Below are 444,925 nucleotides of genomic sequence, written 5' to 3'. Positions count from 1 at the left end.
TCGCGAACAGCCCGGCAGCCTCGGCCTGGTAGCGATCGCCCCAGAGCTGCGCTGAATTGGCGGCATCGACCAGACTGACCGCGGCGATGATGCGCTCCGCTTGTCGCCGCACCGAGCCTTCAACGAGATAATCGGCGCCGATGCGCGAGCGGATGGCTGGCCACTCGGCGGGCGAATGGGAGGCGAACGAAAAGCTCGAATTGCGCGCCAGCACTGTCACCGTGCCGAAGCGGGCAAGACCATTGATGATGTCTTCTGCAAAACCGTCGACAATCTCCTGATTGGCTGGATCCGCGCCGTCGTTGCGAAATCTCAGCACCGCCACGATTGGCTGTGCACCGGATTCGGGTACTGCTTCCGTCTCCGGCACCAACATGTAGCCGCGTTTCGACACCGTCCGCACCCGTTCCTCACCCAGCACCTTACGAATTTCGCGCACCGACTGCGTCAGCGAATCCTCGGTGACGAAAACTCCAGGCCAGACCGTATCCATCAGCTCCGATTTCGGCACCACGCGGCCGATGTGGCAGGCAAGGTGGGTCAGCAACGCGTAGGCTTTCGGGCGCAGGAAGGCCGGCTGGTCGGCCCGGCTGAGCGTGCCTTTGCCCAGATCGAGCGTAAAACCGCCGAATTGAAAAACCTGACCGGTGGCCGAGACCGCCATCAAAGGCCCGCTCCTGAAGCCATGCCGGCATTGGGCTACGGCGAGCGGGCTGGGTCAAGGGCCAGTGCACTTTCATCGCCAGAAAGACGCAGCGCCTGGCTTCGGTCGCCGCGACAATTGCGTTTGCGTTAGACTGTGCCGGCGACGGCAAACCGCATCTTTGGCCTGCGCACGAAACTTTCCGTGCCATAGTGGGCGACAATGATGACCGCGATGACTGCCCAAATGCCGACACCGAGCCATTGCTGCTGTACGTAGTCGCCGCCCGTGAACACCTGGCCCAGGAAGCGCACGCTGTTCTGGTGGGTGAGGTGCATGATGAAGGCGAGAAGCACGCTGCCGGTATTCTGGTAGAGCCATGTGAAGACCACGGCAGCCAGCAAGACATTGATCGTGCCGTACAGGCTGAGGTCGCCGACCAGCCCAAGCGGAAAGTGCCAGACTGCCCAGATCACGCCGAGGAGCAGGCTGCCGGCCAGCGCCGAATGACTGGCGAGCAGACGTGATGTCGCAAAGCCCCGCCAACCGGGCTCCTCTCCGAGCGGGCCGCTGAAGATGGCGTAGAGCGCGATGATCGGCACCATCTCGGAAAAGGCTGGAATATTGGCCCAGGCTGGTGCTGCGGCGCCAAATAGCGGATTGATCATGATGGAAGTCAGCTGTGTTGCGAACGGCAGGCCGAAGGCCACCAGGTACCATGTCGGATGCACCCGCCACTTTACCATCGAGGCGAGGATCGCCTTGACTGAAGTCCAACCTCCGGAAAGAGAGGCGACGATGAAGCCGGCGGCCATCGGGCCAAACGTAAACCAGGGAATACTGTCGCCATTCGACAGCCAGAACGGGATGAAGCCCAGCCAGGTCAGGCCAAGCGCCAGTGAAAAGAAGGTGGTCAGTTGGTGCCTTCGCACCGTGCTCAGGAGGGAAATCATGTCAGGTCCTCTCGACGGGCAGATTGGTCAGGAGAAGTCGCCGGGCTGCCCGATCGGTCGACCTGCATGTGGAAACGAGCCTAATGTGTCCGGCCGTTGATCGACCGCTCTGGCCGACCTGCCCTTATTGCTTCTTGTGCCGCCAAAAATCCCGAGCAGTTTCTGAAATATTTCCGACATTTCTGAAGGGCTGGCCTATTGCTCGGCAGCCGGGGCGGAGCCGATGTGGAATCCGGCCACGGACTGCTACCGGGCACCGCGTCCCGATTGGCGCCATCTCACAGTCTTGCCGGACGGCCTCCCGACCGTATCGCCGCAGATGCCAGGGCCGTCGGCGTTGCCGAAGGGACGAATGTCGCCTGGCGATGCGTGGGGCAAAAAAACAGCTGCGTATTAGTAATTTGGAACAGGCATGGCCTCACGAGTTCCGGTGTTTTGTGGCGGTACCATGCGTATACAGCTATTTAGCCAGGAAATTATCCGAATATATATTGAATATATGACGTTGTTCCGATTGTGCCATTCGCTAAAATGGCAAGTGTTATTTGTGCAACACAGGATTATTCTGTTAATGGAATCGACGTTATTTACGAAACCGTCATTGAAGGCGGACGATTGATGGGTATGTTCGCCGCGAAAAGGGGACGCGGTGCGAGCCTTTTTCGTTGTGGGGATGGGCGGGAAAACATATCCGCCAGCCACAAATCCGAAGCCATTTTTAACTTTGACTGGAGAGGTCAGAAAATGAACATCAAGAGCCTCCTTCTCGGCTCAGCCGCGGCACTGATCGCGGTATCCGGCGCGCGCGCCGCGGACGCTGTCGTCGTTGCAGAGCCGGAACCGGCCGAATACGTCAAGATCTGCGACGTCTACGGCGCCGGCTACTTCTATATCCCGGGCACCGAGACCTGCCTGCGCATCGGCGGCTATGTCCGTTACGACATTGGCGTCGGCGACGCCGGCACGTTCGATGGTGTCAACCATGTCCCTGACCATCAGAGCGCCGGCGACACGCATTCGACCTATTACAAGAACACCCGCTTCACGCTGAAGACCTGGACCGGTCAGGAGACCGAGCTCGGCACGTTGAAGACCTACACCGAGACCCGCTTCAACTACGGCAACAGCTCAGGTGATTATCTCAATCAAAAAGCCAGCAATGCCGACGACTGGCAAGGCCGCAACAAGTCTCTCTCGCTGCGTTTCGCCTGGATTCAGCTCGGCGGCCTGCGCGTCGGCAAGGACGACACGGCTTTCGATACGTTCATCGGCTATGCCGGGAACGTCATCCAAGACACGATCGTGCCCTATGGCGGGCAGGAGAGCAACGTCGTTCAGTACTACTTCGATGCAGGCAACGGGCTGACCGGGCTGGTCTCGCTCGAAGAAGGCGCCGGCAAGATCGGAACCATCGACAGCTATGTTCCGCATGTCGTCGGCGGCTTGAAGTACAAGGGCGACTGGGGTGCGATCACTGGCGTCGTCGCGTATGACAGCAACTACGAAGAAGTTGCCGGCAAGGTTCGTTTGGACGTGAACGTCAGCAAGGAATTTTCGCTGTTCGTCATGGGCGGTTACGGCACCGATGACAACCTCACCGATCCGACCAACGCCATCGATGCCAAAGGTCGCGGCTTCTACAAGCAGTGGGGCGGCAACTGGGCAATCTGGGGCGGCGGCACCTACAAATTCGACGCCAAGACCTCGTTCAACGCTCAGGTCTCTTACGACGACTGGAAGAACCTCGGCATCGCCGCTAACGTTGCCTATACCGTTGTGCCCGGCTTCACGGTCACGGCCGAAGTCGACTACCAGAATGTCGGCAATGACACCCCGGCGAACTCCATATGGGCCGGTGCCACCAAAAAGAGCAATGTCGGCGGCATTCTCCGCTTCCAGCGCAACTTCTAAAGGGTAGACTGACCTCACCACCCGCCCGCAGCACATATCGCTGCGGGCGGTTTTTTATGCGTTGTTGCGAAAGCCGGCTCCGGCGCAAGCCCATATCTTGATTTCGCCACCCGATCGGTGAAAAGCTCTAGAAATGGAATGGCGCGACGAGGGAATCATTCTCGGCACCCGCAAGCATGGCGAAACCAGCGCCATTCTCGAGGTGATGACGCGCACGCATGGCCGCCATCTCGGTCTCGTTCGCGGCGGCCGTTCGCGCAAGCAGCAGCCTGTCCTGCAGCCAGGCAATCGCGTCGATCTCTTGTGGCGGGCACGTCTTGACGAGCATCTCGGCACCTTCCAGGCCGAGCCGATCGAGATGAACGCCGCGCGGCTGATGGACAGCGCCATCGCCGTCTACGGATTGCAGACGATGGCGGCACATCTGCGTCTGCTGCCGGAGCGCGACGCCCATGGCGGCCTTTACGAGGCGCTTTCGGTGATGATCGTCCATCTCGACGACGCCGATGCCGCCGGCGAACTGGTGGCACGCTTCGAGCTTCTGATCCTCGATGAACTCGGCTTCGGCCTCGATCTCAGCCGCTGCGCCGCCACCGGCACGCAACAGGACCTCGCCTATGTCTCGCCGAAGTCGGGGCGCGCCGTGTCGCGTGAAGCAGGCTTGCCGTGGCGCGACAAGATGCTGGCGCTGCCGGCCTTTCTGCAGCGCGGTTCCGGCCTGCGCGCGGATCCCGGAGCTGTCGAGGACGCCTTCCGGCTCACCGGCTTCTTCTTCACCCGCCACGTCTATGAGCCGCGCGCCATCGAGCAGCCGGATGCCCGCGCCGGCTTTCTTGCTGCGTTGCGCAAGCATCATGCAGCGCGCAAGACCATTGCCGGAGAGAATGCCGCCAGAGAAATCATCACATGAGCGAGGTTGAACTCTATCCGGGCCGCATCTCGCCGCTCGGCCTGGGCACGATCCCACACGCCGACATCCTGGAATACACCGGCCTGGAATTGCTGCAGCGCATCGTCGATGGCAAATATCCGGCGCCGCCGATTTCCTTTCAGCTGAATTTCACCCTCACCGAAGTCTCGGAAGGGCGCGCTGTTTTTCGCGGCATGCCGAGCGAGCGCCACCTCAACCCGTTGGGCAGCGTGCATGGCGGCTGGGCGGCGACGCTTCTCGATTCGGCACTGGCTTGCGCCGTGCAGACACTGCTCGAAAAGGGCGAGGCCTATACGACCGCGGAATTCAAGGTCAATTTGACACGGCCGATCACGCCCAGGACCGGCGAGGTGGTCTGCGAAGGCAAGGTGGTCCACAAAGGCCGCACGCTTGCCGTTTCGGAAGCGACGCTGAAGGACGCTGGCGGCAAGCTGCTGGCTTTCGGCACCGAGACATGTTCCATATTTCCAGCCGCCAATCTGGCGGCACGTTGAGTTTTCCAGCCGCCCAGTTGCCGCCTAGCCGCCGTATTTGAATGTCAGTGAGACGAAACGTCAGTGAAAACTGGCCTGGTTTGGGGGAACCGCCATGTTTGAGAGCCTGATCGGCCTTGTCGCCATCATCGCCTTGTTCGTCATCATTTCGCGCCAGCAAGGCCGCATCGGCCTGATCGAGCGCGAACTTGGTGCGTTGCGCAGCCTTGTGCTTTCAGGCGCCGTGCCCGCTGCAGTCAAGCCGTCCGAACCGGCGGCCACCGATGGCAAGGAGAACGCGGCACCGGTGCCGGCGGCAGTGGCCGATATCGCCACGCCGGCGGTGAGCGAGCCGATCGCGACACCGGCCACGGAAGCGGAAGCTCCGTCCGGCGAGATCATGTCCGGGCCATGGACCGCGGGCGAGCCGAAGGCAACGGAACCCACCGAACCTGCCACAACACCGAAAGCCGCCCGCCAGTCCGATGTCGAAACGGCGCTCGGCACCCGCTGGGCGGTCTGGGTGGGCGGCATCGCGCTGGCACTGGGCGGGTTGTTCCTGATCCGCTACACCATCGAGGCCGGTATTTTCGGTCCCGGCGTGCGGCTCATCATGGCCGCGGTGCTCGGGCTGGTGGTGGTCGCGGGCGGCGAGTTCATCCGCCGCACCGGCTTCAAGATGCCCGTGCAAGGCGCAACGGGCGCTTATATTCCGGCAATCCTGACAGCGGCGGGTGCCTTCATCCTGTTCGGCACCGTCTACGCCGCCCATGGCATTTACGGTTTCATCGGGCCGGCGCTCGCCTTCACGCTGCTCGGCGCCATCGGTGTGGCGACCATCGCGGCCGCTCTCGTCCACGGCCAGGCGCTGGCGGGCATCGGCCTTGTCGGCGCCATGGCGACGCCGGTGCTGATCGCCTCGCAGGCGCCCAATCCCTGGGCGCTGTTCGGCTATCTGGCGATCGTGCTTGCCGCCACCGGCGTCATCGCCCGCATGCGCGATTGGAAGCTGCTCATGGCGGCGGCCTTTTTCGGCACCGGCATCTGGACCATCCTCTACATGACCGACGCACCGGGGGCGAACCTCTCCGCCATCCTGTTCATCAACGCGGTCACGCTCGCCGTGCTCGCTTTTGTCTGGCTCGGCCGTCGTGGCGACGAGACCGGACCGGCCAGGGTTTTCGACTGGCCGTCGATCGTACCTGGGCTGTTCGTCGCCTTCTCGGCGCTGGGCCTGTCGGTCGACCCGGTCTTCGCCGCCGCCGGCGATGCCTTGCCGGCGGCAGTGCTGCTTGCCGTGATGGTGGCCGTCGCGCTCTGTCGACCGCTGGCGCTGCCCCTGCTTTTCGCCGCCGGACTGGCGACGGTGCTGATCTATCTCGGCATCATACCGCCGACCTCGATCGCTTTCGATTTTTCGGGCGGCGCTTTGGGTGTCGATGGACTGCCGCTTGCAACCTCCAACGCGCTGACATGGCGCATCGGCATCGCGCTGGGCCTGGTCTTCATTGGCGCTGGTCTCTGGGCAGCCCGGGAGTTCGCGGCCTCCTCCTGGCCGCGGTCCGCCTGCTGGGCGGCATGGGCCGTCATTGTGCCGCTGGTCATCCTGCTGGCGCTCTGGTTCACCTTCGGCAATCTCGACCGCGACTTTGTTTACGCCGTCATCGCGGCACTGCTGGTGGTGATTTTCGCCGCCGGCGGCGAGTGGATCGCAAGGGCCGAAGCGCCGCCGCTCAAGGGCGGAATGGCCGTATCATTTGCCCTCGGCGGCGCGGCAATCGCCGGCCTCCTGATGCTGCACATGGCTTTCGGCTCGGGCTGGACCACTATATTGCTGGGTGCCGCGGCCATCATACCGGCGCTGGCGACACGCTGGCGTTCTTATCCGGCGCTCGGCTGGATTTCTGTCGGCGCCGTGATCGCGGTGCTCGGCCGCGTCGCCTTCGATCCGACAATCGTCGGCGCTGAATTCCTCTCCACCACACCGGTGTTCAACTGGCTGCTGCCGGGTTACGGGATACCAGCGCTGGCCTTCGGCTTCGCCGCCTGGCAACTCGCCCGCACCACCGATGGCCGGCCGCGCCTCGCCATGGAAGCGGCCGCGGCGCTGTTTGCGCTGTTAGCCGTTGCCATGCTGGTGCGTCACGCCATGCATGGCGGCGTCATCGACACGGGTGCCATGACGCTCGCCGAACAGGCGATCTACACGCTGATCGCGATCGGCGCCGGCGCCATCCTGGTCGCCATCGACATGCGCTCGCCAAGTTCGGTGCTGCGCTATGGTTCGATGGCCGTCGGCGTGGTCTCGGTCGCCTTCATCGTTGTCAGGCATTTCGTGGTGCTTAATCCGCTGCTCACGGACGAATCGACAGGCCGGATCCCGGTGTTCAACCTGTTGTTCCTCGCCTATCTCCTGCCGGCGGTCGCCGCCGGCGGGCTGGCGCTGTACGCCAGGGACAAGCGGCCGAAATGGTATGCGCAGATGTTGGCGCTGGTGGCGGCGCTGCTTGCCTTTGCCTATGCCACGCTGTCGGTGAGGCGCCTGTTCAAGGGCGAGTTCATCGGCTTGTGGAGCGGGCTTGGCCAATTGGAAACCTACACCTATTCGGCGCTCTGGCTGGTCATCGGCGTGGCGCTGCTCACCGCCGGCGTCTGGCTGAAGTCGCAGGTGCTGCGCATTGCCTCCGCCGGGCTGATCGCTGTCGCAGTGCTGAAGGTCTTCCTCTTCGACATGTCCGAACTGGAGGGCGTGCTCAGGGCGCTGTCCTTTATCGGGCTTGGTGCCGTGCTGATCGGCATCGGTCTGTTTTACCAGCGACTTTTGACGCGGGCGGCGAAGGAGGGAAGCGTAGCGTCTTGAAGGAATATGCAAGGTAGAATATATGAATATCCATTGGAGGATATTCCATGCCGCTCTACATCCGTGACGATGAGGTGGATGCGCTGGCAACCAAATTGCAGCGCGAGACCAATGCCTCGAGCAAAACGGAGGCGGTTCGGATCGCGTTGGTACACGAACTTGAGCGCAATCGCGCCACGGTGCCGCTTCGCGATCGGATTGCGAGGTTGCAAGCCGAGGCCAGGAAGCTTGGCCTGCCCAACCCCGATTTCGACATGAAGAAATTCACCGACGAGACGTGGGAAGACTGATGTTCGTCGACGCATCGGTGATCGTCGGAATTCTCAATTGGGAACCTGGGTGGGAGGAACTGGTCAAGCGGCTTTCCGGTTTTGCCGGCCCGCTCTACGTATCTGCGCTGGTGCGTTTCGAGGCGACGCAGGCAGTGGCGCGCGCAGCCGCGGGCTCCCACAGGCCGGATGCTGAAGCCCTTCTCGGGGCTCGCGATCTGATCGATCGTTTCATTGTGGAAATTGGCGCGGAAAATGTGGTCATCGGCGAAGACATTGGCTCCCACGCCATTGATGCAAGTGCGCGCTATGGCAAGGCTGTCGGCCATCAGGCCCAACTGAATTTCGGCGACTGTTTCACCTACGCTTGTGCCAAAAGTCTCAATGTTCCGCTGCTCTACAAGGGCAATGATTTCCCGTTTACCGATTTGGGATAATTCGGCTTTCTTGTTGATGCCGGGAATAAATCGGTCGGCGGGCTCGTTATCTCATTGCTTGGGTGACCGGGGCGGCGGACCGCTTCGCGCTGGCCGCTTGCGCCGCGCCGGGAAGGCGCGTTCAATCGAGATCAACAAAGGCGACCTCAGAAACCAGCGGTCATGGACGAAAAGAAGGCAGCAATCCTTGGCGAAATACCGCGCCTGCGCCGCTACGCACGCTCGCTTTTGCGCGACCGCGATTCTGCCGACGACCTCGTCCAGGACTGCCTCGAACGCGCACTGCTGCGGCTCGAGAACTGGCAGACGGGAGAGAGCCCCAGGAGGTGGCTGTTTACGATCATGCATCATTTGTTCATCGACCAGATGCGCAAGGTGAACCGCCGCGGCGAGGCGGCGATGCTGCCGCTGGAAGCGGGCGAGGCGGTTGCCCAGCCGGCCGAACAGTTGGAGGGCATCGCCTCGCGCGAGATCATCAATGCTTTGCAGGCGATCAGCCCCGATCGTCGCGCCGCGCTTGTCATGGTCGCGATCGAGGGCTTTTCCTATGCCGAAGCCGCCAACATCCTGGGCGTGCCCGCCGGCACGCTGATGTCACGCATCGCGCGTGGGCGTGAGGAATTGCGTGGGTTGCTGGATGATACGGCGCGCCGCCGCACGATAAGGATCGTCGAGAAATGATCCGCCGCGATTTTTCCGAACGTGACATCCACATGGCGCTGGACGGCGAGCTGCCGGCCGACGAGCGTGCCGCCTACGATGCCTGGCTCGAAGCCAATCCCGAGATGAAGGCCAGGAGCGTCCGCTTCACCGCCGACCGGGAGGCATTGCGCGCCGCCTTTGGCGGTGTGCTGGATGAGGCTGTACCCCTGCGTTTGCGCAAGGTGGTGCTCGGCGAGGCACCGCTCAGGGTCGCCGCGCCACGCTCGCGCTGGTGGCTTGCTGCTGCCGCGGCCGTGCTTCTGGCCGCGGGCGGATTTGGCGGCTACTTTGCCGGCATCGACGGCATCGGGCAGGAGGATCCGGCTGAAGACAGGCTCGCCGAACAGGCGATCGCCGCCTATGTCATCTTCGCCGCCGAGAAGCGGCATGCCGTGGAAGTGCCTGCCAGCGACAAGGATCATTTGCAGACCTGGCTGTCCAATCGGGTCGGCTTGAGGCTGGTCGCCCCGGACCTGACAGCCAACGGTTTTCAACTGATCGGCGGCCGGCTGCTGCCGGCCGGCGAAAGCAAGGCCGCGATGCTGCTCTACGAGGACGACAAGGGTGAGCGCATATCGCTCTTCGTCACCGCGGAATCGACGGAGAACGCCAAGGGCACCTATGCTGCGGCGCAGGACGGGCCGCAGGCCGTCTATTGGCTGGACAAGGGCTATGGCTGCGCCGTCGTCGGCTCGCTGCCGCGCGAGCAATTGGCGGTCGTGGCCAAAAATGCCTATGGCCAGCTTTTGGCTGGTCTCGCGAGCTGAGCGGGCTGTGATCTTCCGCAACGGGCAGGCTTCAAACGGCGATCTTGCGCAAAGCTTGCCGGCTTCGCTGCCGTCACCGAAACTGTCACAATTCGGCCCTAATCAAGGAGCGATAGCGCTTGATGAATACCGGCGCTTCGGCCGGTGTTCGCGACGCTTTTGACCGGGGCCGTTTCGGCAACGCAATCGAGGTTTCCTCAAGCCGCATGCCTGCCGAGATCCGCACGGCCCGCGCGTCCGACGTCGATGATCTCGCCGCCATCGAGAAAGCTGTGTTCTCGAGCGACCGCATCTCCCGCCGCTCCTTTCGCCAGTTCATCGAGCGTGAGACCGCCGAGGCGCTGGTCGCCGAAATCGATGGCCGCGTCGCCGGCTATTCGATCGTGCTGTTTCGCAAGGGCAGCGGGGTCGCGCGGCTCTATTCCATAGCTGTCGGCCCGTTTTTCGGGGGACTTGGTGTCGGCCGCCAGCTGCTGTCGGCGGCCGAGGAGGCAGCCTTCGAGCACGACCGCATGATGCTGCGCCTCGAAGTGCGCGAGGACAACGGCCGGGCCATCCGCATCTACGAACAGGCCGGCTATCGCAAGATCGGCCGCGAGCCGGGCTACTACTCCGACGGCGAGACGGCGCTTCGTTATGAAAAGACACTGCGCGGCGATCTCCCGGTCGCCACCAAGGTGCCGTTCTATCAGCAGACCTGCGAGTTCACCTGCGGTCCGTGCTGCCTGATGATGGCCATGGCCAATTTCGACCGGGGCTTCGTGCCGGACCCGGTGATGGAAATCCGCCTCTGGCGCGAGGCGACGACCGTCTTCATGATGTCTGGACCTGGCGGCTGCGAGCCGTTCGGCCTGGCGGTCTCGGGTTACGAAAGCGGACTCGCGGCGGAGATTTTCGTTTCCTTCTACGGCGCGCTGTTCCTGCAGTCGGTGCGCAGCGAGGACAAGCGCCGGGTGATGGAGCTGGCCCAGGTCGACTTTCGCCGCCGCGCGGAACTTTACGGTATCCCGGTGAATTACCGTCCGTTCAGCATCGACGATATCAGAACCGCGATCGCTGGGGGAAAGCTAGTGCTGGTGCTGATCAGCGGCTTCCTGATGTTCGGCAAGAAGGTGCCTCACTGGGTACTGGCCATCGGCGACGATGGCGACCATATCCTGATCCACGATCCCTGGGTCGAGGATGAAAGGCAGGAAACCATCCTTGATGCCGCCAACATTCCCGTGCCTTACGGCATCTTCATGAACATGGCGCAGTTCGGCCGCGACGGACTGCGTGCCGCCATCACTTTGGGAAAGAGATAATGACCTGGGTCATTCTTACCGGCAGGCAGAGCGATCTCGACCAGGTGGCGACACCGCACAAGATCATCACCAATCGCGAGTATCTCGCGCATCCCTCGCTGTTCCGCGGCCAGCGGCCCAAGGTCATCAACCTGTCGAACAACTACGGTTACCAGAGCCGCGGCTACTATGCCTCGCTGCTGGCGGGCTCGCGCGGCCATAAGGTCATCCCGACCGTCGAGACGATGATCGACCTGTCCGAGCGCAAACTCTACGAACATGCGCTGCCGGAATTGGAATTGGCGCTCAACAAATGCCGCAAGGACCTCGGCGGCGTCTTTCCGGCAAAGGTCTGCATCTTCTTCGGCATCGGGCCGTCGAAAGTATGGGACCGCTTCGCCAAGCTGTTGTTCGACTGGTTCAGGGCACCGGCGCTCGAGGTTCACATCAAGGACAGCGCCGAATGGGCCTCGATCCGCAAGATCGGCTTCCACCCCTTGGCACGCATGACCGAGGACGAGGAAAAAAACTTCATCCAGTGCCTGGAGACCTACACCAACCGCGAGTGGCGCGACACCAAGGGCCGCACGCCGGCGCGCTACACCTTCGCCACGCTTGTCGATCCGCATGAGGAACTGCCGCCGTCGGAAATCTCGTCGTTGCGCTACTGGGCCAAGATCGCCGAAAAGATGGGGGTCGAAATCGAGCCCATCACCAGGAAGGATCTCGCCAAGCTCGCCAACTACGATGCGCTCTTCATCCGCGAGACCACCTCGATCTCCAACCACACCTATCGTTTCGCCCGCCGCGCCCAGCAGGAGGGCATGCCGGTTATCGACGATCCGCTGTCGATGATCCGCTGCACCAACAAGGTCTATCTCAACGAGTTGATGGCCTACAACAAGGTGCCGGTGCCTCCCACGGTGATGATCGCCGGCACCTCGGATCTCGAACTCGCTGCGCAGACGCTGGGCTTTCCGCTGGTTCTGAAGATCCCGGACTCCTCTTTCTCGCGCGGCGTCAAGAAATGCGCCAACCTCGAGGAGCTGACGCGGCTCGCGACCGAGTGGCTGGAGGATTCCGATCTTCTGATCGCGCAGAAATTCATCCCGACCGAGTATGACTGGCGTGTCGGCGTGCTCGGTGGGCAGCCTCTATTTGCGGTCCATTACCTGATGGCCAAGAAGCACTGGCAGATCGTCAACCACAAGGCCAATGGCAAGCCCGACCAGGGTGGCATCAAGACCTTCACGCTGAAGGAGACGCCGCCCCATGTCGTCGAGACCGCGGTCAAGGCGGCGCGCTGCATCGGCGACGGCCTCTATGGCGTCGACCTCAAGGAGACCAAGGATGGTGTCTTCGTCATCGAGGTCAACGACAATCCCAACCTCGACCATGGCTGGGAGGATTCCGGCGAGAAGGATGAAGTCTGGGTGCGGTTGACGCAGTGGTTCCTGGAGCGGCTGGACAGGCCGGGACGGTAATTCAACCGAGGAGAAACCATGCAGTTCATCGTGATCGAGGATTTCACCGGCAGCGACCGCAAGGAGATCTACCGCCGTTTTCGCGATCGGGGCCGCCTGAAGCCGGATGAGCTTGTCGTGCACCACAGCTGGATCGCGGCGGATATGAGCCGCTGCTTCCTGCTGGTCGAAGCCGATGACGTCACACTGCTGCAGCGTTGGGTCGTCGAATGGGCGGATCTGGTCGAGTTCGAGATCGTTCCCGTGGCAACCAGCAAGGATATGACGCAAGCATTGAGCGGGCACCTCTGATCGTCTCGCCGCCTGCTGTGTCAACGGAATGCCGGCGAACCCACTGCGCGCTGGCATTCACGGATCAGCCAATCGCGGAACGCCGCCACGACGTCGCGCCGGCCGCTTCTTTCCGGGATCGTCAGGCAATAGGGCTGGCGCAGCGCGATCGCCCTGGCGGCGGGCCGGACCAGCCTGCCGTCCTCCAGAGCCTCGGCACAATAGACCCCTTGCGCCAGCGCCACGCCCAATCCCGAAATGGCAAGGTCGAGCGCCGCGCGTGACGAGTTGGCCGAGAGGCCGCGCTGCGCTGCCCGGTCGGGCTGGATGCCGGCCGCGTCGAACCAGTTGCCCCAGGACGGAAAAGACGCGCCGGTCGGCCCCCAGTCCGTGTGGATTAGCGGCAGCCCGGCGAGCGGTCCGCCATCTGCCTTGACCATGCTGGCAAGCTTTGGCGCGCAAACGGGATAAACCGCGTCCCGGACGATGTCCTCTGTCGGGTGCTCGCGATAATGCGGGCCGTAAGACAGCCTGATATCGATCGGCTCGCGATCGAACGGCACCGGATCGTCATCGCCCCGGAGCGAAACATCGGTGGCGCCATGGCTTGCGACGAAGCCGGCCAGGCGCTGCGAAAGCCAACCCATGGCCATGGATGGCGGGACCGACACCACCAGGCGCGGGCGGAAGACGTCGCCGCCCAGTTCGCGCGCGACGCTGCCGATTTCCTGGAAGGCCATGGTTAGCCGTGGCAGCATTTCCACGCCCGCCTCGGCGAGGACGACGCGGCGGTTGACGCGATGGAACAGCTTGCGGTCCATCTGTTCTTCGACCGAGCGGACGAGCTGGCTGACCGCGGCAGGCGAAACCGAAAGCTCTTCCGCCGCCGCGGCAAAGCTGCCTGTGCGCGCCGCGGCCTCGAAAGCCTGCAGTCCTTTCAGCGATGGAGATGTAACCATGATCACCGGATAGATAAGTTCACCTTATCTAAATCGCAGAAATCGTCGTTTTTGGAAAGTTTTTTCATCGGCTACAATGGATGTCATCAAATCCCAGCCAGGATCGAAGCCGATGGACCATCGCGACATCATCGCGTCATTGACCCCGGAAGAGCGCAATCGTCTGACCGCCAAGTCCGATGCCGTGGGTCTCGTTCAGCTTGGTGCCCATTGGGGCGCGATCGCGGTCATTGGAGCGCTGATTGCGGCCAAGGTGCCATTCTGGCCGCTGCTGATGCTGCCGCAAGGCATCCTGATCGTGTTCCTGTTCACGCTCCTTCATGAGACGGTTCATCGCACGGCGTTTGAGACCCAAAGGCTGAACGATGCGGTGGCGCGGGTGTGCAGCTTGGCGATCGCGCTGCCGGCCGACTGGTTCCGCTACTTCCATTTCGCCCATCACCGCTTCACACAGGATCCGGACAACGACCCGGAACTGGCGTCCCCGAAACCGGAGACGCTGCGGCAGTACCTCGTGCATGTTTCCGGCATTCCGGTGTGGTGGGGCCATTTCAAGACGCTCTACGCCAATGCCATTGGACGCGGCCAGGACAGCTATGTGCCGCCGAAAGGCCGCCCCAAGGTACGGGCCGAGGCGCGCGCCATGATTGCCATCTATGCCGTGGTCATTCTGCTCGCCGTCTATTTCCGGCTCTCCGTGCTTCTCTATGTCTGGATCGTTCCCGTTTTGCTCGGACAGCCATTCCTGCGCCTCTACTTGCTGGCCGAGCACGGCCGCTGTCCCTTCGTCGCCAACATGCTGGAGAACACCAGGACGACACTGACCAACTGGGTGGTGCGCAAGCTCGCCTGGAACATGCCCTTTCATGCCGAGCATCATGCCTATCCCGGCGTGCCGTTTCATCAGCTGCCGCGGTTTCACGCGCTGATCGAACGGCATCTCAAGGTGGTCGAGCCGGGCTATGTCAGCTTCCATGAGAAATACATCGAGACACTGCGTTGAGCAGCCTGTCTCAGCCGGTCTGGCTGCGCGGCGCACGCGATTTCAACAGGCGCTGGATGTCCGCCGCCTTTGACGGCACGCCGATCAGATAACCCTGCGCCTCCGTGCAGCCATTGTCGCGCAGCATGTCGAGTTGCACCTCCGTCTCGACGCCCTCGGCCGTGACGACGATGCCAAGCTCCGTACCGAGCCCGATAATGGTGCGAACGATCGCCGCCGTGTCGCGATTGCCGATGTCGCGGATGAACGAACGGTCGATCTTGATCTTGTCGACCGGGAACCGCCTGAGGTAGCCGAGCGAGGAATAGCCGGTGCCGAAATCATCCAGCGCGATGCGAATGCCGAGGTCACGCAATTGCCGCAGCGCCTTCAAGACGGCTTTGCTCTCGTCCATCAGCACGGTTTCAGTGATTTCCAGTTCCAGCTGCCCGGCCGGCACCCCAGAAAAAGCCAGTGCCGAGATGACGCTGCGGGCAAATCCGTCGCTTCTGAGCTGCACGGCCGAGACATTGACCGCTATACGCAGGCCTGGTGGCCAGCCGGCCGCCGCCGCGCAGGCTTTCCTCAGCGCCCACTCGCCGAGCGGCACGATCAGTCCGATGTCTTCGGCGACCGGAATGAATTGGTCCGGCGCGACAGTCCCCCGCATCGGGGAATGCCAGCGCATCAAGGCCTCGGCGCCGGTGATCTCGCCGGAGGCGATGTTCATGATGGGCTGGAAATCGAGATCGAATTCCTGACGCGGCAACGCTGTCTCGAGGTCGACTTCAAGCGCCCGGCGGGTCTGCACCATGGCGTCCATCTTGGGTTCGAAGAAGCGATAGAGGTTTCGTCCTTCGCTCTTCGCCCGATAGAGTGCCGTATCGGCGTTTTTCAACAGCGCATCGGCGTCCCTGCCGTCGTCGGGGAAAACGGCGATGCCCAGGCTGATGCCGACATGCATGTCCCGGCTCTTGTCGCGAAACGGCTTTGCGACCGCTTCGATGATGCGCTTCGCCAGTTTCTCGGCATCGGCGATGCCCTTGAAATTGAACTGCATGACAACGAACTCGTCGCCGCCGAAGCGGGCGACAATGTCTGTCTCATTGCGCAGGCAACGCTGCAGCCTCTCGGCGACGCATTTCAACAGCCAATCGCCGGCCGGGTGCCCCCAGCTGTCGTTGATCGCCTTGAAGCGGTCGAGATCGAGCGAGAAGATCGCCAACCGTGCGGCCGCCGCGTCTTCCAGGGCGAGGTCGAGCCGTTCGCGAAACATCGAGCGGTTGGGCAGCCCGGTCAGCATGTCGTGATGCGCAAGATGGGTCATGCGCTCTTCGGCGCGGCGGCGCTCGGTGACGTCGTCGAAAGTCGCCACCCAGCCGCCGCCGCTCATGGGCCGGCGTGTGACCAGGATTGTCCTGCCGTCGGCAAGATGCCGATAGGCCGAATGGATTTTTCCCGCCCGCCGGCAGGCTTCGGTCTTGGCAACTTCGCTGTCGACGTCGATCTGCGTATAGATGCCGAGTTCAAGCAACCGTTCGAGCGCGTCGCGATGCGTCGTCCCAAGCGGGAAATCCGCCGCCTTGACCTTGTAAAGCTCCAGAAAACGCTCGTTGCGCACGATCATCTTGCCGTCGGCGTCGTACATCAGCAGGCCTTGCGACATGTTGGCGAGCGCGGCGTCGAAGCGGCGATGCTGCTCCTTCAGATCCTGCTCGGCGCGCCGCTGTTCGGTGATGTCCTCATAGATCGAGACCCAGCCGCCCAAGGCCAGCGGGCGGTGCGAGATGCGGATGATGCGGCCGTCCGCCAGCGCCTCCTCGTAGGTCGAGGGTTTCGCCTGGTCGATATAGGGCTTGCGGATGGCGTAGAGTTCATTGGCGCTTTGCGACGCGATGCCGATGTCGACGCTGTGCCGCAGGATGTCGATGAAACGGATGCCGGGCCGCACCACCTTGGCGTCGAGGCAGAAGATGTCGATGTAGTTGCCGTTGCAGATGATCATGCGCTCGTCGGCGTCGAACATGCAAAGGCCGTGCGACATGTTCTCGACAGCAGCCGAAAAGCGTTCGTTCTGTTCGCGCAGTTCGTCTTCCATGCGGCGTGAGCGTTCCATGCCTTCGGCCGCCCGTTCCGGGACGATCGAACCATCCTTGACGTCCACGACGGGCATGGGGCGCGCCTGCGGTGCGTGATCGAACATCACACTGTTGACGCTTCCGGTTAATTTAGCGTTTTCTACCCTATCGCGGATGCCGGGGCCTGATGCCGCGATTTTTCGATCGCCGAAAACCGCTTCAGGAAGGCATTCTGTGCCCAGGTCACCGAACGCGGTGCGAAATCGAAACGTTCGGCGGAAAAACCGCGCGGGCGGCCGAAGAACTCCGTTGCCTCGGCGGTCGAAAAGCCGGCGAGCAGCGTTGCCTCGAAATAGGCGGCGATCTGGTCGGCGCGCTTGATTTCCTTGCGCAACGCCGCCGCCAGGTCGGGAGGCAGCGAGAAGCGCAGATGGATGGCGCGCTGCAAGCGCAATTCGCAGTCCTTGTAGCTGCCGCCCATCACCGACTTGAACGGCGAGATCATGTCGCCGATGACATATTCGGGTGCATCGTGCAGCAGCGCCGCCAGCCGGTCGTCGGCCGAAGCCGTGGGCATCAGTTCGTTGAACAGCGCCTCCACCAGCAGCGAATGCTGGGCGACCGAAAAGGCATGCTCGCCGCTGGTCTGGCCGTTCCATCGGGCAACGCGGGCGAGCCCATGGGCAATGTCCGAAACCTCGATGTCGAGCGGCGATGGGTCGAGCAGGTCAAGCCGGCGGCCGGACAGCATGCGCTGCCAGGCGCGTGGCGGCGCGCCGGTGCGGTCCGCCGCCATCAGGCTTCCTCCGCGCTGACGGTTTCCTGCGGGAAACTGAATTTGGCCCAGGCGGGAATGGTGAGCGTCACCGGCACGTCGCCCGCCAGGATCGGCCGGCCGGCGTCCAGCGCCGCCTTGACCCTGTCGATGCGCGCGATGGCAAGCCCGGTCGTGCCAGCACTCGAGCCGAGCGCGCCGACCGGCCGTCCCTCGACGGTCAGCTCGGTGCCCGCGGCGGGCAGGGGAAGCTCGGACTGGACAATCAACACACGCCGCCTGGCCGTGCCGCGATGCTGCATGCGCGAGACGACTTCCTGGCCGACATAGCAGCCCTTCCTGAAGCCGACGCCGCCTGTCTCGTCGAGCAGCACGTCGTGCGGGAAAGCATCGCCGAGCGCATAGTCGGCCCCGCTTTCGGCAATGCCGTGAGCGATGCGGAAGGCCTGCCATGCGGCGCCATCGTCGGCTTGCGCAGCGCCGGCATAGGAGCGCGTGACGCTCTCGTCATCAAAGCGCCTGTCGGCAACCGCCGTTGAATCACTTTGTGAGGCGATTGACTCGTTTCCCCATGCAACAGAGACAAGTCCCTGTTCCGACTTGGCAATCTCGACCTTGGCGCGAAGCTTGTAGAGCATCAGCCGGCGAACGAAATCATCCGAGATATCGGCACGGCATTCGAGCCGGAAGGCGTTTTCACCAGCACGCGAGATCAGGAAGTCGAACAGGATCTTGCCTTGCGGCGTCAACAGCGCGCCCGGTCTTGCCTCGCTTTCACCCAGCGCATCGAGGTCGGTGGTGAGGATGTTCTGCAGGAAGTGCTCGGCATCCGGACCCGAGACGGAAATCAGCGCGCGGTCTTTCAGAAGGGTAAAGGGCATAGGGCGAATAAAAGCCTGATCTTGCAAAACGGTTGGCCATTACGTAAGCCGCTGGCACTCCCCCCGCAAGAGAGCATGACCATGACCTACGACCTCATCCTGACAGGCGGCACCGTGGTCAACCATGATGGCGAGGGACTTCGCGACGTCGGCGTGAAGGGCGGGCGGATCGCCGCGATAGGCGATCTCGGTCAAGCCTCGGCCGGCGAGACGATCGACTGCCGCGGCTTGCATATCCTGCCGGGCGTCGTCGACAGCCAGGTGCATTTTCGCGAGCCTGGACTGGAGCACAAGGAGGATCTGGAAACCGGCTCGCGCGCAGCGGTGCTCGGCGGCGTCACAGCCGTGTTCGAAATGCCCAACACCAATCCGTTGACCACCAGCGAGGCAACGCTTGCCGACAAGGTTCGGCGCGGCAGTGGCCGCATGCATTGCGATTTTGCGTTCTGGGTCGGCGGTACACGCGAGAACGCCAAGGATGTTGGCGAACTTGAGCGGTTGCCCGGTGCGGCGGGCATAAAGGTCTTCATGGGATCGTCAACCGGCGATCTGCTGGTCGAGGATGATGAAGGCGTCGCCTCGATCCTGCGGAATACCCGCCGCCGTGCGGCCTTTCATTCGGAGGATGAGTTCCGGCTGCGCGAGCGCCTCAGCGAACGCATCGAAGGCGACCCGTCATCGCATCCGGTCTGGCGTGACGAGATCGCCGCCTTGCGCTGTACCGAACGGCTGGTGCGCGTTGCGCGCAGCGTTCGCGCCCGCATCCATGTCCTGCACATTTCGACCGCCGAGGAGATCCTGTTCCTCGAACAGCACAAGGATGTCGCGACCTGCGAGGCGACGCCGCACCATCTGACGCTGAACGCCGACGACTATGCGCGGCTCGGCACGCTGATCCAGATGAACCCGCCGGTGCGTGCCGCTCGCCACCGCGACGGCATCTGGCACGGCATCGTGCAAGGCATCGTCGACGTGCTCGGCTCCGACCACGCGCCCCACACACTGGCCGAGAAAGCAAAAACCTATCCAGCTTCGCCCTCGGGCATGACTGGCGTACAGACGCTGGTGCCGGTCATGCTCGACCACGTCAATGCCGGCCGGCTGACCCTGCAGCGTTTCGTCGACCTGTCCAGCCACGGCCCGCAACGCATCTTCGGCATGGCTGGAAAAGGCCGCATCGCCGCCGGCTATGACGCCGACTTCACCATCGTCGACATGAAGCGGCGAGAAACCATCACCAACGCGCAGGCCGGCTCGAAGGCGGGCTGGACACCCTATGACGGCAAGCAGGTCACCGGCTGGCCGGTCGGCACCGTCATTCGTGGACGCCGCATCATGTGGGAAGGCGAAATCGTCACGCCAAGCCAGGGCAGGCCGGTCGAGTTTTCCGAGGCGCTGCCGGCATAGGCTTGGACCGAAGGCCCGCTTAGTGGCGGCGTCATACCTGCCCAGCTGTTCCATGGCGACCGTTCCCTGGGGAGGTAAGCCCGCTCAATCTCCGGCGACGAAGAAGGTCCACTGCCCGGCGGGCGTGATGCCGACGCGGTAAAAGATGTAGGCGCCGAACTGCTTCATGTCGTCGAAATCGCCGGCGGTGACGATCTTGAACAGCTCGACCCGCTGCTTGGCGTCGAGCTTGTCGAGCGGCAGCGCGAAGAAATATGGCCAGACATAGAGTTCCTGCGGCGTCCCGGCGTCGACATGGACATAGCCGGCACTGAGCACTTCTTCCAGAATGGCCAGGATTTCCTGGCCGTCCGGGTCGCCGGAGAGCCCCTTGAGGAAGGCGATGGCGTCGCCGTCGATGTCGGCCAGCGACAGTTGGGTCATGCTGTCGCCCGTGCCGATCAACGGCCTGAGCCTTTCGATGTCGCCGGTCCTGCAAGCCTCGATAATCAGGTCGTGCATGCGCCGCACGGGCTCGGGCAGCTTGGCGAGGTCATAGACCACCTCCGGCAGGGGCGCTTCGGGGTCGACGCGCGGCCTATTGCTGCTGCCATCCGATGGGCGGTCCGGTTCCGCCGCGTCCGGAGCAGCCGGCTGGCTGGTCGAAGGCGTCCCCACGGGATCCGGCATCGGGACTGTACTTCCGGGCGCCGAACTGTCGCTATCCGTCGGCGGCGTCACAGGGGAGGGAAGCTCTTCGCGCTGGATCTGGCTCAACGCATGGGCAGGGCTGCTGTCCAAGCAAGCCACCAGGGTAAACGCGGCACAGCAAGCAGCGAGACGGATGTAAAGGACCAAGCCCTTCGGCTTGCCTGACATCGAAAAATTCACTGCCCGTATCTCCCTGCTTCCGGGCATGATGCCCGAACGGCACTTGATGGTCAAAGAACCTGATATCGGTTCAGTGCCGCAGCCGCTCGGGTTCGAAGGCGCCAGCAATCACCTTCTCGCGCATGCGGTCGAGCAGGGCAAGGGCCGATGTCTCGCCGTTGGCGCGCAACATTTCACCGAATGCGGTCTCAAGCGCCGCCTCGGCAATGATCTCGGGCTCGATGCCGGCCGAAAGGCCTTCCGCCCAAGCTTCGCTGTGGCTCTCCACCGCGGTCAGGCGCTTTTCTTCCCTGACCAGCGCGTCGATGTCGTTGACACCATGTTCCATAGCGATGTCCACCCTTTCAAGCGGCGATCCATCCGTGTGAATCAGGCTTGATCTGTTTCGTTTACACGCAGCCCTAAGTAAGTATTTGTAAATACGACATTTTTTTGATCGTGCTTTACAAAGGGGCGGCTGCGCCTGGCGAAGCTGCATTCAACTCGGATCAAACTTAGCCGATTAGGCCGGCCTGCGGGGCGAAAACCTTCAGTTTGAGTTAATTCCACATTTGTGCGCTAACGTTTGATTAACGCTGTTGCAGAAGTGCAACATCAGGATTGCACCAAGACACTGGCTGGCACAAGCCGGATATGTGCGCTGCCACTCTCAACTGCCCGGATATCTGTTGACGGACGCCTGGAGAGCTTCGCCGTTATCCCGGGAGGACCGCGTCACACTTTTCCTGGAATTGCCCTAGTTGCCGTAGCGCGAGGCAATGTCGCGCGTCAGCGTCTCGCCTTCCTTCATGTAACGGCTGATGGCTTCGGTGGCTGAGGCGGTGCATTGCGTATAGGTGCCGCCGAAAGAGCGGTAGCCGCGGTTGAAGCTGGCGATGAAGCGGGCGCGCCGCTCGGCATCCGGATTTTCCGAATCGAGCAGTTTTTCCATCTCGACGCGCCATTGGTCGCCCTTCTCGCCACACAGATTGCGCAGGAAATGCAGCGATCCCAAAACCTCGGCCAGCCGCATCAAGCCAGGCTCGAACGGCGCCTCCGCGCTCGATGCCGGCCGCACCGCTAGGCCCGTGCTGGCGGCAAGGCACAAAACGACGAGAAGGGAGGTGCGGCTCATATGTCTATCTGGCCAAACAATTTGTCGCCTGCAAGGCGTTTCCAGCGGGACGGTTGCGGATTTCAGCGGCTTGCAGGGGAACCGTCGGGTCGACCCAGCAGATCCTGTGCCACCGCGAACACCGAACCGGCGAGCGGCAACGCCGCCATCTCACTGAGCGTATAGAACGCGGCTGTCTCGGCGTCGTCGCTGGCCACTGCCTCGCCGCCGGCATAGGCAGCGCCGAAGACCGTGAGGCGGTAGTCGACCGGATGGCTCTCATCCCTGCCGTCGATATGGATTTCCCGAAGCGGGCGAAAACCGGCGGCGTGCAAACCGGTTTCTTCCTGCAACTCGCGCTTCGCGGCATCCTCCAGTGTCTCGCCGGCTTCGACCTTGCCGCCCGGAAAGGCGTAGAGCCCCTGCGAAGGCGGCCTTGCGCGCTTGACCAAGAGCACGGTGTCACCACGCACCACCGCGACCGAGACTGCCGGCAGTATCTTTCGTTGTTCGTTCATGGCTCCCAACCGTTCGATCGTCGCAGCCCGCTGTGGACGGCCAGTGCCGGACAGCTTTAGCGGTTGCAGTGCGGCTGTTCCATCGCCACTTTCTTGCGGAACCATTCGGCGGAATTATTCGAGAGCCACGATCGATCATGTGCGGACGCTTTGCCTTGACCGCCACGCCGGGCCAGACCGCCGCCTTTCTGGGCTTGGCTGAGCTGGAGGAATTTCCGGCGCGCTACAACATCGCGCCGACGCAGCCAGTGCTGATGGCGCTCTCCGGGATGCCGCGGGCGCCAGGCTCCAACCTGCCGGACCGCCAGTCGATGCTGGTGCGCTGGGGCCTCATTCCCACCTGGGTCAAGGACACCAGGGAGTTCCCGCTGCTGTTCAACGCCCGCTCGGAAGGCGCGATCGAGAAGGCCTCGTTCAAGGCGGCCATGCGCCATCGCCGCGCTCTGGTGCCGGCATCCGGCTTCTACGAGTGGCGGCAAACCGGCGGCAAGAAGGGGCAACCCTACTGGATACGGCCCCGGCATGGCGGGTTGGTGGCCTTTGCCGGCCTGATCGAAACCTATGCCGAGCCGGGCGGTTCGGAAATGGATACCGGCGCGATCCTGACCGTCAACGCCAATGCCGACATCGCCCATATCCACGACCGGATGCCGGTGGTCGTCGATCCCGGGGATTTCGCCCGCTGGCTGGATTGCCGCACGCTCGAGCCGCGTGATGTCGCCGACCTGCTGCGGCCGGCGCAGGTTGATTTCTTCGAAGCGATTCCCGTGTCCGACCTCGTCAACAAGGTCGCCAATACCGGACCGGAAATTCAGGAGAGGGGCGAGATCGGACTGGAGCCCGAGAAGGTCAGGCGCCAGAAGCCTGGCGCGGACGACGGTCAGATGACGCTGTTCTAGCCAAGCCCGTCGAGGCTTAATTTTCGAGACACCTGTTCGCGTCCCCGATCGCAGGCGGTTGCGGCGGACGCGTACCGCTTCAGGCGGCGCGGGGCGATACGATCTTCTGCGCCGGCTTTTTCTTCTTAGCGGTGTGAAGAAGGGCGGCGACGATCGCGGCCGGACCGATTGCGCGATAGTGGCTGGCCAGCGTTGGTTGCTTGGCGCGGTTGGCGTCTTGCTTGCTTCGAGGCATCTTTCTCTTCCCTGGTAACGTCTTCGTGTCTGCGTTTGATGGTTGATTCCGACCAAATCGTGACGCTTGGTGATCTAGCCGGCGAATGTTTCATGACTGTGCCGACATGTTTAATAAAATGTTTCACTGCCTGATTCCGCGTGATCGAGCGACGCGCTTACCTGTCTTTATGACGTTTTTCCTGGGAACAGCGACTTGACGGCAACACTGGCCAAGGCGATAAAGCCGCCCATGAAAACGTCTTTCGCCATTTGTGGCATTTGCATTATTGGCTAGCCTCGCGCTGGTCCGGACGTTTTCGCCTCATCTTCCCCTAGATTGGACAAACGCCCCGGCCAGCAGGCTGGAGCCTGATTTGCGCCTCGGCGCGGGGCCGGCTCCATCCAGACAAAAAGTTCGGAACCGGGAAGGCATGGAATGTCTGACGCATCGAAGGGCCTGCGCCTCTACAACACGCTGACGCGGACGAAGGCGGACTTCACGCCGATCGATGCGCTGAATGTGCGCATGTATGTCTGCGGCCCGACCGTCTACGATTTCGCCCATATCGGCAATGCCAGGCCGGTGATCGTTTTCGATGTGCTGTTTCGCTTGCTGCGCCATGTATACAGCGAAACGCATGTCACGTATGTGCGCAACATCACGGACGTCGACGACAAGATCAACGCGCGCGCGTTGCGCGATTTCGGCGACGAGATATCAGCCGGAAAGCTGTCGCTCAACGAAGCTATCCGGCGGGTGACCGAAAAGACCGCCGACCAGTTCCACAGCGATGTCGCCACGCTTGGCTGCCTGGAGCCGACCGTCGAACCGCGCGCCACCGAATTCGTCGAGCCTCGCGCCGACGGCAAGGCCGACATGATCAGCTTGATTCAAAGCCTGATCGAACGCGGCCATGCCTATGTCGCTGCAGGTGAAGTTCTGTTCGACACGGCGTCGATGCCCGACTACGGCCAGTTGTCGAAGCGCAATCTCGACGAGCAGCAGGCTGGTGCCCGCATCGCCGTCGACGCGCACAAGAAGAACCCTGGCGATTTCGTGCTGTGGAAACTGTCGTCGGCGGAAGAGCCGGGTTGGAAGAGCCCGTGGGGCAGGGGCAGGCCAGGCTGGCACATCGAATGCTCGGCGATGTCGGCGGCTTATCTCGGCGAAGTCTTCGACATCCATGGCGGCGGCCTCGACCTGATCTTCCCGCACCATGAGAACGAGATCGCCCAGTCGCGCTGCGCCCACGGCACCGATGTCATGGCCAATGTCTGGATGCACAACGGCTTCCTGCAGGTCGAAGGGCAGAAGATGTCGAAGAGCCTCGGCAATTTCTACTCGATCCACGAACTGCTGGAGACCGAGACCTTTGGCGGCCGCAGCTGGCCGGGCGAGGTTCTGCGGCTGGCGATGCTGATGACGCACTACCGCGAGCCGATCGACTTTTCGGTGCGCAAGCTGGAGGAAGCGGAGAACACGTTGCGCAAATGGAAACGCGCGGCCGATCTGGCGCCGGCGGCGGGACAATTGCCGGCTAAGGTCGTGGAAACCCTCTCCGACGACCTGGCCACCTACGCCGCATTCCAGCAATTGACCCAGCTTGCCGGCGAGGCTAGCGAAGTCGAAGGCCATGGCGGGAACGCCGCCGCCGCTTCGCTGAAGGCCGCACTTCTCTTCCTCGGCTTCGACATCGGCGCGGCCAGGGTCGACGAGGCCGAGATCGCGAGATTGATCGCCAGGCGCCTGGAATTGATCGCCGCCAAGAACTGGGCCGAAGCCGACCGCATCCGCGACGACCTTTTGGCGCAAGGTGTGCAGCTGAAGGACGGCAAGGATCCGGTCACCGGCGAACGTGTGACGACGTGGGAGGTGAAGCGGTGAGGGCGGCGCCAAGCGCCTTTGCAAGGTTGGCGGAGGCGCTGGCGACAGCCGATCTCCCCCCTTGCGGGGGAGATGTCCGGCAGGACAGAGGGGGGTGTGAAGGATCGCCAGCGTTTCCGGCTAGCAACTCTCGCTTCAACCATTCCTTGAGAAGGCATTGGTCTCCAACTGATAGGGTGGCGGGACAGCACCCCCCTCTGTCCTGCCGGACATCTCCCCCGCAAGGGGGGAGATTGCTTATCATCGGCGATTTCGCCAATCTTCAGCGTAGGGGTGATTGATGGGGCACGACCTCGTTCCGCCACGACAGCGCAAGAATGCGAAATCCATGCGGCGCGCCATGACCGATGCCGAGCTGAAGCTTTGGAACGAGTTGCGCGCCCACCGACTGATGGGAATGAGCTTTCGCCGGCAAGTACCGATCGGCCCTTACATTGTTGATTTCGCTTGCTCGGCCTGTCGCCTCGTTGTTGAGGTCGATGGCAGCCAGCATGCAGATGCCGAACATCTGCGGCATGACGAGGCGCGAAGCGCCTATTTGAAAGCCAGCGGCTGGACCATCCTCCGCTTCTGGAACGATGACGTCATTCGCGATATCGACAATGTGTGCCAGCACATCGTCGTCGAGGCCGGCCTGGGCAATGCCGCGATACCGGCGGGCGAAGCAGCAAGGGAGGCTGTTCCATGATCGATCATCTCGGCATCACCGTTGCCGATTTCGATGTTTCGAAGGCTTTCTACGACAAGGCGATGGCGCCGCTTGGTGCGTCGTTGCTCTATATGGTGCCGCTGGAATACACCGGCGGCGCCAAGGTCGGCGGCTATGGCCGCGACCGGCCGGTGTTCTGGTTGAGTACCGGCAAGAACAAGCCGAGAGACCACCAGCACGTTGCCTTCACCGCGCGCAGCCGTGCCGAGGTCGATGCCTTCCATGCGGCGGCCCTTGCCGCCGGCGGCAAGGACAATGGCGGGCCTGGTCTGCGCCCGCACTATCATCCGAGCTACTATGGCGCCTTCGTCTTCGATCCCGACGGCAACAATGTCGAGGCGGTTTGCCATGACCCGGAGTGAGCAACGATGAGCCTCGACAACCGGCCGGTCTACACAGGCGGCTGCCAGTGCGGCGCGGTGCGCTTCCGCGTCGAGGGCGCGCTTGGCGATGCCTCGGTCTGCCACTGCCGCATGTGCCAGAAGGCGTTCGGCTCGTTCTACGCACCGTTGGTATCCGTGCGCGGCGCCAAGCTCGACTGGACGCGCGGCGAGCCGAAATATTTCCGCTCGTCCAGCCATGTCGATCGAGGGTTTTGCGCCAATTGCGGGACGCCGCTGACCTTTACCGCGCCTGATGGTGTCGGCCTCGCCATCGGTGCGTTCGACAATCCGGCGGAGATCGTGCCGTCGATCCAGTGGGGCACCGAGGCAAAACTGCCCTATGTCGACACCATCCCGAAACTGCCGGGCGACGAGACGATGGCCGATATATCATCGGCTCCGTATCTCGCCGATCTCGTCTCATATCAGCACCCGGACCACGATACGGAACAGTGGCCGCCAAAGGAAAAGTCATGACCGATCAGGTTCGAACCGGCGGCTGCCAATGCGGCGCCGTGCGCTTTCGCATCAAGGGCGCGCTCGGGCGCCCGTCCATCTGCCACTGCCGCATGTGCCAGAAGCAGTTCGGCTCCTTCTTCGGCGCTTTGGTGACCGTGCCGAAGGACGGCGTCGAATGGACTCATGAGGAACCGAGCTATTTCCAGTCGTCGGTCAATATCGATCGCGGCTTCTGCGCCCGCTGCGGCACACCGCTGACCTACCGCCAGCCCGGCGGCCTCGAAATCGCCATCGGCGCCTTCGACGACCGCTCGGATCTGGCGCCGCAGATCCAGGTCAATTACGCCGCGCGGCTGCCCTGGGTGGAGACGATCTTCGACCAGCCCATTCACCAGGATCCAGACTTCTACGCCAGGCAGGAGCAGATCATCTCCTTCCAGCATCCCGATCACGAAACGGCCAACTGGCCGCAACAGGGCCTGAAACTATGAGCTTGCGTACCCTCTATCCGGAAATCGAACCATTCGACTCGGGCATCCTCGATGTCGGCGACGGTCATCAGGCCTATTGGGAACGCTCCGGCACCAAGGGCGCCAAGCCGGCGGTGTTCCTGCATGGCGGACCCGGCGGCACCATTTCGTCGAAGCACCGGCGGCTGTTCGACCCCAAACTCTACGACGTCATCCTGTTCGACCAGCGCGGCTGCGGAAAATCGACGCCGAACGCCTCGCTGGAAGCCAACACGACCTGGCATCTGGTTGCCGACATCGAGCGCCTGCGCGAAATGGCGGGCTTCGACAAATGGCTGGTGTTCGGTGGCTCCTGGGGCTCGACGCTGGCGCTCGCCTATGCCGAGACCCACCCCGATCGCGTCAGCGAGCTGGTGGTGCGTGGCATCTACACGCTGACCCGCGCCGAACTCGAATGGTACTACCAGTTCGGTGTCTCCGAGATGTTTCCCGACAAGTGGGAACGCTTCCTGGCGCCGATTCCCGAAGCCGAACGCGGCGACATGATGGCGGCCTACCGTAAAAGGCTGGTTGGCACAGACCGCAAGGCGCAAATCGAGGCCGCCCGCGCCTGGAGCCTATGGGAGGGCGAGACGATCACGCTGCTGCCGGAGCCGGAGACCAGCGGGCCATTTGGCGAGGACGACTACGCCGTCGCGTTCGCCCGCATCGAGAACCACTATTTCGTCCATGCCGGCTGGCTGGAGGAGGGGCAGCTTCTGCGCGACGCGCACAAGCTCAAGGACATCCCCGGCACCATCGTCCATGGCCGCTACGACATGCCGTGTCCGGCGCGCTACGCCTGGGCGCTGCACAAGGCCTGGCCGAAGGCGGATTTCCACCTGATCGAGGGTGCCGGCCATGCCTATTCGGAGCCGGGCATCCTTGACCAACTGATCCGGGCGACGGACAAGTTTGCAGGCAAATGACCATGACCCGCGAGCGCCTCTATCTCTTCGACACCACACTGCGCGATGGCCAGCAGACGCCGGGCATCGACTTTTCGGTCGAGGACAAGATCGCCATCGCAAGGCTGCTCGATGAATTCGGCTTCGACTATGTCGAGGGCGGCTATCCCGGCGCCAATCCGACCGACACCGCATTCTTTCAGCAGAAGCGCACGGCGAAGGCCAAATTTGTCGCCTTCGGCATGACCAAGCGGGCAGGCGTCTCGGCTTCCAACGATCCCGGCCTTGCCGCCCTTGTGCAATCGAAGTCGGACGCCATCTGCTTCGTCGCCAAGAGCTGGGATTACCATGTCCGTGTCGCGCTCGGCTGCACCAACGAGGAAAACCTCGATGCCATCAAGGCCTCGGTCGAGGCATCAGTCGCTTCGGGCAAGGAAGCGATGGTCGACTGCGAGCATTTCTTCGATGGCTTCAAGGCCAACCCGGACTATGCGCTGGCCTGCGCCAGGACGGCATACGACGCCGGCGCGCGCTGGGTGGTGTTGTGCGACACCAATGGCGGCACGCAGCCATCGGAAGTGCGCGCCATCGTCGAGAACGTGATCGCCTCCGGCATCCCCGGCGACCATCTCGGCATCCATGCCCATGACGATACCGGCCAGGCCGTGGCGAATTCCCTTGCCGCCGTCCAGGCCGGCGTGCGCCAGATCCAGGGCACGCTGAACGGCATCGGCGAGCGCTGCGGCAACGCCAATCTGGTGTCGATCGTGCCGACGCTGGCGCTGAAGCCGGCTTTCGCCGATCGCTTCGAGACCGGCGTTTCGGCGGAAGCACTGACCGGCATCTCCAGGCTCTCGCGCGCCTTCGACGAACTCCTGAACCGTGCGCCTGAAGCGCAGGCGCCCTATGTCGGCGCCTCGGCCTTCGCCACCAAGGCCGGCATCCACGCCTCGGCGCTGGCCAAGGAGCCGGCGACCTATGAGCACGTGCCGCCGGAAACGGTCGGCAACCGCCGCCGCGTCATGGTTTCCGACCAGGGCGGCAAGGCGAATTTCCTCGCCGAGCTGAAGCGGCGTGGCATCAATGTGCCCAGGGACGATCACCGGCTCGACGCGCTGATTGCCGTGGTCAAGGAGCGCGAGGCCGAAGGCTATGCCTATGAGGGCGCCGACGCCTCCTTCGAACTGCTGGCCCGCAAGATGCTGCATGGCCTGCCGGAATTCTTCAACGTCACCTCGTTTCGCTGCATGGTCGAGCGGCGCTTCGACGCCAACGGCCAGTTGAAGACGGTGTCCGAAGCGATCGTGAAAGTGCTGGTCGACGGCGAAGAGAAGATGTCGGTGGCCGAAGGACATGGCCCGGTCAACGCGCTCGACATCGCGTTGCGCAAGGATCTTGGCAAATACCAAAGCGAGATCGTCGATCTCGAACTCGCCGATTTCAAGGTGCGTATCCTCAATGGCGGCACCGAGGCCATCACCCGGGTTCTGATCGAATCGCATGACGGCACCGGCGCGCGCTGGTGGACTGTCGGGGTTTCCGAAAACATCATCGACGCGTCCTTCCAGGCGCTGATGGATTCGATCGTCTACAAACTGATGAAGAACCGGGAGATGGCGGGCCTGGTTGCGGCCGAGTAAGTTTGAACCATCAGCGAAAGTCCGTTGATCCATCACAACTTTGCGATGGTCTTGCGGAGGTGACTGCGCCATAGCGTTGGCCCATGGCCACTGAAGTAATTGCACTCGACGCGGATTCGAAGGCCCGGCGCGGTTTCCTGTTGGCGCTGGGTGCTTACCTCTTGTGGGGGTTGCTGCCGTTTTACATGAAGGCAGTGGCGCATCTGCCGCTCGCCGAGGTGATTGCGCACCGCATCGTCTGGTCGGTGCCAATCGCCGCTGCGGTTCTCATCTGGGCCGGCCGCACGGCGGACTTCAAGGCGGCATTGCGCTCTCCACGCACCATTTCCATGGCCGCGCTGACGGCGGCGCTGATCTCGGTCAACTGGGGCATCTATGTCTGGGCGATCGCCGTCGACCGCACCGTCGAGACCGCGCTTGGCTATTACGTCAACCCGCTGGTCAGTGTGGTCGTCGGCGCGCTGCTGCTTGGCGAACGGCTCGACCGCTTGCAGATCGCGGCGGTTGTGCTAGCGGCGGTTGCCGTGGCGGTGCTGACGATCGAGGGCGGCAAGCTGCCCTGGGTGTCGCTGGCGCTGGCGTTTTCCTTCGCCGCCTACGGCTTCTTCCGCAAGACGCTGCCGATCGGGCCAAGCCAGGGCTTTCTGCTCGAAGTGCTTTTGCTATCGGTGCCGGCGCTTGGCTACATCGTTTACCTGATCGCGACCGGACAGGATCACATCGTGTCCAGCAACAGCACCGACACGGCGTTGCTGATCGGCTGCGGCCCGGTCACATCGGTGCCGCTGTTGCTGTTTGCCTTCGGCGCCAAGCTGTTGCGGCTCTCCACCATCGGCATCATGCAGTATATCGCGCCGACCATGGTGTTCCTGATCGCTGTGCTGATCTTCGATGAACCGTTCGGCACCATCCAGGCGCTAGCCTTCGCGCTGATCTGGACGGCACTGGCGATCTATTCCTGGTCGATGCTGACATCGGCACGCAAGGCCTCCGCCCGATAGGGAGTTTCGATGTACCAGTTGCACATCGCCAACAAGAACTATTCCTCATGGTCGCTACGGCCATGGATCTTGATGCGAGCGCTGGACATTCCATTCGAGGAGCGGCTGATGCCGTTTCCGACCGGATCGAGCTGGAGCCTTTACCGATCGTTCTCGCCGAACGGGCGGGTGCCTTGCCTGATCGACGATGGCTGGGCGGTCTGGGATTCGCTTGCCATTGTCGAATATCTGGCCGAGCGGCATCACGGTGTCTGGCCTGTCGAGGCCAAAGCGCGTGCCTGGGCGCGTTCGGCCGCCGCCGAAATGCATTCGAGTTTCACAGCTTTGCGCGGCGCATGCCCGATGAGTTGCGGCGTGCGCGTCGAACAGTTTCCGATGTCCGATGCGTTGAAGCAGGATCTCTTCCGCCTCGGCGACCTCTGGAACGATGGCCTTGCCCGTTTTGGCGGGCCGTTTCTCGCCGGCGCGCATTTCACCGCCGCCGACGCCTTCTTCGCCCCGGTGGCGTTCCGGGCCCAATCCTACGGGCTCTCTTTCGAGGGCGCGGCTTCCGGCTATCCGGCGCAATTGCTGGCCCTGCCGGCGATGCGCGAATGGTACGCCGCGGGCCTCGCCGAGACTTGGCGTGAGCCGGATCATGAAGCGGAAGTCCGTGCCGCCGGCACCATTATCGAGGATCTTCGCGCCTTGGCGTGAAACCGCGGGCTGCCGTTACAATCCCCGGCCAAGCCGCCTGACGAACAGATAGGTGGCCGCCGCGATAACCAATGACACCGCCGTCACCACCCAGAAGCCTATTGGTGTATCGACGAGCGGCAGCCCGCCGACATTCATGCCGAACAGGCCCGAGATGATGGTCATCGGCAGCAGCACCGCTGTCATCACGGAGAGAACATAAAGCAACTGGTTCGACTGCATGGTCAGCTTGGCCATCAGCTCGTCCTGCAGCAGCCTCGTGCGCGCCTGCAACTGCTCGCCGTCATTGTAGAGCGTGAAGGCGCGGTGCGAGAGCCTGGCAGCCATGTCGTTGATCAGGTCGGGCAGCTCGTCGCGATGCGAATGGTCGAGATGCCGGAACAGGTTGGTCAGCGTCGCCATCTGCCGATGGATCACCACCAGCTGCCGGCGCGCCTCGACCAGCGCCTGGCGCTCATTGTGCCATGCGTCGCGCACCACGCGGTCCTCGATGCCGTCGAGCGTGTCGCCGAGCTTGCCGAGTTCTGCCGCCATGCCGTCGAGCGACTGGCCCATCACCGCCTCGATCAGCTCCGCCGGCGAGCGGAATTTCCGCGATCCGTTCTCCACCGCCTTGCGGACCGCGTCGACCGACTCCAGCGGCTGCTTGCGGGCGCCGATCAGCATCGTGTCGTTGAAGGCAAAGCGGAAATGGACGAGCCCGCGTGCTTCCGAAAAATCGTGCCTGAGATCGGGCAGGTCGCCAAAGAGCCAGTTGTCCTCGTAGTCGATATGGCAGCCATGGCTGGGCGCGAGGAAGGCATCGCGGGCCGGCGCCGGCAGCGCCTTTTCGGCGCCGATCTCCTGGCGGGCGTGCAGGTCGGTGATCTGATAGCTACGCCAGGTCCACTGCGCTTGCGCAGGATCCTTGGTCCGCAGGCCACTGGCGGTGAAATGATAGATAAAGAACAGCCCGTGCTCGTCGGGCAGATAGGGCGACAGGTCGGTGCCTTCGGGGAGGGCGACATCCATTGGGCGCAGTGCCAGATACGAGTTGCAAGGCGGCGCCGCGCAGCGGCACCTGACCGGGATTTCTAGCACGCACGAACCCGCTTCCGTGTGACGGTTTCTTGACAGCCGATCACAGAGTGTCGAGCAGGCGGCAATGCGGTGGCGGCGCCTTTCGCCATCACCGCATTGCAATTGCGGCGGTTCAGCGCTTCGGCCCGAACCCGGGATAGGGGTTGAGCGGTACGATTGCCGCGACGTCCATCATGCCGGCCTTGACCAATGGCAGAGTGCCGAGATGGCCGCGCACTTCGGCGTCGTCGGTCGCCTCGAACATCATGCCGCTGCCGGGAATATCGCCGCGGTTCCAGACCTGGCGCACCGCGCCTTCGGCGTAGAGCGTGCGCCGCTGCTCGGCCTCGCCGGGCAAAAGCGGTGCGAAGTCGGCATCGCTGAACTTGGCGGTGTTGCGGGTGAGAAGGGCAAAGAACTGCATGTCGGTCTCCTTGGTTGGGATGGCCGAGTATCGCTTTTGGCTGTTCAGACTGTCCAAGACTGAATAGGCTAAAGTTGAGACCTTCTAGGACTTGAAGCTTCGGAGAAAAATGTTCGACCTGCGCCAGATCAGATATTTCGTCACCGTTGCGGAAACCGGCAATGTCGGCCGCGCCGCCGAAATCCTGCATATTTCACAATCGCCGCTCAGCCGGCAGATCATGCAGCTCGAGGCGCAACTGGGCGTCGCCCTGTTCGAACGCGCAAAGCAGCGCGTCCACCTCAATGCCGAGGGCCGCGCCTTCCTCACCGAGGCCCACGCGCTGCTCGCCGATGCGCGGCGGGTGGAGGAGTTCGGCCGCAACCTTGCCAGCGGCGCGGTCGGCCGTCTCGCCATCGGCTATGTCGAGGGCGCGGTGCATGCCGGGCTGGTCGCCGACATGCTCAGGCAGTTCCGCCGCGAGCGGCCGGATTTCCATCTTCAACTCAGGAGCCGGCGCACGGCCGCGCAGTTCGATGATTTGCGGCAGCGTGTGCTCGATCTCGGCTTCGTCTACGCTCCGGCCCCGGCCGACGATCCGGACATCGACAGCATGCTGGTGCGGCGCGAGCCGCTGGTGCTGGCTATCCCCGAGGATGATCCGCTTGTCGCGCTAGCCGACATCGGGCCGCGGCATCTCGACGGCCGCACCTGGATCACCGTGGTGCGCCAGCCCGACGACACCAATCGCGGCCAGTTCCTCGCCGCTTGTGCAAAGGCCGGCTTTCTGCCCGACATCGCCTATGAGACAGCCGATCCGCTGACCTCGCTCGGCCTGGTCAGCGCCGGCCTCGGCCTGGCGACGGTTCAGTCCAGCCTGCGTGCCGCCGCACCGCCGCGGGTGGTGTTTCGCGATTTGCCATGGTTCGAACGCACGGTGTCGATCCATCTGGCCTGGCAGCGGCATGACCGGCGGGCGGTGATTGCGGATTTGAGGAAGGCAGTAGGCAGTAGGCAGTAGGCAGTAGGCAGTAGGCAGTAGGCAGTATCTTTCCCTATTCCCTTACTCCCCTAATCTCACATCTTATCGATCACCGACTGCACGCCCTCGGTCGGGGCGTCGACGGAGGAGCCTGCCACCATGATGGCGGCGACGATGGCCTCGGGGTCGTTGACGACCAGCGGCTTGACCCTTTGCGCGGTGTGAATGAAGCCTTCCGCCGCCATGTGATCAAGCAACGTCAGCATCGGATCCCAGAAGCCACCGACATTGCCGAAGACGATCGGCTTGCGATGATGGCCGAGTTGCGCCCAGGTCATGACCTCGACGATCTCCTCGACAGTACCGATACCGCCCGGCAGCGCCACAAAGGCGTCGGATTTCTCGAACATCTTATGTTTGCGCTCGTGCATATTGTCGGTGATTACCAGCTCGTCGAGCCGGTCAAGCGCGGTTTCGGTCGCTTCCCTGTTGATCAGGAAGCGCGGAATGATGCCCGTTACCTTGCCGCCGGCCTTGAGCGCGCCTTCGGCGACAGCGCCCATGATACCTTTGGTGCCGCCGCCATAAATCAGCCTGAGGCCGGAGCGTGCAAGCGAGCGCCCGAGCAGGTGACCGGCCTTGGCATAGGTTTCATCACGGCCCGGAGACGAGCCGCAATAGACGCAGACGGATCGAATCGTATTCATGGCGACGATTGGTGATTGGGTCTGAAAGCGGGGTCAAGCCCCAAGGGTAATAAGGCCGGGCTTTTTCTTGTCGGCCCCTTTTTCTTGTCGGCCCCTTTTTCTTGTCGGCTTTGGGAAAACACGCTAGACCGGCGTTAGGTGGCTAAGGGGTAGGGAAATATGGCAATTAATCCACTGAAGGCGTTCCTGTTCGCGGCGGGTGGGACCGTCGCGGCTGCGGGAACCGCCTATGTATCGGGTGCACTCGACCCGTATCTTCATCCAACGCCACCGGCGCAGGTAGCGGCCTTGACGCCGCCCGAGGCGAAACCGGCGGATCCCGGCACGGAAGGGCGGTTGCCAGCACCGGCGGTGCCGGCCGCTCCCGCCGCGGCACCGCAGGCGACGGCTCCGGCAGCGGATGCATCGGCGCCGGCAGCGCCCGCGGCGGCAGGTCCGATCGCGCCGACATTCGACGTCGTGCGCGTCGAGGGCAACGGTTCGATCGTGGTTGCCGGCAATGCGGCGCCCAATTCGAAGGTCGAGATCCTGAGCGGCACCACCGTGCTTGGTTCGACGGTGGCGGGTCCCGATGGAGCCTTTGTCATCGTGCTCGACGATCCGCTGAAGCCGGGCGACTATACGATTGCCCTGCGTTCGACGGTCGGTACCGTGGTGACCGCCTCGGTGCAGACCGCCGTCGTTTCGGTTCCCAAGGATGCCGCCGGCCAGGTGCTGGCGATGGTCGAGGAGCCGGGCAAGCCGGCCGAACTGCTGACAGTCCCGGCGCCCGAAACCAAACCGGCCGCACCGGCCACCGGCGACCAGGCTGCCGCGCCGGCTGCACCAGCGCCGGCTCCGGCCGCTGAAGCGCCGGCGGCTGTTGCTCCGGCGCCGGCAACATCGCCCGCCGCAGCCGCGGCTGAGCCCAAGATTGTTGTTGAAGCGGTCGAGATCGATGGCAGCAAGATCTTTGTCGCCGGCCTTGCCGATCCGGGCCGCAAGGTGCGCGCCTACGCCAATGACATTTTGCTCGGCGACGCCCAGACATCGCGCGACGGTCATTTCCTCGTCGAAGCGACCCGCGACATTCCGGTCGGCAGCTACACCATCCATGTCGATGGCCTTGATGCCGATGGCGTGAAGGTGGTCACCCGCGCCGCTGTTCCGTTCGAACGCGAGCCGGGTGACACGGTTGCCGCCGTGGCGCCCGCCCAGACCAAGCCAGCAGCGACGAAGCCAGCAGAGACCAAGCCTGCCGCCCCGGCCTCTGCCGCCGAAGCGCCAGCCGTTGCCGCCGCTCCGGCTGAGTCGGCACCAGCGGCGCCCGCCGCCGAGGCTCCGGCCATCGCGGCGGCAGCCACGCCGCCGAGCGACGTGCCCGAGGTCGTGGCACCCAAGCTCGAACACGCCGACAGCGCCGTCATCATCCGCCGCAACGACACGCTCTGGCGGATTTCGCGGCGCGTATACGGCCACGGGGTGCGCTATTCGACCATCTATCTCGCCAACCAGGACCAGATCAGGAATCCCGACCGCATCTGGCCGGGGCAGGTGTTCATGGTTCCGGAAAAGTCGAAGGAAGGCGAAGCCGCCGACCTCAAGGCAATGGGCGAGCAGGCGACGACGGCGCCGACCAAGACGCAGTAGAAGCCCCGCATCGATCAGCCGGCATCACCGGCGCGGCTGGAGTGAAGCGCGAAACCGGCTGCACCCGGGTCGCCGAGCTCAGGGCGGAGATTCATGCTTGGAATGAGATAATCTCCGCCATTTTGCCGACGATATGGGATCGGCGGCGTCGTCGCCAGCGTCCGCATCCTGTCACGCAGGCGTTCAGCCACGGGCTCGAAGCCGTCCTCTCCGAGACGATCGACCTTGTAGACCACGAAGGGCGGAAGCACGTCGTATCCGGGGTAGTAGAGGATTCCGTGATTGATCGGGAACAGCAGGTCGTCGATGGGTCCGTTGATCCCGCGCGCGGTGTAGTGCTCCTCCCAGCCGCCAACGGTCACGATCAGCATCGCGCGTTTCCCGGCGAGGGTGCCCTCGCCGTAACGATCGCCCCAACGCCGGTCGCTATGCTCGCCAACGCCATAGGCGAATCCATAGGCGAACACACGGTCGACCCAGCCCTTGAGGATCGCCGGCATGGCGAACCACCAAAGCGGGAACTGGAGGATCAGGGTATCGGCCCACAGGAGTTTCTCGATCTCGGCCTTCACATCGTCGGTCAGCGCGTCGGCTTCGAACGCCTTCTTGGAGGCCGCGACGGGTATCAACCGCGCATCAGGTTCGAGCAAGGGGAAGTCGGTGCGATCGACCGCGGATTTCCAGCCATCGGCGTAGAGGTCCGACACGCGCACCTCATGTCCTTGAGCCTCTAGTTCCTTGATGGCGACATCGCGAAGGGCGCCGTTGAGCGAACGTGGTTCGGGGTGGGCAAAGACAAGTAGAACTTTCATGGGTCAGATCCAATATTGAGGGAACTGACGTTAAGATAGCCAGCAGCGATTTGATCCACTATATGTAGGCAATGAATAACATTGTGCCGAATTATGGATAAGTCAGACGTCACATTCGAGCGGATGCGCACCTTCGTTCGCGTCGCCGAGCGTGGCAGCCTGTCAGCCGTTGCGCGCGAACTTGGCGTCGGGCAGTCGACGATCACGCGGCACGTGCGGGAGCTCGAAGAAGCGGTCGGCGTGCCTTTGCTCAGCAGAACGACCCGGCGTGTCACGATGACCGCTGAAGGCAGCCGCTATTATGCCAACAGCGTTCAGATCCTGCGCCTAGTCGAACAGGCCAGCGATGAGGCCCGGAGCACGCGCGGCGCGCCCGCCGGTACGATCCGGATAAGCTGTACGGCGGCTTTCGGTGTCTTGCACGTCAGCCGGCTGATCTTCGCTTTCCAGGATCGCCATCCCGACATCGGCATTGATCTCAGCCTCACGGACGAGCGGGTGGACCTCGTCCGCGAGGGCATCGACATCGCGCTCCGCCTGGGGCCGCTCACCGACAGTTCGTTGAAGCTGAGGGCGCTCGGCCAGTCACGGCGTCTGCTCGTGGCGTCTCCGGCCTATCTGGCGGCGCGGGGAAGGCCTTCTGTCCCTTCGGATCTGTCTCGACATGAGGGCATCCGGATGTCGAACGTGGCGGGCAGCGAAACACTTGTTTTGCAGGGCGCCGGCGGCGAACGCCACATGATGCCTTTCGCCGGGCGACTGCGGATCGATCATGGGCTTGCCGCGCGGCAGGCCTTGGTTGCCGCTCGGGGTATCGCGCCGGCGCATCGATGGCTTGTGGACGATCTTCTGGCCGGGGGCTCCCTGGAGGCGATCCTGACGGATTATTCGCTGACGTCCGTTCCACTCAACATGTTGATTGTCCCGGAGCGCGCGGGCGTCGCCAGGGTCCGCTTGCTGGTCGAGTTTCTGGCTGAACGGATTGCCGAGATTCCAGGGATCGAGAAATCCGTCTCACAGAACTAGCCGCTGTCCGATCTGCCCGGAAGAGTAGCTTGCGGCGGTGCACTCCATCGTCTATCGCCGATGAACGATGACAGAATCCGTCCTTGAACCAGACCGCGCCACCGTCGCTTTACCCAACTGCGTCTCCGATAGTCGCGCTGTCGCGGCGCGATTTGCGGCGTTGTCGCATCCGGCGCGGATCGAAATCATAAAACACCTCTCGGCCAGCAATTCCTGCTGTTGCCGCGAGGTCGTCGATCGTTTCGACCTGGCGCAGTCGACGGTGTCCCAGCATCTGAAGATATTGGTCGAGGCCGGCCTTGTCCGGTTCGAGCCCGACCGCCAGCGCTCGCGCTACGCGGTCGATCGCGCGGCACTTGCCGAAATATCGGCATCGCTGGGCGCACTCGTCGATTCCTGCTGCTCCGGCCGCTGACCCTCTCACCCAAAAGGCAAGAAAATTGGCCGAAAAAACCGTCTCCGCCGACACCTCGACCCTGACGACATTGCGCAATTTGTGGCCCTATATGTGGCCGGCCGACCGGGCCGACCTCAGGGCGAGGGTGACCTGGGCGACACTGCTGCTGGTCGTCGCCAAGGTGACACTGGTCGCCGGTCCTTATTTCTTCAAATGGGCGACCGACGCGCTGGCGGGCGGCTTCAAAACACCGCCGCCGCTGCCTTCCTTCCTGCTTGCCCCGGTGATGCTGGTCGTCGCGTATAATGTGCTGAGGCTCGTTCAGCTCGGCTTCAACCAGCTGCGCGACGCGCTGTTTGCCCGCGTCGGACAACATGCGGTGCGCCAGCTTGCCTTCCGCACCTTCGTGCACATGCACCAGCTGTCGCTGCGCTTTCACCTGGAGCGTCGCACCGGCGGCCTGTCGCGCATCATCGAGCGCGGCACCAAGGGCATCGAGACGATCGTGCGCTTCATCATGCTGAACACGGCGCCGACCATTCTCGAATTCGCGCTGACCGCCGGCATCTTCGGCTTCACCTATGGCTGGAAATATGTGGCCGTGGTGGCGGTCACCGTCTGCGTCTATGTCTGGTTCACGGTCAAGGCCAGCGACTGGCGCATCTCGATCCGCCGCGACATGAACGACAGCGACACCGACGCCAACACCAAGGCGATCGACTCGCTGCTCAATTTCGAAACGGTCAAGTATTTCACCAATGAGGCCATGGAGGCCGAGCGCTTCGACCGCTCGATGGCGCGCTATGAGATCGCCGCCACCAAGACCTGGACCTCGCTCGGCTGGCTGAACTTCGGCCAGGGCGCAATCTTCGGCCTCGGCACGGTGGTCGTCATGTGCATGTCGGCGCTGGAGGTCCAGGCTCACACGCAGTCGGTCGGCGATTTCGTCTTCATCAACGCCATGCTGGTGCAGCTCTCCGTGCCGCTCAACTTCATCGGGTTCATCTACCGCGAAATCCGCCAGGGCCTCACCGACATCGAGCATATGTTCGACCTGCTCGACGTGCCGCAGGAGATTGTCGACAAGCCCGATGCAAAGCCTCTGGTTGTCAGCGCCGGCAAGGTCGAGTTCCGCGACGTGCATTTCTCCTATGATCCGAACCGGAAGATCCTGAAGGGCGTCAGCTTCGAGGTGCCAGCCGGCAAGACGGTCGCCATCGTCGGGCCGTCGGGTGCGGGCAAGTCGACCATCTCGCGGCTGCTGTTCCGCTTCTATGACGTGCAGGGTGGCCAGGTGCTGATCGACGGCCAGGACATCAGGGATGTCACCCAGGAGAGCCTGCGCGCGGTGCTCGGCATGGTGCCGCAGGACACGGTGCTGTTCAACGACACCATCGCCTACAACATCCGCTACGGTCGCGTCGGTGCGAGCGAGGCGGAGGTGCGCAAGGCCGCCGAACTTGCCCAGATCGGGCCGTTCATCGAAAAATTGCCCGACGGCTACAAGTCGATGGTCGGCGAGCGCGGGCTGAAGCTCTCCGGTGGCGAGAAGCAGCGCGTCGCGATTGCCCGCACCATCCTCAAGGCGCCGCCGATCCTGATGCTCGACGAAGCGACCTCGGCGCTGGACAGCCACACCGAGCAGGAGATCCAGGCCGCGCTTGACCTCGTCAGCAAGGGCCGCACCACCATCGTCATCGCCCACCGCCTGTCGACGGTGATTTCGGCCGACGAGATCATCGTGCTCAAGGATGGCCAGATCGCCGAGCGCGGCACCCATATCGAGTTGATGCGCCAGCATGGCCTTTATGCCTCGATGTGGGATCGCCAGCGCGAAGCGACCGAGGCCGAGGAGCGCCTGCGCCGCGCTCGCGAGAGCGACGAATTTGGCGTCATCGTTCGCCGGCGGACGTCGGAGGTGTCGTAGGTTTTTCCTTCCCCCCTTGTGGGGGAAGGTGGCCTCGCGAAGCGAGGTCGGATGAGGGGTGTTCCAGGGAACACCAACGCCTCACTCCGTCACGCACCCCTCATCCGTCTCGGCGCTGCGCGCCGATCCACCTTCTCCCGCAAGGGGAGAAGGAAAAGGTTTCAAAACACCGCTTGACCTCAACTTAAGTTGAGATTGTACGCCGTTCCAGGAGCCCGCAAACACCATGATCCAGGAACGGAAGAATCGAAATGAGCGCCACAAATCATAACGGTAACAGCGGCAGCGTGTTCAGGGTGGACAAGTTCGTCGTCCCGGCCGCCGCCCGCGACGAGATCCTCGTCAAGGTCAGGACCACGCACGAATTGCTGCGCCAACAGCAGGGTTTCGTGCAGGATTACCTGCTCGAGCAATTTTCGGGGCCGGGCGAGTTCAATCTCGTCACGATCGTCGAATGGGAAAGCCAGGCGGCTGTCGACAAGGTCGTGCCGATCGTCAAGGCCGCGCAAGAGCGCATCGCCTTCAACCCGCAGGAGACGATCACCCGGCTCGGAGTGCGGGCCGACATCGCCAACTATCAGCGGATTCCGGGGCTCTAGCCGGGCCAGCCGACGCCGGGTGCCGGCGCCTCGGCGCTGAGCACCTGGCCGGTCCGGGCCTCGCTGACCATGTGCTCGAAGCCGCGCCATTCCGCGGCGACGATGAACAGGGTTCGCCTGGCCGCGCCGCCCAGCATGCAGGCAAAGCAGCCGCGATCGACGGTGACGGTCTGCAAGACCTCACCGCCTTCGCGCGCCCGCACGCAATGCTTGTTGGGAACATCCGCGTACCAGACCGCCCCTTCGGCATCGAGGCAGATGCCGTCGGGGTAACCGTCGAGTTCGGCCCAGACGCGTCGGTTGGATAAGGTACCGTCGGCGGCGATGTCGAAAGCGGTCAGCCGGCTGGCGTGGGATTCGGCGATGATCAGCGTCTTGTTGTCCGGGCTCATCGCCATGCCGTTGGCAAAGGCGATATTCTCTGCCACCTGCCGGACCGCACCATCCGGCGTTACCAGCACGATCGTGCCCGGGCCGAAATGCTCGCCGGGAGCCGGCGCCGGTCCGCCGCCATTGACATAGATGTTGCCGCGGCCGTCGACGACGATTTCGTTCCACGGACTTTTCGAGAGGCCGCGCAGATCGGCATGGGTGACGAGACTGCCATCGGCTTCCTGCCGCAGCAGCAAGCCTTCCCGGCCCGAGACGACGAGCAGACGACCATCCGGCAACCAGTCGATGGAGTAGGGCAGGACGGCCGGCACCGTGAGCATGATCTCGCGGTTGCCTTCGGCATCGACGGCGATGATCTCGCCGGTGCCCCAGTTGCAAAGCCACAGCCGTCCGTCATGCCAGCGCGGCGACTCGCCGAAAGCGAGGCCGGCGGTGATGAGATGCGCTTGGGGGGCAGGTGACTGCTGCATGTAGGGGCTCCTTGCCGGTTATCCTACCAAGGACGGTCGAGCCGATGGGGTGCCGACACCGCAGTCAGGAATTTCGACACAAATCTTCCTATGCAAGTGCGGTAGATCAATCTTGAGCCCTTTTATCTTTCTGACCTGGTGATATTGTTCGCTATTAGAGTTTAGGGAAGTATTTGGATGTTCGGTTTTTTTTCGCGAAGACCAAAGAAGAATTCCGAGAAGCCGTCGGGAATCCCACTTCCTGCCGTAGGACAGGCATCGAAAGCCGGGCTGTTGGTAATCGTGCCTCGTTCAACCGTGGACAAAGCCGTTGAGAAGCCTTTTCAACTCGTCTTGGCAGTCGAAAAATTTATTCACGCTATGGTTTTTAAAGGGCTCTATCGCCATTTTGAAATCGACCCAAAGGCGATGCACGTCTCCCATGCCGATCAATATTCCGCCGAGGTGAATAACGGCGGTCATAGTCAATTCATCCACAATGCCGACCGTGAGTTCGATGTGATGGTCGCCAACGCTCGTGCCGGCCTCATTGCTATTGGCGCGAAGGGGCAATTGGCGACTCTGGAAGAGATGTCCGTCTGGGTCTCCGAACACCCTGACGAAGCCTCGGAAGAGACCGGCTTCGAGGGCGGGCGCGACGATTTTCTCGACACGCTTGATGATGCTTTCTACGGCGCCGATGAGGCTTCTCCGATAATCGATCTATTGGCGCTCTGGATCGCATCATGGCCCGATCTGCAGATTGTCGACGACGATGATTACGATGAAGCTATCCTCCAGTTGGCAATGGCCAATCCTCTGCGCGAATCCCGGCTTCTCCATCGATCGGTCAGCGAACTGGTCGGTCAGATGTTTCGCACGCGCGATGTCGGAGTCGGCCTCGCGTGCGCCAATGCGCTACCGCCCGAGGTCAAACTATCGCTTGGCGTGGCGAGGATGTTGGATGTCGAGGGCGAGACCCAATTAGCTTTTCAACTGCGCACCAACGCAGAGGAGCTTCGCCTTTGCGTCTCCACCGACACCCATGCGGCTGTCTATGGATATATCGCTCCGGAAGTTCGGCCAATTGCGCAACCGGGTGAAAATATACTCGCTGCTGGTGCGCCTCGCGTCGGTCGCAAGCTCGGTCAAGCCGATGCGCAAACGATAGCAAAGGTAATCGAACTGGCCGAGGAATATCATGCGCCAGTAGCCGTCGATCTTTTGCTGCGGAAGGCTGGATTCGATCCAACTGACGCAGTCGTGTCGGCGAATTCTGTCGTGCAGAACGAAGGAGGGCCGGTGGTGAATTGGGTGGTGATGGCAGGTGGTCACGCGTTTCTCTTCCAGTCGTACCCAGACCGTGGCGTGATGTTACGCGGTGGCAATGAGCAAAGTCTGGTGGAAGCTTATCGAAATGAGCTTGAGGAACACTTCGACCTGAGCGCCGCAGCTGGCGAATAAACTGTTCGAGTTAGATCGGGCTGGAACGTCATCCTGGCCCCTGCGATCACTGCATTTCGCTCGGGAAGAAGGTTGCATGGAGATGGACGTTGGTGCCACGTGGGCCGGAATTCTGACGGCAATGGCATGGGCATGCAAGCCGGTCGCGGCTTCACGAAAGACAGAGTGTCCGGCCATCCGGATACAGCGGGCCCTTGCCCGTTCGCCCGCGCCAGCCATTGTTGCGTTGCGGCGAGGGGGGCTTTCGGCTATTGAGGCCCCACCTGAAACGGAGCCCGTTTACACCCGATGAGCCTTGTCGATACGGTCAAGAACGCGTTCGTACCGATCCATCGCGAAGGCTATCCCTTTATCGCGGCTTTTGGCGCGGCGACGCTTTTCCTTGGCTACTTCTCGTCGATCCTGTTCTGGATCGGCCTGATCCTGACCGCCTGGTGCGTCTATTTCTTCCGTGATCCCGAGCGCGTCACCCCGATTGACGACCGCCTTGTGGTGAGCCCCGCCGACGGCATCATCTCGGCGGTCGGGCCGGCTGTGCCGCCGCGCGAACTTGGCCTCGGCAATGTCGAGATGACCCGCATATCGGTGTTCATGAATGTCTTTTCCTGCCACGTGAACCGCGCCCCGGTACGCGGCCGTATCGTCAAGATCGAACATCGGCCTGGAAAATTCCTCAACGCCGAGCTCGACAAGGCCAGCACCGAGAACGAGCGCAACGGCCTGGTCATCGAAAGCCCCAACGGCACGATCGCCGCCGTCCAGATCGCAGGTCTGGTGGCGCGCCGCATCGTCTGTTGGGCTGAGGCGGGCGGCTCGATCGGCACCGGCGAGCGTTTCGGCCTGATCCGCTTCGGCTCGCGCGTCGACGTCTTCCTGCCCTTGACCGCGACGCCGCGCGTTGCCGTCGGCCAGACAGCGGTCGGCGGTGAAACCGTGCTGGCCGAATTCGGTGGCGTCGCCGGTACGCCTCTCGTGCGGATTTCCTGAGCCGTGGGCACGCAATATAAGAAGTTCGAGGCCCATGCGAGCGGCGGTCCGCGCATCCGCGAGATTCCGATGCGCATGGTGCTGCCCAACCTCGTCACCGTGCTTGCCATCTGCGCCGGCCTGTCCGGCATCCGCTTCGGCTTCGAAGGCCGCTTCGAACCGGCGGTGGTGATGGTGCTGCTGGCCGCTTTCCTCGACGGCATCGACGGCCGCCTGGCGCGGATGCTGAAGGCAACCTCCAAATTCGGCGCGCAGATGGATTCGCTGGCCGACATCGTCAATTTCGGCGTCGCCCCGGCATTGGTGCTCTATGCCTTCCTGCTCGATCGCGCCGGCTCGCCGGGCTGGATCGCGGCATTGCTGTTCGCCATCGCCTGCGGGCTCAGGCTCGCCCGCTTCAACGTGCTCGACGACGAGAAGGCCGACCGCCCGATATGGCAGTCCGAATATTTCGTCGGCGTGCCGGCGCCGGCTGGTGCTGTGCTGGTGATGCTGCCGCTCTATCTCTCTTTCCTGCGGCTCGGGCTGGAGCCAAGCCGCCCGGCTGCCTTCATCGCCACCGGTTTCACCGTGCTGGTCGCCTTCCTCCTGGTCAGCCGGTTGCCGGTCTATTCCGGCAAGAGCATCAAGATCCCCGGCGACCGGGTGCTGCCCGTCATCCTGGCGGTCGTGCTCTACGTTCTCTTGCTGATGACCTATCCCTGGTACACGCTGACCGCGTCGGTCGCCGGCTACCTGATCTTCCTGCCGTTTTCCGTGCGTGCCTACTCCAAGCGGGCCAAGCTCGAAGGTGAGAAGGTGCCGCCTTCGGACATAGGATAGAAGGTCCGCCGAAGTCCTTGATCTGTCTCAGGCCGCGACGCCGAGCCCCAGCCTGTCGATCGCCAGCTTGCGGGTCGAGACGTAGTCCGTCTTGCCCGACCCCAGCACGGGGATTTCCTCGACCTTGACGATATCGTTCGGCACCATCAATTCGGCCGCACCAGCCTGCTTGCCGAACTTGCGCAATTCGTCGGGATTGGCATCGTCGGCGGTGGTGACCAGAACGATGCGCTCGCCACGCCGCTTATCCGGCACCGCTACCGCCGCATGGCGTTCTTCCGGCCACAGCGACTGTACCAGCATCTCGACCGCGCCCAGCGATACCATCTCGCCGGCGATCTTGGCGAAGCGCTTGGCGCGGCCGCGAATGGCGATGAAGCCTTCGCGGTCGACGGCAACGATGTCGCCGGTATCGTGCCAGCCGGTCAGCGGCTGCAGCTTGCCGGGCCGATCCGCGGTCATGTAGCCCATCATCAGGTTTGGCCCGTCGAGCCACAACCGGCCGGCGTCCGAGATGCCTTCGATCGGCTCCAGCTTCATGCGCATCGCCGGCAGCAGCCTGCCGACCGTGCCGTCGCGGCCGTGGATCGCGGTGTTGACGGCAACCACGGGCGCGGCTTCGGTCAGCCCGAAACCTTCGATGATCTCGGCCTGGAAGCGCTCGCGATAGACGCGGCGGGTTTCCGGTTTCACCGCCTCGGCGCCGGCAACGACGAAGCGCAGGCTGGAAAAATCGCCATCCTTGGCGGTGCGCGCATAATTGGCGAGGAACGTGTCGGTGCCGAACATGACGGTCGGTTTTACCTTGCGCGCGACCTCGGGGATGATCTTGTAGTGCAGCGGCGAGGGGTAGAGGAACAGTTTTACCCCGGTGACCAGCGGCAATATGGTGCCGCCCGTCAGGCCGAAGGAATGGAACACCGGCAGCACGTTGAGCAGGATGTCGGCCGGCGAGATGGTGATGCGCGCCTCGGCCTGCATGGCGTTGGCGTGAAGGTTCCTCTGTGACAGAACAACCGCCTTCGGCGTGCCTTCGGAGCCCGAAGTGAACAGGATGACGCCCGGCTTGGCCGCGTCCTGCCGCTGCAGAGGCCAGCGCCACAGCAGGGCGGCGGCAAGCTTGTCCAGCGCGGTGACGCTGGTCCGCAGGTCTTCCAGCCACAGCAGCCTCGCGCCGCCCTTTTCGACCGCGACGACGATATCGGCGAGGTCAGCTTTTTCCACAAAGGCGCGCGATGAGATGACGGTGCGGATCATCGCCGTGCGCATCGCCGCGGTGACGCTCGCCGGTCCGGCCGTATAATTGATCATCGCCGCTACGCGGCCTGCCGACAGGAGCCCGACGAAGGACAGCACGACGCCATTGGCGTTGGGCAGCATCACGCCTACCGCTTCGCCCGGCGCGGTGACCGCCTCGAAGCGCCTGCCCAGCACTCGCGCGCCGATGAACATCTTGCGGTAGCTCAGCGCGCCCGAGATGACATCCTCGATGATGGGATGCGAGGCGCCGACACGATCGGAAGCATCGCGCATGGCCAGGAACAGTCCGCGATCGAGGTTGCTCCCGAAAAGCCGAGCCTCCGCGACACGGTCGAAAAGCGCATTGGTGTTCGAGGCCTGGTCGGGGTTGCGTGCCACCAGTTCGGCGATGGTCATCGGCTCCAGGACGCTGATCGACAGCTGCGGAAACCAATGCCGTGGCGCCTTGTCCGCCGGCGTCAGCGACACCGGCAGGCTGCGCGCGCCGGCGACGAAGATTGGCACGATGCGGGCGTCGGCCTGCATGGCGATGCGGGTGACGGCGCGAAACAGCCGAAACGTCTTGACGTCGGGCTCGACCGCATCCGGCAGATAGACGGCGAGCCGCCCCTTGCCCTTCAGCACGCGCACCAGCCGGCGGCTGACGAAGACATGTTCGGCGTTGAAGGCGATGGTGCGGCCAAGCTCGCGCCAGGGTTCGAGCCAGGGCGAGCGCGCCGAGACCTCGTCGAGGATATGCAGCGTGTCGTCAGGCAGCAGCGACAGCATCAGCGCCGGTTCGAAGCGCGACTGGTGCGAGATGACGTAGATGACCGGTACCTGTGCCTTGCGCGCGATCCTGATGCGGTTGTCGCTGACCCGGTAGGCGAGCTTGAACGGCACATAGAGCAGCGCCTGGGCGAAGCGCAGGCCGAGGCGGAATTTCTCCACCACGCCGATCAGCAGCCAGGCCACGACAAGACCCGCGAGCAACGCCAGTGTCAGGATCATGCCGCGTCTCTCCCAACGACTTTGTCATCGCGGCTCTTTTGCGGCCGCGTCGGGCAGAGCGTAGACGATGTGGGAGCAAGGTCAATGCGGATGAGGACGGTCTTCCTTCTCAACCTGTGGGAGAAGGTGTCGCCGGAGGCGACGGATGAGGGGTGTTCCAGCTTGGCACCGACGGCGCTCCGTCACGCACCCCTCAACCGTCTCGGCGCTGCGCGCCGATCCACCTTCTCCCGCAAGGGGAGAAGGGAAAGAAGGCGCTAAGCCGCCTTCAACCGTCCGCTGATGAAGCGGAACTCCTGCGTCTTGCCGCCATAGCCATAGGCGGCCGCCGGCACCTCATGAACGAAGGCATAGCTTTCTTCATGTACGCCGCCCAGCAGGCGGCCGAAGGCATCGAAGATTGCCTTGAGGTAGGCTTCCAGTTCGAGCTTGGTGTTTGTGCCGTCGACCACCTTGATGTCGAGCCAGAACGTGTTGGTGCCATGCTCGGCCAGCGACTTGCCGCCGGCGAACCAATGCTGCGGATCGATATAGGACACGGCAACGGCGGTGATCGTCGGATCCTTGCGCAGCTGCGTCGCGGTGATCTCGGTCAATTCCCGGGCAATCCTGGCGGATAGGGCGGCGTCGGGCTTGCCGGTGACGCTGACATTGATGATTGGCATTTTTCTTCTCCTGGTTTGAGCGGCGTCCGATCGCCGTCGAAGGGACCATGTCATCATTATCGGATCAAAAAAATCGAATTGTTTTTTACTGAAGGTTCGATAAAATCGAATTATGGAAACGCTCGATCCCGACCTGCTCAGAACCTTCCTCGCTTTCGCCGACAGCGGCTCGCTGGCGCAGGCGGCTTCCAGCGTCGGCCGCTCGCCTTCGGCGGTGACCGCACAGATGCAGCGGCTGGAGGAGATCGTCGGTGAGCCGCTTTTGGCGCCGCAGGGGCGGGGACGTGGCCTGACGCCGGCCGGAGAGGATCTCGTCGGCCACGCCAGGCGCATCCTAGCCGTGCATCGCGAGGCGTGGCTGGCGTTGAAAGGCGCGCGCGCCGCCGGGCGCGTCGCCATAGGCACCACGCAGGATTTCGCCGACAGCGGCCTGCCGGAGCTGCTGCGCGCCTTCGCCTCCAGCCATCCGCGCGTCAGGATCGAATTGCGGGTCGGCCGCTCAGCCGAGCTGGCGCAGGCGCTGCAGGCCGGCAATCTCGACCTGGCGATCGTCATGCGCCAGTCGGCGATGGCGGACGAGGTCGGCGTCCTGCGCGAGCCTATGATATGGCTATGCTCGCAAAAAGGATTGGCCTCGCGCCAGGAAGAGCTGCCGCTGGCGCTGCTCGATCCCTATTGCGGCTTTCGCGAGGCCGCGCTTGCGGCACTCGATGCGGCTGGCCGGCGTTATCGCATCGCTGCCGGCAGTGCCAGCCTTGCCGGCCTGCGCACCGCGGTGAATGCCGGTGTCGCGCTGACGTTGCGAACCGCGCGCTTTGCCCATTCCGGCATTGTCGAGGCACCGCGCGAGCTTGGCCTGCCGCAGGTTCCGATGGCTGAGTTCGCGATCCGGCTGCGCGCCGGCGCCGATGGCCTAGCGAACGATCTGGCGGCACTGCTCCGCGGCAACCTGGCGCTGTCCGGGGCACTTGGCTGATTGGCCAAGACTTGTCCGGACTCGCGTTTACTCGCAAAGAAAAAGCCGACCTTGCGGTCGGGCCCCATTTAGCAAAGAAAAAGCCGACCTTGCGGTCGGGCCCCTATTTAGAAAAGAAAAAGCCGACCTTGCGGTCGGCTTGGAGTAAGACGGGCCGAGGGGTTTGGGGGGACTTGGGGGTGGCCCGTCGCACCAATAATGCCTGAACCCGATGATGGTTCCATGACTTCGAAAATTTTTTAAGAAATATTTGACGCTGTCCGTTGCCCGCGGGCCGCCAGCCAATCGCGGCCGGCATGGGCAAACACCGCGCAGAGCACGATGGCGCCCCCGACCAGGCTGGCCGCCGGCGCGATCTCGCCCAGGAACAGGAAGGCAAACAGGATGGCGAAAGGCACTTCGGCCGAGCCGAGCAGCCCGGATTCGGCCGCCGGGATGAGCCGTGCGCCTTCCGTCCAGAGGATCGACGACAGCGCGAAAGATGCGCCGAAGGTGACAAGCAGGACGGCATCCCTTGGTGAGACCGCCAGCGGATCGGTGACGAACCAGCCGAGCAGGAACAACAGGAAGGCCGATACCGCGCCGGCCCACACCACGGGCGTGTCGCGGAAGGCCCGCACCATGATCATGTAGAGGCCGCTGCCGATGGTCATCAGCAGCGCCAGTCCGTCGCCGAACAGGTTGCCGGTGCCAAAACTGGACCAGACCATGATCGCCACGCCGCAAAGCGACACGGCAGCGGCGAGCATGGTCTGCATGCGGAAGGGTTCACGTGTCAGAACCCAGGCCAGCAGCGCGGTGACGAAAGGTGCGGTGGCGTAGATGACGGTGACATTGGCGACGAAAGTGAATTTGAACGCCGAGATGAAGGCGATGCTGGCCAGCGCGCCTTCCACCGCCAGCAGCCAGCCGCGCCAGCCCAATCGCAGGCTCTCGCGCCCGCCGGAGCGGTGTCGCTGCCACAGCACATAGAGGCTGATCAGGATCGAACCGACAAAGCCGCGCCAGCAGATGATGGTCAGCGGATCGGCATGGATTGATTTTGTCAGCACGCCGGTCAGCGCGAAGACGGCCGCTGAGCAAGACACCAAAATGATGCCCAGCGTGCGCTCGGCGACAGTGTCGGTGGTGCCTGTCACATCAGTCATGCCATCAGCCTACGCCGCTCCCACCTGACATCGTAGCGTCAGCAGTGATGCGCATCACAGCCGCTTGCGGAAATGCTCGCCGCCGACGATCAGCAGGCCGGCGGCGACGATAAGGGCGGCGCCCAGGAAGACTTCACGGCGCGGCACATCGCCCCAGATCGCAAAGCCGAGCGCGAACGCCCACAGCAGCGAGGTGTATTCGAGCGGCGCGAGGATCGAGGCCGGCGTCCGCTTCATGCCCTCGAAAAGGAGATATTGCGCCAGGCCTCCGAGCGCCCCGACGCTGGCGAGAAGCAGCAGCTGGGGCAGGTCCGGCGTGTGCCACCACAACAGCGCCGGCACTGCCGAAAACAGCAGGAAATAGAAATTGTTGAGGAGAAGCTGGATCATCGAGCGTTCGGCAAGCGCGGTCTTGCGCAGGAGCACGATGGCAATGCCCCACAGGAAGGCGGCTGTCAGCACCAGCAGCACCGGCACGGACAGGCCGAGATGGGTAGGATCACAGGCGACAAAGACACCGGCGAAGCCGATCAGGACCGCCAGCCAGCGCAGCATCGGCACCTTTTCGCCGAGCAGGAACACCGAAAGCACGGTGACGATGATCGGGGCCGCGTAATAGACGGTGGTCAGTTCGGCGAGCTGCAGGCTGCGTGCGGCGTTGTAGTAACAGAGCCAGGCGGCAAGCGTGAAGGCGCTGCGCACCAGCATCGGCCGCACGATCGGCGAGCGCACCGTGTCGGCAAACAGCGCTCGTCCGCCGATTGCCGCGCAGGCACCGAGAATGGTGATGCTGCGGAAGAACATGATTTGCCAGACGGTCATGCCGGTGACCAAGAGCTTGATCGAGGCATCCTGCGTCGAAAACAGGAGATAGGCCGCACCGGTCAAAAAGATCCCGGCGAGAACCCTTTCACGCGTTTCGAGAATGGCGACATCGGCCATAGGGTGCGGGACCAGTGTTGCAGGAAGCGACAGCAAGTGCTGTGAAGCGGTGCGAGCGGCCTGGAATGTCAGGCCCGGCTCCAAGCTATACGGGCGAAAGTCGGCGCGGCGCTGCGCCAGCCCGGAGCTTGCGTTGGGGCAGAGGTTGATCGCGCGCGTTGTCGCGAAGCTTACTGCGTTGCCTGGTAGAGTTCCGAGGCGGCCTCTTTCAGAGCGCGTCGACCGTCGGGGCTGAAATACATCATATGCCCGCCCTCGATAACATCGAGATGGATGGGCTTTGCATCGGCAAGCGACGGGATTTGATTCACCAGGTAGCGCGAGGCCAGATAAGGCGTAACCAGATCGGTGTAGCCGTTGACGATCACGACGCCGAGCGCGGGATTCAGCGAGCGTGCTCGCTGCAGGTCGTCCATTACCCCGGCATAGCCTTGCCGTGAGGCGCTCGTCCCGTAATCCCAACCATGGCTGATTTCGTTATTGAGCAGGCGATAGCTGACATCGGTGCGGAAATTCAGTTCGTCGCGGGCGTAGCCGACGAAAGCCGAGGTCAATGCCGGCACGCTGCGGTCGAGCACTGGATCCGGACCGACGACGCGGGCGCTTTCGGGCGCGATGTCGGCGGTGCCGATCATGGCGTCGTATGGGCTGAGCACCTTGCCGCTGGCGCGGGCGAACTCCCTTGCGAACAGGTCGGTCGGGATGCGGGCGGAGTTGCGCTGCACGAGATCGAGCGGCAGGCCGGTGATGTCGGCCACGCGCTGGCTCGCCAGTCGCCCGCCTTGCTCCAGCCCGCTGGTGAGCGCCGTCAGATAATCGCCCAGCGCATAATGTTCGACTTCGGCCAGCTTCTCCCGCAACGCATCGCCCTTGACGCCTTCGGCGCGCAGGCGCACGGCCGCCAGCGACGGCAATTCGAGGGCCCAATGCAACGGCTCGAATTCGTCGGGCCGCACCAGTGTGAACTCCAGCGCCGGCGAGATCAGCACGATGCCGTTCGGACTGATGCCGATATCCTCTTGCAATGTCCTGGCCAGAAGCGCCGCACGGAAGCCGCCGTAGCTTTCCCCGGCGAGGAACAGCGGCGAACCGGTGCGGCCGTTCTGCGCGAGGTAGAGCCGGATGAAGGCACCTATCGAGCTGGCATCTTGGTTGACGCCCCAGAAGTCGTGCGTGTCCTGGCCCGGTGCTTCGCGGCTGTATCCAGTTCCGACGGGATCGACGAAGACGAGGTCGGTCAGGTCGAGCCAACTGTCCGGATTGTCGATGAGCCTTTGCGGCGGGGGCAGGAATTCGCCACCGGCTCCCGTGGCGATCACGCGCGGACCAAGCGCGCCGATATGCAGGAAGGCGGACGCTGCTCCAGGGCCGCCATTGAACACGAAGGTGACCGGCCGCTGCGGGCCCTTGGCCGCGCTTGCCGGTGGTTCCAGCGTATAGGCGACATAGAATATCGCGGCTGTGACGTCGCCCTTGCCGGAAACCAGCGGCAAGGTGCCGGCCCTTGCCTGATAGTCCAGCTTGCGCCCGGCGAGGGTGATGGAATGCCTGGTGGTCTGCGGCGACGGCAGCAGGGACAGCACGCCGCCCGAGGGCGCCGGACGCTCCGCCGTATCCGCCAGGACAGGCTGGGTGAAGGCGGCAAGCATCAGCAGGGCGATCAGTTTCAGCTTGAGCGACATGATGTCTCCGCGAGAACGACTCCCGCATAGGTATGGCCGCGGCGGTCGAAGTCAAAGGGCATGGATGGGTGGCTCGATTTTACCAATTCGAGATTCTTGCTGCGGGTTGTGACAAGCACCCGATTTCGGACCATTATTCACGGCACGAAACAAGCAGTCGGGAAAGGGCAACAAAATGGACGCCACGGAACTGAAGGCCATGCAGGCCCCGCTGAAGCAGGCCTATCGCGACGATGCTTCGCAGGCGCTGATCACGTTGAAGGCAAGAGGCTCGATCGACGACCAGTCGGTGGCCTGCAAGGTGGAGACGGGGAGGGCCCTTGCGATTGCCGGATTGCACCCGGCGACCGGCGGCTCCGGTCTGGAGCTGTGTTCCGGCGACATGCTGCTCGAGGCCTTGGTGGCCTGCGCCGGCGTAACGCTGAAGGCCGTGGCGACGGCGCTCGAGTTCAAGCTTGGGGCTGCCACGGTTGAGGCCCAAGGCGACCTCGATTTTCGCGGCACGCTCGGTGTCGCCAAGGATGCGCCGGTCGGCTTCCGCGCCATCCGGCTCAATTTCAGTCTCGACACCGACGAGCCGCAAGAGCGCATCGATTCGCTGCTGAAGCTGACCGAGCGCTATTGCGTGGTGTTTCAGACCATCAATCAGAAACCTGAACTGACGGTGAGCGCACGGCGCTGAAGATCTCCCGCTTGAGGGGGAAATGTCGCCCAAGGCGACATAGGGGGATCGGAACATCCTGACGCGACGCCCCTTTGCCGGCAGAGGAGGTCAGCGCTCCACGCGCGGCGACCCCCTCTGGCCTGCCGGCCATCTCCCCCTCAAGGGGGGAGATTACGCTCATCACTGCGCGGACGGCTCTTCGGCATCGCCTTCGTCGGTGAAGGGCGAGGCGCTTGGCACGCACTGCACCGACCAGCCGGCCGGCGTCGGCTGCTTCTGATATTCGGTGATGGCGGCGGTGCACTGTTCGCGTTTGTCGAAGGTGCTGGGCAGCACGACCATGCCCCCCTGCGGGCCGGCGATTACCAGATACCAGACCAACGCTGCGGTCGTAGCCATGGGGATTTCCTTATTCTGCCCGAGAGGGCGCTTGTTGCGGGAGTCGCTGCGATCCTAACAACTCCGTGGAAATGACGAAAGCATGACCACGGAGCAGCCTTTGCGCTGGAGATCACAGCCGCGTGATGACAAGGCGGGCTCTGCTCCGGTTCTTGATGGCTACCGCCTCAGTCGGTTGCAAAACAGTAGAACAGGCCGTCGCCGCCGGTGCCCTTCAGCGCCTCCTGGCCGCAGCCGCCGCGCGAGGCGTGCGAGGAATTCCAGGACTTTGCCGCAGCCGAATCGTCGAGCCCGGTGCGGTCGTGGTGGCCCATCATGGCAGCCCCTTCGGCGCCGCTCATCGTCCAGTCGCTGCAGGTCTGGTCGGCGATTTTGGTGCCATCGGGCTTGGAGCCGGTCAGCATGTCGTGACGGTTCGGTGTATCGCCACGGCCATTGACGGTCTCACCCTTCTCGGTGAGCGCGGTCTGCTTGGTGATGCCGTTGGCGTCGCTGTGCAGCGAGGCGACATCGTCGGCGATCTTCTCGCCCTTGGCGTTGAACCAGGGACCCTTGCCGATGCGATCCCGCGCGTCCTCGGTGCTGGTCGAGAGATAGGCGTGCCAGGTCTTGCCGGCGACACCGGTCGCATCGGCGAGCGAGGCGCAATGTGCGTCGGCGCCCTTCAGGCCACCGAGATCGCCGCCCTTGCCGGGGCCGGCGCTGGTGACGAAGAAACTCATCTTGGCATCTTGTGACAGGGCTGTGCCGGCAGTCGCGGCGAGGGCGGCCGCGGTGGCGGCAACGAGAAGAAGAAGTCTGCGCATATCGGTCCTCCGATTTCGAATATCCTACGTTCGAAGAACGTAGCCGGAGGCCTTTTTAATCCCTGAGATAGACCACCTGAATGCGGGCAGCGGTTCTGGGAGCCGTCGAACGAGGTGTAAGTTATTCCGGTTGCCTGTAGGCGACGAAGCGGTTGTGCTTGGCCTGGAAGATCAGCCCCGTCTCTTTCAGGTCCGGGCTTGCCAGCGGCACGATCCGTTTGGCGATCTCTGAGGGGTGCGGCAGTGTTGCCGGATCCTCGCCGGGAACGGCCTGCGCGCGCATGGCGGTGCGGGTGGCGCCGGGGTCGGCGGCGTTGACGCGCAGCGGCAGGCTTTGCGTCTCATGCGCCCAGGAGCGCATCATGGTCTCGACCGCTGCCTTCGACGCTGCGTACGGCGCCCAGAAGGCGCGTGCCGAATGCGCGGCGTTGGAGGAAAGCAAAATCGCGCGGCCGGCATCCGAAAGCCTCAGCAGCGGGTCGACCGAGCGGATCAGCCGCCAGGTCGAGGTGACATTGATGGTCATCACCTTTTCGAAGGTCTTGGCTTCGACATGGCCGATCGGCGAGATGACACCGAGCACGCCGGCATTGGCGACCAGAATGTCGAGCTTGCCCCAGCGCTCGTGAATGGCGCCGCCCAGCCGATCGATGCCGGCCATGTCGGCGAGGTCGAGCGGCACCAGCGTCGCCTGGCCGCCGGCCGCCTTGATCTGGTCGTCGAGTTCTTCAAGCCCGCCGACGGTGCGCGCGACCGCGATCACATGCGCGCCGGCGGCGGCCAATTCCTTGGCGATGAAATAACCAATGCCGCGCGAGGCGCCGGTGACGACCGCGACGCGGCCGGTAAGGTCGAGGGTCATGCGAGAATGTCCGTGAGGTAGGTGCGAGACGCCCCCGAAGGCAAATGACGGCCTGGCAATCCTATGCCCCGCTGTTCGCCAGCAGCGACAGCGTGCGGACGTTGTCGTGGCCTTCGAAGTCGAGCAGGCGGGTCGGATACTGGCCGGTGAAACAGGCGTCGCAGAATTGCGGCTGGTCGTTGTCGCGGCTGGCTTCGCCGACGGCGCGGTAGAGCCCGTCGATCGAGAGGAAGCCGAGCGAATCGACGCGGATGAATTCGGCCATCTCCTCCACCGACATGCGCGATGCCAGGAGCTTCGACTTCTCCGGCGTGTCGACGCCGTAGAAGCACGAGGCGCTGGTCGGCGGCGAGGCGATGCGCATGTGCACTTCCTTGGCGCCGGCATCGCGCACCATCTGCACGATCTTCTGGCTGGTGGTGCCGCGCACGATGCTGTCGTCGACCAGCACGACGCGCTTGCCCTCGATCATGCGGCGGTTGGCGTTGTGCTTCAGCTTGACGCCCATGTGGCGGATCGAATCGCCCGGCTGGATGAAGGTGCGGCCGACATAGTGGTTGCGGATGATACCGAGCTCGAAGGGGATGCCGGCCGCCTGGCTGAAGCCGATCGCCGCCGGCGTGCCCGAATCCGGCACCGGCACGACGATGTCGGCGTCGACCGGATTTTCCTGCGCCAGTTCGGCGCCGATGCGCTTGCGCACCTCATAGACGTTGCGGCCTTCGACCGAGGAATCCGGCCGAGCGAAATAGACATATTCGAAGATGCAGAAGCGGGTCTTCTGCGGCTCGAACGGAAACAGGCTTTCGATGCCCTTGGAGGTGACGACGACCATTTCGCCCGGTTTCAGGTCGCGCACGAAACGCGCGCCGATAATGTCGAGCGCGCAGGTCTCGGAGGCCAGGATCCAGGCGCCGTCGAGATCGCCGAGCACCAATGGCCTGATGCCGAGCGGGTCGCGGCAGCCGATCATCTTCTTGGCGGTCATCGCCACCAGCGAAAAGGCGCCCTCGACCTGCCGCACCGCATCGATGAAGCGCGAGTTGAGGTCGCGCTCCTTGCTGGTCGCGACCAGATGCAGGAGCGTTTCGGTGTCGGAAGTGGAGGAGAAGATCGCGCCCTGTTTCTGCAGCGCGCGCTGCACAGTCATGGCATTGGTCAAATTGCCATTGTGAGCGACGGCGAAACCGCCATCGGCGAGTTCGGCAAAGAAGGGCTGGATGTTGCGCATGCCGGCGCCGCCGGTTGTGGCGTAGCGCGTATGGCCGATGGCGCGGTTGCCTTGCAGGCTGTCGATGACGCGCTGTTTGGTGAAAGTGTCGCCGATCAGGCCGACATGGCGTTCGACATGGAACTGGGTGCCGTCGTAGGAAACGATGCCGGCCGCTTCCTGGCCGCGATGCTGCAGCGCATGCAGGCCGAGTGTGACGATGGCCGCTGCGTCCTGCCGGCCGAAAATGCCGAACACACCGCACTCGTCATGGAAATGGTCGTCGGCCTCGGCGGAAAGCACGTCGTCTGCGTCTGCCATCTTAAGCTCCGCTAAAATCGCCATATAGAGCGGGTTCGCGTCGAAAGCAACGCGCGCCGTGCAGTCGTTCACACCATCGTCGGTCCTGACGCCCGTTTCGGCCGTCAGTTTGCAGGCGCTGCCGGTGCCGGCTTGGCCATGTTGTCGGCAGGAGCGGCGTCGTTGTCGTCGGGCGCTGGCGCATTGGCATCGTCGCCGCCGGCAGGCGCATCCGCTGCCGGTGCATCCGGTGCGGCAGGCGTCTCGGCGGCCGGCTGATTCGGATTGAGCTTCTTGAGGATGGCGTTTTCCGGATCCTCCGGCAGCAGGCTCTCGAGCTTGGCGCCGATCTGCTCCAGCAGCGGCCGCGACTTGGCTTCCGTCACCCAGGCCGGTGCCTTGGCGCCGGCCAGCCAGTTGAAGAACAACAAGGCGACAGCGACGACCAGTATGCCGCGCGCGGCGCCGTAGAGGAAACCGAGCGTGCGGTCGAGCGCGCCGATCCGCGAATCGATGATCCAGTCGGCGAGCTTCATGGTGATGACCGAAACGACGATCAGCGCGATGACGAAGACGACGCCGGCGGAGGCCGCCATGGCGATCTTCTCGTTGTCTATGTAAGGCTTCAGATAGGGCAGGACCGGCTTATAGAAGAAGAAAGCCGCCGCCGCGGCCGCCGCCCACGATACGACCGAAAGGACCTCGCGCGAAAAGCCGCGAACCATGGCGAGCATCGCCGAGACCAGGGTGAAGCCGACGAGAATTCCGTCAAGCAGCGTAATCGGCATGTCTTTCGCCCCACTCCGATCTCTTTTTCACGGCTCGACGAGCCGCGTTATTCTTCGTCGTCCACACGGCTTCGGCGTGAGCCGGCTATGCGTGCCACGAGGTCGGCAAGCTCGGTGGGCTGGAAAGCGCCGGCCCCGATCCCCCCAGCAAGTTCCTCGCTGCCCAAGGGCAGAACCGCGCTACCAAAACCCAGCTTTTCGGCTTCCTTGAGGCGCTGCTGCGCATGCGCAACCGGCCTCACCGCGCCCGAAAGGCTGATTTCGCCGAAATAGACGCAATCCGCGGGAAGGGCAAGACCGGTGAGTGAGGAAACCAGTGCGGCTGCGACCGCGAGATCGGCGGCCGGCTCGCTGATGCGGTAACCGCCGGCGACGTTGAGATAGACGTCATGGGTGCCGAAGCGCACGCCGCAATGGGCTTCCAGCACCGCCAGGATCATCGACAGCCGCGCGCCGTCCCAGCCGACCACAGCCCGGCGCGGCGTGCCGAGCGAGGAGGGCGCGACAAGCGCCTGGATCTCGACCAGGACGGGCCTGGTGCCTTCCATGCCGGCGAAAACGGCAGCCCCCGGGGATTTCGCATGCCGTTCGCCCAGGAACAGCTCCGACGGGTTGGCGACCTCGCGCAAGCCCTTGTCCGACATTTCGAAGACGCCGATCTCGTCGGTCGGTCCAAAGCGGTTCTTCACCGTGCGCAGGATGCGGTAGTGGTGGCCGCCTTCGCCCTCGAAATAGAGCACGCCATCGACCATGTGCTCGACGACGCGCGGGCCGGCGATCTGGCCTTCCTTGGTGACATGGCCGACAAGAACGATCGCCGCACCCGTCGACTTCGCATAGCGGATCATCGCCTGGGCGGAAGCGCGCACCTGGGTAACGGTGCCAGGCGCGGAATCGGCAAGATCGGTCCATAGTGTCTGGATGGAATCGAGAATGACCAGATCCGGCCGCTTGCCGTCGGCGATCGTGGCGAGAATGTCCTCGACATTGGTTTCGGCGGCCAGCTCCACCGCGGTGTCGGCAACACCCAATCGCTGCGCGCGCAGCCTGATCTGGGCGACCGCTTCCTCGCCCGAGACATAGACGATGCGGTGGCCCCGGGACGCAAGGGCGGCGGCAGCCTGGGTAAGAAGTGTCGATTTGCCGATACCGGGATCGCCGCCGACCAGCAGCGCCGAGCCGCGCACGAAACCGCCGCCGGTGGCGCGGTCGAGTTCGCCGATGCCCGACACGATGCGCGGCGCATCCTCGATGTCGCCGGAAAGTGTGGTCAGCACCACCGCACGGCCCTTGCGGGCATTGCGCGTGTTGGCCGGGCCGGAGCCGATGCCGCCGGAGGTGCCTTCCTCGACCAGCGTGTTCCACTCGCCGCAGGCATCGCATTTGCCGGCCCAGCGCTGATGCACCGACCCGCAATTCTGGCAGATGAACTGGACGCGGGATTTAGCCATGGAGCCGCGCCGGGTCGGTAGAATGTGCAAACCATAGACAGGCCGGCGGGACAGCGCCCCCCTCTGTCCTGCCGGACATCTCCCCCTCAAGGGGGGAGATCAGCAACTTCGATCCTGCCGCCCGTCTTTCTAGGTTGGTAATTGGCGAAAGCCTGCGTGACATCCAATCTCCCCCCTTGAGGGGGAGATGTCCGGCAGGACAGAGGGGGGCGGGACGGAACGAGGCCTGTCTCAAGAGGTCACTCGAACCTCTCCGCGATATGATGTTCCTCAGCCAGATCGGAGAAGCGGGTGAACTCACCGTGGAACGCAAGGGTGACCGAGCCCGTCGGGCCGTGGCGCTGCTTGGCCACGATCACCTCGGCCTTGCCGCGCATTTCGTTCATCTCGTTTTCCCACTTGACGTATTCTTCCGTGCCGAGCTTCGGCTCGCGGTTCTTGAGGTAATACTCCTCGCGATAGACGAAAATCACGACGTCGGCGTCCTGCTCGATCGAACCCGATTCACGCAAGTCCGAAAGCTGCGGGCGCTTGTCGTCACGGCTTTCGACCTGGCGCGAGAGCTGCGACAGCGCGATGATCGGCACGGCCAGTTCCTTGGCCAGTGCCTTCAGGCCGGTGGTGATCTCGGTGATTTCCTGCACGCGGTTCTGCGAAGACTTGGCGCTCGAACCCTGCATCAGCTGGATATAGTCGATGACGATCAGGTCGAGGCCGCGCTGGCGTTTCAGCCGCCGGGCACGGGCCGAGAGCTGGGCGATCGAGATACCACCGGTCTGGTCGATGAACAGCGGGATCTTCTGCATGGTCTGCGAACAGGCGACCAGCTTCTCGAAGTCCATTTCGGTGATTTCACCGCGGCGGATCTTCGAGGAGGAGATTTCCGTCTGTTCGGAAATAATGCGGGTGGCGAGCTGTTCGGAGGACATTTCGAGCGAGAAGAAGCCGACGACGCCGCCATTGGCCGCCTTGAACGAGCCATCGGCCTGCTGCGCCGGCTCATACATCTCGGCGATGTTGAAGGCGATGTTGGTGGCGAGCGACGTCTTGCCCATGCCTGGACGGCCGGCGATGATGATCAGATCGGACGCCTGCAGGCCGCCCATGCGGCGGTCGAGATCGCGCATGCCGGTGGCAAGGCCCGACAGATGGCCGTCGCGCATATAGGCGGCGTTGGCCATGTCGACCGCGGTCTTGACCGCGTCGGTGAAGCTCTCGAAGCCGCCATCGTAGCGTCCGGTTTCGGCCAGTTCGAAAAGGCGGCGTTCGGCATCCTCGATCTGCTCGGATGGCGACATGTCGACCGGCGCGTCATAGGCGATGTTGACCATGTCCTCGCCGACGGTGATCAACGCCCGGCGCGTCGCCAGATCGTAGATGGCGCGGCCATAGTCGGTGGCGTTGACGACGGTGACGGCCTCGACCGCCAGCCGCACGACATACTGCGCCACCGTCATGTCGCCGACCTTCTCATCGGCCGGCAGGAAGGTCTTCAAGGTGATCGGCGTCGCCACCTTGCCCATGCGGATGAGCTCGGCCGCGACATCGAAGATCTTGCGGTGCAGGGGTTCGTAGAAATGGCCGGACTTCAGGAAGTCGGAGACACGATAGAAGGCATCGTTGTTGACGAGGATCGCACCAAGCAGCGCCTGCTCGGCCTCGATGTTGTTGGGCGATTCGCGATATAGCGGTTGCTCCGCCACGCCGAATTTTCGTGCTGCCTCTGCCATGATATCCCCGATGTCGATCCCGGCTTCTCGATATCAGAACGAGACGAATCGATGCTGACCTTTCTGCATCATCGCATGACCAACCAGCCTTGATGCCCGTTGTTCACAGGCTCGGCGAACCGTCCACAGGAGAGTGCTTCCAAGCCCCGATTCCGATTGACTCCGAAAGGCGCAGTCCCTACCCGAGTCGTTGGAACAGATCAAGAACAAACTTGGCGATCAGGCGCTTCCTTCGCCCAGCGTATCGCCCCAGTCCAGGCGCCGTGCCGCCTTGAACAGATCACCGTCGCGTTTGGTCAGCAGTTTTTCGTCGGCGCTGCCGTCCGTTTCGCAAAGCTTGAGCAGAACCTTGCCGGAGCCGGACTTTGGCGGTGCGATCACCCGCGCGGCACGCGCGGCGGCCGGTTGGCGCGAGGCGGCGACAAAAATGAACTTCTCGTCTTCCCACGGCACTTCCGCCTCCTTGGCCAGCCGGTGCAGGCGCGAGCGGGCGACGCGGCGGGAAAAGTGGCACCAGTCGGGCGGGGCGAGCGGGCAAGGCGCCTCATGCGGACAAGGCGCCAGCAGATGCGCGCCCGCCGCGATCAACCGCGCGCGCACCGCCAGGATTCGCTGCCAGCCGGCAGGCGTGCCCGGCTCGACCACGAGCAGCGTGTCGGCCGTGAGGTGCCAAAGCCGGTCGACAAGCTTCGGCAGCGATGCCGGAATGATCTCGTCCAGCACATAGGTACACGTCACCAGCTCGGCCGGCTCGAGATCGGCGAGGTCGATGGTGGCGTCGCCGGCCAGCCATTTGGTCCGGGCAGCGACTGCGCCGGCGGCGAGCGTCTCGCCGACCTTGCGTGCCGCCGCACTGGCTTCGAGGAGCACCGCCTGTTCGAGATCGGGCCAGAGGTCCATCGTGGCCCAAAGCACCGTACCAGGCCCGGCACCGATATCGAGCAGGGTTTTCGGGACGAAATCCGGCCGGGCTTCATTCAGCGCACCAAGGCTGGCGCGGACCGCGGCGTAGGTCGCTGGCAGCCGCGTCGCGAGATAAGCCTGCACGGCCAAATCCTGCGCCATGTGCAGGCGGCCGTCGCGCAGCTCGGCACGGTAGCGGTCGGAAAGCGTTTTCGCCGCTTGCTTCAGGGTCGCGAGCGGAACGTTTTCAAGCAGGCGCTCGACCCCTTGGCGAAGTGGCGCTGGCAATTCCATGGTCAGGCTCCGCGCGGTGCGAGCAGGATGACCGAGGCTCCGGCCATGCAGAGGACCGCACCGGCAAGATCCCAGCGGTCGGGCCGCACGCCTTCCACCAGCCACAGCCAGGCGAGCGACGCCGTGATGTAGATGCCGCCATAGGCGGCATAGGCACGGCCCGCCGCATTGATGTCGACCAGTGCCAGGAGCCAGGCGAACAGGACGAGCGAGACGAAGCCCGGTGCCAGCCAGAGCGGCGACTTTTCCAGCCGCCACCATGCCCATACCGAAAAGCAGCCGGCGATCTCGGCCAGGGCCGCGGCAACATAAAGGAGATAGCTCATGAAAAAGGCCTCGCGACGATCACGAGGCCTTTTTCAGGGCAGGGGCGTGCGAAGGCAAGCACCAACAGCGAAAGCGTACGGACGTTCCCGTTTCTATTCCGCCACCTTGCGGCGACGGGCAGGCTTGGCGGGCTTCTCGACGGGAGCCGCCTCGCGGCGGCCCAGGTCACGCATTTCCAGCGCCTTTTCGCATTTGGCCATATAGTCTCGGGCCATAGGCAGCGTGTCGTTCTTCTTGGTGATCTGGAACTGGAAGATGACCAGGTCCTGCCAGCGGAAGGCGGCTTCCGAGGCGGCCAGATAGAATTCCCACATACGGCAGAAGCGTTCGTCGTAGATCGCCTTGGCCTTGTCGCGGTTGGCGGCGAAGCGTTGGCCCCAGTGCTTCAGCGTATCGGCATAGTGGAGCCGCAGGATCTCGACGTCGGTGACCACGAGGCCGGATTTCTCGATCGCCGGCAGTACCTCCGACATTGCCGGGATGTAGCCGCCCGGGAAGATGTACTTGCGGATGAAGGCACTGGTCGCCCACGGCACGCCGGAACGGCCGATCGTGTGCAGCAGCATCACGCCGTCAGGCTTCAGCAGCGTCGCGGACTTGTCGAAGAAGGTGCGGTAGTGGTTGACGCCGACATGTTCGAACATGCCGACCGAAACGATGCGGTCGAAACGCTCGTTGAGCTCGCGATAGTCCTTCAGCTCGAAATGGACGTGGCTTTCCAGCCCCTGCGCGTGCGCCCGATCGGTGGCCACGCCATGCTGTTCGGTCGACAGCGTCACGCCCTGCACGTCGACGTCGAAAGCCTTGGCGAGATAGAGGCCAAGCCCGCCCCAGCCGGAGCCGATGTCGAGCACCGTCTGGCCGGCCTTCAGCCTGAGTTTGGCGGCGATATGGCGCTTCTTGGCGGCCTGCGCCTCGTCCAGCGTCATGTCCGGCTGTTCGAAATAGGCGCAGGAATACTGCATGTCCTCGTCGAGGAAGAGCCGGTAGAGATCGCCCGACAGATCGTAATGGCGCTGCACGTTGCGGCGCGAGCGCGAGGCGGTGTTGATCTGCTGCAGGCGGCGGAAGGCGTGGCGCAGGCCCTCGATGGCTTTCGACCAGGTCGCGTCGATGCCGCCACTGCCCATGTTCTGGAAGGCAATGCGCATCAGCCCGAGCACTCCGCCTTCGAGAATGTCGAGTTCGCCGTCCATGTAGGATTCAGGCACCGCCAGCATCGGATCGAACGTGATGGCGCGTTCGGCATGTCGGGTCTTGATGTGCAGATGCACCGGCTCGCCGCTGCCGTCGCCGAATACGAATGTCGAGCCCTGTGGCCCGGTCACTTTGAGACTGCCGGTGCGAACCAGGCGATCGAGAACGCGCTTCAAGAGAATATTCATGACCTAATGCCCCCAGGGTGCCTTACGCATGGCCCGAAAACCGCAATCGACTTTCGGACAGGATTATGCGCCGAACTCCAATTCCACAACGTCCTTTGCGCGTCCAAAGGACGCGCGACGATCTAGTCTGCAACAATATATGGGGACCCGGAAAGTTCCTTTTGGCACAAAAAAGCCCGGGCGAGAGGCCCGGGCGTTGGTCCACAAAGGACGGATAACGGCAATGTGATCGGAGCTTGGCTCCAATCCCTGCGGGGTAAGATCAGGCGTTGTCTTCGCCGCCTTCGAACTCGGCATTCGGATCGAAGAAGTTTTCCGGCCGGGCGTTGTCGTTGATGTCGTCGCCATAAATGGCTTCGGCGGTGGTCAGCGTCTCGCCCTTGGCCTGGCGTTCGGCTTCGTCGGCCGTGCGGGCGATGTTGAGCGTGATCGTGACTTCGACTTCCGGATGCAGCGCGATCGCCACATTGGTGACGCCGATGGTCTTGATCGGCTGGTTGAGCTGGATCTGGTTGCGGTTGACCGTGAAACCTTCGGCCGTCAGCAGGTCGGCGATGTCGCGCGTCGACACCGAACCGTAAAGCTGACCGGTCTCGCCGGCCGAGCGGACGGCGATGAAGCTCTTGCCGTCGAGCTTTTCGGCAACCTGGGCGGCTTCCGACTTACGCTCGAGGTTGCGGGCCTCGAGCTGGGCGCGCTGGCCTTCGAACTTCTTCTTGTTGGCCTCGTTGGCGCGCAGCGCCTTGCCCTGCGGCAAGAGGAAATTGCGGGCAAAGCCGTCCTTGACCTTGACGGTATCACCCATCTGGCCGAGGCGGGAAACGCGTTCGAGAAGAATGACTTCCATGGTTTTGTTCCTTTCAGTTGGGCATCGATCTCGGGATCGATGCCGATTCTTGGGAACAGGTCAGGAAGCAAAGGGGCGTTGCCGCCGGTGTCGCTGTCCTGCCTGTCGGCAGTTAGAGGCTTTGGCCTCAACCCGGGATTTCCTGCATGTCGCCCAAAAGTGGTTTCCCGGTTTTGGGACAACGACATGCATCATCAAGACACTCCAGCGGCGCCCGTCGCCGTGGAGAAAAGCGGGCGACAAAGCCGCCCGCTCGGAGAAATTTTAGCGAACCACGTAAGGCAGCAGGCCGAGGAAGCGGGCGCGCTTGATCGCCTTGGCCAGCTCACGCTGCTTCTTCTGGCTGACCGCGGTGATGCGCGACGGCACGATCTTGCCGCGCTCGGAAATGTAGCGCTGCAGGAGACGCACGTCCTTGTAGTCGATCTTTGGCGCGTTGGCGCCGGAGAACGGGCAGGTCTTGCGGCGACGGTGGAACGGGCGCCGGGTCGGGATCTGGTTGATGTCGACCATTATTCTGCACCCCCTTCAAGGCCTTCGCGCGGACGGCGCGGACCACGCTCGCCACCGGCATCGCCGAAGCTGCGCGGCGGACGGTCGCCGCGATCGCGGTCGCCGAACGAACGCGGGCCACGGTCACCACGGTCGCGGTCGCCGAAGCCACCGCGCTCCGAGCGCTCTTCGCGCTTCTGCATCATCGCCGAGGGGCCTTCCTCATGCGCCTCGACCTTGATGGTCAGGAAGCGCAGCACGTCCTCGGACAGGCCCATCTGGCGCTCCATCTCGTTGAGCGCTGCCGGCGGGCAGGTGAGGTCCATCAGCGCGTAGTATGCCTTCCGGTTCTTGTTGACCCGGTAGGTGAGGGACTTCAGTCCCCAGTTCTCGACCCGGCCGACGGACCCGCCATTTGCTGCGATGACGCCCTTGTACTGTTCGACAAGCGCATCGACCTGCTGCTGCGAGAGGTCCTGCCGGGCAAGAAACACATGTTCGTAAAGAGCCATTATGTCTTCGTGCCTTTCTTCGTTTCTCTCCCGGTTCCCGGCGGCAAAAGCCTCTGCAACTTCTCTGACCCGGATCCCTTGAGGGGCGGGGAAGAAAGGAGCATGACGAGACGGTCGAGAGCGGAGACACGGGAGGCGGAAGCACTTCTGGCTTCACGCGAAGGTTTTTGAGAAAACCTCCGGCCCTCCGTTCAGCCCCCAGCTAGGACCGGCAGATTGCGGGCGTCTATATAGCAATCCGCAGGGAAGGCAAGGGCGTGCGGCGTTCGCGATGTCGCAGGGGAGCCTGTGGCGCAAGGGGGCGATGTCGGAGGGGAAGATCAAATGCGACGACCGCAAGACCTTGCGACTTCCCCGCAGCGGCAAGCATTTCCGGGGATGAGATGCTTCTCAAGAGCAGATCGCCAACAAGTTCTCGAAGCTGCAACTGACGAATTGAGTGTTCGATCCCCTCAGAGGGATTGCCAGGCTCAACTCATGTGGGCGACGACCTTGTCGATCGTTTCGGGGAAGAAGTCCGGCGCCGCGTGCCGCTTGCCGAACATCATGTCATATTGCAGCAGGCGGAAGTCGCGGATCGCCGGGTCGATGTCCTTCTGCCGCGCCCAGTCGGGCGTGGCTTCCCCGGCCGGTGTCAGCAACAGGTTGCGGTCGACGACGCGGTAGCGTTCGCGCATCTCGCCCAGGAAGCCCGTGTAGTAGGGATGGGTGATGCCGGCCGTCTTCAGGATATGATAAGGCAGGAAGGCGGGGCTGACCGCGCCCAGATCCTCGGCCGGGCCGGTGCGGTTCGACCAGATGACCAGCGGCGTCTCGTGATGCTGAAGGGCATCCTGCGGTGACGCCTCCTTGCGCGGCGCGACATTGTCCTTGAGGAAGCCGGTTTCGACGTAAACCGGGCCCAGCGGCGGCAGATGGTCGCCGAAGAAGGCGATCACCGTGGGACGGGAGCGCTTCTTTGCCCATTCGACGAGGCGCTCGAGACCGCGATCGGCATCCGCGGATCCCTCCGCATAGCTCAGCAGCGATTCACGCGCCCACTGGCTGATCGGCGCCTGCACCTTGTGGGTCGGGTTGTAGTAGCGGTTCGGCTCGTAGGGACCATGGTTCTGCAGGCTGACCGCGAAGAAGAACACCGGCTGCTCGCTGGCGTCGGCTTCGCGGATGATCTCGTCGGTCATCGCCGCATCCGATGCCAGCGGTCCGCGCTTCTCCATCGGCGGCAGCGTCTCTTCAGACTTGAAGTCGTTGAAGCCGAAATCGGCGTACACCGCGCCACGGTTCCAGAACCAGTTGGTGCCTGGATGTATGGCACGCGCCTGATAACCCTCGCTCTTCAGGAAGGTTGCCATCGACGGCGTCGGGGTGCGCACATATTGCTGGTAGGGGATGCTGCCGGCCGGCAGGAAGGCGTTCGAGAAGCCGGTCAGCGCTTCGAACTCGATATTGGCGGTCATGCCGCCGAATTCGGGCGAGAACATATAGCCCGAGCGCAACGCCCGCACATTGGGAATGGGGTCCGGCGTGATGGTTACCCCGGGCAGTTTGGTCGGATCCCAGAACGATTCGCTCATGACGACGATGATGTCCGGTTTCTCGGCGGGCACGGAGGCTGTCACCGCTGGCCTCTCGATCGCTGCGATCGCCTTGTCGGAATAGCCGGCCGGCGCCGAGACATGCGCCATCGGCACGTTGAGCGCGAAGGCGAGCGCAAAGCCGTTGGAGGCGTAGTTTTCCTTCTGGTCCCACATGATCGGAATGATCTGCAGCCGGTCCCTGGTCCACGAGAAGGTGGCGTAGTCCATGATTGAGACAAAGAAGGCGAGCAGCGGAACCGCCAGCGTCAGCCGGGCGAGGCGGCCCTTTCGGCTGAGTGCGAGGACCTTGCGGCGCCACAGCCGCCAGCCATAGACGAGCAGCGACAGGCCGGCGACGATGCCGACGACCATGGCGAGCGCGGTCATTGGCCGGTCGCGCACCAGCAATGGCAGCAGGGCGACGATCTGGCGGGCGTAGAGGAAATCCGTCGGATAGAGCGGATCGCCGAGATAATGCGACTTCTGATGGCCGACAAAGGCTAAAGACAGGGTCAGCGGAGCCACGATCATCAGGCTCTGGTGGCTACGGCCGAGCACGGCGTCGAGGCCGATCAGGATCAGCGCGAACACGACGATCGTGGTCCAGCCCGGCTTGAGCGGCTGCAGGAAGAAAGAGACGGTGCCGGCGAAATCACCGCGCACGATCAGTTCGATGGCGAACACCAGGATGGCCGCGATCGCCAGGCTGATCAGCCCGTAACGGACAACCGGCCATCTCCGGCCCGGCAGGTAGCCGGTGGACGGATCGTCTTCCAGGAATTGCGGCACGGCTTTACCGCTACGTTTCGAACTCTTTGTCACTTCAACTTCCCCACCCAGCGACAAACACGTCACTCGATTGTCATATAATTGTCACGCAAAGCTAGCGCCTGTGGCGGAAATAAGAAGAGCCAGCAAACGATTCGTGAGCGGTTTTCATCAGGAGTGATCGCCAAAAAGCCTTTGGGAACAGGCACTCGGCGGTTGACGAAGCCGCCCGGCAGGGGCGAACTGGACTTGACTTGGCGGCCTGCCTTGCGTCACAGGCAAGAAAAACCCGCCTATCAGGCAAGCAAAACCAGCCCTTGGGAGCCTCGCATGGCCGTCGCATTCACCTTTCCGGGACAAGGCAGCCAGGCTGTTGGCATGGGCAAGGATCTCGCCGATAGCTTTCCCGAGGCGCGCAGGGTCTTCCAGGAAGTCGACGACGCGCTCGGCGAAAACCTGTCGAAGCTGATCTGGGAAGGTCCCGAAGAGGCCTTGACGTTGACGGCCAACGCACAGCCGGCGCTGATGGCGGTATCGCTGGCGGCCATCAGGGCGCTGGAATCGCGTGGGTTCTCGCTGAAGGACAAGGTCGCCTATGTCGCCGGCCATTCGCTGGGCGAATATTCGGCGCTGGCCGCCGCGGGCTTCGTTTCCGTTGGCGATGCCGCGCGGCTGCTGCGCATTCGCGGCAACGCCATGCAGGCGGCGGTACCTCCCGGGAAGGGCGCCATGGCGGCGATCATCGGACTGGAGCAGGCGGATGTCGAAGCTGCCTGCGCTGAAGCGGCCAAAGGGTCTGTCTGCCAGGTCGCCAACGACAATGGCGGCGGCCAATTGGTCATCTCCGGCGCCAAGGCCGCGGTCGAGCTGGCCGCCAGGCTTTGCACCGAAAAGGGCGCCAAGCGGGCGCTGATGCTGCAGGTCTCGGCACCTTTTCATTCGGCGTTGATGACGCCGGCCGCGGAGATCATGCGCGACGCGCTCGCCAAAGTGGCCAAGGCCGCACCGGTGGTTCCGATCGTCTCGAACGTCTCAGTCACCCCGACGAGCGACCCGGACGAGATTTCGCGGCGCCTGGTCGAGCAGGTGGTCGCCCGCGTGCGCTGGCGCGAGACCGTCGAATGGTTCGGCGCCAACGGCGTCACCGCGCTCTACGAGATCGGCGCCGGCAAGGTGCTGTCGGGGCTGGCGCGGCGCATCAACCGCGACATCGCCACCGCGTCGGTGGGGAGTTCCGCCGAGGTCGAAACAGCACGAGCGGCACTCGTATAATCGGATGCCATTTGACCCCACCCGTGCGAAGGGTGTCCTCTTCTCAATCAGGAGACAAAAATGTTCGAATTGACCGGCCGCAAGGCGCTCGTTACCGGGGCATCGGGAGGCATCGGCGAGGCGATCGCCAGGGTGCTGCATGCGCAGGGCGCCATTGTCGGCCTGCATGGCACGCGCATCGAGAAGTTGGAGACGCTGGCCAACGAACTTGGCGACCGGGTCAAGCTGTTTCCGGCCAATCTGTCGAACCGCGACGAGGTCAAGGCGCTCGGCCAGAAGGCGGAAGCCGATCTGGAAGGTGTCGACATCCTGGTCAACAATGCCGGCATCACCAAGGACGGCCTGTTCGTGCGCATGTCGGACGCCGATTGGGACAGCGTGATCGAGGTCAATCTGACCGCGGTTTTCCGGCTCACTCGCGAACTCACCCATCCGATGATGCGCCGGCGCCATGGCCGCATCATCAACATCACCTCGGTGGTCGGCGTGACCGGCAATCCCGGCCAGACCAATTACTGCGCCTCGAAGGCCGGCATGATCGGTTTCTCCAAGTCGCTGGCGCAGGAGATCGCCACCCGCAACATCACCGTCAACTGTGTCGCCCCCGGCTTCATCGAATCGGCAATGACCGACAAGCTCAACGACAAGCAGAAAGAGGCGATCATGGCGGCCATCCCGACGCGCCGCATGGGCACCAGCGTTGAAGTCGCATCCGCGGTCGCCTATCTCGCCTCCAACGAAGCCGCCTACGTCACCGGCCAGACCGTCCACGTCAATGGCGGCATGGCGATGATCTGAACGAGGCCCGGCGGCAACGCTGCCGGGTTGTGAAAAGAGACCATTTCGCCTTGGACCTCAGCTATTTTTCGTGTAATGCGGCCCGCAACCCGGCGGTTCGGGCAAAAACCGGTCCGTGGCCGTTGCGTTTCCGGCAGGACCATCTTTCAGCTTGATTAGCGGCATTCTGCCCGCTAACGAAGACAGACAAACAAAAGACGAGGATGCCCAAATGAGTGACACCGCAGAGCGCGTCAAGAAGATCGTCATCGAACACCTTGGCGTCGATGCCGACAAAGTGACGGAGCAGGCGAGCTTCATCGACGATCTGGGCGCCGACAGCCTCGACACGGTCGAACTCGTCATGGCGTTCGAAGAAGAATTCGGCGTCGAGATTCCCGACGACGCGGCCGAGACCATCCTGACCGTCGGCGATGCGGTGAAGTACATCGACAAGGCTTCGGCCTGACACTTTCCGCAGTCACCACCGGGGAGGACCTGCGATGAGGCGTGTCGTCGTCACGGGCCTTGGGTTGTTGTCACCGTTCGGCATGGGCTTCGAGCACAGCTGGAAGGAACTTCTGACCGGCCGCAGCGCCGCCAAGCGCATCACCGAGTTCGAGGTGGAGGATCTTGCCTGCAAGATCGCCCACGTCGTTCCGCGTGGCGACGGCAGCAATGCCACCTTCAATCCCGAGGCCGTGCTCGAGCCGAAGGAACTGCGCAAGATCGGCGACTTCATCCTGTACGGGATTGCCGCCGCCGACGAGGCGCTGAAGGATTCCGGCTGGGAACCCAAAACCCATGAAGAGCAGTGCGCCACCGGCGTTCTGATCGGTTCCGGCATCGGTGGTATCGAGGGCATCGCCGAGAACGCGATGATCCTCAAGGAGCGCGGTCCGCGCCGCATCAGCCCTTTCTTCATCCCCGGCCAGATCATCAATCTGGTCTCCGGCCAGGTTTCGATCCGGCACGGGCTGAAGGGCCCGAACCATGCCGTCGTCACTGCCTGCTCGACCGGCGCGCACGCCATCGGCGACGCTGCCCGGCTGATCATGTGGGGCGATGCCGACGTAATGGTCGCCGGCGGTGCCGAAGCGCCGGTGACGCGGCTGTCGATCGCCGGCTTCGCCGCATGCCGGGCGCTGTCGACCGAGCACAATGATACGCCACAGACTGCATCGCGCCCCTACGACCGCGACCGTGACGGCTTCGTCATGGGCGAGGGCGCCGGCGTCGTCGTGCTGGAGGAACTGGAGCACGCCAAGGCGCGCGGCGCCAAGATCTATGCCGAGGTTACCGGCTATGGCCTGACCGGCGATGCCCATCACATCACCGCGCCCGCCGAGGACGGTGACGGCGCCTTCCGTTGCATGACGGCGGCCCTGAACCGGGCCAAGCTGACGCCTGCCGACGTCGACTACATCAACGCCCACGGCACCTCGACCATGGCCGACACGATCGAGCTCGGCGCCGTCGAGCGGCTTGTCGGCAATGCCGCGTCCAAGATTTCGATGTCGTCGACCAAATCGTCGATCGGCCATCTCCTGGGGGCGGCGGGCGCCGCCGAAGCGATCTTCTCGATCCTCGCGATCAGGGACAATGTCGCACCGGCGACCATCAACCTCGACAACCCCGAACGCGAAACCGCGATCGACCTGGTGCCGAACAAGCCTCGCTCCCGCCAGATCGACGTGGCGCTGTCCAATTCCTTTGGCTTCGGCGGCACCAACGCATCGCTCGTGTTCCAACGCTACAATGGCTGATCGTCCGGTTGCCGGGCGATGCTTTGACGTATCGTCAATTTTGCCATATTCGCCCCTACTCTGCCGCAGGGGATTCGTTGAGAGATCAAACGGTAGGGCGAAATGAATACAAATCCGGCAGGCAACGGAGAATTCGGGCAACGACCGGCGAGCACTGGGCCGATCGTGCCGAAGACAGCCAGCGAAGCCTTGCGGCCTGAAGCCGGAACGCCGCCGCCGAAGCGCTCGCGCGCTTCTCGCAGCCAGGTCGTCGTGTTCATGAACTTCGTCATCTCCTCGGTGATGCTGATGGTGCTGGCGGCGGGCGTGGCGGTCTACTTCGGCAAGCAGGAATTCACCGAACCCGGCCCCTCGGCCAATGGCGACACTTTCCTGGTCAAGCCGAACACCGGCGTCCAGGATATCGCCGACCAGCTCGAGCGCCGCGGACTGATCAGCGACGCTCGTATCTTCCGGCTTGGCGTGCGTGCCTTCGGCAACGATTCCGCGCTCAAGGCCGGTGAATACGAGGTCAAGCCCAGGGCATCCATGCGCGACATCATGGAGCTTTTGAAGAGCGGCAAGTCGGTGATGTACTCACTGACGATTCCGGAAGGGTTGACGGTCGAGCAGGCTCTGCAGCGTATCGCCGGCGAGCCCGCCTTGAGCGGCGACATGCCGGCCAAGACGCCTCCCGAGGGCAGCCTGGCCACCGACACGCTGCGTTTCACGCGGGGTGCGACGCGCCAGCAGATGATCGACAAGTTGCTGGGCGATCAGAAGAAGCTGGTCGACGAGGTATGGCAGCGGCGTGCGCCGGACCTGCCGCTGTCGAACGTCGACGAGTTCGTCACCCTGGCCTCGATCGTCGAGAAGGAAACCGGCAAGGGTGACGAGCGTTCACGGGTGGCCGCGGTCTTCCTGAACCGGCTGGCCAAGGGCATGCGCCTGCAATCCGATCCAACCATCATCTATGGTCTGTTCGGCGGCAAGGGCAAGCCGGTGGACCGGCCGATCTACCAGTCCGACATCCAGAAGCAGACGCCTTACAACACCTATCTGATCAGCGGCCTGCCGCCGACGCCCATCGCCAATCCGGGGCGTGCGGCACTTGAGGCCGTGGCCAATCCATCGAAGACCGACGATCTCTATTTCGTTGCCGATGGCACTGGCGGTCACGTTTTTGCCGCGACGCTGGACGAGCACAATGAAAACGTCGCCCGCTATCGTGCGTTGCAGAAGAAGCAGGCCGATGAGGCGGCCAAGGCCGCTGCGGCCGCTGGTGCCAGCGGCGATACCGACAAACCTGCTGACGCCATCGACGATGGCGACGCCGGCGGCGATGCGGGCGCCGCCCAGTAAGACGAAGAAGGCTGGAAGGGCGACAGCCCCGACATTTGAAGCAACGCCACGCGTCCGATTTCAACGTCCCGCGGCGTGATCATTTTTAAGCAGCATTTGCCCTGTCCGGAATGGTTTCGGGGCAATGCGCCAGGGGTGTGCAGGCGACATGAATTTGCAGAGCATGACCGGATTTGCCCGCGCCGTCGCCGAGCATGAAGGGACCTCGGTCGCGTGGGAGGTCAAGTCCGTCAACGGCAAGAGCGTCGAGGTGCGGCTGCGGCTGCCGCAAGGATTCGAGCGGCTGGAGCCGGCGGTCAGGCAAACGCTGCAGAAGCGTTTCGCCCGGGGCAATTTCCAGGCGACGCTGACCATCGGCCGTGCCGCCGGCACGCAGGCGCAGCCGATTGTCAACGAGGCGTTCCTGAAGGATCTGGCGGGGCTTGCCAAGCGGCTGCAGGAGCAATTCGGCGTTGCTCCGGCGACGGCCGACGGCCTGCTTTCGCTGCGTGGCGTGCTCGATATTCCCGAAACTATCGAAACCGAAGAAGCGCGCGCCGCGCTCGATACGGCCATCATGGCGGCGCTAGACGTGGCATTGAAGGGGCTCGAACAGGCGCGGCACGGCGAGGGTGCTGCACTGGCGCTGCTTTTGTCCGGCCATATCGATGCCATCGAGGCCTTGACGCTGCGCGCCGAGGCGGATCCGTCGCGCGATGCGGCGGCGATCCGTGAACGCATCGCCGAGCAGGTCAGGCTGCTGATGGACCCGTCCGCCAATCTGGACGCGAGCCGGCTGCACATGGAAGCGGCGTTTCTTGCCACCAAGGCCGACATTCGCGAAGAGATCGACCGGTTGAAAACGCATGTCGCGTCTGGCCGGGCGCTGATCGAGGGCGGCGGCGCCGTCGGCCGCAAGCTCGATTTTCTGGCACAGGAATTTAACCGCGAATCGAATACGCTGTGTTCGAAGTCGAACGCCGCGGCCGTCACCGCGATCGGGCTGGAACTGAAGGCCGTGGTCGACCAGTTTCGTGAACAGGTCCAAAATCTGGAGTAGCCGATGGTTGCCAAGGAACCGATGGTTGCCAAGGATTTGGGCTCCCGCATTCGTCGCCGGGGGCTGATGCTCGTCCTGTCGTCGCCGTCCGGCGCCGGCAAGTCGACCATCGCGCGCAACCTTCTGGAAAGCGACTCCAGCCTCGAACTGTCGGTCTCGGTCACCACAAGGCCGCGTCGCGGCAGCGAGATCGAAGGTGTTCACTATCATTTCCGCACGATGCGCGACTTCGAACGGTTGCGCGATTCCGACGCGCTGCTCGAATGGGCCGAGGTGCATGGCAACTGCTATGCTACGCCGCGCGAACCCGCCGAACTGGCGCTGGCGCAAGGTCGCGACATGCTCTTCGACATCGATTGGCAAGGCGCCCAGCAGCTCAAGGAGAAGATGCGCGCCGATATCGTCTCGATCTTCATCCTGCCACCGTCGATGAAGGAACTGAAGGCGCGCCTGAAGCGCCGCGCCGAGGACCAGGAAGCCGTGATCGAGACGCGGCTCAAGAACGCCCGCAACGAGATCGAGCACTGGAAGGAATATGATTTCGTCATCGTCAATGACGATCTGGATCGCGCCTTCGCCGAAGTGCGCGGCATCGTCGTGGCCGAGCGGCTAAGGCGCGATCGCCGGCCTGGTCTGTTCGATTTCGTCTCTGGCCTGTTGGACGAAAAGACCGGCTGACCGGTTTCAGGATGCCACGCCGCCGACCAGGATCAGATTGCGGCTGAGCGCGGCGTCGCGCACGTCCAGTGCAGCCGCATACTCAGCGGAAGTGTACCAACGCCTGGCCCGTTCCATGTCAGGAAATTCGACGACGATCAGCGGCCCGGGATGCCACTTGCCTTCCAGCGCCTCCACCTGGCCGCCACGCACCAGATAGCGCCCGCCGTGCTGTGCGATGGAGGCAGCGGCACGGGTTCGATAGATCTCGATCGCCTCTTCGTCGCGGATGGTGACATCGGAAATGATGTAGGCGGGCATTTGGTTCTCCAGCATGTTTGCCAGATTATCTATGCCGTGAGCGAGGCGTTTCCAGGCCAGCTGGTGCTAGAGCATTTCACCGTTTCACGGAAACGGCGAACCGCTCTATCTCTTTGTTTTTACGCAATTCCGGACGGAAAACCGTGTCACACTTTTCCTGGAATTGCTCTATACCAAATTGGTCAGTCGCACGAACTCCTCGACGCTGAGCGTCTCGGCACGGCGGGTCGGATCGATGCCTGCGCGCTCGAGCAGGGTCTCGCCGCCGAGACTTTTCACGCTCTGCCGCAACATCTTCCGGCGTTGGCCGAAAGCGGCTTCCGTGACGCGGCCGAGTTTTTTCACGTCGGCGGGCAGGGGTATCGCGCGCGGCTCCAGATGCACCACCGAAGAGGTGACCTTGGGCGGCGGCGTGAATGCCTGGGGCGGCACGTCGAAGGCCATCCTGGCCTGGGTACGCCAGCCGGCCAGCACGCCAAGCCTGCCATAGGCATCGCTGCCGGGCGCGGCGACGATGCGCTGGGCAACCTCACGCTGGAACATCAGCGTCATCGAGGCATAGAAGGGCGGCCAGTCCGTGACCGTCAGCCAGCGGATCAGCAACTCGGTGCCTATGTTGTAGGGCAGATTGGCCACGATCTTCGTCGGCTCGCCGGCGGCGAGTGCGGCAAAGTCCGTTTTCAGCGCGTCGCCGGCAATAATCTCCAGCCGGCCCGGATAATGTTCCGAAATCTCGGCCAACGCCGCGAGGCAGCGTTCGTCGCGCTCGATGGCAATGACCCGTCGGGCGCCGTTGAAAAGCAGCGCCCTTGTCAGGCCGCCAGGCCCCGGCCCAACCTCGATTATCGTGGTGTTTGTCAGGTCGCCCGCGGCACGCGCGACCTTGCTGGTTAGATTGAGGTCGAGCAGGAAATTCTGGCCGAGCGCCTTTTTCGCCTGCAGCTCATGGCGCTCGATGACGTCGCGCAGCGGCGGCAACCCGTCGATACTCATGCCGGAAAGCCAGAAGGGGGAGCACTCATGCGGCCGCGGCCCTTGCGTCGGTGTCAGCCAGCTTCCTGGCCAGCTTCAACGAAGCGATCAGGCTGTCGGGGCGCGCAATGCCCTTGCCGGCGATGTCGAAGGCGGTGCCATGGTCGGGCGAGGTGCGGATGAAGGGCAGGCCGAGCGTGACGTTGACCGCCTCGTCGAAGGCCAATGCCTTGGCCGGGATCAAAGCCTGGTCGTGATACATGCACAGCGCCGCGTCGTAGCCCGCCCGCGCCCGGGGATGGAACAATGTGTCGGCCGGCAGGGGGCCGAAAGCGTCGATGCCCTCGGCGCGCAGGATATCGACGGCCGGGCGCACGATACGCTCGTCCTCCAGGCCCATGGAGCCGCCTTCGCCGGCATGCGGATTGAGGCCGGCAATGGCGAGCCTCGGCCTGGCGATGCCGAACCGGCTGGCGAGGTCGGCAGCGGTAATGCGTGCGGTGGCCACGATCAACTCGGTGGTCAGTGCCTTCGGCACCTCGGCCAGCGCGATGTGGATGGTGACGGGAACCGTGCGCAGGTCAGGGCCCGCCAGCATCATCACCGGCAGCAGCGCCTCGACGCCGGTGTGCCGGGCCGCCAGATGCGCCAGATATTCGGTATGGCCGGGAAAGCGGAATCCGGCATCGTAAAGCGGCTTCTTGGCGATGGGGCACGTGACGATGGCGGCGGCGTCACCGGCAAGGCAGGCAGCGACAGCGCGATCGATGGCCTCGACGGTGGTGGCTGCATTGGCCGGATCCGGCCGGCCCGGGCTGTCGACGCAGCGTGCCGTCAGCGGAACGATCGGCAGGGCCTGGGCGAATGCCCGTGCCGATTGCGCGGGCGTTGTCTCGATGATCGGCACCGACAGGCCGAGCTGGCCCGCCCGGGAGGCGATCAGTGCCGGATCGGCAAGCAGATAGAAGGCAGGCACGCCAAGAGCTTCACGCGCCATGAAGGCGGCGATGGCGATTTCGGGGCCGATGCCGGATGGATCGCCGGCGCTCAACGCCAGCGCGGTCACCGCATCACCCACGTCAGCGCCATTCACGTCAGCGCCGCTCACGTTAGCGCTTGACGATGTGGGCTTTCGCCTTCAACTCTTCGACATATTTCTTGCTGAGCTCGTCGGCATTCTTGTCGCTGGAGCCTTCGCTCTGGAACACCATCTGGGCGGTCTTGTCGTCGGACACTTCACGCGATGAGCAGATACCGATGAACTCGACGCCGCGCTCGGTCTCACGCGTGACGGTGGCGCCGCCGACCTTGGTCGCCTTGATCTGCTCGGCCCAGTCCGGCGGCAATTGCGGCGCCAGCACCCGGCCCAGGTCGCGAACAGTGACGTCGATCAAGCCCTTGGCGAACTCGCGCGTCGTGGTGCAGCCGTTGAAACGGGCGCGCATGGCGTCGGCCTCGCGCTTGCGCTTGGCCAGCGTGGCGCTGCGCTCGGACGCCGGCACGACGAAGATGACCTGCTGCAGCATGTATTCGGTGGCGCTTGGCTTGGCGCCACCCTTGTCGAGCATGCGCCTGACCGCATCCTGCTCGGTTACGCTGCCGCCCTCACCGGAACGGTAGCGCGCGCTCAAGGCCTGGTTCCAGGCCATCTGGGCGCGGATGAACTCCTTGAAGTGGTCCTTGCCGACGCCGGATTTTTCCATGACGCCGTTAAGCTGACTGAGTTGCATCTTGTTGCTGGTTGCAAAGCGCTGATAGGCCGCTTCGACCTGGGCGTCGCTGATGCGGATACCAAGCCGTCTGGCTTCCGCGAGGCGCAGCGTCTGGTCGATCATTTCCTGGGCGGCATCGCCCTTCTTGCGCTGCAGTTTCAGGAAGGCGGCACGATGCGCGATATCACCAGTGGTGATCGGTACGTTGTTGACGACGTATTTGATCTCACTGGCGAAAGCCGGCGGCATCATGACGGTCATCGACACGGATGTCGCCGCCACAAGCAGCGCAAACCCTGCTGAAAAGAGGTACTTCCTCATCGTTGGCATCCCAATTTTATCATCCCGGCTCCGCCCGATTTCGTCCTCATCCGGGTGCGCGAATCCGTGCCAGCCCTATGCGGCGAAACGATGTCGCCGACTACTGGATGGTGTCGATGGCGCTGGTCGACGAGCCGAAGTCGCCGAGCGTACGGAACGACAGGTTGAAGCCGATGCTCTGCGTCACCTCCCTGGTGTTCAGGTCGCGCGACTGCGAGTACGTCATCAAATAGGTGAAGCAGGAATCATTATAGGCAAAGCCCACCCCATCCTTGACCAACAGGCTTTCCTGCAGGTCGTAGGTTCCCGTGCCGAAGACGCGCCAGTTCTCGGCAAGATGCGTCGAGGCACCCAGCGTGACTTCGTGACGGTCGGTCGTGAAACCGTAGAGCGGCTGGGCCTGGATGAAGGCGTATTTGGCGCTCAGGGATACCGGCAGCCCCGAATAGGCGGCTTTGAACTCGGCGCGGCGAATCTCGAAGGTCTGTTCGTCGAAGCGACCGCTGACCGAGGCCGCGAAACCATTCGGGCTGTTGATGCCAAACAGGCCGACATAGTCGGACTTGGTTTCCTGAAGACCCGAATAGGCGCCGACATTGACCAGATCCGGCGCCGCGAAGGAGTTCTCGCCGCCAATCTGATAGGACTGGCCGAAAATGGCGTTGGTGCCCCAGCCGTTCATATAGGAGCCGGAATAGCGGAAGCCGACATTGGCGCGCGAGCCGCCTTCCACACGGTCGTAACCGGAGAACTTGTCGCGTTCGAACAGGGTGGTCGCATCGAACACCATGCTCTGGGCGTCTTCGTTCGGAATGGCGAGGCCGCCGACATACTGTTCGTTCGGACGCACAAAGAGCTGTGCCATCGGCTCGATGACATGGCTGGACCCGCTGGCCATCGAAAACAGCAGCGGCCAGCGCATCTCCAGCCCGGCGGTTGCCATGTAACGGGCAAATGACGAGCGCATGTCGTCCTGCTCGCCCAAATTCGTCGCCATCTGGTTGACGGCGGCGAGCGAAGCCGATGACGCATTGAGATAGTCGACGTCGCCCTGCAGCGCCAGCAACGGCGTCAGCACCAGCCCGTCATCGGTAACGAATGACCGCTTCCACTCGGCCTCGGCGGTCAGGCGGCCGGATTCACCTTCAATGCCGCGCACGCGCTGGGTACCCGAGCCGGGCACGTAAGGCGTGAAGTAGGTTTGATCGAGTTCATCGCGACGGAGAACCCGCGCGTTGACATTGAGCGACAACTGGCCGCCGGCGACCGCCACGTCGGGGATGTTTGTATAGTCGAACGACGGCAGCACCCAGGGCTGCTGGTCGCTTCGCGCGGAGATATAGTTGTTGGGCGTGTTCTCCTGGACATCGAAGTGCATGGCGCGCACGTCGAAATAATTGCGGCCGTTGAGACCAGTCAGGTAAACCGTCGACTGGTGGACGGCGGCATTGTACTTGTCGATGTTGTAGGTGCTCGAGAAATTCTTGTCGGTCTGCAGCAGAACGTCCCAGCCGAAATTCCAGCGTTCGTTGATGGCGAACTTGCCCTGCGTGCCCATCATGCCGCGGAACTTGTTCGGATCGCCCGCCGCGCCCGAATCGATGTTGTGACCGCCGGTCGAAGGGAAAGCGGCGCTATCAAGGAAGGCATCCGGGTCCCGCTGCTGGATCCCCGCGATCTTCAAACTGTATTCGCCGTTGTTGAAACGCTGGCGCCACTCGGCCTCTCCGAGGAAGCCCTGCTTGGTGTAGCCGCTCCCCGACACCGTCAGGTCATAGGTCGGCGACAGTGCGAAATAATAGGGAACCTTGACGCTGTAACCCAGGTGGCTGTTGTAGCTGATGCTGGGGATCAGGAAGCCGCTCTTGCGCTTGACCGTCGGGTCGGCAATCTCGAACGCCGGCAGGTAGGCGAGCGGGAAGCCAAAGAACTCGAAATTCGCGTTCTCGAAGCGAACCGTTTTCTTCTCGCCGTTCCAGATGATCTTCCTGGCCTTCACGCGCCAGGTCGGCGCTTTGTTTGGCTTGTCCTCGCACGGCTCGCAGGCGGTGTAGACGCCATTGTGGAACGTGGTCAGCACGCCGCCCATGCGTTCGGCGCTCTCGGCGGCGAAATAGGCCTTGTCGATGGTCTCGACGCGCAGCGCGTTGACGAAACCGTCGGCGAAATCGTCGGTTATGTCGATATGATCCGAATTGATCTTGGTGCCGTCGCTGTTGATGACTTCGACATTGCCGCTGGCGACCATCCGCTTGGTATTGCGGTCGTATACGACTTTCTGGGCAACCAGGCGGTTGCCGCCATAATCGATCTGCACGCCACCGACGGCGGTCACGGTCTGGTTGTCGTTGTTGTAAACCAGCGTGTCGGCGGCCAGCAGCATTTGCGAGCCGGACGGAACCTTGGCCGCAACGTCACCGACCTCCTGCGCGACCGCAGGCAGCGGGACGGCGCAGGCAAACAAGCATGCCAAGGCGCTCGCCGCATAAAGGCGCGCCAAATGGGCCTGCCTGCTGCTGGGCAAAACCGCTTCCCTCACTAGCCGTCTTCCTTGTATAGCAGGAAAGTCACCCCGAAGAACATAGCTACCACGACCGGCACCCAGGCGGCTACGGCAGTCGGCACGAATCCCGCCACGCCGAATGCCTTCACCAGCACCGAAACGACATAAAGCAGAAAGCCGGCAACGACGCCACCCAGAATCATCGTTGCCGATTGTCCCATCCTCGCAAATCGCATTGAAACTGTTGCAGCAATCAGCGTCATGGCGACGAGGAGGAACGGCAACGCCACCAGCGAATCAAACTGCATGGCAAAGGCATTTGCCTTGAGGCCGAAGGAACGGGCAACCTCGATTTTTCCGGGCAGGTCGTAGAAAGGAATGGTTTCCGGGCGCGCCAGCCGCTCCTGCACGAATTCGGGCTTCAGATTGGTCGGCACGCGATCGTTCGCCGCAGACTGGATGACGCCGTTCCTGAAGGTCTTGACGTCCTGCAATTCCCAATAACCGTCCCGCAGGTAGGCACGCGCCGCATCCTTGCGCTCGGCGATATTGCCTTGCTGGTCGAGGATGAAAAAGACGGCGTCGGACATCTCCAGGCCCTGGTTGAGGATAGCCCGCGCGCCGATGATGGTGTCGCCGGAACTGGTTTTTTGGCGAATCCAGGGCGCCGCGTCGGCCGAAACCGTGTTTGATTTTCCGGAGCGCAACTGGGTCTCGATCTGTTCGGACAAGGAGAAGGCGTGCGCGGCGAGCGGGTTGATGATCCCGACCGATACGACGCCGAACAGCAGCGCTCCGATGCAGCACGGCAAAAGGAATTGCCAGGCGGAGACGCCGGCCGAACGCGCAATGACCAACTCATAGCGCCGGTTGAGCGATACCAGCGTCGCCATTGCCGAGAACAGGCCGACGAACGGCACCGTCTGCAGCATGATCATCGGCATCCGGAGTCCCGAAATGGCCATCGCCGTCCCATAGGTGAAGCCGGGCAAGCCGGTGGTACGGCCGGACAGTTCGGTGAAATCGATCAGGAACACCAGCGCCAGCAGGCCGAGGAAGAACCAGATCGTGATCGCCACGTAGCGGAAGAAGAAATATCGGCCCAGCGTCCAGCCCATCAGCCGACCCTCTGACCTGAAGTGTCGCGCCTGGACAAACGCAGTTTGAGGGAATTCCAGCCGTCACCGATGCGGCTGGCCAGATTTGTCATCCAGTCCGCCCAGGCCACCGGCAATTCCATGGTCCGGTTGGAGACGATGAACCAGATCGCCACCGCCGAAGCCACGATGGGCACGCCATAGACCATATAGCCGTATTGCGGGATCTCATCGGCCTTGCTCGAGGCAAAGAAGCCCAGCCAGCGCACGAACAGCGATATTGCAATGGCCGTGATCAGCGGATTGACGCGCGCCTCCCGGTGCGAGCGCGCGTCGCCCGCGACCGCCAGCGCGATCAATGCGAAGACCATGGAATAGGTCCACTCTGAAAACCGCTGGTCGATCTCGGCCCGGTACTCCTGTGGATTTTGCTGATAGTTCTTGTCGTTGGCGCTGGGATTGAGCAGGTATTGGGTGGTCTGGTCCTTCGGCAGCAGCGTTACTTGATTGGCCGCCGACATGAAGGCCGACATGTCAAAGGCATAGGAGGTGAACCGGATGACACTGAGGTCACCGGTCAGCGTTTTGCGATGGATGACGCCGTCATTCATCATCAGCACCTTCTCGCCGCCGCGTTCGATGATGCTGCCGGTCTTGGCATAATAGACGAGATTGACGCCTTCCTCGCGCGAATCGGCGACGAAGATGCCACCTAGCTTATTGTCGGGAAGCCGCTCGCCGATCTGCAGGAACAGCCCGTCCTCGATCTTTCGGAAGGTGCCTTCCTGGATGATCAGCGACAACAGGTCGGAGCGCGACTCCGCCACCAGGGCGCGGTTTTTCTGCCGCGCATAGGGGTCGATGCCGTTGTCCACCGCGAAGGAAAAGACGCTTGCGGCCAGCGCCAGAAGCATGATCGGCCGCACGATCGTCCACCGCGAGGCGCCCGAGGCGTTGACGACCGCGAGCTCCGAATCCGAATTCATGACGCTGAGTGTCTGGGCGACAGCCACCACCAGAGCGAAAGGCACGACGATCGGGATGATCGAGGGCAGGATGAGGGATGCGACCTCGAAGAAGGTCAGGGCGGACTGGCCGCTGTCGGTGACCAGATCGATCTTGGCCAGCACCTGCGTCGTCCACACGATGGCCAGCGTCCAGACCAGCGCCGCCATGAAGACCACGAAAGCGCGGCGCATGATGTAGCGTTCAACGACCGTCATGAAGGCTTTACTCGGTTTTCTCGAACGGCATCATGCCACCAAACTAAGGGTAGCTGTCCGGCGACGACCGCACAACTGGCTCCGATGGGCTCGATCAGGCAGGCGATCCGGTTCCCGTCCCACCTCGCGTGCCGCTGTGGACCGGAGTGTCGGCGGCAATGGATAAGAAAGGGCGAACATCGATGGTTAACAACAGGTTGCGGCATGAAGCGGGGCCGTGCCGCGACGAATCGCCATCGATTCCATGTGTCATATGGGTAGCCATTTTGGCAAAGTCTTGCCAAATGCCGGAAAACGACCAAATGTCGCGGATTGCTTCAAACCGCTTCGCGCACAGTCAAACACTCCCCGAAAGCAGGACATGATGAACCCGAGACCGTCGATCGCCTTTGCAAAATTCGCCGCGCCCCAGACGGCGGCGAGCAGGAAAGGCACCGTCCTCGTGCTGTCGGCGGATGACGGCGGCTTGACCGAGGCGGCCAGGGCTTACGATCCCGGCAAGACGCTGGAGCGCGCTTTCCCGGTGGCCGAGTTCACCGGCAAGTTCGCCGGCGTCGTCGAAATTCTGGCTCCGGAGGGATCCTCGCTCGACAGGTTGGTCGCGATCGGCGCCGGCAAGGCGTCGGGGCTCGACGAATATGCCTGGCTGAAACTCGGCGGCACCATTGCGGCGTCGCTGCGCAAGGCAACCGATGTGGCCGTGGTGCTCGACCTGGCCGGCGCCTCGCCCGATGGCAAGGATGCCGCCAGCCTTGCGGCGGGCATTCTCCTGCGCAGCTATTCCTTCGACAAGTACAAGACCAGGAAGGACAAGGATGACGCAAAGGCCGATCCCAGGAAGCCGGCCAAGGTCACCATCCACACCGCCGACCCGGCAGGCGCCAAGAAGGCCTTCGCGGATGCCGAGGCGGTGATCGACGGCGTGCTTCTGGCGCGCGACCTGGTCAACGAGCCGGCAAACGTGCTGGGACCGGTCGAGTTCGCTGCCCGCGCCAAGGAACTCGAGGCGCTCGGCGTCAAGGTCGAGATCCTAGCCGAGAAGGAGATGAAGAAGCTCGGCATGGGCTCGCTGCTCGGCGTCGCGCAAGGCTCGCCTCGCGGCGCCCGCATGGCCGTCATGCAGTGGAACGGCGGCAAGCCCAAGGACAGCCCTGTCGCCTTCGTCGGCAAGGGTGTCACCTTCGACACCGGCGGCAATTCGATCAAGCCCGCATCGGGCATGGAAGACATGAAGGGCGACATGGGCGGTGCCGCGGCGGTCACCGGCCTGATGCATGCGCTGGCCGCCCGCAAGGCGAAGGCCAATGTCGTCGGCATCATCGGCTTGGTGGAAAACGCCGTCGACGGCCATGCCCAGCGCCCCGGCGACATTGTCACGTCCATGTCGGGGCAGACCATCGAGGTGCTCAATACCGACGCGGAAGGGCGCCTCGTGCTGGCCGACGCGCTGTGGTACTGCAACGACCGCTTCCAGCCGAAATTCATGGTCAATCTGGCGACGCTGACCGGCGCCGTCATGGTCGCGCTCGGCGTGCATTACGCCGGCCTGTTCTCCAACAATGACGAGTTGGCGCAAAGGCTGACGGCGGCGGGCCAGTCGACGCAGGAGCGGCTGTGGCGCATGCCGCTTGGCGCCGAATACGACAAGCTGATCGATTCCAAGAACGCCGACATGAAAAACATCGGCGGCCGCTACGGCGGCGCGATCATCGCCGCGCAGTTCCTGCAGCGCTTCGTCAAGGACACGCCCTGGGCGCATCTCGACATCGCCGGCACGGCGATGGGCTCGCCGTCGAACGAGATCAACCAGTCGTGGGCCTCGGGCTTTGGCGTGCGGCTGCTCGACCGCCTGGTGCGCGATCATTACGAGAGCTGACCTCGATCCATGGCCGAAGTGCTGTTCTACCATCTGACCGAATCGACGCTGGAGGATGCGCTGCCGGGTCTGCTCGAGCGCAGCGTCGATCGCGGCTGGCGCGCCGTGGTGCAGACCGGCACCGAGGAGCGGCGCGACGCGCTAGACCAGCACCTGTGGACCTTCCGGGACGATTCGTTCCTGGCGCACGCGACCGATCGTGAGGCCTATCCCGGCGAACAGCCTATCCTGTTGACCACCGGCGACGGCAATCCCAACGAAGCCAAAATAAGGTTCCTTGTCGATGGCGCGACGCCGCCCGACCTCAGCAGCTACGAGCGTGCCGTGTTCCTGTTCGACGGCCATGACGCCGCCCAAGTCGATGCGGCCCGGGCGCATTGGAAGACGATGAAGGACGCGGGCCACGCCGTGACCTATTGGCAGCAGACGCCGGACCGGCGCTGGGAGCGCAAGGCTTAGCCCCGCGGCTATTGCCCGCCCATTTCCTTCTTGAATGTCGCGAAATCGACCTGCATGCCATTGAAGATGGTGCTCCAGTGGCGGGTCAGCGCGGACATCGCCACCGCTTCCTGGATCTCCTCTTCGGTGGCGCCGGCTCGCTTGGCGTCCCGCGTGTCCGACCATATGCAGTAGTTGCACGGAATCTGCGCTGCCACCGCCAGTGAGATCAGCGACTTGACCTTTGGCGGCAGCGCCGTCTTGTCGCTGAGCTCGATGGCCTTGACCTCGGCCCAGGCACCGGGCAGACCGGCTTTTGGAAACTGCTTCACGAAGCTGGGCACGCCGCCCATGGTCGACTGGATATCCTTTATCGTCACATCATAGTCGTCGGCGTACACTGGCGCCGTGGCGAGCGAGAAGATGCAGGCCGAAGCGGCGAGCGCCTGCGCGACGGCGCCAACGCAAGCTAGTTGTCCGGCAAGGTGCGATTACAAGGTGACTGTCCGAATGCGCTTTCTGTTTGTCCTGATCCTGCTGGCCGGCGCCGGCGTCGGCGTCATCTATCCCTGGGCGATGACCAATTTTTCCGGCCGCGAGATCGGCACCTGGCGGGTCTATGAGCAGGGCCGCTTCAGACCGCTGACCGTGCCACTGAAGAGCCGCGATGCACCGGTGCGGGTGCTTGTCGACCTGACCGCGAGGGCCGAACGCATCGTTTCGCAGCAGCGTACGGTGCTGACGCTGACCGCGGCCACCAATGGCCGCACCGTGCTCGCATCGACGCTGCAGTTCAACCACGTGGACAACCCGCGCCAGGCCAGTCCGCAACTGCCCGACAAGATCTTTCGCGACGAGGCCGGACTGATCCCGGCGGTCAGCACCGGTTCCTACCTCTTCACCGTCGGCCCGGGCGATGCCGAGGACATACCGATGCGGGCGGTCGACCTGATCTTGCGTTCCGGTGTCGGCGAAACCGACAGCCGTGCGCGGCCGGTCGGCTTCTCCCTGATGGCGGTCGGCTTGATCGGCCTCCTGCTGTCCCTGCGCTCCGGCGGCGGCCGGCCCGACAATCCGAACTCGCAGCCGCCACCGCCGCGCTGGGGCAGGGGGGCCACGTGAACTACCGTCACGCCTACCACGCCGGAAATTTTGCCGACGTCGTCAAGCACGTCGTGCTGACGCGCCTGCTCGAATACCTGAAGCAGAAGGACAAGGCGTTTCGCGTCGTCGATACCCATGCCGGCATTGGCCGCTACGATCTGTCGTCAGTCGAAGCCCAGAAGACCGGCGAATGGCTGGGCGGTATCGGCCGGCTGATCGACGCCTCGTTCGACGCCAGGGCGGCGGAGCTGCTGACGCCCTACCTGGAGACGGTGCGGTCGCTCAATCCCGAGGGCGGTATGAAGAAATATCCAGGCTCACCGCTGCTCGCACGCGATCTCCTGCGCAAGCAGGACCGGTTGTCGGCGATCGAACTCCACCCCAAGGACGCGGCGAGGCTGAAGGCGGAATTCGCCGGCGATTTCCAGGTGAGGGTGATGGAACTCGACGGCTGGCTGGCGCTCGGGGCGCATGTGCCGCCGAAGGAAAAGCGCGGCCTGGTGCTCATCGATCCGCCATTCGAGGAAGAGGGCGAGTTCGGCCGCCTCGTCGACGGGCTCATAAGGGCGCACAAGCGCTGGCCTGGCGGCATCTATGCGCTGTGGTACCCGATCAAGGACCGCAAGGCGATCATCGCCTTCAGGAAAGCGCTGAAGCAATCCGGCATCCCGAAAATCCTCGATATAGAATTCGAGATCAGGCCGGCCTCATCGGAACCCAGTCTCGACGGCAGCGGCATGGTGGTGGTCAATCCGCCCTTCACGCTGGAAGCCGAATTGCGAACCGTGTTGCCGGCACTGCACAAATTGCTCGCCGTGGCAAAGCCGGCGCACTGGACGCTGGACTGGCTGGCCGCGGAATAGGTCGAGGTTTCGAACCGGGAAACCATTGTTTCGGCAACCGCTTGACCGACGCCAAGCGAATCCGCACAGTGCGCGCAATCGACCTTGAGAGGCTGTCATGACTCGCTTCGCCAAATCCGCACTTGCTGCCCTGATTTCGCTCTGCACTTCGCTCGCCGCGCCCCTCGGTGTCACCCAGGCTGTGCAGGCGGCCGACCTTGTCGGCGTCTATCCCGACGACGATGGCGGCGTCTGCGGCGAGCCCTGGGTGCTGAACAAGATCACCCACCGCTTCTCCTACCAGGTGCGTCACGTGCCGCACCTGCCGGATGTGCAGATCACCGATTTCCGGCGCATCCACCAGCACCGTTATCTGCCCGCCAACGACACCTGGCCGATCGGCCGCCGCTATTGTGGCGCCACCGTCAGCCTCTCCGACGGCCGTGACCGGACCATCTGGTATCTGATCGAGGAAGGCCAGGGCTTCGCTTCGATCGGCGACAATGTCGAATTCTGCGTTTCGGGCTTCGACCGCTGGATGGTCTACAACGGCCGCTGCCGCGTCCTGCGCTGAACCCAGCCTACCTTCGCGATCCCTTTCGCGCCAGCAGCCTGATCGGCTGCGGGCGCTTTCGCGTACTGTGTTGACAGGCAATGCGATCCATCTCGCCATCGTTGCGCTCGGCGCCGTCTGCCCCGGCTACCAACCATGACGATAAGGGACGTGCCGATCGAACCGGGCGGCAGCAGCGCCACGATCGACAAAGGATTGCTTGCCATACTCGCCGTCACGATGCTCGGTCCCCCTAGCGCGCCAGTTCACCCTGGCGGCCGGCGCGGTGCCGGTGCCTCCCGTCGTGACTCGGTTGGCAGTACCGTCGAGGCCGTGGTGATTGGCGGACGCGTCATGCTTGCCGGTCGAGCCCGCAAACTGTTGCGCTCGCCAGGCATCGTGCGTCGCGTCGACCGCGCGGCTGGCGGCGTGATGATTGGCGCCGGCGTCGCCGTGGTCGCCACACACTGAAAGCGTTGCCGGCCGCGACCGATGGCCAATGATCTACGAAGAGCGCCGCCGCGTTCTGGGCTGAGGGCGATCCGCCGCCGGTTCCGCTTCATCGAGGATGGCCCGAAGCCAGGCGGCATGACTGCGAAAGGCGCGCCGCCCCATCGTTGTTGCCCAGACCCGCGTTTGCGGCCGCCGCTCGACGAAAAGCTTTTCGACATCGACGTAGCCGGCCCTTGCAAGCGTCTCGATGTGCGCGCCGAGATTGCCGTGCGTGGCTTCGACCATGTCCTTTAATCGGGTGAATTCAAGCGCTTCGCGCCTGTCCAGCGTGTGCAGGATGGCCATGATCCTGAGTCGCGTGCTTTGATGGATGACCTCGTCGGCGCTCATGAATTGGCTCCGGCATGAAAAGGCCGCGGGTGATCGACGGCGATGCCGTCGCCATGGAGCGTCACCCCCGCGTTTCCCCACAGCGACGGCGTCCTTTCCTCTTCTGCGATCGGCATCGAAACAGCCCGTTGTTTTGCACAGAATACTCTGTCATGCAGAGTTATCTGTCAATCAGTCGAAAGGTGGGTTGACGGAATCAAGCTTGACAAGGTGATGGGCAGATCGGTCGTCGCATTGCTCTCACGCTTCGCGTAGATCGTGCAGCCACCAAAGATGATTGTATCGACGAAGCATTGGCTCGTGATGTTCGCGGCTGACGATCGATGCGCGAGGCTGGTTGTTGATCTTCGAAGCTTCATGCCACGACTGGTCTCGCTGCGTGCGAAGAATGCCGATATCAAATTGCTGGCGATGTCTGAAGATCAGCGGCGAATTTTTGCGATGACGAGTGAGATCGTGTGTGGATCTCAACCAAAATTTAAGCTGACAAAATCATACCATTGCTTCGCTGGCTAGCGAGCCGCGAGTCAGATATGCATTGCGCGCCGGGGTCATTCACGGCCATCGGCATAACGTGAAGGGGCATGACATGGCTAAGCAGTCATCTAAAGCGCCGGCATCCAAGGCACCGGCAAAGAAAGCACCCGCAAAAGCAGTCGCGGCGAAGGCCGCAACGGCAGTGAAAAAAGCAGCGCCTGCGAAGGCGGCGGCAAAGCCCGCAGCGAAGGCACCGGCGAAGAAGCCCGTGGCCAAGGCTGCGGCGAAACCGGCAGTGAAGAAGGCAGCGCCGGCCAAGGCAGCGGCAAAGCCGGCAGCCAAGGCAGCACCGGCGAAGAAGCCTGCGGCCAAGGCGGCGGCGAAACCCGCGGCCAAGGCAGCGGCAAAACCCGCGGCCAAGAAGCCGGCACCGGCGAAGAAGCCTGTGGCCAAGGCCGCGGCAAAGCCTGCTATGAAAGCCGCGGCAGCCTCGACCAAGCCCGCGGTGAAGAAAGCCGCGCCGAAGGCCAAGGCAGCGCCTGCGAAGGCGAAGGCTCCGGCCAAGAAGTAGACCGGCCGTTGGGGCGTCGCGCGTCCTTCGGGACTCGGCAAGGACGCTCTGACGCTCTGGATCGAACTATCTCGGCAACGGTTTCGGCCTGGTTGGCTGAACGTCGGAGAAGGGCAGAGGGCAAGCAAAGCGAGGCGCCGGTTGGCTGCCTCGCTCGCCTGCCTGATTGTCTCCTTGCCGCGCTTGGCGGAGGGTCCCGATGCAATGCTCGGGACCTATGAAACGCGAACGCAGGTATGAGTCCCATCAGCCTGCCGTCGATGTCCGCCCGCGTTTTCCAACGTGCCAATCCGTAGCTTGTCGAGATGCTTGGGGCAGGAACCGCAACCGATTCCTGGCTGCTATTTTTCCGCGTTCTGGCGGTTGATCGCAAGAACCTGTCAGTCGACAGTGGACGTCTGCAAACAGGAAGCCGATCATGCCGAAACTGCTCTACGCATCCACCTCTCCATACAGCTCCAAGGTAAGGATGGCCGCGGCCTATGCCGGGATCGCGATCGAGCACGTTCCGGTCAAGACCGAGGACCGGCCGGCCGACCTGATCGGCGCCAATCCGCTTGGCAAGATTCCGGTGCTGGTGCTCGACGACGGCCGTTCCATTCACGACAGCCGCGCCATCACCCAGCATCTCAACCGGATTTCGAAGAACGTGCTGTTCCCGCGCAATCCCGACAAGCGGTTGGAGGCCGAGGTGCTGGAGGCGCTGGCCGACGGCATTTGCGACTGCGCGCTGTCGATGGTCTATGAGCGCCGCACCCGGCCCGAGGAGATGGTCTATCAGCCCTGGCTCGACCGCCAGTGGGCGAAGATCACGGCTGCTCTCGATCAGCTCAATGCCAACCCGCCCAAACTGCCGAAGAAGATCACCGCCGGGCAGATGGCCTTGCGGGCCTGCCTTGGCTATCTCTCCTTGCGCTTTGCCGGGAAGTGGGAAAAGGGCCGTGGCCGGCTCACCCGCTGGGCCGCGCGCTTCGACGAAAAATTCCCGGAACTGAAGCCCGCGGTTCCGGGCTGACGGGGCGGGCTTGTAGTCGACAATGGAGATTAGCGAAGCCGAGGCGACGAACCAATCTCCCCCCTTGCGGGGAAGATGCCCGGCAGGGCAGAGGGGTGCTGGCGCGGCGCAGCGTGGACAATAAAAAAGCCGGGCACGAGGCCCGGCTTTTTCGTGTCGTGGCTTGAACGACTTAGAACTTCATACCGAGGCCGAAGGTCACGCGGTTGTCGGTGGCCTTGACCTTGCCAATACCGCCGTCGAAGCTCTTGCTGCCGAAGTCGGTGTAGCGGTACTCGACGCGGCCGAACACGTTGTCGGTCAGCTTGATGTCGGTACCGACGCCCGCGGTCCAGCCGAGCATGGTGGCGGTATCGCTGGTGGCGAGGACGCTGTCCTCAACCTTCAGGCTTCTGCCGGCGAGACCGCCGGTGCCATAGAGCAGGATTTCCGGGGTCACGGCGTAGCCGAGACGGGCACGCAGCGAGCCTTCGAAGCCGCCCTTGGAGTGGATGCCGTTGTCGTCACCCTTGACGCCGTTATAGCCGAGTTCGGCTTCACCGCCGTACACGAAGTTCTCCTGCTGCCACTGATAGCCGCCGAAGACGCTGCCGACGAAACCCTTGGTGTCGGTCGAAACGCCGAAATCCTTTTCCTTGGTACGGCCGCTGAAGCCATAACCAAGATTGATACCGGCATAGGGGCCGGCCCAGGAGGCGACGGGCAGTTCGGCAACTGGGGCGGGTGCCGGCGGCTCTTCCTGGACGACGTCTGCGGCATAGGCAGTTCCGCCGAGGGCGAAGAGCCCGAGCGCGACGGCCAGCGGCCGTGCGAATTTGAGATTGGCTTGCATTGTTCTTTACTCCTTAAGCCACAGGACACAGGCTTGTTTCACACGATCGCCATCAACCCGTCCGGGGGGTGAAACGGATCTGGCGTTCGTCGGTTCCAAATGTCGTGTCAAAATGCGGCTGAACCGAACCTGAACTTGGGTCATTCCCGGGCACGAATGAGGCAGAACCTTGACGTTGCATCTTCGCAACAGCGAAATGTCAGCAGCCCGGTCATGTTGCGCTGCACACCGCTTGGTGCAAGGAGTCCAGCGCCCTATATTGGAGTGCTGCCGGCCTCGGGACACGGCGAGTCGGAATACCCGCCGGGCGGTTTCGCCACAATGCTGCCCCAGGTGCAAACGCTGTTTAACGGATGGCAGGCCATATTTTGCCGGGCACCGTTTTTCGTGCCGAAATTGAGGATTGACAGAAGATGAGCAAAGCCACCGCGGCGCTGGTGACCGGCGGGGCGAAACGGATCGGCAAGGCGATCGTCGAGGATCTCGCCGGCCATGGTTTTGCAGTCGCCATCCACTCCAACCGCTCGCACGACGAGGCGGACGCGTTGGCCGCGGGGATTAACCGGTCTGGCGGCCGCGCCGCCGTGGTCGCGGCGGACTTGACCGACATGGACGCCGTCAGCGACCTCGTCGGCCAGGCGGAAGCAGCGCTTGGCCCGATCTCGCTGCTGGTCAACAACGCGTCGCTCTTCGTCGACGATTCGGTTGAGGATTTCGACTGGCAGGCCTGGGACCGCCACTTCGCCATTCACGTGAAAACCCCGGCGCTGCTGGCGCGGAATTTCGCCCGCTTCTTGCCGGAAGGGCGCGAGGGGCTGATCGTCAACATCATCGATCAGCGGGTCTGGCGGCCGACCCCGCGTTATTTTTCCTATGCGCTGTCAAAGGCGGCATTGTGGACCCAGACCCAGATGCTGGCCCAGGCGCTCGGCCCCCGCATCCGTGTCAACGGGGTCGGTCCGGGCCCGACGCTGAAGAACCTGCGCCAGGACGATTCCGATTTCGATGCGCAGATCGCCGGCCTGATCCTGAAGCGCGGCCCGGAATTGCCGGAATTTGGCGCTACAATACGCTATCTCTGGGAGGCGCGCTCGGTCACCGGCCAGATGATCGCGCTCGATGGCGGCCAGCACCTTGCGTGGCAGACGCCCGATGTGACAGGCATGACGGAATGAGTCCTTTGGATCACAAGAACAAGGCGCGCGGCGGCGCCGAAGATATTCCTCCCGAAATCGACATCGAGGACGAAGCGCTCGAGGAGATCGTCGAACCCGCCGGCCCGGATGTCGCCTTCACGGCGATCGACTGGACGCCACATGCCGGCGACGCCGAAGGTATGGTCGGTGCCGAGGTGATCCAGACGCTGGTCAAGCGGTTGCCCAATGCGCCAGGCGTTTATCGCATGATGAACGCCGCCGGCGACGTGCTCTATGTCGGCAAGGCGCGCAGTCTGAAGAAGCGCGTCACCAACTACGCGCAAGGCAGGTTCCACACCAACCGCATCGGCCGCATGGTGCGCGAAACGTCGACGATGGAGTTCGTCGTCACCCGCACCGAGATCGAGGCGCTGCTGCTTGAAGCCAATCTTATCAAGCGCTTGCGGCCGCGATTCAACGTTCTGATGCGGGACGACAAGTCGTTTCCCTATATCCTTTTGACTGGCGACCATGTCTCGCCGGGCATCTACAAGCATCGCGGCGCGCGCTCGCGCAAGGGCGACTATTTCGGGCCCTTTGCCTCGGCGGGCGCTGTCGGCCGCACCATCAATTCGCTGCAGCGCGCCTTCCTGTTGCGCAGCTGCACCAACTCCTTCTACGAGAACCGGACGCGGCCCTGCCTGCTTTACCAGATCAAGCGCTGCGCCGGTCCGTGTACGGGAGAAATCTCGCATGAGGGCTATGCCCATCTGGTCGAGGAGGCGAAGGATTTTCTCTCCGGCCGCAGCCAGAAGGTGAAGACCGAGATTTCGGCCGCCATGCAGCAGGCTTCGGAAGATCTCGATTTCGAGCGCGCCGCCATCTATCGCGACCGGCTGGCCGCGCTGTCGCACGTGCAGAGCCATCAGGGCATCAACCCGGCGACGGTGGACGAGGCCGACGTCTTCGCCATCCACCAGGAGGGCGGCCAGGTCTGCATCCAGGTGTTCTTCTTCCGCACCGGCCAGAACTGGGGCAACCGCGCCTATTTCCCGAAGGCCGATCCGGCGCTGGAAGGATCGGAAGTGCTGGGCTCGTTTCTGGCGCAGTTCTATGACGACAAGCCGACGCCGCGTGCCATTCTTCTGTCGCAGACTGTCGAGGATCAGGAACTGTTGGCGGAGGCGCTGTCCACCCGGGCCGGCCGCAAGGTGGCGATCTCGGTGCCGCAGCGCGGCGAGAAGAAGGACCTGACCGACAATGCCTTGCAGAATGCGCGCGAGGCGCTTGGCCGCCGGTTGGCCGAAACCTCGACGCAAGGCCGGTTGCTTGCCGGTTTCGCCGAGACATTCGGCCTGGCCAAGCCACCCGTGCGCATCGAGGTCTACGACAACTCGCATATCATGGGCACGAATGCCGTTGGCGCCATGGTTGTCGCTGGGCCGGAAGGCTTTGTGAAAAACCAGTACCGGAAATTCAACATCCGCTCGACCGAGATCACGCCGGGTGACGATTTCGGCATGATGCGCGAAGTGATGGAGCGGCGCTTTTCGCGACTGCTCAAGGAACATGGCGATGTCAAACCGGATGACGTTACGACAGCAGGTGACGATATCGAAGACGATATCTCCGGCAGCTTCCCGGCCTGGCCCGACGTCATCCTGATCGATGGCGGTCAGGGCCAGATGACGGCGGTGCGCAAGATCCTCTCGGATCTCGGCATCGAGGACCGCGTCGTGGCCATCGGCATCGCCAAGGGCCAGGACCGCGATGCCGGGCGCGAGCGCTTCTTCGTCAAGGGCAGGGACTCGTTTTCGCTGCCCGTGCGCGACCCCGTGCTCTATTTCGTCCAGCGCCTGCGCGACGAGGTCCACCGCTTCGCCATCGGTTCGCACCGGGCCCGCCGCAAGAAGGAAATGGTCAAGAGCCCGCTGGACGAGATCAGCGGCATCGGCCCGGGCCGCAAGCGCGCTCTGCTGTTGCATTTCGGCACCGCCAAGGCGGTCAGCCGTGCCGCCATCGAGGATCTGAGGAAGGTCGACGGTATTTCCGAACAGGTGGCGAAACTGGTCTACAATCACTTCCATGAAAGTTGAAAATTCGGCACTTTCATCTGGCCAGTCGAATCTGGCCTGTTGACCCCCTACATTCGCTTCTGATTTGAGTACGCAGGCAGAAAGAGTCTCCCAGACATGGCCCAGCGCGCGTTCAACCTGCCCAACATGCTCACCTACGCCCGCATCATCGCGGTGCCGCTGGTCGTGCTGTGCTTTTTTCTCGAGGGGCATCTGAAGTCGAGCGACTTCGCCCGCTGGTCGGCGCTGGTCATATTCCTGCTGGCCTCCATCACCGATTACTTCGATGGCTATTTCGCACGCGCCTGGCAGCAGACCTCCAACATCGGCAAGATGCTCGATCCGATCGCCGACAAACTGCTGGTCGCCACCTGTCTCCTGCTCTTGGCGGCCGACACCGACCGCCATGCGGGTATCGCCGGCTGGTCGCTGTGGGCGGCGATCATCATCCTGTGTCGCGAGATCCTGGTTTCGGGCCTGCGCGAATATCTGGCGGCACTCAAGGTCTCGGTGCCGGTGACGCAGCTTGCCAAGTGGAAGACCACCATCCAGATGGTCGCCATCGCCTTCCTGCTGGCGGGGCCGGCCGGCGACAAGATCTTCCCGCTGACCACGCAGACCGGCCTGGTGCTGTTGTGGATCGCCGCACTCGTGACGCTTTACACCGGCTATGACTATTTCCGTGCCGGCCTCAAACACATCATGGACGAGTGAGATGCGGCTCATCTATTTCGCCTGGGTCCGCGAGCGGATCGGCACATCGGAGGAAGACGTCGAATTGCCCGACGGCATCGACACTGTCGCCGACCTCTTGCGCTGGCTGCAGTCGCGCGGCGAGGGCTACGAGCAGGCGCTGCAGTTTCCCGACGTGATCCGCGTTGCCATCAACCAGGAGCATGTGGATCACCGCGAGAAGATATCCGGCGCGCGTGAGATCGCGCTGTTCCCGCCGATGACCGGGGGCTGACACATGTCGGCCGCCGTGTTGCCGACGGTGCGCATTCAGCGCCAGGATTTCGACGTTGCCGCCGAGATCGCCGCATTGACACAAGGCCGCGCCGACATTGGCGCCGTGGTCACCTTTTCCGGCCTCTGCCGCGACGAGCAAGGTGCACTCTCGGCGCTTGAGCTCGAGCACTATCCCGGCATGGCGGAAGCCGAAATCGGCCGTATCGCGGCCGAGGCTGCCGAACGCTGGCCGCTGCAAGGCCTCACCGTCATCCACCGCCATAGCAAGATCGCGCCGGGAGAGAACATCGTGCTGGTGGTGGCCGCGTCGGCGCATCGCCAGGCTGCGTTCGAGGCGGCCGACTTCCTCATGGACTATCTCAAGTCGCGCGCACCCTTCTGGAAGAAGGAGCACCGCGCCGATGGTTCCGAGGGCGGCTGGGTCGAGGCCAAGGAAACCGACGCCCGGGCGGCGGGACGCTGGAAGTCGCCGGAATAAATCCCGCAGCAGTCATGCCCCGCAGCAGTCATGCATTGACCGCATTCCTTCGGCCAATTGGCGGAAGTCATGGGCAAGGGAGATGGTCATGCTGGACAGGCTCGCGGAATTCTTCGTCTTCGGTTTCGTGCCTCTGGTGGTCGGCATCCTGGCGGTGCCGGAGCTGTCCGTGGCCGCCGAGAAGGCGGTGAGGGGCGAGGTGATCTATCGCGAGCGCATCGCCTTGCCGCCCAATGCCGTGCTCTCCGTCCAGCTTGCCGATGTCTCGTTGGCCGACGCGCCCGCCAGGATCATCGGCGAGCAGAAGATCAAACCGGCCGGCCAGGTGCCGATCAGTTTCGAGATCAAATTCGACCCCTCCGTCATCCAGCCGCGGATGACCTACGCGCTGCAGGCCCGGATTACCGTCGACGACAAGCTGATGTTCATCTCCGATGTGCGCCATCAGCTCGATCCGCTGACCGACGCGCCGCAGACCATCCTGCTCAAGATGGTCACGCAGCGCGCCGAACCGAAAGCTTCCGTCTTCGGCCAGCTCTGGGTTGTCGATTATGTCGATGGCATCGGCGCCATTACCGCGCCGCAAGCAACCTTCCGGGTCAGCGAGGCCGGCAAGGCAGGCGGCAGCGGCCCCTGCAACAGCTATTTTGCCACTGCGAAGGTCGACGGCCAGGCGATCGCTATCAGCGGCATCGGCTCGACCTTCAAGGCCTGTGCGCCGGAGGTGATGGCCGAGGAAAAGGCGCTGTTCGATGCGCTGGCCAGGGCGGCGTCATACAATGTCGAAGCCGGCAAGCTCACCATATCAGACAAGATCGGCCGCGAAATCCTGCGCTTCAGCGCCGCGAGCTAGCCCATATTTCGATCGCCACGCTTTTAGCGGGAATAATGCTTTTCGGCGGGAATAATTCGGGCAGGAGAAGCGTTTCTCTCCCAGACATGGCGGGTAAGGCAAAAGGGATATTTTCGAATATCCCTTCGTTGAAGCCGCCAGACCTGCTGCGGCTCGTTCTGGCCTAACTCCAAGGAGTCCAGATATGAAAACGCACGCGCTTATCCTTGCTGCCACAGGCGCATCGCTTTTTGCCCTCACCGGCATTGCGAAGGCGGACGACCATCTGTTCAATGCCCTTCAGCATGGCCTCAGCGCCGATGGCCACCCGTTCCAGACCAACAAGGCCGGCCACAGCGGCGACCTCGCGCCTGGACAGGGTAGTCCATTTGCAGGTGCCGATACCCAGACACCGGCCACCGACACGGCAGCAGCGAACGCTCATGCGAACGTGAAAGATCGCCAGCCGAAGTGACCAGAACCCGCCGCGGGGGGGCGGCGGGCGTCTCATCGCTTGGTCCGTTCGAACAGGCGCCGTAGTGATAAGGCGGCACCTCGACCAATTCGGCAAACCTGAGGCCACCCGCTTCGGCGGCTGCTAAGGCCTGTTCCGGCGACAGCCTCAATTCGGTTTTCGGTCGGCGAGGCGCGCCCTGGACCGTCGTTGTTCCGCACGGACGCATATGCTGCGTTTCGCGCGCGAGACCTGACCGCCCCCAATGAAAATGGCCGGCAAAACGCCGGCCTTTTCGCATGAAAGGTAATGGGTGTCGGATCAGCCGACGATTTCGGTGTCCGAGAACCAGTATTTGATTTCCTGCGCGGCGGTTTCGGGCGCGTCCGAGCCGTGCACAGAATTTTCGCCGATCGACAGCGCATGCACCTTGCGGATGGTGCCTTCGGCGGCATTGGCCGGGTTGGTGGCGCCCATCACTTCGCGGTTCTTGGCAATGGCGTTCTCGCCTTCCAGCACCTGGACGATCGTCGGTGCCGACGACATGAACTCGACCAGTTCGCCGAAGAACGGGCGGTCCTTGTGGACGGCATAGAAGCCTTCCGCCTCGCGGCGGCTCATCCACACACGGCGCGAGGCAATGACGCGAAGGCCGGCATCTTCGAGCATCTTGGTGATGGCGCCGGTGAGGTTGCGCCGGGTTGCGTCCGGCTTGATCATGGAAAAGGTGCGTTCGAGCGCCATGGGTCGTCCTTGTCTGAGAATGGAATTGAGAGTGGCGGGCTCTATACAAGCCGCCCGGCCCATTGCCAAGGGGTGAGGAACGGTCTGTCGTAAGCACATGAGTTGTCCGGATTAGGTAGCACGCGAGTTGTCCGGTTTTATCGCCAGCGAAGGCTGGCCCGGTCCTCGAAGCGGACGGAAAGCCAATTGCTTGGCTTTCCGTGTGACGAACGGTGAAAGCCCGGTCCGGCTTCGAGCGGATTGAAAGGTCCAGTGGCGTTTCCGTGTCAGGCCGGTACCGCGAACGTGCGGCTCAGGGTCAGATCAAACGGCTGCACAGCAACGCTTTGCTTGCTATAGTCACGTGTCGGCGCCGCGCTGAAGTCGGCCCGCATGGAGACAATATGACCATGGCAGACGATCGTCAGGAACGCATTCGCAACCGGGCTCATCAGATCTGGCAGCAGGAAGGGCAACCGGCCGGTCAGCACGAACGCCATTGGCACCAAGCGGCAGCCGACGTGGATGCCGAGCATGCCACGGGGACGTCATCGGTCACCAAGAAGCCGGCCAAGAAGGCTGCTGGCGCCGACAAGGCAAAAGCCGCGCCCAAGGAGGCGAAGGCGGCCAAGAAGCCCAGCAAGCCAAAAAGCTGACGGCCAAGTAGGCCTGTCATCGCCTGCGGTGTGTTCGCCCGCGGTTTTTCGCGGGCGGGTGATGGTTCATCGCCGGCAAATCAAGGCGTCACGCCGCGGCTTCAACCTTTCGTCCCAGCCCGCCATGCAAGTCGAGGCAGCGGTCGAACCACTGCGCCACCACGTCGTTGCTTTCGAGCAATCGATAGGGCGAAGCCACGCGCGCCCATTGCAGCGCGCCAAAGACGATATAGTCGGCAAACAGCGGCGAGGCCCCGCCGATGAACGGCTGGTAGCTCAACATCGAGCGCAGCGGCTCCAGGGCCGCCCGGAAGGCCGTCAGCCCGGCGTCGCGTGCGGCGACCACATCTTCCAGCCGCCTGCCGAAGCGTTGCTCCCGGCTCTGGCGGAAATACGCGGCGTTCTCCTCGTCCTGCATGCCATGGAGGTCGACAATCGCGGCGGTGGTGACATAGGGGTGGATGGTCAGTTGTGACCAGCGCTCGATGAAGCGAGCCATCGCCTTGCCGCCTTCGCCGCCAAACAGCGTCGGCCGATCCGGGTAGGCCTCATCGAGATAGAGCGCGATAGCGAAGGAATCGGCGACGATCTTGTCGCCGTCGCGGATCACCGGCACGGTCTTTGAGACACCGCCTTCGACGGCGGGCACCTCGAGGAAGCGCGTCGGCGCGGTCGAGATATCGAGCCCCTTGTGGGCCAGCGCCATCGTCGCCTTCCAGCAATGCGGGCTGAACGGACGCTTGTCGTCATGCCCGACGAGATCATAAAGCAGAATGGTCATTGGCGTCGGCTCCCTCGCGGTCTAGGTATCGCTCCCGATACCCGAAACAGGCCCGGCGGGAAAAGAGATGAAACAACACTTCATGATGTTTGCTGCATACAATCAATGGGCCAATGGCCGCATCTATGATGCCGCCGCCGATCTCGACGAGGAAGAATTCAATCGCGATGTCGGCGCCTTCTTCCGCTCGCTGATGGGCACGCTCAACCACCTGCTCGCCGCCGATCGCATCTGGATGAAGCGCTTCACCGGCGAAGGCGACGCTCCGACGGCGCTCGACGTCATCCTTCACCGGGCCTTGCCCGGCCTTCGGGCGGCGCGCGAGGCGGAAGACCGGCGGATCGTCGACTGGGTTGGCGGCTTGAGCGACAAGGCGCTGTCGGGCCGCTTCACCTACATGACCGTATCGGACATGCGCACCGTCTCGCAGCGTCTGGCGCCGGCGCTGGATCATGTCTTCAACCACCAGACCCATCACCGCGGCCAGGCGCATATGATCCTGACGGTTCTGGGCCGCCCTTCCGTATCGCTCGATCTGACGCATTTCCAGCGCACCGAGGAGGGCAGGGCCTTCGCCTGAATTCCAGATCGTTTCGTTCTGGATTCGAAGGCGAGCGGCAAGCGCCGGCTATCGACGCATTTTTTGCTGCAGCATGGCCTTCACTTCAGGCCACTCGGAATGCTCCGGCTCAGGGGCTCGATCTCGACAATTTCACCGACCAGCGCGGGTTGCCTGGATTAAGAGGTCTATTGACCGATGGTCCTCAATTTTCTGGCCGGCGGTCATCGGGAATAGTACAAGCCGGTCCGAATTCAGGCGCTCTCAAGAGCCAAGTCGTTGATTTCACTGTCCAACTGACTCTGCGTCAGAGCTGCTTCCGCCATCACCCATTGTTTGAACAGCAGCACCTTGCGTGTGGCGAGGCTCTTGTGGGGGGAAACAAAATACCAGCCGGCCGTGTTCGGATGATGCACGGCAAAGGGAGCGATCAGCCTCGCGGCTCGGATATCGCTGGCCATATAGGCGCGGTTGGCGACGGCAAAACCCATTCCGGCATTGGCCGCCTCGTAGGACATCATGCAGGAATCGAAATAGATGCCCTTGGTCTCGCTGAGCACGAAGCTGGCGCCCGCGAAACCAAGCCAGGATTGCCAGTTCTGAGTGCAGGTGTCGGAATGCAGAAGCGTGAAGTGCTTGAGGTCATCCGGCGTCACCGTCGACCGCGGCCTGTTGCCAAGAACCTCATGGAACAGCTTGCGGCTGCAGACCGGCGTCAGGTCCTCCCGGAACAGCAGATCGGACTGCAACCCGTGAAAGTGGCCGTCGCCATAGCGGATTTCGAGATCGAAATCGGACGTCGTGAACTCATGTGTCGCGTAGGAGGTCGAAACCCGCATCACGATATCGGGATGTTGATGCTGGAACAGCGGCAGGCGCGGAAACAGCCAGCGTGCGGCAAAGGTCGGCAGCACCGATATCTTCAGCACATGCTCCTGTGACTGCCCGGTCGCTTCCATGCTGGCGGCGACGATACGCTCCAGCGCTTCGCGAACGCGCGAGACATAGGTTTCGCCTTCGGGCGTCAGCGACACCGCATTGCCGCCGCGCTGGAAAATCTTGAAGCGGAGTTGATCCTCCAGGCTTTTGACGCGCTGGCTGACCGCCGAGGCGGTGATAAACTGTTCTTCGCCGGCGCGCGTGAAGTTCCCGTGCCTCGCAGCACTCTCCACAATCTTGAGCGAATTTAGGTTGACCTGACTGAGCAGACGCACGGTTTCGACCTTAAACTGGGCTTACACTAGCACCAGCATTCCTAATTTTACAGGGGTGGGTGAATTAATCGACTATTTACCAAGTGTTGCCCCCATCCTGGAGAAGTAGAATGAACGCCCATACGATACCCGAACTGCGTTATGCGATGAGTCGAGAAGCCATCATCGGCCACGAAACCGCCTGGAAAGTGTCGAGCTTCGGCGTCGCGCAATATCTGCACGGCTATGACCCGGCACTGCTTGCGGCGATCGAAGAGGCGGCGCTCAAACTCAAGGCCAGCCATGCCGTGCACAAGCACCTCGATCTGACCTTCATCACCGGCGCCGACCGTTATATTCCGGAGATCAAGGAGCTTTTGCACGACAAGCTGCGGCTGGAGCGTCTGTCCGACATGATGGGCACCAAGCTTGAGCCCTATCCGCTGTCGATCGTCGGCTCGACCGTCACTTTCATGAATCCCAGGGATGGCGCCGTGGACTGGCATTGCGACGGCGTCCCGGTCACCGAGCTCATCCCGCTGTCGATCAGCAATCCGTTGGTTGGCGGCCATCTCGAAATCTATTGCGACGACTCGGAAACCGGCCGTGCCATCCTCGAATCCGGCCACGAGATCCCGCGCAACCGCATCATGCGCATCGATCACAAGATGAACTACGCCACGCTCGGGCAGTTTCTGGGCGTCCTGCATCGCACGGCGCCGATCCAGTTCGGCGAGCGCGTGACGCTGGTGCTCAACCAGCGCTCGGTGGCCAAGCCCTATGTCGACGACAACCGCATGTTCTATCTCGCCGCCGACAACGACCAAGACCGCGAATGGGTCAACGAACTGGCCGAGGATGTCTGGACGAACCAGCTGCCGGCCTATCGCCGGTTCGAGGCGGAACATCCGGCGCCGGCTCCCGCCGAAGCACCGGTGCCGGGCGGAAACAGGGAATCATGGTAAGGAACCATGATCCCGAAAAGTGGGAACCGGTTCTCGGACGAGATCATGGTCAAGCACGGAGATAGAGCCCCATACCGGTTCTTTCCGCATGGATCAGGTTCGATATCCGCGCTGGTCTTTGCCGTCGGCGCGGTGGCTTTGTGGTCCACCAATGCCCTTGTCGGCAAATCCCTGCTGGCGAACCATTCGGTGTCGCAGGTGCAGTTCCTGCAATTCGCGGGAGCCGCATTGGTCTTTGCCCTGATCCGGTTCACGAGCCGGGAGAGCGCTCCGCCGGTCGCGGCGAGGGCCGCGCTGCTTCCGCTCGCGGTCGGTTTCATCGGCCTGGTCGGCACCATGGTGCTGCAATACATCGCCTTCGCTTCGATGCCGGTGATCGAGGCCAACCTTGTGGCCTACACCTGGCCTTTGATGGTTGCCGCGGTGGTGATCCTCTTTGAAAACCCGCGTCGTCCTGCCCTGTTAGGCGTCGCCGCGACCCTTGGCTTCATAGGTGTCGCGCTGGTGATTTCAGGCGGGCGCGACAGAACCTGGTTCCAGGGCGATCTCGTCGGCTATTGCGCGGCATTCGGGTCCGCGCTGTGCATGGCATTCTATTCGGTGATGGTGGGACGGGTCGCCACCTCGCCGGATCGCCTTTTGCTGCCGTCGTCGCTGATCGGCGTCGCCCTGACGCTTGCGTGGTGCGCACGCGATGGCGTTGCCTTGCCCACGGGCACCGACCTTGCTCTCGGGCTCTATCTCGGCGCTGGTCCGATGGGGCTGGGCTACTATTTCTGGTCGCGCGCCCTGAAACTCGAAGGCAGCGGCAAGGTTGCTGTCGTCGCTTATCTCACGCCGATTGCTTCGACGCTGCTGCTGACCCTGTCCGGCGAACGACTGACGATGACGGCCGTTGCCGGAGCCGTCCTTGTCATCGGCAGTTGTGTCGCGGTCGGCCTGGAACGATCGGAGGCGGAAAACTATGTTTGATGAAAATGAGCGCCTCGCCAGGCGGGAAGCGCATTGGCTGCTTAAGGAATTCGGCGCCGAGGCGCCCTTATACGCGGCGATGAAGGCCGAAAAGGCGATTGAACAGAAGGATTTTGGGCGTTGTGCCCGTTGGAAGCGTATTCTTGAGATATTGGCCGACAGCCGGACAGCCAAGTCTGTCGCTACCAAGTATTAGATTTTCTAATTTGCGCGGCGCCCATTTTCCATAAAGATAGTTGGTGGCAAGTCTTGATTCGTTTTGGGGCTTGGTAGTCCGTTGGGGGCGCGGTTAGAAGGATACATAGACAAAAGTCTTCACTGGGGTAGATGGTTTTGTCGCAAATAAGGTGAAAGCATTGTCAAATATCGAGGATAAGACCGTTATCGAGCTCACGGCCGATATTGTCTCGGCCTATGTTGGCAACAATCCACTTCCAGCTTCCGGCTTGCCTGACCTGATTGCCAGCGTCAGCGCCTCGGTTCGAAAGCTGGCCGGTGCGGCTGTCGTTGAAAGCCCGAGCCTGGTTCCTGCCGTAAATCCGAAAAAGTCGGTATTTCCCGACTACATCGTCTGCCTGGAGGATGGAAAGAAATTCAAGTCGCTCAAGCGACACCTCAGGACAGACTATGGCTTGAGCCCGGACGACTATCGGGCCAAGTGGAGCCTGCCGCCGGACTATCCAATGGTCGCTCCGAATTACTCGGCGACCCGGTCGGCGCTGGCGAAGTCAACGGGACTTGGCCGTAAGCCGGCCGTGGCACCGGCCGCGGTGGCCAAGACGGCAAAGCGCGGCAAGGCCACTGCCTGAGGGCGGTGGCTCGACCGGCACGAAAGCCGCCGATCTGCGATACTGACGGGCACTTGCGGGTGCCCGTTTTGAGGCCTTGCGCGACCAACTGGTCCGCAAGGCCTTGCGAAGCACTGATCTCCCGTGCAAAAGCGCGGCCATGCTTATCATCAATGACCTCTCGCTGCGCATGGCGGGGCGCCTGCTTCTCGACCATGCCTCCCTGACCCTGCCGGCCGGTACCAAAGCCGGCCTTGTCGGCCGCAACGGCACCGGCAAGACGACGCTGTTCAAGACCATCACCGGCGATTTTCCCTCCGAGACCGGCTCGATCAGCCTGCCGAAGAACACGCGCATCGGCCAGGTGGCGCAGGAAGCGCCTGGCACCGAGGAACCGCTGATCGAGATCGTGCTCAAGGCCGACCTCGAACGCACGGCGCTGCTCGAAGAAGAAAAGACCGCCACCGATCCGCACCGCATCGCCGACATCCACATGCGGCTGGCCGACATCGACGCGCATTCGGCCGAGTCCCGCGCCGCCACCATCCTGGCCGGCCTCGGCTTCGACGATGTGGCGCAGCGCCGGCCGGCCTCGTCCTTCTCCGGCGGCTGGCGCATGCGCGTGGCGCTTGCCGCCGTGCTGTTTTCGGAACCGGATCTGCTACTGCTCGACGAGCCGACCAACTATCTCGACCTCGAAGGCACGTTGTGGCTGGAAAACTACGTCTCGAAATACCCGCACACCGTGCTTCTGATCTCGCATGATCGCGACCTGCTCAACCGCGCCGTCAATTCGATCGTCCATCTCGACCAGAAGAAACTGACCTTCTGGCGTGGCGGCTACGACCAGTTCGAGCGCCAGTATACCGAGCAGAAGGAATTGCAGGAGAAGGGCCGCGTCAAACAGGAAGCCGCCCGCAAGCATATGGAATCCTTCGTCGAACGCTTCCGCGCCAAGGCTTCGAAGGCCAGGCAGGCGCAGTCGCGCATCAAGGCGCTGGAGAAGATGAAGCCGATCGCGGCCATCGTGAACGATTCGGTGCGGCCGTTCTCTTTTCCCGAGCCGGTGAAGACGGTGGCCTCGCCGATCGTTGCCTTGAACAACGTCAATGTCGGCTACACCGAGGGCCAGCCGATCCTGAAGAAGATGACGCTGCGCATCGACGCCGACGACCGCATCGCGCTGCTCGGCGCCAACGGCAACGGCAAGTCGACCTTCGCCAAGCTTTTGTCCGGCCGGCTCAAGCAGGAGAGCGGCACGATGACGGTGGCGCCCGGGCTGAAAGTGGCGATCTTCGCCCAGCACCAGCTCGACGATCTCCGCCCGGAGGAAAACGCCTATGAGCATGTTCGCCGGCTGATGCCGGAAGCGCCGGAATCGAAAGTGCGCGGCCGCGTTGCCCAGTTCGGCCTCACCACCGAGAAGATGAACACCCCCGCCAAGGACCTGTCCGGCGGCGAGAAGGCGCGTTTGTTGATGGGCCTGTCGGCCTTCGAGGGCCCGAACCTGTTCATCCTCGACGAGCCGACCAACCACCTCGACATCGACAGTCGCGAGTCGCTGATCCACGCGCTCAACGAGTTTCCCGGCGCCGTCATCCTGATCTCGCACGACCGCCACCTGCTCGAAGCGACCGCCGACCGGCTGTGGCTGGTCAAGGACGGCGCGGTCAACCCGTATGATGGCGATTTGGAGGACTACAAGACGCTGGTCACCGGCGTGTCCGGCGACCGCCGTGGCAAGCGCGAGGCCGACAAGGCGTCGAAAGCCGACCGCCGCCGCGACGCGGCCGCACGCCGCGCCGCCTTCGAACCGCTGGCCAAGGAAATCCGCGCCACCGAGGCGCTGATGGACCGCATCCGCAAGCGCATCGACGGCATCGAGGATGAGCTGGCCAACCCAGCGATCTATGAAAAGGATCCGTCTACGGCGACCCGGCTGGCCAAGGAGCGCTCGCAGCTTGCCCAGACGCTGGCCGGCCATGAGGAAAAATGGCTGACTATGTCGGCGGAGTACGAGGAAGGCACGGCGGAGTGAGTGCGTAATCTCCCCCCTTGTGGGGGAGATGCCCGGCAGGGCAGAGGGGGGTGCTGTCCCGCCAACCTGTCGGCCTTTTTGCAACCGCCCACCGCCGGATTCGAGGACGAATAGATGGGTCGCGATCCTTCGCGCCCCCCTCTGTCCTGCCGGACATCTCCCCCACGAGGGGGGAGATTGGCTAGTCATCTGGCCTACACGCCGACGCCAAAACCCGCTAGACAAACCCCATGAACCAGCACGCGAAGCTCCGCATCGGCCATTCGGCCTGTCCGCATGATTGCCCATCGACCTGCGCGCTCGAGGTCGAGCTGCTCGACGGCAACCGCATCGGCCGTGTCCACGGCGCCAAGGCTAATACCTACACGGCCGGTGTCGTCTGCGCCAAGGTCGCGCGCTATGCCGACCGCGTCCATCATCCCGACCGTTTGCTGAAGCCGCTTATCCGCGCCGGCGCCAAGGGCGACGGCTCATGGAAGGAAGCGAGCTGGGAGGCAGCGCTCGACCTCGTCGCCGAAAAATTCATCGCGGCCGAAGCAAAATACGGCTCGGAGACGGTCTGGCCCTATTTCTATGCCGGCACGATGGGACTGGTGCAGCGCGACGGCATCGACCGGCTGCGCCACGCGAAAAAGTATTCCGGCTTCTTCGGATCGATCTGCACCAATCTCGCCTGGACCGGCTGGATGATGGGGGCAGGCGCCTTGCGTGGACCGGATCCGCGCGAGATGGCGAAGTCCGATTGCGTGGTGATCTGGGGCACCAATGCCGTGGTCACGCAGGTCAATGTGATGACCCACGCCATCAAGGCGCGCAAGGAACGCGGCGCGAAGATCGTCGTCGTAGACGTCTATGAAAACGCGACGATGAAGCAGGCCGACATGGGTCTTGTGCTCAAGCCCGGCACCGATGGCGCGCTGGCTTGCGCGGTCATGCATGTGCTGTTCAGGGAAGGCATGGCCGACCGCGCCTATCTCGAAAAATACACCGACGACCCGAAGGGGCTCGAAGCGCATCTCAAGACACGCACGCCGGAGTGGGCGGCTGGCGTCACGGGTTTGACCATTGGCGAGATCGAGGCCTTCGCGCGCCTCGTCGGCACGACCAAAAAAACCTATTTCCGCCTCGGCTACGGCTTTGCCCGCCAGCGCAATGGCGCCGTCAACATGCATGCCGCCTCTTGCATCGCCGCGGTCACCGGCAGCTGGCAATATGAGGGCGGCGGCGCCTTCCATTCGAATTCCGGTATCTTCAAGCTCAACCAGGAGGTGCTGGAAGGCACCAGGATGCGCGATCCCTCGATCCGCTATCTCGACCATTCGCGTATCGGCCCGGTGCTGACCGGTGCCAGCGATGCGCTCTATGGCGGGCCGCCGGTGACGGCCATGTTGATCCAGAACACCAATCCAGTGAATGTCGCGCCCGAGCAGCGGCTGGTGAAGCAGGGCTTTCTGCGCGACGACCTGTTCACTTGCGTGCACGAGCAGTTCATGACCGACACGGCGAAGCTTGCCGACGTCGTGCTGCCGGCGACGATGTTCCTCGAACATGACGATCTCTACAAGGGCGGCGGCAACCAGCACATCACGCTCGGCCCGAAGCTGATCGAGCCGCCGGAAGGCCCGCTCACCAACCATTTCGTCATCGAACAATTGGCCGTGCGCCTGGGGGTCTCCGATCGCCCGGGCTTTGGCCTGACCGAACAGCAGCATATCGACATCATCTTGGGCAAGCGCGGGCTGGGCAGCTTCGACAGCCTGAAGGAAGACAAGTGGGTCGACCTGCAGCCGGATTTCGAGGCCGCGCATTTCATCAAGGGGTTTGGCCACGCGGATGGAAAATTCCGCTTCCGCGCCGACTGGACCGGGCAGGCGGCCCCCAACCGGCCGCCGAAGAGCATGGGCCTGTTCGGCCCGGTGGACCGGTTGCCGGAATTTCCCGACCATGTCGATCTGATCGAGGTGGTCGACGAGGCGCATCCGTTCCGGCTGGCGACCTCGCCGGCCCGCAATTTCCTCAACTCGACATTCTCCGAAACGCCGGTGTCGAAGGCCAGGGAGGGCCGCCCGGAGCTGCTTCTCCATCCCGACGATGCCGCCGCGCATGGTCTGGCCGATGGCGACCGTGTCGAGATCGGCAACCAGCGTGGCGAGGTGGTGCTGCACGCCAAGCCGTTCGACGGCATCAAGCGCGGCGTCGTCATCGCCGAAGGCATCTGGCCGAACAGCGCGCATGAGCGCGGCGAGGGCATCAACGTGCTGACCGGCGCCGATGCGCCGGCGCCCTATGGCGGCGCTGCCTTCCACGACAACAAGGTGTGGCTGCGCAAGGCAAGTTGATGCCGAACGGAGCTTCGCTCCACTCGCGTCCAATCACACCGGCAGGATTTCGGCCGCCTTCTTCCTGTTCAGCCGGTGACGGATGTCGTCGGCGATCGCCTGGGCTTCGATCCCGATTTCGCGCAGCAAGCCGGTCACGGCGTTGTGAAAACCAACAAGGTAGAGGCCGAGGTCCGAAGCTTGCGCGGTAACGCCGCTGCGCTCGGGCTGGATGCCCGGTTCGAGGAATTTGGCATAGCCCGGCCGGTAACCTGTCGCGAAGACGATCGCGTCGAATTCGCCGTTTTTGCCGTCGGCAAAACGGATGCAGCGCCCCGATATCTCGGCAATATCGGGCGCAACGTTGATCGCGCCTTCGCGGATCTTGCCGATGGTGCCGACGTCGATCACCGGAATGCGTGATGCAATCGCGATCTGTTCCAGCAGTCCCTGTCCCGGCCGTTTGAGCCCGTATTTTTCCAGCCTGCCCAGCACCAGGTCGAGGATGATGGGAAAGAGAACATCGTTGAAGCGTTGCGGCCCCAGGCGCGCCGCCATGCCGACCATCTGGATCGGTACGCCGAACAGTTCGCGCGGCACGATATGAACACCGCCGCGCACGGAGATCGTTGGTTTTGCGCTGTTTTCGGCGAGATCGAGCGCAATCTCGGCGCCGGTGTTGCCCATGCCGATGACCAGCACCGACTGACCGGCAAAAGGCGTGGCATTGCGATAGTCGGCGCTGTGCAGCGTCTTGCCCGTGAAGGTGTCGATGCCCGCAAATCCAGGTCGCAAGGGCTCGGCATTGTAGCCTGACGCGATCACCACATGCTTGGCGCGCAACGGACCGGATGTCGCTTCGACCCGCCAGCCGCGACCGTCCCGAGTGACCGCTTTCACCATTTCTCCGAACCGAGGCCGCAGCTCGAAGCGTTGCGCATAGGCATCGAGATAGTCGACGAAGAGAGCGCGCGGCACGTAGCGTGGATAATGCTTGGGAAAGGGCACGAAGGGCAGGGACGAATAGCGCTTGGTGGTGTGCAGGTGGACGCGCTCGTAATGGCGCCGCCAGGCGGGTGCGGCCTGCTGCTCTTTTTCGATGATGGTGAAGTCGACGCCGGCCTGCCTCAGGCAAGCGGCAACGGCAAGGCCCGCAGGCCCGGCACCGATGATCGCTACTGGTGTGGTGTCGTCCAAGTGCACCTCCATCACTCAATTCGCGTCCGGAGAATGTCAAAAGCATGGCAGGCCGGACTGGAGCCTCCCTGCCGCAAGACTCAACTTGGCAACGGCACCGTCAGCCCGACCTTGACGCGGTCCATGGCGACGAAGGTGCGGAATTTTCTAACATTGTTGCTGCCGAAAAACAGTTTTCGCGTCAGTGCCTCATAGGCGCTCATGTCGGCCACGGTGATGATCAGAATGAAGTCGGCCTCGCCGGTGACATAGTAGCATTGCTGCACTTCGGGCGTCGCCGAGAATTGCCGCTTGGCCGCATCGATCAGTTCGGTGCGCTCGCTCTCCAGCTCCACCTCGACGAAGATGGTGATGGGCTGGCCGACGGCCGCCGGTTCGACTAGGGCGACATTGCCCGCGATGACCCCGGCCTGCTCCATGCGCTTGATGCGGCGCTGCACCGCCGGCGCCGACAGGTTCACCGCTTCGCCGATCAGCCGCTGCGGCGTGGTGTTGTCCCGCTGCAGGATGGCAAGGATGGCGAGATCGAAACTGTCGAGTGACGGTTGAGGCAATGGCGATGTCCGGCGAAACAAACTTGCATTTCAAGGGCCCAAATACAGCGCTTTTTGCGCCAATGTTGCAATATATTCTCGCTGATCGCCAAGGAGGCCGCCAGTGTTCCTGCCCAACCGCAATGACCTGCATCGCCAACCACTTGATGCGGCCGATGCCGAAACCCTCGGGATTGCCGGGGCGGACACGGTCGAGCGCTTTCTTGCCCATCGCGACAATCACAGGGTGACGCCGCTGCACGCGCTGCCGGCGCTGGCGCGCGAACTCGGGCTCGGTGCGCTGCATGTCAAGGACGAGGGCTTTCGTCTCGGCCTCGGCAGCTTCAAGGCGCTCGGCGGCGCCTATGCCGTCTTCCGCCTCGTTCTGGAGGAGGCAGGAAAGCGGCTCGGCCGCCCTGTCGATGTCTGTGATCTCGACCGGCCCGATGTCCGCTCGGTCGCCGCGACGATGACGGTCGCTTGCGCCACCGACGGCAATCACGGCCGCTCCGTTGCGCAAGGTGCCGAGCTTGCCGGGGCCAAGGCCGTGATCTTTGTCCATGCCGGCGTCAGCGACGAGCGGATCGCGGCAATAGCCCGCTATGGTGCGGAGATGGTTCGTGTCGAGGGCAATTATGACGATTCGGTCAGGCAAGCCGCAGAGGTCGCGGCCGGAAAGGGCTGGACCGTGGTGTCGGATACGTCATGGCCGGGCTATGAGCGTATTCCCGGCCTGGTGATGCAAGGCTATACCGCGATCGCGCGCGAGGCGCTGCGCCAACTCGCCGAGCCGCCGACCCACGTGTTTGTCCAGGCAGGCGTCGGCGGCATTGCCGCCGCGGTGGCCGGCCATCTGGCCATCGTGCTCGGCGATGCCAGGCCAACCTTCATTGTCGTCGAGCCCGCGCGCGCCGCGTGCGTCGTCGCAGCCGCTGTGGCAGGGCGCGTGGTCAAGGTGGCGCATGATGAGCCGACGGTGATGGCCATGCTGGAATGCTACGAGGCCTCGCCGGTCGCCTGGCGTGTGCTGGCGCGCGTTGCCGACGCCTTCATGACCGTGGACGAGGACGACGCCATCGCGGTGATGCGGCGGCTGGCGCGGCCGGCCGGCGGCGACCCTGTGATCGTCGCCGGTGAAAGCGGCGGCGTCGGCCTTGCCGGGCTGATCCGGGCGGTGGCCGAAAACAAGGCCGAACTCGGGCTCGACGGCAAATCCCGCGTGCTGGTGATCAACACCGAAGGCGCCACCGACCCAAGCCGTTATGCCGGTCTCGTCGGCATGAGCCCCGCCGATGTGCTGGCCGGCAAGCTTGCTGTCGGGGCCAAGCTTGCTGTCGAGGCAATGCCATGATCGCGATCGACGCACAGCGCCTGCTTGGCCGTATCCGTGAACTCGGCGCCGTTGGCCGCGACCCTGAAGGCAGGCTGATCCGGCTGGCCGCTTCCGACACCGACAAGCTCGGCCGCGACCTCTTCGTTGGCTGGCTGCGGCAGGCCGGGCTCGAAGTCGCTATCGACCGCATCGGCAACATCTTCGGCATCTGGCAAGACGCGAACAATAACGGGCAGGCGCCGGTGCTCATCGGCTCGCACATCGACACGGTCATCGACGCCGGCATTTATGATGGCTGCTACGGCGTGCTTGCCGGATTGGAGGTGATCGAGACGCTGAAGTCGTCAGGCCTTTCGCCGTCGCGCCCAATCGCCGTCGCCGCCTTCACCAACGAGGAAGGCGTGCGCTTCTCTCCCGACATGATGGGATCGCTGGTCCATGCCGGCGGTGTTGACGTCGAGGCGGCACTCGCCGCTATCGGGACCGACGGCGGCACGCTCGGCGAGGAACTCGCCCGCATCAGCTATGCGGGCGACCGCGAACCCGGCTTTCTCAAGCCGCACATCTATGTCGAGCTGCATATCGAACAAGGGCCGGTCCTGGAGCGCGAGGGCATTCCGATCGGTGCGGTGGAAACCCTGCAAGGCATCTCCTGGCAGCGCATCACCATCGACGGTGTCGCCAACCACGCCGGCACCACGCCGATGTCGATGCGCTGCGATGCCGGATATGCGGCGGCACGCGTAGTTATCTTCCTGCATGACCGGGCAGCGGCCTCCAATTCGCCAACCGTTGCCACCGTCGGCACGATGCGCTTCGAGCCGAACGCCATCAACGTCATTCCATCGCGCGCCGTCTTCACCGTTGACCTGCGCGATCCCGACGAACAGCATTTGCAGGCGGAGGAGGCGGCGCTGGCCGCCTTTCTGGAACGGCTCGCCGACGAGGGCATTACCGTGACGGTCGAGAGGCTGGCGCGCTTCGAGCCCGTCATTTTCGACGGCCGGGTCGTCGAACTGATCGAGGCCGCCGCGAGCAAGCGCGGGCTCGTCTCGAGGCGCATGACCTCGGGCGCCGGCCATGATGCGCAGATGATCGCGCGCATCGCGCCGGCGGCGATGATCTTCGTGCCGAGTGCCGGAGGCATCAGCCACAGTCCCCGCGAGCACACCGAAGATGCCGAGCTTGTCGCCGGCGCCAACATCCTGCTTGATGTGGTCGCCGACCTTGCGGGGATGGGGGAGCGCGGGAATGGCTGAACTCGATTCCGAAACGCTGCAGCTGGAAATGACCGGGTGGCGGCGTGACCTGCACGCGCATCCCGAATTCGGCTTTGAGGAGAAGCGCACCGCGGCCTTCGTCGCCGGCAAGCTGCGCGAATTCGGCCTGGACAATGTCACCGAGGGCGTCGGCGGGACTGGTGTCGTCGGCACGCTGAAGCGCGGCAGCGGCAACCGTGCCATCGCGCTGAGGGCCGACATGGATGCGCTGCGCATCGCGGAGCAATCGACCGCCTCGTACCGGTCCGGCAATCCCGGTGTCATGCATGCCTGCGGCCATGATGGCCACACCGCCATGCTGCTCGGCGCGGCAAAGCGGCTGGCAGCGGAGGGTGGTTTCGACGGCACCGTGCGCTTCATCTTCCAGCCGGCGGAGGAATGGGGCAGGGGCGCGCTGGCCATGCTCGACGATGGCCTGATGCGGCGTTTCCCCTTCGACGAGATCTTTGGGCTGCACAACATGCCCGGCCTGCCCGTCGGGCATTTCGAGACCCGCGCCGGCCCGATCATGTCGGCCGAGGACATCTTCGAGATCGTGCTCAAGGGGCTCGGCGGCCACGCGGCGCGGCCGCATTCGGGCAACGAAACGCTGGTCGCCGCCTGCGCGCTGGTCACCAATCTGCAGACCATCGTCTCGCGCCGGCTGAGCCCGGCCGACATATCGGTGGTTTCGGTGACCGAACTGATCACCGACGGCACCCGCAATGCGCTGCCCGGCCTGGCCCGCATCCTTGGTGATGCACGCAGCTTCCGCCCCGAGGTCAGCGCAGGGATCGAACGCCAGATGCGTATAATCGCCGAAGGCACCGCCGCGGCTTACAACGTCACCGCCGAAGTGAACTACAGCCGCGAATTCGTGCCGCTGCGCAACGATGCCGAACTGGTCGACGCGGCTTTCGGAGCCGCCAGGGACGTCTTCGAACCCGGCAACATCGCGGTGGCGGGTGAGCCAATGACAGCCTCGGAGGATTTTGCCCGTTTCCTCGACCACGTGCCGGGCTGTTTTGTCTTCCTCGGCAATGGCGAGGCCTCGGCGCCACTCCATAATTCCAGCTATGACTTCAATGATGAGGGTTTGCTGTTCGGTGCCAACTTCCATGTCGCCATCGCCAGGCGACGGCTTGGGGTTTGAAGGGCCGATAACTCTCTTGTGCGTTTTGCGGGGGAAAACGCCCGGAAAGAGCCAAAATCCTCGATCCTGCATGACGTAGCGGCAAGACTCAGCTAGCCTCCTCCTTGCGGCGGACCTCTTATCCGCTTGGCCGGCGCCTTTCTCCTCCCAAGCGGCGCCGGCCTTCTTCTCCGTGGCGCCGCCTTGCTAAATTAGCACTCATTAAATTTGGAATATTCGCACTTGCGGGAAGTTAGTGGGTTGCTGGCATAAAGCGGCTGGTCTTTGGGGGACTTGCGGGAAGACAGATGCGCGGGCGGAACTGGATAAAGGCGTTGCGTCAGGACGAAGCGCGGCAGGTGCGTGCCCGTATCGCCGAGCTCGAACGAAACCTGACCGCGGCGTCCCCAAGCCGTCAGCAACGGCACGAAGCCGGGCACGAACTGCGCAATGCCAAGTTCCGCCTCGAGCGGCTCGAGGAATGCATCTCGGCGATGCCCTAAAACCGACGGGAACCTGTTGCACGAGCATCGGCTCACTTGCCGACGGTGTCCGTGTTCACAACCGGATTGCTGGCGAGGCTTTGTTCGCCGCCGGGAGCTGTCGTTGGCGGCAGTTTGTTGTCGCAGGCCGAAACAGCCAATGCCACCAGGACGAGGCCCAATCTTAGCTTTTTCATCGCTATCGCCTCCTGTCTCAAAACGAGGCGATGTCGGTTTGGTTGCGAATTTCGCGTGAGGGAACAAAACGCCATTCCTTTGGTTGATCCCAATCACGGGAGAACCGCTCCATGATCCGTTTGCTTCTGGCAGCCAGCCTTGCCCTTCTCGCATACCGCCTCGCTCGCAAGATGATCGACGAGGTGCCCGATAATTTCGACCCGTTGTTGCTGCCGGCGCCAAGAAGCGACCGCGAGGCTCTGCGCCGTCAATCGGCGGCGATGGGTGTCGATCCGAAACGGTAGGCCGGTTCGGCGATCTACACGCCTGAAAGGTTGGGCGTAGCACCAGTTTCGCGAAGTTTCGCCACCATGGATTTTCGCTCCGCGACCAGATCGGGATGCTCCAGCGTTTCGACTATTTTCCAATATGGAACAACAACGCCCATGCCTGTGTGGACCGAGGTTCGATCTTCATCGGAGACGACATCTTCGTTCAAATTTTTTACATCAAAGTGGCCATGCATCAAACCCATGAACGCCACTGGTTGACCGCCATCTCGCTCTTTACCCATCCGTTTTAGAAGCCAAAGCGTCCTCTCCTGCACCGCTAGGACGGGAGAACCGCTCAGGCCAGCGATCGATCTCGCTTCCACCAAGTAGGCATCAATGAAGCCCTTGTATTTGGTGTAGATCGGCTCGTCGAGTTCGGCGGCTATGTTGCCGACGCGGACTACTGGAACGTTGCGATTGTTTCCGTAATGACTTCGGAATAGGCCAACAATGATAATCTGACCGCCTGGTCCGAGTGATTCCCGAGCAAACTCTTCGTTCGGTATCCAACTCTCTTTGCCGTTCATGGGTATCAAACGGACATCCATGGCCGTTTCTTCACCGGTCTCGTCGTTGACCACACCGAGCTGCACGGGGATGACGGCGACGTCAGTAGGATCGCGCTCGTCATTCGGATGAAAATAGAATTTATGCTCGTCGAGGCGGAACTCTGCCATAGTCCCATTCTTCAGATTCACCCTAAGCCAAATTTGATGGTATTTCGTCAGAAGCCCCGAAACGACATGTTCTGCCGTGACTAGGTGCTCAAACTGAAATTCGTCTTCGGCATAGCTCACAAAGAATGCCGTCGCTTTCGGTATGAACTTACCATTCATTACTATTCCGAGAAACGCGACGCATTTTCGAGTGGCTTCTGATATGTTCACGGGCCAGCAGTCCCTCGCCACAAAAATGGATCGGGACAATCGCTATACCCTCCAAACCTAGAAGCCAACATTGGCTGCAGACCTACTTGCCGTCAAAGGATAAACACCGGCTTCCATGTTGCGAACAAAGCGGAAACGATGCTTGATGGGCGATGAACCTCGCCGCCCATGATTCGACCTTTGTGGAATCGACCGTCCCGCCCGCCTATCTTGCGCGGCTGAACGACGCCCAGCGCCAGGCCGTCGAGCATGGCGACGGCAAGATCGCGGGGCCTTTGCTGGTCATTGCTGGCGCCGGCTCGGGCAAGACCAACACGCTGGCGCATCGCGTCGCGCATCTGATCGTCAAGGGCGCCGACCCGCGCCGCATCCTGCTGATGACCTTTTCGCGGCGCGCCGCAGCCGAGATGGCGAGACGCGTCGAGCGCATCGCCGGCGAGGTGCTCGGCCGCGACGCGGCGGTGATCACGGATGCGTTGACCTGGGCCGGCACCTTTCATGGCATCGGCGCCCGGCTGCTGCGCGACTATGCGCTGGAGATCGGCCTCGATCCGGCCTTCACCATCCATGATCGCGAGGATTCCGCCGATCTGATGAATCTGGTCCGGCATGAACTCGGCCTCTCGAAGACGGAGGCGCGCTTTCCGACCAAGGGCACCTGCCTCGCCATCTATTCGCGAGCCGTCAACGCGCAGGCTCCGCTGGGCGAAGTATTGGGTTCGGCCTTTCCGTGGTGCGCCGGCTGGGCCGAGCAGCTGAAGCAGCTGTTCGCGGGCTATGTCGAGGCCAAGCAAGCGCAGAACGTGCTCGATTACGACGATCTGCTGCTCTATTGGGCGCAGATGGCGGCCGAGCCTGAAATCGCCGCGCATCTGGGCGGGCGTTTCGACCATGTGCTCGTCGATGAATACCAGGACACAAACCGGCTGCAGGCTTCGATCCTGATGGCGCTGAAGCCCGACGGTGCCGGGCTGACGGTGGTCGGCGACGATGCGCAGTCGATCTATTCGTTCCGCGCCGCCGAGGTGCGCAACATTCTCGATTTCCCCAAGCAGTTCGCGCAAGCCGCCGATGTGGTGATGCTGGAGCGCAACTACCGCTCGACCGAGACCATTCTCGCCGCCGCCAACGCGGTGATCGGCGAGGCCTCGGAACGCTTCACCAAGAACCTGTGGTCGGACCGCAAATCCACGGGCAAGCCGAGACTGGTGAGCGTGCGCGACGAGGTCGAGCAGGCGAACTTCGTCTGCGACACCATCCTGGCCGAGCGCGAGGCCGGCACCGCGCTGAAATCCCAGGCGGTGCTGTTTCGCGCCTCGCACCACAGCGGGCCGCTCGAGATCGAGCTGACGCGGCGCAACATTCCCTTCGTCAAGTTCGGCGGCTTGAAGTTCCTCGATGCCGCCCACGTCAAGGATGTGCTGGCGGTGCTTCGCTTCGCCGAAAACCCGCGCGACCGCGTCGCCGGCTTTCGAGTGCTGCAGCTTTTGCCGGGGATTGGCCCTTCGGCCGCCGCGCAGGTCGTCGAGACGATGACATCGGCGCTGGACGAGGCGATGGGCCTGGCTGGCTGGCGTCCGCCGCAGCGCGCGGCGGACGACTGGCCAAGCTTCGTCTCGCTCTATTCGGGCCTGCGGGCCGGCGCCAAATGGCCCGCCGATCTCGAACAGGTCAGGCTCTGGTACGAGCCGCATCTGGAGCGCATCCATGAGGACGCGATCACGCGCCGCGCCGACCTGTTGCAGCTCGAGCAGATCGGCTCGGCTTATGCCTCCCGCGAACGCTTCCTGACCGAGCTGACGCTCGACCCGCCGGACGCGACCAGCGACCAGGCCGGGCCGCCGCATCGCGACGAGGATTATCTGATCCTGTCGACCATCCACTCGGCCAAGGGCCAGGAGTGGAAAAATGTCTTCGTGCTCAATACCGTCGATGGCTGCATCCCGGCCGATCTCGGCGTCGGCACCAAGGAGGACATCGAGGAGGAGCGCCGGCTGCTCTACGTTGCGATGACACGGGCCAAGGACAACCTCAACCTGGTCATGCCGCAGCGCTTCTTTCCTCACGGCCAGGCGGCGCGCGGGGACCGCCATCTCTATGCCTCGCGCACCCGCTTCATCCCGGCCTCGATCCTCGCCGCGTTCGAACAGATGTCGTGGCCAAGCGCGCAGGCCGCGCAGGGCAGGGCGCCCCGGCCGGACGTGCGGGTCGATATCGGCGCACGCATGCGCGGCATGTGGAAATAGCCGAGGCCATGCCGCGGCCGCCGATCAGGATCGCCATCGCCGGCGCGCTCGGCCGCATGGGCCGCCAGATGACCGACGCCGTGCGGGCCGATCCACGGCTGGCGCTCGCCGCTCGCTTCCACCGGCCCGGCGCTGTCGGCAATGGGCTGGTCAGCCGCGAGGAGGCGCTTGCCACGGCCGATGTGGTCATCGACTTCACCACGCCGGCGGCCTCGGCTGACCTGGCAAGGTTTTGCGCCGCCCGCGGCGGGCCAGCCCTGGTCATCGGCTCGACCGGTTTCGATGCGACGGAATTGGCCGACATCGCCGATGCCGCGAAGACCGTCGCTATCGTGCGCTCCGGCAGCTTTTCGCTGGGGCTGAATATGCTGGTCGGATTGGTCGAGCAGGCGGCAGCGCTCGATCCCGAAGACTGGGACGCCGAGGTCTTCGAGGCGCATCACCGACACAAGATCGACGCTCCGTCGGGCACCGCCTTGATGCTTGGCCAAGCCGTGGCCGGCGGACGCAAGGTAGAACTCGACGCGGTCGCGCGGCATGTTCGCGATGGCGTCACCGGCGCGCGGCCCGCAGGCGAGATCGGCTTTGCGGTGATGCGCGGCGGCAGCATCGTCGGCGAGCATAGTGTCAGCTTCTGCACCGAGGGCGAAACCGTCACCTTGTCGCATGCGGCCGGCGACCGCATCATGTTCGCTCGTGGCGCCATCGCCGCCGCGCTCTGGGTGGCGGGGCGCCAACCCGGCGAATACGACATGCGCGACGTGCTGGGTCTGAACGGCTGAACACGCGGCGTGCAGCGTCGCGGCGGCCCGTCGGCCGCTACCGATCCGTAGGTTCCCCTGATTTTCGGCTTTGCCCTGAAAGCTGGATGAAAGGTTGGTGCCATAATTGTTGACAGGCGCCCCCATATTGTCGCGCAAAAAGCGATGGGAGAGAGAGGGGTGCGTGAAACGAACAAAGGGAAGAGGCCATGTCGCTCGCGCGAATTCTGCTTGATTCAGCCGCCACAACCGCACTCGTCGCCACCATGGCCTTGTCCGCGCCGTCCGCACGCGCCGACGAGAAGGTCTCCATCATGGTCGGCGGCTACGAGAAACAGATCTATCTGCCTGCCAAGCTGACCGAAGCGCTCGGCTACTTCAAGGACGAGGGCCTCGACGTCGAGCTGCTGAACGAACCGGCCGGCGTCGATGCCGAGAACGAGATGCTTGCCGGGGCCGTGCAGGGAGTCGTCGGCTTCTACGACCATTGCATCGACCTGCAGGCGAAGGGCAAGTTCGTTGAATCGATTGTCCAGTTCAGCCAAGCGCCGGGCGAAGTCGAGCTTGTTTCGACGAAACATCCGGAGATCAAATCGCCCGCCGACTTCAGGGGAAAGAGCCTGGGCGTGACCGGTCTGGGCTCATCGACGAATTTTCTTACGGAATATCTCGCCGTCAAGAACGGCTTGAAGCTCGGCGAATTTACCTCGGTTCCGGTTGGCGCCGGCACGACCTTCATTGCCGCCATGCAGCAGGACAAGATCCAGGCAGGCATGACGACCGAGCCGACGATCACCCGGCTGCTGAAGACCGGCGAAGCGACCGTTCTTATCGATATGCGCACAATGGAGGGCACCAAGGCTGCGCTCGGTGGCACTTACCCGGCTGCATCCCTCTATATGCAGACCGACTGGGTCGAAGCGCATAAGGACATCGTGCAGAAGCTGGCCAATGCCTTCGTCAAGACGCAGAAGTTCATCAACACGCATAGCGGCGCCGAGATCGCCGACAAGATGCCGAAGGACTATTACGTCGGCGACAAGGAAGGCTACGTGAAGGCCCTCGATGCCGGCAAGGCAATGTTCACCCCCGACGGGATAATGCCCGAAGGAGGCCCGGAGACGGTGCTGACGGTTCTTTCAGCCTTCAAGAAGGAACTGCAGGGCAAGCAGATCGACCTCTCTAAGACCTACACCTCGGAATTCGTCAAGAACGCCAAGTAGCAGGCCGCGCCGGCGCGATGCGCGACATCGCGCCGGCAGCCGCCGGTTTTCCACGTCCGGTGGTTCAGCCCGACGGCGGGCGTCCGCTCGAACCCGGAGTTTCACCATGACCCAACACAAGACCACACCAGCGATTGAACTGATCAACGTCAGTCGGCGGTTCCTTTCACCCACCGGAAAATCGCTCACGGCGCTGCGCGATTTCACCATGACCGTCGAGCGTGGCGAATTCGTCGCCGTTGTCGGTCCGACCGGTTGCGGAAAGTCCACCACCCTTAATCTTGTTACCGGGCTGGCAAGCCCGAGTGCCGGCGAGGTCCGTGTCATGGGAGCCCCCGTCAAGGGAATAGATCCGCGCATCGGTTTTGTTTTCCAAAGCGATGCCTTGTTTCCCTGGCGGACTGTGATCGAGAACGTGATGGCCGGCCCGCTGTTTCGCGGGCGAGCCAAGGCGGATGCCACGGCCGCGGCACGCGACTGGTTGGCACGCGTCGGCTTGTCGCGTTTCGAGCAGCATTATCCGCACCAGCTTTCCGGCGGCATGCGCAAGCGCGTGGCGCTTGCCCAGACCTTCATAAACGGCCCGGAAATCCTTCTGATGGACGAGCCGTTTTCGGCGCTCGACGTGCAGACGCGCGTGTTGATGCACGAGGAGCTGCTGCGCCTGTGGTCGCAGGCAAAGGCTTCCGTGGTCTTCGTCACGCATGATCTTGAGGAGGCGATCGCCCTGGCCGACAAGGTCTATGTCCTGACCGCCGGGCCGGCGACCGTGAAGTCGGTCTACACGATCGACCTGCCGCGCCCGCGCGTGGTCGCTGATATCCGCTACGAGCAGAGCTTCATCAATTACTCGCGCACCATCTGGGCCGATCTCAAGGAAGAGGTCGAGACCAGCTATGCGCGCGCGGCAGCCTGAGGAGGAACGCCATGACAGATGCCGCCATCGACATCAGAGCAGGGGCTTTCAAGCCTGGTACATCGGACGCCGAAATCGAAGCGGCCGCGGCAAAGGCGTCGCAGCACCGCCGCCGTGCGGTGATGTTCTGGCGGGTCGCCATCCTCATTGCCTTTCTTGGGCTTTGGGAAATCGCCGCGCGCCAGGCCTGGATCGATCCGTTCTTCTACGCAATGCCGAGCGCGATCGCGCAGCGGCTCTACGAATGGACCACCGAAGGGACGTCCGAGGGGCCGCTCTGGTACCATCTCTATGTTACCATGGAGGAGTCCGTGATCGGCTTCGTGACCGGGTCGGTCGCAGGTATCATCATCGGCGTCGCGCTCGGCCGCAACCGCATGGCCGCCGATATTTTCTCCATCTACATCAAGGTGATCAATTCCATCCCGCGCGTGGTTCTGGCGCCGATCTTCATCATGATCCTCGGCCTTGGCCTGGCTTCGAAAGTGGCGCTTGCCTTCGTAATGGTTTTCTTCGTTGTCTTCCACAATGCCTTTCAGGGCGTGCGGGAAGCCGACAGGGCGATGATCGCCAATGCCCGCATCCTGGGCGCGTCCAACTGGCAGTTGACCCGCTCGGTGATTGTGCCTTCGGCGATGAGCTGGATCTTCGCCAGCCTGCATGTCAGCTTCGGCTTTGCCATCATCGGCGCGATCGTTGGCGAGTTCGTCGGTGCGCGCTTCGGCATCGGCCTGCTGATCAACATCGCCAAGGGATCCTTCGATGCCGCCGGCATGTACGCGGCGATCGTCATCGTCATGGTGGTGGCGCTCGGCGCCGAGTATCTGATGACAATGGTCGAGGATCGCCTGGCGAAATGGCGTCCGCAGCCGCTGCACGAGACGCAGTGAAGAACGGCGACATATGCTAGCTGCCCGCCAGCGGCAGCCGCACTTCGACCACCAGACCGCCGGCTGCGCCATCCCCGAGGGTGACGCGGCCGCCGGCGTTTTCGACCACCTCGCGCACGATGGCGAGCCCGAGCCCGCTGCCTTGCTCGCTCGAACCGGCGACGCGATAGAAGCGTTCGAACACATGCTCGCGCTCGTCCGCCGGGATGCCGGGTCCGTTGTCGGCGACGGCCAGCACGGCCTCGCCATCGATGGCCGCCAGGCTGACCGTGACACGACCCCCGACCGGAGAGTAGCGCAGCGCGTTGTCGACGAGGTTGACGATCATCTCGCGCAGCATGGTGCCGTCGCCGATGACCGGCACGGGACCGGCCTCATCGAGGCCGAGGTCGATGTTGCGGGCGATCGCCGCCGGGGCTTGCATTTCCAGCACGTGGCGGGCGGCTTCGGCCAGGTCGATGCGGTCGGCGCGCGGCCGTCGGCTGCCTGGCTCGGCGCGTGACAGGGTCAGGAGCTGTTCGGCCAATCGCGCCAGTTTGCCGGAGCTCGCCTGCAGAGCCACCAGCGCTTCCTGGCGCGCGCCGGGGGCAGTTTCGCGAAGCGCATAGCTCGCCTGCGTCGACAGCAGCGCCAGAGGCGTGCGCAATTGGTGCGCCGCATTGGCGATGAAGCGGCGCTGCGCCGCCATCTGCGCCCGCACGCGTTCCATATAGGCGTTGAGCGCGTCGATCAGCGGGCGGATCTCGCTTTGCGCACCGGGCACTTCGACCGGATCGAGGTCGCTGCGGTTTGGCGAGCGTACCGCATCGCGCAGCCGGATCAACGGCGCCAGGCCGCGACGCAAGCCGAGCAGCACGAACACGCCGGCAATCGCCACCAGCGCCAGTTGCTGGGCAAAGGCGCCAAACCAAAGACGCCGCACCATGGCGTCGTGTCCGGCAAGCGAGACGCCGACGGTAACGGTGATCGGCGAATCGTTGCCTGCGCCGACCACCGTGTGGCTGAAGGTAAGCAGCCTCAGCCGATGGTCGCGATAGCTTGCCTCCGTGCTGGAAGACTTCGGTGCCTCCGGCAGGTTAGGGTAGCCGGTCAGCAGCCGCCCTCCAGCCGTCTTGACATGGTAGTAGACGCTGTCTTGATCGCCGGTATCGAACATTTCGATCGCCGCCGGCGGTATCGTGGCGTCGAGCACGCCGTCGGCCACGGCGACACGTTCGGCGATAGCCCGCGCCGAGCCCATCAGCATGCGGTCGGTGACAAGATCCGCGGTCGCCAGCGCGTTGCGGTGGCTGGTCCATAGATTGATGGTCGCGAGCCCGACGAGCGGCAACACCACCCAAGCCAGAAGCTGCAAGCGGAGACTGTTGATCCTCATGGCGCCAAATCGTCTTGGCGCAAGAGGTAGCCGAGGCCACGCAAGGTGGCGATCTGGACCCGCGACCCTTCGAGCTTCTTGCGCACGCGGTGCACGTAGATCTCGATGGCGCTGGGATCGGCGTCGGTCTCGAAATCGTAGATCGCCGCCGACAATGCCGCCTTGCTCACGGTGCGCCCGGCCTTGACCATCAACTGTTCCAGCACTGCGTGTTCGCGCGGTGTCAGCGCCAGCGTTTCGCCCGCGAGCGAAAACAGCCTTGTGTTGGTGTCGAAGACGAGGTCGCCGCAGGTGATCATCGGCGCGGTGCGGTCATTGGCGCGGCGCAACTGCACGCGGATACGTGCCTCGAGTTCCTCGATCTGGAAAGGCTTGGCCAGATAGTCGTCCGCGCCTTCGTTGAGGCCTTTGACGCGGCCGTCGAGGCTGGCATTTGCGGTGAGCACGATCACCGGCACCCGGTTGCCGCGCGCCCGCAGCATGCGCAGCACCTCCATTCCGCCCATGCGCGGCAGCGCGAGGTCGAGGATGATGAGCGCATGGTCGCCGGCCGCCAGCGCATGCTCGACATCCTCCCCGTCATGCACGATGTCGACGACGTAATGCGCCTGGCGCAGGGTCTTGCCCAGCCAGTCCGCCAGTTCGTGGTTGTCCTCGACAAGCAGCAATCGCATGTCTGTTGCTGTTCCTGCGTCCGTCTTTTCTCGGTCTCGGCGGCTGCCCCGGGCTCGAACGGCCGCCGCATCCGACAATCAGACCTGAAATGAGCGATAGTGTCGATCTCGACGCAAGGCAAATGCGGGCAGGTGGCCGGCGGCGAAAGGTTTTACGCAGGCTCGATCCATCCATTTCCGCATCCATTTCAGCATTAAATCGAACCGAACGGTTCGGTTCTGATTGACAGATTGTATCGCAAACAGTGAACAATAGCTCGCGAACTGGTGTCGCTTTCGTCGAAAGGCGAAAACTCAAGATGCTGAAAATATTGAAGAAATCACGCCGCATTTGTTGCAAGGCAATATGCATTGTCCATAATATAACGAAAAACTGCAGAGCCGATGCGACTGGAAATTAAAAAAAGCACTCCCTACTTCGGGGTGGTCCGAGCGACGCGAAATTCCTCCCAAGGGCGCGCCACTAGACCGGACAGGACTAGCAAACTGGAGTAACCAAAATGACCAAGATCGCTCTTACCGCCGCCGTCATCCTCGTTGCCACGGGCACCGCTTTCGCCGGTAGCGACAATTATGGCTCCAACAATGCCAACCAGCCGGTCGCCACCCAGTCGACTTCCAACGTCGACACGCTCCGCACCGGTTCGATCCTGAAGATCGACAAGACGCAGTCCGACGCCAATGCGAAGGTTCCTGCCCAGTCGGGCCAGGGCATCTGGGGCCGCTAACAGCTTCAAACCCTTGCATGACGACAAAGAGCGGTGGGCTTGGCCCGCCGCTCTTGTTTTTGTGCCCATGGCGCAGGCACTGACGGGCACCGTCTTGGGCCGTCGGTCTTCGCACTCGCCAGAAAAAAGCTTCCACCTCCAGGAATAAAACCCGTTGGCCCTAGGTCTTGTCCATAGAGCCGGATGATTTCAGGTCGAATGATTTGAAATCTGAATTCGGCTCTAAATCAAAGAGATAGAGCATGATCGCGTCCGAAAACCGCTTCACATTTTTCGGCATCATGCACTAGCGGAACCGTCCTCCCAAGACGCCGCCCAACGGATGAAACAGGAGATTGAAATGAACAGGATCGCTCTCGCTACCGCCGCCATTCTCGTTATGGTCGGCGCTGCCTTTGCCGGCAGCGAGCACTATGGCTCCGATGGTGCCAACCAGCCGGTCGCCTCGGTTGCCGGCGTCGATCACGCCGTTACCGGCGCGGTCAGGGACATGGATATGGCTGGGCACAAGGCAGCCGACACCAACATGAAACCCACCAAGGAATGGCCCGAACCCGGCCAGGGCATCTGGGGGAACTGATGTCCGTGGGCAGATATGCGGCGGGTTCGCCCCGCCGTTCCTGCCAACATCAGCCTACTGGCTCAGATCCCTCGGCCGCAGGAAATGCGTCAGCCGCGCGGACGTCAGGCCGAACCAGTCGCCGTCGAAGACAAAGCGTGCAAGGGCTGCCGTTGGGAACTTTTCCTCGAGTCGCTTGCGCGCTTTCGCTTCCGATCCTGAACCGGCAAGTTGTTTCGCCAGATCCTCCAGGCCCGGATTGTGGCCGACCACCAGGAGGCAACCGTCCGACGGATCGGCCAGACGAATCTGGCTCAGAATATCCGCCGCCGAAGCGTCATAGAGCGCCTCGGCAAACACGGATCGAGGATGCATGGGCAACTCCGCCGCCACCAGCCGCCAGGTGTCGCGTGTGCGCAGCGCCGGCGACACCAGCGCCAGATCCGGCAGCCATTCGCGCGCCGCAAGCTCGCGCCCGATCAGCGGCGCAGTCGTCAGCCCGCGCCCGGCGAGCGGCCGGTCGAAATCGTCGAGACCAGGGTCGTCTCGGCTCGATTTTGAGTGACGAAGGAGAAGCAACTGTCTCATCGCCACCTCCTCAACTCAAGGCGTAATGCGCGCCAGGTGCTCCAGATCGGCTTCTTCGCGCAGCGGGTCGGGCGCCATCACCACCGACGTGCCGTTGTCGGCATCGTCGGCAAAATGGGCAAGCACGGTGCGGCCGGCCTCCATGCGCGCCTTGCCTTCGGCGACCAGTCCCAGCGCCAGCGCATAGAGCCGGTGCTCGGCTTTCAGCACCCGGGCGGCCAGCGTGTCGGCATTGTCGCCGACCATCACCGGCACGGCCGCCTGCGCGATGATCGGGCCGTCATCCATTTCGGTCGTGACGAAATGCACCGTGCAGCCGTGGATGCGTATGCCGGCGGCAAGTGCGCGCGCATGCGTATCAAGCCCCTTGAAGGCGGGCAGCAGGGCAGGGTGGATGTTGATCATGCGGCCCTGCCATTTCTGCACGAAACCGGGGGTGAGGATGCGCATATAGCCGGCCAGCGCCACGATATCGGCGTTGAAGGCCGTGAGTGCGGCGTCGATCGCGGCGTCATGCGCCTGCTTGCTGCCATGGTCGGCACGGGAAATGACCCGGGTGGCGATGCCGCGTGCTTTGGCGATGCCGAGGCCGGCGGCATCCGCCTTGTCGGAGATGACGCCGACGATCTCCGCCGGGAAGGCCGGGTCGCTGGCAGCAGCGATCAGCGCGGTCATGTTCGATCCACGCCCCGAGATCAGGACGACGGTGCGTTTCTTCTGCATATTCATAGGCCGATCGAGCCCCGATAGATGACGCCGGCGTCGCGGCGCGGCACGATGCGGCCGATCGGCGTCACCGTCTCGCCGGCTTCCTGCAGCACGGCGGCGACCTGCGCCGCCTGGCCGGAGGCGACCGCCAGGATCATGCCGACGCCGCAATTGAAGGTGCGCATCATCTCTTCCGGCGCAACGCCGCCGATCTTGGCCAGCCAGGAGAACACCGCGGGCACGTCGATCGCCTCGAGGTCGAGTTCGGCCGAAAAGTCCTTGGGCAGCACGCGCGGAATGTTTTCCGGGAAGCCGCCGCCGGTGATGTGGGCCAGCGCCTTGATGCCATGCGTGTTGCGGATCGCCTTGAGGATCGACTTGACGTAGATGCGGGTCGGTTCGAGCAGCGCCTCGGCCAGCGTCACCTCGTCGTTGAACGGCGCCGGATCGCTCCAGGCGAGGCCGCTGACACCGACGATGCGGCGCACCAGCGAAAACCCGTTCGAATGCAGGCCCGAGGAGGCCAGACCCAACAGCACGTCACCTTCGACGATATCGTCGGTCGGCAGCAACTGGCCGCGTTCGGCAGCGCCCACCGCAAAGCCGGCAAGGTCGTAGTCCTTGCCGTGGTACATGCCCGGCATTTCTGCCGTCTCGCCGCCGATCAGCGCGCAGCCGGCCTGGCGGCAGCCCGTGGCAATGCCGCCGACGATCGCAGCGCCCTGGTCGGGGTCGAGCTTGCCGGTGGCGAAATAGTCGAGGAAGAACAGCGGCTCGGCACCTTGCACGACGATGTCGTTGACGCACATGGCGACGAGGTCGATGCCGATCGTGTCGTGCTTGCCGGCTTCGATGGCGATCTTGAGCTTGGTTCCAACGCCGTCATTGGCCGCGACCAGCACCGGATCGGTGAAGCCCGCCGCCCTGAGGTCGAACAGGCCGCCGAACCCGCCGATCTCGCCATCGGCGCCCGGCCGGCGCGTCGCGCGCACCAGCGGCTTGATCTTCTCGACCATCAGATTGCCGGCATCGATATCGACACCGGCCTCGGCATAAGTGAGCCCGTTCCTGCGCTTGCCCGTTTTGTCCTGGCCCGTTTCGCGCTTGCTCATCGCAATTTCCCTGTTTGCGGGCTCTTCGCATGAATGGTTTCGGGGGGCAAGGATAACGGCGGCGGAGGGGCGGTTCAAAGTGACAAAATCGTGGACAGCGGACCCAACCGGCCAGTCCGCGCGGCAAAGGGGATTGGCGGTTCTCCCTTGCACCCCGCTTTCGTCTCCATCATCTATCAGCAAGCAAACTGGCAGGCACGCATTTGACGATCCCCAACCTGATCACCATCCTGCGGCTTCTCCTGGTGCCTGCCGTGGTGCTGGCGATGCTGCAGGAGCGCTGGGACTGGGCCTTCGTCGGTTTCGTCGTCGCCGGCGTCTCCGACGGTGTCGACGGCTTCATCGCCCGCCGTTTCAACCAGCCGTCCAGGCTCGGCGCCTATCTCGATCCGATTGCCGACAAGCTGCTTTTGGTTTCGGTGTTCATCGTCATGGGCTTCATCGGACAGTTGCCGCTATGGCTGGTCGTCACCATGGTGGCGCGCGATGCGCTGATCGTTTGCGCGGTTCTGTTGTCTTCCGTCATGGCCCAGCCGGTCGAGATGAAGCCGCTGTTCGTCTCGAAGGCCAACACCGCCATCCAGATCGTCCTGGCGGCGGTCGTGCTGGGCGAGCTGGCTCTTGCCGTGCGACTCGACCCTTTGCGGCCGGCCCTCATATTGCTGTCCGGGGTCTTGACCGTGGCTTCGGCCGCGGCCTATCTCGTGGCTTGGCTGAGGCATATGAGCGGCTATGGCGAAAGCTCCAAACCGGACACCTGACCAAGGATCCATCGAAGCGGCCGCTGAGGCTGCGGCGGCAGGCGAAACTGCGTCTCTGGCGTTCCGCCGGCAGATATTCTTCTGGCTGGCCGGATTGGCGGTGCTTGCGCTGTTCCTCTATGTCTTCAGCGACATACTGCTGCCCTTCGTCGCCGGCATGGTGCTTGCCTATTTTCTCGATCCGGTCGCCGACCGGCTGCAGCGGCTCGGCCTGTCGCGCTTCATGGCGACGGTGGTCATCCTCATCACCTTCCTGATCGTGCTGGTGCTGGCATTCGTCATTCTGATACCGGTGCTGGCGACGCAGATGGCCGACTTCGCCGGCAAACTGCCGGAGTACTTGACCCGGCTGCAGAGCCTGATCACGTCGTTCGACCCGAAATGGCTGGAAGAGAAATTCGGCGTCAACGCCAATGGCTTGCGCGACGGGCTGAATTCGCTGCTGACTTCCGGCTTTGGCCTGATCACCACCGTGTTCACCTCGCTGTGGACTTCCGGCATGGCGCTGGTCTCGGTGGTCAGCCTGTTCGTGGTGACGCCGGTGGTTGCCTTCTACATGCTGCTCGACTGGGACCGCATGGTCGCGGTGATCGACAGCTGGGTGCCGCGCGACAACGTCGCCACGGTGCGCGCCATCGCGCGCGACATCAACACCGCCACCGCCGGCTTCGTGCGTGGCCAGGGCACGCTCTGCCTGGTGCTTGGCGCCATGTATGCCACCGGCCTGACGCTGACCGGGTTGAATTTCGCCATCCTCATCGGCCTCTTCGCCGGGCTGATCTCCTTCATTCCCTATGTCGGTTCGCTGACCGGCCTGGTGCTGGCCGTCGGCGTTGCCTTCGTCCAGTTCTGGCCGGACTGGACCATGATCGTCGCCGTCGCCGTGGTGTTCTTCATCGGCCAGTTCATCGAAGGCAACATCCTGCAGCCCCGGCTGGTCGGCAAAAGCGTCGGCCTGCATCCGGTATGGCTGATGTTCGCGCTGTTTGCCTTCGGCGCACTGTTCGGTTTCGTGGGCCTTCTGATCGCCGTGCCGGCTTCGGCGGCCGTCGCCGTGCTGGTGCGCTTTGCCATTGCCCGCTATCTCGAATCGCCGCTCTACAAGGGCCATGCGAAAGAGCCCGTGCCGCCGCTGCCCGCCGATCGTGGCGGCGGCCGCCGCACGCAGCCGCGCCGCTGACGTGACTGCCCAGCGCACCGATCCGCCGCGCCAGCTGCCGCTCGATCTCGGCCACGGCACCGGCTATTCGCGCGACGAGCTCGTCGTCTCCGGCACCAACAGCCAGGCGGCGGCGCTGGTCGACCGCTGGCCCGACTGGCCCTCGCCGGTGGTGGTGCTGGCGGGTCCCGCCGGATCCGGCAAGACGCACCTCGCCGCCATCTGGCGCGCGCATGCCAATGCGGTGGCCGTCGACGCGGGGCGCATCGGCGACAGCATCGCCAATCTTGGCGCCCGCCCGGCGCTGATCGACGATGTCGACGCCGGAACGGTGGACGAACAAGGCCTGTTCCACCTGATCAATGCCGTGCGTGGCGCCGGCTCGACGCTGTTGTTGACGGCGCGGCGCTTTCCGGCCGCCTGGGGTGTGTCATTGCCCGATCTTGCCTCGCGGCTGAAGGCGGCGGCGACAGTCGAGATCCACGAGCCCGACGACCTTCTGCTGGCGGGTGTCATCACCAAATTGTTCGCCGACCGCCAGGTCGAGGTCGAGCCGCATGTCGTGCAGTATCTGGTGCGGCGTATCGAACGCTCGCTGGCGACGGCCATGCGTGTAGTGGAGCGACTGGATCGCATCGCGCTCGAGCGCAAAATGCCGATCACCAGGGCGCTCGCCGCCGAAACCGTCAGCGTGATGGACGAAGGACAGGGCGAGTTCGAGATCTGACGGCCTCGATGTTCGGATAGAGCCTGCCGGCGTGGCGGCTCTCCGTGTTACCTGCCGGTGTTCCATTTTGGGAAGACAGAGCTGGCATCAGTCTTGCTCCGAGAGTTTGCCGGCTGACCCCGGTCCTGATTGCGTTCCAAATCAGGTTGTAGGCTCGCCGGGGGATGGCGCGGGGTTCTCGCCCGGCGAGCTTGCCTGTCGAAAGGCCCAGAATCGACAGGCCTAAAAGATCGACAGGCCCAAAGATCGACAGGCCCATGGTTGGCGAGCCACAAAGGCGGCCATGCGTTCATGCCAGTGGCTATCGACATCGCGTTTTTGAGAAGGATGGTCGGAGTGGAGAGATTCGAACTCCCGACCCTCTGGTCCCAAACCAGATGCGCTACCAGCCTGCGCTACACTCCGAACGGTCTGTTGCCTATTCATTTCGGCGTTGGATGGCAAGTGCAAAAACCTGCAAGTGCAAAAACCTTGCCGCCGTGCGCATTGCGCAGTAATGACGGGCCACGGGCGGGCGATACCGCCTTGCACAACAATGAGGTGGCCATGTCCGCGCGCATTTTCAGCCCAGCCAAAACCGCGATGCAGTCCGGCAAGGCCAAGACCGGCTATTGGGTGCTGGAATTCGACCCCGAGATGCGCAAGAAGATCGACCCGCTGATGGGCTATACCACGTCCGGAGACATGAGAAGCCAGATCAGGCTTACCTTCGACACGCGGGAAGAAGCAGTGGCCTATGCCGAAAAGGAAGGCCTTGCCTTCCGCGTCGAGGAGCCGAAAGAGGCCAAGCGCCGCCAGATTTCCTATGCGGAGAATTTCCGCTATGACCGCAGGACGCCCTGGACGCATTGAACGCGTGCCCAAACGGGCGCCAGAGGCAATATCTACCGGCCCCCGGGTCGGCCAGCGGTCCCGTAGCTCAGCTGGATAGAGCACCGGCCTTCTAAGCCGATGGTCACAGGTTCGAATCCTGTCGGGATCGCCAATCTTTTCAGGGTCCGTTCCGGACACATAGGTTACGGTTTATACCGAAGACATGGGTAACACTTGGCCCGAGAGGGTCTTGTGGACGGTTTTGATTTTGATTGCGTTTTCATTTTAGGAAGACCTTATATCGACGTGCTTTGAAATTGGCATTTTGGGAGGAGTGTCATGCCTAGAGTTTCAGATCTTTTCTTCAAGACCGCCGTCGTGTGGCTCATTTTGGGAATAGGCGCCGGTTTGCAGATGGCGATCTCGGGCGACCACGGTGCTTTTCCGGCCCATGCACATATCAATCTGCTCGGATGGGTCACAAGCGCGATATTCGGCGGCTACTACGCCCTCAATCCCGCAAAGGCGGCTCGTAAGATCGCAATGATCCACTACGGCCTCTATACGATCGGCTTGGTAATCATGCTGCCAGCCCTGTATCTGATGCTACACGGCGGCTATACGGCGATCGAGCCGGTCGTCGCCGCCGGCTCGCTGATCGTGGCCGCTGCCGTGCTGGTGTTTGCCTTCGTGGTCTTCTCAGGCGCGAGCGTGCGTTTGGCATCTGAGCTGTCGCCAGCCACACGCTGAATTGGCGGAATTGATATCAGCGAGATAAGCCCGCCAGCAAGCTGCGGGCTGCCGGAGCTTTGGGACCGGCGATCGGCCCGCGCAAGCAGCGCCAGAACCCTATTGGCAATTCCGCGTGCCAAAGGTTCGAGGAGGAGCATCCCCGGCGGCACAATATTTTAGTGGCTGCGAAACAAAGATTTCCGACCCGCGTTTAGGCTCGTCCGACATGAGAGCCTCGGGAATGGATCCAGCAACTGCAGCGGTGATGGTTTTGCTTTCGTGCAGCCCGAGCCAAGCGTCCGTCTGCAAACCTGTCAATTGGGCACCTGAGACTCGCTATGCCTCGCTTGAGGAATGCCGTGCCTCATTGGCCGACAGGCTCGCGGCAGCGCCTAGCGGAGAAATAGTCGGCCGATGCCGTCCTGTCGACCAGACCGTCACCGGCTCGCTGCCTACCGGATATACGACGGTTGTGGTGACCCGAGGCATTGGGAGCAACGCCGTCAGCACGAGCTATATCGTGCAGCACCACGAGTAAGGTTTCCTGTGAGGAAGCGAGCTACGCGGCGGACTTGATTGTCCGCTGGGCGGACCGCTGGCTGGGCGCCAGCCCATTTTGGGCGCGGGACCGCGGTCCGGCGAGTTCGCAATCCGAGCAAACAAAAGCGCGACAAAATCAGCATGCGTGCCGTCGGCTCCGGCCGCTCAGCATCATCGTCCCGGAATTATTTCGTGATCTTCCTGGCCTGGAACCTTAGCACACACCGCGCGTTCGGGGCCTTGTATTCGCGGTGCCTGATAAACAGGCAGTGTGAGGACCAGCGAAACGGGCGGGGGCAAAATAGGTGCGGGTTGGGGGAGGAGAAGCAGGCCATGTCGAAACGTGAAATTGGAACGTCCCCTGCTTTGGTGCGGCGTATCGCCGAACTCAAGGCCAGAATGCATGATGCCGAAATTTCCGACCATGAGATGAGGACCTTTCACAAGGTCGCCGCCATCATGGGGGCGGGCGACGGTTCGCTGCGACTGGATGCCGACGACCTGATCGCGGCATCCTTCGTTGTCGAGGCGGGTGGGCCGTCACCCAACCGCTGAAATTCAGGGTCTCCCCTTATCCAGGCGAAATTCGGTGAATTCGCTTCTGCCGCCGGAGCACTGCCGCCCCATTGAGGCAAGCGTGCTCCGGCTCCCGCCAACCGATCTCGAATTGAAACGAACATCTTATCATTTTGTTTGCGTTGGCACGTCATAGTAGAGACGGCTAACGGAGTGAAACGGGATGAAGCTCGACCTGTCGCCGACCAGCTGGGGCAGGGTGGTCGCTGTCACTGCCGCCGGAACGGCGTTCTTTATCGCTGTGGCGTTTTTCGTCGATTCGTTCAATTTCCCCTATCTTTCGACCGAGGCCGTCTGGCGTGCGCAGCTGACCGACCTGGTGCTTCCCCTGGTGCTGGGCGGCTCGTTCCTGTTTTTTCTCATGTGGAAGATCCGGCAATTGGCCATAGCCCAGCGCGATCTCAGCGTCATCGCGGCGACGGACAGCCTGACGGCGGTGTTGAACCGAGGCGCCTTCTCGATGCTGGTCGAAGCTTATCTCGAGCAGACCCGCAAACAGGAGCCGACCCGTTCCGGCGCGCTGCTGATCATCGACGCCGACCATTTCAAGTCGATCAACGACCGCCTCGGCCATGACTGCGGCGACCAGGCGCTCAAGCTGATAGCGCAGACGATCAAGGCACAATTGCGCGGCAGCGATATCGTCGGCCGCATTGGCGGCGAGGAGTTCGGCGTGTTTCTGCCTGGTGTCGATCCCTCGCAATCCTGGCTGGTTGCCGAAAGCATCCGTCGGCGCATCAGCGAGATGGACTTTTCGCCCGGTGGCCGCTCCTGTCCGCTTTCCGTCAGCATCGGCGGCACCAGCTTCAACGGGCCGACCACCTATGAGGCGATATTCTCCGCCGCCGACAGACGGCTCTATGCCGCCAAGTCGAATGGCCGCGATCAGGTCAGCTTCGATCCGGCGCAGGCCGCCCCGGAACCCAGCGCCGCCACCATGCATTGACCACCGGCTTGCAAGTGGCTGGAGGCTACGCGGGCGGCTTCCTTGACGCTATCTCACCGCTGTGCTTCCTCCGGGCAAGGCCAGGTAAGCGCAGCGATCATGATCCATTTGTTCAACGGTTTTCAGAACCCGTTTGGCGGCAGTGAACGCGAAACCCTGGACCTGTACCGACTGTTGAGCCCCGATGTGCCGGTGCGGCTGTGGGCAACCTCGTCGCGCGTGTCAGACGAGCTGATGCGCCAATTCCCGATTCGCCCTGTCTCGCCGGCAATGCGCAACGCGCCGGACGGGGGCACCTATGTCTTCCTCGGCGCGCATTGGCGCAACAAGCTATGGCCTTACCTGATCCCGAAGCCGCGCCGGCTGATCTATGTCTTCAACACCTTTCACCCGAAAATCATCGCGCTGACGACGCGCATGCCGCGCCTGCTTGGCTGGCCCGACGCCGAACTGGTGCTGATATCCGGCTTTCAAAAGCGCCTCTTGCGGGTCGAGGGCGTGGTTCATCCGTCGCCGATCGATATCGACCGTTTCGCGCCACGGCAGGCAAGGCCGGACGGCCCGTTTACGGTCGGCCGGCTGAGCCGCGACACGGCGGACAAGCATCATGGCGACGATGCAGCGCTTTACGAGGCATTGCTGGCCGATGGCGTCGCGGTGCGGATTCAGGGCGGCCTGCCGCTCCGGGACAGGCTCGCGCCGCATCCGCTGCTCGAACTCCTGCCGCAGGGCCAATTTGCCGCCGAACAGTTCCTGCCGACGCTCGACGTGTTCTACTACCGCACCGGTTCGCATGTGGAGACGTTCGGCCGTGTGGTGTTCGAGGCGATGGCGTGCGGTTTGCCCGTGGTCTGTCATGTGCATGGCGGCTATGCCGACCACATCAGGCATGGCGAAAACGGCTTTCTGTTCGAAACGACGCAGCAGGCGGCCGGTATCCTGGCCGAGCTCAAGGCCGATCCGGCGCGGCGAGTAACTGTGGGCAAGAAGGCGAGGCAGACCGTCGAACAACTGTTTTCGCCGCAGGCATTGCGGCAACAGCTTGATTTCTACCGGCGTTAGCGGCACCACGCCATCTGGCCTTTCCAGACACCCTTCGGCGCGCCATCAGATCGAGCAGGACTTCCACCGATGACATTGATGGGCGCCACGGCACTGCTGATCCTGGTCCTCACCTATGCCGGCGTCGCTATCGGCCGCATCCCTGGCCTGCGTCTCGACCGCGCGGGGATCGCACTGCTTGGCGGCGCCGCGATGATCGCCATTGGAGCGCTCAGCATGGAGGATGCCTACCGGGCCATCAATTTCGACACCATCACGCTTCTGCTCGGCATGATGATCGTGGTGGCGCATTTAAAGGTATCGGGGGCTTTTCGCGGCCTTGGCGCGATCGCCATCGAGCACGCGCACGCACCGTTCATGCTCCTGGTGATGGTGACGCTTCTGACCGGCGTGCTGTCGGCCTTCCTGGTCAACGACGCCATCTGCCTGGTCATGGCGCCGATCGTCGTCCACGTCACCCGCGTCATCAACCGCAACCCGGTCCCCTATCTGATCGCCACCGCCACGGCATCGAACTGCGGCAGCGTCGCCACCATCACCGGCAATCCGCAGAACATGGTCATCGGCGCGCTATCGGGCATTTCCTATCCGGCCTTTTCGGCGGCGCTCGCGCCGGTCGCGCTGTTCGGGCTCGTCGCGGTCATCGTCATCGTGCGCATCGTCTACCGGACCGAGTTCACCCGCACCGCTCAATTGACGCCGCATGTCTCGCGCGGCCGCATGCATCGCGGGCAAGTGCTGAAGGCGGTGATCGTCTGCATCGGGCTGGCGATCGCCTTCTTCGCCGGCGTTCCCGTGGCCAAGGCGGCGCTGGTCGGCGGCGCCATTCTCCTGCTCACCCGCGCCATCAAGCCTGAACGCATCTACCGCGAAATCGACGGGCCGCTGCTGTTCATGTTCGCAGGGCTGTTCGTCGTGGTTGCCGGCGCCGAAAAGACGCTGCTGACGCCTGATATGATCGCTTCGGCCAAAAATCTCGGTCTGGACAATGTCTGGCGTTTGTCCGGCTTCACGGCCGTGCTCTCCAACATCATGAGCAATGTGCCGGCCGTGCTGGCGCTGAGGCCGTTCATACCGGGCCTGGAGAATCCACAGCGTGCCTGGCTTGTCGTCGCAATGAGTTCGACGCTCGCCGGCAATTTCACTTTGCTCGGCTCGGTCGCCAACCTGATCGTTGCCGAGCACGCGCGGGTCACCGGCAACCCGCTGTCCTTCGGTGCCTTCTTCAAGGTCGGTTTGCCGCTGACGCTGATCACGCTCGTCGCCGGCACCGCTTGGCTGGCGTTGGGATTCTAATGCATGTCGCCCAAAAGTGATCTCGGTTTTGGGAGAACGACGTGCATAAAAACAAAGGCCTAGAGCGCGTCGCATGAATCCGTTTCGGCGCGACGCGCTTAGGCCTGGCCTGAAATTCGCGCCTTGACCAGCGTGGCCGCGGCTCGTCCGGCGGCTTCGATGTAGTCGGCATTGCGGTGGATCAGCATGATCGAAAAGCAGCCGTCTATCAGCAGCACGATTTCACGGGCCAGGGCTTGCGGCTCCTCGATGTCGTACCCGGACAACGCGCCAGCCAGCCATCCCTCGAAGTTGGACTTGTGCCGCGATCCGACCTTGATCGCCGGATGGCCAGGCATCGAGGCGAGTTCCGCGGCGGTGCGCAGGAAGCCGCAACCCTTCCACTTCGGATGGCGCGCCACCCGCGCCAGATTGCTGAAGATCGCCTCGACCTTGCGGTCCGCCACACCCTCCTGTGCTTCGAACCACGCGGCCATCTGCTTCAGATTGGGCTGGTCGCGCCCGTCGAGATAGGCGGCGATCAGGTCGTCCTTGCTCTTGAAATGGTAGTAGAGCGTCCGCTTGGTGAGCCCGGCCTTTTCGGCGACGGCATCGACGCTGACACGGCCGATTCCCTCCGCGTAGAACAGCTTCGTCGCGGCTTCGACGATGCGTTTGCGGGTCGGGCTTTGAGCTTCAGGCATGGGCTATGTATACTGACTAGTGAATATACAGGCAACCGAAAGCATGTTCCTTCTTTCGCCGCAAGCTGAAGAGGAAAAGCAAATGACCGATCTTGTCCTGAACGAGACCCGCGACGAGGTTGCCGTCCTTACCCTCAATCGTCCGGAAAAACTCAACGCGTTGAACTATGCCCTGATCGATCGCCTGCTCGCGATCCTCGACGAGATTGAAGTCGATGGCAGCGTCCGGGCTGTCATCCTCACCGGAGCAGGGGAGCGGGCTTTCTCGGCGGGTGGCGACATCCATGAATTTTCGGCCAGCGTGGCACTTGGTTCCGATGTCGCCATGCGCGACTTCGTCATGCGCGGGCAGCGGCTGACGGCGAGGCTGGAAGCGTTCCGCAAACCGATCATCGCGGCCGTCAACGGCATTGCTTTTGGCGGTGGCTGCGAGATCACCGAGGCCGTGCCGCTCGCCATCGCCAGCGACCGAGCTCTGTTCGCCAAGCCGGAGATCAACCTTGCAATGCCGCCGACCTTTGGCGGAACGCAGCGCCTGCCGAGGCTGGCCGGGCGCAAGCGGGCACTTGAGCTGCTGCTGACGGGCGACTGGTTTCCGCCGCCGCGGGCGCTTGAGTTCGGTCTCGTCAACGAGGTTGTGCCCCATGCCGAACTGATGCCGGCGGCTTTTGATCTGGCCAGGCGCATTCTGCGGCACTCGCAACCGGCCATCGCCAGCATTCTGACGGCAGTGGCGCGAGGCCTCAACCAGAGCATTGCCGAAGGGCTGCTGGTCGAGGCCGAGCAGTTCGCCCGCGTGGCCCCGACCACCGATCTGCGCGAAGGGCTCGATGCCTGGATCGAGCGCCGCAAGCCGGGCTTCGACGGCTCATGGACCCATATCGCACGGCCGGAGGAGGCCCGGCGGGCCGCCTCCGCGTTGGATCACGGCGACACCAGCAATCGGCCCTTCATGTTGGGATGGAAGCGGCAGAAATAGTCGACCGTTCCCGCCGCCTTCAATGTCAGGCTTGCTGATTTCCGTGGCGGGATCATCACCTCCCAGCCGCCTTTCACTGTGGCTGTGTGGGAGATCACGTCCTTGTTCACCCACTCGATCCTGTCGCCGACCTTCGCCTCGACGGCATCAGGCGAAAAGACCAGCTTGTCGATGGTGACCTGGATGGTCGCGGCCGCCGCCGGCACCGTCGCAAGGACCAGCGCCAGTGCGGCCAGCCATAGCAGGCGATTTGAAGCGCCCGCTTTCATTTCAGCATGCCGTCGACGTGTTCGGCATGCTGCTCATGGCCCTGGAAGATCTTCAGGCCGGTCTCCAGCAGGCCCTTCAACTCGGTATTGCTGGCCGAGGGAATGAGCAGGGTTTCGAGTGCGCCGTTGACCTGCTTGTGGTAGGCGACCTCGTTGTCGACATAAGCCTTGTCGAAGGCTGCGCCTTTCAGCTTGGCGAGCTTGGCGCGTTCCTCTTTCGCCGCCTTCGTCAGTGCCTGGCTGGTGGCGTTGTCCTCGGGCTTCACCTTGAGCTTCTTGACCAGGTCGAGCGCCTGCTTGTTCACCGCTTCATGGTCGCGCTCCATGTCATTGGCGAAATCGAGAACCTCCTTGTTCTTCGATTTCTTGATCGCCTGCTTGGCGGCCTCGATGTCGAGGACGCCGGCCGTATAGGCGATATGAGCGATCTGCGGGTCGGTCGGCTTGTCGGCGGCCCGTGCCGCAAACGGGGCGGCGCCGACGAGAAGCAAGGCGGCAAGGGCGGCGGTGTATCGGGTGAACATGGCATCCTCCTTGCCCGGTCGCGAGAGGCGCCGGGCTCGCATTTTTCAGTTGACGCTGATTGGATGCGGAACCTGGAGAAACGTTCCCGGAAAATCAGGACAGGATCATTCGAAGCCCAGCCTTCCCATCACCGCCTGGGTCAGCCGCTCGCAGCGCCGGCCGGCGAAGGGGAAGGCGTCGAGCAGCACCGGGCCGATCTCGTCGTCCAGCGCCTTGCGCAACAGGGCACGCGCCCGGTGCAGCCTTGTCTTGACCGTCTCCGGCCGCAGACCGAGCAGGTCGGCGGTTTCCTCCATGCTCAGGCCCTCGATGACGCGGGCCACGAAGACCATGCGGTAGATGTCGGGCAGGCTGTCGGTAGCCCGTTCGACAAGTGCGAGAATCTGCCGCTGCGCCATCGTCCGCTCCGGATCGTCGCTGGGATTGAGGGGAAAGCGGATGATCCGCGCTTCCGGATTTTCAGGCATTGCCACAACGCGCCGCCTCTTGCGCAGGCGGCCCAGCGCCTCGTTGATGACGATGCGCGACAGCCAGGTGGCGAGCGAGGACTCGCCACGGAATGCCGCCAGGCTGGCGAAAGCATGGACATAAGCCTCCTGGACGATGTCCTCGGCCTCGGCGTCGTTGCGCACCACGCCGCGCGCGATGCGGAAGAGCCGCTGGTTGTGCGTCTTGATGATGGCGCGGAAGGCGTCCGCCTCGCGCGCCAGCGCTCGCTGCACGAGCAGCATGTCGCTGGAAGGGTTTTGGGCCACTGCGGGCGTGGCGGGCATTGCGAGCTTGCTCATCGCGACCGGATCTCCCGAATAGACGCCCGAACAGACACTTGACTGCACGTTGGATGCGCCTGCCGCAAAAAGGTTCCCGGGTTTCGGCGATCCGACGTCGCTTTTTTAGGCCGCCGCCAATCCCTTGTCTGCCGTCTGCACGCGAGCGGCCGCCGCCAGAAGATCGGTCTGTGTGATCAGGCCGAGAATGCGCCGCTCGCCGTCGACGATGACCACGGCGTGGCTGTGGCCGTCGGTCAGCACGGAAAGCAGGCTCATCGCTGGCGTATTGGGCGAGGCGGTGCCGGCCCTGGACATCACACCCTTCACCGTATCGACGGCCTTCGTCAGTTCCCGCAGGCCGACGGCGCCGACCAGCCTTGCTTCGGCGTCGACCACCGGCAAGGTGCGGATGTTGTGATCGAGCAGCTGCTGGCGCGCCTCGTCGACCGTGGCTTGCTCGGGAACTGAAACCACGTCACGCGACATGATGTCCTGGCAAAGCAGCGTCCGGTGCGACCGCACCATCGCCTGCAGTTCGACTTGTCTCAACAGCCGTTCAAGGTCGTCGCGGTCGATGTCGAAGGTTTCGTCGAGTGTGGTCAGCGCCGCATCGACGTCCTCGGGCCGGAAGCCGACGCGCTGCCCCGCCGGCGGATCGGCGGTGCCGTGGCTGTTGGCGGCGGGTGCCGCGACGTGCGGGTAGTTGCGCCGTGCCAGCCTGTGGAAGAGGAAGCCGAGCGTGACCAGGATGATCGAATTCAGGGCTACCGGCACGAAGGGAAACAGGAAGCCCGCGCTGACGACGGCCGGCCCGCCGAGCACCGCCGTCAACGCCGCGGCACCACCCGGCGGATGCAGGCAGCGCGTGAACGACATCGCCGCGATGGCGAGCGCCACCGCGAGGCCGGAGGCAAATATCGGATCATGGACGAAATGCATGACGGTCACGCCCACCAGCGCGGATATGGAATTGCCGCCGATGATCGACCAGGGCTGTGCCAGCGGGCTCGCGGGCACGGCGAAGAGAAGCACCGCCGAGGCACCCATCGGCGCCACCAGCAGGGCCACATGCGGGCCGCCGCCCATCGCCAGTCCGCTGATCGCGCCGGTCAGTGCGATGCCGATCGTCGCTCCGATGCACGCCAACAGGCGTTCACGCAGCGTCGCGCCGGCAAGGATAGGGACAAAAAGACGAAAGGCCATGGCAACTTTGTGGTGGAGGAATCGGCTTGGTGACGAATGGATTGGCTAAAAAGCCGTGCAGCACGCAATGAAGCCGAACCCACGGATTTGAAAGTCAAACAAATCCGGAAAGCCGCGGCCCGGGAGAATAATATTGCGCGCCACGCCGCGCTGGGATGCTGCGAGCGGCTCGCGCTTTGTCATCAGCGTCAATGCCTTGCGGCTGTTTGCTGGTTCTGTCCGGCAGCCGGCCCGTACGCGCAGTCAGGCGGTGGCCGCGGCGGCCAGACCACGCTGGATATCCGCCTTCAGATCCTCGACATCCTCGAGGCCGATCTGCAGGCGGATCAACGGGCCTTCATAGGCGGCTTTTGCAACGGCGCGATCGCCGAGCCAGACCGGCACGGCGAGGCTCTCGTAGCCGCCCCAGGAATAGCCGAGCCCGAAGATCCGCAACGCGTCGAGGAAGGCGTGCTGCTGTTTCTGGCCGCCGCCGGCAAGCACGATGGAGAAGATGCCGCTGGAACCGCAGAAGTCGCGCTTCCACAGGCCATGGTCCGGGTGGCTGGGGAGGGCAGGGTGGAGAACGCTCGCCACGCCCGGCTGGCCCTCGAGCCACGACGCGATGGCGAGCGCGCTGCGCTGATGATGCTCCAGCCGCACGCCCATGGTGCGCAGGCCGCGCAGCACCTGGTAGACGTCGTCGGGTCCAGCACAGCAGCCAAGCGTGCAAAAGCTCTCATAGAGCTGCTTCCAGCAGCGCTCATTGGCCGAAACCGTGCCAAGCAGCACATCGGAATGGCCGGCCGGATATTTCGTCGCCGCATGGATGGAGATGTCGACGCCATGGTCGAGCGGACGGAAGTAGAGCGGCGTCGCCCAGGTGTTGTCCATCATCACGATGGCGCCGGCCGCATGCGCGGCCGCGGCGATGGCCGGAATGTCCTGCACCTCGAACGTGTTGGAGGCCGGCGATTCCGTGAACACCACCTTGGTGTTGGGCTTGATCAGTGTGGCGATGCCCGCGCCGACATGGGGGTCGTAATACTCGACCTCGACTCCCAGCCGCTTCAGCATGGTGTCGGCGAAATTGCGGGTCGGGTGATAGACGGAATCGACGATCAGTAGGTGATCGCCGGCCGATACGAAGGCGAGCAGCGGTATGGTCACCGCCGCAAGCCCTGACGGCACCACGATCGTGCCGGCCGAGCCTTCCAGTGCGTCGATGGCGTGGGCAAGGGCGTCCGTCGTCGGCGTGCCGCGCGTGCCGTAAGTGTATTTCTGGTTGCGCGCCGCCATCGCGGCGGCATTGGGAAACAGCACGGTCGAGGCATGCACCACCGGCGGATTGACGAAGCCGAAATAGTCGTGCGGGTTGTTGCCCGAATGGGCAAGCCGCGTGTTGATGCCCACCTTGCCTGGCCCGCTGCCGTCATTCGCCATTCTTGATCGCCTCGTTTGACAAGGCGCTAGCCATAGTGCGGTGCCATGGGCCGTGCAACAGCCCAGCCGCCGCCACGGGACGGACTTCGGATGTGCCAATTCGAAGACAGCTTTGCCGAGTGCGATCTGGCCGCCGGATATTGTAAGCCGCCGCAAAAGGTATATGATGGATATCTAATACAAAATAGGCGGGCCAATCTTACCGGATGTTCAATCCCGGCAGCGGCTAACGCACTGGCAAATTGGGCTTCCGCATCACCGCTTTTCGCTCCCGCCGAACAACAATGGGAGGGATCGTTATGCCCAACGTCAAGTGGATGTTAAAGGCGCGTGAATTCGTCAATTGCAACTGCGCCTATGGCTGCCCGTGCCAATTCAACGCCTTGCCGACCTACGGCTTCTGCCAGGCCGTGGTCGGCATGGAGGTCGAAAGCGGCTATCACGGCGACACCAGGCTCGATGGCCTGCGCTTTGCGGGTGTGTTTCGCTGGCCTGGCGCAATTCATGAAGGCGGCGGCGAGGCGGCGGTGGTCATCGACGAACGGGCGAACGAGGCGCAGCGCGTAGCCCTGCTTCGCATTCTCGGGGGCGAGGACACCGAGCCCGGAGCGACCATATTCCAGGTCTTCTCGACCACGCTGGATACGTTGCATGACCCGATCTTCGCCGCCATCGACTTCAACGTCGACGTCGACGCAAGGACAGGCCATCTGCAGGTGCCGGGCGTCACCGAGGGCCATGGCGAGCCGATCAAGAATCCCGTCACCGGCGCCGAGCATCGGGCGCGCATAGACCTTCCGCGCGGTTTCGAATACGCACTGGCCGAAATCGGGCGCGGCTGGACCAAGGCGACCGGTCCGATCGCGTTCGAATTGGCCGATTCCCATAGCCACTTTGCCAATCTGCATCTCACGCAAAGTGGCATCGTGCATTGAGCCGACCATGAGCGACACGGCACTCGAGGCGGCGCTGCGGCACGACCGCGCGGTCGTGACGGCCGCGCTCGTCGTGATCGCCGTGCTCGCCTGGGCCTATGTGCTGTGGCTCGCCGCCGGCATGGTCACCCCGGTTCGCCCGCGCCGGCCGGCGCGGGCGGCGGCATGGCCGAAATGGACATGTCGAACATGGCCGGCATGAACATAGCCGGCATGGACATGACCGGCATGAACATAGCCGGCATGGACATGACCGGCATGGACATCGCCGGTATGGACATGGGCGCCACCGCGGCGCCCGTTTTCCGGGCCTGGGCAGCGGCCGATTTCGCTTTCATCATCACGATGTGGACGGTGATGATGGTCGGCATGATGACGCCTTCGGTGGCGCCGATGCTGCTGCTCTACGCCGGTGTCGGCCGCAAGGCGCGGGCCGACGGCCGGCCCATTGCCTCGACGGGATGGTTTTTTGCCGGTTATCTCGCGGTCTGGGTCGTCTTCAGCCTGGTGGCGACCGCCGCGCAATGGCTGCTCGCCGGCCTTGCCTTGCTCAGCCCCTCGATGGCGTCTGACAGCGCAATTCTCGGCGGTCTCCTTCTGATCGTGGCCGGCCTTTATCAATGGACACCGATGAAGGGCGTCTGCCTGCGGCAATGCCAGGCGCCGATCGCGTTCCTGGCCAGCCATGGCGGGTTCCGTTCCGCTCCGTTCGGCGCGCTTCGGCTCGGTGTCGCCCACGGCGCCTATTGCCTCGGCTGCTGCTGGGCGCTGATGGCCCTGCTGTTCGTCGGCGGCGTCATGAACGTGCTGTGGATCGCCGGCATCGCCGCACTCGTCCTGCTGGAGAAGATCATCCCCACCGGGCAATTGGTGCCGCGCATTACGGGCGCGTTGATGGCTGCAATCGGCGTCTGGTTCATCGTCGGAGCATCCTGAACAGCTTCGCATCCTCGCCCGCGAACGCCGGACCCGGAGACAGATGATGTCAGTCGATCGCGGCGAGTCGCCAGTAACGCCGAGTAACGGGCAAGGACGGATTTCGACCGGGAACCTCACTTCACGTAAAGCTGATCGTGCCGACTTTATTTGCGCTCATGACTAAATCGCGGGCGCTCTTGTCCGCAATTCAGGCATTCGGGGCAATCGATTTTCAAACACGTTGGAAATCAGTCATTTCCCTTGACCTCACGGGAATTATCGCCTTCGATGCTGTCCGTGAATGGGAGGCAGCGCGTCGGTTTACGATGCGGGGTTCCGGGAATGGGCCGGAATGGGAGCTGCGTTCACACGGGAAAAAAGATCAGGTTTTGCCTGAAAACAGAAAAGGGTCTGTGGGTCATGAAACACATTGCTATCGGCATTCTTGGCGCCGCTGCGCTTGGATTGATGGCGTCGGCCGCGTCGGCTACCACGCTCGACACGGTCAAGGCGAAAGGCTTCATCCAGTGCGGCGTCTCGACAGGCCTCGCCGGCTTCTCCGCGCCGGACGACAAGGGTGACTGGCAAGGCATCGATGCGGATTTCTGCCGTGCTGTCGCAGCCGCGGTCTTCGGTGACGGCACCAAGGTCAAGTTCACGCCGCTCAGCGCCAAGGAGCGCTTCACCGCCCTGCAGTCCGGCGAAGTCGACATCCTGTCGCGCAACACCACCTGGACCATCAACCGCGACACGGCACTTGGCCTTAACTTCATCGGCGTCACCTACTATGACGGCCAGGGCTTCATGATCAACGCCAAGAAGCTGCCGGGCGTCAACTCGGCCCTCCAGCTTTCGGGCGCCGCCGTCTGTGTGCAGAGCGGCACCACCACCGAGCTCAACCTCGCCGACTACTTCAAGGCGAACAAGATGGAGTACAACCCGGTCGTCTTCGAGAAGCTCGAAGAGGTCAATGCCGCCTATGACGCCGGCCGCTGCGACGTCTACACCACCGACCAGTCGGGTCTCTACGGCATCCGCCTGACCCTCGGCTCGCCGGCGGATCACGTCGTGCTGCCCGAGATCATCTCCAAGGAGCCGCTCGGACCGGCGGTGCGCCAGGGCGACGACCAGTGGTATCACATCGTCAAGTGGACTTATTTCGCGCTGCTCGATGCCGAGGAACTCGGCATCACCAAGGCCAATGTCGATGAGATGAAGAACTCCGCCAGTCCGGAGATCAAGCGCGTGCTCGGCCAGGAAGCCGACACCAAGATCGGCACCGATCTCGGTGTCTCCAACGACTGGGTCGTCAACATCGTCAAGGCTGTCGGCAACTACGGCGAAATGTTCGACCGCAATGTCGGCTCGGGCAGCCCGCTCAAGATCGCCCGCGGCATCAACGCGCTGTGGACCAAGGGCGGCCTGCAATACGCTCCGCCGATCCGCTGACCGAAATGTGATCCGGGAGGCAGATCGTCTGCCTCCCGGTTTCTCTTTCCAGGGGATAGTCGCATGGCATCGCAGGAAATCCTTCGCGAGGAGCCAAGCCGGGCTTCGTTCGTCAATGATCCGAAAGTCCGCAGTCTCTTCTTCCAGACGCTGGTCGTCATCGTGCTGTTCGGCTCTGTCTGGTGGATCGTGCAGAACGTCATCGACAATCTGCAGCGCCTGCACATCGCCTCCGGCTTCGGTTTCCTCAGGGGGCGCGCCGGTTTCGACATCTCGGACACGCCGATCGCCTATACGTCGGACTCGACCTATGGCCGCGCCATCGTCGTCGGCCTGATCAACACCATCATCGTTGCCGTCGCCGGCATTATCACCGCCACCATCATCGGCTTCGTCATCGGCATCGGCCGTTTGTCGCAGAACTGGCTGATCCAGAAGATCTGCACCGTCTATGTCGAGATCTTCCGCAACATCCCGCCGCTGCTGGTCATCTTCTTCTGGTATTCGGGCGTGCTGGCCGTGCTGCCGCCGCCGCGCGACAGCTACAACCTGCCCTTCGGCTCCTTCCTCAACCAGCGCGGCTTCTACTTTCCGCGCCCGGTCTGGGGCGACGGCTCCTGGCTGATCCTGGTCGCGCTCGTCGTCGGCATCGCCATGGCGTGGTTCGTCGCCCGCAAGGCGCGTCAGCGGCAGATGGCGACAGGCCAGCAATTTCCGGTGTTGTGGACTTCCGTGGCGCTGATCGTCGGGCTGCCGCTGCTGGCTTACGTGCTGAGCGGCTTTCCGCTGAGCTTCGATCTTCCGAAACAGTCGACCTTCAACCTGACCGGCGGCTTTCAGGTCAAGCCGGAGTTCCTGTCGCTCTATCTGGCGCTGTCCTGCTACACGGCGGCCTTCATCGCCGAGATCGTGCGGGCCGGCATCAGGGGCGTAAGCAAGGGCCAGACCGAGGCCGCCGCCGCCCTTGGCTTGCGGTCCGGATCGATCCTGCGGCTGGTCGTGGTGCCGCAAGCCATGCGCATCGTCATTCCGCCGCTGACCAGCCAGTATCTCAACCTGACCAAGAACTCCTCGCTGGCCATCGCCATCGGCTACCCCGACCTGACGGCTACCGCCGGAACGGTGCTCAACCAGACCGGACAGGCGGTCGAAGGCGTGCTGATCATGATGATCGCCTATCTCATCCTCAGCCTGGTGACATCGGCCGTCATGAACGTGGTCAACGCCAGAATGGCGCTGGTGGAGAGGTAGGACCATGCAGGAACACGACATGACCTGGGTGCGTACCGAGATGGCGCTGGCGCAGCCGCCGCCGGCAAGCGTCAGCGGTCCGATCGCCTGGGTGCGCAAGAACCTGGTCGGCACGGTCGGCGACACCATCCTGACCATCCTCGGCATCATCATCGTCGCCTGGGTGCTGCCGCAGGTCATCGGCTGGGCGTTCATCAATGCCGTCTGGACCGGGCCGGATCGCACCGTCTGCGCGACCGTGGCGCAAGGCGGCATTCAGCCGGATGGCTGGAGCGGCGCCTGCTGGGCCTTCGTCAACGCCAAGTTCGGCCAGTTCATGTTCGGCACCTATCCGGTCGAGGAGCGCTGGCGGCCGATCGTGGTCGCCATCCTGTTCGCGGCGCTGCTGATACCGATGCTGATCCCGCGCGTGCCCCGCAAGGGGTTGAACGCCATCCTGCTTTTCCTGGTGCTGCCGATCGTTTCCTTCTTCCTTCTGGTCGGCGGCATGTTCGGCCTGCCGCATGTCGAAACCTCGCGCTGGGGCGGGCTGCTGATCACGCTCAGCCTCTCCTTCGTCGGCATCGCCGTGTCGCTGCCGCTGGGCACCGTGCTGGCGCTCGGCCGGCGCTCCAAGATGCCGATCGTCAAGATGCTGTGCGTCATCTTCATCGAGGCCGTGCGCGGCATCCCGCTGATCACCGTCCTGTTCTTCGTCTCCGTCATGCTGCCGCTGTTCCTGCCGGCCGGCGTCACCTTCGACAAGTATTTACGAGCGCTGATCGGCGTGTCGCTGTTTGCCGCCGCCTATATGGCCGAGGTGGTGCGTGGCGGGCTGCAAGCGATCCCGAAGGGCCAGTATGAAGGCGCCGATTCGCTCGGCCTCGGCTATTGGCAGAAGATGAGCCTGATCGTGTTGCCGCAGGCGCTGAAGCTGGTCATTCCCGGCATCGTCAACACCTTCATCGGCATGTTCAAGGACACCAGCCTGGTCCTCATCATCTCGATGTTCGACCTGCTCGGCATCGTCAAGCAGAACTTTTCCGACGCCAATTGGGCAACGGCGCAGACCGCGAAATCCGGTCTCGTCTTCGCCGCCTTTGTGTTCTGGCTGTTCTGCTTCGGCATGTCGCGCTATTCAATGTACACTGAACGCCGGCTCGACACCGGCCACAAACGCTAAACAAAAAAGCAAGGGGACCCCGTCATGGCCACCGAAAATGCCGTCAGCGCGGAAGAGATCAAGGTCAACGCCGCCAAGATGCATATCTCCACCACCGATGTCGCCATCGACATCATCGCCATGCACAAATGGTATGGCGAGTTCCATGTCCTGAAGGACATCAATTTGAAAGTGATGCGCGGCGAGCGCATCGTCATCTGCGGCCCGTCCGGCTCCGGCAAATCGACGATGATCCGCTGCATCAACCGGCTGGAAGAGCACCAGAAGGGCAAGATCATCGTCGACGGCAAGGAACTAACCAATGATCTGAAGAAGATCGACGAGGTGCGCCGCGAGGTCGGCATGGTGTTCCAGCACTTCAACCTGTTCCCGCATCTGACCATCCTGGAGAACTGTACGCTGGCGCCGATCTGGGTGCGCAAGACGCCGAAGAAGCAGGCCGAGGAAATCGCCATGCACTTCCTCAAGCGCGTGAAGATCCCGGAACAGGCCAACAAATATCCCGGCCAGCTGTCCGGCGGCCAGCAGCAGCGCGTGGCGATCGCGCGCTCGCTATGCATGAACCCGCGCATCATGCTGTTCGACGAGCCGACCTCGGCGCTCGATCCGGAAATGATCAAGGAAGTGCTGGAGACCATGGTTGGCCTGGCCGAGGAAGGCATGACCATGCTGTGCGTCACCCACGAAATGGGCTTTGCCCGCAAGGTCGCCAACCGGGTGATCTTCATGGACCAGGGCCAGATCGTCGAGCAGAACACGCCGGCCGAGTTCTTCGACCACCCGCGCCACGAGCGCACGAAACTGTTCCTGTCGCAGATCCTGCACTGAGCGCTCCGACGCAAGTTCAGGAGCCCGGCCGCACCACGGCCGGGCTTTCTTGCATTTGAGCGATCGGGTCGCTTGCATTGGAACGCGACTGAGCCGCAGAGTCGCCGCCTCATGAGAAAACTCGGCCGTTTTCTGGCTCTGCTGTTGATAGCGGCCGCGCTCGCCGCGACGCTCGGCACGCTGGTGCCGCGGCCGCTGTGGCCGGCCGCCGCTGCGGGGGAGGGCACCCGGCACATATTGGTGCTGAAGAACCCGATCCACACCGACATCGCCATTCCGGTGGACGATGCCGTGCGCCAGCGCTTTCGTTTCCTGGTCGAGGCCGGCATCTCGGCCGACAGTCCCGAGGTGCGCTACATCGTCTTTGGCTGGGGTGGCCGCGCCTTCTATCTGGAAACGCCGACCTGGTCGCAGCTGAAGGCCATTCCGGTGATGAAAGCACTGACCATCGACGCGTCGGTCATGCATGTCGATGTCGCCGGTGCCCTCGCCGAGCCACATCCCGACATTGCCGGTTTCGATATCGGCGAGGACCGTTTTGCGGATTTGCTCGATTTTATCGCAGCCAGCTTCCAGCAGGGGACTGGCGGCCCAATCGTCATCGAGAATGCGGCCTATTCCAGGTTCGACCGCTTCTACGAGGCGAACGGGCATTTCAACGCACTGGTCGGCTGCAACACCTGGACGGCGGCGGCGTTGCGCACCGCCGGCCTGCGCACCGGCTGGTGGAACCCGCTGCCGGCTTCGCTGGGGCTGTCGATGCGGCTGTACAATTGAAGATCATTCGGGCTGATCAGCCGGTCTTGCGGTCCTGTTTGGACACATATTCTCGAAGCGCTCTGTTGATTGCGCTTTGGTAGCCGCGACCATCTGGTGCGCTCCTTTTGAACCAGGCAACGAGATCGGAATCGAGGCGAAGGGTCAGTTGTTGCTTGACCGGCTTGAAATACGGATTTCGGACAGCGTTCTGCCAGAACTCCTCGGTCAATTCGGGAATGTCGCTCGTATCGACATCATCCTCCGGTCGCGCCTTCAAAGCCGCGATCTCCGCTTTCTGTGCTTTTGTCAGAGGAGGTGGATTGGCCGGATCATATTTATATTGAACGATTTTGCGCATAACGTTTCTTCTCCCTTGTCGTCGCTCGCCGCGCGGAAATGATGCGGATTACCTCCATTCCGTCTTCTTCCCGATCGACATGGGCAATCAACAACACAAGCATGTCATCAACCGCGCCGGTCGTCTGCCAACGGTATTCGCCGTCTTCGACTCTGTCCTGCTCCGTTAGCGCGAAGGGATCGGAGAAAATGCTAACCGCGGTTTCGAAGCTCACACCATGTTTGCGCAGATTCGATCTGGCCTTTTCGAGATCCCACTCAAATCGCAATTCTTCCATATCTTGTAACCACAAAAATGTAACTACATTTCACTGCGACGTCAAGGCTGAATGACGTGATGACACGTCACCGCCTGACAATCTTCGGTTGCTCCCAGCCGTAGAGCCAGTCCAGATCCGCCGCGAGCTTTTCCGCCGGCCGCGTCGCCAGCACCAGGTTGCGAGCCAAGGCCACCGGGCCCCAGGCGTGCCAGGCCAGCCGGTTGAGCGCGCCGCGCCGGATCACCTTCTCGACACGCGGTCGCCTGAGATTTTCCCAAATCGCCAGGCCCTGCTTCGGATCAGCTGGGAAATCGGCAATTACCCCGGCAAGCGTTGCGGCATCTTCAATGGCCATGGCAGCCCCTTGCGCCGCGAATGGAGTCATCGCATGCGCGGCGTCGCCAATCAGGGCGATGCCGGTTGGTATCGTCCAGTGCTGCTTCTGGTCGACTGTGTGGAGCGGCCAGGTCAGCCACGGGCCGGCCATTTCGACCAGTCTTGCAAGGGCTGCCGCCGTGCCGCTCATTGCATTGGTGAGGATGACGGGATCGGCACGACCCGACCAATCCTCGGCAATGCGCTCGCCTTTGGTGAAGGCGACAAGGTTGAAGGCATCGCCCTTGCTGACGGGGTAGGCGACCATGTGGAATCCCGGATGCAGAAAAGTCGTGACACAATCAGCCGCCCCAATCGCGGCAAAGGCTTGTCCGGCGTCGCTATCGGCGGCGACGGTCGTGCGCCAGGCCAGTTCGCCGGAAAAACGGCTTCTTGACGATCCCTCCCGAGCCCGATCGACAACCGCGCGCACGGACGACCACACGCCGTCGGCGCCGACCAGAAGGAAGCCCTGCGACTGGACGATCTTGCCGTCCGTCTCCCCGTCCGTCTCCAGCGTCGCCGTCACACCATGGTCGCCTGTGGCAAAGCCGCTGACGCGCGCACCCTTGACCAGCTGAATATTCGGGCTTTCGGCGACGTGTGCGGTCAGCGCGCTCTGCAGATCGGCTCTGTGGGCGACGAGATAAGGCGCGCCCCAGCGTTCTTCGGCGGCTTGCCCGAGGGGGACACGCGCCAGTTCGCGCAACGTCTTTGCGTCCTTCAGCACCACGGCCTCAGGCCGCACCGCGGCCGGCAGCAGCCGGTCGAGCACGCCGAGTTGGCGCAGGATGCGTGTCGCGTTGGGGGAAAGCTGAATGCCGGCTCCCACGGCCTCCAGCCGCTGCGCCTGTTCGAACACCTGCACGGGATAGCCGCGTTCGGCGAAGGCAAGCGCCGCGGTCAGCCCGGCAACGCCCGCTCCTGCGATGACGACTTGCCGCTTGTCGTCCATCAGGCCCGTCGCGGAAGGATCAGGCGGCCTGGTCGATGTAAAGGCAGCCCGCCGGCAGCGTTTCCGTGGCCTTCAGCTTCGGCGAATAGCGGTAGAGCGTCGAGCAATAGGGGCAGACCTTCTCATTGTCGTCGCCCATGTCGAGAAACACATGCGGATGGTCGAAAGGCGGGTTGGCGCCCGTGCACATGAATTCCTTGACACCGATGTCGATTGCCGGAAAGCCCGCATCGTTCTGGAAATGGGGAATGGAACCGCCTGCCATCGTCGTCTCCTTAACGCAGTCTCGCATGCATCTGGATCATAACAGGTCTCTTTGCAAGATCGATGAAATCAAACTGTCGCAAAAGCCTGTCAGAGGATAAGTTAAGCCGGTTAACCGGCCGAGCTGGTGGGAAGAGCAGGAACAATGAACGAACTGAAGCCGGTGCAGAGCGAATTCATCAATGTCGAGGCGGCAAGCCCGGAGGGCGGCAATCCAGACCGTTTCGTCAATCGCGAGTTTTCCTGGCTGCAGTTCAATCGCCGCGTGCTCGAGGAATCGCTGAACACCAATCACCCGCTGCTGGAGCGCGTCCGCTTCCTGTCGATCTCGGCCGCCAATCTCGACGAGTTCTTCATGGTCCGTGTCGCCGGCCTCGCCGGCCAGGTGCGCGAGGGCATCGTCTTGAAGAGCCCTGACGGCCGCACGCCCGAACAGCAGCTCGAACAGCTGCTGCGCGAGGTCGAGCGGCTGCAGGAAGACCAGCAGAAGAGCCTATCGGCGCTGACCGTGCTGCTCAACAAGGAAGGCATCGAGACCATTACGCGGGATGCGCTGACCAAGGATGAGAAGGCCTGGCTGGAAGAGCATTTCCAGGACCAGGTGTTTCCGGTGCTGACGCCGTTGTCGATCGACCCGGCGCATCCATTCCCGTTCATTCCCAATCTCGGTTTCTCGATGGCGCTGCAGCTTCGCCATCGCAAGAATGGCGAGGAGATGAGCGCGCTCTTGCGCCTGCCGGTGGCGCTGAAGCGCTTCATCCGCCTTCCGGATCGCAAGCACCATGTCCGCTTCATCCCGCTGGAAGAGGCGGTCGGCCTCTATATCGGCAAGCTGTTCCCCGGCTATGAGGTCAAGGGTTCCGGCACATTCCGCATCATCCGCGACAGCGACATCGAGGTCGAGGAGGAATCGGAAGACCTCGTGCGCCTGTTCGAGACGGCGCTGAAGCGCCGCCGTCGCGGTTCGGTGATCCGCATCGAATTCGACAAGCTGATGCCCGGCGAATTGCGCGACTTCGTTGCCGGAGAGCTTGGCGTCTCGTCGAGCCGCATCAGCGTGCTCACCGGCCCGTTGGCGCTCAGCCAGATCTCCGAGATCGTGGCGGTCGCCCGCGACGACCTGAAGTTCACGCCCTACAATCCGCGCTTTCCCGAGCGCATCCGCGAGCATGGCGGCGACTGTTTTGCCGCCATCCGCGAGAAGGACATCATCGTCCACCACCCCTATGAATCCTTCGACGTCGTGGTGCAGTTCCTGCGTCAGGCCATGGCCGACCCCGAGGTGGTGGCGATCAAGCAGACGCTTTACCGCACCTCCAACGACAGCCCGATCGTGCGCGCGCTGGTCGATGCGGCCGAGGCCGGTAAGTCGGTGACCGCGCTTGTCGAGCTCAAGGCCCGTTTCGACGAGGAAGCCAACATCCGCTGGGCGCGCGATCTGGAGCGCGCCGGCGTGCAGGTCGTGTTCGGTTTCCTCGAACTCAAGACCCACGCCAAGATGTCGCTGGTTGTGCGCCGCGAGGACGGCAAGCTGCGCAACTACGTGCATCTGGGCACCGGCAACTACCATCCGGTCACCGCGCGCATCTACACCGACCTGTCCTTCTTCACCACCGATCCGACGATCGCCCGCGACGTCGCCCAGCTGTTCAATTTCATCACCGGCTACGCCGAGCCGACCGATGAAATGCGGCTGGCGATCTCGCCCTTCACGCTGAGAAGCCGCATCCTGAAGCACATTTCCGCCGAAGTCGCCCACGCGCTGGACGGAAAGCCGGCGCGCATCTGGATGAAGATGAACGCGCTTGTCGACCCGATCATCATCGATGCGCTCTATGATGCCAGCCGCGCCGGCGTCGAGATCGACCTCGTCGTACGCGGTATCTGTTGCCTCAGGCCTCAGGTTCCAGGGCTGTCGGAAAACATCAGGGTGAAGTCGATCGTCGGCCGGTTCCTCGAGCACAGCCGCATTTATTGCTTCGGCAATGGCCATGGCCTGCCCTCGGACGAAGCGATCGTCTACATCTCCTCGGCCGATCTCATGCCGCGCAATCTCGACCGCCGCGTCGAGACCATGGTGCCGATCACCAATCCAACTGTGCATGAACAGGTCCTTGGCCAGATCATGCTCGGCAACATCATGGACAATCAGCAAAGTTTCGACGTATTGGCTGATGGAACCTCCCGGCGCGTCGTGCTGGAGGAGGGCGAGGAACCGTTCAACGCACAGGAATATTTCATGACCAATCCGAGCCTGTCGGGACGGGGTGACGCGCTGAAGTCGCACGCGCCCAAGCGCATCGCGCAGTTCAAGCGCCGCAAGAAGAACGCCGCAGCGTCCGGCTGATGCTGTCTGATTCCCAGGGCCGGCTGCAGGACCGCCGACCGTTGTCCATCATCGACATCGGTTCGAATTCGATCCGCCTTGTCGTCTATGAGGGGCTGGCGCGTTCGCCGACCATGTTGTTCAACGAAAAGATGCTGGCCGGCCTTGGCCGCGGCATCGTTTCGACCGGCAAACTCGATCCCGAGGCGGTGACGCGCTCGATGGAGGAGTTCCGCCGCTTCCGTGCGCTCTCCGACCAGGCCGGCGCCGAGCATATGTATGTCTTGGCCACCGCCGCCGCCCGCGAGGCGATCAACGGTCCCGATTTCATCCACCGCGCCGAAGAGGTGCTGAAGACCGAAATCCGTGTCATCAGCGGACGCCAGGAGGCCTATTATTCGGCGCTTGGCGTCATTTCCGGCTTCCACCCGGCCAACGGAATCGCCGGTGATCTCGGCGGCGGCAGCCTCGAACTGGTCGACGTCAATGGCGAGGCGATCGGCGATGGCATAACGCTGCCGCTCGGTGGCCTGCGCCTGCAGGACATGGCCAAGAACTCGCTCACCCAGGCGCAGAAGATCGCGCGCGACGAACTGGCGCGGGCCAAGCTGTTGAAGGGCGGGCAGGGCCGGCCCTTCTACGCCGTCGGCGGCACCTGGCGAAACCTCGCCCGGCTGCACATGGAGATGACCAACTACCCGCTTGGCGTCATGCACCATTACGAGATATCCGCCGAGAGCGCGACGGCCTTTCTCAAGCAGGTGGCAAAAGCCGAGATCGAGAAGATCAAGGGCATTGAAGGCGTATCGAAAAATCGCCGCTCGCTGCTGCCTTACGGCTCTATCGTCCTGCAGGAGATCATGGCGGCCATGCAGCCGTCGAAGATCATCGTCTCGGCACTCGGTGTGCGCGAAGGCTTTCTCTATTCACTGCTCGACGAGGCCGAGCAGAAGGCCGATCCGTTGATTTCGGCATCCGAGGAACTCGCCCGGCTACGCTCGCGCTCGCTCACCCATTCGCATGAACTGGTCGACTGGACGGCAAAATCCTTTGCCGCCTTCGGCATCGATGAGACCGAGGACGAGGCGCGCTACCGTCACGCCGCCGCTTTGCTGGCCGATATCGGCTGGCGCGCCCATCCGGAATATCGCGGCAGGCAGTCGCTCAACATCATCGCGCACGCCTCCTTCTTCGGCGTCGACCATCCCGGCCGTGCCTTCCTGGCCTTGGCCAACGCTTATCGCCACGATGGCATCTTCAACGAATCCATCGCGCCCGAAATCAAGGCGCTGGCGACGCCGCGCTATCTGGAACGTGCCCGGGTTCTGGCGGCGATGATGCGCGTCGTCTATCTGCTGACGGCCTCGATGCCCGGCATCATGCCCAGGCTGAAATGGGAGCAGCGCGCCAACGGCGTGCTGGCGTTGGTGTTGCCGGCCTCGCTGGCCGATCTCTATGGCGAACGGCCCGCGGGCCGGCTGGCGCAACTGGCAAGGATAACCAACCGCCGGCTGGTGCTGGCGGTCGAGGGCGGCCCGAGCATGTCGGTGAAATAGACACAGTCTACCAGAGCGCACGCGGATATCAGATCAACCCAATCGCGCCACTTGCAAGCGGTTTCGCGTTTGATGACCGGCTTCCCCCACTCCGTCGCTGCTTCGCAGCGCCACCACCTTTCCCCCCTCCGGAGGGAAAGGAAGGGAGCCTCGTTGGAAAAGGCGTTGGCGGAAATAGGCTCGCGCCTTCCTCTACCCCGTCGATCGGGGGAGAGGTGGCTCGGCGAAGCCGAGACGGAGTGGGGGTCGACCTGGCTCGGGACTAAGACGATATCAAACCGCGCCGCGGCCGTCGGCCGACCAGGCGCCCGCACCGGCCATGGCCAGCGCCAGGAAACCGCCTGCGATCGCAATGTCCTTCATCAGCATCTGCTGGTGCAGGAAGGCGAGCGTCGCATCGCCGGCACCCTGGCCGTAATGACCGATGAAGCCGGCCACGATGCAGAAGGCGGCAAGCAGCAGCGCCACGATCCGCGTCTGGAAGCCGATGAGGATCAGCAGCCCGGCGATCAGCTCGAACAGGCCCGTGCCCCAGGCGGCAAGCGCGGGCAGCGGCAAGCCGAGGCCGGCGAAATAATTGGTGGTGCCGGCGATGTTGGCGAGCGCCTGGAAGCCGGACGGTACGAACAGCACGGCAAGCAGCAGCCGCGAAACCAGGAGCAATGCGTTGCGGGCCATGGCCATCTCCCTTGTCGCCGTCGCCGCACGATCGGGCGCAGCCGGCGGCCAGGCAGTCTACGCCTGCGAGGCTGCGGCTGAAACCGGAGAGCCGCCTATTCCAGACAACGAAAAAGCGGCGCGGAAAATTCCGCGCCGCTTCCATTTTAAAGGCTTGGGAGGGAAGGCTCGGAGCAATTCGAGGGAAAGCGCGTGGCGCTTTCCCTCGGAAATTGCGTCAGAACAAGGAAGCTCAGCCGCGCTTGGCGTCGATAGAGTAGGCGCCGGCGCCCGACGAAGCCAGCAGCACGAAGCCGCCGGTGATGGCGAGGTTCTTGAGAAACTGGATCATCTGCATCTGGTCGGCCCAGCCGGTGTGGGCGACAAGGCCGGTGGCGACCGTGAAGATCGCGAGCACCCAGGCGGCGATCCTGGTCTGGAAGCCGACGAGGATCGCGAGCCCGCCGAGCAGTTCGATAAGGCCGACGACGACGGCCGTTACGGTTGGCAAAGGCAGCCCGAGGGCGCCGAAATAGCCAGCGGTTCCGGAAATGGCAGTCAGCTTGCCGAAGCCGGAAAGCAGGAAAATGACCGCGAGCAGGATGCGGCCGAGCAGGATCGTGACAGAACTATTGGACGCTGTGCCGGCGCCGGCGGCGGAAGTGTTGGTGGACATGGTGGCTCTCCGAATGGGTTGAATGACCACTCAGATAGACGATGCCGACTGTTCACCAAAGCCGCCTATGTGGCGACACATTGTTCACAGGTCATACGTTTCCGTGATCGCGCGACGTGCGCGAAATTCGTGTCGGATGACGCGGTGACGGGGGTAAATTTTCCCGCCGAAAACCTCACCCCGGATGGGTCATGTCCTCGGGCCGCACCAACCGGTCATAGTCGGCCTCGCTGACCAGGCCGGTGGCCAGCGTTTCCTCGCGCAGCGTCGTGCCCTTCTTGTGCGCGGTCTTGGCGATCTTGGCGGCGTTGTCGTAGCCGATGGTTGGCGCCAGCGCCGTCACCAGCATCAGCGAGCGGTCGAGGGCCGCCTTGATGTTGTCTTCGCGAGCCTCGATGCCGACGACGCAATTGTCGGTGAAGGAGACCGAAGCGTCGGCGAGCAACTGCACCGACTGCAGGAAATTGTAGGCCATCAGCGGATTGTAGACGTTGAGCTCGAAATGGCCCTGGCTGCCGGCGAAGGTGACGGCGGCATTGTTGCCGAACACCTGCACGCAGACCTGGGTCAACGCTTCGCACTGCGTCGGGTTGACCTTGCCCGGCATGATCGACGAGCCGGGTTCGTTTTCCGGCAGCGACAATTCACCGAGGCCCGAACGCGGACCCGAGCCGAGGAAGCGGATGTCGTTGGCGACCTTGAACAGGGCTGCGGCAGCGGCATTGATGGCGCCGTGCGAGAACACCATGGAATCGTGCGCCGCGAGCGCCTCGAACTTGTTGGGCGCGGTGACGAAGGCGATGCCGGTAATGGCGGCGATGCGGTCGGCCACCCGCTCGGCAAAGCCGATCGGCGCGTTGAGCCCGGTGCCGACGGCGGTTCCGCCCTGCGCCAGCTCCTGCAGGCCGGGCAGCGTCAACTCGATGCGCTTGATCGACGAGGCGACCTGCGCCGCATAGCCCGAGAATTCCTGGCCAAGTGTCAGCGGCGTGGCATCCTGCGTGTGGGTGCGGCCGATCTTGATGATGTGGTTGAATTCCCTGCTCTTGGCGGCCAGTGCCTTGTGCAGGTGCTTCAGCGCCGGCAACAGGTCGTGCACGATGCGCTCGGCGCAGGCGATGTGCATCGCCGTCGGGTAGGTGTCGTTCGACGACTGGCTCATATTGACGTGGTCGTTGGGGTGTACCGGCTTCTTCGAGCCCATGACGCCGCCCAGCATTTCGATCGCCCGGTTGGAGATCACCTCATTGGCATTCATGTTGGACTGCGTGCCCGAGCCGGTCTGCCAGACCACCAGCGGGAAATGGTCGTTGAGCTTGCCGTCGATAACCTCCTGCGCGGCCGCGATGATCGCCTTGCCGATCGCGGGATCGAGCCGCTTCAGCTCCATATTGGCTTCCGCCGCCGCCCGCTTGACGATACCGAGCGCCCGCACGACCGAAACCGGCTGCTTTTCCCAGCCGATCTTGAAATTACCAAGGGAACGCTGCGCCTGCGCGCCCCAATAGCGGTCGGCGGCGACCTCGATGGGACCGAACGTGTCGGTTTCGGTTCTGGTCTTTGGCGTGCTCACGGCAAGTCTCCGGTCTGTCGATTTGGGCAACGGCGTATCGCGTTGCACAAAACGCATCAAGCGGAGATTGCGGACGGTGAGGATGCAAATCGGTTGAAGATGGTCCCGTGGGATTACCCTTGTATGCAGGCGCCCCCATGTTCGCGGAACTGTCTTTCCCGACCTAGAGGCCGCGGCGGCCAAATCCGGTTGGACCTGTGGGACGCCTTGTTTGCGACGCCGGAGGTGCGGGATCGATCCTGCTGGCTTGCTGGTCCACCCTGGTGGATCGCGATTGCTGCTGAACAGAGTGATCCGCCTTCATACGCGAGATGTGGGTGCTGAGCTCGCTTCTGGAATCATCCGTGCCGGATGGCGGACCATAGTCGTTGTTGCCGCCTGAACCGGAGAAAAAGCCGCATTCGACGAGCACCCATAGTCCGCCGATATAGGGGAGCAACAACAGCAGGGACCATACGCCCGACTTGTCCAGATCATGGTACCGCTTGATCGTTGCGGCGAAATTGATCCAGAGCGAAAGGACGGAGCCGATGATTAGCGCCAGGCTGACACTTAGGCTGTCTGAATGGAGCGCCCTGAGCCTTTGTCCAGCCGGTAAGCCTGCGACATGGACAAGGGCGGCGACGGTCACCACCAACAGGGCCAGCACCACGAACTGGGCCAACCACCATTGCCCACGCCCGATGCGCCCGGAAAATCCAAACAAAAGATTCATGTACATCCCCCATCGGCATGTGGGGGAAATATTCATTGCGTATGTAAAAAGTTACTAAAGATATTCTGGTGAAATAAGGGATATGACGAGCCGCCCATCTGGATGGTTAATCGATGAGGAATGGAGCATATAAACAAAGACCAGTATTTATTCTTGTCGATAGGATCTGCGCTCGTCAGCTGAAGCAGCCGTTTGGCTGACGATCGGATCTCTCCGGTCCGGGGCAACAACGCCGCGCATGTCCATCTCAGGCAGGGTGACAACTGGCGCTCACCCCGCAGTATATCCGCCGTCGATCGCGAAGATACCGCCGCTCGTCCACGCGGCATCGTCACTTGCGAGATAGACCGCGATGCCAGCCAGATCGTCCGGGCGGCCGATGCGGCCCAGCGGATAGCTGCGTTCGACATAGGCCTTCAGCTCCGCCTGTGCCTCGGCCGGCAGGTTGTCGACGGTCTTGCGCCGCATGGCGGTGTCGACGTGCCGGGCGCGATGGCGTTGACCCGGATGCCGCGCGGGCCGAGTTCGAAGGCAAGCGATTTGGTCAGCGAATTCAGCGCGCCCTTGGACAGCGAGTAGAGGCTGGATGGCCGCTTCGGGATCATCTTGTTGGCGAAATAGGAGGAGATGTTGATGACGGATGCGCCGGCGCCGAAATGCTGCAATAGACCCTGGGTGAGGAAGAACGCCGCCGTCACATTGAGCGCGAAGGAGTGCTGGAACTGTGTCTCGCTGACGGTCTCGAACGGCACGAGGTAGGCGACACCGGCATTGTTCACGAGGATATCGAGCCGCTGGCCGGCCGCTTTCACATGGTCGACGACGGCGTCGATACCGGGGCTGGCGGCAAGATCGGCCGACAATGTCTCGACCGTGCCGACAGGGCCGGTAGCTGTCAGCTTCTGGCGCGCGGCTTCGAGCTTGCCGGCGTCGCGGCCGACGATCAGCATATCGGCGCCCTCGCGCAGGAATGCCTCGGCGATCGCCAGGCCGATGCCGTCCGAGCCGCCGGTCACCAGCGCGCGCTTGTTGCGAAGTTTCATGGGAACGCTCCAAAGCAGCCTTGGCCAGCCCAAGAGCACCGCATAGTCGCGGCAGTGGTCAACCCAGCGGCCTATCCCACGGTATGAACTTCGATCGCTGCCGGCCCTGCGGCTTGCTTCGGAGGGGCGAACAGGATAGCCGGCTTGATCGAGCGGTCGTGCGGTTTCAAGTGAGGCGCCACGGGCTTCCTATCGAAATACCTTTCCCAAGAAGCATTGTTGAAAATGGCTACTCTCGAGACGGCGAACCGAAAGCTTCCCTTGCCGGTCGATGTCGTCGAGGTCGGCAGGCGCTTTCTGCCCGGGCTTAATCGAGGTGAAATCTACTGTCGCCTTGACAAGGGGAAGCTCATTGTGCGCTCCCGTGCCGCCTGGCTTGAACGGCACGTGCAGGTCCTGACGCTGATTGCCGAGGCATTGGCGTCGCTTGGCGCCCGCAGCATGCCGCCTTTCTACATGCTTCTCGGAGACACGCCGTCCCGCAGAAGGCATCGCCGTTTCCGCACCCGCTTTGCCTTCTCCCAAGCCGATGGCTATGGCGAGGTGGCGGCGCCCGATTTCGTTTTCGACGGATGGCCGGACGCAAAGTTCGACGACTATGATGGGAAGACACGAGCGATGGCGGCGGCATCGGAAGAGCCGCCGCGCGACAACAGATTGTTCTGGGCGGGGCGCTGCATGAACGAAGCCCGCAAAAGGGTCGTCGATCTCGCAAAAGCCCGGTCAGACTTGCTGGAGGCTTATGACACCGAGCCGAACTACGATATCGCCATCAATCGCTATTCCACCAAATTCAGGACGATGGAGGAACAGGTCGCGACGTACAGGTACATGATCGACATCGAGGGCGCCGGCTACAGTGGCCGCTTCAAGATGCTGCTCCACACCAAACGGGTGGTCCTGCTGCAGGATCGGCCATGGCGCGAGTGGTTCTTCGACGATATCGAGCCGTTTCGCCACTATGTCCCGGTGGCGCGCGACATGTCGGATCTGGCAGAGCGCATCGAGTGGCTGCGCGCCAATCCGAAGAGGGAAGCCGAAATAGCCGCCGAGGCGCGGCACTTCGCACAGACCCGCCTGACCCGCGCGGCGGCCGTGGCGGCATGGGCGAAGCTCCTGGGCGATCACGCTGCCGCCGGCGGCAATCTGAAATCCGGTCTCCAGCACCGCAAGCGCGCAACCGGCTGGCCGGTCTGACCGTGCGCCTGTTTCCATGAGGTGAAACTCAGCCCGGCTGGCAAGCCGGCCGGTCTATGCGCCGACGGTTGCAGGCCGGTGCATGGCCAGTCGCGCGGCGACAAGATCCCTGACCTGGCGGATCGCCTGTTCGCGCGAGATGCCGCCTGGTTGCAGGCCGAGCCGCAGCCAAAGCCCGTCGATCAGCGCGGTGACGCCAAGCGCGATGTCGTCGGCATCCGCCGGCGGGGCAAGGCCGCGCAGGCCGGACAACAGGTTCGAGCGCATGCGGGCGTGAAGCACCTTCTGGATGCGCGCCAGCTTCTCGTCGCGCGGCACCTCGGCGCAAAGCGAAAGCCAGGCATGGCATAGCGGTGGCCGGAACAGGTGCTCCTCGAAATTGCCGTCGATCACGGCATCGAGGCGCTCCATCGGCGTCCGCGCCTGGCGTAGTCGGGCGACAACCGCGTTGCGCAGGACGGCATTGGCCTCGCGCATGGCATGCTCGAACAATTCCTGCTTGTTGCGGAAGTAGTGCAGCACGATGCCCTTGGAGGCGCCTGCATGGGCGGCAACCTTTTCCAGCGTGGCACCTGCAATGCCTTCGCGCTCCAGCACCGCGAAGGCTGCCTGCCGCAATTCCTTGCGGCGTATATCGCCGAGACGCTTGAGTTTCACGGGTTCGATCCATGCATGGCGAATCCACGTTGACATTTTCGTCCGGTCAGATCAATCATTGACCAGCGGGACAATAAAAAGACCAATTGGTCAATCAGACAATAATTGGTTACAAGAGGAGAACCGAAATGTTGCGCATCCTTGCAAATGGCGTGTGTCTTGCCGCGTTGGCGCTGGCGTCTCAGGCAGCCCAGGCGGCAGAAGCGGAGGAGTGCAGGACGGTCCGCATGGCCGAACCGGGCTGGAACGATCTTGCCTTCACCACGGGCGTGGCCAACGTCCTGCTGCAAGCGCTCGGCTATCAGCCGCAAAGCGAGGTGCTTGGCATCAACGTCATCTACGAAGGTATGAAGAACAGGGATCTCGACCTGTTCCTGGGTTACTGGGACCCGGCGATGGTCACTTACTACGAGCCCTACAAGAAGGATGGCTCGATCGAGAATGTGCGCGTCAATCTCGTCGGTGCCAAATACACCTTCGCCGTGCCGACCTATGTCTGGGAGGCCGGCGTCAAGGACATTGCCGACCTGCACAAGTTCGCCGACAAGTTCGGCAAGAAGATGTACGGCATCGAGCCCGGCTCAAACCAATTGATGATGGACGCCATCGCCGATCCGAGCTTTGGCCTCGATGGCTGGCACGTGGTCGAGTCCAGCGAGGCCGGCATGCTCTCCGAGGTCGGCTACGAGATCAAGGAGAAGCAGTTCATCGTCTTCCAGGGCTGGGCGCCGCATCCGATGAACACCATGTACGATTTCAAGTACCTGACCGGCGGCGACAAGTTCTTCGGCCCGAATTTCGGCGCCGCTACGGTGACGACGCAGGTGCGCAAGGGCTATCTCGATCAGTGCCCGAACGTCGCGCAATTCTTGAAGAATCTCGCCTTCGACATCGATTTCGAGAATGTCGGCATGGGCTACCTGATCAATGACGGCATGAAGCCGGAGGACGGGGCGTTGAAGGCGGTCACGCTGAACAAGAGCCGCCTCGATGCCTGGCTCGCCGGCGTCACCACTTTCGACGGCAAGCCCGGCCTTGCCGCGGTCAAGGAAAAGCTCGGCCTGTGAGATCGGCCGCGCTGGATGCCTTGCCCAACGCCGGGGCGGAACAGGACACCTGGGCCGGCCGCAAGCGATTGGTCGATGTTGGCGACCTCGAGATCGCCTATGTCGAGATCGCGGGCGCCGAGCCGGCGCTGGTTCTGGTGCATGGCTTCACCGACACCAGTCGCAGCTTTTCGCTCCTGGCGCCGCATCTGGCCGGCCGCCGGCTGATCATGCCCGACCTGCGCGGCCACGGCGCATCGCAAGCTGGAAAAGGCTTCGCCATCGCCGAATTTGCCGATGATATCGCCGGCCTGGTCCGGCGTTTGCGGCTCGACCGGCCCGTCGTAGTCGGCCATTCCCTGGGCGCCATGGTGGCCATCGCATTGGCCGCGCGACATGATGCGCTTGTCGGGGGACTGGTGGTCATGGCCGGCACGGTGAAGCCTGGCTTCTCGCCCGATCATGCGCTGGTCGCGGGCGTTAAGGCCTTGCACGACCCGATATCGCCGGCCGACCCGTTCTATGCCTGGTGGCATGCCTGCCGGGACGGCGTGCCGCAGCCCTTTCTCGCCGGCCTCGCGGAGGATGCCTCGGCGATGCCGGCGGCGCGCTGGCGCGCGATCCTGGAGGTGATCTGCAGTGCCGACCTGAGCGGTGCGGCACGAGCCGTGCTGACCAGGACGCTGATCATCGCCGGCGGATGCGATCCGCTGTTCGGCGAGGCACACCAGCAGCCATTGCTCAGGGCTCTTCCCGAGGCCGTCCTCGTCCGCGCCGAGGCCTGTGGCCACAATCCGCATTGGGAAGACCCGGCTCTCGTCGCCAAGGCCATCATCGAGGCCTTCCAAGGCTTGAGATCACCGCCCGACCAATGATCGCGCGATGGACGACAGCCACAGCGTCTCCGTCGGCTTGATCAGATCAGGCCGCGCAGCCTGCCAGAAGACCTGCCATGCGGCCGAGCCGGCGAGCGCGGCCTCGTGGCGTGCGTGCGTTTCGGCTCCGTCAAAGCCCAGCACGCCGATGAAGACGTTCTCGTTCACCCGCACCGGCAGGCGCGGAAAGCTGTTTTCGGCATGCTCGGTAACGAAGGCGGCAAGCAGGCTCGCACCGGTTGCCGCCATCAACGGTGCCATCTCAGCCTGGTATCGGCGGGCGAAACCGGTTTCAGCGCCACGCCGCAGATGGTGAATCTGGATGACAACGATGCCGGGCAGGGGCCTGTTGATGCTTGGCTTTTCGTCGGTGGCCAGGCCTGCTCGCCGCAGCCCTGACAGCTCGAAGCCGGCGCCTGGCCACGCCGGCTTGAGCAGCAGCACATCGTCGGAATCGATCATCGTCGCATTGGCCGCATCGCGGTGCGCCGCCCAGATCGGGCCGCCGTAAAACGCGGCCAGGGCATCCTTGCGTGAGTCCATATCGTCGAAGCCGCGCAGCCAGACGAACATGTCGGGACGGTCGAGGTCCCTGAACTGGCCGATAATGGTCATTCCGGCGTCTTCCTGGCCCTCGATGAACTTGCTGTCGAAGAGGTCGATGAGTGTGTCGCGCTGGCCCGATTTCAACGTGTATTGCCGCAACTCGACGACGGGCGACGCGGGCAGATCGGGCCCGGTGTTCGGGGGCAGGTCCATCGGTCATCTCCAAAACAGGTTGATCATCCGGTTTACAAAACAGACCGGTTGTCCTGTTTTGTCAATCTGCTATCGTGTGCAAATGTCAGCAGAGATAGCCGGGCGTCTGAAAGGGCGGCCATCAAAACGCACCAACGACCCCGAGGGCCTGCGCAACAAAGTGCTCGATGTCGCCGAGGTCGCGTTCCAGGCGCGCGGCTATCACGCATCCAGCCTCGGCGATCTGATGGCGGCGGCTGGGGTCAGCGGCGGTGCGCTGCATCACCATTTCCCGACCAAGAAGGCGCTGGCCCTGGCGGTGATCGAGGAGCGCGTGGCAGCCGCGGTCGAAGAGACATGGATCGCGCCGGTCAAGGCTGCGGCCTCGGTGCGCGAGGGCGTGCGCGCTGTCTTCGAGGCCGTGGCGGCCGAACTGGAACAGCAGGGTTTCGTGCGCGGCTGCCCGCTCAACAACCTGGCGCACGAACTGTCTCTTGCCGACCCGGAATTCCGCACCGCTCTTTCCGGCATCTTTTCGGCATGGCGGCAGGCGATCGCCGACAAGATCAGGGCCGACCAGCAGGCGGGCAGGGAGCAGGGCACCGATCCCCAGCGCTTTGCGGCGCTGGTGATCGCCGCCTACTCCGGGGCCATGTCGATGGCCAAGACGGCGCAGGACGCCGGCCCGTTGCGCGATTGCCTGGCGGCGTTGGAGTGGGACGCTTCCCAGGCCGAGTCGTCCCAGGGCGAGTCTTCCCAGGGAGAGACGGGAGCGAGACGGCGTCGCAGGGTGCTGCGGCGGTACGGAAACTCGTGAAGCTAGTCTCTTACTCGGCCAGCGTCCCTTACTCGGTCAGCGGTTTGATCGTCTCGTAGCCGTTCACCGATTCCTTGCTGGTGCCTTCATCGTAGCGCCGGGCGAGGGCGGCTTGCAGATCGGGTGCGTAGAGCGCGGTATAGGCGTCGAGCGTCTCGCCGGCTCCGTTCTTGAAGGTCTCCTGGACGGCGAGCACATTGTATTTGCAGTCGCCCAGGCTGAACGTCTCCTTGCCCTTGACGACCAGCGTCAGCGTCTTGGTGCTCTTCGGTTGCTTGCTGGGCGACAGCTCGACAAACTCGATCGTGCCTTTGGTCCCCGTTTTCAGCGGAAACAGTTTTCGCAGGTCGGAAAACGGGATCATCGCCAGCCGGCCGGTGTCGCTGTCGCGAAACACCTCGATCAGGCCGGCAAACAGGAACTGCTTCTGTGGTGATTGCGAAGTGTAGGTGTTGGCGACGGAGACCATTCCGCCGGCTATAGGCCGAAACTCGCTTTGGATTCCCGGCCTCGCCAGGATGAAGCCATTCTTGGCGGACTTTGCGTCGATGCAACCGGCGGCATGCGCGGTGCTCGCGGACGGGATCACGATCGCGGCAAGGATCACGCAGATCGGTGCGGTTTTCATTTCGTCCTCCTCTGCTCGCGCAAGTTGAGGGTTAGACATGCCAGACCCATGAACCTATGTCGATGCTCGGCTGCAAGGAGAGGCGCTGGACGGCCGCCCGCTCTCCGTGCTGAAATTCCCCGATGATGAATCGCCTGTCGCCGGCATTGCTTTCACGACGCTGCTTCCTAGCGCGGGCCGCCGGTTTTGCCGCGGCTGGCGTGCTGTCACGCCCGGCTCTCGGTCAGACTGGGCAACGTGTCCAGCCCATCGACGCCACTTTTCTGTTCATCGCCGATATTCATGCCTGCCGCATGGCAAGCGGTTTGAGCCCCAACTGCCAGCAGGAAGGCAAGACCGACGCGGCATTGCTGCGCAATGTAGCGGCGCTGAACGCCATCGGCGACAAGGACTGGCCCGCCGAAATCGACGGCGTCGCCACCGGCCTGCGTTCGGCTGGCAGCCGCATCGGCACGCCACTCGGTCTCGTCGTCGGCGGCGACATCACCGACGACGGCGGCGGCCAGATCACCCAGCCGAGCGAGGGCACGCAGCTCCTGCAGTTCAGCCAGCGCTACCAGCAAGGTGTCGGCCCCGATCGCGTTCACATGCCGGTCTATGTCGGTCTCGGCAATCATGATCTCGACCAGAACGGGCCGCCGCACCATGTCGACTGGTACCGGCGCGAAATGCGCGACTATGTCGAGGTCAACCACCGTGCCGGCGTCTTCTTCAAGCCGCCCGTGCCGGCCACCAGCTACGATGTCGACACCGATTGCTATTCCTGGGACTGGGGCGGCCTGCATCTCGTCCAGACCCATCGTTTCGCCGGTGACATCGGCCACGGCGCCGAAAGCAGCCTGCCATGGCTGAAGCAGGACCTGGCGACCTACGCGGCGGACGGTCGTCCCGTCATCCTGTTCCAGCACTATGGCTGGGACACGTTCTCGATCGAGCGTTGGGATGCCGCCAAGAGAACCTACGACGATGACGGCGCCGGCGCGCCGCACTGGTGGGGCGAAGCCGACAGGCAGGCGCTGCTGGCGGCGCTGAAGGGCTACAATGTCGTCGCCATCTTCCACGGCCACCAGCACGCCACGCCGCTGATCTACCGCCGCGACGGGCTCGACCTGTTCAAGCCGAAGGCCGCCTATATGGGAGGTTTCGCCGTCGCCAGGGTGACCAGCGACGGCATGGACGTCGCGCTTGGCGAGGCGATCGATGACCATGGCGAGGTCGCCTTCACCAATGCCTTCAGCAAAGGCTGGAGCACATGACAGTCGATGTAGCCATCCGAAGAGGTCAAAGCGCCTTCTTGATCTTTTCCTTCATATCGCCATAGGCCTTCTGCACCTTGCCGGTAGCCTTGTCGGCCATGCCTCTGGCCTGGGTCTGCCTGTTGCCGGTCGCCTTGCCGGCGACCTCCTTGACCGAACCCTTGACCTGCTTGGCCACGCCTGCGACCTGATCCTTGTTCACCATTTTCGGCATCTCCCAGTTTTGAATTCGAAGGAATTGGGTTTTGAATTCGAACGAATTCATCCGCGGCAAGCCAACGGACGGATCCCGCTTGGGTTCCAGGCGTCGTTCGGCCGGCAGATCACGTCGCACTGTCGCTTCCTGGCGAAAGGCTGGCAGGCTAGGCTGTGAATGCGCATCGGTTTGGATTCATGCGCGGGGGAGAAAAAATGGCGGAATTCACGCTCTACATCGGCAACAAGTGCTTCTCCTCATGGTCGCTGCGGCCATGGCTGGCGATGAGGCATCTGGAGATCCCGTTCGAGGAAGGTTTTGTGCGCCTGCGCACGCCGGAGACCGCCGCCAATCTGGCGAAGGTGTCGCCGACCGGCCAGGTCCCGGTTTTGAATCACAGCGGAAGGATCGTCTGGGAAACCCTAGCCATCCTTGAATATCTTGCAGACCTCTACCCGCAGAAAAAACTCTGGCCGGACGACCTTGGCGCCCGCGCGCTGGCGCGCTCGGTGGCGACCGAGATGCATTCCGGTTTTCGCGAAGTCCGCTACGGCTGGCCGATGAACTTGCGCCGGCCCAAGGTCCATAAGCCGCTCGACGCCGAAGGCGAGGCGCAACGCGCCCGCATCGAGGCGCTGTGGCGCGAGTGCCGCGAAAAATATGGCAAGGGCGGCCCGTTTCTGTTTGGCCATTTCACCGCCGCTGACGCCATGTATGCGCCGGTCGTCACCCGCTTCGACGTCTATGGCGGCGTGCTGGCGGCCGACACCAGGGCCTATGTCGACGCCGTGCTGGCCACGCCTGCGATGCGGCACTGGTATGCGGAAGCGGCGAAGGAGACGTGGCCGGAACCCGGGCCGGACGAATAACCTTGCACAGGCTGGGCTTCCAGAAACGTCCGCGCGGCCTATCTGAAGGGGTGGGCCGGGCATCTGGAGAAGATCCATGACATCCTCTAATTCCCCTCTCATGGGCAAGGTCGCGCTCGTCACTGGCGCCTCGTCGGGCATCGGCGAGGCGACCGCGGCGGCGCTTGCCGCCGCCGGCGCCAAGGTGGCGGTCGCCGCCCGCCGCGCCGATCGCCTCGACATGCTGGTTGGCCGCATCGAGAAGGCTGGCGGCAAGGCGCTCGCTATCGAAGCCGATATTGCCAAGGGCAGTGACATCACCGCCATGGTCGACAAGGTTGTCTCCGAATGGGACCGGCTCGACATTCTCGTCAACAATGCCGGCGTCATGCTGCTGTCGCCGGCGGCCGAAGCCGACCTCGACGATTGGCGCCGCATGATCGAACTCAATCTGATCGGTCTGATGGCCGCCACCAAGGCGGCATTGCCGCACCTCAAGGCTGCCAAGGGCCATGTCGTCAACGTATCCTCGGTCGCCGGCCGCGTCGCCAATCCGGGTGCCAGCGGCTACGCGGCAACCAAGTTTGGTGTCGTCGCCTTCTCGGAATCGCTACGCCGCGAGGTCTATGTCGACAAGGTGCGCGTCACCGTCATCGAACCCGGCCTGGTGCGCACCGAGCTTGGCGACCACATCACCAATCCCGCCATGAAGGCCGGCCTCGACCAACGCCTCGCCACCCTGGAAGCGCTGACCGCCGATGATATTGCGAACGCCATCCTCTACGCCGTCAGCCAGCCACCGCGCGTCAACATCAACGAAATCCTCATCCGCCCGACCGATCAGGAGCGCTGAACCGCGGGCGGAGCAGGGACCTGTGACCTCCAGCGTCGCGTGACCTCGGGTTCCATGACGAGATACTGCCGCTGATCGGCGCGAGCTTACGACCCGGCACATACAAGAACGCCCCTCGCACCTTTTATCGTGCGGGAGGCGTCCTTTTGTCAGCATCCTGAGATTGATAGGACTACCGACACCCTCGAAATGCGCCAGCGTGGAATTGGTTCCGGCGTGATGCTTTTTGAGGAAAAATGAACGCGTGGTCGTTCAGCGGCTTGGCCAGTTGAGGCCCATGCGCCAGGCAACCCAAAATTGAATCCGGGTCGCTGAAAAACCAGAAATTGACTCGCCGCCAAAAGAAGTCTAGAAGAAACATGTCGATATTTGTTTGACTGACTTTTGTTATCCGCGCCCGAATGCGCGCCTTTGACGAACTTCCCCATCAAAAATCGAGACAAAAATCGTTGTGCATTCGCACCGCGATTAGCGAATATTTGCCATGGAAAGGGTTCGTTTATGAGCACCGGCACAGTTAAATGGTTCAACGCCACCAAAGGTTTTGGTTTTATTCAGCCTGACGACGGCTCGGCCGACGTTTTCGTCCACATCTCGGCCGTAGAGCGCGCCGGTATGCGCGACATCGTCGAGGGCCAGAAGCTTGGCTACGAGATGGTCCGCGACAACAAGTCGGGCAAGATGTCCGCCGACCAGTTGAAGGCGGCCTGAAAAAAGAATTCGGCCCTCCCGGTGACCACGGATGTACTGGCACCGGTGAGAGGCGAATTCTGGCGCATGGCCACGGAGACCTGAGTCTCCAAGGCACGTCATGCGCATGAGAGGAGTGTTCCTGTACATCCAGCCTGTGCATCCATCTGGATGCGCGTGGATGCGCGGTGCTCCCATGGAAGGTCAGGCGGTGCCTGGCCTTTTTCATTTTACGCTTGTTGCCGCCGAAAATGCGCTGCGCATCGTGCTGAACGTGCTAAGGGACGCTCCAGCAGTGCGTGGTCCTGACCGAAGACCCGGTCTCGCCCTATCGGCACCAGGCTCCTGACAGGAGAAAGACTTTGACCGCCCATTCGAAGACAGCCGCCGAACCGGCGGTGTCGCTGTTCAGCAAGACGCAAACCCAGTCGATGTCGCTCAACCGCATCATGTCCGAGCGCGATGCCGTCAGCGCGGCGCGTGAGGCCAAGACGGCTCGCTTGCGCGAACTGCGCCTGGAAAAGGAAGCCGACGAGGTGGCCGCGGCCGCGGCCCGTCCGGCATTGCCGAAACGGGCTGGAAAACGCTGATGGCCACCAAGCGCGTACCGCCAACGCCGATCGCCGCCGACGCGACTATCGCCGACATGGTCGAAGGGCTCGACAAGCCGGTCGAATATGTCCGCCGTGTGCTGGAAAAGCTCGAGCGCTGCAAGCGCGCCCATGGCGATGCCCAGGTGCGCGTCGGCGTTCGCGGCCGTGCCGAGTGCCCGAACTACCTGATCGAATATGTCCGCGAAGACGCCAAGACCCATGAGCGGGTGACCTATCAGGATGCCGCCTACAGCGGCAGCACGCATCGCGAACTGGCGCCCCACCACATCGAGGCGGTAAAGAACTGGTCGCCCGAGGAAATGAACATCACGGCGGTTTCGGCGCTGATCGGCCGCCTGCGCAATCCACGCGCACCATCATCGCGTTTCGCCGACGAGGACTGACATGGCCATAAAATTCTCCGCCAAGGACCAGCCTGCGGCGTCGGTCGCCGCCGCCAAACCGGCCAAGCCGGCCGCCGCGCCGAAAGCCGACGCTGCCGACACTGCGACCGACCTGTTCAAGTCGCCGGCCGAGACGCCCCGCGGCAAGGCAGGCAAGAAGAAATAGCGCCTTGCCGCGCGACGCCGATCATGACCTTGCCGCGCTCGCACCGCGCGGCTCGCAGGTGCCTGCCTTCGACTGCCAGAGCTGCGGCGCTTGTTGCTCGTACTCGGCCGAATGGCCGCGTTTTTCCACCGAGGATGACGCACAGCTCGACCGCATTCCGGAAAAATACATAGCGGCTGACCTGTCCGGCATGCGCTGCGACGGCGTGCGCTGCTCGGCCTTGTCCGGCGAAGTCGGCAAGGCGACCGCTTGCGGCATATATGATGTCCGGCCGGACGTCTGCCGCGCCTGCATGCCCGGCGACGCGGAGTGCCTGATGGCGCGCCGCGAACACGGATTGCCGATCTTTTAGAATTGCCCGTGTAACTGCCAATCTCCCCCCGCTTGTGCGCCGACCCGCAGCCCGGTACCTTCCTGGCCGGGCAGGGGGCCGGAGGAAATCATCGTGAGCATCGAATTCCTGTTGACGTCGCTGATCGTCGTGGCTTCGCCCGGCACCGGCGTTCTCTACACGCTGAGCGCCGGACTTTCGCGCGGTGCGCGGGCCTCGATCATTGCTGCCTTCGGCTGCACGCTCGGCATCATCCCGCACATGGCCGCCGCCATCACCGGCCTTGCGGCGCTGCTGCACACCAGCGCGGTCGCCTTCGAGACGCTGAAATATCTCGGCGTCGCCTATCTGCTCTACATGGCCTGGAACACGCTGAAGGAGAAGGGCGGCCTGAGCGTCGAGGACAATGTCGCGCCGCGCTCGGCCGGCAAGGTGATTGCCACCGGCATTCTCGTCAACGTGCTCAACCCGAAACTGTCGATCTTCTTCTTCGCCTTTCTGCCGCAATTCGTCAGCACCACCGAACCCAACGCGCTGTCGAAGATGCTGGAGCTCAGCTCCGTCTTCATGCTTTTGACCTTCGTGGTCTTCGTCGGCTACGGCATCTTCGCCGCCTCGATCCGCAGCCATGTCGTGTCGCGGCCCATGGTGCTGACCTGGATGCGCCGGACGTTTGCCGGAGCCTTCGTCATGCTCGGTGCAAAGCTGGCGCTGGCCGATCGGTAGCGCCACCGGGAGCGGTTCAGTCCCGCTGATCCGCTCCCGTGCTTGTTCATACGCAATTCCGGACGGGAAAACCGGATATCCCGGTTCAGGGCGCGCTATCCCTTTACATAGCCCATTGCCTCGACGATCCGTCCGTCGGCGACGCGCATGAGGTTGACGCCGCGCACCGAATGGCCGTCGGCCATCCAGTAGCGCCAGCGGATCGTGGCACGGTCTCCGGCCACGAAAGTCTCTTCGATGTCGAAGCGCGTGCCGGGTCCGGTGGCGATCGCTGACCACAGTTCGACGCAGGCGGCCTTGCCGGCGCGGCGGGCGCCGTCCGGCGCCGGCGTGGTGTTCTCGATCACGCAGTCCTGCGCCACCAGTTCGTTGAGCGCCGATGGATCGTGACGCTGGAACACGTCGTTGTAACGCCGCATGATTTCGGCTGTTTCGCCAGAGAGCTTTGCCGTGGCGAGGTCGATGATGAGTTCCCTGGTCATTGGTTGGGCCCTTTCGTTCAGTGATCGATGGCGGCGTCGACAAGGGTCGCCTTCAGCGTGATCGTGGCGACACCTGCCAGCGCCCGGGAGACGAGGCAGCCTGCCTTGGCCGACTGCGCCAGCCTTTCGAAATCGTCTACGCCCAGCCCGGCGACATTTGCTCCAGTCTCTAGTTCGATGCGGGTGATCGTCGGTCCGGCCGCGGTCGCGCCGAGATGCACCTTGGCCGTCGTGTGGATAGTTTGGGCCGTGTGGCCCTCGCTGCCGAGGACGGCGCTCAGTGCCATCGAGAAGCAACCGGCATGCGCCGCCGCGATCAACTCCTCCGGGTTGGTGCCTGGACCGTTCTCGAAACGCGACGGAAAGGAATAGGCGCCTTCGAAGACACCGCTGCCGAGCCGCAACTGGCCCGAACCTTCCTTCAGCGTGCCTTGCCATCTGGCCGAAGCTTCACGAGTTGCCATTGTACCCTCCTGGGTTGGCCGGTTGGGTTGAAACGCTGCGCCGCACCCTTGTGCAGAATATATAGACTGATCTACATATTATGTAGACCGATTGTCATATTCGACGCAAGGCCTATAATCATCGCTGCTGACAGAGGTTGACATGGCGAACGATACACGGGCCCGCATACTCGAAACGACCGGACTGCTGCTCAGGCAGCGCGGCTATCACGGCACTTCGCTCAACGACATATTGAGCGCCAGCGGCGCGCCGCGCGGTTCGCTCTACTTCCATTTTCCCGGCGGCAAGGACCAACTGGTGATCGAGGTGACGCGCGATAGCGTTGCCGAGGTGACGGAGCGGCTCACCGAGGCGCTGGCCGCGGAGCGCGATCCGGCGGTGGCCGTCCATCATATCTACCAGTCGGTGGCGCGCATGCTGGAGGACAACCAGTTTTCGCTCGGCTGTCCGATCGCCCCGGTCGTGCTGGATTCGCCGACCGATGTGCCGGAGTTGGCTGATCTGTGCCGCTCGGCCTTCGAGCAGTGGATAGGCTTGCTGCGAGATGCCTTCGTCAGGGCAGGGGTGCCAGAGCGTCGCGCGCATGCCTTGGCGCTGTTGGTCGAATCATCGCTGGAAGGGCTGATGGTGATCGCGCGCGCCACCCGCGACCGCGCGCCATTGAAGGCGGTGGCCGACGAGGTCGCGGCACTGATTGAAGGCGCCGTGCTGGCTGGGGAGGCACGGCAACGCGCGGATACAACCGTCTGAGGGCATCGAAGGGCGGCGATCAGGAAGCATGCAAGCAAAAAGGGCGGCATCGCTGCCGCCCTTTCCGTATCTGAAGGCTGATGGAAGCGCGGATTAGAAATCCATGCCGCCACTCAAGCCCGCTTGCGGGCTTGAGCAATGTGAGTTCATGGGCGTGCTTTATGGATTTCTTAGAAATCCATGCCGCCACTCAAGCCCGCTTGCGGGCTTGAGCAATGTGAGTTCATGGGCGTGCTTTATGGATTTCTTAGAAATCCATGCCGCCCATGCCGCCCATGCCGCCGCCCATGCCGCCAGGCATGCCGCCGCCGCCAGCCGACTCCTTCTTCGGAGCCTCCGCGATCATGGCTTCGGTGGTGACGAGCAGGCCGGCGACCGAGGCCGCGTCCTGGAGAGCGGTGCGCACGACCTTGACCGGGTCGACGATGCCCATGGCGATCATGTCGCCATATTCGCCCGACTGGGCGTTGTAGCCGAAGGTCGCGCCCTTGTTCTCAAGGATCTTGCCGGCAACGATCGAAGCTTCCGCACCGGCGTTGGCCGCGATCTGGCGGGCCGGAGCCTGCAGCGCACGACGCACGATGTTGATGCCGGCGGCCTGGTCGGCATTGACGCCGGTGGCCTTGATGTTGGCCGAAGCGCGCAGCAGGGCAACGCCGCCGCCTGCAACGATGCCTTCTTCCACGGCCGCGCGGGTCGCGTTGAGGGCGTCATCGACGCGGTCCTTCTTTTCCTTGACTTCGACTTCCGTCGCACCGCCGACGCGGATCACGGCAACGCCGCCGGCGAGCTTCGCCAGACGTTCCTGCAGCTTCTCCTTGTCGTAGTCCGACGTGGTCTCTTCGATCTGCTGCTTGATCTGGGCAACGCGGCCCTGGATCTCGGCCTTTTTGCCGGCGCCGTCGACGATGGTGGTGTTCTCCTTGGAGATCGACACCTTCTTGGCGCGGCCGAGCATGTTGAGGCCGACGTTCTCGAGCTTGATGCCGAGGTCTTCCGAGATAACCTGGCCACCGGTGAGGATGGCGATGTCTTCCAGCATGGCCTTGCGGCGATCGCCGAAGCCCGGAGCCTTGACAGCGGCGATCTTCAGGCCGCCACGCAGCTTGTTGACCACCAGCGTGGCCAGGGCCTCGCCTTCGACGTCTTCCGAGATGATGAGCAGCGGCTTGGAGGTCTGCACGACGGCTTCGAGAACCGGCAGCATGGCCTGCAGGTTGGAGAGCTTCTTCTCGTGGAGCAGGATGTAGACGTCCTCGAGCTCGGCAACCATCTTGTCGGCGTTGGTGACGAAGTAGGGCGACAGGTAGCCGCGGTCGAACTGCATGCCTTCGACGACTTCCAGCTCGGTCTCGGCGGTCTTGGCCTCTTCAACCGTGATGACGCCTTCGTTGCCGACCTTCTGCATCGCTTCCGCGATCATCTTGCCGACCGACTCGTCGCCATTGGCCGAGATCGTGCCGACCTGGGCAACTTCCTCGGAGGTCTTGATCTTCTTGGCAGCCTTGCCGAGCGCCGCGACGACTTCGGTCACGGCCAGATCGATGCCGCGCTTCAGGTCCATCGGGTTCATGCCGGCGGCAACGGCCTTGTGGCCTTCCTGGACGATCGACTGCGCCAGGACGGTCGCGGTCGTGGTGCCGTCGCCGGCGATGTCGTTGGTCTTCGAAGCGACTTCGCGGACCATCTGGGCGCCCATGTTCTCGAACTTGTCCTCAAGCTCGATTTCCTTGGCGACGGTGACGCCGTCCTTGGTGATGCGCGGGGCGCCGAACGACTTGTCGATGACGACGTTGCGGCCCTTGGGGCCGAGCGTGACCTTCACCGCGTCGGCGAGGATGTTGACGCCGCGCAGCATGCGCTCGCGGGCATCACGGGAGAATTTTACGTCTTTGGCAGCCATTTTTTAGCTCCTGGCAGGGGCTTGGGGTAAGCCCGGAATTCAGTTGACGGTGAGGCCGATGATCAGCCGATGATGCCCATGATGTCGGATTCCTTCATGATCAGAAGGTCTTCGCCATTGAGCTTGACTTCGGTGCCCGACCACTTGCCGAAAAGGATGCGGTCGCCGGCCTTGACGTCCAGCGGGACCAGCTTGCCAGCTTCGTCGCGAGCGCCGGAGCCGACGGCGATGATCTCGCCTTCCTGCGGCTTTTCCTTTGCCGTATCCGGGATGATGATCCCGCCAGCGGTCTTGGATTCGGATTCGACCCGGCGAACGACCACGCGGTCATGAAGCGGGCGGAACTTCGACTTTGCCATTTTTTCTTCCTCGATGAGAACGGTGAGAAACAGTTCCTCCATCCGGCGAAGCCGGACAACAACAAAGCCCGGCGGCGCCGGGCCCTGTAGTTAGCACTCACCAAAGGCGAGTGCTAACGTGGCGCTGAAATAGGCTGACGGCTGGCGAGAGTCAAGGCGGGCGAAGGCCGCGATGCGAGCGAAATTTTTCTCATGCTGCCGCACGATTTTAGAAAGCCTGGGTTGTGCCTGCCCCGGCTTGAGCGCCGTCCTGCTAACTTCAGTGTCTTGGCGCCTTCAGTGTCTTGGCGCCCGCAGCACCAACAGCGGGCATCGCTCGGCAAGCCCATAGCTCCCGGTCAAAGCGATGCGAACATCACCAAAAAACGCTTCCGCCTCGCTCACCAGTGTAGTCGCCGGCGCGAAGGTGTAGATGGCCGGCGAGTTCCGATAGACATCGATGGTGCCGATGGTGGGCAGGTCCCAGCCTGTGCGAGCCGAAAGCTCGTTGCGGTCAGGAAACAGTGCGTCGAACCTTTCCGCGATCGCCCTGACCGGAATGGCATGGTCGGGCGCATCGCCCGTCGCGGTCATTGCGACGCGCCATTTGAGTTCGTGGAAGGTCGAGACACCGCCCGAGAGTGCAAGCGCCCGCACCGCCGCCGGATCGTCCGGTGTTTCGGGACCGGCAAAGAGACGCAGTCCCGCCCGGCCGTCGGTGCGCAGTACGCCGGCGATCGCCGCAAACAGCGCCCGGCGCGCGGTTGAAAGGCCGAGCGCCGACAGGCAGCCGTCGCCGATCACCGCATCGACGCTTGCGTTCGGTACCGGCAAGTCCAGCCAGTCGCCGTTGATCGCCTTTCGAAACGCGGTGTCGCCTGGCCAGATACCGGCGATCATGTCGGACGATTCATCGACGGCCGTCATCGTCGTCCCGAGCCCGGCGAGTTCCGGTGTTACGCCGAGCAGAATGACGTGCGCCTTCGAAAGGTCGAGCTCACGCTCATAGGCCTCAACCGCTTCCGCTGGCGGCCGCAAAGGTGGCCCGAGCAACTGCCAATGCCTTCGAATGGTATTCCAATGGTCGGTCATCCACAGCCCCAAGCCCGCGTTGTATTGGCAGCTATAATAGAGGACGTTAAAGAGACCAAGCGGGGGAAGCATGACGCGCATCGCGGTAATTACGCATGAGTTCGACAGGTTCGAACGCCGGCGCGGGCCGCTGTTTCGCCGCGACAGCCCCTACATGCTGTTCGATCTGCTGGAGGAACTGAAGCGACGCGGACATTCCGTCCGCATAATCCCCGGAACGTCGGCAAAGCCGGAGGCCGATATAGCGGTGCTGCACGTCGACGCGACCGTGACGCCACCCGAATATGTCGAATACGCACGCGCTTTTCCCTTCTGCCTGAACATTGGGGCCGCCGACATCTCCAAGCGACGCATCAGTGGCGCGGCGATCGGCAAGGACGACGACTGGCCAGGGCCGGTCATCGTCAAGAGCAATCTCAACAATCTCGGGATGCGGGAGCAGACGCTCAACCGGCGATCGCTGCGTGCCGGAAAGCCGAAGCCGTTTCCCGGCGTCGAGCCTATCGAGGGTTATCGCGTCTATGCATCCCTTTCGGAGGTTGCGCCGGCGGTCTTCGACCGCAGCGATCTCGTCGTCGAAAAATTCATTCCCGAGCCGGAACCGGACGGCTTTGGAGCCCGCTTCTGGATATTCTGCGGCGAGCGCGAGCGCTGCACCCGCCACGTCTCGCCGCAGAGCCTCGTCAAAGGCGACGACACGATCCGCCGTGAGCCGGTTCCGGTTCCCGAGGAGCTTCGCGCGCTGAGGCGCCGGCTTGGCTTTGACTACGGAAAGTTCGATTTCGTCATGCATGAGGGCAGGGCGGTGCTGCTTGATGCCAACAAGACGCCCGGTGGCGCCCGCAATCTTTCCGCGTTTCTCGCTGCCGGCAATGCCAATCTTGCCGACGGCTTCGAAGGCCTAGTCCGCCAGCTCGCATAGCGGGCGTTCTGATGCTTTCGCCGTCCGGGACCTCTCATTCGCGGCAGCTTACTGACGATCGCCAGGGCTACAAAAACAGCCGCAACTGGGTGTGGATGATCGACCGGTAATCCTCGATGGTCCGGCGGCTTTCGGCTTCGCCTTCCGCGAGCGCCAGCCGCACCACGCCACCGGCGAGCTGGAAGATCAAGAGAACCATGCGTTCGAACTGCTCGTGCTTGTCCGGCGCGAGCAAGGCGATGACGTGGTCGCAGAACATCCTGGCTTGATGCCGGGTCTCGGCGATGTCGAGATTCTTGAGCGCCTTGTCGGCCTGGATGGCGTTCTGCAGATCCTGGATGGCCGGATCGCCGGCAACGCGGCCGCGATAGTCGTCGAGCAACCGGTCGGCCGCCACGATGATGTCCTTGGCTTCGCGGACATCGGCGACAATCGCTGATAGCCGTGCGCGGCTGACCTCGGAGAAGCGCTCATAGAGCATCGCCAGGATCGCCGACTTGTTGGGGAAGTAGTGATAGACGGTAGCGATCGGCCCGCCCGCCAGCATGCCGACCTCCTTCATGGTGACGGCATCGATGCCCTTCTCGCCGATCAGCCGCATGGTCGTCGACAGGATGGCGTCGATGCGCTCGCGGCTGCGCTCCTGCTTGGGCCTGCGCCTCGGCTCGATCATCGTCTGCCTTGCTTCAACCATGCACCGGTCTTTCGCGCGCGTTTTCAAATTCTGGTTGACAACAAATATGATCAAGTATCAGTTTCTGGAATCCTGACAGATTGTCAGTTTTTTTGCCGCGCGGCAAGGACGTTGGGAGGCGCCTTTGGCTTCGACAAATACCGGCCACACCGGCACCGGACACAAGGGCACCGGACACAGGGGCAATGGCGATTGGCTGGTCGGCAATCCGACCGGCGGGCAGCTAGCCTCGGCTCTGTGGATCGGGTCGGTCGGCCTGCTGATCCTTGGGCTGCAGCCCGTGCTGCTCGGCGCCCTCTATACCGAGGGCCATGTCAGCGGCGATGAACTGGCGCTGGTCGCCACCGCCGAGATGATCGCCATCGCCATCGGCTCGGCGATCGTGGCGATGCTGCTGTCCGCCCATAACATGCGCTGGAAAAGTGCGGTTCTGCTGCTGCTGCTGGCACTGGCGAACATATGGACGGCCTATGCCGCCGGCGCCGGCACATTGATGGCCGCACGCGCCCTGGCTGGTCTCGCCGAGGGCGGCCTGGTCGCGGTCGCCACCGAATTGATCGCCCGTTCGCGGCGAGCCGAGCGCATCGGTGGCTATTTCGTCACCATGCAGACCCTGGCGCAATGCGCCCTGGCGTTGCTGCTGGCGCTCTATGTCATCCCCGCCGCCGGATCGGCCGGCGGCTTCTTCAGCCTCGCGGTCGTCTGCGTCCTGTCGCTCGTGATCGCCTTCATTGTTCCCGCTAACTACGCCGATCTGCCGAAGGAGGAGGATCTGGCCAATGTGCTGACGGTTCCCTCGATCACCGCTTTGCTGTCGGTCTTCTGCTACTTCATGTTCTTCGGCGCGGTGTGGGCCTTTCTCGAGCCGCTCGGCGCGCAATTCGGCATCGACGGCCGCACCGTTGGCCTGATCGTCTCGGCCAGCCTCGCGGTGCAGGTCCTGGGCGCGATGACGGCGACCGTGTTCGAGGCGCGCATCGACTATCGCATCGCCATCGCAGCCATTGGCGCCGTCGCGGTCGTCGCCTCGCTCGTGCTCGCCGGCGGACCTGGTCTCACCACCTTCTGGGTCACCGCCCTGGTGATGGGTTTCATCCTCCTGTTCATCGTGCCCTACCAGATCCGGCTGGCGATCACCGCCGACGAGACGCGCACCGCCGTGCTTTTGGTGCCGGCCGCCCAACTCTTTGGCCTGGCGATCGGTCCGGTCGCGGCGTCGCTGCTCATCGACGGCAAGGATTTTCGCCCGGTGCCGGAATTCGCCGCCGTCAGCGCCGTCGCCAGCGTGGCGTTGCTCGGCCTGTTCATCCTGGTGGCGCGGCGTCGCCGGATTGTTGCGTGAGCGCCATGTCGAAAACCTGGAGCAACTGGTCCGGCTTTGTCACCGCCGAGCCACGGCTGATCGCCAGCCCCGCCGATGCCGGCGAACTCGGCGATCTCATTCGCACGGCACCTGGTCCCGTCCGCGTCGTCGGCGCCGGTCATTCCTTCACGCCGCTGGTGAAATCGCAGGGCACGATCCTGTCGCTCGAGAAGCTCGAAGGCCTGGTCTCGCATGACGCGCAAAAGCATCAGGCGCGCGTGCGGGCAGGGACGCGGCTCGGTTCGCTGATGCACATCCTTCAAGGCATCGGCCAGGGCCTGCCCAATATGGGCGACATCGACCGCCAGGCGATCGGCGGCGCACTGGGAACCGCCACCCATGGCTCCGGACCGATGCTCGGCGCCTATCATACGCAGTTGGAGACGGTGCAGATCGTCGACGGGCTTGGCAAGGTCCGTGACTTCAGTCGGGCAGGGGATCAGGACATGATCCACGCCATCGGCGTCGCGCTCGGCGCTTTCGGCATCCTCAGCGAAGTGACGCTCAACAACATCCCGACCTACCGCCTGCGCCGCCGCAAATGGGTGCTGCCGATCGCCGACATGCTGCGCGATTTCGAGACCATGATGACCGCGCACCGGTCGGCCGAGTTCTATTACATTCCGTTCTCCGGCTATGCGCAGTTCATCGCCAGTGATTTCAGCACCGAGGCGACCACCGCACGCCCGACCGAGGATGACGAGAGCTCGTTGAGCACGCTGCGCCGGCTTCGCACCGCGCTTGCCTGGCTGCCGTCGCTGCGCCGCCGGCTGATCCTGGGCGCCGTCGCCAAAGTGCCATCCGAGGACTATGTGCAGGACTGGATCAACGTCTATGCCAGCGACCGGCAGACAAAATTCAACGAAATGGAATATCACCTTCCCTTCGAGGAGGGCCCGAAAGCGCTGGCCGAAATCATCGAACTCACCGAGAAGCGCTTTCCCGAGGTCTATTTCCCGATGGAGGTGCGCAGCGTCGCGGCCGATCGGTTCTGGCTTTCGCCCTTCCATGACAGGCCGACCTGTTCGATCGCCATCCACCACGATGCCGCCAACGATCCGCTGCCGTTCATGCGCGCGGCCGAGCCGATCTTCCACAAATATGGCGGCAGGCCGCATTGGGGCAAGATGCACGGCCTGCAAGCGGCGGACCTGAAGAAGCTTTACCCGCGTTGGGACGATGCGATGGCGGTGCGCCGCGACATCGATCCGCAGAACCGTTTCGTCTCGCCCTACATGGCTGGCCTGTTCGGCATCGAGCCCAGTCCTTTCGGTGTCGACCGATGAGCGCCTATTTCGCCACGCTGTCAGAGGCGCTGAAGCAAGCCGGCATCTTCCAGCCCTGCCTGCTGCTCGACCGCGACCGGCTGGATAGCAACATTGCCCTGGTCAAAGCGAGACTTGACCCCGGCCTTGCGGTGCGGCTGGTCGACAAGTCGCTCGCCTGCCTGCCGCTGCTTTCGCACATCGGCAAGGCGCTTGGGACCGATCGCTTCATGACGTTCCATCCGCCGATCAGCGAGGCGGTGCTGAAGGCGTTTCCGGATGCGGATCTCCTGTACGGCAAGCCAATGTCGGTCGGAGCGGCAAAGGCCATGCTTTCGAAGGGCGAAGTTGACCGGACACGCATCTGCTGGCTGATCGACACGCAGGAGCGGCTGGCGGAGTGTGGCGCCCTGGCAGCCGAGCTCGATGTCGACCTGCGCATCGCCTTCGAAATCGACGTCGGGCTGCATCGCGGCGGCTTCGCTGACCCGGCGGCCTTGTCGCAAGCCTTGAAGGGACTGTCGGCGCACAAAAGGCTGCGCTGCGAGGGCGTCATGGCCTATGAGGCGCATGCGCCGCACATTCCCGGCCTGTTCGGCGGGCCAGCGAGGGCGCTGGCACGAGCGTCGGAGCGGGCCACCGCTTTCGTTGCGTGCCTCGGCGACGGCCAGCGCGGCATTCTCAACATCGGCGGCTCCAAGACCGCGCTGCTCCACCGCGGCGGCATGGCCAACGAAGTGTCGATGGGTTCGGCCTTCGTGCTGCCCGGCGATTTCGATACGCCCGGCCTCGACGGCTTCCAGCCGGCGGCTTTCATCGCGACGCCGATCCTGAAGGTGGTCGAGCCGATACTGCCCGGCCCGCCGGCTGTTTCCCGCCTGCTGCGGGTGCTCGGCCGGTTTCCGCGCAAGGGCTGCTATCTCTATGGCGGCAAATGGATGGCCGAACCGGCATTTCCCCGGGGGATGACGACGAACGGCCTGCTTGGCCTGTCTTCCAACCAGCAATTCATGGGTCTGCCTGCCGATGCCGTCGCCAGGCCGGGCGACTATGCATTCCTGCGACCGACGCAGAGCGAGGCCGTGCTGCAGCAATTCGGGCCGATCGCGGTGCTTTCCGGCGGCAAAATCGTCGATCGCTGGCCGGTGTTGCCGATGATGTGAGAGCGCATCACGGCGTTGCCACTAGCGCTGGCAACCGAGACGTCGTCATCCTAGGGCGGAGCGACGCGAAGCGGAGCGCAGACCCTAGGATCCATGCCGTTGCATCTGCCGCAGCGTGAGACGGTCCAGAAAGAGAACCTTCCATGCTGGGTTCAGGAGCCGAGACTTTCGCCAAGGCGAAGCTCATAGGTCACGGCATGGATTCTAGGGTCGCGCTGCGTCGCTTCGCTCCTTGCTCCGCCCTAGAATGACGAAGTTGCGTGGTGCCTCGCCATTTCATTGACTCAGTCAACTAAATCATCGATCCTGTCCAAGACAGGAGAAACCGCTATGACTATCCACAATCACCGCGGCAAGGAACTGATCGATGCGGTGCGGGCCTTCAACCGCTTCTATACCCGCCAGATCGGCCTGCTTGACGAGGGGCTGTTAAAGAGCCCGTTCTCGCTGACCGAGGCGCGGGTGCTTTATGAGCTTGCCCATCGCGACGGGCTCGTTGCCAGCGACCTTGTGCGCGATCTCGGTCTCGATCCCGGCTACGTCAGCCGCCTGCTGAAGAAATTCGAGGAGCGGGGCTTGGTCGAACGCGCCGCGACGGAAGCTGATGCGCGCCGCGCCTCGATTGCGTTGACGCCGGCGGGCAAGGATGCATTTGCGCCGCTTAACCAGGATTCGCACGATCAGGTGCGTGCGTTGCTCGATCGTCTGGCGCCCGCCGATCAGGACCGCCTGGTCAAGGCGATGCGCATTGTGCAGGACCTGCTCGGCGACAAGCTTGAACCTGGGGTGCCTTACATCCTGCGGCCGCTGCAGGTCGGCGACATCGGCTGGATCACCCGCCGGCAAGGAATGCTATACACGCAGGAATATGGCTGGGACGAAACCTATGAGGCACTGGTCGCCGAGATCCTCGCGGCGTTCGTCAAATCCTTCGACCCGAAATGGGAGCGCGCCTGGGTCGCCGAACGGGAGGGCGAGGTCGTCGGCTCGGTCTTCATCGTGCGCAAGTCCGACCATGTGGCGAAGCTGCGCCTGCTCTATGTCGAACCTTCGGCGCGCGGCCTCGGCATCGGAAAGCGGCTGGTCGAGGAATGCATCGGCTTTGCCCGCGCCAAGGGGTACAAGACGCTGACTTTGTGGACCAACGACATTCTCTCGGCCGCCCGGCACATCTACCAGGCGGCCGGCTTCCAGCTGACCGAGGAAGAGCGGCACCATTCCTTCGGCAAGGACCTGGTCGGCCAGAACTGGAACCTGGAGCTGTAGCATCTCCTTCCTTCTCCCCTTGCGGGAGAAGGTGGATCGGCGCGCAGCGCCGAGACGGTTGAGGGGTGTTGGCCGGAGCGCTGTCGGTGTCAAGCTGGAACACCCCTCATCCGACCTCGCTTCGCGAGGCCACCTTCTCCTACAAGGGGAAAAGGAAGAACCAGCCGGCGCTTTCCGGCTATGATTTGACCGGTATCCAGATCTCCAGCCCGCCATTGCCGCTGCGCGGATCGAACTCCGGACCATAGCGCTCGAAATCTGGCGCGTCGGCCACCTCGTGCCCGGACGCGGGCAGCCATGTGTTCCAGATCGTGTTGACCGTACGGCGGATGGTCGAGATGTGCTCGCGATGCGAGAACACCGCATATTTCTGAGCCGGTATCCGCACGCGGCTGAATTCCCTGGGAAGATCGGAAAAGTCCGTCACCTCGACGCCGGCGATGTAGTCGAAATTGCCGGCATCGTCGCCGTTGACGCAGACGCCGTAGGCGACGTCGCCGGTCTCGCCCGGAATGTTGCCGATATAGGGGCCGAAGCGCTGCCATTGCATCGGAATGGCGGCACTGGTTTCGCAGCTGTAGCGTTCGCCGAGACCTGCGATCAGGAACGGCCGGCTGGTCTCGAAGCGTGGCGGTTCAAGTTTGGTGAGAGGGGACTGGTCCATCAGGATTGGCTCCACGAGGTCGAGGGACTTGGTCGAACCTTGCGCGCGCACCAGTTCCGGCGTGGTGCCGAACTGGTCACGGAAGGCCCGGGTGAAAGCCTCATGCGAGTTGTAGCCGGCGTCGAGCGCGACGCGCAGGATGTCGGGCGCCCCGCCGGCCAGCCTACGCGCCGCCTCGCTCAGGCGCCGCGCGCGCATATAACCCATGACCGAGCGACCGGTGGCGGCGCCGAAGGCGCGCGTCACATGAAAGCGCGACACACCGCTGCTTTGGGCGACATCGTCGAGTGATATCGCGTCCGGCAGATGGCTCTCGACGAACCACAGCGCTTTTTCGGTCGGGTTCATGGCTCTCCTTCCCGCATTGGCCAGATCATACTGCCGTTTTCCACGCGGCCGGTTTGATCGAAATTGCGCAGCGCGCAAAGTGATGCAAACTAGCGCCGCCGACGCTGGAAGAACCGGCGAAGCCGACGCCCGATCTCGCGCGGCTGATGGCGCAATCTGCCTTGGTGTTTTTGGGCGGTTGGCACGATCGGCAGGGAGAAGGCCGGGTTGAGTGGCTGTTGGCGCCCTAACCGTTCCCAGTGGATCAGCCCGCGCATGATCCGGTCCCAGGCAAGCACGGTTGCCACTGCGGTGGAAAGTTCACCGTCATTGGCGGGCTCATGGCGCCGTTCGAACTCGGCATAGGCCTCGGCGACATAGGTCCCGAAATCGAAATTGTCGGGATTGGGATCGTACGAATCGCTTAGCGCATAGCGCGCCTGCCGGGCAATGAACGAAGCGATGTCTACATAGTTTTCGTGGTGAATGTGGAGGCAGTTCGGCGCCTCCAGCCGACGAAGGCGCTTGGCACCGGTCAGAACCTGCGGTACGCGATGATGGCCTGGTTGCCAGGCGACGGTCCCTTTGCGGAAAAACCGTATCTGGTGATCCGGATAGAAACCGGAGCCGCGCATGACATGGCCGGCGACGGAGTTGAATCTTGGCAGCGCAAAGGCGTCAGTGTTGTCACTGTAGTCGCGCACAAGCCCTTGCAGTGCCTCGTATGCGTCGTCGGCGAGGTACTCGTCGGAATCCAGAACAAGCACCCAGTCGTTTTGCGCCTGCGGCAGGTATTGGTTGCGGATTGCGTCGACGGCATCGACGATCGCACAACTCACCACCCGGCAGCCGGCCGCACGTGCGATCTCGATGGTCGCATCGCCGCTTTGCATATCGATGACGATGCGCTCCGATGCCCAGGCGGTGGTTGCCAGCAGCCGGGGCAAGGTCAGTGCCGAATCCCGCGTATGGACGATCAGCGATATCTCGTTTGCCTGCGTCACCCGCTCTCGTCTCCGTCTATGGTGTAGCGCCCACGCCACCGCTCGAAGAACAGTTTGCGCGAGGCCTTGTGGCGGTCAGGCCGCCGGTCCGAGGTCGATTCCAGATGCAATGAATCCCGGCGCTGGCCACATGCGATGCGGATTCCCAATTGCCGTGCCCGAAGACAGAGATCGACATCCTCATAGCCGAAAGGGAATGTCTCGTCGAAACCGTTCAAGGCGTTGAAGGCCGCATGGTCGATCATCATGGCAGCCGCCGTCACGGCCTGCGGGAAAGTCGTCGCCCGGCTGACGATCGCGCTTCGCCTGCCATGATCCTGGTGATAGGGGCCACGTTCTCCAGCGTCGAACCGCACACCGCAATGCTGGATCGTGTCGTCGGGCAAGACCAGCCTTGTGCCGCAGATGCCAACCTTGTGGTCACGGAAGATCTCAAGCATCTCCACCAGAGCGTCTGGATGCAGAAGCACGTCATTGTTGAGGAAGAGGTACCGTGTGGCAGCAAGCTCGCGAGCGCCGCGATTGCAGGCTGCCGAGAAGGAATGCCTTAGATCCAGCCTGACGATCCGCACTTGCGCCGGTGCGAGATCATCGGCGAGATAGGGTATGGCGGAGCCATTGTCGACGACGACGACACAGGTCTTGCCTAGCTGTGTCCTCGCCAAGGCATGCTCAAGCTGCAGCAAGCAACTTCGCAGCAGCGCCGTCAGGCCCCATGAAGGAACGATGACGCTTAGCTCCATGACAAGGCGTCCTTCAAGCCCGCCTCCATAGCAGATCGCAGTTTCTTTCTCTGAACCGCGATGCGGTAACGGGATGCCATCGCCGCGCCGCCGTCGCGCAGTGCGGCACGCCGGGAGCCTGCGCCTTGCTTGCTGATTTCGGCGAGCGCGGCTGGCAGTTCTGTCGGCTCAGCGATGTACGCGGTATGCCCATGTCTGAGATACTCCATCCCGCCGACGACTGGAACCGATACTACAACGCAGCCCGCCGCCATCGCCTCGAGCGCCGGCAGTCCGAAGCCTTCAGAGACTGCCGTGCCCAGGAAGAACCCGGAGCGCTTAAGACTGTTCGCGCAGATATCTTCACTAACACCGTCAATCGGCAGGAAGCGGAGGGAGAGCACATGCTTCTTCGCCGATTGGGCTATCGCGGCGCCTCTGCGCGGCATGAAGGCTGCGCACCGCTCGTCCTTGGGGGATCCGTCATGGAAGAAAGCGTCGGAGATCGATATGCCGACATCGATCGAAACGCGCCGGGCGACGAACATTGCATAAGTCGTCGCTTGTTCCCAACACGTCAGCACGGTGACATCCCTGTCGTGCAGAATGGGGTTGATGAGGGGGTCGGTACCTTGGCAGTGGAAGATCAGCCGCGCGCCAGTTGCCTTCAACTCGGGATAGTCGTGCGGCAATGAGAAGATGAGCGTATCGCTCTTCCCGGCATTCGCGACGACCTGCTGCCTGTCCACCACAGGCTGACTGCATCGGAACCATGAAGGCGCAAGGTTGCCAGGGGTCGCGACCGCCATCGGCACGCCGGCGTCCGTCAGCAACTGCGCGAACTGGAAGCCAACCTTGATGCCGCCATATATACCGACCCCAGGCAGAACATAGTAGTTCATCGGCCTTCCAGCGCACGCCACCGTTTTCGGCGCAGCGCTTCCCTGATACGGAGGCGGCGATGGAGAACCCATCGCAGACCGCGAAGCGTAGCCGCAAAGGCACGGCCGTAATGCAGCTCCGCGAACTTGAGCCGCGCATTGTCGATCAACGAGATCCGGACGGAGGTCGGGATATCCGCGCCTCGCTGACCGAGATGCGGCAGCACATGGTGCAGTTCGACGATTTCGAGCCCACGCCGTGCCATTTCAAATCCGACCGCGACATCTTCCATGTAGCAAAAGTATCTCTCGTCGAAACCGCCGATAGCATGAAAAATCTCTCGTCGAACGAACAGGGCGGCCGCGAGCGGCCAGCTCCACTTGTGGTCGTGATAGAATGGGAGACGTCTCAGGCGCCGAGCCCATTTCGCCATGCCGTTATTGTCAAGAAGGTCGGCTGTCAGCTTGAATCGGGAATAGCCGGGCTGGCGACCGGCTGTGACTCCGCCATGCCAGTCGACATAGTCGGGAACGATCATAGCATCGGGTTTTCGACGAAGCGTCGAGAGTGCCGCCTCGACCGCGGCCGATGTCACAAGGCAGTCCGGGTTGAGGAAGCATAGATATTTGGCGCTGGCGGCGGCGGCGCCTTGGTTGGCAGCGGCGGCGAAACCCTCATTGTTTTTGTTCCGGATGATGGTCACGCCCTCATGCGTCACGTGATCGAGTGTCTCGTCGGTCGAGGCATTGTCGACGACAATGATCTCATGCTGGTCCGGCAGGGCGTCGAGGCAGTAGCCGATTATCTTTGACGAGTTGTAGGTAATGATGATGAACGCCAGGTCGGCAGGTTGCCCTGTCGCTGCGTTGTCTAGCAAGGGGCCGGCGGGACCTTCGGCAAGAAGGTCGGGACCTTCGGCAAGAAGGTTATGCATCGCGAGAACGGTTTCAAATTCGGGGCCGTTGCAGAAGTTGCTGAAGTGGGCGATCAGCGCGTCGCGTCGGGGAAAGCCCGTATCCCAGTGGCCGCAATGGTTCCATTGCCAGGAGAGGGAGGCGCAGCGATCCGGCACCACTGAGTTTGCCCACACCTGGAAATAGTCCTGGTCGGCGATCATGTGCGCGCCAACCGAGTGGTCGGCAGGCAGAAGCAACCGCCGGGCCGCTACCCACTCCAGCAGAAGCTGCAGTTCGTCCCTGAAGGCCAGCACCACCCCACTGTTGAAGTAGCGAAACGATATCGCGGGTGGCGCCGCCGCTGACCCGTCGATGAATGCTAGCGAGCGCTTGCTGTAATGTTCCTGGAAATCCCCCGGCGTCATGCCCGAACCAGCGATGCCGGTCTGTTCGACCATTGCCATCCGCTGTTCGCCCAGCGCCGTCGACACCTCGGCCGCCGCCAGGGGGCGCAACAGGATGGTATCGGCATCGACCTGAACAATGATCTCGGCGCTGGACTGCCCGAGACACCAGGCCAATGCGTCGAATTTGGCCAGAAACCCGTCGGCCCGGTATTCCTGCCGTGCGGCGTCGAGCAAGTTGAGATGGATGCGCGGCGAGGACGGCAGCATTGGGGCGGAGAACCGATCCGTGACTATATAGATTTCGAAATCCGTGTTCCGGAGAAAGGACGTAACGGCTTCGCGCGCCGCCAGCGCATAGCCTGGCTTGCCGATCGCGAGCATGCAGATTGCTACCGTCGGCTCGTTCATTCGGCTGGGTCACCACGCATCATGCCGGGCACCTCCGCTGTGCGGACCCGTCGCGCCAGATAACGTCGCCGGCGTCGCGCCGTGCTTGGCATGGAGATAACCGAGGTTTGCCCGGTTTCGTGAATCTCAGGCCGGGAATGCCGGCCAACGACGACCTTGCGTCGATCCGGCGCCCGATGCGGAAAACCAGCCCCTCGCTCGCCCGACGCCTCAACGACCAGCCGGGCTCCGGAAATAGAAAATACCAGCCATTTCAAGCGAGCCTTTCTTCGTGAAGCTGGACCCAGATGCTTCTGCGATCCCGAACGATACCGCTATGTGTTCTCACGAGTATCGGCAGGTCAATCGTGCGCGCACGCTCTATTTTCCGCTAAAGATAAGATTGCGCGATTACCGCAGCACCACAACGAATGGTCTCGGCGAAAAAACGCATCGAAGCGATTGCGCAAACGTTTCGATGACATTATGGTTTCCCAAAATCCGCCGAAATCAATTAGAGCGGGCCAGGAAACGCATCATCAGGGAGGAGCGCTTGCCAGCACTCCGATTGAGCCATCATGCCGACAATGGCTGAGGTCGCGCGCCGCGCCGGCGTGTCGGTTTCGACCGTCTCGCATGTCATCAACCACACCCGCTTCGTCTCGCCGGAGAAGGCGCGGCTCATCAATGATGCGATTGCCGCGATGGGCTATCAGCCCAACGAGCTGGCACGGTCGTTGAAGGTGGCCTCGACCAACAGTGTCGGCCTGGCGATCTCGGCGATCTCCAATCCCTATTTCACCGACATCATCTGCGCGGTTGAGGCCGAATGCGCGCGGCTCGGCCTCATGGTGTTCCTCTCCGACACGCAGGAAGATCCTGACCGTGAGTTGTCGGTGGTCCGCGCCTTCCACCAGCGCCGGGTCGACGGCGTCATCCTGGCACCGTCGGGTTCGCCGCAGCGCGCCATCGACTACCTGGCCGAGAAGAAACTGCCTTGCGTGCTCATCGACCGCTTCGCCGACCAGCGCTTCGACCAGATCGGCGTCGAGAACGAAACCGCGATGCGGGCGCTCATCGACCACGTCGCCTCCTTCGGCCACAAGCGCATCGGCTATATCGCCGGCCAGCCGGGCCTGGCGACGACGCGCGAACGCATCGAGGCTTTTCGCGCCTCGCTCGCCGCCAATGGACTTGAGTGCCTGCCGCACTATGTCTCGCCCGAGAACGTCGACACGGCGAGCGCCACGGCATCGACCCACGCCATCCTGTCCCTGCCGTCGTCGCCCACGGCATTGGTCACCGGCAACAACATGACGACCATCGGAGCGGTGCGGGCAATCCGCGAAAGGGGCCTCTCGATACCGGGGGATCTCTCGCTTGCCGGTTTCGATGATTTCGAATGGGCCGATTGCTTCGAGCCGCGGCTGACGCTCGTCGCGCAGCCCTGCACCGAGATCGGCCGGCAGGCAGCGACCTTGCTGTGCGCCCGCATCGCGTCGAGCGGCCTGGAGCCGCAGGCGGTCCGGCTGCAGGCGACGCTGCAGGTCCGGCAATCCTGTGCGGGGCCGGTTCCCATGAGGTCGGCCCCCGTGAGGTCGGGCTCTGTGGGGTCTGTCGCTGTGAGGTCAATATGAGCGCGCCGTTGCTTTCCGTTACCGGTGCGGTCAAGCGCTTTGGCGGCGTCCAGGCGCTGCGCGGCGTCGACTTCGACCTCAAGGCGGGCGAGATCCACGCCCTGCTCGGCGAGAACGGCGCCGGCAAGTCGACGCTGATGAACCTGTTATCGGGCGTCTACACGCCGGACGAGGGCACCATCCTCATCGACGGCAAGCAGGTAACCTTCAACAATCCGCGCGAGGCGCAAGCCGCCGGCATCGCCACCATCTTCCAGGAGCTCGACCTGGTGCCGACGCTCGACGTCGCCGCCAACCTGTTCCTCGGCCGCGAGCTGATGCGGCCGGGCGGCTTCCTCGACGTGCCGGCGATGCGCGGCGAGGCCCGCAAGCGGCTGGAAGCCATCGAGGTTGCCATAGATCCGGCGGCGATGGTCGCCGACCTGTCGATCGGCCAGCGCCAGGTCGTGGCGATCGTCAAGGCGCTGTCCTACGCCTCGCGCGTGCTGATCATGGACGAGCCGACGGCGGCACTGACGGTCGGTGAGGTCGAAAGGCTGTTCGACATCATGCGCAAGCTTGCCGCCACCGGCGTCGGCATCGTCTACATCTCGCATCGCCTGGAAGAGGTGCCGCAGATCGCCGACCGGGTGACGGTGATGCGCGACGGCAGCATTGCCGGCGTCACCGAGCCGCACGCGCCGCAGGCGGAACTGGTTCGGCTCCTGGTCGGGCGGCCGCTGGACGAGCTTTATCCCGAACGCTCGAAGACCGCCGGCAAGACGCTGCTCAGCCTGCGCGATGCGAGCTTCAGGCTTGCCCATGAAAGTGCCGGATGGCAGCCGCCGACCGGCATCTCGCTCGACGTCAACGCGGGTGAGATCGTCGGGCTGGCCGGCATCATGGGGGCAGGGCGTACGGAACTGCTCAGCGCGCTCTACGGCGCCGGCCTGTCCGGCCGCTGGGAGGGCGAGGTCGCCATCGACGGGCGGCCGGTGAAACTGGATTCGATCAAGGCGGCGCGCGCGGCCGGCATTGCCTTTGTCACCGACGACCGCCGCGGCAGCGGCCTGATGCTCAGGATGGCGGTTGGCCTCAACCTCGTCATGTCGGTGATCCGCCGCATCTCGCCGGCCGGGTTGATGTCGCCGCGCCGCCAGGCCGATGCGGTGCGGCAATCCTTCGGCCAGTTCGACATCCGGCCGAAGAACCCCGACATCGCCGTCGGCGCGTTGTCCGGCGGCAACCAGCAGAAGGTGGTGCTGGCGAAGGAAATCCTCGGCAATCCCCGGCTGCTGCTGCTCGACGAGCCGACACGCGGCGTCGATGTCGGCGCCAAGGGCGAGATTTACGCGCGGTTGCGGCAATTGGCGGCACAGGGCCTCGGCATCCTGGTCGCCTCCAGCGAGATGCCCGAACTGATCGGGCTCTGCGATCGCATCGTGGTGCTGCGCCAGGGGCGCAATGTGGCAGAATTCATCGGCGGCGTCGACGAGCACACGGTGCTGGCCGCGGCAAATGGCAGGGAGGCCTGATGGCGGACGAAAAGATCTCGGTGGCGGTAGCTCCGGCGGTGCCGGCGGCAGCGCCAAAGCATCGCGACCCGCTGGCCCTCATCGTGCGCTTCCAGAGCCTGATCGGCTTGGTGCTGGTGGCGATCGGCGGCATCATCTTCTCGCCGCGTCGGCATGGCGAGATCCTGTTCCTGAACCCCGACAACATCGCCAACATCGTGCGCGCCGTGTCGGAGACCGGCATCATCGCCATCGGCATGACCTTCGTCATCATCACCGCCGGCATCGACCTCTCGGTCGGCGCCGTGCTTGGCCTGTCTAGCGTGGTGACAGCATCGATGATGATTTCCGGCGGTTTCGGCCTCATCCCCACCATCCTTGCCGTGCTGGTCATGGGCATCGTCTTCGGCACCATCCAGGGCACCATCTCCACCCGTTTCCGGCTCGAACCCTTCATCGTCACGCTCGCCGGCCTGCAGGCCGCGCGCGGTCTGGCACTCGTCGTCTCCGGCAACCAGTACATCAACATCTCCTATGGCGACGGGCCGGGCCTGGCGCCGCCGGTGTTTGCCGTGCTGGGCGAGCGTCTGTTCAACAACACCGTACCGGTGGCGACGCTGGTCTTCATCGTCTTTGCCGCGATCGCGACGGTGGTGCTCAACACCACGCGCTTCGGCCGCTACGTCTTTGCCGTCGGCGGCAATGAGCGCGCGGCGCGCATTTCCGGCGTGCCCGTATCCATGGTGAAGATCTCGGTCTATGCCATCACCGGCTTTGCCGCGGCGCTTGCCGGCATCGTGCATGCCGGCCAGTTCAATTTCGGCAGCGCCAATGACGGCATGGGCTACGAGCTGACCGCCATCGCCGCCGTGGTCATCGGCGGCACCAGCCTGTTCGGTGGTGCCGGCTCGATGGTCGGCACCGTTGCCGGCACCATCATGCTCGGCGCGTTGGCCAACATTCTTCAGCTCAACAACATCACGCCTGCCATGCAGCTGCTCGCGACCGCCGCGATCATCGTGTTGGCGGCAGTGCTTCAATCCCTCGTTCGCCGTCGCGAGGGTTTGGGTCGTTAGGAGGAAGGCGGCAGCAAGTGGACGTCAACCAAGGTCTGGCCCCCGGCCCGACGAGGAGGAGAGAGTTATGAAAACCACAACACAAAGGCGCGTGCTCAAGGCCGCGCTTCTGGCAGGCGCTGGCCTGTGCATTGCGGGAGCGGCGCAAGCCGCCGACCCGATGGTGAAAGCCTGCGCCAAGGACGGCCAGTTCATCATCGGCTTTTCGCAGGCGAACAATGCCGAACCCTACCGCCAGCACGTCAATGACGAGCTGACCGCGGCGGCCAAGGAAGTGCCGGGCTTCACCCTGCAGATCGCCGACGGCGCCGGCAACGTCAACACGCAGACCTCGCAGGTCGACAACTTCATCACCCAGAAGGTCGACATCCTGCTGATCTCGCCCTTCGAGGCGGCACCGCTGACGCCGGCGGTCAAGCGCGCCATGGATGCCGGCATCCCGGTCATCGAACTCGACCGCAAGACGGTCGGCGACCCCGGCAAGGACTACACCGCCTTCATCGGCGGCGACAATTACAAGATCGCCATGGAAGCCGGCAAATACACCGCCAAGACGCTGCTGCCCGACGGCGGCGAGGCGGCGGTGCTGGAAGGCCTGCCGAGCTCGACGCCGGCTGTCGAACGGCTGAACGGCTTCAAGGACGGCGTGAAGGAAAACGCCAAGATCCAGGTGGTCGCCGAGCAGGCCGCCGACTGGGTGCCGGACAAAGCCCAGACCGCGTTCGCCGCCATGCTGCAGGCGCACCCCGACATCAAGGTGCTCTATGCTTCCAACGACATGATGGCGGCCGGCGCGCTGCTCGCCGCCAAGGGTGCCGGCAAGGACGTCAAGATCATCGGCACCGATGGCCTGCCGGGACCGGCCGGCGGCATCGAGGCCGTCGCCAAGGGTGACTGGGCGGCGACCTTCACCTATCCGACGGGCGCCAAGGAAGCGATCGAGATGTCGAAGAAGATCCTGCTCGATTGTGCGACCTCGGTGGAGCCGACGGTGACGGTGGAGACCACCGCGATCACCGCCGAAAACGCCAAGGCGCTGGCCGGGAAGTAGGGCAGGGCCCTACAATCGAAGGTGTCGCGACAAGGCCCCGCAAGGGGCCTTGTTTTTTGGAATCGATCAATCGGCAGGAGGCGGCTCGACCTCGGCCTTGCTACGGCGCGGCCGCCACGGGCTCGTTCCTGCGCATCGTCAGTTCGTAGTTGAGCCGGTAGCGGCCGCCCTCGAATTTCCAGATCAGCGGGGTGCGCACGCCGTCGATCGAGCTGGCGCCGGCCGGCAGGTCGGGAAAATCCCTGACGTGGCTGGGGTCGTCCCGGATGGTGTCCTGCTCGAACACCTTAAGTCCGGCATGGTCGACGAAGGTGAGGGTCGATCTGCCGAACCGCGTCGCCCAATCCTTCTGGTCGGCGGAGTCGTCGCAGTCGAACTCCACCTCGCCCGAAGCCGGAAAACGGATGGTGCGGCTGTCGATCGACAGCTGCGTGAAGATGTCGTCGGAGCCGAATTCCGGATTGGTCTCGTCCTCGCAGATCAGCGCCTTGATCTCGAGATTGCGCACCGTGGTCTGCATGGAGGCGCGCACCCGCACCGGCTGGTTTCCGGCCGCGGCCTGGTGGACGACCAGATAGCCGTGCGTGCCGTTGCCCATGGCGTCGCTGACGATGCGGCTGCTGCCGGAGATAGCGATCGGCGGTTCGCCGCCATGCGGGTTGTCGAACTCCTCCAGCGTCGCCTTGTAGCCGTTCGGGTCGGGCAAGCCGTCGGCGGTCAGCGTGACGGTCTGGTCGGCGCCGCTGTCGGCCTCGCCGACGACGTCGAAACGGAACCAGGCTTCGTCCTGGCTGCCGAGCAGGCTGCCGGCTTCCGTGAGCGAGGCGAACTGCGGCGGCTCGCCAGGCTGCAGCGGGCAGGCCTCTTCCTTGGTCGCACAGGTATGGCGACGCACCAGCAGCGCATAATTGCCTCGCCAGTCGCGGTCCTTGCCGGTGACGCGGATGAAGAACTCCTTGGGCAGCGCATAGGTGTGGACGGTGAAGGTTTGCTCGCCGTCGTGGACCGTCCTGGTGTCGCCGTAATAGCTGGAGATCGGCGTCGTCATGTTGGACGGCTGGTAGATGTCGATGTTGACGCCCGGATTGTCGGCGCCGATCGAATAGCTGCCCGCATCCTGACGCACGACGTGGAACCACTGCATCGAACCCGGGAAGCGGATCTGGGTGACGTCCTGGCCGTTCCTGAAATCGATTACCTCCTCGGCCTGCGGCTTGCCGTCCGGCCCCTTCTTCGGCTTCAGGTCGACCTGGTAGGCGATGCCCGGATGACAGAAATTGTTGCCGAGATTGAGGTCGGCGGTCAAAAGATTGTGGTCGCTCTCGAGGTTGACGAAATCGACCGGGATGGTGACATGCTGGACGCAGATCGGTCCTTCGATGCCGCCGCTCAGATAAGGCTGCGGCGCGGCGAGGATATAATCGTAGCGCTCGCCGTCGATGTAGTTGGAGATGCCGGGGTCGGCGCGGTTGGTCGCTGCCCAGCTGTCATAATGCTTGGATGTCCAGTATTTGCCGGGACTGGCGAAGCGGCGCGCCCATTCGCCCATCGGCTGGTGGAACACCGGCACGTTCAGGTCGCCCATCACCAGCACCCGTTCGCGCTTGCGCTGCGCGGCCGTCAGCGGCGACAGCGTCGTCTCGATCAGCTTCTGGACCTGGTCGAACTGCGCATCGCGGGCGTCGGCGTGAAGCTCGGGCGGGCTCTTGTCGAAATAGTCGGCCTGGGCATGGGTGAAGATGACCGTGTAATTGCTTTGCGAGGGCTGGTGGAGCAGCCGCACGATCGCCGCGCCCTTGCCGGACAGGCAGTCGACGCCGCCGCAATGATCGTAGAGCGTGAAGCCGACCTCGTCGGTCGCGGCATCCAGCGTCTCGCCGTCGTTCTTGCCCCATTTGAAGCTGCCGTCGGGCAGCGGCAGGAACTTGAACTCCTTCTTGGCGAAGAACATCAGGCCGCTGTCCTCGCCGTCGATCTTCTCGACCGGCTCGCCATAGATGGCGACGGCCGCCGCCGGATCGAGGCTGGTGATGGCATCGACGATGGCCTGCGGCCGCACCTTCAAGAGCGCGGCGTCGATCTTGCGCACGAAGTTCGGATAGACCGGCGTCAGCCTGTCGATGAGGATCTGCTTGGCGTCCTCGTCCCAGGCCTCGTTGATGGCGATGATGTCGAAGCGGTCGGTGTCCTTGAGAATGGTCTCGGCGAGATGCTTGGCCTGTTTTTCGGTCTGGCCGTGGATCTGGATGAGGCAATCGGCGAAGTTCGGATTGGCGCATTTGAAGATCGGCGACAGCAGATAGGCGTTGAAGGTGGCGACGCGCACCGTTTCCACTTCCTGGCCGCTCGCGCCGATCGGCTCGGCAAGAAGCGTGACAGCAAAGACCGCCAACCCGGCCAGGACTCTGCCCAGCCAGGACCCGGAAAAAACCGCCAGCAATCGACCGCCCATCTTTGCCCCCGCGCTCATTGAACGAAACCCCGCTCACCCAATGAAACCCCGCTCACCAATGAAACTATGACAAAGACAACCGTCCACACCATGAAGCGCTTCACATTGCCCTGCGGGCCAGGCTTGCGCGGCCTTGCTCGCCAATATCAGTTACAGGCAGCGGCGGTCTTCAGAGCCTGGGCTCGGGAAGGTGCGGGCAGATCTCCGATCCGGCGAACGGCGGCATAAAACCTTGGATAGTCGCCGGAACACAAATCGAACAGGCGAAGAAATGCCGGAACCTGTTCGCCGTAGACAGCGGTCGCGGCGAGCTTGGCATTGTTGATCGGGGCCGCGAACCAGGCATCGTATCCCCGATATCCGGCCCATTGCTTGTCGCGCATCCGCCGGTAACGCACCCGCAGCCTGTCGATCGTGGCTGCCTTGGCAGCCGCCATCTTCTCCGGGGTCCGGGGACTTCGATAGACTTGGCCCAACTCGTCCCGCGTTTTCGCGATCAGCCGAAGAAAATCCGCGCTGCGCTTGCGATTCGTTTCATAACGGCGCAACCCGGCGCGATTGCCGGTGGCGCGAAGCCATTTCCGCACGCCGCTGGTTTCGACGGAGACCGCGAAAGCCTCGTTGAACGCGGAGTCGCCGTCGACATAGATTTTCTGATGCGCCAGCTCGTGAAAGACAAGGCTGGCGAGATAGGTGTCGTCCTGGCGCAGCATGGTGCTGAGCAGCGGGTCGCTGAACCAGCCCAGCGTGGAATATGCGGTGACGCCCGAGACGTAAACGTCGAGCCCCTGTCGCTGCAGTTCGACAGCGCTTTCAGCCGCGGATTTCCGCGAAAAGTAGCCCCGGTACGGAACGCAGCCGAAGACCGGAAAACACCATGTAATTGGCGTGAGCGAGAATTGCGGTGCGGCAAAAACCGCATACGTCACATCGTCCCGGCCGATGTCGACATAACTGCGATAGCTGCCGTTTTCGGGCAGCGCCAGTTCATCCGTGGCAAAGCGACGTATGGCGCTCGCCGACGTCAGCTTGGCGCGCAATGCCTCCGGCGTCGAAGGATCGCGGATGAGGCTCCCGACATTTTTCCGCGCCGCCATGATCCGCACATGGCCCTCCACCGACTGCGCATAATAGGAAACGCTGGTGCACCCGGCCAAGCCGGACGCCATGATCACAGCGGCAAGCCATCGAAAAACCCGCTTCCTGCCCACCGCTTGCTTGTCTCCCCATGGAGCAAATGCCCCATTTGCCCCTGTGTCTCAAACAGGCGCGCCGATTTTCGTCAAGGGCTGGTGGGGGCAGCAGGGGCGGACTTTGGTGGGATTGGCGAGGCGGCCGTTCGCGTATGAAGCGATGGATGGCGACTGTCTGACAAAATCGGCGGAACGCGGACTCTCCGCTGAGCCCAACTCGAACGTCGGCTTTGCGCCTCATATCGGTCGTTGAGATCAGCTTCGGCGCTTCCTGAAAGCGAACGTCCTTGGGACCCTAATAGTGTTCGCTGTTGCGCCAATTCTTGACACTCGCGCAGACTGCTGCGCAGTCGTGAACCGACCCTAATCTGCCGCCGGGCATTGCCCCCGCTGGCCTAGAAGAGCAATCGGATCATGCTTCGCCAAATAATCGACTCGCCATTTCACAAACCACTCACGATCAGTTTCCCGACCGCCAACTCGCTCGCGAAGTAGCCGCTGTATTTGGGTACGCTATCGGGCGTGTCCCGCACACGACGGTGATAGAACATGTCGAACCGAACCGGCGGCAGCCGGGCCGCGGACTCGAAGTTGCTGGCCGGGATGAACATCACCTTGAACCGCCCGAAGCCCGCAACTTCCACAACCGGCTTGCCGCAGGCCCGGCAGAGCCCGCGATTGAAGTTCGGCGGCGGACGGTATTTCTTGAAGGAGATATTGCCGGCGTTTTTCAGCACGACATCCTTGCCGCGAACGGCGACCACATCCGCGAACGGTTTGCCGTTGAACGCCTGGCAGATCAGGCAGTGGCACCGGAACCTGGCCTTCGGCGAGGTATGCACCTCGAACGAGCAGGCGCCGCATTCGCAGGAACCGCGTAGTGGCAACGACGTGTCGGTGGTCATGTGCGGATGCTCCTGAGCTTGACTTGATGACGGCATGCTGGTTACCGGAGCATCATGTTGAGGATGATATCGATCGGCTGTCTGAAGGGGGCGTGGAGAAGATTGGAGAGGTTCCAGCGGCCCTGCTCATAGATCCCTTTGGCATGGCTGAAGGTACGGAAACCTTCGATGCCATGGTATGCGCCCATGCCGCTGGGACCGACACCGCCGAAAGGCAAGTCATCCTGGGCGATGTGCATGATCGTACCGTTGATGGTGACGTTGCCGGAGGTCGTTCGGCTCAGCACTTTGCGTCGGTCTTCGTCATCGGCACCGAAGTAGTAGAGCGCGAGCGGACGGGGCCGGGCGTTCACGTAGGCGATCGCTTCTTCGACGTCGCGGTAGGGAAAAATCGGCAGGACCGGGCCGAAGATTTCCTCATGAGCGATGCGCATGTCGTCCGTGATCCCGAGGACGACGGTTGGCGCCAGCGTGTTGGGGCGTCGGGAGGCATCGCCGGGCCGGTTGCCGACCTCGATGATCTGCGCTCCTTTGGAGCGAGCATCGTCGATCAGGCTCTGAAGCCGGGCATAGTGCCGCTCGTTGATGATTGCGGTGTAGTGTTCACTCGTCGGACCGTCAGCATAAAAGGACGCCACCTTCCGGTCATATGCCTTGACGAACGCGTCAACGTCGCTTTCGTGGACGAGTGCGTAGTCCGGGGCGATGCAGGTTTGTCCGGCACTGAGCAGCTTTCCGTAGGCAATTGACGCCGTCGCTTGGTCAAGGGCGTGGCCCTTGGCAACGATGCTAGGTGACTTGCCTCCGAGTTCGAGGGTAACCGGAACGAGGTTGCCGCTTGCGGCCTTCATCACCGATCGCCCTACTGCGGTGCTCCCGGTGAAGACCAAGTGGTCGAACGGCAAGGCCGAGAACGCCGATCCTACGGCCGCATCGCCGGTGACGATCGCGAACTGATCTTCGGGGAAGATCTCGCCCAGCATCTTCGCGAGCAGCGCATTGGTGACGGGTGTGAACTCCGAGGGTTTCAGCATCACCCGGTTTCCGGCAGCGATGGCTGTGACGACCGGCATCAGCGAGAGGTTCACCGGGTAGTTCCACGGCGACATTACGCCGATGACGCCAAGCGGCTGATATTCGATGCGGGCGTTGCCCATCCGCATATGCAGAGCAACGTGGCGGCGGGTCGGCGCCATGAATTTGCGAAGGTTGCGGATCAGATACTTCGTGCCCTCGGCTACCCCTCCAACCTCCATGATCGCCGTCTCATACCTTGAGCGGTGCCCGAAATCGGCATTGATGGCGTCTTCGATCGCCTTGCGATGCCCGATGATCGCGGATCGGAACTTGGTTAGATCGGCGCGTCGCTGCGCCAGCGAGGGCGCTCCGTCACGCAGGAAGGCAGCACGTTGGCCAGCGAGGAGACTGCCTAGCCGATCAGCGTCGGTGATTTCTGCGATTGCGTTCATGGTCCACTCCGATGTAGACAGGAGAAACTTCCACCTTGACATAGGCGCTTAAGTAGTCAATGTCAACAATGTAACCACAAGAAACTTTGAGGCATCATGAAGGACGCGCCCAGCCGCCCCTATCACCACGGTGATCTCCGTCGTGCGGTTATCGAAACGGCTTTGGATATGCTTCGCGAGGAGAAGGGCTGGCAGTTCACGCTGCGGGAAGTCGCCCGCCGGGCCGGCGTAAGCCACGCGGCGCCCTACAAGCACTTTCCGGACAAAGCCGCGCTGCTTGCGGAGCTCGCAATGATTGGCTTCGACCGGCTGCGGGCGTCCATATCGGCAGCCAAGCCCGAGGCGCCCAAATCTCTGCGCGACGAAATCGCTCCGGTAGCTCATGCCTACGTCGCGTTCGGAACGGACAACCCGGCTCTCTACCGCCTGATGTTCAGCGCAGGGGAGGAAAAAGCCGCAGGCGTGCATCTCAATGAGCGGGCGCTCGCGGTCTTCGATGTGGCGCTCGAGATCCTGCGGTGCGGCCAGGACGCGGGGAGCATTCGCAAGCGGGCGTTAGAAGGTCAGGCGGCAGCCTGGTGGGGGCTCATCCACGGTATGACCATGCTTGCGATCGACGGGCTCCTGGTGCCCGAGAAAGTCGGATCGGCCCCCTTGGATGCGGCGTTGAGCACGCTGGTGGAAGGCTTGGGGAATCCCGCAATATGACACGAGCTGTTCATGCAAAAATATCCGCTATTGGCCGCAAACAGCGTAGTGAATGACCACTTCTCGCCACCCAGTGCCAACTGTCAGTGCAATCTTGCGAGCAGCGGCTTTGGGTCAGATCAGAACGTTGCTCGCGCAGAACTGAATGTCAGCTTTTACAGATCTTGCTGCTAGGAGTTGGCGGTCCGCCTCGGCCCCCAAGACGACGTCATGGAGTCCTGCGGCGCGTGTCACCGCTATACCGACGGAAGGCCATGACAGCCAGCCTCGCCATCTCACCCCTTACCCTTCGCCAACCGCTCCAGCGCATCCACAATCAAATCGCAGAACTTCGCATGATCGAGCTTCATAGCCATGCTGTGCCTGAAGTCGAGCTGCTCGCTCGCCGTGCCGCCGAAATGGTGCATGCCGCCCATCTTTTCGAAATTGCAGACAGTCATGCCCTTGGTCCACCGGCCGGCAAGCTCGACGCGGATGTCGGCTTTCTCGGTGGTGAAGACGGTCGGGTCGATCATGGCCGCCACGCAGCATGCGTCATGGACGGCGGGATACTCGATCTGCAGCAGGCCGCAATGCGTGGTCGCTATGAACTCCCAGATATCGAGGATGAACTTGGCGATCGGGCCGCCGACGGCGCGCACCCGGTCCTGAAGCGCCGTGGTGGCGAGCGCCTGGTGCGTCAGGTCGAGACCCACCATGGTGACGTCCCACTTGGACCGGAACACAACATCGGCGGCTTCCGGATCGCCATAGATGTTGAACTCGGCCGCGGGCGTGATGTTGCCTCGGGTATAGCTTCCCCCCATGGCGACGACCCGCTTCACTCGGCTGACGATGCGCGGCTCCTTGCGCACGGCCAAGGCGATGTTGGTGTAGGGACCGACAGGCACCAGCGTGACCGTCTTCGGCTCATGCGCCATGACCGTGTCGATGATGAAGTCGACGGCATGGCGCTTGTCGAGCTCGAACGAGGCGGACGGCAGCTCGGGGCCGTCGAGCCCGGTCTCGCCGTGGATCTCGATGGCCAGCACCTGGTCGATGAGCAGCGGGCCGGGAGAGCCCTTCGCCACCGGCACCTTGATGCCGTAGGCGGTGCAGACCGAAAGCGCATTGCGCGTGGTGTTCTCGACATTGTGGTTGCCCGAAACCGTGGTGATGCCGAGGAGATCGATGTTCGGATTGCCCGCCGCCAGCAGGATGGCGATCGCGTCATCATGCCCAGGGTCGCAGTCCAGGATGATCTTTTCCATGGTGGCACCTCTTCTGTCGGCCGAGCTTGCCGGAACAAGAAACTGGCGTGCCTGTGCCGTCAAGCGGCACAGGGCCGGGTTTTGGCGGGACTTAGCGACCGTGGGCTTTCTACCACTTGACCCGCAAACCGAGCGAACCCGTCAGTGCATGACTGTCACCGAAGTTCTCCAACCCCGTGCGGGCGACAGCTTCGCCAAAGACGGAGAACTTGTCGTCGGCCCAGTTGATCGTGCCGCCGATGCCGAGACCGCCCCAGAGCTTGTCGTTCCTGCTCGAGAGGCTGCTGCCGGCCAGGTCGACCGACGAGCCGTCCTCGAAGTCGTAATAGAGATTGGCGATCGTGTAGACATTCGTGTGCCCGGTCCGGCCGCTGCGGTCCTGCCACTGTGACTGGTGGTCGAGCGACAGGCCGAGACGGCCAAGCAGGCTATCATTGCTGCCGGGCGTAACCCTTGCGCCAAAGGCGTCGGTGAACGCGTCGAGGTCGACGGACGACCAGGCAAGCTGCGCTTGCGGCGTCAGCGACCAGCTCGGGTCGAGCATGATGCGCTTGCCCGCTTCGACGCCGAGCGCGTAGCCAACGCCATTGTTGCCGTCGACCAGCCGCTGTCCGGCGGTCGCCGAGTCGAGATCGCTGTCGTACCAGATCACCTGCGCCTGGCTGTCGAGGTAGAACCCTTCCGCGCCGTACCAGGTCAGCGAACCGGAAACGCCGGTGCCGGTGCTGTCGATCGACCCGCTGCCGAATAGCGACGAGACGTCGGCTGATACGGTGCCGTACTGGAAAGCGACACCGCCGATGAGCTGACCGGCGGCGCTGTCGGAAAGCAGCATGTCGGCGCCGGTCTGAAGCTTCCAGGTCGACGTGTCGTAAGTCGTCCCGGTTGTGGAGTTTTCCGGATCATAGGAGCCGCTGGTGCCCTCGATCCTGCCCCACAAGCCGATGCCTGCCTCTGCCCTCACATCGTCGGAAACCCCGTCGGCGCCTTGCGCTTCCACGGTCCACGACCGGTTGCCGAGCCGCTGCTGCAGAGTGCCCAATTGGTTGAAGGTCTGCAATGCACCCGCATAAGCCTCGTACAGCGGTGCGCCGGCCTGATAGAGCGGAGTTCCGGGTCCACCGCCATCGATCAGGGCGGAACGCAGATACCAGTCGCCGTCGCCGGGCGTGCTCGTGCCGCCCTGGTAGAGCCGGTAGGCATAGGCGCCGCCGACCACCGCCTGATCGCCTTGGAAGGTGTAGTTGCCCTTGAGCGAGAAGCTGCCGTTCGAGACGCCGCCGACATCGACGATCTTGATGCCTTCGGCCGTCTGCGCCCCGCCGCCGCCGAGATTGACGACCTGGAGCGTGCCCGCGCCTGACGTACCCCCGGCGATAACCAGCATGTTGGTCTGTGAGTTGTCGGCACCCAGGGCGGCGCCGATGAGAACATTGCCGCCATTGCCGACATAGTCGCCGCTGACGGTCAGCTTGCTTCCAAGACTGCCGGCGATGCCTACCGTTCCCGCGTTGGTCAGCCCTGCGATCGTCTGCGAAGTGCCGGCGAGATCGAGCGTCGCGCCCGAGGCGACCGAGAACTGCGAAGCGGAACTGAACGCGTTGGCCGCGCCCGCGGCGAGCGTGCCGCCATTGACCAAAGTGGCGCCGGCGAAAGCCGAGTTGTCCGAGGCCAGAACCACTGTCCCCAAGCCGTCCTTGACGAAATTTCCGGCGCCCGAGAGCACGCCGGCATAGCTCGCATTGGCGGTCTGGTCGAAGGTGAACGAGGCGCCGGCGCCGATCGAGACATCGCCGCCGAAGCGCTCGGCCGCCGCGACGAGGCCGCCTTGGTCGATGGTCCAGTCCAGCAGCGACGTGCCTGAAAGGGTCAGCGTGCCGGCGCCATCCTTCACCATCGCGCCGGTGCCGGAGATATCGCCGGCAAAGCTGGCGTCCGCCGCCTGGTCGAAGACGACGATGCCGGCATTGCCGATGTTGCCTCGGATCGAAGCGGCATTGCCGACCAAGGTGCCAGCCCCCACCAGCGTGTTGCCGCCATAGCTGTTGGTTCCGGTCAGCGTCAGCGTGCCGGCGCCGGTCTTGGCAAGGCTGCCGGCGCCCGAGATCGCGCCGGACAAGGTGAGGTCGGCCACGGTGTCGAATGTGCCTCCGGCCGCCGAAAGTATGACACCGCGCGCGGAGCCGAAGGCCGCCGTATTGCGCAGCGTGCCGCCCGACAGGGTGAGGGCGCCAGCGGCGTCGCCGAGATTGTTGTCGGCCGCAACCGAAAGCACGCCGCCCAACACCGTCGTGCCGCCCGCGTAGCTGTTGGCGCCCGACAGCACCAGCGTACCCGCATCGGTCTTGGTCAAACTGCTGGCCCCGGTGAGCACCGAGGCGATGGTGGCTGTATAGCCCGCGCCAGCCACCGTCCCGTCGCCGACCCGGATGATGCTCTCGCCGCCGGCGCCGGCCAGTGTGACCGGATCGCCCTCGATGCGGTAGCCATCGGCGGCGAACTGCATTCCGGTGACCTCCAGCGCGCCGGCACTGTCGTCGGCGACGACGGTGCCGCCGAGCGTCTGGAAGACGGCAAAGCCGGGTTGCGGTTTCATGGCTCCGTTGACCAGGCCGGTGCTGGTCGTCCAATTTGGGCTGGTCGCCGTCCAGGTGCCGTTGCCGCCATCGACCAGATTGTTGTTGGCGTTGCCGGCTGCATCGCCGTCCCAAAACCACAAATCGGTGCCGACGCTGCTGATCAGATTGACCTGCTTGTTGACAGAGGTCTGCACCGTCAGGTCGGCGGCCGTGACGCCGGCCGGCAAATTGCCGAGCTCGAGGCCGTGGTCGGTGAGCGCGCCGCCATAATTGATCAGCCGGTACACGCCGGGCCCGAAGCCGCCGACATCGGTGATGTTGAGGCTGCCGTCCAGCGTCAGCGCGCCGGTCACCTCGATCAGGTCGTTGACACCGCCACCGACAACGCCGGCCTGGCCAAGCTCGTAGTCGAGGATCGAGCCGGAGCTCAGGCTGAGCGACCCGACCGTAAGCGTGCCCGGGCTGGACCCTGGCGCCAGCACACCGCCATCGGCGACGATCACCGCGCCACCGATCGAGCCGGAACCGCCCAGCGTGCCGCCGCTGTTGACCGTCGTTTCGGTGTTGCCGAGCGAGCCCTCGACGACGAGCTTGCCGGCGTTGACCGTCGTGCCGCCGGTGTAGGTGTTGGCGCCGGTGAGGATCGTCGTTCCGCTGCCGATCTGGTTGACCGTTCCGGTGCCGCTGATGATACCGCCATATGTCAGCGCGTCGCTGCGGTTGAAGGCCAGCGTGCCAGCGTTGGCGACGTCGCCGATGATCGAGCCGCTGGTGCCGTCATTTCCCAGTTGCAGGGTGCCTTGCTGGATATCCCAGTTGGTGGTGGCCGTGTTGTCGGCCGTCAGTGCCCAGGTGCCGCTGCCGGTCTTCTCGAAAATGTCGAAGTTGCGATACTGCCCGGCGGCGCCAATCGAACCATCCAGGATCGAGAAGCCGGTTCCGTTGAGCCGGAGGCGGTCGGTGGTCGCCGTGGCGTTCGCCACCACATTGCCGAAAATCTGCGAGCCGTCCTGCAGCTCGAGACGGATTACGCCGGTTGTCGGCGTGATGTTCGAAACCCAGCCGATCGCGTCGGCGCCGGTTCCAGCGCGGATCGTGCCGCTGTTGACAACATCGATGGAGCCGACAGCGTTGTTGCCGGCGATGGCGCCCACACCCGGGCCACCGCTTTCGATGGTGCCGGTGTTGATGATCTGACCGGCACCATTTCGAACGTAGACGCCAATACCGCCGCTGCCGCTCCCAGCCGGCCCACCGCGTATCGTTCCGTTATTGGTCAAGGTAGCGACAGCACCCGGGCCGCCGAAATCGACGCCCGCGCCGCCGGATCCTGAAGCCCCGGTTCCGCCCTGGACCAAGCCCATATTGATCACCGCGGCCCCAGTCCGGATCTGCAGGCCTGCTGATGAAGTGCCGCCATCCGAGCCCTTGAACGTGCCCATCAGCGTCCGCACGGCGCCAGCGCCGGAGATTGGAACACCGCTGCCCGGTGCGCCAAACAGGGTAAACCCTTGCGTGTCGATCGTCAGCGGCTTGGTGGGCGTCGGCAAGTTCGAGGACGATACTGTGAAACTGGCGGTCAACGTGATCGTCGCGTTGGGATCAGAATCGGCATTCGCGGCTGTAATCGCGGCGCGAAGCGCGCCATCGCTGTTGGCGACGTAGTTGCCCGCCACCGCATGGCGCGGCGCCATCCCGGCGGCGACCAGCGCTGCCAGGGAAGCCCCCGCCCAAAACCGCCCGCGCGCCACGGCCAAAACCCCGCCGCGCACGTGAATCCGTCCCGCCATGCCTTCTTCCCCTGATTCCTGATGCACCGAACGCAGCATGAATGCTACCGCCCGGCAATCCATCTATAGTCCAGAGGACTACCAAAACGCTAAGGATGTTGTGCAACTGCAACTATATAACGGAGGCAGCTAAATTTATATTTGAAAAGTCTAAATTAGCCCATCGGACTATACGGGGGGCGCTGTGCCGTTAACAGCCGGTAAACCATCCGCGGCGCCCGCGCCGAGAATTTATTGTTCACGAGAAATTTACGGGCACGATCAGCCAAGCCGGCTTTTGAATCAAATCGAAGCCGCGACCAAAATGAACCGAACTTTTTAGCCATTCCTTCACATATGCGTGCTTTCTAATTTACGCTATGGCCTGCGATTGCTTCACCCGAACTTGGCTCATGGCGACCGCTCTATGCCGGAGCAAAAGTGCAAACGTCGCCACGATCTTCGCGCTTACCCTGCCGATCGTCGTCGGTGCGGCGGGCTTTGGCGTGGAAACCTCCTACTGGTATTATAACAGCCTAAGATTGCAGGCCACGGCGGATGCCGCGGCCTATGCCGGCGCGCTGGAGCAAATTTCGGGTTCCGACAAGCCGACAGTCATCGCGGCGGCGACCCAGTCGGCCGCGACGAATGGGCTCGGCTCGGGCACGATCGTCGTCAATACGCCGCCCCTGTCTGGGCCGAACACGGCCAAGAAAGCGGTAGAGGTCATCGTCGGGCAGAACCTCGACCGCATTTTCACGTCGATTTTCACGCAAGACAAGGTTCCCGAGCACGCGAGGGCCGTGGCGCTCATCACCGATGCCTCGAGCGCCTGCATGCTCGCGCTCGATCCGTCTGCTTCGCAGGCGGTGCTGTTTTCAGGCAATACGAACGTGAAGGTCGTCGGCTGCTCGGTTATGTCGAATTCGATCGCTTCCGATGCCATCAAGCTTCAGGGCTCGGCGGGCCTCCAGGCGGATTGCCTGATAACGGCGGGCGGTGTTTCTCTCAGCAACCCCGTCACCACGGTCTGCGCCGCGCCGATCACCCAGGCGCTGCCCGCCGCCGACCCCTATGCCGGCTTGCCGGCACCGGCGGCCTCGAACCCCTGCCAGAACGCCAACAAACCGACGCTAGGGCCGGGTACGTACTGTAATGGACTCAGTCTTAGCGGCAATGTCACGCTTCAGCCCGGCGTCTATGTCATCCAGGGCGGCGATTTCAAAGTGAATGCGAACGCCAATATCTCCGGCGACGGCGTTACCATTTACGTTGCCGGTGCATCGCGTGTTTCGATGAACGGCAACGCCACCGTCACGTTAAGCGCACCGACATCCGGCACCTATTCGGGCGTGCTGATGTATGGTGACAGGACGGGTACCGGTGGACAGAGCACCTTCAACGGCACGGCGTCGTCGCTGCTGACGGGCTCGCTTTATTTCCCCAAGCAACAGGTCAACTATCTCGGCAATTTCTCGGGCAAGAACGGTTGCACCCGGGTTGTTGCGGATCTGATCCAGTGGTCCGGCAACTCAACCATCAATCAGAATTGCAAAAGCCTGGGAATAGACAACATTCCAGCAGCGCCGTCCGTGGCGCTGGTCGAGTAGCCCAGCCATGGAACGACAACCAGTGCCGATCCTGAGTGACGATACGGGTGTTGCCGCGGTCGAGTTCGCGTTGGTGCTCCCCTTGCTGTGCGTAGCGCTGCTTGGGATCCTGGACGGCTGGTCCTATATGACCAGCTCGCTGTCGATGCGTGCCGGCGTGAAGACGGCCGCCAACTTGATCATGGAAGGATCGGCCAGCGATACAGTGACCCAGGCGGTTGCCATTGCGAGCTGGGAGCATAGGCCGCCGGACGGCCAGGTCACGCTAAGCCGGATTTACATGTGCGGAACCACCGTGGTCGACGCCTCCGCCCTCTGCAGCGGGCCGAAGGTGCCGTCGATCTATGTTCAGATCCAGGCATCCGCGACCTGGGTGCCGCCCGTCACCTTCGGCGTCTTTTCCGCTTCCAGCACCATTGGCCACCTCGAGGTGATCCGTGTTCGCTAGGGCAATTCCAGGAGTGCGTGGCGGTTTTCCGTTTGGAGCCGCTTCAAAACAAGGCGCTCAGGCAAACGCATTCAGCCGGGATCGGTCGGGCGGGGCTGGGTTGGAATTCGCGCTCATCGCGCCTTTTCTCATCATGTTGCTGTTCGGCATCTTCGCCTTCGGCTGGTCGATGAACTCCGTCTCCAGTGTTCGATATACGCTCGAGACATCGTCACGCTCGCTACAACTTCAGAACAATTTGACGCAGGCCGACATCCAATCGATCGCGACGCAGAAGCTACAGGCCCTGGGTCTGAAGGATGTGAACGTCACGATCCTCATCGACCCGGCGAGCGGCGGCTTTCGCATGGCGCATCTGACCGCCACCTATGCCTTCGTCATCGATTTCCCATACTTCAGCGCCTTTCCCATCAATTACGCGACAACCGTTACCGTGCCGCTGGTCGGCAGTTAGCCAGGGATCAGCCGGTATGCGCTTTTGGCTGGGACGTCCGGAACCAGCTCTGAGACCGGCGTTTGTTGGCTCAGAGTGTCCAGAAATAGCGCACGATGTGAAAGAAGATCGGGGCCGCGAAGATCAGGCTGTCGGTGCGGTCCATCATGCCCCCATGGCCTTCGATGAGATGGCCCCAGTCCTTGACACCCTGGTCGCGCTTGATGGCCGAGGCGACCAGTCCGCCCAGAAACCCCATTGAACAGGCGACGAAGGCCACGCACGCCGCCTGCAGCGGCGAGAACGGCGTCACGAAGGACAAGAGCGCGCCGAGCAGGCTCGCCGACACCACTCCGCCGATCAGGCCTTCCCAGGTTTTCGACGGCGAGACGGTCGGCGAGAAACGGTGTTTTCCGAACAGCTTGCCGAAGATGTATTGCAGCACGTCGCTGCCTTGCACGACGATGATGAGAAAGGCGATCAGCAGCAGATTGCGGCCTTCGAAGCCGGGCACATCGAGTGTCAGCAGCGCTGGAACATGGCTGACGCAATAGACCGAGATCATGACAGCCCACTGCTGCGCCGCGATCCGCTCGAGAAAGCGTTCGGTGTCGCCGTGCAGCGCGGTAATGGCCGGCATCAGCAGGAAGCAATAGACCGGAATGAAGATGACGAAGAGCCCGTACCAGGCGGTCCACACCAGCCAGTATTGAACCGGTATGATGATGCCGAACATGCCAAGCAGCACCCAATGGTCGCTGCGGCTTGTGTGCGTCAGCGTGACGAATTCGCGCAGCGACGCGAAGGAAATCAGCGCGAACAGGATGGTCATGCCGTAGCGGCCGAAGAAGAAGGCGACCGTCATCAGCGCCACCATCACCCACCACGCGTTGATGCGTTGGGTCAGATTGATCAGCGTCGAACTGAGCGGCTTCGGCGCTCGCGCCGACAGCATGGCGGCGACGATGCTGGCGGTCGTCAGCACCACCAGCAGGCCGATGATCAAAATCGAGATGTCGTGGCGCATCATTTGTCTCGCTCGGGGCGCGGGTTGAGCGCCAGGAGCGTGGCGTGGGCTCGGTCGAGAAAGGCACGGCGCTCTTCGCCCGGAGCCACCGTCACCGGCGCGCCGAAGACGACGCGGCACAGAAGCGGAACCGGCAGGAACTGGCCCTTGGGCAGCACGCGCGACATGTTCTCGATCCAGCACGGGATCAGCTCGACATCAGGCCGCGCCATCGACAGATTGTAGAGCCCGGAGCGGAAGGCCAGCAGCGGCTCCTCGGTCATGTTGCGGGTGCCTTCGGGAAACAGGATCAGCGAGTGGCCTTGGTCGAGGACCGACAGCATGATCTCGATCGGGTTTTCCTCGGGCTTCGTCCATTGCCGGTTGATGAGCACGGACGACAGCATGTCTTCGGCGATGAAGCGGCGCAGCCGCGATTTTCCCCAATACTCGCCCGCCGCCACGGCATGGGTGATCGCGCGCTCCTTTTCGCTCAGGCACGCGGACAAGAGGATGAAGTCGCCATGGCTGGTGTGGTTGGCGAAATAGATGCGCTGCCGGTCCGACGGCAGGCTGCCGTTCCAGATCGGGCGCACCCCGGTCACCGCCCATGCCAGCGCCGAGAGGCCGACGGAGGTTACCGTCTGCAGCAGGGTAAAAGTCTTCAGCGCAAGCCTGCTCATCGCGGCGCCCAGAATCCCGCCGCCAAAAGCATCGCCACGAACAGGCCAAGGGCTGCGCGCTGCCTGGTGAGCAACCGGCGCGTACCGGCCATGCGCTCGTCGAGCGAACGTGTAGAGGGCGGCAGCCGCTTCAGGCCCATGCCTGCAAGGATGTCGTCCACAGCGGCGCCACCGGAAGTCTCATCGTCATGGCTGGCCATCAGCCGGAACAGCAGCGCGTCGAATGCCAGCAGCGCCGACAGCGCCAGCACGGCAACCGCGCTCGCGGCGGCGAGCGACAGCGCGACGGCTGCAGGCCAGGTCTCGAAGGCGCCGCGCGCTGAAGCGGCCAGGGGCGCCAGCACGTTTGCGGCCACAACGAGTGCGGCCGGCCACGCGGCCTGCCGCATCAGCATGCCGGCGAGGCGGTCGGTGCTTTCCCGATAGGCACTGCCGGTCATGATGCCGCCCGCTGCACGGCCTCGGCAAGATGAACCGGCCGGCCGGCGGCCGTCAGCATCTCGCGAGCCAGGGCCGGCGTCTTGGCCCTGCCAGTCGCGACCAGCCATTCGGCGACAACGCCGGCGCTGCGCTGGAAGCCAAGCGCACAGCAGACAAGCACCGTACCGTTGCGGCGCGCTTTCTCCAGCGCGCCGGCTGCTTGTTGCTGCATCATTGCGTGCGGCTGCAACAGGTCGACCGTCGGAAAGCTGATCCAGCGGCAAATCGCTCCCGCCGGCCTTTCCAGTTCGGCGGCGAGGTCGATGACCGTGCCGAAGCCGTTGGCCTCGCTTGCGGTGGGAAAGCGTCCGAGAAAGACGCCGTCGTCGACCTCCGCCTGCGCAGCAAGATCCCGTGTCCAGGCCCATATGTTTGTTCTGGCGCCAAGGCGGTAGGGCAGGAGCAGGATGCGGCTTGCGAGGGCGACGCTGCCATCCGCGGATTTCTGGAACACTTTTGAGCCGGCCCCGGCATAGGCGAGGGCGACGATGACCAGTGCCAAAGCCGGCCAAAGCAGGAAGAGCGCGACGGCTGAAACGGACGCACCGAACACGGCGCCCGCCAGCATAAGGACGGCGCCCAGCGCATAGAACCGCGCCAGCCGGCGGGCTTTCGCATCGCGCGTCAACCGGAAGTCTGAAATCGGCAATTCCCCGCTGCGCGGAAACAGCCAGAGCGCGAAAAATCCGAGCAGCGCGCCGGTCGGGATGTCGATGAAATGATGCTGCCATGTCGTCAGCACCGAGGCGCCGATCAGGAAGCACCAGCCATGCCAGAGCGGCAGGAGAAGGCCGCCGAGCCGGTGGCGCCAATGGTCCCAGATGATGACCAGCAGGGCGATGTGCAACGAGGGCGCCTGGTTGAACGGTTTGTCGAAACCGCCAAGCACGGCAAACATGAAGCCTGGCAGGCCGGTCGTTTGCGGCCGCACGAATGTCGCCGACAGCGGGAACAGGATGAAGCAGGCGACGGCCACGATTTGCGCGGTGAGTAAGCGGCCGGCCAGGCGGTCGACCCCTTGCCTGCTATCGTTGAGCAGCAGCGACAGGCCATAGAACAGGTTGATCGACCAGTAGGGCACGATGGTCCAGGCGACGAACGGGATGTTGTATTCCCAGGAGAACACGATGCTGCCGACATCGTCGCGCCGCGACGCCAGCCAGTTGGCGAAGCCATAGGTCAGGTAGAAGAACGGCGCCAGGAACGCCAGCCATAACGCGGCCCTGACCACCACCCGGCCATAGGGTTCAGCGGCTGCGGCAGATGCGGATTGCGAAGCTTCAGGGTCAGTGGGCATGCCGCGGCGGGTCCTACAGGCGCCGCGCGACCGAGACGGTGAAGATGCCCCATTGGTCGATGCGCTGGTCGAGCTTCTCGAAACCGGCCGCCTCGACGAGCTGGTCCATTTCGCCTTGCGTGCGCCGGCGCATGACCCAGGCCTGGCCACCGCGATGCGAGGTCAGGCTGCGTGCGATCATCTCAAGCTGCGGATGCCAGGGCTGGTTGGTGTAGAGGAGCAGGCTGCCCGGCCGCATGGCGCTGGCCAGTCCACCGAGCGAGCAGGCGATCATCGCATTGTCGCAGAACAGTTCGTAGAGGCCTGAAACGATGGCGAGGTCCGGCGCCGGATCGGTCGCGGCGAGCATGTCCGCATCGAAAGCGTCGGCGCGCCTGAACGAGACGCTGGCCGGCAAGTGCCGCTCGGCAATAAGCTTGCGGCCGAGCTCGACATTGAGGTCGGAATAATCCTGCAGGCGAACACTTGCCGGCTGGTCGGGGCTCTTCACGATCGCATCGAGAACATAGCGGCCGTGGCCGGCGGCGATATCGAGAATGTGGGCCGTCCGGCCGGCGGCCTTCAGCGTCGCCAGGCAAGAGCCGATCAGTTCTTCCAGATGCAGCTTGCGTTGGCGGATGCCGCGCCAGCCGATGGCCTCCAGGAAGATGCGGTCGACGAAGCGGCCAAGCGGCGTCAGCCCGCGCGCGTCGTTCTCGTAGACATAGTCCAGCGTCGAGCCGGAATCGAAGCCGGTGGTAACACCGGCCTTCATGCCCGACGAGACCCAGGCGCCCATGCGGATGGAGGCGCGGCTGAACGCCCAATAGAGCCCTTTTGGCGACAGCAGATCGAGCGGCGAGGCAAGCCGGTCGGCTTCGTCGCGCGTGTAGCCGGCAATATCGGCCTGCTTCAGGTCGGCCACCGCGTCCGGCGCCGTGAACTGCTTGGCCAGGAACGGCCGGATCAGGTCGAGGGCCTGCGCCCGGTCGCGCTCGCCCAGCGTGTCGTGGAAGAAACCCGGCAACACATGGCGTTCCTTGGTCCTGCTGCCGAGATTGACGAAGAAGTCGTGCTGGGGGCCATGGCGTACCACCCAGTCGCTTCCCGAAAGCAGAAGCTGCGTCGGCACGGTGATGGCGCGGGCGTCTGCAACGATACGGGCGGCGTGCTGGAAGAGTTCGACCAGGATGTTGGAGGCGATCGGACGCGTGATCAGCGGATCGCTCTCGAAAGAGGCGATGCGCACGGGATCATGGGTCAGGAAATTCGCCTTGACGTAGGAGTTGACGAAGAAACGGCCCTTGAGCCTTTGCCAGAGCGCGATGCTTTCCTTGGCGAAGGGCACGTAGAGCTTGACCGAAAAGGCCGGCGAGGCCAGCACCATGGCGCGCAGTTTCGGCGCATAGTCGTGCACCCAGGCGGCGGCAAGCACAGCGCCGAAGGACTGCGCAATCAGTGCGATATCCTGCGTCGCGAAGCCATCCCTGGCGGCGATCTCGCGCATGAAGCAGTCTATGTCGCGCACCAGCGCCGCGAAGGACGGAGCATAGCCGCGTTCGCCGGACGAACGGCCGTTGCCGCGGGCATCCCAGGCATAGAAGGCGTGATCCGGCATCTGCAATTCGTCGACGAGATGGGCCATGCGGCCGCCATGTTCATGACCGCGATGGAAGAGCACCACCGCGCCCTTGGCATCCGCGGAAACCGCCGGCCAGAACCGGTAGAAGATTTCGGTCCCGTCATGGCTAAGGAAGACACGCTCTTGTGCTTGCCGGCCAAGGCTTTCGGCAGCCGCTGCGATCGATCCGTGCATCATGGTCTTCCCCTCTGGCGGCATGGCGAGCCCCGGTGCTCAGCTGGCGCTGCCAATAAGGCCGGCGCGTATCCGGTTTATGGCGGTCAGCAGCGAAAGCGTTGCCATGGCCGGAAACACAAGCGGCGCGATGGATGGAGACCACAGATCGGCGGCGCACAGAACGGCCACCACGCCCAGCGCCAGCGCCCTGTCGCTCTTGCCGAACGGCCCGGCATAATTGCGCCCGATGCCGGCCGCGATGCCGAGCACACCGGCGAACTCGGTCAGCACCGCAGTGATGGCAAAGGCGATGACACCCCAGGTATTGAACAGCGCAAAGGCTGCAAAAGGCAGGATCAGCGCCAGGTCTGAAACGACGTCGCAGATCTCGTTCAGATATATGCCGAGCGTCGAAGCCTGGCCATGTTCGCGTGCCAGCATGCCGTCCACCGCATTGAGCGCCATGCGCACGAACAGCACCACGGGAATGAGCAGCAGTGGCCAGCGCCATTCAGGCAGGGTCGCGATGACCGCTCCGGCCGCGATCGACATCAGGGCAGCCAGGATGGTTACGCTGTTGGCGGTGACACCGATGGCCGCCAGCCGGTTGACCAGCGGCCGCAGTCTCCCCTGGAAAGCCGGCTTGAGCGCGTAAAGCGTCGGCATTGCGTTGATCCCCCGATCCTGACTGCGGCTGTACATGAATATGTCGTACGCGACCAGCGGCTGCAGCGCCCAAACGGGTGCTGGCATCTGATATGGCGGATTGGACGCTGCCCGGAGATCGGCAGTCGCTAGCTCGGGCCGCGAGTGTCACCAGTCGCTAACCACGATGACGTTGGGCGGCCGCCATGCGCATTTGCCGGCTTTCAACCGCGATATAGCGGCTTGAATAGTGAGCACGCTTATCATATATACCGCTCATGGTTTCAGATGGCTTGGACAGATTGGGATTTTTGATCCACGACGTGCAGCGCTTGATGCGCAAGCGTTTCGAGACGCGCGCCAGCGGCCTTGGCCTGTCCTCGGCGCAATGGCGACTGATGGTGCGCGTCGCCAAGGAAGCGGGCATCACACAGGCGCGGCTCGCCGAACTGCTCGAGATCGAGCCGATCAGCGTTTCGCGGCTTGTCGACCGGATGGAGGAGGGCGGCTGGATCGAACGCCGCGCCGACGCCGCCGATCGCCGCGTGCGCATGATTTTCCCCACCGCCAAGGCGAGTGCCGCCTATGCGGAGGTCAAGAGCCTGGCTGGCGAAGTCTATGAAGAATCGCTCGTCGGCGTTTCGCCGGAGGATCGTCGCGTCCTGATCAGGGCGCTCGACGCGATGGCACGGAATCTTGGCGACGGCGATCCGCCGTCCGACGAAAAGATCAAGAATACAGAAGGCGCAGCAGCATGAATGCCGTAGCGAAGATAGACGAGAGCACTCCGAAGGTTGAGATGGAAGCGCCGGCCAAGCCGGCCGACACGCCCGTCGCGGCGGCCCCGGCGGTGCCGGAGCCGGCCCCGGCGCCAAAGAAGAAGCGCCGCATCGGCCGCTCGCTTTTGATGTTCGCCTTGCCGGCGGCGCTGGCCATCGGCGGCGGCTATGTCTGGGTCACCGGCGGGCGCTACCAGGAGACGGAGAACGCCAACCTGCAGCAGGCCAAGGTGTCGATCGCCTCGGATACGGCTGGCCGCATCGTCAAGGTCGCCATATCCGACAACCAGCTGGTCAAGCAGGGCGATGTGCTGTTTGCCATCGATCCCGAGCCCTACCGCATCGCACTGGCCCAGGCCGACGCGGCGGTCGCGGTCGCACGCGTCGGTATCGAGCAGTTGCGCGCGGCCTACAGCCAGGCGACGGCGCAGCAAAAGTCGGATGCCAGCGAGGTCGCCTTCGCCCAGTCGCAATACGACCGCGCCGCCGACCTTGCCCAGAAGGGCATCAACGCCAAATCGTCGCTCGACCAGGCCAAGAACGATCTCGACAAGGCCAGGCAGCAACTGGCGGTTGCCGAGCAGGGCATCATCAGCGCCAAGGCGGCACTTGCCGGCAATCCCGACATTGAGACCGACAAGCATCCGACCGTGATGGCGGCGCTCGCCGCGCGCGACAAGGCCGCCTACGATCTGGCGCAGACCACGGTCAGGGCGCCAGCCGATGGCGTCATCAGCCAGGCCTCGTCGTTCAAGGTCGGCCAGTATGTCGGTTCCGGCACGCCCTTGTTTGCGCTGGTCGAGACCGGCGACACCTGGATCGACGCCAATTTCAAGGAAACGCAGCTGACCCACATGAAGCCCGGCCAGAAGGCCGAGATCGTGGTCGACACCTATCCCGGCCGCACCTTCGAGGCGACGGTCAAGGCGATCGGCGCCGGCACCGGGGCAGAGTTTTCGCTGCTCCCGGCGCAGAACGCCACCGGCAACTGGGTCAAGGTCACGCAGCGCATTCCGGTGCGCCTGGAACTGACGGACCCCGACGCCAAGATGGCGCTGCGCACCGGCATGAGCGCCGCCGTCACCATCGACACCGGTGTGGCGCGTGGCTGGCCGTCGATCTTCGGTCACGCCACGGCCGGCGAGACCGCGCAGTAGAGAGCGAAGCCCGCCGGGACCAGGCGGGTGGAAGCGAACAGCAGGATTGGTCTGATGGGAGGGGTTGGAAGGATCAACGTTTGGTCGAACCGCGTCGCGGCTTGCCCGAATTTGGAACCTTCGACACGGACCCGTCGGTCCTCATGTTTCCGGGCGGCAGACATCCGCTCATCAGAGACTTCGGTCGATGTAACCCCCACATCGACAAATCGCGTCCCACCGCGATGAGGATCTCTCAACGGAAGGCATTGCCGCCCGGAAACCCGTTGTACACGTTTTTGTTACCGGCTGGAAGTTCAACGCCATGAGCACGCCCGAAGCTTTCAAGGAAGTGCCGCATCGCGGCCTGATCACGGTCGCGCTGATGCTGGCGACGATCATGCAGGCGCTCGACACCACGATCGCCAACGTCGCGCTGCCGACCATGACCGGCGATCTCGGCGCCTCGCCCGACAATATCAACTGGGTGCTGACCTCCTACATCGTGGCCGCCGCCATCATGACGCCGGTGACCGGCTGGCTGGCCGACCGCTTCGGCCGCAAGGAACTGTTCCTGGGGGCGGTTGTCGGCTTCACCGTGTTCTCGATGCTGTGCGGTATCGCCTGGAGCCTGGAGAGCATAGTGTTCTTCCGTCTGATGCAGGGCGTGTTCGGCGCGGCCATCGTGCCGCTGTCGCAGACCTTCCTGCTCGACATCAACCCCAGGGAACGCCACGGCCAGGCAATGGCCATCTGGGGCGCCGGCATCATGCTGGGGCCGATCCTGGGTCCGACGCTGGGCGGCTGGCTGACCGAGAATTTCAACTGGCGCTGGGTGTTCTTCATCAATTTGCCGGTCGGTATCATCGCCTTCCTCGGCATGGCGGCCTATCTGCCGGCAGTTGCCCGGCGGGTGCGCAGCTTCGATTTCTTCGGCTTCGCCATGTTGTCGCTGGGCGTCGGTGCGCTGCAGCTGCTGCTCGATCGCGGCGGCGAGGTCGACTGGTTTTCGTCGGTCGAAATCTGGATCGAGCTTGCTCTTTCGATCACCGGCTTCTGGGTGTTCATCATTCACACGGTGACGGCGGAACGTCCTTTCATCGATCCCAAGATCTTCCTCGACCGCAATTTCGTGACCGGGCTCGCCTTCATCTTCGTGATGGGCGTGCTGATCCTCGCCTCGATGTCGTTGCTGCCGCCAATGCTGTCGACCATCTTCGGCTATCCGACCGTCACCATCGGCATCGTCCTGGGGCCGCGCGGTGTCGGTACGATGATTTCGATGCTCGTCGTCGGGCGGCTCATGAACAGGATCGACGCCAGGATCCTGGTCGTCATCGGCTTTCTGTTGACCGCGCAGTCGCTCTACACCATGTCCTCCTTCACGCCCCAGATGGACAATTGGCTGATCCTCAGCTCCGGCGTCATCCAGGGCCTGGGCATGGGGATGGTGTTCGTGCCGTTGTCGACGGTAGCCTTCGCCACGCTCGACGTGCGCTTCCGCACCGATGCCACCGCTTTGTTCAGCCTGGTGCGCAACCTCGGTTCGTCCATCGGCGTGTCGGTGGTGACGGTCTTGATGGTGCGCAACACGCAGGTCAATCACACCGAGCTTTCGGCCTTCATCAACCCGTTCAACCCCAATCTCTGGGCGGTTTCGCCGGCGGCCGCGGGCGGCGATCCGATGGCGCTGTCGGAGGTCGATCGCATGGTCAACATCCAGGCCATGATGATCTCCTACGTCAACGACTTCAAAATACTGATGATGATGACGCTGCTGGCCATCCCGTTCGTCGTCCTGCTGCGCAAGCCGAAGGCCAGTCCGGCCGCCGGCGGCGCGCCTGCCGCGCATATGGACTAGCGAGCCTTGATGTCGAAACCTGAGGGGTCGCGATGACACAGGGCAGCCAAGCCTCGGCCGGGGCCGCATCGCCCCAAGTGGTGCGGGCCGCGCTGTGGCCGAAGCCGACCGTACCCATTCGGACGAATTGACTGCACAAAGCTTCAGCAGCAATTTGCTCCTGTTAGGGCAGATATGCCCCCAACTCCAAGCCTGCCCTGACAGGAGCTCGCTGGTTTCACGGCTGGCGAGCTTTCTGATCATTTGCTTTATTAGAGGCATCTCAGCGATTCGGGGTCACTGTTGACCGGCGGCACGAGCATGGCTTCATACGTCAGACAGCGACTTGCGGAAATCCAAGCCGACCCTGCCCTGCGGCATCGGCCGGCCAAGCCCCTTAGCTTCCAGAAACAGGCGGTTGTAGTGGCGAAGTTTCTGGCCGCCTTGGCGCACGAGAAGCGCCTCTTGACCTGCATTCATCTGATGGACGGCGAGAGAACGGTGACGGACCTGCTCTCGCGCGTGGGCGGGACCCAGCACTCCCTGTCGCAGCACCTGGGCATGCTTGTTGAAATGGGGATAGTTGAAAGTCGGGCCGAAGGCCGGTGGCGGTACTATTCCTGCAAATCGGAAGCCGCCAAGGATGTCATCAGAGTGCTTGATCTTCTGGCCCGGAACAATGCGCTTCCTGCGCCCCCGTCTGGTGCGCTAGAGCGACCTTGAAGTATCGGACGCGGGCTTTCACTGTCTCGCCATAGGCAATCTCGGCACGACATTTGCTTCTCCCAGTCCAGCATGGGTCCCAACGGCCCGTGTAGTCCCAGAATCCCGGGGACGCCCGCCGCTGCCGTGAATGGGGCGGCGGGATTTGCGTTTCGGTATTCCTGATGCTTGACGACGGCCGTTTCACCGCCGTCCGCAACTGCAATCTGTTGACCGTTGCGACAAAGGCTATCGAACCTCGGGTCGCCAGCCCATATTTCTTTCGACTGAATTAGGGTGTACTAATGCTTTGTTGGGGAATAACTTGGGGCTGGGGGATTTATGCACCAAATTGGCGCAAAGATTTTCGAGTGGGCGAACAGTCGCGGCATCTCAATCAAACAACGCTCAAAAACGGTATGGACTGCGGCAGGAAGCTATCGAGGCCGCAATTTTGAAGTTAAGGGCCGTTCGGCAACAATCGCGCTCGCACTGTGGATAGAGGGCTCTCGGTACAAAGGGCCACGGACTTGAGGCCGTTCTTCGCAGCGATGCGGTGGATCCCATGTTCCATATGTTGTTAACGATCGACATTTGGCTCGCCGCCGAGCCGGCAATCCAGTCAACCTGGAGCTGACGGTTGCTCAGCTTCGGAGACAACAGTTGACAGTTTTCGAACTTGAGCGCCGAGTCTCCCGCGCGAATTATCGCACGACTGCTCAAAGGGAGGACCGTACATGGAACACCTTAATCGCAGATCAGCCCTTAAATTTGGTCTCGCTGCGACCGCCGCGACCCCCGTATTTTCATTAGCAGCGCCGGCGGAGGCGGCAGCTCCCAGCTATAGCGCCACTGATGGTATGGACATGGGACACGGACGACGGATGGTGGAAGTCGGGGAGCAGGAGTCACAGATCAGTGCTTACAAGAGCATCAAGATAATCGATGTGATCTATCAACCCGGAGCTTCCGATCCGGACGACCAGCCTATGATGGACATGGACATGATCTGCCACATCATTGCCGGTGAGTTCAAAATCGAGAAGAAAGGTATTCCGGCCTATACCGTCAAAGACGGCGGCCTCTACAGCTGCGGCAAGGGAAAGTCGGATAAAGCCACCAACATCAGCAACGTGGTTGGCATCCATCGAATTGCACTCTTGATCCCAGCTTAAGGTCTGCGACGCATTCGCCACGGTGGCGACTTTGTCGCCGAGCCGTCCGTGTGGCGGTGGCAAGCTGCCACACGGCAGGCGTTATCGGTGTGCAAGATGAGGAAGCGGCTGCTGGAACCTGACGCAGTCGGGATTAAGCGGGATAGAGATCGATGAGGAAGTTGACAGCCTCTATCGCGCCCTCCTGGAAGCCAGTGATGTCGTTCCGGCATGGAGCGCGCTAACGACGTAAGGAAAGTAGGATAGCCGGGAAGCTCTACCTGCCCAGCACCAGCGCCCAATAGCGCAGGTTAGGGTCACGCCCGTCGCGGACATAGGCGAGCCCGAAGCGGCTGAAATCCGGATCGAGTATGTTACGCCGGTGGCCCTGCGAATGCATCCAGATGTCGAACAGTTTTTGCTGGTCGAAGCGGCCTTCGGCGATGTTCTCGGCCGCGGCCCCCCGTACTCCGTTGTCCTTCATGCGCGAGGCAAAATCCTTGCCCCAGCCCGTGGTGTGGCTCATGCGCTCACGCGACGCCATATAGCCTGCCTGCTGCAGCGCTGACTGCTCCAGCTGAGCATCGGGGACGAGCGGCCCGAGCCCCGCGGTGGCGCGCAGGCTTGCCAGCGTGCCGGTCGCGGAGGACGAGACTCCGGCGCCTTGCCCGGTCGGCAGCGAAACGGTGCCGCAGGCGGCAAGGCCGGCCAGGGCCGCGAGACCGATCAGAAGGGCACGCCTGCTTCGGCGCGTTTCGACGGCGGAATGGGAACGAGCAGCAGTGGTCATTCCTGCCTGAATAGCCGCGATCGTGGCTTTTGACGGGCAAGCGGCGAAAATTTTGCGCCGCCGCCCTTTGCGCCAATCGGTTTCCTGCCAGTCCTTAAGGACAACGAGGCGGCCTGGGACGGCGGCTTATGCAGCCTTCCGCCGTGATTGGCTCACGCTCAGCCACACCGCCGAAACCAGGAAGTAGAAGGCGCCTACCGCGGCATAGCCGGCCACGTTGGTGATGGAGGGCGGCATCGGCATCCGCGCCTGGATGATGAAAAAGCTGCCCGCCAGCGCTGATTGCCCGCCGCTCAGGATCATCGCCCACTGCGCGCCAAAACGCTTCCAACGGCGGACGGCGGTGCCGAGCTGAAGCAGGCCGGACAGGATCGCCCATACGCCGAACACGCCGAGCACCCAATTCATGCTCATCGTCAGCGCGAGAACCACCGCGAGCGCTGTCGCCAGGCTGGCTAGGACGTTGATGGCCTGCGTGCGATTGCGTCCCAATCCTCCACTGCGCGATGCGTCGACAAAATTGGCCAGCGCATCCCATGCGGGATAAGCCACGAGCAAAACCGCGGCGACCGCCAGGGAATGCTGTCCCACCGTGAAGGCAGCCGCCACCCAGGCCGTCGAAAATACCGTCCGAGCGAAGTAGTAGAGTTTGAGCCATTGTTCCTCGCTGGCCCGGGAAAGATCGCCACTGTGAACCGTCATTGGGTTGTCCTTTCGACTAGTAGGTAGGGATTTGCGACGAGCGTCGCGGAGCAATTTGCGTTGTGATGTTTGAGACCTAGGACCGTATCTGGAGCGAAGCGAGCCGCTCCAGGAGCGGGCCCGTCACGGCGCCGAATATCTTCGGATCGCCATAGGCCCGCGCCGAAAGCATCGCGCCGTGAACCGTCGCCATGAACGCTTCGGCCTCTGCGCGAGGGGCGGTCATCAGGTGCATCTGGCCATGCCGCGCCCCGCGCTCCAGCACGGATGTAAGCCACGCTGACAGGGAGCGGAAATGGGCGCGGACCTCCAGGCCAACTTCCTCGGGCAGGACCGGGAGTTGGCCTGCCAGCAGCGCGCAGACGCAGAATGGAGCGCTGGCGTCCGCGATACAGGCTTCCCAGTACCCAACATAGAGCCGAAGCTGTTCGAGCGGGTCGGAGACCTGCAGTTCGAGATTAGCCATCCCCGCTTCGGCTTCTTCCCGATACCGCGCAACCAGCGTGCGGACCAGGTCGACCTTGCTTGGGAAATGGTGATGGATGCTCGCCTTGCGAATCCCGACGACATCGGCGATGTCGGCATAACTGAAACCGTTGTAGCCGCCAGCGACGATCAGCGAACGCGCGCAAGCCAGGATATCGTCGGACGTCGTAGACAGGTTGCTCATGGCTCTTTACCTACCTTCTGGTAGGATGGTCGTCAAGTGGACTAGCCCGGGTGATGGCGAGCACAATCTTGTGATGGCATATCCAAGACCATCGATTTGGCGACAAGCCCTGGCAAATCGGCTATGCTGCCACATCTACTAGTGGCAGCTGCGGGCGGCCTCACGGCGGCGACCGCCCCCGATTAACGGAGGGAAGGTTATGGCCAGCTTTCATGTCATGGCGGACGCGCGTGGAATGCATGTGCAACCCACAGTGCGCCACATCACCACGTCTGATCTCTGGGACGCGTTGCGGCTCGGCGCCGAGGATTTCTGGGCAAAGCCGTCCCACTATGTGTTCCTGTGCCTGATCTACCCGATCGTCGGCCTGATCCTCACACAATGGTCGTCGGGCTCCAATGCCATCCAGCTCATCTATCCCTTGATGTCGGGCTTTGCATTGGTCGGCCCATTCGCCGCCATCGGCCTTTACGAGATCAGCCGCCGGCGCGAACTCGGCATGAACACCAACTGGCGGCATGCCCTCGATGTCCGCCACTCCTCGGCACTGCCATCGATTGCGGTCATCGGCATCATGCTGTTCGCGCTGTTCCTGCTGTGGCTATTCACGGCGCAGTCGATCTACACCAGCCAGTTCGGCGACCAGCCGCCGGCTTCCGTCGGCGCCTTCCTGCGCGACGTGCTGACGACCAGCAGGGGTTGGACGTTGATCCTCGCCGGCAATGCCGCTGGCTTCGTCTTCGCCGTGGTCGTGCTGGCCACCACGGTGATCGCCTTCCCGCTGTTGCTCGACCGCGATGTCGGCGCCGTTTCGGCAATCGAGACTTCGGCCCGCGCGGTCATGGCAAATCCGCTGCAAATGGCGCTGTGGGGCCTGATGGTCGCCGTGCTTCTGGTGATCGGCTCGGTCCCGCTCTTTGCCGGCCTGGCCGTGGTCATGCCGATCCTTGGCCATGCCACCTGGCACCTCTACCGCAAGGTGATAGAGCCGGAGCGGACGCAGCAGATAAGGCGGCCGATGTAGGTAAGCCTGCGCCAATCGCATGCAACGGCCGGGACCGCTTGGGAAGCTTTTCCGGCCGATCCGCCTTGGCATGGCCGGCTATCTCGCTTGCGTGCCCGCGTATGCTGGGCAAGCGGTGCGATTTGAAAGTGCGGCGGTCGCGCCGACGCCACTTCAGATGCGCAATGCGCAACAAAACGGGCAGGCGCTCAAAGCTGTTCCCGGCACGCTATTGAACGGCTATCTGACCCGGCCGCCGGGCGAGGGGCCGTTCCCGGCTGTCGTGGTTCTTCACGGGTGTACGGGTCTATCCCCGGATGTAAAGAAAACCTGGTCAGAGCGGCTGTCTTCCTGGGGCTACGTCTCCCTCTTTGTCGACAGCTTCAGCACGCGCGGTATTCGCGAGACGTGTGATGGCAAGCCGCTTGCCGATCGCGTCTATGACGCCTACGGCGCCCTGGAGTTCCTGTCGAAATACAGTTTTGTCGATCCGCGGCGCATAGCGTTGGCGGGGTCCTCCGCCGGCGGAACCACAACGCTCGAGGCCGTGCAATCCGGCGGCGCCGAGCATCTCATGGAGCGCAAGTTCAAGGTGGCGATTGCCTACTATCCGAATTGTTCGGCAACGAATGGCGACATGGCGGTCCCGACCTTGATCCTGATCGGCGAACTCGACGACTGGACACCCGCCAAAAAATGCCAGGACATGATGGCCCATCGCAGCGCCAAGGGAAGCGCGGTGCAGCTCGACGTCTTCAAGGGCGCCCGTCACGCATTTGCCTCGCCAGGATTGAAGACCGGTAGCGAGGACTATGGTCACCGAGTGGAGTACAATGCGGCTGCCGCCGAGCAATCGATAACCGACGTACGCGTCTTTCTGAAAGAAGCGTTCGGCGGCTAGAGCAATTCCAGGAAAAACGTGAAACGGTTTTCCCGGGAAATGCGCGTAGTGCTTTCCCTTGGAAATTGCGTCAAAACAAAGAGTTAGAGCAGTTAACCCTATCCGTTAGGTGAACTGCTCTAGCGCTGCGCGTCGGTCGCCATCTTCAGGGCCAGCGCCGTCAGCACCGTACCCATCATCCAACGCTGGATGACCAGCCACAATGGCCGGCCGGCAAGGAAGGCGGCAATCGAGCCGGCCGTCACGGCGATGATGGCATTGACGCTGAGGCTGATCGATATCTGCGTCGCGCCGAGCACCAGAAGCTGCGACAGCACATGGCCCTTGCCGGGACTGATGAATTGCGGCAGCAGCGACAGATAGAGCACGGCCACCTTGGGGTTGAGGAGATTGGTCATCAGCCCCATGGCGAACAGCTTGCGCGGCCTGTCCTTCGGCAGGTCGCGCACCTGGAACGGCGAGTGTCCGCCAGGCTTGACCGCCTGCCAGGCCAGCCACAAGAGATAGAGCCCGCCGGCAAAGCGCAGCGCATCATAGGCGAAAGGTACGGCGAGCAGCAGCGCGGTGATGCCGAACGCAGCCGACAGCACATAGAACAGGAAGCCGACCGCAACCCCGCCAAGCGAGATCAGTCCGGCCTTCGGCCCTTGCGACAGCGAGCGCGAGATCAGGTAGATCATGTTCGGGCCTGGCGTCAGCACCATGCCGAGGCAGACCAGCGCGAAAGCGATATGATTGGCGGTGTCGGGCATTGTTCGTCCCCAAGGCTCGTCGCAGCGTGTCGCGATGGATGCGGGCGATCTCGCGAGCGCGCAATATGTGCCCGTCACGGCAGGCGCCCGCAAGGGCTTGGCGGCGCCACGCGTTGCGCCAGGGAAGCCTTAGCCGACCACCCGCAGGTTCGACAGTTCGTTGCCGATTTCCTTGAAATCGTTCGACAGGCTGGCCCCGGTCGCGTTCCAGAACAGCTTCGCCGGCTTGCTCGGATCGGTGGGGTCCTTTCGGAAGCGCGACTCCGACGAGCAGGATTTCAGCGCATCGATCGCCAGCTTGTCGCTGGCCTTGGTCGTCGACAGGTCGAGCGCCACCGTCATCACCATGATGTTGGCCGCCTTGGCGTTGTTGCAAAGCGTTGCCATCTGCTCGTTGAGAGCGTTCGTGTAGTTTCCGTTCGAATAGTCGAACTGACCGATGGCGGTCGATGTGCCCATGAACATCCGCCCGACCGAGGTGCCGTTGTAACCGGGGTTGAGATAGCCGTAGGACGCATAGGTCGATTTCGAGTCGGCGGGATCTGAATAACTCAGCGAGGACGGCGTATAGTAGGTGTTGGCGCCGTCGGTCAAAACGATCACCACCTTGTCGTTGCCCTTTTCCGTCTCCAGGCGCCCTTGCGTGAACGGCTCTCCGCTCGAAACCACCCGCCAGCCCCACGCCATGCCCTCGGGAACATTGGTGCCGCCATTCGGCTGCATCAGGTCGATCGCGGCCTTGATCGCGGTGGCTCCATCGGTGACGCTGACATCGGTCAAAGGCGTGATCGCGTTGGTGGTGCAGCTGTAGTTCGGGCCGTTGCCGGTGGGCAATGCCGGTGCATTGATCGGCCGCGGCTGGAAATACTTGGCCATGTTGCGCAACCGTGATTGGCCGCTGGTGCTTGAAGGATCGTCATTCCACCAGCTGTTCACCGCGCCGTAGGTCACCGGGGCGGCCTCGTCGGGATCCTGGGTGAGCTTCCAGTGATTGCCGGGTTCGTCCGGCGCGAACATCGGCACGAACATCGTTGCCGGATCGCCGACGCCTATGCCGGTGTTGGCCGAGCCGCCGGACGGCGGGGCGTCGTTGACATTATAGGGGTAGGGCCGGGCTTCGACGCAGCCCTGCCAGCTGGCGAACGGGCCATAGGTATCGACGTAGTCGTACTCGTTGTGGCTGCGTTTGCAGGTGTTGTTCGAATAGTATTCGTCGCACACTACGCGCTTGCTGTTGACGACACGCTCGTGGTTGGTGACCACCTGCATGTCGCGGTAGAGCGAAAACCGGGTCAGCATCTGGCCTTCCTCGCTGCCCCAGCCGGTGCCGCGCTTGTACCAGATGCCGTTGGTCTTCTGGGCGTATTTGTCGGCGGCGTTCAGCGTCGACCAGTCGAAATTCTCGTTCGACAGAGGAGACAGGCCTTCGGTGTCCATCCACGATGCGTTGCCGTTGCCAGGGCCGACATTCACCGAGGCGGCGAATGGCACGAGACCGAATTGCACCGGCTTGTCGACCTGCTTGATCATGACCGCCTGCTGGGCAAGCGTGTCGACCAGCTGCTTGGACGCAGTCTTGAGGAGGTCGATGCGTTTTTGGCCCGAGCCCGTGCCGAGCGTTGTCATCGACCCGGAGTTGTCGAGCACCAGGGCAACTTCCAGAGTGTTCTTCAGCCGCACCTGAGAGGTGACGTCGAAGCTGATGCTCTGGTTCGCATCGGTTGCGGATTTGCCCACCAGCTGGGCGAAGGCAGGATAGAAATAGGGCTTGTAGTTCAGCCGGGCGGTCATCTTGAGCAAGCCGCCGCCGGCGGTGTTGCTGGGCAAGGTGACATTGAGCGTCGCGTTGGCGGGATTGAGATCGTTCAGGTTGGCGTTGAAGAAATCGAGCGCATAGGCTCTCAACTGATCGTCGGTCGCGCCTTCCGTCAGCCGGCGCGCCGTGGCGAAATTGGCGGCGTCGAGCGCGTTCGTCACCATCTGCTTTTCGCGGTTCATTTCCGTGAAGTCGATCGCGAGCGCAAGGCCGCCCATCAGCGGTATCATCGCCACGGCTGTCATGAGAGCATAGTTGCCGCGCCTGTCGCGGCGGAACTGACGCCAGATTTCATGCATGTCTTGCAGCGGCCCCCGCCGGCGGATTCTCGATTGGCGCCAGCTTTTCACAAAACGCTGAAGGACGGGTTTGGGAAACCGCTCTATTGCTTGGTTGGCACTTCACCAACCGCTAACCAATCCAGAGCCTGCGGCCCCGATCCTGTCCAAAAGCAAAACGCCCTGCCGGGGCAGGGCGTTCATAGGGGAGACCTGCCGATCAGCTGACGATGCGCAGATTGGAGAGCTCGTTGCCGATCGCCTTGAAATCGTTGGACAGCGTTGCCCCGGTCGAATTCCAGAACAGTTTCATCGGCTTGCTGGGGTCCGTCGGGTCCTTGCTGAAGCGCGAATCCGAAGAGCAGGCCTTCAGCGCATCCATCTGCGTTTTTTCCGCGGTATTGGTCGCATCCAGGTCGAGCGCGATGGTCATGACCATGATGTTGGCGGCCTTGGCGTTGTTGCAGAGCGTGGTGAAATGCTCATTCATCGCCTTGGTGTAGTTGGCGTTGGAGTAGTCGGTCTTGGTGACGTTGCTGCTGGTCCCCAGGAACATGCGCCCATAGCTGTAAGTGACGTTGCTGAACGGCACGATGTAGCCAAGGGCCGAATAGATGGCCTTGCTGCCGGCCATGTCGTTGCCGCCATAGTTCCAGTTGGTCCCGGAGTAGGTCTGGGCCGTCACCGACGTTGGTGTGTAATAGGTGTTCGCTCCATCGGTCAGGACGATCAGCACCTTGTCGTTGCCTCTTTCCGTCTCGGCCCGGCCCTCGGTAAAGGGAGCGGTGCTGGAGAGCGTCCTCCAACCCCAGGCCATTCCTTCAGGCACATTGGTCGCACCGCTGGCCGCCATGGCGTCGATCGCCGCCTTTACCGCAGTTGCCCCCGCTGCAACGGAAACATCGGTAAGCGGCGTGATCGCCGTCGTGCTGCAGCTCGTATTGGGTCCGGCGTTCATGCCGTAGCCCGGCGTCACCGTGGTGCCCGGATCCGCAAAGTATTTGGGCATAAAGCTCTGACGTTGCGCGCTCGTGCTTGCGGCAGGTGTCCCGTCGGCCATCCAATTGTTGTTGGCGGGGCGAGGCGGGTAGTTGCTGTCGGTCAGATCGGTTTCATCAGGTGCGAACATCGGTACGAACAGGGTTGCCGGTGTCGAGCTTGAAGGTACCGTGTCCTGGATGTTGTCGGGATAAGGACGGGATTCCACGCAGCCACCCCATGCGGCAACGCCTGCATAGGTGTAGTTGTAACCGCTCTGCCACGTCTTGCACGAGCCGTTGGAATAGGTGGCCGTGCACTTGAACTGACTGACATAGGTGGCCGTCGCCACGCGCTTCATCTGGTTGTAGATCGAGAACCGGGTCAGCGGCAGGTCTTTCTGGGTCACATCCCAGCCAGTGCCCTTGGCGTACCAGACGCCGGCGACGTATTGCGCGTATTTGGTTGGATAGGAGGTAGAGTTCATGCCCGCCCAATTGAAATTCTCATGATGGATCGGCGAGATGCCGGTGGTGTCCATCCATGCCGCCGAGGCATTGCCCGAACCGACATTCACCGAGGCGGCGAAGGGGACGAGGCTGAATTGGACCGGCTTGCTGACCTGCTTCATCAACTGGGCCTGGCCGGCCAATTGGTCGACCAGCTGCTTGGCGGCGTCCTTGAGCAGGTCGAACCGCACCTTGTTGGAACCTTTGCCGAGTTCCGTCATCGAGCCGGAATTGTCGAGCACCAGCGACACTTCCAGCGTGTTCTTCAGGCGCACTTCCGAGCATGTGTTGAAGGCCATGGTGGTGGCGTCGCCGCTGCTGCCGCCCAGCAATATCTTGGCCGTCGGCAGGAAGTAGGGCTTGTAGGTCAGCGTGCCGCATAGCTTCAGTGTTCCGCCGCCGGCGTTGTTGTTGGGCAGCGTCACCGCCAGCGTGGTGTTGGCCGGATCGATATGCGCGAGATTGGCCTCGAAGAAATTCTTGGCATAGGCTTTCGCGTCGGCATCGGTGGCGCCGGCAACGATCTGCTGGGCGGTGGCGATGCCCGCGGCATCCAGTGCGTTCAAGGCGTTTTGGCGCTCGCGCGTCATTTCCGTATAGTCGATGCCGATCGCCAGGGCACCCATGAGCGGCACCATGGCAAGGACAGTCATCAACGCATAATTACCGCGCCGGTCGTTTGCGAATTTCCGGATCATGCCTTCAACCACCCCCGCCAAATCAAATTGGTGGTGACTGTGTCATAAATCGTTAAATTTCACGTTGCGGGAATGTATCCAAGGTCGAGCCGCGCTTTCAAAGCTCGTTAACCAAACATCGGCCGCGGTTTCCGCCGCCGAACGGGACACCCATCGGCGGACAAGCGGCTCTTTGCGATCTCCATGCGACATCCGGGCGAAAGCTGGTGACAGCATGGGCCGGTTCGGATAATTCGGACCGGTCGCGGCGAACCGTCGGCCGCGGCGCTCGCAACGGATCAAATTGAAGGGAACGACATGGCGGATTCGCCTGAAATCGTCGGCTCGCTCGAAGACGTATCGAAAGCCTATTCGGCAATTCTTTGCGATGTCTGGGGCGTGGTGCACAACGGCGAATGGCATTTTCCGGCAGCCGCGGCCGCGTTGGCGGCGGCAAGGGCGACTGGTATTCCCGTTGTCCTCATCACCAATTCGCCCCGCCGCAGCGCCGATGTCGTGGCTCAGATGAGCGCGATCGGCGTTCCGCTGTCAGCCTACGACCGTGTGGTGACCTCGGGCGACGTGACCCGTGACCTGATCGCGGAAGGGCCGCGCAAAGTCTTCCACATCGGCGCCGACCGCGATCTGAACCTCTATGACGGCCTCGATGTCGAACTCGTCGAGGAATTCGAGGCCACCGGCGTCGTTTGCACGGGGCTGTTCGACGACGAGGTCGAAAAGCCCGAGGACTATGCCGAACTGCTGCGCCGGTTGCGTGCCAGGAACCTGCCGTTCATCTGCGCCAACCCAGATATCATGGTGGAGCGTGGCGAACGGATCATCTGGTGCGCCGGCGCCTTGGCGCGCGACTATGCGCAGCTCGGCGGCCGCACGCTGATCGCCGGCAAACCCTACGCGCCGATCTACGAGGTCGCGATGAAGGAAGCGGCCGAGGCTCTTGGCCGACCGCTCGAGCGTTCACAGGTATTGGCCATCGGCGACGGCATGATGACCGATGTGAAGGGCGCGGCCGACAATGATTTCGACGTTCTCTATGTCTCCGGCGGCATTCACGCCCGCGACTATGGCGATGCCTTGCAGCCGGATCCGGCAAGGCTCGGCCTCTTCCTGGAACGGCACGGCTATCGCCCCGTGGCCGTCATAGCCAGACTGCGGTAGGTGGCAATGGAAGCCTTTCAGCACCTCTCGGCGACCATGCCGCTGCCCGCCGACCTGAGGGGCGGCGTTGTCGCGATCGGCAATTTCGACGGCGTCCACCGTGGCCATCAGGCGGTGCTCGAACGGGCGTTGGCCGAGGCCGTGCGGCGCGGCGTGCCGGCCCTGGTGCTGACCTTCGAGCCGCACCCGCGAACGATCTTCAGGCCCGACATGCCGTTGTTCGTGCTGACGCCGCCGTCGATGAAGGCGCGGCTCCTGTCGCTGCTGGGCTTTGCCGCATTGGTCGAGCAGCCATTCACGCGCGACTTCGCCTCCCTGTCGGCGGAAGCGTTCGTCACCGATGTGCTGGAAAGGACGCTCGGCATCACGCATGCCGTGACCGGTTTCGATTTCCATTTCGGCAAGGACCGCCAGGGCGGTCCGGCCTATCTCATGGCGGCCGGCGAGCGCCATGGCTTCGGCGTCACGCTTGTCGACGCTTTCCGGGACGAGGGCGCCGAGGTGGTCTCGTCGAGCCGGATCCGCGCTTTGCTCTGCGATGGCGAGGTGGCCGAGGCCGCCGGCCTGCTCGGCTACCGCTTCACGGTGGAAAGCGAGGTCGTCGGTGGCCAGCAGCTCGGGCGAACGCTCGGTTTTCCGACAGCGAACATGCGGCTTCCCGCGGAAGCCGCCCTCAAGCAAGGAATCTATGCCGTCCGCTTTCGGCGCGCCGACGGCACGCTGCACGATGGCGTCGCCAGTTTCGGCCGCCGTCCGACCGTCGACGACAATGGCGCGCCGCTTCTGGAAACCTTCGTCTTCGATTTCTCAGGCGACCTTTATGGCGAGATTTGCCAGGTGTCCTTCTTCGGCTTCCTGCGCAGCGAGATAAAGTTCGACGGGCTCGATGCGCTGGTCGTGCAGATGAAGCGCGATGAAGCCGAGGCAAAGGCGCTGCTGGCCGGCGTCAAACCGCTTTCGGAGCTGGACAGCGCGATCGCTTTCTGACGGTGCCTGGCTGAAATCGCGGGAAAACGCCAACGACTGTGAAACAATTCATCGAAGTCGGTTGGCAGCACGCCCAACACTCGTTGATGAAAATCGACATGTTCGTCTGGGGCGTGGTGATCGTCTGCGCAGGCCTGTTCATACTTTGCGATGGGCTGAGCGCGCATTGGGGTAAGACCGGCAGCGGCCGCAGCCTGGCCTATGTGATGCTGCTGTCGCCGCTCTCCTACTGGGCCTTTGCCTTCATCAACACGCGACTGGATCTTGCCGTGACCGGGGCTCTGGTCAACACCATCGTGGTCGCCGGCGCCGTGCTGGTCGGTGCTGTCGTCTTCAAGGAAGAGGTATCGTCGCTGCAATATATCGGAATTGCATTCGCGCTGATCTCGGTGACGCTGCTCAACCTCGCCTGATCATTTCTTCAACACCCTACCTCTTCAAGTTCTTCAAGGCCCTACTTCTTCAAGGCCCTACTTCTTCAAGGCAAGCCCGACCGCGATGAAGGTCCAGCCCTGAAAAATCAGGTCGATCGCCAGGAACAGTCCGAGCACCCACAGGCTGTTGACCGGCCAGCCCATGGCGATGATCAGGCCGGCGAGCACGCTGATGACGCCCGCCGCGACGATCCAGCCCCAGCCGCGTTCCGGGCGGTGACTGTAGCCGACCCAGGCCCTGAGAGCGCCGGAAGCGACGAGCGCAACGGCCAGCAGGAAGGTCAGCACCGCCGAGGCGAGCAATGGATTGTCGAAGGCGAAAAATCCGGCAACCGCGTAAAGCAGTCCGCTGAGCAGCCAATAGAAGAAGCGCCCCCAGGTCTTGACGCCGAACGCATGCATGATCTCGATGATGCCGGCCACCAGCATCAGCCAGCCGACGACATAGACGGAAGCCACAGTGGCGATGAACAGATTGCCGAAGGCGATGCCGCCGAGGATCAGCAGCAGCACGCCCAGACCGACGAACCATCCCCACTTGTCTCGCGTCTGGCCGATCGCGTTCTTCAGTGTATCGCCGTGCAAGGTCATGTCGCCACCTCCATCGAGGGCCGCCAGCATGCAACGAAGTTATCCCTGGCGCCGATCCGCGTCCAGCCGATGGCGGGCCGGACGGTGCAGGCAACCAGAGCCGGATGTCTCGTCCTTAAATCAAATTTTACCAAAGCCCCTTCAATGCTGTCGCCGAAGGACAGTTGTATTGTGTTAGTGGAGTGGCCATGAGTCCGGTCGGGAAGATTTCTGCAGCCTTGGCAACCGTCATGCTGGCTACCTCAGGCGCGGCCGAGGCCGGCGAGGGCGCTTTCGGCTGGTTGTCCGGTGACTGGTACCTGACGGTCGGCGCCACCGGCATGGTGGCGCCCAATTTCGAGGGCGGCAGGCAGTACCTGCTCAGTGCCTCGCCGATCATTTCGCTGGGCAAGGCCGGCCCCGCGGCCCGTTTCACCTCCCGCAACGACAACATCTCATTGGCGCTTGTCGACGATGGCAGCGTTCGCGCCGGCCTGACCGGCAAGTTCCTGTTCTCGCGCGACGACAGCAATGCCGACGAACTCGAGGGTCTCGATCCTGTTCGCTGGGGCGGCGAAGTCGGCGGCTTCTTCGAATTCTATCCGACGGACTGGATGCGCGCGCGTGCCGAATTGCGGCATGGCATCCGGGCCCACAACGGCTTTGTCGCCGATATCGCCGTCGATGGTTTCTACGACGTGACGCCGACCGTCAGGATTTCGGGTGGACCGCGCGTGTCTTTTGCCTCGGCCAACTACTTCGACGCCTATTATGGCGTCAATGCGCAGGAGGCCGTGGCATCGGGCCTGAGCCAGTACAATCCCGGCGGCGGCCTGAAGTCTGTCGGCCTCGGCGGGGCGGTGACCTGGAAAGTGACCGATCCGATGACCGCCAGCCTGTTCGGCGAATATTCGCGCCTTGAGGGTCCGGCCGCCGATTCCAGCCTGGTCAGGGAACGTGGCGACCGCAACCAGTTCATGGTCGGCGTGTCGACCACCTATCGCTTCGACTTTTCGATGTAGGCGAATCGAACGAGACGCTTTATTCCTGCCGCGGCATCGGCTAAAAGCCCAGCCATGAGCAGCTTTTTGCGCCTTTTCGCGATTGCGATACGAATTACAGGCCCGGTGTTCCGGGCGGCCTGAGCGCCGCCGGAACCGCCGGGAGTTTCGCGCGCGCCCTCGCGCTTTTTCCAGAACATCAATGCATATCACCCAAAAGTGGGTCCGGTTTTGGGAAACGGTATGCGTCAACCAAAGACTTCAACGCTCCGGCTTTTGTGCCGACGGGCTATGCAGATGGCAGATCAATGACCGACACTGTTGAAACGATCGACTATTCCAAGACGCTCTACCTGCCGCAGACGGATTTCCCGATGCGCGCCGGCTTGCCCGAGAAAGAGCCGGTGCTGGTCAAGCGCTGGCAGGACATGGACCTCTACCGCAAGCTGCGCGAGAGTGCCGCCGGCCGCGAAAAATATGTGCTGCATGACGGCCCGCCTTACGCCAACGGCAACATCCACATTGGACATGCGCTGAACAAGATCCTCAAGGACGTCATCACCCGCTCGTTCCAGATGCGCGGCTATGATTCCAACTACGTGCCCGGCTGGGATTGCCACGGCCTGCCGATCGAATGGAAGATCGAGGAGCAGTACCGCGCCAAGGGCAAGAACAAGGACGAGGTGCCCGTCAACGAGTTCCGCAAGGAATGCCGTGAATTCGCCGCGCACTGGATCTCCGTGCAGGGCGGCGAGTTCCAGCGCCTCGGCGTCATCGGCGACTTCAAGAACCCCTATACGACGATGGCTTTCCATGCCGAGGCGCGCATCGCCGGCGAATTGTTGAAGTTCGCCATGTCGGGCCAGCTCTATCGCGGCTCAAAGCCGGTGATGTGGAGCGTCGTCGAACGCACCGCGCTGGCCGAGGCCGAGATCGAGTACCAGGACTATGAGAGCGACACGATCTGGGTGAAATTCCCGGTCGTCAGCCTTGCCCGGGAGGTCGCCAATGCCGAAGAGCCGGCGAAGCTGACCGAGACGTCGCTGGACCTGCTGGAAGCTCATGTCGTCATCTGGACGACGACGCCCTGGACCATCCCCGGCAACCGCGCCGTCAGCTATTCGCCGCGCATCGGCTATGGTCTTTACGAAGTCACCGCGGCCGAGAATGCCTTCGGGCCGCAGCCGGGCGAGAAGCTGATCTTTGCCGATGCTCTGGCGGAAGATTGCGCGGCCAAGGCCAAGGTCGCCTTGAATCGCCTTCACAGCGTTTCGGCCGAACAGCTTGGAAGTCTTACGCTTTCGCATCCGTTCAAGGGTCTTGGCGGCGGCTACGAATTTGCCGTTCCGATGCTCGCCGGCGATCATGTCACCGACGATGCGGGCACCGGCTTCGTCCACACCGCGCCCGGCCACGGCCGCGAGGATTTCGACGCCTGGATGGATTCCGCTGCCGACCTGCGCGCGCGCGGTGTCGACACCGCGATCCCGTTCACGGTCGACGATGGCGGCTTCTTCACCAGGGACGCGCCGGGCTTCGGTCCGGATCGCGAGGGCGGGCCGGCGCGCGTCATCGACGACAACGGCAAGAAGGGGAACGCCAACCAGGCGGTCATCGACGAGCTGATCAAGCGCAACGCGCTGTTCGCGCGCGGCCGTCTGAAACACTCCTATCCGCATTCCTGGCGGTCGAAGAAGCCGATCATCTTCCGCAACACGCCGCAGTGGTTCATCTACATGGACAAGGACCTTGGCGACGGCACGACGCTGCGCAGCCGCGCGCTGAAGGCGATCGACGACACCCGTTTCGTGCCGGCGGCAGGCCAGAACCGCATCCGCGCCATGATCGAGGAACGGCCCGACTGGGTGCTGTCGCGTCAGCGTGCCTGGGGCGTGCCAATCGCCGTCTTCGCCGACGAGGACGGCAATGTGCTCAAGGACGAGGCCGTCAACCGGCGCATCATGGACGCCTTCGAGACGGAAGGCGCCGACGCCTGGTTCGCCGCTGGCGCCAAGGATCGCTTTCTCGGCAATCACGACGCCTCCCGGTGGCGGCAGGTGATGGACATCCTCGACGTCTGGTTCGATTCGGGTTCGACGCATGTCTTCACGCTCGAGGACCGTCCCGACCTGAAATGGCCAGCCGATGTCTATCTCGAAGGCTCCGACCAGCATCGCGGCTGGTTCCATTCCTCGTTGCTCGAAAGCTGCGGCACCAGGGGTAGGGCGCCCTACGACACGGTCGTCACCCATGGATTCACCATGGACGAGGACGGGCGCAAGATGTCGAAGTCGCTCGGCAACACCGTCATCCCGCAGGACGTGATCAAGCAGTCCGGCGCCGATATCCTGCGGCTCTGGGTGGTGACGACGGATTATTGGGAAGACCAGCGGCTCGGCAAGAACGTGCTGCAGACCAACATCGACGCCTACCGCAAGCTGCGCAATACGGTCCGCTGGATGCTGGGCACGCTCGCCCATGACGATGGCGAGGATGTGCCGCTGGAAACGATGCCGGAGCTGGAGCGGCTGATGCTGCACCGGCTGTCCGAACTCGACGAGTTGGTGCGCCAGGGCTATGACGCGTTCGAGTTCAAGCGCATCACCCGCGCGCTCATCGATTTCATGGTGGTCGAGCTGTCGGCCTTCTATTTCGACATCCGCAAGGACGCGCTTTATTGCGACGCGCCATCGAGCGCGAAGCGCAAGGCCTCCGTGCAGGTCGTGCGTCATCTCTTCGACTGCCTGGTGAAATGGCTGGCGCCGATGCTGCCCTTCACAATGGAGGAGGCCTGGCTCGACCGTCATCCCGATGCGGTCTCGGTGCATCTCGACCAGTTCCCGGAAATCCCGGCGGACTGGAAGAACGAGGCCCTGGCGGAGAAATGGCGCAAGGTCAGGCAGGTGCGCCGCGTCGTCACCGGCGCGCTCGAGATCGCGCGTGCCCAGAAGGTGATCGGCTCCTCGCTGGAGGCGGTGCCGGTGGTCACGATCAACGACGCGGCGCTCGAGGCGGCGATATCGGACGTCGACATGGCCGAGATGGCGATCACCAGCGATCTCGTCATTGCTCATGGCCAGGCGCCGCAAAGCGCATTCACGTTGGACGACGTCAAGGGCGTCGCCGTGGTTGTCGAGAAGGCCGAGGATCGCGGCCTGGTCAAATGTGCACGCTCCTGGCGCTACACGGCCGATGTCGGGCAGGACGCGGAATTTCCCGATGTCTCCGCGCGCGACGCCGCCGTGCTGCGTGAACTGAAGGCGCTCGGCCGGCTCTGATGCATGTTGCCCAAACGTGCATGGCGGTTGGGGATCACGGCATGGCCGGCCAGGATGCCCTGCATATCGGTGCACAAATGCCACGCCGGGCGGTGCTGATCCGCCCGCGCGTTGCCCTTAATGAGTGGTTGAGGTAAACACGCGAAACTCCGGAAGACAAATTGTCGCCGGATTTCCGTCGCAAGTGCTTGGACGATGGGGACCGGACACAAGGCCGGTGGCAATCGAGAGGCTGTCTAGAGTGGGACTTTTTGGCATGACCGAGAGATATAACGCGCGCCTTGCGCTTCTGGCGCCGCTTGTCGCATCGGGCCTCGCTTTGTCCGGCTGCATGGGGTCTCCGACCTATGGAACCGACAAGACTGCCGCCGAACAGCTGGCCGGCGATCTCACCGGCGCCGTTTCCTTCGCGCCGAAGCGCAGGGATCCGATCGACTACAAGCCGCGCCCGACGCTGGTGAAGCCGGCACCTGGCCAGAAGGAAGCGCTGCCGGCGCCGCAGAACAGCATCCAGACGGCGAGCGCCGAATGGCCTGAATCGCCCGAGCAGCGCCGCGCCCGCCTGCGCGCCGACGCCACGGCACACCAGGATGATCCGAATTATCAGTCGGAGATCGTTGACGACGTGCAGACCGATCCCGAGGCGATCAAGAAGGCGATGGCCGACTCAGGCTCCAGCCACCCGCCGGCTTGGAGACCCGCGGATTCCGACAAGGGCCGCGCCGCCGAGATCCAGCGCCGCCTTGCCGAAGGCAAGCAGGGCGATCCCAACACCCGCAAATATCTGAGCGAGCCGCCATTGGCCTACCGTGTCGCGTCCGGCGCAGCACCGCAGAATGAACTTGGCGAGGACGAATACAAGAAGGAACGCCGCCTGAAGAAAGAGGCGGAAGGCAAGAAGGGCGGCTGGTTCGACTGGCTGCCGTCCCTGTAACAGCCGGCTGCGTCGATTGTGGACGGGCACGGCGCCCGGTTCAGTCGCGACGTTCCCTGAAAAATCCCTTGAGCAGCAGGCCCGCTTCGGTCTCGGCCATCCCCGGATAGATGTCGGGCGCATGGTGGCAGGTCGGCGAGGCGAAGAAGCGCACGCCGTTGACCACCGCGCCGCCCTTTTCGTCGCCGGCGCCGAAATAGAGACGGCGCAGCCTGGCGAAGGAAATGGCGCCGGCGCACATGGCGCAGGGTTCCAGCGTCACATAGAGATCGTGGCCGGTGAGCCGCTCTGTCGCCAGTTTGCCGCAGGCTTCGCGGATCGCCAGCATCTCGGCATGCGCCGTCGGGTCGGCAAGCTCGCGGGTGCGGTTGCCGGCACTGGCGACGACAGTGCCGCCGCTGGCGATGACGGCGCCGACCGGCACTTCGCCGCGCAGGGCGGCCGCTTCGGCCTCTTTCAGCGCCAGGGCCATGAAATCCGGCCGCTTCACGCGGTTTCCATTCCCATTATCTCCTCGCCGCTCCAGGCTTTTGGTTTTCGTTTGTCTTTCCGGAAAACCGGTCTCCACTTTTCCCTGACAAACTCTGATGATCCTGTTATTGAGCGCATAACCTCGAAAATCGGACTCGATTTTCGGAAATGATCATGCGCCAAATCAAAAGTGCTACAGCGTTCGTTGCGCGCCCGAAAGGATGCGCCACGCTGTAGCAGCGCAAACGGACAAAGGCCACATGGACGACAACGACAAGAAATCTCCGCGCCAAAAAGGCCCGGGCAAGAAACCCGCGGCCTCGCGTGGCGGTGGCAAGCCGTCCTTCGGCGCCAAGAAACCCTACGCGCCGCGCGGTGAGCGTCCGATGGCCGCCGAAGGCGAGCGGCCGAAGCGCAACTTCAAAAGCGGCGACAAGCCGTTCAGCAAGGGGCCGCGCCCCGAAGGCAAGCCCTATGAGAAGCGCGAAGGTCCGCGCAAGCCTTACGCGCCGCGTGGCGACCGCCCGATGGCCGCCGAAGGCGAGCGCAAGCCCTACGAGAAGCGCGAAGGCCCGCGCAAACCCTACGCGCCGCGCGGCGACCGCCCGATGGCCGCCGAAGGCGAGCGCAAGCCCTACGAGAAGCGCGAAGGCCCGCGCAAACCCTACGCGCCGCGCGGCGATCGTCCGATGGCCGCCGAAGGCGAGCGCAAGCCCTATGAGAAGCGGGAAGGCCCGCGCAAGCCCTACGCGCCGCGCGGTGACCGCCCAATGGCGGCCGAAGGCGAGCGCAAGTCCTATGAGAAGCGCGAAGGCCCGCGCAAACCCTACGCGCCTCGCGGTGATCGTCCGGCTGCTTCTGCGGAAGGTGGCGAACGGCGCTTTGACCGTCCCAAGCGCGATTTCGGCGACCGTCCCAAGCGCGATTTCAACGATCGCCCCAAGCGCGACTTCGGCGATCGTCCGCAGGGTGCGTCCGGCGGCTTCAAGCCCCGCCCGCGTCCCGCCGAGGCAGAAGAAGAAGCCGGTGAACGGATCGCAAAGCGCCTGGCGCGCGCCGGTCTTGCCTCGCGTCGCGATGCCGAGGACCTGATCGCCGCCGGCCGCGTGAAGGTCAATGGCCGAGTGCTGGCCTCGCCGGCCTTCAATGTGATGCCCGGTGACATCATCCATCTCGACGGCATGGAAATCCCGCCGATCGAGCGCACGCGCCTGTTCCTGTTCCACAAGCCGGCCGGCGTCGTCACCACCAACCGTGATCCGGAAGGCCGCAAGACCGTCTTCGACGTGCTGCCGGCCGAATTGCCGCGGCTGATGACCATCGGCCGGCTCGACATCAACACCGAAGGCCTGCTGCTGCTGACCAATGATGGCGGCCTGTCGCGCGTGCTCGAACTGCCGGCCACCGGCTGGCTGCGCCGCTACCGCGTGCGGGTCCACGGCAAGGTCGAGGAAAGCGCGCTTGCCGGCCTGCGCGAGGGCATCGCCGTCGACGGCGTCTTTTATGGCGCGATCGAAGCCAGCCTCGACCGCGAGCAGGGCTCCAATGCCTGGCTGACGATCGGGCTTCGCGAAGGCAAGAACCGCGAGGTCAAGAACATCCTCGGCGCGCTCGGCCTCGACGTGACGCGGCTGATCCGCATCTCCTACGGGCCTTTCCAGCTCGAGGATCTTCCCGAAGGCCATGTGCTGGAGGTCAAGGGCCGCGTGCTGCGCGACCAGCTTGGCGAGCGCCTGGTCGAGGAATCCGGCGCCAATTTCGACGCCGAGATTTCAAAGCCGTTCTCCAACAAGCCGGTGCGGCGCACCGAACCGCGTCAGGAAGAAGCCGAGCGGCCGAAGGTTATGCGCGAGGGTGACCACCGGCCGATCGGCGAGGGCGGTCTGATCAAGAACCGCAAGCGCCGCGAAGGCAGCCGCGACGAGGCGCTGGGCAAGCTGTCGACCAGTCCCGACAGAGGCGAGAGGCCGGAAAAGAGTTTTGGCGAACGCGGTCCGAGGCCCGAACGCGGTGGCTTTGGCGACAAGCCGCGTGGCAATTTTGGCGACAAGCCGCGCGGTGGCTTCGGTGACAAGCCACGTGGCGGTTTTGGCAAGAAGCCCGAGCGCGAGCAGCGGCCGATCGAGCCGCCCGGTCAACGCAAGGCCAATGTCTGGATGGCGCCGGGTGCCCGGCCGATCGGCAAGGGCAGGGCGGAAGCCGACGCTGCCAAGGCAGCCGAAGCCAAGGCGCGCAAGGCGTCGTTCAAGCCGTCCTATGGCAAACCGGGCGGCGCAAAACCGTTCGGCAAGCCGCGTGGCGAGCGTCCTGGCGGTGCTGGTGGCGGTGAGCGGCCGCGCGGCGGCCCGAAGGGGCCCAGGACTAAATGAGACCCGGACTTAAATGAGAATCGTTGGCGGTGAGTTTCGCGGGCGTCCCCTGGCGACGCCTCGCAGCAGCGCCATCCGTCCGACGACCGACCGCACCCGCGAGGCCGTCTTCAATGTGCTGGCGCATCGCTTTGGCGGGCAACTGGACGGCGCGCGCGTGCTCGACCTGTTTGCCGGCACCGGCGCGCTTGGCCTGGAAGCGCTGTCGCGAGGGGCATCCTATGGCGTGTTCATCGAGGAATCGGCCGAAGGCCGCGGCCTGATCCGCGACAATGTCGAGGCCTTCGGGCTCACCGGCCGCACCAAGATATTCCGCCGCGACGCAACCGCCCTTGGCGAACCCGGCACGCTGCCCCCGTTCGGCCTCGTCTTCGCCGATCCGCCCTACGGCAAGGGCCTTGGCGAGCGCGCCCTGCAGTCGGCCAAGGCCGGCGGCTGGCTGCGGCCCGGCGCACTCTGCGTGGTCGAGGAAACGGCGGCGGTTCCCTTCGAGCCAGGCGCCGGCTTTTCCGTGCTCGACGAGCGCAATTACGGCGAGACCATCATCCGCTTCATCGAGGCTGGCTGACACGCTTGTGTTCAGCGGCCTCTTTGCCGCCGCCTTTGCCGGCAACAACAATTCGCTTTGCTTGTCGCCAGCACCTTGCCTATCGTCCTGTCCAAGCAATTCCAGGAAAAGTGTGAAGCGGTTTTCCCACGGAAATTGCGTCAAACGAAGAGAAAACCGGAGCCATTGATGACACCCAGGGTTGAATGGCTGCGGACAACACTGCTGGCGACGTCGCTGGCTTTTGTCATGACCGGCCCGGTGCCGGCCGCCAGTCCCGTATTGCCAGACACCGTGCCGGCCGAGTTCAAGGTGACGGATTTCCTGCTCGACAACGGCATGGAAGTGGTCGTCATTCCCGATCATCGCGCGCCCATCGTCACCCACATGGTGTGGTACAAGATCGGCAGCGCCGACGAGCCGCCGGGCAAATCCGGCATCGCCCACTTCTTCGAGCATCTGATGTTCAAGGCGACGACCCATCACGCGGCCGGCGAGTTCGACCGTGCCGTCTCCGATATCGGCGGCTCCAACAACGCCTTCACCTCCTATGACTACACCGCTTTCCACGAGACGGTGGCGCCCTCGGCGCTCGAACAGATGATGAGCTTCGAGGCCGACCGCATGCGCAACCTCATCCTCACAGACGACGTCATCAAGACCGAGCGCGATGTCATCCTCGAGGAGCGACGCTCGCGCATCGACAACAATCCGCAGGCCGTGCTCGACGAGGAAGTCGATGCCACGCTGTGGCAGAACCAGCCTTACCGCATTCCGGTAATCGGCTGGATGCAGGAGATGGAGCAGCTCAACCGCACCGACGCCACCGCCTTCTATGACAAGTATTACAGGCCCAACAACGCCGTGCTGATCGTCGCCGGCGATGTCCAGCCCGACGCGGTGCGGGCGCTGGCTGAAAAGACCTATGGCAAGGTGGCGCGCGGGCCGGATCTGCCGCCGCGCGTGCGCCCGGTCGAGCCGGAGCAGAACACAAAGCGCACCGTCACGCTTTCCGACGCCCGCGTCAGCGTGCCCAGCTTTTCGACGCAATGGGTGGTGCCGTCCTACCAAACCGCCAAGCCGGGCGAGGCCGAGGCTCTCGATCTGCTCGCCGAGATCCTCGGCGGCGGCAACCGCAGCCGGCTCTACCAGGCGCTGGTGGTCAAGCAGGGCATCGCCTCCAACGCCGGCGCGTATTTCCAGGGCACCATGCTCGACGACACCAATTTCACCGTCTACGGCTCGCCGCGCGGCGACGCCAGGCTCGCCGACATCGAAGCCGCTGTCGATGCGGAGGTGGCGCGCATCGCCAGCGGCGGCGTCACGCCGGGAGAGCTCGAAAAGGCCAAGGATCGCTATGTCAGGTCGATGGTCTTTGCCCGCGACAAGCAGGATTCCATGGCCGAAATCTATGGCTCGACACTGGCCACCGGCGGCAATGTGCAGGATGTCCAGCAATGGCCTGACCGCATCCGCAAGGTCACCGCGGACGAGGTCAAGGCCGTCGCCGCGCGCTATCTGGTGCTGGCCCGCTCGACCACCGGCTATCTCTTGCCGCAGCAACAGGTGGGGAATTGATGATGACGCGCTCGATGCACATACACGAGGCCGTGAACGCGCCTTCCCTTCTCCCCTTGTGGGAGAAGGTGGATCGGCGCGCAGCGCCGAGACGGATGAGGGGTGCGCGACAGAGTGCCGTCCTTGCCAAGCTGGAACACCCCTCATCCGACCTCGCTTTGCGAGGCCACCTTCTCCCGCAAGGGGAAAAGGGAAGACCGCGCGTGGCCACCACACTCGCAACTTTCGTCCTCGCCATCCTCTTCCTGGTCCTGCCGGCACTTGCCGCACGCGCCATGGAGATCCAGTCTGTCACGTCCTCGAAGGGCGTTACCGCCTGGCTGGTGGAGGACTATTCCGTGCCGGTGGTCGCCGTTCGTTTCGTCTTCGGCGGCGGCTCGACGCAGGATCCGCCGGGCAAGGAAGGACTGGCCAATCTGATGACCGGCCTGTTCGACGAGGGCGCCGGCCCGCTCGATTCGGAAGCCTTCCAGATCAGGCTCGACGATGCCGGTGCCGAAATGGGCTTCGAGGAGAACCGCGACGGCATCTACGGCTCGATGCGCATGCTGGCCGAACAGCGCGACGAGGCTTTCGACCTGCTGCGGCTGGCGGTCAACGAGCCGCGCTTCGACCAGGCGCCGATCGACCGCATCCGCGCGCAAATCCTGTCCGGCATAATCGCCAACGAGAATGACCCCGACACGGTCGCGCAGAACCGATGGGCTCGCGCCATCTATGGCGACCATCCCTATTCACGCTCCGACCAGGGCACCAGGCAGAGCATCGCCACCATCACGCAGAATGATCTCAACGCGCTGCACAAGGCGGTGTTCGCACGCGGCGGCCTGCATGTCGCCGTGGTCGGCGCCATCGATGCCGGGACGCTGAAGAAGAAGCTGGACATGGTGTTCGGCAACCTGCCTGAGAAACAGGCGCTCGCCCCTGTCGCCGATATCGAGCCGAAGCTGGCGCAGCATCTGGAGGTCAATTACGATCTGCCGCAGACCTCGCTGCAGCTCGCCTGGCCCGGCGTGAAGCGCAAGGCGGCGGATTTCTTCCCGGCCGTGCTGATGAACGAGATCCTCGGCGGCGGTACCTTCACCTCGCGCCTGTTCCAGGAGGTGCGTGAAAAGCGCGGGCTGGCCTACAGCGTCGATTCCTCGCTGGTCAACCAGGACCACGCCAACGCGCTGATCGTCACCACCGGCACGCGATCGGATCGCGCGGCCGAGACGCTCGGCATCGTGCGCGACGTCGCCAAGCGGTTGGCTGAGGACGGCCCGACCGAGGCTGAGCTCGCCGCAACCAAGAAATATCTGATCGGCGCCTACGCCATCAGCAATCTGAACTCCTCGAGTTCCATCGCCGCGACGCTGGTCGAGCTGCAGCTCGACGATCTCGGCATCGACTACATGCAGCGCCGCGCCGGCTACATCAACGCGGTGACGCTCGACCAGGTCAAGGCGGCGGCGAAGAAGCTGCTGTCGGCCGAACCGACCATCATGGTCGTCGGGCCCCCGCTGGCCGGGGCCGGCAAGGGATGAGCCCGACTTTTGGAATAGCGTTCGGCGGTGGCGGCGCACGAGGCCTGGCGCATATCCATGTCATCGAGGCGCTGGACGAGCTCGGCATCCGGCCGGTGGCGATCGCCGGCTCGTCGATCGGTGCCATCATGGGCGCCGGCATGGCCGCCGGCATGACCGGCAAGGACATCCACGACTACGCCCGCTCGGTCCTCGGCCGGCGCGCCGAGGTGGCAAGCCGCATGTGGCGAGCCCGGCCGGGCACGATCGCCGAAGCCATGCAGAACGGCATCCGCGTCAGCCAGTTCAATGTCGAGCGCATCCTCAAGGCCTTCCTGCCCGAGGCCATTCCCGAAACCTTCGCCGAGCTGAAGATCCCGCTGAAGGTGACGGCGACCGACTATTTCGGCCACAAGCTCGCCGTGTTCGACGACGGCGACCTGCATTCGGCCCTTGCCGCCTCTGCCGCCATCCCCGCCGTGTTCCGCCCGGTGATACGCGACGGCCGCCTGCTGATCGACGGCGGCATCTACAATCCCGTGCCGTTCGACCTGATCGAGAACGATGCCGACATCATCATCGGCGTCGACGTGGTCGGCGCGCCGGAAGAAGCCGACCGCAAGCACCCCACCTCCGTCGATCTGATGTTCGGCGCCACGCAGCTGATGATGCAATCGATCACCGCCAACAAGCTGAGACAAACCCAGCCCGATATCCTGGTCCGCCCGACAGTGTCGAAATACCGCGTGCTCGATTTCCTGAAAATCGACGCCCTGATGAACGAGACGGTGGCGATCAAGGATCAGCTGAAGCGAGAGGTGGAGCGGGTGGTGGAGGCGCGGGGCGGGAAGGGCAAGCGGGAGAAAACGGTGGCTGGGTGAGGGGCGCGCGACGTCGGCGATGCAAGCGTCCTTCAGGTTACCTTGTAAGTCGTGCATCAAGCTTTTCTATCAAGCTACTCGCTTGAAGGTTGGCAAGCTCGCGAGCTATCTGATCTCGATACCCCTCAGGACAGCTTTCTATCGCCTTTTCAAAGAGGTTCAACGCCCCCGTCTTGTCGCCGAAGCGAAGGAGCAATTCGCCGGCCCAGTAGTCGTCTACTTCCGGATGAGACAAAATCTCTGGCAGCAGATCCACGGGAATGGAGCGATAGCCAAGCTCCTCCAAGACTTCCACGGCCATCAGTCGATCGTTTGGATATCCCTGTTTGTCTTCGGCTGTATCAAAAATAATGCGCAGTGCTTGTTTGTTCCCGTCCTCAAGAACCAAATCTCTGAGGTTGAACAATCGATCCATAATCGGTTCTTGCGGATCAAATACCTTCGCTGCTTCCAGTCCCTTATTATCCTTTTCGCCCTCGAGTTCTTTAACAGCTTCCAAATCGGCGGCTCGATGGGTATTCTTGATCAGGAGCCCAAGGTCGCACGAATTCAGAACAGCTACCAAGTTAGCATGTTCATGCACTGATAGATTTTCACGGTTGGAGAACTCAACCAAAATACCCTGCGCCATTGATGCCCAGTTTCGTGACGAATCACGGAAGCTATTTCGGTAGATTGCCGCAGCCGCCTCGGTGCGATCACTTAGCAATTTAGACGAATCCTGTGCAAGAGTCAGAAGAGGTGAAAGGTCGCCGGTCCATCCGTCAGTAAGAAATACTTCGTACAGTATCCGCCAGTGAAGCATGTATTCATTTGACGGATTCCTAGGTTCATCCATAAGTTTCGGTAGTAACTCGCCGGCCGCTTGGTGAGCCACATTTTCACCAGCAAGTCGTCTGATACAGTTTAGAATATCCACAACATCGTGCCAGCCAACTTGCTGGACAAGGTGGAGCAAAAAGACTTTCACCTCAGTGCAGCGCCCCAACTTAGCAAGGAGATCGGCAGCTTCTATTGTCGAAAAATGATCGTCGGTTTCCCTAAGAACGTTATCCGGAAGTCGCACTATTTGTTCTAGAAGATTGATCGCAGCTCTGCGGTCGCCTATGGCTGCGAAGATTTCAGCCATCTTTGCCTGCTCTGAGATTGAGTGTGGACCATCCGACTGGGCATTCCTCAGCAACGATTTAACTAAGTCGGTTGCGTTTGCCCGTAGAGCCGCCTCAGCGACGGATAAGCAATCCCAAGTCCCGAGATTTGGAGTGTCTGAAATTACCTTCAGCAAGGCAATTTGGTCTTCAAGCGAGGCGTGTCTCAGATCCTGCAATGCCGTAAGCCGTTCCCTGGTGGATACGCTCGCATCGCGAATGATTGCCATTTGAAATTCGTTCAAACTCCGTTTGCTCTGTCGCTTGGGTATTTCCGAGGCGGCTTTCAATCTCCACGTTGGTGGAACCATCGGGTCATTGACGATCAACTCGAGAAGACGATGTGAATCCCTGCAAGTCTGTTCGATGCCGGGGGATGAAAGAGCGTCAATTGATTGTTTGTAGGAAGTTTCTGGCAGTTGCGCGATTTCAACCAGCTTCTTCGCCGCCAATTCATCCGAACGTCTGAAGACGAACTCCTTTAATCCCTCTATCCGCATCTCTACCGGTATTGAAGAATCGTCGGCTAAAGCAGAGGCATTCTGGATATCACTAGTCGAAAATCCGTTTTCAGCCAGAATGGAAATGATTTTCCAAGCGATATTTGGACTGGGAGCCATTCCCAGCATCGAGATCAGTTCGTCAAGAACCTCAGTGCGATCAAAATCCTCCCAATCAGCAGGTGATGTACGAAGCAAAGTCTTGGCGATAATAATGCGGTATTCAAATAAGGTGAAATCATCCATAAGTAGAGGAAAAAAAATATTCCATATAATATCGCAGTTGTCCGATCCTTCCTCGTCAAAGTGCCGAGCGGCACGGCATCGGTCAGCCATGGTCAAACTTGTGTCGCGGAGTAGTAATGAGAATGCCGTTCTTGCTGCATCTAGTTCTTTGATAAGTGTGAGGCTATCAGCCGATCGCAGGCGGTTTTCAAATCCTAAGCTCTCATCCGCAATAAAGCCATTGATCGACCGAACGCCAAGATCGCGCTCTCCGATAAGGCAGAGCGCTTGCGCGGCATCAATTTTCAGGTCGAAGTCACCGTCTTTCGTCCATCTGTTGAGAAGGTCGCGCGCTTCCTTTCTAAAACCAAGAGTCGCCAGACACGATGCCAGATGAGCGTCGCGAGTTCCGAGGAGCTTGCTCCTAATAAGATCGGCGATTTCCGCCCGATCAATCTGCGTGCTCAGCCTTTCGACCAAGTCGCCCACGTCCTGCACGTATCCCGGACGATGGTCTGCCAACCCAACATGCAGCAGATACAAGCCAACGGCACGAAGCTTCTCTTCAAGACCAAATCGGTCCAACAATTCGAGAACAAACCAATCTGCGCCTTCGTATTCCGGGCCGTCTCCTAGCCGTTGAACAATAGCGCCGAGCGCGAAGTCTTCGGCGCCGACATCAGAAAGAGCCCCTAAGACTTCCGCGCTTTGCCGAAGAGAGATATGCTCCCACGAGAGCAGGGCTTTTAGCGCCGAAATGGCCTCATCGTGGTCATGATGTTCTGCAATTGCCTTACACGCTGCGATCTGCTCGCTGAGGCTGCCAAAATCGCGGCGTTTGGTAGGAGCGAGTGCCTGGCTCCTAATTGCTGGTAGGGCGAGCTCCTTATCGCCTAAAGAAAGAAGGCGCGCGATTGTACTTTCAAAAATGCAATCTATGTCATCTTCAGGTTCTTCATGCATCAACCGTGCTACAAGTTGACGATGTGCGTCTGAGCGGTCGTTCTGAAACAGGATGACGGCCGCTTCTGCTCGCATCCACAGCTCATCCGCATCTGTCGCCATCTCGGCAAGAACGCTGCACCCAAGCTCGCCATACCCCATGTTGCAAAGCAACTCTGCGGCGGAAATGCGATCGCCTTGATACTCATCTCTGCCCCTTGCAATAATCTTAAGAGCCTCAAGCCCCTCATGCGTGTGGCCGGAGTCAAGGATGCAGCGAACAAATTCCACCTTTCCACCAGCTAGGTCACGATCTGAGTATGCGCAATCGACTAATTTCTCTAGAACGGCACCTCGGTTGACGGCCAATCGAGACAACGCGTCGACTCCAAAAATCGTGGCTCCAGTCGAGTACATGTCTCGAATAAGTCGATCAGCAAGTTTACCGGCTACTTTGTCGCTGACGGTGACGCAGGATATGCACACTTCGACCGCGCACACTTCACCGTTTTCACCGAAAGACAGCAATTCAAGTACTGCTGTCGAAATATCATGGCCAAGCTGCTCCCATATCTCACAAAGATACTGAATGGTGACCCATCCAACCAAAAATGGGTCGATCTTCTTCCATGCATTAGATTGTGGCCTATGACAGTTTGCTAGATCAAGGGCAAAGAAGTAGGATCGAAATACATCATGGATGAAAACGTAATATCCGTCCGCTTGGGATGCGATTCCTGTCCGCGAAATAATCTCATCTAATTTAGATGGAATTTGTATCTTTGGAGTATTTTTTGCAATAAGATTGCTAAATCGGCTAAAATCTGTTCCATCTTCCTTCATTTTATTAGATACTGCGCTTAGAAGGCTTATGACTGATTGTCTATCAAAATCGGAAACTGTAGATTTATTAATAAGTGCAGAAACGAACGCTTCGCACAATTCTACTCTAGTTTTTGGCATGAAACCGGTTCGGCTAAAAACCGAAGCAGCGATCGCTTCGAAGAGGGGCGTCCGGTAAGCATCTGCGAGTCCTGCCGCTCCAAGGTGATCCAAAAACTCATCTGCTTTCTCGCTTTGGGCGATGTAGCGCTTTGCGATCAACTTGCGGTCCGATTCCGTGGGTGAGCAAACTAACCAACGTTGAAAGTCATGTCTCTCTTTGTCCAGTCGTACAGCGTTGGGGCGTGTGAACACGATGAACCGAAAGGCGTCTCCGGCTTGGCTATGCAGTTTTGAGAGTGCATCCCAAATGCGTTGGCGTTCGTGTGAGTCCTCGACTTCGTCCAATCCGTCGACAATGACAAGCCACAATTTGTGGCCTAGTTCTGAATAGGGAAGAAAAAATTGACTGGGTATTGCTCCCAAACTGGCGAGAGACATTTCAGTATTGACCGCCTTGTGTAAAGCAGTAGCGAAATCGGACTGCGCAGCTTGTAAAGATCGGGCTGTCACCAATGCAGGCAAACGGATTTTCTCGAAGGAAACTTTGCTCCTATCTTCAAGAATACGTCGCGCTTCAAAGGCTGCGAGCCATCGAGCGATCGTTGTTTTGCCCTCTCCGGGGCCTCCTTCAATGAGATGATTGCCTGAGCGTAATAGCTCGATAACTGATCCATTGAACGCCGTATCAGTTCTTACTGCTTCACTTGCAGGGGAAGTACTAAGGGCGTTTGCATCAGAGATTCGCCTAATTTTCAACGGGACATAGACCTCTGAAAGGCGTCTTGTGGCATCAAGTAGGCCTATATTAGGCAATTGTTCAGCGTGCCCGCAACGGCACGGAGAAAATCAAGTCTTAGGAGAAGTCCTGAAAGCAACTGTGCGCGCTTTGGGTCCTCAGATAACAGTTGTCGAATTGCCTGCTGACGCTCAATTGTCGATGCGGCGGCGTCCCATCGCCTCTGAAACTTTCTGCGCGCTCTGGATGACCGGACGGTTTTCCACGCGGCTTTGCCAAGCGACTGGACCAGGCCGATTGCCGCTCCTGCCAAACTGCCCGATGCTTTCTTTGACAGTTCTGTGCCAAGAAGCTCTGCGAACGTCCCGCCCTCTTCGATGAGGCCGGTCAGAATCGGCTCCAGCCGAGACGCAAGATGATCAAAATTCATTTGCGGCACTGTCATGATTTGCGATCAAAACGTGTGCTCTCGGTCAAGGTACGCGGCATTCTGAGCATTCAACTCAGCCCGTCGAGAGTTGCCACTCGTGACTACGGCTCCTGCCTGAAAAGAGCCGTGCCATTGTTCCCTTTTTGTTTCTGAGCACTTTTCCTGCCAGGATGCAAGCGAGTTCAACCGACTATGCCGAAACGCAGCGCAGCAACAAGCTTCCCCATATCGAGAGCACGGGATACGAAAACTCATCTCAAGTAGGCAACGCCGTGATGATAACCTATTTCGTGGGTGAGCTTCCTAGCAAGATTCTGGGTTCAGAAAGAAGCCCACTCAGTCCTTCGCCCGCTCCACATACGCGCCATCGGCCGTCATCACCACCACGCGGGTGCCGGGCGCGATGTGCGGCGGCACGGTGGTGCGGACGCCGTTGGAGAGGACGGCGGGCTTGTAGGAGGACGATGCCGTCTGGCCCTTGGTCGTCGGTTCGGTCTCGACCACTTCGAAGGTGGCGCGCTGCGGCAGCACAAGGGAAATCGCGATGCCGTTGAACTGCGAGACCTGCACCGGCATGCCTTCCTGCAGATAGGGCGCGGCGTCGCCGACCACGGCTTCCGACACCGCCACCTGGTCGTAGGTTTCCGGGTTCATGAAGTGATAGCCTTCGCCGTCGGCGTAGAGGAAGGTGTGCTCGCGCTCCTCGACATAGGCGCGCTCCACCTGCTCGGTGGTGCGGTAGCGCTCCGAGACCTTCACCCCGTCGCCGATGCGGCGCATGTCGAGCTGCGTCACCGGGGTGCCCTTGCCTGGGTGGATGTTTTCGGCAAAGAGGATCACATAAAGCTTGCCGTCCTTTTCGACGACATTGCCTTTGCGGAGCGAACTGGCGATGACTTTCACCACGGTTTTTTATCCTGCGAGAGTTGATGGGCGTTTGCCGGCTTCTGCGGCGCTGGATGGGGGCCTAGCGCATCTCGGCGCGAACCGCCAGCCCCCAGTGCAAACTGACACGCCCGTGGCCCGGCGATGACCGCCGCTTCGCCCTGGTGGACGCCTGACGTTCACGCCGACCGCCGCCCGCGCCTGATGCTGCGCAATGGCCTGACCGCCGCTTTGCGCGACTGGTTCGCGGCCCAAGATTTCATCGAGGTGGAAACGGCGGCGCTGCAGGTCTCGCCCGGCAACGAGGCGCATCTGGCGGCTTTCGCCACGGAGGTGGTCGGGGCCGATGGTGCGCGGTCGCCGCTGTACCTCCACACCTCGCCGGAATTCGCCTGCAAGAAGCTGCTTGCCGCCGGCGAGCGGCGCATTTTCAGCCTGGGGCCGGTCTGGCGCAACCGCGAGCGCGGCCCCTTGCACCATCCCGAATTCACCATGCTCGAATGGTACCGGGTGGGCGAGACCTATGAGAGCCTGATGCGCGACTGCGCCGATCTATTGGTGTTGGCGGCGACCAGGGCAGGGGCCAAGCGGTTCTCCTTCCGGGACCGCGATTGCGATCCGTTCGCCGAGCCGGAGCGGCTGACGGTGGCGGATGCCTTCACCCACTATTCCGGCATCGATCTCCTCGCCACGGTCGCCGCCGACGGGAGCACAGACCGCGAGGCGCTTTACGCCGCCTTGATCAAGGCCGGCCTGCGCACGGCGCCCGACGACAGCTGGGCCGACCTGTTCAGCCGCGTCATGGTGGAAAAGATCGAGCCCAATCTGGGCATCGGCCGCGCGACCATCCTGTGCGAATACCCGGTCGCCGAGGCCGCACTTGCCCGGCCGAGCCCTAGGGATGCCCGCGTCGCCGAGCGCTTCGAGCTCTATTGCTGCGGTGTCGAGCTCGCCAACGGCTTTGGCGAACTGACCGACCCGGCCGAGCAGCGCCGGCGCTTCATCCTCGAGATGGACGAGAAGGAGCGCATCTATGGCGAGCGCTACCCGCTGGACGAGGATTTTCTCGCCGCCCTTGCCATCATGCCGCAGGCCAGCGGCATCGCGCTCGGCTTCGACCGGCTGGTGATGCTGGCGACCGGTGCGCGGAAAATCGAGGATGTGATCTGGACGCCGGTCGCCGGGTCGTGAGTCCGGGCTCGCCCCAGCTCAATGCGCGAAAACCTGCTCCAGCGAGCGAAAACCCTTGAACTCCAAGGCATTGCCCGAAGGATCGCGAATGAACAGCGTTGCCTGCTCGCCGGGTTCGCCCTTGAAGCGCACCATTGGCCGTTCCAGCCAGTCGATGTCGTCGCGCGCTTCCAGCCGTGCCGCCAGGCGCTGCCACTCGTCCATCAACAGCACGGCGCCGAAATGCGGGATCGGCACCAAAATGCCGTCGACCTTGCCGTCGCTTGGGGCTGGCGCGGCTTGTGGCCGCAAATGCGCCGACATCTGGTGGCCGAAGAGATCGAAATCGACCCATGTCGCCGAGGAGCGGCCGATCGTGCAGCCCAACACCTCGCCATAGAAAATACGGGTTTCTTCGAGATCACGGACCGGAAAGGCGAGATGGAAAGGCGTCATCGAAGATGCTCCGTGCAAGCTGCGGGCTGGGTTGTTGCTTCACTCGGTTCCGGACGGAAGTCGTGAAGCTGCATTTTGATAGAGGTCTATGCCATTGCACAAGCCGGACCGGAACAATAGATGGGTGGGCAGCGGCCAGACGCTGGCCGCAACAGCAGGAATCACAGGCATGGCCGATATAACAGACGCTGCAAGACTGACCGATCGCGTTGCGGCGCTGGTCGAGGCTGCCAAAAAGGCCGGCGCTGATGCCGCCGACGCGGTGGCCGTGCGCGGCCGCTCCACCGGCGTGTCGGTGCGGCTCGGCAAGGTCGAGGCCACCGAGGCATCCGAGAGCGAGGATGTCGCGCTGCGCGTCTTCGTCGGCCAGAAGGTCGCGAGCGTTTCGGCGACCGCCGCGTCCGACCCGAAAGCGCTCGCCGAGCGCGCTGTCGCAATGGCGAAAGTGTCGCCGGAGGATCCCTATCAGGGTCTTGCCGATCCGGCGCTGCTTGCCAAGCGGACGCCCGATCTCGACCTGTTCGACGCCACCGAAGTGTCGGCCGACCAGTTGAAGGAGGCGGCATTGGCGGCGGAAGCGGCGGCGCTTGCCGTCAAGGGCGTCACCAATTCGTCCGGCAGCAGCGCCGGGGCCGGCATGGGCGGCCTTGTGCTAGCCACCTCGCACGGCTTTCTCGGCCATTATGTCGTCTCGCGCTTTTCGCGCTCGGCCAGCGTCATTGCCGGCGAGGGCACCGGCATGGAGCGCGACTATGAATTCTCCTCGCGCCTGCATTTTAGCGATCTCGATGCGCCCGAAGACATCGGCCGCAAGGCAGGCGAGCGCGCGGTGCGCCGCATCGGCGCGCGCAAGGCGGCGACCGGGCCAGTCGACGTGGTGTTCGACCCGCGCGTCGCCCGCGGCATCGCCGGCCATCTTGCCGGCGCCATCAACGGCGCCTCCGTCGCGCGCAAAACTTCGTTTCTGCGCGACATGATGGGCAAGCAGGTCGCCGCTGCCGCCATCACCGTCACCGACGAACCGCTGCGGCGGCGTGGCCAGGCGTCGCGTCCATTCGACGGTGAAGGCATCGAGGGCGAGAAGCTCTTGATGGTCGAAAAGGGCGTCCTCAACCACTGGTTCCTGTCGACGTCCGCCGCGCGTGAGCTTGGTCTCGTCACCAACGGGCGTGGATCGCGCAGCGGCTCCTCCGTCTCCCCATCCTCCACCAATCTCGCCATCGAGCCGGGAGAACGCTCGCCGCAGGACATGATCAAGTCGCTCAAGAGCGGCTTCTACGTCACCGAAGTGTTCGGCCAGGGCGTCGACATGATCACCGGCGAATACAGCCGCGGCGCCTCCGGCTTCTGGATCGAGAATGGCGCGCTGGCCTATCCGGTCGCCGAAGTCACCATCGCCTCCAATCTGAAGACCATGTTCCTGAACATGGTGCCGGCTGATGACCTCGACCGCAATTTCGGCACGGCGGCCCCCACGCTTCTGATCGAAGGCATGACCCTTGCCGGAGCATGAGTTGATCTCGACCGACGCTACGGAAGACCTGCCGCTGCTGCGCGACGCCGCCCGCGAGGCGGGCCTCATCGCCATGCGCTACTTCGGCCAAAGCCCGCAAGTCTGGATGAAGGGCGGCACCTCGCCTGTGAGCGAGGCCGATCACGCGGCGGATGCTTATCTGCGCCAGACGCTGCTGTCGGCGCGGCCGGATTACGGTTGGCTGTCGGAAGAGACCGTCGATGATCCGGTACGGCTTTCGGCGCGCCGCACCTTCGTCGTCGACCCGATCGATGGCACGCGCGGCTTCCTGGAGGGCCAGCGCACCTGGTGCGTCAGCGTCGCCGTCGTTGAAAATGGCCGCACGCTCGCCGGCGTGCTCGAATGCCCGGCTTTGAACGAGACTTATTGGGCGCTGCCCGGCCAGGGCGCCTTCCGCAACGGCAAGCGCATCGCGGTGCGCCAGCCCGGCGAGAAGGCCGAGATTTCCGGGTTGAAACAGCTCATCGACCTGATGCCGGCCCGCTGGCAGAAGCGGTTGACGCGGGCGCCCTACAGCCCTTCGCTCGCCTATCGCGTGGCGATGATCGCCAACGGCACGCTCGATGGCACCTTCGTCAAGCCGAACGCGCATGACTGGGACATCGCCGCCGCCGACCTCATCCTGCGCGAGGCCGGCGGCCAGTTGCTCGACCCGCATGGCCGTGCGCCGCTCTATGCCGGCGAGGTGACCCGCCACGGTGCGCTCGCCGCCGGCAGCGGCGACCTGCTGGCGGTGCTGGTCGACGTCATCGCCGGGCTGGACGCGTGAAAGCGTTTTCGAAGGTTCCAAAGTCGACGGCTTTGGTCTAGACCTGTCACAAACTCACAATATGTGAAGGACCGACATGGCCGCGGAAGACGGAAAGAAACAGCTTTTGCATCTGGTGTTCGGCGGCGAACTGAAGAAGCTTGGCGGCACCGAGTTCCGCGACCTCGACGGGCTCGACATCGTCGGCATCTATCCCGACTATCAATCCGCGCATACGGCGTGGAAAGCCAAGGCGCAAGCCAGCGTGGACAATGCCCATATGCGTTATTTCGTCGTTCATCTGCACCGTCTCCTGGATCCCGACAGCAAGGCCGCCGGTTGACCTCGATGGAGCATGACCTGGCGAAAGGGCCAGCCGGCGATGCCGCGCCCACGGGCAGGGGCGGCAGCCGCACGACCAAGACCTTCTGGCGCAAGATCCGCGAACCGCTCGCGCAGTCGCGATTCGTCAAGAACGCCATTGCCAGCCTGCTGGCGCAGTTCGTGCGCCTGGTGCGCCTGACCAGCCCGCTGGTCGCTGGATCGGCGCGCTTTTCGGGAGGCGCCTACGCCGAGTTCGAGCCCGGCATCATCGCCTTGTGGCACGGCCAGCATCTGTTGACGCCGGCCTATTACCCCAAGCGCAAGCCGCTGGTCGCCATGGTGTCGCGCAGCGCCGATGCCGAGCTCAACGCGCTGATGCTGGAGAAATTCGGCATCGAGGCGGTGCGCGGTTCGGGCGGCCGCGAGAATGCCAGGCATCTCGACAAGGGCGGGGCCAAGGCGCTCATCGCCCTGAAAAAGTCACTCAGCGCCGGCAAGAACGTCGCCATGATCGCAGACATTCCCCACGGCACGCCGCGCGACGCGGGGCTTGGTATCGTCCTCCTGGCGCGCCTCTCGGGCCGGCCGCTGCTGCCTGTCGCCATCGCCACCAGCCGCCGCAAGGTGCTGGAAAAGAGCTGGGACAAGACCACCATCAACCTGCCGTTCGGCCGTTCCGCCGTGACCATCGGCACGCCGATCTTCGTGCCGGCCGACGCCGACGACGCCGAAATGGAGCGCAAGCGCCAGGAAGTGACGGTCGCGCTCAACGCCGCCACCACCGAGGCCTACCGTCTCGTGGATGGCCCGCGATGAGCGGTCGCTGGGCGCGCGCCATGCTGTCGGCCTACCGGTTCGCCGGTGCCGCGGCCTATCCGCTGGTCGGGCCCTATGTTGCCTGGCGCACCTCGCGCGGCAAGGAGGACCGCAACCGCCGCCGCGAGCGCTACGGCGTCGCCGGCCGGCCGCGTCCTGAAGGGCCGGTGATCTGGATCCATGCCGCGAGCGTCGGCGAGACCATCGCCGTCGTGCCGCTGGTCGAAAGCATTCTCGACTATGGCGTCAACATCGTGCTGACCACCGGCACCGTGACATCGGCCCAGGTCGCCGACGAGCGGCTTGGCAACCGCATCATCCACCAATATGTGCCGCTCGACCTGAAGCCGGCGGTCAGCCGGTTCCTCGATCACTGGCGGCCGGACCTGGCGATCATCGCCGAATCCGAGATCTGGCCGATGACCATCCTCGAGCTTGGCGCGCGCCATGTGCCGCAGGTGCTGGTCAACGGCCGGCTGTCCGACCGCTCGTTCACCTCGTGGAAGAAGCGGGCCAACATCGCCGAGGCGCTGTTCGAGAACCTCGCCCATGTCGTCGCCCAGTCCGATGTCGACGGCGAGCGTTTTCGCGCGCTGGGCGCCCGGCCGGTTACGGTGTCTGGCAACCTCAAGGTCGACACCAACCCGCCGCCGGTCGATGATCGGGCGCTGGGCACTTTGCAGCGGCAGATCGGCAAGCGCCCGACCTGGGCGGCGATCTCGACCCATGATGGCGAGGAGGTGGTCGCCGCGGAAGTTCACGCGACGCTGCACAAGCGTCACCACGGCTTGCTGACGATCGTCGTTCCGCGCCATCCCGATCGTGCCGAAGCCCTTGCCGCGCAGATTTCCGGCATGGGCCTGAAGGTCGCGCGGCGCAGCAAGGGCGATCGCATCGGACCAGACACCGATATCCTGCTCGGCGATACGATCGGCGAGATGGGCCTGTATCTCCGGCTGACCGAGATCGCTTTCGTCGGCCGTTCGCTGACCTCCGAGGGTGGGCAGAATCCGCTCGAACCGGCCATGCTCGACACGGCGGTTCTGGCCGGCCGCAATGTGCAGAATTTTCGCGAGGCCTATCAGCGCCTGATCGACAGCGGCGGCGCCAAGCTGGTGCGCGACCGCGACATGCTGGCCGGCGCCGTCAACTTCCTTTTGACCAACGAAGTGGCGCGCCACGAAATGATGGCGGCGGGCATCGCGACTGTCGACGAGATGCGCGGTGCCCTGGCGCGCACGCTGAAATCGCTTGAACCCTATATCCAGCCCCTGGTCGTCAAGTCGCGCCTGAAGGGCGCCAACGGGCGCTAGAGCCGGATGATTTCAGGTCTGTTCGACCTGAAATCATCCGCCTTTAAATCAAGGAGATAGAGCATGATGTCACCCGAAAACCGTTTCACACTTTTCGGCATCATGCTCTAGCGTGGCGTCCGAAGCACCGCCATTCTGGTGGGAAGAGCCGGACTGGAAAGTCCTGGCACTGTCGCCGCTGTCGGCCGTCTATGCGCTCGTCGCCGGTCGTGGCATGCGGCGCGCCCGGCGCGAGAAGATCGAGGCGCCGGTCCTGTGCATCGGCAATTTCACCGTCGGCGGCACCGGCAAGACGCCGGTGGCCATCGCGCTCGCCCAACAGGCCAAGCGCATGCGGCTCAAGCCCGGCTTCCTGTCGCGCGGCCATGGCGGCTCCTTCGCCGAGCCGCATGTCGTTGATGTCAACCACGACAGCGCCAGGCATGTCGGCGACGAGCCGTTGCTGCTCGCCGAACACGCGCCCGTTGCGGTGACGCCCAATCGCGCCGCCGGCGCCCGGCTGCTGCTGGAAAGGCACGGCTGCGACTTCCTGATCATGGACGACGGGTTCCAAAGCGCGCGCATCCACATCGACTATGCGCTGGTCGTGGTCGATGCCCGCTACGGCATCGGCAATGGCCGCGTCATTCCGGGCGGCCCGCTCCGGGCCAAGATCGTCGACCAACTGGTCTTCACCAGCGGGCTGTTGAAGATGGGCGAGGGCAGCGCCGCCGACCGCGTGGTCCGCCAGGCGGCGCGCGCCGGCAGGCCGATCTTCGAGGCCCATACCGAGCCAAGCAGCAAGGCAGGGCTTGCCGGCAAGCGGTTCCTGGCCTTCGCCGGCATCGGCCATCCCGAGAAATTCTTCGACACCATTCGGGAGGCCGGCGGCGAGGTGGCGCTTTCGCGGCCCTTCCCTGACCATCATTTCTATGCCGAGGACGAGCTGGCCGAACTGGCGATGACGGCGCGCGCCGAAGGCCTCGGCCTCATCACCACGGCCAAGGATGCCGCCCGGCTGCGCCATGGCGCCCCGCAGGACTTCCTCGACCGTCTCGACGTGCTGGAAATCGACACGGTGTTCGAACTCGAGCATGTGCCTGAGCGCATCATCGAGGAAACGCTCGATGCCTGGCGGCAGCGCAAGCTGAAGGGCTAAGCAATTCCAGGAAAAGTATGAAGCGCTTTCCCGGGAAAGCGCGTGGCGTTTTCCCTTGGAAATTGCGTTAAAACGAAAAAGCTATCCCCGCTTGCGCAGTTCCGGATGCACCTCGATTTCGCGGCGCAGCGAAGCGGTGGCGTTCACGTAAGGCTCCTGCCTGGCGACGCTCCAGTATTTCAGCTCGTCCAGCGGGATGCTTTCCCCGGTCACGGCACAGCGCACGAACGAGCCGGGGCTGGTGACCTGGAAATCACCATCGAGGTAGCGGATGCGGGCTTCCTTGCCGCCCGGGCCTTCAAAACGGTTCATCATGCGCTGGTGCCGAATGTCATGGAGATTTCATCGCCACAAATCTGCGGCCGGGTCAAGCATGCGACAAGCCTCAGACAATGCCGAGGCGTTACGACAGGTGCGAAAAGCGCTTTTGTTGGGGGCATGATGGATATTTCTTCCGTCCGCCTGGCTTCCTTGCTCAAGGAAGCGATGACGCCGCACCCTGTGCCGTTGGCGAAAGCCGATCCGGTCAGGGCGGCTTTGGTCAGGGAATTGATCCAGCCAGCCACACCCTCCCTGTTCGCTCAACGGACGGCGCCGGCGCTGCTGGCGATGCCTGCGGCGCCGATGGCCGTCAGATCGCAGCAGATTGCTTCGGCCGGTATCGTCGAGGCCTATCAGGCGCAGCTGGAGACAAGGGACGAGGCGGTGCTGGCAACGGTCGCGGCGAGAAAGGCAACGCCCGAAGCCGAAACGCAGCGAGGCTTCGTGCCGCCTTCGACAACAGCCAACGATAACGCTCCCGCCAGGGCCGCAGGCTTGTCCTTGCTGTCGTTCATCCCGCCGCCGGCTCCGGTCCGGCGCGGTCCGGCCGCTCCTGATACGCCGGCAGTACGGCACAGGCCGGCCAATCAATCCCACGGTGCGGTGCCGAATCCCGAACGCCTCTTGGTGAAGATCGGTTTTGTCTCGATCATGACCGGCCTGTTGGCAATTATGGTCTTCGGGTTCGTCCTGCTGCTGTTTCGCTGAAATCCGGATCAGCCCGGAATATATTGGAACCTACCGCTCGGCCCCGATGAACGCCTCGATCTTCTCCGCCGCCAAGCCGGCCTGCTGCGCGATGCGGCGGGCGAGGTCGGCTGCGGCGGTTCGTGGCCGTCCCGTCGGCCGGTCGAGCCAGTAGGACACCGGATTGAGCGCTGTGCGCTCATCGACGGCGGTGATGCGGCCCGACGCTAGCTGATGCCCGCTCAGCGGCGGCCGCGCCAGCGCGATGCCGAGCCCATAGGCGGCCGCGTCGAGCACCAGATTGTAGTCCTCGAAGCGGCGGTCCTGCGGGCGCGGCCGGTAGTCCATGCCTTGCGCCGCGAACCAGGCGCGCCAGCCGGAAGCGTCGGAATCGTTGATCAGCGGAAATTTGAGCAGCCGGGCCGGGTCGCCGCGGCCGATCTCGCGCGCCAGCTCCGGCGAGGCGACGGGGAAGACATGCTCTTCGAAAAGCTGCACCGAGACACGGCCCGGAATGCCGCCGCGGCCGCAGCGGATCGACAGGTCGATGCCCTCGTCGGCAAGGTCGGCCTGGCGGACGTCGACATCGAGCACGATGCGCAGCTTGGAGGGATTGTTCTCCAGTGCCGCCATGCGCGGCATCAGCCAAAGCCCGCTTACCGATGGGATCGAGGTCAGCCGCACGACCGCCGTGCCGCGCGGCTCTACCCAGCGGTCGGAATGGCTCGATATCAGCGCGAAAGCTTCCGACGTGCGCAGATGCAGCCGGTTGCCTTCGATCGTCAGCGAGACGCCACGCGCGCCGCGGTCGAACACTTTCAGGCCCAGCCAATCCTCCAGCTTGGCGATCTGCCGGCTGACCGCGCCATGGGTGATGTTGAGTTTCTCGGCCGCCGCCGAAAAGCTGCCGGTTCGCGCCGCCGCGTCGAACGCCCGCAGGGTTTCGAGAGGCACCATCGTATCTGAGCTGTGATCCATAGTCACAGGTGATCCTCGATTTGATCGTTTGTCAACGGGCCGAAAATGGCGTTTTCTGCCTTTCAGGACGGGAACAACGCGAGGAGAGTGAGATGGGTGCGATGACGGGCACGTTGAATCAGACACAGCGCATGGACACCACGGCCATCGTCGCCGTGGCCCTGACGGTGGTCGGCTGGGCATCCGCCTTCCCGGCAATCCGCGCCGGTCTCGCTGCCTTTCAACCTCTGGAACTCGGCGCCATGCGCTTCGCCATCGCCGCGGTGCCGGCGGCGATCTTCCTTGCCGTCAAGCGCCCGGCGCTGCCCAGGATCGGCGAATTGTGGCGCTTCGCCTTTGGCGGCGCCATCTTCGTCGCGCTCTACACCGCCATGCTCAATTTCGGCGAACTGACGGTCTCGGCCGGTGCCGCCGGCTTCATCATCAATGTCAGCCCGATCTTCACCGCCATCATGGCGATGGCGCTTCTGGGCGAGCGCTTCTCCGGCATGGCGTGGCTCGGCACTGTTATTTCCTTCGCCGGCATCGGCATCATTGCCACGGCCGACGGCAACGGCCTGCACTTCAATGCCGGCGCTCTGCTGGTGCTGGGGTCCGCGCTGTGCTCGGCCGTCAACACCATCGTCCAGAAGCCGCTGTTCGCCCGCCACCATCCGCTGACCATTTCGGCCTCCAACATGGTGCTCGGCGCGCTCTGCCTGGCGCCCTTCCTGCCTGCCGCTTTCCAGCAGGCGGCTGTCGCCGACACCGCCGGTCTCGGCGCCGTCGTCTATCTCGGCATCGTGCCGAGCCTGATCGCCTATGCCGCCTGGGCGACCGCCCTGTCGCGCCTGCCTGCGGCGCGAGCCTCGAACTTCCTCTATCTGGTCTCGCCGGTGTCCGCCCTGATCGGCTTCTTCTGGCTCGGCGAAGTGCCGACCCTGCTCGGCATCCTCGGCGGCGCGCTGGCGCTCGGGGGTGTGATCGTGGTGAATTTGAAGCGGTGAATCAGAGGGTTGGGATTGTTCCTTGATTCGAAAAGAGCCGCTTAAAGCGGCTCTTTTCGGACCCCCACCCGGACCTTCGGTCCGACCTCCCCACAAGGGGGAGGTGGGGAGCCCAGCCTTTCACCCTACCCCTTGTGGGGAGGGTCGCTGCGAAGCAGCGGGGTGGGGGCTGCGCCGGCGAACCTCGCAGGCTGCCGCCTTCACCGCCGCCCGAACAGCCGCTCGATATCGGCCAGTTTGAGTTCGATATAGGTCGGCCGCCCATGATTGCAGGTTCCGGAACCCGGCGTCGCCTCCATCTGCCGCAGCAACGCGTTCATCTCCTCGGGCTTGAGCAGCCGGCCGGAGCGTACCGATCCGTGGCAGGCCATGGTGGCGGCGATCTTGTCCAGCCGCTCCTTCAGCGTCTCGACCGTGTCGTTGTCGGCGATCTCGTCGGCGAGGTCGCGCACCAATTGCCCGACATTGGTCTCGCCCAGCATTGACGGCGTCTCGCGCACAGCAACGGCGCCCGGGCCGAAACGCTCGATGCCGAGGCCGAAGCGGGCGAGCGTTTCCGAATGCATGGCGAGCCGCTCGGCATCCTCTTCCGGCAGGTCGATGATTTCCGGCAGAAGCAGCATTTGGGAGGGGACCGGCCGCGAATGCAGCGCGTTCTTCAGCGCTTCGTAGACCAGCCGCTCATGCGCAGCATGCTGGTCGACGATGACCAGCGAATCGCGGGTTTGCGCCACGATGTAGTTCTCGTGCACCTGCGCGCGTGCCGCGCCAAGCACCGCGCCGAGCAGCGTCTCGGCCGCCTCGCTCTGACCGGCGCGCGCATCGGCGCTGGCAAGCGGGCCGGCGTCGAACGCCGCCTGGTCGGGCTCGCGCAAACCGCGGTGCTCGAAGCTCGCGTCGTCGAACTGCATATCGAGCGGCCGCTGCGACGATCGCGCTGGATCGAAACCGGCCGAGCCGGAGGCGTGGTACGATGCTTCGTAGCTGCGATGGCCGTTGGCCGGGCCGCCATGGCCATAGGGTGCGGCACCCGGCCGGAACGCCGCCATCATGCCGGCCGCACCCGTGGTGGCTGAACGGATGCCGGCATCGGCCAGTGCCTGGCGGATGGCGCCGACGATCAGCCCGCGCACCAGGCCCGGATCGCGAAAACGGACGTCGGCCTTGGCCGGGTGGACGTTGACGTCGACGGTTCCCGGATCGAGTGTCAGGAACAGCACCGTCACCGCGTGGCGGTCGCGCGGCAGGACGTCGGCGAAGGCGCCTCGGATGGCGCCGGCGATCAGCTTGTCGCGCACCGGTCGGCCGTTGACATAGGCATATTGCTGCAGCGCGTTGGCGCGGGTGAAGGACGGGATCGACACATGGCCGGTCAGATGCACGCCTTCGCGCATCGCGTCGATGGGAATCGAATTGTCGGGAAACTCGGCGCCCATCACCTGGGCGACGCGGCGCAGGCTGCCTTCCGCGTTGTCGCCCGTTGCCGGCAATTCCAGCGTCGAGCGGTCGGAGCCTGCCAGCGTGAACCGTACGGCGGGAAAGGCGATGGCGATGCGCTTGACCACATCGCTGATGGCCGAGCTTTCGGCGCGCTCGCCTTTCATGAATTTCAGCCGTGCCGGTGTTGCGAAGAACAGGTCGCGCACCTCGACGGTGGTGCCGCGATTGGCCGCTGCCGGCTTGACGGGCAGGATACGGCCGCCCTCGATGCCGATCTCGGCGGCGCTGTCGCCCAAGGCTGAGCGCGAGCGGATCGACAGCCGCGACACCGAGCCGATCGACGGCAGGGCCTCGCCGCGAAAACCAAGTGAGCGAATGTCGTGGATATCCTCGGCAAGCTTGGACGTGCAGTGGCGCGCGATGGCCAGCGAAAGCTCCTGTTCGGGGATGCCGGAGCCGTCATCGGTGACGCGGATCAGGTTCAACCCGCCGCCAGCGGTGACAACTTCGACCTTGCTCGCACCGGCATCGAGCGCGTTCTCGACCAATTCCTTGACCACGCTTGCCGGACGCTCGATGACTTCGCCGGCGGCGATCTGGTTGATCATCGTTTCGGAAAGCTGGCGAATGGGCATGACGACAGTATAGGCGGATTCGTGTCGCGCGGGCGAGGGTGAACTGAGCAAACGAATTACGCCTGCGCGACCAGCCAGTCCCTGACCTTGCGGGCATTGTCGCTGAGTTCGCGGTTCTTCGGCCAGATGACATGGAATCCGATGCCGGTCCTCAGCACGTGATCCGTCACCGGCACCAACAGTCCTGATGCCACGAGCCGCTCGACAAGATGACGCCAGCCGAGCGATATGCCTTGTCCCTCCATGACCGCCTGAATCACCAGGGCATAGTCATTGATGCGCAATCCTCGCTCGGCATTCCGTAGGCTGGTTCCGGCTGACGCGAACCATTCGTCCCAGTTCGGGGCCTCGCGGTAGGGCTCCTCGAGATGGATGAGCCGGTGCATGGCAAGTTCGGCGACGGTCTCCGGCAGCCCAAACTTCGCCAGATAGTTGGGTCCCGCGACCGGGAAGATCTCCTCGTCGGCAAGCGACAGCGAATGATAATCCGGCCAGTCGCGCGGCACGCCGCCGCGTACGCCTAGCGGGATGCCCTCGGCGATGATGTCGAGGTCGCGGTCGGCGGTCTGGATGCGCAGATCGACGCCTGGCAGTTCGTCGCGGAACTGCTGCAGCCGCGGCATCATCCAGAACGAGCCGAAGGCGGTCGAGGCGGCGAGCGTCACATGGCCGCCGGTCGCCTGCAGGCGCAGATCCTCCGCCGACTTGCGGATATGCGACAGCCCGAGCGAGACGTCGGCGTGGAAGCGCTCGCCGGCCTCCGTCAGGAGAACCTGGCGGTGGCGGCGCTGGAAGAGCTTGGCGCCGAGCTGTTCCTCCAGCCCGCGCACGGCGTAGGAGACGGCCGCCTGCGTCATGCCGAGCTCGCGACCGGCGGCGGTGAAGCTCGACAGCCGGCCCGCCGCCTCGAAGACGATCAGGCTGCCGGCCGAGGGCAGGAGGTGGCGCAGGCTTCGCATAAGGAGAGTTTATACAAGAGATCAGGATTTTCCAGCGTCACAGCTATATCTCGTCTCGCTAAGTTGACGGGGCTGTTGGAGGATGAGTTGCCATGAATGCACCGGCCGTTGCCATGACCGAACACGCCAACCGCAGAAGTGGCGGCCGCCTGGGACGGAAGGCGCTGCGAGGCGCTCCGGTCACGTCGTTCCCGACACTGGTGCGCGAGATCCCGGCCTATCAGATGGTCCCTGACGAGGCTGTGGAGTTGATCCACCAGGAATCGCTCTCGATCCTCGAAGAGGTCGGCTGCGAGTTCCGCGACGATGAGGCGATCGCCCTGTGGAAGGCCGCCGGAGCCGATGTCACCGAGACGCGCGTCCGTATCGACCGTGGGCTGTTGATGGAACTGGTCTCCAAGGTCCCATCGGAGTTTACCCTCAATGCCCGCAACCCCGAGCGTACCGTCCGTGTCGGCGGCAAGAACTCCATCTTCGTGCCGATGTATGGCGCACCCTATGTGCGCGACCTCGACAACAACAGGCGCTACGGTTCGCTCGCCGACCTCAACAATTTCCACAAGCTCGCCTACATGGCGCCGGCGCTGCACTCGTCGAGCTCGGTCATCTGCGAGCCGATGGAAATTGCGGTGCCGAAGCGTCACCTCCACATCATCCATTCGGCGCTGAAGCATTCCGACAAGCCGTTCATGGGCATCGTCACCTCGAAGGAACGCGCTGAGGACACGATGGCGATGGCGGGGATCGTATTCGGCGAGGAGTTCGTCCGCGACAATCCCGTCCTGGTATCGATCACCAATTGCAATTCGCCGCTGGTGTGGGACGCCACCATGCTGGACGCCATGAAGGTCTATGCGCGCCACAACCAGCCGCTGATCCTGGCGCCCTTCGCGCTGTGCGGCGCCTCGACCTCGGCCTCCGCGGTCGGTGCGGTCGCGCAGGTCAATGCGGAAGCGCTGGCCGGCGTCGCATTTACGCAGCTGCTGCGTCCGGGTTCGCCGCAGATCTACGGACAGTTCATGGTCACGGTCGACATGAAGACCGGGGCGCCGATGGGCGGCACGCCGGAGGCGGCGCAGATGATGTACCTGATGGGCGCGCTGGCCAGGAGATACCGGCTGCCTTGGCGCACCTCCGGCTTCCATGTCGGCTCCAAGCTCAACGACGCCCAGGCCGGCTACGAGGCGAACATGCTGATGCATGCCGCCATCCTCGCCGGCGCCAACTACATCTGGCATTCCGCCGGATGGCTGGAGGCGGGGCTGACCTGCGGTTATTCGAAATTCGCGACCGACTGCGAGCAGCTCATCGGCTGGTATAAATATGCCGGCGGGCTGCCGTTCGACGACTTCAAGGAAGCGATGGCGGCGATCCGCGAAGTGGGGCCGCAGGGCCATTTCCTCGGCACCCAGCATACACTCGAACATTTCGAGTCCGCTTTCTTCATGCCCTCGATCATGGACTTCAATTCGTTCGAACAGTGGAAGGCCGAAGGGGCGAAGGACCACGACACCCGCGGCCGCGAAAAAGCGCGCAACATGCTCGCCGATTATGAAGAGCCGAAGCTCGATGAGGGTGTCGCCGAGGGTCTCGCGGATTTTATTGCCCGGCGCGAGGAAAAGCTGCCGGATAGCGTTAGTTGAGAGAGAACGGGCAAAGAACCGACGGAACCAATGGGAGAGCGAAATGACACTTTTCAGAAGCAATAGCGACCGGGTCCCCGCCGCCATAGAGGCGATGGCTGAGGACGCGCGCGCGGGTCGCATGGACCGGCGCGAATTCCTGGCATTGGCCAGCGCCTTCGGCGCCACGACGGCTTTCGCCTATGGCATGATCGGCCTTGCCGCGCCGACAAAGGCCCTGGCGGAAGAGCCGAAAAAGGGTGGAACGCTGCATGTCGCAATGTCGGTCAAGGCGCAGAAGGACCCGCGCACCTATGACTGGACGGAAATGGCAAACGTCACCCGGACCTGGCTCGAGCCGCTTGTCCGTTATACGCGCCAGTTCACGTTCGAGCCGGTCCTGCTCGAAAGCTGGGACGTCAATGACGATGCCACCGAATACACGCTGCATCTGCGCAAGGGTGTGACCTGGAACAATGGCGATGCCTTCAACGCCGACGACGTGGTCGCCAATCTGAACCGCTGGTGCGAGAAGGGTGCTTCCGGCAATTCCATGGCGGCACGCGTCGGCGCGCTGATAGACACCAAGACCGGCAAGGCGAAGGATGGTGCCATCACCAAGGTCGACGACCATACGGTCAAGCTGAAACTCAATGAACCCGACATTGCGATCATACCGGGCTTAACCGACTATCCGGCGCTGGTCGTGCATCGCGATTTCGACAAGGATGGCGCCGACCCGACCACCAAGCCAATTGGTACCGGGGCCTTCGAATTGGTCTCCTACGCGGTCGGCCAAAAGGCGGTGGTAAAGCGCCGCGAAAACGGCAAATGGTGGGGTGGCGAAGCACCGCTCGACAGTGTCGAGTTCATCGACTACGGCACCGACTTCAATGCCACGCTGAATGCCTTCGAATCCGGCGAGATCGACCTCGATTTCGAAACGCCGGCCGACTTCATAGACGCCCTCGACAAGATGGATCTGGTGAAATCGGAGGTCGCGACAGCGACCACGCTGGTTGCCCGCACCAACGTAACCCACAAGCCCTATGACGATCAGCGGGTGCGCAATGCACTGCAGATGGCTGTCGACAACGATGCCGTGATGCAGCTCGGCTATGCCGGACGCGGCACTGTCGGCGAGAATCACCATGTCGCCCCGATCCATCCCGAATACTATCCGCTGCCAAAGAAGACACGGGATGCGGCGGGCGCCAAGAAGCTGATGGCGGATGCCGGCCAGGCGGATTTCGAGCACGAGCTGATCACCGTCGAGGACGAATGGCAGAAGAACACCGGCGACGCGATCGCCGGCCAACTGCGCGACGCCGGCATCAAGGTGAAGCGTACGGTGCTCCCGGGCTCGACCTTCTGGAACGATTGGACGAAGTATCCCTATTCCATGACGATCTGGTACATGCGCCCGCTCGGCGTGCAGGTGCTGGCGCTGGGATACCGCACCGGCGAGGCCTGGAATGAGACGGCCTATTCCAACCCGGACTTCGACGCCAAGCTCAAGCAGGCGCTGTCGCTGGCCGATCCCGCCCAGCGCAAGGAGGTGATGAAGGACGTCGAGCAGATCCTGCAGGACTCCGGCGTCATCATCCAGCCGTTCTGGCAGAAGCTCTACTGCCATATGAGCAAGAAGGTGAAGAACTACGGCATGCACCAGACCTACGAAATGGACTTCCAGAACGTCTGGCTGAACGCCTGATATAACTGCCGAGACATGCAGGAAAACGCTGCCGGCGCCTGTCACAAAAGGCGCCGGCGGCCCGTAAATCACTGACACGCAAATTCAAGCAGGCAGAAAATGGCCGACGACGAGATCATCCTTTCCGAGCTTTCCGACGATGAGTTGGTGCAGCAGATGCACGACGATCTCTATGACGGGCTGAAGGAAGAGATCGAGGAAGGCACGCGGATCCTGCTCGAGCGCGGCTGGGTGCCCTACAAGGTGCTGACCGAGGCGCTGGTCGAAGGCATGCGCATCGTCGGCGAGGATTTTCGCGACGGCATCCTGTTCGTTCCCGAAGTGCTGTTGTCGGCCAACGCCATGAAGGCCGGCATGTTCATCCTGCGTCCGCTGCTGGCCGCCACCGGCGCGCCCAAGCAGGGCAAGATGGTGATCGGCACCGTCAAGGGCGACATCCACGACATCGGCAAGAACCTGGTCGGCATGATGATGGAGGGCGCCGGCTTCGATGTCATCGACCTTGGCATCAACAATGCGGTCGAGAAATATCTCGATGCCATCGAGCAGCACCAGCCCGACATCATCGGCATGTCGGCATTGCTGACCACGACCATGCCCTACATGAAGGTCGTCATCGACACGATGAAGGAAAAGGGCATCCGCGACGACTATGTCGTGCTGGTCGGCGGCGCGCCGCTCAACGAGGAATTCGGCAAGGCCGTCGGCGCCGACGCCTATTGCCGCGATGCCGCCGTGGCGGTCGAGACCGCCAAGGACTACATGAAGCGCAAGCACAATGTGCGGGTCTGAGCACGGCAGCCGGGACAAGTTTGTGACCGAGAGCGCCGTCATGCAGTGGCCTGTCATGCAGTGGCTCCTCATGCACTGGCCCGCCATGCAGAGGAACGGCAAGATGGCAGGGATAGCTTGGCTCGAAGGGAGCTGAGATCGGCATGCGTATCGAAACGATCAAGGTCTATCAGGTGCATCTGCCGGTGAAAGGCGGTGCCTATCGGATGGCTAGCGATACCGTGCAGGATCTGGACAGCACGCTCGTTGAAGTGACCACCGAGGACGGGCTGTCGGGCTGGGGCGAGACTTGCCCGGTCGGTCCTGTCTATCAGCCCCAACATGCCCTGGGCGCGAGAGCGGCAATTGCCGAAATAGCACCTGGCTTTGTCGGCGAGGACACGACGTCCTTGCGCCGTCTCGCGAAAAGAATGGACGAGCGGCTGAACGGTCACAACTATGCCAAGGCGGCCTTGGACATAGCGCTCCTCGACCTCGCCGGCCAGCGGCTGGGCGTTCCGGTCTCGACACTTCTGGGTGGTGCGCTCACCGATCGTGTGCCGTCCTACTATTCGACGATTGTCGGCGCGCCGGACGAGACGGCGCGCATCGCCGCCGACAAGGTCAAGGCAGGGTACCCACGGCTTCAGATCAAGATAGCCGGGCGCGATCTCGAGCAGGACGTCGCCACCGTGCACAAAGTATGGGAAGCGGTCGGCTTCAAGGCCCGGATAGCCGTCGACGCCAATCGTGGCCTCACCGCCGCGGCGACGCTGCACATCGACCGGCTTTGCCAGGCGATCCCGTTTGTGTTCGAACAGCCTTGCAACACCATGGAGGAGGTTGCGAGCCTCAAGGGGCGCGTTACCCATCCAGTCTACCTCGATGAGAATACCGAGGATCTGAATGCCGTCCTGCGGGCAATTTCTTCGGGTATCGCAGACGGATTTGGGTTGAAGGTCACCCGCCTTGGCGGCCTCACCAAGATGGCCACCGTCCGCGACCTCTGTGCGATACGATCTCTTCCGCACAGCTGCGACGATGCCTGGGGCGGGGATGTCATCGCCGCGGCATGCGTGCACCTCGCCGCCACCGTCGAACCGAGACGTTTCGAGGGCGCCTGGATCGCGCAGGAATACATCGAAGGGCATACCGACCCCGTAAACCCCGTCGTCATCGAAAACGGCCATATACGCGTCCCGCAGACGCCGGGGCTCGGTGTCAAGCCCGAGCGCTCCCGTCTCAACGCGCCTGTCGCGACTTTCGGAGGCTGAGGATCCCATGATGTATTGTCGGCAGTTGACCGCGGAAGTGCTTTTGCAAACTTCCAGGACGTCTGGCGGGGCGCCCTGGACTGGCCGCCAGGGACTTCATGAGCCGCAAAAAAGCCGATATGCAGGATGCGTGGTATTGATTGCCGCAAGCCATCAAAAGCCGGAGATTCTGCATGAGACTGACAGTGCTCCTTGCCGCTCTTTCGACAGCCTTGCCCGCCGTGGCCTTGCCCGCTGCTGCCTGGGCCGGTCCGGCGTCCGACGCCGTGAAATTCTTCTATGTTCCGGAGGTCAAGTTCGAGGCCGACGCGCAATACCGGGATCGCTTCACCGAGCCGGTGACGAAACTGTTCGATCTCAACGATCAGGCGACGAAGAAGAATCCGGACCAGGTCGCGTGCATCGATTTCGATCCGGGTCTCGACGCGCAGGATTTCGACCAGAAGTCCGTGGCCAAGACGCTGAAGCTGTCTGAGAAGCGCGATGGGGACAATGCCGAGGTCACAGCGTCATTCAGCCTGTTTTCGGAAGGCGACGATGCCAAACGCGAAATGGTCTGGTCGCTCAAGAAGATCGACGGCAAATGGAAGATATCGGACATCGCCTCGAAGACCAGCGACTGGACGCTCAGTGCGTTGGAGTGCATGGCCGGCCAGACACCGGAGTGATGTGATGGACCGCCGCTCGTTCCTGGCACTGTCGACCATGTGCCTGATGGCGGTGGTTCAAGGCGGCGTTGCCGCACAAGGGCTGCTCGGCGCCCCGCCGGCAAACGCTCCGCCCGCAAACGCCCCGGAGGCCACCGCGCCGGGCGACAGCGGGTCGCCGCCCGCAGCCGCGCCCGGTGGGGCAGCGGAGCCGGCAACGCCACCCGTTGCCTGGCCCCCAAGCGAACCGGCCGCGCCCATCCAGCCGGGATCGCCGACAGCGGTGGTGCGGCCGTTCTACGATCAGGTCAACCTGGAGGTTGATCCGTCACAGCGCAGCCATTTCATCGATCCGGCGAAAACCGTGCTCGACAAGAGCGATGCGCTGCGCAAATCCGGGCAGGGCGAGTGCCTCGACCCCAACATGGCATTGGACAATGCCGATTACGACAAGGACCAGATCGACAAGAGCCTGAAGACGCTCGAGGCGATCAATGGCGACCAGGCCAAGGTCATCGTCGCCTTCGTCGTCGCCGGCAACCCGCATCGCCTTGAATGGAAATTCAAGAAGATGGGCGGCGAATGGAAGATATCGGACCTGTTGTCGGTGACCGGCGAATGGGCGCTCAGCCAGTACCAGTGCGAATGATGGGCGGGCTAGCCGCGTCCGCGATAAGGCGCCACTCCGGTGTCCGGGAGCCAGGCGCCTTCGGGCGGGGCGCCGGTCTGCCAGAACACGTCGATCGGAATGCCGCCGCGCGGGAACCAGTAGCCGCCGATGCGCAGCCACAGCGGCTTGGTTGCCGCCACGATGCGACGGCCGATCATCACCGTGCAGTCTTCATGGAAGGCGCCGTGGTTGCGGAACGAGGTCATGAACAGCTTCAGCGACTTCGATTCCACCAGGGCTGCATCGGGTGCGTAGTCGATGACGATATGGGCGAAATCCGGCTGCCCGGTGACCGGGCACAGCGAGGTGAATTCCGGGCAGGTGAAGCGCACGATCGCCGGCGGTCCGTCGCCGCGTGTGTACGGCACGGTCTCCAGGACCGCTTGTTCGGGGCTCTGTGGCGTCTCGACGTGGGCGCCGAGCTGAGTGAGGGTTTTCGTATCGATCATGAGCAAAGCCTTCTTGGTTTGCGGCGCTCATTAGCATCGGATCGAAAAGTGCGCAGCGGTTTTCGGACGAATCCGACGCTTAAATAGGAAATGGAGCAGCTCATGCTGCTTCGACACAGTTTGAAAAGCAGGAAGACGATGACCAGCAACGACCCGCTTCTCCAGCCCTACCAGCTCGTGCATCTGACGCTGAAGAACCGGGTGATGTCGACCAGTCATGAGCCGGCCTACTCGGAGGACGGCATGCCGAAGCAGCGCTACCGGCTCTATCACGCCGAAAAGGCCAAGGGCGGCATGGCGCTGACCATGACCGCCGGTTCGGCCATCGTCTCGCGCGACAGTCCGGCAGCCTTCGGCAATCTGCATGTCTATGACGACCGCATCGTGCCGTGGCTCGCCGAGCTTGCTGACGCCTGCCACGAGCATGACTGCAAGGTGATGATCCAGATCACCCATCTCGGCCGCCGCACCGGCTGGAACAAGGCCGACTGGCTGCCGGTGCTTTCGGCTTCGCCGGTGCGCGAGCCGGCGCACCGCGCTTTCCCAAAAACCATCGAGGACTGGGACATCGAGCGCATCGTCGCCGACTATGCGTCGGCCGCCCAGCGCTGCCAGGCGGCCGGCCTGGACGGTATCGAGTTCGAGTCCTACGGCCATCTGATGGACGGCTTCTGGTCGCCGGCCACCAATCATCGCGACGATGAGTATGGCGGCTCGCTCGACAACCGCTTGCGCTTCACCAACATGGTGCTCGATGCCGTGCGGGCGGCGGTCGGCGAGAAATTCGTCGTCGGCATCCGCATGGTCGCCGACGAGGACTTCGAGAAAGGCCTGTCGAAGGAGGAGGGCGTCGAGATCGCCAGGCGTCTGGCTGGCTCCGGCAAGGTCGATTTCCTCAACATCATCCGCGGTTCGATCGAAAGCGACGCGGCATTGACCAAGGTCATTCCGGTGACCGGCATGCGATCTTCGCCGCATCTCGATTTCGCCGGCGAGGTGAGGGCGGCGACAAAGTTCCCGACTTTCCATGCGGCGCGCATCTCCGATGTCGCTACCGCGCGCCATGCGATCGCGACAGGCAAGCTCGACATGGTCGGCATGACCCGCGCCCACATCGCCGACCCGCACATCATCAAAAAGGTGATGGAAGGCCGCGAGCACGAGATCCGCCCCTGCGTCGGCGCCACCTATTGCCTCGACCGTATCTATGAGGGCGGCGAGGCGCTGTGCGTCCACAATGCGGCGACCGGCCGCGAGGCCGATATTCCGCACATCATCGTCAAGACAGAAGGGGCGAAGAAAAAGGTCGTTGTCGTCGGCGCCGGCGCCGGCGGACTTGAGGCGGCGCGGGTGGCGGCCGAGCGCGGCCATCAGGTGACGGTGCTTGAAGCGTCGAGCCAGGCCGGCGGCCAGGTGCGTCTGGCGACCCAGAATCCGCGCCGCAAGGAATTGATCGGCATCATCGACTGGCGGCTGGCAGAGCTCGATCGGCTCGGCGTCGAGATCCGCTACGATACCTGGGCCGAGAAGGACGACGTCCTGGCGCTGGCGCCCGATGTGGTCATTGTCGCCACCGGCGGCTTGCCGCAGAACCCGCCGCTGGCGGCGGGCGACAATCTCGTCACGTCAAGCTGGGATATCATGGCCGGCAGCGTCAAGCCGGCCGAGAATGTCTTGCTCTATGACGACAATGGCGGCCATCAGGGCATGGGTGCGGCCGAACTGATCGTCAACAGCGGCGCACGGCTGGAACTGGTTTCGCCCGAGCGTTTTTTCGCGCCCGAAATGGGCGGCATGAACCATGTGCCGTACATGCGCGCGTTCCAGGAAAAGGGCGCCACCATCACCATCAACACGCGCCTGCGCTCGGTGCGGCGCGAGGGCAATCAACTGGTCGCCGAACTCGCTTCGGACTTTGCCGACGGCTGGCGCGGTGAACGGCGGGTCGACCAGGTGGTGGTCGAGCATGGCACCGCGCCGCTCGACGATCTCTACCTGGCCTTGAGGCCGCTGTCGAAGAATGGCGGCGCGGTCGACTACGAACGCCTGGTCAGCGGCGGCGACATTTTTCCGGCACGCAACCACGAAGCCGGCTTCGTGCTGTTGCGCATCGGCGACGCGGTCGCCTCGCGCAACATCCATGCCGCCATCTATGACGGGATCAGGTTCGGTTTGCGGATCTGAAATCTCGTCGCGAAAGTTGGTGGCGCGCGGCCGGACCGGCATACGAGAGCCCGTGTATTCCGGCTCGATCCGCGCGCCCGCACGTCATTGGCTCGTTGCCAGACAACGCACGATGCTGTGAGGGTTGCGACGTGGCGGCGCTCAGAACATTCTGGCGGTGGCCATGCACAGCACTGTCAGCACCAGCAGGCCTCCGGCGATGCGCTCGCCTCTTGTCATCTTCGCGCGCAACCGGCTTTCCGTAGCCGCATCAGCGCCGGCAAGCTGCCTGCTGGCAGAGCCTACCAGCGCGCCCTGCACGCCGGCGGCGATCAGGGCCGTCACGATCCCCAGTGCCAGCACTTTCTCCATCGAGCCGAAAGCGCCCTCTTGGAAGAAATACCAGAGCAGTATGCCGGTCAGGAAAACCAGGCCGGCAGCACCCATTTGCGGCCGGAAAAACCGTTCGGCGCGGATGTCCGGGTCACGGCCGACCGCGATGGTCGTGCCCGCCCAGAATACGCCTGCCATGACGTGAAGACCGATGACGACGATGTAGGCATACTGCATGCCATCTCTCCTCTCTCGCTTGCTGTCAGTGCAATGATTAGATATCGAACTGTTCGATGTCAATGTATAAAATGAACCAGTTCCATCCTTGGAAAACACCGTCTAGTGTCCGGCAATGACGCCCTTTGAACGCCCGCCGGTCGGCATGAATCTCGGCCGCACCGCCAAGCTTGTCGCCCAAGCCTTCGACGCTGCCTTGGTCGAAGCGGGCGGCACCTTGCCGGTCTGGCTCACGCTGCTGTCGGTCAAGTCGAGCAAGCTTGCCAATCAGCGCGAACTTGCCGGTATGATCGGCATCCAGGGCGCGACGCTGACCCATCACCTAAACGCGATGGAGGCACAGGGCCTGCTGACGCGTCGCCGCGATCCCGTCAACCGCCGGGTCCATCTGGTCGAATTGACGGAGGCTGGAGAAGCGATGTTCGAGACACTACGCAAGGCCGCGCTTGTTTTCGACAAGCGGCTGCGGGTGGGACTGTCCGACGAGCGGCTGGCGGAGTTCGCGCAGGTGCTGGCGGCGTTGCGAAACAATGTGGAGAGCTAGGAAAGTCTGCCCGTTGGCTTAGTCGTCACCCGTTCTCAGTCGTCATAGGTCGGGATCGTTCCAAAGGCATAGTGGCGCAGCTTCAGCGCGGCGATCAGCTCGGTTAGCTTCGTCTTGCCGTCGAAGCGGTCCTGAAACATCTCGTCATGCATCAACAGGATCAGCTTGCCGGGTCTGGCGAAATGACCATAGCCGAACAGGTGATCGATCTCGCTGACCAGATGGCTCGCCTGCAACACGTCGAGGATGTTGCCGGTGCCGCTGAGCGGACCTTCGTCGAAGGTGAGATAGATGGTGCGATCCGCCCCATGAGCCGGCAACACGGACATCAACACGGCCGCGAGGACAACCAAAACGATGTCATAGGTCGCGGCATCCGTTTGCGTCGCGACAGGCCGCCAGTTTCATGGCTGATTGTCAAAGGCGGACCGCGCGGGTGCCTACGCCAGGCTGCCTTGCAGCACCGTCAGCTTTGCCTTCTTCGGCATGCGGGCGGTCAGCCACTCGAGCGCCTTGTCCTGCGGCATCGGGAAGGCGATGGAATAGCCTTGCACCTGGTCGCAGCCGATCGCCATCAGCGAGTCGAGTTCGGCTTCGGTTTCGGCGCCTTCGGCGACGATCGAGATGCCGAGGCCGCGGGCAAGCTCGGTGATGGCGCGCACGATCTTGGAGTTGTCGCCGTTCTCGTGGATGTTCTGGACGAATCGGCGATCGATCTTGAGTCGGTCGATCTCGTTCGGATTGACGTGGCTGAGCGAAGCATAGCCGGTGCCGAAGTCGTCGAGTTCCAGATGGACGCCGGCCGCCCTGATGTGACGCAGCTTTGCCGCGATGCCTGTCTTCTCATCGTCCAGAATGACGGATTCGACGATTTCCAGCGACAGTTTCTGCGGCGGCAATCCGGCCTTTTCCAGCGTCCCGAACAGGAACGCATCGAAATCATGCTCGCGCAACTCGGTACCCGAAACATTGACGGCAAGCCGCCCGAAGGCGATCCCGGCGCGGTTCCATTCAGCGGCTTCGTTGATCGCCTTGCTGATCACGATGCGGCCGATCTCCGGCATGAAGCCGCATTTCTCCGCAACCGGAATAAATTCGCCGGGCGAGATCATGCCGCGTTCGGCATGGTTCCAGCGCACCAGCGCTTCGATGCCGCTGATCGTGCCGGTGGTCAGCGAAACCTGCGGCTGGAAATAGACCTGGAACGCCTTTTCGGAGATGGCGACCTTGATGTCGTGTTCGAGTTGCTTGCGATAGTCGAGTTCGCGGCGCAGCTCCTCCGAGAAGAACGAGAAGTTGCCGCCTCCCATCTTCTTGGCCGAATAGAGCGCCAGATCGGCGTGAACCAAAAGATCCTGCGCGTTGTCGGCGTCTATCGGATACACGGCGATGCCAGCGCTGGCGCCGGGAAGAATGGTCGTGCCCTGGAAAACGATCGGCTCGTTGATGTGCGCCAGGATGCGCCGTGCCAGCATGTTGATGTCTTCGGTGCTGCCGGCGCCGTTGAGGATCATCACGAATTCGTCGCCACCGAGCCGCGCGCACAGATCCGACGCCCGGCAGGAATCGCGCATGCGCTGTGCCGTGATGACCAGGACATAGTCGCCGGCGGCATGGCCCAGCGTATCGTTGATTTGCTTGAAACGGTCGAGATCGAGCTGGACCACGGCCAGGCGCTCGCGTCGCCGATGCGCGCCCTTGATCAGCGTCTCGAAATGGTCGGTCAGGAAGGTTCGGTTATGCAGGCCGGTCAGGCCGTCATGAACCGCGATGAAGGCCATCGAATTGCGCGCGTCGACCAGTTCGCGGGTCTTGCGAAGGATCGCGTTGGACATCGGCCTGAAGATGAACAGCGCTACCAGCAGGATGACGCCGAGCGTGGCGTAGAAAAGCGTGCGGTGGAGGGAGAGCAACTTTTCGGAGCGCTCGTCGGCCTCGGCGCTGATACGCTGGCCGAGCGCGGCATAGCCCGACAAGGTGGCGTTGGCGACCGACATGTCGAGGTTGACGCGTTCGGCGCTGCCTTTGTAGCCGCCATTGTCGAGATTGTTGAGTTGCGATTCAAGCGCCGAGATCAGACGGTCGCCATTGGCGATCAGCCCGACCGAGAAATAGTCGAGATGGAAGGGTTTGGCGAAGAGCACGCTCTCGATCGACTTCGGATCGAGCTTGGCCGGTGATTGCGGATCTGCCCCCGTCTGCTCGAGCAGCAGATCGTAGTTGGTCTCGAACTCCACCGTCGCCTGCTTGAGCGCGCTGACCAGCGCCGGCTGCTTGTCGCGCGAGGCGACATCCGTCGCATTGGCAAGGAAAACGATACGCTGCGACAAGGTTTTCTGCGTGCCGACGATATCGAGCAGGGTATGGTTGTGCTGGTGCGTGGCCATCGTCTGCTGCAGCAGCACGAAGGAGGCTGCCACCATGGCGGCGATGATCAACAGCGCTAGCCAATAGCCGGCCTTGATCAGCAGTATGAGCTTGCCTGAAACGGTTTGCACCGGCTGCTGCGACATTTTCGGGGGCGGCCCTCTCGCCAACGGATTCCTGTGTGAGCATCATTGAACCGGAAACGTTAACAGGACCGGAAATCGACAGCCGGCCGACAAGGGGGAAACGCGGAAAGATCGGGGGAAACGCGGAAAGATCGCGGAATGGTTATCGGCTCCTTTCGCCTTCAATCCGCATTTGAACGTTCGCCAGCCGTTGTGATCCCCTGGGGCGTGCTTGGGCGATGCCCATGACTTCATTTGGTGCTGGCCACCACCGGCCCGGTCGCTTTTGCGATGGATTTTTTGCGCGGACAGGACAACAGTCGACCCACGTCAAACAGGGCCTGATCATGACCGCAGCATTTCTCTCCCATATCGACAGTGAGCTTGCAGGGCTCAAATCAGCCGGTCTCTACAAGTCGGAACGGGTGATTTCCTCGATGCAGTCGGCGCAGATCGAGGTCGGCGGTGAGAAAGTGCTTAACTTTTGCGCCAACAACTATCTCGGCCTTGCCGACAGCGCCGAACTGCGCGACGCGGCCAGCCAGGCGCTCGACCGTTATGGCTACGGCATGGCGTCGGTGCGCTTCATCTGCGGCACGCAGGAAGAGCACAAGCAGCTCGAGGCGACGATTTCATCCTTTCTCGGCCTGGAGGACACCATCCTCTACGGCTCGTGCTTCGACGCCAATGGCGGTCTATTCGAGACGCTGCTGGGCGAGGAAGACGCGATCATCTCGGATGCGCTGAACCACGCCTCGATCATCGATGGGGTCAGGCTGTCGAAGGCCAAGCGCTTCCGCTACGCCAACAACGACATGGCCGATCTCGAAGCGCGGCTGAAGGAAGCGAAGGATTGCCGTTTCCGGCTGATCGCTACCGACGGCGTGTTTTCGATGGACGGCATCATCGCCAATCTCCGCGGTGTCTGCGATCTCGCCGACAAATACGACGCCATGGTCATGGTCGACGACAGCCATGCCGTCGGGTTCGTCGGCCACAATGGCCGTGGTTCGCCGGAACATTGCGGTGTCGAGGGCAGGGTCGACATCATCACCGGGACGCTGGGCAAGGCGCTCGGCGGCGCGTCGGGCGGCTACACCTCGGGCAAAAGCCAGGTGGTCGATTGGCTGCGCCAGCGCTCGCGGCCCTATCTCTTCTCCAACACGCTGATGCCGGCGATCGCCGGCGCTTCGATCAAGGTGTTTGACCTGATCCGCAATGGCGACGCCTTGCGCCAGCGCCTCTATGCCAATGCGGCGCGGTTCAGGTCTGAGATGGGCAAGCTCGGCTTCACCTTGGCCGGAGCCGACCATCCGATCATTCCGGTGATGCTGGGCGATGCGAGCCTGGCGCAGGAGATGGCGGCGCGCATGCTGAAACGCGGCATCTATGTCATCGGCTTTTCCTTCCCGGTGGTGCCGAAAGGCCAGGCGCGCATCCGCACCCAGATGTCGGCGGCGCATTCCACTGCCGACATCGATCGTGCGGTCGAGGCATTCGGGGCGGTCGGCAGGGAGCTGGGCGTGATTTCCTGAGCGCCGGCGCCGGGAAGCGATTGCGGATCAAGAGATTCAAGGGACAAAAGAATGTCGAACATGATGAAGGCGCTGGTGAAGGCCAAGGCCGAGCCGGGCATCTGGATGGAAGAGGTGCCGGTACCGGAGATCGGCCCCAACGACGTGCTGATCAAGATCAGGAAAACCGCGATCTGCGGCACCGATGTCCACATCTACAATTGGGACCAGTGGGCTCAGAAGACGGTGCCCGTGCCGATGGTGACCGGCCATGAATTCGTCGGCACCGTCGCCGATTTCGGCGCTGCGGTCACCGAATACAAGGTCGGCCAGCGCGTGTCGGGCGAGGGCCACATCGTCTGCGGTCATTGCCGCAACTGCCGGGCGGGCAGGGGCCATCTGTGCCGCAACACGCTTGGCGTCGGCGTCAACCGTCCAGGCGCCTTCGGCGAGTATCTTGCGATCCCGCAGCATAATGTGGTGCCGATCCCCGACGACGTTCCCGACGAGGTCGCCGCGATCTTCGATCCCCTGGGCAATGCGGTGCACACCGCTCTGTCTTTCGACCTCGTCGGTGAAGATGTGCTGGTCACCGGCGCCGGGCCGATCGGCATCATGGGCGCGCTCGTCGCCCAATGCGTCGGCGCGCGCAAGGTGGTGATCACCGACATCAATCCGGTGCGGCTGGCGCTGGCCAAAAAGCTCGGCGTCCAGCATGTCGTCGATGCGTCGAAGGAAAAGCTGCGTGATGTCATGCCGGCGCTCGGCATGACCGAGGGTTTTGACGTCGGCCTCGAAATGTCGGGCGCCGCGCCCGCCTTCCGCGACATGATCGACACCATGAACAATGGCGGCAAGATCGCCATCCTGGGCATCGCGCCGACCGGCTTCGAGATCGACTGGAACAAGGTCATCTTCAAGATGCTGCATCTCAAGGGCATCTACGGCCGCGAGATGTTCGAGACCTGGTACAAGATGATCGCCCTGGTGCAAGGTCCGCTCGACGTCTCCGGCCTGATCACCCACCGCATCGGCATCGACGATTTTCAGGCTGGGTTCGATGCAATGCGCAGCGGCAGTTCCGGCAAGGTGGTGATGGACTGGTGAGGCTGCTGTGAAGGCACTGTGCCGGAGACGTTAGCGGGACAGCAGCCCCCTCTGGCCTGCCGGCCATCTCCCCCGCAAGGAGGGAGATTGGCAGTTTCGACGCTGCGCTCATTTCTCTCCCGTTGGTGATTGGCGAAAGCCGGGATGAAGCTCGATCTCCCCCTTGCGGGGAGATGTCCGGCAGGACAGAGGGGGTGCTGCCCCGCGGCCTATCAGTCCTCGGTTTTGCCACTTACTTCCAACGCTCTCTCCAGCGCCGCCACCCCACTGACAATCGCCGTGCGTTCGCTGGCGCTCAGCCTGGCCAGCAACTCCCTCTCGAACGCCTTCGCCAGCGGCACCATCTCGCGATAGGCGGCCAGCCCCGCTCTGGTCAGCGTCAGATGTTCGACACGGCGGTCATTCCCATCAGGCGTTCGCGTCAGCCAGCGGCGCCGTTCGAGTTCGGCGACGGCGCGCGACACCTTGGTCTTGTGCATGGCCGATTGCTCGCCAAGTTCGGTCGCGGTCATTCTGCCGTGCTGGCCGAGCCCGGAAAGCGTCCGCCACTCCGGCCGCGTCAGTCCATGGCTGTCCTTGTATACCCCTGAGAATTCGCGGCTCACGCCATCGGCCAGGCGATAGAGGCGATAGGGCAGGAAGCTTTCGAGTTCCAGGATTTCCATGGCCTAACATCCCGACGCGATGGATTGATAGTTACATTTTCGATGGTTACAAATGAAACCAGTTTGGTCAATTGAGATCCATTCCGGGAGGAAGCGATGGCCTTTTCCTACATGCCGGGTTTCGGCAATGATTTTGAGACCGAAACCTTGCCAGGTTCGCTGCCGCAGGGCCGCAACTCACCCCAGCGGCCGGCCTACGGCCTTTACGCCGAACAGCTTTCCGGCTCGCCGTTCACCGCGCCACGCGGCACCAACGAGCGCTCCTGGCTCTATCGCATCAGGCCGAGCGTCAAGCACACCGGCCGCTTCAAGGCGTCGAACTATCCCTTGTGGAAGAGCGCGCCGAATGTCGGCGACCATGAACTGGCGCTCGGCCAGTATCGCTGGAATCCGGTGCCGATGCCGAAGGAGCCGACCGACTTTGTCCAGGGCATGCGCAGCATCACCACCGCCGGTGACGTGCTCGGGCAGACCGGCATGGCGGCCCATGTCTATGTCGCCAACACATCGATGGGCGACGACCATTTCTTCAACGCCGACGGCGAGTTGCTGGTCGTGCCGCAGGTCGGCGCCCTGCGCTTCGTCACCGAGATGGGGGTCATCGAACTTCGGCCCGGCGAGATCGCTGTGCTGCCGCGCGGCCTCGTCTTCAAGGTCGAACTCGTCGACAAGGAAGTACGCGGCTATGTCTGCGAGAATTACGGCGCCAAGCTGACGCTGCCCGACCGTGGCCCGATCGGCGCCAATTGCCTCGCCAATCCCCGCGATTTCAAGACGCCTTGCGCCTGGTTCGAAGAGAAGGAAACGCCTTGCCGGCTGACGGTGAAATGGTGCGGCAATTTCCACGTCACCGAGATCGGTCATTCGCCGCTCGACGTTGTCGCCTGGCACGGCAACTACGCGCCCTACAAATATGATCTGGCAACCTTTTCGCCCGTCGGCGCCCTCCTGTTCGATCATCCCGATCCGTCGATCTTCACCGTGCTCACCGCGCCAAGCGGCGAGGAGGGCACCGCCAACATCGATTTCGTCATCTTCCCGCCGCGCTGGCTGGTGGCGGAAGATACGTTTCGGCCACCCTGGTATCACCGCAACATCATGAGCGAGTTCATGGGGCTGATCCACGGCCAGTACGATGCCAAGGAAGAAGGCTTTGTCCCCGGCGGCATCAGCCTGCACAATTTGATGCTGGCCCATGGCCCGGATGCGCCTGGCTTCGAAAAGGCCTCGCGCGCGGAGCTCAAACCGGTCAAGCTCGACAATACCATGGCGTTCATGTTCGAGACCCGCTTTCCGCAGATGCTGACCCGCTACGGCGCCGAACTGGAAACCCGACAGGACAATTACATCGACTGCTGGGCCGACCTGAAGAAGCGCTTCAACGGCACGCCGGAAGGCGATTGGTCTTGAGCGGCAAGCCAATGCGGGATCGGTTGGTGCTGTTAGGCTCGAAAGGTGGCCCGGCGCTGCGGCCGGGCGGACCGTGGCCGAGTTCGTCGCTGCTTGAGATCGGCGGACGGACCATCGTCGTCGATTGCGGGCTTGGCGTCACGCGCGGTCTGGTCGATGCCGGCATCAGCCTGAAGGCGCTCGACCTTGTCTTCATCACGCACCTGCATTCCGACCATGTGCTGGAACTGGGGCCGCTGATCCACACCGCCTGGACAGCGGGGCTGGCGAGCCCGGTCAGCGTGTTCGGCCCGCCCGGCACCGGCCACTACTGGCGGCGCTTTTGCCAGGCGATGGAATTCGACATCGAAATCCGCATCGCCGACGAGGGCCGGCCGGACATCCGCGAACTGGTGTCGATTGACGAATTCGGCGAAGGCGACGTGCTCCGGCAACGCGGTCTGAAGGTTTCGGCGCTGCGCGTCGACCACCCGCCGGTGACCGACTGCTTTGCCCTGCGCCTCGATCATGGCGGGAAAAGCGTGGTGTTCTCCGCCGACACGGCCTTCTTTCCGCCGCTCGCCGATTTCGCCGATGGGGCTGACATCCTCGTCCACGAAGCCATGCTGGAAGAGGGCATCGAGCGGCTGGTGGCCCGAACCGGCAACGGCGCGCGGCTCAGGGAACATCTCCTCGCCAGCCACAGCTTTGCCGAGGAGGCCGGGCGCATCGCCAGCGATGCCGGCGTGAAGCGGCTGGTGCTCAACCATCTCATCCCGGCCGATGATGCCGAAATCGGCGATGCCGACTGGGTTGCCGCTGTCAGGAAAACATGGGCCGGCGACTTGACGATCGCCCGCGACGGCCTTGTTGTGGAATTAGCATGATCCCGAACCGAAGGACCGCGTCAGCGAAAAGTGGGAACCGGTTTTCGGAAAAGATCATGCGCAAAATAAACAACCAAAGCGGCGCCAAAGCCGCATCAGGAGAGGAAACCGCATGAAGCTTGCCACATTGAAGGACGGGACGCGTGACGGAAAACTCGTCGTCGTCTCGCGCGACCTGACGCAGTACACCGACGCCTCGTTTCTGGCGCGTACGCTTCAAGCGGCACTCGACGATTGGCGCAGGATCTCGCCGCATCTCTCGACAATTGCGGAATCGCTGGAGAATAACGCGGTGCCGTCGGCGCGCTTTCACGAGCATGATGCACACTCGCCGCTGCCGCGCGCCTATCAATGGGCCGACGGATCGGCCTATGTGAACCATGTCGAACTGGTGCGGAAGGCGCGCGGCGTCGAAATGCCGGCGAGCTTCTGGACCGATCCGCTGATCTACCAGGGCGGCTCGGACTCTTTCATCGCACCGCGCGATCCGATCCGCATGGCTGACGAGGCTTTCGGCATCGACATGGAGGCGGAGGTCGCCGTTATCGTCGACGACGTGCCGATGGGCGCCAGCCTCGACGAAGCGCGCGCCGCGATCCGGCTGGTCATGCTGGTCAACGATGTCACGCTGCGCGCACTGACCGGGCCGGAATTGGCCAAGGGTTTCGGCTTCTTCCAGTCGAAGCCGTCTTCGGCCTTTTCGCCGGTCGCGGTGACACCCGATGAGTTAGGTGACGCCTGGGACGGCGGCAAGGTCAGCCTGCCGCTGCTCGCAGACCTCAACGGCAAGCCGTTCGGCCGCGCCAATACCGGTGTCGACATGACCTTCGATTTTCCGACGCTGATCGCCCATGCCGCCAGGACACGGCCGCTGGTGGCCGGCACCATCATCGGCTCCGGCACCGTCTCCAACAAGCTCGACGGCGGGGCAGGCAAGCCTGTCTCGGCGGGCGGTGCCGGCTATTCCTGCATCGCCGAACTGCGTATGATCGAGACCATTGCGTCGGGCGAACCCAAGACGCCATTCCTGCGCTTCGGCGACACGGTACGTATCGAGATGAAGGACAGAGCCGGCCATTCGATCTTCGGCGCGATCGAGCAGAAGGTAGAGAAATACGAGCGATGAGGGCCTGCGTTCAGCCATGAATCTTCTTGACCATCTGCGCCGCATGGCCGGCAACAACCTCTGGTCGAGCGATCGGCTCTACCGAGCCGTGCTCGCGCTCGAGCCGGGCGAATTCGAGGCCGAGCGCACCAGCTTCTTCCCGTCGATCAAGGCGACGCTCAACCATATCCTTGCGGTCGATCTTCTCTATCTCGATTTTCTCGAGGAGCGCGGCATCGGCGCCGCTGCCCATGATGATTTCGTGCCCTTCGACGAGCCCAGGGCGCTGTTCGCCGCCCAGCTTGTGGCCGACCGGCGGCTGATCGCTTTCTGCGATGCCCTTTTGGAGGCCGATCTCGACCGCCGCATCATCACCGACCGACGCGAGTACGGCATGATCCCCGAGCGCATCGGCGACATCCTTGCTCACGTCTTCCTGCATGACATCCATCATCGTGGCCAGGTGCACGCGATGCTGTCCGGCACCTCGGTCGCGCCGCCGCAGCTCGACGAATTCCTGCTCGATTACGATTTGAAATTAAGGCAGGCCGAGGTGGAGCGGCTTGCAATTGGTCGTGGTGAATAATTATTGTAGTTACGAAAATAATTGACTTATTTGCTGTAGGTACATAAATTTCGATGAAGATCGTCTGGGACGAACCGAAGCGGTTGGCGAACATCGAGAAACATGGCTTGGATTTCGCCGCGCTGGATGACGAATTTTTCTTGGGTTCGACAATCCGTACGGCCAAAGCCGGTCGGTTCATGGCAATTGGTCGGATGGTTGATGGCGTCGTTGCCGTGATCTTTGCCAGGCTTGGCTCTGAGGGCATCTCGATAGTTTCAATGCGTCCGGCCAATCCGGTTGAAAGAAGGTTATTCAATGACAAAACATAAGCTGCAAACAAAATCCGAGCCGGGGCAGGGCTACAGCAAGGAAGACTGGGATACAGTTTCGGACAATCCGGAATGGACCGAGGAGGACTTTCGAAACGCCCGACCTTTCGCCGAAGTATTCCCGGATCTTGTCGAAAGCATTCGCCGTTCGCGCGGCCGGCCAGCGCTCGACAACCCGAAGAAGCAGGTGACGCTTCGGCTCGACAGCGATGTTGTCGCCAGATTCCGCGCTGGCGGACCCGGTTGGCAGAGCCGCATCAACGACATTCTGCGCAAGGCGGCGGGCCTCGGCAAATGAAGCGGGTAAGGCTTCGGCCTACTCCGCCGCCTGAACCTTGATCACGCCGCGCTTGATCTGGTCCTGCTCGATCGATTCGAACAGCGCGCGGAAATTGCCTTCGCCAAAGCCTTCGTCGCCCTTCCTCTGGATGAACTCGAAGAAGATCGGGCCGATCACGGTCTTCGAGAAGATCTGCAAGAGAATCTTGGTCATGCCGCCGTCGACCACGCCTTCGCCGTCGATCAGGATGCCGTGCTTCTTCATCCGCTCGATCGGCTCGTCATGGCCGTTCACTCGGTCATACGACATATCGTAATAAGTCTCGGGCGGGCCGGGCATGAATTTCAGCCCGTTGTCGGCGAGCTTGTCGGTGGCGGCGTAGATCTCGTCCGTTCCCACTGCGATGTGCTGGATGCCTTCGCCATTGTACTTCTTCAGGTACTCGGCGATCTGGCTGGTCTCGTCCTTGGATTCGTTGAGCGGAATGCGGATCTTGCCGCAGGGCGAGGTGATGGCGCGGCTGACCAGGCCGGTGATCTTGCCGTCGATGTCGAAGAAGTGGATCTGCTTGAAGCCGAACAGATTGCGGTAGAAATCCCACCATTTGTCCATCTGGCCGCGATAGACATTGTGGGTCAGGTGGTCGAGGTAATAGAAGCCGACGCCTTGCGGCCGAGGATCGCGCGCGCCGAGCCACTCGAACTCGGCGTCATAGGCCGAACCCTTCTTGCCATAGGTGTCGATGAAATAGAGCAGCGAGCCGCCAATACCGACGATCGCGGGAACGTCGAGCGCCTTGTCGTCGCCTTCGTAGGGCGTGGCGCCTTTGGCAACGGCGTGATCGAAAGCGTGCTTGGCATCCACCACCCGCCAGGCCATCGAAGCCGCGCAGGGACCATGCTTGTCGACGAACCTCATTGCATGCGAACCTGGCTCGGCATTGACGACATAGTTGATGTCGCCCTGGCGCCAGACGGTGATGTCCTTCGTGCGATGCCTGGCCACCGCCACATAGCCCATGCAGGTGAACAGCTCGGCCAGTTTCCGCGGCTCCGGATGCGCGAATTCGACGAACTCGAAACCATCGGTGCCGGCGGGGTTGTCCCTGCTGATCGTGGCGGGCGGGGCGTCGTGCGGAAAGGGACCCATGATATTCCTCCGGAATCTGGCTTGGCCTGAAAAGGCCATCTGACGCCATCATAGCGCGGAGCCGGTGCATGGTGCTTGCATTCAAACGCTTGAAATGATCATCTCGTGCGTGAACTGTGCATGTTACGGGAGAAAAGCATGGATGAGACGCGCATTGATCGATTCGACCGCAAGATAATGGCACTGTTGCAGGGCGATGCGCGGCTCACCAATAACGATCTCTCGGAGCGTGTGAACCTGTCGGCATCGCAATGTTCGCGCCGCCGCCAGCGGCTTGAGGAGGACGGCTATATCAAGGGTTATCGGGCCGTACTCGACCGCGACAAGCTCGGTTTCTCGCTGGTCAACGTCATCTCGGTGACCTTGGCCACCCACAACCGCGACAATGCACGGCGCTTCGGCGAACTGCTGGCACGGCTCCCGGAAGTGCAGGAGGCGCACGCGCTGACCGGCGAGATGGATTACATCCTGAAAGTAGTGACGCCCGATCTCAAATCACTATCGGAGTTCGTCAACGGCGTGCTGCTGCCGCACGAATCCGTCCAGCATGTGAAGACGGCGATCGTGTTGGAAACGCTGAAGGAAACGGGCGCGCTGCCGATTTAAGCTTTCGACTGCTGGATCAGCCCGTAAAGATTGGTGCAGCGCGCACCTGAACGGCAATAGGCGAAGACGGGGCCTTCCAATTCGTCCAGCGCCTCTGCCTGGTCCTCGACATTCTCGGCGGTGATCTGGCCGCTGATGACGGGAATGTAGCGGAAGGCGAGACCGGCGGCTTCCACCGCCGCCTTCACCGTGTCGGCCGAAGGCTGGCCGGGCTGCTCGTCATCGGGGCGGTTGCAGATCACGCTCTTGAAGCCGGCTTCCTTGATGGCGGCGGCGTCTTCGGGCTGGATCTGGCCCGAGACCGAATAGTCTTCACTGATCTCGCGGTATTCCATGGCAGCATCCTCGCAATCTGGTCTGGAGGCAGTCTTGCCACTGCCCCGCATGCGCGGCAATCCGCATCGAGAGAATTCTCTGCCAAATAGACATTGTGCGCGGAAAAATCCAACCGGGCCAATGCGACCCGGTTGGATAGCGCTGGCTCGCCTCAGCTGCCGAGTATCGCGCCTTTGATCTGGCGGATGTTGTTGTGCATCATGTCGACATAGGTCGAGGCCGGGCCGTCGGGCTGCGACAGCGCGTCCGAATAAAGCGTGCCGCCCACCTTGATACCGGTTTCATCGGCGATCTGCTCGATCAGCCGCGGATTGGTGATGTTCTCGACGAAGATCGCGGCCGCCTTGTCCTGCTTCACCTGCGTGACCAGCTTGGCGACGTCGGCCGCTGATGGTTCGGAATCGGTCGAGATGCCCTGCGGGGCGAGGAAGGTCAGGCCGTATGCGTGCTCGAAATAGCCGAACGCATCGTGCGAGGTGATGACGACGCGCTTCGCTTCAGGGATCGACTGGATCGCTGTCTTCACTTCGCCTTCCAACGCATCGAGCTTCTTGGTGTAGGTCGCGGCATTGGTCTGGTAGGAGACGCAACCATCGCTGTCGGCCGCGCAGAAGGCCTCGGCTATATTCTTCACATAGATCCTGGCGTTGGCGATCGACTGGAAAGCGTGCGGATCGGTGACCGTCTTGCCGCCGCCGGTGCCGGCGCCTTCGGCGGCGTCCGCGTCGGCGAATTCAGGCTTGAAATCGATCGGCGTGACCCCCTTGGTCAAGGTGATGATCGAGGCCTTGGTGGCGCTGGCATCGACCAGCCGTTGCAGGAAGCCTTCGAAATGCAGGCCGTTTACCAGCACGATATCGGCCTTGGCCATGGCCACAGCATCGGTCGGGCTCGGCTCGTAGACATGGGCATCGCCATCCGGCCCGACGATGGTGGTGACGTCGATGCGGTCGCCGCCGACATTTTTGGCGAAATCGGCGATGACTGTGAAGCTGGCGACCACCTTCAGCGGTGCCGCGAAGGCCGATGAGGCGCCAAAGGCGGTTAATGTTATAACGCTCATCGCCAGGGCGGCATGGAGTGATTTCAGCATGGTCAAGTCTCCTTTGGGGGGCGGGGATCAGGCCGTTCTGTGACGGTGGTGGATGATGCGCGCGCGCAGGATGCCGCGCGTGCCGAACAGGATCGAGGCGAAATAGACGACGCCGGACGACAGGATGATGGCCGGCCCGGATGGCAGCGAGGCGTGATAGGACAACAGCAGGCCGGCGATGCAGGAGGCGAAACCGATCAGCACGGCCAGCACGCACATCGGCTCGACGCGCACGGTCCAGAAGCGGGCGGCAGCGGCCGGCAGCATCATCAGCCCGACCGACAGAAGCGTACCGAGCGCCTGGAAGCCGCCGACCAGATTGAGCACGACGAGGCCGAGGAAGATGAAATGCACCGGGCTGCCCATGCGGCTGACCGAGCGCAGGAACAGCGGATCGAGGCATTCGGCGACCAATGCCCGCCAGAAGATGGCAAGGCTGGCTAGAGTTACCGCAACGATGCCGCCGATCAGCGTCAGCGCTTCGTTGTTGAGTGCCAGCACGGTGCCGAACAGCACATGCATGAGATCGACACTGGAGCCGCGGATCGACACCATCAGCACGCCGATGGCGAGCGAGATCAAATAGAAGGCGGCCATCGAGGCGTCCTCGCGCTGGATGGTGAAGCGCGAGACCGCACCGGCGCCGAGCGCGACGATGACGCCGGCGATCAGGCCGCCAATCGTCATCGGCAGGATTTCCAGCCCATAGAACAGGAAGCCCGCGGCCGCACCCGGCAGGATGGCATGCGCCATGGCGTCGCCGGACAGGCTCATGCGCCGCAGCATCAGGAAGACGCCGACCGGGCAGGCGCCGAGCGACAGCATCAGCGAGCCGACCAGCGCCCGCTGCATGAAGGCGAAATCGGCGAAGGGTGCGATCAAGAGACCGTAGAGCGTGTCCATCAGGCAGCCCTCGGTCCGGCGCCGTGGTGATGGTCGTGATCGTGGCTATGATGGTCGTGATCGTGCCCATGGGCGTGCTCGTCCGGCTCGCACCAGGGAGCGTTTTCCTCCCAGGCCTCGTGAAAACGGCGTGCGCGCAAAAGATTTTCCGGCTTCAACGTTTCCCTGGTTTCGCCCCAGGCGATGGGCTGGCGGGCCAAAAGCAGCGTTTCGGGGAAATTCTGGCGCACCAGGTCGAGATCGTGGACGACGACCATGATGGTGCGTTCCTCGCCATGCCAGCGCTTGATCAGCGCGATCAGGTCGCCGACCGTCTTGGCGTCGACGGCGTTGAACGGCTCGTCGAGCAGGATCAGGTCGGCATCCTGCAGCAGCACGCGGGCAAACAATGTGCGCTGCAACTGCCCGCCCGACAGCGTGTCGATCGGCCGCTTCTCGAAACCGCCGAGGCCGACCGCCATCAGCGCCTGGCTGACGGATTCGCGGTCTTCCTTGGTGTAGCGGCCGAGCATGCCGCGCTTCGGCCACAGGCCGAGCGAGACCAGATCGACGACGCGCGCCGGGAAGGAACGGTCGAGTTCCGATTGCTGGGGAAGATAGGCGGCGCGCAAGCCAGGCGCCCGGATCACGCTGCCGGCCATCGGCTTGAGAACCCCGACAATACCCTTCATCAGCGTCGACTTACCCGAACCGTTGGCGCCGACCACGGCCGTCAGCGAACCCTTGCGGATCGTGCCGTCGAGGTGATGGATCGCGGGATGGCTGTTGTAGCCCAGCGTCAGGTCACGGAATGTCAGGCAGGTCTGGGTCATATCATTCCGTGGGCAGGTCACATCCGGCTGCATGCAGAGGCCGGTTGGATATGTGATGTTATTACATTAGTCAACAAGCCAATCCGGCGGAATTGCGGCCGGCGGCTCAACTTGCCGTGAATCCTGTCCCTGGCTGGTCCAAGGGGATTCGGGCCGGCGGCCTTGCCCGAAGCAAGTCGCGACTCTAAAGAGGCGCGACTGACAAAAGGAAGGAAAACATCCCATGAGCATTCGTCGCATCGATGTAGGTCCGCGCATGACCCAGATCGTCATCCATGGCAACACCGTCTACCTGGCCGGCCAGGTCGGCGAGCCGGGCGGCAATGTTGCCTCGCAGACCCGGGATATCCTGGCGACCATCGACGAGTTGCTGGCCAAGGCCGGCACCGACAAGACCAAGATCCTGCAAGCAATCATCTGGCTGGACGACATGGGCACCTTCGCCGAGATGAATGCGGAATGGGACAAGTGGGTGCCAAAGGGCCACACGCCCGCCCGCGCCACCGGCGAAGCCAAGCTCGCCAGCCCGGAATATCTGGTCGAGATCATTATCACGGCGGCGATTTGAGGCGTTGAAACCGCCAATCTCCCCCCTCGTGGGGGAGATGCCTGGCAAGGCAGAGAGGGGCGCTGTCCCGCCGGCCTTTCCGTTTTTCGAGTAAGTTCATGGCAGGCAAAATCGAGGGTCGCGCTCTACGACGCCCCCCTCTGGCCTGCCGGCCATCTCCCCCACGAGGGGGGAGATCAGCTACCCCTGCGGCCTGAACCTTGCCACCAGCGTGTGGCTCTCGGCCGCGTAGGTGAAGCGGACATGGGTGACCGGGTGTTCGGCGCTCCATGTCCGTCGTTCGACCACCAGGCAAGGCGCGCCGGCGCCGATGTCGAGCGCCGCCGCGATGTGCCTGTCGGCGGCAACCGCGCGGATGCGGTGCTCGGCCTCGCTCCACGGCACGCGGCCGATCAGCCACGGGCCAGGCGCGACATCGAGAAATTCTTCGTCGGCCGCCCCAGGCACGGCGGCGAGGTTGATCAGCCGCTGTTCATGCGCGAACGGCCGCTTGCCGGCGAAATGCCGGCATTCCAGCGCCAGCACCGATCCGGCGGCGTCGAGTTCCAGCAGGCCGCGATCCTCAGTGGTGCTGCGCCTTTTGTGCCGCGCTACGCGCTCGTAGCGATAGGCTAGGCCAAGCGCTTCGACCTCGATCCTGATGTCGTGGATTTCCAGCACCGCCGCCTGCGACTGCGGCTGGCGGACGAAACTGCCGGAGCGCCGCCGCCGTTCGATCAGCCCGGCCTTGGCCAGCTGCGACAGTGCCTTGTTCACCGTCATGCGCGAACAGCCATATTGGTCAGTCAGTTCATGCTCGAACGGGATGCGATGGCCGGGCGCCCACGTGCCGGACAGGATCTTCTCGCTGATGTCGGACAGGATGCGCTGGTGGAGCGAGCCGCCGCCGATGTCGGCATCCGCTATTGCGATCGCGTTCATGCTGAAAGTGCTGTCATGACGCCACGAAACCGTGCGGCGATGGCCTCGCGCTTGGCATGCTTGCCGGCACTGACTTGCTTTTGCCCATGCACCCAGACGCAATCGACCTTGCTGCCGTTGGCGAAGATCCAGGCATCGAGGATCGCGTCGCCGGTCTTGCCTGCCAGCGAGGGGTTGTCGGCATCGAGCGAGACGAGATCGGCGGCGGCACCGGTGGCGATCTCGGAGGCGCCGGCGCCAAGCGCGACGCTGCCTCCGTCGAGTGCCGCGTCGAACAGCGCGCGCCCGGTCGAACCGCCTGCCATCGCCAGCACGTTACGGGCGCGGTGGGCGAGGCGCTGTGAATATTCGAGCTGGCGCAATTCGTCGAGCAGGCCGATCAGCACGTTGGAATCGGAGCCGATGCCGAAGCGCCCGCCATGTTCCCGGAACAACGGCGCGGCAAAGGTGCCGTCGCCGAGATTGGCCTCGGTGATCGGGCACAGGCCGGCGATGGCGCCGCTCCTGGCCATGCCGATGGTTTCCGCATCGGTCATGTGGGTGGCGTGGATCAGGCACCAGCGCTGGTCGACCTCAGCGTTGGCGAGCAAGAATTCGACCGGACGCGCACCGGACCAGGCGAGGCAGTCTTCGACTTCCTTCACCTGCTCGGCGACATGAATGTGGATTGGCCCATCGGGCGCCAGTGCCGCGATGGCCGTGAGTTCTTCGGGCGTCGCGGCGCGCAGGCTGTGCGGTGCGACGCCGACGACAGCTTGATTCAACGCGCGAACCGATTCGCGGCTTTTCTCAACGAGCCGGGAGAACTGATTCACATCGTTGACGAATCGCCGCTGGCCCTCGTTTGGAGCCGCGCCGCCAAAAGACGAATGCGCGTAAAACACCGGCAGCAGCGTCAGGCCAATGCCGGTTTCGCCGGCCGCTGCCGCGATCCGCTCGGCCATCTCGGCAAGATTGGCGTAGGGTTTTCCATCGCGATCATGATGCAGATAGTGAAATTCGCCGACCCGTGAAAAGCCGGCCTCCAGCATTTCGACGTAGAGCTGCGCGGCAACCGCCTCGACCTGGTCGGGCGTCATCGACAGCGCGAAGCGGTACATCACCTCGCGCCAGCTCCAGAAACTGTCTGCGGAAGGGCCGCGAAGCTCGGCAAGCCCCGCCATGCCGCGCTGGAAGGCGTGGCTGTGCAAATTGGGCATGCCGGGCAGTACAATGGAATGACGCTCGTCGCCGGCCGATGCAACGGCTCCGGGCTCGACGGCCGTAACGCGTCCATTGGCGAAAATGATCCGCACATTGTTGTGCCATCCATCGGGAAGGAGAGCCTGTTCCGCAAGGATCGCTGTCACTTTTTTCTCTCCGCTTCCCTGTCTTGCATGCGATGATAGCACTTGCAGTGTGTTTCAATATGTATATACATAATCGCCGCCGATTGAAACGGAAAAGATGATGGCCGCAGAGAGCAAAAGCCGGGCAGGGGATCTTCGTCTGTGGCGCAATGCGCGCCTGGCGACCATGGCCGAAAGTTCCGCCGGACTTGGTGTCGTCGAACATGGCGCGGTAGCCGCACGCGATGGCCGCATTGTCTATGCCGGCCCGGAATCGGAGATGCCGGCGGTATTTTTGCAAGGGGCCGAGACCGTCGATTGCGATGGCCGTTGGATCACGCCGGGCCTGATCGACTGCCACACGCATCTTGTCTATGCCGGCAACCGCGCCAACGAATTCGAGATGCGGCTGGCCGGCGCGACCTATGAGGAAGTCGCCCGGGCCGGTGGCGGTATTGTGTCCTCGGTCAAGTCGCTGCGCGCCGCCAGCGAGGATGAGCTCGTTGCCCAGACGCTGCCGCGCCTCGATGCGCTGATGGCCGAGGGTGTCACGTCGGTCGAAGTCAAATCGGGCTATGGCCTCGATCTCGACAATGAAAAGAAGTCGCTGCGCGCCGCCCGCCGGCTGGGCGGAGAACGGGCGGTGACGATCCGCGCGACCTGTCTGGCTGCGCATGCCCTGCCGCCCGAAGCAAAGGGGGACAAGGACGCTTTTATCGATCTGGTCGCTAGGCAGATTGTTCCGGCGGTTGCCGCCGAAGGACTGGCGGATGCGGTCGACGGTTTTTGCGAAGGCATAGCGTTCTCGCCGGAGCAGATGGCGCGCGTTTTCGATGCCGCCAAGGCCTTGGGCCTGCCGGTCAAGCTTCACGCCGACCAACTGTCCAACCTGCATGGCGCCGAACTTGCCGCGCGCTATGGCGCGTTGTCGGCGGATCATCTCGAATACACGGATGAGGCGGGCGCTGCCGCGATGGCGAAGGCCGGCACGGTGGCGACCATCCTGCCCGGCGCTTACTATTTCATCCGCGAAACGAAGAAGCCGCCTGTCGACTTGTTCCGCCGCCATGGTGTGAAGATGGCGGTGGCGACGGACAGCAATCCCGGCACGTCGCCGCTCACCTCGCTGTTGCTCACGATGAATATGGCGGCGACGCTCTTTGGCTTGACCGTCGACGAGTGCCTTGCCGGCGTCACCCGCGAGGCCGCGCGAGCCCTTGGCCTTCTCGACAAGGCCGGCACGCTGGAAGCCGGAAAATCCGCCGACCTGGCGATCTGGGACATCGAGCGCCCCGCCGAACTCGTCTACCGCATGGGCTTCAACCCGCTCCATGCCCGCATCTGGAGAGGACAATGACCGAACTGACCCTGAAGCCCGGCAATGCGACGCTGGCCGACTGGCGCGCCATCTATCGTGGCGCCGTGCCAAAACTCGACGGTGCCTGCCGTCCAAAGATCAAGGCGAGCGCCGAGGCCGTCGCCAGGATCGTTGCCAAGGGTGAGCCCGTCTATGGCATCAACACCGGATTCGGCAAACTGGCCAGCGTCCGCATCCCGGCCAGTGATCTCGAGACCTTGCAGCGCAACATCGTGCTGTCGCACGCCGCCGGCGTCGGTGAACCGATGCCGGTTGCCGTGGCCCGGCTGATGATGGCGCTGAAACTTGCGAGCCTCGCGCAGGGCGCCTCCGGCGTCCGCTCCGAGACCATCGAGTTGCTTGAGGCAATGCTCGCCAACGACGTCATCCCGGTGGTGCCGGCGCAAGGCTCGGTCGGCGCCTCCGGCGATCTCGCGCCGCTGTCGCACATGACGGCGGTGATGATCGGCGTCGGCGAATGCTTCACCCCGCATGGCCGCTTTCCGGCCAAGGTCGCCTTCGTCTCGCACGGACTGGAGCCGGTGACATTGGGCGCCAAGGAAGGCTTGGCACTGCTCAACGGCACGCAGTTCTCGACCGCCTACGCGCTCGCCGCCCTGTTCGAGGCCGAAGTGCTCTACCAGTCGGCGCTGGTTGCCGGCGCGCTCTCGACCGACGCGGCCAGGGGCTCCGACGCGCCCTTCGATCCGCGCATCCATGTGCTGCGAAAGCATCCCGGCCAGATCGAGACGGCGGACGCGCTGCGCAATTTGATGGCCGGCAGCGCCATCAGGGAATCGCACCGTGTCGGCGACGAGCGGGTGCAGGATCCCTATTGCCTGCGCTGCCAGCCGCAGGTCATGGGCGCCGCACTCACCGTGCTGCGTCAGGCCGCCGACACGCTCGGCACCGAGGCCAATGGCGTCACCGACAATCCGCTGATCTTCGCCGAGGACGACACCGCGCTTTCCGGCGGCAATTTCCACGCCGAGCCGGTGGCCTTCGCCGCCGACATGATCGCGCTTGCGGTCTGCGAGATCGGCTCGCTGTCGGAACGCCGCATCGCCATGCTGGTCGACCCCGCGCTGTCCGGCATGCCGGCCTTCCTGACGCCGAAGCCCGGCCTGAACTCCGGCTTCATGATCCCGCAGGTGACGGCGGCCGCGCTCGTTTCGGAAAACAAGCAGAAGGCCTATCCGGCGAGCGTCGATTCCATTCCGACCTCGGCCAACCAGGAAGACCACGTCTCGATGGCCGCGCATGGCGCCCGCCGCCTGATAGGCATGGTCGAGAATGCCACCGCGGTGATCGGCATCGAGTTGCTGGCCGCCGCGCAGGGCTGCGATTTCCATGCCCCGCTGGCTTCGAGCGATGCGCTGGAAGCCGTGCGCAAGCTCGTCCGGGACGAGGTGCCGCATCTCGACAACGACCGGCATTTTCATCCCGACATGGAGAAGGCAATCGCCATGGTGCGCAGTGGCGCGACCGTGAGGGCGGCCGGCGCGGTGGCGCTGCCGGGAATTGCATCGTGAATACAGCCGTAGGCCGCGTTCTGTCGCGCCCCCCTCTGTCCTGCCGGACATCTCCCCCACAAGTGGGGAGATCAGCAGTTTCCTTGGCGCCGCTCTTCCTTCAACGCTGGCGATTGGCGAAAGCCGTCGCTACGGCCAATCTCCCCCCAAGAGGGGGAGATGTCCGGCAGGACAGAGGGGGGCGCCGTAGAGCTCCAACCTGCGGAGGTTTCGCATGACACCTCCTTGGCTGACAGTAAAACAAGGCACCGCGCCGCTGCTGGTGTCGATCCCGCACACCGGCATCGACCTCGCCGGCCTCGAAAACCGGCTGGTGTCGCCCTGGCTCGGACGCCGCGACTGCGACTGGTGGATCGACAATCTCTATGATTTTGCCACTGACCTCGGCGCGACGATCGTCCACACCGCCATTTCGCGCACGGTGATCGACGTCAATCGAGACCCTTCGGGTGTTTCGCTCTATCCCGGCCAGACGACGACCGGACTCTGTCCGACCGAGACCTTCGATGGCGACCCGCTTTACCGCATGGGTGATGAGCCGACACCGGCGGAAATCGACCGGCGCCGCGAAACCTATTTCGAGCCCTACCATGCCGCCCTGCAGGCCGAGATCGACCGGCTGCGCGGCATGCACGACAAGATCGTCCTCTACGACTGCCACTCGATCCGCTCGATAGTGCCGCGCCTGTTCGAAGGCACGCTGCCGGTTTTCAATCTCGGCACCAATGATGGCAAGAGCGCCGACCCGGCGCTGCAGGAGAAGGTGGCTGCAATCTTGGCCGGCACCGGCGAAAGCTGGGTGATCAACGGTCGCTTCAAGGGTGGCTGGATCACTCGCAGCTTCGGCCAGCCGCAGAACAGTGTCCATGCGCTGCAGATGGAACTCTCCAACCGGGGCTACATGCGCGAGCCCGACGAGAAGGGCTCGCCGGAGAACTGGCCGGTCCCTTACGATGCCACCTATGCGGCGCCGATCCGCGCCACGCTGAAGACGATCCTCGAAACCGCGATCGACTGGGCAGCGCGCTGACGCGCCGCCGTCTTGCTTGAAAGGGATAATGATGACCAATCCTCGCCACAACATCCGCGAAGTGCGCAGCCCCCGCGGCGACAAGCTCAATGCCCGGTATTGGACGACCGAGGCGCCGCTGCGCATGCTGATGAACAATCTCGATCCCGACGTCGCCGAGAACCCCAACGAACTGGTCGTCTATGGCGGTATCGGCCGGGCGGCGCGCACCTGGAACGATTTTGACAGCATCGTTGCCTCGCTGAAGACGCTTGGCGAGGACGAGACGCTCTTGGTGCAGTCCGGCAAGCCGGTCGGTGTGTTCCGCACGCACGCGGATGCGCCCCGCGTCCTGATCGCCAACTCCAACCTGGTGCCGCACTGGGCGAATTGGGATAAATTCAACGAGCTCGATAAGAAGGGCCTGATGATGTACGGCCAGATGACGGCCGGCTCGTGGATTTACATCGGTACGCAAGGCATCGTGCAGGGCACCTACGAGACCTTCGTCGAGGCCGGCCGCCAGCACTATGGCGGCAATCTCAAGGGCAAGTGGATTCTGACCGGCGGCCTCGGCGGCATGGGTGGCGCCCAGCCGCTGGCCGCCGTCATGGCCGGCGCCTGCTGCCTGGCGATCGAATGCAATCCTGATTCGATCGATTTCCGCTTGCGCACCCGTTATGTCGACGAGAAGGCCGAGACGCTCGACGAGGCGATGGCGATGATCGAGCGCTGGACCAAGGCCGGCGAGGCGAAGTCGGTCGGCCTGCTCGGCAATGCGGCCGAGATCGTGCCCGAAATGTTCAGGCGCGGCATCCGCCCCGACATGGTCACCGACCAGACCTCGGCCCATGACCCGATCAACGGCTATCTGCCGAAGGGATGGACCATGGCCGAGTGGCGCGAGAAGCGCGTCAGCGACCCGAAGACGGTCGAGAAGGCTGCCCGTGCCTCGATGCGCGAACATGTCGAGGCGATGGTGGCGTTCTGGAACGCTGGCGTGCCGACGCTCGACTACGGCAACAACATCCGCCAGGTGGCCAAGGACGAAGGCTTTGAGAACGCCTTTGCCTTCCCCGGCTTCGTGCCGGCCTATATCCGGCCGCTGTTCTGCCGTGGCATCGGTCCGTTCCGCTGGGCCGCACTTTCGGGCGATCCCGAGGATATCTACAAGACCGACGCCAAGGTGCGCGAACTGACGCCGGGCAACACCCATCTGCACAACTGGCTGGACATGGCGCGCCAGCGCATTTCCTTTCAAGGGCTGCCGGCGCGTATCTGCTGGGTTGGCCTCGGCGACCGCCACAGGCTCGGCCTCGCCTTCAACGAGATGGTGGCCAAGGGCGAGCTCAAGGCGCCGGTCGTCATCGGCCGCGATCACCTCGATTCGGGTTCGGTCGCTTCGCCCAACCGCGAAACCGAAGCCATGAAGGACGGGTCGGACGCCGTCTCCGACTGGCCACTGCTCAATGCGCTGCTCAACACCGCGTCGGGCGCCACCTGGGTATCGCTGCATCATGGCGGCGGCGTCGGCATGGGTTTTTCCCAGCATGCCGGCATGGTCATCGTCGCCGACGGCACGCCGGACGCCGCAAGGCGGCTGGAGCGGGTGCTGTGGAACGATCCGGCGACCGGCGTCATGCGCCACGCCGACGCCGGCTACGACATCGCCCTCGATTGCGCCAGGGAGCACCAGCTCAACCTGCCCGGCATTCTCGGCTGACAGGCTGAACTCATGCGCATCCTTCGCGCCGCCGATTACCGCGTCATGCCGTGGAAGAACGGCGGCGGCACGACGACCGAAATCGCCGTTTCGCCCGACGGTGCCGGGCTCGACGATTTCGACTGGCGCGTCTCGATGGCGCGTGTCGAAGGCAGCGGCCCATTCTCGAAGTTTGCCGGGATCGATCGCACGCTGGCCATACTTGAAGGCGAGGGCATCGTGCTCGATATTGCCGGCCGCCCGCTGACATCGGTCAACAGGACAACCGACCTGTTTTCCTTTCCGGCCGATGTGCCGACGTCGGCCACGCTGGTTGGCGGTCCGATAACCGACCTCAACGTCATGACCCGCCGCGGCAGGACGACGCACTCGGTCGAACGCCTGGTCGTTTCTGCCCCAGTGGAAATCCGGACGGAGCCCGGCACGACCCTCGTCCTGTGCCTGGACGGGGAGGTGGTCATCGCCGCCGCCGAACCGGCTCGCCTTGGTCCGTTCGACACGCTGCTGGTCGAGCGCGCCGCCGTCACCCTGCCTATCCAGCCCAGCTTGCTTGCCCAGCCTACCCATGACACGACGCTGTTCGTGATCCGCATCGGCGGCATCCGCGGCAACGATTAACGCTTGTTTCCAAACATGATCGCGATGCCGGCGAAATATAGCGTAAGCTCTTGCCGGCATCACGAAAAAGCCTGAATCCTCCCCGTCGATCGACCCCGACGAGGAGAGGGGCGCTCGTCTTTGAATGTTGTCGAGAGATGACGCCCTGTCGCGGTGCGGAAACAAACTTTCGGCAAGTGGGATCATGCAACCAATTGCATTTGAATCGGTTTTAGGGCCATTGCCGTGGCGGTGACGCCGCTGAGTGGCCGCTTACGGAATTTTCAATGAATATTCAGACGAATCCAGCACACATCGAGAAGACGAGCGCGAGCTTTCCGGCCATCACGGAAGAGCCGATAAGATCGACCTTCTTGCCGGAGGAACGCCTCCGGCTGCTCGGCGAAAGCCTGGCAAAAGGCGATCTCACCGACCTGTTCGGTCTGACGCCATTCGACTTCCAGGCCCGTATCCGTGACAGCGCCAAGAAGATACTGGAAGTCTACCGGTCGACCAATGCCGCACAGGGCAAGGGAGAGACGATCACCCCGGCCGCGCAATGGCTGCTCGACAACAACTACCTAGTCGAGGAGACCATTTTCCAGGTCAAGCGCGATCTGCCGCGCCGCTTCTATCGCCAGTTGCCGACGTTGAAGCTGCCCGATGGCAGCACCGTGCCGCGCGCGCTGGCGCTGGCCTGGACCTATGTTGCGCATTCGGACAGTTCCGTCTCGGCAACCATGTTCAAGGCGATCGTCCAGGGTTTTCAGTCGGTCGAGCCGCTGAAGATCGGCGAACTCTGGGCCCTGCCGTCCCTCCTGCGCTTCGTGCTGATCGAGAATCTCCGCCGGCTGGCGGTCAGGGTCAATCGCACCCGCCAGATGCGCCAGATCTCAAACGACGTGGCCGACAAGGTGCTGGCGACCGACGACAGTGCCGACCGGCAGGCGATCCTGGCCAATTTCAGCGCGCACGCGCAGGACACCACCTTTGCCACCCAGCTTCTCTATCGCCTGCGCGATGGGTCGCAGAATGCCGGCAAGGCCCTGGAATGGCTTGAAGGCGAGCTCGAGAAGACCGGCTCCGATGCCGAGGAGATCATCATCTCCGAGCACCACACGCTCTCCAGCGGCAATGTGACGACCGGCAACATCATCCGCGGCCTGCGCCTCATCAACGACGTCGACTGGACGGTGTGGTTCGAGGGCGTCAGCCGTATCGATACGGTGCTGCGCGAGCGCACCGACTTCGCCGCTCTCGACTTCTTCTCGCGCGATCAATACCGCACCGCGATCGAGGAATTGGCGCGCCGCTCGAACCTGTCGGAATACCGCGTCGCCGAAAAGGCCATCGAACTGGCCGGCCAAGCCGCAAGCGAACATGCCGCCAGTGAACTTGCGTCGGCTGGCGATGCTGCTGATTCCGTGCCGGCTCCGTCCGCGCACACCGATGTCGGCTTCTTCCTCGTCGGCCCGCGCCGGCTGGAGCTGGAGAAGGCGATCGGCTATCGGCAGACGATCAGCCAGACGGTCAAGCGCACCTTCGCCAAGACCGGATGGGTGGGCATCGTGCTGCCGGTGTTTGCGCTTACCGCCCTGCTGCTCGTCGTCACCGGAAACGCCTTGGCCAACCTTGGTCTGTCGGTGACCTCGATCGTCCTGATGCTGGCTCTGTTTGCCGTACCGGCGAGCGAGGGCGCGCTGGCGTTCTTCAACACCGTGGTCTCGCTGTTCCTCAAGCCGACACGCCTTATCGGCTATGACTACAGGCATGGCGTGCCGCCCGAGGCGCGCACGCTGGTGGTGGTGCCATCGCTGATCGGCTCGCGTGACGATGTCGAGGAAAACATCCGCAACATCGAAGTGCACTACCTCGCCAATCTCGCGGACGAGATCCATTTCGCGCTGCTGTCGGACTGGCCCGACAGCAAGATCGAGATCGATGCGGCCGACACCGAGATCCTCGAATTCGCCCACGCCGAGATCGCCCGCCTCAACGCCCGCTATCCCTCGGAGGGCGCACCGCGCTTCTACCTCCTGCACCGCCGCCGGCTCTTCAACGCGGCGCAAGGCGCCTGGATGGGCTGGGAACGCAAGCGCGGCAAGCTGCATGAGCTTGACCTTTTGCTGCGCGGCGACAGCGACACCACCTTCCTGCCCCTGGAGGTGCCGCTGCCGGAGAAAGTCGTCCATGTGATGACGCTCGACGCCGATACCCGCACCACCCGCGACGCGGTGGCGACCCTGGTCGGCAAGCTCTGCCACCCGCTCAACCGCCCGCATTTCGACGCAACGCGGCGCGTCGTCACCGCCGGCTACACGATCCTGCAGCCGCGCATCACCGCTTCGCTCACCAGCGGCGACGAGGCCTCATTCTTCCAGCGTGTGTTCTCGGCCAACCGCGGCCTCGACCCCTATGTCTTCGCTGTCTCGGACCTCTATCAGGATGTCTTCGGCGATGGTTCCTTCACCGGCAAGGGTCTCTATCATGTCGACGCCTTCGAGGCGGCGCTGAAGGGCCGCATCGAGGAAAACACCATCCTCAGCCACGATCTGCTCGAGGGCGCGCTGGCGCGTTCGGCGCTGGTCACCGATGTCGAGCTGGTCGAGGACTATCCGACCCGCTACTCCGTCGATGCCTCGCGCCACCATCGCTGGGCACGCGGCGACTGGCAGCTCCTGGGCTTCATCCTCGATCCGCGCTCCGGCGTTCCGGCCTTGTCGCGCTGGAAGATGATCGACAATCTGCGCCGTTCGCTGACGCCCATCTTCTGGGTGATGGCGGCGATCGCCGGCTGGACCTTGCTGCCCTTCACGCAGGCCGCGCAATGGCAGGCCTTGCTGATCCTCAGCCTGTTCATGGCGCCGACCTTCGACGTCGTCAACGCCATCCTGCCCAAGAGTGGCGACCAGACGCCGCGCGGCCATTTCTCGGCACTCGCCCGCGACGTCGCCTTCGGCACCGCCATGGTGGCACTGAAGATCGTGCTGATGGCGCACAACGCCTGGATGATGGGCGATGCCATCGTGCGCACGCTCTACCGGTTGTTCGTCAGCCGCCAGAACCTTCTGGAATGGCGCACCGCTTCGCAGGCCCACAAGGCCGGCGACAACGATATCGGCTCGTACTACGGCATGATGTACGGAGCCGTGATCATCGGCTTCGTCGGCCTCGCCATTCCAGTGCTGGCCGATTCCACCGGCGCCTTCGTCGCCTTCTTCTTCGCCCTGTTCTGGATCGGCTCGCCGGCGATCGCCAGCTGGATCAGCCGCTCGGCCGAAACCGAGGACCGCTTGCGCATATCGCAGGCCGATATCCATACGCTGCGCACCGTGGCGCGGCGCACCTGGCATTATTTCGAAACCTTCGTCACGGCGGAGCATCACCATCTGCCGCCCGACAATTTCCAGGAAAGCCCGGCGCCGGTCGTGGCGCCGCGCACCTCGCCGACCAATGTCGGTGTCTACCTCTTGTCGGTCGTCTCCGCGCGCGATTTCGGCTGGATCAGCCTGTCCGACGCCATCACCCGCATCGACGCCACCATGGCGACCATCGAGAGCATGCCGCGCGAGCGCGGCCACCTCTTCAACTGGTATGACACCACGACGCTGAAGCCGCTCTATCCGCTCTATATTTCCGCTGTCGACAGCGGCAACCTCGCTGGCCATCTTGTCGCGGTGGCGGCTGCCTGTGCCGAATGGGCGGAAGCGCCTTCCGTTCACCTCCAGGGCGATTTCGAGGGCATTCTCGACACCGTCACCATCCTCAGTGAAAGCCTTGATGAGCTGCCTGACGACCGCCGCCAGTTGCGGCCCTTGCGCCAGCGTCTCGTCGACCGCCTCGACGGCATGCGGCGCGCGGTCGATACTATCAAGGCGCAGCCGGAGATGGCCTCGATCCGCACCATCAACCTGGCCGTGCTGGCGGGCGAGATCCGCAAGCTGGCGACCGCCATCCATACCGAGGCGGCATCGGCCCAGAGCGACATCATCGTCGACTGGGCGGCCAGGCTGGAAGCGACTTGCGAGGCGCATGTCCACGATGCTCACAGCGACGAAAACGCCGTCGAGGCGCTGCGCGCCAAGCTCCTGACCTTGCGCGAGCGCACGCGCCGTTTCGCCTTCGAGATGGAATTTGCCTTCCTGATGCGACCGGAACGCAAGCTTCTGTCGATCGGCTACCGGGTCGAGGAACATCAGCTCGACGAAAGCTGCTACGACCTTCTCGCCTCCGAGGCGCGGCTGACCAGCCTGTTCGCCATCGCCAAGGGCGACCTGCCGACCGAGCACTGGTTCCGGCTCGGCCGCCCGATCGTCGAGATCGGCTTCCAGGGCTCGCTGATGTCCTGGTCGGGCTCGATGTTCGAGTATCTGATGCCGCCGCTGGTGATGAAGGAGCCGCAAGGCTCGATCCTCAACCAGACCAGCAAGCTGATCATCAAGCGCCAGATGCAGTACGGCCGCCAGAAGAACGTGCCGTGGGGCATTTCGGAAGCGGCCTACAATGCCCGCGACCGGGAACTGACCTACCAGTACACCAATTTCGGCGTGCCCGGGCTTGGGCTGAAGCGCGGCCTTGGCCAGAATACGGTGATCGCACCCTATGCCACCATACTGGCGGCGCAGTTCAACCCGCGCGAAGCGGTGCAGAATCTTGCGCGTCTGCGCGAGATCGGCGCGCTTGGTCCCCATGGCTACTACGATGCGGTCGATTTCACGCCGCAGCGCGTGCCTGAAGGCACCAACCATGCGGTCGTGCTGAATTACTATGCGCACCATTCGGGCATGTCGATCGCGGCGGTGGCCGACGCGATCTTCGAGGGTCGCCTGCGCGACCGCTTCCACAGCGATCCGGTCATTGAATCGGCCGAACTCTTGCTGCAGGAGAGGGCGCCGCGCGACATCCCGACGGCGACCGTCCGCACCGAGGCCGACGAGCGCTCCAAGGACGAGACCGAGATCGAGAGCCCCGATACCCGCATCGTGCTTGATCCCATGCGGGCGCTGCGTTCGACCAACGTGATGTCGAACGGCCGCTATTCGGTGATGGTGACCGCGACCGGCTCCGGCTACAGCCGCTGGGGCGATCTTGCCGTCACGCGCTGGCAGCCCGACCCGGTCGAGGACCGGCTTGGTTCCTACATTTTCCTGCGCGACGCCACCACGGGCGACTGGTGGTCGGCGACATCGGAGCCCAAGCACGCGGCCGAGGAAAAGACGCAGACCCTGTTCTCCGACGACAAGGCAAGCTTCGTAAAGTTGGTTGGCACGCTGCGCTCCGAAGTGGAATGCATCGTCGTCTCCGAAGGCAATGGCGAAGGCCGGCGCGTCACCCTGTTCAACGAAGGGCCGACCGACCGTCACATCGAAGTGACGTCCTTTGCCGAGCTGGTGCTGGGTTTGGAGGCTTCCGACAACGCGCATCCGGCCTTCTCGAAGATGTTCGTGGAGACCGAAATCGCCGCCAACAACGGCGCCATCTTCGCCACGCGCCGCAAGCGCGAAACCAGCGAGCCCGACATCACCCTGGTGCATTTCGTCACCGATCCGTCCGGGCCGGCGCGTGACGCCGAGGCAGAGACCGACAGGCGCGCCTTCATCGGCCGTGGCCGCACCATCGTCGATGCCGCCGCCTTCGATCCCGGCGCCAGGCTCGGCGGCCGCTCCGGCTTCACGCTCGATCCCATCGCCTCTCTGCGCCGCCAGGTGCGCGTGCCCGCCAACAAGAAGATATCGCTGACTTTCTGGACCGTCGTCGGGGCCAACCGCACCGAGCTGGAGGAGGCCATAAACCGCCTCGACCATCAGGAGAGCTTTGCCCGCCAGGCCATGCTTGCGTGGACCCGCAGCCAGGTGCAGACCCGCCATATGGGCCTCAGCCTCGCCGATGCCGCCAATGTGCAGAAACTGGCCCGCTATCTGATCTATCCCGATCCGTTCCTCCGCCTGCCGGCCGATTCCATCGCTGCGGGCCTTGGCAAGCAGTCCAGCCTGTGGCCGACCAGCATCTCCGGCGATTTCCCGATCTTCCTGGTCAGGATCGGCGATGTCGCCGATCTGGAGATCGTTGCCCAGGCGCTGCGCTTCCAGGAATACATGCGCACCCGCGGCATGATGATCGACTTCGTCGTCGTTAACGAGCAGGCCTCGTCCTATGTCCAGGACCTGCAGCGTGCGGTCGAGACGCTTTGTGAAAACAGCCGTCTGCGCGGCAAGGAACTCGGCCCCCGACAGCACATCTTCGCGGTGCGCCGCGACCTGATGGAAGAAACCACCTACAGGACGCTGCTCGCAGTCGCCCGGGTGGTGCTGCATACGCGCAACGGCACCATCTTCGACCAGATCGAGCGGGCCGATGCGGCTGCCTTGCAGGCGCGCGACGGCCTTCAGCCGGCCGGGCTGCCGGCTCCGCGCGAAATTACGGCGCCGACGACGCATGCGTTCGCCTCGCAGGCCCTGGCCGATGTCAGCGCCGATGGCGCCGGCCTCAGCCAGTGGAACGGTTTCGGTGGCTTCGACGGCGACGGGCGGCACTATGTGGTGCGCCTTGCCGGCCGGCGCACCACGCCGCAGCCATGGATCAACGTCGTCTCAAATGCTTCTTTCGGCTTCCACACCTCGGCCGAAGGCGCGGCCTTCACCTGGAGCCGCAACAGCCGCGACTACCAGTTGACGCCGTGGTCGAACGACCCGGTCTCGAACCGGCCGGGCGAGGGCATCTATATCTACGACCAGGCCAGCGGCCGGGCATTCTCGCCGCTCGCAGCCATGGTACGCGATCCCTCGATGACCTACGAGGCCTGGCATGGCCAGGGCTTCTCGACTTTCCGCTCGAAGCGCGGGCCTCTGTCGATGGACCTGACCCATGTCGTCGATCCCATCGATCCGGTGAAGATCACGCGCCTGCGCATCCAGAACTCCGGCTCGGTGCCGTCGCGCCTGCGCGTCTATGCCTATGCCGAATGGGTGCTTGGCGGGCATCGGTCCCGCACCGCGGCAACCATCGTCCCGTCGCGCGACGGCGCGACCGGGGCGTTGCTGGCGCAAAACCCATACGGCCTCGATTTCAGCGAGCGGGTGGCTTTCCTCGCCGCCGATGCCGGCGTCCACTCGGTGACGGCGGACCGCGCCGAATTCCTCGGCCGGCATGGCTCCAGCGAGCTGCCGCAGGCGGTGCTGAGCGGTGCGGCCTTGTCGGGCCGCGTCGAGGCCGGAGACGATCCTTGCGCGGCGATCGCCCGCGACATCGAGATTCCGGCCGGTGGCGACGTCACGCTGCTCTGGCTGCTTGGCGACGCCGAGTCCTCCGCGCAGGCGAGCGCGCTGGTGGAAAGACACCGCGGCAAGGATTTCGACCAGCGCCTGGCCGACAACGAGCGCGAGTGGCGCGGTTTCCTCGACACCATCCAGGTCGAGACGCCGGACAAGGCCCTCGACGCCATGGTCAATCACTGGCTGCCCTACCAGAGCCTTGCCTGCCGTATCCGCGCCCGCTCGGCCTTCTACCAGGCGAGCGGCGCGTTTGGCTTCCGCGACCAGTTGCAGGACACGCTGGCTCTGCTGGCGCACGATCCGACGCTGGCGCGCGACCAGATCCTCAACGCCGCGCGGCGACAGTTCCCCGAGGGTGATGTGCAGCACTGGTGGCTGCCGCGCACCGGAGCCGGCGTGCGCACCATGATCTCCGACGACGTGGTCTGGCTGGCCCATGCCACGGCGCGCTATCTGACGGTGACCGGCGACGCCGGCATCCTGAAGGAGCAACTGCCCTTCATCGACGGGCAGGCGCTGGGCGAGGGCGAACACGATGCCTTCTTCACCCCGGAAATCTCGAAGAAGACCGTGTCGCTCTACGACCATTGCGCGCGTGCGCTCGACCTTGCCATCAAGCGCAGCAGTCCTGGCGGCCTGCCGCTGATCCTCGGCGGCGACTGGAACGACGGCATGAACCGCGTCGGCGAGCACGGCAAGGGCGAGAGCGTGTGGCTGGGCTGGTTCCTGCTGAAGACGCTGGGCGATTTCGCCCCCGTCGCCAAGGCCGAGGGCGACACCAAGCGCGCGCAGGCCTGGGCAAAGCATGCCGAGGCGCTGAAGCGGGCGCTTGAAAGCACGGCGTGGGACGGCGAATGGTACCGGCGCGGCAGCTTCGACGACGGCACGCCTCTGGGCTCCCGCACGTCGCAGGAGTGCAAGATCGACTCCATCGCACAATCCTGGAGCGTGCTTTCGGGCGAGGGCGACCCGGCGCGGTCGACGACGGCGATGCAGCAGGCGACGAAGCTGCTCGTCGACGACAAGCTCAAGATCGTGAAACTGTTCACGCCGCCCTTCTCGAAGACGCAGAAGGACCCCGGCTATATCAAGAGCTATCCGCCGGGCGTGCGCGAGAATGGCGGCCAGTACACCCACGCCGCCACCTGGTTCGTCATTGCGCTGGCCGAGATGGGGCTCACCGACGAAGCCTATCGCTGCTTCTCGATGCTGAATCCGGTCAACCACGCCTTCGACGAGGCCTCGGCCGAGCATTACCGTGTCGAACCCTATGTGGTCGCTGCCGACATCTATGCCGGAGACGACAAGGGAGGCCGTGGCGGCTGGACCTGGTACACCGGCTCGGCCGGTTGGCTCTACCGGGCGGCGGTCGAAGGCATTCTCGGCATCGAACGGCGCGGCAAGCAGATCACATTACGGCCGAAACTGCCCAGCCACTGGGATGGCTACCAGGCTTCGCTCAAAATGCTGGGCGCCGAGATCAAGGTTCATGTCGTTCGCGACAAAAAAACCAAGACCATCTCGCTTGAAGTCAATGGTTCGAAGACAAAGTCCGCGTCCTTCGAACCCAAAGCCGGCAGCCAGACCGAGGTTGTGGTCAAGATACCGGGGTGAAATCAAAAGGTTAATCCGACCCATCGCGCGTCCTGCGGGGCGCGCGAAGCCGCGCCCGGTTTACTTGCGCGAGATCCGTGGCGGCAACCGGCGGGTGGCCCCTGAATAGGCCGTTCAAGCCTGCTGTGATTAAAAATGTGGCACTGCTCTGCCGTTGCCATGATTTTGCCGCAAGGCTGACATTTCACCTTTTATCTCAAACTGTTAGGTGATCACGTCAGATTTCGCATCGTCGTCATCTTTTGTTCGCTAAATGGGAACGGAAGCGATAGACGGGCATTGTTTTGCGACGCGTCAACCGTTACGTGTCATTAAATGGTGCAGTGCACAATACTGGAATTGAGCACAATAGAGAGTTGGCGGAGTAGCTGAAGTGTCACTTCTGCAGATCTATTGGAGAGCGCTGGGGTATTTGGCCGCCGACAAGAAGCGCGTCGCGCTGATTTGCGGCGCCAACATCGCCCTTGCCGCCATCGCCATCCTGGAGCCAATCATGTTTGGCCGGGTGATCGATGCGATTTCCGCGCATGGCTCGGTATTCTCCACGCTTGCCGTGTGGGCCGGTTTGGGCGCCTTCAACGTCCTAGCTTTCGTTCTCGTGGCGCGCGGCGCCGATCGCTTTGCTCATGCCCGGCGCAGCGAAGTGCTGTGCCAGTCCTTCGAGCGCGTCATCACCATGCCGCTTGCGTGGCACCATCAGCGCGGCACGTCAAACGCCTTGCACACGCTGCTGCGCGCGGTGGAGACGCTGTTCAGCCTGTGGCTCGAATTCATGCGCCAGCATCTGTCCACGGCAGTTGCACTTGTCCTGCTGGTGCCGACCGCACTTAGCATGGATGTGCGTATGTCGATGGTGCTGCTTGGCCTCGGCATCCTCTATGTCGCCATCGGCCGTCTGGTGATGAAGCGCACCAAGGCCGGCCAGGCGGCCGTCGAGCGCCACTATCACAAGGTGTTCGCGCATGTGACGGACTCCGTCAGCAACGTCGCTGTTCTCCAGAGCTACAATCGCCTTGGCCATGAGGCCGAGACCCTGCGCCGCTATGTCAAGAACCTGCTCGACGCGCAGAATCCGGTGCTCGACTGGTGGGCCATCGCCAATGCGCTCAATCGCCTGTCGTCGACCATCTCGATGATGGTGGTGCTTCTGATCGGCGCCTATCTGGTCACCCACGGCCAGTTGCGGGTTGGCGATGTGATCGCCTTTACCGGCTTTGCCACGCTGTTGATCTCGCGGCTCGACCAGATGTCGGCTTTCGCCAACCAGATTTCGGAGGCCCGCGCCAAGCTCGAGGACTTCTACAAGCTCGAGGACTCGGCCGCCGATGTCGCCGAACCGGATGGCTTGCGCGATCTCACCAACGTCACCGGCCACGTCCGCTTCGAGGAAGTCGGCTTCGAATTCCCCAATTCGGGCCAGGGCGTCAGCGATGTTTCCTTCGAGGTCCAGGCTGGCCAGACCGTCGCCATCGTCGGACCGACGGGTGCCGGCAAGACGACGCTCATCAACCTGCTGCAGCGTGTCTTCTCGCCGTCGCACGGTCGTATCCTGATCGACGGCATCGATACTCGCACCGTGACCCGCAAGTCGCTGCGTCACTCGATCGCGACAGTGTTCCAGGATGCCGGCCTGCTCAATCGTTCGATCGAGGATAACATCCGCGTCGGCCGCGCCGATGCGACCAATGACGAGATCCATGCCGCCGCCAACGCGGCTGCCGCGCAGGACTTCATCCTGGCCAAGAGCGGCGGCTACGACACCGTGGTCGGCGAGCGTGGCGGCCAGCTGTCGGGTGGCGAGCGCCAGCGCATCGCCATTGCCCGCGCCGTGCTGAAGGATGCTCCGATCCTGGTGCTCGACGAGGCGACCAGCGCGCTCGACGTCGAGACCGAGGACCGCGTCAAGGAAGCGATCGACGAGTTGCGGCGCGACCGCACCACCTTCATCATCGCCCACCGCCTGACCACCGTTCGCGACGCCGACCTGGTCGTGTTCATGGACAAGGGCAAGGTGATCGAGATGGGTGGCTTCGCCGAATTGTCGCTGCGCAACGGCCGCTTCGCCAGCCTGCTGCGCGCCGGCGGCCTTCTCAACGACGAGGAAGTCCGCCGCCTCAGCCGGTCCGTGCAGGGCGAGGCCGCCTGAGCAGGTGACGGTTCTTCCTTCTCCCCTTGTGGGAGAAGGTGGCCTCGCAAAGCGAGGTCGGATGAGGGGTGTTCCAGCTTGGCAATGCCCTTGCCATCAGCACACGTCTCATTCCGTCACGCACCCCTCAACCGTCTCGGCGCTGACGCGCCGATCCACCTTCTCCCACAGGGGGAGAAGGAAGATGCTTCCAAGCCTGCGACACAGCCGATCGATTGCCCCGGACGCCCCGGCGGTCTATGTAAAGCCGCATGAGCGACATCACCTCACGCCTGACCGGCTGGACCGATCTTGCCAACCCGACGCGCTTCGTCGGGCTGGCCGACAAGGTCGTGCCGTGGCTGGCAACGATTTCGGCGCTTGTCCTCGCCGTCGGGCTCTATATGAGTTTCACCGCGCCTGAGGATTTCCAGCAAGGCATCACCGTTCGCATCATGTACATCCATGTGCCTTTCGCCTGGCTCGCCATGATGTGCTACACGCTAATGGCGCTCTCGGCGCTCGGCACTCTGGTCTGGCGCCATCCGCTGGCCGATGTCGCGCTGAAATCGGCCGCCCCCATTGGTGCCGCCTTCACCGCACTGGCGCTGATTACCGGCTCGATCTGGGGCAAGCCGATGTGGGGCACCTGGTGGGTCTGGGATGCGCGGCTGACCTCGGTCTTCGTGCTGTTCCTGATGTATCTCGGCATCATCGCGCTGACCCGTGCGCTCGATGACGCCAGCCGCGCCGCCTGGTCCGCCGCCATCATCACGCTGGTCGGCTTCATCAACATCCCGATCATCAAATTTTCGGTCGACTGGTGGAACACGCTGCACCAGCCGGCCTCGGTGTTCCGCATGGGGGGATCGACCATCGACGCCTCGATGCTGTGGCCGCTGCTGGTCATGGCTATCGGCTTCACGGTGCTGTTCTTCGCATTGCATCTGATGGCAATGCGCACCGAAATCCGCCGCCGCCGGGTCATCGCCATGCGTCGCGTGGCGGTACGGCAGGCCGAACGGCAGCCGGCCTAATTCATCGCATCCGCCCGCGCGCGGCCACCGGCAGCGTTTCCAGCACCGTCTCGCCGTCGATCAGGTTGACCTCGTCGAACAAATTGGTGACGACGCAGCAGTGGTCGGGCACCACGCGCACGCGCTCGCCGATTTTGAGCGTGCCATCGCCGGAAAGCGTTACGGTGCCATGCTCTTCGCTCAGGCCTGTCACCCGCGCGCCGGAGACGCCGAGCAGCTCGCCGAAATCGGGCAGCCCCAGCGTATCGCTGGACAGCGCCTTGCTGCCGCTGTCGAGAATGGCGCGGGTCGGTGTCGGGTGGCTGACCACCGTCGACAGCACCGTCAGCGCGCAATCGTCGAGCGAGCCGACGCCCTTGGCGACCTGATAACGGTCGAGATAGATGTAGGTGCCGGGGCGGTATTCGGTGACGACGCTGTCCTTGCTGGAACGCCACATGTCCGGTGTGCCGCCACTGGAGATGCGCTCGCAGGCGAGACCGCAGACGGCAAGCGCCTGGCTGGCGTTGGCGAGCCAGGCTTCGGCCTCCGCCGCTCGGCCCGCGGCCGGATAGGTCATCAGCCCGCCGAAGGCGAGGCCTTTGGCCGTGTCGATCTGTCTTGCCAGCCCAACCGCTTCACCCGGTGTCTGTACGCCGCAGCGCCCCATGCCGGTGTCGCACTCGACCAGCACCGTCAGACGATGGCCGGCATCGGTGAAGGTGGCGGCCAGCCCGTCGATGGTCTCCGTGCTGTCTGCCGTCACCGACAAGATTACGCGCCTGTGCAACGCCAGAAGCCGCTCCAGTTTGGCGCGGCCGAGGATGTTGTAAGGGAGAAAAATATCGGTCAGGCCGGCATCGGCCATCACCTCGGCTTCGCCGATCTTCTGGCAGGTGATGCCGACCGCGCCCGCCGCCACCTGCTTCTTCGCCCAGTAGGGCAGCTTGTGCGTCTTGATATGCGGCCTCAGCTTCAGCCCGTTCTTGTCGGCATGGGCCTGGGCGCGGGCAATGTTGGCTTCGGCGCGCGCGGCGTCGATCAGGATCGATGGCGTATCGAGGTCATGGATGGTCGGCATCAGCTGTCACTCCCGAATTCCGCAGGGGTTATGGCCTCGAAAGCGCGTGATGTCACCCAGCCAGCGGACGGGATCGGTGGGCCATCGGTTCACGGCCATGGCGGGGCAGGCGGCTGGATGGATCGACAGCGCACCAGTGTTCAGCTATGCGAATTGCCGTGCATGTCGCCCAAAAGTGGCCAATGGTTTTGGAACAACGGCATGCGTGCTGCCAAACAAGCATATCGACACGAAGGATCATGATCATGAAACGCTCCGCCATCAACGACATCATCCGCGAAGCCGACGCTTTCATCCGCTCGTTCGGCTATATCATGCCGCCCTTCGCCTATTGGTCACCCGAGGAGATGAAGGCGCGCCAGGTCGATTCCTCCGCCATCTTCACCTCGCGGCTCGGCTGGGACATCACTGATTACGGCCAGGAGAAATTCAACGAGCTTGGCCTGTTCCTTTTCACCGTTCGCAACGGCCGCTACGAGGACATGAAGAAGGGCATGGGCATGCTCTACGCCGAGAAGATCATGATCTCGCGCAAGGACCAACTGTCGCCGATGCACCGCCACAACATCAAGGCCGAGGACATCATCAACCGCGGCGGCGGCAAGCTGGTGCTGGAGCTGTTCATGCACGATCGCGACGGCGGCATCGATCCCAAGGCCGAAGTGTCGGTGCCGGTCGATGGGACCATCCACAGGATGCCGGCCGGCGGGCTGCTGAAGCTCGACCCGGGCCAGAGCGTCACGCTGCTGCCGGGCGTCTGGCACGCCTTCTGGGCCGAGGGCAAGGACGTGCTGATCGGCGAGGTGTCGACCGTCAACGACGATCTCACCGACAATGTCTTCCGCGAGCCGATCGGCCGCTTCTCCAACATCGACGAGGATGTCGCGCCGGTGCACCTCTTGGTGTCCGACTATGAGAAGTGGCTGGGATAGGGAGCCCGGCTGGCGTAGAGATCCGACTACCGCGCATATTTGTCGGCCTTGCGGTTGCCGAGCAGAAGCTTGCGTTCCAGATGCGCCCTGAGCTCACCGTAATAGGCGGTCAAGAAGGCTTTGGAATCGTTCGGTTCGATCGTCGAACCGATCTTGCGGCCGATGGTTTCGGCAACCGCCTTCATCGCGAAATAGTCATCGCGCCGCAGCACTTCCTCCAGTCTGTGCAGTTCGGCGATGCCGTAGGCGTCGAGCTGCGCCGGGCTGAAGTGGAAGCGGCCGGCGGCCGGATCCTGCCTTAGCGACAGGTCTTCGACCAACGCCAGCTTTGGGGCCTCGACCACCCATGTGCCGGCGAGTAGGTCGCCGATGCGCAGGCGATCACGGTTGAACAGCGGAAACAGCGAAAATAGCAGCGCCCACACCAGGCCGAAGATCGTCGATAGCGTATCGGCGACGCCGGTGCCACCGCGCACGGCAATGATCGACAATGGCAAGAACACCTCGAGCTCGCGCATCAGATTGCGGGCGATGACCTGGTCGATCGTGAGGCCCGCGCCGCCGCGCGACGCGACCCGGACGCCGACGATCCGCTTGCCCGGCGTCGCCGCGCGCCGGCCCGCCTCGAAGGCGATGAAATAGACGTTGCGCAGCAGGAAGATGAAGATGATCCAGACCACGAAAAGTGGCTCCGCCTCGCGCAGGCCAAGGCCGCCGAGGCCGAAGATCGCGACCAGGCTGACGGCCACCGCGGCGGCGACGATGATGACCACATCGAGCAGGAAGGCCGAAGCCCGGGTGCCGGCGTTCGCCAGCTTGACCCTGAGGTCGACGCCCTCCGGCGTGATCAACGGCCTGATCAGTGCAGCAGGGTTCCTAGCTGTTGCCATGCCGCACCATCCGGAACAGGTAGAAATAGGCAATCCATAGCGTCAGCATGCCGCCGCCAATGGCGTAGCGGGTCGCATCGCTGGTGATCGTCTGCCGGCCGATGCCTTCGAGCAGGCCGGCAAACAAAAGCATCACCATCACGCCGACCATCACGATCGCCGCCACTTGTCCGGCTTGAGCGGCGGCGGCCATCCGGGTCAATTCGCCGGGAAAGGCGATGCGCGTGCCGATCCGCATGCCCGCGGCACCGGCCAGCGCGATGGCAAACAGTTCGGTCGTGCCGTGGATCGACAGCCAGCCGCCAAGCTCAAAGCCCAGCCCCTTGGCGGCGTAGACCTGGAACAGCGCGCCGAGCATGCACCCGTTCATCAGGATGATTACGACGCTCGGCACCGCGAAGGCGAAGCCGAGCGCAAACGCCAGGATCGCCACTTGCGTGTTGTGGGTGAAGAGATAGGCGGCAAATCCCGACAGGAAGTGGCTGCCGCCGCCATCATAGAGCACGCTGCGCAGCGCCTCGACCGACGAATCCGGATTGCGGCCGCCGGCAAGGCTGGGCGCGATGATGGCGTCGTACCAGCGCTTGTCGGAGGCGACCAGCCAGTAGCCGGCAATGGCGCCGACAAGGGTCAATCCGACCGAGACCGAGGTCTCGCGCCACAGATCGCGGATTGCCGCTGGCCAGTCGCGCAGGAAGAAATCGCCGACGCGGTGCCGCAAGCCCCGTTTCGCGCCATAGAGATAGAAATAGCCGCGCAGGCACAGCGCTTCGAGATAGGCGATCAGCGCGCTGTCCAGCGATGTCGCACGGGCGACCGACAGTGAAGAAAGCGCCGAACGGTAGAGCAGCGGCAACGACAGCAGTTCATCTTCCGAAAGCGTGCGCGGGGCGCGTTTCTCGACGCGCGCAAGCAGCGCCTCGAATGCCTTCCAATCGGCCTCGCGCTCCTGGCGGAAGCTCGCCAGCGACTGGCGTACCGCATCGGTGCCGGCGGGCAGCGTCATAAGAGGTTCTCCTCCTTGAGCTGGATATAGCGCTCCACCAGCGCCGGGCCGAGCCGCTGGTGGTCGGCCTCGATGACATGCGCGCCGAGCAGCCGCAGCCGCCCGATCACCACCTGCCGTTGCCGAAGCAGGCCGCCGGCGGTGACCGCGCGAGCCACATCCTCCGGGGTGGCGGGTGCCATGTCGGCCAGCGCCTCCAGCTCGGCATCCTTCATCAGCATGAACAGCACCAGATGCCGCTCGGTCAGCCGGCCGACGGTGCGCAGCATCAGCTCGGCGCTGATCGGGTCGACGAAATCGGTGAAGATGATGACCAGCGAGCGCCTGTCGAGCTTGGCCGCCAATGTCGTCAGCGCCAGCGTGAAATTGGTCTCCTCGCTGGAATAGTCGATCTCGGCGGCGCGCTTCTGGATCATCATGAAACTCGGCGAGCCGCGCACCGCCCCGCTCGATACGCGCGGCCTGGCGTCGAAGGAGAACAGGCTGACGAGGTCGCCGCCCTTGAGCGCGATGAAGGCCGACAACAGCGCTGCCGTGACCGCCCGGTCGACTTTGGGCACGCCGTCGACCGGCTCGCACATCAGCCGTCCGCAGTCGATCGCCAGCACGATGTTGTTGTTCTCCTCGACGCGAAATTCGCGCGCCAGAAGCTTGCCGTGGCGCGCGCTGCGCTTCCAGTCGATCATCCGCCGGCCCATGCCGGGCTGATAGTCCTTCAGCGCTTCGAATTCGCGGCCCTGGCCGGCCCGCCTTTGCGCGTGGCCGTCGACAAGCGCGGAGCGCTGCAGCAATGTGATCGCCTCGTCGCGGGCACTGCTGACATCGGGCAGCACCGCGACTTTCCGGTCCATCGGCAGGACGACCTGGTTCCAGATCAGTCCGAACGGGCCACGCCAGCGCAGCCACAGCCGGTCGAAGCCGGCGATGCCCCGCCTGAGCGCATCGAATTCGAGGTCGAGCGTGCCGCCATTGGCCGGCAGCGCGCCGCCGGTGCCGGCGACTGGCGCCAGCCGCTGATCGTAACCGACGCGCGCCTGCAGCGCGCGCGGCCGCCCGCCGAGGCTGGCCGCGACATGGAGGGTGAAACGGCCGCCGACGCCGACTTGCGGTGGCGCGGAAAGGCTGGCGGTGAGCGAGGCACGTCCACGCCCGGCAGCTGCGTCGACCGCCAGGAATGCAAGCAGGATGCAGATCCACAACAGGCCGAGATACCAGAAAGAGGGTAGCGCAAGCGCGATCAGGAAGGCGGGGATGGCGCCCGCCGCCGCTGACCAGACCGCACGGCCGCTCGGATAAATCAACGCGGTGCTTCCGTCTGGTCGACAAGATCGGACACGATCTGCTCCACCAGCCGCCCGTCGATCTGCGCCGCCGGCGACAGGATGACGCGGTGGCGCAATGCCGGCACCGCCAGCGCCTTGACATCGTCGGGGATGACATAGGCGCGGCCGTCGAGCGCTGCCCTGGCGCGTGCGGCGCGCGCCAGCATGGCGCCCGCGCGCGGGCTTGCGCCAACCTCCAAATCGGGGCTCTCTCGCGTGCCGCGCACGAGGGCGGCGATGTAACCGACGACATCGTCGACCAGCGTGACGTCGCCGACGGTGGCGAGCGCCTTCTCCAGCGTCTTTCGGTCGGCCTGCGCCGTGATGCCATATTGCTTGATGTCGTGGGAAGCGGAGCCGCCGCCATGATGGACGATGATGGCGCGTTCCTCCCGCGCGTCGGGATAGCTCACCTTGTGCTTGAACAGGAAGCGGTCGAGTTGGGCTTCGGGAAGCGGATAGACGCCCTGATGCTCGATCGGGTTCTGTGTCGCCACCACCATGAAGTTCTGGCTGAGCGCATGCGTTGTGCCGTCGAAGGTGACGGCGTGTTCCTGCATGGCTTCCAGCAGCGCTGCCTGCGTCTTCGGCGGCGTGCGGTTGATCTCGTCGGCAAGCAGGAGGTCGCAGAAGATCGGGCCACGCGTCAGCGTGAACTGCCCGGTCTGGAAATTATAGATGTTCGAGCCGACGATGTCGCCGGGCATCAGGTCAGGCGTGAACTGGATGCGCCCGTAGACGACGCCGAGCGCCTGCGCGAAGCAGCGCGCGGTCATGGTCTTGGCCGTGCCTGGCGGGCCCTCGAGCAATATGTGCCCGCCGGCGAACAATGCCGTCAGCATCAGATCGACCGTGTCGCGCTGTCCGGTGATCGCCTTCGCCACCTCTTCCCTGATCGCGGTCGCCAGGGCCTTCACATCATCGACGTTCACCGAGCCTCCTTGTCGTCCAGTCATGCAGCTCCTGCGCTGCTTCATGCATTTGAGCCAAATTCCTGGCTTCGTTCGCGGCCTTGAAGCGATGGCTGAAGCCTTGGGTTTCGCCGTGGTCGCGGGAATCGAGCCAGCGGTCGAGCGCTTCGCCTGGCAAGCCTTGCGGCGCGCCGAGCAATGCTGCGGCACGCGCACGCATCAGCACCGCATAACGGTCGCCGAGCTCCTGCAACCGCCCGGCGCGCCTGAGCAGCATCGCCGTGGTGTCGACCAGCGCCCGCTTGCCGAATGCGATCGCCCGGCCCTCGGCCCGTGGCGGACCGAACCGGCCGAGACCATGCAGGAAAGCAAGGGCGGCCGCCGCAAGCACCGACAGCGTCAGGGCCAGGAACGGCGGCTCGACCAGCAATTTGGCGAGATCGTATCTCTGGCCGGCACCATGCAGCGTCAGATCGAACATCACCGCGCCCTTGGCCGGTTCGAGTGAGGCGATCAGGTCGAGCGCCGCCTCCGCTTTGGTGAAGTCCTTCAGCGCGGCATTGTTGATCAGGTCCGGATCGGTCAGGATGTAGAATGGCTGGTCCTTGATCTCCGAGAGCACCGCCTTGCCGTTGCCTGCCGCGATCAGCGGTTGGTCGTCGGCAATCCATTGCAGTTGATCGGGCGCGGCAACCATATGGCCGCGGACGTCGATCTGCCCGACAGTGCTGTTGCCGATACCGAGCCTTGCCTTGACGATGTGGCCAAGCCAGTCGTTGACAACCGTATCGGGCAGCCGTTCGATCTTCATTTCAAAGTCCTGGCGCCCCTCGAGCGGCAGGGTCAGCCATTTCGGCAGCACGAAGAGCGTCGGCTTGTTCGCGCGAAGCCTGACGATGCGGTCGAGCGCGGCGGGGTCGCTGTCTGGCGAGATGGTGACGATCAGCAGGAACCCGGACAATATGCCCGTGTCTATATCTTTCTGCCTTCGCGCCATGGGTGCCGGCGTTCCGGTCAACTGCAGCCATTTGACGATGCCGGCATAGCCCGAGCCGCCCTTGGAAAGCGGGGTGGCGCCGCCGCCGGGCTGACGGAAATCCGGGGCATAGGTGGACAGGAGAAAGAATGCAACCGCGGCCAGCAGGCTGGCAAAGATGCCCCAAAACAGGGTTCTGCGGCTGAACGGTTCCTGCGCTGTCTCGGCTGCCGGCGCACTCATGTCCAGGCATCCCTGAAGGCAAACCGCTCATAGGCGCCGCGCGCCTGCTGCCACCCTTCGGCGCCGACCGGCCGACGGGCAAAGAGCGCTGCCTCGACGATGCGCGCGATCTCGCTGAACGCCTGGCGCGCCCGCAACGGGAGCGATGGTGCAGTTGCGATGTCGCGCGACGTCAGCGATGGGCGCAGGAAGTCGGGCAGGCGTCCGGCGATGTCGGCGACGCTGCGCCGAAGCAGGAGATGCACCGCCTCGTCGAACGCGCCACGCGCGGCGAGGGCGTCAGCCTCGGAGAGCAGGATCTGCGCCGCGCCGGAATCCGGACGCCAGTCGTCCTGCGCCTCCGCTTCCTTGCGGGTGCGCCGCCACGGCAGGCGCCAGGCAACACCCTTGGCTTCGAGTGCGACCAGAAGGACGATGACCGCCACACCGATGATCACCGCTCCCCAGAACATGTAGATCATGTAGGGGCCTATCCGCGCCAGCATCTCCAGCACGGGCTTCAGCCATGCCGGCGGTTCTGATGGCACCAGGCTCGGCAGATCGAATTGGATGGAGTGGTCCGCCAGCAGCTGCTCGTGCAGATTTGCCAGCCCTTCGGCGTCCGCCGTGTCCGGCTGTGCGACTGTCACCCGCTCGCTCCCTGCAACCCGCGGTTCGTCGCCAACACTGGCAATGCTGCACGGCAATTGCAAGTGATTGGACGTCGGTTATCAATACTGGCAGATTTACAGTCGGGAACACCGCTTGGCATAGCCCGGTGAGGGGATGACGTCATGACTTCAACCACATTGGCACGGCGGGAGAAATTCGATATCGGCAGGGTGTTCAACAACACATTTGCTGTTATCGGCCGCAACATCGGGCTCTGCATTGGCCTTGCCGCCGTATTTTCAGGACTGCCGAATCTTGTTTCGCAGCTTGCGCGCCCGGCTGCCCACGCAGTTGGAGATCCGGCTGGTCTTGCCGAGGCGACCGCGAATTACACATTCGGCTATTTCGTCGGCTTCGCGGTGTTTGGAATACTCTATGTCGGTCTTTCGCTTCTGTTGCAGTCGAGTCTTGTTCGAGCGGCGATCGAAGATATGAACGGCAAGAGGCCGACCTTCGGCGACTGCATTCGCGTGGCGATCCGCAATCTGCTGCCGACGCTCGGGATCGGCCTGCTTGTCGGGCTTGGCGTTGGCGTTGCCTCGATTGCTTTGGTGGTACCCGGCATCATCCTCTGGCTCGGCTGGTCGGTGTCGATACCGGTGCTTATCCAGGAGCGGCTCGGCGTCTTCGGTTCGATGTCGCGCAGCCGCGCGCTGACGAAGGGCAGCCGCTGGGCCCTGTTCGGGCTTTTCCTGATCCTGATGATCATAGCACTTGTCATCCAGTCGATGAGCGCGGTGGTCATCTATCTCTTCCACGGAATTGCCGCTGCGGTCTTGGCCGCCCTGGTGCAGACCATCGTATCGATGGTGATCTCCGTCGCCACGGCTGTCAGCTATGTCGAACTGCGCCAGGTCAAGGAAGGCGTCAGTGTTGATGAACTGGCGGAGATCTTCTCGTAGCGGAAGGCGCCGTTCGCGTCAGCGCGACAGCCACTTCCGTAACAGCCCACGGTCAACGACAGCAGCAATGATCCGCTTGCACGCTCGTCCTGCACAGGCAGGACGAGGTGATCGGCACGTCCGCCTTGGTCAACGCCACGGCAAGCCTTTCCTGCAGCGCGGGCAGTTCGTCGCTCTCGCCACGCCGTTTCAGGCACTCCACCAGACCATGCAGTGCCCAGACATTGTTCGGGTGCTGGGCGCAGCGCTGCACCGTGCCGCTGAGGCCGAGATCGTCGCGATAGACCTGCTCGGCCTCTTCGGCGTGGCCCTGGTCGAGCAGCAGGGCGGCCAGTGCATGGCGCGGCGGGTGCATCCACGCCCATGGCTCGGTGTAGGAGAGATTGTCGTCCAACTCGACCGCTTGCCGCAGATGGCCATAGGCCTCGTCGTGCCGGCCCTGGTGATAGGCAAGCTCGCCATCGAGCAAGGCAGCACCGACAGCCAGCGAGGCGCGCGTCGGGTTGCTGAGAAAACGCCGCTCCGGCGCAACGCTTTCCACATGCCGGTGGAACCGCTCACGCTCGCGCTCGGCCTCGGCGAATTGCCTCAGCGTCGCATGCGCGACGCCCTTGGCGTAGTGCTGCATGGCTGCCGTCAGCACATAGAGGCCGGGCTCCGCCGTCACCGGTTCGTCGATGATCTCCTGCCAGCGGCCGAAGCGCACGAGCACATGCGACTTCATCGCGTGATAGCCTTCCACTGTTTGGGTGAGCTTGGGACGATCCTGGATGGCGACCACGTCGCGCACGACCAGGCTTCGCACCTTGTCGGCGGCCCATAGCGCCGGCCGGTATTGGCCTGACAACATGCAGGTGAACATCATCAGGTGCAGATCGTGGCAGCAGCCGAGCAGATAGTAGGTCGGCTCGTTGGCATAGGCGAGATAGAGGTCGTTGGCGCGCACCGCCTTTTCGCTGGCGAGCTTCGCCTTCTCGTATTCGCCGCACAGCACATGGATATGGCCGGGCATGTGGTTCATGTGCCCGGCATCAGGACACATTTGCCCGAGCAGATCCGCCGAGCGCATGCCGCGTTCCGGCATGGTGGACATTTCCAAGAGATGGATGTGCAGGTGGACGATCGCCGGATGCTGGGCGACGCCGGCCTCGTCGGCCAACCGGATTGACCGCTCGCACACCTCCAGCGCCTCGATGACATCCGAGTTCGGCGCCGGCGCACCGGTCTTGAGGTTCCACAGCCGCCGCACCGTGCGCATCATCAACGCCTCGACCAGCAACGCCATCACGTCATGGTCATCGGGAAAATCCTGGTAGACCAGCCGCATCGCGGCGGCATAGGCATCGTCCCACTGTTCGAATTCCCGTGGGCTCACCTTGTGCGGCTTCTGGAAACGGCAAGCCAGCGCCTCGATCAAGGCCCGTTCGACATCGTTGGCAACACCGGCATTGGCGCGCGCCTTCTGCACATGCTGGAAGCAGCGCTTCGTCGCGCTGTTCGCTTCGGCCTCGCCATGCTCCTTCCAGGTCAGGTTGTAGAAAGGCCCGGCGGCATAGGCGATGCCCCAATGCACCATCGGACAGTCCGGATCGGTCGCCAGCGCCTTCTCAAAACACTTGATGCCTTCCTCATGGTTGAAGCCGTAGCACCAGTTCAGCCCGATATCGAACCATCGCTGGGTCTCGGTAGAGCGGGTGGAGATGGGGCGGCGGTAGGTGCCGAGATTGAAGCGGTCCATGTCTTCCATTCAAGTTTGATTAGCCGGTCCCTTCGGGCACCGCTTCATTTTGCCATCCGGCCAGCTCTGGCAGGTCGTCAAGCCAACTTTTCTCGCTCGTCAAGGCATCGTCCGCCTGCGGAACAGCCTCGGTGGCGTTTTGAATGAGCCAGTCCATCCACTTCCGATAGGCAACCGGATCCAGTTGCGGCGGCAGCACCTTGGCCTTGAGCAGCATCCTCTTGCGGAAACTGGTTTGCCGGCGGAGCTTGGTCGTCGTGAACTTGATGACCTTGCCCTGGTATTCAACCGTCCAGCGGCCATCCCCATGGTTAGCGAGCCTGTCGATGGCGAAACCGGCATCGACAGGCCTATCGCGCCAAGGAAGCTCGATGGCATTCTTCCTCAGATCGAGTGCCCATCGCCTGTAGCTGGCCCCGGTACGCTGGGGCGGCAGCGCACCAGCCTGTTCGAGTATCTTCCTGCGGAAGGTAGGCTGCTTCTTGAGCTGGCCGGTCGTGAACTCGACGCGATGCCCGCGAAACTCGACGTGCCAGCGGATCCTTCCGTTGCCGACATACTTCACCAGCCTGTCGATGACGAATTCGCCATCGGCCAGCACCGCGCAGCCTTGGCTGATGCTTTCGAGAATGTACTGGCTGTCAGTGGCCATTATGGAGCCCAATGCAAAAAAACCTTTGCGGAGCTTAGCCCGGCAGCGACTGCTATGACCAACGCGTTATTGCCCTCCGAGGAGGGAGCCGGGTCGGATCAAAGGGATAGGGCCTCGTCCTTTTGAAGGAATCGCAAACCGTGAGAAGCCGGCGTAAGGATTCGTTGCGCACAAGTGAGGTCCCCATGTTTTTTGAACCGCTCAATCTGGACGGCCGAAAGCGAAGCGCCGCCCATCATGCAACACGGCTTTCGAAGCTGCACGGCCGGCTGGCGAAGAAGCTCGACCAGGTGGACCATGCGGCCGATCGGGTTGAACATGCGGCGGTCGCTTTGGTCGAGGCCACCCGTCAATCTGCCATGCATGAGACGATGGCACCTTCGGCAGTTTTCGTGCATCTGGCCGCCAGTCAGACACTCGGTCTGTAAAGCCCTCTCGCGGGGAGGCAGCGCAAAGAAGAACTTGTCGAAGAGCGCCTGATCGTCGCCGATGGTAGCGCCGACGTTCTGCGGCGCGAAATCAAGAGAAGCTGGTTGCCATAGTACGCTGTCCGCCGACAAGTTTCAGCATCCGAGCGCGGAAGTGTTGATTGCCGGGGTGCCGCCTTCATAAAGAACGGTGCCGTCTTTGGGATCGTAGTAGAACCCCTTGAAACCAGTGTAACCTCCAAAACCATTCTTGCCATTCACATCACCGCATATGCCGATCTTGAGATCGTTATATCGCACGTTTCTGAAAAGAGCCGATTCCGGGTCTTTCAGGTTAGCTGCCACCGCCTTCTTTGCATTCCAGACAATCCAGAAAGGCACGCCCGCCAAGGCAAAATACGCCGCGCCGGCGAGCGCGAGCGCCGCCGCAACGATAGTCAGTCTTTTCAAGATTAGTCCCCCGAAGAATGTTGCCGGTGGCAACGAATCATAGGGTGGACTCGCCGTCAATAGTAGTGTTGCCAACGCGGCTGTCGGTGGGCGTGTTATTTACAGCCGCTCTTGATTTGGCCGTCGACAATCAAACGCACAAGTTCGCGATTAAGACCTTGTTGGACCAGCTCAATCGTCCTTGTCGCGACCGCCACTCCTTCTCTGGCTTTTACAGAGTCGTGGATGTGACGTTCTTCGTTGATGCAGGAGGCATAGATTGCTGGCAGTAACTCGGTCGGCGCGTGACAGCTTTCCGCGCTGTAAAGGATCGCGTTTGCAAAGAGGCAAGCCTTATATTTGTTGCCAAGCTCATGCGGAGTTTGTGCCATGGCGGCGCTTGTGGTCGAAGCCGCCACGACCATCATTAGCTTATGCAAAGCGAGTCCCCCGTTCAGCCCGATTCCAACTGCCCGACAGTAACGGCTCAGAGGACAGCTATCCACAGGGTTAAAACTCCCCTAGAAAATCCCCTAATTTAGTCCCCTAGAATCGCCGACGTCAGGAAGTTGAATTTCCCGTAAGGCATTGATTTTATTGAATAAGTAAGACTGGCTGGGGAACCTGGATTCGAACCAGGACTAACGGAGTCAGAGTCCGTGGGTCTACCGTTAACCTATTCCCCAGCAGGCGTGGTCATGGACCGCGCGGGCCGAACGGCTGAGCCGCTTGAGCGCTGCCTTGTAGCCGCCAGCGGAAAATAGTCAAGCCTGCTCTGCGGTTCAAATCGGCCAATCGCACAAGTTTGCGCTGCCCCTCATCCGCCTGCCGGCGTTCGTCGTTCGAAAAGCCAAGCAGTTGGCTTTTCGTCCGCTTTGCGGACCGTTCCTCAACTCCCCGCGAACGGGGAGACGGCCGCCGAACACGTCTCAGCTCTCCGTCCGGCTGAACTGCGAGCGTTCAAAGAACAGCACCACGCCAAGCCCGAGAATCAGCGGGATGATGAGGTAAAACAGCCGGAACACCAGCAGCGCCGCCAGCACGCCGACCGGGTCCATGTCCGAAAGCCCGGCCAGGAACACCACCTCGAACACGCCGAGGCCGCCCGGCGCGTGCGAGATTTGGGCAATCGAGAACGAGACGAGGAAGACGCCGAGCACGACGAAATAGCCGGGATTGTGGGCCTCGGGCAGGGCAAAGAAGATGATCGCGGTCGCCGCCAGGAGTTCGATCGGGCCAACCAGCAATTGCCTGGCGACGATCGGCAGTGCTGGATAATGCAGCTGAAAGCTGGCGATCTTCAGCGGACGCAGGTGCAGCCAGCTGCCGAATATGTAGGCGGCGACGAGGATCAGCATGGCAATGCCCGCCGCTTCCGACAGGCCGTGATGAGCAATGCCGGAGAACCGGTCGAGAACCTGCGGCTCTAAGACCAGCACGAGGCCGGAGACGAGGATGGTCGACAAGACGAAGGTGATCCAGCAGATCGCCACCAGCACGCCGACATCCTGGCCGGTCAGCCCCCTGGTGCCGTAGGCGCGGTAGCGGATGACGGCGCCGGAGAACACCGAGCCGCCAATGTTGTGCGACAGCGCGTAGGTGGTGAAGGAACAGAGCGTCACGAACAGCCACGACACCTTCTTGCCGATATGCAGCAGCGCGATATGGTCGTAGCCGGCAAGCGAGGCGTAGGCGATGACCGAACTCACGGCCGCCAGGGCCCAGCCGCGGGTTGGAATAGCCGCGAGACCTTCCCAGACATCGTCGAGCGAAATGCCGCGCAGTTCGTGCCAGAGCAGCAGCAGTGAGAAGATCACCGCGGCGATGCCGACGACCGGCCAGAAATAGCGTCTCCAGTTCATTGCCTGACTGCCATGCGTTGCGTTTCCGCTTCCTTTTCGCCTGATGGTGGGAGGCCGGCTGCCCGGTGACCTCAGTCCATTTCAGAAATGCCTCATCGAAGCCGGCTATTCAACCGCGAACACTTGTCGCGCGGGCGGCCGCGCAGCCAACCGGCAAAATTCAGCAACCGGCTCTTGGTGATCGGGCGCGGCACTGTTAGTCTGGCGGCAACTTGAAACATGCCAAAGCGCCTGCTGCGTCCGTCACCGGTTCGCGCGGCGCCGGAAGGAACGACAGTGGAAGACCGCGACACCGGCGCAGGCGCGCCGGAGGTGGGCGCGTCCAGCGCTTCCCCAGGGCCATCGGGCTCTGGGACGGCCGGTTGGCAGCAACGTCGCCCGGCGGAGCCTCGCTCCGCTGACGGGCAGGCGGGCGACGCGACCCATAACCAGAAGGGCAAGCCCAAGAAGCGGCGCAAGCGAAGGCGCGGGCGCAAGGTTTTCGCGCGCGATGAAGCGCGTCCGCAGGACAATCGGTCGCCGGTGCCGGGAACGGCCGCGGTCCTGGCAGTGGCGCCTATTGTGTCGGCGGCTGCGGCGATCGCATCGGTCGTTCCAACACCACGCCCCGAACAGGGCACCCGTCGGCCTCCGGTGCACGAGCTGCCCGTTTTCGCGGCCCTCGACCTCGGCACCAACAATTGCCGGCTGCTGGTCGCGGTGCCGACGCGTCACGGCCAGTTCCGTGTCATCGATGCCTTCTCGCGCATCGTCAGGCTGGGCGAGGGGCTGACCGCCAATGGCCGGCTCGGCCAGCCGGCGATGGACCGCGCGGTCGAGGCGCTGAAGGTCTGCGGCGACAAATTGCGCGGCCGCAAGATCAGGAAGGCCAGGCTGATCGCCACCGAGGCCTGCCGCTCGGCCGAGAACGGCGTCGAATTCCTCGAACGCGTCGAGCGCGAGGCCGGCCTGAAGCTCGAGATCATCGACCGCCAGACCGAAGCACGGCTGGCGGTTTCCGGCTGTGGCTCGCTGGTCGAGCGCGACACGCAGGGCGTCGTCCTGTTCGATATCGGCGGCGGCTCTTCGGAAATTGCGTTGATCGACCTCACCGGCCGCCGTTCGCCGCGGCTCGCCAACCACATCGTGTCCTGGACGTCGTTGCCGGTCGGCGTCGTCTCATTGGCCGAACGTTTCGGCGGCCGCACCGTGACGCGCGAGATCTTCACCGCCATGGTCGACGATGTCGCCGGCCGGCTGGCCACGTTCGATGGCCGCGACCGGCTGAGCCATCTCAAGGCCAGCCCGAATTTCCATCTGCTCGGCACATCCGGCACGGTGACGACGCTCGCCGGCGTCCACCTCGATCTCGAGCGTTACGACCGCCGCCGTGTCGACGGGCTGTGGATGGACCGCGACAGCGTCGATCGCATGGTCGAGAAGCTGGTCGGCTGGGATTTCCAGCAGCGCTGCGCCAACCCGTGCATCGGCGCCGATCGCGCCGATCTGGTGCTGGCCGGCTGTGCTATATTGGAAGCTATCCGTGCGGTGTGGCCATCCGAGCGGCTGCGTGTCGCCGACCGCGGCCTGCGCGAGGGCATATTGAGCGAGCTGATGGCCGATGACGGCGTCTGGCGCAACGATGGACGTGGCAGGGCATGATCCCGAATCTAAGAACCTCGTCAGCGGTGAGCAGTCGACCCCGCTCCGTCGAGCTTCGCTCGACACCTCTCCCCGGTCGACGGGGGAGAGGAAAGGCGCGAGCGTGCGCCGGCTGGCGCCTTTCCTCTCCCTCCGGAGGGGGGAAAGGTGGCGCCGCGAAGCGGCGACGGAGTGGGGGCAGCCCTCCGCGAAACGCACATGCTCAAGCAAGAAGTCAACCAATGACCAAGAAACCGGAAAAACCAGGCTCCGCCAGCATTCGCGTGCTGAAGACGCGAATCAAGAAGAAGAGCGGCTTGAAGGAATCGTCGCGCCGCTGGCTGCAGCGCCACATCAACGATCCCTATGTCCAGAGGTCGAAGGCCGACGGCTACCGCTCGCGCGCGGCCTACAAGCTGATCGAGATCGACGACAAGCACCATTTGCTCAAGCCCGGCATGAAGGTGATCGACCTTGGTGCTGCGCCCGGCGGCTGGTGCCAGGTGGCGGCCGCGCGGACGAAATCGACGGCGGAAAACCCGCATGTCATCGGGATCGACTATCTGGAAATGGATGCCGTGCCCGGTGCGCCGGTGCTGCTGATGGATTTTCTCGATCCGGCAGCCCCTCAGAAGCTGGCCGAGGCGCTGGGCGGCGACCCCGATGTCGTGCTGTCCGACATGGCTGCACCCACCACCGGCCACAAGCGGACCGACCATATCCGCACCATGCATCTGTGCGAGGTGGCCGCCGATTTCGCGCTGTCGGTGCTGAAGCCGGGCGGACATTTCCTCGCCAAGACGTTTCAGGGCGGCGCGGAGAACGAACTGCTCTCCATGCTCAAGAAGAACTTCCGGTCGGTGCACCACGTCAAGCCGCCTGCATCGCGCGATGAATCGGTGGAGCTTTATCTCTTGGCGAAGGATTTCAAGGGGCGAGAGGCCGGTCCGCCATCAGGCGGATCGGAACGTCCAGTGGACGTTCCGAAGGACTCGAGCGCCCGGAGCCATAGCGAAGGGCCGGGGGACGCCGAGTAGCGTCTTCCCTTCTCCCCTTGCGGGAGAAGGTGGCCTCGCGAAGCGAGGTCGGATGAGGGGTGGTCCAGCTTGGCGATATGCTTGCAAAGCCACGACTGCGCCTCTCACCAACGCTTCACTCCGCTGGAACACCCCTCATCCGTCTCGGCGCTATCGCGCCGATCCACCTTCTCCCGCAAGGGGAGAAGGCAGAGGGAGCTACTCCCCCGGCGATCTCACCGGTTCCAGCGTCTTGGGCGTGGTCAGCCGGCCATGGCCGGAGACGGCGTTGCCGGCGTCTGGCGCCAGCCGCATGAACGACAGCGACGCGGCCGCCGAAATTGCCGCGACGATGAAAAAGGAGAGGTGGAAATCGGCCAACATCAGCGATCCGCCATGGATGCTCGTCGACACTTCCAGGATGCCGCCGGCAACCGCCACGCCGAGCGCGATCGACAATTGCTGGAAGACGGCGGCGATCGGCGTCGCCTTGCTGGTATCCTCGGCCGAAACCTCCGCATAGGCGAGGGCGTTGACGCCGGTGAAGAACATCGAGCGGATGAAGCCGCCGACCAACAGCATGGCCAGCATCAGCAGATAGGGCGTGTCGGGGTTGAACAGGCCATTGATGGCGATCGACGCCGCCGCCACCAGCGAGCCGACGATCAGCACGCGGCGGAAGCCGGCAACGCGAAAGATCCGCGCGGTGACGAATTTCATGCCGATGGCGCCGATCGCCGAGACGAAGGTGATCATGCCGGACTGGAACGGCGTCAGCCCGAAGCCGATCTGGAACATCAGCGGCAGCAGGAATGGCACGGCGCCGATGCCGATGCGGAACAATCCGCCGCCAAGCACGGAGGAGCGGAACACCTGGTTGCGGAACAGGTCGAGCGCCAGCAAGGGGTTTTTCGCGCGGCGGGCATGCATCAGGTAGAGCGCGCCCGACAACAGCCCGACGGCCACGGTGATGAAACCTGTCGCCGGCGGCAGATAGGGCAGGCTGACCACCGACAGGCCGAACACGACGCCGGATGCCGCCAACCCGCTCAGCACGAAACCGATGAAATCGAGTGGCGGCGTTTCCATCGATTCGGTTTCCGGCAGGAAGCGGGTGGCGAGCCAGATGCCGACCAGGCCGATCGGCACGTTGATCAGGAAGATCCAGTGCCAGGTGAAGTAGGTGGTGATGAAGCCGCCGACCGGCGGTCCGACCAGCGGACCGACCAATGCGGGAACGGTCAGCCACGACATGGCGGCGACCAGTTCGCTCTTGGGTGTGGCGCGTACCAGCACGAGGCGCCCGACCGGCGTCATCATGGCGCCGCCAATGCCTTGCAAGAACCGCGAGACCACGAAGGCCGGCAGCGAACCGGAGAGAGCGCAGGCGATCGAGCCGGCGATGAACACCGCGATCGCGGCACGAAAGACGTTCTTGGCGCCGAAGCGGTCGGCCATCCAGCCGCTGATCGGAATGAAGATCGCCAGCGACACCAGATAGGCCGTCAGCGCCAGCTTGAGTGCGATCGGGCTGGTGTGGATGTCGATGGCGATCGCCGGCAGCGATGTCGCGATGACGGTCGAATCCATGTTTTCCATGAAAAGAGCGACCGCCAGTATGAGCGGGATGGTGCGGTTCACGAGCGTGGCCGTTTCAGATTTCTTTCCGGCCCACTTCTTGTCTAGAAAGGGGGCAAGCCGATACAAGGGGGCGGTTATCACGGCCGGACACCGATGTCGTGTTAATTTGCTGTCACTTTTGTGCGACCGGGCTGAGACGGCGACGGCTCTCCTGGCCTGCCCGAGAGACTGGCGGCCGCATTCCAGGGCGGTGGGCGGCGATGAGAAGCTTGCGGAAAACGGTGCGCCTCATTATTGTAGTGATAATAACTACTATATAGGCCGTATCATGGAAGAAGCCGTTTCGGCAGCCGATGCCAACCGCAAGTTCTCGCTCATCCTGCGCGGTGTTCGCGAAGGACAAAGCTACGTCGTGACCAGTCACGGACGCCCCGTGGCGCGGATCGTGCCCGCGGATCAACAAGAGGGTGTGGTTTCCCGCTCGCGCGCGGCGCTGCTGTCGCGCCTCGAACGCCAGCCTGTCGCCGATGTCGGGCGCTGGACCCGCGACGAGCTTTACGAGGACGAGCGGTGAAGGTCGCGCTCGACACCAATGTCCTTGCCTATGCGGAAGGGGTCAACGGTGCCGAGAAGCGCGACATCGTTCTCGAGTTGATGCGCAAGATCCCGCAAGAGGCCGCCATTATTCCCGTTCAGGTTCTTGGTGAATTGTACAATGTTCTCGTCCGCAAGGCCGCAAGACCGCCTGTCGAGGCCCGGGATGCCCTTTTGAGCTGGCGCGATGCGTTTGCGGTTGCCGCGACAACGCAGGACGTGATGATGATGGCGGCTGATCTGGCGACGGACCACCGCTTCAGCATCTGGGATGCGGTCATTCTCTCCGCCGCCTCGCAAGCCGGTTGCCGGCTGCTGCTTTCGGAAGATCTGCAGGACGGCTTCACATGGGGTGGGGTAACTGTCGCCAATCCTTTCGCATCGCCGCGCCATACCTTGCTGGATGCTCTCGTGGGAGAGTCCGCCGAATAGACGCGTCGGGCCGCAACGATCGGCTTTTCATCGGCGCCGTGACGTGTTACCAGCCAGCGCCAATCCTGAAAGGGAAGAACGAGTCGGCGCTGTCCATTCCGGTCCAGCGCCTTTCATGCATTCTAAGGACTGGCCATGGCAAAAATCATCGAAACGTCCACCGGCGCACTGGCGCTGACCTTTGACGACGTGCTTCTGCAGCCGGGTCATTCCGAGGTCATGCCTGGCGAAACCGATGTCCGCACCCGCATTGCCGGCGATATCGACCTCAACGTCCCGATCCTGTCGGCCGCGATGGACACCGTCACCGAGGCGCGTCTCGCAATCGCCATGGCCCAGGCGGGCGGCATTGGCGTCATCCATCGTAATTTCTCGCCGGCCGAGCAGGCCGAGCAGGTGCGGCAGGTGAAGAAATTCGAATCCGGCATGGTGGTCAACCCGGTCACCATCGGGCCCGATGCTACGCTTGCCGATGCGCTGTCGCTGATGCGCACCTATTCGATCTCGGGCATTCCGGTGGTCGAGAATGGCGGCACCGGCGGTCACAAGACGGGGCGGCTGGTCGGCATCCTGACCAACCGCGACGTGCGCTTTGCCTCCGATCCGGCGCAGAAGGTCTACGAGTTGATGACCCGTGAGAACCTGATCACGGTCAAGGAGAATGTCGACCAGGACGAGGCCAAGCGGCTTCTGCACCAGCACCGGATCGAAAAGCTCGTCGTCGTCGACAAGTCGGGCAATTGCGTCGGGCTGATCACCGTCAAGGACATCGAGAAGTCGCAGCTCAACCCGCACGCCACCAAGGATGCGCAGGGGCGCTTGCGCGCGGCTGCCGCCACCAGCGTCGGCGACGATGGCTTCGAGCGCGCCGAACGCCTCATCGAGGCCGGCGTCGACCTCCTGGTGATCGACACCGCGCATGGCCACTCGCAGCGCGTGCTGGACGCCGTCACGCGGGCGAAGAAGCTCTCCAACTCGGTGCGGATCCTGGCCGGCAACGTCGCCACCGCGGAAGGCACGCAGGCGCTGATCGATGCCGGCGCCGACGCCGTCAAGGTCGGCATCGGCCCGGGCTCGATCTGCACCACCCGTATCGTGGCTGGCGTCGGCGTGCCGCAGCTCTCGGCCATCATGTCGGCGGTCGAGACGGCGCATAAATCGGGCGTTTCGGTGATCGCCGACGGCGGCATCAAATATTCGGGGGATCTCGCCAAGGCGCTCGCCGCTGGCGCCAGTGCCGCCATGATCGGCTCGCTGCTGGCCGGGACGGACGAGAGCCCGGGCGAGGTCTATCTGCACCAGGGCCGTTCCTTCAAGGCCTATCGCGGCATGGGTTCGGTCGGCGCCATGGCGCGCGGATCGGCCGATCGCTACTTCCAGGCCGAGGTGCGCGACACGCTGAAACTGGTGCCGGAAGGCATCGAAGGGCAGGTTCCCTACAAAGGACCTGTGTCTGGCGTGCTGCACCAGCTTGCAGGCGGGCTGAAAGCCGCTATGGGTTATGTAGGCGGCCGCGACCTTGCCGATTTCCGCGACCGCGCCACCTTTGTGCGCATATCCAACGCCGGACTTCGTGAAAGCCACGCCCATGACGTCACGATTACCCGCGAAAGCCCGAACTATCCCGGAGGAGTCTGACTCTTCCGGAGCCTGGCGCAGCTTGACGGTGATGGTCCTGCGGCTGTCGCGTCATGCCGCGGCACTCTGTTTCCTGTCGGGCGCGGTTTTTATCGCCATGACGGGGCTGGAATTCTTCTATTTCCGTCAGTTGAGCGGCGGTTTGCCTTCGCTCGACATGCGCTTTTTCGGCTTCACGCCCGACGAAGGCATGGCCTGGCTGACGGCGCTCGGCCGGCGCGGCGGCGAGATCATTCTCGTCTGGCACTATCTGACCTTCGATCTGCTGTTTCCGGCGCTGCTGTCGCTGACCCTGGTCAGCCTGATCCTGGCCATCGGCCGGCGCCTGAAGAATTTCCGCGTGCTGCCGCCGCAGGTGCAGTCGATCTTCGCGCTGGTCCTGGTGCTGCCCTATACACTTGCCGACTATGCCCAGAATATCGCCGTGGCGCGGCTTCTATCCGATTTCCTGTCGGCCAACCCGGATTCGCTGTCTTTCGCCTCGGCTCTGATCGTCACCAAATTCGCGCTTCTCGCCATCCCGGTGATCGTCATTGCCGCTTTCTGGCTGGCGAGCCAGAAACATCAGGCTTGATGCCGGACCGAAGAGCGCGCATTTACCGGGCAGGGGGCATGTCATGAATCAGACGGCGATCTTCTGGCCTGTCCTGGCGCATGTGCTGCTGATCTACATCGTCTACTGTGTCCTCGGCCGCCGCAGATATGGCGCGGTCAAGTCAGGCGAGGCCAAGGTCGGTCAATACAAGATGCGCTCGACCGAGCCGGTGTCCAGCACCACGGTCGCCGCCAATCTCAGCAACCAGTTCGAACTGCCGGTGCTGTTCTACGTGCTGTGCCTGACGCTGCATGCCACCAACGGCGTCAACTATCTGACGCTGGCGCTGATGTGGATCTTCGTCGCCTCGCGCTATGTCCACGCCTGGGTTCACCTGACCAGCAACAACCTGCTGCTGCGCAACCGCTCTTTCGTTATAGGTGCCGTGGTTGTCCTGCTGGGCTGGATCTGGTTCGCACTGCACCTGCTTGGGGTGGTTTGAACAGTCTGACCCTCCCCCTTGTGGCGGAGGTCGCTCCGCAACGCGGGGGGGGTACGCTATTCCTACAAATCGAAGACCGCGATCTTGCGCTTGTCGAACTTGATGCCGATCTCGCCGCGAACCAGCTTCAGCGCCGCTTCGCCGAACACGGCGCGCCGCCAACCTTGCAGGGCCGGCACGTCGGCCTCCTCACCTTCGGCCGCGATGCGGTCGATATCGTCGCTGGAGGCCAGCACTTTCGAGGCCACGCCCTGCTGTTCGGCGATGATCCTGAGCAGCACTTTCAACAGTTCCGCGGCAGCGCTCGAGCCCTCGGGCGGCTGGAAACTCTTCGGCAGCTTCGGCATCTGCTCCTTGGGCAAGGCCAGCGCCGTGTTGACGGCGCCGAGCAGCGCCGTCGCCGTCGAGGACCGCTCCCAGCCCTTCGGCGTCGTGCGCAGCTTGGCAAGGGCCGCAGCATCGCGCGGCGCCTGCTGCGCCACCTCGTAGATCGCGTCGTCCTTGAGCACCCGGCCGCGCGGCACGTCGCGCTCGCGCGCCTCGCGCTCGCGCCATGCCGCCACGGCCTGCACGATCGCCAGTTCCTGCGGCTTGCGCAGCCGCATCTTCAGCCGCTTCCAGGCGTCCTCGGGATGTGGATCATAGGTCTCGCGCGAGGTCAGCACGTCCATTTCCTCGTTCAGCCAGTGGGCACGGTTTTCCCGCGCCAGTTCGGCGTTGAGGTGCTGATAAACCTCGATCAGATGGGTGACGTCGGCCAGCGCGTAATCGAGCTGCTTGTCGGAAAGCGGCCGGTGGCGCCAGTCGGTGAAACGCGACGACTTGTCAAGCCGCGCACCGGTGATGCGCTGCACCAGCTGATCATAGGAAACGCTGTCGCCGAAGCCGCAGACCATCGCCGCGACCTGTGTATCGAAGACGGGATGCGGAACCAGGTCGCCGAGATGGACGATGATTTCGATGTCCTGCCTGGCGGCGTGGAAGACCTTGACCACCGCCTCGTTGGCCATCAGCTTGAAGAACGGCCTCAGGTCGATGTCCGATGACAAGGGATCGATCAGCGCCGTCACGCCGGGCGCGGCCATCTGGATCAGGCACAGGATTGGCCAGAAGGTCGTCTCGCGGATGAATTCGGTGTCGACCGTGACGAAATCCGACTTTTCGAAAGCAGCGAGAGCGGTCTCGAGTTCTTTCTGGGTGGTGATGACGTGCATCAAATCGCTTTTGGCAGGAGTAGGGTCTTCCTAGATTTCAGCCGGGAAGGCTTTCGTCAAGCCGTGGCACCCTCGTCACGGCCTTTCCGGGCCGTCCGGATCGCCGTTTCTTCTGGCCAGCCGTGCGAAAACGGTGGAAGTGCGCAGCAATGCGGTGAAACGGCTGCGCTTGCCCGCCGGCACGCCGGACCGGGCCTGCATGCGGTAGAGGATGACGGCGATGAAGATCGCGTAGACCATGGCGCTGAACACGAACAGCGCGCTCGGCCCGAAATACTGCATCGCGGTCGAGGCGGCGAAAGGGCCGCCGATGGCGCCGAAGGAGTAGAACAGCATCAGCGCCGCATTGATCAGCACGAACTCGCCAGTGTCGGCGCGGTCGTTGGAATGCGCCGCCGACAGCGAATAGAGCGGCATGGCGAAACAGCCGAAGATGAAGATGATGACGAAGTTGAGCGCGGGGTTGCTGCCGGCGATGAACACCAGCGCCAGGGCCGAGAGCATCGCGCAGCAGGTGGTCATCAACAGCACCCGGCGTCGGTCCCAGCGGTCGGAGAGATAGCCCAGCGGATACTGGATGATGGCGCCGCCGAAGATGCCGACGCTGACGAAGGTGACGACGTCGGCGACCGACATGCCGATCTGCTCGGCATAAACAGGTGAGAGCGTGCGAAACGCGCTGTTGGTGACGCCCACGGCGATGCAGCCGAAGCAGCCCAGCGGTGAAATCCGCCAGACGCGCGCCAGGTCGAGCTTGACCTCCTCCGGTGGCGTCGGATTGGATCGGTCGCCGAGGGAAACCGGCACCAGCGACAGCGTGATCATGATCGACATGATGGCGAAGATGGTGAAGCCGCCGGCGCCGAAGACCGGGATCAGGAACTGGGCGCCGGTCACCGAACCGGTATCGACCATCCGGTAGATCGCCAGTACGCGGGCGCGGTCGTGGTTGCTGACGCCGGAATTGAGCCAGCTTTCCACGATCGTGAACAGCCCGGCGAAGCAGAAGCCGCCGGCAAAGCGCACCGCGCACCACATCACCGGATCGAGGACCAGCACTAGCAGCAAGGTGCCGACCGAGGCGATCGCCGCCAGCGCCGAAAACGCCCTGATATGGCCGACCGCCTTCATGATGCGGGTGATGGCCAGGCAGCCGAGCAGGAAGCCGGCGAAATAGAAGGTACCCATCAGGCCGATGTCGGAGGCGGAAAACCCTTCCTGCGCACCGCGCAGCGCGATCAGCGTGCTCTGCAGGCCATTGCCGCCGAGCAGGATGCCTGCGGCGAGAAGAAGCGGGATCAAGGGGCGGATGGAAGACATGCAAAAGGACGATCACGTATCGGTGATCCCTTCTTGAACCATTGCCCTGGTCAATGCCAGCGGCAATTCCGGGTCGCCAACAGGGCGCGTGCTCCTCAGGTCGCCGTCGGCCGTGCCGGAGAGCCGTTCATGCCTCGCCCGTCCGCACCGGTATTTTCCGCCGCGCCAGGTCGGGTGCTTCGTTCGATGGCGTAGCGGCCTTCTCCGAAGGCGCCCGTCGGCCAAGCGCGCCGGCGGTCAGCAGGCTGAGCGCAATGAACGGAATGCCGATGCCGAAGGCGGAGCGGATGCCCCAATGGTCCGAGACGAAGCCGAGCAGGGGCGGCCCGAGCAGGAAGGCGACGAAGGAGATCTGCGACAGCGCCGCGACATTGATTGCCGCCGGCCGGTCCGTCCGTTGCGCGGCCGCCGAGATCGCCAGCGGGAAGAGGGCGCTCGTGCCGATGCCCAGAAGGGCAAAACCCAGCATGGACAACAGCGGCGAAGGCGACAGGAAGACCATGAGGACGCCGGCCGCCATGCAGGCCAGCAGCACCCGCGCCACGCCGCTTGGCGAGTGCCGATCGACGAAGCTGTCGGCGAAGAAGCGCGTGGTCGCCTGCGAAAACGCAAACAGCGCCACGGTGAAACCGGCAACGAACGGGCCGGCTTCGAACACCGTACGCATATAGATCGCCGACCAGTCGATGCTGGCGCCCTCCATCAGCATCGCCGAAAGCGTCACCGCCACCAGGACGAGGATCGGCAGCGTTGGCCGCGCGAAGGTGGGCGCCTTGTCGCCGGTGCTGGCGAAACGGGCCGGTGCCGGCTGGTAGCCGCCGAGAAACAGCGCCATGGATATCGCGACCATGGGCACGACAACAGCCAGGTGCAGTTGTGGTGACACGCCGAGATGCCCAAGTGCTGCACCGAAGAGGCCAGCGCCGAAGAAGCCCATGCTCCAGAACGAATGCGCCCTGTTCATGATCCGGCGTTTCAGCAGGAATTCCGTTCTGTCGGCTTCGACATTGAGCATGATCTCGACGCTGCCGATCATCAGGCCGACCGGAAAGAGCATCAGGAACAGCGCCAGCGGACCCGGCGCATGTACGGCGATGGCATAGGCAAGCGCCACCAGCGGGATCAAGGCAAGCAGCGCGCGGCGGAAGCCGACGCGCTCGAGCAGCGGCGTCGCAAGGGTCAGCGCCGTCAAGGTGCCGATCGGCGTTCCGATCAGGCTGAGGCCGAGCGTGCCGTCCTCGACACCCATGGCGTGCTTGATGTCGGGCAGCCGCGGAAAGATGTTGCCCATGGCAAAAGAATAGATCGCAAACCCAGCATAGACCCGGTGTTGAGGGGAGAGGCTGAGGCCAAGGGTCATCGCTATGCCTTTAAGGAAAGAGGAGCCGCGGCTGGTCTGCTCGACTGCCCGATGCGCCGACTTCTTGCATAACCATGCAGAACATGCAAGAACGTGCACAAAAATATAGGAATGTGCAATGCTGACCGATGAACGGCACCAACTCATTCGCGACCGGCTTGCGTCGGAGGGCCGGGTATTGGCTGGCGAACTGGCGACCCGCTTCGGTGTATCGGAGGATACGGTCCGGCGCGACCTGAGGGAACTGGCGAAGGCCGGGCAATGCCGCCGCGTCTATGGCGGCGCGGTCGCGCCCGCACCTTTCGCCACGGTGTCGATCAGCCTGCGCGGCAGCCATGCCGTCGAGGAGAAGATGCGGCTGGCGCGCGCGGCGGTGGCTCTGCTCTCCAGCGGGCAGAGCCTGTTCATCGATGGCGGAACCACCAATGCCGCGATCGCCAAGGCCATTCCGCGCGACCTCGAGCTCACCATAGCCACCAATTCGCTCGGCGTCGCCTCGGCCCTTTCCGATCACGCTCTGGTCGAATTGATCGTGCTGGGCGGAAGGTTCGACCGCGAACTCGGAACCTGCGTCGGAGGCGATACGCTGGCCGCCGTCGCGCAGCTTGGCGCCGATCTGTTTTTCCTCGGCTCCTGCGGTCTCGATGCCACAAGAGGCGTGACCGCTTTCGATTCGGCCGAAGCCGAGGTGAAGCGGGCCATGGCCAGGAACAGCGGCGGCATCGTCATCGCCGCTACCAACGACAAGCTGGCCACCGCATCGCCCTATCGTGTCGCCGGCCCCGAAGCGATCCGCCATCTGGTCGTCGACAAGACCGCGCCGGCCAGTATCCTTGCGGAATTCGAACGTCAGGGCGTTGAAATCCACTTGGCTTGAAACCGTCGCCCGCGCATCCGCGAACGGGGTGCCCTGATTTCGAGTTTTCGCCCGGGCTTCGACCCGGGCTTCGACAAGGGATGTCGAAACAGGCAGCTGCGCTCGCTTGCCTTGACAAATCCGGCCTCCCATGCGCTTTTCGCGCAAATTTTGGGGCCGGGCTTGATGCTTCGGCCTGCAACCCAGCACCCCGGACTTTACCAATGACCATGCACCGTTACCGCAGCCACACCTGTGTCCAGTTGAGAAAGAGCGACGTCGGCTCTTCCGTTCGCCTGTCGGGCTGGGTGCATCGTGTGCGCGACCATGGCGGCCTGCTGTTCATCGATCTGCGCGACCATTACGGCCTGACCCAGATCGTCGCCGACCCGGATTCGCCGGCCTTCAAAGTTGCCGAGACCGTGCGCGGCGAATGGGTGATCCGCGTTGACGGCGAGGTCAAGGCACGCTTGCCCGAAACCACGAACGCCAACCTGCCGACCGGCGAGATCGAGATTTTCGCCCGCGAGATCGAGGTGCTGTCGGCGGCCAAGGAACTACCGCTGCCGGTGTTCGGTGAGCCGGACTATCCCGAGGACATCAGGCTGAAATATCGCTTCCTCGACCTGCGCCGCGACACGCTGCACAAAAACATCATGGCGCGCACGAAAATCATCGCCGAGATGCGCAAGCGCATGACCGATGTCGGCTTCACCGAATTCTCGACGCCGATCCTGACCGCGTCCTCGCCGGAAGGCGCGCGCGACTTCCTGGTGCCGTCGCGCATCCATCCCGGCACCTTCTATGCGTTGCCGCAGGCGCCGCAGCAGTACAAGCAACTGATCATGGTGTCGGGCTTCGACCGCTATTTCCAGATCGCGCCCTGCTTCCGCGACGAGGATCCGCGCGCCGACCGTCTGCCCGGCGAATTCTACCAGCTCGACCTGGAGATGAGCTTCGTCGAGCAGGACGACGTGCTGTCGACCATGGAGCCGGTGATGCGCGGGGTCTTCGAGACCTTCGCCAACGGTAAGCCGGTGACGCAGACATTCCAGCGCATCCCCTATGATGTCGCCATGCGCAAATACGGCTCCGACAAGCCCGACCTGCGCAACCCGATCGAGATGCGGGCCGTCTCCGACCATTTTCGCGATTCGGGCTTCAAGGTGTTCGCCAACATCCTGGCCAACGACCCGAAGGCCGAGGTCTGGGGCATTCCGGCCAAGACCGGCGGCAGCCGCGCCTTCTGCGACCGCATGAACTCCTGGGCGCAAGGCGAGGGCCAGCCGGGGCTGGGCTACATCTTCTGGCGCAAGGAGGGCGAAAAGCTCGAGGGCGCCGGTCCGCTCGCCAAGAACATCGGCGAGGAACGCACCGAGGCGATCCGCCTACAGCTCGGCCTTGCCGATGGCGACGCCGCCTTCTTCGTCGCCGGCGATCCGAAGAAATTCGTCTCCTTCGCCGGTGCCGCGCGTACCCGCGCCGGCGAGGAACTGAACCTCGTCGATCGCGAGCGCTTCGAACTGTGCTGGATCGTCGACTTCCCGTTCTTCGAATGGAACGAGGAGGAGAAGAAGATTGATTTCGCCCACAATCCGTTCTCGATGCCGCAGGGCGGCATCGATGCGCTGAACGGCGAAGACCTGCTCGGCATCAAGGCGTTCCAGTACGACATGGTCTGCAACGGTTTCGAGATCGCCTCAGGCGGTATCCGCAACCATCTGCCCGAAACCATGGTCAAGGCCTTCGAGACGGTCGGGCTCGACCGTGCCACGGTCGAGGAGCGCTTTGGCGGCCTCTATCGCGCCTTCCAGTACGGAGCGCCGCCGCATGGCGGCATGGCTGCCGGCGTCGACCGCGTCGTCATGCTGCTGGTCGGAGCGAAGAACCTGCGCGAGATCACCATGTTCCCGATGAACCAGCAGGCCTACGACCTGCTGATGAACGCGCCTTCGGAAGCGAGCCCGCAGCAGCTTCGCGAACTGGCGCTGCGCGTCGCACCGACCAAGAAGGACTGACGGCAGCGTTGCAACTGCCCTTTCTCCCCGTCTCTATACGGGGAGAAATGTCCGGCAGGACAATGAGGGGCAGCGCGGATGCCGGGGATTGGTGAACGGCCGTAGCAACTGACGCCTTCTGACAGGCGATCGGTTCGGCATTGAATTGCAATTTGCAGGTGTCGGCGCTGCCCCTCATCCGCCTGCCGGTACCTTCTCCCCGTATAGTGACGGGGAGAAGGGAGCTAACTTCGATCAGTCTTCGTTCGCCTTGACGCTGACGCCCAGCGTCTTCGGCAGGTCGAGCGGGTTGGACATGGCGCCCGCCATGATCAGCGCGAACGGCACCGATGCCGGCGGCTCGGCCGAGATCTCGAGGCTCTTGGGGTCGTCGAGATACTTGCCGACGGCTGCCGTCACCTGCGCCGTCAGTTCCGGATTGTTGAGCTGCGCCATGCCGAACGGCACGATTGCCTTGGCCTGGTTGGCGATGTCCTTGGCCGACATGCCCTGCTGCTTGCCGACATATTCCAGCACCTTGTTGGTCAGCGAATCGTCGTCGAAGCGGATCGAGGCGCTGTTGAACGAAAGCTGCTGCAAAAGACCGAGCATGGCCATGCCCTGCGCGGAATTGTCGGCGCCTTCGGGCTGCGCGGCCATCTTCTTCTGCATCTCCTGCAGCGACTTGACGAAATCCATCGTGTAGCCACCGAGGTCGAAGGTCATGCCGAGCGTTCCGGCATTCTCGACGGAAATGTCATATTTCGACAGTTCGATCTTGCCATCCGAGGGCTGCCAGGTGCCGGCCATTTGGAGGTTGCCCGAGATATTCTGGTAACCGAGAGCGTTGATGACTTCCTTCGACTTGGGATCGTCGACCAGCGTCAGGTCCGCATTGAACTTTTCCGTGGTGCCGGTGAATTCCATGGCCTTGCCGTCCGCCGGCGGCGTGATCTCGATGGCAAGGCCGTCCATCGAGAAGGCGGTCTTGTCGGCGACCTTGACGGTCATGTTTTCGAGTTCGGCGGATTTGTACATCATCAGCGAGCCCAGCGGGCCGGTGGAGCCATCGGCCGGAACCGTCATGTCGTGGATGACGAAGGGGCTGAGATTGAGGGTGACGCCATCCTTGCTGTGTTCGAAGGCCGACGTCGACACGGTGGCGATGTCATAGCCGCCATTGGCTTCGGTGACGCCCTCGAGCTTGACGTCGCCGATCGGCAGGGCTTCCTTTTCCGCAGCCGGTTTGATCGCGACGCCCTGCAGCACCATGCTGGTGTTGTCGCCGGTCACGCCGGTCCAGGAGATGTCGACGCCCTGCGCGGAAAGCGCCGCCTTCAGCCGGTCGGCCACCGCGGCGTCCTGTGCCAGGGCCGCGTTCAGCGGCAGCGTGAGCAAGAAGGTCGAAAGAGCGAATTTCCGGAGAATTGAGCGGTTGATTGTCATCACAAGGTCCCTGAGAGTGTTCTGATTGTTTTTCAATTCTTTGCGCCATCACCATTCCGTGACGAACTGGACGGGAAAAAGGCGTATCCCCGGCACATTGGTCAAAAATCCCGGCGGAAAGCAAACCCGATCCGAACGTCATTGTCTAAAGCGGTGAATTTGGCATGAAGAGCGGGTCACGCAGCGCCGTCGCGCTTGGCAATAGATGCGGCGTGTAACAGATTGATGTTGGCCGGCAAGCCGGACCTTTCGGCTTCATGTTGCACAAAGGACGCAAGTCGATTGGCCCGGCACGCGCCACTTGCCGCGAATCACCCGCTCGGCTAGTTCCAGCCCATGGGAAAAAGGCTTTTGCCGCCTGACAATGGCGGTGGCGATCATATCGAACCGGTCGACCTGAAGAAGGCGCTGGAAGAGCGCTATCTCGCCTATGCGCTGTCGACCATCATGCATCGGGCGCTGCCCGATGTGCGCGACGGACTGAAACCGGTCCATCGCCGCATCATGCACGCCATGCGCCTGCTGCGGCTCAACCCCGACCAGGGCTTCGCCAAATGCGCCCGCATCGTCGGCGAGGTGATGGGCAAGTTCCACCCGCATGGCGACCAGTCGATCTATGACGCGCTGGTGCGGCTGGCGCAGGATTTTTCGATGCGCTACCCGCTGGTCGACGGGCAGGGCAATTTCGGCAACATCGACGGCGATAACGCCGCCGCCATGCGCTACACCGAAGCGCGCATGACCGACGTCGCGACCGAGCTGCTTGCCGGCATCACCGAGGACGCGGTCGACTACCGGCCGACCTACAATGAAGAGGACGAGGAGCCGGTCGTGCTGCCCGGCGCTTTCCCGAACCTCCTGGCCAATGGCTCGTCGGGCATTGCCGTCGGCATGGCGACGTCGATCCCGCCGCACAACGCAGCCGAACTTTGCGACGCCGCACTTCACCTGATCGAGCACCGGGACGCGCCGGTGGCGAAGCTGATGGATTTCGTCCAGGGGCCGGATTTCCCGACCGGCGGCATCATCGTCGACAGCCGTGCCTCCATTCTCGAAGCCTACGAGACCGGTCGCGGCGGCTTTCGTGTTCGCTCCAAATGGAGCCAGGAAGACCAGGGCAGGGGCACCTGGAGCATCGTCGTCACCGAAATCCCTTATGGCGTGCAGAAGGCGCGGCTGATCGAGAAGATCGCCGAGCTGCTGATGGCTCGCAAACTGCCGCTGCTCGAGGACATCAGGGACGAAAGCGCGGAAGACATCCGCGTCGTGCTGGTGCCCAAGAGCCGTTCGGTCGATCCCGGCATCCTGATGGAATCGCTGTTCAAGCTCACCGAGCTCGAAAGCCGTTTCCCGCTCAACATGAATGTGCTTTCGCGCGGCAAGGTGCCCAACGTGCTGTCGCTGAAAGGCGTGCTGCAGGAATGGCTCGACCACCGCCGCGACGTGCTCGTCCGCCGCTCGAAGCATCGCCTTGGCGAGATCGAAAGACGGCTGGAGATCCTCGCTGGCTATCTGATCGCCTATCTCAACATCGACGAGGTGATCAAGATCATCCGCGAGGAGGATGAGCCCAAGCAGGTGATGATGGCCCGCTGGTCGCTCACCGACACCCAGGCCGAAGCCATCCTCAATATGCGCCTGCGCGCCCTGCGCAAGCTGGAAGAGTTCGAGATCCGCAAGGAATTCGACGGCCTCACCACCGAGAAGAAACAGATCGAGGCGTTGCTGGCGTCCGACGCCAAGCAATGGTCGACGATCAAGTGGGAAGTCACCAGCATCCGCGACAAGTTCGGCCCGGAGACCGAACTCGGCAAGCGCCGCACCCAGTTCGCCGATGCGCCCGAGCATGACCTGACCGACATCGCCCATGCCATGATCGAGCGCGAGCCGGTCACCGTGGTGGTTTCGGAAAAGGGCTGGCTGCGGGCGATGAAGGGCCATCTGGCCGATCTATCGACGCTGACCTTCAAGGAGGGCGACGGCCTCAAGCTCGCCTTCCACGCCCAGACCACCGACAAGGTGTTGGTGTTCACCACCGGCGGCAAGTTCTACACCATCGGCGCCGACCGGTTGCCGGGCGGGCGCGGCCATGGCGAACCGATCCGCATCATCGTCGACATGGACAATGACCAGGACATCGTCACCGCCTTCGTCCACGATCCCAAGCGCAAGCTGTTGCTGGCCTCCCATGACGCCAACGGCTTCATCGTGCCGGAAGAAGAGGTCGTCGCCAACACCCGCAAGGGCAAGCAGGTGATGAACGTCAAGGCGCCGGACGAAGCCAAGCGCTGCGTCCCGCTCACCGGCGATCATCTCGCCATCGTCGGCGAGAACCGCAAGATGCTGGTGTTCGCGCTTTCAGACATCCCGGAAATGGGCCGCGGTAAAGGCGTGCGGCTGCAGAAATACAAGGATGGCGGCCTGCTCGACCTCAAGCCGTTCACGCTGGAGACCGGCCTGTCCTGGCAGGATTCGGCCGACCGCACATTTACCCGGTCGCGCGAGGAACTGGCCGAATGGATCGGCGCCCGCGCGTCGGCCGGCCGGATGGTGCCGAAGGGATTCCCGAGGACGGGGAAGTTTGGGTAGCGGCTGATCTCCCCCCTCGAGGGGGAGATGTCGCCGAAGGCGACAGAGGGGGTCGGTTCGACCGGACGCGACCTCCTGCTTTTTGACAGAAGAGGCTAGCGCCTTACGGGCGGCGACCCCCTCTGGCCTGCCGGCCATCTCCCCCTCGAGGGGGGAGATCGCTCACTCCCCCAACTCATTTGGAGTATCGTCACGATTGCTGCACTATATCCGTGCATAACGGGTGCTTGGGAGAGACGGGCGTTTTGAAGGAAGCAAAAATCCAGAAACCGGAACGGCAGCAGCGCCTGTTCGGCCTGTCGACGCCCCTGCGGTCCGCGGTCATTCCGCCGCTGTCGGCGGCGCGCTGGCTGCTGGTGCTGATCGTCGCCGCCGGCGTCTATTTCTTCCACGGCTTCCTGTTTCCGGTGCTGGCGGCCCTCGTCATCGCCTTCGCCAGCTGGCCGCTCTACCGGCGCCTGCTGGCCAGCGTCGGCGGCAACCGCACCATTGCCGCCACCTTTGCCATCCTGTTCATCCTGGCCTTCCTGGTCATACCGATCGCGCTTGCCGGCACCTACGCCATCAACGAGGTGCGCGAGTGGGTCGGCTGGGCGATCGAGACCAATCGGTACGGTGCCACCACACCGCATTGGATTGCCACGCTGCCTGTCATCGGTGAGTGGCTGAACGAGCAATGGACGGACAATTTTGGCCATCCCGGCGGCATCGGCGAGCTGATCCAGTTGATCAGCGGCGCCAATATCGGCAGCATCTATCGCGGCGTGCTCGCCGCCGGCGGCAGTGCTTTCGGGCTCTTGCTGACGCTGCTGTTCATGATGATCGCGCTGTTCTTCGCCTATCGCGACGGCGAGCACTTTGCCGGCCAGGTCGACCGGCTCGGCGAACGCATCCTGCCGACCCGCTGGGAGCGGATCTCGCGCGTCGTGCCGGCGACGATCTCCTCGACCGTGACCGGCATGACCGTTATCGCCATCGGCGAGGGGCTGGTGCTGGGCATCGCCTATTGGCTGGCCGGCGTGCCATCCCCGGTAACGCTCGGCGCGCTGACCGGCGTCATGGCGCTGATACCCGGCGGCGCACCGCTGTCCTTCACGCTGGTCTCGATCTACCTCGCCGCCAGCGGTTCGCCGATGGCCGGCCTGGCGCTGTTCCTGTGGGGGGCGGTCGAGCTGTTCATCGTCGACAAGACATTGCGCCCGAAGCTTGTCGGCGGCCCGATAAAGCTACCCTTCCTGCCGACCTTTTTCGGCCTCATCGGCGGCGTCAAGACCATGGGTTTCCTCGGCCTGTTCATCGGTCCCGTGCTGATGGCGCTGCTGGTGGCGATCTGGCGCGAATGGCTGCGCGAGGTGGAGCTGGCCGACGAAACGGCCGCCGATTCGGCGGCCGAAATCGAGGCCGGTCCGCAAATCGAGGTCCTGCCGGAATCCAATGCGGCGAAGAAAGCCAGCGCCTGATAAGGACCGGCTTTGCGCCGTAAGCCGAATTGTCGCTAGACCGGGTGATGCACCGCGAAATCGACCCGGCGCTTGCGCCCGTCATGCAGCTGCCAGAGCGAGTGTGCGACCAGCGTGACGATCAGGATGGCGCCGCCGATCAGGCTGTTGCGGGTCGGTGCCTCGGCAAAGATCATCCACACCCAGACCGGCGCCAGCACGGTTTCGAGCAGGTAGAACATCGCCACTTCCGGTCCTGAAATGTATTTCGGCCCGGCGGCGAGGCAAAAGAACGAGATCGGCATGATGATGGCGCCGTTGAAGACGATCCACCATGGCGCGTTCACATGAAAGCCTTCGCCTGACACCATGAAGGCCGCCAGCCCAAGCGGCAGAAGGACGCCGACGAGCGAGGTGAAGCCCATGTCCTTGCCGCTGGCGCGCGAGATGGTGATGGCCACCGCGATGAAGAAGGCCGAGCACAGCGCCATGAAATCGCCGAACAGCTTGCCGGTGCCGACCGAGCCGCCGACGATGACCAGCACGCCGAGGATCATGATCGCCATCGCCGCGATGGTCACCAGCCGCGGCCTTTCCCGCAGGAATATCCACGACAGCAAGCCCGCGAACACGGTGTTGAAGGCCAGGATGAACACCAGGTCGGCGGTCGAGGTGTGATAGACGGCGGTGACGAAGGTGATCCCCGTCAGCCCGTAGCATATCGCCACGATCAGGCCGGACCAGCCGGGGATGAGCGGCGGGGCGTTTCGGCTGAGTGCCCGCCAGACCGACCAAATGACCATGGCCGCGACGAAAGTCGTGCCGGTGCGCAGCAGCATGATCGTCCATGCGCCTCCGTCGGCGAGGCGGATCAACGGTATGTCGACAGTCAGCGTCAGCCCGCCGATGGCGGTTATCAAAAGACCTTTCTGGTGATCGTAATGAGAGGACATGCAGGAACTTTCGCAATGAAATGCAGGCTGGCGGCCGGCTGGTGCAATGGCGCACTCTCTCCAGCCAACCGGCTGAAAGACCAGCATCCCCTGCCTTGAAACAGTTTAAGGGTGGACCGTGGAAAAACTCAGCGTGAAACCGCTTCGTTGATGTAGCGTTCCCAGCCCTTGGGGCCGAGATGCTCCTGCGGCATGAAGCGCATCTTATAATTCATCTTGCGAGAGCCATTGACCCAGTAGCCGAGGTAAACATGGGGCAGGCCCATCGCCCTGGCGCGGGCGATGTGGTCGAGGATCATGAACGTGCCGAGCGAACGCTCCTCGAAATCGGGATTGAAGTAGGAATAGACCATCGACAGGCCGTCGGCCATCTTGTCGGTGAGCGCCACCGCGATCAGCTCGCCCTGTCCCTTGCCGGTGATGAAAGTGTCGGGCCCGCGCCGCCGATACTCGATCACCTTGGTGTCGACATGGGTGTCCTCGACCATCATGGCGTAGTCGAGCACCGTCATGTCGGACATGCCGCCACGGCGGTGGCGCGCATCGAGATAGCTGCGGAACAGCGAATATTGTTCAGTCGAGGGCTCGGCATTGTGCATGGCGCCGACGAGGTCGGAATTATGCTGCAGCACGCGCTTCATGTTGCGGCTGGCAACGAATTCCTGGGCCAGGATGCGCACGGACACACAGGCGCGGCAGGTCTCGCAGGCCGGTCTGTAGGCGATGTTCTGCGAGCGCCTGAAGCCGCCTTGCGTGAGGAGATCGTTCATCTCCGACGCCTTGTCGCCGACCAGATGCGTGAACACCTTGCGCTCGAACTGACCGTCGAGGTAAGGGCACGGCGACGGCGCGGTCAGGAAGAACTGCGGCGACTGGGTCGGGTGCTGCGTCATCGAGCCTTGGAAACACTCCTTCGAGTCGCTCTACCTTTGGCGCGGAAAGCGAAAAATTCAACAGGATTGTGAAGGTGCGGACGAACAGACGCCTTCACATTTGCGCCGATATGGCGGTAGCGCTTCCAGAAAATGCCGTCAACGGCCGGTGCGGCTGACCACGGTGCCGAGCAAAAGGTCGTGCAGCGTGCGCTTGCGGTCGGCAAACAGGGTCACCAGCAGGACGAGCGGCGACAGGATGACGTTGCCGGCCCAGAACAGCACGGAATGGACGACCGCGGTGAGCCCGTCGATCGGCCGACCGTCGAGCCGGTCGAGACGGATGCCCATCATCTTCATGCCCGTGGTTGCCTGGTCGGTGCTGCCCAGCGTGTTCCAGATGTAGAGGATGGCAACGGCCGGCACGAGGACGCCAAACAGCACCCAGCCAAGGCCGAGGGTCAAGAGCCCCAGGAAGAACACCAGTATGGCGAACGGAATGCTGAGCAGCGCGACGATGATATAGTCGAGCACGAAGGCCAGGATGCGCCTTGTGCGCACGCCTTCATAGGCCCTGACATCGTCGAGCCTGGTGTTGATGATTTCGCCGTCGAGAACGCGCGCGTTCATGTCATTTCCTTGTAACAGGGCCCGACATAGGGTGCGGGCCGCCCGACAATGAAATGGTGAAGGCCTGTGCCGGAATCAAGATCGGGCTTCATTGCGGGCGCGAGGACGGAACGGCGTCTGGCGCAAGCTGAACCGGTTGAATTTGCCGTGCGAATGGCATTAGCTTGCTGCGGCGCAACAAAGCGCCGAGGGGCAGGGGAACGGGGCACTATGGACTACGACATGCTGGTCATCGGCAGCGGCCCTTCCGGCCGCCGCGCCGCGGTGCAGTCCGCCAAGCTCGGCAAATCGGTGCTGGTGGTCGATCGGGGCCGGCGTCTTGGCGGCGTCTCGGTGCACACCGGCACCATCCCTTCGAAGACGCTGCGCGAAACGGTGCTCAACCTCTCGGGCTGGCGCGAGCGCGGCTTCTATGGACGCGGCTACCGGGTCAAGCAGGATATTTCGGTCGGCGATCTGGTCGAGCGGCTGCACAAGACGCTCGACCATGAGGTCGAGGTCCTGCAGCACCAGTTCATGCGCAACACGGTCAAGAGCGCACGTGCCGCGGTAAAATTTCTCGGTCCAAACAAGGTCAGCCTGACGACCGACAATGGCGACTACAGCGAAGTCGGTTTCGCCAACGCGCTGATCGCGGTCGGCACCAGGCCGCACCGGCCGCGCGACGTGCCCTTCGACAAGACCCGCATCTTCGACAGCGACGAGATGCTGGAACTCGACCGTCTGCCGCGCACGCTGACGGTGATCGGCGCCGGCGTCATCGGTGTCGAATACGCCACGATCTTTTCCGCGCTCGACGTGCCGGTGACGCTGGTCGAGCCGCGCAACTCCATCCTCGATTTCGTCGACCGCGAAATCGTCGACGATTTCATCCATCAGATGCGTGATCGCGGCATGACGATAAGGCTGGGCAGCGCGGTGAAGGAAATCCGCTCCAAGCCCGAAGCCGCCGAGGTGGAACTGGCCGATGGCCGCACCATTCGCTCCGAGGTCGTGCTCTACGCCGCCGGCCGCACCGGCAATGTCGGCAGCCTGGGGCTGGATGTGGTCGGCATCGATGCCGATACCCGAGGCCGCATCAAGGTCGATCCGCGGACCTTCCAGACCAGCGTGCCGAACATCTATGCCGCCGGCGACGTCATCGGCTTTCCGAGCCTCGCCTCCACCTCGATGGAGCAGGGCAGGGTCGCCGCCTGCCATGCCTTCGGCGTGGCATTGCCGCCGCCGCCGGAAACGTTCCCCTATGGCATCTACGCGGTGCCGGAAATCTCGACCGTCGGCCAGTCCGAGGAACAGGTACGCGAGAGTGGCGCCGCCTACGAGGTTGGCGTGGCGCGCTTCCGCGAGACGTCACGCGGCCACATCATGGGCGTCAACACCGGCTTCCTGAAACTGTTGTTCTCGATCGAAACGCGTCGCCTGCTCGGCGCGCACATCGTCGGCGAGGGCGCTACCGAACTCATCCACATCGGCCAGGCGGTGATCAATCTCGGCGGCACGGTCGACTTCTTCGTCAACAACACCTTCAATTACCCGACGCTTGCCGAGGCCTACAAGATCGCCGGACTTGATGCCTGGAACAGGATGGGGCGGGGGTAGGCGCTGTCTCTCGACGCGGATTCCGCAGGCCCGCACGGCCGAGCGCAGATCGACACTCTGACCGTTCGGGACAGAAGCCCTCAGCTTCGCTGTATCGCCGCCGGTCCCGCCAGCCATTGCCTGACGATCGCCGCGTCCGGATCGCCGATTTCATGGCCCGATGGAATGATTCGGGCATCGATCTCGCTGCCGTGGCGGCTAAGCAACATCACCAGCGCCGGCGCGAAGGGTCCGTAGGTCTCGTCGGCTGCTCCGGCGATGATCAGCGTTCGTGTCCCGATGAGGGTCGCCGCCGGCGCCGGGTCGAGTACAGGCATTTCGAGCACGGGCATTGGCCTCAGCAGCGCCGCTCCACGCACGATGCCTGGATGCAGCAGCATCAGGCTTGAAACCAGATTGGCGCCGTTCGAATAGCCGAGGAATGTTGCCCGCGCGAGATCAAGTCCATGGCGCTTGGCCACTTCGCCGGCGAATGCCGCGAAGGCGGCGGTTTCGGCAAGGATGCTCTGCTGTTCGAATCGCGTCGGGGTGATCCGCTCGAACCAGCGAAAACCGTCCTCCTGGGGGATCCGGCCACGCGCCGCGATCAGCACGGCGTCGGGCGCGATCTGTCTCGCCAGCGGCACCAGGGTCGTCTCGTCGACACCGGAACCATGGAGCAGGAACAGGCATTCACGGCGGCTCCCGCCGGCACCCAGAAGCCGGTAGGGAAAGGCCAGATCCATGAGCAGCGGGCCGTTTTCGACGCTGTCGCCCATCATTCCGCATCCTCTTGATTATATGAGGTTTCGCTGAATTTGCCGGCTTCAAAACGCAATATTTTCATGCTCCGCGAAAGTTGATTGAACCGGGCGCATTCCAGCCCGTTTCTGCGCCGATACACTCCCCTGGGAGGAATCGAAGCGGTGCGCCCCGGGGATCGCATTGCTGGACATGAACAACCAGCTTTGAGGCCTTTTGTCGATGACCACCCCCATTTCGCCGGGTCCCATTTCGCCGGCCCCCATCTCGCCGGAACGCGATACGCGTATCGATGTGCTGCGCGCGCTCGCCCTGCTCACCATCTTCGTCGACCATGTGCCGGGCACGGCTTTCGAGGTGCTGACCTACAAGAATTTCGGTTTCTCGGACGCCGCCGAAGCGTTCGTGCTGATTTCCGGCATCTCGGTCGCGCTCGCCTACGGCACGAAATTCCGGCCGGGCGGCCGGCTTCTCGCAACCTTGAAGATGTGGCGGCGGGCGGGTGTGCTCTACGTCACCCACATCGTGACGACCATGGCGGTGATGGCCCTGTTCTGCGCCGTGGCGGTGTTTGCCAGGCGGCCGGACCTGCTGAAGCTGATCAACATCGAGCCGCTGATGAAGAACCCGCCGGAAGTGCTGGTCGGTATCGTCACGCTCGGCCATCAGCTTGGCTACAACAACATCCTGCCTGTCTATGCCGTGCTGCTTTTGATGGCGCCGGCCTTCGTCCTGTTCGTCAGCTACAGGCCCGTCGCCGCACTTGTCGTGTCCGGTGCGCTGTGGCTCGTCGCCGGCATCTGGCAGATCGCCCCGCCCAACTATCCCGAGCCTGGCTTCTGGTTCCTGAACCCGCTGTCCTGGCAGTTCCTGTTCAACATCGGCCTGGCCGCCATGCTGCATGTCAGGCGTGGCGGTGTCATCCCTGTCAATCGCTGGCTGGTCGGCGCCGCCGCGACCTATGTGCTGACGGCGCTGGTCTGGGTGCACAGTCCGCTGTGGGGGCAGATAACCTGGTTCAAGCTGCCGGTGGTGATCGGCGGCTTCGACAAGACCTTCCTGTCGTTGCCGCGGCTGTTGCACATCCTGGCGGTCAGCTATCTTATCGTCGCCCTGCCGGCGCTCTCCAGTCTGTTCCGGACCAGCCCCGACCATCCGCTGGCGATACTGGGCAAGCGCTCGCTTCCGGTCTTCATCGCCGGCACGCTGATTGCCATGCTCGCCCAGGTGATGAGGCTGATCAATCCGGGCGGGCTCGCCTATGACAGCCTGCTGTTATCGGCCGGCATCGCCATGCAGTTCGCGCTCGCCTTCTATCTCGAATGGCTGTCGACCATCGCAGGCTCGGGCAAAGCCCGCGCGACGCAAAAGGACGTCGCGCCAGTCCGCGCGCCTTTCGGCATCTCCGCCGTGGCAAGAGCCAATCGCTGAGCTTGGCCGCACGGCTCAGCCGCGTGGCGGAGCCGACGAGGCCCGCACGATCAGTTCGACAGGCAGAAGCTGCCGGCTGACCCCGCCGTCGCTTTCCAGGATCGCCTTGACGGCAAGGCGGCCGATCTCGGCGATGGGCTGGGCGATCGTGGTCAAGGGCGGCTTGGACGTCGCTGCTTCAGGGACGCCGTCGAAGCCGACGACGGACACATCGCTGGGCACGGCCAGCCCGCGCGCGCTCAGCCATTCGAGCGCCACCAGGGCTGTTCTGTCCGACATCGCCAGGATGGCCGTGGGCGGTTCGCCGGAAGCGAAAATGGCTTCGAGCCCTGCTTTCGTGGTGGCCGCATCGTTGGCGGTCTCGTAGACGGGCACTTTGGATATGTCGACGCCAACCCGCGAAAGCTCCTGGAGATAACCGGTGAGGCGGTCGCGCGTCCCCGCATAGGTCGCGGCCCGAACCTGTTCTGGAGACACAAGACCTGTCCTGTCGTCGGCGAAAGGCAGCGCCAGGACGGCAAAGCGGCGATGTCCGAGATCGGTGAGATGGCGCGCCGCCAGGCCGGCGCCGGCGATGTTGTCGACGCCGATCGCCGCGACCGAACCGTCCTGCGAATCCAGATCGAGCGCCACGAACGGCAGTTTGCGCTCGCGTGCCAGTTCCACCAGGCGCGAGCCGCCTTCGATGCAGAAGACGATGAAGCCGTCGACCAGCGCGCTCTGGATGTTCCAGGCAAGCTGTTCGTTGTTGGCGGCCGAGACCAGGGAAATCCCGGCCCCGGTTGCGTCGCAGGCCTGCGAGATGCCCGCCATCATGACGCGCGCGAAGGGATCGTCGAAGAAGTAGGAGAGGGGCTCGGCGGTGGCCACGCCGATGGCGTTGACCTTGCCGGCCCGCAGCAGCCGGCCCTTCGGATCCGGCCCGCCATAGCCCATCGCCTCTGCAGCCGCCTTGACCCGTTCACGGACTTCCTCGCGCACGATCTCGGGGCGGCTGAAGACATTGGACGCGGTGCCATGCGAGACACCTGCGGCCTTGGCGATGTCGGCCAGCCGGACGGGTCGTCGATTGCCTGCGGTGAGTGACGCCATTTTGCGCGTGCCTCCTGACATGCATTTAGCACGTTCCGGGCTTGCATCTAGCACTTTCGTTGGATCGATTCAAATTCTGCTTGACCAGCGACAGCCGAAGGCCTATCTTTGAATCGATCCAAACCGGCAGGTTCAGGCTGCCGAAATGATCGAAGGGGAGGTGCGCCATGCATCCCGTCAACTATCTGTTTCAAGACATCTATCGCAACGACTGGAGCATTGTGTCAGCTGCCAACAGATCCAGGCGTCGAAATCATGCCGGCCCATGGATTCGGGACCTTCGCTTTCTGGTGGAACGCAAGCGGAGCTGATCGGCGCAGCCTTTTTGTGCTCACCGATTGGATCGATTCAATTCAAGAGAGAGAAAAACCATGCATCCCGTCAAGCATCTGTTCGAAGACATCTATCGCAACTATTGGGGCATCGCGCCGGCCGCCGAGCGGCCCGAGGCGCCGCGCCGGACAAGGCTAGCCTCGCGCGGTCGCGACCTTTGGGTCCGATCCGAACGTCACCGGGACTGACCGTTCGGCATCTCAGGATCTTGGGCGCACCAAGGCGGAGGCGGCAATCGCCAGCCAGCCTGCGATGAGCAGGGTGCCGCCGATCGGCGCCGACATCGGAAACAGTCTCGATCCGAGAAAGTCGCGGGCGAGCAGATCGCCCGCGAAAAGCACGAGCCCGACAAGCAGGGCCAAGCTGGCCATCCGCAGCAAGCGGTTCGCACCGGCAAGGCCGACGGCGAGAAACACCGGTGCGTGCATCAGGAGGAACGATGCGGCCGTGCCGGTAAAGGCGCCGCCACGGTGCGCGGCCGCCGCCGACAGTGCCACACCTGCCGCACCGACGAGACCGCCGGCAAGCACCAGGATGCGGTTGGCGTTGGATTCAGCGAGATTCATAATAGCGCCGCCTTCGATTGCCGACTTGGGCGAATCCCTCAGGGCTCGCCCGCCTCCAGCAGCATATGCCGTGTCCGCCGCGACTGGACAATCCAGTTGTAGACGGCACCGCCGGCCATCAGCACCGATGTGCCGAGAAACACCGCCGGCATGCCGAAGCGGCCGCCGACGAAGCCGCCGGTCAAGGGGCCGGCGACCTGCCCGACATATTGCGCCGAAATCGCCAGGCCAAGCACGTTGCCGCCGACACCGTCGGGGACGTTGTGGCGAATGACGCTGGTGATGCAGGGCAGCAGGCCGCCGAGCGCCAGGCCCATCAGGAAGCGTAGTCCTATCAACTGCCAGCTGTCGGTGACGAAAGCCTGCGGAATGAGCAGCAGGGCCGAGACGGCGAGCGCACCCACGACGACGTTCCAGTGACCGACGCGGTCGGCGAGCTTGCCGAGCCAGGAGGCCGACAGGATGGTGCCGAGCGCCGCCGCCGACATCACCACGCCGGCGACCAGCGTCACCCGGCTCTGGTCCTCGATGAGCTGCTGCACATAGACGGTGATGATCGGCTCGATCGACATGGTGGCGAACGCAAGCAGCATACCGGTTGTCAGCATCGCCACGACCGGACGTTTGTCCGGGATCTGCGACCAGCCGCTCTTCGCCTTTGCCGACGAAGCGGCTTTGGCTGGCTTCGGGCGGGGCATCTCCTTGATCAGGAAGGTGGTGGCCAGGAAGGCGAGGAAGATGACGCCGCCGGACAACAGGAAGGTGGCGCGGATGCCGATGACCGGCGGTAAGGCGCCGCCGAGCAGGGGGCCGACCAGCGAGCCCGCCGTGATCCCCGCCGACAGCACGCCGAGCGCCCAGCCAGAGCGGTCCTTGGGCGTCTGCATGGCCACCAATATGGTCGAACCCGAGGAATAGCCGCCGGCAAAACCGATCAGCAGGCGCAGCAACACCAACTGCCAGACCGTTTCGACCATGCCTGTCAGCGACATGCAGATCGCCATGCCGAAACTGGCGCGAACCAGCATCACCTTGCGGCCGTAGCGGTCGCCCAGGCGTCCCCACAGCGGCGCAACCATGGCAGCGGCGAAGAAGGTGGCGCCATAGGCGATGCCGGACCACTGCACGATGGCCGCATGTCCCTGCGCGCCGAGCTGTTCGACATAGAGCGGCAGGAAAGGCAGCAGCAGGGTCATGGCGATGAGCGTACTGAACGAGCCCGCGAAGCAGACGGCGAGATTGCGCCGCCAGTGGATGTTGTAGCCGCTTTGTCGGGTGTCTTCCTGCGTCATGTCCTGCCTGCTCGATACCAGCGCTTGTTGCGGATACCGTTTTGGGATACCAAGTCGGTATCCGTCATGAACTTCAACCCCGCTGCTGTCAATGCGGCTTCGGAAAGGCGAGCGCGATGTCGCAGATGCAGAATGTCGAACGGCGGTTGCGCGAGATGATCCTTGGGCTCGAGGTCGGACCGGGGGAGCGGCTGACGGAGCGTTGGATCGAAGGTCGCTTCGGCGCCTCGCGCACGCCGGTCAGGGCAGCGCTTCTGCGGCTGGAGACCGAGGGGCTGGTCGGCCGGGACGGGCGCGGCTGGACGGTGTCGCCCATCAACCTTGCCGAGCTCGAGCAGATCGCGGTCTATCGCGAAGCGGTCGAGGTCGCGGCTCTGCGGCTGACATGCACGCACGTCGACGGGAATGCCATCGATGTCATCGAGGCGATGCTCGATTCCTGCGACGAAAGCACGCCGCGCGAGGAGTGGCATCGCGTTGGCATGGACTTTCACATCGAGCTGGCGCGCCTGTCGGGCAATGAATTCCTGTTCCGCGCCGTTCGCGATGCCATGACGCGGCTGTCGCGCGCCCGCTGGCTGGAGGTTCGCGACGAAGCCGCCCTTGGCCGCGCCTGGGCCGAGCATCGCGCCATCCTGGCGGCAGCACGCCTTGGCAATGCCGATGAAGCGGCCCGCCGGCTTTCAGCCCACATCGTTGGCAGCCGTGACCGGCTGGTGACGTCGCTCGCCAACGATAGACGTGGGCTTCGCGCCAGGGGTTTTGCCGTGGTCGCTGCTTAGCGCGGCCTGCACAAGGCGGGGGCAATCGCTGCGAAACGGCGGCGTCCCGACACAAAGCGCACTTTCGGCCTCGCTTCATGGATACCGATGGCGTAAGAGCGGCGATGGAAAACAACCGATTTGAAACACCCGTGACCGTCAAGTCCGTCACGGCGGGAAGCACTCAGCTCTTGCGTTCGGCCCGGGAGGCTTCCGATTACCTCCTCAACAGCTGGCCCGGCAAGCGCAGCCCCAAGCACCGTGCGGCGCTGCAGGCCTGTCATGACGCGCTGGCCGGCGACAAGCCGGCCATGAATGCCAGGCGTGCCTTCATCGCGGCGGCGCGTGAGGTCGACGTTTTCGTCAGCGACAAGGCGCCCGCTTGACGCAATCCAATCGGATTGAGACGGGCCAATCGGGATTGAGACCGGCCAGTCGAGATTGAGACGAGCCATTGGATTGCGACGAGGCCCGCATTCGCGGGCCTCTTGCCGTCATTCCTCTGTTTCGGTGTCGGTCTCGGTCTCCGGCTTGGACCGTTCCCGCGCGGCGACCTTGGCGGCCTGCTTTTCGGCCTTCTTGGCTGCTTTCTGCCGGTCGCGTTCCTTGCGTTCCTGATCGTAGTTTGGTGCTCGCGCCATATCGGCTCCTTTTTGACCTGCCTTGCGGCTCAAACCTTGCCTAGGAGCATTAGCCGCCAAACACAACAGCCGAGGCAAAAGTACCGCGGCGTTCGCTTCCGCGGTTGGGAGGGCTTGCCAGATGCGCAGCACAATGGTGTAGGAAGCGTCGGGGCGCCAACGAATTGAGAGCTGCCTGTTTGTTTTGATCAAGTGAACCATGGCCACAATTGCGCGGACGGCGGCGAGGGTGTTCTATTATGCGCGAAACGTCGCGCGCGACATCATTCCCCAAGCCGTGTTTCGACGCAGGCTGGCCGCCCGTCTCGAAACGGCCAGGCTTTCCGGCGAGCCGGCGCGCCGGCGGCTGAATTACTACAACAAGCTGCAGGATGGTTTCACGCCAAGCGCAAAGGCCGTGCGCATCAGCGAGCTGCCCTTCACTCCGACCATGTATTATTACGACCTGAAGGAGTTTGCCCGCTACTTCGATCCCGGCTTGCTGATCGACGTCGAGTTCGGAGACGTCATGAAGGTGCCGAAGGTGCCTTCGATCGTCAAGGATCGGCCGATCCGTGACGACGACAGCAACGCGGTCATCATGAAGCTCGACAAGTTTCGCCATTTCCAGATGCCGGCCGATACGATCCCGTTCGCCGACAAGCTGCCGGCCGTGGTCTGGCGTGGCGATCTCAACAATCCGATCAGGACACGGTTTCTGGAAGCAGCGCGCGACCTGCCGTTCTGCGACGCCGGCTCGCACAAGCCCAACGCGCCGGCAGAGTATGCCAAGCCCTTTCTCACCATCGCCCAGCACCAGCGCTATCGCTACATCGTTTCGCTCGAAGGCAACGACGTGGCGACTAATCTCAAATGGATATTGAACTCGAAGTCACTCTGCTTGATGCCGCCTCCGACATACGAGACATGGTTCGCGGAGCGGCAGCTCGAAGCCAACGTCCACTATGTGCCGCTCGCAGCGGACTTCTCCGACCTTGCTGAACATGTGGCCTTTTTCGAGCGGCACCCGGCGAAGGCCGAACGTATCGTCGCGGCCGCGAACGCCTATTGCCGGATATTCGACAATGAGCAGACCGAACAGGCGATCTCCCTGCTGGTGCTCTACAAATATTTCGTGCTCAGCGGCCAGATCAAGCCGGATGCCGATGTCTGGCGCTACATAACGGGATAGTTGCCGGCGACATAGCCGACCCCTGTGGCCAAGCGCGCCGTTACCATTTGGAGGCGCCGCCCATTTTGCGAAATCTCTGACACGACCAAGCTGGAGGGCGGCGAGGAACTATTCCGGCTGTCGTGCGTTTGCTGGCGCTTGTTTTGATCAGAGAACGATGGCCACCATACAGCGAACGACCCAAAAGGTTTTCTACTATGCGCGGAATGTCATACGCGATGTCGCACCACAGGCAATCTTCCGACGACGGCTGGCAGGTCGCCTCGAGCAGGCCAGGCTCTCCGATGAGGCCGTCCGCCAACGATTGAACGACTACAACAAACTGCACGACACGTTCTCGCCCAGCCCCGATGCCGTCCGTATCGACAGCCTGCCGTCGACACGCAGCATGTATTACTACGACCTGAAGGAATTTGCCCGTTACTTCGATGCCGGACTGCGCCTCGACCTGGAGTTTGGCGACGTCATCGAGGTGCCCAAGGTGCCGTCATTCGTCAAGGATCGCCCGATCCGGGCCGACAACGACAATGCGGTGCTCATGAAGTTCAACAAGTTCCGCCACTTCTACATGCCTGTCGACACGGTTGCCTTCGCCGACAAATTGCCGGCCGTGGTCTGGCGTGGCGATCTCAACAATCCGCTCAGGACAAGGTTTCTGGATGCCGTGCGCGACTTGCCGTTCTGCGATGCGGGCTCGCACAAGCCGAACGCGCCGGCAAAGTACAGCAAGCCCTTTCTCAGCATCGCCCAGCACCTGCGCTATCGCTATATCGTCTCGCTGGAGGGCAACGACGTGGCGACCAATCTGAAGTGGATCATGAATTCGAACTCGCTCTGCCTGATGCCGCCGCCGACCTACGAGACGTGGTTTAGGGAGAGCCAGCTCGAGGCCAATGTCCACTATGTGCCGCTCGATCCGGATTTCGCCGATCTGGCCGAAAAAGTAAGCTATTTCGAACGGCACCCGGCCGCGGCGGAGCGCATCGTCCTCGCGGCCAATGCGCATTGCCGCAAGTTCTCCAACCAGCGAGACGAGCAGGCGATCTCCCTGCTCGTGCTCTACAAATATTTCGTGCTCAGCGGCCAGCTCGAACCCTATCCCGAACTCTGGCGGTTCATCGGGGGCTAGAACCTGATGTCCGTCAGATGGCGCTGCGGTCGAGAACCGTGTCGGCGGGGCCGAAGCGATCCTTTGCCGTCAGTTGCTGGTGCCAGTAGGGGTAGAGCAAAGGCGGCCGGCTGACCGCGTCGAGGCGCTGGCGTTCGTCGGCACTGAGTTCCAGGGCTGCGGCTGCGAGATTATCCTTGAGCTGCGCATCGTTGCGGGCGCCGATCACCAGGGAGGAGACGGCGGGGCGGCCGAGCAGCCAGGCAAGGGCCACCTGCGCCGCGGAAACACCCCGGGCCTTGCCGATTTCGACCAGCACGTCGACGATCCGCCAGAGCCGGTCCTCGTCCCGGATCGGCGGCTCGGACCAGCCGGCGAGCTGCCGGGCAGTGGGGCTGTCGCGGCGGTATTTGCCGGACAGCAAGCCGCCGGCGAGCGGGCTCCACACCAGCACGCCGAGCCCCTGGTCGACCGAAATCGGCAGCAATTCATACTCTGCCTCGCGCGCCTCCAGCGTGTAGTGGATTTGCTGGGTGACAAAACGCGGCTGGTGGTGGCTGTCGCTGACGGCAAGCCCCTTCATCACCTGCCAGCCAGAGTAGTTGGAGCAGCCTATATAGCGGATCTTGCCCTGGCCGACCAACGTGTCGAGCGCGGCGATGGTTTCCTCGAGTGGCGTCAGGCCGTCCCATTCGTGCAGGAAATAGATATCGATGACATCGGTCTTGAGCCGCTTCAAGCTCCTCTCGCACTCGCGGATCAGGTGATAGCGCGACAGGCCTTCGTCGTTGGGTCCTTTGCCGATCCGCATCCTCGCCTTGGAGGCGATCAGCACGTCGTTCTTGCGCTTGCCGCCGAGTGCTTCGCCAATGATCTCTTCCGAGATGCCGTTCGAATAGACATTGGCGGTGTCGAGAAGATTGATGCCGGCATCGATGCACATGTCGATCATCCGTTTGGCTTCGGCGAGATCGCTGTTGCCGACCGCGGCGAACGGGCCGGCGCCGCCGAAGGTCATGGTGCCCATGGTCAGTGTCGAAACCTTCAGGCCGGAACGGCCGAGAGTGCGGTATTCCATGTCAGTCCTCGCGATTGTGTTGAATTCGCCGTGTTGAACTGGGGCCGTGTTGAACCGGGGCCGTGTTGAATTGGGGCGGCGCGAAAGGGCAGCCCGGAATGCGACCGGAGATTTGTAGGACAATTCGGTCCGCTTGTCGCCATGCCAGGACGACGATCGATCATATCTCGCGGGATTTGCAGCGCCGGCGATCGCGCTCGGGCTGCAATAAAACCGTCACTGCCGGCCTATATTGAATTCGGCTAAGGTGTTCCGTTCTAGGCCGCGGGCCAGCAGGGACGTGAACCGACAGGCTTGCAAGCGGAGCAACTGATATGACCGAGGTGAGACAGAATTCCCCTGCAAAAGACTGGCTCGAAGCCGAGCTCGCCGACACGCTCGACGAAGACTATGAGCTCGAAATGTCGGAACCGGCGCTGTCGATGGAGATCGCCAAGATCTACAAGAACTCGCATCCGCCATCGATCGACCGCATGCAGTATTTCCGTGACCTGATCACCTTGCAGTCGGAGCTGATCAAGCTGCAGTCGTGGGTCGCCTATCACAGGAAGAAGCTGGTGGTGATTTTCGAGGGCCGCGACTCCGCCGGCAAGGGCGGCGTCATCAAGCGCATCACCCAGCGGCTCAATCCGCGCATCTGCCGCGTCGTGGCACTGCCGGCGCCGACCGAACGCGAGAAATCGCAGTGGTATTTCCAGCGCTACGTCCCGCATTTGCCGGCCGGTGGCGAGATCGTGCTGTTCGACCGCTCCTGGTACAACCGTTCCGGCGTCGAACGGGTGATGGGTTTTGCCGGACCGGAGCAGGTCGAAGAGTTCTTCCACGACGTGCCGGAGTTCGAGCGCATGCTGGTGCGCTCGGGCATCACGGTGGTCAAATACTGGTTCTCGATCACCGACGAGGAGCAGCAGATGCGCTTCCTGATGCGCATCCACGATCCGATGAAGCAGTGGAAGCTGTCACCGATGGACCTCCAGTCGCGCGTGCGCTGGGAACAGTACACCAAGGCCAAGGAAGAAACCTTCGCCCGCACCAACATTCCCGAAGCGCCCTGGTTCATCGTCGAAGGCAACGACAAGAAGCGCGCGCGGCTGAACTGCATCGATCATCTGCTGAAGCAACTGCCGTATGAAGAGGTACCGCACGAGGAGATCACGCTGCCGGAGCGCGTCTTCAATCCCGAATACGAGCGCCAGGTTCTGCCGCGCGAACTTTACGTGCCGGAGAAGTATTGAGGCGGATGAAGCTGCGATCTCCCCCACGAGGGGGGAGATTACGCTCCCCACCTACGCTCGATCAATGATCACATGCGTGGCAAGCGCTGTCGCCACCTGCTCCGTGCACCGATAGCCAAGCTTCACCATATCCAGGCCCGCGAAGAGGTTCTCGCCTGTTCCCAGCAGCACCGGTGAGATCGCCAGGTGCATGGTGTCGATAAGCTTCTCCTGCAGGTATTGCCGGATGGTCGAGACACCACCGCCGACCCGCACATCCTTGCCGCCAGCCGCCGACCTTGCCTGCTCGAGCGCCGAATGGATGCCGTCGGTGACGAAGTGGAAAGTGGTGCCGCCCTCCATCGTGATCGGCGCTCGCTTAAAGTGTGTCAGCACGAAAACCGGCACATGGTAGGGTGGGTTGTCGCCCCACCAGCCCTTCCAGGTCTCGTCGGGCCACTCACCGCGGATCGGCCCGAACATGTTTCGCCCGAGGATCCACGCGCCGACATTCTCGAAGCTGCGTGCCGCAAACGCCTCGTCGGCGTCAGTGGTGCCGCCGTCTTGCCCGAGCACCATCTTGCGGAAGGTGCGGGTGTCGACAAACCACTTGTGCAGGGATTCCCCACCAATGCCGAGCGGATTTTGCAGATCCTGGTCGGGACCGGCGCCATAGCCGTCGAGCGATAGGGTGAAAGCGTTGACACGCAGCTCGGACATGAAAACCTCCTCGATAACCAGTTGTATTTCACAAGTGGTTGCCCTGTAGCATACCGATTGCGAATTGCAAGCGGTATTTTGTCCGTGACAAGGGCGGTCCCGTGGGGAGAAAAAATCTCCGACACTACCCTAACGGGAAGTATTGAGCAGTATCCTCTTGCCTAAGATAGTGCACTCATCAACCTCGATAACGGCATTTCTGTTGCACTCATGATAATATTAGGTGAATAATTCCTGGGGCAATCGAAGGAGGGTGAAATGCCAGGAGATTCAAAAGAGTACCTCGAGCCATCGCAGATACAGGCTATCGTTTCATTGGCCGACAAGGCCTTGGGTCTGGATGAGCGGCGTGGCGCTGGGCCTACTGTCCTTAGGCAATTTGTAGAATTTTCGGCAAAAAAAGCGGCCAAATATAATTTGGTGGTAATTGGGGTAAATGTGTCCACTGCTATTTTCCCCTTTGTAATTGGTGTAACTCTTGCAATGATTTCAGATTTAGAACTTAGATTGCTATTATTGGTAGTATTCCTGATTCCTATGGCCCTGCTTGTTATAAGCAATATATATATGCCAAAGGATCTTTTGTCATACAAGCTATTTGCCGAATTAATAAAAGCCAGAATGGTGATATCTCGCCTCGCGTCTCAAGTTGCCTTGCAGCATTTTGTACAAAAGATATCGACCGCTGATGACAAAGGGCTGATCGGCGATTTCACCACATTGCTTGACGCGGCAGCGCAGAAGGTAATTTCTGAAAATGTAGATAGTATAAATACCCTTCTGAATGGGCCTAGAAATACAGATTGGCAAAAAAGCTTCATACAGTTCAAACCAAATGGATTATCTAGAGAGCTTCACGTGAAACTAGGAAATATATCCAGGTCTATATCTTCTGTGTGTTCTGGTTTGTTCGGAGATGTTGGATTTATAGTTAAGATATATCTTGTAACTGAGCACAACGTACAGGGCCTATCGTCGGTCAATAAAAGTGTTGAGATTCTTACTGCTGTGGCAAGATACCCGCAGCGTTCTGGCAGCGACACTTTCTATCACGGAAAAAGCTGGATCAAGTGTCAGGGAGCGAGGGGCGATGTATGGAGTTGCCGTGAGAATGCGCGGGTTATCGTATTCAGAAGTGTAAAGAGCAGCATCCAAAATCGGGTCTATCCAGCAATTGCGTATATACCTCTACCAGATGGTCTGGGTGTCGTTTCTATTGAAGCTACGGATCCCCACGCATTCGATCTTGGGTCGCTTGACCTCACGACTGGCGACAACAGCGTGGCAGAGGTCTCAGATGAGCGAGTCCCCATTACGCAGCACAGCGTTACCGAGGATATCAGCAAAACAATAGCGATTGCGTCAAAAGAAATGGTCGTGCATGCGATCCGATCTGAGCTACAATTGATGTCGATGTCACGCGGTGTCGGCGCTGACGCTTAGCCGTTGCCACGTGGAGGTGCCATCGTGATCGTTGTGGCTATTGAAGGGCTTGATGGGGCTGGAAAAACCAGTTTATGTCGATACATGCGTGAAGCGTCCTGGGGCGGGCTGCGCGTGGAAGTCGCGGCAACTCCCGATGAAAGTGTCAGGGATGTTTGTTATAGTTTACGCGGGCGAAATCCGGAAGCGGCTATTTTGGCATTTGTTCTCGGCAGCAAGCTAAGCGTCTCTAGACAATCAACAAGCACTGATGTCTTGGTGCTTGATCGATACATTCTCTCTACGCTGGTGCATCAACACAAAGTTGCTGAAATGTGGAGAGATGAGCTGAATTACTTCTTGGATGCCGCCGGCTTTCAAGGTCCCGATCTGTCGATTTTTCTTGAGTGCGATGTAGAGGTGGCGGCAGAACGCATTTCCCGTCGTAGTCAAGACAGGCCGCTTGTTGTTTCGCTTGAGGTGCAAGCCGAAACTTACGCTAGTGTTATTGCGGATCGGCGCTGGGCACAATATATTGGAAAGATCGTAAGTTATAATAACACAAAAAATGGCGCCCTAGAAAAAATCGCATCGGCCGTGCAGGATTTAATTGTGAAAACAGCCCGTCATCCTACAGTGTAGCCAAGAACTTTCTCTACGAGCGGCAACATGAATCCGTGCGAAGTAGATTCTTCTATCTTTGCTGTCGAGCGGATTGAGAATACATCAACAGTTCTACTTGGGTCTCGGCCCTGAGTCAGAACCAGCGATATCGAGCCTGTGGCTGAAATTGATTCAATTGTATGGAGCTTGTTTCGATCAAACCAATAGCATGAGCCCTCAGGTATTTCTGTAGTTTCAACTTCCTTAACAAAAACTTGGCCGGTTGACTCGATGCGCCCTTTTCTTCCAGAAAAATAACGAAAGGCATCGACTGGCTGAGTGCCATTGTGGCTGCGCTTAAAAATGCGCTGCAACAGTCGTCCTGTTAGAAGCACGGACGTGAAGTCCCAAGCGTGACCATGTATGTTAGAGTCCTCTCCTGAAACATCGGGCAACCAGACATGGAGTCTGAGGCTCTCGGCTCGCCCCGGTTCATCCCAAAGGGTGGACTTAAAGAAACCGTTTGGATGCTTTGTTGCAGAGGCCCGGGACGCAAGAGAACGCACCAACGAAATAATGTCAGAGAGTGTCTCGGAAGGGATTCCTGAAGGAATATTCTGCGCGGGAAGCTTCCTTACAATATCAGCGAGTTGGGCATCGATAGTCATTATATCCAGACCGCCTCTTGCCTCCTCTTGATCAGGGGAGGCCATCTAGGAAGTATTTCGTGGCCTCGACAGAACCCACACGCTATTCCGAAGTCGAATGATAAGACGAAGTTGTTGATTCTCGCAATATGCCGGGGCGGTAGTCCACCGGCAGAACGAGTTGACGCCAAATTCTCACATCGTTTATCCGCTATCCCTTCAGCATCGTCGCCACTTCAGGTGCGAAATAGGTCAGGATGCCGTCGCAGCCGGCGCGCTTGAAGGCAAGCAAGCTCTCCAGCATCGCTTTCTCGCCGTCGATCCAGCCATTGGCGCCCGCCGCCTTGATCATCGAATATTCGCCCGACACCTGGTAGGCGAAGGTCGGCATCTGGAATTCGTCCTTCAGCCTGCGGATGATGTCGAGATAGGGCAGGCCGGGCTTGACCATCAGCATGTCGGCGCCCTCGGCGATGTCCTGTTCGGCCTCGCGCACGGCTTCGTCCGAGTTGGCATGGTCGATATAGTAGGTCTTCTTGTCGCCCTTGAGCAGCCCGGCGGTGCCGACCGCCTCGCGATAGGGGCCGTAGAAGGCCGAGGCGAATTTGGTCGCGTAGGACATGATCGCCACGTCCTGAAAGCCGTTGGCGTCGAGCGCGTCGCGGATGGCGCCGATACGGCCGTCCATCATGTCGGACGGCGCGATGATGTCGGCGCCGGCCGCCGCCTGGATGACGGCCGCCGCCGCGACCTGTTCGACCGTCTCGTCGTTGATGATGATGCCGTCGCGCAGGATGCCGTCATGGCCGTGGCTGGTGAACGGGTCGAGCGCGGCGTCGGTGATGATGCCGATCTCGGGCACCGCGTCCTTTATGGCGCGGGTCGCGCGGTTGATGACATTGTCGGGGTCTAGGATGTGCGAGCCGGTCTGGTCGCGTAAGGCCAGATCGACATTGGGGAAGGTGGCGAGCGCGGGAATGCCGAGCTTGGCGGCGCGTTCCGCCTCCCTGACAGCCAGATCGACCGACAGGCGGAAGACGCCCGGCATGGCCGCAATCGGCTCGCGCACATTTTTCCCCTCGACGACGAAGATCGGCCAGATCAAATCATCGACGGTGAGCCGGTTCTCCTGCACGAGCCGGCGTGACCAGTCGGCCTTGCGCATGCGGCGCAGGCGGCGGCTGCCGGTGACGTCGTCGACGCTGCGAGCGCCGGCTGGCTTTGTCGGGGTGAATCTGTTCATTGCCAAAACTCCGGATCAGCGGCTTTTACCACGAGCCCTCGGTGCTGACCAATGCGACACGTTTGTGCCAGCGGTCGAAGCTGCCAATTTCCCCCCTTGTGGAGAGATGCCCAGCAGGCCAGAGGGGCGCGCTATCCCTCCTGCCTATCCAGTCAAGGCTGCCCATTACCCGAAAGAATCTGCACCGCGCCTCTGATGGCCACACGAAACGCCTCGTCGAAGCTGACGCCACGCGCCTGCCAGCGATAGGTCTTGCCGCGGTCGGCTAGCCGCCAATCGGCGATCCAGCCGAGCTCCTTGTCGCTCCATACGATGCTGCCGACGAGCGCTTGCGCGCCACCTACTTGTTTGGCTTGCCGATCCAGCCTCGCCATGTCGGCGGCGCGCAGCGCTTTTTCACCCAGGCCGGCAAGCTGCGCAGCCTTCGGAAATGCGACATGGATCAGCATTGGACCGGTAGCATTGACGAAGGATTCGCGCATCGTTTCGCCACGCTGCTCCTCGGCGCTTAGGACGAAATGTCGAGCACCCTGTTCGGCAACGAGAAAGACCGCGAGCGTCGGCGGGTCGCCCAGCCAGGGCCTGCTGCCCAGCGACGCCAGCACCTTGTCGATCACGTCAGGCTTGTAGAAGCAGGTCAGATCATGCGGCCGGTCATGCGTGCCTTGCTCGTCATGGATCGGAATGCCCTCCAACCGGTCATGGTAGCGGAAAGCATCGACGAAACTGCCGGCTTTGTCGCGCAGATCCGCTATCTCTGGTTTGTCGAGCAACCGCTGATCGCCCGAAACCCTGACCAGGACCCTGTCCAGGCAATCCCTGAAGCCTGTCTGGCGGTTCTCCTCGCCTTGGCCGGTGACGATGGTCTGCGACTGGTAGATCTCGTCCAGCGTGGTTGCCAGCACAGGATGGGCGGCCAGGCATCGACCGATCAGCCCAATTGCCACCAGCGCAAGGCGTAAAAATCGAGCCATGAACAACGTCCGCCGTCCAGCATTTGCCGGTCGATTTCTAACATCGACCACGGACGCGAGCCAAGAGGCGGTACCGGCCGTGTGGCGTTGACGCGTCCTTGCGGCACGCTAGGTCCGCATGGCGACGGAAGGAGCAAGCCATGGTTTTCGTCTGGTCCATCTATGCCGCCTGGCTCGTGCTGATCGTCTATCTGACCGTTTCGGCGTTCGGTGTGAAACGGGATACCGAGGAGCACATCGCGCAGCGACTGGGGCTGATGTTCGCCATGATACTCGCTTTCCTGCTTCCGCGTGTGCCGATGTTCCGGTTCGTCAACTTCGCACCCGTGAACGCCGTCTTGAGCAGCATCGGTGTCATCGTGGCCGTTACCGGGATGGCCTTCCTGGTCTGGGCGCGGCAAACCCTTGGCAGCAATTGGAGCCAGATCGTCTCCGCCAAGCACGGCCATGAACTGGTGACGTCAGGCCCTTACCGCTATGTCCGCCACCCCATGTACACAGGCGGCCTCGTCGCATGCATCGGTTCGGCGATCGTGGTGGGCGGTGGTTTCGTCTTTCTGCTGATCTTGCTGGGCGGGATCTTCCTGTGGCGTGTCGGTGCGGAAGACAGGCTTCTGGCACGGCAATTTCCCGACGAATTCCCAGACTATGCGCGTCGCACGAAGGCGTTGATCCCGTTCGTGTGGTAGCAATTCCAACCGATCATGCTTCGGCACACGACAATTGACGTTCGCCCGGTCGCCGCTTAGCACTTCAGTCCCGCAGGCGCGGGGGAGGGATTCTCTGGCGATGGATTTTGGTGGAGGCGACGAAATTCGCTTCGAACGGTTGGGCAGGGCTGGTGTCGTCACGTTGACGCGGCCGCAGGCGCTCAATGCCGTCACCCATCGCATGGTCGAGGCGCTGGGCAAGGCCCTGCGTTCCTGGGAGCGCGACGACGGTGTCGACGTCGTGGTCCTCAAGGCCGAGGGCAGGGCGTTTTCGGCCGGAGGCGACATCCTGGATATCTACGAAGCCGGCCGGGCCGGAGAGCCGCCGGTCGCATTCTTCGCCGACGAGTACCGGCTCAACGCCTACATAGCGCGCTTCAAGAAACCCTACGTGGCGCTCATCGACGGCATCGTCATGGGCGGCGGCGTCGGCATTTCGTTCCACGGCTCGCATCGGGTGATGACCGAGAATGCCCAGTTCGCCATGCCGGAGGTCGGCATCGGGTTTTTCCCCGATGTCGGCGCCAGCCATCTGCTGCCCGATCTTGGCGGCTCGTTCGGCATGTATCTGGCGCTGACCGGCAACCGCATCCGCTATGGTGACGCGCTGTGGTCGGGGCTGGCCACTCACACCATCAAGGCCGAGGACCAGGCGAGCTTCCTCGATCGGCTGGTACTGACCGGCGATCCGGAATCGGTGCTGCGCGGTTTCTTCGTCCAGGCAAAGCGGGAGACCGACAGGTCGATCCTGGAAGCGATATCGCGTCATTTTGCCCAACCGTCGCTGCAGGATGTCGTCGACAGCCTGGAACGCGCGGCGGGCACGGACGAATTCGCGGCAAAAACGTTGGCGACGATCCGCATGCGCTCGCCGACCAGCCTTCGTGTCACCTGGCGGCAGATCAACGCCGGGCTGACATTGTCGATGGACGATTGCATGAAGATGGAGTTCCGCATTCTCAACCGCATGCTAGCCGGACACGATTTCTATGAAGGCATCCGCGCCGCCATCATCGACAAGGGGTCAAAGCCGCAATGGCGGCCGGCAAGTCTCGACGCGGTCAGTGAGGCCGATGTCGAGGCCTATTTCGCCCCGCTCGGTGAACGGGAACTCCTGGCATGAGCGAGGTGACCTCGAGACGCGTGGTGCTTCAGCCCTCGACGGTCGAGGTCATCTTCGCCTGGTTCCAGCGCGTCATCGCCGGCTACTGCCTGCTGTTCGGCATCCTGTACTGGGTCAAGCTGATCGGCTTCTATCCAGGTTCGCTGTGGCGCTTCGACCTCATGCCGGTGCATTGGCAGGTGGCGGCGGTGATGCTCGCCGTGTTCTTCCCCTTTGCCGCGGCGGGGCTGTGGATGCTGGCCTCCTGGGGGCCGGTGATCTGGTTCATTTGCGCGGTCACCGAGACCGTCATGTATGCCGGCTTTCCCGAGCTTTTCGGCCATCGATTGCTGATTGTCGTCTCGCATGCGGCGGTGGCGCTGCTCTATATCGTCTTTCGCGTCGTCATCTGGCTGCAGAAACGCCCCGTACGGCACTAAGCCGTTGAGGGCATTGATGACTTCGTGACAGCCCCGAACCGGCCCCGCGACAAGCGCCTAAGCCTTTAGGTTAATTATCCTTACTCGGGTGACCGTTCGTTAAGCCTCTTCCGAAACCTATTACCGGTAAGCTCTTGTTAGCCCTAGCGTTTAAGTCGAATTTTATGAGTATTCGATAGTGTCGCGATCAAGGTGAAAAACAAAAAATCACCAGGGCGACAAACGAGAGGCAAAGACAATGATCAATTCGCGTCCGGCGGCGAAGACCGCCAACGTATCCGACGATCGCCGCGAGGCTATCCGTTCCCTGTACATGGAATCGCTGCAGCTTGTTGAGCGATTGCACCGCCGCCTGCTTGATGTGATCAAGGACGAATTCGACCGCAACGGCCGTTCCGACATCAACGCCATCCAGGCGCTGCTGCTGTTCAACATCGGCAACTCCGAACTGACCGCCGGCGAACTGCGCTCGCGTGGCTACTATCTCGGCTCGAACGTGTCTTACAATCTGAAGAAGCTGGTCGATCTCGGCTTCATCAACCACCAGCGTTCGCGCATCGATCGCCGTTCGGTCCGCGTCTCGCTGACGCCGAAGGGCAACGAAGTGGCCGATGTGGTCGCCGGTCTCTATGAGCGCCATGTCGGCTCGATCGAGCAGGTCGGCGGCATCAACACCGACGAGTTCAAGCAGATGAACCGTGCCCTGCAGCGGCTCGACCGCTTCTGGAACGACACCATCGCCTATCGCATGTAAGGCGTCCGTCGCAGCGGATCTGGCCCGCGCCAAAGAAGCGCGGCCGCAAGAGCGACCTTCAGTCAGGGCCGGTGCCGAAAGCACCGGTCCATTTTCTTGTGGCGCACGGCCGTCCCGGCCCAGGCTTTGCTTTCGCCTCCGCAGTGCCTAATGTCACCACACGAGGGAGGCATGATGGGACGAGAGGGGCGTTTCAGGATCTGTTCTGTCGCTGCGGTGCTTGCGATGGTGTCGCAAATGGCTTTCGCCGAGGACTGGTGGAAAGATTCCTTCGCCACCGAGGGCAGCAGTCCGTGCGACAACAATGACTCGATCGTGACAATTACCGACAAGTCCGTGGACATGTGGGAGGTCGGCTGCAGGCTGGACAAGGTTCAGAAGATCAATCGCCTGGATGCCGTCATTCTGGACATGACCTGTACGGACGATGAGCAGGGCGCTGAAAAGAGGCGGGAATTGCTGCTCAAACTGGACAACAAAGTCCTGCGTTATCCTCAAAACGAAGTGTTGCAGCGCTGCTCGGAACTGAAGGCGCAGCCAGGTCTGACGCCAAAGCCAGGTCTGGATCCAAAAGCACGTCCGGACCCAAAAGGCTGAGGCTTCTCGCACGACGGTGATGGTCGAGGACGAGGTTGGCTTCGGACTGGATATCTGCGGATCGGGATATCTGGATTGTCACCGGTGCCGAAAAGCACCGGTTCTTTCTTTTCGCGGTGTCGCCCGAAGCATATTGCGGGCCAAGGCCACGTTGCCGCCATAATCGCGGTGGAAGCGAGGATGCGGGTGATGCTGCCGGCCAGCGCTTGCGCTCACTTGAACCCGCATCGCGACAGCGCCTTTGACGCCTGTGCGATGCAGGTCATGGTTGGCTAATTCTTAACATTGCCAACCCTAGACTGCGGGCTCAATCGCCCGTTGAGAGCAAACCGAGCGAGATCGAACACAGCAAGAATGTCTGGAACGCCCATGAGAACCAGCCGCCGTTTTTTCCTTTCTGGAGCCTCAGCGCTCGCCGCCGCCATGGTGGCCGGCCGCGCGAGTGCGCAGGATGTGATCGGGGATATCCTGAAATCCTCGGCTCGCGGCAATTGGGATGACCAGTTCGACGCCCGCGCCAGCGAAGGCGGCAAGGTGGCCTCGACGCTGCCGATCTTCAGTCTGCAGACCGTTGCATTCACGGAACAGGCGGTAGCGCAATACCAGAACATTGTCAGCCAGGGCGGTTGGACAGACGTTCCCGCCACTAAGAAACTGGAACTCGGTGTCGATGACCCGGACGTCGTGCCGCTGCGCAAGCGCCTGATGATTGCGGGCGACCTGTCGCAGAGCGCCGGCATTTCGACGGCCTTCGATTCCTATGTTGACTCCGCGGTCAAGCGCTTCCAGTTGCGCCACGGTCTTCCGGCGGACGGCTCGATGGGCAAATACACTTATGCGGCGATGAATGTTTCGGCGCAGATCCGGCTCGGTCAGTTGCAGACCAATCTGCAGCGGCTGAAGGAGAAGGCCGGCACGCTCGGCAGCCGCTATGTGCTGGTGGACATTCCGGCGGCGCAGATCGAAGCGGTCGAGAACGACCGCGTCGTGCTCCGCCACACGGCAATCGTCGGCAAGATCGATCGCCAGACGCCGATCGTCAATTCCAAGATCAACGAGATCATCGTCAACCCGTACTGGAACGCGCCGGTCTCGATCGTGCGCAAGGACATCATTCCCCTGATGCGGAAGGATCCCGACTATCTGAAGAACAGCCATATCCGCCTGTTCGCGCCGGATGGCAGCGAAGTCGATCCGATGAACGTCGACTGGTCGACCGACGATGCCGCCAAGTACCGTTTCCGCCAGGATCCCGGTTCGGAAAACGCCATGGCGTCGGTGAAGATCAATTTCCCGAGCCCGGATGGCGTCTATATGCACGATACGCCGCAGCAGAGCCTGTTCGGCAAGATGATGCGTTTCGATTCGTCGGGCTGCGTGCGCGTCCAGAACGTGCGCGACCTCGTCACCTGGATCCTGCGCGACACACCCGGCTGGGACCGCCAGCATTTCGAGGCGGCGATCAAGACGGGCCAGAACACGCCGATCCAGGTCACCAACCCGGTCCCGGTGCACTTCCTCTATCTGTCGGCCTGGTCGACCGGCCCCGGCGTCGTCCAGTTCCGCGACGACGTCTATGCGCTCGACGGCAACAGCGAGCTGCAGATCACGTCTTCGCTCTAAGCGCCTGATAATTTTGACGAAAAGCCGCCTTCGAGGCGGCTTTTCTGTTTGCGGCGCAGCCGCTGATTGGCCAGCGATGCCAAAGCTTCCGCACGATTGACGGCGCCGAGCTCGGGGCTGGCCTTTGGTCATCTCGGTGCCGGCGCGGCCTGGCTGGACGCGGCGCCGGCGATTGCGCATGGTCCCCCGGCAGCCGGAATCGCGCCATGCAAACCGCCATCTTCATCCTTATCGTGCTCGTCTTCGTCGCCGTTTCCGGCGCGCTGGTGCGCCTGGTGCGGGTACCGCTGCCGGTGCTGCAGATCGCCATAGGCGCAGCACTTGCCTGGCCGGTGCGCGGCATCCATGTCGAGATCGATCCGGAACTGTTCCTGCTGGTGTTCATTCCGCCACTGCTGTTCAGCGACGCCTTTGGCGCGCCCAAGCGCGAACTCATCGCCTTGCGCCGGCCGATACTCGATCTCGCCATCGGCCTCGTCTTCTTCACCATTGTCGGCTTCGGCTATGCCTTGCACTGGCTGGTGCCGAGCATTCCGCTGGTCGTGGCCTTCGCGCTCGCCGCGGTGCTGTCGCCAACGGATGCGGTGGCTGTCTCCTCGATCGTCGACAGGAACGTGGTGCCGGCGCGGCTGATGCACATCCTGGAGGGCGAGTCGCTGCTCAACGACGCGTCGGGCCTGGTGATGTTCCGCTTCGCCGTCGCGGCGGCATTGACTGGCAGTTTCTCCTTCGCCGCCGCCTCGCTCAGTTTCCTCTATGCCGTGGCGGTCGGCATCCTGGCCGGGGTAGCGGCCCTGTTCGTCGCCGCCAAGATGCTGCAACTCTTGAACCGCATTGGCGGCGTGCCGGCCGAGGCACAGGTGCTGATCACCATCCTGCTGCCCTTCGTCGCCTATCTCGCGGCCGAGCATTTCGGGGCTTCGGGTATCCTGGCCGCGGTCACCGCGGGCCTTTTGACCGGGAGCACGGGCATATTCCGCTTCCTTGGCGTCTCGGCGCGCATGCAGACCATCTCGTTGTGGACGACGTTTTCCTTCGTCTTCAACGGCGCGCTGTTCATTGTGCTCGGCCTGCAGCTTCCCGAAATCATCCGCAACGTGCCGGCGGAACTCACCGGCCACTATCCCGTCCTCCAGCCGGTGCTGACTGTTCTGGCGCTGACATTGTGCCTGATCGCGCTTCGCTTCGTCTGGATCTGGATCGGCGACATCACGGCGGGGATCGCGGCGCGGCTCGGCAAGCGTGAGGCCGAGCCGTTCGGCCTGCGCGTGCGGTTGGCCGGATCGGTGGCGGGCGTGCGCGGGGCCATCACGCTGGCCGGCATCCTGTCGCTGCCGCTGGCCTTGCAGGACGGCTCGCCATTCCCCGCGCGCGACCTTGTCATCTTCCTCGCCGCCGGCGTCATCATCTGCTCGCTGGTGATCGCCAGCCTTGCCTTGCCGGTGATCGCGCGCGGGGTGGTCGAGCCGGGAGAAGATGCCGGCGCCGCCGAGGAACGCTTGGCGCGCGTCGGCGCGGCGAAGGCGGCAATCGCCCACCTCGAGAGCATCACGCAGACGGACGAGGAGGAGGGCGACGTGCCTGGCATCAGGCTCGCCGCCGCCAACGGCATTGTCGCCGCCTATCGGCGGCGCATCGCGGCGGCCGACGAGGCCGACGAGGCGCGCGCCGAAGTGCGGGAGGCTGGCAGGCTGGAGATCGACCTCAGGCTTGCCGGCATAGCCGCCGAGCGCGACGCCCTGCGCGCCATGCTGCGCCGTGGCGAGATCAACGACCACACGGCGCGGGCGTTGTTCACCGAGATCACCCTCATGGAAGCCCTTTTGAACGGCAGACAGACGCGGAAATAGGAATTGCGGAAGCCTGACGCCGTGGATTTGCAGTCGCTGCCGCAAAACGGCCAGCAAATTTCGCGCTGCAAACGTGGCGAGGCCAAAACAACTGTGTTAATGGCGCGGCAATGCGTGTCGCCCGGAACTGCGCAGCGATTTTGGGGCAACGACATGCAGAAACAAATTGCCCCGAACCAGAGGATTTTTCAGGCCATGGCAACTGCAGCGGCAGCGTCGAACAAATTCGAATCTTTCTTCGAGACCACGCTTGCCGATGCCGATCCGGAGATTTTCGGCGCCATCCGCAACGAACTCGGCCGCCAGCGCCACGAGATCGAACTGATTGCCTCGGAGAACATCGTATCCCGCGCGGTGCTCGAGGCGCAGGGCTCGATCATGACCAACAAATATGCCGAGGGCTATCCGGGCAAGCGCTACTATGGCGGCTGCCAGTTCGTCGACGTGGCCGAGGAACTGGCCATCGAGCGGGCGAAAAAGCTGTTCGGCTGCAACTTCGCCAACGTCCAGCCCAATTCCGGCAGCCAGATGAACCAGGCGGTGTTCCTGGCGTTGCTGCAGCCCGGCGACACCTTCATGGGCCTCGACCTCAATTCCGGCGGCCATCTCACGCACGGCTCGCCGGTCAACATGAGCGGCAAGTGGTTCAAGGTCGTGTCCTATGGCGTGCGCAAGGAAGACCATCTGCTCGACATGGACGCGATCGAAAAGACCGCGCACGAGACCAAGCCGAAGCTGATCCTGGCCGGCGGCACCGCCTATTCGCGCATCTGGGACTGGAAGCGTTTCCGCGAGATTGCCGATGCGGTCGGCGCCTATCTGATGGTCGACATGGCGCATATTGCGGGCCTCGTCGCCGGCGGCGTGCATCCGTCGCCCTTGCCGCACGCGCATGTGGTGACGACCACCACCCACAAATCGCTGCGCGGCCCGCGCGGCGGCATGATCCTGTGCAATGACGAGGACATCGCCAAGAAGATGAATTCCGCGGTGTTCCCCGGCTTGCAGGGCGGACCGCTGATGCATGTCATCGCCGCCAAGGCGGTCGCCTTCGGGGAAGCGCTGAAGCCGAGCTTCAAGATCTATGCCGAGAGCGTCGCCGCCAACGCCAAGGCTCTGGCCTGCAGCCTTCAGGAAACGGGCCTCGACATCGTGTCCGGCGGCACCGACAACCATCTGATGCTGGTCGACCTGCGCCCCAAGAACGCCACCGGCAAGCGCGCCGAGGCAGCCCTTGGCCGCGCCAACATCACCTGCAACAAGAATGGCATCCCCTTCGATCCGGAAAAGCCCTTCGTCACCTCGGGCGTGCGGCTCGGCACGCCCGCCGGCACCACGCGTGGCTTCGGCCAGGCCGAATTCCGCGAGATCGGCAAACTGATCGCCGAAGTGCTGGACGGTCTCAAGGTCGCCAATTCCGACGAGGGCAATGCCGCAGTCGAGGCGGCCGTCAAGGCCAAGGTGGTGTCGTTGACCGATCGTTTTCCGCTCTATCCTTATCTTGGTTGACCATCCTTATCTCGATTGACCAGCCCCTTATCTCGATTGACAAGACACTTATCTCGATTGACCAGACGCGAAGCGTCATCTTTTATCCGCCGGCAGCGCGTCACCCCTGGTCGGGTGGCGCATGGAACTGGAGAATTGATGATGCGCGATTTTCGTCTTGCCTCACTCGGCGCTCTGGGCTGGCTGGCTGCTTGCGGGTCCGCCTTGGCGCAGACGCAGCCGGCCCCCGACATGCCTGCCACCAGCACGTTCGGTCTATGGACAACCATGGTCGATACGCTCGACACCGGCCAGGATGCGCGCAAGACCTGCGCGGCTTCGACGGCGTTCTACGATGCGGGTGGCAATTCGGGCACGCTGACCTTGTCGATCTCGAACGGCGATGCGCTGCCGCCGGATGCCTATCCGGCCGTCATGATCACCATCGACAACAGGAGCCTGCAGACCGGCAAGAAGATCGCGGCGATTTTCGGCGATCCCGGCGTCAAGGTTTCGACGACTGTCTATTCCAACGACGCGGTCAATGGCCGTCCGACCTGGACGGTCGACAATCAGCCCAAGACCAGTCTCGCGCTGCTGCGTGCCATGCGCCAGGCCACCTCGCTCGACGTGACTTTCGGCAAGCAGGCTATCGCCAGCATCCCGATGGACGGCTTTACCAAGGCCTATCGCAGCCTTGGTGTATCCTGCGGCTTCCCGACCAAGGACGTTGCGCCGTGACGCGGACAACCGGATCGGCATAGGCGCCGCTGGCAATCTTCCTCGTGCCTCGCTATCTCTGACGCAGCAGGCCGTCGAAGACACGGAATTGCTTCAATCCCGGCCGGAAAGGCTCTAAGCCTTTCGCCTCACCAGATTCGCGAACCCAAGGCTCTCCATGCGCTGTCCCTATTGCCAGTCCGAAGATACGCAGGTGAAGGATTCGCGCCCCGCAGAGGACGGCGCGGCGATCCGCAGGCGGCGTGTCTGCCCCGATTGCGGTGGCCGATTCACCACCTTCGAGCGCGTGCAGCTGCGCGACCTCGTCGTGGTCAAGAAGTCGGGGCGAAAAGTGCCGTTCGACCGCGACAAGCTGCTGCGCTCGGTCGAGATCGCGGTGCGCAAGCGCAATGTCGATCCCGAGCGCATCGACCGCGCGGTGACCGGCATCGTGCGCCAGCTCGAAAGCTCCGGCGAGACGGAAGTGGCCTCGGGCGAGGTCGGCCGACTGGTCATGGAGGCGCTGAAGTCGCTCGACGATGTCGCCTATGTGCGTTTCGCCTCGGTCTACCGCAATTTCCGCGAGGCCAAGGATTTCCACGAGTTGCTGGGCGAACTGAAGGGCGACGAAGACAAGAGTGAAGAGGAAGCCGGCTGAGCATGGCAGGATCGCGACAGGGCGAGGCCGCACAAGCGGCCCTTGATCACCGTTTCATGGCCGCAGCGCTACGGCTGTCGCGCAGGAATGCCGGCAGGACCTCGACCAACCCTTCCGTCGGCACGCTGATCGTGCGCGATGACGGCGCCGGACCGATGATCGTCGGCACCGGCGTGACGGCAGTCGGCGGCCGGCCGCATGCCGAGACAGAGGCGCTGGCCGAAGCGGGCGAACTCGCGCGTGGTGCCACGGCCTACGTCACCCTGGAGCCCTGCGCTCATCACGGCCGCACGCCGCCTTGCGCCAATGCGCTGGTCAATGCCGGCGTCGCGCGCGTCGTCGGTGCCGCCAGCGATCCTGATCCGCGCGTCTCCGGCAAGGGCTATGCTATTCTGCGAGCTGCCGGCATCGAGGTGGTCGAAAAGGTACTGGCGGCGCAAGCCGCCGAGCAGATGGCCGGCTATCTCATTCGATCACTCAGAAAACGTCCGGAAGTGATTCTGAAGCTTGCGCTTTCCAGTGACGGCAAGATCGGCAGGGAGGGCGCCGGCCAGGTCGCGATCACCGGCGACATGGCCCGCCGCGAAGTCTATCTGATGCGGGCCGAGGCGGACGCTATCCTGGTCGGCATCGGCACGGCGCTGGAGGACGACCCGGCGCTGACGGTCCGCTTGCCGGGGCTCGAGAACCGTTCGCCGGCGCGCATCGTGCTCGACCGGCAGATCAGACTGCCGGAGGCTTCGAAACTGGTTTCGGGCGTGGATCGCGTGCCGCTTTACGTCGCGGCTTGCCTGGAGGCCGATCCGCAGCGCAGGGCGGCCCTCGAGCGCGCCGGCGTGCGCTTCATCGGCACGGAAACCCATGAAGGCGGCGTCGCACTGCCGGAACTGCTCGAGGATCTGGCGGCGCTCGGCATGGCAAGCGTTCTGGTCGAGGGCGGCGCCAGGGTGGCGAGCGCCTTCCTGGCTGACGGGCTGGTGGACCGTATCGTGCTGTTCCAGGGACCGGAAGCGATCGGCGAGGGCGGCATTGCATCGCCCATCGACGCTGACCATATCCCGGCAGGCTTTCACAAGCTGCGCGAGATGCGCTTCGGCGAAGACGGTTACGCCGAGTGGATTAGAGACCTCTAGACCATGATCCCGAAAAGTGGGACCCGGTTTTCGGACAAGATCATGGTCAAACGGGATAGACCATGATCCCGAAAAGTGGGACCCGGTTTTCGGACAAGGTCATGGTCAAAACGGGAAGACAACATCGATGTTTACCGGAATTGTCACCGATATCGGCACCGTCGCGGCTATCAAGTCGCTGAGCGAAGGCGTCGGCTTGCGCATCGACACCGCCTATGATCCCGCGACCATCGCCATCGGCGCGTCGATCTCCTGCGGCGGCGTTTGCCTGACGGTCACGGCTTTGCCCGACAGCGGCTCGAACGCGCGCTGGTTCGAGGTCGAGGCGTGGGAGGAAGCCTTGCGGCTGACCACCGCCTCTGGCTGGAAATCCGGCACCAAAGTCAATCTCGAACGGGCGCTGAAGATCGGCGACGAACTTGGTGGCCATATCGTTTCGGGCCATGTCGACGGCACCGCCGAGATCGTCGAACGTAAGGATGAGGGCGACGCGGTGCGCTTCACGCTGGAAGCGCCGCGCCATCTGGCGAAATTCATCGCGCCGAAAGGCTCCGTCGCGCTCGACGGCACCTCGCTCACCGTCAACAAGGTCGAGGGGACCCGCTTCGACGTGCTGCTGATCCATCATTCGCTGACCGTGACCACCTGGGGCGAGCGCAAGGTCGGTGACCGCGTCAATCTCGAGATCGACACCATGGCCCGCTACGCGGCGCGGCTGGCCGAAGCGGCGAAAGAGGGGCTTTGATGACCAAGGACAGAGTAAGTCCTACGCAGGAGGAAAAGCCGATGCGTGAAGAGACCGGCGCGAATGCCGAGGACCGCCAGTGGCTCAGCCTATCGAGCAACGACCACAGGATCTTCGTCGAAGTCCTGATCAATCCGCAACCGGTGAACGATCGTCTGCGGGATACCGTGCGCCGCCACCGTCAAGCTACCGGCACTTGAACCATCGGAAACCCCATAAGTTCAACGGACCTTTGGCGTCTCCCGACAATCTTGTGCTTGCGATCAACCCGGCTTCGGCCTAAGTCACCGGCAACCCCCCGGAGACTTTTATGGCTGGTACCTCCCAACACGGCAAAGCCTTCATTCGCCCGAAGGCGAAGGCGCACTTGCTTATCATCGAAGCGCGCTTCCACGATGGCCTTGCCGACGCGTTGCTTGATGGCGCGACAAGCGCGCTCGATGAAGCAGGCGCGACCTACGACGTCGTCACGGTTCCAGGCTCGCTGGAGATTCCCGCGGTGATCACCTTCGCGCTGGACGGCGCGGCGGAAGGCGGCACGAACTACGACGGCTTCGTTGCGCTCGGCACCGTCGTTCGCGGCGACACATACCATTTCGACATCGTCGCCAATGAATCCAGCCGCGCGCTCATGGACCTGTCCGTGCAGGATTCTGTCTGCATCGGCAACGGCATCCTGACCACCGAGAACGACGCGCAGGCGTGGACGCGGGCCAAGCGCTCGGAAGGCGACAAGGGCGGCTTTGCCGCGCGTGCGGCGCTGACCATGATCGCGCTCAAGGAAAAACTGGGAGCGCAATCGTGAGCGAGCCCGCGTCGCCCGGCCAGCCGGCGGTGCGCCACGCCAACAAGCGCGGGGCTGCCCGTCTTGCCGCGGTGCAGGCGCTCTATCAGATGGATGTCGCCGGCAGCGGCGTCTTCGAGATCACCGCCGAGTATGAGGCGTTCCGCCTTGGCAAGGAAGTTGATGGCGCGCTCTACCGCGAGGCGGATGCGCAATGGTTCCGCGCTATCCTGACGGGCGTCGTCGAGGATCAGAAGACCATCGATCCGATCATCCGCCAGTCGCTGACCGAGGACTGGCCGCTGTCGAGGCTCGATTCGACGTTGCGCGCCATCCTGCGCGCCGGCGTCTATGAGTTGATGAAGCGCGAAGACGTGCCGGTGGCGGTGATCGTCTCGGAATATGTCGACATCGCCAAGGCCTTCTACGAGGAAGACGAGCCGAAGCTGGTCAACGCCGTGCTCGACCGCGTGTCACGCCGGGTGCGCGGCGAGGGACGCGGCAAGGACGCATCGTGACAGCCGTCGCCATCGAGACGGCCAAGGATGGGCGGCGCACAGCGCTGATCCTCGCCGCCTCGCAGGCGATCATCGGCTCGGCGGCACCCATTGCCATCTCGATGGGCGCGCTGGCCGGGCAATATCTGCTCGGTGCCGACAAATCGCTGGCGACGGCGCCGATCACCGGCTTCAACCTTGGCGTGGCGCTCGGCGCTCTGCCCGCCGCGGCCATCATCCGCAAGGTGGGCCAGCGCGGCGGTTTCATGACCGGAACCGTGGTTACCGCTCTTGGCGGCCTGATCGCCACATCGGCACTTTTCCATGGCAGCTTTTGGCTGTTCGCGTTCGCGCTGCTGGTGATCGGTGTCGGCGGGGCGTTCGTGCAGCAGTTCCGCTTCGCCGCCGCCGACAACGCGCCACCTGAATTCAAGGCGCGCGCCATTTCCTTCGTGCTGGCAGGCGGCATCGTCACCGCCATCCTTGGGCCACAGATCGTCATCTTCACCCGCGAATTGTTCGCACCGGTGATGTTTGCCGGCGCGTTCGCCTCCATACTGCCGCTTGCCGCGGCCGGCGCCGTCATCCTCTCCTTCCTGCAACTGCCGGCGAGGGTGCCCGGCAGGGTGGAAATCGCCGACAGCGACGCAAGACCGTTGGCGGAAATCGTAACCAAGCCCCGTTTCGTCGCGGCGCTGTTCTGTGCGGTCGGCAGCTATGCGCTGATGAGCTTCGTCATGACCGGCGCACCGCTGGCCATGGTCGGCTGCGGCCTGTCGGAGGATGATGCGACGCTGGGCATCTCCTGGCACGTCATGGCGATGTTCGCGCCGAGCTTCTTCACCGGCTCGCTGATCCATCGTTTCGGCGCCGAACGCATTGTCGCCATCGGCCTGCTGCTGCTGATCGGCTGTGGTGCCGTAGCTTTGTCGGGCCTGGCATTATGGCAGTTCTGGACGGCGCTCATCCTGCTTGGCCTCGGCTGGAACTTTGCCTTCATCGGCGCCACCGCGATGGTGGCGGCCAGCTACCGGACGTCGGAAAAGGGCAAGGTGCAGGGCTTCCACGACTTTGTCCTGTTCGGCTCCGTCGCCTGCGCTTCGCTGATGTCGGGCATGGTCTACAACGCCTGGGGCTGGACCATGCTGAATTGGATGATCTTCCCGGTTGCCGTGCTCTGTTTCGTGGCGCTGGGCGCGCTGAAGATGACGAGCGCGCGCCCGACCTGAAGCCGAACGCTATGCGTCCGGCGGCAGAACCTGAAGCACCCGCGCTATGAACATGTGGAACTCAGCCATGTAGTTGCGCAGGAAGTCCTCGGTGGATTCGACCGTCACTTCGCCGTCGTCCGTTATCAGTCCGGGGGTGAACTGGATATAGGCCTCCGGGGCATTCATCTGGGGTGAGTTGCAGAAGCTCAGGACGCTGCGCAGGCTTTGTTGGGCGACAGCGGTTGCGATGGCGCCCGGCGATGTTCCGATGACGGCGGACGGTTTGCGTGCGAATGAATTCTTTCCATAGGGGCGGCTGGCCCAATCGATCGCGTTCTTCAATCCGCCGGGGATCGAGCGATTGTACTCCGGCGTGACGAACAGCACGGCCTGGACGGACGCGATCGCCTGCTTGAAATCTAGGGCGACCTGCGGGAAATCGGCGTCGTAGTCGTAGCTGTAAAGGGGCAGATCCCTGAAAGGGATTTCCGTCATCTCAAGTTCCGGAGGAGCCAGTTGAACGAGCGCCTTCGCTAGCTTGCGGTTGATGGATCCCCGGGCAAGACTGCCGATGAGGTAACCGACTTTGTGTATGGCCATGACACGCTCTCCGTGTTTGCCACCCGCACCGTCACTGCATTATCCGCCAGATGGCGCCAGATCGCCAGCGTCGCCTCGAAATTGACTTTCCCAACAAAAATATTGCGCCTGTGCCCATTGTTATGAAACCGTGTGCCCCGACTGGCCGTTGAAGCCATGCTCATATGCGGCCGCCGCATCACGGTTCACAGCAAGGGATTTTCACGATGTTTTCAGTCAAGGTTCTGGCCAGCGCGGCGTTGGCGCTAGGCATCACCATGGCATCCGCCAGCGCCCAGGTGGTTGTCTCCTCGAAGATCGACACCGAGGGTGGCGTGCTCGGTAACATCATCCAACTCGTACTCAACGCCAACAATATCAAGACGACCGACCGCATCCAACTCGGCGGCACGCCGGTGGTGCGCAAGGCGATCACCGCCGGCGAGATCGACATCTATCCCGAATACACCGGCAACGCCGCCTTCTTCTTTGAGAAGGCCGACGACCCCGCGTGGAAGGATGCCGCCAAGGCCTATGAGACGGCCAAGAAGCTCGACTACGACGCCAACAAGATCGTTTGGCTGTCGCCGGCGCCCGCCAACAACACCTGGGCGATCGCATTGCGCAAGGAAGTGGCCGACACCAACAAGCTCGCCTCGCTCTCCGACTTCGGCAAATATGTCGCTGGCGGCGGCCAGGTGGTGCTGGCGGCATCCGCGGAGTTCGTCAATTCGGCGGCAGCCTTGCCGGCCTTCCAGACCACCTACGGCTTCAAGCTGAAGCCCGAGCAACTGATCACGCTCTCCGGTGGCGACACGGCTGCGACCATCGCCGCGGCCGCCAACCAGACCAGCGGGGCCAACGCCGCCATGGTCTACGGCACCGACGGCGGCATCGCGCCGTCCGGTCTTGTCGTGCTCGAGGACGACAAGGGCGTGCAGCCGGTCTACCAGCCGGCGCCGATCATCCGCGAATCCGTGCTCAAGGAACATCCCGAGATCGAGACGCTGCTGAAGCCGGTCTTCGCCAAGCTCGATCTCGTCACCCTGCAGGAACTGAACGGCCGCGTGCAGGTCGGCGGCGAGCCGGTCAAGGGCGTCGCCGAGGACTTTTTGAAGAAGAACGGGTTCCTGAAGTAGTCAGCGCACCCGGAAGCGACGTTGGTGCGAGGCGCCCCTCTCTGGAAGCTGCTGATCTCCCCCCTTGCGGGGGAGATGTCCGGCAGGACAGAGGGGGGTGCTGTCCCGCCGACCTCTCAACCCGTTACAGCTGCGGGCTTCGACAGGATTGCTTCTGAACAAGCCAACGATCGAAAGTTGGCGATCCTTCACACCCCCCTCTGGCCTGCCGGCCATCTCCCCCGCAAGGGGGGAGATCGGATATCAAGTCGGCTTTCGCCAATCGCCAGCCAGCCGTGCGCGACATGGCAAGTCGCCACCCAAGTGGGGCGACCATGACCCTCCGCTTCGACAAGCTCGGCGTGGTCATTGCCGCGATCGCGGCCTACGCGGCGTTCCTTGCCCCCTTCGCCACGTTCCGCGCCAACCGCATAGTCCCCGGCCAGGCGCGCTCGATTCTCGAGGCGCTGCCGGCGATCACCGGGCCTTTGCTTTTGGCAATCGTGGTCGCGGCAGCGCTCATCGCACTGTTCAGGACGCAGCTCATGCTGCGCCTTGCCGCCAGCGTGGTGGCGCTGGCCGCGCTCGCGGTGCTTGTCGGCGTCGCCGGCACGTTTCTCACGCCGGCCGGCAACACGTTTGCGCGGGTGTCGCCGGCCTCCGGTTTCTGGATACTCATCTTCGCCTTCACGCTTTTGCTGGCGGACGTGTTGACGCGCCTGAACCTGTCGCCCTCGGCCCGTGTCGGCGTGCTGGTCGCCGCCGCTATGGCGATTGGCCTGCTTTTGGTGTCGGGGGCCTGGAACGACCTTTCCATCCTCAAGGAATACGCCAACCGCGCCGACAGTTTCTGGGCCGAAGGCTCCAAGCATGTGACCCTGGCGCTCGGCTCCCTGCTTGCCGCGGTGGTCGTCGGCCTGCCTCTCGGCATCCTCTGCCATCGCGTCGAAAGGCTGCGGGCCGGCGTGCTCAACGTGCTCAACATCATCCAGACCATTCCCTCGATCGCGCTGTTCGGCCTGCTGATCGCGCCGCTCGGCTGGGTCGCAACACATGTGCCGGGAGCCGCCGCGCTCGGCATCCGCGGCATAGGCACGGCACCTGCTTTCGTCGCCCTGTTCCTCTATTCGCTGCTGCCGGTGGTGGCCAACACCGTGGTCGGCCTCGCCGGGGTGCCGCGAGCCGCCAACGATGCGGCGCGCGGCATGGGCATGACCGAACGCCAGCGCCTGTTCGGCGTCGAGTTTCCACTGGCCTTTCCGGTGATCCTGACCGGCATCCGCATCGTGCTGGTGCAGAACATCGGCCTCGCCACCATAGCCGCACTGATCGGCGGCGGCGGCTTTGGCGTGTTCGTCTTCCAGGGCGTCGGCCAGACGGCGATGGACCTTGTGCTGCTCGGCGCGGTGCCGACCGTGGCGCTCGCCTTCGCCGCCGCCATCGTCCTCGATGCGGTGATCGAAATGACCGCCACCAAGCGCAGGGTTGAAACTGCATGATCGAGATCGAAGGCATTACCAAGCGCTACGACGCGACAACGGTGGTCGACGACGTGTCGATGGTCATCGAGCCGCGCACCATCGCGGTCATTGTCGGCACCTCCGGCTCCGGCAAGACGACGCTGCTGCGCATGATCAACCGGCTGGTCGAACCGACCGCCGGCATCATCAAGCTCGACGGCGCCGACAATCGCTCGGTACCCGGCTACGAACTGCGCCGCAGCATCGGTTATGCAATCCAGGGCCATGGCCTGTTTCCGCACCGAACCGTGGCGCAGAACATCGCCACCGTGCCGGTGCTGCTCGGTTGGGACAAGGCCCGTATCGATGCGCGCGTGGACGAGTTGATGACGCTCTACCAGCTCGATCCGCGGGAATTCGGGCCGCGCTACCCGCACGAATTGTCCGGCGGCCAGCAGCAGCGCGTCGGCGTTGCCCGCGCGCTCGCCGCCGAACCCAACGTGCTGCTGATGGACGAGCCATTCGGCGCGCTCGACCCGATCATCCGCACCAAGGCGCAGGAAGACCTGCTGGCCATCCAGAAACGCTTCGGCACCACCATCATCCTCGTCACCCATGACATGGAGGAGGCCGTGCATATGGGTGACAAGATCGCCGTGATGGATGCCGGCAAGCTCGTGCAATACGCCAAACCCGCCGAGCTCCTGGCAAACCCGGCCAGCAGCTTCGTCGAGACCCTGGTCGGCGCCAGCGAACGGCCATTCAGGCTGTTGTCGCTCGGGCGGGTCCGCGACGCCGTGGAGAAGGGCGCCGCCGATGGCGAGGCGATCCCCGGTGATGCCAGCCAGCGCGACGCGCTGGCTGAACTGCTCTGGTCGGGCCGGCCGGCGCTGCCGGTGAAAGGCGCCGACGGCAAGCCGATCGGCCGCGTCACGGTGGACGGGCTGGTCAAGCGCGCGGCGAGGCCGGCATGAAGGCCTGGCTGCCTTTGCTGCTCAGGCTTGCGCTGGTGGTGCTGCTCGTTGCCTTCGTCACCAGCCCGGGATGGTTCGAGCCGCTGCTGAAGCCGCTGACGGAAAACAACGCTCCCGCAATCTACAATCAGGGCAGCCTGCTGACGCTGACGCTTTTGCATCTGCGTACCGTGCTGATCGCCACCGTCGCGGCGACCATTGTCGCGGTGGCCCTGGCTATTCTCGTCACCAGGCCGGCCGGTGCCGAATTCCTGCCCTTGTCGCGCAGCCTGGTCAACATCGGCCAGACCTTTCCCCCGGTGGCGGTGCTGGCGCTCGCCGTGCCGGCGGTCGGCTTCGGCGAGAAGCCGACCCTGATCGCGCTGTTTCTCTACGGCTTGCTGCCGATCTTCGAAAATGCGCTCACCGGGCTGACGACACCCCCAGCCAACGTCGTCGAGGCGGCGCGCGGCACCGGCATGACTGGTTGGCAGCGGCTGACCAAGGTCGAACTGCCGCTCAGCGCGCCGATCATCCTTGGCGGCATCAGGCTGTCGGTGGTGATCAGCCTGGCCACGGCCACCATCGGTTCGACCGTGGCCGCCAGGACGCTGGGGGAGGTCATCATTGCCGGCCTGTTGTCGAACAACCTGGCCTTCATCCTGCAGGGCGGCCTGATCGTGGCCGCACTGGCCGTGCTGATCTATGACGGCCTGTCGGCCGTCGAGCACTACGCGGCGCGGCGCATGGGACGCGAGGCGGAGTAGCTCTTGAGGGCGCTGGCGGGCTCGTCGGAATGATTCCCTTGCGTCATTTCAATCGATCTAAATGAAAGACCGCACGGGCAGGACCGTCGCGGCTTTTGTCTTTTGGGCGAAAGCCGGGCAAAAAACGAACAATATCTTGACGTTCGCGACCCTGTTTCGCATACACCGCTGCGAAGAGGCGGATTCCGTTCGCGGATCCGGTCTTTGTCTCAACGGCCCAGGGAGGGGTTCTTTTGGGCCATCAATCGAGGAAAATCCGGCAATGACAATTATTTCCGCCGTCATCGCCTGCGGTCTGCTTTCTGTCCTTTACGCCATCTGGGCGACACGTTCGGTTCTCGCGTCCGATCAGGGCAATGCACGCATGCAGGAAATCTCCGCCGCCATCCGCGAAGGCGCGCAAGCCTATCTGGCACGCCAGTACACAACCATTGCCATCGTCGGCGTGGTCGTGCTCGTGCTCGCCTGGTGGCTGCTTTCCATCACCGCCGCGATCGGCTTCCTGATCGGCGCCGTGCTGTCGGGCGCCGCCGGCTTCATCGGCATGCACGTTTCGGTGCGGGCCAATGTGCGGACCGCGCAGGCGGCATCGAACAGCCTCGCCGCCGGCCTCGACATCGCTTTCAAGTCGGGCGCCATCACCGGCATGCTGGTTGCGGGCCTCGCCCTGCTCGGCGTCTCGATCTACTATCTCATCCTGACCCACTTCATGGGCCTTGAGCCCAACGACCGTATCGTCATCGACTCGCTGGTCTCGCTCGGTTTCGGCGCGTCGCTGATCTCGATCTTCGCCCGTCTCGGCGGCGGCATCTTCACCAAGGGCGCCGACGTCGGCGGCGATCTGGTCGGCAAGGTCGAAGCCGGTATTCCGGAGGATGATCCGCGCAACCCCGCCACCATCGCCGACAATGTCGGCGACAATGTCGGCGACTGCGCCGGCATGGCCGCCGACCTGTTCGAAACCTACGCGGTGACGGTCGTCGCCACCATGGTCCTCGGCGCCATCTTCTTCGGCGGCACCGCCATCCTGGGTGCCGCGATGCTCTATCCGCTCGCCATTTGCGGCGCCTGCATCCTGACCTCGATCGTCGGCACCTTCTTCGTCAAGCTCGGCTCCAACGGCTCGATCATGGGCGCGCTCTACAAGGGCCTGATCGTCACCGGCCTGCTGTCGATCGTCGGCCTCGCCGTAGCCACCTCGGCAACGCTCGGCTGGGGCGAGGTCGGCACCGTCGCCGGCATGACCATCACTGGCAAGAACCTGTTCATCTGCGGCCTGATCGGCCTCGTGGTGACCGGCCTTATCGTGGTGATCACCGAGTACTACACCGGCACCAACAAGCGCCCGGTCAACTCGATCGCCCAGGCGTCGGTGACCGGCCATGGTACCAACGTCATCCAGGGCCTCGCGGTCTCGCTGGAATCGACGGCGCTGCCGGCAATCGTCATCGTCGGCGGCATCATCTCGACCTACCAGCTCGCCGGCCTCTACGGCACCGCGATCGCCGTCACCACAATGCTCGGCCTCGCCGGCATGATCGTCGCGCTCGACGCCTTCGGCCCGGTCACCGACAATGCCGGCGGCATTGCCGAAATGGCTGGCCTGCCCAAGGAAGTGCGCCACTCCACCGACGCGCTCGACGCGGTCGGCAACACCACCAAGGCCGTGACCAAGGGCTATGCCATCGGTTCGGCCGGCCTTGGCGCGCTGGTCCTGTTCGCCGCCTACTCGAACGACCTGAAGTTCTTTGCCGCCAATGGCGACAAATATCCTTACTTCCAGGGCATGGGCGAAATCTCCTTCGACCTCTCCAACCCCTACGTGGTCGCGGGCCTCATCTTCGGCGGCCTGATCCCGTATCTGTTCGGCGGCATCGCCATGACGGCCGTCGGCCGCGCGGCGGGCGCCATCGTCGAGGAGGTGCGCAAGCAGTTCCGCGAGGATCCGGGCATCATGGCCGGCACCTCCAAGCCGAACTATGCACGCGCGGTCGATCTCCTGACCAAGGCGGCGATCCGGGAAATGATCATCCCGTCGTTGCTGCCGGTGCTGGCGCCGCTCGTCGTCTACTTCGGCGTGCTGCTGATCTCGGGCTCGAAGGCGTCCGCCTTCGCTGCTCTCGGCGCTTCGCTGCTCGGCGTCATCGTCAATGGCCTGTTCGTGGCCATCTCGATGACTTCGGGCGGCGGCGCCTGGGACAACGCCAAGAAGTCGTTCGAGGACGGTTTCACCGACAAGAACGGCGTCAAGCACCTGAAGGGCTCCGAGGCGCACAAGGCCTCGGTGACCGGCGATACCGTCGGCGATCCCTACAAGGACACCGCCGGCCCGGCGGTCAATCCGGCGATCAAGATCACCAACATCGTCGCCCTCTTGCTGCTGGCCGTGCTCGCGCACGGCTGAGCGGCCGGCGTTTTGAAATGAAGATCCGCGGGGAGCGATCCCCGCGGATTTTTATTGGGAGAGCCTGTCGGGTGTCACGGTTTGCCGGTCGGGTGTGCGGGTGGGCCATCCAGCCGTCTGGTGCTTGCCCGGTAGCTGGCAAGCCGGACCCGTCCTTGACCAAAACAAAAACCCGCAGGATCGCTCCCGCGGGCTTTTGGTCGCCTGAGATGGTGCTGCCCTCCCAAAGGGAAGGCAGGATCTGAAGATCAGGGAGTACCGCCGCCGGGAATGCCGGGCGCCAGCTTGCTGGCGCCGTTGATGATCTGGCTGAGGAAGTTCTGGTCCTTGCCGCCAGTCGGCGTCGTGCGGGAGATGAAGTCGAAAACCTTGCCGTCCTTCAAGCCGTAATTGGCGATCTGGGTGACGCGGCCGTCATCGCCGAAATAGACCGCCAGCACTTTCTGGTCGATCAGTCTCGGCTTGTCGAAGGCGACATAGCGTTTGCGGGTTTGCGAGATGTAGTAAAACGCCTCATTGTCGAAAGTGGCCGTGGTCGACGGCGTGCCTAGCGCCAGAAGCACCTGCTCGCGGCTGGACCCGACGGGCACCGAATCGACCGCCTGCTGGTCGTAGACATATCCTTGCGTCAGCGTCTCGCTCGGACTGAGATCGCCAATCATCTTGTTGGTGTGGCATGCCGACAATGCCGAAACGACAAGCAGCAGCGAGATCGCGCCGGCGGGCCCGGAAGTGAAGGTCGACTTGAAATTCAGCGCGCGCAACAACAATTCTCCATTACATCGCCGCAACTTGCGCTGGGCCGCAAAACCGGTAAACCAGCTTGCTTGCCGTTGCAACAAGGCCATTCAACAAACGGTCCCCGGAGACCATCCCCATGTTCCAGCGCCTTTTTGGCCGCGAACGCCACGCCAACCGCGCCATCACCGACGCGCTTTACGCACAAATCGTGGCGGCGGCGCGGCAGACTGCATTTTATTCTGAGTGGAATGTGCCGGACACGCCTCTCGGCCGGTTCGAGATGCTTTCGCTGCACATGTTCCTATTCCAGCATCGGCTGCGCGGCGAGGGCGGCGCGGCGCAAGAGGTCGCGCAGGTGCTGATCGACGAGTTCTTCCTCGACGTCGATCATTCGCTGCGCGAACTGGGCATTGGCGATGTCGGTGTGCCCAAACGCATGAAGAAACTGGCCAAGATGTATTATGGCCGCACCGCCGCCTATGACGATGCGCTGGAGAGAAACGATCACGACGGGCTGACTGCGGCACTTGCCCGCAATATCCGGCCCGATGCCGGCGCGTGGCCGCAGGCATCGCAACTGGCCAACTATGTCGCCGATGTCCGTCGGCAACTGGCCGCGCAGCCATCCGAATCAATCGTTTCCGGCACGGTGGCTTTTCCGCTCGCAAGGGAGGTTGATCGATGAAACATGCCGATCCGCAAAGCCCGGTTTCCTTCCGCGCAAATGTCGCCCGTCTGCCGCATAAGGGGCTGCCCGTCGTGATAGACGCCGACGCCGCGCAGCGCGCCGCGCTCGCCGAGGAGCACGGGCTGCTGTCCGTCGAAGCCTATCGCGCCGAACTACTGGTCGTCTCCTGGAAGCGCAATGGCGTGAAGGTCAGCGGCCGTGTCGAGGCCGACATTACCCAGGCCTGCATCGTCACCCTCGAGCCCGTCGAGGCCCATATCGATGAACCGGTCGAGGCACTGTTGCTGCCCGAGGACTCCAAGCTTGGACGGCAGGGATTCGAAGGCGGCGGCGAAATACTGCTCGATGCGGACGGACCCGACAGTCCCGAAACGTTTTCCGGCGACACCATCGATATCGGGGCTCTCGCCGAACAGTTCTTCGGCCTGGCGATCGACCCCTATCCGCGCAAGTCGGGCGCGGCGCTGGATACCGGCGGCGATACCGAACCGGCGGAGAACGAATTTCAGCAAAAACTGCGATCCTTGCTGGGAAAATCCTGAAAACCGCGACGGCGACGGAAAAGTCGGTTGTGTGAAAGCCCAAAACCGCTATTTTCGCCGAACCTTTGCGACCACTAAAGCGACCTGCCGGATAACCGTGAGATGAATAACGCGTGATCAGGATTTCCATCGATGCCATGGGCGGCGATCACGGACCAGCCGTGGTCATTCCGGCGCTCATGACGGTCGCGACCCGCCGTCCCGACATCCGTTTCGTCATCTACGGGCGTGAGGAGTTGGTGCGTCCCGAACTGGCCAAATTTCCCAAACTGGCCGAGGTCAGCGAGTTCATCCACTGCGAAATCGCGGTCAGGATGGACGACAAGCCGAGCCAGGCGTTGCGCCATGGCCGCTGGAAATCGTCGATGTGGAAGGCGGTCGAAGCGGTCAAGTCGGGCGCCGCGGACGCCTGCATCTCCGCCGGCAACACCGGTGCGCTGATGGCGATGTCGAAATTCTGCTTGCGCACCATGGCCACTATCGATCGCCCGGCGATCGCGGCATTGTGGCCGACATTGCGCGGCGAGAGCGTGGTTCTGGACGTTGGCGCCACCATCGGCGCCGATGCGCACCAGCTCATTGATTTTGCCATTCTGGGCACCGGCATGGCGCGCTCCGTGTTCGGCGTTGCCCGGCCGACGGTTGGCCTGCTCAATGTCGGCGTGGAAGAGATCAAGGGCCAGGAAGAGGTCAAGGAAGCGGGGCGCATGCTGCGCGAGGCCAACATGGCCTCGATGAACTATCATGGCTTCGTCGAAGGCGACGATATCGGCAAGGGTACGGTCGACGTGGTGGTGACGGAAGGCTTCGCCGGCAATATCGCGCTGAAGACGGCCGAGGGCACCGCGCGCCAGATTGCAGGCTATCTTCGCGCCGCCATGAGCCGTACCCTGATGGCCAAGATCGGCTACGTCTTCGCCAAGGGCGCCTTCGATCGGCTGCGCGAAAAGATGGATGTCGGCCGCTCCAACGGCGGCGTTTTCCTGGGCTTGAACGGCATCGTCGTCAAAAGCCATGGCGGTGCTGATTCGGACGGGTTCGCCGCCGCGATCGAACTCGGCTATGACATGGTCCGCAACAATCTGCTCGACCGCATCGAGGCCGACCTGGACCTGTTTCATGCGCGCAACCCGCATGCCCTGACATCTAGGAAATCCGACGTCGTTATCGACGCGAAGGAATAGGAAAGAACTTTGATCAGATCAGTCGTGCGCGGCACCGGTGCCGCGCTGCCCCACCGCATCATGAAGAATGCCGATTTCGAAGGCATGGTCGAAACCTCGGACGAGTGGATTGCCCAGCGCACCGGCATCCGCCAGCGCCACATCGCGGCCGACGACGAGACGACGGCTTCCCTGGGTGAGGCCGCGGCGCGCGCGGCACTAGCCGATGCCGGGCTGACGCCGGACGACATCGACCTGATCGTGCTGGCGACCTCGACGCCCAACAACACGTTCCCTGCCACCGCGGTCGAAATCCAGAACCGGCTTGGCATGCATCACGGCTTTGCCTTCGACATGCAGGCGGTGTGCTCCGGCTTTGTCTATGCAGTGACGACGGCCGATCTCTACATCCGTGGCGGCCTGGCCAAGCGCGTGCTGGTGATCGGCTCGGAGACTTTTTCACGCATTCTCGACTGGAGCGATCGCTCGACCTGCGTGCTGTTCGGCGACGGCGCCGGCGCGCTGGTTCTGGAAGCCGGGGAGGGCAGCGGCACGATCGCCGACCGTGGCGTTCTGGCGGCCAGCCTGCGCTCCGACGGGGCGCACAAGGACAAGCTTTTTGTCGATGGCGGCCCATCGACCACGGGAACGGTCGGCCACCTCCGCATGGAAGGCCGCGAAGTGTTCAAGCATGCGGTCGGCATGATCACCGACGTCATCGAGGCGACCTTCTCGGATGCCGGCATCACGGCCGCCGACCTGGATTGGTTCGTGCCGCATCAGGCCAATAAACGAATTATTGACGCTTCCGCCAGGAAGCTCGGAATAGATGACCAAAAAGTGGTGGTTACCGTCGATTTGCACGGTAACACCTCGGCTGCTTCCGTACCGCTGGCGTTGTCGGTGGCCGTTGCCGATGGCCGCATCAAGAAGGGTGACCTCGTGCTCCTGGAAGCGATGGGCGGCGGCTTCACCTGGGGCGCTGTTCTGGTTCGTTGGTAAGTTGCCAAACGGTCCGGTTTCGGTCCTTGACCTTGCCGGATCAATTACTTAGGCTCTGCGGCTGTTGTGCCGATTTTATGTTTGAACTGATGGGACGGTCGCATGGGGGGAAAGACACTTACGCGCGCCGACCTTGCCGAGGCCGTCTACCGAAAGGTCGGTCTGTCGCGGACTGAATCCGCGGAGCTTGTCGAAGCGGTGCTGGATGAAATCTGCGAAGCCATCGTTCGTGGCGAGACGGTGAAATTATCGTCATTCGCGACATTCCATGTCCGCTCCAAGAACGAGCGTATCGGGCGCAATCCCAAGACGGGTGAAGAGGTGCCGATCCTGCCGCGCCGGGTGATGACCTTCAAGTCGTCGAACGTGCTGAAGAACCGCATCCTGCGTTCTCACCAGAACAGCAAGGCCAAGGGCGGCAAGTAGCCTCCCAAGGTGCGTCCATTGTACGGTTGAAAACCGGCCCCGCCATGACACCGGGCTTGAATATTGTTTCACAAACCGCTGAAATAAGACCCGATTCGGCAGCATGGCCGGATTGGTGTTCTGCGTAAGATCCATTCCGTGCAAACGGAATGAGCTTTCTCTTGGTTGAGCGTGATCCCGTCTGAAGACCGTTCCGGATCACGCTCCAGCGTGAGGATTTCGCCCATGGACAAGAGCCCTGACGCCTTCCGTACCATCAGCGAGGTCGCCGAAGATCTCGACCTGCCACAGCATGTGCTGCGTTTCTGGGAGACGCGCTTCAACCAGATCAAGCCGATGAAGCGTGGCGGCGGCCGCCGCTACTACCGCCCGCAGGACGTCGAACTGATCAAGGGCATCCGTCACATGCTCTATGACCAGGGCTACACGATCAAAGGCGTGCAGAAGCTGCTGCGCGAAAACGGCAATCATTTCCTGGTCGCCATCGGCAATGGCGACATGGCCGCCGTCGAGGCGATCTCGCAGCGCAAGCAGGCCGACCAGGTGCCGCTGACGCCGGCGGCGCAGCCACGCGGCGGGGACGATGAACTGGTTGGCCAGCCAAGGGTCAAGCCCAGCCGGCGCTTTTTCGGCCTCGGCAAGGGCGATGAGGAAGGTCCGGTCCAGCCGGACGCGTCGAAACTCTCGCGTGACAATCGCGCGCTGCTCCAGGAGGCGCTGTTCGACCTCCTGGAATGCAAGCGCCTGCTCGACCAGGTGCGCTGACCGGCGCACGAAGGCTCCGGTGCGCAAACCGGAACCCGCCTGGGGGTGAGGCGTTACGTTTCCTTCTGCAAATGAAGGAAGCACGTCATGGCATCGTTCTCGACCCTTTCGGACATTGACCTCGATAGGCAGGTCGCGGCCCTCTCCAGGGAATTGGCGGCGTTGAAAAAGGCCGTCTCCCAACGGAGCGGCGCTTACTACGAAGACGGTCGTGACGCCGCGCTCGACACCTATTCAGATCTGGCCGGACGCCTGCGCGATGCCATGCCGGCGATCCGCAAGCAGGGCAGGGTGATCGAAAAATCGGCCCGTGACCATCCGGCGGCGGCCGCGGCGGTCGGTCTTGTGGTGCTCGGCCTGGTTGCCAGCCTGCTGTTCAGCCGGCGCTGAGGCGCGTCCATGCGAGCCGAGCGCGAAGTGCGTCGGCCACGGCACCTTTGTGGCGCCGCCGCAGGAACGCGGATCGGTCGAACCGCCAGAGCCGCCGATGTCGCCGGCGAACGCCGGATAGATACGGCCCGCAATCGAGCCTCTTGAATCAGGAGAAGACCAGCCTTGAACAGGGCCAAGGCCGGTTTTCTCATTGGCAATCCCGGTACTTAGGCCTTGTTGCCCATCTTCTTCATGTGGTGGTGATGATGGTGGTGGTGACGGTGATAGCGATGGTGGTGGCGATGATGATGGTGGTGACGATGATGCTTTGCCATCGGGGCCGCATCAGCGCTTGTTGCACCGATTACCGGCACCGTGAAAGCAAGCGCGACTGCAAGCCCGAGGGCGGAGAGGAGGGACTTCTTCATGGATCGTTTCCTTCTTTTCGCGGACAGGTATGAAACGGGCCGACAACCCGACCGCCGCGATGGCGATTACGCTCCCTGATTTTTTCGTCAGTATTTCCCGATTGTAGAATCTTGTTTCTGGACTATTTCCGGGAATCCAGGCTTTCACCGTCTTCACCGCGCAGGCCAAAAGCCGCGTTTTGCCGCGGGTTTCCACTACATCGGCGGTACCACGCCTTTGTTTCCCACCACGACGCGGCTGGAGCTCAGTATGCCGTCAGCCTCGCGCTGCGCGGTGACGAAGACCGTTGCGCCTGGCTTGAGATCGGTCGGCGTGGCCGGGGCGAAGGTCACGACAGGCGTGCTGTCGGGTATCGAGATCTTCTTGGTCTGCCCGTTGTCGTAGGTCAGCGTGACGGCTCGTCCGTTGATGTCGGTGACGTCGGCGACGGTGCCGTTGGTCATGCGGCTGTTCGGCTGCAGGTCCCATGGCCGATCACCCTCGCCGGTGCCCTTCAGAGCTGCCGGAAAGACCACCACTTCCAGCGCGCCGCTGCCGCCATCCGCCTTCGAGACGGAGGCGATGCCGAGGAAATCGCCCTGCTTGATGTCCTTCATGGAGACGCTGGCGACGCCTGAAACCTTCCAGCCGGCATTGAGCTTGATCGCCGAGGTTTCACCCTGGCGGGTTTTGACCGTGAGCAGCGATGGTTCGAAACTGACGACCGTGCCGCGCACGCGCAGCGCATCCGCCGCTTGGGCGGCAGCCGCGCCAGCGCCGGAAAGCATGGAAATCGTGCCGAGCACGAGGAGGGATGTCTTGAGCTTCATTTGCGTATGTCCTTCTGGGAAAAGGCTGGCCAGGAAAAGGCTAGCAGGAGCCGATCGGCTTTCATGCCAGCAACGCCAGGACAACGAATGGGCGTGGCCAAAATGCCGAGCAAAAGGCGCTTCGGCGTTCAAAACAACTTGATCGGGACGAGGTGGCCGGGGCGCCGCGCGGACCCCCTGCTTCACGATAGCGTGACGGTCTTTTTGGGACTTGGCAAATCGCCGCTGAGCGGGCATCTTCCCATCGTCTCAGGCAACATCCCATTTTGATCAAACTCTTTCAGCCAACGGAGTTGCCAATGCCCAAAAATGCAAAAAGCCATGCCCTCTCCGAACCGTTAGCCAGTGAGATCGGGCAAGATTACAGTGCCCTCAAGGCCATGCGGGAAACCCGCGGATACAGTTTGGAAGAGCTTTCCTTGACGTGCGGCCTGTCGGTCGACGAAATCGAGGACATCGAGAACGGCAGGGCAGCCGATCCGGCGAAGCTGCGTCGTATTGCGTCCGCGCTTCGGCTTCCTCAGGACACTCTCATTGCTTCGGCAGCCACCACTCCGGCCGCACAAGGCCGACCCCTGGCATAAACCAGTGCCAGGCATGCCCGAGAAACCCGCCAAGGCCCCTTGGCGGGTTTCTTGTTGGGGTTTTACTGCCGGCCGGGCTTGCCGACTTGCAAATCGCACGTGTTTATACGCGCGGCATCCTTGAACCCTGGGGTCTTCGATATGAGCCTGGAATCCGTTCGTGCGTTCTTCGCCGCTCATGCGCCTGACATCGAGGTCATCGTCACCGAAGCGAGTTCGGCGACTGTGACGCTGGCGGCGCAGGCGCATGGCGTGTTGCCGGCGCAGATCGCCAAGACGATCTGCCTTCGCGTCGGCGACCGCACCATGCTGGTCGTGACCAGCGGTATCGCAAGGCTGGACAACCGCAAGTTCAAGGATCAGTTCGCCGGCAAGCCGCGCATGCTGGACACAGAGGAAGTCGTCGCCGCCACGAGCCATCCGGTCGGCGGTGTCTGCCCGTTCGGCCTGCCGGCGCCGCTGCCGGTCTATTGCGACGTGTCGCTGCGCGAATTCGAAGAGGTTGTGCCTGCAGCAGGCGCCACCAACGCCGCCGTGCGGATTGCGCCGCTGAGGATGGTTGAGCTTACAGGCGCAGAGTGGGTCGATGTCTGCCAGGGATAGGCCGCGACCGGGCAGGGCCGTCGCCCTAATCGACCAATGGCGTCATGAAAACCAAATGCGAATCGGGAGCTCCTCGCGGGCTCCCTGTGACGCTTAGATGCTGAAGCCCAAACGGCTAACTACTGACCCATTCCGAACTTGTAGGTTAGCCTGGCCATCACGGCATCGACCTTTGCCTCGGTGCGATACGTCTCAGGATTGTCACCGAGGTGCCCGTCATCGTAAACGTTGTCGCCCGTGCTCGTCTTATGACCGAGGTCAATGTGGGTGTAGTCCACGCCCAGCGAGAGGTTGTTCGTAAGAGCATAGTCGATGCCGGCGCCGAGCGCATAGCCGTTCTGCCACTCATTCTTCTCGTAGGACACGAGAGCGTCATTGTCTCGGGCGCGGAAATCCACCTTGCCGCCGGCATAGCCCGCCTTCGCATAAATCAGCACGCGATCGAAAGCGTAGCCGACACGGCCAACGACCGTGGCATAATTCGAGATCTTCGCGGTCTCGGTGTCACTGTCCGAATAATAGGGACTGGTGATGGTTTTGCGGATGCCCGTTGCCGTCCAGGTCGCCTCGCCGCCCAGAACGAATTGCCCCCACTGCCATTGCGCGCCCGCATGGATACCCCCGGCTACGCCGGCTTTGTTGAAGTCAAAGCCCTCTGTTCCGGCCGGAACGAGCTCGGTGAAAAAGCCGCCGTTTGGCTCGGTCATGTCCGTCGCCGTGATGTCACCATTTGCAACGCCGATATGGCCGCCGGCATAGAAACCGCTCCAGTCATAGGCCGACCCCGCAACAGGGGCCACCACCTCGGCTGCTGAGGCAGTGCTTGCCGACAGGGCGGCAACAGCGAAAACTGCTAAGAATTTATTCACGTATTTCTCCCAACCCAAGTAATTCCCCCGTCCATGACAATAGCCGGGACGGTGTAAAAAGTATGTGACCTTTTTGCAACTAGCTGTATTTTGCCTTGGCCCAATCTTTCATCGATCACTGTGCCTACACTGACCTGACACTTCCAGGCGCAAATCGAGCCCAGTAAAGGGATTGTAGAGCGCTCGGCCCCGACATCCACCTATCAGTCAACGGACCAGATCTTCACCAGTAGAGCGATTCCTTGAGGAAGACGTCAGGTGTGCGGTTTTCATTCGGGCATGAAAGAAAGCCCGCACCCCAAAGCCGAGGCGCTTTTCCCGCCGGAAAAGACAAAACGAAGGGCTTGCGTCGCATGCATTGCCACCCGGGCTCGAGTCGCCGACAATGATTGGCGTGCCGTTTACGACGGCGATTTCGTCGAAACTGACATACTCGTTTGTGTGTATGACTTTTCCATCGACTGATAGCTGATCCTGAGTTTGACCAACCTTGTTCTTCAGTATCGAAATGTCGTGTCCGAACGCACGGAGTTCCCCACCAGAGGCCGGCTGCAGTTCGATGCACCATAGAATATGCACGCCAGAGTAGCGCGACAGATCACCATCTCGAATTCCCCTACATACCCGTCGATAGTCGCAGGGAACGCTCGGAAATCAATGAAAGAGCTCAAAGCAGCTCTGTTACTCCATCAGTCATCCTGCGAAGTACGCCGGAACTGAGAGTAGGACTTTTGGGGCAAGTCCTTGTTCTAAAATGGTCGGAGTGGCCGGATTCGAACCGACGACCCCTTGACCCCCAGTCAAGTGCGCTACCGGGCTGCGCTACACTCCGGACCGGTCGCGATGTATCGTGATAACCCCGCTCGGGTCAACCGAAATTCGGCGTTTATTATGTTGCCGCGATCGCAGGTGTCGGTGAGCCGCGCAATACCGGCCGCAACAGCCGCTGATGGCGGTATTCCAGGGCGATGGCGCCCCAGATCAGGCCTAGCAGCAGGTACATATGGCGCCAATGGTCGATGTCGATGAAGGTGCCAAGCCCGACATTGCCGATGAAGGCGACATAGGCGCACAAGAGATAGGGCTGCCACGGCCGGTCGCGCAGCAGGATGCGGAACCCGGCTGCTATCGTCCACAGGACGAGCGTCAGGAACGACACGAAGCCGAGCCAGCCATAATCCATCAGCATCTTCAGCCAGATGTCGTGCGTGTCCTCGCCGAAGATCGTGCCGAAGACCAGCGGCCCGATGCCGAACGGATGCTCCATCGCCATCTGGAAGCCGATCGCGTAGCGGGCGAAGCGGCCGAGGCGGGCGGTGTCGTAGCTCTGTTCGAGATGCGCGCGGTTGGAGAACATTTCCGACACCCCGGGCAGCTGCAGGATGACGATGATGGCGATCGTCAGCAGCGACAGCGCGGCGACGGTCATGATCACCACGCGCAGCCGGAACATGCCGCTGGCGCTCTGCAGGAACAGGCAGCCGGTGAGCAGCACCGCCGAAACCGCGAACATGCCCCAGGCGCCGCGCGAGAACGAGAAGAAGATGCCGGCGGTGATGATCAGCAGCGGCACCGCCAGCAGCGGCATGCGCGAAACCGAGCCGGTCAGGATCAAATAGAGCAGGTAGATGCCGGGCAGCACCAGGAATGGCCCGAATACGTTCGGGTCCTGGAAGGCGCCGGCGGCGCGGTCGTATTTGGTGAACATCTCGGCGCCGGGGAAGGCATGGAAATAGCCTGCTATGCCGAGCAGCGAGGTCATCACAGCGGAGATCACATAGGCAATGAAGATCGGCCGATAGAGGCCTGGGTGCGTGGCTGTCACCGAGGCGAAGAACACCGCGCTGAAGGCGAGGAACAGGGACACGGCAAGGTAGAGCGGCGTGTTGGCGAGATCCGCCATCTGCGTCATCGAAATCATGCCGCCGATGTTCATCGTCACCAGCAGCACCAGCAGCGGCAGGGCCGCACGGGAAATCCTGAGGCCGAAAAGAGCCCAGATGGCGATCAGCCCGGCCATGTAGAGTTCATAGGGCGCCGGTTCGCTGATGACGAAACCGGACAGCAGGATGCCCAGCACGACCGCCCCCGAAGAGATCATCGCGATCAGCTTGGCGTTGACGGCGGCCTGCGGCAGCTCGAAGGAGGTCGCGCTCAATAGGCGTTTTCCGTGTTGAGCAAGCGGATCGGTGTAAGGAAAAGGATCCTGAGATCGAACAGCAGCGACCAGTTCTCGATGTAGTAAAGGTCGTATTCGGTCCGCATGCGGATCTTCTCGTTGGTGTCCATCTCGCCGCGCCAGCCATTGATCTGCGCCCAGCCGGTGACGCCGGGCTTGACCTTGTGGCGGGCGAAATAGCCGTCGACCACTTCGTTGTAGAGAAGGTTGTGCGACTGCGCGGCGATCGCATGCGGGCGCGGACCGACCAGCGACAGCGAGCCCAAAAGCGAGTTGAAGAACTGCGGCAATTCGTCGATCGAGGTCTTGCGGATGAAGCGGCCAACACGGGTGACGCGCGGGTCGTTGCGGGTCACCGTCTGCTTGGCGGTCGGGTCCGACCGGTCCGTGTACATCGAGCGGAACTTGTAGACCTCGATGATCTCGTTGTTGAAACCATGCCGCTTCTGACGAAACAGCACCGGCCCCTTGCTGTCGAGCTTGATGGCGATGGCGGTGGCCAGCATCACGGGCGAGAACACGACGATGCCGATCAGGCTGAAGATGATGTCGAAGGCGCGCTTGGCGACCGAATCCCAGTCGTTGATCGGCTTGTCGAAGATGTCGAGCATCGGCACCGAGCCGATGTAGGAGTAGGCGCGCGGGCGAAACTGCAGCGCGTTGGAATGCGCGGACAGGCGGATATCGACCGGCAGCACCCACAGCTTCTTCAAAAGCTGCAGCACGCGCGATTCGGCGGTCAGCGGCAGCGACACGATCAGCATATCGATGCGCGCGATGCGGGCGAATTCGATCAGCTCGGAAATGGTGCCGAGTTTGGGATAACCGGCGACGAGCGGCGGCGAGCGCTTGTCGTTGCGGTCATCGAAGATGCCGCAGATGCGGATGTCGTTGTAGGGCTGCTTCTCGACCGAGCGGATCAGGACTTCCGCGGCCTTGCCGCCGCCGACGATGACGGCGCGCCGCTCCATGCGGCCATCGCGTGCCCAGCGCCGGATCAGCCTCGACATCACCAGCCTGAGACTGAAGAGGCAGACGAAGCCGACGACGAACCACGTGCCGAACAGCAGTCGCGAATAGTCCTGCGACATCTTCATGGCGAAGGCCGTCAGGGCCATCAGCGCAAAGGCGCCGGCCCAGACCAGCAAGATGCGGCCGAAATTGGCGATAGGCCGCATCAGGGACACGACCTGGTAGCAGTCGGTGACGTCGAGCAGCACCACCGCCAGGAATGACGCGGCGGCGATCGTCAGCGGATATTGCCAGGCGAGATAGTTGAAGAACCCGACATAGTGGAAATAGACGCAGAGGCCCGAAACCAGAAGCACCCCGAATTCGACCATGCGAAGGACACCGCTGACCATGATCGGCGACATCGTGTCCCGTCGGTACTGCGAGGCGACCTGCCGGGCAACATCGTTCATGCCGCCGGGCGCATTGCCATCGGTCGGAACGTCGAGTTTACGCACTGCTTCTGGTGAAAAGCGGCGCGCGGGGTCGATCTCATTCATGGAACAGTCCGCAAGCTTCCCCTGGGTGATTAGCAAAAGAGAGCTAAGAAACCCTTGAAACAACGCATGGCTTTGGAAGGGCCTGGCCCTACTTGTCGAGCGCGGCGAAGTAGGCCTTCTCGATTTCGGCGGCCATGACGTCGGCTCCGAAGCGCGCCCTGAGGCTGGCATCGTCGGGCATCAGCTTGCCGTAGGCCGCAAGATCGGTCAGCGCCTGGCTCATCTTGTCGACGAGTTCGGTCGGGTCGGGTCGAATCAGGGCAGGGGAGTTTGACCCGAAAATCTCCGGTATGCCGCCGACGGCGGTCGCGATCATGGGTCTTGCCGCGGCAAGCGTTTCCAGCACGATGTAGGGCATGGCTTCGGCGCGCGAGGGAACCACGACGAGCGCCGCCAGCAAAAACGCCTCCCGGGCCGGCATCGGCGGCAGGAAACGCACATGGCCTTCAAGTCCGAGGCGCTTCACCTGTGCGTGGTAGCGCGGCAGGTCGTCGCCGTCGCCCACCATCACCGCGCTCAGCGCGCGGCCGAGCCGGGGTCCGGCGAGGGCCAGGGCATCGATGAAGATGTCGGGACCCTTGAGGTCCCGCATCATGCCGATGTAGAGCAGGTCCGCCGCGTCGGCGCTGGGGACAACCGGCTCGAATTCGGCGGGGCGAAGTCCATTGTAGGCCAGCGTGTTCGGGATCGGCGGCTCGCCGACCTTCCTGCGATAGGTCAGCCGCTCGTAGTCGGAGACGAACAACAGGCAATCGGTGAAGCGCGCCATGATGCGCTCCAGCGCGAAGAACAGCTTTCCGGTGACGGTGCTCTCGTCATAGTGGAGAGAACCGCCATGCGGCGAATAAAGGCGGGCTACGCGAGACCTTGATACCCGCAACAATGAGCCGAACAGACGGGCATAGGCACCACCCTTGGCGCCGTGCCCGTGCAGAACGTTCGGCTGCAATTCCTTGATGATCCTGTAGGTGCGCCGGGCCGAGGCGAGGTCGCCCAGGCCGACATGGCGCTGCATTGGCGTGCGATGGATGCCGAGCGCCAGCACGTCCTTCATCTGCTCGAACAGGCGCTCCTCGAATTCGCCCCCGGTGGTCGAATCACAGACGATGCCGACCGCATGACCGGCGGCGACCTGGGCTTCGGTCAGGTCGCGCACATGCCGGAAAATTCCTCCAACTGGTGAACGAAAGCAGTGGACGATCCTGAGCTTGTCCGCCACGTGGTGCCAGTCAGAACAGGCGTTCGCGGACGTAGACGGTATCTCCGGGCAGCAGCGGATCCGAGGTGACCACGCGGCCGGTCATCACCTTGCCGTTGATGTCGCGGGTGATGTCGACGCTCTCCTGGTTGGCGCGCGGTGTGAAGCCTCCGGCAATGGCGATGGCCTTCTGCACCGTCAGGCCGGGCACATAGGAATACTGGCCGGCGGCGCCCACTTCGCCCATGACGAAGATCGGCCGGTAGCGATCGATCTCGACGGAAACATCGGGATCGCGAAGATAGCCTTGCCGCAACTTGTCGGCGATCTCCTTTTCCATCTGCTGCGCGGTGTGGCCACGGGCGGGTATGGCGCCGACAAGCGGGAAAGAGAGATAGCCGGACTGGTCGACGCTGTAGGTGTTGGTCAGCCCGTCCTGTTCGAACACCGTGACGCGGACGCGGTCGCCGGCGCCGAGACGATAGGGTTGGTCGAGAACCTCATGGAAGGCCGCCGGCGTCGGCCGGTAGCTGGAGCAGCCGGCGAGCATCGATACGGCAAACATCGATACGGTAAGCAGCGCGCGAAAGAGGGAAGCAGTGCTTTTCATGACCGGACACGTACCTTCGACTGGCCGCTGCGGCGTCGCAGCAAACATCTGATATCGAGGCTCGTTATCATCCTGTTAGGGTTAATGGCCGGTAAAGGAGCCGGCCGATACCGTCCGCGCCCGGCAAGGATTTTGGTATTTTATCGTTTTTTTCTTGCCGCTCGCCAGCAAGTCCTAACGAGAGCTTACCTTGGTCTTAACGGCTGAGTTACCATAGTTGTTTACGGTGCATCGTGACCCAGTTTCGGAGTAGGGATGCATGTCCGTTCAGTCCGCGGCCGCAGATGTCGATGTTGACCTCAAGCAGCTCTTCGCCAGCCTGGCAAGGCGCTGGCTGCGCACAGTCCTTGTCGTTCTGGTGGTGACGGGGCTGGCCTTCGCCTTGGCGTCGCTGGCAACCCGGCACTACAAGGCGGAGACTCAGGTGGAGATCGTGCCGCGCGAATCCGTGTACACGCGGCCGGCCAGCAACAACAGCGACCCCGACAAGCCGATTCTCGATGAACAGGGCGTCGCCACCCAGGTCCAGATCATTTCCTCCAACGAAATCCTCAAGCAGGTCGCGCAGAAGCTTGGCCTTGAGAAACTGCCCGAGTTCAACGATGCGCTCGACATGTCGCCGCTGAGCCGCCTTTTGGTCCTGGTCGGACTGAAAAGCGACCCGATGGAAATTCCGACGGAAGAACGCGTGCTCAAGAAAATGCACGAAAAGCTCAACGTCTATGGCGTCGAGAAGACCCGCATCATCGCCATCGAGTTCTCATCGGAGGATCCAAAGCTCGCGGCCGCCATACCCGACGGCATTGCCGCCGCCTATATTGCCGGCCAGGGCGCGGCAAAGCTCGAATCGAACAACGCCGCCGCCGACTTCCTGGCGCCGGAGATCGCCGCCCTGCAGCGGCAGGTCAAGGATGCCGAGGCGAAGGTCGCGTCCTATCGCGCGCAGTCCGATCTTTTGATGGGCGGCAACAATTCGGTGCTCGCCACCCAGCAGCTTTCGGAATTGTCGAGCGAACTGTCGAAAGTGCGCGCCAATCGCGCCGCGGCCGAAGCGACAGCCGACGGTGTGCGCAAGGCGCTGCAGAATGGCGGCTCGCTGGACGCGGTGCCGGAAGTTCTGTCATCCGACCTGATCCAGCGTCTGCGCGAGCGTCAGGTCGAACTGCGCACCAACATCGCCGATCTGTCGACGACGCTGCTCGACAATCACCCGCGCATTCGCGCGCTGAAATCGCAGCTGTCCGATCTCGACGCACAGATCCGCAGCGAGGCCCAGAAGGTGATGAAAGGCCTGTTGATGCAGGCTGAGACCGCCAAGGCCCGTGAGAACCAGCTTGTCGCCGACGTCAACACGTTGAAGGCGGCGTCGGCCCAGGCCGGTGAACAGCAGGTCGATCTCGACGCATTGCAGCGCGATGCGGCGGCCAAGCGCCAGCAACTCGAACTTTATCTCACCAACTACCGCGAGGCGGCTTCGCGCCAGGATCGCAAATATCTGCCGGTCGACGCCAGGATCGTCTCGAAGGCCTCGGTGCCGTCGGAAGCCTATTTCCCCAAGATCGGGCCGATCGTCGGCGCGGCTTTCGCGGCCTCGCTGCTGCTGATGGCGGTGCTCACGCTGTTGCAGGAACTCTTTTCGGGCCGCGCCATGCGCCCGGCCAGTGGCGCCCGCTTCGAGCCGATCAATGAGGTGGCGATGCCGGCGACAGCTCGCTCCGAGCCATCCGACCGCCTGGAACCGCTAATCCCCAGCGAGGCCGTCAACCGTGCCGCCGAGACGCCATGGCCCCCCGAAACGATCTCGGATCCGGAGGCACGGCCTGCTGTTGAGCCTGTTGCCGAGACTGAATCCGTGCCAGAGCCCGAGCCTGTTGTGGCGGCGCGGCCACGCTCGGTGCTTGGCGAGATCGACATCGAGAAGGCCGCTGAAAAGCTGATCGCGAGCGGGGCCGCGCGCGCCATATTCGTTTCGCCCGAAGGCGACGAGGCGGCCGCATCGGCGATCCTGGTCGCGCGCGAGGTTTCCGACGCCGGCCTGCGCGTCCTGCTGCTCGACCTTACCGCCTCGGGCGCCGCCTCGCGGCCGATGCTGGACAGCGGGCTTTTCCCCGGCATCACCGATCTGCTCGCTTCGCAGGCGCAGTTCAGCGACGTGATCCATGCCGATCTCTATTCCGACTGCCACGTCATTCCAGTCGGCACCGCCGATCCGGTCCGCGCCATGCGCGCCGCCGACCGGCTGCCGATCATCATGCAGTCGCTGACCACGGCCTATGATCTGGTGGTGGTCGAATGCGGACCGGCCGACGCACAAGGCATCAGCCGGCTGGGCGGCGATGCCACCGAGGTGTTCCTGTCCATGCTCGAGCCCGACGACGAGGTGGCGCAGGCTGCGGTCAAGCTGATCGAGAGCGGTTATCCCGACCTGACGCTGGTGACGCCGATCGGCCACGAACCGCCGGGCACCCCGGGACGCCGTTCCGCCGCCTGAAGGAACCGCTGTCCGAAGGCAGGCTTCGGACTATCCGAGTTCAAGCGTCGTCACGCCGAATATCCTGTTGGCGTCGAGCTTCGGCGGCGGTCCTTTGTACATGCGGGTGGTGGTGAAGGTCGGTGAGAAACCCGCCGCGGCGAGTGCCGCGATGAAATCCACCTGGGTGGCCGGTACGTCGATGTTCAGGTCGCCACCCTCGCATATGCTCGCCAGTTCCTCGAGCAATCCGACCGCGGTCTGCATGTCGTCGGCGAAAAGCGGGCCGATCTTGAAGCCGCTGCGGCAGGATCGCGCCACCGCATAACCCGCCATTCCTCGCGGCGTGATCGCCGCCAGCGCATGGTGCGGCGGCTGCACCCATCGCCGCAGGAAGGAACTCCGGGATGCGGGAAAGCAAAGTGCATCATAGGCGATGATGGCGGGCATCAGTTGCGCCGTCACCATGCGAGGCCGCTCGGCGCCGATGGACGCGGCTGCGGGGCGCCCGCTGTAGCGGATGGTTTCGTAGACCGGCGTGAATCCCTTGCTCTGGTAGTTGGCCTGCTGCTCCTCGACGCCATCGAGCCCGATGGTGCGCCCGGCCAGCCGGTCCATGCCCGCGGTCCACACCATCTTGCCGTAACCCTTGCCGCGCATGTCCGGACGGCAGATGTAGAGACCGATGAAACCGAAATCGTGCCCATAGGCCACGGCCGAGATCGCGGCGACCATTTCGTTGCCGACAAAGGCACCGATGAAACCCTCTGGATCCGCTGTCTGGAACAGCGCGGCATCTTCAAGGCCGGGGTTCCAGCCCTCGGCAGCTGCCCAGTCGACGAGGACCTCCAGTTCTTCAAGCGACAGCGCGCGGATGGTCGGCTTCATGATGCTCATTTCGCGGCGATGGCTGCGGTCGAAGGATTTCAGCAGAGATGACCGGTCTTGGCCAGTCGCTTGCATCGGCGTCATGCTTCGAGGTCGAGGCCTGCCGAAAGCAAGCCGCCGCAAGCCTAGCTGTCGTCTTCGACGGCGGCGGGCGCCGGCTGTCCAGCGGCCTTGCGGCGCAGCATCTTGGTCAGCTTCCAGGCCACCGGGCTGTTCTTGACGAAAGCCTTCAGTCGCGTGCCCTGGCGAAGCCCCTGTGCCAGCGCGCGGCCCTTCAGCGTCAGCGGGACCAGCACCTCGAAATGCCGGATTTCGATATCGCACCACAGCCGCTTGTAGGGCTCGTCGCCGACCGAGAAATCATAGACCTCAAAGCCGGTCTCGCAGGCTTCCTGGATGTTGTCGAAGAACAGGAAGTCGCCGGGACTGGTGTGAGCGAGATCGTCCTCGGAGATCGCTCCGAACTCACAGATCACGCGTTTGCCCGAAAAGCTCGATCCGGTGACGGCGCGCAGCCTGCCGGCAACCTCCAGCCCGTGCAGCACGAAGGAGGGTTTTTGTTCGGCCAAGGCTTGCCCGAACAATGCCCGGAAGAAAGCGCGCGTGTGGTCGTCGCCGAAGACGTTGGCAATGCCCATCTTGCGGAAGCGGGATTCCTTCATTTCGAAGAAGGCGTCGAGCAGCCTGTTCACCTCTTCCGGCGTGGCGGCCGTAATGCGCCGATGGCTGCCGACGGCCTCGAACTTGCGTGTCTGCGAGCGATGCTTCTTGCGTTTGCGCTTGCCGCTCGCACGCGCCAGCAACGCGTCGAAGCCGCCGTCGAGATCGACGGCCAGCGCAAGGTTGGAGCTGGCAAAATGATCGAACGATGCGAAGGGATTGGCGACGCCGTCGAGATCGGGCAGCAGTCGTTCCAGCGCGATGAGATCGATGTCGGGGCGCGCCCTGGCAATGGCGGCAAGCAACGTCCGGATGGCCGCGACATCCGCCCTGGCCAGCCATTGCGGGTCTGCGGCGGCAAAATTGCCGTTGGCGTGCCTGCCGCCCATGAAACGGGCGACCCGGAACGGGCCGCGGCGGGTCACCTCCAGCGCCAGCGCCAGCACCGGTTTGCCTTCGAGAGCGAGCGTTGCGACGATCGGATCGGGCCTGACCTGCGCGGCCCAGTTCAGGATCCATATCGCGCCCTGTGCCGGAGCGTAGAGCGCAGAGCGGCAGAACCCCGCATAGGCCGCGAGCGCTTCGGCGCCGGCAACCCAGACCGACAGCCCCGCGGCATCTTTCGGCAGGGCCCGTGGCGAGGCTTCGGTCGCGGTGAGCCGATTGCCGTCAAATGACGCCGATGCGTCAACCATACCTCAATCCTTAGGGCGTATTGATCCCGATTTGGGGTTCGCTCAGGCGTATTCTGTGCTTGGATCAGCCTAGGCGCAAAAGGTGAATGAATGATCGACGGCGGGGAGGCAATCCGGAAACTGGCGCTCAACGTCGCCCGCTATACCGGCCTCGCACCGCTGGCCAGGCCGTTTGTCGGCGGCATCGGCGCCATCTTGATGCTGCACCGCGTGACAGCGACGCCGGAAAAGCCCCACAGCGTCAACCGGCACCTCAACATCTCGCCCAACTTCCTCGACGCCATGATCGCCGACATGAAGGCGGGCGGCTATGCCTTCGTTTCGATGGACGAGGCGATCGAGCGCATCAAGGCAGGCGGCAAGGGTGGCCGGTTCGCCACCATCACCGCCGACGACGCCTACCGGGACAATTTGACCGAGGCTCTGCCGGTGCTGGAAAAGCACGGCGCGCCGATCACCATCTATGTCGCGCCGGGGCTGATCGACGGCACCGCCGATCTGTGGTGGGACGTGGTCGAGGACATCGTCAACGCGTCCGACAGCCTGACCTTGGCGACCTCGAACGGCCCGGTGCTGATCGCTTGCAAGACCCCCGCCAGGAAACACCAGGCCATCGCCCGGCTGCACACCTACTTCACCACCGAAGTTCGCGAGGAAGACTTGCGGACCGTGCTGCGCGAACTGGCAAGTGCAAATGGCATCGACGTGGATGCGTCGCGCCGGCGCACGTTGATGAACTGGGATGAGATCCGCACCATCGCGGCGCACCCGCTGGTGACGATCGGTGCCCACACCATCAATCACAGCAATCTGAAGCGGCTTTCCGAGGCCGGCGCACGGCACGAGATCGGCGCTGTGAAGGACATGTTGGGGGCTGAGCTTGGCGCCGAGCCCCGTCATTTCGCCTACCCCTATGGCTATGCCAGTGCCGTCGGCTGCCGCGAAGTGGGCTTTGCCCGTGATGCCGGCTATGCCTCCGCGGTGACGACCCGCCACGGCGTGCTGCGCGCCGAGCACGCTGGCTTCCCGCATGCCTTGCCGCGCCTCTCGGTCAACGGCCGCTACCAGAGCCTCGCCCACATCCGCACCATGCTGTCGGGCGTGACGACGCCGCTCGCCAATGCCGGCAAGATGGTTGTGACGATCTGACGATTTGCCTGGCTAAGGCCAGTGCAAAGCTCAGCGCTTGGCCCGCGGCTCCAGCATCAGCCATTTGATGATGCCCATCGCTGGCAGCACCCAGAGCAGGCCGCTGAGCAGGAAGAACAGGAACTGCACCAGCGCACCGGACTCCGACAGCCGGGCGACCGCGAAGATCGAGGCGACCAGCGCATAGATGATGACCAGTGCCACCAGCAGGAACATTCCGATCAGCTTTTTCAGGCGAATGGACATGGCTTGGCCTCGTTGATTGCACTCGCTTAAGCCGAACGCGGGGCACGCGCAACCCGCGGCGGACGGCGCGACGGCGTGCCGCGCCGGACGGCCTTGCCAGCACGGGTGCGATGGTCCACCAATCCGCGACCTCAACCTGCCGGGAATAGATCATGGCTGCCATTTCAGCCGCCGCGCCGTACGTGGCCCGCGACCGCGACCTGCACAACCGCGCACTGCTGCGCGGCTGGCTTTATGTCGTGCTTCTGGTTCTGTTCGCGCTGGTGCTGGTCGGGGGCGCCACCCGCCTTACCGAGTCCGGCCTGTCGATCACGCAATGGCAGCCGATCCATGGCGTCATCCCGCCGCTCAACGACGCCGAGTGGCAAGAGGAATTCCAGCGATACCAGCAGATCCCCCAATACACCGAGCTCAACAAGGGCATGAGCATCGAGGCGTTCAAGTCGATCTTCTGGTGGGAATGGGCACATCGCCTGCTGGCACGCAGCGTCGGCCTGGTCTTTGCCTTGCCGCTGCTGGCCTTCTGGGCGACGCGCCGCATCGAGCGCGGCCTTGGGCCCAATCTGGTCGGGATTCTGCTCCTCGGCGGTTTGCAGGGCGCCATCGGCTGGTGGATGGTGGCCTCGGGCCTGGTCGACCGCGTGTCGGTGAGCCAATACAGGCTGGCGACCCACCTGACGCTGGCGGCACTGATCTTCACCGCCACCATGGTCGTCGCGCGTGGATTGGCGCCGCATTCCGAACCCGCCGCCGATCGCTCGACGCAGCGCCTGGCCGGGTTCATCGTGCTGTTGGCGCTGATCCAGATTTATCTCGGCGGCCTGGTCGCCGGCCTCGATGCCGGCATGAGCTACAACACCTGGCCGCTGATGGACGGCAGGATCATCCCGGGCGATCTGCTGATTCTCGAGCCGGCATGGCGCAATTTCTTCGAGAGCCCGAAGACGGTGCAGTTCGTCCACCGGCTCGGCGCCTACACGGTCTTCGCCGTCGCTCTCTGGCACATGATCGCGACGCGTCGGCGGCTGCCCGGTTCAACCCATGCGCGCCGCGCGACGCTGCTGTTTGTGCTGGTGCTGGTGCAGGCCTCGATCGGCATCGGTACGCTGCTGATGCAGGTGCCGCTGCATATGGCGCTGACGCACCAGGGTTTTGCGCTAATCGTGCTGGGCTTTGCCGCCGCGCATTGGCGCGGCACCAAGGGTGCCTACCCCCTGCCGCACCAGGTTGCGCTCCGGACCTGATCGCGAGCCGATCGGTCGATCACATCCAGAATTCGTTGCTACCGTCCACGGACTTAGAAAGTGGCTCGCACCGTCCGGATCGCCGCGGCTATCGACAGTTCGCGGTTCTCCTCGACCGCGTTGTCGTCCTCGTGATGCCAGGCCGCGGACAGGCAGCCATAGGCGATGGCGTGGTCCAGCATCGCTGCGAGTGTCTGCTTCAGCGTCGTGGCAAAGACTTCGGCCATATGCGCGATCCGCTCCGGATCGAGGCAGAGTGCATCACGATCGAGCGGATTGTAGAACATGTTGGCGGCGTCGAAGCCGGGGTCGCCGAGCACGCCCTTCGGATCGATCGCCAGCCAGCCGCGCGGGCCATGCAGGATGTTCTCGTGGTGCAGGTCGCCGTGCAGCGGCCTGACATCGTGAGGGTTGGACAACAGCCGTTCGGCAATTTCGCCAGCCTCGACATACAGGCTGCCGTGGCCGTTGGCGCGATCGGTTGCGGCTTTCTTGAAAAGGCTGGCGAACCGCTCCCTGAGCGGCTGAAGCTCGGACGGGAAGGAGTGCTTCGATGGCGAGAGCAGCCTTGCCATCACCTCGGCGGCGATTTCGGTGGCGATTTCGTCGCCTTGCTCATCGAGAACCTTGGAAAGCAGTGTTTCGCCGGCAAATTCGAGCAGCATGCTGTGACCGTCGCGGCCAAGCACGCGCACCGCGCCTTCGTCGCGCCGCCAGGCAAGGAAGTGCTCGCCGCGCAACTCGTCGGCGACGTCGTCGAAAGGCTTGAGCGCCTTGACGACGGCCGGCGAGCCGTCCTCGCGCCGCACCTTCCAGATGCGGCTCGAAAACGTCTCGGCGATGAGTTCTGGCGCGCTGACCTTCCAGCGCGCCGGGAAGGCTGGTGCGTCCATTAATGCATGTCGCTCAAAAGTGGCCCCGAAAGACGACGCGCTTTAGGTCCCGAGCATCAGGTCCATGTTCTGGACGGCGGCACCCGACGCGCCCTTGCCGAGATTGTCGTAGACCGCCAGCAGCAGTGCCTGCGCGCGTTTGTCGTTGGCAAAGACATAGACCTTCATGCGGTTGGTGCCGTTGTAGACCTCGGGGTCGATCTCCGGCATGCGTTCCAGATGCGCATAAGGCGCCACCTCGACCACGCCGCCCTTGATCGCGGCGAAATGGTCGGCAATCGCGGCATGCAGCTCGGCACCGCTCGGCACATGATCGAGGCCGCCGAGCTGCAGCGGCACCACGGTGATCATGCCTTGGGCGAAATTGCCCACCGCCGGCTGCATGATCGGGTCATGCGACAGCTTTGCATAGGCCCGCAATTCCGGCACGTGCTTGTGCTGCAGGGTGAGGCCGTAGGGCAGGAACTCCGAAGCATCCTCGCCCTTGGCGACATAATCCTCGATCATCGGACGTCCGCCGCCCGAATAGCCCGAAATGCCGTTGACGGTGATCGGGAAATCCGCCGGCAGCAGGCCGGCGGTGACCAGCGGCCGCAGCGTCGCGATCGGTCCCTGCGGCCAGCAGCCGGGGTTGGCGATGCGCTTGGCCGAAGCGATCGTCTTCGCCTGATCCCTGTCCATTTCAGCGAAGCCATACGCCCAGCCCTCGGCCACGCGATGCGCGGTCGACGCATCGATGACCTTGGTCGTGTCATTGGTGATCAGCGAGACACTTTCCTTCGCCGCGTCGTCCGGCAGGCACAGGATCGCGATATCGGCGGCATTGAGGAATTCGGCGCGCGCCGCGGTTTCCTTGCGGCGCTCGGTGGGAATGGAAATGATCTCGAGGTCGCCGCGCTCGGCAAGCAGCGCCCGGATCTGCAGGCCGGTGGTGCCGTGCTCGCCGTCGATGAAGATTTTCGGTTTCATTGGCTGATCAAATTCCCTGAAATTTCAAGACTATATGCCGTTACCATGATTCACCGCGGCACCGTTGTGGTTGCCGTTGTTCAGCTCTTCGAGCCGGGCCTTTCGCTCCGCCAGCAGGCCGAGATACTGCATGGCCACCATCGAGCCGGCAATCGCCGTTATATCGGCGTGATCATAGGCCGGCGCAACCTCCACGACATCGGCGCCGACAATATCGACCTGGTTGAGCTGCCGCAGCGTCGACAGGATCTTCGCCGAGGACGGTCCGCCGGCAACCGGTGTGCCGGTGCCGGGCGCATAGGCCGGATCAAGGCAGTCTATGTCGAACGTCAGATACGTCTTCTTGCCTCCGGTGCGGTCGACGATGGCGTAGGCGATGTCGGATGCACGCATCTCCTCGATTTCATGGCCATGGAGAATCTTGATGCCGAACGTGTCGGGGGCATGGGTGCGGATGCCGATCTGGATCGACCGGTCGGGATCGATGATGCCTTCCTTGACCGCGCGGCCGACGAAGGAGCCGTGGTCGATGCGCTTGCCGTCGTCCTCCCAGGTGTCCTGATGCGCGTCGAACTGCACCAGGGCGAGCGGCCCGTGGATTGCGGCATGCGCCTTGAGCAGCGGCCAGGTGACGAAATGGTCGCCGCCTAGCGTCAGCAAGAAGGCGCCGGACTTCAGGATCTTGGCCGCTTCGCGCTCGATCGTGCCCGGCGTCTTCTGGTGGTTGCCTGAATCGAGCAGGCAATCGCCATAATCGATCACCGCGAGGTGCTCGAACAGGTCGCGCGAAAACGGGTATTGGGGATCGTTGTCGAGGATCGCCGAGGCACGGCGTATAGCCTGCGGCCCGAAGCGCGCGCCTGGCCGGTTGGTGACGGCGGCGTCGAACGGAATGCCCCACACGACCGCGTCCGCGCCCTTCACGTCCTTCGTGTATTTGCGCCGCATGAACGACAGCGCGCCGGAATAGGTCGGCTCGAACGCAGCGCCCGTTTTGGAGCGGGCTGTGAAGGCATGGTCGATGGTCTTGGTCGCCATTACTGGTCCTCGGTTTTCATCGGGGTGCAACAACTACAGAACCGGCACGGAAGATGCCAGTCACAGCTTGGGGAGACGAAATCGCGCCGCCCGGGTGCCACGGCAAGACAGGATTTGTACCATCATGACGCAAACGGCGTTTCTTAATCCGTCCCGTGCCGTGGTGTCGACCCACGCCGGCACGATCGCCGTCGAACGCTTCCTGGTTCTCGATTCGTGGCGTGGCATCTGCGCCCTGCTGGTGGCGCTGTTTCACTTCCCGACCGCTTCGGTGATCTCGCAGAGCCGTTTCATCGGTTCATCCTATCTTTTTGTCGACTTCTTCTTCGTCCTTTCCGGCTTCGTCATCGCCAGCAGCTATGCCGACCGCCTGAGCCAGCCGGATGAGGTCGCTCGCTTCGCGCTGGTGCGTTTCGGCCGCATCTATCCCTTGCATCTCATCATGCTCGCGGCCTTTGCCGGGTTCGAACTGCTGCGGCTGATGCTGCCGCAACTGCATGGCGCCGGCGCTGCTCCGTTCACCGGCGGGTTCGACCTGAAAAGCCTGCTTGCCAATCTTTTCCTGCTGCAAGGTGTCGGCTTCGAGGATCGACTGACCTGGAATGCACCGAGTTGGAGCATTTCGGCGGAGTTCTTCGCCTATCTCCTGTTCGCTGGCGTCGTCTTCGTCGCCGGCGCGCGTGCCTGGATATGGTTCGTTGCCGCCGCTGTCACGGCGCCGCTGTTCCTGCTCGGCTTCTCCACGCATCATATGGATGTGTCCTATGATTTCGGCTTCATCCGTTGCCTCTACGGCTTCTCGCTCGGCGCCCTGCTGGCCTGGTTTCAGCATGATTCCATTGCAAGGGCGCGACAGGTTCTCGTCAGCAGCGGCCCACGGGTGAGCTGGACCCTTGCCGAAATCGTCATGGTGGCGGTCATCGTTCTTTTTGTCTCGCTGGCGGGCAGCAATGATTTTGGCATCGCGGCACCACTGGTCTTCGCGCTGGCGCTGTTTCTGTTCGCCCACGAAGGCGGCTGGATTTCAGCTCTGCTGAGGGCGCCGTTCATGCTGACGCTCGGCGCGCTGTCCTACTCGATCTACATGGTCCATATCTTCGTCCAGGCGCGGCTGATCAATGTCGCCGGGCTCGTCGAGCGCAAGCTCGGCCTCGGCTTTGTCGGCGACATCGTGCTGCGCGGGCAACCTGCGACCGGTTTCGGTGCCGGTTGGGTCGGGATCGTCGCAATCGTTCTCATGCTCGCTGCCACCATCGCGCTATCCTGGATCACCTGGCGCTTCGTCGAGATGCCGGCGATGGCATGGTTTCGCCGGCGAGCGAAACGCCTCTGACGCACCGGCCAGCACGCATTCCGCTAGCCGGCTTCGTTCACCTGGATGTCACGGGCATCGCTTATCCGGATCTCGATCCGGTAAGGAGCGATTCTCGATGCGGACCATCTGGCTGCGCGTTCTGTTTTCCACGGCACTCGCGGCCGCCTGCGGCCAGGCCTTGGCCGGCGAGACCCGCGCCAGGCAGATCCTCGACCGCTTCGAACACGCCAATCAGTGGCGCGACCACGTCCTGGTGGCCGCGCATCGCGCCGGCAGCATGCAGGCCGGCAAGACGCTCTATGCGGAAAATTCGCTCGCGGCTGTCGAAGGCTCGATCGCCATGGGCGCCGAGATCGTCGAGGTCGACATCAGGCGCTCGAAGGACGGCGAGTTCGTGGTCATGCATGACAGTTGGCTCGACCGCACCACGACCTGCAGGGGCGAGGTGGTCAACTACACGCTGGCCGAACTGAAGGCCTGCCGGCTGGTGGTCGAGGGCACCGGCACCGTCACCAGCGAGACGGTCTCGACGCTGCGCGAAATGCTGATGGCGACCAGGGACAGGATCCTCATCAACCTCGACAACAAGCTCGAGATCGGCGACCTGCCGGGCATGATCGCGGTGGCCCGCGATCTCGGCATGGCGGATCAGGTCATCGTCAAGGAGAACCTGTGGAACCAGGGCAGGATCACCGCGGTAAAGGCCGCCATGGCTGCGATCGGCGGCGTCCAGTTCATGCCGATCATCGCCGATGACGCGGTGCATGATGCCGGTTTCGCCGAGACGGTCGACCACGCTTTTGCGCCGCGCGCGGTCGAGCTGATCAACTGGCGGGCAGGCGCGCAGACCCTTACCGAGACCGGCGGGCCGCTGTTCAGCACGCGCATGCGGGCGGCGGCGGTGCGCGGCAACTGGCACATCTGGGCCGACACCTATGCCATCGTTGGCAAGCCGGGCGGCTTCCTGGCCGGCGGCCGTGGCGACGAGCTGGCGGTGCAGGCCAGCCTGCCGCGCGAAGCCTGGGGTTTTTGGGCCGACCGCGGCGCCACCATCATCCAGACCGACGAACCGAAGGCGGCAATCGGCTGGCTGGGGGCGAACGGCTACCGCGTGCCTTATGCCGATGAGGCACGGCCGGTTGAGGCCGCCAGCACCGCCAGCATCAACTAGGAAAAACCAGGAAATCCGACGCTGGCGCCATCACCCCACCCGGCGCTACGCGCCGACCTCCCCATCGAGGGGAGGTAGGGCGCCAGGTTTTTGTCGGTCTCCTATCCCGACCGTTCCGACACCGCATTGGCCGGTGCAAAACACGCCTTCTTCTACCTCCCCTTGATGGGGAGGTCGCGCCGCAGGCGCGGGTGGGGTGACTGCCGAGCCGCAAACAAAAGGGCCGCCCGGAGGCGGCCTTTTCGATTGTCCAAACTGCGGAGCGCTTAGCGCTTCGAGAACTGGAAGGAGCGGCGGGCCTTCGCCTTGCCGTACTTCTTGCGCTCGACGACGCGGCTGTCGCGGGTCAGGAAGCCGCCCTTCTTGAGCACGGCGCGCAGCGCAGGCTCATAGTAGGTCAGCGCCTTGGAGATGCCGTGACGCACAGCACCGGCCTGGCCGGAGAGGCCGCCGCCGACGACAGTGGCGACGATGTCGTACTGGCCCGCACGGTTCGAAGCGATGATCGGCTGGTTGAGGATCATCTGCAGGACCGGACGCGCGAAATAGGTCGCGAATTCCTTGTCGTTGATGACGATCTTGCCGGAACCCGGCTTCACCCAGACGCGCGCGATGGCGTTCTTGCGCTTGCCGGTGGCATAGGCGCGGCCCGACTTGTCGAGCTTCTGGACGTGGACGGGTGCCGCGGCCTGCGTATTGGTGTTGCCGGTGGCGGCGCCCAGTTCTGCGAGCGAGGAAAGCTCAGCCATCTTATGCGACCTTCTTGTTCTTGGAATTCAGCTTGGCCACGTCGAGGACTTCTGGCTGCTGGGCGACATGCGGATGCTCGGTACCTGCATAGACGCGCAGGTTCTTCATCTGGCGACGGCCAAGCGGGCCACGCGGCACCATGCGCTCGACGGCCTTCTCGACGACACGCTCGGGGAAACGGCCCTCGAGCAGCTGGCGCGCGGTGCGCTCCTTGATACCGCCGGGGTGGCCGGTGTGCCAGTAATAAACCTTGTCGGTGAACTTCTTGCCGGTGAACACCACCTTGTCGGCATTGATGACGATGACGTTGTCGCCGTCGTCGACATGCGGGGTGAAGGTCGGCTTGTGCTTGCCGCGAAGATGATTGGCGATGACAGTGGCGAGACGGCCGACGACGAGACCCTCGGCGTCGATCAGGATCCACTTCTTCACCACATCCGCAGGCTTCTGCGAAAAGGTTGTCATGTTTTCTGCTCTCGGTTTGGACCTTCCCCAAAAATAGAGAAGGCGTTTCTTGTTGCTTGGATTGGCGATGAGCACTTGCCCGCCGCCAATATCAAAACGGCGGCCTTTGCGGGCCGCTGCTTCGTGACGGCTTATAGGCGAGGGTGGGGAGCGCGTCAAGGCGATCAAAAAGGCGAATATCAAGAAAAATTAAGCAAAAACAGGCGCTTGTGTAAAAGGTATTATTTTACCACATCGATTTGCGATCGATTCTCGGACGATCTCAATGCTTTGCTTCGATTTCCCTGCGAGCGGCGCTTGAAAGGAACGCCGATCGCGTAATGCCACGCTCGCGTGCCGCGGCGTCGATCGCCCGCAAAACGCCGCGCTCGAAAGTCACGTTCGCCCTGACGACTGCGCTATCATTGTCGATGAGGGGGACCGAGACCAGATAACCGCCTTCGGCAAGCGCATTGCGGATATTGGGAAGGGCGACAATCGCTTCGTGGCTGGACGGTTCTGGAACAGGCATGTCCTCCGCCCATAACTGCAAGGCTTCGACGGCGTTGGGTACGATGTCTTCCGCTGCATCCGCGGCGGAAAAACAGCCGGGAATGTCAGGGAAGCGTATGCCGAAGGCACTGTCCGGATCTTTGTCGACCAGTGCGAAATAGTTCTTCATTGCGATCCCCTTACCTGATCCAACCAGCCTGCTTGGCTATGGCGCGAGCTGTACCTGTCGGCAGATCCTTCTCAGGGTGCGGAACAATCAACACGATCTCGCCTTTCCGAAATTTGTTGTGCGAGCCGCGTGAAATGAGCTCGAACCTTTCCTCCTTGAGGCGCTTCACGATTTTACGACTGTCTCGCTCGAGCAAAAATCACCTATGCGCATATATATACACATTGAATGGAATTCAATCGTCAGGATCGCTTCGGCGGGATCGAATAGGTCCCCGTCGCGTGCGCGATCGTGTGTCCGCCCTCGCCGGCGACGATGTCGATGTCGAACACCATCAGGCTCTTTCCCAGCTTCAGGATGCGGCAGTGGCCATCGATCGGTCCTGTCCCGGCCTTGCGGACGAAGTTGATGTTGAGGTTGGTGGTGACGGAGAGCGCATCCGGCCCGGCATGGCTGAGGACGCAAACATAGCCGCCAATGTCGGCCAGCGTGAACAGGGCAGGGCCGGACACCGTGCCGCCGGGACGAAGATGCCGGTCGCCGGCATTGAGCCGCACGATGCAGCCGCCCGGGAAAACGTCGATCGCCTCATAGGCCGCGACTCTTTCGTTAAGCTGCGGAAACTCGGTTTCCATCAGCGTATTGACTTGTGCTGCGGTCAGCACCGGCTTGAGGCTGGTCTGGGCGGGCATGTCGGTCTCTCGTTCTGTGCCAAGCCTGTATGGGCGCAGGACGGTATTTCTTGCAACACCTCCGTCCCTCTGGCGCAAGCAATCGGTGTTGGACGAAACCCGATCCGATATTAGATAGTCCGGTATCTGATACTCAGGCAGCCCGAGCGGAATCGCGGAGACCTCAACCATGGCCGAAATCCTTGCCATTAAGCCTGCCGCTGTCGAGGGGCCGGTCGCGACCCGGCTGGACAAGGGCGTGCTGCGCCTCATGCTGGCCAATCCGCCCGCCAACGCCCTGTCGCTGGCGGTGATGGCGGCGCTGACGGCGGAACTCGAACGCGCCAAGGCCGACAAGGCCGTGCGCGTCATCGTCCTGTCGGCGGCAGGCAAGGTGTTCTGCGCCGGCCATGACCTCAAGGAGATGACCGCGCGGCGTGCCGACGCCGATCGCGGCAAGGCCTTTTTCGAAGAGACGTTTGCCGCTTGCGCCACGTTGATGCAGGCGATCGTGCGGCATCCGCTGCCCGTTATCGCCGAGGTCGACGGCCTGGCGACGGCCGCCGGGCTGCAACTGGTCGCCAGTTGCGACCTGGCGATCGCCTCGCACGAAGCGACCTTCTGCACGCCGGGCGTCAATATCGGCCTGTTCTGCTCGACGCCGATGGTGGCGCTGTCGCGCAATGTCTCGCGCAAGCAGGCGATGGAAATGCTCTTGACCGGCGAGACGATCGACGCGGCCACCGCCAAGGACTTCGGCCTGGTCAACCGTGTCGTGCCGCGCGAGTACCTGAATCAGACTGTCACCAAATATGCGCAAACCATTGCTTCCAAATCGTCTTTGGTGGTGAAGACCGGCAAGGAAGCCTTTTACGCCCAGGCCGAGATGGGATTGGCGGACGCCTATGCCTATACCGGCCGCGTCATGGTCGAAAACATGCTGGCGCGCGACGCGCAGGAGGGCATCGGCGCCTTCATCGGCAAGCGCAAGCCGGAATGGACGGACGAGTAAGGGAGACGCACTCATGGAACCGCGCATCTCCATCATCACCATCGCTACCGACGATCTTGATCGCGCGGTGCGCTTTTACGAGGCGATGGGCTTGAAACGGCATGCCGGCATCACCGAAGGCGTCGCCTTCTTCCAGATGGGGGGCGTCATTCTCGGCCTGTTCCCGCGCGAAAGCGCCGAGCAGGATTCCGGCGTCTCCTTCACCGGGGCGCCGTCCGCCGTCTATCTCGCCTACAACACCCGCTCTGATGCCGAGGTCGACGAAGTGCTCGCCATGGCGGAAAAAGCCGGCGGCCGCATCGTCAAGCCGGCCGGACGTGCTTTCTGGGGCGGCTGGTACGGCTATTTTGCCGACGCCGACGGTCATGTCTGGGAAGTGGCGCACAATCCGGCCTTTCCGATCGCGGAAGACGGCACGATTTCGCTGCCCGAATGATGCAGCCCCAGCGATGCTGACCAATTGATGGCCCACCGCAAGCAGCTGACGCGGCTCAAGGCCCCCTATCTCAAACGCGTCCTGCTCGATCCCGAGCGCGTGAACGATTGGGAAAAATACCCGTGGAACCTGCCGCTGTTTCGCGGCCGCGCCTTCGAGCTCGAATTCACCACGCCGATCACCATCATCGTCGGCGAGAACGGCACCGGTAAATCCACCTTGCTCGAGGCGATCGGCGCGCTGGCCGGTTACGACGAGGCCGGCGGTGGCAAGGGCTACAGGCCGGTCGACCATTCCGGCGCCATCGACAAGAGTGGCGCCGCGCTGGCGAACACATTCCGTGGCCATTGGCTGCCGAAGGTCACCGCCGGCTGGTTCTTCCGCGCCGAATCCTTCTACTCCGTCGCCCGCTATCTGGATCAGGCAGCGCTGGATTCGGGCGAGGCGCCGCCGGATTTCCTGTCATGGTCGCATGGCGAGGGGTTCATCCGCTTTTTCGAGGAACGCTGCCGCAGGCAAGGCATCTATATCCTCGACGAGCCTGAAAGCGCGCTCTCCCCGTCGCGCCAGATCGAACTGCTCAAGATGCTGCGGCGCATGGACCAGTCGGGCACCGCGCAGGTAATCATGGCGACGCACTCGCCGCTGCTGATGGCCTGTCCCGGCGCGCGGCTGTTCCGCATCAGCCGGTTCGGGCTCGAGCCCGCCGACTTTCGCGACACGGACCATTTCCGCATGCTGCGCGATTTCAGCAATGACCCGGATGGTTTTCTCACCGAGGCGTTGTATGAGGACGAGGCATGAATCACGATAGCTACGACAACACCTACATCGGCGGCATCCTCAATTCGGTGAAGACCATCGCCATGGTCGGCGCGTCGGCCAATGACGTCAGGCCAAGCTATTTCGTGCTGAAATACCTGCTGGCCAAGGGGTTTTCGGTATTTCCGATCAATCCTGGCCAGGCCGGCAAGGAAATCCTTGGCCGGATGACCTATGCCAGGCTGGCCGACATTCCGGAGCCGATCGATATGGTCGACATCTTTCGCGCGCCGGCGGCGGTGCCCGGCATCGTCGACCAGGTGTTGCTGCTCGATCCGCTGCCGAAAGTGATTTGGATGCAGCTTGGCGTGCGCCATGACGAAGCAGCCGCGCGCGCCGAGGCCGCCGGCATCAAGGTGGTGATGAACCGCTGCCCCAAGATCGAGTACGGCAAGCTCTCCGGCGAGATCGGCTGGACCGGGGTCAATTCCGGGGTGCTGTCGTCGAAGAAGCCGCTGATGCGCCAGGGCTTTCAGAGTTTTGGTGTGCGCCAGAAATAGGCTATGGGCTAAGGCGCAAAATTATTCCGGAAAATGCCGCATTTTCCTGCGGCTTGGTCGAAGGTCCCACGCCGAAGGGTATTTTCTTCTTTGCATTCCGTGCCGGGCTTCGCCAAGAATGCCCGGCGATTTTCAGAAGGTTTTTAAGGGAGGTTTCCGTGACCCGTACGCCCGGTTTCAATACGCTCGCCGTCCATGCCGGCGCCAAGCCCGATCCGGCCACCGGCGCGCGCGCCACGCCGATCTACCAGACCACGTCCTTCGTCTTCGACGACGCCGACCATGCCGCCTCTCTCTTCGGCCTGAAGGCCTTCGGCAACATCTACACCCGCATCATGAACCCCACGCAGGCTGTGCTCGAAGAGCGCGTCGCCGCACTCGAAGGCGGCACGGCTGCCCTTGCGGTGGCATCCGGCCACGCCGCGCAGGTGATCGTGTTCCACAATCTGATGCAGCCGGGCGACAATTTCGTCGCCGCCAACAAGCTTTATGGCGGATCGATCAACCAGTTCGGCCATGCCTTCAAGAATTTTGGCTGGGAGGTGCATTGGGCCGAAGCCAATGATGTCTCGACCTTCGAAAGCCAGATCGACGACAGGACCAAGGCGATCTTCATCGAGAGCCTGGCCAATCCTGGCGGCACCTTCGTCGACATCGAGAAGATCGGCGAAATCGCCCGCAAGCACGGCCTGCCGCTGATCGTCGACAACACGCTGGCCTCGCCCTACTTGATCCGGCCGATCGAGCACGGCGCCGACATCGTCGTCCATTCGCTGACCAAGTTCATCGGCGGCCATGGCAATTCGATCGGCGGCGTCATCGTCGATGGCGGCACCTTCGACTGGTCGAAGTCGGGCAAATATCCGATGCTGTCGGAACCGCGCCCCGAATATGGCGGCCTCGTCCTGCACGAGACCTTCGGCAATTTCGCTTTCGCCATTGCCGCGCGCGTGCTCGGCCTGCGCGATCTCGGCCCCGCGATCTCGCCGTTCAACGCCTTTCTCATCCTGACCGGCCTCGAAACCTTGCCGCTGCGCATGCAGCGCCATTGCGACAACGCGATAACCGTCGCCGGCTGGCTGTCCAACCATCCCAAGGTCGCCTGGGTGAACTATCCCGGTCTTCCCAGCGACAAGAACAATGCGCTGCAGAAGAAATATTCGCCGCTTGGCGCCGGCGCCGTGTTCACCTTCGGCCTCAAGGGCGGCTATGAGGCCGGCGTCAAGTTCGTCGAGGCGCTCGAACTGTTCTCGCATCTGGCCAATGTCGGCGACACCAAGTCGCTGGTCATCCACCCGGCGTCGACCACGCACCGCCAGCTTTCCGACGAGCAGAAGGTCAAGGCCGGTGCCGGTCCGGACACCGTGCGGCTTTCCATCGGCATCGAGGATGTCACAGACATCGTCGCCGACCTTGAACAGGCGCTCGCCAAGGTCTGATTTTTGAGTGAGTAGTCAGTAGTCAGTAGTCAGTAGTTAGTAGTGACTAGCCACCCGAGCGTCGACGGGAGCGCTTCCACTCACTAATCACTACTGACTACTGACTCACTGTGGGAGGCAAGTCTTGTCCGCGCATTACCTGACAGTATCGACCGACAGCGTCGAACCCGAATCCGGCGCACCAGCGCCGGATCGGCTGATCTCGGGCGATCCGCAATTCCGCACCTGGAATGTCGAGGAGCGGGATGGCGGCCTCTACGCCGGCATTTGGGAATCCACCCCGGGCAAGTGGCGCATCGTCTATGACGAATGGGAATTCTGCCACATCCTGTCCGGGGTCTCGATAATCGCGGAACAGGGCGGCAAGGCGCGCACGGTCAGGGCAGGCGACAGTTTCGTGCTGAGGCCAGGCTTCAAGGGCAGCTGGGAAGTGCTTGAAACGACACGCAAGGAGTATGTGATCAAGCTGTGATCACTTCGCCGGAAACTGGCCGAGGCAGGCTTCCGAGGCCTTGTCGTGGGCGGTCAGCAAATTGGCGTCCTGGGCTTCGAGATCGGCGTCGGCAATCTCGTCGCGATAATATTGCGTCAACAGGTCCAGCCCTTCCTGGGCGACACCCTGGGTCGGCATTTCCCGCGCCAGACAGCCGCAGAGGCTGAGTGCGCGGTCCGGCGAGCCGACCTTGCGGTTGGTCAGGATGAACTCCTGGGCCGGGCAGGCGGCGATGAAGTCGTTGAAATCGAGCCTCTGTTGCGGCTGGTCGCCATGGTTGAAGTAGGCCGGCTGCCACTGGCTCTTGCCGCTGACGACGTCGCAGCCGGTTGCGGTGTCGCTTGCCTGCGTGCTGACGGCTTGCCAGGCTTTCTCCTTGTCGCCGCTGGGATACTCGAAATTCTCGCCCAGCGAGGCGGCATATTGGTCAAGGTCGGCCTGGGTGAAACCGATCGCCTTGAGCCGATTGAACTGGCATTGGCATTCACCGGCAACCCGCTCGGCCTCACCTTCTTCCGGCTGTTCGCTGGATTTGCTTTTTTGGCAGGCGGCGATGAAGACGGCGCCGTCGAGCGACGTGGCAGGGAAGGTCGAGACTTCAGCGTAGCGGTCGCCGGTCCAGCCAAACAGCTTTTGGTCTAGTTGCAGATCGATGAAGCCGTCGCGTTTGAAAGCGCCGAGCGCGACCCTGTCTGGAGGCGTCAGCCTCGCACCGGGGATGTCACCGAGAACCTCACGGTAGCCATCGCCTTCCAGCACGAACAGGAAAAGCCCGCATTTGGCGCCATCGCAAGCCGGATCCGCGACGTAGGCGTAGATTTCGGACAGACCGTCGAGGTTGAAGTCGACTTCATAGGCCGAGAACTTGTCCGCGGGCACGGCAGCGCCCGTCTGGCGCTCCAGCAGGCCTGCCGCCATCGCCCTGGCGATGGCATCGCTGTTTTCCTGCGGGATATTTTCCGGCTGCTGCGCCTGGGCGTGCGCCAGGCATGCGCATAGCAACGCCAATGCGAACGCCGTCGCCAGTTTGGAAAACAGTCTCATCGCGCAGCCCCAGGCCCGCCATCGTTCAAAAGCCGACGGCGAGCGTTTCCAGCCCATGGAAGTGGTAAGTGTCGCGGAAGCGCGGGCTTTCGGCAAGATGGAGCTTTGGCTGGCGCTCGAACAAGGTCTTCAGCGACACCTGCAATTCGAGCCGGGCGAGCGGCGCGCCGATGCAGAAATGGATGCCGGCGCCGAAGGACACGTTCTTCTGGTCTGCCCGGTCCGGCCGGAAGGCCTGCGGGTCGGCAAAGGCGCGCGGGTCGTGATTGGCCATGCCGAGCAAGAGCCCGATCGTCTGGCCCGGCTGCACGACGATGCCTGGCGCCACTTCGATCTCCCGATAGGCGTATCGGGTGAACATGTGCAGCGGTGCGTCGAAGCGCAGGCATTCCTCGACTGTTGCCGCAGTTGCTTCCAGAGAGGTGAAGAAGCGGCGCGGGTCGCCCTGTTGCGCCAGGATCGAGCGCACCGCATTGCCGGTCTGATGCACGGTCGCTTCATGGCCGGCGTTGAGCAGCAGGATGGCCGACGACACCATCTCGTCCTCCGACAGTCTTTGGCCGTCTTCCTGCGCCGAGATCAGCAGCGACAGCAGGTCGTCACCCGGGTTCGTGCGCCGTTCAGTGATATAGCCGCGCAGGAAATCGGCAAATTCGCCCGCGGCGCGGTTGGCCGTTTCCTCGGTCTCGCGGGTGCGGCCATGGATGTACATGGCGACCATTTGATGTGACCAGTCGAGCAGTTGCGGCCCCATCTCGACAGGCACGCCGAGCATTTCGGCGATGATGGTGATCGGCAAAGGCGCTGCGAAGGCGGGCAAGAGGTCGACCGGGCCGGCCGGATCGAAACGGTCGATCAGCTCATTGGCGAGCGCTTCGACACGCGGCCGCAGCCGTTCGACCTGGCGCGAGACGAAGGCGCGATTGACCAGCGTTCGCAGCCGGGTGTGCACCGGCGGTTCCAGCTCCAGCATGGAGTTCGCTTCGATGCCGTCGAAAGCCTTGAGATGGCTTCTGTCCTGGCCGATGCCGCGACTGTCGGGAATGCCAGCCGGGCTCTGGCGGCCGAAGCGGCGGTCGCGCAGCAGCCGGTTGACGTCGTCGAAGCCGCCAAAGCACCAGAAACCGAACTCCTCCCAGAAAAACGCATTCGATACGCCGTGCAGGTGTGCATAGGCCTCGTAGGGGTTGAGGAAGAAAGCTGGCTCGTGCGGGTCGAGCCGCAGGTGGCGGGTGGCTGTATCAAAGGCCAGATAGGGGAGCGTCGATTTGGTCATGCCAGACCCATAGCGCGGCTTGCCAGCCTCATTCCAGACCGTATGTTGGCGCCCGATAGCCTATGAGTTGAGCCAGCCGGCGCGGCTGCGGAAGGTCTCGGCGGCTCAGCGATTGAGCTCTTCGGCGGCGGCAATGATTTCCGATACAATGGCCCGTATGTCATCGGGAGTCGTCCGGTGATTGACGAAACATGCCCGCAGCACGAACTGACCATTGATCGTCGCATTCGACAGGTACACCCGGCCGCGCGCGATCACGCGTCGGAGGATTGCTTCGTTGTCCTTCGAGCGGTGACGGAAACAGACCGCGCTCAGCGACACGGGCGCAAGCTGTTCCAGTTCTGGATGCAACGCGATAGTTTGCGCCAATATCTGCGCATGGTCGAGATCGCGCCTGATGGCTTCGCGATAGGCACCGCGTCCGTGAAACTGCAGCGACATCCAGAGCTTCAGCGCGCGGAAGCGTCGGGACAGCTCGATCGACTCCTCGAAGAACGCAAAGGCTTCGGTGGGATCTTCGCTCAATATCCTGACATAGTCGTCGCTGTGCGAGAAAGTCGTGCGCGCGATATCTGGATGACGATTGAGCAGGCAGCCGCAATCGAGTGGTTGATACAGCCATTTGTGCGCGTCGAGCGACAGCGAATCCGCAAAGGACAGACCCTGGAACTTTTCCGGCACCGCCAGAGCCGCCATCCCGCCATAGGCACCATCGACATGCATCCACAGCGCCTCCCTGCGGGCAATGTCCGCGATTTCGGGGAGGGGATCGATTGCGCCGGAGACGATGGTGCCGACCGTGGCCACGATGGCGATAGGCACGTTTCCGGCCTCGCGGTCGGCGGCTATGGCTGCCTGGAGGGCGTCCGTCCGCATCTTGAATTTGTCGTCGACGGGGATCAGGCGCAGATTTTTTCTGCCGATGCCCAGCAATGCGACGGCTTTCGGTATCGACATGTGCACTTGCTCGGAAGCATAGATCACGCATGGCTGTACGCCCGTTTCGTTGGCAGGCAGCTTCGCTTCCCGCGCCATCGCCAGCGCCATGAGGTTGGCCATCGAGCCGCCGCCGCACAGGCTGCCTGTAAATCCGGCGCAGCCGACGGCCTCGGCCAACCATCCGACGACGGCGCGTTCGATGGATGTCGCCGCCGGCGCCGACCGCCATGACGTCACATTTTGATTGAGCACGGCGGCCAGCAATTCCCCCAGCGCGCCGATCGGTTCGCCCGAGCCAACGACGTAACCGAAGAACCTGCCGGTGCCGGGGCGCGCATGCTCCGCTATCGACTTGAAATCCTGCAGGATTTCCCGACCACGACCGTTCTCCAGCCAAGGCCGCGAGAACAGCTCGGTCGTGTCCTCGCTGGTGGTCGAGGGATATGCCCGACGCCCTTCGAGAGACGCCCAATAGCTTTTGGCCAGCCCCAAGGCTTCTTCCGCAATATCCGACAGTTCCTGGTTGGAAATTTCCAGGTCGCGCATTGCTCGGCCCAAAACAGGTTTCCGTTGCGCGCAGGCTACACTTCCGGTTGAAATCCAACAACCGCCGTGGGGTCGTCTATGTCGCTAGTCCTGGCAATGCCTTGGTATATGCACGCGCCGCCAGCCTGACGACCCTTCGCGCACGAGAACGCGCCTTGCGACGGTCTGGTAAGAGGCGGGAATATCGATGACGCGCCTTTGCTCGGGCCGAACCAGCACTTCCTCGGCAATCCGGTCATACTGCGCCGCAATGACGATGCGCCGTGTGCGCTCCGGCTGGACCACCACGGTCTCGGCGACGCGTTCGTAGCGCGCCTTGTGCCAGACCTTGCACAGCACCCTGCGGCCATGGATGACGCGCCATTCCCAGGAATATCCGCCATCATCGACCTGGACCGTATGGTAGACGGTGCGGGTGACGGCGGGCACGACCTCGTAGCTCACCTGGGCCGGAACGGTCATCACCACGCGTTCGCGCGTGCCGTAGATGGGCGGGTCGTAGTCTACATGCTGGCCTGGCGGGCTGACCATCACGTCCTCGTAGACCGTGTCGTAGACGGCAGGCGAACGGACCGGCTCATAGCATTCGACGGCGCGGCCACCGGCCGCGGTCGGCGAAATCGTGCCGAGCACGGTCAGCCCGGCAATGGTGAAGCACGCGATTTTCCCAGGCATGGCACTCCCCCTGCTGAACGGCGCAATGACAGTTCAACGTTGGATTGTAGGGGAAGCGGCTTCGGAGGAAAGCGGTTTCGGCGCATTTCGTTAAGTGACGCGGTTAAGAAACTGCTACCCGGCTGACCCGGGGTGTGCGTTATAGAGCGGCAGAAGCGTCGGCCGCTGCGAATCCTTGGCTGGAAACCTTGATTCGACTTACCCAGATGGCTAGGACGGGTCGGCCTTGCACAAGGATGAGCCGGCATCCTATTTACAGAATAACGATCCAGAACCGATTCTGCCCGACTTGCCAGCCCACTTGCCAAGCTTCCCGGAGCCGGAATCCCACCGCGAGATAAGAGACAACGAATGAAGAACCCCGTCGAAACCTACATGAACCTCGTTCCGATGGTGGTCGAGCAGACCAATCGCGGCGAGCGCGCCTACGACATTTTCTCGCGCCTCCTCAAGGAGCGTATCATTTTCATCACCGGTCCGGTTGAGGACGGCATGGCGACGCTGGTCTGCGCGCAGCTCCTGTTCCTCGAAGCCGAGAATCCGAAGAAGGAAATCAACCTCTATATCAATTCGCCGGGCGGTGTCGTCACCTCGGGCATGGCGATCTACGACACCATGCAATTCATCAAGCCGGCGGTGTCGACGCTCTGCATCGGCCAGGCGGCCTCGATGGGCTCGCTGCTCCTGACCGCGGGCCACAAGGACATGCGCTTCGCCACGCCGAACGCCCGCATCATGGTTCACCAGCCCTCCGGCGGTTTCCAGGGCCAGGCGTCCGACATCGAGCGTCATGCCCAGGACATCATCAAGCTGAAGCGCCGCCTCAACGAGGTTTACGTCAAGCACACCGGCAAGAGCTACGAAGAGATCGAGAAGACGCTCGACCGCGACCATTTCATGACCGCCGACGAGGCCAGGGACTTCGGCCTCATCGACAAGGTCATTTCGTCGCGCGAGGCGGCCGAGGGAGCGCTGGCATAAGGGCTTGTTGGCAGTTGGATGGCACCATTACGCGCTTTTGGCGCGTCTTGCGTCATTTCGGCCACAATTGGCTGTTCCCTCGACGGTCAGGATTGCCTACGTTAAGGCTATGTTGATTTTCGACGGCTTAGCTTTGCGTGGGGAGCTGCGAATCATTGCCACGTTTTCTGATTTGTGTTTCGTACGGAATACGTTGCGGGAGCCGGGACACTGGCGGCGGCGGATTCCCGCGATAGATTGAAGTTGCGCCCTTTCAGCCAGACCATCGGCGGGCGGCCATGAAAGGACATGAAAATGAGCAAGGTCGGCAACAACAGCGGTGATTCCAAGAACACGCTCTATTGCTCGTTTTGCGGCAAGAGCCAGCACGAGGTGCGCAAGCTGATTGCTGGCCCGACGGTCTTCATCTGCGATGAATGCGTCGAGCTCTGCATGGACATCATCCGCGAGGAGAACAAGACCTCGATGGTGAAGTCGCGCGAGGGCGTGCCGACACCGCAGGAGATCCTCAAGGTTCTCGACGATTATGTCATCGGCCAGCCCTACGCCAAGCGCGTGCTGTCGGTGGCGGTCCACAACCACTACAAGCGCCTCGCGCATGCCGGCAAGAACAACGATGTCGAACTGGCGAAGTCTAACATCCTGCTGATCGGCCCGACCGGTTGCGGCAAGACGCTGCTCGCGCAGACGCTGGCCCGCATCATCGACGTGCCGTTCACCATGGCGGACGCCACGACGCTGACCGAAGCCGGCTACGTCGGCGAGGACGTCGAGAACATCATCCTGAAGCTGCTGCAGTCGGCCGACTACAATGTCGAACGCGCCCAGCGCGGTATCGTCTACATCGACGAGATCGACAAGATTTCCCGCAAGTCCGACAATCCCTCGATCACCCGCGACGTGTCGGGCGAGGGCGTGCAGCAGGCACTTCTGAAGATCATGGAAGGCACGGTCGCCTCCGTGCCGCCGCAGGGCGGCAGGAAGCACCCGCAGCAGGAATTCCTGCAGGTCGACACCGCCAACATCCTGTTCATCTGCGGCGGCGCCTTCGCCGGACTGGACAAGATCATCTCGGATCGCGGCCGCAAGACCTCGATCGGCTTCGGCGCCGTCGTCGCTTCGCCGGAAGATCGGCGCACCGGCGATGTCTTCCGCCTGGTCGAGCCGGAGGATCTGTTGAAGTTCGGCCTGATCCCGGAATTCGTCGGCCGCCTGCCGGTCCTGGCGACGCTGGAGGACCTCGACGAGCCGGCGCTGATCCAGATCCTGACCGAGCCGAAGAACGCTCTGGTCAAGCAGTATCAGCGGCTGTTCGAGATGGAAAATGTCGACCTGACCTTCCACGAGAACGCCTTGTCGGCGATCGCCAAGCGCGCCATCGAGCGCAAGACCGGTGCGCGCGGCCTGCGCTCGATCATGGAAGCGATCCTGCTCGATACGATGTTCGAACTGCCCGCGCTCGAAGGCGTGCGCGAAGTGGTGATTTCGGAGGAAGTGGTGACCGGCAGCGCCCGGCCGCTCTACATCTACTCCGAGCAGAAGGAAAAGAAGGGCAATGTCAGTGCCTGATATGGCACTTCAGCCCATATTTTTGTGGAACGGCGCCCTTGCGGCGCCGTTTTGCTATGACGGGCCTACGACCGTTGCAATGGAATGGATTGCGGACGATGTTAACTCTTGATCTTTGCCCCGCTTGCATCCACCTAACACGAGAAGGCCGAGGTGCCCGATTTCTGTGCTGTAAAACTCCCGTCACAAACGGTGGTAGGCGGAACGATCCCCGGTCGTTAATATAAGATTCGCGGTTGGCTCAATTAGCGGCCGCGACATGAAAGGTTGGACAATGGCCAAAATATCCAAGGCTCCCAGCGACGGCGTCTTCGCAGTCCTGCCACTGCGCGACATCGTGGTGTTCCCGCACATGATCGTTCCGCTCTTTGTCGGGCGTGAGAAATCGATCAAGGCGCTGGAAGAGGTGATGGGGCAGGAAAAGCAGATCCTGCTTGCCACCCAGATGAATGCCGCCGATGACGATCCCGAGCCCGATGCCATCTTCGATATCGGCACGCTCGCCAATGTGCTGCAATTGCTGAAGCTGCCCGACGGCACCGTCAAGGTTCTGGTCGAGGGCGCCTCGCGCGCGAAAATCGTCTCCTTCACCGACCGTCCCGACTTCCACGAGGCCCGCGCCACGGCGCTGGTCGAGCCGGAAGAGGAAGAGGTCGAGGTCGAGGCGCTGGCGCGTTCGGTCGTCACCGACTTCGAGAACTACGTCAAGCTGAACAAGAAGATCTCGCCTGAAGTGGTGGGCGCTGCCAGCCAGATCGACGACTATTCCAAGCTCGCCGACACCGTTGCCTCGCATCTCGCCATCAAGATCCCCGAGAAGCAGGAAATGCTGGCCACGCTCTCGGTCAAGGAGCGGCTGGAAAAGGCGATGGGCTTCATGGAAGCCGAAATCTCCGTCCTGCAGGTGGAGAAGCGCATCCGCTCGCGCGTCAAGCGCCAGATGGAGAAGACGCAGCGCGAATACTACCTCAACGAGCAGATGAAGGCGATCCAGAAGGAGCTCGGCGAAGGCGAGGACGGCCGCGACGAGGCCGCCGAAATCGAGGCGCGCATCAAGAAGACCAAGCTCTCCAAGGAGGCCCGCGAGAAGGCGGAAGCCGAATTGAAGAAGCTGCGGACGATGTCGCCGATGTCGGCGGAATCGACCGTCGTGCGCAACTATCTCGATTGGCTGCTGTCGATCCCATGGGGCAAGAACTCCAAGGTCAAGCAGGATTTGGCTTACGCGCAGAACGTGCTTGATACCGATCACTTCGGCCTCGACAAGGTGAAGGACCGCATCGTCGAGTACCTTGCCGTGCAAAGCCGCCAAAAGAAGCTGAAGGGGCCGATCCTGTGCCTCGTCGGCCCTCCCGGCGTCGGCAAGACCTCGCTCGGCAAGTCGATCGCCAAGGCGACCGGTCGCGAATTCATCCGCATGGCGCTGGGCGGCGTGCGTGACGAAGCCGAGATCCGTGGCCACCGGCGCACCTATATCGGCTCGATGCCCGGCAAGGTCATCCAGTCGATGAAGAAGGCGAAGAAGTCCAACCCGCTCTTCCTGCTCGACGAGATCGACAAGATGGGCCAGGACTTCCGGGGCGATCCGTCGTCGGCGCTGCTCGAGGTGCTCGATCCCGAGCAGAACTCGACGTTCATGGACCATTACCTCGAGGTCGAGTACGACCTGTCGAGCGTGATGTTCGTGACGACGGCCAATACGCTGAACATCCCTGCGCCCTTGATGGACCGCATGGAGATCATCCGTATCGCCGGCTATACCGAGGACGAGAAGATCGAGATCGCCAAGCGGCACCTGATGCCGAAGGTGGTGCGCGATCATGCGCTGCAGCCGAAGGAGTTTTCCGTCGGCGAGGACGCGATCCGTGCCATCATCCAGACCTACACCCGCGAAGCGGGCGTCAGGAGCCTGGAGCGCGAGCTGATGAAGCTCGGGCGCAAGGCGGTGACCGAGATCCTGAAGACGAAGAAGAAGACGGTGACCATCACGGCGGCAAACCTCGCCGATTACCTTGGTGTCCAGCGCTTCCGCTTCGGCCAGGTCGAGGCTGACGATCAGGTCGGCGTCGTTACCGGGCTTGCCTGGACGGAAGTCGGCGGCGAGCTGCTGACGGTCGAAGGCGTCATGATGCCCGGCAAGGGCCGCATGACGGTGACCGGCAATCTGCGCGACGTGATGAAGGAATCGATCTCGGCGGCGGCCTCCTATGTCCGCTCGCGCGCGCTCGATTTCGGCATCGAGCCGCCGCTGTTCGACAAGCGCGACATCCACGTCCACTTGCCGGAAGGCGCCACGCCGAAGGACGGCCCGTCCGCGGGTGCTGCGATGGCAACCGCCATCGTGTCGGTGCTGACGGGTATTCCGGTCCGGGCCGATGTGGCGATGACTGGCGAGATAACGCTTCGCGGCCGCATCTTGCCGATCGGCGGCCTCAAGGAGAAGCTGCTGGCCGCATTGCGCGGCGGCATCAAGAAGGTGCTGATCCCGGAAGACAACGCCAAGGATCTGGCGGAGATACCGGACAACGTGAAGAACGGCATGGAAATCATTCCGGTCTCGCGGGTCGGCGAGGTGTTGCGCCACGCGCTGGTGCGTATGCCGGAGCCGATCGAATGGGTCGAACCGGTCAATCCGCCGGCCACGACGGACACCACCGACGATGCCGGAAAGTCGCTTGCACATTAGTAATTGCTAAAGTTGCAGCGCACAAACAGAAGAGCCGGGCCTCGCGCCCGGCTTTTTCATGTGAAAAACCCCGGAATTCCGGGCTTTTTCCGGTTTTTTCCTGCCTTTTCGACTTGGTTGCGGAAGCGCTTCTTTCTAAAGTCCGTTTCCTGCCGGATGAGTCGTTAGTTCCGGTGTTCTCATGGAAGGGAATTTTTATGAACAAGAACGAACTGGTGTCCGCTGTCGCCGACGCCGCGAGCATTTCGAAGGGTGACGCGCAGTCGGCGGTCGATGCGGTATTTTCCGTGATCACCGGCGAACTGAAGAAGGGCGGCGATGTCCGGCTTGTCGGCTTTGGCAATTTCACCGTGTCAAAGCGTGCGGCTTCGACCGGCCGCAACCCTCAGACCGGCGCCGAAGTGAAGATCCCGGCACGCACCGTGCCGAAGTTCTCGGCCGGCAAGGGCCTCAAGGACGCAGTCAACTAAGCGTTTTTTCTTTTTCAGAGACCAGAAAAGCCGGGCCCGCCCGGCTTTTCGTTTTTGCGCGTGCGGCCGCGAGGGCCGCCCCGGCCTATGCGGTCGGCGCCTCGGTGCGCATCAGGCCTTCCTTCTTGAGGTCGGCCCACAGGGCCGCGGGCAGCTTGGCGTCGAGCAGCGACCGGTTGCTCTCCACTTCGCTCGGCCGCTGGCCGCCGGGGATCACCGAGACGACCGACGGATGCAGCAGCGGGAATTGCAGCGCCGCCTCGATCAGCCTGACGCCATGGCGCTTGCAGACGCTCTCGATGCCCGCGACCCGCTCAAGGATGTCCTTGGGGGCCTCGGAGTAATTGTAGTAGGCGCCCGGCTTCGGCCCGGTTGCCAGGATGCCGGAATTGTAGGGGCCGCCGAGAACGATGCCGATGCCGCGCTTCTGGCAGAGCGGCAGGAAGGACGTCAGCGCCTCCTGTTCCAGCAGCGTGTAGCGCCCGGCAAGCAGGAACAGGTCGAAATCGCCGCGCTCGGCCAGCGTGTGGGCAACCTGCCATTCATTGATGCCGCCGCCGAACGCCTTGATCACGCCCTGGTCACGCAATGACAGCAGCCCGTAATAGCCCGAGCGCATGAACTCCTCGATGCGCTTGTCGGACGCTTCCTTGCTGCCATGGGTGAAGATGTCGACATCGTGCACGAAGAGAATATCGATGCGGTCGACGCCGAGGCGCTCCAGCGAGGCCTCGAACGAACGCATGACGCCATCATAACTGTAATCGTACACCTCGCGCCGCGATGGCGTGTCGAAGAACTTGCCGATGCCCGTGCGTTGCTCCGGCGGGCAGGCGCGCATGATGCGGCCGACCTTGCTCGACAGCACATAGTCGTCGCGCTTCCTGCCGCGCAGGAACGGGTTGAGGCGTGTTTCCGACAAGCCAAGCCCGTAGAGCGGCGCGGTGTCGTAGTAGCGGCAGCCGGTCCCCCAGGCGGCCTCGAGCGTGGCATTGGCGTCCTCGTCCGAAACGGCGCGGTAGAGATTGCCGAGCGGCGCGGTGCCGAAGCCGAGCTCGGTAAAAGTGATGCCGCCATTGCCGATGCGGTCAAAATGCCGTGTCTTCATGTCCTGCAGTGTCCCGGATTGATCTGTGAGTTGATTTGTCTGACATGACATTATCATGCCTGCGATCAGGCAAAAGCGCCGCGCGGCGTTGGACACGCATTTTCGCGGTTGCTAGCATGAACGAAATCAAGCTGTTCGTGGGAAAATCGCAGGATGATTTCGAGGGCGGGTTTGCCGTGAGCGACCGGAACGAAAGCCTGTTCAAGACCGCGCTTGCCGAACTCGGCGGCGTGCTGGAGCGCGTCGACGAGAGCCGGATCGATGCCGCCTGCGAGATGCTGGCTGATGCCGGGCAGATCGTCGTCTACGGCTGCGGCCGCGAGGCCTTGCAGGTCAAGGGCTTAGCCATGCGGCTCTATCATCTCGGCCTGCCGGTTTCCGTGGTCGGCGACATGAACACGCCGCCTCTGGGGCCGGGCGACGTCTTCCTGGCCAGCTCCGGGCCGGGAGAAACCACGACCGTGCTGACCTTGATGCAGGTTGCGCACGCCGCCGGCGCGACCAACCTCCTGCTGACTGCCCAGGCCGAAAGCAGCGCTGCAAAGCGCGCCGATTTCACGCTGCTCATTCCCGCGCAGACCATGGCCAACGACCAGGGCGCGCAAAAGACATCGGTGCTGCCGATGGGCTCGGTGTTCGAAGGAGCGCTGTTCCTGCTGTTCGAAGTGATGGTGCTGAAGCTCAAAGCCCTGATCGGTGCGTCGCCTGAAGCCATGCGCGCCCGCCACACCAACATGGAATAGATCATGCGCTATGAGCTGATGCTGCCCCACCAGATCCGCACGGCGATCGCCGAGAATTGGCCGGTCGCGCTGCCGCTCGGCGTGCTCGAATACCATGGCGAGCACATGGCTGTCGGCATGGACACGCTGGCTGTCGTCAAGACGCTGGAACTGTTGGAGAAGGAGAGGGAGGTCGTCATCCTGCCGCCCTTCTACTACGGCGCCGCGAGCTACGCAGTGGCGCCGCCGGAAGGCACCGGCTCGGTGCAGGTCGGCGGCAATCAACTGGCTCCGTTCGCGGAAGAGCTGTTCTACGGCCTGCTGCGCATCGGCTTTCGCAACATCCACGCCATCGTCCATCACCAGACCGAAAATTTCGCCGCCGGCATGCCGACCGACCTCGCCTTCAAGACCGCCGGCCGTCAGGCGATCTTCCGTTTCCTCGAAAAGCAGCGCGGCGAGGGCTGGTGGGGCTCTCCAGCGATGGCCGATTACTATGCTGGGCACGCCGAGGGTGAAAACTTCTTCAACTGGGTGCAGGTGCATCCGCTGATGCCGGCGGCCATGAACGGCAAGTACCCGTTCGACCACGCCGGCATCGGCGAGACATCGCTGATGCTGGCCTTATGTCCGGAAGCTGTCGATGCCGCCTATTTCGCCGACAATACCGGCTGGTACACGGCAAACGCGCCGGAGGCCTCGGCTGAACTGGGGCAAAAGGGTGTCGCGATGATTATGGACCATCTGAGAGAAATCCTCAGGCGCTAGGGGAGGTTCTTCCTTCTCCCCTTGTTGTGGGAGAAGGTGGATCGGCGCGTAGCGCCGAGACGGATGAGGGGTGTTCCAGCGGAATGAGGCGTTGGTGTTCCCTGGAGCACCCCTCATCCGACCGAGCTTCGCTCGGCCACCTTCTCCCGCAAGGGGAGAAGGGAAGGGGCAGCCACTACTTCACGGCCCCCGCGGTCATGCCCATGATCAAATAGCGTTCCAGCGCGATGCCGATGACCGCCAGCGGCGCAATCGCCGCGGTGGCAAGCGCTGCCATCGACCACCAGTTGATGCCTTGCGAGCCGGTCTGGCTCGCCACCATGACGGGAATGGTCTTGGCATCGGTCGAGGTCAAAAGCGCGGCGAAGAAATACTCGTTCCAGCACAGCACCATCGCCAGGATGAAGGCGGCGACCATGCCCGGCAGCGCGATCGGCATGACGATACGGAAAAAAGCGCCCCAGATCGACAGCCCGTCGACGAGCGCTGCTTCCTCGAGCTCGACGGGAATGGAATTGAACTGGTCGCGCATGATCCAGATGACGATCGGCAGCACCATCAGCGTGTAGAGCAGGATCAGCCCGATGCGGGTGTCGAGCATGCCGACTTCCCGGTAGAGCACCAAGAAGGGCAGGGCGAGCACCACGGGCGGCAGGATCAGCTGCGACAGGAAAAAGAAGGAGATGTCCTCGTTCTTGAACCAGGCGAATTTGTAGCGGTAGCGCGTCAGGCCGTAGGCGGCGAGGCTGCCGATGACGATGGCGAGGCTGGACGCGCCGACCGAGGTGATGACCGAGTTCATGAAGCGCTTGAAGAACTCGTCGCGCACGGTGGAGGTCTGGAAGATCGAATCCGGCGACAGGCCGAGCGATCGCCAGCCCTTCCAGTCCGGCCAGAAATCGACGAAGGGGATCAGATGCCCTTGCGTGACGTCGACAGCCGATTTGAACGAGGTCGTTATCGTCCAGTAGATCGGGAACAGGCAGATGAAGGCCCAGAAGACAAGCGCGCCGTAGATGAAGACACGGCTGGTGATGAAGCTCGCCGGAGAGCGGATTTCGGAAACGGTGTATTCGGTGGTCTGAACGCTCATGATCCGGCCGCTCTAGTTCACGTTGCGCACGAAGCGGTTGGCGATCTTCAACAGCCAGGTCACGAACACGATGATGATGACGAGATAGGCCATCGCCAGCATGGTGCCGTAGCCGACATTCGAGCGATCGCGGTATTCGCGGTAGATGAAGCTGGAGACGGAATCGGTCGCGCCGCCCGGGCCTCCGGACGTCACGGTGATGATGATGTCGGCAAGCTTCAGCTTGAAGATGATGCGCAGGATGACGGCGGTCACCGAAACCGGCAGCATCAGCGGGAAGGTGACCTGCCAGAAGGTCTGCCAGGCATTCGCGCCGTCGACGCGGGCCGCCTCCAGCACCTCGCGCGACATGGCCTGCAGGCCGGCCAGCAGCATGATCATCATGAACGGAATGAAGGTCCAGGCATCAAGCAGCATGATCGAGATGCGCGCGATGATCGGGTCGGAAAAGAAGGCGGGATTTTCCCAGCCGAGATGGCGCGCCAGCGTCGCCGCCGGGCCGAACCGGTACTCCATCAGCGATTTGCCGATCATCCAGGAGACGGCGACCGGCGACAGCATCAGCGGCATCAGGAAGACGACGCGGAAGAATTTTCGCGCCCGGATCTGTGCGTTGAGCAGAAGCGCCAGCCCGAAGGCAATGACATATTCGACCAGCACCGCCAGCACGTAGAGCACCATGTTGAACAGCGCGTTGCGGTAGTAGGGATCGCCCAGCATCTGCCAGAAATTGTCGAGCCCGTTGAACTTGCGGCCCGAGAACGAACTCAGGTTCCAGTCCGTCAGCGCGATGTAGAAACCGAACAGCGTCGGGAAGATCACCATGGCGATGGTGAACAGCAGCGCCGGCAGCAGGAACAGCGCGCGTTGGCCGTCCTCGCCGCGCGTCAGCACCTGGCCGACGCCGAGCGCCACGCCCCACAGCACATAGGCATAGACGACCGGGCGCCAGGTCTCGAAGCCGACGGTGCCGGCCTCGGTCTTGTACAGGATCTCGATGACGATGATCGCCAGCAGGCCGAGCGTTGCCGCAGCCATCAGCGCCCAGCCAAGCCGTTTGCGGGCCGGGGAAATCAGATCGTAAGCGCCGGCATCTGCCGGCCACTGGTTTGCGGTCGAAGTCTGGTCAGTCACAAATCTCGCCCGTTTGGAAGGCTCCTCGATGAGCCGGAGCCCGGTCTAAAGTGGTCCGGCGTTGCCGCCGGACCACGGTTCATAGGCTAGCCTACATGCCGAGCGAGGCCTTGTAGAGCTTGATCTGGTTGTCGCGGCCGATCTGGTCGGTCAGCTTCTCCCAGGCCGCTGCAATGGCGTCTGCGCCTTCCTGCGCCTTCATCTTGCCGGCGAAGGTGTTGGCCAAAATATCCTCGGCGGCGGAATAGTACTGGAAGATGCCGGGGATACGCGGCTCGATCGCCGCATTCGGGTGGTTGTAGCTGTCGCCTTCCGACTTGAGATACGAGGTGATGAAGGCCTCGTCATAACCAGCCGCCACCCACTCGGGAATGTCGAAATGCGAGTTGCGGTAGGGCTGGAAGCCCGACGGGTACATGGCCGTCCAGATCGACAGGTCCTTGCCGCCGAGATGGGCGGCCGCAGACCACGCCGCCTTCTTCTTCTTCTCGTCGGCATCGACCCGGGCCATGACATAGACGCCCCAGCCGAGATAGGCGCAGTTCGGCGCGTAGTTCGGCCCGCTGGCGAGCTTGTCCCACTTGCCGGTCTTCGAATTGTAGACGTCGTCCGAGCCCGGCAGGATCGAGAAGCCGGTGACGTCGCCGATGACCGAGGAATCGTTGGTCTTGACGTTGGAGCCGACGTCGCCCCACCAGGTGACCATCGACCCGGTACCCGCCAGGAACTGCTGGAAGGCGGTGGTGTTGGGATCGGCGTTGATCTGGTCGGCGGGTTCGGACGGCAGCGCGTCGATGACGTCCTGAATGGCGCGCACCCAGGCCGGGTTGTTGACGCGCGGCTTCATCGTATCGGCGTCGAACAGCCAAGCCTTGTCGTCGGGGTGCTTGGCATAGGCGGTGGCGCGGCTGCCGAGGAAGTAGAAGCCGAAGCCGCCCCACGGCTTTGGCGCGTCGAGATAGCCGTAGACGTCTTGGTCCTTGAGCTTCTTGCCCTTGAGGAACTTGGTCACGGCTTGCACCTGCTGCCAGGTCTTCGGCACGCCCCATTCGCCTTGGCCGCCGCCATCCTTCCAGGCCTTGGCCAGATCGGCATCGGCGAACACGTCGGTGCGGTAGTTGAAGTTGTGCGCGTCGCCGTCGACGGTCACGCGGTACTGCTTGCCGTTCCAGGTGCCGACAGGCGGCTTCAGATAGTTGACGAGGTCGTCGAAATCGATCTGCGTCTTGACCCAGTCGGGCATCTCGGAGGTCAGGCCCTTGCCGCACACATCGCCTTCGAACGGCGCGCCCATCTCGATGATGTCGAAGTCGACGGTGCCGGTGGCGATCGACTGCTGCAGCCGGGCATTGTAGTCGGCCTGCGCCAGGTCGATCCAGCTGATCTTGGCGCCGGTATAGGCCTCCCACGGCTTCAGGAAGCCGCGGAACAGCACATTGTGCAGGTTCTGGTTGTTGAGGCCCATGAAGGTCAGCTCGACGCCGGCGAACTCACCTTCCTTGACATTGGCCTTGGTCGCTTCGAGGCAGAGCTCGCCGACCTTCTGGAAGTCGGCATCGGTCGGCTGGCCTTTGCCAACGCCGGGAATCTGCAGGATTTGCTTGCGCAGCTCGCTTGCCGCGGAAGCAGGGCGTGTCAGGGCGCCGAGCCCGGCGCCGGATGCGGCCGCGATGGCCGCCATGCTGGCCGCGCCTTTCAATATGTCGCGCCTTGTGGCGCCGGCACGGGCCAGTTTTTCGTAAAGATCGACTCTCATGTACCATTCCTCCCAGAACAACAGCCGTGATTGAAATGCCAACTTCTCTCGGACGCCGGAACGTCGACGGTTCTCCTCGATAAAACAGGGACCTGAGACCCCACCCAGTGTCCGCCTGGAGCTCCGTCTTCCGGGTCAAAGGTCCGGCATTCGGAATTGGCGACCATCACTATTCTCGCAACGCGATGGCGTGTCAACGAGATCGGGTTTTTATCTATAAGGGACCGACTTGCCCTGGCAGGTCGCGTTGGTTAGCTTCTGCGCCTACGGCTGGTGGAGCCGATGGGGGAGACATGGCTCAAGTCGCAATCAGCAAAGTGGCCAAGGCCTTCGGAACCGTCAAGGTTCTGCACGAAGTCAGCGTCGATATAGCCGATGGCCAATTCGTGGTGCTGGTCGGCCCTTCGGGTTGCGGCAAGTCGACGCTGCTCAGGATGGTGGCCGGGCTGGAGACCGTCTCGGGCGGCACGATCGCCATCGGCGACCGCGTCGTCAATCACCTGCCGCCAGCCAAGCGCGACATCGCCATGGTGTTCCAGAACTACGCGCTCTATCCGCACAAGACGGTGGAGCAGAACATGGCCTTTGCCTTGAAGCTGCGGAAAACCGATCCGGCCGTGGTCGCCGAGCGGGTCAAGCGCGCCGCCGACATCCTTGACCTCAACCCTTATCTGAAGCGCTACCCACGGCAGCTCTCGGGCGGGCAGCGCCAGCGCGTGGCCATGGGCCGCGCCATCGTGCGCAATCCGCAGGTGTTCCTGTTCGACGAGCCGCTCTCGAACCTCGACGCCAAGCTGCGCGTGCAGATGCGCACCGAGATCAAGGAACTGCACCAGCGGCTGAAGACCACCACCATTTACGTCACCCACGACCAGATCGAGGCCATGACCATGGCCGACAAGATCGTCGTCATGCGCGACGGCCGCATCGAGCAGGTCGGCGCGCCACTGGAATTGTTCGACCGGCCGGCGAACCTCTTCGTTGCCGGCTTCATCGGCTCGCCTTCGATGAACCTGCTCAAGGGTGTGGTGCGCAAGGGCGGCGTCGACATAGCCGGAACGCTGTTCCCGATCGCCCCCAACAATGCAGTGCAGGACGGTCAGGCCGTCGTTTACGGCGTACGACCGGAACATCTCGAAATCCATCCCGATGGCGTGCCGGCGAAGATTTCGGTGGTCGAGCCGACCGGCTCGGAGACGCTGGTTTTCCTGCGCTTCGGCGATGGCGAGATGGTGGCGCTGTTTCGCGAGCGCCACGACTTCAAACCCGGCGACACGCTCAAGCTGCGGCCAAGGCTCGACCATATCCACCTGTTCGACGCCGAGACAGGCAAGCGTCTCTAAATCTCGGCGTCTCTGATCTCAAACGGACTTCACGAGGACCATCATGCTCAAAGGGATCCATCCGTTGCTCAATGCCGACGTGCTCCAGGCGTTGCGGGCGATGGGACATGGCGATGACTTGATCATCGCCGACACCAATTTTCCGGCCGCTTCGGTGGCGAAGCAGACCGTGCATGGCAAGCCCCTGCGCATCGACGCGCCGGCCGCAGAGGTGGTCAAGGCGGTGCTGTCGCTTTACCCGCTCGATACGTTCGTCGACGACTCGGCCGCGCGCATGGAAATCGTCGGCAAGCCCGACGAGATCCCGCCGGTGCAGACGGAAGTGCAAAAGGAGATCGACAAAGCCGAGGGCAAGGCCTGGCCGATGATCTCCGTCGAGCGCTATGCCTTCTATGAGCGCGCCAAGCAGGCTTATTGCGTCATCCAGACGGGCGAGCGCCGCTTCTATGGCTGCTTTGCCTTCCGCAAGGGCGTCGTGCCGCCGGAGGCGGAGTAGCGGCATGGCCTCGGGCAAGCCGGTCGTCATGAAACCTGTGGTCATATTGGGGGTCTTCGTTGCCGACACCGCCTATCGCGCCGATCGCCAGCCGCGCATGGGCGAGACGATTCTCGGCAATTCGTTCAAGCTCGGACCTGGCGGCAAGGGGTCCAACCAGGCGGTGGCCGCCGGCAAGCTCGGCGCCGACGTCACGTTTCTGAGCCGCCTTGGCGTTGATCCTTTCGCTGACATGGCGAAGCAGACCTGGGCGCAGGCAGGTGTGAAAAGCGCCGTCATCGACACGCCGGACAGCTATACGGGCGCCGCCTACATCTTCGTCGAGGAGGGAAGCGGCAACAACGCCATCATCGTCAGCCCGGGCGCCGCCATGCTGATCTCGCCGGCGGATATCGAGGCCAGCGCGGACCTGATCCGCGCCGCCGGCGTCTTCGTCACCCAGCTCGAACAGCCGATCGATGCGGCGATGCGGGCATTGGAGATCGCGCGCGGGGCAGGGGTGACGACCATCCTCAACCCGGCTCCGGCGGCCAAGCTTCCCGACCGCATCTACACGCTCTGCGACTATCTCACGCCCAATGAGACCGAGACGGAGGAATTGACCGGCATGAAGGTCTCCTCGGTCGACGAAGCGCGGGTCGCCGCGGACAGACTGCTCGAAAAGGGCGTCGGCACGGTCATTGTCACGCTCGGCGACAAGGGCGCGCTGCTGCACGCGAAAGATCGCTCGGAGCATGTTCCCGTCATCAGCGCAGGCCCGGTGGTCGAAACCACGGGAGCAGGGGACGCCTTCAATGGCGGCTTCGCCGCGGCCCTGTCGCGAGGCGTGGAGCCGCTGGAGGCTGTGCGCTTCGCCTGCGCCGTCGCCGGCATTTCCGTTACGCGTCCAGGCACGGCGCCATCGATGCCGACGCTGCAGGAGGTCGAGGCACTGCTGGCGAAGGGTTGAGATAATTGAGGTTCGCGGGCCGACCGAACCATCAGGCTGTTCCTGCCTAATGCATGCCCAAACAATGACCTCGGTTTTGGGACCTCGGTTTTGGTAGAACGGCATGCATAGAAACTAAGGACCCAAAACGCATCGCACGAACCGCTTCAACGCGATGCGCCTTGGATATCCCGTGGGCGATCGTCTGACCAGTTACTGCTTGATGTAGCAGCGCTTTCTCCGATCAGGCGCGGGATCGCCGAATGCATCGTTGTCGCATTGGACACCGTTGCGGAACACGTCCTGCGTGAATCGGCCGCGCGCTCCGTACCTGACCACTTTGCGGCCATCGAAGTCGCAGAACTCACCTTCATCGGCACAGACTGCCCAGCTCTCGCGGCGCGGCGCGTCGTAATCGTCATCCGACTGATCCCGGTCGCGCATGACGATGAAACACGACTTTGGCCTGCCCGGTGCGGGGTCGCCAAAAACGCGATTTGAACAGGGCACTGCGTTTCGCTCGATATAACGCGAGGTCGTGCGGCCCCGGGCGCCGTACACCACCTCGGCAGGGTACGGCAGACGGCAGATGCCGCCCTCGCGCGCGCACTGCTGCAGCCGGTCGGCCGACGCGGTCGCTGGGAAAAGGGCGGTGGCGACCATCGTTACGGCACCCAGGTAAAGGAGCGTGAATATCGTGCGTATAGGAATGTTTCGTGCGATTGACACTGTAAGTCCTCCATGCCGTTTCGGCAGCATATCTGTGCAGCTCCGCTGTCTGCGAAATGAATGGAGCGCTTTGTGGGCAAATCCGCAAGCGAGATCCGCAAGACCAAACACGGCTCAACGGTTTCAAGAGCCGCTTTTCAGCATATTGGAGTGGCCTCCCGTTTGCCACACCGTCACGTATGCATGTTTGGTTTTTTGAAGCCGGCTGTGAAGACCGTCGGCGGTGTACGATCGGCGCGGGGGCGATCACTGACCGCGCCTCGACACTTCATTTCTGAAAGTGGACCTTGACAATTCATGTCGGCATTTCCCTGTGCCAAGAGTTTGAAACCCTTGAGAGAAATGGCGCGAGTGACGGGGCTCGAACCCGCGACCTCCGGCGTGACAGGCCGGCACTCTAACCAACTGAGCTACACCCGCGCATTGACGAGCACGTGTCAGCCGTGTTCGTCGTTGGGGCGCTGGATAAGGGGTTCGCCACCGGGTGTCAAGCGCACCAAACCATCATAACAGCAAACTGGAGAAGGTTTTTTGACAGCCGGCGTTTTGTTGGCAAATCCGGCCCGCGAACAGGGCGTCGCCTTTTCATTTGGCCTTGCGAAGCCGGTCCCGACCGCTTAAAGGTCCGGCCCGGAGCGGGCGATTAGCTCAGTTGGTAGAGCGCTTCGTTTACACCGAAGATGTCGGCGGTTCGAGCCCGTCATCGCCCACCACTTTGATTTTGAAGCGTAAATTTTACTTCCGAAATGTCAAAATTCGGCCGCCGAAAAGCCACCTAGCTACAGAATAGCAACACTTCGCTGGCAGTGATCATGGGCTTGAGCCGCATTAGCTGCCCTCTTCAAAACGCTTGAGCTTCTCCAGCACGAAATCATTGGGCCGAACCAAAACAGGAATTTCAGCGACCGTAGCCTTACCTTCCAACACCTGTGCGAAAGCGTCCGCCTGTGCGATTTGCTCACTATCACACGCATCGCGCGGAAGGACGGTTCGGCAATCAAAGAATGTGCTTGCGACGTCACCTTGGCCCGCTACTCTCGTCGATCCGGTCGCAACCAGATCATCATTGAGGGCGATGTTGATCTCCGTTCGCCAGAGCCGTTTGTCTGTGGAAGCAAATACGCCAGCTCTCCCACACAACCGTAGGAATCCAACACCGTATCTAATCTCAACCTGATGGCGCGCGCGTTCATGAAGGCGACCTAGGGCATGTGCGGAAGCATATGCGGCAACAACCCCGACTCTGTAATCTGGGCTGGTTCGGCCAATTTTGATGTAATGACACTGGAGGGTGATACC

At 63.1% G+C, this 444,925-nt stretch carries 438 protein-coding genes, 6 tRNA genes and 2 pseudogenes (2 of these 446 running past the window's edge); 251 read left to right on the top strand and 195 right to left on the bottom strand.

Annotated elements, in window-relative coordinates:
• Positions 1-664, bottom strand: the start of a protein-coding gene (locus tag AC0NIH_RS26065; RefSeq protein ID WP_473462488.1) for a winged helix-turn-helix domain-containing tetratricopeptide repeat protein. 842 nt of this gene lie to the left of the window's left edge; 664 of the gene's 1,506 nt are visible here — the first part of the coding sequence; the start codon lies at positions 662-664; its stop codon lies beyond the left edge, outside the window.
• A gap of 128 nt (positions 665-792) precedes the next feature.
• Positions 793-1,596, bottom strand: coding sequence for a CPBP family intramembrane glutamic endopeptidase (locus AC0NIH_RS26060; protein WP_473462485.1), 804 nt, complete (start codon positions 1,594-1,596; stop codon positions 793-795).
• A gap of 744 nt (positions 1,597-2,340) precedes the next feature.
• Here AC0NIH_RS26060 and AC0NIH_RS26055 point away from each other — a divergent pair.
• The 11 genes from AC0NIH_RS26055 to AC0NIH_RS26005 all read left to right on the top strand — a co-directional run bounded on the left by AC0NIH_RS26055 (position 2,341) and on the right by AC0NIH_RS26005 (position 13,004).
• The gene (locus tag AC0NIH_RS26055) at positions 2,341-3,507 is read left to right on the top strand and encodes a porin (RefSeq protein WP_224689846.1); all 1,167 of its coding nucleotides are present in this window, start codon (positions 2,341-2,343) and stop codon (positions 3,505-3,507) included.
• A 133-nt stretch (positions 3,508-3,640) separates the two neighbouring features.
• Positions 3,641-4,417, top strand: coding sequence for a DNA repair protein RecO (recO, locus tag AC0NIH_RS26050; protein WP_224730510.1), 777 nt, complete (start codon positions 3,641-3,643; stop codon positions 4,415-4,417).
• A complete protein-coding gene (locus AC0NIH_RS26045) occupies positions 4,414-4,932 on the top strand; it encodes a PaaI family thioesterase (protein WP_473462483.1) in 519 nt (172 codons plus the stop codon). Before recO ends, AC0NIH_RS26045 begins: the two co-directional genes overlap by 4 nt.
• 94 nt (positions 4,933-5,026) lie before the next feature.
• Positions 5,027-7,771, top strand: a complete 2,745-nt coding sequence (locus AC0NIH_RS26040) for a DUF2339 domain-containing protein (RefSeq protein WP_473462480.1) — start codon at positions 5,027-5,029, stop codon at positions 7,769-7,771.
• A gap of 47 nt (positions 7,772-7,818) precedes the next feature.
• Positions 7,819-8,061, top strand: a complete 243-nt coding sequence (locus tag AC0NIH_RS26035; protein ID WP_473462478.1) for a type II toxin-antitoxin system VapB family antitoxin — start codon at positions 7,819-7,821, stop codon at positions 8,059-8,061.
• Positions 8,061-8,477 carry a type II toxin-antitoxin system VapC family toxin gene (locus AC0NIH_RS26030; RefSeq protein ID WP_473462475.1) on the top strand — a complete coding sequence of 139 codons (417 nt, stop codon included), beginning with the start codon at positions 8,061-8,063 and terminating at the stop codon, positions 8,475-8,477. The genes AC0NIH_RS26035 and AC0NIH_RS26030 overlap by 1 nt, the downstream gene beginning before the upstream one ends.
• A 162-nt stretch (positions 8,478-8,639) precedes the next feature.
• A complete protein-coding gene (locus AC0NIH_RS26025) occupies positions 8,640-9,158 on the top strand; it encodes an RNA polymerase sigma factor (protein ID WP_013896365.1) in 519 nt (172 codons plus the stop codon).
• Complete coding sequence (locus AC0NIH_RS26020; protein ID WP_473462473.1) at positions 9,155-9,946, top strand: anti-sigma factor family protein; 792 nt, start codon at positions 9,155-9,157, stop codon at positions 9,944-9,946. The genes AC0NIH_RS26025 and AC0NIH_RS26020 overlap by 4 nt, the downstream gene beginning before the upstream one ends.
• A gap of 206 nt (positions 9,947-10,152) precedes the next feature.
• Complete coding sequence (locus tag AC0NIH_RS26015; RefSeq protein ID WP_473462692.1) at positions 10,153-11,250, top strand: peptidase C39 family protein; 1,098 nt, start codon at positions 10,153-10,155, stop codon at positions 11,248-11,250.
• Positions 11,250-12,713, top strand: a complete 1,464-nt coding sequence (locus AC0NIH_RS26010; protein WP_473462471.1) for a RimK family protein — start codon at positions 11,250-11,252, stop codon at positions 12,711-12,713. Before AC0NIH_RS26015 ends, AC0NIH_RS26010 begins: the two co-directional genes overlap by 1 nt.
• Positions 12,714-12,731: 18 nt before the next feature.
• Positions 12,732-13,004, top strand: a complete 273-nt coding sequence (locus AC0NIH_RS26005; RefSeq protein ID WP_473462469.1) for a DUF3303 domain-containing protein — start codon at positions 12,732-12,734, stop codon at positions 13,002-13,004.
• 20 nt (positions 13,005-13,024) lie between these two features.
• On the opposite strand, the gene AC0NIH_RS26000 is transcribed toward AC0NIH_RS26005, so the two are convergent.
• Positions 13,025-13,942, bottom strand: a complete 918-nt coding sequence (locus tag AC0NIH_RS26000; RefSeq protein ID WP_473462466.1) for a LysR substrate-binding domain-containing protein — start codon at positions 13,940-13,942, stop codon at positions 13,025-13,027.
• Positions 13,943-14,054: 112 nt separating this feature from the next.
• On the opposite strand from AC0NIH_RS26000, the gene AC0NIH_RS25995 reads away from it, so the two are divergent.
• Positions 14,055-14,945 (top strand): fatty acid desaturase family protein, encoded by an 891-nt coding sequence (locus AC0NIH_RS25995; RefSeq protein WP_473462464.1) that lies wholly within the window; start codon positions 14,055-14,057, stop codon positions 14,943-14,945.
• 10 nt (positions 14,946-14,955) lie between these two features.
• Here the strand turns inward: AC0NIH_RS25995 and AC0NIH_RS25990 are convergent, their stop codons facing one another.
• From AC0NIH_RS25990 to ygfZ, 3 genes are all read right to left on the bottom strand, one after another.
• Positions 14,956-17,097 carry a putative bifunctional diguanylate cyclase/phosphodiesterase gene (locus tag AC0NIH_RS25990; protein ID WP_473462461.1) on the bottom strand — a complete coding sequence of 714 codons (2,142 nt, stop codon included), beginning with the start codon at positions 17,095-17,097 and terminating at the stop codon, positions 14,956-14,958.
• A 65-nt stretch (positions 17,098-17,162) separates the two neighbouring features.
• Positions 17,163-17,798, bottom strand: coding sequence for a YfbR-like 5'-deoxynucleotidase (locus AC0NIH_RS25985; RefSeq protein ID WP_287275004.1), 636 nt, complete (start codon positions 17,796-17,798; stop codon positions 17,163-17,165).
• Entirely contained in the window at positions 17,798-18,658 is an 861-nt protein-coding gene (ygfZ, locus tag AC0NIH_RS25980; protein ID WP_473462459.1) for a CAF17-like 4Fe-4S cluster assembly/insertion protein YgfZ, read from the bottom strand. Before ygfZ ends, AC0NIH_RS25985 begins: the two co-directional genes overlap by 1 nt.
• A gap of 75 nt (positions 18,659-18,733) precedes the next feature.
• Here ygfZ and AC0NIH_RS25975 point away from each other — a divergent pair, with 75 nt between their 5' ends.
• Complete coding sequence (locus AC0NIH_RS25975; RefSeq protein WP_473462456.1) at positions 18,734-20,065, top strand: dihydroorotase; 1,332 nt, start codon at positions 18,734-18,736, stop codon at positions 20,063-20,065.
• Positions 20,066-20,149: 84 nt separating this feature from the next.
• Here the strand turns inward: AC0NIH_RS25975 and AC0NIH_RS25970 are convergent, their stop codons facing one another.
• The 4 genes from AC0NIH_RS25970 to AC0NIH_RS25955 all read right to left on the bottom strand — a co-directional run bounded on the left by AC0NIH_RS25970 (position 20,150) and on the right by AC0NIH_RS25955 (position 22,546).
• Positions 20,150-20,935 (bottom strand): hypothetical protein, encoded by a 786-nt coding sequence (locus tag AC0NIH_RS25970; RefSeq protein ID WP_023777858.1) that lies wholly within the window; start codon positions 20,933-20,935, stop codon positions 20,150-20,152.
• A 70-nt stretch (positions 20,936-21,005) separates the two neighbouring features.
• Positions 21,006-21,263, bottom strand: coding sequence for a hypothetical protein (locus AC0NIH_RS25965; protein ID WP_008874920.1), 258 nt, complete (start codon positions 21,261-21,263; stop codon positions 21,006-21,008).
• Positions 21,264-21,671: 408 nt separating this feature from the next.
• Positions 21,672-22,049 carry a TIGR02301 family protein gene (locus AC0NIH_RS25960; RefSeq protein ID WP_023768459.1) on the bottom strand — a complete coding sequence of 126 codons (378 nt, stop codon included), beginning with the start codon at positions 22,047-22,049 and terminating at the stop codon, positions 21,672-21,674.
• A 62-nt stretch (positions 22,050-22,111) separates the two neighbouring features.
• Positions 22,112-22,546, bottom strand: a complete 435-nt coding sequence (locus AC0NIH_RS25955) for an NUDIX hydrolase (protein ID WP_473462453.1) — start codon at positions 22,544-22,546, stop codon at positions 22,112-22,114.
• Between the two features lie 137 nt (positions 22,547-22,683).
• On the opposite strand from AC0NIH_RS25955, the gene AC0NIH_RS25950 reads away from it, so the two are divergent.
• Positions 22,684-23,445, top strand: a complete 762-nt coding sequence (locus tag AC0NIH_RS25950; RefSeq protein WP_473462451.1) for an SOS response-associated peptidase — start codon at positions 22,684-22,686, stop codon at positions 23,443-23,445.
• 79 nt (positions 23,446-23,524) lie between these two features.
• Here AC0NIH_RS25950 and AC0NIH_RS25945 read toward each other — a convergent pair whose 3' ends face one another.
• Entirely contained in the window at positions 23,525-23,680 is a 156-nt protein-coding gene (locus AC0NIH_RS25945) for a hypothetical protein (RefSeq protein WP_287274980.1), read from the bottom strand.
• Positions 23,681-24,097: 417 nt separating this feature from the next.
• Here AC0NIH_RS25945 and cysS point away from each other — a divergent pair, with 417 nt between their 5' ends.
• The 9 genes from cysS (at position 24,098) to AC0NIH_RS25900 (ending at position 31,851) form a co-directional block, all read left to right on the top strand.
• Positions 24,098-25,546 (top strand): cysteine--tRNA ligase, encoded by a 1,449-nt coding sequence (gene cysS / locus AC0NIH_RS25940; RefSeq protein WP_473462448.1) that lies wholly within the window; start codon positions 24,098-24,100, stop codon positions 25,544-25,546.
• 280 nt (positions 25,547-25,826) lie between these two features.
• On the top strand, positions 25,827-26,234 hold the full coding sequence (locus AC0NIH_RS25935; RefSeq protein WP_473462445.1) for an endonuclease domain-containing protein: 408 nt from the start codon (positions 25,827-25,829) through the stop codon (positions 26,232-26,234).
• The gene (locus tag AC0NIH_RS25930; RefSeq protein ID WP_023777853.1) at positions 26,231-26,617 is read left to right on the top strand and encodes a VOC family protein; all 387 of its coding nucleotides are present in this window, start codon (positions 26,231-26,233) and stop codon (positions 26,615-26,617) included. The genes AC0NIH_RS25935 and AC0NIH_RS25930 overlap by 4 nt, the downstream gene beginning before the upstream one ends.
• Positions 26,618-26,623: 6 nt before the next feature.
• Positions 26,624-27,115, top strand: a complete 492-nt coding sequence (locus tag AC0NIH_RS25925) for a GFA family protein (RefSeq protein WP_473462442.1) — start codon at positions 26,624-26,626, stop codon at positions 27,113-27,115.
• Entirely contained in the window at positions 27,112-27,588 is a 477-nt protein-coding gene (locus tag AC0NIH_RS25920; protein ID WP_023777851.1) for a GFA family protein, read from the top strand. Before AC0NIH_RS25925 ends, AC0NIH_RS25920 begins: the two co-directional genes overlap by 4 nt.
• Entirely contained in the window at positions 27,585-28,535 is a 951-nt protein-coding gene (gene pip, locus AC0NIH_RS25915; protein ID WP_473462439.1) for a prolyl aminopeptidase, read from the top strand. The genes AC0NIH_RS25920 and pip overlap by 4 nt, the downstream gene beginning before the upstream one ends.
• Positions 28,532-30,154, top strand: coding sequence for a citramalate synthase (gene cimA, locus AC0NIH_RS25910; RefSeq protein WP_473462436.1), 1,623 nt, complete (start codon positions 28,532-28,534; stop codon positions 30,152-30,154). Before pip ends, cimA begins: the two co-directional genes overlap by 4 nt.
• An 83-nt stretch (positions 30,155-30,237) precedes the next feature.
• Complete coding sequence (gene rarD, locus AC0NIH_RS25905) at positions 30,238-31,155, top strand: EamA family transporter RarD (protein WP_473462433.1); 918 nt, start codon at positions 30,238-30,240, stop codon at positions 31,153-31,155.
• A 9-nt stretch (positions 31,156-31,164) separates the two neighbouring features.
• Entirely contained in the window at positions 31,165-31,851 is a 687-nt protein-coding gene (locus AC0NIH_RS25900) for a glutathione S-transferase family protein (protein WP_473462430.1), read from the top strand.
• 15 nt (positions 31,852-31,866) lie between these two features.
• On the opposite strand, the gene AC0NIH_RS25895 is transcribed toward AC0NIH_RS25900, so the two are convergent.
• The gene (locus AC0NIH_RS25895) at positions 31,867-32,862 is read right to left on the bottom strand and encodes a transporter (protein WP_473462428.1); all 996 of its coding nucleotides are present in this window, start codon (positions 32,860-32,862) and stop codon (positions 31,867-31,869) included.
• Between the two features lie 181 nt (positions 32,863-33,043).
• Positions 33,044-33,334, bottom strand: a complete 291-nt coding sequence (locus tag AC0NIH_RS25890; protein WP_140576364.1) for a muconolactone Delta-isomerase family protein — start codon at positions 33,332-33,334, stop codon at positions 33,044-33,046.
• A gap of 109 nt (positions 33,335-33,443) precedes the next feature.
• Here AC0NIH_RS25890 and AC0NIH_RS25885 point away from each other — a divergent pair, with 109 nt between their 5' ends.
• Positions 33,444-34,334 carry a LysR substrate-binding domain-containing protein gene (locus tag AC0NIH_RS25885; protein WP_473462425.1) on the top strand — a complete coding sequence of 297 codons (891 nt, stop codon included), beginning with the start codon at positions 33,444-33,446 and terminating at the stop codon, positions 34,332-34,334.
• Between the two features lie 56 nt (positions 34,335-34,390).
• Here AC0NIH_RS25885 and AC0NIH_RS25880 read toward each other — a convergent pair whose 3' ends face one another.
• Complete coding sequence (locus AC0NIH_RS25880) at positions 34,391-35,002, bottom strand: LOG family protein (RefSeq protein ID WP_287274955.1); 612 nt, start codon at positions 35,000-35,002, stop codon at positions 34,391-34,393.
• Positions 35,003-35,161: 159 nt separating this feature from the next.
• Between AC0NIH_RS25880 and AC0NIH_RS25875 the strand changes: the two genes are divergently transcribed.
• Complete coding sequence (locus AC0NIH_RS25875; protein ID WP_473462423.1) at positions 35,162-36,631, top strand: LysM peptidoglycan-binding domain-containing protein; 1,470 nt, start codon at positions 35,162-35,164, stop codon at positions 36,629-36,631.
• A 14-nt stretch (positions 36,632-36,645) separates the two neighbouring features.
• Here the strand turns inward: AC0NIH_RS25875 and AC0NIH_RS25870 are convergent, their stop codons facing one another.
• The gene (locus AC0NIH_RS25870; protein WP_473462420.1) at positions 36,646-37,443 is read right to left on the bottom strand and encodes an NAD(P)H-dependent oxidoreductase; all 798 of its coding nucleotides are present in this window, start codon (positions 37,441-37,443) and stop codon (positions 36,646-36,648) included.
• A 93-nt stretch (positions 37,444-37,536) separates the two neighbouring features.
• On the opposite strand from AC0NIH_RS25870, the gene AC0NIH_RS25865 reads away from it, so the two are divergent.
• From AC0NIH_RS25865 to AC0NIH_RS25850, 4 genes are all read left to right on the top strand, one after another.
• Positions 37,537-38,469 carry a LysR family transcriptional regulator gene (locus AC0NIH_RS25865; RefSeq protein ID WP_031258690.1) on the top strand — a complete coding sequence of 311 codons (933 nt, stop codon included), beginning with the start codon at positions 37,537-37,539 and terminating at the stop codon, positions 38,467-38,469.
• A gap of 67 nt (positions 38,470-38,536) precedes the next feature.
• Complete coding sequence (locus AC0NIH_RS25860; protein ID WP_031258692.1) at positions 38,537-38,884, top strand: ArsR/SmtB family transcription factor; 348 nt, start codon at positions 38,537-38,539, stop codon at positions 38,882-38,884.
• Positions 38,885-38,909: 25 nt separating this feature from the next.
• Entirely contained in the window at positions 38,910-40,793 is a 1,884-nt protein-coding gene (locus AC0NIH_RS25855) for an ABCB family ABC transporter ATP-binding protein/permease (protein ID WP_473462417.1), read from the top strand.
• A gap of 251 nt (positions 40,794-41,044) precedes the next feature.
• The gene (locus AC0NIH_RS25850; protein ID WP_473462414.1) at positions 41,045-41,392 is read left to right on the top strand and encodes an antibiotic biosynthesis monooxygenase family protein; all 348 of its coding nucleotides are present in this window, start codon (positions 41,045-41,047) and stop codon (positions 41,390-41,392) included.
• Here the strand turns inward: AC0NIH_RS25850 and AC0NIH_RS25845 are convergent.
• Positions 41,389-42,255 carry an SMP-30/gluconolactonase/LRE family protein gene (locus AC0NIH_RS25845; RefSeq protein WP_473462412.1) on the bottom strand — a complete coding sequence of 289 codons (867 nt, stop codon included), beginning with the start codon at positions 42,253-42,255 and terminating at the stop codon, positions 41,389-41,391. The genes AC0NIH_RS25850 and AC0NIH_RS25845 overlap by 4 nt on opposite strands.
• A 177-nt stretch (positions 42,256-42,432) precedes the next feature.
• Between AC0NIH_RS25845 and AC0NIH_RS25840 the strand changes: the two genes are divergently transcribed.
• From AC0NIH_RS25840 to AC0NIH_RS25830, 3 genes are all read left to right on the top strand, one after another.
• Positions 42,433-43,698, top strand: a complete 1,266-nt coding sequence (locus AC0NIH_RS25840) for a DMP19 family protein (protein ID WP_198028501.1) — start codon at positions 42,433-42,435, stop codon at positions 43,696-43,698.
• Positions 43,699-43,986: 288 nt separating this feature from the next.
• On the top strand, positions 43,987-44,685 hold the full coding sequence (locus AC0NIH_RS25835) for a phosphatidylserine decarboxylase (RefSeq protein WP_023768567.1): 699 nt from the start codon (positions 43,987-43,989) through the stop codon (positions 44,683-44,685).
• A gap of 3 nt (positions 44,686-44,688) precedes the next feature.
• Positions 44,689-45,507 (top strand): CDP-alcohol phosphatidyltransferase family protein, encoded by an 819-nt coding sequence (locus AC0NIH_RS25830; RefSeq protein WP_411969357.1) that lies wholly within the window; start codon positions 44,689-44,691, stop codon positions 45,505-45,507.
• A gap of 27 nt (positions 45,508-45,534) precedes the next feature.
• Here AC0NIH_RS25830 and AC0NIH_RS25825 read toward each other — a convergent pair whose 3' ends face one another.
• Positions 45,535-47,757: an AMP-binding protein gene (locus AC0NIH_RS25825; protein WP_473462409.1), complete on the bottom strand. Its 2,223-nt coding sequence runs from the start codon at positions 47,755-47,757 to the stop codon at positions 45,535-45,537.
• Between the two features lie 257 nt (positions 47,758-48,014).
• Positions 48,015-48,422: a tautomerase family protein gene (locus tag AC0NIH_RS25820; RefSeq protein ID WP_473462406.1), complete on the bottom strand. Its 408-nt coding sequence runs from the start codon at positions 48,420-48,422 to the stop codon at positions 48,015-48,017.
• A 112-nt stretch (positions 48,423-48,534) separates the two neighbouring features.
• Between AC0NIH_RS25820 and AC0NIH_RS25815 the strand changes: the two genes are divergently transcribed.
• Entirely contained in the window at positions 48,535-49,398 is an 864-nt protein-coding gene (locus AC0NIH_RS25815) for a LysR substrate-binding domain-containing protein (protein ID WP_473462403.1), read from the top strand.
• 239 nt (positions 49,399-49,637) lie between these two features.
• Here the strand turns inward: AC0NIH_RS25815 and AC0NIH_RS25810 are convergent, their stop codons facing one another.
• The 3 genes from AC0NIH_RS25810 to AC0NIH_RS25800 all read right to left on the bottom strand — a co-directional run bounded on the left by AC0NIH_RS25810 (position 49,638) and on the right by AC0NIH_RS25800 (position 53,170).
• Entirely contained in the window at positions 49,638-50,546 is a 909-nt protein-coding gene (locus tag AC0NIH_RS25810; RefSeq protein WP_473462400.1) for a DMT family transporter, read from the bottom strand.
• A gap of 54 nt (positions 50,547-50,600) precedes the next feature.
• Entirely contained in the window at positions 50,601-51,488 is an 888-nt protein-coding gene (locus AC0NIH_RS25805) for a DMT family transporter (protein ID WP_473462397.1), read from the bottom strand.
• A 170-nt stretch (positions 51,489-51,658) separates the two neighbouring features.
• Positions 51,659-53,170, bottom strand: a complete 1,512-nt coding sequence (locus AC0NIH_RS25800) for a S10 family peptidase (RefSeq protein ID WP_473462394.1) — start codon at positions 53,168-53,170, stop codon at positions 51,659-51,661.
• Between the two features lie 175 nt (positions 53,171-53,345).
• Here AC0NIH_RS25800 and AC0NIH_RS25795 point away from each other — a divergent pair, with 175 nt between their 5' ends.
• Complete coding sequence (locus AC0NIH_RS25795) at positions 53,346-53,852, top strand: OsmC family protein (RefSeq protein WP_473462392.1); 507 nt, start codon at positions 53,346-53,348, stop codon at positions 53,850-53,852.
• A gap of 162 nt (positions 53,853-54,014) precedes the next feature.
• Here the strand turns inward: AC0NIH_RS25795 and AC0NIH_RS25790 are convergent, their stop codons facing one another.
• The 14 genes from AC0NIH_RS25790 to AC0NIH_RS25725 all read right to left on the bottom strand — a co-directional run bounded on the left by AC0NIH_RS25790 (position 54,015) and on the right by AC0NIH_RS25725 (position 68,563).
• Positions 54,015-54,233, bottom strand: a complete 219-nt coding sequence (locus AC0NIH_RS25790) for a hypothetical protein (RefSeq protein WP_337108040.1) — start codon at positions 54,231-54,233, stop codon at positions 54,015-54,017.
• A gap of 167 nt (positions 54,234-54,400) precedes the next feature.
• Positions 54,401-55,039, bottom strand: coding sequence for a hypothetical protein (locus AC0NIH_RS25785; protein WP_473462389.1), 639 nt, complete (start codon positions 55,037-55,039; stop codon positions 54,401-54,403).
• A gap of 121 nt (positions 55,040-55,160) precedes the next feature.
• The gene (locus AC0NIH_RS25780) at positions 55,161-55,901 is read right to left on the bottom strand and encodes an SDR family NAD(P)-dependent oxidoreductase (RefSeq protein ID WP_013896314.1); all 741 of its coding nucleotides are present in this window, start codon (positions 55,899-55,901) and stop codon (positions 55,161-55,163) included.
• 61 nt (positions 55,902-55,962) lie between these two features.
• Positions 55,963-57,432, bottom strand: coding sequence for an amidophosphoribosyltransferase (gene purF / locus AC0NIH_RS25775; RefSeq protein WP_023779649.1), 1,470 nt, complete (start codon positions 57,430-57,432; stop codon positions 55,963-55,965).
• A 104-nt stretch (positions 57,433-57,536) separates the two neighbouring features.
• Complete coding sequence (locus tag AC0NIH_RS25770) at positions 57,537-58,199, bottom strand: CvpA family protein (protein WP_224690029.1); 663 nt, start codon at positions 58,197-58,199, stop codon at positions 57,537-57,539.
• Between the two features lie 47 nt (positions 58,200-58,246).
• Entirely contained in the window at positions 58,247-59,650 is a 1,404-nt protein-coding gene (gene radA / locus AC0NIH_RS25765; protein ID WP_013896311.1) for a DNA repair protein RadA, read from the bottom strand.
• Positions 59,651-59,889: 239 nt separating this feature from the next.
• A complete protein-coding gene (locus AC0NIH_RS25760) occupies positions 59,890-61,380 on the bottom strand; it encodes a replicative DNA helicase (protein ID WP_013896310.1) in 1,491 nt (496 codons plus the stop codon).
• Between the two features lie 219 nt (positions 61,381-61,599).
• Positions 61,600-62,577: a small ribosomal subunit Rsm22 family protein gene (locus tag AC0NIH_RS25755; RefSeq protein WP_473462386.1), complete on the bottom strand. Its 978-nt coding sequence runs from the start codon at positions 62,575-62,577 to the stop codon at positions 61,600-61,602.
• Positions 62,578-62,579: 2 nt separating this feature from the next.
• Entirely contained in the window at positions 62,580-62,903 is a 324-nt protein-coding gene (locus tag AC0NIH_RS25750; RefSeq protein WP_023768556.1) for a YnfA family protein, read from the bottom strand.
• 93 nt (positions 62,904-62,996) lie between these two features.
• Positions 62,997-64,289 (bottom strand): class I SAM-dependent methyltransferase, encoded by a 1,293-nt coding sequence (locus AC0NIH_RS25745; RefSeq protein WP_473462384.1) that lies wholly within the window; start codon positions 64,287-64,289, stop codon positions 62,997-62,999.
• A gap of 262 nt (positions 64,290-64,551) precedes the next feature.
• Positions 64,552-65,136 (bottom strand): 50S ribosomal protein L9, encoded by a 585-nt coding sequence (gene rplI / locus AC0NIH_RS25740; RefSeq protein ID WP_013896306.1) that lies wholly within the window; start codon positions 65,134-65,136, stop codon positions 64,552-64,554.
• Between the two features lie 264 nt (positions 65,137-65,400).
• Positions 65,401-65,649, bottom strand: a complete 249-nt coding sequence (rpsR, locus tag AC0NIH_RS25735; RefSeq protein WP_006203718.1) for a 30S ribosomal protein S18 — start codon at positions 65,647-65,649, stop codon at positions 65,401-65,403.
• Positions 65,649-66,140: a 30S ribosomal protein S6 gene (gene rpsF, locus AC0NIH_RS25730; protein ID WP_473462381.1), complete on the bottom strand. Its 492-nt coding sequence runs from the start codon at positions 66,138-66,140 to the stop codon at positions 65,649-65,651. The genes rpsR and rpsF overlap by 1 nt, the downstream gene beginning before the upstream one ends.
• 470 nt (positions 66,141-66,610) lie before the next feature.
• Positions 66,611-68,563 carry an LTA synthase family protein gene (locus AC0NIH_RS25725; RefSeq protein WP_473462689.1) on the bottom strand — a complete coding sequence of 651 codons (1,953 nt, stop codon included), beginning with the start codon at positions 68,561-68,563 and terminating at the stop codon, positions 66,611-66,613.
• 252 nt (positions 68,564-68,815) lie between these two features.
• Here AC0NIH_RS25725 and fabD point away from each other — a divergent pair, with 252 nt between their 5' ends.
• From fabD to fabF, 4 genes are all read left to right on the top strand, one after another.
• Positions 68,816-69,757: an ACP S-malonyltransferase gene (gene fabD / locus AC0NIH_RS25720; protein WP_473462378.1), complete on the top strand. Its 942-nt coding sequence runs from the start codon at positions 68,816-68,818 to the stop codon at positions 69,755-69,757.
• Positions 69,758-69,817: 60 nt separating this feature from the next.
• Positions 69,818-70,555 carry a 3-oxoacyl-[acyl-carrier-protein] reductase gene (fabG, locus tag AC0NIH_RS25715; RefSeq protein WP_140780091.1) on the top strand — a complete coding sequence of 246 codons (738 nt, stop codon included), beginning with the start codon at positions 69,818-69,820 and terminating at the stop codon, positions 70,553-70,555.
• A gap of 211 nt (positions 70,556-70,766) precedes the next feature.
• A complete protein-coding gene (locus AC0NIH_RS25710; RefSeq protein WP_006203723.1) occupies positions 70,767-71,003 on the top strand; it encodes an acyl carrier protein in 237 nt (78 codons plus the stop codon).
• A 34-nt stretch (positions 71,004-71,037) separates the two neighbouring features.
• Positions 71,038-72,300, top strand: coding sequence for a beta-ketoacyl-ACP synthase II (fabF, locus tag AC0NIH_RS25705; RefSeq protein ID WP_013896299.1), 1,263 nt, complete (start codon positions 71,038-71,040; stop codon positions 72,298-72,300).
• Here the strand turns inward: fabF and AC0NIH_RS25700 are convergent.
• The gene (locus tag AC0NIH_RS25700) at positions 72,288-72,560 is read right to left on the bottom strand and encodes a hypothetical protein (RefSeq protein ID WP_245272771.1); all 273 of its coding nucleotides are present in this window, start codon (positions 72,558-72,560) and stop codon (positions 72,288-72,290) included. The genes fabF and AC0NIH_RS25700 overlap by 13 nt on opposite strands.
• Here AC0NIH_RS25700 and mltG point away from each other — a divergent pair.
• The 3 genes from mltG (at position 72,559) to gmk (ending at position 75,358) form a co-directional block, all read left to right on the top strand.
• Entirely contained in the window at positions 72,559-73,641 is a 1,083-nt protein-coding gene (gene mltG / locus AC0NIH_RS25695) for an endolytic transglycosylase MltG (protein WP_473462375.1), read from the top strand. The two genes, AC0NIH_RS25700 and mltG, sit on opposite strands and share 2 nt — an antisense overlap.
• Before the next feature lie 148 nt (positions 73,642-73,789).
• Entirely contained in the window at positions 73,790-74,680 is an 891-nt protein-coding gene (locus tag AC0NIH_RS25690; protein WP_473462372.1) for a YicC/YloC family endoribonuclease, read from the top strand.
• Positions 74,681-74,701: 21 nt separating this feature from the next.
• Positions 74,702-75,358 (top strand): guanylate kinase, encoded by a 657-nt coding sequence (gene gmk, locus AC0NIH_RS25685; protein WP_473462687.1) that lies wholly within the window; start codon positions 74,702-74,704, stop codon positions 75,356-75,358.
• A 6-nt stretch (positions 75,359-75,364) separates the two neighbouring features.
• On the opposite strand, the gene AC0NIH_RS25680 is transcribed toward gmk, so the two are convergent.
• The 7 genes from AC0NIH_RS25680 to lptF all read right to left on the bottom strand — a co-directional run bounded on the left by AC0NIH_RS25680 (position 75,365) and on the right by lptF (position 83,486).
• Entirely contained in the window at positions 75,365-75,658 is a 294-nt protein-coding gene (locus AC0NIH_RS25680; RefSeq protein ID WP_473462369.1) for a DUF1330 domain-containing protein, read from the bottom strand.
• A gap of 168 nt (positions 75,659-75,826) precedes the next feature.
• Complete coding sequence (gene rsmA / locus AC0NIH_RS25675) at positions 75,827-76,651, bottom strand: 16S rRNA (adenine(1518)-N(6)/adenine(1519)-N(6))-dimethyltransferase RsmA (RefSeq protein ID WP_473462367.1); 825 nt, start codon at positions 76,649-76,651, stop codon at positions 75,827-75,829.
• 25 nt (positions 76,652-76,676) lie between these two features.
• Complete coding sequence (gene pdxA / locus AC0NIH_RS25670) at positions 76,677-77,708, bottom strand: 4-hydroxythreonine-4-phosphate dehydrogenase PdxA (RefSeq protein ID WP_473462684.1); 1,032 nt, start codon at positions 77,706-77,708, stop codon at positions 76,677-76,679.
• A gap of 31 nt (positions 77,709-77,739) precedes the next feature.
• Positions 77,740-78,672 carry a peptidylprolyl isomerase gene (locus AC0NIH_RS25665; protein ID WP_023768542.1) on the bottom strand — a complete coding sequence of 311 codons (933 nt, stop codon included), beginning with the start codon at positions 78,670-78,672 and terminating at the stop codon, positions 77,740-77,742.
• Between the two features lie 91 nt (positions 78,673-78,763).
• On the bottom strand, positions 78,764-81,202 hold the full coding sequence (locus tag AC0NIH_RS25660) for an LPS-assembly protein LptD (protein WP_473462364.1): 2,439 nt from the start codon (positions 81,200-81,202) through the stop codon (positions 78,764-78,766).
• Positions 81,202-82,287: an LPS export ABC transporter permease LptG gene (gene lptG, locus AC0NIH_RS25655; RefSeq protein ID WP_031258544.1), complete on the bottom strand. Its 1,086-nt coding sequence runs from the start codon at positions 82,285-82,287 to the stop codon at positions 81,202-81,204. Before lptG ends, AC0NIH_RS25660 begins: the two co-directional genes overlap by 1 nt.
• Complete coding sequence (lptF, locus tag AC0NIH_RS25650; RefSeq protein ID WP_473462362.1) at positions 82,284-83,486, bottom strand: LPS export ABC transporter permease LptF; 1,203 nt, start codon at positions 83,484-83,486, stop codon at positions 82,284-82,286. Before lptF ends, lptG begins: the two co-directional genes overlap by 4 nt.
• Positions 83,487-83,850: 364 nt before the next feature.
• Between lptF and AC0NIH_RS25645 the strand changes: the two genes are divergently transcribed.
• Positions 83,851-85,362, top strand: coding sequence for a leucyl aminopeptidase (locus AC0NIH_RS25645; RefSeq protein ID WP_473462682.1), 1,512 nt, complete (start codon positions 83,851-83,853; stop codon positions 85,360-85,362).
• Between the two features lie 9 nt (positions 85,363-85,371).
• Complete coding sequence (locus tag AC0NIH_RS25640; protein WP_473462359.1) at positions 85,372-85,821, top strand: DNA polymerase III subunit chi; 450 nt, start codon at positions 85,372-85,374, stop codon at positions 85,819-85,821.
• 8 nt (positions 85,822-85,829) lie between these two features.
• Here the strand turns inward: AC0NIH_RS25640 and AC0NIH_RS25635 are convergent, their stop codons facing one another.
• Entirely contained in the window at positions 85,830-86,180 is a 351-nt protein-coding gene (locus AC0NIH_RS25635) for a carboxymuconolactone decarboxylase family protein (RefSeq protein ID WP_245264319.1), read from the bottom strand.
• Between the two features lie 130 nt (positions 86,181-86,310).
• On the opposite strand from AC0NIH_RS25635, the gene AC0NIH_RS25630 reads away from it, so the two are divergent.
• The 4 genes and pseudogenes from AC0NIH_RS25630 to AC0NIH_RS25615 all read left to right on the top strand — a co-directional run.
• Positions 86,311-86,922 (top strand): hypothetical protein, encoded by a 612-nt coding sequence (locus AC0NIH_RS25630; protein WP_473462356.1) that lies wholly within the window; start codon positions 86,311-86,313, stop codon positions 86,920-86,922.
• The gene (locus AC0NIH_RS25625) at positions 86,919-87,767 is read left to right on the top strand and encodes a 23S rRNA (adenine(2030)-N(6))-methyltransferase RlmJ (RefSeq protein ID WP_473462354.1); all 849 of its coding nucleotides are present in this window, start codon (positions 86,919-86,921) and stop codon (positions 87,765-87,767) included. The genes AC0NIH_RS25630 and AC0NIH_RS25625 overlap by 4 nt, the downstream gene beginning before the upstream one ends.
• Positions 87,768-87,864: 97 nt before the next feature.
• On the top strand, positions 87,865-88,320 hold the full coding sequence (locus AC0NIH_RS25620) for a hypothetical protein (RefSeq protein ID WP_023779671.1): 456 nt from the start codon (positions 87,865-87,867) through the stop codon (positions 88,318-88,320).
• Between the two features lie 297 nt (positions 88,321-88,617).
• Positions 88,618-88,770: pseudogene (locus tag AC0NIH_RS25615) on the top strand (LysE family translocator); the annotation flags it as partial.
• Between the two features lie 33 nt (positions 88,771-88,803).
• Here AC0NIH_RS25615 and AC0NIH_RS25610 read toward each other — a convergent pair.
• Together AC0NIH_RS25610 and AC0NIH_RS25605 are read right to left on the bottom strand one after the other, a co-directional pair.
• Positions 88,804-89,142, bottom strand: coding sequence for a transcriptional regulator (locus AC0NIH_RS25610; RefSeq protein ID WP_023768532.1), 339 nt, complete (start codon positions 89,140-89,142; stop codon positions 88,804-88,806).
• A gap of 555 nt (positions 89,143-89,697) precedes the next feature.
• Positions 89,698-90,150 (bottom strand): hypothetical protein, encoded by a 453-nt coding sequence (locus AC0NIH_RS25605; RefSeq protein ID WP_474025080.1) that lies wholly within the window; start codon positions 90,148-90,150, stop codon positions 89,698-89,700.
• 458 nt (positions 90,151-90,608) lie between these two features.
• Here AC0NIH_RS25605 and AC0NIH_RS25600 point away from each other — a divergent pair, with 458 nt between their 5' ends.
• Positions 90,609-91,205 carry a glutathione S-transferase gene (locus AC0NIH_RS25600; protein ID WP_473462350.1) on the top strand — a complete coding sequence of 199 codons (597 nt, stop codon included), beginning with the start codon at positions 90,609-90,611 and terminating at the stop codon, positions 91,203-91,205.
• 172 nt (positions 91,206-91,377) lie between these two features.
• On the opposite strand, the gene AC0NIH_RS25595 is transcribed toward AC0NIH_RS25600, so the two are convergent.
• On the bottom strand, positions 91,378-92,037 hold the full coding sequence (locus tag AC0NIH_RS25595) for an outer membrane protein (RefSeq protein WP_023768528.1): 660 nt from the start codon (positions 92,035-92,037) through the stop codon (positions 91,378-91,380).
• Between the two features lie 413 nt (positions 92,038-92,450).
• Between AC0NIH_RS25595 and AC0NIH_RS25590 the strand changes: the two genes are divergently transcribed.
• The 7 genes from AC0NIH_RS25590 (at position 92,451) to AC0NIH_RS25560 (ending at position 98,002) form a co-directional block, all read left to right on the top strand.
• Positions 92,451-93,212 (top strand): SDR family oxidoreductase, encoded by a 762-nt coding sequence (locus AC0NIH_RS25590; RefSeq protein ID WP_473462348.1) that lies wholly within the window; start codon positions 92,451-92,453, stop codon positions 93,210-93,212.
• Positions 93,209-95,269, top strand: a complete 2,061-nt coding sequence (gene uvrC, locus AC0NIH_RS25585) for an excinuclease ABC subunit UvrC (RefSeq protein WP_473462345.1) — start codon at positions 93,209-93,211, stop codon at positions 95,267-95,269. Before AC0NIH_RS25590 ends, uvrC begins: the two co-directional genes overlap by 4 nt.
• Before the next feature lie 96 nt (positions 95,270-95,365).
• Positions 95,366-95,962: a CDP-diacylglycerol--glycerol-3-phosphate 3-phosphatidyltransferase gene (gene pgsA, locus AC0NIH_RS25580; protein ID WP_013896263.1), complete on the top strand. Its 597-nt coding sequence runs from the start codon at positions 95,366-95,368 to the stop codon at positions 95,960-95,962.
• Between the two features lies 1 nt (position 95,963).
• The gene (gene moaD / locus AC0NIH_RS25575; protein ID WP_013896262.1) at positions 95,964-96,215 is read left to right on the top strand and encodes a molybdopterin converting factor subunit 1; all 252 of its coding nucleotides are present in this window, start codon (positions 95,964-95,966) and stop codon (positions 96,213-96,215) included.
• Between the two features lie 3 nt (positions 96,216-96,218).
• A complete protein-coding gene (locus AC0NIH_RS25570; protein WP_473462342.1) occupies positions 96,219-96,695 on the top strand; it encodes a molybdenum cofactor biosynthesis protein MoaE in 477 nt (158 codons plus the stop codon).
• Between the two features lie 88 nt (positions 96,696-96,783).
• Positions 96,784-97,548, top strand: a complete 765-nt coding sequence (locus AC0NIH_RS25565; protein ID WP_473462339.1) for a YbaY family lipoprotein — start codon at positions 96,784-96,786, stop codon at positions 97,546-97,548.
• Between the two features lie 184 nt (positions 97,549-97,732).
• Positions 97,733-98,002: a hypothetical protein gene (locus AC0NIH_RS25560; RefSeq protein ID WP_473462337.1), complete on the top strand. Its 270-nt coding sequence runs from the start codon at positions 97,733-97,735 to the stop codon at positions 98,000-98,002.
• A 300-nt stretch (positions 98,003-98,302) separates the two neighbouring features.
• Here AC0NIH_RS25560 and ndk read toward each other — a convergent pair whose 3' ends face one another.
• Positions 98,303-98,725 (bottom strand): nucleoside-diphosphate kinase, encoded by a 423-nt coding sequence (gene ndk / locus AC0NIH_RS25555; RefSeq protein ID WP_008875017.1) that lies wholly within the window; start codon positions 98,723-98,725, stop codon positions 98,303-98,305.
• 266 nt (positions 98,726-98,991) lie between these two features.
• The gene (locus tag AC0NIH_RS25550) at positions 98,992-99,240 is read right to left on the bottom strand and encodes a hypothetical protein (protein ID WP_474025283.1); all 249 of its coding nucleotides are present in this window, start codon (positions 99,238-99,240) and stop codon (positions 98,992-98,994) included.
• Here AC0NIH_RS25550 and AC0NIH_RS25545 point away from each other — a divergent pair.
• Positions 99,139-99,360 carry a DUF2934 domain-containing protein gene (locus AC0NIH_RS25545; RefSeq protein WP_474025271.1) on the top strand — a complete coding sequence of 74 codons (222 nt, stop codon included), beginning with the start codon at positions 99,139-99,141 and terminating at the stop codon, positions 99,358-99,360. The two genes, AC0NIH_RS25550 and AC0NIH_RS25545, sit on opposite strands and share 102 nt — an antisense overlap.
• Before the next feature lie 88 nt (positions 99,361-99,448).
• Here the strand turns inward: AC0NIH_RS25545 and AC0NIH_RS25540 are convergent, their stop codons facing one another.
• The gene (locus AC0NIH_RS25540; RefSeq protein WP_473462334.1) at positions 99,449-100,141 is read right to left on the bottom strand and encodes a glutathione S-transferase family protein; all 693 of its coding nucleotides are present in this window, start codon (positions 100,139-100,141) and stop codon (positions 99,449-99,451) included.
• Positions 100,142-100,208: 67 nt separating this feature from the next.
• Between AC0NIH_RS25540 and AC0NIH_RS25535 the strand changes: the two genes are divergently transcribed.
• A complete protein-coding gene (locus tag AC0NIH_RS25535; RefSeq protein ID WP_013896257.1) occupies positions 100,209-100,721 on the top strand; it encodes a DinB family protein in 513 nt (170 codons plus the stop codon).
• 233 nt (positions 100,722-100,954) lie between these two features.
• On the opposite strand, the gene AC0NIH_RS25530 is transcribed toward AC0NIH_RS25535, so the two are convergent.
• Positions 100,955-101,914, bottom strand: a complete 960-nt coding sequence (locus AC0NIH_RS25530) for a LysR substrate-binding domain-containing protein (protein ID WP_023779686.1) — start codon at positions 101,912-101,914, stop codon at positions 100,955-100,957.
• Between the two features lie 110 nt (positions 101,915-102,024).
• Between AC0NIH_RS25530 and AC0NIH_RS25525 the strand changes: the two genes are divergently transcribed.
• The 6 genes from AC0NIH_RS25525 to AC0NIH_RS25500 all read left to right on the top strand — a co-directional run bounded on the left by AC0NIH_RS25525 (position 102,025) and on the right by AC0NIH_RS25500 (position 108,995).
• On the top strand, positions 102,025-102,858 hold the full coding sequence (locus AC0NIH_RS25525) for a hypothetical protein (RefSeq protein WP_023779687.1): 834 nt from the start codon (positions 102,025-102,027) through the stop codon (positions 102,856-102,858).
• 45 nt (positions 102,859-102,903) lie between these two features.
• On the top strand, positions 102,904-103,830 hold the full coding sequence (locus tag AC0NIH_RS25520) for a DMT family transporter (RefSeq protein WP_473462680.1): 927 nt from the start codon (positions 102,904-102,906) through the stop codon (positions 103,828-103,830).
• Complete coding sequence (locus tag AC0NIH_RS25515; RefSeq protein WP_013896253.1) at positions 103,823-104,026, top strand: hypothetical protein; 204 nt, start codon at positions 103,823-103,825, stop codon at positions 104,024-104,026. The genes AC0NIH_RS25520 and AC0NIH_RS25515 overlap by 8 nt, the downstream gene beginning before the upstream one ends.
• Positions 104,027-104,186: 160 nt before the next feature.
• The gene (locus AC0NIH_RS25510) at positions 104,187-104,639 is read left to right on the top strand and encodes a Ros/MucR family transcriptional regulator (protein WP_013896252.1); all 453 of its coding nucleotides are present in this window, start codon (positions 104,187-104,189) and stop codon (positions 104,637-104,639) included.
• A gap of 139 nt (positions 104,640-104,778) precedes the next feature.
• Entirely contained in the window at positions 104,779-106,656 is a 1,878-nt protein-coding gene (locus AC0NIH_RS25505; protein WP_023779689.1) for an ABC-F family ATP-binding cassette domain-containing protein, read from the top strand.
• 230 nt (positions 106,657-106,886) lie between these two features.
• Complete coding sequence (locus tag AC0NIH_RS25500) at positions 106,887-108,995, top strand: molybdopterin-containing oxidoreductase family protein (protein ID WP_473462329.1); 2,109 nt, start codon at positions 106,887-106,889, stop codon at positions 108,993-108,995.
• Positions 108,996-109,028: 33 nt separating this feature from the next.
• Here AC0NIH_RS25500 and AC0NIH_RS25495 read toward each other — a convergent pair whose 3' ends face one another.
• Together AC0NIH_RS25495 and AC0NIH_RS25490 are read right to left on the bottom strand one after the other, a co-directional pair.
• Positions 109,029-110,177, bottom strand: a complete 1,149-nt coding sequence (locus AC0NIH_RS25495; protein WP_473462677.1) for a flavin-containing monooxygenase — start codon at positions 110,175-110,177, stop codon at positions 109,029-109,031.
• A 74-nt stretch (positions 110,178-110,251) separates the two neighbouring features.
• Positions 110,252-110,725, bottom strand: coding sequence for an Lrp/AsnC family transcriptional regulator (locus tag AC0NIH_RS25490; protein ID WP_473462326.1), 474 nt, complete (start codon positions 110,723-110,725; stop codon positions 110,252-110,254).
• Positions 110,726-110,828: 103 nt separating this feature from the next.
• Between AC0NIH_RS25490 and AC0NIH_RS25485 the strand changes: the two genes are divergently transcribed.
• The 4 genes from AC0NIH_RS25485 to AC0NIH_RS25470 all read left to right on the top strand — a co-directional run bounded on the left by AC0NIH_RS25485 (position 110,829) and on the right by AC0NIH_RS25470 (position 114,931).
• Positions 110,829-112,055 (top strand): diaminopropionate ammonia-lyase, encoded by a 1,227-nt coding sequence (locus AC0NIH_RS25485; protein WP_473462323.1) that lies wholly within the window; start codon positions 110,829-110,831, stop codon positions 112,053-112,055.
• Entirely contained in the window at positions 112,052-113,296 is a 1,245-nt protein-coding gene (locus AC0NIH_RS25480; protein ID WP_473462321.1) for an allantoate amidohydrolase, read from the top strand. Before AC0NIH_RS25485 ends, AC0NIH_RS25480 begins: the two co-directional genes overlap by 4 nt.
• The gene (locus AC0NIH_RS25475) at positions 113,289-114,449 is read left to right on the top strand and encodes a M20 aminoacylase family protein (protein ID WP_473462318.1); all 1,161 of its coding nucleotides are present in this window, start codon (positions 113,289-113,291) and stop codon (positions 114,447-114,449) included. Before AC0NIH_RS25480 ends, AC0NIH_RS25475 begins: the two co-directional genes overlap by 8 nt.
• A gap of 287 nt (positions 114,450-114,736) precedes the next feature.
• Positions 114,737-114,931, top strand: coding sequence for a hypothetical protein (locus AC0NIH_RS25470; protein WP_473462316.1), 195 nt, complete (start codon positions 114,737-114,739; stop codon positions 114,929-114,931).
• Between the two features lie 32 nt (positions 114,932-114,963).
• Here the strand turns inward: AC0NIH_RS25470 and AC0NIH_RS25465 are convergent, their stop codons facing one another.
• A complete protein-coding gene (locus AC0NIH_RS25465) occupies positions 114,964-115,107 on the bottom strand; it encodes a hypothetical protein (protein ID WP_287388754.1) in 144 nt (47 codons plus the stop codon).
• A 111-nt stretch (positions 115,108-115,218) separates the two neighbouring features.
• Between AC0NIH_RS25465 and AC0NIH_RS25460 the strand changes: the two genes are divergently transcribed.
• Positions 115,219-115,392, top strand: coding sequence for a hypothetical protein (locus tag AC0NIH_RS25460; RefSeq protein WP_023768506.1), 174 nt, complete (start codon positions 115,219-115,221; stop codon positions 115,390-115,392).
• Positions 115,393-115,406: 14 nt separating this feature from the next.
• Here AC0NIH_RS25460 and AC0NIH_RS25455 read toward each other — a convergent pair whose 3' ends face one another.
• Positions 115,407-116,255 (bottom strand): hypothetical protein, encoded by an 849-nt coding sequence (locus tag AC0NIH_RS25455; protein ID WP_473462312.1) that lies wholly within the window; start codon positions 116,253-116,255, stop codon positions 115,407-115,409.
• Positions 116,256-116,458: 203 nt separating this feature from the next.
• Here AC0NIH_RS25455 and AC0NIH_RS25450 point away from each other — a divergent pair, with 203 nt between their 5' ends.
• The 5 genes from AC0NIH_RS25450 (at position 116,459) to AC0NIH_RS25430 (ending at position 122,342) form a co-directional block, all read left to right on the top strand.
• On the top strand, positions 116,459-118,552 hold the full coding sequence (locus AC0NIH_RS25450; protein ID WP_473462309.1) for an ATP-dependent helicase: 2,094 nt from the start codon (positions 116,459-116,461) through the stop codon (positions 118,550-118,552).
• A gap of 8 nt (positions 118,553-118,560) precedes the next feature.
• A complete protein-coding gene (gene dapB, locus AC0NIH_RS25445; protein ID WP_473462306.1) occupies positions 118,561-119,334 on the top strand; it encodes a 4-hydroxy-tetrahydrodipicolinate reductase in 774 nt (257 codons plus the stop codon).
• Between the two features lie 245 nt (positions 119,335-119,579).
• Positions 119,580-120,536 carry an ABC transporter substrate-binding protein gene (locus tag AC0NIH_RS25440; RefSeq protein ID WP_411969176.1) on the top strand — a complete coding sequence of 319 codons (957 nt, stop codon included), beginning with the start codon at positions 119,580-119,582 and terminating at the stop codon, positions 120,534-120,536.
• Between the two features lie 106 nt (positions 120,537-120,642).
• Complete coding sequence (locus tag AC0NIH_RS25435) at positions 120,643-121,452, top strand: ABC transporter ATP-binding protein (protein ID WP_473462303.1); 810 nt, start codon at positions 120,643-120,645, stop codon at positions 121,450-121,452.
• An 11-nt stretch (positions 121,453-121,463) separates the two neighbouring features.
• Positions 121,464-122,342, top strand: a complete 879-nt coding sequence (locus tag AC0NIH_RS25430; RefSeq protein WP_473462300.1) for an ABC transporter permease — start codon at positions 121,464-121,466, stop codon at positions 122,340-122,342.
• 16 nt (positions 122,343-122,358) lie between these two features.
• Here AC0NIH_RS25430 and AC0NIH_RS25425 read toward each other — a convergent pair whose 3' ends face one another.
• Complete coding sequence (locus AC0NIH_RS25425; protein WP_473462298.1) at positions 122,359-123,717, bottom strand: sensor histidine kinase; 1,359 nt, start codon at positions 123,715-123,717, stop codon at positions 122,359-122,361.
• On the bottom strand, positions 123,714-124,391 hold the full coding sequence (locus AC0NIH_RS25420) for a response regulator (RefSeq protein ID WP_013896236.1): 678 nt from the start codon (positions 124,389-124,391) through the stop codon (positions 123,714-123,716). The genes AC0NIH_RS25425 and AC0NIH_RS25420 overlap by 4 nt, the downstream gene beginning before the upstream one ends.
• Positions 124,392-124,891: 500 nt before the next feature.
• On the opposite strand from AC0NIH_RS25420, the gene AC0NIH_RS25415 reads away from it, so the two are divergent.
• Together AC0NIH_RS25415 and AC0NIH_RS25410 are read left to right on the top strand one after the other, a co-directional pair.
• On the top strand, positions 124,892-125,119 hold the full coding sequence (locus tag AC0NIH_RS25415) for a DUF680 domain-containing protein (protein ID WP_473462295.1): 228 nt from the start codon (positions 124,892-124,894) through the stop codon (positions 125,117-125,119).
• Between the two features lie 340 nt (positions 125,120-125,459).
• A complete protein-coding gene (locus AC0NIH_RS25410; protein ID WP_473462292.1) occupies positions 125,460-125,699 on the top strand; it encodes a DUF680 domain-containing protein in 240 nt (79 codons plus the stop codon).
• A 54-nt stretch (positions 125,700-125,753) separates the two neighbouring features.
• On the opposite strand, the gene AC0NIH_RS25405 is transcribed toward AC0NIH_RS25410, so the two are convergent.
• Genes AC0NIH_RS25405 through purM form a run of 3 tightly spaced genes read right to left on the bottom strand, consistent with a single transcriptional unit; the run spans position 125,754 to position 128,086 of the window.
• Positions 125,754-126,266, bottom strand: a complete 513-nt coding sequence (locus AC0NIH_RS25405; RefSeq protein ID WP_473462290.1) for a SixA phosphatase family protein — start codon at positions 126,264-126,266, stop codon at positions 125,754-125,756.
• 15 nt (positions 126,267-126,281) lie between these two features.
• Complete coding sequence (gene purN, locus AC0NIH_RS25400) at positions 126,282-126,995, bottom strand: phosphoribosylglycinamide formyltransferase (RefSeq protein WP_023779709.1); 714 nt, start codon at positions 126,993-126,995, stop codon at positions 126,282-126,284.
• Positions 126,992-128,086: a phosphoribosylformylglycinamidine cyclo-ligase gene (purM, locus tag AC0NIH_RS25395; protein WP_473462287.1), complete on the bottom strand. Its 1,095-nt coding sequence runs from the start codon at positions 128,084-128,086 to the stop codon at positions 126,992-126,994. The genes purN and purM overlap by 4 nt, the downstream gene beginning before the upstream one ends.
• Positions 128,087-128,289: 203 nt before the next feature.
• Between purM and AC0NIH_RS25390 the strand changes: the two genes are divergently transcribed.
• Genes AC0NIH_RS25390 through hdaA form a run of 3 tightly spaced genes read left to right on the top strand, consistent with a single transcriptional unit; the run spans position 128,290 to position 130,733 of the window.
• A complete protein-coding gene (locus tag AC0NIH_RS25390) occupies positions 128,290-128,847 on the top strand; it encodes a CDP-alcohol phosphatidyltransferase family protein (RefSeq protein ID WP_031258529.1) in 558 nt (185 codons plus the stop codon).
• Positions 128,819-130,027 (top strand): AI-2E family transporter, encoded by a 1,209-nt coding sequence (locus tag AC0NIH_RS25385; RefSeq protein WP_023768492.1) that lies wholly within the window; start codon positions 128,819-128,821, stop codon positions 130,025-130,027. The genes AC0NIH_RS25390 and AC0NIH_RS25385 overlap by 29 nt, the downstream gene beginning before the upstream one ends.
• A gap of 1 nt (position 130,028) precedes the next feature.
• Positions 130,029-130,733 (top strand): DnaA regulatory inactivator HdaA, encoded by a 705-nt coding sequence (gene hdaA / locus AC0NIH_RS25380; RefSeq protein ID WP_287275671.1) that lies wholly within the window; start codon positions 130,029-130,031, stop codon positions 130,731-130,733.
• 328 nt (positions 130,734-131,061) lie between these two features.
• Here the strand turns inward: hdaA and AC0NIH_RS25375 are convergent.
• Positions 131,062-131,138, bottom strand: a tRNA-Pro gene (locus AC0NIH_RS25375).
• Between the two features lie 141 nt (positions 131,139-131,279).
• On the opposite strand from AC0NIH_RS25375, the gene AC0NIH_RS25370 reads away from it, so the two are divergent.
• The 7 genes from AC0NIH_RS25370 to AC0NIH_RS25340 all read left to right on the top strand — a co-directional run bounded on the left by AC0NIH_RS25370 (position 131,280) and on the right by AC0NIH_RS25340 (position 136,698).
• On the top strand, positions 131,280-131,585 hold the full coding sequence (locus tag AC0NIH_RS25370; protein ID WP_013896224.1) for an ETC complex I subunit: 306 nt from the start codon (positions 131,280-131,282) through the stop codon (positions 131,583-131,585).
• A 56-nt stretch (positions 131,586-131,641) separates the two neighbouring features.
• Positions 131,642-131,718: transfer RNA gene (locus AC0NIH_RS25365), tRNA-Arg, on the top strand.
• A 167-nt stretch (positions 131,719-131,885) separates the two neighbouring features.
• A complete protein-coding gene (locus AC0NIH_RS25360; protein WP_023766408.1) occupies positions 131,886-132,296 on the top strand; it encodes a hypothetical protein in 411 nt (136 codons plus the stop codon).
• Positions 132,297-133,151: 855 nt separating this feature from the next.
• Positions 133,152-133,373, top strand: a complete 222-nt coding sequence (locus tag AC0NIH_RS25355; RefSeq protein ID WP_023766409.1) for a hypothetical protein — start codon at positions 133,152-133,154, stop codon at positions 133,371-133,373.
• A 184-nt stretch (positions 133,374-133,557) separates the two neighbouring features.
• Positions 133,558-134,340 carry a GGDEF domain-containing protein gene (locus AC0NIH_RS25350; protein WP_473462283.1) on the top strand — a complete coding sequence of 261 codons (783 nt, stop codon included), beginning with the start codon at positions 133,558-133,560 and terminating at the stop codon, positions 134,338-134,340.
• A gap of 99 nt (positions 134,341-134,439) precedes the next feature.
• Positions 134,440-135,402, top strand: coding sequence for a glycosyltransferase family 4 protein (locus tag AC0NIH_RS25345; RefSeq protein WP_473462281.1), 963 nt, complete (start codon positions 134,440-134,442; stop codon positions 135,400-135,402).
• Between the two features lie 69 nt (positions 135,403-135,471).
• Positions 135,472-136,698, top strand: coding sequence for an anion transporter (locus AC0NIH_RS25340; RefSeq protein WP_473462278.1), 1,227 nt, complete (start codon positions 135,472-135,474; stop codon positions 136,696-136,698).
• A 98-nt stretch (positions 136,699-136,796) separates the two neighbouring features.
• Here AC0NIH_RS25340 and AC0NIH_RS25335 read toward each other — a convergent pair whose 3' ends face one another.
• Positions 136,797-137,381 carry a TetR/AcrR family transcriptional regulator gene (locus AC0NIH_RS25335; protein ID WP_473462275.1) on the bottom strand — a complete coding sequence of 195 codons (585 nt, stop codon included), beginning with the start codon at positions 137,379-137,381 and terminating at the stop codon, positions 136,797-136,799.
• Positions 137,382-137,463: 82 nt separating this feature from the next.
• Here AC0NIH_RS25335 and AC0NIH_RS25330 point away from each other — a divergent pair, with 82 nt between their 5' ends.
• The gene (locus AC0NIH_RS25330) at positions 137,464-138,360 is read left to right on the top strand and encodes a crotonase/enoyl-CoA hydratase family protein (protein WP_473462272.1); all 897 of its coding nucleotides are present in this window, start codon (positions 137,464-137,466) and stop codon (positions 138,358-138,360) included.
• Here AC0NIH_RS25330 and AC0NIH_RS25325 read toward each other — a convergent pair.
• The 5 genes from AC0NIH_RS25325 to AC0NIH_RS25305 all read right to left on the bottom strand — a co-directional run bounded on the left by AC0NIH_RS25325 (position 138,306) and on the right by AC0NIH_RS25305 (position 142,549).
• Entirely contained in the window at positions 138,306-138,629 is a 324-nt protein-coding gene (locus AC0NIH_RS25325; protein ID WP_473462270.1) for a cupredoxin domain-containing protein, read from the bottom strand. The genes AC0NIH_RS25330 and AC0NIH_RS25325 overlap by 55 nt on opposite strands.
• Positions 138,626-139,153: a DUF4142 domain-containing protein gene (locus AC0NIH_RS25320; protein WP_473462267.1), complete on the bottom strand. Its 528-nt coding sequence runs from the start codon at positions 139,151-139,153 to the stop codon at positions 138,626-138,628. The genes AC0NIH_RS25325 and AC0NIH_RS25320 overlap by 4 nt, the downstream gene beginning before the upstream one ends.
• 105 nt (positions 139,154-139,258) lie before the next feature.
• Positions 139,259-139,927, bottom strand: a complete 669-nt coding sequence (locus tag AC0NIH_RS25315) for an RNA polymerase sigma factor (protein WP_473462674.1) — start codon at positions 139,925-139,927, stop codon at positions 139,259-139,261.
• A 120-nt stretch (positions 139,928-140,047) separates the two neighbouring features.
• On the bottom strand, positions 140,048-141,127 hold the full coding sequence (locus tag AC0NIH_RS25310; RefSeq protein WP_473462263.1) for an HPP family protein: 1,080 nt from the start codon (positions 141,125-141,127) through the stop codon (positions 140,048-140,050).
• A 243-nt stretch (positions 141,128-141,370) separates the two neighbouring features.
• Positions 141,371-142,549 (bottom strand): cystathionine beta-lyase, encoded by a 1,179-nt coding sequence (locus tag AC0NIH_RS25305; RefSeq protein ID WP_473462261.1) that lies wholly within the window; start codon positions 142,547-142,549, stop codon positions 141,371-141,373.
• Between the two features lie 299 nt (positions 142,550-142,848).
• Here AC0NIH_RS25305 and AC0NIH_RS25300 point away from each other — a divergent pair, with 299 nt between their 5' ends.
• From AC0NIH_RS25300 to AC0NIH_RS25270, 7 genes and pseudogenes are all read left to right on the top strand, one after another.
• On the top strand, positions 142,849-143,484 hold the full coding sequence (locus tag AC0NIH_RS25300) for a DUF1326 domain-containing protein (protein ID WP_473462259.1): 636 nt from the start codon (positions 142,849-142,851) through the stop codon (positions 143,482-143,484).
• A 7-nt stretch (positions 143,485-143,491) separates the two neighbouring features.
• Positions 143,492-144,420: pseudogene (locus AC0NIH_RS25295) on the top strand (DUF2182 domain-containing protein).
• Between the two features lie 402 nt (positions 144,421-144,822).
• The gene (locus AC0NIH_RS25290; RefSeq protein ID WP_023766421.1) at positions 144,823-145,851 is read left to right on the top strand and encodes an amino acid ABC transporter substrate-binding protein; all 1,029 of its coding nucleotides are present in this window, start codon (positions 144,823-144,825) and stop codon (positions 145,849-145,851) included.
• A gap of 63 nt (positions 145,852-145,914) precedes the next feature.
• On the top strand, positions 145,915-147,102 hold the full coding sequence (locus AC0NIH_RS25285) for an amino acid ABC transporter permease (RefSeq protein ID WP_013896207.1): 1,188 nt from the start codon (positions 145,915-145,917) through the stop codon (positions 147,100-147,102).
• A 4-nt stretch (positions 147,103-147,106) separates the two neighbouring features.
• A complete protein-coding gene (locus AC0NIH_RS25280) occupies positions 147,107-148,264 on the top strand; it encodes an amino acid ABC transporter permease (protein WP_023766422.1) in 1,158 nt (385 codons plus the stop codon).
• A 78-nt stretch (positions 148,265-148,342) separates the two neighbouring features.
• Entirely contained in the window at positions 148,343-149,092 is a 750-nt protein-coding gene (locus AC0NIH_RS25275; protein ID WP_031240865.1) for an amino acid ABC transporter ATP-binding protein, read from the top strand.
• A 111-nt stretch (positions 149,093-149,203) separates the two neighbouring features.
• Positions 149,204-149,869 (top strand): TIGR02117 family protein, encoded by a 666-nt coding sequence (locus AC0NIH_RS25270; protein ID WP_473462254.1) that lies wholly within the window; start codon positions 149,204-149,206, stop codon positions 149,867-149,869.
• Positions 149,870-149,885: 16 nt separating this feature from the next.
• Here AC0NIH_RS25270 and AC0NIH_RS25265 read toward each other — a convergent pair whose 3' ends face one another.
• From AC0NIH_RS25265 to AC0NIH_RS25250, 4 genes are all read right to left on the bottom strand, one after another.
• Entirely contained in the window at positions 149,886-150,209 is a 324-nt protein-coding gene (locus AC0NIH_RS25265) for a BrnA antitoxin family protein (RefSeq protein WP_224685110.1), read from the bottom strand.
• On the bottom strand, positions 150,187-150,486 hold the full coding sequence (locus AC0NIH_RS25260) for a BrnT family toxin (protein WP_224685111.1): 300 nt from the start codon (positions 150,484-150,486) through the stop codon (positions 150,187-150,189). The genes AC0NIH_RS25265 and AC0NIH_RS25260 overlap by 23 nt, the downstream gene beginning before the upstream one ends.
• Positions 150,487-150,553: 67 nt before the next feature.
• Entirely contained in the window at positions 150,554-151,798 is a 1,245-nt protein-coding gene (locus AC0NIH_RS25255) for an FAD-dependent monooxygenase (RefSeq protein WP_473462252.1), read from the bottom strand.
• 19 nt (positions 151,799-151,817) lie between these two features.
• Positions 151,818-152,063 carry a zinc-finger domain-containing protein gene (locus AC0NIH_RS25250; protein ID WP_013896203.1) on the bottom strand — a complete coding sequence of 82 codons (246 nt, stop codon included), beginning with the start codon at positions 152,061-152,063 and terminating at the stop codon, positions 151,818-151,820.
• A 144-nt stretch (positions 152,064-152,207) separates the two neighbouring features.
• Here AC0NIH_RS25250 and AC0NIH_RS25245 point away from each other — a divergent pair, with 144 nt between their 5' ends.
• The gene (locus AC0NIH_RS25245; RefSeq protein ID WP_473462249.1) at positions 152,208-154,409 is read left to right on the top strand and encodes an RNA degradosome polyphosphate kinase; all 2,202 of its coding nucleotides are present in this window, start codon (positions 152,208-152,210) and stop codon (positions 154,407-154,409) included.
• Positions 154,409-155,944, top strand: coding sequence for an exopolyphosphatase (gene ppx / locus AC0NIH_RS25240; protein ID WP_013896201.1), 1,536 nt, complete (start codon positions 154,409-154,411; stop codon positions 155,942-155,944). Before AC0NIH_RS25245 ends, ppx begins: the two co-directional genes overlap by 1 nt.
• Before the next feature lie 273 nt (positions 155,945-156,217).
• On the opposite strand, the gene AC0NIH_RS25235 is transcribed toward ppx, so the two are convergent.
• From AC0NIH_RS25235 to AC0NIH_RS25210, 6 genes are all read right to left on the bottom strand, one after another.
• On the bottom strand, positions 156,218-156,622 hold the full coding sequence (locus AC0NIH_RS25235) for a DoxX family protein (RefSeq protein ID WP_287388830.1): 405 nt from the start codon (positions 156,620-156,622) through the stop codon (positions 156,218-156,220).
• 232 nt (positions 156,623-156,854) lie between these two features.
• A complete protein-coding gene (locus tag AC0NIH_RS25230) occupies positions 156,855-157,277 on the bottom strand; it encodes a DoxX family protein (protein ID WP_023776389.1) in 423 nt (140 codons plus the stop codon).
• A gap of 175 nt (positions 157,278-157,452) precedes the next feature.
• Positions 157,453-158,850 carry a class II fumarate hydratase gene (gene fumC / locus AC0NIH_RS25225; RefSeq protein ID WP_473462246.1) on the bottom strand — a complete coding sequence of 466 codons (1,398 nt, stop codon included), beginning with the start codon at positions 158,848-158,850 and terminating at the stop codon, positions 157,453-157,455.
• A gap of 163 nt (positions 158,851-159,013) precedes the next feature.
• Positions 159,014-159,565, bottom strand: a complete 552-nt coding sequence (locus AC0NIH_RS25220; protein ID WP_473462244.1) for a DUF805 domain-containing protein — start codon at positions 159,563-159,565, stop codon at positions 159,014-159,016.
• 270 nt (positions 159,566-159,835) lie between these two features.
• Positions 159,836-160,033: an SDR family oxidoreductase gene (locus AC0NIH_RS25215; protein WP_473462241.1), complete on the bottom strand. Its 198-nt coding sequence runs from the start codon at positions 160,031-160,033 to the stop codon at positions 159,836-159,838.
• Positions 159,982-160,608, bottom strand: a complete 627-nt coding sequence (locus tag AC0NIH_RS25210) for an SDR family NAD(P)-dependent oxidoreductase (protein ID WP_473462238.1) — start codon at positions 160,606-160,608, stop codon at positions 159,982-159,984. Before AC0NIH_RS25210 ends, AC0NIH_RS25215 begins: the two co-directional genes overlap by 52 nt.
• Positions 160,609-160,833: 225 nt before the next feature.
• Here AC0NIH_RS25210 and AC0NIH_RS25205 point away from each other — a divergent pair, with 225 nt between their 5' ends.
• Entirely contained in the window at positions 160,834-161,805 is a 972-nt protein-coding gene (locus AC0NIH_RS25205) for a glycosyl transferase family 90 (RefSeq protein WP_473462236.1), read from the top strand.
• A gap of 54 nt (positions 161,806-161,859) precedes the next feature.
• Here AC0NIH_RS25205 and betI read toward each other — a convergent pair whose 3' ends face one another.
• Positions 161,860-162,498 carry a choline-binding transcriptional repressor BetI gene (gene betI / locus AC0NIH_RS25200; RefSeq protein ID WP_473462233.1) on the bottom strand — a complete coding sequence of 213 codons (639 nt, stop codon included), beginning with the start codon at positions 162,496-162,498 and terminating at the stop codon, positions 161,860-161,862.
• 92 nt (positions 162,499-162,590) lie between these two features.
• On the opposite strand from betI, the gene choX reads away from it, so the two are divergent.
• Positions 162,591-163,529: a choline ABC transporter substrate-binding protein gene (gene choX, locus AC0NIH_RS25195; RefSeq protein WP_013896193.1), complete on the top strand. Its 939-nt coding sequence runs from the start codon at positions 162,591-162,593 to the stop codon at positions 163,527-163,529.
• Positions 163,526-164,383, top strand: coding sequence for an alpha/beta fold hydrolase (locus AC0NIH_RS25190; RefSeq protein WP_473462230.1), 858 nt, complete (start codon positions 163,526-163,528; stop codon positions 164,381-164,383). Before choX ends, AC0NIH_RS25190 begins: the two co-directional genes overlap by 4 nt.
• Here AC0NIH_RS25190 and AC0NIH_RS25185 read toward each other — a convergent pair.
• On the bottom strand, positions 164,366-165,142 hold the full coding sequence (locus tag AC0NIH_RS25185) for an NIPSNAP family protein (RefSeq protein WP_473462228.1): 777 nt from the start codon (positions 165,140-165,142) through the stop codon (positions 164,366-164,368). The two genes, AC0NIH_RS25190 and AC0NIH_RS25185, sit on opposite strands and share 18 nt — an antisense overlap.
• Positions 165,143-165,224: 82 nt before the next feature.
• Between AC0NIH_RS25185 and AC0NIH_RS25180 the strand changes: the two genes are divergently transcribed.
• Positions 165,225-165,938 carry a TetR/AcrR family transcriptional regulator gene (locus AC0NIH_RS25180; RefSeq protein ID WP_473462225.1) on the top strand — a complete coding sequence of 238 codons (714 nt, stop codon included), beginning with the start codon at positions 165,225-165,227 and terminating at the stop codon, positions 165,936-165,938.
• Positions 165,939-165,966: 28 nt separating this feature from the next.
• Here the strand turns inward: AC0NIH_RS25180 and AC0NIH_RS25175 are convergent, their stop codons facing one another.
• Positions 165,967-166,566, bottom strand: coding sequence for a hypothetical protein (locus AC0NIH_RS25175; protein WP_473462223.1), 600 nt, complete (start codon positions 166,564-166,566; stop codon positions 165,967-165,969).
• 122 nt (positions 166,567-166,688) lie between these two features.
• On the opposite strand from AC0NIH_RS25175, the gene AC0NIH_RS25170 reads away from it, so the two are divergent.
• On the top strand, positions 166,689-167,822 hold the full coding sequence (locus AC0NIH_RS25170; RefSeq protein ID WP_473462221.1) for a metallophosphoesterase: 1,134 nt from the start codon (positions 166,689-166,691) through the stop codon (positions 167,820-167,822).
• A 25-nt stretch (positions 167,823-167,847) separates the two neighbouring features.
• Here AC0NIH_RS25170 and AC0NIH_RS25165 read toward each other — a convergent pair whose 3' ends face one another.
• Entirely contained in the window at positions 167,848-168,036 is a 189-nt protein-coding gene (locus AC0NIH_RS25165; protein ID WP_198028445.1) for a CsbD family protein, read from the bottom strand.
• 197 nt (positions 168,037-168,233) lie between these two features.
• Between AC0NIH_RS25165 and AC0NIH_RS25160 the strand changes: the two genes are divergently transcribed.
• The 8 genes from AC0NIH_RS25160 (at position 168,234) to AC0NIH_RS25125 (ending at position 172,629) form a co-directional block, all read left to right on the top strand.
• Complete coding sequence (locus tag AC0NIH_RS25160) at positions 168,234-168,887, top strand: glutathione S-transferase family protein (protein ID WP_473462218.1); 654 nt, start codon at positions 168,234-168,236, stop codon at positions 168,885-168,887.
• 76 nt (positions 168,888-168,963) lie between these two features.
• Positions 168,964-169,719, top strand: coding sequence for an SDR family NAD(P)-dependent oxidoreductase (locus AC0NIH_RS25155; RefSeq protein WP_473462216.1), 756 nt, complete (start codon positions 168,964-168,966; stop codon positions 169,717-169,719).
• A gap of 501 nt (positions 169,720-170,220) precedes the next feature.
• Positions 170,221-170,430, top strand: coding sequence for a cold-shock protein (locus AC0NIH_RS25150; protein WP_010915421.1), 210 nt, complete (start codon positions 170,221-170,223; stop codon positions 170,428-170,430).
• Positions 170,431-170,771: 341 nt separating this feature from the next.
• Positions 170,772-170,999 (top strand): hypothetical protein, encoded by a 228-nt coding sequence (locus AC0NIH_RS25145; protein WP_473462214.1) that lies wholly within the window; start codon positions 170,772-170,774, stop codon positions 170,997-170,999.
• Positions 170,999-171,406 (top strand): hypothetical protein, encoded by a 408-nt coding sequence (locus tag AC0NIH_RS25140; protein WP_023766443.1) that lies wholly within the window; start codon positions 170,999-171,001, stop codon positions 171,404-171,406. The genes AC0NIH_RS25145 and AC0NIH_RS25140 overlap by 1 nt, the downstream gene beginning before the upstream one ends.
• Position 171,407: 1 nt before the next feature.
• A complete protein-coding gene (locus AC0NIH_RS25135) occupies positions 171,408-171,572 on the top strand; it encodes a hypothetical protein (protein ID WP_023766444.1) in 165 nt (54 codons plus the stop codon).
• Between the two features lie 4 nt (positions 171,573-171,576).
• Entirely contained in the window at positions 171,577-171,924 is a 348-nt protein-coding gene (locus AC0NIH_RS25130; RefSeq protein ID WP_023766445.1) for a YkgJ family cysteine cluster protein, read from the top strand.
• A 93-nt stretch (positions 171,925-172,017) separates the two neighbouring features.
• Positions 172,018-172,629, top strand: coding sequence for a LysE family translocator (locus tag AC0NIH_RS25125; protein WP_023766446.1), 612 nt, complete (start codon positions 172,018-172,020; stop codon positions 172,627-172,629).
• Positions 172,630-172,724: 95 nt separating this feature from the next.
• Here AC0NIH_RS25125 and AC0NIH_RS25120 read toward each other — a convergent pair whose 3' ends face one another.
• Positions 172,725-173,111: a nuclear transport factor 2 family protein gene (locus AC0NIH_RS25120; protein WP_023776405.1), complete on the bottom strand. Its 387-nt coding sequence runs from the start codon at positions 173,109-173,111 to the stop codon at positions 172,725-172,727.
• Between the two features lie 17 nt (positions 173,112-173,128).
• Positions 173,129-173,575 (bottom strand): OsmC family protein, encoded by a 447-nt coding sequence (locus tag AC0NIH_RS25115; RefSeq protein ID WP_023766448.1) that lies wholly within the window; start codon positions 173,573-173,575, stop codon positions 173,129-173,131.
• A gap of 142 nt (positions 173,576-173,717) precedes the next feature.
• Between AC0NIH_RS25115 and AC0NIH_RS25110 the strand changes: the two genes are divergently transcribed.
• Entirely contained in the window at positions 173,718-174,326 is a 609-nt protein-coding gene (locus tag AC0NIH_RS25110) for a TetR/AcrR family transcriptional regulator (RefSeq protein WP_023766449.1), read from the top strand.
• Positions 174,327-174,573: 247 nt separating this feature from the next.
• On the opposite strand, the gene groL is transcribed toward AC0NIH_RS25110, so the two are convergent.
• From groL to AC0NIH_RS25095, 3 genes are all read right to left on the bottom strand, one after another.
• Positions 174,574-176,229 carry a chaperonin GroEL gene (groL, locus tag AC0NIH_RS25105; protein ID WP_013896172.1) on the bottom strand — a complete coding sequence of 552 codons (1,656 nt, stop codon included), beginning with the start codon at positions 176,227-176,229 and terminating at the stop codon, positions 174,574-174,576.
• A gap of 62 nt (positions 176,230-176,291) precedes the next feature.
• On the bottom strand, positions 176,292-176,588 hold the full coding sequence (gene groES / locus AC0NIH_RS25100; protein WP_006203049.1) for a co-chaperone GroES: 297 nt from the start codon (positions 176,586-176,588) through the stop codon (positions 176,292-176,294).
• Positions 176,589-176,864: 276 nt separating this feature from the next.
• Positions 176,865-177,659 (bottom strand): class I SAM-dependent methyltransferase, encoded by a 795-nt coding sequence (locus AC0NIH_RS25095; RefSeq protein ID WP_473468641.1) that lies wholly within the window; start codon positions 177,657-177,659, stop codon positions 176,865-176,867.
• Between the two features lie 70 nt (positions 177,660-177,729).
• On the opposite strand from AC0NIH_RS25095, the gene AC0NIH_RS25090 reads away from it, so the two are divergent.
• Complete coding sequence (locus tag AC0NIH_RS25090; RefSeq protein WP_023779317.1) at positions 177,730-178,581, top strand: ATP-grasp domain-containing protein; 852 nt, start codon at positions 177,730-177,732, stop codon at positions 178,579-178,581.
• A 67-nt stretch (positions 178,582-178,648) separates the two neighbouring features.
• Here the strand turns inward: AC0NIH_RS25090 and AC0NIH_RS25085 are convergent, their stop codons facing one another.
• Positions 178,649-179,275 carry a TetR/AcrR family transcriptional regulator gene (locus tag AC0NIH_RS25085; protein ID WP_473468640.1) on the bottom strand — a complete coding sequence of 209 codons (627 nt, stop codon included), beginning with the start codon at positions 179,273-179,275 and terminating at the stop codon, positions 178,649-178,651.
• Positions 179,276-179,399: 124 nt separating this feature from the next.
• Between AC0NIH_RS25085 and AC0NIH_RS25080 the strand changes: the two genes are divergently transcribed.
• The 4 genes from AC0NIH_RS25080 to AC0NIH_RS25065 all read left to right on the top strand — a co-directional run bounded on the left by AC0NIH_RS25080 (position 179,400) and on the right by AC0NIH_RS25065 (position 184,332).
• Positions 179,400-180,617 carry an MFS transporter gene (locus AC0NIH_RS25080; protein ID WP_473468638.1) on the top strand — a complete coding sequence of 406 codons (1,218 nt, stop codon included), beginning with the start codon at positions 179,400-179,402 and terminating at the stop codon, positions 180,615-180,617.
• 5 nt (positions 180,618-180,622) lie between these two features.
• The gene (locus tag AC0NIH_RS25075; RefSeq protein ID WP_473468648.1) at positions 180,623-181,924 is read left to right on the top strand and encodes a D-arabinono-1,4-lactone oxidase; all 1,302 of its coding nucleotides are present in this window, start codon (positions 180,623-180,625) and stop codon (positions 181,922-181,924) included.
• Positions 181,921-183,066 carry a DSD1 family PLP-dependent enzyme gene (locus AC0NIH_RS25070; RefSeq protein WP_473468636.1) on the top strand — a complete coding sequence of 382 codons (1,146 nt, stop codon included), beginning with the start codon at positions 181,921-181,923 and terminating at the stop codon, positions 183,064-183,066. The genes AC0NIH_RS25075 and AC0NIH_RS25070 overlap by 4 nt, the downstream gene beginning before the upstream one ends.
• A gap of 330 nt (positions 183,067-183,396) precedes the next feature.
• On the top strand, positions 183,397-184,332 hold the full coding sequence (locus tag AC0NIH_RS25065; RefSeq protein ID WP_473468635.1) for a bifunctional helix-turn-helix transcriptional regulator/GNAT family N-acetyltransferase: 936 nt from the start codon (positions 183,397-183,399) through the stop codon (positions 184,330-184,332).
• A gap of 178 nt (positions 184,333-184,510) precedes the next feature.
• On the opposite strand, the gene AC0NIH_RS25060 is transcribed toward AC0NIH_RS25065, so the two are convergent.
• The 5 genes from AC0NIH_RS25060 to AC0NIH_RS25040 all read right to left on the bottom strand — a co-directional run bounded on the left by AC0NIH_RS25060 (position 184,511) and on the right by AC0NIH_RS25040 (position 189,642).
• Positions 184,511-185,344 carry an AraC family transcriptional regulator gene (locus AC0NIH_RS25060; RefSeq protein WP_473468633.1) on the bottom strand — a complete coding sequence of 278 codons (834 nt, stop codon included), beginning with the start codon at positions 185,342-185,344 and terminating at the stop codon, positions 184,511-184,513.
• 89 nt (positions 185,345-185,433) lie between these two features.
• Entirely contained in the window at positions 185,434-186,327 is an 894-nt protein-coding gene (locus AC0NIH_RS25055; protein WP_473468632.1) for a glycosyltransferase family 2 protein, read from the bottom strand.
• Positions 186,324-187,070 carry a glycosyltransferase family 2 protein gene (locus AC0NIH_RS25050; RefSeq protein ID WP_473468630.1) on the bottom strand — a complete coding sequence of 249 codons (747 nt, stop codon included), beginning with the start codon at positions 187,068-187,070 and terminating at the stop codon, positions 186,324-186,326. The genes AC0NIH_RS25055 and AC0NIH_RS25050 overlap by 4 nt, the downstream gene beginning before the upstream one ends.
• On the bottom strand, positions 187,061-187,951 hold the full coding sequence (locus tag AC0NIH_RS25045; protein ID WP_473468628.1) for a glycosyltransferase: 891 nt from the start codon (positions 187,949-187,951) through the stop codon (positions 187,061-187,063). Before AC0NIH_RS25045 ends, AC0NIH_RS25050 begins: the two co-directional genes overlap by 10 nt.
• Positions 187,948-189,642, bottom strand: a complete 1,695-nt coding sequence (locus tag AC0NIH_RS25040; protein WP_473468626.1) for a glycosyltransferase — start codon at positions 189,640-189,642, stop codon at positions 187,948-187,950. Before AC0NIH_RS25040 ends, AC0NIH_RS25045 begins: the two co-directional genes overlap by 4 nt.
• 271 nt (positions 189,643-189,913) lie before the next feature.
• Between AC0NIH_RS25040 and AC0NIH_RS25035 the strand changes: the two genes are divergently transcribed.
• From AC0NIH_RS25035 to AC0NIH_RS25015, 5 genes are all read left to right on the top strand, one after another.
• The gene (locus AC0NIH_RS25035) at positions 189,914-190,216 is read left to right on the top strand and encodes a hypothetical protein (RefSeq protein ID WP_473468624.1); all 303 of its coding nucleotides are present in this window, start codon (positions 189,914-189,916) and stop codon (positions 190,214-190,216) included.
• Positions 190,200-191,258 carry a LacI family DNA-binding transcriptional regulator gene (locus AC0NIH_RS25030; protein ID WP_473468622.1) on the top strand — a complete coding sequence of 353 codons (1,059 nt, stop codon included), beginning with the start codon at positions 190,200-190,202 and terminating at the stop codon, positions 191,256-191,258. The genes AC0NIH_RS25035 and AC0NIH_RS25030 overlap by 17 nt, the downstream gene beginning before the upstream one ends.
• A complete protein-coding gene (locus AC0NIH_RS25025) occupies positions 191,255-192,772 on the top strand; it encodes a sugar ABC transporter ATP-binding protein (RefSeq protein WP_473468619.1) in 1,518 nt (505 codons plus the stop codon). The genes AC0NIH_RS25030 and AC0NIH_RS25025 overlap by 4 nt, the downstream gene beginning before the upstream one ends.
• A complete protein-coding gene (locus tag AC0NIH_RS25020) occupies positions 192,772-193,827 on the top strand; it encodes an ABC transporter permease (RefSeq protein WP_023779330.1) in 1,056 nt (351 codons plus the stop codon). The genes AC0NIH_RS25025 and AC0NIH_RS25020 overlap by 1 nt, the downstream gene beginning before the upstream one ends.
• A gap of 67 nt (positions 193,828-193,894) precedes the next feature.
• Entirely contained in the window at positions 193,895-194,878 is a 984-nt protein-coding gene (locus AC0NIH_RS25015; protein ID WP_023766465.1) for a substrate-binding domain-containing protein, read from the top strand.
• 100 nt (positions 194,879-194,978) lie between these two features.
• Here the strand turns inward: AC0NIH_RS25015 and AC0NIH_RS25010 are convergent, their stop codons facing one another.
• From AC0NIH_RS25010 to AC0NIH_RS24995, 4 genes are all read right to left on the bottom strand, one after another.
• Entirely contained in the window at positions 194,979-197,348 is a 2,370-nt protein-coding gene (locus tag AC0NIH_RS25010; protein ID WP_473468617.1) for an endonuclease/exonuclease/phosphatase family protein, read from the bottom strand.
• Between the two features lie 128 nt (positions 197,349-197,476).
• Entirely contained in the window at positions 197,477-198,499 is a 1,023-nt protein-coding gene (locus AC0NIH_RS25005) for an aminopeptidase (RefSeq protein ID WP_473468614.1), read from the bottom strand.
• A gap of 467 nt (positions 198,500-198,966) precedes the next feature.
• On the bottom strand, positions 198,967-199,428 hold the full coding sequence (locus AC0NIH_RS25000; RefSeq protein WP_287272435.1) for a GFA family protein: 462 nt from the start codon (positions 199,426-199,428) through the stop codon (positions 198,967-198,969).
• A 41-nt stretch (positions 199,429-199,469) separates the two neighbouring features.
• Positions 199,470-200,897, bottom strand: coding sequence for a coniferyl aldehyde dehydrogenase (locus AC0NIH_RS24995; RefSeq protein ID WP_287272436.1), 1,428 nt, complete (start codon positions 200,895-200,897; stop codon positions 199,470-199,472).
• A gap of 96 nt (positions 200,898-200,993) precedes the next feature.
• On the opposite strand from AC0NIH_RS24995, the gene AC0NIH_RS24990 reads away from it, so the two are divergent.
• Positions 200,994-201,605 carry a TetR/AcrR family transcriptional regulator gene (locus AC0NIH_RS24990; RefSeq protein WP_473468611.1) on the top strand — a complete coding sequence of 204 codons (612 nt, stop codon included), beginning with the start codon at positions 200,994-200,996 and terminating at the stop codon, positions 201,603-201,605.
• Positions 201,606-201,880: 275 nt separating this feature from the next.
• On the opposite strand, the gene AC0NIH_RS24985 is transcribed toward AC0NIH_RS24990, so the two are convergent.
• Both AC0NIH_RS24985 and AC0NIH_RS24980 read right to left on the bottom strand, forming a co-directional pair.
• The gene (locus AC0NIH_RS24985) at positions 201,881-202,855 is read right to left on the bottom strand and encodes a nucleoside hydrolase (RefSeq protein ID WP_473468608.1); all 975 of its coding nucleotides are present in this window, start codon (positions 202,853-202,855) and stop codon (positions 201,881-201,883) included.
• A 109-nt stretch (positions 202,856-202,964) separates the two neighbouring features.
• A complete protein-coding gene (locus AC0NIH_RS24980; protein ID WP_473468606.1) occupies positions 202,965-207,224 on the bottom strand; it encodes an autotransporter outer membrane beta-barrel domain-containing protein in 4,260 nt (1,419 codons plus the stop codon).
• Between the two features lie 359 nt (positions 207,225-207,583).
• On the opposite strand from AC0NIH_RS24980, the gene AC0NIH_RS24975 reads away from it, so the two are divergent.
• The 3 genes from AC0NIH_RS24975 to AC0NIH_RS24965 are packed head-to-tail and all read left to right on the top strand — an operon-like array spanning position 207,584 to position 209,715.
• Positions 207,584-208,813: a TadE/TadG family type IV pilus assembly protein gene (locus AC0NIH_RS24975; protein ID WP_473468604.1), complete on the top strand. Its 1,230-nt coding sequence runs from the start codon at positions 207,584-207,586 to the stop codon at positions 208,811-208,813.
• A 7-nt stretch (positions 208,814-208,820) separates the two neighbouring features.
• Positions 208,821-209,261, top strand: a complete 441-nt coding sequence (locus AC0NIH_RS24970) for a TadE/TadG family type IV pilus assembly protein (RefSeq protein WP_473468602.1) — start codon at positions 208,821-208,823, stop codon at positions 209,259-209,261.
• A 13-nt stretch (positions 209,262-209,274) separates the two neighbouring features.
• Complete coding sequence (locus AC0NIH_RS24965) at positions 209,275-209,715, top strand: TadE/TadG family type IV pilus assembly protein (protein ID WP_473468600.1); 441 nt, start codon at positions 209,275-209,277, stop codon at positions 209,713-209,715.
• A 70-nt stretch (positions 209,716-209,785) separates the two neighbouring features.
• Here AC0NIH_RS24965 and AC0NIH_RS24960 read toward each other — a convergent pair whose 3' ends face one another.
• The 6 genes from AC0NIH_RS24960 to AC0NIH_RS24935 are packed head-to-tail and all read right to left on the bottom strand — an operon-like array spanning position 209,786 to position 215,603.
• A complete protein-coding gene (locus AC0NIH_RS24960) occupies positions 209,786-210,721 on the bottom strand; it encodes a phosphatidate cytidylyltransferase (RefSeq protein ID WP_023766476.1) in 936 nt (311 codons plus the stop codon).
• Positions 210,721-211,383 carry a lysophospholipid acyltransferase family protein gene (locus AC0NIH_RS24955; RefSeq protein WP_023779346.1) on the bottom strand — a complete coding sequence of 221 codons (663 nt, stop codon included), beginning with the start codon at positions 211,381-211,383 and terminating at the stop codon, positions 210,721-210,723. Before AC0NIH_RS24955 ends, AC0NIH_RS24960 begins: the two co-directional genes overlap by 1 nt.
• On the bottom strand, positions 211,380-211,823 hold the full coding sequence (locus tag AC0NIH_RS24950; protein ID WP_473468597.1) for a hypothetical protein: 444 nt from the start codon (positions 211,821-211,823) through the stop codon (positions 211,380-211,382). The genes AC0NIH_RS24955 and AC0NIH_RS24950 overlap by 4 nt, the downstream gene beginning before the upstream one ends.
• Positions 211,820-213,160, bottom strand: a complete 1,341-nt coding sequence (locus AC0NIH_RS24945) for a phosphatase PAP2/dual specificity phosphatase family protein (RefSeq protein WP_473468594.1) — start codon at positions 213,158-213,160, stop codon at positions 211,820-211,822. Before AC0NIH_RS24945 ends, AC0NIH_RS24950 begins: the two co-directional genes overlap by 4 nt.
• A 13-nt stretch (positions 213,161-213,173) precedes the next feature.
• Positions 213,174-214,958 (bottom strand): bifunctional alpha/beta hydrolase/class I SAM-dependent methyltransferase, encoded by a 1,785-nt coding sequence (locus AC0NIH_RS24940; RefSeq protein ID WP_473468592.1) that lies wholly within the window; start codon positions 214,956-214,958, stop codon positions 213,174-213,176.
• A 36-nt stretch (positions 214,959-214,994) separates the two neighbouring features.
• On the bottom strand, positions 214,995-215,603 hold the full coding sequence (locus AC0NIH_RS24935; RefSeq protein WP_473468590.1) for a CDP-alcohol phosphatidyltransferase family protein: 609 nt from the start codon (positions 215,601-215,603) through the stop codon (positions 214,995-214,997).
• A 257-nt stretch (positions 215,604-215,860) separates the two neighbouring features.
• On the opposite strand from AC0NIH_RS24935, the gene AC0NIH_RS24930 reads away from it, so the two are divergent.
• The 5 genes from AC0NIH_RS24930 (at position 215,861) to AC0NIH_RS24910 (ending at position 221,214) form a co-directional block, all read left to right on the top strand.
• Positions 215,861-216,340 (top strand): MarR family winged helix-turn-helix transcriptional regulator, encoded by a 480-nt coding sequence (locus tag AC0NIH_RS24930; protein WP_287272442.1) that lies wholly within the window; start codon positions 215,861-215,863, stop codon positions 216,338-216,340.
• Positions 216,337-217,518 (top strand): HlyD family secretion protein, encoded by a 1,182-nt coding sequence (locus tag AC0NIH_RS24925; protein WP_287272443.1) that lies wholly within the window; start codon positions 216,337-216,339, stop codon positions 217,516-217,518. Before AC0NIH_RS24930 ends, AC0NIH_RS24925 begins: the two co-directional genes overlap by 4 nt.
• Before the next feature lie 304 nt (positions 217,519-217,822).
• Positions 217,823-219,358, top strand: a complete 1,536-nt coding sequence (locus AC0NIH_RS24920; RefSeq protein WP_473468588.1) for a DHA2 family efflux MFS transporter permease subunit — start codon at positions 217,823-217,825, stop codon at positions 219,356-219,358.
• A gap of 282 nt (positions 219,359-219,640) precedes the next feature.
• On the top strand, positions 219,641-220,060 hold the full coding sequence (locus AC0NIH_RS24915; protein ID WP_245272765.1) for an ArsR/SmtB family transcription factor: 420 nt from the start codon (positions 219,641-219,643) through the stop codon (positions 220,058-220,060).
• 716 nt (positions 220,061-220,776) lie between these two features.
• On the top strand, positions 220,777-221,214 hold the full coding sequence (locus AC0NIH_RS24910; RefSeq protein ID WP_023766485.1) for a hypothetical protein: 438 nt from the start codon (positions 220,777-220,779) through the stop codon (positions 221,212-221,214).
• A gap of 256 nt (positions 221,215-221,470) precedes the next feature.
• On the opposite strand, the gene AC0NIH_RS24905 is transcribed toward AC0NIH_RS24910, so the two are convergent.
• The 3 genes from AC0NIH_RS24905 to AC0NIH_RS24895 all read right to left on the bottom strand — a co-directional run bounded on the left by AC0NIH_RS24905 (position 221,471) and on the right by AC0NIH_RS24895 (position 223,355).
• A complete protein-coding gene (locus AC0NIH_RS24905; RefSeq protein ID WP_473468585.1) occupies positions 221,471-221,983 on the bottom strand; it encodes a CAP domain-containing protein in 513 nt (170 codons plus the stop codon).
• Between the two features lie 126 nt (positions 221,984-222,109).
• Positions 222,110-222,685 (bottom strand): DUF308 domain-containing protein, encoded by a 576-nt coding sequence (locus AC0NIH_RS24900; RefSeq protein WP_473468583.1) that lies wholly within the window; start codon positions 222,683-222,685, stop codon positions 222,110-222,112.
• Positions 222,686-222,761: 76 nt separating this feature from the next.
• On the bottom strand, positions 222,762-223,355 hold the full coding sequence (locus tag AC0NIH_RS24895; protein ID WP_287272448.1) for a TetR/AcrR family transcriptional regulator: 594 nt from the start codon (positions 223,353-223,355) through the stop codon (positions 222,762-222,764).
• A 199-nt stretch (positions 223,356-223,554) separates the two neighbouring features.
• On the opposite strand from AC0NIH_RS24895, the gene AC0NIH_RS24890 reads away from it, so the two are divergent.
• Both AC0NIH_RS24890 and AC0NIH_RS24885 read left to right on the top strand, forming a co-directional pair.
• Entirely contained in the window at positions 223,555-224,379 is an 825-nt protein-coding gene (locus AC0NIH_RS24890; protein WP_352712793.1) for a DUF2189 domain-containing protein, read from the top strand.
• Positions 224,380-224,449: 70 nt separating this feature from the next.
• Positions 224,450-225,259: a dienelactone hydrolase family protein gene (locus AC0NIH_RS24885; RefSeq protein ID WP_473468580.1), complete on the top strand. Its 810-nt coding sequence runs from the start codon at positions 224,450-224,452 to the stop codon at positions 225,257-225,259.
• 119 nt (positions 225,260-225,378) lie between these two features.
• Here the strand turns inward: AC0NIH_RS24885 and AC0NIH_RS24880 are convergent, their stop codons facing one another.
• The 3 genes from AC0NIH_RS24880 to AC0NIH_RS24870 all read right to left on the bottom strand — a co-directional run bounded on the left by AC0NIH_RS24880 (position 225,379) and on the right by AC0NIH_RS24870 (position 230,290).
• On the bottom strand, positions 225,379-226,011 hold the full coding sequence (locus tag AC0NIH_RS24880) for a LysE family translocator (RefSeq protein WP_473468578.1): 633 nt from the start codon (positions 226,009-226,011) through the stop codon (positions 225,379-225,381).
• Positions 226,012-226,140: 129 nt separating this feature from the next.
• Positions 226,141-228,126, bottom strand: coding sequence for a TadE/TadG family type IV pilus assembly protein (locus AC0NIH_RS24875; RefSeq protein ID WP_023766492.1), 1,986 nt, complete (start codon positions 228,124-228,126; stop codon positions 226,141-226,143).
• A 199-nt stretch (positions 228,127-228,325) separates the two neighbouring features.
• Positions 228,326-230,290 (bottom strand): TadE/TadG family type IV pilus assembly protein, encoded by a 1,965-nt coding sequence (locus AC0NIH_RS24870; protein ID WP_473468575.1) that lies wholly within the window; start codon positions 230,288-230,290, stop codon positions 228,326-228,328.
• A gap of 297 nt (positions 230,291-230,587) precedes the next feature.
• Between AC0NIH_RS24870 and AC0NIH_RS24865 the strand changes: the two genes are divergently transcribed.
• The 3 genes from AC0NIH_RS24865 to AC0NIH_RS24855 all read left to right on the top strand — a co-directional run bounded on the left by AC0NIH_RS24865 (position 230,588) and on the right by AC0NIH_RS24855 (position 232,848).
• The gene (locus tag AC0NIH_RS24865) at positions 230,588-231,448 is read left to right on the top strand and encodes a TIGR01459 family HAD-type hydrolase (RefSeq protein ID WP_473468572.1); all 861 of its coding nucleotides are present in this window, start codon (positions 230,588-230,590) and stop codon (positions 231,446-231,448) included.
• 6 nt (positions 231,449-231,454) lie between these two features.
• Positions 231,455-232,435 (top strand): bifunctional riboflavin kinase/FAD synthetase, encoded by a 981-nt coding sequence (locus tag AC0NIH_RS24860; protein WP_473468570.1) that lies wholly within the window; start codon positions 231,455-231,457, stop codon positions 232,433-232,435.
• An 86-nt stretch (positions 232,436-232,521) separates the two neighbouring features.
• Positions 232,522-232,848 carry a hypothetical protein gene (locus AC0NIH_RS24855; RefSeq protein ID WP_051508555.1) on the top strand — a complete coding sequence of 109 codons (327 nt, stop codon included), beginning with the start codon at positions 232,522-232,524 and terminating at the stop codon, positions 232,846-232,848.
• 57 nt (positions 232,849-232,905) lie between these two features.
• Here AC0NIH_RS24855 and AC0NIH_RS24850 read toward each other — a convergent pair whose 3' ends face one another.
• Complete coding sequence (locus AC0NIH_RS24850) at positions 232,906-233,460, bottom strand: HdeD family acid-resistance protein (protein WP_013896128.1); 555 nt, start codon at positions 233,458-233,460, stop codon at positions 232,906-232,908.
• 230 nt (positions 233,461-233,690) lie between these two features.
• Here AC0NIH_RS24850 and AC0NIH_RS24845 point away from each other — a divergent pair, with 230 nt between their 5' ends.
• The 3 genes from AC0NIH_RS24845 (at position 233,691) to AC0NIH_RS24835 (ending at position 238,652) form a co-directional block, all read left to right on the top strand.
• The gene (locus AC0NIH_RS24845) at positions 233,691-234,461 is read left to right on the top strand and encodes a MipA/OmpV family protein (RefSeq protein ID WP_224685168.1); all 771 of its coding nucleotides are present in this window, start codon (positions 233,691-233,693) and stop codon (positions 234,459-234,461) included.
• Positions 234,462-234,748: 287 nt separating this feature from the next.
• Positions 234,749-237,718, top strand: a complete 2,970-nt coding sequence (ileS, locus tag AC0NIH_RS24840; protein WP_473468568.1) for an isoleucine--tRNA ligase — start codon at positions 234,749-234,751, stop codon at positions 237,716-237,718.
• A 256-nt stretch (positions 237,719-237,974) separates the two neighbouring features.
• The gene (locus tag AC0NIH_RS24835; protein WP_473468565.1) at positions 237,975-238,652 is read left to right on the top strand and encodes a hypothetical protein; all 678 of its coding nucleotides are present in this window, start codon (positions 237,975-237,977) and stop codon (positions 238,650-238,652) included.
• Positions 238,653-238,692: 40 nt separating this feature from the next.
• On the opposite strand, the gene AC0NIH_RS24830 is transcribed toward AC0NIH_RS24835, so the two are convergent.
• Positions 238,693-239,142, bottom strand: coding sequence for a nucleoside deaminase (locus AC0NIH_RS24830; protein WP_473468564.1), 450 nt, complete (start codon positions 239,140-239,142; stop codon positions 238,693-238,695).
• A gap of 241 nt (positions 239,143-239,383) precedes the next feature.
• Here AC0NIH_RS24830 and AC0NIH_RS24825 point away from each other — a divergent pair, with 241 nt between their 5' ends.
• The 5 genes from AC0NIH_RS24825 to AC0NIH_RS24805 all read left to right on the top strand — a co-directional run bounded on the left by AC0NIH_RS24825 (position 239,384) and on the right by AC0NIH_RS24805 (position 246,003).
• Positions 239,384-241,492, top strand: a complete 2,109-nt coding sequence (locus AC0NIH_RS24825) for a pseudouridine synthase (RefSeq protein WP_474025079.1) — start codon at positions 239,384-239,386, stop codon at positions 241,490-241,492.
• 13 nt (positions 241,493-241,505) lie between these two features.
• Positions 241,506-242,060 carry a 16S rRNA (guanine(966)-N(2))-methyltransferase RsmD gene (rsmD, locus tag AC0NIH_RS24820; RefSeq protein WP_473469258.1) on the top strand — a complete coding sequence of 185 codons (555 nt, stop codon included), beginning with the start codon at positions 241,506-241,508 and terminating at the stop codon, positions 242,058-242,060.
• 168 nt (positions 242,061-242,228) lie between these two features.
• Entirely contained in the window at positions 242,229-243,617 is a 1,389-nt protein-coding gene (locus AC0NIH_RS24815) for a M16 family metallopeptidase (protein WP_473469255.1), read from the top strand.
• A gap of 203 nt (positions 243,618-243,820) precedes the next feature.
• Complete coding sequence (locus AC0NIH_RS24810) at positions 243,821-245,143, top strand: M16 family metallopeptidase (protein ID WP_473469252.1); 1,323 nt, start codon at positions 243,821-243,823, stop codon at positions 245,141-245,143.
• Complete coding sequence (locus tag AC0NIH_RS24805; RefSeq protein WP_473469250.1) at positions 245,140-246,003, top strand: patatin-like phospholipase family protein; 864 nt, start codon at positions 245,140-245,142, stop codon at positions 246,001-246,003. Before AC0NIH_RS24810 ends, AC0NIH_RS24805 begins: the two co-directional genes overlap by 4 nt.
• A 37-nt stretch (positions 246,004-246,040) precedes the next feature.
• Here the strand turns inward: AC0NIH_RS24805 and AC0NIH_RS24800 are convergent, their stop codons facing one another.
• The 3 genes from AC0NIH_RS24800 to efp all read right to left on the bottom strand — a co-directional run bounded on the left by AC0NIH_RS24800 (position 246,041) and on the right by efp (position 251,832).
• Positions 246,041-250,519, bottom strand: a complete 4,479-nt coding sequence (locus tag AC0NIH_RS24800; protein ID WP_473469248.1) for an NACHT domain-containing protein — start codon at positions 250,517-250,519, stop codon at positions 246,041-246,043.
• 44 nt (positions 250,520-250,563) lie between these two features.
• A complete protein-coding gene (locus AC0NIH_RS24795) occupies positions 250,564-250,944 on the bottom strand; it encodes a hypothetical protein (protein WP_473469245.1) in 381 nt (126 codons plus the stop codon).
• A gap of 321 nt (positions 250,945-251,265) precedes the next feature.
• The gene (gene efp / locus AC0NIH_RS24790; protein WP_023766508.1) at positions 251,266-251,832 is read right to left on the bottom strand and encodes an elongation factor P; all 567 of its coding nucleotides are present in this window, start codon (positions 251,830-251,832) and stop codon (positions 251,266-251,268) included.
• A 126-nt stretch (positions 251,833-251,958) separates the two neighbouring features.
• Here efp and epmA point away from each other — a divergent pair, with 126 nt between their 5' ends.
• A complete protein-coding gene (gene epmA, locus AC0NIH_RS24785; protein ID WP_473469243.1) occupies positions 251,959-253,005 on the top strand; it encodes an EF-P lysine aminoacylase EpmA in 1,047 nt (348 codons plus the stop codon).
• An 18-nt stretch (positions 253,006-253,023) separates the two neighbouring features.
• Here epmA and AC0NIH_RS24780 read toward each other — a convergent pair whose 3' ends face one another.
• A complete protein-coding gene (locus AC0NIH_RS24780) occupies positions 253,024-253,440 on the bottom strand; it encodes a VOC family protein (protein ID WP_473469241.1) in 417 nt (138 codons plus the stop codon).
• Positions 253,441-253,609: 169 nt separating this feature from the next.
• Between AC0NIH_RS24780 and AC0NIH_RS24775 the strand changes: the two genes are divergently transcribed.
• The 6 genes from AC0NIH_RS24775 to lpxK all read left to right on the top strand — a co-directional run bounded on the left by AC0NIH_RS24775 (position 253,610) and on the right by lpxK (position 259,313).
• Positions 253,610-254,953, top strand: coding sequence for a TldD/PmbA family protein (locus AC0NIH_RS24775; protein ID WP_023766511.1), 1,344 nt, complete (start codon positions 253,610-253,612; stop codon positions 254,951-254,953).
• Positions 254,940-255,743, top strand: coding sequence for a 3'(2'),5'-bisphosphate nucleotidase CysQ (locus AC0NIH_RS24770; protein WP_473469238.1), 804 nt, complete (start codon positions 254,940-254,942; stop codon positions 255,741-255,743). Before AC0NIH_RS24775 ends, AC0NIH_RS24770 begins: the two co-directional genes overlap by 14 nt.
• Positions 255,744-255,819: 76 nt before the next feature.
• Complete coding sequence (locus AC0NIH_RS24765) at positions 255,820-256,065, top strand: DUF4170 domain-containing protein (RefSeq protein WP_013896111.1); 246 nt, start codon at positions 255,820-255,822, stop codon at positions 256,063-256,065.
• Positions 256,066-256,070: 5 nt separating this feature from the next.
• A complete protein-coding gene (locus AC0NIH_RS24760; RefSeq protein ID WP_023779385.1) occupies positions 256,071-256,862 on the top strand; it encodes a lysophospholipid acyltransferase family protein in 792 nt (263 codons plus the stop codon).
• A complete protein-coding gene (gene waaA / locus AC0NIH_RS24755; RefSeq protein ID WP_023766514.1) occupies positions 256,859-258,175 on the top strand; it encodes a lipid IV(A) 3-deoxy-D-manno-octulosonic acid transferase in 1,317 nt (438 codons plus the stop codon). The genes AC0NIH_RS24760 and waaA overlap by 4 nt, the downstream gene beginning before the upstream one ends.
• A gap of 112 nt (positions 258,176-258,287) precedes the next feature.
• Complete coding sequence (lpxK, locus tag AC0NIH_RS24750) at positions 258,288-259,313, top strand: tetraacyldisaccharide 4'-kinase (RefSeq protein WP_473469234.1); 1,026 nt, start codon at positions 258,288-258,290, stop codon at positions 259,311-259,313.
• Positions 259,314-259,394: 81 nt separating this feature from the next.
• Here lpxK and AC0NIH_RS24745 read toward each other — a convergent pair whose 3' ends face one another.
• Positions 259,395-259,628: a DUF2093 domain-containing protein gene (locus tag AC0NIH_RS24745; protein WP_027057465.1), complete on the bottom strand. Its 234-nt coding sequence runs from the start codon at positions 259,626-259,628 to the stop codon at positions 259,395-259,397.
• 126 nt (positions 259,629-259,754) lie between these two features.
• Here AC0NIH_RS24745 and AC0NIH_RS24740 point away from each other — a divergent pair, with 126 nt between their 5' ends.
• Positions 259,755-260,342: a hypothetical protein gene (locus AC0NIH_RS24740; RefSeq protein ID WP_473469231.1), complete on the top strand. Its 588-nt coding sequence runs from the start codon at positions 259,755-259,757 to the stop codon at positions 260,340-260,342.
• A 30-nt stretch (positions 260,343-260,372) separates the two neighbouring features.
• Here the strand turns inward: AC0NIH_RS24740 and AC0NIH_RS24735 are convergent, their stop codons facing one another.
• Positions 260,373-261,299 carry a LysR substrate-binding domain-containing protein gene (locus AC0NIH_RS24735; RefSeq protein WP_023766518.1) on the bottom strand — a complete coding sequence of 309 codons (927 nt, stop codon included), beginning with the start codon at positions 261,297-261,299 and terminating at the stop codon, positions 260,373-260,375.
• A 92-nt stretch (positions 261,300-261,391) separates the two neighbouring features.
• Between AC0NIH_RS24735 and AC0NIH_RS24730 the strand changes: the two genes are divergently transcribed.
• A complete protein-coding gene (locus AC0NIH_RS24730) occupies positions 261,392-262,285 on the top strand; it encodes a DMT family transporter (RefSeq protein ID WP_473469228.1) in 894 nt (297 codons plus the stop codon).
• 200 nt (positions 262,286-262,485) lie between these two features.
• On the opposite strand, the gene mutL is transcribed toward AC0NIH_RS24730, so the two are convergent.
• Both mutL and AC0NIH_RS24720 read right to left on the bottom strand, forming a co-directional pair.
• Positions 262,486-264,360 carry a DNA mismatch repair endonuclease MutL gene (mutL, locus tag AC0NIH_RS24725; protein WP_473469263.1) on the bottom strand — a complete coding sequence of 625 codons (1,875 nt, stop codon included), beginning with the start codon at positions 264,358-264,360 and terminating at the stop codon, positions 262,486-262,488.
• Positions 264,361-264,416: 56 nt separating this feature from the next.
• Positions 264,417-265,319 (bottom strand): LysR substrate-binding domain-containing protein, encoded by a 903-nt coding sequence (locus tag AC0NIH_RS24720; RefSeq protein WP_023766521.1) that lies wholly within the window; start codon positions 265,317-265,319, stop codon positions 264,417-264,419.
• Between the two features lie 92 nt (positions 265,320-265,411).
• Here AC0NIH_RS24720 and AC0NIH_RS24715 point away from each other — a divergent pair, with 92 nt between their 5' ends.
• From AC0NIH_RS24715 to AC0NIH_RS24690, 6 genes are all read left to right on the top strand, one after another.
• Complete coding sequence (locus AC0NIH_RS24715; protein ID WP_473469226.1) at positions 265,412-266,962, top strand: trimethylamine methyltransferase family protein; 1,551 nt, start codon at positions 265,412-265,414, stop codon at positions 266,960-266,962.
• A gap of 43 nt (positions 266,963-267,005) precedes the next feature.
• Complete coding sequence (locus AC0NIH_RS24710; protein ID WP_023780502.1) at positions 267,006-268,655, top strand: ABC transporter substrate-binding protein; 1,650 nt, start codon at positions 267,006-267,008, stop codon at positions 268,653-268,655.
• Positions 268,656-268,754: 99 nt separating this feature from the next.
• Positions 268,755-269,447, top strand: a complete 693-nt coding sequence (locus AC0NIH_RS24705) for a corrinoid protein (RefSeq protein ID WP_352568791.1) — start codon at positions 268,755-268,757, stop codon at positions 269,445-269,447.
• Positions 269,448-269,590: 143 nt separating this feature from the next.
• Complete coding sequence (locus AC0NIH_RS24700; protein WP_473469643.1) at positions 269,591-270,700, top strand: mandelate racemase/muconate lactonizing enzyme family protein; 1,110 nt, start codon at positions 269,591-269,593, stop codon at positions 270,698-270,700.
• A 173-nt stretch (positions 270,701-270,873) separates the two neighbouring features.
• The gene (locus AC0NIH_RS24695; RefSeq protein ID WP_473469645.1) at positions 270,874-271,368 is read left to right on the top strand and encodes a DUF3828 domain-containing protein; all 495 of its coding nucleotides are present in this window, start codon (positions 270,874-270,876) and stop codon (positions 271,366-271,368) included.
• A 4-nt stretch (positions 271,369-271,372) separates the two neighbouring features.
• Positions 271,373-271,996 (top strand): hypothetical protein, encoded by a 624-nt coding sequence (locus AC0NIH_RS24690; RefSeq protein ID WP_473469647.1) that lies wholly within the window; start codon positions 271,373-271,375, stop codon positions 271,994-271,996.
• 8 nt (positions 271,997-272,004) lie between these two features.
• Here AC0NIH_RS24690 and queF read toward each other — a convergent pair whose 3' ends face one another.
• Positions 272,005-272,466 carry a preQ(1) synthase gene (gene queF, locus AC0NIH_RS24685; protein ID WP_013896095.1) on the bottom strand — a complete coding sequence of 154 codons (462 nt, stop codon included), beginning with the start codon at positions 272,464-272,466 and terminating at the stop codon, positions 272,005-272,007.
• A 138-nt stretch (positions 272,467-272,604) separates the two neighbouring features.
• On the opposite strand from queF, the gene AC0NIH_RS24680 reads away from it, so the two are divergent.
• Positions 272,605-274,650, top strand: coding sequence for an oxidoreductase (locus AC0NIH_RS24680; protein ID WP_473469649.1), 2,046 nt, complete (start codon positions 272,605-272,607; stop codon positions 274,648-274,650).
• A 141-nt stretch (positions 274,651-274,791) separates the two neighbouring features.
• On the opposite strand, the gene AC0NIH_RS24675 is transcribed toward AC0NIH_RS24680, so the two are convergent.
• Positions 274,792-275,199: a hypothetical protein gene (locus AC0NIH_RS24675; protein ID WP_473469651.1), complete on the bottom strand. Its 408-nt coding sequence runs from the start codon at positions 275,197-275,199 to the stop codon at positions 274,792-274,794.
• A gap of 115 nt (positions 275,200-275,314) precedes the next feature.
• Between AC0NIH_RS24675 and AC0NIH_RS24670 the strand changes: the two genes are divergently transcribed.
• On the top strand, positions 275,315-275,743 hold the full coding sequence (locus AC0NIH_RS24670) for a MarR family winged helix-turn-helix transcriptional regulator (protein WP_023766532.1): 429 nt from the start codon (positions 275,315-275,317) through the stop codon (positions 275,741-275,743).
• Positions 275,744-275,778: 35 nt separating this feature from the next.
• Here the strand turns inward: AC0NIH_RS24670 and AC0NIH_RS24665 are convergent, their stop codons facing one another.
• Positions 275,779-276,072, bottom strand: coding sequence for a polysaccharide deacetylase family protein (locus tag AC0NIH_RS24665; protein WP_023780507.1), 294 nt, complete (start codon positions 276,070-276,072; stop codon positions 275,779-275,781).
• 111 nt (positions 276,073-276,183) lie between these two features.
• On the bottom strand, positions 276,184-278,256 hold the full coding sequence (locus AC0NIH_RS24660) for a putative bifunctional diguanylate cyclase/phosphodiesterase (protein WP_473469653.1): 2,073 nt from the start codon (positions 278,254-278,256) through the stop codon (positions 276,184-276,186).
• 326 nt (positions 278,257-278,582) lie between these two features.
• Between AC0NIH_RS24660 and AC0NIH_RS24655 the strand changes: the two genes are divergently transcribed.
• Both AC0NIH_RS24655 and tdh read left to right on the top strand, forming a co-directional pair.
• Positions 278,583-279,770 (top strand): glycine C-acetyltransferase, encoded by a 1,188-nt coding sequence (locus tag AC0NIH_RS24655; RefSeq protein WP_473469655.1) that lies wholly within the window; start codon positions 278,583-278,585, stop codon positions 279,768-279,770.
• A 51-nt stretch (positions 279,771-279,821) separates the two neighbouring features.
• Positions 279,822-280,856, top strand: coding sequence for an L-threonine 3-dehydrogenase (tdh, locus tag AC0NIH_RS24650; RefSeq protein ID WP_013896085.1), 1,035 nt, complete (start codon positions 279,822-279,824; stop codon positions 280,854-280,856).
• A gap of 212 nt (positions 280,857-281,068) precedes the next feature.
• Here tdh and AC0NIH_RS24645 read toward each other — a convergent pair whose 3' ends face one another.
• The gene (locus AC0NIH_RS24645; protein WP_473466611.1) at positions 281,069-281,521 is read right to left on the bottom strand and encodes a MarR family winged helix-turn-helix transcriptional regulator; all 453 of its coding nucleotides are present in this window, start codon (positions 281,519-281,521) and stop codon (positions 281,069-281,071) included.
• Positions 281,522-281,617: 96 nt separating this feature from the next.
• On the opposite strand from AC0NIH_RS24645, the gene hmgA reads away from it, so the two are divergent.
• The 6 genes from hmgA (at position 281,618) to AC0NIH_RS24615 (ending at position 286,097) form a co-directional block, all read left to right on the top strand.
• Entirely contained in the window at positions 281,618-282,931 is a 1,314-nt protein-coding gene (hmgA, locus tag AC0NIH_RS24640; protein WP_473466613.1) for a homogentisate 1,2-dioxygenase, read from the top strand.
• Positions 282,932-282,942: 11 nt separating this feature from the next.
• A complete protein-coding gene (locus tag AC0NIH_RS24635) occupies positions 282,943-283,797 on the top strand; it encodes an MBL fold metallo-hydrolase (protein WP_473466789.1) in 855 nt (284 codons plus the stop codon).
• A 112-nt stretch (positions 283,798-283,909) separates the two neighbouring features.
• Positions 283,910-284,923: a fumarylacetoacetate hydrolase family protein gene (locus tag AC0NIH_RS24630; protein ID WP_473466614.1), complete on the top strand. Its 1,014-nt coding sequence runs from the start codon at positions 283,910-283,912 to the stop codon at positions 284,921-284,923.
• Between the two features lie 16 nt (positions 284,924-284,939).
• Positions 284,940-285,488, top strand: coding sequence for a DinB family protein (locus AC0NIH_RS24625; protein WP_473466615.1), 549 nt, complete (start codon positions 284,940-284,942; stop codon positions 285,486-285,488).
• Positions 285,489-285,541: 53 nt separating this feature from the next.
• A complete protein-coding gene (locus AC0NIH_RS24620; protein WP_473466617.1) occupies positions 285,542-285,799 on the top strand; it encodes a BrnT family toxin in 258 nt (85 codons plus the stop codon).
• Positions 285,786-286,097, top strand: a complete 312-nt coding sequence (locus AC0NIH_RS24615) for a BrnA antitoxin family protein (protein ID WP_473466618.1) — start codon at positions 285,786-285,788, stop codon at positions 286,095-286,097. The genes AC0NIH_RS24620 and AC0NIH_RS24615 overlap by 14 nt, the downstream gene beginning before the upstream one ends.
• Before the next feature lie 18 nt (positions 286,098-286,115).
• On the opposite strand, the gene hppD is transcribed toward AC0NIH_RS24615, so the two are convergent.
• Complete coding sequence (gene hppD, locus AC0NIH_RS24610; protein ID WP_473466619.1) at positions 286,116-287,228, bottom strand: 4-hydroxyphenylpyruvate dioxygenase; 1,113 nt, start codon at positions 287,226-287,228, stop codon at positions 286,116-286,118.
• Positions 287,229-287,366: 138 nt separating this feature from the next.
• On the opposite strand from hppD, the gene AC0NIH_RS24605 reads away from it, so the two are divergent.
• Complete coding sequence (locus AC0NIH_RS24605) at positions 287,367-287,834, top strand: Lrp/AsnC family transcriptional regulator (RefSeq protein ID WP_473466621.1); 468 nt, start codon at positions 287,367-287,369, stop codon at positions 287,832-287,834.
• Here the strand turns inward: AC0NIH_RS24605 and AC0NIH_RS24600 are convergent.
• The 4 genes from AC0NIH_RS24600 to aztA form a co-directional block, all read right to left on the bottom strand.
• Positions 287,831-288,169, bottom strand: coding sequence for a protein tyrosine phosphatase family protein (locus tag AC0NIH_RS24600; protein WP_023766546.1), 339 nt, complete (start codon positions 288,167-288,169; stop codon positions 287,831-287,833). The two genes, AC0NIH_RS24605 and AC0NIH_RS24600, sit on opposite strands and share 4 nt — an antisense overlap.
• 152 nt (positions 288,170-288,321) lie before the next feature.
• Positions 288,322-289,263 (bottom strand): zinc ABC transporter substrate-binding protein AztC, encoded by a 942-nt coding sequence (aztC, locus tag AC0NIH_RS24595; RefSeq protein WP_473466622.1) that lies wholly within the window; start codon positions 289,261-289,263, stop codon positions 288,322-288,324.
• A 27-nt stretch (positions 289,264-289,290) separates the two neighbouring features.
• Positions 289,291-290,166, bottom strand: a complete 876-nt coding sequence (gene aztB, locus AC0NIH_RS24590; RefSeq protein ID WP_023780520.1) for a zinc ABC transporter permease AztB — start codon at positions 290,164-290,166, stop codon at positions 289,291-289,293.
• Entirely contained in the window at positions 290,166-290,978 is an 813-nt protein-coding gene (gene aztA / locus AC0NIH_RS24585; protein ID WP_473466624.1) for a zinc ABC transporter ATP-binding protein AztA, read from the bottom strand. The genes aztB and aztA overlap by 1 nt, the downstream gene beginning before the upstream one ends.
• A gap of 223 nt (positions 290,979-291,201) precedes the next feature.
• On the opposite strand from aztA, the gene AC0NIH_RS24580 reads away from it, so the two are divergent.
• Entirely contained in the window at positions 291,202-291,546 is a 345-nt protein-coding gene (locus AC0NIH_RS24580) for a RidA family protein (protein WP_013896071.1), read from the top strand.
• Between the two features lie 180 nt (positions 291,547-291,726).
• Here the strand turns inward: AC0NIH_RS24580 and hutC are convergent, their stop codons facing one another.
• On the bottom strand, positions 291,727-292,467 hold the full coding sequence (gene hutC, locus AC0NIH_RS24575; protein WP_473466625.1) for a histidine utilization repressor: 741 nt from the start codon (positions 292,465-292,467) through the stop codon (positions 291,727-291,729).
• On the bottom strand, positions 292,464-293,816 hold the full coding sequence (locus AC0NIH_RS24570) for a formimidoylglutamate deiminase (protein WP_473466627.1): 1,353 nt from the start codon (positions 293,814-293,816) through the stop codon (positions 292,464-292,466). Before AC0NIH_RS24570 ends, hutC begins: the two co-directional genes overlap by 4 nt.
• Before the next feature lie 100 nt (positions 293,817-293,916).
• Here AC0NIH_RS24570 and hutI point away from each other — a divergent pair, with 100 nt between their 5' ends.
• The 8 genes from hutI to AC0NIH_RS24530 all read left to right on the top strand — a co-directional run bounded on the left by hutI (position 293,917) and on the right by AC0NIH_RS24530 (position 312,060).
• Positions 293,917-295,152: an imidazolonepropionase gene (gene hutI, locus AC0NIH_RS24565; protein ID WP_473466628.1), complete on the top strand. Its 1,236-nt coding sequence runs from the start codon at positions 293,917-293,919 to the stop codon at positions 295,150-295,152.
• On the top strand, positions 295,149-296,684 hold the full coding sequence (hutH, locus tag AC0NIH_RS24560; RefSeq protein ID WP_473466629.1) for a histidine ammonia-lyase: 1,536 nt from the start codon (positions 295,149-295,151) through the stop codon (positions 296,682-296,684). Before hutI ends, hutH begins: the two co-directional genes overlap by 4 nt.
• Before the next feature lie 214 nt (positions 296,685-296,898).
• Positions 296,899-297,714, top strand: coding sequence for an N-formylglutamate deformylase (gene hutG, locus AC0NIH_RS24555; RefSeq protein ID WP_473466631.1), 816 nt, complete (start codon positions 296,899-296,901; stop codon positions 297,712-297,714).
• Positions 297,715-297,745: 31 nt separating this feature from the next.
• Complete coding sequence (gene hutU, locus AC0NIH_RS24550; protein ID WP_473466791.1) at positions 297,746-299,416, top strand: urocanate hydratase; 1,671 nt, start codon at positions 297,746-297,748, stop codon at positions 299,414-299,416.
• Positions 299,417-299,428: 12 nt separating this feature from the next.
• The gene (locus AC0NIH_RS24545) at positions 299,429-300,034 is read left to right on the top strand and encodes a HutD/Ves family protein (RefSeq protein WP_473466633.1); all 606 of its coding nucleotides are present in this window, start codon (positions 299,429-299,431) and stop codon (positions 300,032-300,034) included.
• A 266-nt stretch (positions 300,035-300,300) separates the two neighbouring features.
• Positions 300,301-308,898, top strand: coding sequence for a glycoside hydrolase family 94 protein (locus tag AC0NIH_RS24540; protein WP_473466635.1), 8,598 nt, complete (start codon positions 300,301-300,303; stop codon positions 308,896-308,898).
• A 373-nt stretch (positions 308,899-309,271) separates the two neighbouring features.
• The gene (locus tag AC0NIH_RS24535; RefSeq protein WP_352713917.1) at positions 309,272-311,044 is read left to right on the top strand and encodes a glucan ABC transporter ATP-binding protein/ permease; all 1,773 of its coding nucleotides are present in this window, start codon (positions 309,272-309,274) and stop codon (positions 311,042-311,044) included.
• 251 nt (positions 311,045-311,295) lie between these two features.
• The gene (locus AC0NIH_RS24530) at positions 311,296-312,060 is read left to right on the top strand and encodes a heme ABC transporter permease (protein WP_352713918.1); all 765 of its coding nucleotides are present in this window, start codon (positions 311,296-311,298) and stop codon (positions 312,058-312,060) included.
• Between the two features lies 1 nt (position 312,061).
• On the opposite strand, the gene AC0NIH_RS24525 is transcribed toward AC0NIH_RS24530, so the two are convergent.
• Positions 312,062-313,120, bottom strand: a complete 1,059-nt coding sequence (locus AC0NIH_RS24525; RefSeq protein WP_352713920.1) for a D-TA family PLP-dependent enzyme — start codon at positions 313,118-313,120, stop codon at positions 312,062-312,064.
• A gap of 245 nt (positions 313,121-313,365) precedes the next feature.
• Here AC0NIH_RS24525 and AC0NIH_RS24520 point away from each other — a divergent pair, with 245 nt between their 5' ends.
• Positions 313,366-314,052, top strand: a complete 687-nt coding sequence (locus AC0NIH_RS24520) for a D-lyxose/D-mannose family sugar isomerase (protein WP_023766561.1) — start codon at positions 313,366-313,368, stop codon at positions 314,050-314,052.
• A gap of 26 nt (positions 314,053-314,078) precedes the next feature.
• On the opposite strand, the gene AC0NIH_RS24515 is transcribed toward AC0NIH_RS24520, so the two are convergent.
• Genes AC0NIH_RS24515 through AC0NIH_RS24490 form a run of 6 tightly spaced genes read right to left on the bottom strand, consistent with a single transcriptional unit; the run spans position 314,079 to position 320,029 of the window.
• Positions 314,079-314,942 carry an RDD family protein gene (locus tag AC0NIH_RS24515; protein WP_023766562.1) on the bottom strand — a complete coding sequence of 288 codons (864 nt, stop codon included), beginning with the start codon at positions 314,940-314,942 and terminating at the stop codon, positions 314,079-314,081.
• Positions 314,929-315,948 (bottom strand): stage II sporulation protein M, encoded by a 1,020-nt coding sequence (locus tag AC0NIH_RS24510; protein WP_352713922.1) that lies wholly within the window; start codon positions 315,946-315,948, stop codon positions 314,929-314,931. Before AC0NIH_RS24510 ends, AC0NIH_RS24515 begins: the two co-directional genes overlap by 14 nt.
• Positions 315,945-317,249, bottom strand: a complete 1,305-nt coding sequence (locus AC0NIH_RS24505; RefSeq protein WP_352713923.1) for a DUF58 domain-containing protein — start codon at positions 317,247-317,249, stop codon at positions 315,945-315,947. The genes AC0NIH_RS24510 and AC0NIH_RS24505 overlap by 4 nt, the downstream gene beginning before the upstream one ends.
• A complete protein-coding gene (locus AC0NIH_RS24500) occupies positions 317,246-318,202 on the bottom strand; it encodes an AAA family ATPase (RefSeq protein ID WP_023780536.1) in 957 nt (318 codons plus the stop codon). The genes AC0NIH_RS24505 and AC0NIH_RS24500 overlap by 4 nt, the downstream gene beginning before the upstream one ends.
• Positions 318,189-319,400, bottom strand: coding sequence for a DUF4350 domain-containing protein (locus tag AC0NIH_RS24495; protein WP_352713925.1), 1,212 nt, complete (start codon positions 319,398-319,400; stop codon positions 318,189-318,191). Before AC0NIH_RS24495 ends, AC0NIH_RS24500 begins: the two co-directional genes overlap by 14 nt.
• Positions 319,397-320,029: a DUF4129 domain-containing protein gene (locus AC0NIH_RS24490; RefSeq protein WP_352713927.1), complete on the bottom strand. Its 633-nt coding sequence runs from the start codon at positions 320,027-320,029 to the stop codon at positions 319,397-319,399. Before AC0NIH_RS24490 ends, AC0NIH_RS24495 begins: the two co-directional genes overlap by 4 nt.
• Positions 320,030-320,173: 144 nt before the next feature.
• Between AC0NIH_RS24490 and AC0NIH_RS24485 the strand changes: the two genes are divergently transcribed.
• A complete protein-coding gene (locus AC0NIH_RS24485) occupies positions 320,174-320,953 on the top strand; it encodes a hypothetical protein (protein WP_352713928.1) in 780 nt (259 codons plus the stop codon).
• Positions 320,954-321,005: 52 nt separating this feature from the next.
• Here AC0NIH_RS24485 and AC0NIH_RS24480 read toward each other — a convergent pair whose 3' ends face one another.
• A complete protein-coding gene (locus AC0NIH_RS24480; protein ID WP_473466638.1) occupies positions 321,006-322,691 on the bottom strand; it encodes a hypothetical protein in 1,686 nt (561 codons plus the stop codon).
• 19 nt (positions 322,692-322,710) lie between these two features.
• Complete coding sequence (locus AC0NIH_RS24475; protein ID WP_473466640.1) at positions 322,711-323,343, bottom strand: hypothetical protein; 633 nt, start codon at positions 323,341-323,343, stop codon at positions 322,711-322,713.
• Positions 323,344-323,528: 185 nt separating this feature from the next.
• On the opposite strand from AC0NIH_RS24475, the gene AC0NIH_RS24470 reads away from it, so the two are divergent.
• The gene (locus AC0NIH_RS24470) at positions 323,529-323,771 is read left to right on the top strand and encodes a hypothetical protein (protein ID WP_473466641.1); all 243 of its coding nucleotides are present in this window, start codon (positions 323,529-323,531) and stop codon (positions 323,769-323,771) included.
• Positions 323,772-323,906: 135 nt separating this feature from the next.
• Here the strand turns inward: AC0NIH_RS24470 and AC0NIH_RS24465 are convergent, their stop codons facing one another.
• From AC0NIH_RS24465 to AC0NIH_RS24450, 4 genes are all read right to left on the bottom strand, one after another.
• Complete coding sequence (locus AC0NIH_RS24465; protein WP_473466642.1) at positions 323,907-324,221, bottom strand: hypothetical protein; 315 nt, start codon at positions 324,219-324,221, stop codon at positions 323,907-323,909.
• A 95-nt stretch (positions 324,222-324,316) separates the two neighbouring features.
• Positions 324,317-324,628: a hypothetical protein gene (locus AC0NIH_RS24460; protein ID WP_473466644.1), complete on the bottom strand. Its 312-nt coding sequence runs from the start codon at positions 324,626-324,628 to the stop codon at positions 324,317-324,319.
• A 184-nt stretch (positions 324,629-324,812) separates the two neighbouring features.
• Positions 324,813-324,886 (bottom strand) — tRNA-Gln (locus AC0NIH_RS24455).
• A gap of 243 nt (positions 324,887-325,129) precedes the next feature.
• Positions 325,130-326,062, bottom strand: a complete 933-nt coding sequence (locus AC0NIH_RS24450) for a lysylphosphatidylglycerol synthase domain-containing protein (protein WP_473466645.1) — start codon at positions 326,060-326,062, stop codon at positions 325,130-325,132.
• 276 nt (positions 326,063-326,338) lie between these two features.
• On the opposite strand from AC0NIH_RS24450, the gene AC0NIH_RS24445 reads away from it, so the two are divergent.
• Positions 326,339-327,703: a Ppx/GppA phosphatase family protein gene (locus AC0NIH_RS24445; protein WP_473466793.1), complete on the top strand. Its 1,365-nt coding sequence runs from the start codon at positions 326,339-326,341 to the stop codon at positions 327,701-327,703.
• A gap of 221 nt (positions 327,704-327,924) precedes the next feature.
• Complete coding sequence (locus AC0NIH_RS24440; RefSeq protein ID WP_224731833.1) at positions 327,925-328,719, top strand: RlmE family RNA methyltransferase; 795 nt, start codon at positions 327,925-327,927, stop codon at positions 328,717-328,719.
• Between the two features lie 198 nt (positions 328,720-328,917).
• Here AC0NIH_RS24440 and AC0NIH_RS24435 read toward each other — a convergent pair whose 3' ends face one another.
• Positions 328,918-330,339 (bottom strand): MFS transporter, encoded by a 1,422-nt coding sequence (locus tag AC0NIH_RS24435; protein WP_473466647.1) that lies wholly within the window; start codon positions 330,337-330,339, stop codon positions 328,918-328,920.
• Between the two features lie 268 nt (positions 330,340-330,607).
• Here AC0NIH_RS24435 and AC0NIH_RS24430 point away from each other — a divergent pair, with 268 nt between their 5' ends.
• The 5 genes from AC0NIH_RS24430 to AC0NIH_RS24410 all read left to right on the top strand — a co-directional run bounded on the left by AC0NIH_RS24430 (position 330,608) and on the right by AC0NIH_RS24410 (position 333,980).
• Positions 330,608-330,853 (top strand): type II toxin-antitoxin system prevent-host-death family antitoxin, encoded by a 246-nt coding sequence (locus AC0NIH_RS24430; RefSeq protein WP_023769047.1) that lies wholly within the window; start codon positions 330,608-330,610, stop codon positions 330,851-330,853.
• Positions 330,850-331,305: a PIN domain-containing protein gene (locus tag AC0NIH_RS24425; RefSeq protein ID WP_473466648.1), complete on the top strand. Its 456-nt coding sequence runs from the start codon at positions 330,850-330,852 to the stop codon at positions 331,303-331,305. Before AC0NIH_RS24430 ends, AC0NIH_RS24425 begins: the two co-directional genes overlap by 4 nt.
• Positions 331,306-331,440: 135 nt before the next feature.
• Complete coding sequence (gene guaB, locus AC0NIH_RS24420) at positions 331,441-332,943, top strand: IMP dehydrogenase (protein WP_013896037.1); 1,503 nt, start codon at positions 331,441-331,443, stop codon at positions 332,941-332,943.
• 31 nt (positions 332,944-332,974) lie between these two features.
• Positions 332,975-333,517 (top strand): hypothetical protein, encoded by a 543-nt coding sequence (locus AC0NIH_RS24415; RefSeq protein WP_473466795.1) that lies wholly within the window; start codon positions 332,975-332,977, stop codon positions 333,515-333,517.
• Positions 333,518-333,560: 43 nt separating this feature from the next.
• The gene (locus tag AC0NIH_RS24410; RefSeq protein ID WP_473466650.1) at positions 333,561-333,980 is read left to right on the top strand and encodes an MAPEG family protein; all 420 of its coding nucleotides are present in this window, start codon (positions 333,561-333,563) and stop codon (positions 333,978-333,980) included.
• 62 nt (positions 333,981-334,042) lie between these two features.
• Here AC0NIH_RS24410 and rnd read toward each other — a convergent pair whose 3' ends face one another.
• The 3 genes from rnd to AC0NIH_RS24395 all read right to left on the bottom strand — a co-directional run bounded on the left by rnd (position 334,043) and on the right by AC0NIH_RS24395 (position 337,874).
• Positions 334,043-335,194, bottom strand: a complete 1,152-nt coding sequence (gene rnd, locus AC0NIH_RS24405) for a ribonuclease D (protein WP_224731838.1) — start codon at positions 335,192-335,194, stop codon at positions 334,043-334,045.
• A gap of 75 nt (positions 335,195-335,269) precedes the next feature.
• Positions 335,270-336,514, bottom strand: a complete 1,245-nt coding sequence (locus tag AC0NIH_RS24400) for an MFS transporter (RefSeq protein WP_023780298.1) — start codon at positions 336,512-336,514, stop codon at positions 335,270-335,272.
• Positions 336,515-336,641: 127 nt separating this feature from the next.
• Positions 336,642-337,874: an MFS transporter gene (locus AC0NIH_RS24395; RefSeq protein WP_473466651.1), complete on the bottom strand. Its 1,233-nt coding sequence runs from the start codon at positions 337,872-337,874 to the stop codon at positions 336,642-336,644.
• Between the two features lie 118 nt (positions 337,875-337,992).
• On the opposite strand from AC0NIH_RS24395, the gene AC0NIH_RS24390 reads away from it, so the two are divergent.
• A complete protein-coding gene (locus AC0NIH_RS24390) occupies positions 337,993-338,751 on the top strand; it encodes a DeoR/GlpR family DNA-binding transcription regulator (RefSeq protein WP_473466653.1) in 759 nt (252 codons plus the stop codon).
• A 209-nt stretch (positions 338,752-338,960) separates the two neighbouring features.
• The gene (gene aspS / locus AC0NIH_RS24385; RefSeq protein ID WP_473466797.1) at positions 338,961-340,748 is read left to right on the top strand and encodes an aspartate--tRNA ligase; all 1,788 of its coding nucleotides are present in this window, start codon (positions 338,961-338,963) and stop codon (positions 340,746-340,748) included.
• Positions 340,749-340,982: 234 nt separating this feature from the next.
• On the opposite strand, the gene AC0NIH_RS24380 is transcribed toward aspS, so the two are convergent.
• Positions 340,983-342,173 (bottom strand): hypothetical protein, encoded by a 1,191-nt coding sequence (locus AC0NIH_RS24380; protein WP_473466654.1) that lies wholly within the window; start codon positions 342,171-342,173, stop codon positions 340,983-340,985.
• A 336-nt stretch (positions 342,174-342,509) separates the two neighbouring features.
• Here AC0NIH_RS24380 and parC point away from each other — a divergent pair, with 336 nt between their 5' ends.
• Positions 342,510-344,762, top strand: coding sequence for a DNA topoisomerase IV subunit A (parC, locus tag AC0NIH_RS24375; RefSeq protein ID WP_023769040.1), 2,253 nt, complete (start codon positions 342,510-342,512; stop codon positions 344,760-344,762).
• A gap of 245 nt (positions 344,763-345,007) precedes the next feature.
• Positions 345,008-346,222 carry an AI-2E family transporter gene (locus AC0NIH_RS24370; RefSeq protein ID WP_023769374.1) on the top strand — a complete coding sequence of 405 codons (1,215 nt, stop codon included), beginning with the start codon at positions 345,008-345,010 and terminating at the stop codon, positions 346,220-346,222.
• Between the two features lie 35 nt (positions 346,223-346,257).
• On the opposite strand, the gene AC0NIH_RS24365 is transcribed toward AC0NIH_RS24370, so the two are convergent.
• The 3 genes from AC0NIH_RS24365 to AC0NIH_RS24355 form a co-directional block, all read right to left on the bottom strand.
• Positions 346,258-347,154 (bottom strand): DMT family transporter, encoded by an 897-nt coding sequence (locus AC0NIH_RS24365; protein WP_473466656.1) that lies wholly within the window; start codon positions 347,152-347,154, stop codon positions 346,258-346,260.
• Between the two features lie 128 nt (positions 347,155-347,282).
• Entirely contained in the window at positions 347,283-348,047 is a 765-nt protein-coding gene (locus AC0NIH_RS24360; RefSeq protein ID WP_352711470.1) for an arginyltransferase, read from the bottom strand.
• Positions 348,048-348,185: 138 nt separating this feature from the next.
• Complete coding sequence (locus AC0NIH_RS24355; RefSeq protein WP_023780308.1) at positions 348,186-348,656, bottom strand: RDD family protein; 471 nt, start codon at positions 348,654-348,656, stop codon at positions 348,186-348,188.
• Positions 348,657-348,866: 210 nt separating this feature from the next.
• On the opposite strand from AC0NIH_RS24355, the gene sthA reads away from it, so the two are divergent.
• Positions 348,867-350,255, top strand: coding sequence for a Si-specific NAD(P)(+) transhydrogenase (gene sthA / locus AC0NIH_RS24350; protein ID WP_287268516.1), 1,389 nt, complete (start codon positions 348,867-348,869; stop codon positions 350,253-350,255).
• Positions 350,256-350,335: 80 nt separating this feature from the next.
• On the opposite strand, the gene AC0NIH_RS24345 is transcribed toward sthA, so the two are convergent.
• On the bottom strand, positions 350,336-351,016 hold the full coding sequence (locus AC0NIH_RS24345; RefSeq protein WP_473466658.1) for an alpha/beta hydrolase: 681 nt from the start codon (positions 351,014-351,016) through the stop codon (positions 350,336-350,338).
• Positions 351,017-351,218: 202 nt separating this feature from the next.
• Between AC0NIH_RS24345 and AC0NIH_RS24340 the strand changes: the two genes are divergently transcribed.
• Positions 351,219-352,427, top strand: coding sequence for an OpgC family protein (locus AC0NIH_RS24340; protein WP_473466659.1), 1,209 nt, complete (start codon positions 351,219-351,221; stop codon positions 352,425-352,427).
• 15 nt (positions 352,428-352,442) lie between these two features.
• Here the strand turns inward: AC0NIH_RS24340 and AC0NIH_RS24335 are convergent, their stop codons facing one another.
• Positions 352,443-353,519 (bottom strand): LacI family DNA-binding transcriptional regulator, encoded by a 1,077-nt coding sequence (locus AC0NIH_RS24335; RefSeq protein ID WP_473466660.1) that lies wholly within the window; start codon positions 353,517-353,519, stop codon positions 352,443-352,445.
• A 371-nt stretch (positions 353,520-353,890) separates the two neighbouring features.
• Here AC0NIH_RS24335 and AC0NIH_RS24330 point away from each other — a divergent pair, with 371 nt between their 5' ends.
• Positions 353,891-354,040, top strand: coding sequence for a hypothetical protein (locus tag AC0NIH_RS24330; protein WP_013896018.1), 150 nt, complete (start codon positions 353,891-353,893; stop codon positions 354,038-354,040).
• A gap of 12 nt (positions 354,041-354,052) precedes the next feature.
• Here AC0NIH_RS24330 and AC0NIH_RS24325 read toward each other — a convergent pair whose 3' ends face one another.
• Both AC0NIH_RS24325 and AC0NIH_RS24320 read right to left on the bottom strand, forming a co-directional pair.
• Complete coding sequence (locus AC0NIH_RS24325) at positions 354,053-354,418, bottom strand: DUF423 domain-containing protein (protein ID WP_473466662.1); 366 nt, start codon at positions 354,416-354,418, stop codon at positions 354,053-354,055.
• 38 nt (positions 354,419-354,456) lie between these two features.
• A complete protein-coding gene (locus AC0NIH_RS24320) occupies positions 354,457-355,710 on the bottom strand; it encodes an MFS transporter (protein ID WP_473466663.1) in 1,254 nt (417 codons plus the stop codon).
• A gap of 116 nt (positions 355,711-355,826) precedes the next feature.
• Here AC0NIH_RS24320 and AC0NIH_RS24315 point away from each other — a divergent pair, with 116 nt between their 5' ends.
• The gene (locus tag AC0NIH_RS24315; protein ID WP_473466664.1) at positions 355,827-356,492 is read left to right on the top strand and encodes a GntR family transcriptional regulator; all 666 of its coding nucleotides are present in this window, start codon (positions 355,827-355,829) and stop codon (positions 356,490-356,492) included.
• Between the two features lie 104 nt (positions 356,493-356,596).
• Complete coding sequence (locus AC0NIH_RS24310) at positions 356,597-356,857, top strand: DUF982 domain-containing protein (protein ID WP_013896014.1); 261 nt, start codon at positions 356,597-356,599, stop codon at positions 356,855-356,857.
• 108 nt (positions 356,858-356,965) lie between these two features.
• On the opposite strand, the gene AC0NIH_RS24305 is transcribed toward AC0NIH_RS24310, so the two are convergent.
• Positions 356,966-357,112 (bottom strand): hypothetical protein, encoded by a 147-nt coding sequence (locus AC0NIH_RS24305; protein WP_023780317.1) that lies wholly within the window; start codon positions 357,110-357,112, stop codon positions 356,966-356,968.
• 199 nt (positions 357,113-357,311) lie between these two features.
• Between AC0NIH_RS24305 and AC0NIH_RS24300 the strand changes: the two genes are divergently transcribed.
• Together AC0NIH_RS24300 and AC0NIH_RS24295 are read left to right on the top strand one after the other, a co-directional pair.
• Positions 357,312-358,283 (top strand): glycosyl transferase family 90, encoded by a 972-nt coding sequence (locus tag AC0NIH_RS24300; RefSeq protein WP_473466666.1) that lies wholly within the window; start codon positions 357,312-357,314, stop codon positions 358,281-358,283.
• 157 nt (positions 358,284-358,440) lie between these two features.
• Positions 358,441-359,412, top strand: a complete 972-nt coding sequence (locus AC0NIH_RS24295) for a glycosyl transferase family 90 (RefSeq protein ID WP_473466667.1) — start codon at positions 358,441-358,443, stop codon at positions 359,410-359,412.
• A gap of 13 nt (positions 359,413-359,425) precedes the next feature.
• Here AC0NIH_RS24295 and AC0NIH_RS24290 read toward each other — a convergent pair whose 3' ends face one another.
• Entirely contained in the window at positions 359,426-360,469 is a 1,044-nt protein-coding gene (locus AC0NIH_RS24290) for an aldo/keto reductase (RefSeq protein ID WP_473466669.1), read from the bottom strand.
• A gap of 314 nt (positions 360,470-360,783) precedes the next feature.
• Between AC0NIH_RS24290 and ppk2 the strand changes: the two genes are divergently transcribed.
• Entirely contained in the window at positions 360,784-361,704 is a 921-nt protein-coding gene (gene ppk2 / locus AC0NIH_RS24285; protein ID WP_224689815.1) for a polyphosphate kinase 2, read from the top strand.
• Positions 361,705-361,755: 51 nt separating this feature from the next.
• On the opposite strand, the gene AC0NIH_RS24280 is transcribed toward ppk2, so the two are convergent.
• The gene (locus AC0NIH_RS24280; protein ID WP_473466671.1) at positions 361,756-362,403 is read right to left on the bottom strand and encodes a dihydrofolate reductase family protein; all 648 of its coding nucleotides are present in this window, start codon (positions 362,401-362,403) and stop codon (positions 361,756-361,758) included.
• A 258-nt stretch (positions 362,404-362,661) separates the two neighbouring features.
• On the opposite strand from AC0NIH_RS24280, the gene AC0NIH_RS24275 reads away from it, so the two are divergent.
• Together AC0NIH_RS24275 and AC0NIH_RS24270 are read left to right on the top strand one after the other, a co-directional pair.
• Positions 362,662-363,846 (top strand): hypothetical protein, encoded by a 1,185-nt coding sequence (locus AC0NIH_RS24275; protein ID WP_473466672.1) that lies wholly within the window; start codon positions 362,662-362,664, stop codon positions 363,844-363,846.
• A 24-nt stretch (positions 363,847-363,870) separates the two neighbouring features.
• Entirely contained in the window at positions 363,871-364,467 is a 597-nt protein-coding gene (locus AC0NIH_RS24270) for a dTMP kinase (protein WP_473466674.1), read from the top strand.
• Here the strand turns inward: AC0NIH_RS24270 and AC0NIH_RS24265 are convergent.
• From AC0NIH_RS24265 to AC0NIH_RS24255, 3 genes are all read right to left on the bottom strand, one after another.
• Positions 364,452-365,096: a hypothetical protein gene (locus tag AC0NIH_RS24265; protein WP_473466675.1), complete on the bottom strand. Its 645-nt coding sequence runs from the start codon at positions 365,094-365,096 to the stop codon at positions 364,452-364,454. The genes AC0NIH_RS24270 and AC0NIH_RS24265 overlap by 16 nt on opposite strands.
• Positions 365,097-365,286: 190 nt before the next feature.
• The gene (hemB, locus tag AC0NIH_RS24260) at positions 365,287-366,318 is read right to left on the bottom strand and encodes a porphobilinogen synthase (RefSeq protein WP_473466677.1); all 1,032 of its coding nucleotides are present in this window, start codon (positions 366,316-366,318) and stop codon (positions 365,287-365,289) included.
• Positions 366,319-366,470: 152 nt separating this feature from the next.
• Positions 366,471-367,292 carry a DUF2066 domain-containing protein gene (locus tag AC0NIH_RS24255; protein WP_473466679.1) on the bottom strand — a complete coding sequence of 274 codons (822 nt, stop codon included), beginning with the start codon at positions 367,290-367,292 and terminating at the stop codon, positions 366,471-366,473.
• A 140-nt stretch (positions 367,293-367,432) separates the two neighbouring features.
• Between AC0NIH_RS24255 and AC0NIH_RS24250 the strand changes: the two genes are divergently transcribed.
• The 16 genes from AC0NIH_RS24250 (at position 367,433) to AC0NIH_RS24175 (ending at position 381,622) form a co-directional block, all read left to right on the top strand.
• Positions 367,433-367,981, top strand: coding sequence for a methyltransferase family protein (locus AC0NIH_RS24250; protein ID WP_473466680.1), 549 nt, complete (start codon positions 367,433-367,435; stop codon positions 367,979-367,981).
• A 100-nt stretch (positions 367,982-368,081) separates the two neighbouring features.
• A complete protein-coding gene (locus tag AC0NIH_RS24245; RefSeq protein ID WP_473466682.1) occupies positions 368,082-369,125 on the top strand; it encodes an enoyl-CoA hydratase/isomerase family protein in 1,044 nt (347 codons plus the stop codon).
• On the top strand, positions 369,122-369,544 hold the full coding sequence (locus AC0NIH_RS24240) for a DUF6163 family protein (protein ID WP_013896003.1): 423 nt from the start codon (positions 369,122-369,124) through the stop codon (positions 369,542-369,544). Before AC0NIH_RS24245 ends, AC0NIH_RS24240 begins: the two co-directional genes overlap by 4 nt.
• A 238-nt stretch (positions 369,545-369,782) precedes the next feature.
• The gene (ldtR, locus tag AC0NIH_RS24235) at positions 369,783-370,298 is read left to right on the top strand and encodes a transcriptional regulator LdtR (RefSeq protein ID WP_013896002.1); all 516 of its coding nucleotides are present in this window, start codon (positions 369,783-369,785) and stop codon (positions 370,296-370,298) included.
• A gap of 171 nt (positions 370,299-370,469) precedes the next feature.
• Positions 370,470-370,895, top strand: a complete 426-nt coding sequence (locus AC0NIH_RS24230) for a hypothetical protein (RefSeq protein WP_051410526.1) — start codon at positions 370,470-370,472, stop codon at positions 370,893-370,895.
• Positions 370,896-371,264: 369 nt separating this feature from the next.
• Positions 371,265-372,518: a L,D-transpeptidase family protein gene (locus tag AC0NIH_RS24225; RefSeq protein WP_031250588.1), complete on the top strand. Its 1,254-nt coding sequence runs from the start codon at positions 371,265-371,267 to the stop codon at positions 372,516-372,518.
• 206 nt (positions 372,519-372,724) lie between these two features.
• Positions 372,725-374,368, top strand: a complete 1,644-nt coding sequence (locus AC0NIH_RS24220; RefSeq protein ID WP_473466685.1) for a Na+/H+ antiporter — start codon at positions 372,725-372,727, stop codon at positions 374,366-374,368.
• 195 nt (positions 374,369-374,563) lie between these two features.
• Positions 374,564-375,877 carry a serine hydroxymethyltransferase gene (gene glyA / locus AC0NIH_RS24215; protein ID WP_473466686.1) on the top strand — a complete coding sequence of 438 codons (1,314 nt, stop codon included), beginning with the start codon at positions 374,564-374,566 and terminating at the stop codon, positions 375,875-375,877.
• 141 nt (positions 375,878-376,018) lie between these two features.
• Positions 376,019-376,597 carry a hypothetical protein gene (locus AC0NIH_RS24210; protein ID WP_023764067.1) on the top strand — a complete coding sequence of 193 codons (579 nt, stop codon included), beginning with the start codon at positions 376,019-376,021 and terminating at the stop codon, positions 376,595-376,597.
• Between the two features lie 157 nt (positions 376,598-376,754).
• Positions 376,755-377,234, top strand: coding sequence for a transcriptional regulator NrdR (gene nrdR, locus AC0NIH_RS24205; protein ID WP_013895995.1), 480 nt, complete (start codon positions 376,755-376,757; stop codon positions 377,232-377,234).
• A gap of 2 nt (positions 377,235-377,236) precedes the next feature.
• The gene (ribD, locus tag AC0NIH_RS24200) at positions 377,237-378,367 is read left to right on the top strand and encodes a bifunctional diaminohydroxyphosphoribosylaminopyrimidine deaminase/5-amino-6-(5-phosphoribosylamino)uracil reductase RibD (protein WP_023764068.1); all 1,131 of its coding nucleotides are present in this window, start codon (positions 377,237-377,239) and stop codon (positions 378,365-378,367) included.
• A 127-nt stretch (positions 378,368-378,494) separates the two neighbouring features.
• Positions 378,495-379,112 carry a riboflavin synthase gene (locus AC0NIH_RS24195; protein ID WP_023764069.1) on the top strand — a complete coding sequence of 206 codons (618 nt, stop codon included), beginning with the start codon at positions 378,495-378,497 and terminating at the stop codon, positions 379,110-379,112.
• 41 nt (positions 379,113-379,153) lie between these two features.
• Positions 379,154-379,312, top strand: a complete 159-nt coding sequence (locus AC0NIH_RS24190; RefSeq protein WP_352711520.1) for a type II toxin -antitoxin system TacA 1-like antitoxin — start codon at positions 379,154-379,156, stop codon at positions 379,310-379,312.
• A 110-nt stretch (positions 379,313-379,422) separates the two neighbouring features.
• Positions 379,423-379,917, top strand: coding sequence for a 6,7-dimethyl-8-ribityllumazine synthase (gene ribH, locus AC0NIH_RS24185; RefSeq protein ID WP_140571386.1), 495 nt, complete (start codon positions 379,423-379,425; stop codon positions 379,915-379,917).
• Positions 379,914-380,414, top strand: a complete 501-nt coding sequence (gene nusB / locus AC0NIH_RS24180; protein ID WP_013895989.1) for a transcription antitermination factor NusB — start codon at positions 379,914-379,916, stop codon at positions 380,412-380,414. Before ribH ends, nusB begins: the two co-directional genes overlap by 4 nt.
• Complete coding sequence (locus AC0NIH_RS24175; RefSeq protein ID WP_473466689.1) at positions 380,411-381,622, top strand: MFS transporter; 1,212 nt, start codon at positions 380,411-380,413, stop codon at positions 381,620-381,622. Before nusB ends, AC0NIH_RS24175 begins: the two co-directional genes overlap by 4 nt.
• A 9-nt stretch (positions 381,623-381,631) precedes the next feature.
• Here AC0NIH_RS24175 and AC0NIH_RS24170 read toward each other — a convergent pair whose 3' ends face one another.
• Positions 381,632-382,204 carry an NADPH-dependent FMN reductase gene (locus AC0NIH_RS24170; RefSeq protein ID WP_023764075.1) on the bottom strand — a complete coding sequence of 191 codons (573 nt, stop codon included), beginning with the start codon at positions 382,202-382,204 and terminating at the stop codon, positions 381,632-381,634.
• Positions 382,205-382,410: 206 nt separating this feature from the next.
• Here AC0NIH_RS24170 and osmF point away from each other — a divergent pair, with 206 nt between their 5' ends.
• The 5 genes from osmF (at position 382,411) to AC0NIH_RS24145 (ending at position 388,885) form a co-directional block, all read left to right on the top strand.
• On the top strand, positions 382,411-383,322 hold the full coding sequence (osmF, locus tag AC0NIH_RS24165; RefSeq protein ID WP_023764076.1) for a glycine betaine ABC transporter substrate-binding protein OsmF: 912 nt from the start codon (positions 382,411-382,413) through the stop codon (positions 383,320-383,322).
• 314 nt (positions 383,323-383,636) lie between these two features.
• The gene (locus AC0NIH_RS24160) at positions 383,637-384,800 is read left to right on the top strand and encodes an ABC transporter permease (RefSeq protein ID WP_473466690.1); all 1,164 of its coding nucleotides are present in this window, start codon (positions 383,637-383,639) and stop codon (positions 384,798-384,800) included.
• Entirely contained in the window at positions 384,797-385,735 is a 939-nt protein-coding gene (locus AC0NIH_RS24155) for an ABC transporter ATP-binding protein (protein WP_473466692.1), read from the top strand. Before AC0NIH_RS24160 ends, AC0NIH_RS24155 begins: the two co-directional genes overlap by 4 nt.
• The gene (locus tag AC0NIH_RS24150; protein ID WP_473466697.1) at positions 385,732-386,481 is read left to right on the top strand and encodes an ABC transporter permease; all 750 of its coding nucleotides are present in this window, start codon (positions 385,732-385,734) and stop codon (positions 386,479-386,481) included. Before AC0NIH_RS24155 ends, AC0NIH_RS24150 begins: the two co-directional genes overlap by 4 nt.
• A gap of 262 nt (positions 386,482-386,743) precedes the next feature.
• On the top strand, positions 386,744-388,885 hold the full coding sequence (locus tag AC0NIH_RS24145; protein ID WP_013895982.1) for a sodium-translocating pyrophosphatase: 2,142 nt from the start codon (positions 386,744-386,746) through the stop codon (positions 388,883-388,885).
• Between the two features lie 248 nt (positions 388,886-389,133).
• Here AC0NIH_RS24145 and AC0NIH_RS24140 read toward each other — a convergent pair whose 3' ends face one another.
• Complete coding sequence (locus AC0NIH_RS24140; RefSeq protein ID WP_023764079.1) at positions 389,134-389,649, bottom strand: outer membrane protein assembly factor BamE; 516 nt, start codon at positions 389,647-389,649, stop codon at positions 389,134-389,136.
• 113 nt (positions 389,650-389,762) lie between these two features.
• Between AC0NIH_RS24140 and AC0NIH_RS24135 the strand changes: the two genes are divergently transcribed.
• The 7 genes from AC0NIH_RS24135 to AC0NIH_RS24105 all read left to right on the top strand — a co-directional run bounded on the left by AC0NIH_RS24135 (position 389,763) and on the right by AC0NIH_RS24105 (position 394,602).
• Complete coding sequence (locus AC0NIH_RS24135; protein WP_224689831.1) at positions 389,763-390,311, top strand: ubiquinol-cytochrome C chaperone family protein; 549 nt, start codon at positions 389,763-389,765, stop codon at positions 390,309-390,311.
• Positions 390,308-390,856 carry a YceD family protein gene (locus tag AC0NIH_RS24130; RefSeq protein ID WP_473466700.1) on the top strand — a complete coding sequence of 183 codons (549 nt, stop codon included), beginning with the start codon at positions 390,308-390,310 and terminating at the stop codon, positions 390,854-390,856. The genes AC0NIH_RS24135 and AC0NIH_RS24130 overlap by 4 nt, the downstream gene beginning before the upstream one ends.
• Positions 390,857-390,969: 113 nt before the next feature.
• A complete protein-coding gene (gene plsX / locus AC0NIH_RS24125; protein ID WP_023764082.1) occupies positions 390,970-392,040 on the top strand; it encodes a phosphate acyltransferase PlsX in 1,071 nt (356 codons plus the stop codon).
• Between the two features lie 9 nt (positions 392,041-392,049).
• Complete coding sequence (locus tag AC0NIH_RS24120; RefSeq protein WP_473466702.1) at positions 392,050-393,021, top strand: beta-ketoacyl-ACP synthase III; 972 nt, start codon at positions 392,050-392,052, stop codon at positions 393,019-393,021.
• A gap of 102 nt (positions 393,022-393,123) precedes the next feature.
• The gene (locus AC0NIH_RS24115; RefSeq protein WP_010915609.1) at positions 393,124-393,447 is read left to right on the top strand and encodes an integration host factor subunit alpha; all 324 of its coding nucleotides are present in this window, start codon (positions 393,124-393,126) and stop codon (positions 393,445-393,447) included.
• A gap of 225 nt (positions 393,448-393,672) precedes the next feature.
• Positions 393,673-394,212, top strand: a complete 540-nt coding sequence (locus tag AC0NIH_RS24110) for a MerR family transcriptional regulator (protein ID WP_013895974.1) — start codon at positions 393,673-393,675, stop codon at positions 394,210-394,212.
• Between the two features lie 87 nt (positions 394,213-394,299).
• A complete protein-coding gene (locus AC0NIH_RS24105) occupies positions 394,300-394,602 on the top strand; it encodes a hypothetical protein (protein WP_013895973.1) in 303 nt (100 codons plus the stop codon).
• Positions 394,603-394,811: 209 nt separating this feature from the next.
• Here AC0NIH_RS24105 and AC0NIH_RS24100 read toward each other — a convergent pair whose 3' ends face one another.
• Together AC0NIH_RS24100 and AC0NIH_RS24095 are read right to left on the bottom strand one after the other, a co-directional pair.
• Positions 394,812-395,012, bottom strand: a complete 201-nt coding sequence (locus AC0NIH_RS24100) for a hypothetical protein (RefSeq protein ID WP_084018278.1) — start codon at positions 395,010-395,012, stop codon at positions 394,812-394,814.
• Between the two features lie 195 nt (positions 395,013-395,207).
• A complete protein-coding gene (locus AC0NIH_RS24095) occupies positions 395,208-395,822 on the bottom strand; it encodes a hypothetical protein (RefSeq protein WP_473466706.1) in 615 nt (204 codons plus the stop codon).
• Positions 395,823-396,121: 299 nt separating this feature from the next.
• Here AC0NIH_RS24095 and AC0NIH_RS24090 point away from each other — a divergent pair, with 299 nt between their 5' ends.
• Together AC0NIH_RS24090 and AC0NIH_RS24085 are read left to right on the top strand one after the other, a co-directional pair.
• Entirely contained in the window at positions 396,122-396,406 is a 285-nt protein-coding gene (locus AC0NIH_RS24090; RefSeq protein ID WP_023764088.1) for a helix-turn-helix domain-containing protein, read from the top strand.
• Between the two features lie 141 nt (positions 396,407-396,547).
• A complete protein-coding gene (locus AC0NIH_RS24085) occupies positions 396,548-397,009 on the top strand; it encodes a YbaK/EbsC family protein (protein WP_473466708.1) in 462 nt (153 codons plus the stop codon).
• A 119-nt stretch (positions 397,010-397,128) separates the two neighbouring features.
• On the opposite strand, the gene AC0NIH_RS24080 is transcribed toward AC0NIH_RS24085, so the two are convergent.
• The 6 genes from AC0NIH_RS24080 to AC0NIH_RS24055 all read right to left on the bottom strand — a co-directional run bounded on the left by AC0NIH_RS24080 (position 397,129) and on the right by AC0NIH_RS24055 (position 403,376).
• Positions 397,129-397,878, bottom strand: a complete 750-nt coding sequence (locus AC0NIH_RS24080; RefSeq protein WP_352711545.1) for an outer membrane protein — start codon at positions 397,876-397,878, stop codon at positions 397,129-397,131.
• Between the two features lie 755 nt (positions 397,879-398,633).
• A tRNA-Pro gene (locus AC0NIH_RS24075) sits at positions 398,634-398,710 on the bottom strand.
• Positions 398,711-398,767: 57 nt separating this feature from the next.
• Positions 398,768-400,036, bottom strand: coding sequence for an O-antigen ligase family protein (locus tag AC0NIH_RS24070; RefSeq protein WP_473466710.1), 1,269 nt, complete (start codon positions 400,034-400,036; stop codon positions 398,768-398,770).
• Positions 400,033-401,568, bottom strand: coding sequence for an undecaprenyl-phosphate glucose phosphotransferase (locus tag AC0NIH_RS24065; protein WP_473466712.1), 1,536 nt, complete (start codon positions 401,566-401,568; stop codon positions 400,033-400,035). Before AC0NIH_RS24065 ends, AC0NIH_RS24070 begins: the two co-directional genes overlap by 4 nt.
• A gap of 88 nt (positions 401,569-401,656) precedes the next feature.
• Positions 401,657-402,787, bottom strand: coding sequence for a glycosyltransferase (locus tag AC0NIH_RS24060; RefSeq protein WP_473466714.1), 1,131 nt, complete (start codon positions 402,785-402,787; stop codon positions 401,657-401,659).
• 10 nt (positions 402,788-402,797) lie between these two features.
• On the bottom strand, positions 402,798-403,376 hold the full coding sequence (locus AC0NIH_RS24055) for a polysaccharide biosynthesis/export family protein (protein ID WP_434221316.1): 579 nt from the start codon (positions 403,374-403,376) through the stop codon (positions 402,798-402,800).
• A 259-nt stretch (positions 403,377-403,635) separates the two neighbouring features.
• Here AC0NIH_RS24055 and AC0NIH_RS24050 point away from each other — a divergent pair, with 259 nt between their 5' ends.
• The gene (locus AC0NIH_RS24050) at positions 403,636-405,867 is read left to right on the top strand and encodes a GumC family protein (protein ID WP_473466717.1); all 2,232 of its coding nucleotides are present in this window, start codon (positions 403,636-403,638) and stop codon (positions 405,865-405,867) included.
• Between the two features lie 30 nt (positions 405,868-405,897).
• On the opposite strand, the gene AC0NIH_RS24045 is transcribed toward AC0NIH_RS24050, so the two are convergent.
• Both AC0NIH_RS24045 and AC0NIH_RS24040 read right to left on the bottom strand, forming a co-directional pair.
• Positions 405,898-406,734 carry a GNAT family N-acetyltransferase gene (locus tag AC0NIH_RS24045; RefSeq protein ID WP_473466799.1) on the bottom strand — a complete coding sequence of 279 codons (837 nt, stop codon included), beginning with the start codon at positions 406,732-406,734 and terminating at the stop codon, positions 405,898-405,900.
• A 125-nt stretch (positions 406,735-406,859) separates the two neighbouring features.
• The gene (locus tag AC0NIH_RS24040) at positions 406,860-408,089 is read right to left on the bottom strand and encodes a GNAT family N-acetyltransferase (RefSeq protein WP_473466719.1); all 1,230 of its coding nucleotides are present in this window, start codon (positions 408,087-408,089) and stop codon (positions 406,860-406,862) included.
• 90 nt (positions 408,090-408,179) lie between these two features.
• Between AC0NIH_RS24040 and AC0NIH_RS24035 the strand changes: the two genes are divergently transcribed.
• Entirely contained in the window at positions 408,180-409,238 is a 1,059-nt protein-coding gene (locus tag AC0NIH_RS24035; protein WP_473466721.1) for a polysaccharide deacetylase family protein, read from the top strand.
• 30 nt (positions 409,239-409,268) lie between these two features.
• Here the strand turns inward: AC0NIH_RS24035 and AC0NIH_RS24030 are convergent, their stop codons facing one another.
• Entirely contained in the window at positions 409,269-409,484 is a 216-nt protein-coding gene (locus AC0NIH_RS24030) for a DUF2842 domain-containing protein (RefSeq protein WP_473466723.1), read from the bottom strand.
• Positions 409,485-409,636: 152 nt separating this feature from the next.
• Between AC0NIH_RS24030 and AC0NIH_RS24025 the strand changes: the two genes are divergently transcribed.
• Entirely contained in the window at positions 409,637-410,728 is a 1,092-nt protein-coding gene (locus tag AC0NIH_RS24025; protein WP_473466724.1) for a COX15/CtaA family protein, read from the top strand.
• Positions 410,729-410,781: 53 nt separating this feature from the next.
• Here the strand turns inward: AC0NIH_RS24025 and AC0NIH_RS24020 are convergent, their stop codons facing one another.
• The 3 genes from AC0NIH_RS24020 to speB are packed head-to-tail and all read right to left on the bottom strand — an operon-like array spanning position 410,782 to position 413,628.
• Complete coding sequence (locus tag AC0NIH_RS24020) at positions 410,782-411,621, bottom strand: aminoglycoside phosphotransferase family protein (protein ID WP_473466726.1); 840 nt, start codon at positions 411,619-411,621, stop codon at positions 410,782-410,784.
• A 42-nt stretch (positions 411,622-411,663) separates the two neighbouring features.
• Complete coding sequence (gene argC, locus AC0NIH_RS24015) at positions 411,664-412,590, bottom strand: N-acetyl-gamma-glutamyl-phosphate reductase (RefSeq protein WP_473466728.1); 927 nt, start codon at positions 412,588-412,590, stop codon at positions 411,664-411,666.
• 30 nt (positions 412,591-412,620) lie between these two features.
• Positions 412,621-413,628 (bottom strand): agmatinase, encoded by a 1,008-nt coding sequence (gene speB / locus AC0NIH_RS24010; RefSeq protein ID WP_473466730.1) that lies wholly within the window; start codon positions 413,626-413,628, stop codon positions 412,621-412,623.
• A gap of 124 nt (positions 413,629-413,752) precedes the next feature.
• On the opposite strand from speB, the gene AC0NIH_RS24005 reads away from it, so the two are divergent.
• Positions 413,753-414,961 (top strand): acyltransferase family protein, encoded by a 1,209-nt coding sequence (locus tag AC0NIH_RS24005; RefSeq protein ID WP_352711657.1) that lies wholly within the window; start codon positions 413,753-413,755, stop codon positions 414,959-414,961.
• Between the two features lie 97 nt (positions 414,962-415,058).
• Positions 415,059-416,114: a glycerophosphodiester phosphodiesterase family protein gene (locus AC0NIH_RS24000; protein WP_473466732.1), complete on the top strand. Its 1,056-nt coding sequence runs from the start codon at positions 415,059-415,061 to the stop codon at positions 416,112-416,114.
• A 266-nt stretch (positions 416,115-416,380) separates the two neighbouring features.
• Here the strand turns inward: AC0NIH_RS24000 and rpsI are convergent, their stop codons facing one another.
• From rpsI to AC0NIH_RS23975, 5 genes are all read right to left on the bottom strand, one after another.
• A complete protein-coding gene (gene rpsI, locus AC0NIH_RS23995) occupies positions 416,381-416,863 on the bottom strand; it encodes a 30S ribosomal protein S9 (RefSeq protein ID WP_023764104.1) in 483 nt (160 codons plus the stop codon).
• A 1-nt stretch (position 416,864) separates the two neighbouring features.
• Positions 416,865-417,329 carry a 50S ribosomal protein L13 gene (gene rplM / locus AC0NIH_RS23990; RefSeq protein ID WP_023764105.1) on the bottom strand — a complete coding sequence of 155 codons (465 nt, stop codon included), beginning with the start codon at positions 417,327-417,329 and terminating at the stop codon, positions 416,865-416,867.
• Between the two features lie 262 nt (positions 417,330-417,591).
• Positions 417,592-417,990 (bottom strand): type II toxin-antitoxin system HicB family antitoxin, encoded by a 399-nt coding sequence (locus AC0NIH_RS23985; RefSeq protein ID WP_023764106.1) that lies wholly within the window; start codon positions 417,988-417,990, stop codon positions 417,592-417,594.
• A 10-nt stretch (positions 417,991-418,000) separates the two neighbouring features.
• Entirely contained in the window at positions 418,001-418,186 is a 186-nt protein-coding gene (locus tag AC0NIH_RS23980; RefSeq protein ID WP_473466735.1) for a type II toxin-antitoxin system HicA family toxin, read from the bottom strand.
• Positions 418,187-418,232: 46 nt separating this feature from the next.
• On the bottom strand, positions 418,233-418,682 hold the full coding sequence (locus AC0NIH_RS23975) for a PaaI family thioesterase (RefSeq protein ID WP_473466736.1): 450 nt from the start codon (positions 418,680-418,682) through the stop codon (positions 418,233-418,235).
• A gap of 169 nt (positions 418,683-418,851) precedes the next feature.
• Here AC0NIH_RS23975 and AC0NIH_RS23970 point away from each other — a divergent pair, with 169 nt between their 5' ends.
• From AC0NIH_RS23970 to AC0NIH_RS23945, 6 genes are all read left to right on the top strand, one after another.
• Positions 418,852-419,673: an enoyl-CoA hydratase gene (locus tag AC0NIH_RS23970; protein ID WP_473466738.1), complete on the top strand. Its 822-nt coding sequence runs from the start codon at positions 418,852-418,854 to the stop codon at positions 419,671-419,673.
• 13 nt (positions 419,674-419,686) lie between these two features.
• On the top strand, positions 419,687-420,109 hold the full coding sequence (locus tag AC0NIH_RS23965) for a VOC family protein (protein ID WP_013895948.1): 423 nt from the start codon (positions 419,687-419,689) through the stop codon (positions 420,107-420,109).
• 27 nt (positions 420,110-420,136) lie between these two features.
• Positions 420,137-420,913 (top strand): AAA family ATPase, encoded by a 777-nt coding sequence (locus tag AC0NIH_RS23960; RefSeq protein ID WP_473466740.1) that lies wholly within the window; start codon positions 420,137-420,139, stop codon positions 420,911-420,913.
• On the top strand, positions 420,910-421,431 hold the full coding sequence (locus tag AC0NIH_RS23955) for a CoA-binding protein (protein WP_023776332.1): 522 nt from the start codon (positions 420,910-420,912) through the stop codon (positions 421,429-421,431). The genes AC0NIH_RS23960 and AC0NIH_RS23955 overlap by 4 nt, the downstream gene beginning before the upstream one ends.
• A gap of 158 nt (positions 421,432-421,589) precedes the next feature.
• Positions 421,590-422,870: an O-acetylhomoserine aminocarboxypropyltransferase gene (locus AC0NIH_RS23950; protein WP_023764113.1), complete on the top strand. Its 1,281-nt coding sequence runs from the start codon at positions 421,590-421,592 to the stop codon at positions 422,868-422,870.
• Between the two features lie 124 nt (positions 422,871-422,994).
• Positions 422,995-423,342 (top strand): cupin domain-containing protein, encoded by a 348-nt coding sequence (locus AC0NIH_RS23945; RefSeq protein ID WP_473466743.1) that lies wholly within the window; start codon positions 422,995-422,997, stop codon positions 423,340-423,342.
• On the opposite strand, the gene AC0NIH_RS23940 is transcribed toward AC0NIH_RS23945, so the two are convergent.
• From AC0NIH_RS23940 to AC0NIH_RS23925, 4 genes are all read right to left on the bottom strand, one after another.
• Positions 423,343-424,407 (bottom strand): hypothetical protein, encoded by a 1,065-nt coding sequence (locus AC0NIH_RS23940; RefSeq protein WP_473466745.1) that lies wholly within the window; start codon positions 424,405-424,407, stop codon positions 423,343-423,345.
• A gap of 25 nt (positions 424,408-424,432) precedes the next feature.
• Positions 424,433-425,683, bottom strand: a complete 1,251-nt coding sequence (locus tag AC0NIH_RS23935; protein WP_473466747.1) for a cytochrome P450 — start codon at positions 425,681-425,683, stop codon at positions 424,433-424,435.
• 105 nt (positions 425,684-425,788) lie between these two features.
• Entirely contained in the window at positions 425,789-427,168 is a 1,380-nt protein-coding gene (locus AC0NIH_RS23930) for a pyridoxal phosphate-dependent decarboxylase family protein (protein ID WP_473466749.1), read from the bottom strand.
• A gap of 84 nt (positions 427,169-427,252) precedes the next feature.
• Positions 427,253-427,843, bottom strand: a complete 591-nt coding sequence (locus tag AC0NIH_RS23925) for a hypothetical protein (RefSeq protein WP_473466751.1) — start codon at positions 427,841-427,843, stop codon at positions 427,253-427,255.
• 351 nt (positions 427,844-428,194) lie between these two features.
• Between AC0NIH_RS23925 and clpP the strand changes: the two genes are divergently transcribed.
• From clpP to AC0NIH_RS23905, 4 genes are all read left to right on the top strand, one after another.
• A complete protein-coding gene (gene clpP, locus AC0NIH_RS23920) occupies positions 428,195-428,824 on the top strand; it encodes an ATP-dependent Clp endopeptidase proteolytic subunit ClpP (protein ID WP_013895939.1) in 630 nt (209 codons plus the stop codon).
• 294 nt (positions 428,825-429,118) lie between these two features.
• Positions 429,119-430,393 carry an ATP-dependent Clp protease ATP-binding subunit ClpX gene (clpX, locus tag AC0NIH_RS23915; protein WP_013532190.1) on the top strand — a complete coding sequence of 425 codons (1,275 nt, stop codon included), beginning with the start codon at positions 429,119-429,121 and terminating at the stop codon, positions 430,391-430,393.
• Between the two features lie 274 nt (positions 430,394-430,667).
• Positions 430,668-433,079 carry an endopeptidase La gene (gene lon, locus AC0NIH_RS23910; protein WP_352711686.1) on the top strand — a complete coding sequence of 804 codons (2,412 nt, stop codon included), beginning with the start codon at positions 430,668-430,670 and terminating at the stop codon, positions 433,077-433,079.
• A gap of 197 nt (positions 433,080-433,276) precedes the next feature.
• Positions 433,277-433,549, top strand: a complete 273-nt coding sequence (locus tag AC0NIH_RS23905) for an HU family DNA-binding protein (RefSeq protein ID WP_006201846.1) — start codon at positions 433,277-433,279, stop codon at positions 433,547-433,549.
• 85 nt (positions 433,550-433,634) lie between these two features.
• On the opposite strand, the gene AC0NIH_RS23900 is transcribed toward AC0NIH_RS23905, so the two are convergent.
• Positions 433,635-434,657, bottom strand: a complete 1,023-nt coding sequence (locus AC0NIH_RS23900; RefSeq protein WP_473466753.1) for an aldo/keto reductase — start codon at positions 434,655-434,657, stop codon at positions 433,635-433,637.
• 176 nt (positions 434,658-434,833) lie between these two features.
• Here AC0NIH_RS23900 and AC0NIH_RS23895 point away from each other — a divergent pair, with 176 nt between their 5' ends.
• Positions 434,834-435,400, top strand: a complete 567-nt coding sequence (locus AC0NIH_RS23895) for an SIS domain-containing protein (protein ID WP_473466800.1) — start codon at positions 434,834-434,836, stop codon at positions 435,398-435,400.
• Between the two features lie 3 nt (positions 435,401-435,403).
• Positions 435,404-436,147, top strand: coding sequence for a creatininase family protein (locus tag AC0NIH_RS23890; RefSeq protein WP_473466755.1), 744 nt, complete (start codon positions 435,404-435,406; stop codon positions 436,145-436,147).
• 175 nt (positions 436,148-436,322) lie between these two features.
• Here the strand turns inward: AC0NIH_RS23890 and AC0NIH_RS23885 are convergent, their stop codons facing one another.
• From AC0NIH_RS23885 to AC0NIH_RS23875, 3 genes are all read right to left on the bottom strand, one after another.
• Positions 436,323-437,240 carry a carbohydrate ABC transporter permease gene (locus tag AC0NIH_RS23885; protein WP_023776324.1) on the bottom strand — a complete coding sequence of 306 codons (918 nt, stop codon included), beginning with the start codon at positions 437,238-437,240 and terminating at the stop codon, positions 436,323-436,325.
• Between the two features lie 12 nt (positions 437,241-437,252).
• Entirely contained in the window at positions 437,253-438,374 is a 1,122-nt protein-coding gene (locus AC0NIH_RS23880) for a carbohydrate ABC transporter permease (protein WP_473466757.1), read from the bottom strand.
• 91 nt (positions 438,375-438,465) lie between these two features.
• Positions 438,466-440,130, bottom strand: a complete 1,665-nt coding sequence (locus AC0NIH_RS23875) for an ABC transporter substrate-binding protein (protein WP_473466759.1) — start codon at positions 440,128-440,130, stop codon at positions 438,466-438,468.
• Positions 440,131-440,423: 293 nt separating this feature from the next.
• On the opposite strand from AC0NIH_RS23875, the gene AC0NIH_RS23870 reads away from it, so the two are divergent.
• From AC0NIH_RS23870 to rbsK, 3 genes are read left to right on the top strand one after another with little or no spacing between them, the layout of a single operon-like run.
• Positions 440,424-441,473, top strand: coding sequence for an ABC transporter ATP-binding protein (locus AC0NIH_RS23870; protein WP_352715222.1), 1,050 nt, complete (start codon positions 440,424-440,426; stop codon positions 441,471-441,473).
• Positions 441,474-441,516: 43 nt separating this feature from the next.
• A complete protein-coding gene (locus tag AC0NIH_RS23865; RefSeq protein ID WP_473466762.1) occupies positions 441,517-441,969 on the top strand; it encodes an RbsD/FucU family protein in 453 nt (150 codons plus the stop codon).
• Positions 441,970-441,973: 4 nt separating this feature from the next.
• A complete protein-coding gene (gene rbsK, locus AC0NIH_RS23860; RefSeq protein WP_287268657.1) occupies positions 441,974-442,918 on the top strand; it encodes a ribokinase in 945 nt (314 codons plus the stop codon).
• Between the two features lie 192 nt (positions 442,919-443,110).
• Here rbsK and AC0NIH_RS23855 read toward each other — a convergent pair whose 3' ends face one another.
• Both AC0NIH_RS23855 and AC0NIH_RS23850 read right to left on the bottom strand, forming a co-directional pair.
• Positions 443,111-443,656 carry a hypothetical protein gene (locus tag AC0NIH_RS23855; RefSeq protein ID WP_352715215.1) on the bottom strand — a complete coding sequence of 182 codons (546 nt, stop codon included), beginning with the start codon at positions 443,654-443,656 and terminating at the stop codon, positions 443,111-443,113.
• 313 nt (positions 443,657-443,969) lie between these two features.
• A tRNA-Asp gene (locus tag AC0NIH_RS23850) sits at positions 443,970-444,046 on the bottom strand.
• Positions 444,047-444,263: 217 nt separating this feature from the next.
• On the opposite strand from AC0NIH_RS23850, the gene AC0NIH_RS23845 reads away from it, so the two are divergent.
• Positions 444,264-444,339 (top strand) — tRNA-Val (locus AC0NIH_RS23845).
• 115 nt (positions 444,340-444,454) lie between these two features.
• On the opposite strand, the gene AC0NIH_RS23840 is transcribed toward AC0NIH_RS23845, so the two are convergent.
• Positions 444,455-444,925, bottom strand: the 3' portion of a protein-coding gene (locus tag AC0NIH_RS23840) for a hypothetical protein (protein ID WP_473466764.1). It continues 345 nt past the right edge of the window; only the last 471 of its 816 coding nucleotides appear in the window; the start codon falls outside the window, past its right edge — the gene reads right to left on this strand; the stop codon is at positions 444,455-444,457.

It is taken from the genome of Mesorhizobium sp. WSM1386, from assembly GCF_055901595.1.
The sequence above is the reverse complement of the archived record's forward strand: the minus strand, read 5'-3'. Positions and strand labels throughout refer to the sequence as shown.

What these genes read in the sequence shown, in the direction of transcription:
- AC0NIH_RS25070 (WP_473468636.1), top strand. Translation starts at nt 181,921, where the DNA reads ATGAGCGCCTATTTCGCCACGCTGTCAGAGGCGCTGAAGCAAGCCGGC.
- AC0NIH_RS25595 (WP_023768528.1), bottom strand. Translation starts at nt 92,037, where the DNA reads ATGCAAGCCAATCTCAAATTCGCACGGCCGCTGGCCGTCGCGCTCGGG.
- choX (WP_013896193.1), top strand. Translation starts at nt 162,591, where the DNA reads ATGTTGCGCATCCTTGCAAATGGCGTGTGTCTTGCCGCGTTGGCGCTG.
- radA (WP_013896311.1), bottom strand. Translation starts at nt 59,650, where the DNA reads ATGGCTAAATCCCGCGTCCAGTTCATCTGCCAGAATTGCGGGTCGGTG.
- AC0NIH_RS25385 (WP_023768492.1), top strand. Translation starts at nt 128,819, where the DNA reads ATGGCGAAAGCTCCAAACCGGACACCTGACCAAGGATCCATCGAAGCG.
- AC0NIH_RS24155 (WP_473466692.1), top strand. Translation starts at nt 384,797, where the DNA reads ATGATCGAGATCGAAGGCATTACCAAGCGCTACGACGCGACAACGGTG.
- AC0NIH_RS23970 (WP_473466738.1), top strand. Translation starts at nt 418,852, where the DNA reads ATGGCCGAAATCCTTGCCATTAAGCCTGCCGCTGTCGAGGGGCCGGTC.
- AC0NIH_RS24805 (WP_473469250.1), top strand. Translation starts at nt 245,140, where the DNA reads ATGAGCCCGACTTTTGGAATAGCGTTCGGCGGTGGCGGCGCACGAGGC.
- AC0NIH_RS25110 (WP_023766449.1), top strand. Translation starts at nt 173,718, where the DNA reads ATGGCGAACGATACACGGGCCCGCATACTCGAAACGACCGGACTGCTG.
- AC0NIH_RS24960 (WP_023766476.1), bottom strand. Translation starts at nt 210,721, where the DNA reads ATGCGCCACGACATCTCGATTTTGATCATCGGCCTGCTGGTGGTGCTG.
- AC0NIH_RS24980 (WP_473468606.1), bottom strand. Translation starts at nt 207,224, where the DNA reads ATGGCGGGACGGATTCACGTGCGCGGCGGGGTTTTGGCCGTGGCGCGC.
- AC0NIH_RS24530 (WP_352713918.1), top strand. Translation starts at nt 311,296, where the DNA reads ATGAGCGACATCACCTCACGCCTGACCGGCTGGACCGATCTTGCCAAC.
- AC0NIH_RS24390 (WP_473466653.1), top strand. Translation starts at nt 337,993, where the DNA reads ATGCTGACCGATGAACGGCACCAACTCATTCGCGACCGGCTTGCGTCG.
- AC0NIH_RS24630 (WP_473466614.1), top strand. Translation starts at nt 283,910, where the DNA reads ATGAAGCTTGCCACATTGAAGGACGGGACGCGTGACGGAAAACTCGTC.
- AC0NIH_RS24030 (WP_473466723.1), bottom strand. Translation starts at nt 409,484, where the DNA reads ATGTCCATTCGCCTGAAAAAGCTGATCGGAATGTTCCTGCTGGTGGCA.
- AC0NIH_RS24025 (WP_473466724.1), top strand. Translation starts at nt 409,637, where the DNA reads ATGGCTGCCATTTCAGCCGCCGCGCCGTACGTGGCCCGCGACCGCGAC.
- AC0NIH_RS23925 (WP_473466751.1), bottom strand. Translation starts at nt 427,843, where the DNA reads ATGCCTGGGAAAATCGCGTGCTTCACCATTGCCGGGCTGACCGTGCTC.
- AC0NIH_RS23960 (WP_473466740.1), top strand. Translation starts at nt 420,137, where the DNA reads ATGGCCCACCGCAAGCAGCTGACGCGGCTCAAGGCCCCCTATCTCAAA.
- AC0NIH_RS25115 (WP_023766448.1), bottom strand. Translation starts at nt 173,575, where the DNA reads ATGGCAACTCGTGAAGCTTCGGCCAGATGGCAAGGCACGCTGAAGGAA.
- AC0NIH_RS24005 (WP_352711657.1), top strand. Translation starts at nt 413,753, where the DNA reads ATGACGCAAACGGCGTTTCTTAATCCGTCCCGTGCCGTGGTGTCGACC.
- cysS (WP_473462448.1), top strand. Translation starts at nt 24,098, where the DNA reads ATGTCTGACGCATCGAAGGGCCTGCGCCTCTACAACACGCTGACGCGG.
- AC0NIH_RS25005 (WP_473468614.1), bottom strand. Translation starts at nt 198,499, where the DNA reads ATGGCGTCCGGCTTGGCCGGGTGCACCAGCGTTTCCTATTATGCGCAG.
- AC0NIH_RS25755 (WP_473462386.1), bottom strand. Translation starts at nt 62,577, where the DNA reads ATGGAATTGCCAGCGCCACTTCGCCAAGGGGTCGAGCGCCTGCTTGAA.
- AC0NIH_RS25185 (WP_473462228.1), bottom strand. Translation starts at nt 165,142, where the DNA reads ATGGACCTGCCCCCGAACACCGGGCCCGATCTGCCCGCGTCGCCCGTC.
- AC0NIH_RS25920 (WP_023777851.1), top strand. Translation starts at nt 27,112, where the DNA reads ATGACCGATCAGGTTCGAACCGGCGGCTGCCAATGCGGCGCCGTGCGC.
- AC0NIH_RS24835 (WP_473468565.1), top strand. Translation starts at nt 237,975, where the DNA reads ATGACCGAGAGATATAACGCGCGCCTTGCGCTTCTGGCGCCGCTTGTC.
- AC0NIH_RS25885 (WP_473462425.1), top strand. Translation starts at nt 33,444, where the DNA reads ATGTTCGACCTGCGCCAGATCAGATATTTCGTCACCGTTGCGGAAACC.
- AC0NIH_RS23870 (WP_352715222.1), top strand. Translation starts at nt 440,424, where the DNA reads ATGGCTCAAGTCGCAATCAGCAAAGTGGCCAAGGCCTTCGGAACCGTC.
- AC0NIH_RS25310 (WP_473462263.1), bottom strand. Translation starts at nt 141,127, where the DNA reads ATGGCCTTTCGTCTTTTTGTCCCTATCCTTGCCGGCGCGACGCTGCGT.
- purM (WP_473462287.1), bottom strand. Translation starts at nt 128,086, where the DNA reads ATGAGCAAGCGCGAAACGGGCCAGGACAAAACGGGCAAGCGCAGGAAC.
- AC0NIH_RS24225 (WP_031250588.1), top strand. Translation starts at nt 371,265, where the DNA reads ATGAGAACCAGCCGCCGTTTTTTCCTTTCTGGAGCCTCAGCGCTCGCC.
- AC0NIH_RS25020 (WP_023779330.1), top strand. Translation starts at nt 192,772, where the DNA reads ATGGCGGACGAAAAGATCTCGGTGGCGGTAGCTCCGGCGGTGCCGGCG.
- AC0NIH_RS24880 (WP_473468578.1), bottom strand. Translation starts at nt 226,011, where the DNA reads ATGCCCGACACCGCCAATCATATCGCTTTCGCGCTGGTCTGCCTCGGC.
- groL (WP_013896172.1), bottom strand. Translation starts at nt 176,229, where the DNA reads ATGGCTGCCAAAGACGTAAAATTCTCCCGTGATGCCCGCGAGCGCATG.
- AC0NIH_RS24105 (WP_013895973.1), top strand. Translation starts at nt 394,300, where the DNA reads ATGGCATCGTTCTCGACCCTTTCGGACATTGACCTCGATAGGCAGGTC.
- AC0NIH_RS24970 (WP_473468602.1), top strand. Translation starts at nt 208,821, where the DNA reads ATGGAACGACAACCAGTGCCGATCCTGAGTGACGATACGGGTGTTGCC.
- AC0NIH_RS25620 (WP_023779671.1), top strand. Translation starts at nt 87,865, where the DNA reads ATGACTCGCTTCGCCAAATCCGCACTTGCTGCCCTGATTTCGCTCTGC.
- AC0NIH_RS24920 (WP_473468588.1), top strand. Translation starts at nt 217,823, where the DNA reads ATGAGCACGCCCGAAGCTTTCAAGGAAGTGCCGCATCGCGGCCTGATC.
- AC0NIH_RS24090 (WP_023764088.1), top strand. Translation starts at nt 396,122, where the DNA reads ATGCCCAAAAATGCAAAAAGCCATGCCCTCTCCGAACCGTTAGCCAGT.
- AC0NIH_RS25930 (WP_023777853.1), top strand. Translation starts at nt 26,231, where the DNA reads ATGATCGATCATCTCGGCATCACCGTTGCCGATTTCGATGTTTCGAAG.
- AC0NIH_RS24345 (WP_473466658.1), bottom strand. Translation starts at nt 351,016, where the DNA reads ATGATGGGCGACAGCGTCGAAAACGGCCCGCTGCTCATGGATCTGGCC.
- aspS (WP_473466797.1), top strand. Translation starts at nt 338,961, where the DNA reads ATGCACCGTTACCGCAGCCACACCTGTGTCCAGTTGAGAAAGAGCGAC.
- AC0NIH_RS25250 (WP_013896203.1), bottom strand. Translation starts at nt 152,063, where the DNA reads ATGGCAGGCGGTTCCATTCCCCATTTCCAGAACGATGCGGGCTTTCCG.
- AC0NIH_RS25630 (WP_473462356.1), top strand. Translation starts at nt 86,311, where the DNA reads ATGCGCTTTCTGTTTGTCCTGATCCTGCTGGCCGGCGCCGGCGTCGGC.
- AC0NIH_RS25160 (WP_473462218.1), top strand. Translation starts at nt 168,234, where the DNA reads ATGGCGGAATTCACGCTCTACATCGGCAACAAGTGCTTCTCCTCATGG.
- purN (WP_023779709.1), bottom strand. Translation starts at nt 126,995, where the DNA reads ATGAATATGCAGAAGAAACGCACCGTCGTCCTGATCTCGGGGCGTGGA.
- purF (WP_023779649.1), bottom strand. Translation starts at nt 57,432, where the DNA reads ATGGCAGACGCAGACGACGTGCTTTCCGCCGAGGCCGACGACCATTTC.
- AC0NIH_RS25370 (WP_013896224.1), top strand. Translation starts at nt 131,280, where the DNA reads ATGTCCGCGCGCATTTTCAGCCCAGCCAAAACCGCGATGCAGTCCGGC.
- nrdR (WP_013895995.1), top strand. Translation starts at nt 376,755, where the DNA reads ATGCGCTGTCCCTATTGCCAGTCCGAAGATACGCAGGTGAAGGATTCG.
- AC0NIH_RS24150 (WP_473466697.1), top strand. Translation starts at nt 385,732, where the DNA reads ATGAAGGCCTGGCTGCCTTTGCTGCTCAGGCTTGCGCTGGTGGTGCTG.
- AC0NIH_RS25090 (WP_023779317.1), top strand. Translation starts at nt 177,730, where the DNA reads ATGACGCGCATCGCGGTAATTACGCATGAGTTCGACAGGTTCGAACGC.
- AC0NIH_RS24720 (WP_023766521.1), bottom strand. Translation starts at nt 265,319, where the DNA reads ATGCGAAGCCTGCGCCACCTCCTGCCCTCGGCCGGCAGCCTGATCGTC.
- AC0NIH_RS25525 (WP_023779687.1), top strand. Translation starts at nt 102,025, where the DNA reads ATGAACGCCCATACGATACCCGAACTGCGTTATGCGATGAGTCGAGAA.
- AC0NIH_RS24265 (WP_473466675.1), bottom strand. Translation starts at nt 365,096, where the DNA reads ATGACTATCGATGCCCAACTCGCTGATATTGTAAGGAAGCTTCCCGCG.
- rpsI (WP_023764104.1), bottom strand. Translation starts at nt 416,863, where the DNA reads ATGGCTGAGCTTTCCTCGCTCGCAGAACTGGGCGCCGCCACCGGCAAC.
- AC0NIH_RS24925 (WP_287272443.1), top strand. Translation starts at nt 216,337, where the DNA reads ATGAATGCCGTAGCGAAGATAGACGAGAGCACTCCGAAGGTTGAGATG.
- AC0NIH_RS24085 (WP_473466708.1), top strand. Translation starts at nt 396,548, where the DNA reads ATGAGCCTGGAATCCGTTCGTGCGTTCTTCGCCGCTCATGCGCCTGAC.
- AC0NIH_RS24450 (WP_473466645.1), bottom strand. Translation starts at nt 326,062, where the DNA reads ATGAACTGGAGACGCTATTTCTGGCCGGTCGTCGGCATCGCCGCGGTG.
- AC0NIH_RS24700 (WP_473469643.1), top strand. Translation starts at nt 269,591, where the DNA reads ATGCGTATCGAAACGATCAAGGTCTATCAGGTGCATCTGCCGGTGAAA.
- AC0NIH_RS24745 (WP_027057465.1), bottom strand. Translation starts at nt 259,628, where the DNA reads ATGATGAACCGTTTTGAAGGCCCGGGCGGCAAGGAAGCCCGCATCCGC.
- AC0NIH_RS23940 (WP_473466745.1), bottom strand. Translation starts at nt 424,407, where the DNA reads ATGAGACTGTTTTCCAAACTGGCGACGGCGTTCGCATTGGCGTTGCTA.
- AC0NIH_RS24775 (WP_023766511.1), top strand. Translation starts at nt 253,610, where the DNA reads ATGGCCGATATAACAGACGCTGCAAGACTGACCGATCGCGTTGCGGCG.
- AC0NIH_RS24320 (WP_473466663.1), bottom strand. Translation starts at nt 355,710, where the DNA reads ATGACGCAGGAAGACACCCGACAAAGCGGCTACAACATCCACTGGCGG.
- AC0NIH_RS24940 (WP_473468592.1), bottom strand. Translation starts at nt 214,958, where the DNA reads ATGATGCACGGATCGATCGCAGCGGCTGCCGAAAGCCTTGGCCGGCAA.
- AC0NIH_RS24850 (WP_013896128.1), bottom strand. Translation starts at nt 233,460, where the DNA reads ATGACCTTGCACGGCGATACACTGAAGAACGCGATCGGCCAGACGCGA.
- AC0NIH_RS24210 (WP_023764067.1), top strand. Translation starts at nt 376,019, where the DNA reads ATGCGCGATTTTCGTCTTGCCTCACTCGGCGCTCTGGGCTGGCTGGCT.
- AC0NIH_RS25985 (WP_287275004.1), bottom strand. Translation starts at nt 17,798, where the DNA reads ATGGCGGCGGACCGCACCGGCGCGCCGCCACGCGCCTGGCAGCGCATG.
- AC0NIH_RS24995 (WP_287272436.1), bottom strand. Translation starts at nt 200,897, where the DNA reads ATGAACGCAATCGCAGAAATCACCGACGCTGATCGGCTAGGCAGTCTC.
- AC0NIH_RS25065 (WP_473468635.1), top strand. Translation starts at nt 183,397, where the DNA reads ATGACTATCCACAATCACCGCGGCAAGGAACTGATCGATGCGGTGCGG.
- AC0NIH_RS26030 (WP_473462475.1), top strand. Translation starts at nt 8,061, where the DNA reads ATGTTCGTCGACGCATCGGTGATCGTCGGAATTCTCAATTGGGAACCT.
- AC0NIH_RS24250 (WP_473466680.1), top strand. Translation starts at nt 367,433, where the DNA reads ATGGTTTTCGTCTGGTCCATCTATGCCGCCTGGCTCGTGCTGATCGTC.
- AC0NIH_RS25710 (WP_006203723.1), top strand. Translation starts at nt 70,767, where the DNA reads ATGAGTGACACCGCAGAGCGCGTCAAGAAGATCGTCATCGAACACCTT.
- AC0NIH_RS25120 (WP_023776405.1), bottom strand. Translation starts at nt 173,111, where the DNA reads ATGACCAGGGAACTCATCATCGACCTCGCCACGGCAAAGCTCTCTGGC.
- AC0NIH_RS25950 (WP_473462451.1), top strand. Translation starts at nt 22,684, where the DNA reads ATGTGCGGACGCTTTGCCTTGACCGCCACGCCGGGCCAGACCGCCGCC.
- AC0NIH_RS24855 (WP_051508555.1), top strand. Translation starts at nt 232,522, where the DNA reads ATGAAAATCGACATGTTCGTCTGGGGCGTGGTGATCGTCTGCGCAGGC.
- AC0NIH_RS25135 (WP_023766444.1), top strand. Translation starts at nt 171,408, where the DNA reads ATGGCCATAAAATTCTCCGCCAAGGACCAGCCTGCGGCGTCGGTCGCC.
- AC0NIH_RS25150 (WP_010915421.1), top strand. Translation starts at nt 170,221, where the DNA reads ATGAGCACCGGCACAGTTAAATGGTTCAACGCCACCAAAGGTTTTGGT.
- ppk2 (WP_224689815.1), top strand. Translation starts at nt 360,784, where the DNA reads ATGACCGAGGTGAGACAGAATTCCCCTGCAAAAGACTGGCTCGAAGCC.
- AC0NIH_RS25820 (WP_473462406.1), bottom strand. Translation starts at nt 48,422, where the DNA reads ATGCCAATCATCAATGTCAGCGTCACCGGCAAGCCCGACGCCGCCCTA.
- gmk (WP_473462687.1), top strand. Translation starts at nt 74,702, where the DNA reads ATGGTTGCCAAGGATTTGGGCTCCCGCATTCGTCGCCGGGGGCTGATG.
- AC0NIH_RS24295 (WP_473466667.1), top strand. Translation starts at nt 358,441, where the DNA reads ATGGCCACCATACAGCGAACGACCCAAAAGGTTTTCTACTATGCGCGG.
- AC0NIH_RS24795 (WP_473469245.1), bottom strand. Translation starts at nt 250,944, where the DNA reads ATGACAGTGCCGCAAATGAATTTTGATCATCTTGCGTCTCGGCTGGAG.
- AC0NIH_RS25535 (WP_013896257.1), top strand. Translation starts at nt 100,209, where the DNA reads ATGAAACAACACTTCATGATGTTTGCTGCATACAATCAATGGGCCAAT.
- AC0NIH_RS24000 (WP_473466732.1), top strand. Translation starts at nt 415,059, where the DNA reads ATGCGGACCATCTGGCTGCGCGTTCTGTTTTCCACGGCACTCGCGGCC.
- AC0NIH_RS24895 (WP_287272448.1), bottom strand. Translation starts at nt 223,355, where the DNA reads ATGAGCAACCTGTCTACGACGTCCGACGATATCCTGGCTTGCGCGCGT.
- AC0NIH_RS24035 (WP_473466721.1), top strand. Translation starts at nt 408,180, where the DNA reads ATGATCGACGGCGGGGAGGCAATCCGGAAACTGGCGCTCAACGTCGCC.
- fabD (WP_473462378.1), top strand. Translation starts at nt 68,816, where the DNA reads ATGGCCGTCGCATTCACCTTTCCGGGACAAGGCAGCCAGGCTGTTGGC.
- AC0NIH_RS25245 (WP_473462249.1), top strand. Translation starts at nt 152,208, where the DNA reads ATGAACGAACTGAAGCCGGTGCAGAGCGAATTCATCAATGTCGAGGCG.
- AC0NIH_RS24130 (WP_473466700.1), top strand. Translation starts at nt 390,308, where the DNA reads ATGAAACATGCCGATCCGCAAAGCCCGGTTTCCTTCCGCGCAAATGTC.
- AC0NIH_RS24135 (WP_224689831.1), top strand. Translation starts at nt 389,763, where the DNA reads ATGTTCCAGCGCCTTTTTGGCCGCGAACGCCACGCCAACCGCGCCATC.
- AC0NIH_RS25560 (WP_473462337.1), top strand. Translation starts at nt 97,733, where the DNA reads ATGAAAACGCACGCGCTTATCCTTGCTGCCACAGGCGCATCGCTTTTT.
- AC0NIH_RS25965 (WP_008874920.1), bottom strand. Translation starts at nt 21,263, where the DNA reads ATGGAACATGGTGTCAACGACATCGACGCGCTGGTCAGGGAAGAAAAG.
- AC0NIH_RS25845 (WP_473462412.1), bottom strand. Translation starts at nt 42,255, where the DNA reads ATGCAGCAGTCACCTGCCCCCCAAGCGCATCTCATCACCGCCGGCCTC.
- AC0NIH_RS24875 (WP_023766492.1), bottom strand. Translation starts at nt 228,126, where the DNA reads ATGCATGAAATCTGGCGTCAGTTCCGCCGCGACAGGCGCGGCAACTAT.
- AC0NIH_RS24460 (WP_473466644.1), bottom strand. Translation starts at nt 324,628, where the DNA reads ATGATGGTCGTGGCGGCTTCGACCACAAGCGCCGCCATGGCACAAACT.
- AC0NIH_RS24515 (WP_023766562.1), bottom strand. Translation starts at nt 314,942, where the DNA reads ATGGCAACAGCTAGGAACCCTGCTGCACTGATCAGGCCGTTGATCACG.
- AC0NIH_RS24100 (WP_084018278.1), bottom strand. Translation starts at nt 395,012, where the DNA reads ATGAAGAAGTCCCTCCTCTCCGCCCTCGGGCTTGCAGTCGCGCTTGCT.
- ribH (WP_140571386.1), top strand. Translation starts at nt 379,423, where the DNA reads ATGGCTGGTACCTCCCAACACGGCAAAGCCTTCATTCGCCCGAAGGCG.
- AC0NIH_RS25085 (WP_473468640.1), bottom strand. Translation starts at nt 179,275, where the DNA reads ATGGTTGAAGCAAGGCAGACGATGATCGAGCCGAGGCGCAGGCCCAAG.
- lon (WP_352711686.1), top strand. Translation starts at nt 430,668, where the DNA reads ATGGCCAAAATATCCAAGGCTCCCAGCGACGGCGTCTTCGCAGTCCTG.
- AC0NIH_RS25450 (WP_473462309.1), top strand. Translation starts at nt 116,459, where the DNA reads ATGAACCTCGCCGCCCATGATTCGACCTTTGTGGAATCGACCGTCCCG.
- AC0NIH_RS25230 (WP_023776389.1), bottom strand. Translation starts at nt 157,277, where the DNA reads ATGTCCACCAACACTTCCGCCGCCGGCGCCGGCACAGCGTCCAATAGT.
- AC0NIH_RS25875 (WP_473462423.1), top strand. Translation starts at nt 35,162, where the DNA reads ATGGCAATTAATCCACTGAAGGCGTTCCTGTTCGCGGCGGGTGGGACC.
- AC0NIH_RS26025 (WP_013896365.1), top strand. Translation starts at nt 8,640, where the DNA reads ATGGACGAAAAGAAGGCAGCAATCCTTGGCGAAATACCGCGCCTGCGC.
- hppD (WP_473466619.1), bottom strand. Translation starts at nt 287,228, where the DNA reads ATGGGTCCCTTTCCGCACGACGCCCCGCCCGCCACGATCAGCAGGGAC.
- pgsA (WP_013896263.1), top strand. Translation starts at nt 95,366, where the DNA reads ATGGCCCAGCGCGCGTTCAACCTGCCCAACATGCTCACCTACGCCCGC.
- AC0NIH_RS25480 (WP_473462321.1), top strand. Translation starts at nt 112,052, where the DNA reads ATGATCGCGATCGACGCACAGCGCCTGCTTGGCCGTATCCGTGAACTC.
- AC0NIH_RS25640 (WP_473462359.1), top strand. Translation starts at nt 85,372, where the DNA reads ATGGCCGAAGTGCTGTTCTACCATCTGACCGAATCGACGCTGGAGGAT.
- ileS (WP_473468568.1), top strand. Translation starts at nt 234,749, where the DNA reads ATGACCGACACTGTTGAAACGATCGACTATTCCAAGACGCTCTACCTG.
- AC0NIH_RS23985 (WP_023764106.1), bottom strand. Translation starts at nt 417,990, where the DNA reads ATGAAGAACTATTTCGCACTGGTCGACAAAGATCCGGACAGTGCCTTC.
- AC0NIH_RS24300 (WP_473466666.1), top strand. Translation starts at nt 357,312, where the DNA reads ATGGCCACAATTGCGCGGACGGCGGCGAGGGTGTTCTATTATGCGCGA.
- AC0NIH_RS24480 (WP_473466638.1), bottom strand. Translation starts at nt 322,691, where the DNA reads ATGGACCGCTTCAATCTCGGCACCTACCGCCGCCCCATCTCCACCCGC.
- AC0NIH_RS25255 (WP_473462252.1), bottom strand. Translation starts at nt 151,798, where the DNA reads ATGGACGACAAGCGGCAAGTCGTCATCGCAGGAGCGGGCGTTGCCGGG.
- AC0NIH_RS25290 (WP_023766421.1), top strand. Translation starts at nt 144,823, where the DNA reads ATGAAACACATTGCTATCGGCATTCTTGGCGCCGCTGCGCTTGGATTG.
- AC0NIH_RS24330 (WP_013896018.1), top strand. Translation starts at nt 353,891, where the DNA reads ATGCATCCCGTCAAGCATCTGTTCGAAGACATCTATCGCAACTATTGG.
- AC0NIH_RS25945 (WP_287274980.1), bottom strand. Translation starts at nt 23,680, where the DNA reads ATGCCTCGAAGCAAGCAAGACGCCAACCGCGCCAAGCAACCAACGCTG.
- AC0NIH_RS25570 (WP_473462342.1), top strand. Translation starts at nt 96,219, where the DNA reads ATGTCGGCCGCCGTGTTGCCGACGGTGCGCATTCAGCGCCAGGATTTC.
- AC0NIH_RS24305 (WP_023780317.1), bottom strand. Translation starts at nt 357,112, where the DNA reads ATGGCGCGAGCACCAAACTACGATCAGGAACGCAAGGAACGCGACCGG.
- AC0NIH_RS25590 (WP_473462348.1), top strand. Translation starts at nt 92,451, where the DNA reads ATGAGCAAAGCCACCGCGGCGCTGGTGACCGGCGGGGCGAAACGGATC.
- AC0NIH_RS24825 (WP_474025079.1), top strand. Translation starts at nt 239,384, where the DNA reads ATGGACGACAACGACAAGAAATCTCCGCGCCAAAAAGGCCCGGGCAAG.
- ppx (WP_013896201.1), top strand. Translation starts at nt 154,409, where the DNA reads ATGCTGTCTGATTCCCAGGGCCGGCTGCAGGACCGCCGACCGTTGTCC.
- AC0NIH_RS24955 (WP_023779346.1), bottom strand. Translation starts at nt 211,383, where the DNA reads ATGAGCAGGCTTGCGCTGAAGACTTTTACCCTGCTGCAGACGGTAACC.
- osmF (WP_023764076.1), top strand. Translation starts at nt 382,411, where the DNA reads ATGTTTTCAGTCAAGGTTCTGGCCAGCGCGGCGTTGGCGCTAGGCATC.
- AC0NIH_RS25285 (WP_013896207.1), top strand. Translation starts at nt 145,915, where the DNA reads ATGGCATCGCAGGAAATCCTTCGCGAGGAGCCAAGCCGGGCTTCGTTC.
- rpsR (WP_006203718.1), bottom strand. Translation starts at nt 65,649, where the DNA reads ATGGTCGACATCAACCAGATCCCGACCCGGCGCCCGTTCCACCGTCGC.
- AC0NIH_RS25410 (WP_473462292.1), top strand. Translation starts at nt 125,460, where the DNA reads ATGAACAGGATCGCTCTCGCTACCGCCGCCATTCTCGTTATGGTCGGC.
- AC0NIH_RS25205 (WP_473462236.1), top strand. Translation starts at nt 160,834, where the DNA reads ATGGCTACTCTCGAGACGGCGAACCGAAAGCTTCCCTTGCCGGTCGAT.
- AC0NIH_RS24815 (WP_473469255.1), top strand. Translation starts at nt 242,229, where the DNA reads ATGACACCCAGGGTTGAATGGCTGCGGACAACACTGCTGGCGACGTCG.
- AC0NIH_RS25280 (WP_023766422.1), top strand. Translation starts at nt 147,107, where the DNA reads ATGCAGGAACACGACATGACCTGGGTGCGTACCGAGATGGCGCTGGCG.
- AC0NIH_RS24315 (WP_473466664.1), top strand. Translation starts at nt 355,827, where the DNA reads ATGTCGCAGATGCAGAATGTCGAACGGCGGTTGCGCGAGATGATCCTT.
- AC0NIH_RS25235 (WP_287388830.1), bottom strand. Translation starts at nt 156,622, where the DNA reads ATGGCCCGCAACGCATTGCTCCTGGTTTCGCGGCTGCTGCTTGCCGTG.
- recO (WP_224730510.1), top strand. Translation starts at nt 3,641, where the DNA reads ATGGAATGGCGCGACGAGGGAATCATTCTCGGCACCCGCAAGCATGGC.
- AC0NIH_RS24635 (WP_473466789.1), top strand. Translation starts at nt 282,943, where the DNA reads ATGCGGGATCGGTTGGTGCTGTTAGGCTCGAAAGGTGGCCCGGCGCTG.
- AC0NIH_RS25880 (WP_287274955.1), bottom strand. Translation starts at nt 35,002, where the DNA reads ATGAATACGATTCGATCCGTCTGCGTCTATTGCGGCTCGTCTCCGGGC.
- hemB (WP_473466677.1), bottom strand. Translation starts at nt 366,318, where the DNA reads ATGAACAGATTCACCCCGACAAAGCCAGCCGGCGCTCGCAGCGTCGAC.
- AC0NIH_RS24280 (WP_473466671.1), bottom strand. Translation starts at nt 362,403, where the DNA reads ATGTCCGAGCTGCGTGTCAACGCTTTCACCCTATCGCTCGACGGCTAT.
- AC0NIH_RS24730 (WP_473469228.1), top strand. Translation starts at nt 261,392, where the DNA reads ATGGGTGCGATGACGGGCACGTTGAATCAGACACAGCGCATGGACACC.
- AC0NIH_RS25325 (WP_473462270.1), bottom strand. Translation starts at nt 138,629, where the DNA reads ATGAAAGCGGGCGCTTCAAATCGCCTGCTATGGCTGGCCGCACTGGCG.
- AC0NIH_RS24690 (WP_473469647.1), top strand. Translation starts at nt 271,373, where the DNA reads ATGGACCGCCGCTCGTTCCTGGCACTGTCGACCATGTGCCTGATGGCG.
- AC0NIH_RS24195 (WP_023764069.1), top strand. Translation starts at nt 378,495, where the DNA reads ATGTTTACCGGAATTGTCACCGATATCGGCACCGTCGCGGCTATCAAG.
- AC0NIH_RS23965 (WP_013895948.1), top strand. Translation starts at nt 419,687, where the DNA reads ATGGAACCGCGCATCTCCATCATCACCATCGCTACCGACGATCTTGAT.
- AC0NIH_RS25840 (WP_198028501.1), top strand. Translation starts at nt 42,433, where the DNA reads ATGTTCGGTTTTTTTTCGCGAAGACCAAAGAAGAATTCCGAGAAGCCG.
- AC0NIH_RS25895 (WP_473462428.1), bottom strand. Translation starts at nt 32,862, where the DNA reads ATGGATGTCGCCCTCCCCGAAGGCACCGACCTGTCGCCCTATCTGCCC.
- AC0NIH_RS24415 (WP_473466795.1), top strand. Translation starts at nt 332,975, where the DNA reads ATGGTCCTGCGGCTGTCGCGTCATGCCGCGGCACTCTGTTTCCTGTCG.
- AC0NIH_RS25425 (WP_473462298.1), bottom strand. Translation starts at nt 123,717, where the DNA reads ATGAGGATCAACAGTCTCCGCTTGCAGCTTCTGGCTTGGGTGGTGTTG.
- AC0NIH_RS25330 (WP_473462272.1), top strand. Translation starts at nt 137,464, where the DNA reads ATGACCGATCTTGTCCTGAACGAGACCCGCGACGAGGTTGCCGTCCTT.
- AC0NIH_RS24340 (WP_473466659.1), top strand. Translation starts at nt 351,219, where the DNA reads ATGACCACCCCCATTTCGCCGGGTCCCATTTCGCCGGCCCCCATCTCG.
- AC0NIH_RS25745 (WP_473462384.1), bottom strand. Translation starts at nt 64,289, where the DNA reads ATGAATATTCTCTTGAAGCGCGTTCTCGATCGCCTGGTTCGCACCGGC.
- AC0NIH_RS25610 (WP_023768532.1), bottom strand. Translation starts at nt 89,142, where the DNA reads ATGAGCGCCGACGAGGTCATCCATCAAAGCACGCGACTCAGGATCATG.
- AC0NIH_RS24645 (WP_473466611.1), bottom strand. Translation starts at nt 281,521, where the DNA reads ATGGAAATCCTGGAACTCGAAAGCTTCCTGCCCTATCGCCTCTATCGC.
- AC0NIH_RS24580 (WP_013896071.1), top strand. Translation starts at nt 291,202, where the DNA reads ATGAGCATTCGTCGCATCGATGTAGGTCCGCGCATGACCCAGATCGTC.
- epmA (WP_473469243.1), top strand. Translation starts at nt 251,959, where the DNA reads ATGACCGCCGCTTCGCCCTGGTGGACGCCTGACGTTCACGCCGACCGC.
- AC0NIH_RS24860 (WP_473468570.1), top strand. Translation starts at nt 231,455, where the DNA reads ATGGAAGCCTTTCAGCACCTCTCGGCGACCATGCCGCTGCCCGCCGAC.
- AC0NIH_RS24890 (WP_352712793.1), top strand. Translation starts at nt 223,555, where the DNA reads ATGGCCAGCTTTCATGTCATGGCGGACGCGCGTGGAATGCATGTGCAA.
- AC0NIH_RS25015 (WP_023766465.1), top strand. Translation starts at nt 193,895, where the DNA reads ATGAAAACCACAACACAAAGGCGCGTGCTCAAGGCCGCGCTTCTGGCA.
- AC0NIH_RS24990 (WP_473468611.1), top strand. Translation starts at nt 200,994, where the DNA reads ATGAAGGACGCGCCCAGCCGCCCCTATCACCACGGTGATCTCCGTCGT.
- AC0NIH_RS25810 (WP_473462400.1), bottom strand. Translation starts at nt 50,546, where the DNA reads ATGACTGATGTGACAGGCACCACCGACACTGTCGCCGAGCGCACGCTG.
- fabF (WP_013896299.1), top strand. Translation starts at nt 71,038, where the DNA reads ATGAGGCGTGTCGTCGTCACGGGCCTTGGGTTGTTGTCACCGTTCGGC.
- AC0NIH_RS25805 (WP_473462397.1), bottom strand. Translation starts at nt 51,488, where the DNA reads ATGGCCGATGTCGCCATTCTCGAAACGCGTGAAAGGGTTCTCGCCGGG.
- AC0NIH_RS25470 (WP_473462316.1), top strand. Translation starts at nt 114,737, where the DNA reads ATGCGCGGGCGGAACTGGATAAAGGCGTTGCGTCAGGACGAAGCGCGG.
- AC0NIH_RS25345 (WP_473462281.1), top strand. Translation starts at nt 134,440, where the DNA reads ATGATCCATTTGTTCAACGGTTTTCAGAACCCGTTTGGCGGCAGTGAA.
- AC0NIH_RS24780 (WP_473469241.1), bottom strand. Translation starts at nt 253,440, where the DNA reads ATGACGCCTTTCCATCTCGCCTTTCCGGTCCGTGATCTCGAAGAAACC.
- dapB (WP_473462306.1), top strand. Translation starts at nt 118,561, where the DNA reads ATGCCGCGGCCGCCGATCAGGATCGCCATCGCCGGCGCGCTCGGCCGC.
- AC0NIH_RS25565 (WP_473462339.1), top strand. Translation starts at nt 96,784, where the DNA reads ATGCTGGACAGGCTCGCGGAATTCTTCGTCTTCGGTTTCGTGCCTCTG.
- sthA (WP_287268516.1), top strand. Translation starts at nt 348,867, where the DNA reads ATGGACTACGACATGCTGGTCATCGGCAGCGGCCCTTCCGGCCGCCGC.
- AC0NIH_RS25520 (WP_473462680.1), top strand. Translation starts at nt 102,904, where the DNA reads ATGGTCAAGCACGGAGATAGAGCCCCATACCGGTTCTTTCCGCATGGA.
- AC0NIH_RS25455 (WP_473462312.1), bottom strand. Translation starts at nt 116,255, where the DNA reads ATGAATGGTAAGTTCATACCGAAAGCGACGGCATTCTTTGTGAGCTAT.
- AC0NIH_RS25335 (WP_473462275.1), bottom strand. Translation starts at nt 137,381, where the DNA reads ATGCCTGAAGCTCAAAGCCCGACCCGCAAACGCATCGTCGAAGCCGCG.
- AC0NIH_RS25690 (WP_473462372.1), top strand. Translation starts at nt 73,790, where the DNA reads ATGAATTTGCAGAGCATGACCGGATTTGCCCGCGCCGTCGCCGAGCAT.
- AC0NIH_RS24735 (WP_023766518.1), bottom strand. Translation starts at nt 261,299, where the DNA reads ATGGATCACAGCTCAGATACGATGGTGCCTCTCGAAACCCTGCGGGCG.
- mutL (WP_473469263.1), bottom strand. Translation starts at nt 264,360, where the DNA reads ATGCCCATTCGCCAGCTTTCCGAAACGATGATCAACCAGATCGCCGCC.
- AC0NIH_RS24545 (WP_473466633.1), top strand. Translation starts at nt 299,429, where the DNA reads ATGCGCATCCTTCGCGCCGCCGATTACCGCGTCATGCCGTGGAAGAAC.
- AC0NIH_RS24220 (WP_473466685.1), top strand. Translation starts at nt 372,725, where the DNA reads ATGCAAACCGCCATCTTCATCCTTATCGTGCTCGTCTTCGTCGCCGTT.
- AC0NIH_RS24065 (WP_473466712.1), bottom strand. Translation starts at nt 401,568, where the DNA reads ATGAATGAGATCGACCCCGCGCGCCGCTTTTCACCAGAAGCAGTGCGT.
- betI (WP_473462233.1), bottom strand. Translation starts at nt 162,498, where the DNA reads ATGTCAACGTGGATTCGCCATGCATGGATCGAACCCGTGAAACTCAAG.
- AC0NIH_RS25465 (WP_287388754.1), bottom strand. Translation starts at nt 115,107, where the DNA reads ATGAAAAAGCTAAGATTGGGCCTCGTCCTGGTGGCATTGGCTGTTTCG.
- AC0NIH_RS24540 (WP_473466635.1), top strand. Translation starts at nt 300,301, where the DNA reads ATGAATATTCAGACGAATCCAGCACACATCGAGAAGACGAGCGCGAGC.
- AC0NIH_RS25305 (WP_473462261.1), bottom strand. Translation starts at nt 142,549, where the DNA reads ATGGCGAATGACGGCAGCGGGCCAGGCAAGGTGGGCATCAACACGCGG.
- AC0NIH_RS25925 (WP_473462442.1), top strand. Translation starts at nt 26,624, where the DNA reads ATGAGCCTCGACAACCGGCCGGTCTACACAGGCGGCTGCCAGTGCGGC.
- AC0NIH_RS25540 (WP_473462334.1), bottom strand. Translation starts at nt 100,141, where the DNA reads ATGACCATTCTGCTTTATGATCTCGTCGGGCATGACGACAAGCGTCCG.
- AC0NIH_RS24985 (WP_473468608.1), bottom strand. Translation starts at nt 202,855, where the DNA reads ATGGAAAAGATCATCCTGGACTGCGACCCTGGGCATGATGACGCGATC.
- hutI (WP_473466628.1), top strand. Translation starts at nt 293,917, where the DNA reads ATGGCCGCAGAGAGCAAAAGCCGGGCAGGGGATCTTCGTCTGTGGCGC.
- AC0NIH_RS24335 (WP_473466660.1), bottom strand. Translation starts at nt 353,519, where the DNA reads ATGGCGTCACTCACCGCAGGCAATCGACGACCCGTCCGGCTGGCCGAC.
- AC0NIH_RS25850 (WP_473462414.1), top strand. Translation starts at nt 41,045, where the DNA reads ATGAGCGCCACAAATCATAACGGTAACAGCGGCAGCGTGTTCAGGGTG.
- AC0NIH_RS23975 (WP_473466736.1), bottom strand. Translation starts at nt 418,682, where the DNA reads ATGCCCGCCCAGACCAGCCTCAAGCCGGTGCTGACCGCAGCACAAGTC.
- AC0NIH_RS25750 (WP_023768556.1), bottom strand. Translation starts at nt 62,903, where the DNA reads ATGAGCTATCTCCTTTATGTTGCCGCGGCCCTGGCCGAGATCGCCGGC.
- AC0NIH_RS25175 (WP_473462223.1), bottom strand. Translation starts at nt 166,566, where the DNA reads ATGAAAACCGCACCGATCTGCGTGATCCTTGCCGCGATCGTGATCCCG.
- AC0NIH_RS24355 (WP_023780308.1), bottom strand. Translation starts at nt 348,656, where the DNA reads ATGAACGCGCGCGTTCTCGACGGCGAAATCATCAACACCAGGCTCGAC.
- AC0NIH_RS25505 (WP_023779689.1), top strand. Translation starts at nt 104,779, where the DNA reads ATGCTTATCATCAATGACCTCTCGCTGCGCATGGCGGGGCGCCTGCTT.
- AC0NIH_RS24600 (WP_023766546.1), bottom strand. Translation starts at nt 288,169, where the DNA reads ATGGAATACCGCGAGATCAGTGAAGACTATTCGGTCTCGGGCCAGATC.
- AC0NIH_RS24740 (WP_473469231.1), top strand. Translation starts at nt 259,755, where the DNA reads ATGGATATTTCTTCCGTCCGCCTGGCTTCCTTGCTCAAGGAAGCGATG.
- AC0NIH_RS25515 (WP_013896253.1), top strand. Translation starts at nt 103,823, where the DNA reads ATGTTTGATGAAAATGAGCGCCTCGCCAGGCGGGAAGCGCATTGGCTG.
- AC0NIH_RS24760 (WP_023779385.1), top strand. Translation starts at nt 256,071, where the DNA reads ATGGAGCATGACCTGGCGAAAGGGCCAGCCGGCGATGCCGCGCCCACG.
- AC0NIH_RS25260 (WP_224685111.1), bottom strand. Translation starts at nt 150,486, where the DNA reads ATGGAAGAATTGCGATTTGAGTGGGATCTCGAAAAGGCCAGATCGAAT.
- AC0NIH_RS25350 (WP_473462283.1), top strand. Translation starts at nt 133,558, where the DNA reads ATGAAGCTCGACCTGTCGCCGACCAGCTGGGGCAGGGTGGTCGCTGTC.
- AC0NIH_RS24430 (WP_023769047.1), top strand. Translation starts at nt 330,608, where the DNA reads ATGGAAGAAGCCGTTTCGGCAGCCGATGCCAACCGCAAGTTCTCGCTC.
- AC0NIH_RS25800 (WP_473462394.1), bottom strand. Translation starts at nt 53,170, where the DNA reads ATGTCGCTCAAGCTGAAACTGATCGCCCTGCTGATGCTTGCCGCCTTC.
- rarD (WP_473462433.1), top strand. Translation starts at nt 30,238, where the DNA reads ATGGCCACTGAAGTAATTGCACTCGACGCGGATTCGAAGGCCCGGCGC.
- AC0NIH_RS25405 (WP_473462290.1), bottom strand. Translation starts at nt 126,266, where the DNA reads ATGAGACAGTTGCTTCTCCTTCGTCACTCAAAATCGAGCCGAGACGAC.
- mltG (WP_473462375.1), top strand. Translation starts at nt 72,559, where the DNA reads ATGAACTTCGTCATCTCCTCGGTGATGCTGATGGTGCTGGCGGCGGGC.
- AC0NIH_RS24470 (WP_473466641.1), top strand. Translation starts at nt 323,529, where the DNA reads ATGTTTTTTGAACCGCTCAATCTGGACGGCCGAAAGCGAAGCGCCGCC.
- AC0NIH_RS25220 (WP_473462244.1), bottom strand. Translation starts at nt 159,565, where the DNA reads ATGAATCTTTTGTTTGGATTTTCCGGGCGCATCGGGCGTGGGCAATGG.
- hutH (WP_473466629.1), top strand. Translation starts at nt 295,149, where the DNA reads ATGACCGAACTGACCCTGAAGCCCGGCAATGCGACGCTGGCCGACTGG.
- AC0NIH_RS25890 (WP_140576364.1), bottom strand. Translation starts at nt 33,334, where the DNA reads ATGCAGTTCTTTGCCCTTCTCACCCGCAACACCGCCAAGTTCAGCGAT.
- AC0NIH_RS26035 (WP_473462478.1), top strand. Translation starts at nt 7,819, where the DNA reads ATGCCGCTCTACATCCGTGACGATGAGGTGGATGCGCTGGCAACCAAA.
- AC0NIH_RS24885 (WP_473468580.1), top strand. Translation starts at nt 224,450, where the DNA reads ATGGCCGGCTATCTCGCTTGCGTGCCCGCGTATGCTGGGCAAGCGGTG.
- aztA (WP_473466624.1), bottom strand. Translation starts at nt 290,978, where the DNA reads ATGACCCAGACCTGCCTGACATTCCGTGACCTGACGCTGGGCTACAAC.
- AC0NIH_RS24520 (WP_023766561.1), top strand. Translation starts at nt 313,366, where the DNA reads ATGAAACGCTCCGCCATCAACGACATCATCCGCGAAGCCGACGCTTTC.
- AC0NIH_RS24310 (WP_013896014.1), top strand. Translation starts at nt 356,597, where the DNA reads ATGGAAAACAACCGATTTGAAACACCCGTGACCGTCAAGTCCGTCACG.
- hmgA (WP_473466613.1), top strand. Translation starts at nt 281,618, where the DNA reads ATGGCCTTTTCCTACATGCCGGGTTTCGGCAATGATTTTGAGACCGAA.
- fabG (WP_140780091.1), top strand. Translation starts at nt 69,818, where the DNA reads ATGTTCGAATTGACCGGCCGCAAGGCGCTCGTTACCGGGGCATCGGGA.
- ygfZ (WP_473462459.1), bottom strand. Translation starts at nt 18,658, where the DNA reads ATGCCCTTTACCCTTCTGAAAGACCGCGCGCTGATTTCCGTCTCGGGT.
- hutU (WP_473466791.1), top strand. Translation starts at nt 297,746, where the DNA reads ATGACCAATCCTCGCCACAACATCCGCGAAGTGCGCAGCCCCCGCGGC.
- AC0NIH_RS25140 (WP_023766443.1), top strand. Translation starts at nt 170,999, where the DNA reads ATGGCCACCAAGCGCGTACCGCCAACGCCGATCGCCGCCGACGCGACT.
- AC0NIH_RS25665 (WP_023768542.1), bottom strand. Translation starts at nt 78,672, where the DNA reads ATGCCAACGATGAGGAAGTACCTCTTTTCAGCAGGGTTTGCGCTGCTT.
- AC0NIH_RS24705 (WP_352568791.1), top strand. Translation starts at nt 268,755, where the DNA reads ATGGCCGACGACGAGATCATCCTTTCCGAGCTTTCCGACGATGAGTTG.
- AC0NIH_RS24715 (WP_473469226.1), top strand. Translation starts at nt 265,412, where the DNA reads ATGAATGCACCGGCCGTTGCCATGACCGAACACGCCAACCGCAGAAGT.
- AC0NIH_RS24055 (WP_434221316.1), bottom strand. Translation starts at nt 403,376, where the DNA reads ATGAAAAGCACTGCTTCCCTCTTTCGCGCGCTGCTTACCGTATCGATG.
- AC0NIH_RS25000 (WP_287272435.1), bottom strand. Translation starts at nt 199,428, where the DNA reads ATGACCACCGACACGTCGTTGCCACTACGCGGTTCCTGCGAATGCGGC.
- AC0NIH_RS24905 (WP_473468585.1), bottom strand. Translation starts at nt 221,983, where the DNA reads ATGACCACTGCTGCTCGTTCCCATTCCGCCGTCGAAACGCGCCGAAGC.
- AC0NIH_RS25645 (WP_473462682.1), top strand. Translation starts at nt 83,851, where the DNA reads ATGAACCCGAGACCGTCGATCGCCTTTGCAAAATTCGCCGCGCCCCAG.
- AC0NIH_RS24765 (WP_013896111.1), top strand. Translation starts at nt 255,820, where the DNA reads ATGGCCGCGGAAGACGGAAAGAAACAGCTTTTGCATCTGGTGTTCGGC.
- AC0NIH_RS25320 (WP_473462267.1), bottom strand. Translation starts at nt 139,153, where the DNA reads ATGTTCACCCGATACACCGCCGCCCTTGCCGCCTTGCTTCTCGTCGGC.
- AC0NIH_RS25165 (WP_198028445.1), bottom strand. Translation starts at nt 168,036, where the DNA reads ATGCCGAAAATGGTGAACAAGGATCAGGTCGCAGGCGTGGCCAAGCAG.
- AC0NIH_RS24440 (WP_224731833.1), top strand. Translation starts at nt 327,925, where the DNA reads ATGACCAAGAAACCGGAAAAACCAGGCTCCGCCAGCATTCGCGTGCTG.
- AC0NIH_RS25960 (WP_023768459.1), bottom strand. Translation starts at nt 22,049, where the DNA reads ATGAGCCGCACCTCCCTTCTCGTCGTTTTGTGCCTTGCCGCCAGCACG.
- AC0NIH_RS24360 (WP_352711470.1), bottom strand. Translation starts at nt 348,047, where the DNA reads ATGACGCAGCACCCGACCCAGTCGCCGCAGTTCTTCCTGACCGCGCCG.
- AC0NIH_RS25995 (WP_473462464.1), top strand. Translation starts at nt 14,055, where the DNA reads ATGGACCATCGCGACATCATCGCGTCATTGACCCCGGAAGAGCGCAAT.
- queF (WP_013896095.1), bottom strand. Translation starts at nt 272,466, where the DNA reads ATGATCGATACGAAAACCCTCACTCAGCTCGGCGCCCACGTCGAGACG.
- AC0NIH_RS24870 (WP_473468575.1), bottom strand. Translation starts at nt 230,290, where the DNA reads ATGATCCGGAAATTCGCAAACGACCGGCGCGGTAATTATGCGTTGATG.
- AC0NIH_RS24245 (WP_473466682.1), top strand. Translation starts at nt 368,082, where the DNA reads ATGGATTTTGGTGGAGGCGACGAAATTCGCTTCGAACGGTTGGGCAGG.
- AC0NIH_RS25780 (WP_013896314.1), bottom strand. Translation starts at nt 55,901, where the DNA reads ATGACCCTCGACCTTACCGGCCGCGTCGCGGTCGTCACCGGCGCCTCG.
- AC0NIH_RS24190 (WP_352711520.1), top strand. Translation starts at nt 379,154, where the DNA reads ATGCGTGAAGAGACCGGCGCGAATGCCGAGGACCGCCAGTGGCTCAGC.
- pip (WP_473462439.1), top strand. Translation starts at nt 27,585, where the DNA reads ATGAGCTTGCGTACCCTCTATCCGGAAATCGAACCATTCGACTCGGGC.
- AC0NIH_RS23885 (WP_023776324.1), bottom strand. Translation starts at nt 437,240, where the DNA reads ATGAGCGTTCAGACCACCGAATACACCGTTTCCGAAATCCGCTCTCCG.
- AC0NIH_RS25030 (WP_473468622.1), top strand. Translation starts at nt 190,200, where the DNA reads ATGCCGACAATGGCTGAGGTCGCGCGCCGCGCCGGCGTGTCGGTTTCG.
- AC0NIH_RS25075 (WP_473468648.1), top strand. Translation starts at nt 180,623, where the DNA reads ATGTCGAAAACCTGGAGCAACTGGTCCGGCTTTGTCACCGCCGAGCCA.
- AC0NIH_RS24170 (WP_023764075.1), bottom strand. Translation starts at nt 382,204, where the DNA reads ATGGCCATACACAAAGTCGGTTACCTCATCGGCAGTCTTGCCCGGGGA.
- rbsK (WP_287268657.1), top strand. Translation starts at nt 441,974, where the DNA reads ATGGCCTCGGGCAAGCCGGTCGTCATGAAACCTGTGGTCATATTGGGG.
- ribD (WP_023764068.1), top strand. Translation starts at nt 377,237, where the DNA reads ATGGCAGGATCGCGACAGGGCGAGGCCGCACAAGCGGCCCTTGATCAC.
- AC0NIH_RS25060 (WP_473468633.1), bottom strand. Translation starts at nt 185,344, where the DNA reads ATGAACCCGACCGAAAAAGCGCTGTGGTTCGTCGAGAGCCATCTGCCG.
- clpX (WP_013532190.1), top strand. Translation starts at nt 429,119, where the DNA reads ATGAGCAAGGTCGGCAACAACAGCGGTGATTCCAAGAACACGCTCTAT.
- AC0NIH_RS24945 (WP_473468594.1), bottom strand. Translation starts at nt 213,160, where the DNA reads ATGCCCACTGACCCTGAAGCTTCGCAATCCGCATCTGCCGCAGCCGCT.
- waaA (WP_023766514.1), top strand. Translation starts at nt 256,859, where the DNA reads ATGAGCGGTCGCTGGGCGCGCGCCATGCTGTCGGCCTACCGGTTCGCC.
- ndk (WP_008875017.1), bottom strand. Translation starts at nt 98,725, where the DNA reads ATGGCGCTCGAACGCACCTTTTCCATGATCAAGCCGGACGCAACCCGG.
- AC0NIH_RS24845 (WP_224685168.1), top strand. Translation starts at nt 233,691, where the DNA reads ATGCTGGCTACCTCAGGCGCGGCCGAGGCCGGCGAGGGCGCTTTCGGC.
- AC0NIH_RS25955 (WP_473462453.1), bottom strand. Translation starts at nt 22,546, where the DNA reads ATGAACGAACAACGAAAGATACTGCCGGCAGTCTCGGTCGCGGTGGTG.
- AC0NIH_RS24525 (WP_352713920.1), bottom strand. Translation starts at nt 313,120, where the DNA reads ATGCCGACCATCCATGACCTCGATACGCCATCGATCCTGATCGACGCC.
- hutC (WP_473466625.1), bottom strand. Translation starts at nt 292,467, where the DNA reads ATGAACGCGATCGCAATAGCGGATGCCGACATCGGCGGCGGCTCGCTC.
- AC0NIH_RS23865 (WP_473466762.1), top strand. Translation starts at nt 441,517, where the DNA reads ATGCTCAAAGGGATCCATCCGTTGCTCAATGCCGACGTGCTCCAGGCG.
- rpsF (WP_473462381.1), bottom strand. Translation starts at nt 66,140, where the DNA reads ATGGCTCTTTACGAACATGTGTTTCTTGCCCGGCAGGACCTCTCGCAG.
- AC0NIH_RS24045 (WP_473466799.1), bottom strand. Translation starts at nt 406,734, where the DNA reads ATGAAGCCGACCATCCGCGCGCTGTCGCTTGAAGAACTGGAGGTCCTC.
- AC0NIH_RS25170 (WP_473462221.1), top strand. Translation starts at nt 166,689, where the DNA reads ATGATGAATCGCCTGTCGCCGGCATTGCTTTCACGACGCTGCTTCCTA.
- AC0NIH_RS25010 (WP_473468617.1), bottom strand. Translation starts at nt 197,348, where the DNA reads ATGAGCGCGGGGGCAAAGATGGGCGGTCGATTGCTGGCGGTTTTTTCC.
- AC0NIH_RS24605 (WP_473466621.1), top strand. Translation starts at nt 287,367, where the DNA reads ATGGATGAGACGCGCATTGATCGATTCGACCGCAAGATAATGGCACTG.
- AC0NIH_RS24395 (WP_473466651.1), bottom strand. Translation starts at nt 337,874, where the DNA reads ATGACCCTTGGCCTCAGCCTCTCCCCTCAACACCGGGTCTATGCTGGG.
- rsmA (WP_473462367.1), bottom strand. Translation starts at nt 76,651, where the DNA reads ATGAGTATCGACGGGTTGCCGCCGCTGCGCGACGTCATCGAGCGCCAT.
- AC0NIH_RS25865 (WP_031258690.1), top strand. Translation starts at nt 37,537, where the DNA reads ATGGATAAGTCAGACGTCACATTCGAGCGGATGCGCACCTTCGTTCGC.
- AC0NIH_RS24110 (WP_013895974.1), top strand. Translation starts at nt 393,673, where the DNA reads ATGGACAAGAGCCCTGACGCCTTCCGTACCATCAGCGAGGTCGCCGAA.
- AC0NIH_RS25095 (WP_473468641.1), bottom strand. Translation starts at nt 177,659, where the DNA reads ATGACCGACCATTGGAATACCATTCGAAGGCATTGGCAGTTGCTCGGG.
- AC0NIH_RS25300 (WP_473462259.1), top strand. Translation starts at nt 142,849, where the DNA reads ATGCCCAACGTCAAGTGGATGTTAAAGGCGCGTGAATTCGTCAATTGC.
- speB (WP_473466730.1), bottom strand. Translation starts at nt 413,628, where the DNA reads ATGGCGACCAAGACCATCGACCATGCCTTCACAGCCCGCTCCAAAACG.
- AC0NIH_RS24620 (WP_473466617.1), top strand. Translation starts at nt 285,542, where the DNA reads ATGAAGATCGTCTGGGACGAACCGAAGCGGTTGGCGAACATCGAGAAA.
- AC0NIH_RS24325 (WP_473466662.1), bottom strand. Translation starts at nt 354,418, where the DNA reads ATGAATCTCGCTGAATCCAACGCCAACCGCATCCTGGTGCTTGCCGGC.
- AC0NIH_RS24290 (WP_473466669.1), bottom strand. Translation starts at nt 360,469, where the DNA reads ATGGAATACCGCACTCTCGGCCGTTCCGGCCTGAAGGTTTCGACACTG.
- AC0NIH_RS24675 (WP_473469651.1), bottom strand. Translation starts at nt 275,199, where the DNA reads ATGCAGTATGCCTACATCGTCGTCATCGGTCTTCACGTCATGGCAGGC.
- AC0NIH_RS25435 (WP_473462303.1), top strand. Translation starts at nt 120,643, where the DNA reads ATGACCCAACACAAGACCACACCAGCGATTGAACTGATCAACGTCAGT.
- AC0NIH_RS25265 (WP_224685110.1), bottom strand. Translation starts at nt 150,209, where the DNA reads ATGCGCAAAATCGTTCAATATAAATATGATCCGGCCAATCCACCTCCT.
- AC0NIH_RS24095 (WP_473466706.1), bottom strand. Translation starts at nt 395,822, where the DNA reads ATGAAGCTCAAGACATCCCTCCTCGTGCTCGGCACGATTTCCATGCTT.
- AC0NIH_RS24485 (WP_352713928.1), top strand. Translation starts at nt 320,174, where the DNA reads ATGACTTCAACCACATTGGCACGGCGGGAGAAATTCGATATCGGCAGG.
- AC0NIH_RS26020 (WP_473462473.1), top strand. Translation starts at nt 9,155, where the DNA reads ATGATCCGCCGCGATTTTTCCGAACGTGACATCCACATGGCGCTGGAC.
- AC0NIH_RS25415 (WP_473462295.1), top strand. Translation starts at nt 124,892, where the DNA reads ATGACCAAGATCGCTCTTACCGCCGCCGTCATCCTCGTTGCCACGGGC.
- AC0NIH_RS24275 (WP_473466672.1), top strand. Translation starts at nt 362,662, where the DNA reads ATGCCAGGAGATTCAAAAGAGTACCTCGAGCCATCGCAGATACAGGCT.
- glyA (WP_473466686.1), top strand. Translation starts at nt 374,564, where the DNA reads ATGGCAACTGCAGCGGCAGCGTCGAACAAATTCGAATCTTTCTTCGAG.
- AC0NIH_RS25600 (WP_473462350.1), top strand. Translation starts at nt 90,609, where the DNA reads ATGCCGAAACTGCTCTACGCATCCACCTCTCCATACAGCTCCAAGGTA.
- AC0NIH_RS24510 (WP_352713922.1), bottom strand. Translation starts at nt 315,948, where the DNA reads ATGACGCTGCCCGCCGGCACCGATGCGGTACGCCAGTCGCTGGCGAGC.
- AC0NIH_RS26000 (WP_473462466.1), bottom strand. Translation starts at nt 13,942, where the DNA reads ATGGTTACATCTCCATCGCTGAAAGGACTGCAGGCTTTCGAGGCCGCG.
- AC0NIH_RS26010 (WP_473462471.1), top strand. Translation starts at nt 11,250, where the DNA reads ATGACCTGGGTCATTCTTACCGGCAGGCAGAGCGATCTCGACCAGGTG.
- AC0NIH_RS25210 (WP_473462238.1), bottom strand. Translation starts at nt 160,608, where the DNA reads ATGAAACTTCGCAACAAGCGCGCGCTGGTGACCGGCGGCTCGGACGGC.
- rplI (WP_013896306.1), bottom strand. Translation starts at nt 65,136, where the DNA reads ATGGAAGTCATTCTTCTCGAACGCGTTTCCCGCCTCGGCCAGATGGGT.
- AC0NIH_RS26005 (WP_473462469.1), top strand. Translation starts at nt 12,732, where the DNA reads ATGCAGTTCATCGTGATCGAGGATTTCACCGGCAGCGACCGCAAGGAG.
- AC0NIH_RS26015 (WP_473462692.1), top strand. Translation starts at nt 10,153, where the DNA reads ATGCCTGCCGAGATCCGCACGGCCCGCGCGTCCGACGTCGATGATCTC.
- AC0NIH_RS24255 (WP_473466679.1), bottom strand. Translation starts at nt 367,292, where the DNA reads ATGGCTCGATTTTTACGCCTTGCGCTGGTGGCAATTGGGCTGATCGGT.
- AC0NIH_RS26045 (WP_473462483.1), top strand. Translation starts at nt 4,414, where the DNA reads ATGAGCGAGGTTGAACTCTATCCGGGCCGCATCTCGCCGCTCGGCCTG.
- AC0NIH_RS24695 (WP_473469645.1), top strand. Translation starts at nt 270,874, where the DNA reads ATGAGACTGACAGTGCTCCTTGCCGCTCTTTCGACAGCCTTGCCCGCC.
- moaD (WP_013896262.1), top strand. Translation starts at nt 95,964, where the DNA reads ATGCGGCTCATCTATTTCGCCTGGGTCCGCGAGCGGATCGGCACATCG.
- AC0NIH_RS25275 (WP_031240865.1), top strand. Translation starts at nt 148,343, where the DNA reads ATGCATATCTCCACCACCGATGTCGCCATCGACATCATCGCCATGCAC.
- lptF (WP_473462362.1), bottom strand. Translation starts at nt 83,486, where the DNA reads ATGACGGTCGTTGAACGCTACATCATGCGCCGCGCTTTCGTGGTCTTC.
- AC0NIH_RS23930 (WP_473466749.1), bottom strand. Translation starts at nt 427,168, where the DNA reads ATGCGCGACCTGGAAATTTCCAACCAGGAACTGTCGGATATTGCGGAA.
- AC0NIH_RS25760 (WP_013896310.1), bottom strand. Translation starts at nt 61,380, where the DNA reads ATGGCAGAGGCAGCACGAAAATTCGGCGTGGCGGAGCAACCGCTATAT.
- AC0NIH_RS23900 (WP_473466753.1), bottom strand. Translation starts at nt 434,657, where the DNA reads ATGAAGACACGGCATTTTGACCGCATCGGCAATGGCGGCATCACTTTT.
- AC0NIH_RS25500 (WP_473462329.1), top strand. Translation starts at nt 106,887, where the DNA reads ATGAACCAGCACGCGAAGCTCCGCATCGGCCATTCGGCCTGTCCGCAT.
- AC0NIH_RS24670 (WP_023766532.1), top strand. Translation starts at nt 275,315, where the DNA reads ATGACGCCCTTTGAACGCCCGCCGGTCGGCATGAATCTCGGCCGCACC.
- AC0NIH_RS24680 (WP_473469649.1), top strand. Translation starts at nt 272,605, where the DNA reads ATGACCAGCAACGACCCGCTTCTCCAGCCCTACCAGCTCGTGCATCTG.
- guaB (WP_013896037.1), top strand. Translation starts at nt 331,441, where the DNA reads ATGGCAAAAATCATCGAAACGTCCACCGGCGCACTGGCGCTGACCTTT.
- groES (WP_006203049.1), bottom strand. Translation starts at nt 176,588, where the DNA reads ATGGCAAAGTCGAAGTTCCGCCCGCTTCATGACCGCGTGGTCGTTCGC.
- AC0NIH_RS25990 (WP_473462461.1), bottom strand. Translation starts at nt 17,097, where the DNA reads ATGCCCGTCGTGGACGTCAAGGATGGTTCGATCGTCCCGGAACGGGCG.
- AC0NIH_RS25870 (WP_473462420.1), bottom strand. Translation starts at nt 37,443, where the DNA reads ATGAAAGTTCTACTTGTCTTTGCCCACCCCGAACCACGTTCGCTCAAC.
- AC0NIH_RS24160 (WP_473466690.1), top strand. Translation starts at nt 383,637, where the DNA reads ATGACCCTCCGCTTCGACAAGCTCGGCGTGGTCATTGCCGCGATCGCG.
- AC0NIH_RS24710 (WP_023780502.1), top strand. Translation starts at nt 267,006, where the DNA reads ATGACACTTTTCAGAAGCAATAGCGACCGGGTCCCCGCCGCCATAGAG.
- AC0NIH_RS25270 (WP_473462254.1), top strand. Translation starts at nt 149,204, where the DNA reads ATGAGAAAACTCGGCCGTTTTCTGGCTCTGCTGTTGATAGCGGCCGCG.
- AC0NIH_RS25360 (WP_023766408.1), top strand. Translation starts at nt 131,886, where the DNA reads ATGCCTAGAGTTTCAGATCTTTTCTTCAAGACCGCCGTCGTGTGGCTC.
- AC0NIH_RS24615 (WP_473466618.1), top strand. Translation starts at nt 285,786, where the DNA reads ATGACAAAACATAAGCTGCAAACAAAATCCGAGCCGGGGCAGGGCTAC.
- AC0NIH_RS25475 (WP_473462318.1), top strand. Translation starts at nt 113,289, where the DNA reads ATGGCTGAACTCGATTCCGAAACGCTGCAGCTGGAAATGACCGGGTGG.
- AC0NIH_RS24975 (WP_473468604.1), top strand. Translation starts at nt 207,584, where the DNA reads ATGGCCTGCGATTGCTTCACCCGAACTTGGCTCATGGCGACCGCTCTA.
- AC0NIH_RS25835 (WP_023768567.1), top strand. Translation starts at nt 43,987, where the DNA reads ATGAGCCTTGTCGATACGGTCAAGAACGCGTTCGTACCGATCCATCGC.
- AC0NIH_RS25340 (WP_473462278.1), top strand. Translation starts at nt 135,472, where the DNA reads ATGACATTGATGGGCGCCACGGCACTGCTGATCCTGGTCCTCACCTAT.
- AC0NIH_RS25025 (WP_473468619.1), top strand. Translation starts at nt 191,255, where the DNA reads ATGAGCGCGCCGTTGCTTTCCGTTACCGGTGCGGTCAAGCGCTTTGGC.
- cimA (WP_473462436.1), top strand. Translation starts at nt 28,532, where the DNA reads ATGACCATGACCCGCGAGCGCCTCTATCTCTTCGACACCACACTGCGC.
- AC0NIH_RS24365 (WP_473466656.1), bottom strand. Translation starts at nt 347,154, where the DNA reads ATGTCCTCTCATTACGATCACCAGAAAGGTCTTTTGATAACCGCCATC.
- aztC (WP_473466622.1), bottom strand. Translation starts at nt 289,263, where the DNA reads ATGCTGAAATCACTCCATGCCGCCCTGGCGATGAGCGTTATAACATTA.
- AC0NIH_RS25935 (WP_473462445.1), top strand. Translation starts at nt 25,827, where the DNA reads ATGGGGCACGACCTCGTTCCGCCACGACAGCGCAAGAATGCGAAATCC.
- AC0NIH_RS25700 (WP_245272771.1), bottom strand. Translation starts at nt 72,560, where the DNA reads ATGAACACGACGACCTGGCTGCGAGAAGCGCGCGAGCGCTTCGGCGGC.
- rsmD (WP_473469258.1), top strand. Translation starts at nt 241,506, where the DNA reads ATGAGAATCGTTGGCGGTGAGTTTCGCGGGCGTCCCCTGGCGACGCCT.
- AC0NIH_RS24410 (WP_473466650.1), top strand. Translation starts at nt 333,561, where the DNA reads ATGAATCAGACGGCGATCTTCTGGCCTGTCCTGGCGCATGTGCTGCTG.
- rnd (WP_224731838.1), bottom strand. Translation starts at nt 335,194, where the DNA reads ATGCACGTCATCACCACCCAGAAAGAACTCGAGACCGCTCTCGCTGCT.
- argC (WP_473466728.1), bottom strand. Translation starts at nt 412,590, where the DNA reads ATGAAACCGAAAATCTTCATCGACGGCGAGCACGGCACCACCGGCCTG.
- AC0NIH_RS25460 (WP_023768506.1), top strand. Translation starts at nt 115,219, where the DNA reads ATGATCCGTTTGCTTCTGGCAGCCAGCCTTGCCCTTCTCGCATACCGC.
- AC0NIH_RS25900 (WP_473462430.1), top strand. Translation starts at nt 31,165, where the DNA reads ATGTACCAGTTGCACATCGCCAACAAGAACTATTCCTCATGGTCGCTA.
- AC0NIH_RS25430 (WP_473462300.1), top strand. Translation starts at nt 121,464, where the DNA reads ATGACAGATGCCGCCATCGACATCAGAGCAGGGGCTTTCAAGCCTGGT.
- AC0NIH_RS25815 (WP_473462403.1), top strand. Translation starts at nt 48,535, where the DNA reads ATGGAAACGCTCGATCCCGACCTGCTCAGAACCTTCCTCGCTTTCGCC.
- AC0NIH_RS25215 (WP_473462241.1), bottom strand. Translation starts at nt 160,033, where the DNA reads ATGCGGCGCAAGACCGTCGACAACCTGCCGGCCGAGGCACAGGCGGAG.
- AC0NIH_RS23875 (WP_473466759.1), bottom strand. Translation starts at nt 440,130, where the DNA reads ATGAGAGTCGATCTTTACGAAAAACTGGCCCGTGCCGGCGCCACAAGG.
- AC0NIH_RS25975 (WP_473462456.1), top strand. Translation starts at nt 18,734, where the DNA reads ATGACCATGACCTACGACCTCATCCTGACAGGCGGCACCGTGGTCAAC.
- AC0NIH_RS25825 (WP_473462409.1), bottom strand. Translation starts at nt 47,757, where the DNA reads ATGATCCTGACACTGGCGTTGCTCGCGGGTCTTGTCGTGGCCTGGCTG.
- AC0NIH_RS24040 (WP_473466719.1), bottom strand. Translation starts at nt 408,089, where the DNA reads ATGGTTGACGCATCGGCGTCATTTGACGGCAATCGGCTCACCGCGACC.
- AC0NIH_RS23955 (WP_023776332.1), top strand. Translation starts at nt 420,910, where the DNA reads ATGAATCACGATAGCTACGACAACACCTACATCGGCGGCATCCTCAAT.
- AC0NIH_RS23855 (WP_352715215.1), bottom strand. Translation starts at nt 443,656, where the DNA reads ATGCTGCCGAAACGGCATGGAGGACTTACAGTGTCAATCGCACGAAAC.
- AC0NIH_RS23890 (WP_473466755.1), top strand. Translation starts at nt 435,404, where the DNA reads ATGCGCTATGAGCTGATGCTGCCCCACCAGATCCGCACGGCGATCGCC.
- tdh (WP_013896085.1), top strand. Translation starts at nt 279,822, where the DNA reads ATGTCGAACATGATGAAGGCGCTGGTGAAGGCCAAGGCCGAGCCGGGC.
- AC0NIH_RS24865 (WP_473468572.1), top strand. Translation starts at nt 230,588, where the DNA reads ATGGCGGATTCGCCTGAAATCGTCGGCTCGCTCGAAGACGTATCGAAA.
- AC0NIH_RS24475 (WP_473466640.1), bottom strand. Translation starts at nt 323,343, where the DNA reads ATGGCCACTGACAGCCAGTACATTCTCGAAAGCATCAGCCAAGGCTGC.
- AC0NIH_RS24050 (WP_473466717.1), top strand. Translation starts at nt 403,636, where the DNA reads ATGTCCGTTCAGTCCGCGGCCGCAGATGTCGATGTTGACCTCAAGCAG.
- parC (WP_023769040.1), top strand. Translation starts at nt 342,510, where the DNA reads ATGGGAAAAAGGCTTTTGCCGCCTGACAATGGCGGTGGCGATCATATC.
- AC0NIH_RS24240 (WP_013896003.1), top strand. Translation starts at nt 369,122, where the DNA reads ATGAGCGAGGTGACCTCGAGACGCGTGGTGCTTCAGCCCTCGACGGTC.
- AC0NIH_RS25680 (WP_473462369.1), bottom strand. Translation starts at nt 75,658, where the DNA reads ATGCCCGCCTACATCATTTCCGATGTCACCATCCGCGACGAAGAGGCG.
- rplM (WP_023764105.1), bottom strand. Translation starts at nt 417,329, where the DNA reads ATGACAACCTTTTCGCAGAAGCCTGCGGATGTGGTGAAGAAGTGGATC.
- aztB (WP_023780520.1), bottom strand. Translation starts at nt 290,166, where the DNA reads ATGGACACGCTCTACGGTCTCTTGATCGCACCCTTCGCCGATTTCGCC.
- AC0NIH_RS25550 (WP_474025283.1), bottom strand. Translation starts at nt 99,240, where the DNA reads ATGCTCGGCATCCACGTCGGCTGCCGCTTGGTGCCAATGGCGTTCGTG.
- AC0NIH_RS24115 (WP_010915609.1), top strand. Translation starts at nt 393,124, where the DNA reads ATGGGGGGAAAGACACTTACGCGCGCCGACCTTGCCGAGGCCGTCTAC.
- AC0NIH_RS24495 (WP_352713925.1), bottom strand. Translation starts at nt 319,400, where the DNA reads ATGAGTGCGCCGGCAGCCGAGACAGCGCAGGAACCGTTCAGCCGCAGA.
- AC0NIH_RS24400 (WP_023780298.1), bottom strand. Translation starts at nt 336,514, where the DNA reads ATGTCTTCCATCCGCCCCTTGATCCCGCTTCTTCTCGCCGCAGGCATC.
- AC0NIH_RS25420 (WP_013896236.1), bottom strand. Translation starts at nt 124,391, where the DNA reads ATGCGATTGCTGCTTGTCGAGGACAACCACGAACTGGCGGACTGGCTG.
- ldtR (WP_013896002.1), top strand. Translation starts at nt 369,783, where the DNA reads ATGATCAATTCGCGTCCGGCGGCGAAGACCGCCAACGTATCCGACGAT.
- AC0NIH_RS25180 (WP_473462225.1), top strand. Translation starts at nt 165,225, where the DNA reads ATGTCAGCAGAGATAGCCGGGCGTCTGAAAGGGCGGCCATCAAAACGC.
- AC0NIH_RS23905 (WP_006201846.1), top strand. Translation starts at nt 433,277, where the DNA reads ATGAACAAGAACGAACTGGTGTCCGCTGTCGCCGACGCCGCGAGCATT.
- uvrC (WP_473462345.1), top strand. Translation starts at nt 93,209, where the DNA reads ATGAGTCCTTTGGATCACAAGAACAAGGCGCGCGGCGGCGCCGAAGAT.
- AC0NIH_RS25440 (WP_411969176.1), top strand. Translation starts at nt 119,580, where the DNA reads ATGGCCTTGTCCGCGCCGTCCGCACGCGCCGACGAGAAGGTCTCCATC.
- AC0NIH_RS24930 (WP_287272442.1), top strand. Translation starts at nt 215,861, where the DNA reads ATGGTTTCAGATGGCTTGGACAGATTGGGATTTTTGATCCACGACGTG.
- AC0NIH_RS25795 (WP_473462392.1), top strand. Translation starts at nt 53,346, where the DNA reads ATGGACGCCACGGAACTGAAGGCCATGCAGGCCCCGCTGAAGCAGGCC.
- AC0NIH_RS24900 (WP_473468583.1), bottom strand. Translation starts at nt 222,685, where the DNA reads ATGACGGTTCACAGTGGCGATCTTTCCCGGGCCAGCGAGGAACAATGG.
- AC0NIH_RS24665 (WP_023780507.1), bottom strand. Translation starts at nt 276,072, where the DNA reads ATGTCCGTGTTGCCGGCTCATGGGGCGGATCGCACCATCTATCTCACC.
- AC0NIH_RS25355 (WP_023766409.1), top strand. Translation starts at nt 133,152, where the DNA reads ATGTCGAAACGTGAAATTGGAACGTCCCCTGCTTTGGTGCGGCGTATC.
- AC0NIH_RS24935 (WP_473468590.1), bottom strand. Translation starts at nt 215,603, where the DNA reads ATGCCGACGCTTTACGCGCTCAAGCCGGCTTTCCAGGGGAGACTGCGG.
- AC0NIH_RS24230 (WP_051410526.1), top strand. Translation starts at nt 370,470, where the DNA reads ATGATGGGACGAGAGGGGCGTTTCAGGATCTGTTCTGTCGCTGCGGTG.
- AC0NIH_RS25045 (WP_473468628.1), bottom strand. Translation starts at nt 187,951, where the DNA reads ATGAACTACTATGTTCTGCCTGGGGTCGGTATATATGGCGGCATCAAG.
- AC0NIH_RS26055 (WP_224689846.1), top strand. Translation starts at nt 2,341, where the DNA reads ATGAACATCAAGAGCCTCCTTCTCGGCTCAGCCGCGGCACTGATCGCG.
- AC0NIH_RS23935 (WP_473466747.1), bottom strand. Translation starts at nt 425,683, where the DNA reads ATGACCAAATCGACGCTCCCCTATCTGGCCTTTGATACAGCCACCCGC.
- AC0NIH_RS24910 (WP_023766485.1), top strand. Translation starts at nt 220,777, where the DNA reads ATGGAACACCTTAATCGCAGATCAGCCCTTAAATTTGGTCTCGCTGCG.
- clpP (WP_013895939.1), top strand. Translation starts at nt 428,195, where the DNA reads ATGAAGAACCCCGTCGAAACCTACATGAACCTCGTTCCGATGGTGGTC.
- AC0NIH_RS24145 (WP_013895982.1), top strand. Translation starts at nt 386,744, where the DNA reads ATGACAATTATTTCCGCCGTCATCGCCTGCGGTCTGCTTTCTGTCCTT.
- AC0NIH_RS25785 (WP_473462389.1), bottom strand. Translation starts at nt 55,039, where the DNA reads ATGCGCAGACTTCTTCTTCTCGTTGCCGCCACCGCGGCCGCCCTCGCC.
- AC0NIH_RS25040 (WP_473468626.1), bottom strand. Translation starts at nt 189,642, where the DNA reads ATGAACGAGCCGACGGTAGCAATCTGCATGCTCGCGATCGGCAAGCCA.
- AC0NIH_RS25315 (WP_473462674.1), bottom strand. Translation starts at nt 139,927, where the DNA reads ATGCCCGCCACGCCCGCAGTGGCCCAAAACCCTTCCAGCGACATGCTG.
- AC0NIH_RS25770 (WP_224690029.1), bottom strand. Translation starts at nt 58,199, where the DNA reads ATGCCGATTACGCTGCTTGACGGAATTCTCGTCGGCTTCACCCTGGTC.
- AC0NIH_RS25860 (WP_031258692.1), top strand. Translation starts at nt 38,537, where the DNA reads ATGACAGAATCCGTCCTTGAACCAGACCGCGCCACCGTCGCTTTACCC.
- AC0NIH_RS24950 (WP_473468597.1), bottom strand. Translation starts at nt 211,823, where the DNA reads ATGACCGGCAGTGCCTATCGGGAAAGCACCGACCGCCTCGCCGGCATG.
- AC0NIH_RS24380 (WP_473466654.1), bottom strand. Translation starts at nt 342,173, where the DNA reads ATGACAATCAACCGCTCAATTCTCCGGAAATTCGCTCTTTCGACCTTC.
- AC0NIH_RS26060 (WP_473462485.1), bottom strand. Translation starts at nt 1,596, where the DNA reads ATGATTTCCCTCCTGAGCACGGTGCGAAGGCACCAACTGACCACCTTC.
- AC0NIH_RS25155 (WP_473462216.1), top strand. Translation starts at nt 168,964, where the DNA reads ATGACATCCTCTAATTCCCCTCTCATGGGCAAGGTCGCGCTCGTCACT.
- AC0NIH_RS25790 (WP_337108040.1), bottom strand. Translation starts at nt 54,233, where the DNA reads ATGGCTACGACCGCAGCGTTGGTCTGGTATCTGGTAATCGCCGGCCCG.
- AC0NIH_RS24625 (WP_473466615.1), top strand. Translation starts at nt 284,940, where the DNA reads ATGAATCTTCTTGACCATCTGCGCCGCATGGCCGGCAACAACCTCTGG.
- AC0NIH_RS26040 (WP_473462480.1), top strand. Translation starts at nt 5,027, where the DNA reads ATGTTTGAGAGCCTGATCGGCCTTGTCGCCATCATCGCCTTGTTCGTC.
- hutG (WP_473466631.1), top strand. Translation starts at nt 296,899, where the DNA reads ATGACACCTCCTTGGCTGACAGTAAAACAAGGCACCGCGCCGCTGCTG.
- AC0NIH_RS25050 (WP_473468630.1), bottom strand. Translation starts at nt 187,070, where the DNA reads ATGGAGCTAAGCGTCATCGTTCCTTCATGGGGCCTGACGGCGCTGCTG.
- AC0NIH_RS24660 (WP_473469653.1), bottom strand. Translation starts at nt 278,256, where the DNA reads ATGTCGCAGCAGCCGGTGCAAACCGTTTCAGGCAAGCTCATACTGCTG.
- AC0NIH_RS24020 (WP_473466726.1), bottom strand. Translation starts at nt 411,621, where the DNA reads ATGGACGCACCAGCCTTCCCGGCGCGCTGGAAGGTCAGCGCGCCAGAA.
- AC0NIH_RS24655 (WP_473469655.1), top strand. Translation starts at nt 278,583, where the DNA reads ATGACCGCAGCATTTCTCTCCCATATCGACAGTGAGCTTGCAGGGCTC.